At 70.9% G+C, this 456,834-nt stretch carries 440 protein-coding genes, 2 tRNA genes, 4 pseudogenes and 1 riboswitch (1 of these 447 cut by a window edge); of the genes and pseudogenes, 194 read left to right on the top strand and 252 right to left on the bottom strand.

The window, feature by feature from the left end; genetic code table 11:
• Nucleotides 1-33 precede the first annotated feature (33 nt).
• Entirely contained in the window at nt 34-513 is a 480-nt protein-coding gene (locus ABC270_RS06235; protein ID WP_412879991.1) for a peroxiredoxin, read from the top strand.
• Nucleotides 514-726: 213 nt separating this feature from the next.
• Nucleotides 727-1,266 (top strand): PH domain-containing protein, encoded by a 540-nt coding sequence (locus ABC270_RS06230; protein WP_412879990.1) that lies wholly within the window; start codon nt 727-729, stop codon nt 1,264-1,266.
• A gap of 105 nt (nt 1,267-1,371) precedes the next feature.
• Here ABC270_RS06230 and ABC270_RS06225 read toward each other — a convergent pair whose 3' ends face one another.
• Complete coding sequence (locus ABC270_RS06225) at nt 1,372-3,090, bottom strand: ABC transporter family substrate-binding protein (protein WP_412879989.1); 1,719 nt, start codon at nt 3,088-3,090, stop codon at nt 1,372-1,374.
• A 253-nt stretch (nt 3,091-3,343) separates the two neighbouring features.
• On the opposite strand from ABC270_RS06225, the gene ABC270_RS06220 reads away from it, so the two are divergent.
• From ABC270_RS06220 to ABC270_RS06210, 3 genes are read left to right on the top strand one after another with little or no spacing between them, the layout of a single operon-like run.
• On the top strand, nt 3,344-4,324 hold the full coding sequence (locus tag ABC270_RS06220; RefSeq protein WP_412879988.1) for an ABC transporter permease: 981 nt from the start codon (nt 3,344-3,346) through the stop codon (nt 4,322-4,324).
• Between the two features lie 3 nt (nt 4,325-4,327).
• Nucleotides 4,328-5,266: an ABC transporter permease gene (locus ABC270_RS06215; RefSeq protein WP_412879987.1), complete on the top strand. Its 939-nt coding sequence runs from the start codon at nt 4,328-4,330 to the stop codon at nt 5,264-5,266.
• Entirely contained in the window at nt 5,259-7,406 is a 2,148-nt protein-coding gene (locus ABC270_RS06210; protein ID WP_412879986.1) for a dipeptide ABC transporter ATP-binding protein, read from the top strand. Before ABC270_RS06215 ends, ABC270_RS06210 begins: the two co-directional genes overlap by 8 nt.
• A gap of 94 nt (nt 7,407-7,500) precedes the next feature.
• Here the strand turns inward: ABC270_RS06210 and ABC270_RS06205 are convergent, their stop codons facing one another.
• The gene (locus ABC270_RS06205; protein ID WP_412879985.1) at nt 7,501-9,279 is read right to left on the bottom strand and encodes an ABC transporter ATP-binding protein; all 1,779 of its coding nucleotides are present in this window, start codon (nt 9,277-9,279) and stop codon (nt 7,501-7,503) included.
• A gap of 116 nt (nt 9,280-9,395) precedes the next feature.
• Between ABC270_RS06205 and ABC270_RS06200 the strand changes: the two genes are divergently transcribed.
• Nucleotides 9,396-10,025 (top strand): PH domain-containing protein, encoded by a 630-nt coding sequence (locus ABC270_RS06200; RefSeq protein ID WP_412879984.1) that lies wholly within the window; start codon nt 9,396-9,398, stop codon nt 10,023-10,025.
• Nucleotides 10,026-10,039: 14 nt separating this feature from the next.
• Here the strand turns inward: ABC270_RS06200 and ABC270_RS06195 are convergent, their stop codons facing one another.
• The 3 genes from ABC270_RS06195 to ABC270_RS06185 form a co-directional block, all read right to left on the bottom strand.
• A complete protein-coding gene (locus ABC270_RS06195) occupies nt 10,040-11,056 on the bottom strand; it encodes an ABC transporter permease (RefSeq protein WP_290132525.1) in 1,017 nt (338 codons plus the stop codon).
• A 64-nt stretch (nt 11,057-11,120) separates the two neighbouring features.
• Nucleotides 11,121-12,644 carry an ABC transporter permease gene (locus tag ABC270_RS06190; RefSeq protein ID WP_290132526.1) on the bottom strand — a complete coding sequence of 508 codons (1,524 nt, stop codon included), beginning with the start codon at nt 12,642-12,644 and terminating at the stop codon, nt 11,121-11,123.
• Between the two features lie 238 nt (nt 12,645-12,882).
• The gene (locus tag ABC270_RS06185) at nt 12,883-14,646 is read right to left on the bottom strand and encodes an ABC transporter family substrate-binding protein (protein WP_412879983.1); all 1,764 of its coding nucleotides are present in this window, start codon (nt 14,644-14,646) and stop codon (nt 12,883-12,885) included.
• Between the two features lie 318 nt (nt 14,647-14,964).
• Between ABC270_RS06185 and ABC270_RS06180 the strand changes: the two genes are divergently transcribed.
• Nucleotides 14,965-17,052, top strand: coding sequence for a prolyl oligopeptidase family serine peptidase (locus ABC270_RS06180; RefSeq protein WP_412879982.1), 2,088 nt, complete (start codon nt 14,965-14,967; stop codon nt 17,050-17,052).
• A 102-nt stretch (nt 17,053-17,154) separates the two neighbouring features.
• Here ABC270_RS06180 and ABC270_RS06175 read toward each other — a convergent pair whose 3' ends face one another.
• The 4 genes from ABC270_RS06175 to gcvT all read right to left on the bottom strand — a co-directional run bounded on the left by ABC270_RS06175 (nt 17,155) and on the right by gcvT (nt 22,324).
• The gene (locus tag ABC270_RS06175; RefSeq protein WP_412879981.1) at nt 17,155-17,700 is read right to left on the bottom strand and encodes a hypothetical protein; all 546 of its coding nucleotides are present in this window, start codon (nt 17,698-17,700) and stop codon (nt 17,155-17,157) included.
• Between the two features lie 205 nt (nt 17,701-17,905).
• Nucleotides 17,906-20,830, bottom strand: coding sequence for an aminomethyl-transferring glycine dehydrogenase (gcvP, locus tag ABC270_RS06170; protein ID WP_412879980.1), 2,925 nt, complete (start codon nt 20,828-20,830; stop codon nt 17,906-17,908).
• Entirely contained in the window at nt 20,827-21,204 is a 378-nt protein-coding gene (gene gcvH / locus ABC270_RS06165) for a glycine cleavage system protein GcvH (protein WP_175328529.1), read from the bottom strand. Before gcvH ends, gcvP begins: the two co-directional genes overlap by 4 nt.
• A gap of 4 nt (nt 21,205-21,208) precedes the next feature.
• Nucleotides 21,209-22,324, bottom strand: coding sequence for a glycine cleavage system aminomethyltransferase GcvT (gene gcvT / locus ABC270_RS06160; protein ID WP_412879979.1), 1,116 nt, complete (start codon nt 22,322-22,324; stop codon nt 21,209-21,211).
• Between the two features lie 168 nt (nt 22,325-22,492).
• Nucleotides 22,493-22,592: riboswitch (glycine riboswitch) on the bottom strand.
• Between the two features lie 106 nt (nt 22,593-22,698).
• Between gcvT and ABC270_RS06155 the strand changes: the two genes are divergently transcribed.
• From ABC270_RS06155 to ABC270_RS06145, 3 genes are read left to right on the top strand one after another with little or no spacing between them, the layout of a single operon-like run.
• A complete protein-coding gene (locus ABC270_RS06155) occupies nt 22,699-23,073 on the top strand; it encodes a BlaI/MecI/CopY family transcriptional regulator (protein WP_412879978.1) in 375 nt (124 codons plus the stop codon).
• A 12-nt stretch (nt 23,074-23,085) separates the two neighbouring features.
• On the top strand, nt 23,086-23,826 hold the full coding sequence (locus tag ABC270_RS06150) for a M56 family metallopeptidase (protein ID WP_412879977.1): 741 nt from the start codon (nt 23,086-23,088) through the stop codon (nt 23,824-23,826).
• A 12-nt stretch (nt 23,827-23,838) separates the two neighbouring features.
• Complete coding sequence (locus ABC270_RS06145; RefSeq protein ID WP_412879976.1) at nt 23,839-24,321, top strand: FBP domain-containing protein; 483 nt, start codon at nt 23,839-23,841, stop codon at nt 24,319-24,321.
• On the opposite strand, the gene ABC270_RS06140 is transcribed toward ABC270_RS06145, so the two are convergent.
• The 6 genes and pseudogenes from ABC270_RS06140 to ABC270_RS06115 form a co-directional block, all read right to left on the bottom strand.
• A complete protein-coding gene (locus ABC270_RS06140) occupies nt 24,318-25,019 on the bottom strand; it encodes a hypothetical protein (RefSeq protein ID WP_412879975.1) in 702 nt (233 codons plus the stop codon). The two genes, ABC270_RS06145 and ABC270_RS06140, sit on opposite strands and share 4 nt — an antisense overlap.
• A complete protein-coding gene (locus ABC270_RS06135; RefSeq protein ID WP_412879974.1) occupies nt 25,016-25,216 on the bottom strand; it encodes a ribbon-helix-helix domain-containing protein in 201 nt (66 codons plus the stop codon). The genes ABC270_RS06140 and ABC270_RS06135 overlap by 4 nt, the downstream gene beginning before the upstream one ends.
• Before the next feature lie 123 nt (nt 25,217-25,339).
• Entirely contained in the window at nt 25,340-26,176 is an 837-nt protein-coding gene (locus tag ABC270_RS06130; protein WP_412882047.1) for an alpha/beta fold hydrolase, read from the bottom strand.
• A gap of 92 nt (nt 26,177-26,268) precedes the next feature.
• On the bottom strand, nt 26,269-26,493 hold the full coding sequence (locus ABC270_RS06125; RefSeq protein ID WP_412882046.1) for an alpha/beta fold hydrolase: 225 nt from the start codon (nt 26,491-26,493) through the stop codon (nt 26,269-26,271).
• Nucleotide 26,494: 1 nt separating this feature from the next.
• Nucleotides 26,495-26,983: pseudogene (locus ABC270_RS06120) on the bottom strand (esterase/lipase family protein); the annotation flags it as partial.
• Between the two features lie 38 nt (nt 26,984-27,021).
• Entirely contained in the window at nt 27,022-27,948 is a 927-nt protein-coding gene (locus ABC270_RS06115) for a helix-turn-helix transcriptional regulator (protein ID WP_412879973.1), read from the bottom strand.
• A 100-nt stretch (nt 27,949-28,048) separates the two neighbouring features.
• Between ABC270_RS06115 and ABC270_RS06110 the strand changes: the two genes are divergently transcribed.
• Nucleotides 28,049-28,306 carry a hypothetical protein gene (locus ABC270_RS06110; protein ID WP_412879972.1) on the top strand — a complete coding sequence of 86 codons (258 nt, stop codon included), beginning with the start codon at nt 28,049-28,051 and terminating at the stop codon, nt 28,304-28,306.
• A 45-nt stretch (nt 28,307-28,351) separates the two neighbouring features.
• Here the strand turns inward: ABC270_RS06110 and ABC270_RS06105 are convergent, their stop codons facing one another.
• On the bottom strand, nt 28,352-29,227 hold the full coding sequence (locus ABC270_RS06105) for a LysR substrate-binding domain-containing protein (RefSeq protein WP_412879971.1): 876 nt from the start codon (nt 29,225-29,227) through the stop codon (nt 28,352-28,354).
• 69 nt (nt 29,228-29,296) lie between these two features.
• Between ABC270_RS06105 and ABC270_RS06100 the strand changes: the two genes are divergently transcribed.
• Together ABC270_RS06100 and ABC270_RS06095 are read left to right on the top strand one after the other, a co-directional pair.
• Entirely contained in the window at nt 29,297-29,872 is a 576-nt protein-coding gene (locus ABC270_RS06100; RefSeq protein WP_412879970.1) for a GNAT family N-acetyltransferase, read from the top strand.
• Between the two features lie 16 nt (nt 29,873-29,888).
• Nucleotides 29,889-30,092: a hypothetical protein gene (locus ABC270_RS06095; protein ID WP_412879969.1), complete on the top strand. Its 204-nt coding sequence runs from the start codon at nt 29,889-29,891 to the stop codon at nt 30,090-30,092.
• Nucleotides 30,093-30,107: 15 nt separating this feature from the next.
• Here the strand turns inward: ABC270_RS06095 and ABC270_RS06090 are convergent, their stop codons facing one another.
• Entirely contained in the window at nt 30,108-31,295 is a 1,188-nt protein-coding gene (locus tag ABC270_RS06090) for a MalY/PatB family protein (RefSeq protein WP_412879968.1), read from the bottom strand.
• A 111-nt stretch (nt 31,296-31,406) separates the two neighbouring features.
• Between ABC270_RS06090 and ABC270_RS06085 the strand changes: the two genes are divergently transcribed.
• From ABC270_RS06085 to ABC270_RS06075, 3 genes are all read left to right on the top strand, one after another.
• A complete protein-coding gene (locus tag ABC270_RS06085; RefSeq protein ID WP_412879967.1) occupies nt 31,407-32,183 on the top strand; it encodes an isocitrate lyase/PEP mutase family protein in 777 nt (258 codons plus the stop codon).
• 91 nt (nt 32,184-32,274) lie between these two features.
• A complete protein-coding gene (locus tag ABC270_RS06080; RefSeq protein WP_412879966.1) occupies nt 32,275-32,883 on the top strand; it encodes an HD domain-containing protein in 609 nt (202 codons plus the stop codon).
• Between the two features lie 262 nt (nt 32,884-33,145).
• Entirely contained in the window at nt 33,146-33,448 is a 303-nt protein-coding gene (locus ABC270_RS06075; RefSeq protein WP_412879965.1) for a hypothetical protein, read from the top strand.
• A gap of 59 nt (nt 33,449-33,507) precedes the next feature.
• Here ABC270_RS06075 and ABC270_RS06070 read toward each other — a convergent pair whose 3' ends face one another.
• Nucleotides 33,508-33,846: an SRPBCC family protein gene (locus ABC270_RS06070; RefSeq protein WP_412879964.1), complete on the bottom strand. Its 339-nt coding sequence runs from the start codon at nt 33,844-33,846 to the stop codon at nt 33,508-33,510.
• 418 nt (nt 33,847-34,264) lie between these two features.
• Between ABC270_RS06070 and ABC270_RS06065 the strand changes: the two genes are divergently transcribed.
• Together ABC270_RS06065 and ABC270_RS06060 are read left to right on the top strand one after the other, a co-directional pair.
• Nucleotides 34,265-34,729: a helix-turn-helix domain-containing protein gene (locus ABC270_RS06065; RefSeq protein ID WP_412879963.1), complete on the top strand. Its 465-nt coding sequence runs from the start codon at nt 34,265-34,267 to the stop codon at nt 34,727-34,729.
• Nucleotides 34,730-34,902: 173 nt separating this feature from the next.
• Nucleotides 34,903-35,097: a HepT-like ribonuclease domain-containing protein gene (locus ABC270_RS06060; RefSeq protein ID WP_412879962.1), complete on the top strand. Its 195-nt coding sequence runs from the start codon at nt 34,903-34,905 to the stop codon at nt 35,095-35,097.
• 16 nt (nt 35,098-35,113) lie between these two features.
• On the opposite strand, the gene ABC270_RS06055 is transcribed toward ABC270_RS06060, so the two are convergent.
• The 3 genes from ABC270_RS06055 to ABC270_RS06045 are packed head-to-tail and all read right to left on the bottom strand — an operon-like array spanning nt 35,114 to nt 36,422.
• On the bottom strand, nt 35,114-35,575 hold the full coding sequence (locus ABC270_RS06055) for a phage tail protein (RefSeq protein WP_412879961.1): 462 nt from the start codon (nt 35,573-35,575) through the stop codon (nt 35,114-35,116).
• 34 nt (nt 35,576-35,609) lie between these two features.
• On the bottom strand, nt 35,610-36,005 hold the full coding sequence (locus tag ABC270_RS06050; protein WP_412882045.1) for an NUDIX domain-containing protein: 396 nt from the start codon (nt 36,003-36,005) through the stop codon (nt 35,610-35,612).
• A gap of 27 nt (nt 36,006-36,032) precedes the next feature.
• Nucleotides 36,033-36,422, bottom strand: a complete 390-nt coding sequence (locus ABC270_RS06045) for a DUF2510 domain-containing protein (RefSeq protein ID WP_412879960.1) — start codon at nt 36,420-36,422, stop codon at nt 36,033-36,035.
• 74 nt (nt 36,423-36,496) lie between these two features.
• On the opposite strand from ABC270_RS06045, the gene ABC270_RS06040 reads away from it, so the two are divergent.
• On the top strand, nt 36,497-36,802 hold the full coding sequence (locus tag ABC270_RS06040) for a hypothetical protein (protein WP_412879959.1): 306 nt from the start codon (nt 36,497-36,499) through the stop codon (nt 36,800-36,802).
• Between the two features lie 184 nt (nt 36,803-36,986).
• On the opposite strand, the gene ABC270_RS06035 is transcribed toward ABC270_RS06040, so the two are convergent.
• The 6 genes from ABC270_RS06035 to ABC270_RS06010 form a co-directional block, all read right to left on the bottom strand.
• A complete protein-coding gene (locus ABC270_RS06035; protein WP_412879958.1) occupies nt 36,987-38,627 on the bottom strand; it encodes an Abi family protein in 1,641 nt (546 codons plus the stop codon).
• Between the two features lie 207 nt (nt 38,628-38,834).
• A complete protein-coding gene (locus ABC270_RS06030) occupies nt 38,835-39,125 on the bottom strand; it encodes a DUF7701 domain-containing protein (RefSeq protein WP_412879957.1) in 291 nt (96 codons plus the stop codon).
• Nucleotides 39,122-39,562, bottom strand: coding sequence for a RipA family octameric membrane protein (locus ABC270_RS06025; RefSeq protein ID WP_412879956.1), 441 nt, complete (start codon nt 39,560-39,562; stop codon nt 39,122-39,124). Before ABC270_RS06025 ends, ABC270_RS06030 begins: the two co-directional genes overlap by 4 nt.
• A gap of 29 nt (nt 39,563-39,591) precedes the next feature.
• Nucleotides 39,592-40,020 carry a TIR domain-containing protein gene (locus ABC270_RS06020; protein WP_412879955.1) on the bottom strand — a complete coding sequence of 143 codons (429 nt, stop codon included), beginning with the start codon at nt 40,018-40,020 and terminating at the stop codon, nt 39,592-39,594.
• Between the two features lie 78 nt (nt 40,021-40,098).
• Nucleotides 40,099-40,779: a hypothetical protein gene (locus ABC270_RS06015; protein WP_412879954.1), complete on the bottom strand. Its 681-nt coding sequence runs from the start codon at nt 40,777-40,779 to the stop codon at nt 40,099-40,101.
• A 64-nt stretch (nt 40,780-40,843) separates the two neighbouring features.
• Complete coding sequence (locus tag ABC270_RS06010; RefSeq protein WP_412879953.1) at nt 40,844-41,443, bottom strand: helix-turn-helix domain-containing protein; 600 nt, start codon at nt 41,441-41,443, stop codon at nt 40,844-40,846.
• Nucleotides 41,444-41,679: 236 nt separating this feature from the next.
• Here ABC270_RS06010 and ABC270_RS06005 point away from each other — a divergent pair.
• Both ABC270_RS06005 and ABC270_RS06000 read left to right on the top strand, forming a co-directional pair.
• A pseudogene (locus tag ABC270_RS06005) lies at nt 41,680-42,841 on the top strand (IS3 family transposase).
• A 98-nt stretch (nt 42,842-42,939) separates the two neighbouring features.
• On the top strand, nt 42,940-43,074 hold the full coding sequence (locus ABC270_RS06000; protein ID WP_412879952.1) for a hypothetical protein: 135 nt from the start codon (nt 42,940-42,942) through the stop codon (nt 43,072-43,074).
• A gap of 112 nt (nt 43,075-43,186) precedes the next feature.
• Here the strand turns inward: ABC270_RS06000 and ABC270_RS05995 are convergent, their stop codons facing one another.
• The 3 genes from ABC270_RS05995 to ABC270_RS05985 form a co-directional block, all read right to left on the bottom strand.
• Nucleotides 43,187-43,759: a hypothetical protein gene (locus ABC270_RS05995; RefSeq protein WP_412879951.1), complete on the bottom strand. Its 573-nt coding sequence runs from the start codon at nt 43,757-43,759 to the stop codon at nt 43,187-43,189.
• Between the two features lie 309 nt (nt 43,760-44,068).
• A complete protein-coding gene (ychF, locus tag ABC270_RS05990) occupies nt 44,069-45,142 on the bottom strand; it encodes a redox-regulated ATPase YchF (protein WP_412879950.1) in 1,074 nt (357 codons plus the stop codon).
• A 236-nt stretch (nt 45,143-45,378) separates the two neighbouring features.
• A complete protein-coding gene (locus ABC270_RS05985) occupies nt 45,379-46,614 on the bottom strand; it encodes a multidrug effflux MFS transporter (protein ID WP_412879949.1) in 1,236 nt (411 codons plus the stop codon).
• Nucleotides 46,615-46,660: 46 nt separating this feature from the next.
• Here ABC270_RS05985 and ABC270_RS05980 point away from each other — a divergent pair, with 46 nt between their 5' ends.
• From ABC270_RS05980 to ABC270_RS05970, 3 genes are all read left to right on the top strand, one after another.
• Complete coding sequence (locus ABC270_RS05980) at nt 46,661-47,101, top strand: MarR family winged helix-turn-helix transcriptional regulator (protein WP_412879948.1); 441 nt, start codon at nt 46,661-46,663, stop codon at nt 47,099-47,101.
• A gap of 126 nt (nt 47,102-47,227) precedes the next feature.
• Nucleotides 47,228-47,866, top strand: a complete 639-nt coding sequence (locus tag ABC270_RS05975) for an exonuclease domain-containing protein (protein ID WP_412879947.1) — start codon at nt 47,228-47,230, stop codon at nt 47,864-47,866.
• A 117-nt stretch (nt 47,867-47,983) separates the two neighbouring features.
• Nucleotides 47,984-48,742: a GntR family transcriptional regulator gene (locus ABC270_RS05970; protein ID WP_412879946.1), complete on the top strand. Its 759-nt coding sequence runs from the start codon at nt 47,984-47,986 to the stop codon at nt 48,740-48,742.
• Nucleotides 48,743-48,787: 45 nt separating this feature from the next.
• Here ABC270_RS05970 and ABC270_RS05965 read toward each other — a convergent pair whose 3' ends face one another.
• From ABC270_RS05965 to iolC, 11 genes are all read right to left on the bottom strand, one after another.
• The gene (locus ABC270_RS05965) at nt 48,788-49,195 is read right to left on the bottom strand and encodes a tautomerase family protein (protein ID WP_412879945.1); all 408 of its coding nucleotides are present in this window, start codon (nt 49,193-49,195) and stop codon (nt 48,788-48,790) included.
• Between the two features lie 121 nt (nt 49,196-49,316).
• On the bottom strand, nt 49,317-50,522 hold the full coding sequence (locus ABC270_RS05960; RefSeq protein ID WP_412879944.1) for a Gfo/Idh/MocA family protein: 1,206 nt from the start codon (nt 50,520-50,522) through the stop codon (nt 49,317-49,319).
• Complete coding sequence (locus ABC270_RS05955) at nt 50,519-51,634, bottom strand: transaldolase family protein (RefSeq protein WP_412879943.1); 1,116 nt, start codon at nt 51,632-51,634, stop codon at nt 50,519-50,521. The genes ABC270_RS05960 and ABC270_RS05955 overlap by 4 nt, the downstream gene beginning before the upstream one ends.
• Complete coding sequence (locus ABC270_RS05950; RefSeq protein WP_412879942.1) at nt 51,631-52,500, bottom strand: sugar phosphate isomerase/epimerase family protein; 870 nt, start codon at nt 52,498-52,500, stop codon at nt 51,631-51,633. The genes ABC270_RS05955 and ABC270_RS05950 overlap by 4 nt, the downstream gene beginning before the upstream one ends.
• Nucleotides 52,501-52,503: 3 nt before the next feature.
• A complete protein-coding gene (locus tag ABC270_RS05945) occupies nt 52,504-53,583 on the bottom strand; it encodes a Gfo/Idh/MocA family protein (protein WP_412879941.1) in 1,080 nt (359 codons plus the stop codon).
• Nucleotides 53,584-53,623: 40 nt separating this feature from the next.
• On the bottom strand, nt 53,624-54,550 hold the full coding sequence (locus tag ABC270_RS05940; RefSeq protein WP_412879940.1) for a sugar phosphate isomerase/epimerase family protein: 927 nt from the start codon (nt 54,548-54,550) through the stop codon (nt 53,624-53,626).
• 33 nt (nt 54,551-54,583) lie between these two features.
• Nucleotides 54,584-56,509: a 3D-(3,5/4)-trihydroxycyclohexane-1,2-dione acylhydrolase (decyclizing) gene (gene iolD / locus ABC270_RS05935; RefSeq protein WP_412879939.1), complete on the bottom strand. Its 1,926-nt coding sequence runs from the start codon at nt 56,507-56,509 to the stop codon at nt 54,584-54,586.
• Complete coding sequence (gene iolB, locus ABC270_RS05930; RefSeq protein WP_412879938.1) at nt 56,506-57,405, bottom strand: 5-deoxy-glucuronate isomerase; 900 nt, start codon at nt 57,403-57,405, stop codon at nt 56,506-56,508. Before iolB ends, iolD begins: the two co-directional genes overlap by 4 nt.
• A gap of 8 nt (nt 57,406-57,413) precedes the next feature.
• Nucleotides 57,414-58,925: a CoA-acylating methylmalonate-semialdehyde dehydrogenase gene (locus ABC270_RS05925; protein WP_412879937.1), complete on the bottom strand. Its 1,512-nt coding sequence runs from the start codon at nt 58,923-58,925 to the stop codon at nt 57,414-57,416.
• Nucleotides 58,922-59,953: a class I fructose-bisphosphate aldolase gene (locus tag ABC270_RS05920; protein ID WP_412879936.1), complete on the bottom strand. Its 1,032-nt coding sequence runs from the start codon at nt 59,951-59,953 to the stop codon at nt 58,922-58,924. The genes ABC270_RS05925 and ABC270_RS05920 overlap by 4 nt, the downstream gene beginning before the upstream one ends.
• Entirely contained in the window at nt 59,946-60,986 is a 1,041-nt protein-coding gene (iolC, locus tag ABC270_RS05915; RefSeq protein ID WP_412879935.1) for a 5-dehydro-2-deoxygluconokinase, read from the bottom strand. The genes ABC270_RS05920 and iolC overlap by 8 nt, the downstream gene beginning before the upstream one ends.
• A 189-nt stretch (nt 60,987-61,175) precedes the next feature.
• Between iolC and ABC270_RS05910 the strand changes: the two genes are divergently transcribed.
• Nucleotides 61,176-62,438, top strand: a complete 1,263-nt coding sequence (locus tag ABC270_RS05910) for a DNA recombination protein RmuC (RefSeq protein ID WP_412879934.1) — start codon at nt 61,176-61,178, stop codon at nt 62,436-62,438.
• Between the two features lie 144 nt (nt 62,439-62,582).
• On the opposite strand, the gene glpX is transcribed toward ABC270_RS05910, so the two are convergent.
• On the bottom strand, nt 62,583-63,572 hold the full coding sequence (gene glpX, locus ABC270_RS05905) for a class II fructose-bisphosphatase (RefSeq protein WP_412879933.1): 990 nt from the start codon (nt 63,570-63,572) through the stop codon (nt 62,583-62,585).
• 156 nt (nt 63,573-63,728) lie between these two features.
• On the opposite strand from glpX, the gene fbaA reads away from it, so the two are divergent.
• Both fbaA and ABC270_RS05895 read left to right on the top strand, forming a co-directional pair.
• Nucleotides 63,729-64,757: a class II fructose-bisphosphate aldolase gene (fbaA, locus tag ABC270_RS05900; protein ID WP_412879932.1), complete on the top strand. Its 1,029-nt coding sequence runs from the start codon at nt 63,729-63,731 to the stop codon at nt 64,755-64,757.
• 109 nt (nt 64,758-64,866) lie between these two features.
• Complete coding sequence (locus ABC270_RS05895) at nt 64,867-66,126, top strand: M18 family aminopeptidase (RefSeq protein ID WP_412879931.1); 1,260 nt, start codon at nt 64,867-64,869, stop codon at nt 66,124-66,126.
• Between the two features lie 229 nt (nt 66,127-66,355).
• Here the strand turns inward: ABC270_RS05895 and ABC270_RS05890 are convergent, their stop codons facing one another.
• Nucleotides 66,356-67,165, bottom strand: a complete 810-nt coding sequence (locus tag ABC270_RS05890; RefSeq protein ID WP_412879930.1) for a DUF6264 family protein — start codon at nt 67,163-67,165, stop codon at nt 66,356-66,358.
• Complete coding sequence (locus tag ABC270_RS05885) at nt 67,162-68,226, bottom strand: 4-hydroxy-3-methylbut-2-enyl diphosphate reductase (protein WP_412879929.1); 1,065 nt, start codon at nt 68,224-68,226, stop codon at nt 67,162-67,164. The genes ABC270_RS05890 and ABC270_RS05885 overlap by 4 nt, the downstream gene beginning before the upstream one ends.
• A 136-nt stretch (nt 68,227-68,362) precedes the next feature.
• Here ABC270_RS05885 and xseA point away from each other — a divergent pair, with 136 nt between their 5' ends.
• The 5 genes from xseA to ABC270_RS05860 all read left to right on the top strand — a co-directional run bounded on the left by xseA (nt 68,363) and on the right by ABC270_RS05860 (nt 72,883).
• Entirely contained in the window at nt 68,363-69,601 is a 1,239-nt protein-coding gene (gene xseA / locus ABC270_RS05880; RefSeq protein WP_412879928.1) for an exodeoxyribonuclease VII large subunit, read from the top strand.
• Between the two features lie 131 nt (nt 69,602-69,732).
• Nucleotides 69,733-69,996: an exodeoxyribonuclease VII small subunit gene (locus ABC270_RS05875; protein WP_412879927.1), complete on the top strand. Its 264-nt coding sequence runs from the start codon at nt 69,733-69,735 to the stop codon at nt 69,994-69,996.
• Nucleotides 69,993-70,634 carry a DUF4245 domain-containing protein gene (locus ABC270_RS05870; RefSeq protein ID WP_412879926.1) on the top strand — a complete coding sequence of 214 codons (642 nt, stop codon included), beginning with the start codon at nt 69,993-69,995 and terminating at the stop codon, nt 70,632-70,634. Before ABC270_RS05875 ends, ABC270_RS05870 begins: the two co-directional genes overlap by 4 nt.
• Nucleotides 70,635-70,680: 46 nt before the next feature.
• A complete protein-coding gene (locus ABC270_RS05865; RefSeq protein WP_412879925.1) occupies nt 70,681-71,295 on the top strand; it encodes a carbonic anhydrase in 615 nt (204 codons plus the stop codon).
• A gap of 166 nt (nt 71,296-71,461) precedes the next feature.
• Nucleotides 71,462-72,883, top strand: coding sequence for a class II fumarate hydratase (locus ABC270_RS05860; RefSeq protein WP_412879924.1), 1,422 nt, complete (start codon nt 71,462-71,464; stop codon nt 72,881-72,883).
• Between the two features lie 237 nt (nt 72,884-73,120).
• On the opposite strand, the gene phoH2 is transcribed toward ABC270_RS05860, so the two are convergent.
• From phoH2 to ABC270_RS05845, 3 genes are all read right to left on the bottom strand, one after another.
• Complete coding sequence (gene phoH2, locus ABC270_RS05855) at nt 73,121-74,482, bottom strand: RNA 5'-3' helicase PhoH2 (protein WP_412879923.1); 1,362 nt, start codon at nt 74,480-74,482, stop codon at nt 73,121-73,123.
• Between the two features lie 450 nt (nt 74,483-74,932).
• Nucleotides 74,933-76,042, bottom strand: a complete 1,110-nt coding sequence (locus ABC270_RS05850; protein WP_412879922.1) for an aminotransferase class V-fold PLP-dependent enzyme — start codon at nt 76,040-76,042, stop codon at nt 74,933-74,935.
• 144 nt (nt 76,043-76,186) lie between these two features.
• Complete coding sequence (locus tag ABC270_RS05845) at nt 76,187-76,972, bottom strand: isoprenyl transferase (protein WP_412879921.1); 786 nt, start codon at nt 76,970-76,972, stop codon at nt 76,187-76,189.
• A gap of 89 nt (nt 76,973-77,061) precedes the next feature.
• Here ABC270_RS05845 and trhA point away from each other — a divergent pair, with 89 nt between their 5' ends.
• A complete protein-coding gene (gene trhA / locus ABC270_RS05840) occupies nt 77,062-77,769 on the top strand; it encodes a PAQR family membrane homeostasis protein TrhA (protein ID WP_412879920.1) in 708 nt (235 codons plus the stop codon).
• Nucleotides 77,770-77,858: 89 nt separating this feature from the next.
• Here trhA and ABC270_RS05835 read toward each other — a convergent pair whose 3' ends face one another.
• Nucleotides 77,859-78,161: a hypothetical protein gene (locus ABC270_RS05835; RefSeq protein WP_412879919.1), complete on the bottom strand. Its 303-nt coding sequence runs from the start codon at nt 78,159-78,161 to the stop codon at nt 77,859-77,861.
• Nucleotides 78,158-79,042, bottom strand: coding sequence for a mycothiol conjugate amidase Mca (mca, locus tag ABC270_RS05830; protein WP_412879918.1), 885 nt, complete (start codon nt 79,040-79,042; stop codon nt 78,158-78,160). The genes ABC270_RS05835 and mca overlap by 4 nt, the downstream gene beginning before the upstream one ends.
• A gap of 54 nt (nt 79,043-79,096) precedes the next feature.
• Here mca and ABC270_RS05825 point away from each other — a divergent pair, with 54 nt between their 5' ends.
• Both ABC270_RS05825 and greA read left to right on the top strand, forming a co-directional pair.
• Nucleotides 79,097-79,585, top strand: coding sequence for a DUF4307 domain-containing protein (locus tag ABC270_RS05825; RefSeq protein ID WP_412879917.1), 489 nt, complete (start codon nt 79,097-79,099; stop codon nt 79,583-79,585).
• Nucleotides 79,586-79,652: 67 nt separating this feature from the next.
• Nucleotides 79,653-80,141 carry a transcription elongation factor GreA gene (gene greA, locus ABC270_RS05820; RefSeq protein WP_412879916.1) on the top strand — a complete coding sequence of 163 codons (489 nt, stop codon included), beginning with the start codon at nt 79,653-79,655 and terminating at the stop codon, nt 80,139-80,141.
• 120 nt (nt 80,142-80,261) lie between these two features.
• On the opposite strand, the gene ABC270_RS05815 is transcribed toward greA, so the two are convergent.
• The 3 genes from ABC270_RS05815 to ABC270_RS05805 all read right to left on the bottom strand — a co-directional run bounded on the left by ABC270_RS05815 (nt 80,262) and on the right by ABC270_RS05805 (nt 83,478).
• On the bottom strand, nt 80,262-80,753 hold the full coding sequence (locus ABC270_RS05815; RefSeq protein WP_412879915.1) for a hypothetical protein: 492 nt from the start codon (nt 80,751-80,753) through the stop codon (nt 80,262-80,264).
• Between the two features lie 176 nt (nt 80,754-80,929).
• Nucleotides 80,930-82,189 (bottom strand): threonine ammonia-lyase, encoded by a 1,260-nt coding sequence (gene ilvA, locus ABC270_RS05810; RefSeq protein ID WP_412879914.1) that lies wholly within the window; start codon nt 82,187-82,189, stop codon nt 80,930-80,932.
• A gap of 50 nt (nt 82,190-82,239) precedes the next feature.
• On the bottom strand, nt 82,240-83,478 hold the full coding sequence (locus ABC270_RS05805) for an AI-2E family transporter (RefSeq protein WP_412879913.1): 1,239 nt from the start codon (nt 83,476-83,478) through the stop codon (nt 82,240-82,242).
• 95 nt (nt 83,479-83,573) lie between these two features.
• Between ABC270_RS05805 and ABC270_RS05800 the strand changes: the two genes are divergently transcribed.
• Complete coding sequence (locus tag ABC270_RS05800) at nt 83,574-84,842, top strand: winged helix-turn-helix domain-containing protein (protein WP_412879912.1); 1,269 nt, start codon at nt 83,574-83,576, stop codon at nt 84,840-84,842.
• A 144-nt stretch (nt 84,843-84,986) separates the two neighbouring features.
• On the opposite strand, the gene ABC270_RS05795 is transcribed toward ABC270_RS05800, so the two are convergent.
• Entirely contained in the window at nt 84,987-85,883 is an 897-nt protein-coding gene (locus tag ABC270_RS05795; RefSeq protein ID WP_412879911.1) for a M48 family metalloprotease, read from the bottom strand.
• 28 nt (nt 85,884-85,911) lie between these two features.
• Nucleotides 85,912-86,493, bottom strand: a complete 582-nt coding sequence (locus ABC270_RS05790) for a LemA family protein (protein ID WP_412879910.1) — start codon at nt 86,491-86,493, stop codon at nt 85,912-85,914.
• 265 nt (nt 86,494-86,758) lie between these two features.
• On the opposite strand from ABC270_RS05790, the gene ABC270_RS05785 reads away from it, so the two are divergent.
• Together ABC270_RS05785 and ABC270_RS05780 are read left to right on the top strand one after the other, a co-directional pair.
• On the top strand, nt 86,759-89,311 hold the full coding sequence (locus ABC270_RS05785; protein ID WP_412879909.1) for an Ig-like domain-containing protein: 2,553 nt from the start codon (nt 86,759-86,761) through the stop codon (nt 89,309-89,311).
• A gap of 258 nt (nt 89,312-89,569) precedes the next feature.
• On the top strand, nt 89,570-91,231 hold the full coding sequence (locus tag ABC270_RS05780; protein ID WP_412879908.1) for a class I adenylate-forming enzyme family protein: 1,662 nt from the start codon (nt 89,570-89,572) through the stop codon (nt 91,229-91,231).
• A gap of 138 nt (nt 91,232-91,369) precedes the next feature.
• On the opposite strand, the gene ABC270_RS05775 is transcribed toward ABC270_RS05780, so the two are convergent.
• The 9 genes from ABC270_RS05775 to ABC270_RS05735 all read right to left on the bottom strand — a co-directional run bounded on the left by ABC270_RS05775 (nt 91,370) and on the right by ABC270_RS05735 (nt 99,558).
• Nucleotides 91,370-92,701: a threonine/serine exporter family protein gene (locus ABC270_RS05775; protein ID WP_412879907.1), complete on the bottom strand. Its 1,332-nt coding sequence runs from the start codon at nt 92,699-92,701 to the stop codon at nt 91,370-91,372.
• 202 nt (nt 92,702-92,903) lie between these two features.
• Nucleotides 92,904-92,977: transfer RNA gene (locus ABC270_RS05770), tRNA-Leu, on the bottom strand.
• 90 nt (nt 92,978-93,067) lie between these two features.
• Nucleotides 93,068-94,552 (bottom strand): NAD(P)/FAD-dependent oxidoreductase, encoded by a 1,485-nt coding sequence (locus ABC270_RS05765; RefSeq protein WP_412879906.1) that lies wholly within the window; start codon nt 94,550-94,552, stop codon nt 93,068-93,070.
• A 44-nt stretch (nt 94,553-94,596) separates the two neighbouring features.
• Complete coding sequence (locus ABC270_RS05760; protein WP_412879905.1) at nt 94,597-95,145, bottom strand: DUF501 domain-containing protein; 549 nt, start codon at nt 95,143-95,145, stop codon at nt 94,597-94,599.
• A gap of 35 nt (nt 95,146-95,180) precedes the next feature.
• Nucleotides 95,181-95,717: an FtsB family cell division protein gene (locus tag ABC270_RS05755; RefSeq protein WP_412879904.1), complete on the bottom strand. Its 537-nt coding sequence runs from the start codon at nt 95,715-95,717 to the stop codon at nt 95,181-95,183.
• Nucleotides 95,718-96,040: 323 nt separating this feature from the next.
• The gene (gene eno, locus ABC270_RS05750) at nt 96,041-97,324 is read right to left on the bottom strand and encodes a phosphopyruvate hydratase (protein ID WP_412879903.1); all 1,284 of its coding nucleotides are present in this window, start codon (nt 97,322-97,324) and stop codon (nt 96,041-96,043) included.
• Between the two features lie 125 nt (nt 97,325-97,449).
• Nucleotides 97,450-98,694, bottom strand: coding sequence for a histidine--tRNA ligase (gene hisS, locus ABC270_RS05745; RefSeq protein WP_412879902.1), 1,245 nt, complete (start codon nt 98,692-98,694; stop codon nt 97,450-97,452).
• 308 nt (nt 98,695-99,002) lie between these two features.
• Nucleotides 99,003-99,263 carry a hypothetical protein gene (locus tag ABC270_RS05740; RefSeq protein ID WP_412879901.1) on the bottom strand — a complete coding sequence of 87 codons (261 nt, stop codon included), beginning with the start codon at nt 99,261-99,263 and terminating at the stop codon, nt 99,003-99,005.
• A 133-nt stretch (nt 99,264-99,396) separates the two neighbouring features.
• A complete protein-coding gene (locus ABC270_RS05735; RefSeq protein ID WP_412879900.1) occupies nt 99,397-99,558 on the bottom strand; it encodes a DUF4236 domain-containing protein in 162 nt (53 codons plus the stop codon).
• Between the two features lie 253 nt (nt 99,559-99,811).
• Between ABC270_RS05735 and ABC270_RS05730 the strand changes: the two genes are divergently transcribed.
• From ABC270_RS05730 to ABC270_RS05720, 3 genes are all read left to right on the top strand, one after another.
• The gene (locus ABC270_RS05730; protein WP_412879899.1) at nt 99,812-100,420 is read left to right on the top strand and encodes a hypothetical protein; all 609 of its coding nucleotides are present in this window, start codon (nt 99,812-99,814) and stop codon (nt 100,418-100,420) included.
• Between the two features lie 10 nt (nt 100,421-100,430).
• A complete protein-coding gene (locus ABC270_RS05725) occupies nt 100,431-100,964 on the top strand; it encodes a hypothetical protein (protein WP_412879898.1) in 534 nt (177 codons plus the stop codon).
• 144 nt (nt 100,965-101,108) lie between these two features.
• On the top strand, nt 101,109-101,666 hold the full coding sequence (locus ABC270_RS05720; RefSeq protein WP_412879897.1) for a hypothetical protein: 558 nt from the start codon (nt 101,109-101,111) through the stop codon (nt 101,664-101,666).
• A 105-nt stretch (nt 101,667-101,771) separates the two neighbouring features.
• Here ABC270_RS05720 and ABC270_RS05715 read toward each other — a convergent pair whose 3' ends face one another.
• Both ABC270_RS05715 and ABC270_RS05710 read right to left on the bottom strand, forming a co-directional pair.
• Nucleotides 101,772-102,017: a hypothetical protein gene (locus tag ABC270_RS05715; protein WP_412879896.1), complete on the bottom strand. Its 246-nt coding sequence runs from the start codon at nt 102,015-102,017 to the stop codon at nt 101,772-101,774.
• Between the two features lie 171 nt (nt 102,018-102,188).
• A complete protein-coding gene (locus ABC270_RS05710; protein WP_412879895.1) occupies nt 102,189-102,896 on the bottom strand; it encodes a MazG family protein in 708 nt (235 codons plus the stop codon).
• A gap of 118 nt (nt 102,897-103,014) precedes the next feature.
• Between ABC270_RS05710 and nhaA the strand changes: the two genes are divergently transcribed.
• Complete coding sequence (nhaA, locus tag ABC270_RS05705; RefSeq protein WP_412879894.1) at nt 103,015-104,193, top strand: Na+/H+ antiporter NhaA; 1,179 nt, start codon at nt 103,015-103,017, stop codon at nt 104,191-104,193.
• A gap of 420 nt (nt 104,194-104,613) precedes the next feature.
• Here the strand turns inward: nhaA and mfd are convergent, their stop codons facing one another.
• From mfd to ABC270_RS05640, 13 genes are all read right to left on the bottom strand, one after another.
• Nucleotides 104,614-108,222, bottom strand: a complete 3,609-nt coding sequence (gene mfd, locus ABC270_RS05700) for a transcription-repair coupling factor (RefSeq protein WP_412879893.1) — start codon at nt 108,220-108,222, stop codon at nt 104,614-104,616.
• Nucleotides 108,223-108,305: 83 nt separating this feature from the next.
• Nucleotides 108,306-109,862: a hypothetical protein gene (locus ABC270_RS05695; protein WP_412879892.1), complete on the bottom strand. Its 1,557-nt coding sequence runs from the start codon at nt 109,860-109,862 to the stop codon at nt 108,306-108,308.
• A 107-nt stretch (nt 109,863-109,969) separates the two neighbouring features.
• Nucleotides 109,970-110,554: an aminoacyl-tRNA hydrolase gene (gene pth / locus ABC270_RS05690; protein ID WP_412879891.1), complete on the bottom strand. Its 585-nt coding sequence runs from the start codon at nt 110,552-110,554 to the stop codon at nt 109,970-109,972.
• 31 nt (nt 110,555-110,585) lie between these two features.
• Nucleotides 110,586-111,239, bottom strand: coding sequence for a 50S ribosomal protein L25/general stress protein Ctc (locus tag ABC270_RS05685; protein WP_412879890.1), 654 nt, complete (start codon nt 111,237-111,239; stop codon nt 110,586-110,588).
• Between the two features lie 203 nt (nt 111,240-111,442).
• Nucleotides 111,443-112,435 (bottom strand): hypothetical protein, encoded by a 993-nt coding sequence (locus tag ABC270_RS05680; protein WP_412879889.1) that lies wholly within the window; start codon nt 112,433-112,435, stop codon nt 111,443-111,445.
• Between the two features lie 31 nt (nt 112,436-112,466).
• Nucleotides 112,467-113,819 (bottom strand): D-mannonate dehydratase ManD, encoded by a 1,353-nt coding sequence (gene manD / locus ABC270_RS05675; RefSeq protein WP_412879888.1) that lies wholly within the window; start codon nt 113,817-113,819, stop codon nt 112,467-112,469.
• Nucleotides 113,816-115,123, bottom strand: a complete 1,308-nt coding sequence (locus tag ABC270_RS05670) for a mannitol dehydrogenase family protein (RefSeq protein ID WP_412879887.1) — start codon at nt 115,121-115,123, stop codon at nt 113,816-113,818. Before ABC270_RS05670 ends, manD begins: the two co-directional genes overlap by 4 nt.
• Complete coding sequence (locus ABC270_RS05665) at nt 115,120-116,007, bottom strand: sugar phosphate isomerase/epimerase family protein (RefSeq protein ID WP_412879886.1); 888 nt, start codon at nt 116,005-116,007, stop codon at nt 115,120-115,122. The genes ABC270_RS05670 and ABC270_RS05665 overlap by 4 nt, the downstream gene beginning before the upstream one ends.
• Nucleotides 116,004-117,197, bottom strand: coding sequence for a Gfo/Idh/MocA family protein (locus ABC270_RS05660; protein ID WP_412879885.1), 1,194 nt, complete (start codon nt 117,195-117,197; stop codon nt 116,004-116,006). Before ABC270_RS05660 ends, ABC270_RS05665 begins: the two co-directional genes overlap by 4 nt.
• Nucleotides 117,194-118,033: a sugar phosphate isomerase/epimerase family protein gene (locus tag ABC270_RS05655; RefSeq protein ID WP_412879884.1), complete on the bottom strand. Its 840-nt coding sequence runs from the start codon at nt 118,031-118,033 to the stop codon at nt 117,194-117,196. The genes ABC270_RS05660 and ABC270_RS05655 overlap by 4 nt, the downstream gene beginning before the upstream one ends.
• A gap of 93 nt (nt 118,034-118,126) precedes the next feature.
• Nucleotides 118,127-119,080 (bottom strand): carbohydrate ABC transporter permease, encoded by a 954-nt coding sequence (locus ABC270_RS05650; RefSeq protein WP_412879883.1) that lies wholly within the window; start codon nt 119,078-119,080, stop codon nt 118,127-118,129.
• Nucleotides 119,077-120,105 carry a carbohydrate ABC transporter permease gene (locus tag ABC270_RS05645; protein WP_412879882.1) on the bottom strand — a complete coding sequence of 343 codons (1,029 nt, stop codon included), beginning with the start codon at nt 120,103-120,105 and terminating at the stop codon, nt 119,077-119,079. Before ABC270_RS05645 ends, ABC270_RS05650 begins: the two co-directional genes overlap by 4 nt.
• Nucleotides 120,105-121,463 (bottom strand): ABC transporter substrate-binding protein, encoded by a 1,359-nt coding sequence (locus ABC270_RS05640; protein WP_412879881.1) that lies wholly within the window; start codon nt 121,461-121,463, stop codon nt 120,105-120,107. The genes ABC270_RS05645 and ABC270_RS05640 overlap by 1 nt, the downstream gene beginning before the upstream one ends.
• Before the next feature lie 218 nt (nt 121,464-121,681).
• Between ABC270_RS05640 and ABC270_RS05635 the strand changes: the two genes are divergently transcribed.
• Together ABC270_RS05635 and uxaC are read left to right on the top strand one after the other, a co-directional pair.
• On the top strand, nt 121,682-122,740 hold the full coding sequence (locus ABC270_RS05635; protein WP_412882044.1) for a LacI family DNA-binding transcriptional regulator: 1,059 nt from the start codon (nt 121,682-121,684) through the stop codon (nt 122,738-122,740).
• A 31-nt stretch (nt 122,741-122,771) separates the two neighbouring features.
• Nucleotides 122,772-124,202, top strand: a complete 1,431-nt coding sequence (gene uxaC / locus ABC270_RS05630; RefSeq protein ID WP_412879880.1) for a glucuronate isomerase — start codon at nt 122,772-122,774, stop codon at nt 124,200-124,202.
• Nucleotides 124,203-124,224: 22 nt separating this feature from the next.
• Here uxaC and ABC270_RS05625 read toward each other — a convergent pair whose 3' ends face one another.
• Together ABC270_RS05625 and ABC270_RS05620 are read right to left on the bottom strand one after the other, a co-directional pair.
• Complete coding sequence (locus ABC270_RS05625; protein WP_412879879.1) at nt 124,225-124,902, bottom strand: response regulator; 678 nt, start codon at nt 124,900-124,902, stop codon at nt 124,225-124,227.
• On the bottom strand, nt 124,892-126,154 hold the full coding sequence (locus tag ABC270_RS05620) for a sensor histidine kinase (RefSeq protein ID WP_412879878.1): 1,263 nt from the start codon (nt 126,152-126,154) through the stop codon (nt 124,892-124,894). Before ABC270_RS05620 ends, ABC270_RS05625 begins: the two co-directional genes overlap by 11 nt.
• A gap of 215 nt (nt 126,155-126,369) precedes the next feature.
• On the opposite strand from ABC270_RS05620, the gene ABC270_RS05615 reads away from it, so the two are divergent.
• Nucleotides 126,370-126,624 carry an SHOCT domain-containing protein gene (locus ABC270_RS05615; RefSeq protein WP_412879877.1) on the top strand — a complete coding sequence of 85 codons (255 nt, stop codon included), beginning with the start codon at nt 126,370-126,372 and terminating at the stop codon, nt 126,622-126,624.
• Here ABC270_RS05615 and ABC270_RS05610 read toward each other — a convergent pair.
• Entirely contained in the window at nt 126,611-127,150 is a 540-nt protein-coding gene (locus ABC270_RS05610; protein ID WP_412879876.1) for a gluconokinase, read from the bottom strand. The genes ABC270_RS05615 and ABC270_RS05610 overlap by 14 nt on opposite strands.
• Before the next feature lie 114 nt (nt 127,151-127,264).
• On the opposite strand from ABC270_RS05610, the gene gndA reads away from it, so the two are divergent.
• Complete coding sequence (gndA, locus tag ABC270_RS05605; RefSeq protein ID WP_412879875.1) at nt 127,265-128,722, top strand: NADP-dependent phosphogluconate dehydrogenase; 1,458 nt, start codon at nt 127,265-127,267, stop codon at nt 128,720-128,722.
• A gap of 229 nt (nt 128,723-128,951) precedes the next feature.
• On the opposite strand, the gene ABC270_RS05600 is transcribed toward gndA, so the two are convergent.
• On the bottom strand, nt 128,952-129,647 hold the full coding sequence (locus tag ABC270_RS05600; RefSeq protein ID WP_412879874.1) for a hypothetical protein: 696 nt from the start codon (nt 129,645-129,647) through the stop codon (nt 128,952-128,954).
• A gap of 116 nt (nt 129,648-129,763) precedes the next feature.
• On the opposite strand from ABC270_RS05600, the gene ABC270_RS05595 reads away from it, so the two are divergent.
• Nucleotides 129,764-131,341, top strand: a complete 1,578-nt coding sequence (locus tag ABC270_RS05595) for a molybdopterin-dependent oxidoreductase (protein WP_412882043.1) — start codon at nt 129,764-129,766, stop codon at nt 131,339-131,341.
• A gap of 81 nt (nt 131,342-131,422) precedes the next feature.
• On the opposite strand, the gene ABC270_RS05590 is transcribed toward ABC270_RS05595, so the two are convergent.
• From ABC270_RS05590 to ABC270_RS05525, 14 genes are all read right to left on the bottom strand, one after another.
• The gene (locus ABC270_RS05590) at nt 131,423-132,223 is read right to left on the bottom strand and encodes a putative protein N(5)-glutamine methyltransferase (protein WP_412879873.1); all 801 of its coding nucleotides are present in this window, start codon (nt 132,221-132,223) and stop codon (nt 131,423-131,425) included.
• Nucleotides 132,224-132,239: 16 nt separating this feature from the next.
• Nucleotides 132,240-133,217, bottom strand: a complete 978-nt coding sequence (locus ABC270_RS05585) for a ribose-phosphate diphosphokinase (RefSeq protein WP_412879872.1) — start codon at nt 133,215-133,217, stop codon at nt 132,240-132,242.
• 54 nt (nt 133,218-133,271) lie between these two features.
• Nucleotides 133,272-134,705: a bifunctional UDP-N-acetylglucosamine diphosphorylase/glucosamine-1-phosphate N-acetyltransferase GlmU gene (gene glmU, locus ABC270_RS05580; protein WP_412879871.1), complete on the bottom strand. Its 1,434-nt coding sequence runs from the start codon at nt 134,703-134,705 to the stop codon at nt 133,272-133,274.
• Between the two features lie 149 nt (nt 134,706-134,854).
• The gene (locus ABC270_RS05575; protein ID WP_412879870.1) at nt 134,855-135,352 is read right to left on the bottom strand and encodes a hypothetical protein; all 498 of its coding nucleotides are present in this window, start codon (nt 135,350-135,352) and stop codon (nt 134,855-134,857) included.
• 36 nt (nt 135,353-135,388) lie between these two features.
• A complete protein-coding gene (locus tag ABC270_RS05570) occupies nt 135,389-135,895 on the bottom strand; it encodes an alpha/beta hydrolase (protein ID WP_412882042.1) in 507 nt (168 codons plus the stop codon).
• Nucleotides 135,896-135,899: 4 nt separating this feature from the next.
• The gene (locus tag ABC270_RS05565) at nt 135,900-136,205 is read right to left on the bottom strand and encodes a hypothetical protein (RefSeq protein ID WP_412879869.1); all 306 of its coding nucleotides are present in this window, start codon (nt 136,203-136,205) and stop codon (nt 135,900-135,902) included.
• 40 nt (nt 136,206-136,245) lie between these two features.
• The gene (locus tag ABC270_RS05560; protein ID WP_412879868.1) at nt 136,246-137,619 is read right to left on the bottom strand and encodes an MFS transporter; all 1,374 of its coding nucleotides are present in this window, start codon (nt 137,617-137,619) and stop codon (nt 136,246-136,248) included.
• A 204-nt stretch (nt 137,620-137,823) separates the two neighbouring features.
• Nucleotides 137,824-139,263, bottom strand: a complete 1,440-nt coding sequence (locus tag ABC270_RS05555; protein ID WP_412879867.1) for a glycosyltransferase family 39 protein — start codon at nt 139,261-139,263, stop codon at nt 137,824-137,826.
• 26 nt (nt 139,264-139,289) lie between these two features.
• Nucleotides 139,290-140,333 carry an NAD(P)-dependent alcohol dehydrogenase gene (locus ABC270_RS05550; protein WP_412879866.1) on the bottom strand — a complete coding sequence of 348 codons (1,044 nt, stop codon included), beginning with the start codon at nt 140,331-140,333 and terminating at the stop codon, nt 139,290-139,292.
• A complete protein-coding gene (locus ABC270_RS05545) occupies nt 140,330-141,676 on the bottom strand; it encodes an ROK family transcriptional regulator (RefSeq protein ID WP_412879865.1) in 1,347 nt (448 codons plus the stop codon). Before ABC270_RS05545 ends, ABC270_RS05550 begins: the two co-directional genes overlap by 4 nt.
• Before the next feature lie 181 nt (nt 141,677-141,857).
• Nucleotides 141,858-142,943, bottom strand: coding sequence for a sugar phosphate isomerase/epimerase family protein (locus ABC270_RS05540; RefSeq protein WP_412879864.1), 1,086 nt, complete (start codon nt 142,941-142,943; stop codon nt 141,858-141,860).
• A gap of 31 nt (nt 142,944-142,974) precedes the next feature.
• A complete protein-coding gene (locus ABC270_RS05535; protein WP_412879863.1) occupies nt 142,975-144,072 on the bottom strand; it encodes a Gfo/Idh/MocA family protein in 1,098 nt (365 codons plus the stop codon).
• Nucleotides 144,057-144,704: a ThuA domain-containing protein gene (locus ABC270_RS05530; RefSeq protein ID WP_412882041.1), complete on the bottom strand. Its 648-nt coding sequence runs from the start codon at nt 144,702-144,704 to the stop codon at nt 144,057-144,059. Before ABC270_RS05530 ends, ABC270_RS05535 begins: the two co-directional genes overlap by 16 nt.
• A 51-nt stretch (nt 144,705-144,755) precedes the next feature.
• Nucleotides 144,756-145,949 (bottom strand): Gfo/Idh/MocA family protein, encoded by a 1,194-nt coding sequence (locus ABC270_RS05525; RefSeq protein WP_412879862.1) that lies wholly within the window; start codon nt 145,947-145,949, stop codon nt 144,756-144,758.
• Between the two features lie 96 nt (nt 145,950-146,045).
• Between ABC270_RS05525 and xylA the strand changes: the two genes are divergently transcribed.
• Nucleotides 146,046-147,239, top strand: a complete 1,194-nt coding sequence (gene xylA, locus ABC270_RS05520) for a xylose isomerase (RefSeq protein WP_412879861.1) — start codon at nt 146,046-146,048, stop codon at nt 147,237-147,239.
• Nucleotides 147,232-148,725, top strand: coding sequence for an FGGY family carbohydrate kinase (locus ABC270_RS05515; RefSeq protein WP_412879860.1), 1,494 nt, complete (start codon nt 147,232-147,234; stop codon nt 148,723-148,725). The genes xylA and ABC270_RS05515 overlap by 8 nt, the downstream gene beginning before the upstream one ends.
• A gap of 54 nt (nt 148,726-148,779) precedes the next feature.
• On the opposite strand, the gene ABC270_RS05510 is transcribed toward ABC270_RS05515, so the two are convergent.
• The 4 genes from ABC270_RS05510 to ABC270_RS05495 are packed head-to-tail and all read right to left on the bottom strand — an operon-like array spanning nt 148,780 to nt 150,573.
• Nucleotides 148,780-149,571, bottom strand: coding sequence for a sulfite exporter TauE/SafE family protein (locus ABC270_RS05510; RefSeq protein WP_412879859.1), 792 nt, complete (start codon nt 149,569-149,571; stop codon nt 148,780-148,782).
• Nucleotides 149,572-149,587: 16 nt separating this feature from the next.
• The gene (locus ABC270_RS05505; RefSeq protein WP_412879858.1) at nt 149,588-150,184 is read right to left on the bottom strand and encodes a TetR/AcrR family transcriptional regulator; all 597 of its coding nucleotides are present in this window, start codon (nt 150,182-150,184) and stop codon (nt 149,588-149,590) included.
• A gap of 12 nt (nt 150,185-150,196) precedes the next feature.
• Nucleotides 150,197-150,358 carry a hypothetical protein gene (locus ABC270_RS05500; protein ID WP_412879857.1) on the bottom strand — a complete coding sequence of 54 codons (162 nt, stop codon included), beginning with the start codon at nt 150,356-150,358 and terminating at the stop codon, nt 150,197-150,199.
• Nucleotides 150,359-150,363: 5 nt separating this feature from the next.
• Nucleotides 150,364-150,573, bottom strand: coding sequence for a hypothetical protein (locus tag ABC270_RS05495; protein WP_412879856.1), 210 nt, complete (start codon nt 150,571-150,573; stop codon nt 150,364-150,366).
• Nucleotides 150,574-150,829: 256 nt separating this feature from the next.
• On the opposite strand from ABC270_RS05495, the gene ABC270_RS05490 reads away from it, so the two are divergent.
• Together ABC270_RS05490 and ABC270_RS05485 are read left to right on the top strand one after the other, a co-directional pair.
• On the top strand, nt 150,830-152,731 hold the full coding sequence (locus ABC270_RS05490) for an ABC transporter ATP-binding protein (RefSeq protein WP_412879855.1): 1,902 nt from the start codon (nt 150,830-150,832) through the stop codon (nt 152,729-152,731).
• Between the two features lie 112 nt (nt 152,732-152,843).
• A complete protein-coding gene (locus ABC270_RS05485; protein WP_412879854.1) occupies nt 152,844-153,803 on the top strand; it encodes an AraC family transcriptional regulator in 960 nt (319 codons plus the stop codon).
• A gap of 95 nt (nt 153,804-153,898) precedes the next feature.
• On the opposite strand, the gene ABC270_RS05480 is transcribed toward ABC270_RS05485, so the two are convergent.
• The 4 genes from ABC270_RS05480 to ABC270_RS05465 form a co-directional block, all read right to left on the bottom strand.
• Nucleotides 153,899-156,232 carry a beta-xylosidase/alpha-l-arabinosidase gene (locus tag ABC270_RS05480; protein ID WP_412882040.1) on the bottom strand — a complete coding sequence of 778 codons (2,334 nt, stop codon included), beginning with the start codon at nt 156,230-156,232 and terminating at the stop codon, nt 153,899-153,901.
• A gap of 224 nt (nt 156,233-156,456) precedes the next feature.
• Nucleotides 156,457-157,332, bottom strand: a complete 876-nt coding sequence (locus ABC270_RS05475) for a carbohydrate ABC transporter permease (protein WP_058726899.1) — start codon at nt 157,330-157,332, stop codon at nt 156,457-156,459.
• Nucleotides 157,329-158,345 (bottom strand): carbohydrate ABC transporter permease, encoded by a 1,017-nt coding sequence (locus ABC270_RS05470; RefSeq protein WP_412879853.1) that lies wholly within the window; start codon nt 158,343-158,345, stop codon nt 157,329-157,331. Before ABC270_RS05470 ends, ABC270_RS05475 begins: the two co-directional genes overlap by 4 nt.
• A 3-nt stretch (nt 158,346-158,348) precedes the next feature.
• A complete protein-coding gene (locus tag ABC270_RS05465; protein ID WP_412879852.1) occupies nt 158,349-159,644 on the bottom strand; it encodes an ABC transporter substrate-binding protein in 1,296 nt (431 codons plus the stop codon).
• 150 nt (nt 159,645-159,794) lie between these two features.
• Here ABC270_RS05465 and ABC270_RS05460 point away from each other — a divergent pair, with 150 nt between their 5' ends.
• Nucleotides 159,795-160,826 (top strand): LacI family DNA-binding transcriptional regulator, encoded by a 1,032-nt coding sequence (locus ABC270_RS05460; protein ID WP_412879851.1) that lies wholly within the window; start codon nt 159,795-159,797, stop codon nt 160,824-160,826.
• A 24-nt stretch (nt 160,827-160,850) separates the two neighbouring features.
• Here ABC270_RS05460 and ABC270_RS05455 read toward each other — a convergent pair whose 3' ends face one another.
• Nucleotides 160,851-161,810: an AraC family transcriptional regulator gene (locus tag ABC270_RS05455; RefSeq protein ID WP_412879850.1), complete on the bottom strand. Its 960-nt coding sequence runs from the start codon at nt 161,808-161,810 to the stop codon at nt 160,851-160,853.
• Between the two features lie 88 nt (nt 161,811-161,898).
• Between ABC270_RS05455 and ABC270_RS05450 the strand changes: the two genes are divergently transcribed.
• On the top strand, nt 161,899-162,252 hold the full coding sequence (locus tag ABC270_RS05450; RefSeq protein ID WP_412879849.1) for a hypothetical protein: 354 nt from the start codon (nt 161,899-161,901) through the stop codon (nt 162,250-162,252).
• Between the two features lie 37 nt (nt 162,253-162,289).
• Here ABC270_RS05450 and ABC270_RS05445 read toward each other — a convergent pair whose 3' ends face one another.
• The gene (locus ABC270_RS05445; protein ID WP_412879848.1) at nt 162,290-163,303 is read right to left on the bottom strand and encodes an AraC family transcriptional regulator; all 1,014 of its coding nucleotides are present in this window, start codon (nt 163,301-163,303) and stop codon (nt 162,290-162,292) included.
• An 83-nt stretch (nt 163,304-163,386) separates the two neighbouring features.
• On the opposite strand from ABC270_RS05445, the gene ABC270_RS05440 reads away from it, so the two are divergent.
• Together ABC270_RS05440 and ABC270_RS05435 are read left to right on the top strand one after the other, a co-directional pair.
• Nucleotides 163,387-163,833: a MarR family winged helix-turn-helix transcriptional regulator gene (locus ABC270_RS05440; protein WP_412879847.1), complete on the top strand. Its 447-nt coding sequence runs from the start codon at nt 163,387-163,389 to the stop codon at nt 163,831-163,833.
• Between the two features lie 163 nt (nt 163,834-163,996).
• Nucleotides 163,997-164,152 (top strand): hypothetical protein, encoded by a 156-nt coding sequence (locus ABC270_RS05435; protein ID WP_412879846.1) that lies wholly within the window; start codon nt 163,997-163,999, stop codon nt 164,150-164,152.
• Nucleotides 164,153-164,379: 227 nt separating this feature from the next.
• Here ABC270_RS05435 and ABC270_RS05430 read toward each other — a convergent pair whose 3' ends face one another.
• Nucleotides 164,380-165,387 (bottom strand): LacI family DNA-binding transcriptional regulator, encoded by a 1,008-nt coding sequence (locus tag ABC270_RS05430; RefSeq protein WP_412882039.1) that lies wholly within the window; start codon nt 165,385-165,387, stop codon nt 164,380-164,382.
• 189 nt (nt 165,388-165,576) lie between these two features.
• On the opposite strand from ABC270_RS05430, the gene ABC270_RS05425 reads away from it, so the two are divergent.
• From ABC270_RS05425 to ABC270_RS05405, 5 genes are read left to right on the top strand one after another with little or no spacing between them, the layout of a single operon-like run.
• Nucleotides 165,577-166,809 carry a sugar ABC transporter substrate-binding protein gene (locus tag ABC270_RS05425; protein ID WP_412879845.1) on the top strand — a complete coding sequence of 411 codons (1,233 nt, stop codon included), beginning with the start codon at nt 165,577-165,579 and terminating at the stop codon, nt 166,807-166,809.
• Nucleotides 166,810-166,869: 60 nt separating this feature from the next.
• Entirely contained in the window at nt 166,870-167,841 is a 972-nt protein-coding gene (locus ABC270_RS05420) for a carbohydrate ABC transporter permease (protein ID WP_412879844.1), read from the top strand.
• Nucleotides 167,838-168,728 carry a carbohydrate ABC transporter permease gene (locus ABC270_RS05415; RefSeq protein ID WP_412879843.1) on the top strand — a complete coding sequence of 297 codons (891 nt, stop codon included), beginning with the start codon at nt 167,838-167,840 and terminating at the stop codon, nt 168,726-168,728. Before ABC270_RS05420 ends, ABC270_RS05415 begins: the two co-directional genes overlap by 4 nt.
• A gap of 43 nt (nt 168,729-168,771) precedes the next feature.
• Nucleotides 168,772-169,566 carry a ThuA domain-containing protein gene (locus tag ABC270_RS05410; protein ID WP_412879842.1) on the top strand — a complete coding sequence of 265 codons (795 nt, stop codon included), beginning with the start codon at nt 168,772-168,774 and terminating at the stop codon, nt 169,564-169,566.
• Nucleotides 169,563-170,681, top strand: a complete 1,119-nt coding sequence (locus ABC270_RS05405; RefSeq protein WP_412879841.1) for a Gfo/Idh/MocA family protein — start codon at nt 169,563-169,565, stop codon at nt 170,679-170,681. Before ABC270_RS05410 ends, ABC270_RS05405 begins: the two co-directional genes overlap by 4 nt.
• Before the next feature lie 82 nt (nt 170,682-170,763).
• Here ABC270_RS05405 and ABC270_RS05400 read toward each other — a convergent pair whose 3' ends face one another.
• From ABC270_RS05400 to ABC270_RS05380, 5 genes are all read right to left on the bottom strand, one after another.
• Complete coding sequence (locus ABC270_RS05400) at nt 170,764-171,276, bottom strand: hypothetical protein (RefSeq protein ID WP_412879840.1); 513 nt, start codon at nt 171,274-171,276, stop codon at nt 170,764-170,766.
• Nucleotides 171,277-171,398: 122 nt separating this feature from the next.
• On the bottom strand, nt 171,399-173,891 hold the full coding sequence (gene opgC / locus ABC270_RS05395; RefSeq protein ID WP_412879839.1) for an OpgC domain-containing protein: 2,493 nt from the start codon (nt 173,889-173,891) through the stop codon (nt 171,399-171,401).
• On the bottom strand, nt 173,888-174,295 hold the full coding sequence (locus ABC270_RS05390; RefSeq protein WP_412879838.1) for an ATP-binding protein: 408 nt from the start codon (nt 174,293-174,295) through the stop codon (nt 173,888-173,890). The genes opgC and ABC270_RS05390 overlap by 4 nt, the downstream gene beginning before the upstream one ends.
• Nucleotides 174,292-176,316 carry a glycosyltransferase gene (locus ABC270_RS05385; protein ID WP_412879837.1) on the bottom strand — a complete coding sequence of 675 codons (2,025 nt, stop codon included), beginning with the start codon at nt 176,314-176,316 and terminating at the stop codon, nt 174,292-174,294. Before ABC270_RS05385 ends, ABC270_RS05390 begins: the two co-directional genes overlap by 4 nt.
• Nucleotides 176,317-176,408: 92 nt before the next feature.
• Nucleotides 176,409-177,149: a TetR/AcrR family transcriptional regulator gene (locus ABC270_RS05380; protein WP_412879836.1), complete on the bottom strand. Its 741-nt coding sequence runs from the start codon at nt 177,147-177,149 to the stop codon at nt 176,409-176,411.
• A gap of 119 nt (nt 177,150-177,268) precedes the next feature.
• On the opposite strand from ABC270_RS05380, the gene ABC270_RS05375 reads away from it, so the two are divergent.
• Complete coding sequence (locus tag ABC270_RS05375; RefSeq protein WP_412879835.1) at nt 177,269-178,192, top strand: NAD-dependent epimerase/dehydratase family protein; 924 nt, start codon at nt 177,269-177,271, stop codon at nt 178,190-178,192.
• Nucleotides 178,193-178,328: 136 nt separating this feature from the next.
• On the top strand, nt 178,329-179,981 hold the full coding sequence (locus tag ABC270_RS05370) for a ParB/Srx family N-terminal domain-containing protein (RefSeq protein ID WP_412879834.1): 1,653 nt from the start codon (nt 178,329-178,331) through the stop codon (nt 179,979-179,981).
• A 187-nt stretch (nt 179,982-180,168) separates the two neighbouring features.
• On the opposite strand, the gene ABC270_RS05365 is transcribed toward ABC270_RS05370, so the two are convergent.
• From ABC270_RS05365 to ABC270_RS05355, 3 genes are all read right to left on the bottom strand, one after another.
• Nucleotides 180,169-181,506, bottom strand: coding sequence for a fibronectin type III domain-containing protein (locus ABC270_RS05365; RefSeq protein ID WP_412879833.1), 1,338 nt, complete (start codon nt 181,504-181,506; stop codon nt 180,169-180,171).
• Between the two features lie 437 nt (nt 181,507-181,943).
• Nucleotides 181,944-183,827, bottom strand: coding sequence for a DEAD/DEAH box helicase (locus ABC270_RS05360; protein WP_412879832.1), 1,884 nt, complete (start codon nt 183,825-183,827; stop codon nt 181,944-181,946).
• A 135-nt stretch (nt 183,828-183,962) separates the two neighbouring features.
• Nucleotides 183,963-184,439, bottom strand: coding sequence for a MarR family winged helix-turn-helix transcriptional regulator (locus tag ABC270_RS05355; RefSeq protein ID WP_412879831.1), 477 nt, complete (start codon nt 184,437-184,439; stop codon nt 183,963-183,965).
• A gap of 119 nt (nt 184,440-184,558) precedes the next feature.
• Here ABC270_RS05355 and ABC270_RS05350 point away from each other — a divergent pair, with 119 nt between their 5' ends.
• Nucleotides 184,559-186,724 (top strand): MDR family MFS transporter, encoded by a 2,166-nt coding sequence (locus ABC270_RS05350; RefSeq protein ID WP_412879830.1) that lies wholly within the window; start codon nt 184,559-184,561, stop codon nt 186,722-186,724.
• A gap of 86 nt (nt 186,725-186,810) precedes the next feature.
• Nucleotides 186,811-187,410: a TetR/AcrR family transcriptional regulator gene (locus tag ABC270_RS05345; protein ID WP_412879829.1), complete on the top strand. Its 600-nt coding sequence runs from the start codon at nt 186,811-186,813 to the stop codon at nt 187,408-187,410.
• 16 nt (nt 187,411-187,426) lie between these two features.
• Here the strand turns inward: ABC270_RS05345 and ABC270_RS05340 are convergent, their stop codons facing one another.
• Nucleotides 187,427-188,287, bottom strand: coding sequence for an SDR family NAD(P)-dependent oxidoreductase (locus tag ABC270_RS05340; protein WP_412879828.1), 861 nt, complete (start codon nt 188,285-188,287; stop codon nt 187,427-187,429).
• Nucleotides 188,288-188,377: 90 nt separating this feature from the next.
• Between ABC270_RS05340 and ABC270_RS05335 the strand changes: the two genes are divergently transcribed.
• The 3 genes from ABC270_RS05335 to ABC270_RS05325 all read left to right on the top strand — a co-directional run bounded on the left by ABC270_RS05335 (nt 188,378) and on the right by ABC270_RS05325 (nt 189,988).
• A complete protein-coding gene (locus tag ABC270_RS05335; RefSeq protein ID WP_412879827.1) occupies nt 188,378-188,956 on the top strand; it encodes a TetR/AcrR family transcriptional regulator in 579 nt (192 codons plus the stop codon).
• Between the two features lie 169 nt (nt 188,957-189,125).
• On the top strand, nt 189,126-189,557 hold the full coding sequence (locus tag ABC270_RS05330) for a VOC family protein (protein WP_412879826.1): 432 nt from the start codon (nt 189,126-189,128) through the stop codon (nt 189,555-189,557).
• Complete coding sequence (locus ABC270_RS05325; RefSeq protein WP_412879825.1) at nt 189,554-189,988, top strand: VOC family protein; 435 nt, start codon at nt 189,554-189,556, stop codon at nt 189,986-189,988. Before ABC270_RS05330 ends, ABC270_RS05325 begins: the two co-directional genes overlap by 4 nt.
• 28 nt (nt 189,989-190,016) lie before the next feature.
• Here ABC270_RS05325 and ABC270_RS05320 read toward each other — a convergent pair whose 3' ends face one another.
• Nucleotides 190,017-190,280, bottom strand: coding sequence for a hypothetical protein (locus ABC270_RS05320; RefSeq protein ID WP_412879824.1), 264 nt, complete (start codon nt 190,278-190,280; stop codon nt 190,017-190,019).
• Nucleotides 190,281-190,343: 63 nt separating this feature from the next.
• Here ABC270_RS05320 and ABC270_RS05315 point away from each other — a divergent pair, with 63 nt between their 5' ends.
• From ABC270_RS05315 to ABC270_RS05305, 3 genes are all read left to right on the top strand, one after another.
• Nucleotides 190,344-190,556: a hypothetical protein gene (locus ABC270_RS05315; RefSeq protein ID WP_412879823.1), complete on the top strand. Its 213-nt coding sequence runs from the start codon at nt 190,344-190,346 to the stop codon at nt 190,554-190,556.
• Nucleotides 190,557-190,661: 105 nt separating this feature from the next.
• The gene (locus tag ABC270_RS05310; RefSeq protein WP_290132685.1) at nt 190,662-190,787 is read left to right on the top strand and encodes a hypothetical protein; all 126 of its coding nucleotides are present in this window, start codon (nt 190,662-190,664) and stop codon (nt 190,785-190,787) included.
• A 164-nt stretch (nt 190,788-190,951) separates the two neighbouring features.
• Nucleotides 190,952-191,827, top strand: a complete 876-nt coding sequence (locus ABC270_RS05305; protein WP_412879822.1) for a DUF808 domain-containing protein — start codon at nt 190,952-190,954, stop codon at nt 191,825-191,827.
• A 48-nt stretch (nt 191,828-191,875) separates the two neighbouring features.
• On the opposite strand, the gene ABC270_RS05300 is transcribed toward ABC270_RS05305, so the two are convergent.
• Nucleotides 191,876-193,825 (bottom strand): potassium transporter Kup, encoded by a 1,950-nt coding sequence (locus ABC270_RS05300; RefSeq protein ID WP_412879821.1) that lies wholly within the window; start codon nt 193,823-193,825, stop codon nt 191,876-191,878.
• Nucleotides 193,826-194,016: 191 nt separating this feature from the next.
• Nucleotides 194,017-194,415: a hypothetical protein gene (locus ABC270_RS05295; RefSeq protein ID WP_412879820.1), complete on the bottom strand. Its 399-nt coding sequence runs from the start codon at nt 194,413-194,415 to the stop codon at nt 194,017-194,019.
• A gap of 208 nt (nt 194,416-194,623) precedes the next feature.
• Between ABC270_RS05295 and ABC270_RS05290 the strand changes: the two genes are divergently transcribed.
• From ABC270_RS05290 to ABC270_RS05270, 5 genes are all read left to right on the top strand, one after another.
• Nucleotides 194,624-196,288 carry an HAD family acid phosphatase gene (locus ABC270_RS05290; protein WP_412879819.1) on the top strand — a complete coding sequence of 555 codons (1,665 nt, stop codon included), beginning with the start codon at nt 194,624-194,626 and terminating at the stop codon, nt 196,286-196,288.
• Between the two features lie 125 nt (nt 196,289-196,413).
• Entirely contained in the window at nt 196,414-197,091 is a 678-nt protein-coding gene (locus tag ABC270_RS05285; RefSeq protein WP_412879818.1) for a response regulator transcription factor, read from the top strand.
• On the top strand, nt 197,084-198,433 hold the full coding sequence (locus tag ABC270_RS05280; protein ID WP_412879817.1) for a sensor histidine kinase: 1,350 nt from the start codon (nt 197,084-197,086) through the stop codon (nt 198,431-198,433). Before ABC270_RS05285 ends, ABC270_RS05280 begins: the two co-directional genes overlap by 8 nt.
• 79 nt (nt 198,434-198,512) lie before the next feature.
• Nucleotides 198,513-199,157 carry a PepSY domain-containing protein gene (locus ABC270_RS05275; RefSeq protein WP_412879816.1) on the top strand — a complete coding sequence of 215 codons (645 nt, stop codon included), beginning with the start codon at nt 198,513-198,515 and terminating at the stop codon, nt 199,155-199,157.
• Nucleotides 199,158-199,419: 262 nt separating this feature from the next.
• Entirely contained in the window at nt 199,420-200,799 is a 1,380-nt protein-coding gene (locus ABC270_RS05270; protein WP_412879815.1) for a lipopolysaccharide biosynthesis protein, read from the top strand.
• Here the strand turns inward: ABC270_RS05270 and ABC270_RS05265 are convergent.
• Nucleotides 200,686-201,660 (bottom strand): TerC/Alx family metal homeostasis membrane protein, encoded by a 975-nt coding sequence (locus ABC270_RS05265; protein ID WP_412882038.1) that lies wholly within the window; start codon nt 201,658-201,660, stop codon nt 200,686-200,688. The two genes, ABC270_RS05270 and ABC270_RS05265, sit on opposite strands and share 114 nt — an antisense overlap.
• 373 nt (nt 201,661-202,033) lie before the next feature.
• On the opposite strand from ABC270_RS05265, the gene ABC270_RS05260 reads away from it, so the two are divergent.
• On the top strand, nt 202,034-203,071 hold the full coding sequence (locus ABC270_RS05260) for an LLM class flavin-dependent oxidoreductase (RefSeq protein ID WP_412879814.1): 1,038 nt from the start codon (nt 202,034-202,036) through the stop codon (nt 203,069-203,071).
• A 21-nt stretch (nt 203,072-203,092) separates the two neighbouring features.
• Here the strand turns inward: ABC270_RS05260 and ABC270_RS05255 are convergent, their stop codons facing one another.
• The 8 genes from ABC270_RS05255 to ABC270_RS05220 form a co-directional block, all read right to left on the bottom strand.
• On the bottom strand, nt 203,093-204,406 hold the full coding sequence (locus ABC270_RS05255; protein ID WP_412879813.1) for a type II toxin-antitoxin system HipA family toxin: 1,314 nt from the start codon (nt 204,404-204,406) through the stop codon (nt 203,093-203,095).
• Nucleotides 204,399-204,629, bottom strand: coding sequence for a helix-turn-helix domain-containing protein (locus tag ABC270_RS05250; protein ID WP_058726318.1), 231 nt, complete (start codon nt 204,627-204,629; stop codon nt 204,399-204,401). Before ABC270_RS05250 ends, ABC270_RS05255 begins: the two co-directional genes overlap by 8 nt.
• A 240-nt stretch (nt 204,630-204,869) precedes the next feature.
• Complete coding sequence (locus ABC270_RS05245) at nt 204,870-205,346, bottom strand: nuclear transport factor 2 family protein (protein ID WP_412879812.1); 477 nt, start codon at nt 205,344-205,346, stop codon at nt 204,870-204,872.
• A gap of 42 nt (nt 205,347-205,388) precedes the next feature.
• Complete coding sequence (locus tag ABC270_RS05240; protein ID WP_412879811.1) at nt 205,389-205,730, bottom strand: hypothetical protein; 342 nt, start codon at nt 205,728-205,730, stop codon at nt 205,389-205,391.
• Nucleotides 205,730-206,920 (bottom strand): M28 family metallopeptidase, encoded by a 1,191-nt coding sequence (locus ABC270_RS05235; RefSeq protein WP_412879810.1) that lies wholly within the window; start codon nt 206,918-206,920, stop codon nt 205,730-205,732. The genes ABC270_RS05240 and ABC270_RS05235 overlap by 1 nt, the downstream gene beginning before the upstream one ends.
• On the bottom strand, nt 206,917-208,020 hold the full coding sequence (locus tag ABC270_RS05230; RefSeq protein WP_412879809.1) for a phosphotriesterase family protein: 1,104 nt from the start codon (nt 208,018-208,020) through the stop codon (nt 206,917-206,919). Before ABC270_RS05230 ends, ABC270_RS05235 begins: the two co-directional genes overlap by 4 nt.
• 7 nt (nt 208,021-208,027) lie before the next feature.
• A complete protein-coding gene (locus ABC270_RS05225; RefSeq protein ID WP_412879808.1) occupies nt 208,028-208,711 on the bottom strand; it encodes a TenA family protein in 684 nt (227 codons plus the stop codon).
• Complete coding sequence (locus tag ABC270_RS05220) at nt 208,693-209,442, bottom strand: glutamine amidotransferase (protein ID WP_412879807.1); 750 nt, start codon at nt 209,440-209,442, stop codon at nt 208,693-208,695. The genes ABC270_RS05225 and ABC270_RS05220 overlap by 19 nt, the downstream gene beginning before the upstream one ends.
• Nucleotides 209,443-209,588: 146 nt before the next feature.
• Here ABC270_RS05220 and ABC270_RS05215 point away from each other — a divergent pair, with 146 nt between their 5' ends.
• From ABC270_RS05215 to ABC270_RS05165, 11 genes are all read left to right on the top strand, one after another.
• The gene (locus ABC270_RS05215; RefSeq protein ID WP_412879806.1) at nt 209,589-210,587 is read left to right on the top strand and encodes a LacI family DNA-binding transcriptional regulator; all 999 of its coding nucleotides are present in this window, start codon (nt 209,589-209,591) and stop codon (nt 210,585-210,587) included.
• A 151-nt stretch (nt 210,588-210,738) separates the two neighbouring features.
• The gene (locus tag ABC270_RS05210) at nt 210,739-212,112 is read left to right on the top strand and encodes a M20 family metallopeptidase (RefSeq protein WP_412879805.1); all 1,374 of its coding nucleotides are present in this window, start codon (nt 210,739-210,741) and stop codon (nt 212,110-212,112) included.
• Complete coding sequence (locus ABC270_RS05205; RefSeq protein ID WP_412879804.1) at nt 212,105-213,055, top strand: phosphotransferase enzyme family protein; 951 nt, start codon at nt 212,105-212,107, stop codon at nt 213,053-213,055. Before ABC270_RS05210 ends, ABC270_RS05205 begins: the two co-directional genes overlap by 8 nt.
• Nucleotides 213,056-213,057: 2 nt before the next feature.
• Nucleotides 213,058-214,554, top strand: a complete 1,497-nt coding sequence (locus tag ABC270_RS05200) for an aspartate aminotransferase family protein (RefSeq protein ID WP_412879803.1) — start codon at nt 213,058-213,060, stop codon at nt 214,552-214,554.
• Nucleotides 214,551-215,315, top strand: a complete 765-nt coding sequence (locus ABC270_RS05195; RefSeq protein WP_412879802.1) for an ATP-binding cassette domain-containing protein — start codon at nt 214,551-214,553, stop codon at nt 215,313-215,315. The genes ABC270_RS05200 and ABC270_RS05195 overlap by 4 nt, the downstream gene beginning before the upstream one ends.
• Nucleotides 215,312-216,355: an ABC transporter permease gene (locus ABC270_RS05190; RefSeq protein ID WP_412879801.1), complete on the top strand. Its 1,044-nt coding sequence runs from the start codon at nt 215,312-215,314 to the stop codon at nt 216,353-216,355. The genes ABC270_RS05195 and ABC270_RS05190 overlap by 4 nt, the downstream gene beginning before the upstream one ends.
• A 91-nt stretch (nt 216,356-216,446) precedes the next feature.
• Entirely contained in the window at nt 216,447-217,460 is a 1,014-nt protein-coding gene (locus ABC270_RS05185) for a substrate-binding domain-containing protein (protein ID WP_412879800.1), read from the top strand.
• A gap of 111 nt (nt 217,461-217,571) precedes the next feature.
• Nucleotides 217,572-219,734, top strand: coding sequence for an amidase family protein (locus ABC270_RS05180; RefSeq protein WP_412879799.1), 2,163 nt, complete (start codon nt 217,572-217,574; stop codon nt 219,732-219,734).
• Nucleotides 219,731-221,173, top strand: coding sequence for an amidase (locus tag ABC270_RS05175; protein WP_412879798.1), 1,443 nt, complete (start codon nt 219,731-219,733; stop codon nt 221,171-221,173). Before ABC270_RS05180 ends, ABC270_RS05175 begins: the two co-directional genes overlap by 4 nt.
• 42 nt (nt 221,174-221,215) lie before the next feature.
• Nucleotides 221,216-222,010: a DeoR/GlpR family DNA-binding transcription regulator gene (locus tag ABC270_RS05170; protein ID WP_412879797.1), complete on the top strand. Its 795-nt coding sequence runs from the start codon at nt 221,216-221,218 to the stop codon at nt 222,008-222,010.
• The gene (locus ABC270_RS05165; RefSeq protein ID WP_412879796.1) at nt 222,000-223,067 is read left to right on the top strand and encodes a M20/M25/M40 family metallo-hydrolase; all 1,068 of its coding nucleotides are present in this window, start codon (nt 222,000-222,002) and stop codon (nt 223,065-223,067) included. Before ABC270_RS05170 ends, ABC270_RS05165 begins: the two co-directional genes overlap by 11 nt.
• A 14-nt stretch (nt 223,068-223,081) precedes the next feature.
• Here ABC270_RS05165 and ABC270_RS05160 read toward each other — a convergent pair whose 3' ends face one another.
• Both ABC270_RS05160 and ABC270_RS05155 read right to left on the bottom strand, forming a co-directional pair.
• Complete coding sequence (locus ABC270_RS05160) at nt 223,082-223,762, bottom strand: response regulator (RefSeq protein WP_412879795.1); 681 nt, start codon at nt 223,760-223,762, stop codon at nt 223,082-223,084.
• Nucleotides 223,759-225,381 (bottom strand): ATP-binding protein, encoded by a 1,623-nt coding sequence (locus ABC270_RS05155; protein WP_412879794.1) that lies wholly within the window; start codon nt 225,379-225,381, stop codon nt 223,759-223,761. The genes ABC270_RS05160 and ABC270_RS05155 overlap by 4 nt, the downstream gene beginning before the upstream one ends.
• Nucleotides 225,382-225,570: 189 nt before the next feature.
• Here ABC270_RS05155 and ABC270_RS05150 point away from each other — a divergent pair, with 189 nt between their 5' ends.
• Nucleotides 225,571-227,004, top strand: coding sequence for a cation:dicarboxylate symporter family transporter (locus tag ABC270_RS05150; RefSeq protein ID WP_412879793.1), 1,434 nt, complete (start codon nt 225,571-225,573; stop codon nt 227,002-227,004).
• Between the two features lie 108 nt (nt 227,005-227,112).
• On the opposite strand, the gene ABC270_RS05145 is transcribed toward ABC270_RS05150, so the two are convergent.
• Nucleotides 227,113-228,003, bottom strand: coding sequence for an NAD-dependent epimerase/dehydratase family protein (locus ABC270_RS05145; protein WP_412879792.1), 891 nt, complete (start codon nt 228,001-228,003; stop codon nt 227,113-227,115).
• A 109-nt stretch (nt 228,004-228,112) separates the two neighbouring features.
• On the opposite strand from ABC270_RS05145, the gene ABC270_RS05140 reads away from it, so the two are divergent.
• Both ABC270_RS05140 and ABC270_RS05135 read left to right on the top strand, forming a co-directional pair.
• Nucleotides 228,113-228,724 (top strand): TetR/AcrR family transcriptional regulator, encoded by a 612-nt coding sequence (locus ABC270_RS05140; protein WP_412879791.1) that lies wholly within the window; start codon nt 228,113-228,115, stop codon nt 228,722-228,724.
• Nucleotides 228,721-229,074, top strand: coding sequence for a hypothetical protein (locus tag ABC270_RS05135; protein WP_412879790.1), 354 nt, complete (start codon nt 228,721-228,723; stop codon nt 229,072-229,074). Before ABC270_RS05140 ends, ABC270_RS05135 begins: the two co-directional genes overlap by 4 nt.
• 948 nt (nt 229,075-230,022) lie before the next feature.
• On the opposite strand, the gene ABC270_RS05130 is transcribed toward ABC270_RS05135, so the two are convergent.
• Nucleotides 230,023-230,892 carry a leucine-rich repeat domain-containing protein gene (locus ABC270_RS05130; protein ID WP_412879789.1) on the bottom strand — a complete coding sequence of 290 codons (870 nt, stop codon included), beginning with the start codon at nt 230,890-230,892 and terminating at the stop codon, nt 230,023-230,025.
• Entirely contained in the window at nt 230,889-237,197 is a 6,309-nt protein-coding gene (locus tag ABC270_RS05125) for an RHS repeat-associated core domain-containing protein (RefSeq protein ID WP_412879788.1), read from the bottom strand. The genes ABC270_RS05130 and ABC270_RS05125 overlap by 4 nt, the downstream gene beginning before the upstream one ends.
• Before the next feature lie 434 nt (nt 237,198-237,631).
• Here ABC270_RS05125 and ABC270_RS05120 point away from each other — a divergent pair, with 434 nt between their 5' ends.
• Nucleotides 237,632-240,772, top strand: a complete 3,141-nt coding sequence (locus ABC270_RS05120; protein WP_412879787.1) for a LamG-like jellyroll fold domain-containing protein — start codon at nt 237,632-237,634, stop codon at nt 240,770-240,772.
• A gap of 128 nt (nt 240,773-240,900) precedes the next feature.
• Here the strand turns inward: ABC270_RS05120 and ABC270_RS05115 are convergent, their stop codons facing one another.
• Nucleotides 240,901-241,170: a DUF2188 domain-containing protein gene (locus ABC270_RS05115; RefSeq protein ID WP_412882037.1), complete on the bottom strand. Its 270-nt coding sequence runs from the start codon at nt 241,168-241,170 to the stop codon at nt 240,901-240,903.
• Nucleotides 241,171-242,058: 888 nt separating this feature from the next.
• Between ABC270_RS05115 and ABC270_RS05110 the strand changes: the two genes are divergently transcribed.
• On the top strand, nt 242,059-243,057 hold the full coding sequence (locus ABC270_RS05110) for a restriction endonuclease (protein WP_412879786.1): 999 nt from the start codon (nt 242,059-242,061) through the stop codon (nt 243,055-243,057).
• A 253-nt stretch (nt 243,058-243,310) separates the two neighbouring features.
• Here the strand turns inward: ABC270_RS05110 and ABC270_RS05105 are convergent, their stop codons facing one another.
• Complete coding sequence (locus tag ABC270_RS05105) at nt 243,311-244,747, bottom strand: P-loop ATPase, Sll1717 family (protein WP_412879785.1); 1,437 nt, start codon at nt 244,745-244,747, stop codon at nt 243,311-243,313.
• 434 nt (nt 244,748-245,181) lie between these two features.
• A complete protein-coding gene (locus ABC270_RS05100) occupies nt 245,182-245,982 on the bottom strand; it encodes a hypothetical protein (protein WP_412879784.1) in 801 nt (266 codons plus the stop codon).
• A gap of 408 nt (nt 245,983-246,390) precedes the next feature.
• Here ABC270_RS05100 and ABC270_RS05095 point away from each other — a divergent pair, with 408 nt between their 5' ends.
• Genes ABC270_RS05095 through ABC270_RS05065 form a run of 7 tightly spaced genes read left to right on the top strand, consistent with a single transcriptional unit; the run spans nt 246,391 to nt 250,759 of the window.
• Nucleotides 246,391-246,984 carry a hypothetical protein gene (locus ABC270_RS05095; protein WP_290132711.1) on the top strand — a complete coding sequence of 198 codons (594 nt, stop codon included), beginning with the start codon at nt 246,391-246,393 and terminating at the stop codon, nt 246,982-246,984.
• Nucleotides 246,977-247,294 (top strand): hypothetical protein, encoded by a 318-nt coding sequence (locus ABC270_RS05090; RefSeq protein WP_290132712.1) that lies wholly within the window; start codon nt 246,977-246,979, stop codon nt 247,292-247,294. The genes ABC270_RS05095 and ABC270_RS05090 overlap by 8 nt, the downstream gene beginning before the upstream one ends.
• On the top strand, nt 247,287-248,315 hold the full coding sequence (locus tag ABC270_RS05085; protein WP_290132713.1) for a hypothetical protein: 1,029 nt from the start codon (nt 247,287-247,289) through the stop codon (nt 248,313-248,315). Before ABC270_RS05090 ends, ABC270_RS05085 begins: the two co-directional genes overlap by 8 nt.
• Complete coding sequence (locus ABC270_RS05080) at nt 248,315-248,590, top strand: hypothetical protein (RefSeq protein WP_290132714.1); 276 nt, start codon at nt 248,315-248,317, stop codon at nt 248,588-248,590. Before ABC270_RS05085 ends, ABC270_RS05080 begins: the two co-directional genes overlap by 1 nt.
• Before the next feature lie 38 nt (nt 248,591-248,628).
• Nucleotides 248,629-249,492, top strand: coding sequence for an antitoxin VbhA family protein (locus ABC270_RS05075; RefSeq protein WP_412879783.1), 864 nt, complete (start codon nt 248,629-248,631; stop codon nt 249,490-249,492).
• Nucleotides 249,489-249,734: a hypothetical protein gene (locus ABC270_RS05070; protein WP_290132716.1), complete on the top strand. Its 246-nt coding sequence runs from the start codon at nt 249,489-249,491 to the stop codon at nt 249,732-249,734. Before ABC270_RS05075 ends, ABC270_RS05070 begins: the two co-directional genes overlap by 4 nt.
• Nucleotides 249,734-250,759, top strand: a complete 1,026-nt coding sequence (locus ABC270_RS05065; protein WP_290132717.1) for a hypothetical protein — start codon at nt 249,734-249,736, stop codon at nt 250,757-250,759. The genes ABC270_RS05070 and ABC270_RS05065 overlap by 1 nt, the downstream gene beginning before the upstream one ends.
• A gap of 383 nt (nt 250,760-251,142) precedes the next feature.
• On the opposite strand, the gene ABC270_RS05060 is transcribed toward ABC270_RS05065, so the two are convergent.
• The 4 genes and pseudogenes from ABC270_RS05060 to ABC270_RS05050 all read right to left on the bottom strand — a co-directional run bounded on the left by ABC270_RS05060 (nt 251,143) and on the right by ABC270_RS05050 (nt 257,385).
• Nucleotides 251,143-251,637 carry an RHS repeat-associated core domain-containing protein gene (locus tag ABC270_RS05060; RefSeq protein ID WP_412882036.1) on the bottom strand — a complete coding sequence of 165 codons (495 nt, stop codon included), beginning with the start codon at nt 251,635-251,637 and terminating at the stop codon, nt 251,143-251,145.
• 43 nt (nt 251,638-251,680) lie between these two features.
• A pseudogene (locus ABC270_RS17680) lies at nt 251,681-252,229 on the bottom strand (hypothetical protein); the annotation flags it as partial.
• Between the two features lie 338 nt (nt 252,230-252,567).
• The gene (locus tag ABC270_RS05055; protein ID WP_412879782.1) at nt 252,568-253,272 is read right to left on the bottom strand and encodes a hypothetical protein; all 705 of its coding nucleotides are present in this window, start codon (nt 253,270-253,272) and stop codon (nt 252,568-252,570) included.
• 6 nt (nt 253,273-253,278) lie between these two features.
• Complete coding sequence (locus ABC270_RS05050) at nt 253,279-257,385, bottom strand: beta strand repeat-containing protein (protein WP_412879781.1); 4,107 nt, start codon at nt 257,383-257,385, stop codon at nt 253,279-253,281.
• On the opposite strand from ABC270_RS05050, the gene ABC270_RS05045 reads away from it, so the two are divergent.
• A complete protein-coding gene (locus ABC270_RS05045) occupies nt 257,372-257,806 on the top strand; it encodes a hypothetical protein (RefSeq protein ID WP_412879780.1) in 435 nt (144 codons plus the stop codon). The genes ABC270_RS05050 and ABC270_RS05045 overlap by 14 nt on opposite strands.
• A 232-nt stretch (nt 257,807-258,038) precedes the next feature.
• Nucleotides 258,039-258,305 carry a LuxR C-terminal-related transcriptional regulator gene (locus tag ABC270_RS05040; protein ID WP_290132722.1) on the top strand — a complete coding sequence of 89 codons (267 nt, stop codon included), beginning with the start codon at nt 258,039-258,041 and terminating at the stop codon, nt 258,303-258,305.
• Nucleotides 258,306-258,650: 345 nt separating this feature from the next.
• On the opposite strand, the gene ABC270_RS05035 is transcribed toward ABC270_RS05040, so the two are convergent.
• Together ABC270_RS05035 and ABC270_RS05030 are read right to left on the bottom strand one after the other, a co-directional pair.
• Nucleotides 258,651-259,235: a uracil-DNA glycosylase family protein gene (locus ABC270_RS05035; protein ID WP_175327031.1), complete on the bottom strand. Its 585-nt coding sequence runs from the start codon at nt 259,233-259,235 to the stop codon at nt 258,651-258,653.
• Entirely contained in the window at nt 259,232-260,389 is a 1,158-nt protein-coding gene (locus ABC270_RS05030) for a TDT family transporter (RefSeq protein WP_251155641.1), read from the bottom strand. Before ABC270_RS05030 ends, ABC270_RS05035 begins: the two co-directional genes overlap by 4 nt.
• A gap of 85 nt (nt 260,390-260,474) precedes the next feature.
• Between ABC270_RS05030 and ABC270_RS05025 the strand changes: the two genes are divergently transcribed.
• A complete protein-coding gene (locus ABC270_RS05025) occupies nt 260,475-261,386 on the top strand; it encodes a LysR family transcriptional regulator (RefSeq protein WP_289473898.1) in 912 nt (303 codons plus the stop codon).
• Here the strand turns inward: ABC270_RS05025 and eno (ABC270_RS05020) are convergent.
• The 7 genes from eno (ABC270_RS05020) to ABC270_RS04990 form a co-directional block, all read right to left on the bottom strand.
• Nucleotides 261,371-262,705, bottom strand: coding sequence for a phosphopyruvate hydratase (gene eno / locus ABC270_RS05020; RefSeq protein WP_251155643.1), 1,335 nt, complete (start codon nt 262,703-262,705; stop codon nt 261,371-261,373). The genes ABC270_RS05025 and eno (ABC270_RS05020) overlap by 16 nt on opposite strands.
• Nucleotides 262,706-262,839: 134 nt before the next feature.
• Nucleotides 262,840-263,325 carry an inorganic diphosphatase gene (locus tag ABC270_RS05015; RefSeq protein WP_251155644.1) on the bottom strand — a complete coding sequence of 162 codons (486 nt, stop codon included), beginning with the start codon at nt 263,323-263,325 and terminating at the stop codon, nt 262,840-262,842.
• Between the two features lie 47 nt (nt 263,326-263,372).
• The gene (locus ABC270_RS05010) at nt 263,373-263,744 is read right to left on the bottom strand and encodes a fluoride efflux transporter FluC (protein ID WP_251160802.1); all 372 of its coding nucleotides are present in this window, start codon (nt 263,742-263,744) and stop codon (nt 263,373-263,375) included.
• Nucleotides 263,741-264,244 carry a fluoride efflux transporter FluC gene (locus tag ABC270_RS05005; RefSeq protein ID WP_217508192.1) on the bottom strand — a complete coding sequence of 168 codons (504 nt, stop codon included), beginning with the start codon at nt 264,242-264,244 and terminating at the stop codon, nt 263,741-263,743. Before ABC270_RS05005 ends, ABC270_RS05010 begins: the two co-directional genes overlap by 4 nt.
• Complete coding sequence (locus ABC270_RS05000; RefSeq protein WP_251155647.1) at nt 264,241-264,987, bottom strand: 2,3-bisphosphoglycerate-dependent phosphoglycerate mutase; 747 nt, start codon at nt 264,985-264,987, stop codon at nt 264,241-264,243. The genes ABC270_RS05005 and ABC270_RS05000 overlap by 4 nt, the downstream gene beginning before the upstream one ends.
• A complete protein-coding gene (locus tag ABC270_RS04995; RefSeq protein WP_412879779.1) occupies nt 264,984-265,166 on the bottom strand; it encodes a universal stress protein in 183 nt (60 codons plus the stop codon). Before ABC270_RS04995 ends, ABC270_RS05000 begins: the two co-directional genes overlap by 4 nt.
• Nucleotides 265,159-265,491 carry a hypothetical protein gene (locus ABC270_RS04990; protein ID WP_412879778.1) on the bottom strand — a complete coding sequence of 111 codons (333 nt, stop codon included), beginning with the start codon at nt 265,489-265,491 and terminating at the stop codon, nt 265,159-265,161. Before ABC270_RS04990 ends, ABC270_RS04995 begins: the two co-directional genes overlap by 8 nt.
• Before the next feature lie 391 nt (nt 265,492-265,882).
• Here ABC270_RS04990 and ABC270_RS04985 point away from each other — a divergent pair, with 391 nt between their 5' ends.
• Nucleotides 265,883-267,067 carry a permease gene (locus tag ABC270_RS04985; RefSeq protein WP_251155648.1) on the top strand — a complete coding sequence of 395 codons (1,185 nt, stop codon included), beginning with the start codon at nt 265,883-265,885 and terminating at the stop codon, nt 267,065-267,067.
• A gap of 34 nt (nt 267,068-267,101) precedes the next feature.
• Here the strand turns inward: ABC270_RS04985 and ABC270_RS04980 are convergent, their stop codons facing one another.
• Nucleotides 267,102-267,578 (bottom strand): DUF4396 domain-containing protein, encoded by a 477-nt coding sequence (locus ABC270_RS04980; protein ID WP_412879777.1) that lies wholly within the window; start codon nt 267,576-267,578, stop codon nt 267,102-267,104.
• Between the two features lie 228 nt (nt 267,579-267,806).
• On the opposite strand from ABC270_RS04980, the gene ABC270_RS04975 reads away from it, so the two are divergent.
• The 3 genes from ABC270_RS04975 to ABC270_RS04965 all read left to right on the top strand — a co-directional run bounded on the left by ABC270_RS04975 (nt 267,807) and on the right by ABC270_RS04965 (nt 270,062).
• A complete protein-coding gene (locus tag ABC270_RS04975) occupies nt 267,807-268,259 on the top strand; it encodes a hypothetical protein (protein WP_251155650.1) in 453 nt (150 codons plus the stop codon).
• 107 nt (nt 268,260-268,366) lie between these two features.
• Nucleotides 268,367-268,963: a DUF305 domain-containing protein gene (locus ABC270_RS04970; protein WP_251155651.1), complete on the top strand. Its 597-nt coding sequence runs from the start codon at nt 268,367-268,369 to the stop codon at nt 268,961-268,963.
• A 385-nt stretch (nt 268,964-269,348) separates the two neighbouring features.
• The gene (locus tag ABC270_RS04965; RefSeq protein WP_175325088.1) at nt 269,349-270,062 is read left to right on the top strand and encodes a M23 family metallopeptidase; all 714 of its coding nucleotides are present in this window, start codon (nt 269,349-269,351) and stop codon (nt 270,060-270,062) included.
• 78 nt (nt 270,063-270,140) lie between these two features.
• Here ABC270_RS04965 and ABC270_RS04960 read toward each other — a convergent pair whose 3' ends face one another.
• The 12 genes from ABC270_RS04960 to ABC270_RS04905 all read right to left on the bottom strand — a co-directional run bounded on the left by ABC270_RS04960 (nt 270,141) and on the right by ABC270_RS04905 (nt 280,661).
• Nucleotides 270,141-271,064 carry a cytochrome c oxidase assembly protein gene (locus ABC270_RS04960; RefSeq protein WP_412879776.1) on the bottom strand — a complete coding sequence of 308 codons (924 nt, stop codon included), beginning with the start codon at nt 271,062-271,064 and terminating at the stop codon, nt 270,141-270,143.
• A gap of 165 nt (nt 271,065-271,229) precedes the next feature.
• Nucleotides 271,230-271,958 carry a cytochrome c biogenesis CcdA family protein gene (locus ABC270_RS04955; RefSeq protein WP_175325090.1) on the bottom strand — a complete coding sequence of 243 codons (729 nt, stop codon included), beginning with the start codon at nt 271,956-271,958 and terminating at the stop codon, nt 271,230-271,232.
• A 40-nt stretch (nt 271,959-271,998) separates the two neighbouring features.
• On the bottom strand, nt 271,999-272,583 hold the full coding sequence (locus tag ABC270_RS04950) for a signal peptidase II (protein ID WP_175325091.1): 585 nt from the start codon (nt 272,581-272,583) through the stop codon (nt 271,999-272,001).
• A complete protein-coding gene (locus ABC270_RS04945; protein WP_251155653.1) occupies nt 272,580-273,170 on the bottom strand; it encodes a TlpA family protein disulfide reductase in 591 nt (196 codons plus the stop codon). The genes ABC270_RS04950 and ABC270_RS04945 overlap by 4 nt, the downstream gene beginning before the upstream one ends.
• Before the next feature lie 23 nt (nt 273,171-273,193).
• Complete coding sequence (locus ABC270_RS04940) at nt 273,194-273,871, bottom strand: DsbA family protein (RefSeq protein WP_175325093.1); 678 nt, start codon at nt 273,869-273,871, stop codon at nt 273,194-273,196.
• A gap of 15 nt (nt 273,872-273,886) precedes the next feature.
• Nucleotides 273,887-275,119, bottom strand: coding sequence for a M23 family metallopeptidase (locus ABC270_RS04935; RefSeq protein ID WP_251155654.1), 1,233 nt, complete (start codon nt 275,117-275,119; stop codon nt 273,887-273,889).
• Between the two features lie 23 nt (nt 275,120-275,142).
• The gene (locus ABC270_RS04930; protein WP_175325095.1) at nt 275,143-275,739 is read right to left on the bottom strand and encodes a copper resistance CopC family protein; all 597 of its coding nucleotides are present in this window, start codon (nt 275,737-275,739) and stop codon (nt 275,143-275,145) included.
• Between the two features lie 12 nt (nt 275,740-275,751).
• A complete protein-coding gene (locus ABC270_RS04925; protein ID WP_376983871.1) occupies nt 275,752-276,174 on the bottom strand; it encodes a M23 family metallopeptidase in 423 nt (140 codons plus the stop codon).
• A 558-nt stretch (nt 276,175-276,732) separates the two neighbouring features.
• Complete coding sequence (locus ABC270_RS04920) at nt 276,733-277,149, bottom strand: hypothetical protein (RefSeq protein ID WP_175325097.1); 417 nt, start codon at nt 277,147-277,149, stop codon at nt 276,733-276,735.
• A gap of 151 nt (nt 277,150-277,300) precedes the next feature.
• Nucleotides 277,301-279,325, bottom strand: coding sequence for a bifunctional copper resistance protein CopD/cytochrome c oxidase assembly protein (locus ABC270_RS04915; protein ID WP_412879775.1), 2,025 nt, complete (start codon nt 279,323-279,325; stop codon nt 277,301-277,303).
• Nucleotides 279,326-279,375: 50 nt separating this feature from the next.
• Nucleotides 279,376-280,302 (bottom strand): cation diffusion facilitator family transporter, encoded by a 927-nt coding sequence (locus ABC270_RS04910; protein WP_412879774.1) that lies wholly within the window; start codon nt 280,300-280,302, stop codon nt 279,376-279,378.
• Nucleotides 280,299-280,661, bottom strand: a complete 363-nt coding sequence (locus tag ABC270_RS04905) for an ArsR/SmtB family transcription factor (RefSeq protein ID WP_251155656.1) — start codon at nt 280,659-280,661, stop codon at nt 280,299-280,301. Before ABC270_RS04905 ends, ABC270_RS04910 begins: the two co-directional genes overlap by 4 nt.
• 106 nt (nt 280,662-280,767) lie before the next feature.
• Here ABC270_RS04905 and cmtR point away from each other — a divergent pair, with 106 nt between their 5' ends.
• The 4 genes from cmtR (at nt 280,768) to ABC270_RS04885 (ending at nt 283,372) form a co-directional block, all read left to right on the top strand.
• Nucleotides 280,768-281,121: a Cd(II)/Pb(II)-sensing metalloregulatory transcriptional regulator CmtR gene (cmtR, locus tag ABC270_RS04900; protein WP_251155657.1), complete on the top strand. Its 354-nt coding sequence runs from the start codon at nt 280,768-280,770 to the stop codon at nt 281,119-281,121.
• On the top strand, nt 281,118-281,801 hold the full coding sequence (locus ABC270_RS04895) for a cation diffusion facilitator family transporter (RefSeq protein WP_175325101.1): 684 nt from the start codon (nt 281,118-281,120) through the stop codon (nt 281,799-281,801). Before cmtR ends, ABC270_RS04895 begins: the two co-directional genes overlap by 4 nt.
• Nucleotides 281,802-282,123: 322 nt before the next feature.
• Nucleotides 282,124-282,513: an IS5 family transposase gene (locus ABC270_RS04890; protein WP_007929259.1), complete on the top strand. Its 390-nt coding sequence runs from the start codon at nt 282,124-282,126 to the stop codon at nt 282,511-282,513.
• Nucleotides 282,476-283,372, top strand: coding sequence for an IS5 family transposase (locus tag ABC270_RS04885; RefSeq protein WP_374109597.1), 897 nt, complete (start codon nt 282,476-282,478; stop codon nt 283,370-283,372). Before ABC270_RS04890 ends, ABC270_RS04885 begins: the two co-directional genes overlap by 38 nt.
• 118 nt (nt 283,373-283,490) lie before the next feature.
• Here the strand turns inward: ABC270_RS04885 and ABC270_RS04880 are convergent, their stop codons facing one another.
• From ABC270_RS04880 to ABC270_RS04850, 7 genes are all read right to left on the bottom strand, one after another.
• Nucleotides 283,491-283,718: a hypothetical protein gene (locus ABC270_RS04880; RefSeq protein ID WP_175325514.1), complete on the bottom strand. Its 228-nt coding sequence runs from the start codon at nt 283,716-283,718 to the stop codon at nt 283,491-283,493.
• Nucleotides 283,719-284,085: 367 nt separating this feature from the next.
• Nucleotides 284,086-284,607 carry a GNAT family N-acetyltransferase gene (locus tag ABC270_RS04875; protein ID WP_175325515.1) on the bottom strand — a complete coding sequence of 174 codons (522 nt, stop codon included), beginning with the start codon at nt 284,605-284,607 and terminating at the stop codon, nt 284,086-284,088.
• Nucleotides 284,604-284,999 (bottom strand): arsenate-mycothiol transferase ArsC, encoded by a 396-nt coding sequence (locus ABC270_RS04870; RefSeq protein WP_175325516.1) that lies wholly within the window; start codon nt 284,997-284,999, stop codon nt 284,604-284,606. The genes ABC270_RS04875 and ABC270_RS04870 overlap by 4 nt, the downstream gene beginning before the upstream one ends.
• A gap of 12 nt (nt 285,000-285,011) precedes the next feature.
• Nucleotides 285,012-286,409, bottom strand: coding sequence for an FAD-dependent oxidoreductase (locus ABC270_RS04865; protein ID WP_175325517.1), 1,398 nt, complete (start codon nt 286,407-286,409; stop codon nt 285,012-285,014).
• A 20-nt stretch (nt 286,410-286,429) separates the two neighbouring features.
• Nucleotides 286,430-286,846, bottom strand: coding sequence for an arsenate reductase ArsC (locus ABC270_RS04860; RefSeq protein ID WP_175325518.1), 417 nt, complete (start codon nt 286,844-286,846; stop codon nt 286,430-286,432).
• A gap of 29 nt (nt 286,847-286,875) precedes the next feature.
• Nucleotides 286,876-288,279: an arsenic transporter gene (locus ABC270_RS04855; RefSeq protein WP_175325519.1), complete on the bottom strand. Its 1,404-nt coding sequence runs from the start codon at nt 288,277-288,279 to the stop codon at nt 286,876-286,878.
• Nucleotides 288,279-289,667 carry an FAD-dependent oxidoreductase gene (locus ABC270_RS04850; protein WP_412879773.1) on the bottom strand — a complete coding sequence of 463 codons (1,389 nt, stop codon included), beginning with the start codon at nt 289,665-289,667 and terminating at the stop codon, nt 288,279-288,281. The genes ABC270_RS04855 and ABC270_RS04850 overlap by 1 nt, the downstream gene beginning before the upstream one ends.
• A 108-nt stretch (nt 289,668-289,775) precedes the next feature.
• On the opposite strand from ABC270_RS04850, the gene ABC270_RS04845 reads away from it, so the two are divergent.
• From ABC270_RS04845 to ABC270_RS04835, 3 genes are all read left to right on the top strand, one after another.
• Nucleotides 289,776-290,132 (top strand): ArsR/SmtB family transcription factor, encoded by a 357-nt coding sequence (locus ABC270_RS04845; RefSeq protein WP_058724395.1) that lies wholly within the window; start codon nt 289,776-289,778, stop codon nt 290,130-290,132.
• 51 nt (nt 290,133-290,183) lie between these two features.
• Nucleotides 290,184-290,588: a hypothetical protein gene (locus ABC270_RS04840; protein WP_175325521.1), complete on the top strand. Its 405-nt coding sequence runs from the start codon at nt 290,184-290,186 to the stop codon at nt 290,586-290,588.
• A gap of 142 nt (nt 290,589-290,730) precedes the next feature.
• Complete coding sequence (locus ABC270_RS04835) at nt 290,731-291,492, top strand: hypothetical protein (protein WP_412879772.1); 762 nt, start codon at nt 290,731-290,733, stop codon at nt 291,490-291,492.
• Between the two features lie 535 nt (nt 291,493-292,027).
• Here the strand turns inward: ABC270_RS04835 and ABC270_RS04830 are convergent.
• Nucleotides 292,028-292,594: a DUF723 domain-containing protein gene (locus tag ABC270_RS04830; RefSeq protein ID WP_412879771.1), complete on the bottom strand. Its 567-nt coding sequence runs from the start codon at nt 292,592-292,594 to the stop codon at nt 292,028-292,030.
• A 214-nt stretch (nt 292,595-292,808) separates the two neighbouring features.
• Between ABC270_RS04830 and ABC270_RS04825 the strand changes: the two genes are divergently transcribed.
• Nucleotides 292,809-293,936: a hypothetical protein gene (locus ABC270_RS04825; RefSeq protein WP_412879770.1), complete on the top strand. Its 1,128-nt coding sequence runs from the start codon at nt 292,809-292,811 to the stop codon at nt 293,934-293,936.
• 5 nt (nt 293,937-293,941) lie between these two features.
• Here the strand turns inward: ABC270_RS04825 and ABC270_RS04820 are convergent, their stop codons facing one another.
• Nucleotides 293,942-294,511: a helicase associated domain-containing protein gene (locus ABC270_RS04820; RefSeq protein WP_412879769.1), complete on the bottom strand. Its 570-nt coding sequence runs from the start codon at nt 294,509-294,511 to the stop codon at nt 293,942-293,944.
• 373 nt (nt 294,512-294,884) lie between these two features.
• On the opposite strand from ABC270_RS04820, the gene ABC270_RS04815 reads away from it, so the two are divergent.
• The gene (locus tag ABC270_RS04815) at nt 294,885-295,865 is read left to right on the top strand and encodes a hypothetical protein (protein ID WP_412879768.1); all 981 of its coding nucleotides are present in this window, start codon (nt 294,885-294,887) and stop codon (nt 295,863-295,865) included.
• Nucleotides 295,862-297,685 carry a hypothetical protein gene (locus ABC270_RS04810; protein ID WP_412879767.1) on the top strand — a complete coding sequence of 608 codons (1,824 nt, stop codon included), beginning with the start codon at nt 295,862-295,864 and terminating at the stop codon, nt 297,683-297,685. The genes ABC270_RS04815 and ABC270_RS04810 overlap by 4 nt, the downstream gene beginning before the upstream one ends.
• A gap of 240 nt (nt 297,686-297,925) precedes the next feature.
• On the opposite strand, the gene ABC270_RS04805 is transcribed toward ABC270_RS04810, so the two are convergent.
• Nucleotides 297,926-297,997 (bottom strand) — tRNA-Gln (locus ABC270_RS04805).
• A gap of 94 nt (nt 297,998-298,091) precedes the next feature.
• Between ABC270_RS04805 and ABC270_RS04800 the strand changes: the two genes are divergently transcribed.
• Nucleotides 298,092-298,586, top strand: coding sequence for a MarR family winged helix-turn-helix transcriptional regulator (locus ABC270_RS04800; RefSeq protein ID WP_412879766.1), 495 nt, complete (start codon nt 298,092-298,094; stop codon nt 298,584-298,586).
• 108 nt (nt 298,587-298,694) lie between these two features.
• Complete coding sequence (locus ABC270_RS04795) at nt 298,695-299,135, top strand: VOC family protein (protein ID WP_412879765.1); 441 nt, start codon at nt 298,695-298,697, stop codon at nt 299,133-299,135.
• Nucleotides 299,136-299,258: 123 nt separating this feature from the next.
• Here the strand turns inward: ABC270_RS04795 and ABC270_RS04790 are convergent, their stop codons facing one another.
• The 7 genes from ABC270_RS04790 to ABC270_RS04760 form a co-directional block, all read right to left on the bottom strand.
• Nucleotides 299,259-301,175, bottom strand: a complete 1,917-nt coding sequence (locus ABC270_RS04790; protein WP_412879764.1) for an ABC-F family ATP-binding cassette domain-containing protein — start codon at nt 301,173-301,175, stop codon at nt 299,259-299,261.
• Between the two features lie 169 nt (nt 301,176-301,344).
• On the bottom strand, nt 301,345-301,743 hold the full coding sequence (locus ABC270_RS04785; RefSeq protein WP_412879763.1) for a PLDc N-terminal domain-containing protein: 399 nt from the start codon (nt 301,741-301,743) through the stop codon (nt 301,345-301,347).
• A 129-nt stretch (nt 301,744-301,872) separates the two neighbouring features.
• Nucleotides 301,873-302,454: a hypothetical protein gene (locus ABC270_RS04780; RefSeq protein WP_412879762.1), complete on the bottom strand. Its 582-nt coding sequence runs from the start codon at nt 302,452-302,454 to the stop codon at nt 301,873-301,875.
• A 122-nt stretch (nt 302,455-302,576) separates the two neighbouring features.
• Complete coding sequence (locus tag ABC270_RS04775) at nt 302,577-303,017, bottom strand: molybdenum cofactor biosynthesis protein MoaE (RefSeq protein ID WP_412879761.1); 441 nt, start codon at nt 303,015-303,017, stop codon at nt 302,577-302,579.
• Entirely contained in the window at nt 303,014-303,526 is a 513-nt protein-coding gene (locus tag ABC270_RS04770; protein WP_412879760.1) for a molybdopterin-binding protein, read from the bottom strand. Before ABC270_RS04770 ends, ABC270_RS04775 begins: the two co-directional genes overlap by 4 nt.
• On the bottom strand, nt 303,523-303,996 hold the full coding sequence (gene moaC / locus ABC270_RS04765; RefSeq protein WP_412879759.1) for a cyclic pyranopterin monophosphate synthase MoaC: 474 nt from the start codon (nt 303,994-303,996) through the stop codon (nt 303,523-303,525). Before moaC ends, ABC270_RS04770 begins: the two co-directional genes overlap by 4 nt.
• Nucleotides 303,997-305,220, bottom strand: coding sequence for a molybdopterin molybdotransferase MoeA (locus ABC270_RS04760; protein ID WP_412879758.1), 1,224 nt, complete (start codon nt 305,218-305,220; stop codon nt 303,997-303,999).
• Between the two features lie 137 nt (nt 305,221-305,357).
• On the opposite strand from ABC270_RS04760, the gene ABC270_RS04755 reads away from it, so the two are divergent.
• The 8 genes from ABC270_RS04755 to ABC270_RS04720 all read left to right on the top strand — a co-directional run bounded on the left by ABC270_RS04755 (nt 305,358) and on the right by ABC270_RS04720 (nt 314,531).
• On the top strand, nt 305,358-306,200 hold the full coding sequence (locus ABC270_RS04755) for an MTAP family purine nucleoside phosphorylase (protein WP_412879757.1): 843 nt from the start codon (nt 305,358-305,360) through the stop codon (nt 306,198-306,200).
• Nucleotides 306,197-307,264, top strand: a complete 1,068-nt coding sequence (locus tag ABC270_RS04750; RefSeq protein ID WP_412879756.1) for an NAD-dependent epimerase/dehydratase family protein — start codon at nt 306,197-306,199, stop codon at nt 307,262-307,264. The genes ABC270_RS04755 and ABC270_RS04750 overlap by 4 nt, the downstream gene beginning before the upstream one ends.
• A gap of 391 nt (nt 307,265-307,655) precedes the next feature.
• Complete coding sequence (locus tag ABC270_RS04745) at nt 307,656-308,471, top strand: glycosyltransferase family 2 protein (RefSeq protein WP_412879755.1); 816 nt, start codon at nt 307,656-307,658, stop codon at nt 308,469-308,471.
• Nucleotides 308,468-309,103 (top strand): TIGR04282 family arsenosugar biosynthesis glycosyltransferase, encoded by a 636-nt coding sequence (locus ABC270_RS04740; RefSeq protein WP_412879754.1) that lies wholly within the window; start codon nt 308,468-308,470, stop codon nt 309,101-309,103. Before ABC270_RS04745 ends, ABC270_RS04740 begins: the two co-directional genes overlap by 4 nt.
• A complete protein-coding gene (locus ABC270_RS04735) occupies nt 309,100-309,762 on the top strand; it encodes a methyltransferase domain-containing protein (RefSeq protein ID WP_412879753.1) in 663 nt (220 codons plus the stop codon). The genes ABC270_RS04740 and ABC270_RS04735 overlap by 4 nt, the downstream gene beginning before the upstream one ends.
• 61 nt (nt 309,763-309,823) lie before the next feature.
• A complete protein-coding gene (locus ABC270_RS04730; RefSeq protein WP_412879752.1) occupies nt 309,824-310,129 on the top strand; it encodes a hypothetical protein in 306 nt (101 codons plus the stop codon).
• 175 nt (nt 310,130-310,304) lie between these two features.
• Nucleotides 310,305-311,924: a phosphoglucomutase (alpha-D-glucose-1,6-bisphosphate-dependent) gene (pgm, locus tag ABC270_RS04725; protein WP_412879751.1), complete on the top strand. Its 1,620-nt coding sequence runs from the start codon at nt 310,305-310,307 to the stop codon at nt 311,922-311,924.
• 138 nt (nt 311,925-312,062) lie between these two features.
• Complete coding sequence (locus tag ABC270_RS04720; RefSeq protein ID WP_412879750.1) at nt 312,063-314,531, top strand: MDR family MFS transporter; 2,469 nt, start codon at nt 312,063-312,065, stop codon at nt 314,529-314,531.
• A 33-nt stretch (nt 314,532-314,564) separates the two neighbouring features.
• On the opposite strand, the gene ABC270_RS04715 is transcribed toward ABC270_RS04720, so the two are convergent.
• A complete protein-coding gene (locus tag ABC270_RS04715; protein WP_412879749.1) occupies nt 314,565-315,437 on the bottom strand; it encodes a DNA-methyltransferase in 873 nt (290 codons plus the stop codon).
• A gap of 43 nt (nt 315,438-315,480) precedes the next feature.
• On the bottom strand, nt 315,481-316,839 hold the full coding sequence (locus ABC270_RS04710) for a hypothetical protein (protein ID WP_412879748.1): 1,359 nt from the start codon (nt 316,837-316,839) through the stop codon (nt 315,481-315,483).
• A 72-nt stretch (nt 316,840-316,911) separates the two neighbouring features.
• Here ABC270_RS04710 and ABC270_RS04705 point away from each other — a divergent pair, with 72 nt between their 5' ends.
• Nucleotides 316,912-317,199, top strand: coding sequence for a GNAT family N-acetyltransferase (locus tag ABC270_RS04705; protein ID WP_412879747.1), 288 nt, complete (start codon nt 316,912-316,914; stop codon nt 317,197-317,199).
• Nucleotides 317,200-317,226: 27 nt separating this feature from the next.
• On the opposite strand, the gene ABC270_RS04700 is transcribed toward ABC270_RS04705, so the two are convergent.
• Complete coding sequence (locus ABC270_RS04700; protein ID WP_412879746.1) at nt 317,227-317,556, bottom strand: hypothetical protein; 330 nt, start codon at nt 317,554-317,556, stop codon at nt 317,227-317,229.
• 35 nt (nt 317,557-317,591) lie between these two features.
• Entirely contained in the window at nt 317,592-318,311 is a 720-nt protein-coding gene (locus ABC270_RS04695) for a GNAT family N-acetyltransferase (RefSeq protein ID WP_412879745.1), read from the bottom strand.
• 80 nt (nt 318,312-318,391) lie between these two features.
• On the opposite strand from ABC270_RS04695, the gene ABC270_RS04690 reads away from it, so the two are divergent.
• Nucleotides 318,392-319,012, top strand: coding sequence for a TetR family transcriptional regulator (locus tag ABC270_RS04690; protein WP_412879744.1), 621 nt, complete (start codon nt 318,392-318,394; stop codon nt 319,010-319,012).
• A 41-nt stretch (nt 319,013-319,053) separates the two neighbouring features.
• On the opposite strand, the gene lplAB is transcribed toward ABC270_RS04690, so the two are convergent.
• The 3 genes from lplAB to ABC270_RS04675 form a co-directional block, all read right to left on the bottom strand.
• Nucleotides 319,054-320,103, bottom strand: coding sequence for a lipoate-protein ligase LplAB (gene lplAB, locus ABC270_RS04685; protein WP_412879743.1), 1,050 nt, complete (start codon nt 320,101-320,103; stop codon nt 319,054-319,056).
• 41 nt (nt 320,104-320,144) lie between these two features.
• Nucleotides 320,145-320,624: a GNAT family N-acetyltransferase gene (locus tag ABC270_RS04680; RefSeq protein WP_412879742.1), complete on the bottom strand. Its 480-nt coding sequence runs from the start codon at nt 320,622-320,624 to the stop codon at nt 320,145-320,147.
• A gap of 91 nt (nt 320,625-320,715) precedes the next feature.
• The gene (locus ABC270_RS04675) at nt 320,716-321,585 is read right to left on the bottom strand and encodes an alpha/beta hydrolase (RefSeq protein WP_412879741.1); all 870 of its coding nucleotides are present in this window, start codon (nt 321,583-321,585) and stop codon (nt 320,716-320,718) included.
• Nucleotides 321,586-321,684: 99 nt separating this feature from the next.
• Here ABC270_RS04675 and ABC270_RS04670 point away from each other — a divergent pair, with 99 nt between their 5' ends.
• From ABC270_RS04670 to ABC270_RS04660, 3 genes are read left to right on the top strand one after another with little or no spacing between them, the layout of a single operon-like run.
• Nucleotides 321,685-322,821, top strand: coding sequence for an inorganic phosphate transporter (locus tag ABC270_RS04670; RefSeq protein WP_412879740.1), 1,137 nt, complete (start codon nt 321,685-321,687; stop codon nt 322,819-322,821).
• A 12-nt stretch (nt 322,822-322,833) separates the two neighbouring features.
• Nucleotides 322,834-323,106, top strand: coding sequence for a hypothetical protein (locus ABC270_RS04665; protein ID WP_412879739.1), 273 nt, complete (start codon nt 322,834-322,836; stop codon nt 323,104-323,106).
• Between the two features lie 40 nt (nt 323,107-323,146).
• Nucleotides 323,147-324,097, top strand: coding sequence for an acetamidase/formamidase family protein (locus ABC270_RS04660; protein WP_412879738.1), 951 nt, complete (start codon nt 323,147-323,149; stop codon nt 324,095-324,097).
• Nucleotides 324,098-324,457: 360 nt separating this feature from the next.
• Here ABC270_RS04660 and ABC270_RS04655 read toward each other — a convergent pair whose 3' ends face one another.
• Entirely contained in the window at nt 324,458-325,210 is a 753-nt protein-coding gene (locus ABC270_RS04655) for an SDR family NAD(P)-dependent oxidoreductase (RefSeq protein ID WP_412879737.1), read from the bottom strand.
• A 132-nt stretch (nt 325,211-325,342) separates the two neighbouring features.
• Between ABC270_RS04655 and ABC270_RS04650 the strand changes: the two genes are divergently transcribed.
• The gene (locus ABC270_RS04650; protein WP_412879736.1) at nt 325,343-325,774 is read left to right on the top strand and encodes a MarR family winged helix-turn-helix transcriptional regulator; all 432 of its coding nucleotides are present in this window, start codon (nt 325,343-325,345) and stop codon (nt 325,772-325,774) included.
• On the top strand, nt 325,771-327,117 hold the full coding sequence (locus ABC270_RS04645; RefSeq protein WP_412879735.1) for an MFS transporter: 1,347 nt from the start codon (nt 325,771-325,773) through the stop codon (nt 327,115-327,117). Before ABC270_RS04650 ends, ABC270_RS04645 begins: the two co-directional genes overlap by 4 nt.
• A gap of 98 nt (nt 327,118-327,215) precedes the next feature.
• On the opposite strand, the gene ABC270_RS04640 is transcribed toward ABC270_RS04645, so the two are convergent.
• On the bottom strand, nt 327,216-328,106 hold the full coding sequence (locus ABC270_RS04640; RefSeq protein WP_412879734.1) for an alpha-E domain-containing protein: 891 nt from the start codon (nt 328,104-328,106) through the stop codon (nt 327,216-327,218).
• A 131-nt stretch (nt 328,107-328,237) separates the two neighbouring features.
• On the opposite strand from ABC270_RS04640, the gene ABC270_RS04635 reads away from it, so the two are divergent.
• A complete protein-coding gene (locus ABC270_RS04635; protein WP_412879733.1) occupies nt 328,238-328,768 on the top strand; it encodes a MarR family winged helix-turn-helix transcriptional regulator in 531 nt (176 codons plus the stop codon).
• A gap of 9 nt (nt 328,769-328,777) precedes the next feature.
• Entirely contained in the window at nt 328,778-328,993 is a 216-nt protein-coding gene (locus ABC270_RS04630; protein ID WP_412879732.1) for a hypothetical protein, read from the top strand.
• 85 nt (nt 328,994-329,078) lie between these two features.
• Here ABC270_RS04630 and ABC270_RS04625 read toward each other — a convergent pair whose 3' ends face one another.
• From ABC270_RS04625 to ABC270_RS04600, 6 genes are all read right to left on the bottom strand, one after another.
• Entirely contained in the window at nt 329,079-329,915 is an 837-nt protein-coding gene (locus ABC270_RS04625; protein ID WP_412882035.1) for an NAD(P)-dependent oxidoreductase, read from the bottom strand.
• Nucleotides 329,916-329,999: 84 nt separating this feature from the next.
• Complete coding sequence (locus tag ABC270_RS04620; protein ID WP_412879731.1) at nt 330,000-330,965, bottom strand: M23 family metallopeptidase; 966 nt, start codon at nt 330,963-330,965, stop codon at nt 330,000-330,002.
• A 101-nt stretch (nt 330,966-331,066) separates the two neighbouring features.
• Nucleotides 331,067-331,390 (bottom strand): hypothetical protein, encoded by a 324-nt coding sequence (locus ABC270_RS04615; protein WP_412879730.1) that lies wholly within the window; start codon nt 331,388-331,390, stop codon nt 331,067-331,069.
• A gap of 99 nt (nt 331,391-331,489) precedes the next feature.
• Nucleotides 331,490-332,233 carry a lysophospholipid acyltransferase family protein gene (locus ABC270_RS04610; RefSeq protein WP_412879729.1) on the bottom strand — a complete coding sequence of 248 codons (744 nt, stop codon included), beginning with the start codon at nt 332,231-332,233 and terminating at the stop codon, nt 331,490-331,492.
• A 96-nt stretch (nt 332,234-332,329) separates the two neighbouring features.
• The gene (gene recQ / locus ABC270_RS04605; RefSeq protein ID WP_412879728.1) at nt 332,330-334,171 is read right to left on the bottom strand and encodes a DNA helicase RecQ; all 1,842 of its coding nucleotides are present in this window, start codon (nt 334,169-334,171) and stop codon (nt 332,330-332,332) included.
• Nucleotides 334,172-334,180: 9 nt separating this feature from the next.
• Nucleotides 334,181-335,374 carry a CPBP family intramembrane glutamic endopeptidase gene (locus ABC270_RS04600; RefSeq protein ID WP_412879727.1) on the bottom strand — a complete coding sequence of 398 codons (1,194 nt, stop codon included), beginning with the start codon at nt 335,372-335,374 and terminating at the stop codon, nt 334,181-334,183.
• 36 nt (nt 335,375-335,410) lie between these two features.
• Between ABC270_RS04600 and ABC270_RS04595 the strand changes: the two genes are divergently transcribed.
• Nucleotides 335,411-336,544 (top strand): hypothetical protein, encoded by a 1,134-nt coding sequence (locus ABC270_RS04595; protein WP_412879726.1) that lies wholly within the window; start codon nt 335,411-335,413, stop codon nt 336,542-336,544.
• A 130-nt stretch (nt 336,545-336,674) separates the two neighbouring features.
• Here ABC270_RS04595 and ABC270_RS04590 read toward each other — a convergent pair whose 3' ends face one another.
• On the bottom strand, nt 336,675-337,103 hold the full coding sequence (locus tag ABC270_RS04590) for a GNAT family acetyltransferase (protein WP_412879725.1): 429 nt from the start codon (nt 337,101-337,103) through the stop codon (nt 336,675-336,677).
• Nucleotides 337,104-337,196: 93 nt separating this feature from the next.
• On the opposite strand from ABC270_RS04590, the gene ABC270_RS04585 reads away from it, so the two are divergent.
• Nucleotides 337,197-338,018 carry a class E sortase gene (locus tag ABC270_RS04585; RefSeq protein WP_412879724.1) on the top strand — a complete coding sequence of 274 codons (822 nt, stop codon included), beginning with the start codon at nt 337,197-337,199 and terminating at the stop codon, nt 338,016-338,018.
• Nucleotides 338,015-338,191 carry a hypothetical protein gene (locus ABC270_RS04580; protein WP_412879723.1) on the top strand — a complete coding sequence of 59 codons (177 nt, stop codon included), beginning with the start codon at nt 338,015-338,017 and terminating at the stop codon, nt 338,189-338,191. Before ABC270_RS04585 ends, ABC270_RS04580 begins: the two co-directional genes overlap by 4 nt.
• Before the next feature lie 90 nt (nt 338,192-338,281).
• Here the strand turns inward: ABC270_RS04580 and ABC270_RS04575 are convergent, their stop codons facing one another.
• The 4 genes from ABC270_RS04575 to ABC270_RS04560 form a co-directional block, all read right to left on the bottom strand.
• The gene (locus tag ABC270_RS04575; RefSeq protein WP_412879722.1) at nt 338,282-341,263 is read right to left on the bottom strand and encodes an AAA family ATPase; all 2,982 of its coding nucleotides are present in this window, start codon (nt 341,261-341,263) and stop codon (nt 338,282-338,284) included.
• Complete coding sequence (locus ABC270_RS04570; RefSeq protein WP_412879721.1) at nt 341,263-342,426, bottom strand: metallophosphoesterase family protein; 1,164 nt, start codon at nt 342,424-342,426, stop codon at nt 341,263-341,265. Before ABC270_RS04570 ends, ABC270_RS04575 begins: the two co-directional genes overlap by 1 nt.
• A gap of 87 nt (nt 342,427-342,513) precedes the next feature.
• A complete protein-coding gene (locus ABC270_RS04565; protein WP_412879720.1) occupies nt 342,514-343,686 on the bottom strand; it encodes a S24/S26 family peptidase in 1,173 nt (390 codons plus the stop codon).
• 42 nt (nt 343,687-343,728) lie between these two features.
• Nucleotides 343,729-344,325 (bottom strand): hypothetical protein, encoded by a 597-nt coding sequence (locus ABC270_RS04560; RefSeq protein WP_412879719.1) that lies wholly within the window; start codon nt 344,323-344,325, stop codon nt 343,729-343,731.
• A gap of 252 nt (nt 344,326-344,577) precedes the next feature.
• Here ABC270_RS04560 and ABC270_RS04555 point away from each other — a divergent pair, with 252 nt between their 5' ends.
• Together ABC270_RS04555 and ABC270_RS04550 are read left to right on the top strand one after the other, a co-directional pair.
• Nucleotides 344,578-345,093 carry a MarR family winged helix-turn-helix transcriptional regulator gene (locus ABC270_RS04555; RefSeq protein WP_412879718.1) on the top strand — a complete coding sequence of 172 codons (516 nt, stop codon included), beginning with the start codon at nt 344,578-344,580 and terminating at the stop codon, nt 345,091-345,093.
• A gap of 10 nt (nt 345,094-345,103) precedes the next feature.
• Nucleotides 345,104-345,613 (top strand): mycothiol transferase, encoded by a 510-nt coding sequence (locus tag ABC270_RS04550; protein WP_412879717.1) that lies wholly within the window; start codon nt 345,104-345,106, stop codon nt 345,611-345,613.
• A 69-nt stretch (nt 345,614-345,682) separates the two neighbouring features.
• On the opposite strand, the gene ABC270_RS04545 is transcribed toward ABC270_RS04550, so the two are convergent.
• Both ABC270_RS04545 and ABC270_RS04540 read right to left on the bottom strand, forming a co-directional pair.
• The gene (locus ABC270_RS04545) at nt 345,683-347,749 is read right to left on the bottom strand and encodes a DEAD/DEAH box helicase (RefSeq protein ID WP_412879716.1); all 2,067 of its coding nucleotides are present in this window, start codon (nt 347,747-347,749) and stop codon (nt 345,683-345,685) included.
• Between the two features lie 311 nt (nt 347,750-348,060).
• A complete protein-coding gene (locus ABC270_RS04540) occupies nt 348,061-348,915 on the bottom strand; it encodes a PPK2 family polyphosphate kinase (protein ID WP_412879715.1) in 855 nt (284 codons plus the stop codon).
• Nucleotides 348,916-349,051: 136 nt separating this feature from the next.
• On the opposite strand from ABC270_RS04540, the gene ABC270_RS04535 reads away from it, so the two are divergent.
• A complete protein-coding gene (locus tag ABC270_RS04535; RefSeq protein ID WP_412879714.1) occupies nt 349,052-350,062 on the top strand; it encodes an alpha/beta hydrolase in 1,011 nt (336 codons plus the stop codon).
• 331 nt (nt 350,063-350,393) lie between these two features.
• On the top strand, nt 350,394-350,636 hold the full coding sequence (locus ABC270_RS04530) for a hypothetical protein (RefSeq protein ID WP_412879713.1): 243 nt from the start codon (nt 350,394-350,396) through the stop codon (nt 350,634-350,636).
• A 150-nt stretch (nt 350,637-350,786) separates the two neighbouring features.
• Here ABC270_RS04530 and ABC270_RS04525 read toward each other — a convergent pair whose 3' ends face one another.
• From ABC270_RS04525 to yczR, 3 genes are all read right to left on the bottom strand, one after another.
• A complete protein-coding gene (locus ABC270_RS04525) occupies nt 350,787-354,341 on the bottom strand; it encodes an efflux RND transporter permease subunit (protein ID WP_412879712.1) in 3,555 nt (1,184 codons plus the stop codon).
• 34 nt (nt 354,342-354,375) lie between these two features.
• A complete protein-coding gene (locus ABC270_RS04520; RefSeq protein ID WP_412879711.1) occupies nt 354,376-355,032 on the bottom strand; it encodes a DUF6518 family protein in 657 nt (218 codons plus the stop codon).
• 80 nt (nt 355,033-355,112) lie between these two features.
• A complete protein-coding gene (yczR, locus tag ABC270_RS04515) occupies nt 355,113-356,555 on the bottom strand; it encodes a MocR-like transcription factor YczR (protein WP_412879710.1) in 1,443 nt (480 codons plus the stop codon).
• 60 nt (nt 356,556-356,615) lie between these two features.
• Between yczR and yczE the strand changes: the two genes are divergently transcribed.
• The 3 genes from yczE to ABC270_RS04500 all read left to right on the top strand — a co-directional run bounded on the left by yczE (nt 356,616) and on the right by ABC270_RS04500 (nt 358,785).
• The gene (yczE, locus tag ABC270_RS04510) at nt 356,616-357,278 is read left to right on the top strand and encodes a membrane protein YczE (protein WP_412879709.1); all 663 of its coding nucleotides are present in this window, start codon (nt 356,616-356,618) and stop codon (nt 357,276-357,278) included.
• 80 nt (nt 357,279-357,358) lie between these two features.
• Nucleotides 357,359-358,207: a DUF4097 family beta strand repeat-containing protein gene (locus ABC270_RS04505; RefSeq protein WP_412879708.1), complete on the top strand. Its 849-nt coding sequence runs from the start codon at nt 357,359-357,361 to the stop codon at nt 358,205-358,207.
• Nucleotides 358,204-358,785, top strand: a complete 582-nt coding sequence (locus ABC270_RS04500; RefSeq protein WP_412879707.1) for a PadR family transcriptional regulator — start codon at nt 358,204-358,206, stop codon at nt 358,783-358,785. Before ABC270_RS04505 ends, ABC270_RS04500 begins: the two co-directional genes overlap by 4 nt.
• A 140-nt stretch (nt 358,786-358,925) precedes the next feature.
• Here ABC270_RS04500 and ABC270_RS04495 read toward each other — a convergent pair whose 3' ends face one another.
• A complete protein-coding gene (locus ABC270_RS04495; RefSeq protein ID WP_412879706.1) occupies nt 358,926-359,714 on the bottom strand; it encodes a MerR family transcriptional regulator in 789 nt (262 codons plus the stop codon).
• A gap of 130 nt (nt 359,715-359,844) precedes the next feature.
• Between ABC270_RS04495 and ABC270_RS04490 the strand changes: the two genes are divergently transcribed.
• The 4 genes from ABC270_RS04490 to ABC270_RS04475 all read left to right on the top strand — a co-directional run bounded on the left by ABC270_RS04490 (nt 359,845) and on the right by ABC270_RS04475 (nt 363,841).
• On the top strand, nt 359,845-362,100 hold the full coding sequence (locus ABC270_RS04490) for an APC family permease (protein WP_412879705.1): 2,256 nt from the start codon (nt 359,845-359,847) through the stop codon (nt 362,098-362,100).
• A 37-nt stretch (nt 362,101-362,137) separates the two neighbouring features.
• Nucleotides 362,138-362,890 carry a hypothetical protein gene (locus ABC270_RS04485; RefSeq protein ID WP_412879704.1) on the top strand — a complete coding sequence of 251 codons (753 nt, stop codon included), beginning with the start codon at nt 362,138-362,140 and terminating at the stop codon, nt 362,888-362,890.
• Nucleotides 362,891-363,019: 129 nt separating this feature from the next.
• Entirely contained in the window at nt 363,020-363,280 is a 261-nt protein-coding gene (locus ABC270_RS04480) for a DUF3072 domain-containing protein (RefSeq protein WP_412879703.1), read from the top strand.
• A 120-nt stretch (nt 363,281-363,400) separates the two neighbouring features.
• Nucleotides 363,401-363,841, top strand: a complete 441-nt coding sequence (locus ABC270_RS04475) for a DoxX family protein (RefSeq protein ID WP_412879702.1) — start codon at nt 363,401-363,403, stop codon at nt 363,839-363,841.
• Between the two features lie 106 nt (nt 363,842-363,947).
• Here ABC270_RS04475 and ABC270_RS04470 read toward each other — a convergent pair whose 3' ends face one another.
• The gene (locus tag ABC270_RS04470; RefSeq protein ID WP_412879701.1) at nt 363,948-365,069 is read right to left on the bottom strand and encodes an NAD(P)-binding domain-containing protein; all 1,122 of its coding nucleotides are present in this window, start codon (nt 365,067-365,069) and stop codon (nt 363,948-363,950) included.
• 160 nt (nt 365,070-365,229) lie between these two features.
• Here ABC270_RS04470 and ABC270_RS04465 point away from each other — a divergent pair, with 160 nt between their 5' ends.
• A complete protein-coding gene (locus ABC270_RS04465; protein ID WP_022905133.1) occupies nt 365,230-365,445 on the top strand; it encodes a DUF3073 domain-containing protein in 216 nt (71 codons plus the stop codon).
• A 417-nt stretch (nt 365,446-365,862) separates the two neighbouring features.
• Here the strand turns inward: ABC270_RS04465 and purM are convergent, their stop codons facing one another.
• Nucleotides 365,863-366,966, bottom strand: coding sequence for a phosphoribosylformylglycinamidine cyclo-ligase (purM, locus tag ABC270_RS04460; protein ID WP_412879700.1), 1,104 nt, complete (start codon nt 366,964-366,966; stop codon nt 365,863-365,865).
• Between the two features lie 70 nt (nt 366,967-367,036).
• Here purM and purF point away from each other — a divergent pair, with 70 nt between their 5' ends.
• The gene (gene purF / locus ABC270_RS04455) at nt 367,037-368,494 is read left to right on the top strand and encodes an amidophosphoribosyltransferase (RefSeq protein ID WP_402744109.1); all 1,458 of its coding nucleotides are present in this window, start codon (nt 367,037-367,039) and stop codon (nt 368,492-368,494) included.
• Between the two features lie 83 nt (nt 368,495-368,577).
• Here purF and ABC270_RS04450 read toward each other — a convergent pair whose 3' ends face one another.
• On the bottom strand, nt 368,578-368,973 hold the full coding sequence (locus tag ABC270_RS04450) for a hypothetical protein (protein ID WP_412879699.1): 396 nt from the start codon (nt 368,971-368,973) through the stop codon (nt 368,578-368,580).
• Between the two features lie 122 nt (nt 368,974-369,095).
• Here ABC270_RS04450 and ABC270_RS04445 point away from each other — a divergent pair, with 122 nt between their 5' ends.
• On the top strand, nt 369,096-371,681 hold the full coding sequence (locus ABC270_RS04445) for a helix-turn-helix transcriptional regulator (RefSeq protein ID WP_412879698.1): 2,586 nt from the start codon (nt 369,096-369,098) through the stop codon (nt 371,679-371,681).
• A gap of 270 nt (nt 371,682-371,951) precedes the next feature.
• Here ABC270_RS04445 and ABC270_RS04440 read toward each other — a convergent pair whose 3' ends face one another.
• The gene (locus ABC270_RS04440) at nt 371,952-372,314 is read right to left on the bottom strand and encodes a sterol carrier family protein (RefSeq protein ID WP_412879697.1); all 363 of its coding nucleotides are present in this window, start codon (nt 372,312-372,314) and stop codon (nt 371,952-371,954) included.
• Between the two features lie 58 nt (nt 372,315-372,372).
• Here ABC270_RS04440 and purD point away from each other — a divergent pair, with 58 nt between their 5' ends.
• Together purD and ABC270_RS04430 are read left to right on the top strand one after the other, a co-directional pair.
• Nucleotides 372,373-373,641: a phosphoribosylamine--glycine ligase gene (gene purD, locus ABC270_RS04435; protein ID WP_412879696.1), complete on the top strand. Its 1,269-nt coding sequence runs from the start codon at nt 372,373-372,375 to the stop codon at nt 373,639-373,641.
• Nucleotides 373,638-374,504 carry a phosphoribosylaminoimidazolesuccinocarboxamide synthase gene (locus ABC270_RS04430; RefSeq protein ID WP_412879695.1) on the top strand — a complete coding sequence of 289 codons (867 nt, stop codon included), beginning with the start codon at nt 373,638-373,640 and terminating at the stop codon, nt 374,502-374,504. Before purD ends, ABC270_RS04430 begins: the two co-directional genes overlap by 4 nt.
• A 192-nt stretch (nt 374,505-374,696) precedes the next feature.
• On the opposite strand, the gene ABC270_RS04425 is transcribed toward ABC270_RS04430, so the two are convergent.
• Nucleotides 374,697-375,896: a PP2C family protein-serine/threonine phosphatase gene (locus tag ABC270_RS04425; RefSeq protein WP_412879694.1), complete on the bottom strand. Its 1,200-nt coding sequence runs from the start codon at nt 375,894-375,896 to the stop codon at nt 374,697-374,699.
• A 162-nt stretch (nt 375,897-376,058) separates the two neighbouring features.
• Here ABC270_RS04425 and ABC270_RS04420 point away from each other — a divergent pair, with 162 nt between their 5' ends.
• The 5 genes from ABC270_RS04420 to ABC270_RS04400 are packed head-to-tail and all read left to right on the top strand — an operon-like array spanning nt 376,059 to nt 380,102.
• Nucleotides 376,059-376,982, top strand: a complete 924-nt coding sequence (locus ABC270_RS04420) for an ABC transporter ATP-binding protein (RefSeq protein ID WP_412879693.1) — start codon at nt 376,059-376,061, stop codon at nt 376,980-376,982.
• Entirely contained in the window at nt 376,979-377,797 is an 819-nt protein-coding gene (locus ABC270_RS04415) for an ABC transporter permease (protein WP_412879692.1), read from the top strand. The genes ABC270_RS04420 and ABC270_RS04415 overlap by 4 nt, the downstream gene beginning before the upstream one ends.
• 38 nt (nt 377,798-377,835) lie before the next feature.
• Nucleotides 377,836-379,140 (top strand): sensor histidine kinase, encoded by a 1,305-nt coding sequence (locus ABC270_RS04410; protein ID WP_412879691.1) that lies wholly within the window; start codon nt 377,836-377,838, stop codon nt 379,138-379,140.
• Entirely contained in the window at nt 379,137-379,763 is a 627-nt protein-coding gene (locus ABC270_RS04405; RefSeq protein WP_412879690.1) for a response regulator, read from the top strand. The genes ABC270_RS04410 and ABC270_RS04405 overlap by 4 nt, the downstream gene beginning before the upstream one ends.
• Nucleotides 379,764-379,772: 9 nt before the next feature.
• Nucleotides 379,773-380,102 carry a hypothetical protein gene (locus ABC270_RS04400; RefSeq protein WP_412879689.1) on the top strand — a complete coding sequence of 110 codons (330 nt, stop codon included), beginning with the start codon at nt 379,773-379,775 and terminating at the stop codon, nt 380,100-380,102.
• Nucleotides 380,103-380,109: 7 nt separating this feature from the next.
• On the opposite strand, the gene ABC270_RS04395 is transcribed toward ABC270_RS04400, so the two are convergent.
• The 3 genes from ABC270_RS04395 to ABC270_RS04385 all read right to left on the bottom strand — a co-directional run bounded on the left by ABC270_RS04395 (nt 380,110) and on the right by ABC270_RS04385 (nt 382,226).
• The gene (locus ABC270_RS04395; protein WP_412879688.1) at nt 380,110-380,925 is read right to left on the bottom strand and encodes an AraC family transcriptional regulator; all 816 of its coding nucleotides are present in this window, start codon (nt 380,923-380,925) and stop codon (nt 380,110-380,112) included.
• A 141-nt stretch (nt 380,926-381,066) separates the two neighbouring features.
• Entirely contained in the window at nt 381,067-381,708 is a 642-nt protein-coding gene (gene lepB / locus ABC270_RS04390) for a signal peptidase I (RefSeq protein ID WP_412879687.1), read from the bottom strand.
• On the bottom strand, nt 381,705-382,226 hold the full coding sequence (locus ABC270_RS04385) for a hypothetical protein (RefSeq protein ID WP_412879686.1): 522 nt from the start codon (nt 382,224-382,226) through the stop codon (nt 381,705-381,707). Before ABC270_RS04385 ends, lepB begins: the two co-directional genes overlap by 4 nt.
• A 141-nt stretch (nt 382,227-382,367) precedes the next feature.
• Here ABC270_RS04385 and ABC270_RS04380 point away from each other — a divergent pair, with 141 nt between their 5' ends.
• Nucleotides 382,368-383,237, top strand: a complete 870-nt coding sequence (locus tag ABC270_RS04380) for a VOC family protein (RefSeq protein WP_412879685.1) — start codon at nt 382,368-382,370, stop codon at nt 383,235-383,237.
• A 34-nt stretch (nt 383,238-383,271) separates the two neighbouring features.
• A complete protein-coding gene (locus ABC270_RS04375; RefSeq protein ID WP_412879684.1) occupies nt 383,272-383,838 on the top strand; it encodes a GNAT family N-acetyltransferase in 567 nt (188 codons plus the stop codon).
• Nucleotides 383,839-384,013: 175 nt separating this feature from the next.
• On the opposite strand, the gene ABC270_RS04370 is transcribed toward ABC270_RS04375, so the two are convergent.
• Together ABC270_RS04370 and ABC270_RS04365 are read right to left on the bottom strand one after the other, a co-directional pair.
• Nucleotides 384,014-385,543, bottom strand: a complete 1,530-nt coding sequence (locus tag ABC270_RS04370; RefSeq protein WP_412879683.1) for a catalase — start codon at nt 385,541-385,543, stop codon at nt 384,014-384,016.
• An 88-nt stretch (nt 385,544-385,631) separates the two neighbouring features.
• Nucleotides 385,632-386,102: a Fur family transcriptional regulator gene (locus tag ABC270_RS04365; protein ID WP_412879682.1), complete on the bottom strand. Its 471-nt coding sequence runs from the start codon at nt 386,100-386,102 to the stop codon at nt 385,632-385,634.
• An 84-nt stretch (nt 386,103-386,186) separates the two neighbouring features.
• On the opposite strand from ABC270_RS04365, the pseudogene ABC270_RS04360 reads away from it, so the two are divergent.
• The 3 genes and pseudogenes from ABC270_RS04360 to ABC270_RS04350 all read left to right on the top strand — a co-directional run bounded on the left by ABC270_RS04360 (nt 386,187) and on the right by ABC270_RS04350 (nt 389,446).
• Nucleotides 386,187-386,951: pseudogene (locus tag ABC270_RS04360) on the top strand (aquaporin).
• Nucleotides 386,952-387,178: 227 nt separating this feature from the next.
• Nucleotides 387,179-388,486, top strand: a complete 1,308-nt coding sequence (locus ABC270_RS04355) for an acyltransferase family protein (RefSeq protein ID WP_412879681.1) — start codon at nt 387,179-387,181, stop codon at nt 388,484-388,486.
• Nucleotides 388,487-388,627: 141 nt separating this feature from the next.
• On the top strand, nt 388,628-389,446 hold the full coding sequence (locus ABC270_RS04350; protein ID WP_412879680.1) for a cytochrome c oxidase assembly protein: 819 nt from the start codon (nt 388,628-388,630) through the stop codon (nt 389,444-389,446).
• Between the two features lie 387 nt (nt 389,447-389,833).
• On the opposite strand, the gene ABC270_RS04345 is transcribed toward ABC270_RS04350, so the two are convergent.
• A complete protein-coding gene (locus tag ABC270_RS04345; protein WP_412879679.1) occupies nt 389,834-391,492 on the bottom strand; it encodes a DHA2 family efflux MFS transporter permease subunit in 1,659 nt (552 codons plus the stop codon).
• A complete protein-coding gene (locus ABC270_RS04340; RefSeq protein ID WP_412879678.1) occupies nt 391,489-392,097 on the bottom strand; it encodes a PadR family transcriptional regulator in 609 nt (202 codons plus the stop codon). Before ABC270_RS04340 ends, ABC270_RS04345 begins: the two co-directional genes overlap by 4 nt.
• A 145-nt stretch (nt 392,098-392,242) precedes the next feature.
• Between ABC270_RS04340 and purS the strand changes: the two genes are divergently transcribed.
• The 4 genes from purS to ABC270_RS04320 are packed head-to-tail and all read left to right on the top strand — an operon-like array spanning nt 392,243 to nt 396,576.
• Entirely contained in the window at nt 392,243-392,494 is a 252-nt protein-coding gene (purS, locus tag ABC270_RS04335; protein WP_412879677.1) for a phosphoribosylformylglycinamidine synthase subunit PurS, read from the top strand.
• Between the two features lie 5 nt (nt 392,495-392,499).
• Nucleotides 392,500-393,195: a phosphoribosylformylglycinamidine synthase subunit PurQ gene (gene purQ / locus ABC270_RS04330; RefSeq protein WP_412882034.1), complete on the top strand. Its 696-nt coding sequence runs from the start codon at nt 392,500-392,502 to the stop codon at nt 393,193-393,195.
• Nucleotides 393,196-393,233: 38 nt separating this feature from the next.
• A complete protein-coding gene (gene purL / locus ABC270_RS04325) occupies nt 393,234-395,615 on the top strand; it encodes a phosphoribosylformylglycinamidine synthase subunit PurL (RefSeq protein WP_412879676.1) in 2,382 nt (793 codons plus the stop codon).
• Nucleotides 395,616-395,655: 40 nt separating this feature from the next.
• Entirely contained in the window at nt 395,656-396,576 is a 921-nt protein-coding gene (locus ABC270_RS04320; RefSeq protein WP_412879675.1) for a 2-hydroxyacid dehydrogenase, read from the top strand.
• Between the two features lie 49 nt (nt 396,577-396,625).
• Here the strand turns inward: ABC270_RS04320 and ABC270_RS04315 are convergent, their stop codons facing one another.
• The 3 genes from ABC270_RS04315 to ABC270_RS04305 all read right to left on the bottom strand — a co-directional run bounded on the left by ABC270_RS04315 (nt 396,626) and on the right by ABC270_RS04305 (nt 398,607).
• Nucleotides 396,626-397,039, bottom strand: a complete 414-nt coding sequence (locus tag ABC270_RS04315; protein ID WP_412879674.1) for a GNAT family N-acetyltransferase — start codon at nt 397,037-397,039, stop codon at nt 396,626-396,628.
• Between the two features lie 153 nt (nt 397,040-397,192).
• Nucleotides 397,193-398,287 (bottom strand): lactonase family protein, encoded by a 1,095-nt coding sequence (locus tag ABC270_RS04310; RefSeq protein WP_412879673.1) that lies wholly within the window; start codon nt 398,285-398,287, stop codon nt 397,193-397,195.
• Nucleotides 398,284-398,607 carry a chorismate mutase gene (locus ABC270_RS04305; protein WP_412879672.1) on the bottom strand — a complete coding sequence of 108 codons (324 nt, stop codon included), beginning with the start codon at nt 398,605-398,607 and terminating at the stop codon, nt 398,284-398,286. Before ABC270_RS04305 ends, ABC270_RS04310 begins: the two co-directional genes overlap by 4 nt.
• Before the next feature lie 128 nt (nt 398,608-398,735).
• Here ABC270_RS04305 and ABC270_RS04300 point away from each other — a divergent pair, with 128 nt between their 5' ends.
• A complete protein-coding gene (locus ABC270_RS04300) occupies nt 398,736-399,140 on the top strand; it encodes a DUF1304 domain-containing protein (protein WP_412879671.1) in 405 nt (134 codons plus the stop codon).
• Between the two features lie 255 nt (nt 399,141-399,395).
• On the opposite strand, the gene ABC270_RS04295 is transcribed toward ABC270_RS04300, so the two are convergent.
• On the bottom strand, nt 399,396-400,406 hold the full coding sequence (locus tag ABC270_RS04295; RefSeq protein WP_412879670.1) for an iron-siderophore ABC transporter substrate-binding protein: 1,011 nt from the start codon (nt 400,404-400,406) through the stop codon (nt 399,396-399,398).
• A gap of 54 nt (nt 400,407-400,460) precedes the next feature.
• Here ABC270_RS04295 and ABC270_RS04290 point away from each other — a divergent pair, with 54 nt between their 5' ends.
• Entirely contained in the window at nt 400,461-401,309 is an 849-nt protein-coding gene (locus tag ABC270_RS04290; RefSeq protein WP_412879669.1) for a shikimate dehydrogenase family protein, read from the top strand.
• A 7-nt stretch (nt 401,310-401,316) separates the two neighbouring features.
• On the opposite strand, the gene ABC270_RS04285 is transcribed toward ABC270_RS04290, so the two are convergent.
• The gene (locus ABC270_RS04285; RefSeq protein ID WP_412882033.1) at nt 401,317-401,706 is read right to left on the bottom strand and encodes a YchJ family protein; all 390 of its coding nucleotides are present in this window, start codon (nt 401,704-401,706) and stop codon (nt 401,317-401,319) included.
• 34 nt (nt 401,707-401,740) lie between these two features.
• On the opposite strand from ABC270_RS04285, the gene ABC270_RS04280 reads away from it, so the two are divergent.
• Complete coding sequence (locus tag ABC270_RS04280) at nt 401,741-402,409, top strand: hypothetical protein (RefSeq protein WP_412879668.1); 669 nt, start codon at nt 401,741-401,743, stop codon at nt 402,407-402,409.
• A gap of 2 nt (nt 402,410-402,411) precedes the next feature.
• On the opposite strand, the gene ABC270_RS04275 is transcribed toward ABC270_RS04280, so the two are convergent.
• Complete coding sequence (locus tag ABC270_RS04275; RefSeq protein WP_412879667.1) at nt 402,412-403,026, bottom strand: hypothetical protein; 615 nt, start codon at nt 403,024-403,026, stop codon at nt 402,412-402,414.
• A 90-nt stretch (nt 403,027-403,116) separates the two neighbouring features.
• On the opposite strand from ABC270_RS04275, the gene ABC270_RS04270 reads away from it, so the two are divergent.
• Genes ABC270_RS04270 through ABC270_RS04260 form a run of 3 tightly spaced genes read left to right on the top strand, consistent with a single transcriptional unit; the run spans nt 403,117 to nt 406,896 of the window.
• Nucleotides 403,117-404,520: an alpha/beta fold hydrolase gene (locus tag ABC270_RS04270; protein WP_412879666.1), complete on the top strand. Its 1,404-nt coding sequence runs from the start codon at nt 403,117-403,119 to the stop codon at nt 404,518-404,520.
• Nucleotides 404,517-406,109, top strand: a complete 1,593-nt coding sequence (locus ABC270_RS04265) for a GMC family oxidoreductase (protein WP_412879665.1) — start codon at nt 404,517-404,519, stop codon at nt 406,107-406,109. Before ABC270_RS04270 ends, ABC270_RS04265 begins: the two co-directional genes overlap by 4 nt.
• 55 nt (nt 406,110-406,164) lie before the next feature.
• A complete protein-coding gene (locus tag ABC270_RS04260) occupies nt 406,165-406,896 on the top strand; it encodes an SOS response-associated peptidase (protein WP_412879664.1) in 732 nt (243 codons plus the stop codon).
• A 60-nt stretch (nt 406,897-406,956) separates the two neighbouring features.
• On the opposite strand, the gene ABC270_RS04255 is transcribed toward ABC270_RS04260, so the two are convergent.
• The 6 genes from ABC270_RS04255 to ABC270_RS04230 form a co-directional block, all read right to left on the bottom strand.
• On the bottom strand, nt 406,957-407,286 hold the full coding sequence (locus ABC270_RS04255; RefSeq protein ID WP_412879663.1) for a hypothetical protein: 330 nt from the start codon (nt 407,284-407,286) through the stop codon (nt 406,957-406,959).
• A 101-nt stretch (nt 407,287-407,387) separates the two neighbouring features.
• A complete protein-coding gene (locus ABC270_RS04250) occupies nt 407,388-407,717 on the bottom strand; it encodes a hypothetical protein (RefSeq protein ID WP_412879662.1) in 330 nt (109 codons plus the stop codon).
• Nucleotides 407,718-408,164: 447 nt separating this feature from the next.
• On the bottom strand, nt 408,165-408,722 hold the full coding sequence (locus tag ABC270_RS04245; protein WP_412879661.1) for an arsenate reductase/protein-tyrosine-phosphatase family protein: 558 nt from the start codon (nt 408,720-408,722) through the stop codon (nt 408,165-408,167).
• A 2-nt stretch (nt 408,723-408,724) separates the two neighbouring features.
• Nucleotides 408,725-410,029, bottom strand: a complete 1,305-nt coding sequence (locus ABC270_RS04240) for an adenylosuccinate synthase (RefSeq protein ID WP_412879660.1) — start codon at nt 410,027-410,029, stop codon at nt 408,725-408,727.
• Between the two features lie 184 nt (nt 410,030-410,213).
• The gene (locus ABC270_RS04235) at nt 410,214-410,384 is read right to left on the bottom strand and encodes a hypothetical protein (RefSeq protein ID WP_412879659.1); all 171 of its coding nucleotides are present in this window, start codon (nt 410,382-410,384) and stop codon (nt 410,214-410,216) included.
• Nucleotides 410,385-410,461: 77 nt separating this feature from the next.
• Nucleotides 410,462-414,097, bottom strand: coding sequence for a S8 family peptidase (locus tag ABC270_RS04230; RefSeq protein ID WP_412879658.1), 3,636 nt, complete (start codon nt 414,095-414,097; stop codon nt 410,462-410,464).
• 161 nt (nt 414,098-414,258) lie between these two features.
• Between ABC270_RS04230 and ABC270_RS04225 the strand changes: the two genes are divergently transcribed.
• The 5 genes from ABC270_RS04225 (at nt 414,259) to ABC270_RS04205 (ending at nt 419,797) form a co-directional block, all read left to right on the top strand.
• Nucleotides 414,259-414,924 carry a TetR/AcrR family transcriptional regulator gene (locus tag ABC270_RS04225; protein ID WP_412879657.1) on the top strand — a complete coding sequence of 222 codons (666 nt, stop codon included), beginning with the start codon at nt 414,259-414,261 and terminating at the stop codon, nt 414,922-414,924.
• Nucleotides 414,921-415,631: a P-loop NTPase family protein gene (locus ABC270_RS04220; protein WP_412879656.1), complete on the top strand. Its 711-nt coding sequence runs from the start codon at nt 414,921-414,923 to the stop codon at nt 415,629-415,631. The genes ABC270_RS04225 and ABC270_RS04220 overlap by 4 nt, the downstream gene beginning before the upstream one ends.
• Nucleotide 415,632: 1 nt before the next feature.
• Nucleotides 415,633-417,702, top strand: a complete 2,070-nt coding sequence (locus ABC270_RS04215) for a YhgE/Pip family protein (protein ID WP_412879655.1) — start codon at nt 415,633-415,635, stop codon at nt 417,700-417,702.
• Between the two features lie 149 nt (nt 417,703-417,851).
• Nucleotides 417,852-418,655, top strand: coding sequence for an NAD-dependent epimerase/dehydratase family protein (locus ABC270_RS04210; RefSeq protein ID WP_412879654.1), 804 nt, complete (start codon nt 417,852-417,854; stop codon nt 418,653-418,655).
• A gap of 119 nt (nt 418,656-418,774) precedes the next feature.
• Nucleotides 418,775-419,797 carry a LacI family DNA-binding transcriptional regulator gene (locus ABC270_RS04205; RefSeq protein ID WP_412879653.1) on the top strand — a complete coding sequence of 341 codons (1,023 nt, stop codon included), beginning with the start codon at nt 418,775-418,777 and terminating at the stop codon, nt 419,795-419,797.
• Nucleotides 419,798-419,862: 65 nt separating this feature from the next.
• On the opposite strand, the gene ABC270_RS04200 is transcribed toward ABC270_RS04205, so the two are convergent.
• From ABC270_RS04200 to ABC270_RS04180, 5 genes are read right to left on the bottom strand one after another with little or no spacing between them, the layout of a single operon-like run.
• Nucleotides 419,863-421,701 (bottom strand): BCCT family transporter, encoded by a 1,839-nt coding sequence (locus ABC270_RS04200; protein ID WP_412879652.1) that lies wholly within the window; start codon nt 421,699-421,701, stop codon nt 419,863-419,865.
• Between the two features lie 55 nt (nt 421,702-421,756).
• Entirely contained in the window at nt 421,757-422,869 is a 1,113-nt protein-coding gene (locus ABC270_RS04195) for an AI-2E family transporter (RefSeq protein WP_412879651.1), read from the bottom strand.
• The gene (locus ABC270_RS04190) at nt 422,866-423,945 is read right to left on the bottom strand and encodes a Brp/Blh family beta-carotene 15,15'-dioxygenase (RefSeq protein WP_412879650.1); all 1,080 of its coding nucleotides are present in this window, start codon (nt 423,943-423,945) and stop codon (nt 422,866-422,868) included. Before ABC270_RS04190 ends, ABC270_RS04195 begins: the two co-directional genes overlap by 4 nt.
• Nucleotides 423,942-425,273, bottom strand: coding sequence for a lycopene cyclase family protein (locus ABC270_RS04185; protein WP_412879649.1), 1,332 nt, complete (start codon nt 425,271-425,273; stop codon nt 423,942-423,944). The genes ABC270_RS04190 and ABC270_RS04185 overlap by 4 nt, the downstream gene beginning before the upstream one ends.
• Nucleotides 425,260-426,180 carry a bacteriorhodopsin gene (locus ABC270_RS04180; RefSeq protein WP_412879648.1) on the bottom strand — a complete coding sequence of 307 codons (921 nt, stop codon included), beginning with the start codon at nt 426,178-426,180 and terminating at the stop codon, nt 425,260-425,262. Before ABC270_RS04180 ends, ABC270_RS04185 begins: the two co-directional genes overlap by 14 nt.
• Nucleotides 426,181-426,368: 188 nt before the next feature.
• On the opposite strand from ABC270_RS04180, the gene ABC270_RS04175 reads away from it, so the two are divergent.
• The 3 genes from ABC270_RS04175 to ABC270_RS04165 all read left to right on the top strand — a co-directional run bounded on the left by ABC270_RS04175 (nt 426,369) and on the right by ABC270_RS04165 (nt 428,856).
• Nucleotides 426,369-427,013: a response regulator transcription factor gene (locus ABC270_RS04175; RefSeq protein WP_412879647.1), complete on the top strand. Its 645-nt coding sequence runs from the start codon at nt 426,369-426,371 to the stop codon at nt 427,011-427,013.
• Between the two features lie 10 nt (nt 427,014-427,023).
• Nucleotides 427,024-427,569, top strand: coding sequence for a MarR family winged helix-turn-helix transcriptional regulator (locus ABC270_RS04170; RefSeq protein ID WP_412879646.1), 546 nt, complete (start codon nt 427,024-427,026; stop codon nt 427,567-427,569).
• Between the two features lie 126 nt (nt 427,570-427,695).
• Nucleotides 427,696-428,856, top strand: coding sequence for a PP2C family protein-serine/threonine phosphatase (locus ABC270_RS04165; RefSeq protein ID WP_412879645.1), 1,161 nt, complete (start codon nt 427,696-427,698; stop codon nt 428,854-428,856).
• A gap of 32 nt (nt 428,857-428,888) precedes the next feature.
• Here ABC270_RS04165 and ABC270_RS04160 read toward each other — a convergent pair whose 3' ends face one another.
• Together ABC270_RS04160 and ABC270_RS04155 are read right to left on the bottom strand one after the other, a co-directional pair.
• Entirely contained in the window at nt 428,889-429,521 is a 633-nt protein-coding gene (locus ABC270_RS04160) for a TrmH family RNA methyltransferase (RefSeq protein ID WP_412882032.1), read from the bottom strand.
• 13 nt (nt 429,522-429,534) lie between these two features.
• Nucleotides 429,535-430,110, bottom strand: a complete 576-nt coding sequence (locus tag ABC270_RS04155; protein WP_412879644.1) for a TetR/AcrR family transcriptional regulator — start codon at nt 430,108-430,110, stop codon at nt 429,535-429,537.
• Between the two features lie 324 nt (nt 430,111-430,434).
• Here ABC270_RS04155 and ABC270_RS04150 point away from each other — a divergent pair, with 324 nt between their 5' ends.
• Nucleotides 430,435-431,232, top strand: coding sequence for an HAD-IIA family hydrolase (locus ABC270_RS04150; protein ID WP_058725198.1), 798 nt, complete (start codon nt 430,435-430,437; stop codon nt 431,230-431,232).
• Between the two features lie 7 nt (nt 431,233-431,239).
• The gene (locus tag ABC270_RS04145; RefSeq protein ID WP_412879643.1) at nt 431,240-432,037 is read left to right on the top strand and encodes a methyltransferase domain-containing protein; all 798 of its coding nucleotides are present in this window, start codon (nt 431,240-431,242) and stop codon (nt 432,035-432,037) included.
• A gap of 189 nt (nt 432,038-432,226) precedes the next feature.
• On the opposite strand, the gene ABC270_RS04140 is transcribed toward ABC270_RS04145, so the two are convergent.
• A complete protein-coding gene (locus ABC270_RS04140) occupies nt 432,227-433,105 on the bottom strand; it encodes a CPBP family intramembrane glutamic endopeptidase (protein ID WP_412879642.1) in 879 nt (292 codons plus the stop codon).
• 23 nt (nt 433,106-433,128) lie between these two features.
• On the opposite strand from ABC270_RS04140, the gene ABC270_RS04135 reads away from it, so the two are divergent.
• Entirely contained in the window at nt 433,129-433,818 is a 690-nt protein-coding gene (locus tag ABC270_RS04135; protein WP_412879641.1) for a metal-dependent transcriptional regulator, read from the top strand.
• Nucleotides 433,819-434,180: 362 nt separating this feature from the next.
• On the opposite strand, the gene ABC270_RS04130 is transcribed toward ABC270_RS04135, so the two are convergent.
• Nucleotides 434,181-435,485 carry a sodium:proton exchanger gene (locus ABC270_RS04130; protein WP_412879640.1) on the bottom strand — a complete coding sequence of 435 codons (1,305 nt, stop codon included), beginning with the start codon at nt 435,483-435,485 and terminating at the stop codon, nt 434,181-434,183.
• 355 nt (nt 435,486-435,840) lie between these two features.
• Nucleotides 435,841-436,485: a HEAT repeat domain-containing protein gene (locus ABC270_RS04125; protein ID WP_412879639.1), complete on the bottom strand. Its 645-nt coding sequence runs from the start codon at nt 436,483-436,485 to the stop codon at nt 435,841-435,843.
• A 112-nt stretch (nt 436,486-436,597) separates the two neighbouring features.
• Between ABC270_RS04125 and ABC270_RS04120 the strand changes: the two genes are divergently transcribed.
• On the top strand, nt 436,598-437,551 hold the full coding sequence (locus tag ABC270_RS04120) for an aldo/keto reductase (RefSeq protein ID WP_412879638.1): 954 nt from the start codon (nt 436,598-436,600) through the stop codon (nt 437,549-437,551).
• Nucleotides 437,552-437,656: 105 nt separating this feature from the next.
• Here the strand turns inward: ABC270_RS04120 and ABC270_RS04115 are convergent, their stop codons facing one another.
• On the bottom strand, nt 437,657-439,999 hold the full coding sequence (locus ABC270_RS04115) for a septum formation family protein (RefSeq protein WP_412879637.1): 2,343 nt from the start codon (nt 439,997-439,999) through the stop codon (nt 437,657-437,659).
• Nucleotides 439,996-440,547 (bottom strand): orotate phosphoribosyltransferase, encoded by a 552-nt coding sequence (gene pyrE, locus ABC270_RS04110; RefSeq protein WP_412879636.1) that lies wholly within the window; start codon nt 440,545-440,547, stop codon nt 439,996-439,998. The genes ABC270_RS04115 and pyrE overlap by 4 nt, the downstream gene beginning before the upstream one ends.
• Before the next feature lie 88 nt (nt 440,548-440,635).
• Here pyrE and ABC270_RS04105 point away from each other — a divergent pair, with 88 nt between their 5' ends.
• Both ABC270_RS04105 and ABC270_RS04100 read left to right on the top strand, forming a co-directional pair.
• Nucleotides 440,636-442,294: a hypothetical protein gene (locus ABC270_RS04105; RefSeq protein ID WP_412879635.1), complete on the top strand. Its 1,659-nt coding sequence runs from the start codon at nt 440,636-440,638 to the stop codon at nt 442,292-442,294.
• Nucleotides 442,295-442,376: 82 nt separating this feature from the next.
• On the top strand, nt 442,377-443,726 hold the full coding sequence (locus ABC270_RS04100; protein ID WP_412879634.1) for a peptidoglycan DD-metalloendopeptidase family protein: 1,350 nt from the start codon (nt 442,377-442,379) through the stop codon (nt 443,724-443,726).
• A gap of 186 nt (nt 443,727-443,912) precedes the next feature.
• On the opposite strand, the gene ABC270_RS04095 is transcribed toward ABC270_RS04100, so the two are convergent.
• From ABC270_RS04095 to ABC270_RS04075, 5 genes are read right to left on the bottom strand one after another with little or no spacing between them, the layout of a single operon-like run.
• On the bottom strand, nt 443,913-444,509 hold the full coding sequence (locus tag ABC270_RS04095) for a hypothetical protein (protein ID WP_412879633.1): 597 nt from the start codon (nt 444,507-444,509) through the stop codon (nt 443,913-443,915).
• Entirely contained in the window at nt 444,506-445,138 is a 633-nt protein-coding gene (locus ABC270_RS04090) for a hypothetical protein (protein ID WP_412879632.1), read from the bottom strand. The genes ABC270_RS04095 and ABC270_RS04090 overlap by 4 nt, the downstream gene beginning before the upstream one ends.
• Entirely contained in the window at nt 445,135-445,506 is a 372-nt protein-coding gene (locus ABC270_RS04085; protein WP_412879631.1) for a hypothetical protein, read from the bottom strand. The genes ABC270_RS04090 and ABC270_RS04085 overlap by 4 nt, the downstream gene beginning before the upstream one ends.
• Nucleotides 445,503-445,694 (bottom strand): DUF2273 domain-containing protein, encoded by a 192-nt coding sequence (locus ABC270_RS04080; protein WP_412879630.1) that lies wholly within the window; start codon nt 445,692-445,694, stop codon nt 445,503-445,505. Before ABC270_RS04080 ends, ABC270_RS04085 begins: the two co-directional genes overlap by 4 nt.
• On the bottom strand, nt 445,691-446,134 hold the full coding sequence (locus ABC270_RS04075; RefSeq protein WP_412879629.1) for an Asp23/Gls24 family envelope stress response protein: 444 nt from the start codon (nt 446,132-446,134) through the stop codon (nt 445,691-445,693). Before ABC270_RS04075 ends, ABC270_RS04080 begins: the two co-directional genes overlap by 4 nt.
• 77 nt (nt 446,135-446,211) lie before the next feature.
• Between ABC270_RS04075 and ABC270_RS04070 the strand changes: the two genes are divergently transcribed.
• Entirely contained in the window at nt 446,212-447,048 is an 837-nt protein-coding gene (locus tag ABC270_RS04070) for an exodeoxyribonuclease III (protein WP_412879628.1), read from the top strand.
• 207 nt (nt 447,049-447,255) lie between these two features.
• On the opposite strand, the gene ABC270_RS04065 is transcribed toward ABC270_RS04070, so the two are convergent.
• Complete coding sequence (locus tag ABC270_RS04065) at nt 447,256-448,179, bottom strand: AEC family transporter (RefSeq protein WP_412879627.1); 924 nt, start codon at nt 448,177-448,179, stop codon at nt 447,256-447,258.
• Nucleotides 448,180-448,260: 81 nt separating this feature from the next.
• Here ABC270_RS04065 and ABC270_RS04060 point away from each other — a divergent pair, with 81 nt between their 5' ends.
• The 3 genes from ABC270_RS04060 (at nt 448,261) to ABC270_RS04050 (ending at nt 450,198) form a co-directional block, all read left to right on the top strand.
• Complete coding sequence (locus tag ABC270_RS04060) at nt 448,261-448,848, top strand: nitroreductase family protein (RefSeq protein WP_412879626.1); 588 nt, start codon at nt 448,261-448,263, stop codon at nt 448,846-448,848.
• A 63-nt stretch (nt 448,849-448,911) separates the two neighbouring features.
• Entirely contained in the window at nt 448,912-449,325 is a 414-nt protein-coding gene (locus ABC270_RS04055) for an acyl-CoA thioesterase (protein ID WP_412879625.1), read from the top strand.
• 114 nt (nt 449,326-449,439) lie between these two features.
• Nucleotides 449,440-450,198, top strand: coding sequence for an HAD-IIB family hydrolase (locus ABC270_RS04050; protein ID WP_412879624.1), 759 nt, complete (start codon nt 449,440-449,442; stop codon nt 450,196-450,198).
• Nucleotides 450,199-450,420: 222 nt separating this feature from the next.
• Here ABC270_RS04050 and ABC270_RS04045 read toward each other — a convergent pair whose 3' ends face one another.
• Both ABC270_RS04045 and ABC270_RS04040 read right to left on the bottom strand, forming a co-directional pair.
• The gene (locus ABC270_RS04045) at nt 450,421-451,044 is read right to left on the bottom strand and encodes a phosphoribosylanthranilate isomerase (protein ID WP_412879623.1); all 624 of its coding nucleotides are present in this window, start codon (nt 451,042-451,044) and stop codon (nt 450,421-450,423) included.
• 44 nt (nt 451,045-451,088) lie between these two features.
• Nucleotides 451,089-452,141 carry a serine/threonine-protein kinase gene (locus tag ABC270_RS04040; RefSeq protein WP_412879622.1) on the bottom strand — a complete coding sequence of 351 codons (1,053 nt, stop codon included), beginning with the start codon at nt 452,139-452,141 and terminating at the stop codon, nt 451,089-451,091.
• A gap of 193 nt (nt 452,142-452,334) precedes the next feature.
• Here ABC270_RS04040 and ABC270_RS04035 point away from each other — a divergent pair, with 193 nt between their 5' ends.
• Nucleotides 452,335-452,538, top strand: a complete 204-nt coding sequence (locus tag ABC270_RS04035; protein WP_412879621.1) for a hypervirulence associated TUDOR domain-containing protein — start codon at nt 452,335-452,337, stop codon at nt 452,536-452,538.
• 4 nt (nt 452,539-452,542) lie between these two features.
• Here the strand turns inward: ABC270_RS04035 and ABC270_RS04030 are convergent, their stop codons facing one another.
• Together ABC270_RS04030 and ABC270_RS04025 are read right to left on the bottom strand one after the other, a co-directional pair.
• The gene (locus ABC270_RS04030) at nt 452,543-453,265 is read right to left on the bottom strand and encodes a DedA family protein (RefSeq protein WP_412879620.1); all 723 of its coding nucleotides are present in this window, start codon (nt 453,263-453,265) and stop codon (nt 452,543-452,545) included.
• 51 nt (nt 453,266-453,316) lie between these two features.
• Complete coding sequence (locus tag ABC270_RS04025) at nt 453,317-454,465, bottom strand: ROK family transcriptional regulator (RefSeq protein WP_412879619.1); 1,149 nt, start codon at nt 454,463-454,465, stop codon at nt 453,317-453,319.
• A 44-nt stretch (nt 454,466-454,509) separates the two neighbouring features.
• On the opposite strand from ABC270_RS04025, the gene ABC270_RS04020 reads away from it, so the two are divergent.
• The gene (locus ABC270_RS04020) at nt 454,510-456,213 is read left to right on the top strand and encodes a beta-N-acetylhexosaminidase (RefSeq protein WP_412879618.1); all 1,704 of its coding nucleotides are present in this window, start codon (nt 454,510-454,512) and stop codon (nt 456,211-456,213) included.
• A gap of 230 nt (nt 456,214-456,443) precedes the next feature.
• Here the strand turns inward: ABC270_RS04020 and ABC270_RS04015 are convergent, their stop codons facing one another.
• Nucleotides 456,444-456,834, bottom strand: the end of a protein-coding gene (locus ABC270_RS04015) for a PTS fructose transporter subunit IIABC (RefSeq protein ID WP_412879617.1). The gene runs 1,757 nt beyond the window's last position; the window shows 391 of its 2,148 coding nt (coding positions 1,758-2,148); the start codon falls outside the window, past its right edge; its stop codon occupies nt 456,444-456,446.

Below are 456,834 nucleotides of genomic sequence, written 5' to 3'. Positions count from 1 at the left end.
CAGCCACGTCGCCACCGGCCGTACCGTGAGCACATGAGCATCCCCGAGGTCGGTGAACCCGCACCGGCGTTCAGCCTGGCCGGCACCGTCGTCCGCGACGGCACGCGCACGGACGGCGTCTACGACCTCTCCGCGCAGATCGGTCGCACCGTGGTGCTCGCCTTCTACCCGGGCGACGCCACCCCGGTGTGCAGCGCGCAGCTGTGCAGCTACCAGGAGGAGCTCGACGACTTCGACGACCTGGGTGCCGTCGTGTGGGGCATCAGCCCGCAGGCGCTCGACTCGCACGAGGTGTTCGCCCGTGGGTCCTCGCTCACCTTCCCCCTCCTGAGCGACCCGTCCGGCGCGGTCGTCCGGTCCTACGGCGTCCGCGCCCCGGGGATCGGTCTCCGTCGGTCGGTCTTCGTCATCGGACCGGACGGCATCGTGCGCTGGCGGCACATCGGTCTCGTCGGGCTGCGGTTCCCGAAGGCCGAGGTCATCCGCGAGCAGATCGAGCAACTCGTCTCCTGACGGCGTGTCGATCTCCGGAATCTCCCAGCCTGGGGTATTGACACCCGAACGGGGGTCCGGGGACCATTGGTGGAACGAGAGGTCCACGTAGGACTTGCCTCCCCGGAGAATCGGGTCATCCGGAGATACGCGCCGGTGTGTCACACCCGCTCCCCGGATGTCTCCGGGGAGGCACTCTCGGAACACTCGATCGGTCTCTCCTACGCTGTGTGCGTGACCGTCATCGTCGCGCCCGGGATGCGCGTGCTCGCCGTCGTGCTCTGGGCCGCCTCCGTCGCGCTCGTCCCCCTCGCCCTCGTCGGGGACGGGTCCCCCTGGCTCGCCCCGATCCCGAGCGTCTTCATCGCGTTCCTCGCCTGGGCCGCGCTCTGGCGCCCCCGCATCGAGCTCACACCCGACGCACTCCGCGTCGTCGACGTCCGGCGCACGAGCAGCTACGCCTGGAAGCGCATCACCGAGGTGCGCACCAGGTACGGCCTCGAGGTCGTCTCCAGCGAGGGCGTCCGCCGCACCTGGATCGCGACGCGGCCGTCGGCCCGCCTCGCGGCACACCGGCCGGGAGGCACGGTGCGGCTCACCGTCGACGCCGCGGCTGACGAGGTGCGTGCGATGGTCCCCGTGGCCGGTCCGCAGGACGGCCCGCCCCCGGCGAGCGTCGCCGCGGCGCCGATCACACACCGTGCGCACGGCTGGTCGGTGCTCGCCCTGGTGGTGCTCGGCCTCGTCGCGACGATGGCGGCCGCCCAGCTCTGAGCGGTCGCCCCCCCCCCCGGTCACGACGACACCCCCGGCGCCGAGGCGCCGGGGGTGTCGTGTGCGGTGCGTGGGTGCGTCGACTACTTCGCGTAGCCCACGTCCTTACTTCTCGTAGCCCACGTCCTGCCACTTCACCGAGGACTGCTGGAACTGCGCCGGACCGTAGTTCACGAGGTCCTTGCGGACGCCCCACGCGTAGGGCTCCGGGAACAGCGGGATCGTGCCGGCGAGCGAGACGATCACCTTGTCGATCGCGTTCGCGTCCTTGATGCGGGCATCGGCGTCGAGCTCACCGTTCGCGGTGTCCCACAGGCCGCCGAGCGAGTCGTCGGTGATGCCCATGTAGTTCTGGCCCGAGTTCGCCGGGTAGTAGATCGACTTGGTGGACGACACCGGGAACGGCGTGCCCTGCCAGGCGAAGTACGTCGCGTCGAAGTCGCGCGTCGTCGTGGTGATGTACTTCGTGAAGAAGTCGTCGGTCGGCACGGTGTCGATCGTCACCTTGAAGCCGGCGGCCTTGGTCTGCTGCTGCACGAGCTGCGCGATGTTCGCCGAGTTCTGGTTGTCGGACGGGATCACGAAGCGGACCGACAGCGTCTTGCCGCCCTTCGCCGCGTAGCCGTCCGAGCCGATCTTCCAGCCGGCGTCCTCGAGCTTCTGCTTGGCCTTGTCGACGCTGTAGCCGTACACGCTGGAGGCGTGGTCGGTGTAGCCCTTCTGACCCGGCAGGTAGATGAGGTTGTTGAGCACCGTGACCGGGCTCTTCACCGGCGACAGGATCGCCTGGGCGAGGGTCTGTCGGTTGATCGCCTGCGCGAACGCCTGGCGGACCTCCTTGTCCTTGAAGACGTCGGAGGTGCCGTTCAGGGTGATCTGCCGCTGCGTCGTGCCGAGCGAGCGCTCGATCTTCGAGTCGCTGCGGGTGTTCGCGGTCTTGAAGTTGTCGGCGGAGCCGTTCAGGTTGAACGCGTCGAACTCCTTGTTGGCGTACGCCTGGGCGACTCCGTCACGCGACACCGTCTTGAAGACGATCGTGTCGAGCTTCGGCGCGTCGCCCCACCACTTCGCGTTCTTCTCGAACGTGAGGACGCCACCGTTGCTGTCGAACGACTTGACGATGTACGGGCCGCCCGAGACGTAGGTCTTGCCGTCGGCCGCGTACGGGCCCTTGGCCCACGCCTTGTTGAAGTGGTCGGGGGTGTCGACGGCCCAGTAGGGGTAGATCGTCCCGAGGACGCTCGGCCAGTCGGCGTTCGTCTTCGAGAACGTCATGACGACGTCACGCTCGTCCGAGCCCTGCTTGACCGAGTCGACGTCCTCCCACACGTTGGTGGCGAGGGGCGCGAAGGCCTTGTTGGTCCCGTTGAGGGCCTTCCAGTTGGCCTCGACGTCCTTCTCGGTGATCGGGGTGCCGTCGGACCAGGTGGCCTTCGGGTTGATCTTGATCTCGACGGTCTGCGGGGAGTCCTTCGTCAGCTCGACCGAGGTGGCGAAGTCCTTGTTGACCTCCCACTCGCCGTTCTCCTTGAACTGGATGAACCCAGGCAGGTAGACACCCGAGATGGTGGCGTCGTCGACCGTGCCGGAGTCGAGGTTGCTGACCTGGAAGTTCGCCGGAGCCGAGTCGATCGGCAGCGTGAGTGAGCCGCCGTCCTTGATGTCGCTCCGGTCGGCAGTCGTCCAGCCCGTCGACTTCAGCGTCGACTGGGCGACGGCCGAGCTGCTTCCTCCGGCGTTCCCGCCGCCCGAGCAGCCCGCGAGCACGAGTGCTGCTGCGGCTGCCGTGGCGAGCACGGCCGTCGTCTTGATCCTCATTCGCATGGCGAGGATTCCCTTTCCGTGTGGTTCGCGCCGAGGCGCAGACGCGCGGCAGCCCCCGGCTGACACGCCTGTTGGTGAAGAACCCTGGCACACGTCCACCGTCGAAGCGGGCGATCGTACGAGATCGAAACATGCTCGTAACGCGGGCCGCATAGCGTCGCTGTCGATCACCCTCCGCGGTCCGGAGCCGTTAGCCTGTCCGGACCGAACAACGCCGTCCGGACGGACGGCCGCACCCAAGAGGTCCCCGTACATGCTTGCTTTCCTCGCGAAGCGGATCGTCAACTACGTGATCCTGACGATCGTCGCGACGACCCTCGGTTACATCCTCGCCAGCGCGACGCTCAACCCCGCAGCACGGTTCCTGGGCCGGAACCCCGCGGTTCCCCAGGGCACCATCGACGCGTCGCTGCAGAAGCTCGGCGCCGACCCCAACGTGCCGCTCCTCGTCCGCACCTGGAACTGGTGGGTGAACCTCCTGACGCACGGTTCCCTCGGGATCAGTTCGCGGGGGACCGAGGTCACCTCCGACATCTTCGCCCGGGCCGGCACCAGTCTCCGGCTCCTCGTCATCGGCACGCTGCTCGGTGCGCTCCTCGGCGTGCTGCTCGGCGTCTGGAACGCCGTCCGCCAGTACAAGGCGTCCGACCAGGTCTCGACCTACTTGTCGTTCGCGGTGCTCGCGACCCCGCCGTTCGTCATCGCGGTCGTCCTGATGATCCTCGCGACGACCACGAACAACGCCGTCGGCACACAGGTGATCAGCTTCACCGGCGAGTACACCCCGGGGGTGACGGGGTTCTTCCCGGTCCTCGGCGACCGGCTCGTGCACCTGTTGTTGCCGACGATCTCGCTCACGGTCGGAGCGGTCGCCTCGTACTCCCGGTACCAGCGCTCGGCGATGCTCGACGTCCTGTCCAGCGACTACATCCGGACCGCGCGGTCCAAGGGTCGGACGCGGGCATCCGCCATCATGCGACACGGGGTCCGCGTGGCGCTCATCCCGATGTCGACCTTCTTCGCCTACTCGTTCGGCCTCATCCTGACCGGTGCGAGCATCACCGAGCTGGTCTTCAGCTGGCACGGCATGGGTGAGTACTTCGTCCAGAGCATCAGCAACAACGACATCAACGCGGCAGCGGGCACGATCCTCTTCACGGCGATCCTCGTGCTCATCGCAGGCACCCTCGCGGACCTGCTCTACGCCGCGCTCGACCCGCGAGTGAGGGTGTGACCCGTGTCCGTACTCGACCCCACGACCACGACCACCGCCGGTGACCCCGGCGACGGCAAGGCCGGCGAGCCGGCGCACGTCGTCGAGGTGAAGGGAGGCCGGACGCCGCTCTGGCGCAAGGTGTTCGGCACCTGGCGCGCCCGCATCGGTGGTGGCGCCCTCCTGCTCATCATCCTCTGGGCCTTCGTCGGCCCGTACCTCTACCACTGGAACGCGGTGGACTCGGACGGCCTGGCCTTCGGCATGCCGCCGAGCGCGTCGCACTGGTTCGGCACGAACGACATCGGGCAGGACATCTACGCCCAGACGCTCGTCGGCCTGCAGAAGTCGCTGCTCATCGGCCTCATCGCCGGCCCGGCCGCGACCCTCATCGCGGGCATCGTCGGGGCCATCGCGGGCTACTTCGGCGGCTTCGTCGACCGAGCGCTCGTCTGGGGCATCGACCTGCTGCTCGTGATCCCGTCGTTCTACGCCCTGGTGCTCCTCAGCCCGCTGTTCAAGAGCCTCAGCTGGTTGGCGCTCATCATCGGTCTGGCGATCTTCGGCTGGATGATCATGGCGCGCGTGATCCGCGGGCAGACGATGTCGCTGCGCGAGCGCGACTACGTCAAGGCCGCGCGGTTCATGGGCGTGCCGTCGTTCACGATCATCCGTCGGCACATCCTGCCGAACGTCGCGTCGCTGCTCATCATCGACGCCACGCTGGGCGTCGGGGCGATGATCCTGTCCGAGAGCGCCCTGAGCTTCTTCGGCTTCGGCATCCAGGTGCCGGACGTGTCCCTCGGCACCCTGCTCGCCGCCGGCAGCCAGTCCGCGGTCACCCGGCCGTGGCTGTTCGTCCTGCCGGCCGCGACCCTGGTCGCCACCGTCCTCTCCACCAGCCTGCTCGGCGACGCCCTGCGCGACGCCATCGACCCCACCTCTGGAGCCAACCGTGACTGAGCCGCTGCTCACCGTCTCCGACCTCTCCGTCACGTTCAACCCGTCGACGAAGCCCGTGTACGCGGTCCGCGGGGTCGACTACACGGTGAACCAGGGCGAGTTCCTCGGCATCGTCGGCGAGTCCGGTTCGGGCAAGTCGGTGTCGTCGATGGCCGTGATGGGGCTGCTCCCGTCGTCGGCCAAGGTCGAGGGCAGCATCAGGTTCGGCGGTCGTGAGCTCCTCGGGCTGAACGACCGCGAGCTGTCGAAGCTCCGCGGCGGCGACATCGCCATGGTGTTCCAGGACCCCCTGTCGGCCCTGACACCGGTCTACACGATCGGCCAGCAGATCATCGAGGGGCTGCGGCTCCACGACCGGGCGCTCACCCCGCACGCCGCCCGCACCCGCGCCGAGGAACTCCTGCGCGCCGTCGGCATCCCGAACCCGGCACGACGGCTCGACGCCTTCCCGCACGAGTTCTCCGGCGGCATGCGCCAACGCGCGATGATCGCCATCGCGATCGCGAACGACCCGAAGCTCATCATCGCCGACGAGCCCACCACGGCACTCGACGTGACGATCCAGGCGCAGATCCTCGACGTCCTGCAGAAGGCGAAGGACCTGACCGGTGCCGCCGTCGTCCTCATCACGCACGACCTCGGCGTCGTCGCGGGCAACGCGGACCGGGTCGCGGTGATGTACGCGGGCCGGATCGTGGAGACCGCCCCGGTCGAGCCGCTGTTCCGCGAACCGGTGATGCCGTACACGATCGGCCTGCTGCGGTCGATGCCGAACATGGCGTCGTCGCGGGCCGAGCGCCTCGTGCCGCTCGACGGCCGTCCGCCGCTCCTCACCCAGAAGCCGACCGGCTGCCCGTTCGCCGACCGCTGCCCTGCCGTGCTCGACGCCTGCCGCGAGGGCGAGCCGGCGCTGGTCGCACCCACGGTGGCCTCCAGCGCCGACAACCCGGTCCTGACCGGCACCACGCCGACGATCACGAACGGCTTCCCCGCCGACGAGCACACGGCCGCCTGCATCCGGCGCGACGAGATCGCCGCTGGGACGCTCGCCCGCTCCGAGATCTTCCCCCGCCCCGCGGACGTCCCCGAGGCGTCGATCGACCACGGCGACGAGGTGGTGCTCGAGCTCGACGACGTCGTGAAGACCTTCCCGCTCACCAAGGGCGCCGTCTTCCGCCGCCGGATCGGCGAGGTGCACGCGGTCGACGGCATCTCCCTGACGCTGAAGCGCGGCCAGGTCCTGGGCCTGGTCGGTGAGTCCGGTTGCGGCAAGACGACGACGATCATGGAGATCCTCGAGCTCGCCGGCGCGCAGCAGGGCACGATCAAGGTCAACGGCGTCGACACGAGCACGTTGACGAAGCAGGACCGCCGGGCGCTCCGGAGCGACATCCAGGTCGTCTTCCAGGACCCGATGGCCTCGATCGACCCGCGCCTCGACATCGGCTCCGTCATCGGCGAGCCGCTCACCGTGCACGGGGTCCCGAAGGACGAGATCCGCCGCCGGGTGCGTGACTCGCTCGAACTCGTCGGACTCGAGCCGAGCTACATCGACCGGTACCCGCACGAGTTCTCCGGCGGCCAGCGGCAGCGCATCGGCATCGCCCGGGCGCTCATCGTGGAGCCCAAGATCCTCGTGCTCGACGAGCCCGTCTCCGCGCTCGACGTGTCCGTGCAGGCCGGCGTCATCAACCTGCTCGAGGACCTCAAGCACCGCCTCGGCCTCTCGTACCTGTTCGTCGCGCACGACCTCTCGGTCGTCCGGCACATCGCCGACGACGTCGCGGTGATGTACCTCGGACGGATCGTCGAGTACGGCGAGGGCGACCGGGTGTTCGACGACCCGCAGCACCCGTACACCCGCGCGTTGCTCTCAGCGGTGCCCGTGCCGGACCCCTCGGCCGAGGCTGCGCGCGGGCGGATCCTGCTCGACGGTGACCTGCCCTCCCCCACGGACCGGATCGAGGGCTGCCGGTTCCGCACCCGGTGCCCGCTCTACCAGCTCCTCGACGATGGCCGGCAGCAGCAGTGCCGTTCGGTCGACCCGAGGCTGCAGGACGTGCACGGTCGCGGTGTGGCGTGCGTCCAGACGGACCAGAACCACCTGCTCACGGAGCGCACCGCCGCCGTCGCCCGCTGAGCCGGCGGGGCGGGCGTGACCCGTGCCTCCAGGCCGGACGCAGGACGCCCCCTGACACCGCACCGGTGTCAGGGGGCGTCCTGCGCGGTCAGCGCTACTCGTCCGAGCCGGCCGCGAGGATCTGACGACGCAGCTCGCGCCGCTCGCGCTGGACGTCGGGGTCCGGCAGCGGCACCGCGGCGATGAGTCGCTGGGTGTACGGGTCCTGCGGGTCGCGGAGGATCTGGTCGCGCGTGCCGACCTCCGCCAGGTGCCCGTGGTGCAGCACCGCGATGCGGTCGGCGAGCACGTCGATGACCGCGAGGTCGTGCGTGACGAAGAGGCACGCGAAGCGGAACTCGCGCTGGAGGTCCTTGAGGAGCTCGAGCACCGTCGCCTGCACAGAGACGTCCAGGGCCGACGTCGGCTCGTCGGCGATGAGCAGCTTCGGGCGGAGGGCGAGCGCCCGGGCGATGCCGATGCGCTGCTTCTGCCCGCCGGACAGCTCGTGCGGGAAGCGCGTCGAGTACGACGTGGGCAGCCGTACCGCCTCGAGCAGGGACTCGACCTCGCGCTCGAGCTCGCGGCCCTTCATGCCCTTGGCCAGGAGCAGCGGCTCGCCGATGGACTGGCCGATCGTCATGCGCGGGTTGAGCGACGACGAGGGGTCCTGGAAGACGATGCCCGCGTTCTGGTGGACCTTGCGGACGAGCGAGCGGGTCGGCTTCGACAGGTCGACGCCCGTCACCTCGAGACCACCCGAGGTGATCGGCAGCAGCCCGATGGCCGCGCGGCCGAGGGTCGACTTGCCCGACCCTGACTCGCCGACGAGGCCGACGACCTCTCCCTCGTGGACCGAGAGGTCGACACCGTCGATCGCGCGGAACGCCTTGACGCGGCCGCGGCCCGGGTACTCGATGACGACGTTCGAGAACTCGAGCACGGCCGGACCGAGCGTCGGTACGACGTCGGTGTGGAGCACCGGCTCCGCGCCGACGTGCACGGGCGCGTCGCTCTCGACGACGGACTCGAGGGTCTCGGTGAGGTCGATCACGGTGTCGCCGGCCTGGCCGAGGCGCGGGACGGCGTCGAGGAGCGTGCGGGTGTACTCGTGCTTCGGCTCTGCGAAGACCTCGCGGACGGACCCGGTCTCGACGGCGACGCCCTGCTGCATCACGACGATCCGGTCCGCCAGGTCCGCCACGACGCCCATGTCGTGGGTGATCAGGAGGACCGCGCTGCCGAGCTTGCCCGCGAGGTCGCGGATGAGGTCGAGGATCTCGGCCTGCACCGTCACGTCGAGGGCCGTGGTCGGCTCGTCGGCGATCAGCAGCTTCGGGTCGCAGGAGATCGACTGCGCGATCATGGCGCGCTGCCGCTGGCCGCCCGAGAGCTGGTGCGGGTACGAGTTGAACGCCTTCTGCGGGTCGGGCATCTCCACGAGCGTCAGCAGCTCGATGGCGCGGTCCTTCGCCTCGCTCGGCGAGATGCCGTAGTGGATGCGGAGGGTCTCGACGATCTGCGAGCCGACGGTGAAGACCGGGTTCAGGGCCGTCATCGGCTCCTGGAAGATGACCGCGATCTCCTTGCCTCGGTACTCCCGGAGCTGCGCCGACCGCAGGCCGAGGATCTCCTTGCCGTTGAACTCGATCGAGCCGTTCACGCGTGCGTTCCGCGGCAGGAGCCCGAGGATCGACATCGAGCTCACGGACTTGCCCGAGCCGGACTCACCGACGAGGGCGAGGACCTCACCGGAACGGATCTCGTACGACAGCTTCTTGACCGCGGGGGTCCAGACGTCGTCGACCGCGAAGTCGACGTCCAGTCCGGAGACCTTGACGACGGGGGTGCTGGTGGCGGCCGGGGTGGTGGCCGCGGAGGCGGGCGTGCTCAACGACGTCCGGTCCTTTCCCGACCGCTCGTGGCGGCCGCGTGGGTGGTGTTGGTGGGGCGCTGACGACGGAGCGGCAGGCGTCGGGTCACGGGGCCCTGACCTGCGACGATGGAGGCATGCCTGCTTCCCCGTCGACGCGCGATGTGTTCGTGTCCAAGTTCAACCGCGGTCTCGCGATCGCGCTCTGGCTGATCGTGGCCCTGCTCTTCGCCACGACGACCGCGACCGACACGACCTGGTCGGACCGGGCCCTGGCCGTCGTGCCGACGCTGTTCGGCGTCGCACTCGGCTGGATCGTGCTCTGGCGACCGCGGATGACCGTCGACGACGACGGCATCGAGGTCGTCAACGTGTTCCACACCGTCCGCGTGCCCTGGGCGGCACTCGTGCACGTCGACACGCGCTTCGCCCTCACGCTCGTCACGCCGGGCCGGCGCGTCTCGGTGTGGGCGGCCCCCGCGCCGGGACGTGCCGGCGTCGCCCTCGCCCGTCGCCAGGAGCAGCGTCACGGCCGCAGTGTCCCGGACCTCGACGGCGGACACCGACGGGCCGGCGACCTGCTGTCCACGGCGTCCGGCGACGCCGCGTACCTCGTCCGGCACCGCTGGGAGGAGCTCCGCGAGCGCGACGCGATCGAACTCGGCACGGCCGACGCCGTCCGCGTCCCGGTCACGCTGCACTGGGCGTCGATCGCGCTGCTCGCGGTGACGGCCGTCGGCGGCTGGTTCGCCGTCGCGGCACGCTAGGAGGGCGGCGGACGTCACGCGCTGATCATCTCCGAGCCGGCGCTGTTCTGCGGCTCCCGCGTCTTGCGGAGGCTGAACCGCTTCGAGCGCGGGTCGAACGCGTCGCGCAGGCCGTCACCGATGAAGTTCACGCAGAGCGCGAGCAGCACGATGAAGGAGGCCGGCCACCAGAACAGGTACGGGCGGGTCTGGAACGCCGACTGGTTCTGGCTGATGAGCAGGCCGAGGGACGAGTCCGGCGCCTTGATGCCGTAGCCGAGGTAGCTGAGCGCCGTCTCGAGCAGGATCGCGGAGGCGATGAGCAGCGTCGCGGAGACGATGATCACGCCGATCGCGTTCGGCAGGATGTGGCGGAAGATGATCCGCGCGTCGGACGCCCCGGCGACCCGGGCCGCCTCGACGAACTCGCGTTCACGGAGCGAGAGGAACTCGGCACGGACGAGTCGGGCGATGACCATCCACGACACCAGGCCGAGCAGGAGCGCGAGGCCCCAGGCGCCCAGGCCGTTCGCCGTCTTGCCGACCACGGCGCCGATGACGATCGCGGGGATGACGATGAAGATGTCGGTGATGCGCATGAGCACCGCGTCGACGGTGCCGCGGAAGTAGCCCGCGATCGCGCCGACGACGACGCCGATGAACGTGGCGAACAGGCCGATCACGATCATGACGAGCACGGAGTTCTGGATCCCGCGCATCGTCAGGGCGAAGTAGTCCTTGCCGATGCGGTCCTGCCCGAACGGGTGGTCGGCCGTCGGCGCGCCACCGTTCTGGAGGTCCTCGAGGGCCTTGTACGAGTAGTGCCACCAGCCCGGGATCGGGCCGAGGCCGACCGCGGACACGGCGAAGACCAGCACGAGGACGTACACGATGAGTGCGATGACCGCGAGCTTGTTGGCGAGGAAGCGGCGGAGGATGATCCGCCCCTGGCTCTCCCCGACGCGCTTCTCGTGCGAGTCGGGGGTCTGGCCGACGTCGGTGCCGTCGCCGATGTTCGGCTCGAGCGGCGCGCCGCCCTGGATGGTGCTCATCGGTGGTCCTCCTGGAGGTGCAGGTCCGTCAGGCTGGTCGGGTCCGTGACCGCGGCGTCGGCGGTCATCGGACACGCACCCGCGGGTCGAGGGCCGAGTAGGCCAGGTCGGCGAGGAAGTTGAACGCGATCGCCGTGATCGCGATGACGAGGAAGTACCCCATCACCGGGTTCACGTCGGTGATCGACAGGCCGCTGTTGAACAGGCTGCCCATGCCCGAGATGGCGAACACGCGCTCGGTGATGATCGCACCACCCAGCAGCGCACCGATGTCGGTGGCGACGAGGGTCGCGATCGGGATGAGCATGTTGCGGAGGGCGTGGCGGACGATGACGGTGCGCTCCGGCAGGCCCTTCGCACGTGCGGTCCGCACGTAGTCCTGGTCGAGGACCTCGAGCATGCCCGATCGCGAGTACCGGGTGTAGCTCGCGAAGCTGATGAGCAGGAGCGAGATCGTCGGCAGCAGCAGGTGCGTGTAGGTGTCGATGCCGGTGATCCAGAAGTCGCCCGTCAGACCGGGCGTCTGCGAGCCGACGGTCGCGATCGGACGGGACACGTAGTTCTGCGTGTAGTCGATCCAGGACCGCATGAAGCGGTCGAGCAGGATGACGCCGGCGCTGAGGAACGCGGTGAGTGCGCCGATGCGCATCATCAGCCCGCGGTCGTGGCCGCCGACGAGGAAGCCCGAGATGAGCCCCACGGCGATCGTGGCGACGGCCAGGATCACGATCGTCCCGGCGGACGAGATGTTCAACAGGCCCTGCAGCGCGAAGTAGCAGATGATCGCGACGAGGACGTTGATGCCCGCGACGAGCCACGCACGCCGGTTCTTCGTGCCGGCGAGCAGCGTCACCATCGCCAGGCCGATGCCCGCGCTGAAGAGGATCACGAAGACCGGGCCGAGCGACGGGTCGGTGAACCAGCCCGTGGCCTGCATGAGCAGGAGCATGCCAGCGGTCACGACCGCGCTGATCGCGAAGACGATCAGGCGACGCTTCAGGATGCCACCGACGATCAACTGGATCACGAGACCGACGACGACGGCGATCACGACGAGGTTGACGGGAGGGATCTTCGGGTCGACGAGGAAGTTGTTGTAGTCCAGCGCGATGAACGACTTCAGGAGCACGGCCATCAGGAACGACGGCAGCGAGTACAGGAAGAAGCTGACGAGGGTGATCGAGTAGTCGAAGCCCGAGTAGACGCGCAGCGCGGTCACGACGCCGAGACCGATGCCGAAGATGATGGCGAGGATGAACGAGAACGTCACCAGCTGGATGGTGGAGCCGACGGCCTGCGGGAGCAGCTGGGCGACCGGCTGGTTCTGGAACGTGACGCCGAGGTCGCACTGGCCGATGACGCACTTGCCGACGCCGCTGATCCACAGACCCCAGCGGAGCGGCGGAATCAGGTCGAGGTGCTGCGCTGCGACTCGTGCGGCGATGAGCTGCTCACGGTTCGGCGAGTTGCTCTGTTGGAGGTCCTGCAGGGGGTTCCCCGCGATCGCCGCCAGGTTGTACATGATGAACGACGCGGCGATGAGGATGAGGACCGAGACGAGGATCCGTCTCGCGATGAAACTCACCATGGGCGATGGGTGCCTCTCCGGTGTGGTGGTTCGAGCTGCTGATCGTCCGATCGGGCGACCCGAGCAGCAAGGGTACTGGGTCCCGCCGCATCGTCGTCTTCGACGATGCTCAGCGGTGTGGGGCCGGGTCTCGGCCAGAGGTGGTGTGCCGGTCAGGGTCCCGGCTCACGGGAGGGCGCCGGACTCGTCGAGTCCGGCGCCCCCTCGTGCGTGGTGCTTGATCAGCGACCGGTCAGGGTCACTTGGTCCAGTCCCAGACGTTCCAGAAGATGCCCGTCTGGCCGCCGAAGTACTGGACGCCCTTCAGGTTCGAACCCGTGGCGAAGAGGCCGGGGCTCTGGAACAGGGGCAGGCCGTACGCCTTGTCGAAGGCGATCTTGTCGATCTCCATCTTCATGTCGTTCAGCTTGGACTCGTCCAGCGTGCTCTGGGTCTCGACAGCGAGCTTCGAGGCAGTGGCGTCGTTGAACTTGTTGTAGTTGCCCGAGTTGTTCGTCTGGAAGAGCTGCGGGATCGCGGCGTTGCCGGCACCCGGGTTGACCCAACCGAAGATCGAGGCGTCGTAGTCGCCGCCCGCGAGGAGCGAGGACCAGTCGGGCGAGCCGCCGTCGACGACCTTGATCCCGGCCTTCGCAGCCGAGGCCTGGATCGCCTGGAACGTGTCCACGCGGTTCGGGTTCTCGGTGTTGTAGAGGATCTTGACGGTCGGCGTGGCACCGTTGAGGAGCTTCTTCGCCTCGGCGATGTCGACCTTGTCGTAGGTGGACGAGTCGTTGTTCTTGACCGTCTCGTCGTAGCCGTCCTGGCCCGGCAGGTAGAGCTGCGAGTCGAGGACCTTGGCGTCCTTGTTGATCGGGGTGACGATCGAGTTCAGGATCTGCTCACGCGGGATGGTGAGGAGGAACGCCTTGCGGACGTTCTCGTCCTTGAAAACCGACGAACCGAAGTTCAGGTCGAGGTGGTCGTAGGCGACCTGCGAGCCCTCGATGGTCTTCACACCGGAGGCGGCGTCGAGCGCCTTCACCGTGTCGGCCGAGGCCTGCGGCTGGATCGCGTCGACCTCGCCGTTCTGGAGCGCGGTCACCTGCGCGTTCGCGTCACCGATGAAGCGGACGACGAGCTTGCCGAACTTGACCTTGTGGTCGCCCGTGTACTCGGGGTTCGGGACGAGGGTCATCGACTGCTTCGGGGTCCACGCGGAGACCATGAGCGGACCGCCCGAGACGAGCAGCTTCTTGTCGCTCGGCAGGCTGGTCTTGTCGTAGCCGGTGTTGACGAAGTCGGCGACCTTCTTGAGGACCGAGTTCGCGGCGGCGGGCTTGGCGGGGTCACCGGCAGGGGTGTCCTTGAGCGCCTTGAGGAGGTCGTCGACCGTGGTGCCCGCCTCTTCCGTGACGACGTGCGCCGGGAACTGGATCGGGTTCACCAGCTGCCAGTCGACGTAGGGCTCCTTGTACTTGATGGTGATGGAGTCCTTGGTGATGTCCGTCGGGTAGTCGGTCTTGAACGGCGACGCCGACGCGAGCGAGAAGTACTGCGTCCCGCTCGTGACCTTGCCGGTGTTCTCGTCCTGCGTCGCGGAGTCGTAGTAACCGGAGGCCTGCGCCCAACCCAGGAGGAGGTCGTCAGAGGTGATCTGCTTGCCGTCGGACCACTTCGCGTTCTTGTTCAGCGTGTACTTCACCGTCAGCGGGTCGTCGCTGAGCTTCTTGACGGTGCCGAGGTCGGTGTTCGGCGTGATCTTGTAGTCCGACCCCAGCGTCACGAACTGCGGCTGGGTCATGTAGTTGATCATGCCGTTCATGTCCAGGTTGCCCTGGGGGGTGTTGTAGTTGAACGACGTGACTTCGTTGACCTGTGCGACGGTGATGGTCTTGTTCGACGCCGAACCCGACTCGTTGGCGCTGGGAGAAGTGGTGCAACCGGCGAGGGCGATCGCGGCCGCCCCGGCCAGGGCGACGGCGCCGAGCAGCTGGCGCCCTCGCTTCTTGGTGATGTTCACTCTGTGATCCTCCTGATGGAATGTGACCGAACACGACAGGAGGCAGGCTCCACGGCGCGTTCGCAAGAACCATAGGTGTCCGTCGGAGGGGCCTCAAAATCCCGGAAGAAGTTGTTACACACCGGAAACGTAGCCTGCGGATCGTTGCGTGAGACTGTGGAAACCTGCGTCTGCGGGGCAGGATGCGCAACGTGGGTGCTTGACTGCGCCCGCGATTGTCCGCAGTCTTGCGGACACACCTCCCGAGGGTGAATGGTCGCGGAACGCTCGGCGGCCAGTTCCGGACGCGTCGGACCGTGGTGGCCGTAGCGTGGCAGCGTGCTCGCCAACGACATCCACCACCTCCACGTCCCGTCTTCTCCGACCCTCTCCGGCGACCCGCGCACCGGCGGTGCGGCCTTCGTCTCGGTGTCCCGTCCGGACGTCGACGCCGACACGTACCGCACCACGGTCGAGCAGGTGACCGCTTCCGGCCCCGTGCGCTGGACCGTGGGCGACCGTGACTCCGCTCCGGTGCTCTCGCCCGACGGCCGGTCGCTCGCCTTCCTCCGGGTCGTCACGGACGAGCACGGAGCCGACCGTCCGCAGGTCGCGGTCGCACCCGTCGACGGCGGCGAGGCACGCGTCGTCACCGCGCTGCCGCTCGGGGCCGGTGCCCCCGTCTGGTCGCCGGACTCCACGCGCGTCGCCGTGACGGCCCGCTTCCCGGAGCCGGGTCGGTACGGCTCCGCGGCCACGGGCGACGAGGACCGACGGCCCGCCTCGGCCGCCGAGGCCCCGCGCCTCATCACACGTCTCGACTTCCACGTCGACGGTGCGGGCTACCTGCTCGACAAGCCGCAGCAGGTGGTCGTCGTCGACGTGACCGACCGTGACGCCGAGCCGGTCCGGACCGCCCTGACGAGCGCGACCTGCTCACTGGGCTCCCCCGTCTGGTACCCGGACGGCAGCGCCCTCCTCGTCGTGGCGCCCCGCGACCTCGGCGCCCGTGAGACCCACGACGACGACCTGTACCGCGTGGACCTGGCGGACGGATCACTGACGCTCGCGATCCGCACCGAGGGCTCGGTCGGCGCGGTCACCGTCGGCCCCACCGGCTCCGTCTTCTTCACGGGCGCGTCGCACGCCGACGGCCAGCTCGTCGCGGAGCCGCAGGGTCTCTGGCGCGCGGACCACGGCGCGCACCCGGTGCGGCTCACCGCGCGTGAGACCGTCGACGTGACCGGTGCGCCCGTCGTGCACGCCGAGGACGTCCTCGTCGCGGTGCTCGACCGCGGCACGGTCGGCGTCCGCCGCGTGCGCGGCGGCGCGGACGGCCCCGTCGGGCTCGACGACCTCGAGGTCGTGCTCGGTGGTCACCTCGTCGTGTCCGGCTTCGACGTCGCCGGCGACGTGCTGCTGGCGACGGCCGCGACCATCGACTCCCCCGGCGAGGTCCTCGTCGTCGACCTCGCCGACGGCGCGAGCGCCGAGCCGACCGACGGCGCGGGCGCTGAGCCGACCGACGGCGCGAGCGCCGAGCCGACCGACCGCTCGAGCGCCGAGCCGACCGACGGCGCGAGCGCCGAGCCGACCGTCCTCACGGACTACGCGGCGCCCCTCCGCGACGTCGCGTCCGCGCCCGGCGTGCGCCGCATCGAGGAGCTCACCGGCACCTCCCCGGACGGCACCCCGGTGCACGGCTGGGTCGTGCTGCCGGAGGGCGACGGCCCGCACCCGGTCCTCCGCGTCGTGCACGGCGGACCGTTCGGCCAGGACACCTGGGCGTTCTTCGACGAGGCGCAGGTCTACGCGAGCGCCGGCTACGCGGTCGTGATCGGCAACCCCCGGGGCTCCGGTGGCTACGGACTCGACCACGGCCGCGCGGTGATCGGCGCGATGGGGACGGTCGACGTGGACGACGTGCTCGCCCTGCTCGACGCGGCGCTCGAGCGTCCGGACCTCGACGCGAGCCGGGTCGGCATCATGGGCGGTTCGTACGGCGGCTTCATGACGAGCTGGGTCGCCGCCCACCACGGGGAGCGCTTCGTCGCAGCGTGGAGCGAACGCGCGGTCAACGCCTGGGACTCCTTCGCGGGCAGCTCCGACATCGGCTGGTTCTTCGCGGACGCCTACGTCGGCGCGGACCCGGAGGAGCAGCGCCGCCGCAGCCCGCTCACGTACGCGGCCCAGGTGTCGATCCCGTTCATGGTCGCGCACTCCGAGGAGGACTGGCGCTGCCCGATCGAGCAGGGGCACCGGCAGTTCGTCGCACTCAAGCGGGCCGGGGTCGACGCGTCGCTCCTCGTGTTCCCCGGCGAGGGCCACGAGCTCTCGCGCTCCGGGCGCCCCCGCCACCGCGTGCAGCGCTTCGAGCACGTCCTCGCCTGGTGGGCGCAGCACCTGCCGGTCGCGCCGGTCGCCTGACGCTGCTGACGACGGACGGGAGGCCCGTGGCGGATCCGCCACGGGCCTCCCGTGTGACGACTGGCCGGCTCTCGCGGACCGTCGGTCGCCAGCGCGGCTCGGTCAGCTGTTGTACTGCACGAAGACGGACTGGGCACCCTCGCCGCCGAACGGGAGTGCGACCCACGTGAGGCCGATCTGGCCTCGGACGTCGCCCGAGTACGTCGAGAACGTCCGGCCGACGGAGTAGGTGTTGCACCCGGCGTACGGGATGTCCTTCGTCCCGTGGTCCTGGTTGCCGTCCGGGTGGTAGCTCGTCACCGTGGGCGAGATGAAGTTCGGCGCGCCGCCCGGCAACGCACCGACGCAGACCCTGACGGAATCGAGATGGGCGGACGACGACGAGACGGACGACCAGTTCGAGTACACGACGAGACTGATGCTCGATCCGTCGACCTGCGGGTAGCTCACCGACGAGGTGTACTGCCCGACCGCGGTGACCCGTGTCGTCGTCTCGGTCGCGGCCTGCGCGGGCGACGCGACACCGATCGCGAGGATCGCCGCGGCCCCGGCAGCGACGACACCGGAAGCTCGACGGGTCCAGCGGCGGCGACGGCCCTTCGTCGCGTCGTCGGTGTTGCTGGTGGTGGTGCTGTTCGTGATCGACATGTGGTTCCCCTGTTCCCCTGTTTCGATCGGACAGCACCCACGTGACCAGCCACGACGGGTCCGTGCTCGGGACGTCCAGGGGATGCTCGAGAACTCCAGATGGTCGGTGAAGCGTCACAGGTGTCACACCGTGACGGGAGGCCCGTGGCGGATCCGCCACGGGCCTCCCGCGTGTTCACTGGTGCGTCGCGGGCGACGCGAGCCGCTACGCGAACGCCTCCACCGGCGGGCACGCGCACACCAGGTTGCGGTCGCCGTAGGCCTGGTCGATCCGGCGCACCGGTGGCCAGTACTTCCTCGTGCTGATGCCCGGCAGCGGGTAGACCGCCTGCTCACGGGTGTAGGCGTGCGCCCACTCCCCCGAGATCACGGACGAGGCGGTGTGCGGCGCGTGCACGAGCGGGTTGTCCTCCGCGCTCCACTCGCCACGCTCGACGGCGGCGGCCTCGGCACGGATCGCGAGCATCGCGTCGACGAACCGGTCGAGTTCGGCCAGGTCCTCGCTCTCGGTCGGCTCCACCATGAGCGTGCCGGCGACCGGGAACGACATCGTCGGCGCGTGGAACCCGTAGTCGACGAGGCGCTTCGCCACGTCGTCCACGGTGATGCCCGTGCTGTCGCGCAGCGGCCGGAGGTCGAGGATGCACTCGTGGGCAACGAGCCCGTCCTGCCCCGTGTAGAGGACCGGGTAGGCGTCGCGGAGTCGCGCGGCGATGTAGTTCGCGCCGAGCACCGCCGCTTCGGTCGCTCGCGTGAGTCCCTCGAGCCCCATCATGCGCACGTACGTCCACGTGATCGGCAGGATGCTCGGGCTGCCGTACGGCGCGCTCGACACCGGGCCACCCGCGTGGGCGAGCCGCCCCTCGGCGTCCGCCGCAGTGGCACCGGACCGACGGTCTGCCTGCTGCGCCATCGGGTGACCGGGCAGGTGGGGCGCGAGGTGCGCCTTCGCCGCGACCGGCCCGACACCCGGCCCGCCGCCGCCGTGCGGGATGCAGAAGGTCTTGTGCAGGTTGAGGTGCGAGACGTCGCCGCCGAAGTCGCCGAAGCGCGCGTGGCCGAGCAGCGCGTTGAGGTTCGCCCCGTCGACGTAGACCTGGCCGCCGGCGTCGTGCACGGCCGCGGTGATGTCGGTGATGTCGTGCTCGTACACGCCGTGGGTCGACGGGTACGTGATCATCAGCGCGGCGAGCTGGTCGCCGTGCTGCGCGGTCTTCGCCCGGAGGTCGTCGAGGTCGACGTTGCCGTCCTCGTCGCACGCCACGACCACGACCCGCATGCCGGCGAGGACCGCCGACGCCGCGTTCGTGCCGTGCGCGCTCGACGGGATGAGGCAGACCGTGCGGTCGGTGTCGCCGTTCGCGAGGTGGTAGCCGCGGATCGCGAGGAGTCCCGCGAGCTCGCCCTGGCTGCCGGCGTTCGGCTGCAGCGACACCGTGTCGTACCCGGTGACCTCGGCGAGCCACGACTCGAGGTCACCGATCATGTCGAGGTACCCGGCGACGTCCTCGGCCGGGGCGAACGGGTGCACGTTCGCGAACTCCGGCCAGGTCACGGCCGCCATCTCGGTCGCCGCGTTGAGCTTCATCGTGCAGCTGCCGAGCGGGATCATGCCGCGATCGAGCGCGTAGTCCTTGTCGGACAGGTGCTTGAGGTACCGCATCATCCGGGTCTCGCTGCGGTGCGCGCTGAAGACGGGGTGGGTGAGGTACTCGCTGCTGCGCAGGAGACCGGCCGGGAGGCCCGTGACCGCGTCCCGCACGGCCGCCTCCGTCGCCGGGACGGCCTGGTCCACCGCGCCGAACACGCCGGCGAGCGCCGTCACGTCGTCCGGCGTGGTGGTCTCGTCGACGGACACCTGGAGGGTGTCGGCGTCGACGAGGTGCAGGAGGTAGCCACGGTCGCGGGCGTCACCGACGAGGGCTTCCGCACGCCCGGGCGCGCGGAGCGTCAGGGTGTCGAACCATGCGTCGTGCACGACCTCGAGCCCGGCACCACGAGCGGCGTCGGCGAGCGCGGTCGTCGTCCGGGCGACCCGGTCGGCGATGAAGCGCAACCCCTCGGGGCCGTGGTAAACGGCGTACATCGATGCGATGACGGCGAGCAGCACCTGCGCGGTGCAGATGTTGCTCGTCGCCTTTTCACGCCGGATGTGCTGCTCGCGGGTCTGCAGGCTGAGCCGGTAGGCCATCTGCCCGTCGGCGTCGAAGGAGACCCCGACGAGGCGGCCGGGCAGCTGGCGCTCGAGACCGGCACGGACGGCGAGGTACCCGGCGTGCGGGCCCCCGAAGCCGAGCGGCACGCCGAAGCGCTGGCTCGTGCCCACGGCGACGTCGGCGCCGAGGTCGCCCGGGCTCGCGAGAAGCGTCATCGCGAGCAGGTCGGCCGCGACGACCGCGATGCCGCCGCCCGAGTGGACGCGCTCGATGGTGCTGCTCGGGTCGACGATGCGTCCGGAGGCGCCCGGGTACTGCAGGATCACGCCGAACGCACCGTCGAGCTGCTCCTCGGTGGGGCCGTCGGCGGCGTCGAACGCGCGGAGCGTGATGCCCACCGCGTCGGCGCGGTGGTCGAGGAGCGCGCGGGTCTGCGGCAGGAGGTCGGCGTCGACGAGGAACGCGTCGCCCTTGACCTTCGAGGCGCGGCGGGCGAGGAGCATGCCCTCGACGACGGCGGTGCCCTCGTCGAGCATGGACGCGCCGGCGGTGGCCATGCCGGTGAGGTCGGAGACCATCGTCTGGAAGTTGATCAGGGCCTCGAGCCGGCCCTGCGAGATCTCCGGCTGGTAGGGCGTGTACGCCGTGTACCAGCTCGGGTTCTCGAGCACGTTCCGCTGGATCACCGCGGGCGTGTGCGTGCCGTGGTAGCCGAGACCGATCATCGCGCGGCGGACGGTGTTGCGTCCGGCCTTCGCTCGGAGCTCGGCGAGCGCTTCGGTCTCGCCGACGGCTGCCGGGATCACCGAGTCCGTGACCGGCGCCGCGTGGATCGACTCCGGGATCGCGGTGCGGACGAGGGCGTCGAGGGACGGCTGGCCGACGGCGTCGAGCATGATCTGCTGGTCGGCGCTCGTCGTGCCGATGTGGCGGTCGGCGAAGGACGTCTGGAGGTTCTGCTGCGCGTCGCTCATGCGAGGGAGGCCCGGTACGCGTCGTGGTCCATGAGGTCCTCGGGGAACGAGGTGCCGTCGACCTTGATCTTGACGAGCCAACCGGCGCCGAACGGGTCGTGGTTGACGGTGTCGGGAGCGTCGACGACGGCGTCGTTGACCTCGACGACCTCGCCCTCGATCGGGGCGAAGAGCTCGCCGACGCTCTTGGTCGACTCGATCTCGCCGATCTGCTCGCCCGCGGTGGTGGCGGTGCCGACGGCGGGGAGCTCGACGAACACGACGTCACCGAGCTGTTCGGCGGCGTGGTCGGTGATGCCGACGGTGACGGTGTCGCCCTCGACGAGCAGCCACTCGTGGTCGGCGGTGTACTGGAGTGCGGTCTGGTCGGTCACGGGGTCAGCCTCTCGGAGAACGGCGGTAGAAGGGGAACGGGGTGACGGTGCTGGGGACGGCCGTGCCCCGGACGTCGATGTGCAGGACTCGCTCGCCGGACGACACCGCATCGAGCGCAGCCGGGTCGACGAACGCCATCGCGACCGGGTGGCCGAGTGTCGGGGACAGCGCACCCGAGGTGACGGTGCCGACGACCGCGCCGTCGAGCACGACGTCGTAGCCGGCGCGGGGAGCACGACGACCCTCGGTGACGAGACCGACGAGCACGCGGGCGCCCTCGGCCGGCGAGACGCCGGATCCACCGACGAAGTCCCCCTCGGCCGCGACGACCCGGCCGAGACCGGCCTGGCCGGGGCGGACGTCGGTCCCGAGCTCGTGCCCGTAGAGGGGCATGCCGGCCTCGAGCCGCAGGGTGTCGCGAGCCGCCAGACCCGCCGGGACGACACCACGGTCGGCGCCGGTCTCGAGCAGGGCGTCCCAGATCGTCGTCGCGATCGAGGGGTCCGAGTAGATCTCGAAGCCGTCCTCGCCCGTGTACCCGGTGCGGGCGACGAGCACCTCGGCGCCGTCGAACAGGGCGTGCAGCACCCAGTAGTAGCGGAGTTCGTCGAGGGGGGTCTCGGGCTGCAGCCGGTCGGCCACGACGAGCGCGTCGAGCGTCCCGGCGGCGGCCGGGCCCTGGATCGCGACGAGCGCGGTCGTGTCGGAGTCGTCGGAGACCTGGACGTCGAAGCCCGTCGCCCGCTCGGTCAGGGCGTCGACCGCGACCTGTCGGTTCGACGCGTTCGCCACGACGAGGAACACGTGCTCCTCCGTGCGGTACACGACGAGGTCGTCGAGGATGCCGCCGTCCTCGGCGAGCAGCAGCGAGTACTTCGCCCGGCCGACGGTCATCGCGCCGAAGGATCCGGCGAGGGCGTGGTCGAGGTACGCGACGGCCTCGGGGCCGGTCACACCGATCTCGGCCATGTGCGACAGGTCGAAGACCCCGGCCGCCGTGCGCACCGCGTGGTGCTCGGCGAGGTCGGACGAGTACCGGACGGGCATCCGGTACCCGGCGAAGTCGGTGAAGGTGGCGCCGGCGGCTTCGTGCGCGGCCTCGAGCGGTGATGAACGCATGGTGGAGTTCTCTCGTCCTCGACGACACCCGACGACCGTCGTCGGGTGGGAACTCCCCCTCTGTCATGGGCCTGAGAGTTTCACCGCGGCCCGTGAGGTCCGGCGGCTTTCACCGTGGGCGAGGAACCGGACCGACCGGGGTCGGGAGTGCCTGCTTTTCAGAGTGGCCTGTCCGTCGCGGTGTTGGACCTGAGAGATTGGCGGGGACGTTGCTCCTTCGGTGCAGGACCCCGGCGGACCGTGGTCCGGCGTCTCCCGCGGCGGGTGATCGGCCGTGCTTCAGTTGTCGCCGTCGAGCATACCGCCGCCGTGTTTCCGGCAGGTGTCGCCGCCCGGTTCGACATCTCGTAGAAGCTCCGTCGTAGGATCCTCGGGTGGCAGGACAGCGATCGCGCCCCCGCGGGCAGCTCGAACAGGCGGTGCTCGACGCCCTCTGGTCGGCATCCGAGGGCTGCACCGCCCGCCAGGTGCTCGACGCGTTCCCCGAGCCCCGTCCCGCGCTGACGACGGTGCTGACGGTCCTCGACCGACTGGGGCGCAAGGGGCAGGTCGAGCGCGAGCAGCACGACGACGCCCCGCTGACGTTCCGCGCGACGAACAGCAGGGAGGAGCAGACCGCCTCCCTCATGTCGAACGCGCTCGCCGCCGCCACCGACCGCGAGGCCGCGCTCCTGCAGTTCACCGGCTCGCTCGCATCGGACGACCTCGACGTCCTCCGCCGCGCCCTCGACGCGCGCTCCCGGGGCTGACCGGGAGCGCCCGTGGTCGTCGCCGGAGTGGTCCTGATCGTGCTCGCCCTCGCGGTCGTCGTCCTCGCGCCGCGCGTCCTCACCCGCTCCGCGTGGACGATCGACCACCCCCGGACGGCGCTCGTGTCATGGTCCGTCGCGGTGCTGCTCGGTGTGGCCGGCTTCGTCGCGGGCATCGCCCTGGTGGTCCTCGCGAACCGTCCGCTCACCGACCCGTTCGGCATCGCGGCCTCGCCGTCGCACGGCCTCAACGTCGGGGTCGCCCTCGTCGCGGTGCTCGCGTTCGTCGTCGCGGTCCGCGTGCGCCCGGGCCCGGAGCACGACGCGGTGCGCGACGCGATGCGCTCCGGCGCCGCCGGCCACCGCGAGATCGCGGGCGTCCCGGTCGCCCTGGTCGAGGCGGAGCGCGCCCTCGCGTGCGCGGTCCCCGGCCGGGCCGGCGGGGTGCTCGTCAGCACGGGCCTCGCGGACCAGCTCCGGACGGACGAACTGGAGGCCGTGGTCGCCCACGAACGCGCCCACCTGTCCCAGCACCACGCGGTCGCGGTCGCGGTCGCCGAGTCGATCGAGCGCGCGGTCCCGTGGGTGCCGGGCGCTCGCGCCATGGCGCGCTCGACGCGCGTGCTCGTCGAGTTCGCCGCCGACGACGCCGCCGCCAGGCGGCTCGGCCGCGACGCGGTCCGCCGGGCCGTCCTCGTGGCTGACGGGACGAGCGCGCTCGGGGTGATCCGCGCCTCCAGGCTGGAGGGTTAGGGTGGCGGCACCGTGAAGCCACTGACCGAAGCAGACATCCGCTCGTCGTTCGTCAACGCCACCCCGGAGGAGCTGGAGCAGCTGCCCATCCCGGGGCTGCACGAGATGCTCTGGGACGACCGGGAGTTCCTCGGGTGGCGCGACCCGCAGGCGGCACGCCGCGGGTACATCGTGTCGTGGATCGACGACCGGCCGGTCGGCATCGTCGTGCGGTCCGCCGGAGGCTCGCTGCGGCCGGGCATCGCGGCTATGTGCTCGTTCTGCCACTCCCCGCAGCCGGCGACGCAGGTGCGTCTCTTCTCCGCGGCCCGCGGTGGGGAGTCCGGTCGGAACGGCAACACGATCGGGTCGTACATCTGCGAGGACCTCGGCTGCTCGATGCTCATCCGCACCGCGCCGCCGCACCTCAACCCGCCGGCGACGATCGCGATGCGTGGTGAGGCGCTGCTGCGTCGCGTCCGCAGCTTCACCGAGGACGTCGCGAAGACCGCCTAGCTGAGCCGGGTGTAGCCGTACAGGTCGTCGTGGCGGCCGTTCACCCACAGGTCGGGCCCGTCCGGGCGACGGACCCGGAGCGTCCGGTTGTACGCCTCGTCGACGACGACCGCGGTGTGGCCGGCCGCCGTGAGCGCGGAGGCGAGGGCGTCGAGGTCACCGTCGTGCTCGAACGACAGCTCGACCCGGACCTCGGACGCTCGGTGGAGAGCGACGGCACCGCCCCCGTCGGCGCTCGCGTCGATCCAGTCGCCGCTGTCCGCCACGAGCCGTCGCCGCAGGGGCACTGCGTCGAGGAGCGCACCCGGGAGCGAAAGGTCCGGGCCGTACCAGATCGGCAGCACGGTGAGCGGCCCGGACGGGGCGACCGGCGTCGATGTGGAGGTCGCGGTGCAGGTGACGCCGGCGTGCTCGACGACGAGGACCGCACCGATGTCGTCGGTCTCGACCCGCCGCAGGGCCGCTCTCGCGGCGCGGAGCCGCGTCTCGAGTCCGTCGAGGTCGTCGGTGACGAAGCAGATCTCGGTGCGCTCGTCCTCCGGCCGGTCGACCCGGTGGACGGCGAGCAACCCGTCGCCGGCGAACTCCGTCCAGACCTCGTCGCCGCCCGGGAGCCGATGCAGTCCGAGCGCCTCGGCGAGCGCGTGCCACGGTCCGGGGTCCGTCGTGTACTGGATCTGCTGCACGGTGATCGTCATCGTTCGTCCTCCTCGGTGCTGGCGGTACCGTCGCTTCCGGTGGCCACGTAGCGCGATGCGATGCGCTCCACGAGCGCCGAGAGCGAGACCCCCTCGTCGATCGCCCGGTGCTTGAGGTCCCGCACCAGATCGGCCGGCAGGTACACGTTGAACTGCACCTTCGGCGAGCCGCCCTCGTTTCGCTTGCTGACTACCATGCTAGCAATGTAGCACCGAGGCGCTCTGCCCGGTAGGGCGCCTCGACACGGCACGGCCCGCCCCGGTCGCCCGGGACGGGCCGTACGCCGCCGCGCTGCTCCTCTCTCGGAGCGCGTCCGGCATCAGCTCCGGATGAACGCCAGGATGTCCTGGTTGAGGACGTCGGCGTGCGTGGTGAGCAGGCCGTGCGGGTACCCCTCGTAGATCTTGAGCGTCGCGTCCTGCAGCAGTTCGGCCTGCTTGACGGAGGCCGCCTGGTACGGCACCACCTGGTCGTCGTCGCCCTGCAGGACGAGCACGGGCACCGTGATCGCGCGGAGGTCCTCCGTCTGGTCGGTCTCCGAGAACGCCTTGATCCCCTCGAGGTGGGCGAGTGCGCTGCCGGTCATGCCCTGCCGCCACCAGTTCGCGACGACCGGCTCGGACAGCTCGACCCCGGGGCGGTTGTACCCGTAGAACGGGCCTGACGCGACGGCCTGGAAGAACTCGGCGCGGTTGGCGGCGAGGGCCTCGCGGAATCCGTCGAAGACCGAGATGTCCGTGCCCTCGGGGTTGGCGTCGGTCTTGAGCATGAGCGGCGGGACCGCTGCCACGAGCACGGCCTTCGCGACCCGTCCCTGGGGCTGACCGTGCTGCGCGACGTACCGGGCGACCTGGCCGCCGCCGGTGGAGTGGCCCACGTGGACCGCATCGTGCAGGTCGAGGTGCTCGACCACGGCTGACACGTCGCTCGCGTAGTGGTCCATGTCGTGGCCGGTGTCGATCTGCGAGGAACGTCCGTGCCCGCGGCGATCGCTCGCGACGACCCGGAACCCCTGCGACAGGAAGAAGAGCATCTGGGCGTCCCAGTCGTCGGACGACAGCGGCCATCCGTGGTGGAACACGATCGGCTGGGCGTCGTGGCTGCCCCAGTCCTTGTAGTAGATCTCGGCGCCGTCGTCGGTGGTGATGAAGGCCATGCGTTCGTCTCCGGTCTCTCGTTCGGTGGTGGTCGGTGGGGTGCTCGGGTCTGCGCTCTGCTCTGCGCTCGGCTCTGCGCTCGGCTCTGCGCTCAGCCGAGTTCGGCGATCGCGGTCGTGATGACCTCGGTCACCTCGGCGGGGTGCGAGTGCATCACGAGGTGCGGGGCGTCGAGCTCGACGACGGAGCGCAGTCCCGCTCGCTCGTACCCGAAGCGCTCGACGTCGGGGTTGATCGTGTGGTCCGCGGCGGAGACGATGCCCCAGCCGGGCTTCGTCCGCCAGGCCGTGACGGCCGCGGCCTCGCCGAACGCCACGGCGGAGAGCGGTCGCTGCGAGACCGCGAGCACCTTCTGCGGTCGCCCGGTCGATGCCGGCGGCGAACACGTCGGGGAACGCCTCGACGACGACCGAGACGTCGGTGCCGGGCTCGCCGCCGTCGACCGGGTACGGCGCGTACACGAGGTTCTGCGCGAGGTCGGAGTCCGGGAAGCCACCCTGCAGCTGCGCGAGGCTCTCCCCTTCCTCGAGCGCGTAGCCCGCGACGTAGACGAGGCCGACGACGTTCTCGGCGACCCCGGCGACGGTGATGACGGCGCCGCCGTAGCTGTGGCCGACCAGGAGCACCGGTCCGTCGATCTCCTCGACGACGGCTCGGACCGCCGCTGCGTCGCCGGACAGGCTCCGGTTCGGGACGGCGGGGACGCGGACGGTGAAGCCACGGTCGAGCAGCAGCCGGGTCACGGGCGCGAAGCTCGCGGAGTCGGCGAACGCTCCGTGGACGAGCACGATGGTGGGCGATGTCATGGTGGCGCATCCTCTCGTCGGTGCGGATGCTGGTGACGCTAGGGGTGCGCTGACGGGCTGTCGTGCCCCTGCGAGTACCCGGCTCGGTACCGCGCGAGCCTGCTGCCGTCGGTCGGCGTCGTCGCGCCGTCGCCCGGCCGTTCGCCGCGACCGGCGCGCAGTTCGGCGAGCGCCCGCTCCCCCAGACTCCCCGGGGCGCCGTAGCAGACGAGCGTGTACAGCCCGGGGTGCGCCTCGAGCACCTGCCACCGCAGGTCGACCCAGCCGTGGTCGGGGAAGAAGTTCGGCGCTCGGCCCGACGTCATCGGGTGAGCCTCGTGCCGGTGCCACAGTTCAGCGAAGTCCTCGTCGTCGAGGAGCAGCGCGACGATCTCCTGCCACCGCGGGTCGGACGGGTTGCCGTGGTAGCGCAGGCGGGAGACGGTCGTGCGGGCGCCCTCCGCCCACGACGGCAGCGCCCGGACCTCTGGGGGTGCCTCGAACTGCATCAGGCCGAGGTTGTTGCCGACCTCCATGTACCCGGGTGCGACGGCGCGCATCAGGTCGTTGAGGACGAGGACGTCCTGGTTGCGGTCGATGATGTACGCCGCGGTGTGGTCCCAGAGCGTGATCATCTCGACCAGGTCCGGCGGCGGGGCCTCGCCACGGTGGACCTCGTAGACGGCCTCCGCACCCGGGAGCGCCAGTCGCTGCAGGTAGGCCACCCCGGCGCGGTCGAGACGGAGTGCGCGGGCGAGCGACGCGCACACCTGCAGCGACATCTGGTGTCCACTGCCCTGCTCCAGTCGGCGGTAGTACTCGACGCTGATGCCCGCGAGCCGCGCGACCTCCTCGCGCCGGAGCCCGGTCACGCGTCGCCGCGGGTCTGCGGGCAACCCGACGTCGTCCGGCGAGAGCGCCGCGCGCCGCGCCCGGAGGAAGCTCGCCAGGGCACTCTTCTCGTGATGTCCGTGCTGGGTCTCCACGGTCGGATTCTCGCGGTTCCGGCGTCGGTCGCGCCACCCGACCCCGTGTCGGGGCGGCCTCGAACGCCGCATGGTCGGAGGGCGCCGGTACGGTTCGGTCATGGCCTCCCGATTCACCGCCGCCCGATGGGCCGTCGTGTCCGACGACGGCGACGGTCGCTGGCGTCTGACCGTCACCGACGAGGCCGACGACGAACTCGGCACGATCGGCTTGGGTGTCGAGGGCTCCTGGGAACCGGACGTCGAACCGCACGTGCGGTTCGTGCTCGTGCAGCTCGGACTCGAGCTCGCCGGGTCCCGACCCTGGCACGACGACGAGCTCGGGCACCACCGGGCACCGGTGCTGCCGCTGGCCTGACGGGAGCGCGGCCGACGACGCCGGTGACGCTGACGCTGCGTGCGCCTACTCGGTCGCCGCGACGAAGTTCCGGAGGATCTCACGGTCGTCGTCCGCCCGCGTCGCCCAGGACAGCTCGCTGCGGTGCTCACTGCCCGCGAGCGGCAGGAGCGACACGGTCGACGGTGCGGCGAGCGCGGCGCTCTCCGGGACCACGGTGACGCCGAGCCCTGCGCCCACCAGGTGCAGCACCGTCGCCCACGTCGTGGCCTCCTGCACGACGGTCGGACGCCGTCCACCGGCGGTCACCGGCGCGAGGTTCCGCTCGGTCGCGAGCGCGCCGGCCTCGGCCGGGAAGAACACGAACGGGTCGTCGACGAGCTCGGGCCCCTCGACGCTCGACCGGCCCGCGAACCGGTGCGTGGTCGGGACGGCGGCGACGAACCGTTCGCTCCGGAACGGCAGGAGCCTGACGCCCGGCTCCGGGTCGGGGTCGCGGACGACGGCGAGGTCGAGCTCGCCCCGGAGGATCCGGGCGACGAGGTGGGACGTGTAGCCCTCGGTCAGCTCGACCCGGACGAGCGGGAAGCGCTCCCGGAACGCCTGCACCCGTTCGATGGGGCCGAGCGGCAGGGCGGACACGACGAACCCGACGTCGAGGCGTCCGGCCTCCCCGCGACCGACGCGCACGGCCTCGTCGAGGTCCCGCGCCGCCTGCTCGAGCAGCGACCGGGCACGCCCCCGGAGCACACGGCCCGCGGGTGTGAGCGCCACGCTCCGCGAGGTCCGGACGAACAGGTCGACCCCGAGCTCCCGCTCGGTCCGCCGGATCTGCTGCGACAGTGCGGGCTGGGCCATGTGCAGCACGGCCGCCGCGCGTCCGAAGTGCAGTTCGTCGGCGACCGCGAGGAAGGCGCGGAGCTGCCGGAGGTCGAGATCCATGCACGCAGCGTATCGATCTGCACGAACGAGTATTGGACGCGACCAGACCGGGCCACGGATCATGGACGCATGCCCGACACCGTCGCCCCCACCGACCGCACGCCCGACACCGTCGCCCCCACCGACCGCACTCCCCACACCGCGACCCGACCGACGGTCACCATCGCCGACCTCGCCACGCCAGCCGATGCCGAGGCGTTCCGCACCCTCAACGAGGCCTGGATCACCCGGTTCTTCGCGCTGGAGGACGAGGACCGACGGTACCTCGGCGACCCCGTCGGGCACGTGGTCGAACCGGGCGGCGCAGTGCTCGTCGCGCGGCTCACCCCCGAGCACCGCGACGGCGGTGAGACCGTGATCGGCTGCGTCGGCCTCGCCCCCGCCGGCCCCGGTGAGTACGAGCTCGTGAAGATGGCCGTCTCACCCGAACACCAGGGACACGGCACCGGACGCAGGCTGATCGCCGCGGCGCTGGACCGGGCGCGCGAGCTCGGCGCCCGGCGGGTCGTGCTCGAGAGCAACGCGCAACTCGCGAGCGCGGTGCACCTCTACGAGGCGTTCGGGTTCCGGCACCTCGAACCGCACGAGGTGACGCCGAGTCCGTACGAGCGCGCCGACGTGCACATGCGGCTCGACCTCGCCTGACCGGTACGCTCACGGCATGGCGACGTACGAGGTCCAGGCCGTCCGTGAGCGCGGCGCGTGGCAGGTGTTCATCGACGGGCTGCTCGTCACCGAGGTCACCCGCTGGCCGTCGGTCGGCTTCGTCGCGCGTGAGTTCCTCGCGATGGACCGCGAGGACGAGCTGAAGATCCGCGTGGTCGGCCGCAACCAGTACATCGACGACGACCCCGGCGAGGCCTGAGCCCCCGCGCCGGGGTCACGCGACGTGCCAGACGAGCCCCTCCTGCGTGCTCGACGGGTACGCCGCCGCGATCCGGAACACCGCTTCGCGGAGGGTCTCCGGCGAACACGCGAGGTTGAGCCGCGCGAACCCCCGCCCCTGCGACCCGAAGCCGAGCCCCGAGTTCAGGGCGACGTAGGCATGCTCCCGCAGCGGCACCGCCGGGTCGTCCCCGAGCCCGATGCCCCGGAAGTCGAGCCACGCGAGGTAGCCGGCGCGCGGCCGGGTGTACACGACGCCGGGCAGGTGCTCGGCGAGCAGTGACCCGAGCAACCGTTCGTTCGCGACGATCCGCGCGACGACGTCGTCGAGCCACCCGGTCGCGAGGGTGAACGCCGCCGTGTTCGCGTGCAACCCGAGGATGCTCGTCCGGCAGGCGACCTCCTCCCACAGGGTGTCGAGGAGCGCCGCCGTCCGATCGTCCCCGGCGACGATGACCGAGCACTTCACACCCGCGAGGTTCCACCCCTTGCTCGCACTCGTCACGCACACGCTCCGGGCGCCGAGCGGTTCCGCGACCATCGGGAACGGGGTGAACTGCACGCCGGGGTGGGACAGCGGCGCGTGGATCTCGTCGCTGATGACGAGCACGTCGTACCGGGCCGCCAGTTCGGCGAGCGCAACGAGGTCGGCGCGGTCGTGCACGAGGCCGACCGGGTTGTGCGGGTTGCACAGCAGGAACACCTCGACGCCGTCGGCGAAGGCCCCCTCGAGTCCGGCGAGGTCGAGTCGGTAGTCGCCCCACTGCTCGAGGAGCGGCACCTCCTCCACCTGACACCGCGCTTCCTCCACCAGCTCGAAGAACGGCGGGTACACGGGCGGGGTGATGGCGACGCGGCCGCCGTCGGGCAGCGCCAGCCGCAGCGACTCGACGATCCCGACGCTCACGTCGGTCGCGAGGTACACGCGCCCCGGGTCGACGTCCCACCCCCAGCGGTCACGGGCGAACCCAGCGAACGCCGGCGCGAGCGGGCCGGGTCCGTCGAGGTAGCCGAGGTCGGACTGCTGCACCCGTTCGATGAGCGCCTGCCGGATCTCCGGTGCGACCTCGTGGTCCATCTCGGCGACGAACAGGGGCAGCACGTCGGGTGCGTACCGCGTCCACTTGATGCTCGTGCGGACCCCGCGGAGGTCCCCGACCGGGTCCTGCTCGTCGTGCGCCATGCGTCCCAGGATGCACCGGCCGGGAGGCACGGCGCGACTCCCGCCGTCATCCTGCGTCGCGTGGGCACGCACCCTGGGCCACCGCGACCGGCGCCGCCTACTGTCGGCAGCATGAGCACGAGCACCGCCGACAAGGCGTCCACCCTGCAGCAGTTGCACGAAGCCCCCAAGATCCTCCGCGTCGTGAACGTGTGGGACGCGATCAGCGCGAAGGTGGTGAGCGACCTGCCGGAGACGCGGGCGATCGCGACCGCCGGGCACTCGATCGCCGCGAGCCACGGCTACGACGACGGCGGGATGCCCCTCGACCTCGCCCTCGCCGGAGCGGCCACCGTCGCCGCCGCCACCGATCTGCCCGTCACCGCGGACCTCGACGACGGCTACGAGGACCCGGCCGAGACGATCCGCCGCGCGATCGGCGCCGGCATCGTCGGTGCGAACGTCGAGGACCGCCTGCGCCCCTTCGACGAGGCCGTCGCCCGGGTCGCGGCGATCACCAAGGCCGTGGAGGCCGAGGGCATCGACTTCCAGCTGAACGCCCGCACGGACGCGATCGCTCGCGGCGGCGACCGCCCGATCGACGAGAGCATCGAGGACGCCATCGCCCGTGGCCGGGCCTTCCTCGACGCCGGCGCCCCGCTCGTCTTCGTACCCGGAGCGATCCAGCGCGACGTCGTCGAGCGCCTCGTGGACGGCCTCGGACGCGGCAAGCTCTCCGTCATCGGCCTGCCGGGCGCCCTGCCCGCGGCCGAGTACGAGGCGCTCGGCGTCGCCCGCATCTCGTACGGCCCGCTGACGCAGCGCGTCGCGCTCCGCGCACTGCGCGACCTCGCGACCGACCTGTACGGCGGCGGCGTCGTGCCGGAGGACACCCCGGCCCTGAACTGAACCACCTGACGGACGGGAGGCACGGTGCGGGCCCGCACCGTGCCTCCCGTCCGTCATCCCGCAGCGTCACCGCCTGCGCTAGCGTCATGCCGTGACCACCGACGTCGATGCCCTGCTGCGCCCGCCGACCGCGATCGCGGCCCGAGCACTGGACGTCGTCCGGACCTGGTCGACACCGGCGCTCGTCAACCACTGCCTGCGCTCCTGGGCGTGGGCCTCCGTCATCGCCGAGTCCGACGGACTCGAGCCGGACCGCGAACTGCTGTTCGTGTCGGCGATGCTGCACGACCTCGGCGTCACCCCGACGTTCGACGCCCATGCCGTCCCGTTCGAGGACGCGGGCGGAGCGGTGGGCTCGGTCTTCGCGCTCGGGGCCGGGTGGGACGCCGCCCGGGCCGGACGCGTCAGCGAGGTCATCGAGCGCCACATGTGGACCGCGGTCGATCCCGACGTCGACGTCGAGGGACACCTGCTCGAGGTCGCGACCTCGCTCGACGTCTCCGGCGTGGGCTTCGATCGCGTCCCCGACGTCGTCCTGCGCTCGGTCACCGCGGCACTCCCTCGCCTCGACTTCTCGACGGCGTTCGACGGGCTGATCCACGAGCAGGCCGACCGGAAGCCCACGACCCCGGCCGGGCGACTCGATCGCTCCGGCAGCGTCCGCGCCGGCGGCGAGCGCTGGGACGCCTTCCTGGGCTGACCCTGGACTTCCCGCGGGGTGGCCCGTATAATGTCTGGTTGGTGCACTGCAGCGAACCCATCTGACTCGCGCACACCGACCGTCTCGACACCGATCCAACCGGGATCGCATTCCCCCGAGACCACCCTCGTCCAGACGGACGAGTCGCACGTCGATACACGACGTGCGCGCCAGCGGCCACCGCGGACGACCGGGACCACGAAGTCACGGACTGACCCGCGGACGACGCGACGGCGCCGAACGACTGAGGAAGACCAGCACCATGAACACGAACACGACCGTCGGCAACGACCGACTCACGATCATCGGGACCGCGCTCGCGGCACCCGTCACGACCCCTGACAACATCGCCGAGTTCCCCGTCCGCGACGTCTGGACCGGCCGGGAGTACCTCGTCCGGATCGACGCCGCAGAGCTCGGGGTGTTCGTCACCGCCGGCGCCCGCATCGAGGTGCGCGGCGAGGCCGGCTGGACCATCCCCGGCCGTTCCTGGCGAGGCGAGGCCAGCCGCACCCTCCTGCAGGCGCACGAGGTCGCGGCCGGCGAGCTCCTGCTCGCCGCCTGATCGAGTCCCACTGAAGCGCGTCTCCGGTCCGCCGGCGGCGCGCTTCGTCGTGTTCGGGATCAGTGGTCGCCAGGTCCGTCCGCGCCGACGAACCGAGGGCGACCGTCCGCGTCGAGGGGTCGCGCATCACCGGCCCGGCCGGCTGCGTCACGCAGGCGGCGGATGAACGCCGGGTCCTCCGGCTCGAGCACGTCGTCCGGAGCCGGGACCACGACGAACTCCGAGGCCGGTCCGATGAGCATCGACGTCGCGACCAGTGAGCCGTCCAGCCCGACGGACGGGACCGCGATGGTGTCCGTCCGAGCGTTGGCGCCGAGGACGGCGGCGTAGTCGAGCACCGCGTCGGCGATGAGGTCCCCGGTCATGATGTCGACGTTCTCGTAGCTGATGTACTTCACTGCTCCCCTCCCTGCGACTGGCCTCGACGGTACGGGGTCCGGAGCCAGCGGCCGCGGAGGTCCGCGCATCGAGGCCACGACGTACCCCGACCTCACGGGGTTCGGGTCTACTGTCCGTGTCACGACCGCGGAACGGACGCGGAGGATCAGGGAGTCGACATGCCGAACCGTCTTGAGTGGGTCAGGGACGCCGAGGACCACTGGAAGGTGTCGTTCGGCACTGACCCGCTGTGCGAGGTCACTCGCGCGCGCCAGTACGTCGTCTCATCGCCAGACCGCTCGATCCGCGGTGCCCACTCGTCCCTCGAAGGGGCTCGGGCGCAGGTGCAGGCGTGGGTGCGCTGGAGCGGTCGCTAGGACCGTCCCCCGGCCGTCTGGCGGACTGTGACGGTATAGTCCCTCGCTATGGGACGGGCACATGCGCACTGAGCGAGCGGCCGAGCTGATCCGGTCAGCCCGCCGCGACGTCGGGATGTCGCAAACAGCGCTCGCTGCTGCAGCGGGCATGCAGCAGCCGACGATCTCCGCGTACGAGAGCGGGCGGCAGCAACCCCGCGCAGAATCGCTCGAACGCATCCTCCGCGCCGCTCAGACCAGGCCGAGCATCCCGCTCAGCGTGTACGCAGACGAGATCATCGCCGTGGCTGCCGAGCACCACCTCGTCAACATCCGCGTCTTCGGCTCGGCAGTCCGCGGTCACGACACTCCGGCCAGCGACATCGACCTCCTCGTCGGGCTCACGCCCGAGGCGTCACTGTTCGACCTCGGCGGATTCGCCCACGCCGTCGAAGAGATGACCGGCTTCGACGTAGACCTGTTGACGGACGACATCGACGAGGACCCGCACTTCGCACACGTCCTGACCGAAGCCGTGCCGCTGTGATCGATCGGTTCCGCCCTGCTCCTCGATCCGAACCCGAGCAACGACACGAGCGCTGGTCAGCGCTGCGAGAAGCCTTCCTCGACCTTCTCGCCGAGTGCTCCGACATCGTCGAACACGGCCGACCCGCTTTCGACGCTCCGCGCAGCCTGACGTACCGAGCGGCAGAGGCTGTGGTGATCCACTTCGACGACCTCGTCGGCAGGCTTCCCGGCGACCGAGCTGCTCGGCTGCCCGAGGGGCTATCGCTCGCAGCGGTCCGCCGGACCCGGAACATCCTGTCGCACGACTACCGGAAGGCGAAGAAGGACATCGTCTGGGACGTGATCGAGCACCGCATTCCCGGCGTCATCCTCGCGGTCCTCGACTGAGCTTCGGCCTCCGCGATCAGTACTCGCCCTTGACCACGAAGTACGAGCCTCGAATCGTGCCCGCGAGCTTCGACCGCTGCCGCACGAACTTGAACTTCTCCGCAAGTTCCTCCGGCACCTCCATGCCGTCGGACAGCTTGAAGCCGACCGCGCGCTTCCCGCCCGGCTCGAGCGTGTAGAGGACGTTGATCGACAGCCCGGACTCGTAGAAGACGTACGTCCACCGGACGCCCTCTACCTCGAACTCGGTCGCTTCCAACGGCGTCGACGCGATCTCGATGTCGCGCTCGCGGAGCACCCGTGCGACGTACTCGACGAGGTCCGGCACATCGGCAGCGGGTTCCGTCGTGAACTCCAGGTCGTACTTGTTCCCGAAGTACCTGGCCTCGTTCGCCCGGAGTCCGGCGAGTGCCTCCGCCACGGGCGACGACTCCAGCCCGACGGTGGACACGTTCACGAAGTCGACGACGTACGACATGGCGGCTCCTGGCTGTTCGGCGGTCAGCGTCAACCTAGCGCTGCTGAGAGAGCGAGCGCCACGCCAACGACACCGTCGGCGTCACCGGACGGGGTTCGCCAGGCGCCAGGAGCACGACCCGTGCGACGTCCTCGACACCCTCGACCTGCGTGACCGGGCCATCCACCGAAACGAGGGCGATCCGGCCCCGGTGCCGGAACTCGATCGGCGTGCCGTCACTCGCGCGGTCGACGTGGACGTCGAAGTCGAACCAGGCGAGCACCGCGGCGACCGTGACCCCGCACTCCTCCATCAACTCACGGCGGAGCGTCTCGAGCTCGCTCTCCCCCGATTCGGGCGAACCGCCGGGGAGGTCGAGCCACCTGGTGTACGGCCCGCGGGACTTCTCGACCGTCACCAGCCGACCGTCCTGCAACCATGCGCCGTACACACCGACGTGTTCGTGCGCGGCCACTCCTCAGACCAGCTTCTCGAACACCATCGTCGCCTGGATGCGGTCTCCCCCGCCGAACCCGGTGCTGCCCGAGGACGACGTCGTGATCGTGTGCAGTCGGTACCCGAGCGCCGCCTGCGCGTTGATCGAACGCTCGAGCTCGGTGAGGTTGCCCGAACCGGTGCCGAAGAACTTCTCCTTGAGCACGACCTGCAGCACGACGTAGCTCATCCCCGCCGGAGCCGGGCGCGCCTGCCCGCCGACGGAGGCCTCGGCCTGGATGCGTCCGATCACCCCGCCGATCCCCGGTGCGGGTGCGGCCGGGGGCTGCACCTGCTCCGTCCACGCTGTGCCGTCCCACCACCGCATGGTGCCGGACCCGTCGTCGTACCAACCCGCCTGCGTGTTCGTCATGCGCTCATCCTGGCCGAGCCCGGCGACGCCCCGCACCGTCCAGAACGGGGGTCCGACCGATCCATACTGGAGGGGTGACGACACTGCGAGGCACCCTGCGTTCGACCGAGACCCGCGAGGCCGAGGGCAGCGGCGGCACCATCGGCGATGCACGAGAGGCTGCGATCGCGGCGCTCGACCTCGACGGGTTCCAGCTGCTCCAGGTCAACACCGTGACGAGCAAGGCGACGGGCGAGTCCACCGTGAAGGCGATCGCCCGCTCGACCGCGCTCCGGCCACACGAGGCGACGGGGGCGAACTACGACGCCGCCCTGGCCGCGTACCGGAGCACCGTGCCCGAGGGCTGGCAGGCACAGAACATGCACGAGGTCGCCGAGTAACGATCCCGGGCGATCAGTTGTTGAAGCGGAACTCCACCACGTCGCCGCGGATAGCGAACGTCTGAAGCCTGCCATCTGCATGTGTCGGTCACGCACTTGGGCGCGAGTCCGTCGCCGGTGGCCTCGCGGTCGCCGTACGGCTGTCCGTGACCTCCACCAAGGCCCTCCTCAATCTCAAACCGAGTCAGCTCGCGGATGCGTTCTTCGTGCCCCGGCGCTCCGATACGGAGGATGACTCGCCCGCCTTGCCCTGCTCAAAGTCGTGAGGCACGACGAAGCTGCGCATGGCGTCCGCCTCGTCGATCGCCACGGCGAATTCCTCCTCGGTGACCGAGTCCAGCAGGTCGAGGGGCGATCGGTCCGAGCCGTCCACGTCCTGCGGCAGGTCCGGATGCGGCGTCTGCCACCAGTCCAGGATCGCCCTGGCGACGTCGGTCGGGTCCGAGCCTCCGCAGGACCGGGCGAGCGCCTGGTTGATCTCGGCAAGCGCGTCGACGATCTTCCCGTCGCGGAACTGGAAGGCCGGGTAGAATTTCGTCCCTCCGAGTTCGACCTCGATCACGACGTCGTGCTTGAGGTAGGTCCGCAGCAGGCTGCGCTGGGCGGCCTTCTTCGCCCGCGCTGCCTGCGCCGAGGTACGAGTCCGCTTCTCGTCGATCACTTCCGCCCCCGTCAGCGACGCACGGGTCTCGGCGGCGGTCATGCACTCGGCTCGGTCGAGCAGGCTCGCGGCCGCCATCGGCGAGCGGTCCAACGCGAAGGCCCGGTCCCAGATCGGACTGCTCCGCCAGCCGTCCGGGAATCCGAGCTGCTCCAGTCCGAAGCCGACGGTGCGGGACTTCTCTTCGATGAAGTCGGCCAGGCCCACGACGTCGCCCTTCTCCGGCGCTATGCTCAGCAGGAGGTGGCGCAAGACGAGCAGCACGCCGTAGAGCCTGTTGTTCGTCCCGTTGTCCGCGAGCGGCGCGAGCAGGTCATCAGCGTCCTTTCGAGCCTGCCCCGGCGCGTCGATGGTCACGTCGAACGCGCGGTTCCACAGCCGACCGTAGTGGGCGCAGATGTTCCGCACGTTTCTAAGGTCGTTCAGCCAGTTGCCCAGGGCACCGCGGTCTCCGCGGCCGTCGGCGGTGCGGACCTGGAACCGTGCGGCGAGGATCTCCTGGTCCGACTGCAGCATCAGGTCGTAGAGGCTGCTCAGCACTCCGAAGGACATCACTTCTGTCGCGACCCAGATGGGCAGGTGAGGGCCGTACTGCTGGCGGAAGTGCACGACGAAGTCGCCGCGGGCGCGCTTCTCGTGCCGGTCGTATTCCTCGAGCCAATCGCGGTAGGCATTGGTCGGCACAACACGAGTGCTCGCGGTTCGGCCGGTGATTTTGTTCCATACACGAGCTAGCGCGTTGGGATCTTCCTGTCTCGTCGCGCCGAGCGCCCAGGGGTGCCGGTGGGCGAACGCGTCGACCCTGCCGAGCCGGTGGCCGATGAAGAAGCGGAAGGTCGTCTCGATGGTGCTGAGGACGTCGCTGAGGCGCATGCGGAGCTCGTGGTCGAACTCGTACAGGGACACAACATGCGCGAGGCCGGTCCCGGGCACGAACGTGTCCAGGCGGATCTCGCGGCCTTCCTCGTCGAACCGGGGAGCGGGAGGCGCGGGGCGGTCGCGGTAGAGGTGCCAGTAGCCCGACAGCCGGTAGTAGCCGTAGCGCTCCAGGACGTCGGCCGCGTAAGCGTCGTCGCCGCAGTCCATGCCGCGCTCGCGCAGCCGGCGGATCTGTTCGGGGACCGTGAGGAACGGCTTCGCGTAAGTGCTGTCGGGGGTCGTCACGTGCGCATCGTCCTGGCGTCCCCGGCACCCGGGGGTAGAAAGAGAACAGACCCGCGTCTCATCTAGAGAAGCGGGCCTGCCGTGTTACTTCGAGGATACGCGTTCCACCAGCACAGGTCAAACACTGCGCGGTCGTGCCGTCTCGTCGCCGACCAGATGCTAGAGCGCAGATCTCCCCTCCACCACGTCGGCGCGGTTAGTAGACGTCTAGTCGCGCTTCTGGGCCGCGCGCCGGATGGCCACGAGGAATGGGCCATCCTCACCGCGCGTCTCGGCGTCGAGCTCTGAGAACGGCCGGATCGACTCGTGATCCGGATCGACCCCGATCATCCACGCCGACCAGGCGTCGTGGACGTCCGACGCCGTGGTGTCGACCCCCTTGGCGCGCAGAAGCACGGCATACATGAGGAACAGCGGCTCCGATCCGTCCGGTTCCTCGACACCGTCTGGGAGGCAGGCCCTGATCAGGTCGGCGTCGCGCTTGAGGTACGTCGTCATGCGACCAGTCTCCCGATCAGGAGCATGACGTACAACAGCGCGAAGACCACGGGCACGACCTTCTCGACGGTGCCGAGCTGCTTGAATCCGGCTTTGATCCTGGCGAGCCGCCCCTTGGGCGCGTCTGGCCCGCCGAGCACCGCCCACTCGTCCGAGAAGACCTTCACCGGGAGATACTCGGCCTCGATCTTGTTGATGACTGCGAACTTCGCCTCGTTGAGCCGGCGGTAGTTCTGGAGCAGGAACCACCAGCACGCTGCGACGGCGATGCCGGCGATGCAGACGGAGACTGTCAGCAGCGCGGAGCTCGCCGCTGTGTCGCGCAGGCCGACGACGGCCACGAGGGTCGTGTTCACGGTGAGGAAGAACGCATTCGCGACGGCGCGGCGGGCCGAAACCCTGTCGGCCATCTCGACGGCGACCTTGTACGCCTCCATCACCCGCGCGTCGGGGGCGGTCTCGGTCGTCACCTCGCGCCGCCGACCAGTGCCTTGAGGTTATCCCAGGTCCACTTGTAGAGCTTGTCGCTCGCCTTCGCCGTCGTGGGCCTGGTTGAGCCGCTGGTGTAGCCGGCGAGGAGGAAGTACGGGATGCCCTCTTCCTGCGCGATGGACAGTTCGACGGCCACGCCGGTCGCGGTGCGCATGTTCCTGCCGCACAGCACGATCACGAGCCCGCTGGCGCGGATACGCCGGCGCGCCTTGTCCTTCCAGTCCGCCGAGGGCTCCTTGATCGACCAGTCGGCGATCGTGAAGGGAGAGTCGGGGCTCTTCGACTGACCGACGAGAAGGTCCTTGAGCCTGGCGTCGTTGTCGTAGTCGAAGCTGATGAATGCGCGCTGCGCCATGGTGCCCTCCAAGTCCAGATTGGCCAGGACTTCCCGGTTCGAGGTCATCCTGGCACCGGCTTCCGACATTCGAGCGCGGGACGCAAGCGAAGTGCGCGTTCAGGCGATGCCGGGAACCGCCGGGGTCTATGAACCGAGGAGCTTAAGCGCTGGGCGCGGCTCTGCCGATAGGCCCGAACGTGCCGGTTCGGGCCAGATCGGTACGTCACCGACCTCACCCCCGAAGGCGAGCACGGTCTGAGCAGCGAGATCACCGGCCGCCTGGATGAATCCCTCAGCGCCCATGAGGCGCATCGAGCTGCCTCCGTTCGCCAGCGGCCAGAGCGCACCGGACACGTTCGACACCTTGGTGGGATCCGATCCGTGCGTCAGCAGATCACGGAGCTGCTTCATGTCTGCGAGATAGGCGACCAGCTGCTGCTTGCCGGAGTACAGGGCCCACCTCGATCTGTTGCCGCCGGAGGTGCCGAGGACGCGCGTGCGCACGCCCCAGTCGTTGGTGAAGAGCTTCACGCCGTGCTTGTCACCTGCGCTGCGGAGCTTGTCCGGATTCAGCGGTAGCGTCCTCGGGCTCGTCGGGTCGCGGAGGACGTCGTTGAAGAACGACTCGAGGGCCGCGTAGGCCATGGCGAACACGGCCCAACGGAGCGCGTACTGCTTGGCTGATCGGCCGAGCCTGCGCCCATCGAGGCCCTCGAGGTCGTCGATGTCGCGGTGAAGGGTCACGAGCAGCGTCGGATTGACGAGACCCGCGGCGAGGGAGTTCGCCGCCTCGAGCACGACGGGCAGGCGCGGGTGCGAGGACATGCTTGAACGCTACAGACCGCCGCCCCGCTCAGCCCGTAGCGGCGCGACGCCGCCGGGGCTCGCCTCAGCGCTCAACGCCCTGCAGCGCCTCGAGCCGGTGCTCGGCGTACGTCAGCGCCAGCTCGGCGTCCCGGACCGCACGCTCACCGTCGTGGATGCGGTCCAGGAGACGCTGCACGGGCACAGCGTCGGCCTCCTGGACCATGAGGACGCCGAGCTCGCGCCGCTCGGCGTACGCGCCCTGCAGCTGCTCCTCGTGATGTGCGCTGGCGATCAGAAGGGACTGGACGCGCTCCAGCGCCCAGGACAGCCGTGACTGGGGGTCGAGGGCTGTCCTGCCCGTCATCCAGGCACGCAGCTCGGACTGGTCGACGTCCCCGGGAACGCCGGTCGCGAGCGGGGCCTCGCCGGGATGCTCGATCGGGATGTGGGCCAGCAGCACGACGGGCGAGATCTCGAGGACGACGGCGACGGCGACGAGGTCGTCGACGGTGATCACGGTCCTGCCCTGCTCGATCCAGCGGAGGTCGTCGGCGCTGATCCGGTGATCCACCTCGGCGAGGGCATCGGAGAGGTCCTCGAGGGTCAGCCCTCGCAGCTGGCGGTAGTGAGAGACAGCGTCAGCGACGGCGCGGGTCGTGTGGGAGAGACGCGGCAGGGTCATCCTGCGAGCCTGAGGACGGGGTCTGACATCAGGACGGCCCGGCGGGCCGCTCGCGCTGCTCGCGCCCGGTCTGGATCTTCGGGGTCCGGCGCTTCGCGCCGGGCTGGTCGTGTGAGGGGCGGGGGGTGAGGATGATCTGGCGAGGGGGGACCAAGCGTCATCGAATGGGGACTGCTGTCGGTTCGGTTGACTCCTGACAGGTAGGGGCATGGGCTCCTGCTGGAAGGATGTGCGCCATGGTGAAGGCGTATCCGGAAGAGTTCCGCCGTGACGTGATCGCGGTCGCCCGCAAGGGCGAGACGTCGGTGCGGCAGGTCGCGAAGGACTTCGGGATCTCAGAGACCTGTCTGGCGCGGTGGCTCCGGCTGGCGGACCGCGACGACGGCAACGGATCGGCAGCGTCTGCGTCGGCGAAGGCGGTCGAGCAGGCCGAGCTGCGAGAAGCGCAGAAGCGGATTCGGCTGCTCGAGCAGGAGAACGATATCCTCCGCCGGGCAGCGGCGTACTTCGCCCAGTCGCAACTCCCAAAATGATCTACCCGCTGGTCCTCGAACTCGCCGCAGATCGGATTCCCGTCGCGGTGGCCTGCCGGGTGCTGGGGTTCTCGAAGCAGGCGTCCTATCGATGGCGCGCGAGCGCGGTGACCGAGCGTGATTGGGCGGATGCGCACCTGACCAACGCGGCCGTCGACGCGCACCGTGACGACCCGACGTTTGGGTACCGGTTCATTGCCGACGACCTCGCCGCAGCCGGCCACCGGGTCTCGGAGCGACGCGTGTGGCGGTTGTGCTCGCAGCAGCGGCTCTGGTCGCTGCTGCGAAGAAGCGCGGCCTGCACCGCAAGGCCGGACCACCGGTGCATGACGACCGGGTCCGGAGGGCGTTCACGGCGTCGGACCTGGACCGACTGTGGCTGACGGACATCACCGAGCACCCGACCGGCGAGGGCAAGCTCTACCTCTGCGCGGTGAAAGACGCCTGCTCGCGGCGGATTATGGGGTACTCGATCGGTGACCGGATGCAGTCCTCCCTCGCCGTCGCGGCTCTGCAGATGGCGGTGCAGCGACGGAGCCCGGCCGGGACAGTCGTGCACTCGGACCGCGGCAGCCAGTTCCGTTCCAAGCGCTTCGTCCGGGCAATCCAGGACGCCGGGCTGCTCGGATCGATGGGGCGGGTCGGGGCATGCGCGGACAACGCGGCGATGGAATCGTTCTTCGCCTTGCTGCAGAAGAACGTCCTCAACCGAAAACGATGGGCGACCCGGGACGAGCTCCGACTCGCGATCATCACCTGGATCGAGGCGACCTACCACCGGAAGCGACGCCAGCGCGGTCTGGGGAAGTTGACCCCGATCGAGTACGAGACGATCATCAACCCACAGGTCGCACTCGCGGCCTAAACGAACGAGTCAACCGAACCTGCAGCAGTCCCGAGAGCTTCGACCGTTCGAGCGTCACCCGTACCTTCGCCCGGCTCAAGCACGAGGTCGGCGGCCTGGTGGACGACGCCGGTCGCACCCGGCCGTTCTACGCCGCATCGAAGGAGGAGGCGATCGCCAAGCGTGACGCCGCCCTCAAGGTGCTGGACGAGCTGGCGCAGCGCATCGACGCGCTAAAGAAGGAAGGCAACTAGCCTGCCCCACGAGACGCAACGCCCCCGGAACCCGATTCGGGGGCGTTGCTCGTAGAACGCAAGAAGCCCCCGGTCCTGATTCCCGGGGGCTTCTTACTGTGTGCTGTAGTGGCTACTTCTGGTTGGCCTTGGCGACCTTGTTCCACTCGGTCTTGACCGCCGCCGCCTTGCGGGGGCTGGCGGTCGTTGCCGCGCGTTCCTCGACCAGCTTCGAGTAGACCGTCACGAAGGCGTCATCGAGCTGCGTGCCATCCTCGTCCCGGACGAGCTTGTGCATCGCCATGACCTGAGCCGTGTTGAGGCCGTAGATGTAGAGGAAGCTCTCCAGCGCATCCTTGTCCTTGACCTTCTCGGACAGGTGCTTGACGATGCCTCGCGCCGCGGTGAGCTTGTCGGCCTTCATCTTCGCCTCGGCGTTGCCATAGAGGTTCGCCAACGCGACGACCTCCGGCTCCCCGCCGTGGTTCGCGATGTCCTCCTCGGTCGCTTCCTTGACCGTGAGACCCCAGAGAGCGGGACCGGCCGACATGACCGTGCTGTGGAAGGTCTCGATGTCCGCCTGGGAGGCGTAGCGCTTCCGGTACGGCTCCAGGCTGGCGACGAGCCGCGGCGCCTTCGTCTTCTTCGTGGTCCTGTCGAACTCCTCGACGATGAACTTCTGGTTCTCGATGGCGATGGTCTGCATACTGCTCCCCCTGATGGTGATCGGCTGTGAGCTTTCACACTTTCGGGACGCAGCACAATCCCGAGAGACCCTCAGTCGGGGGTCGCTACGACCGCAGGAGACGATCTGAGCGCCACTCGCGCAGGAGGCGAACAATCACGCGACCGGCAGATGACGACGCCTCAGACGGGCAGTTAGAGACTCGCAATCGGGGGGGGTGTGCGACATCACGACTCCGGAGGAGGAATAACACAGCAGTGACACAAACCGACCCGTAGCACACCGAATCTGTGTTAGACGACCCATCTAGATGGTTGATTTTGCGCGCATCTAGTTATTGAAGCGGAACTCCACCACGTCGCCGTCCTGCATGACGTAGTCCTTGCCCTCGATCCGGGCCTTGCCGTGCGCCCGTGCCTCGGCGATCGAGCCGGCCTCCATGAGGTCCTCGAACGAGATGACCTCGGCCTTGATGAAGCCCTTCTCGAAGTCGGTGTGGATGACCCCGGCAGCCTGGGGCGCCTTCCAGCCCTTGCCGATCGTCCACGCCCGCGACTCCTTGGGGCCAGCGGTCAGGTAGGTCTGCAGCCCGAGGGTGTCGAACCCGATGCGTGCGAGCTGGTCGAGCCCGGACTCGGTCTGGCCGGTCGACTCGAGGAGCTCCGCCGCGTCCGAGGGATCGAGGTCGATGAGCTCCGACTCGATCTTCGCGTCGAGGAACACCGCCTGCGCGGGGGCGACGAGGGCGGCGAGCTCGGCCTTGCGGGCCTCGTCGGTGAGCACGGCCTCGTCGACGTTGAACACGAAGATGAACGGCTTCGCGGAGAGCAGCCCGAGCTCGGCGATCGGCGCGAGGTCGATCGAGGTCGCGGACAGCAGGGTGCCCTGCTCGAGCGCGGCGCGGGCCTCACGAGCGGTGTCGAGCACGATCGGCTCGGCCTGCTTCAGCTTGACCATCTTCTCGTAGCGCGGGAGCGCCTTGTCGATGGTCTCCATGTCCGCGAGGATCAACTCGGTGTTGATGACCTCGAGGTCGTCCTTCGGGGACACCTTGTTCGCCACGTGCACGACGTCGTCGTCGGCGAAGCCGCGGACGACCTGCGCGATGGCGTCGGCCTCACGGATGTTCGCGAGGAACTTGTTGCCGAGCCCCTTGCCCTCGCTGGCGCCCTTGACGATGCCGGCGATGTCGACGAACGACACGGGCGCGGGCACGGTCTTCTCGGAGTGGAAGAGCTCGGCGAGCTGGTCGAGCCGCGGGTCGGGCAGGTTCACCACACCGACGTTCGGTTCGATCGTCGCGAACGGGTAGTTCGCGGCGAGGACCTGGTTCTTGGTCAGGGCGTTGAACAGGGTCGACTTGCCGACGTTCGGGAGACCGACGATTCCGATGGTGAGAGCCACGGGAGGACACCCTACCGGCGGCTGCTCGCCGGAGCCGACCCAGGGCCCACGCCGCCGGTTCCGGACCGACGCGCCAGCGGCGGGTCGGCCGTGCCGGTGGGGAGCCTCCAGTCCGGATCGTCGGGTGGCCATCCGCGTCACGGAACCCGGCCTGGAGGCGCGCCACGCGCCCGACGTTCGGGTCACTGGCCAGGGGCGGCGGGGCCGGCCATCGCGACGGCCCGGCGCCGCGCCGCTCAGGCCCTGGTGCTCCGGCCGACGAGCAGGGCGACCAGGGCGATCACGGCGGCCACCAGCATCACGACCGCGAGCGGGGCCGCCGTCGTCGACCCGCCGATGCTGACCAACGGGGACACGAGCGCCGCGAGTCCGAACTGCAGCGCACCGAGGACGGCCGACGCGCTGCCCGCGGCGGCGGGCACGGCACCGAGCGCCAGCGCTGTGGCGTTCCCGAGCACCAGGCCGAGCGAACCGACCGCGGTGAAGAGCGGGACGGCGAGCCACACCGCCGGTGCAGCGACCACCACGAGGACCGCGAAGACGATGGTCGACGCCAGCACGAGCCCGATCCCGAGGCCGAGGACGCCCGCGACCGATCGTGTCGCGGTGAGCTTCGCGGACAGGATGCTGACGCCCATCAGCGCGAGGGCGTTGAGCCCGAAGGCGAGGCCGTAGCCGACGGTGCCGAAGCCGATCATGTCCTGGTAGAGGAACGGCGACGCGGAGATGTACGCCATCATCACGGCGAACGCGAAGCCGAAGACGGCGGTGTTGGCGAGGAAGGCACGCGAGCGCAGCGCCCGCAGGCCCGGACCGGACCCCTGGCGTTCCGCTCGGAGTGCGTCGCGACGTTCACGGACGTGGGTCTCGCGGACGACGGCGAGCACGGCGATGAGCATGACGACCGAGAGCCCGAGGACGATCGCGAGCAGGCCACGCCAGCCGATCGGTCCGGTGAGGAGACCGCCGAGCAGCGGGGCCACGACGGGAGCCACGCCGCCGACGATCATCATGAGCGAGAACGCGCGAGCTGCGGCCTTCCCGGCGGCGAGGTCGGAGATCACGGCGCGACTGATCACCATGCCGGCCGCACCGCCGAGGCCTTGCAGCAGGCGGGCGACGATGAGGATTCCGATGGTCGGCGCGAACACCGCGGCGACGCTCGCGAGCACGCACAGGGCGGCACCGGCGACGAGCGGGGGGACGCGGCCGAACCGGTCGGAGAGCGGGCCGAAGACGAGCTGCCCGGCGGTGACGCCGACGAGGAACGCGGTGAGGGTGAGCTGCACGGCCGTGGCACTCGCCCCGAGGTCGGTGGTCATGCGCGGGAACGCCGGCAGGTAGAGGTCGGTGGCGAACGGGGCGACGGCACTGAGCAGGCCGAGGACGAGCAGGAGCGCGGCGGTGATGCCCTGCTGCGTGGTCGAGGGTGACGCGGTGTGCGTGCGGATGGTTCCGGTGTCGGTGGTCATTGTTATGAAAGCATAACTGACTCTGATGGATCGGTACAGTACGACCATGCGCTCCCCGGTGTCCGACGCCCAGCTCGCCGAGCTCGCCGACGTCGTGCTCCGGATCTCGCGGGAGATCGACCCCCACGGCGGCGACCCGCTGGACATCGTGCCGCTCACCGGCACCGAGGCGCTCGTCATGCGGTGGGTCGACCGGAATCCGGGCACCTCGCCGAGCGCCACCGCTCTCGCGACAGGGTTGCAGCGCAGCAACCTCAGCGCCGCGCTCCGCTCCCTCGTCGCCAAGGGGATGGTCGAGCGGCGACCGCACCCCTCCGACGCCCGCACGGTGCAGCTGCTCCCCACGGAGCTCGCCGCCGCGAGCATCGGACGGTTGCACGCGCACTGGGTGGCGAAGCTCCGCGCGGCGCTCGGCGGGGACGAGGACGGGACCGCGGAGGCCCTGGCGCTGCTGGAACGGATGGACGAGGGGCTGCGGCGGGGCTGAGCCCCCCCCCCCCCCCCCCGGCGACAGGGCTGCGCGCGGCGGGACGGCGGGCTGGAACTGCGCGCTCGGCCGCAACGCCGAGGTCGCGCGCAGCCGATGTCGGAGCCCCGTGCGACGATCGGGACCGTGCCGTTGAACTTCACCGCGATCGACTTCGAGACCGCGAACAGCTCCCCCGCGAGCGCGTGCTCCGTGGGGCTCGTGAAGATCCGCGCCGGCCGGGTGGTCGAGCGCGCCTCCTGGTTCATCCAGCCGCCGGTCGGGCACGACACGTTCCTCGAGTGGAACACCCGCATCCACGGGATCGTCGCGTCGGACGTCGTCGGCGCCAAGGGGTGGGCGGAGCAGTACGACGACATCGTGGCCTTCGCGGACGGCGACGTGCTGGTCGCGCACAACGCACGGTTCGACATGGGGGTCATCGCCGGCGGGTGTGCCGCCACCGGGACCCCGCTCGCCGAGCACCACTCGCTGTGTTCGCTGCAGGTCGCGCGGAAGACCTACACCCTCGACTCGTACCGACTCCCGATGGCAGCCCGTGCCGCGGGACACGTCGGGTTCGCACACCACGACGCCGCTGCCGATGCCGAGGCCTGCGCCGCGATCGTCGTGCACGCCGCCGAGCTGCACCGCGCCGACACGGTCGAGGCCCTCGGCGCCGCCACCCGGGTGCACGTGTCGCCGGTCCGCCCTCGTGAGGAGAAGCCGCGGGCGGCCGCACCGCAGCCGAAGCTCTCCCGTCGGCCGATGGTGTTCTCGGACTGATCGTCCCGGTCGGGCACTCGACGGGTCGACGTCCCCGGACCCGACGCGACCCGGTGGTATTGTCACGACAATCCCTGGCGGCAGCGGTGCCGCGCTCGATCTCCCCGAAGGACCGCGATGACCAACGAAGGCCAGCTGCCGTCCGACCTGTTCATGGACCTGGACCGGTCGGGTCCGATGCCCCTCTACTTCCAGGTCGCGTCGCGCATCGAGGAGGCCATCCGCTCCGGAGCGATGCCACCAGGAGCCCGGCTCGAGAACGAGATCGCGCTCGGTGAACGGCTCGGGCTCTCGCGGCCGACGATCCGCCGCGCCATCCAGGACCTCGTCGACAAGGGTCTGCTCGTCCGCCGCCGCGGGATCGGCACGCAGGTCGTGCACGGTCCGGTCACCCGCAAGGTCGAGCTGACGAGCCTCTACGACGACCTGGCGCAGGGGTCCCAGGCACCGACGACGAAGCTCCTCGTCCGCGACGACGTGCCCGCCACCGACGCGGTGGCCGAGGCGCTCGGGGTCGAGCCCGGCACGGTGGTCCCGCACATCCGACGGGTCCGGTTCGCGGAGGACGTGCCGATGGCGATCCTCGAGAACTTCCTCCCGCCGGAGTTCTCCGACATCACCGACGAGGACCTCTCTGCGCACGGGCTCTACCAGCTGCTCCGCGGACGCGGGGTGACGATGCGCGTCGCGAAGCAGCGGATCGGCGCCCGCGCGGTCACCGACGACGAGGCGTCACTGCTCGAGATCGAGGACGGCGATCCCGTCCTGACGATGAGCCGGACCGCGTACGACGCATCGGGACGTGCGGTCGAGTACGGGGTGCACTGCTACCGGCCGGACCGCTACTCGTTCGAGGTCACCCTCGTCGACAAGTAGCCGACTGCGGTCGCGGCACCGCGGATCGACCGGCGGTCCACCCCGTCAGTCCGCGGACGGGACGCCGAGCTCACCCGTGACGTACTGCGCGCGGCCGAAGCCGAACGACCAGTCCTGCGGACCGTTCTCGACGTAGCCGATGAAGACGTCCTCGCTCGCGACGCCGACCTCGACGAGGCGGTCGTGGACCGCGGCGTACAGCGACTGCTTCGCCTCGTCGGTGCGCCCGCCCTGGGTGAACACCTGGATCATGACGACGCCCTCGGTGCGGTCGAACCCGAGGCCGGCATCCTCGGCGATGATCTGCTGCGCCGGGTGCTCGGTGATGATCTGGAAGCGGTCGCGCTCCGGGATGCCGTACTCGTCCACGATCGCGGTGTGGATCGCGTCGGCGATCGATCGGACCTGCTCCGGGCTGCGACCGGTGACGAGGTCGATACGGACGAGTGGCATGCTGCCTCCTGGGATCGGATCTTTGTAAGGACAATACAACAATACAGACCCAGTGGCCGAGGATCGGACCGGAGGCTCGGTGCAAGCCTGCACCGAGCCTCCAGTCCGATCCGGGGCGCGTCTACAGCACCGGGGTCGCCGCAGGGTACGTCAGCGCTCCGTCCACGCGCGCGACGTCGTGCCACGCGCCGTCGCGGAACGACGCCTCCGCCGCTTCGACGATGCTCGCGGCCGCCAGGCCGTCCGCGACCGAGGGCGCGAGCTGCTCACCGCGGAGCACGCTCGCGACGAACTGCGCGGCCTCGATCGTCTTGAGGTCGTCGTAGCCCATCGCCGTGCCCGCTCCCGGCTGGAACCGCGCGAACTCCCCGTCACCCGACGCGACGAAGTGGGTGGCGTAGCCGTCGACCTCCTGCCCGTCGAGGAAGACCTCGAGTTCGTTCAGACGCTGGAAGTCCCAGCGCACGGAGCCGTGCGTCCCGTAGACCTCGAGGGCGTACTCGGCGTGCGGCCCGCGCATCACCCGGCTCGAGTCCATCGTGCCGACCGCGCCGTCCTCGAAGCGGAGCAGCAGCGCGGCGTAGTCCTCGTTCTCCACCGGGCCGTGCTCGCCGCTGGCGGCGGCCGAGCGGTCGACGATCCCCTGCCCCGGGCGAGGCCGCGTCTCGATGAACGTCTCCGCGAGTGCGGTCACGCTCGCGATCCTGCCCACGACGTACTGCGCGAGGTCGAGCCCGTGCGAGAGCAGGTCACCGAGGACCCCGGACCCCGCCCGTTCGCGTTCGAACCGCCAGGTCAGCGGGGCGTCCGGGTCGGACGAGTAGTCCGCGAGGAGCGACCCGCGGACGTTCGTGATCCTGCCGAGGCGCCCGCTGCGGACGAGCTCACGCGCGCGCTGGATCGCCGGAGCGTGTCGGTAGTTGAAGCCGACGCTCGTGACGAGCCCTGCCGACCGGACGGCGTCGTGGATCGAGCGGGAGTCGCTCGCGTACCGCCCCATCGGCTTCTCGATCCAGAACGGCTTGCCGGCCCGGGCCGCGGCGACGGCGACCTCGCGGTGCAGGAAGTTCGGCGCGCAGATCGACACGACGTCCACCTCGGGATCGTCGAGCACCTGGTGGAAGTCCGCGACGGCGCGTTCGTACCCGAGTCGAGTGGTGGCCTGCTCGCGTGCGGCCTCGATCGGGTCGGCCGCGACGACGAGCCGCGGGTGTACGCCGAGCTCCGGGAAGTGGTCCGGCAGGGCACGGTACGCCCGCGAGTGCAGTCGGCCCATCCAGCCGACCGAGACGAGCCCGACGCCGAGCCGGTTCGTGGCGGTGCTCACGCGGCCGGGACGATGATGTCGCGGACGAGGGCGTCGAGCTTCGCGTCGGCGTCGAGGAACTGCCGGAGCGTCGTCACGGTCGCGCCGAAGCGGTCGAACTCGTCGATGGTCATGCCGTCCACGTCGTAGCCGCGGGCGAACTCGGGCGTCGCCTTTCGCAGTGCCGCGATGACCTCGGCCGGCACCTCGTCGTCGATGGCGTCCGGACGCCAGGGGAACGCGTTGTCGTTGATGTCCTTCGACCACTGGAACGGCGGCGACACGACCAGGTCCCCACCCTGGAACTCCGACCACTGCAGCGGGTTCCGGAACGCCGCGACGAGCACCCGTGAGCGGAAACGGCGCTCCTGGAACACCCGGTAGGCGTTCTTCACCGCAGCCACCCCGGCCCACTCGAGGATCCCCGGGTCCACCATCACGTGGTCGCGCTTGACGACGGTCTTCAGCCAGTCGTCGAACCGCCCGGCCATGAGGGTGACGACGTGACCGAACTCCTGTTCCGGCAACCCGTCGGCGGCCCGACGGTCGAGCGCACGCTCGATCGCCTCACCGACGGCGACCACCTGCGGCACGGTGAACGACACCGTCGCGTTGATCGACACACCGCGGTACGCGGCCTCCTCGATCGCGGCGATGCCGACCTTCGTCGCAGGGATCTTCACGATGATGTTCGGCGCGAGCCCGGAGAACCGGACGGCCTGGTCGACGAGCGCGTCCCGGTCACGGTGCAGGCGCGGGTCGGTCTGCATGCTGAGCCGACCGTTGCGCCCGCCGGACGCCTCGAACGCGGGCAGCAGCTGCTCGGCAGCGGCGATCGAGAGCTCCTCGACCGCTTTCCACCCGATCCAGGACTCCCAAGCGGTCGGGTGCTCGGCAGCGATCTCACGGATGCGGGGCACCCACCGCTCCGGGTCCTGCTGGATGCAGGTGAACGCGATCACCGGGTTGCACGTCGCGCCGACGGCGCCGAACTCGTGGATCGCAGTGGAGAGCTCGCGCGGATCGGCGGAGTCGTTCCACAGCGCGGTCGGGGTCTGGCTCGCCGCCTGCAGGGTCACCGGACGGGTGTCCGTGCCGGGCCGGTCGGTCGTCGTGTCGAGCGTGGTGGTCATCGGGTGAGTCCCTTCGTGATCGCGTCGAGCTGGAACCGCGAGACCTCGTCGGCGTTCTCGTCCTCGGCGAAGACACTCGAGACCGCGATCGTGTCCGCCCGAGCGGAGAAACCGACGCGGTCGAGCGCCGACCAGAACGCGGCGAAGTCGACGTCTGCCTGCCCGACCGGCAGGTGCTGGTGCACGCGCGTCGTGTTGCCGGGTGGGTTCGAGATGTACCGGAGACCGTGCGACCGCCTGTGGTCGTACGCGTCCGCGACGTGGACGAGCTGCAGTGAGTCGCCCGCGGCGTCGATGATCTCGTCCATGTTGCCGCCGTAGTGGAACGTGTGGCACGCGACGTAGACGAAGCCGACGGACTTCGAGTTCAGCCCACGGATCACCCGGAGCGCCTCGAGGCCGTCCTCGACGAAGTCGTCCGGGTGCGGGTCGATGAGCACCCGGATGTCCGATGCCTCGATGATCGGCAGGAGCTCCTCCATCGCCCAGTAGAACTGGTCCTCGGATTCCTCGGCCCGCTCCGGGCGGCCGGAGAACTCCGTGTTTATGGTGTCCACGCCGAGGCGCTTCGTGATCTCGATGACGCGCTTCCACTTCTTGACCGCGGCCTCCCGGGTCTCCCGGTCGGGACCCGACCAGCGCAGCACCGGCAGCACGCTGGCGATCTCGACGTCGGCGTCACGGCTCGCCGCCGCGAACGCGTCGACGAGGTCGTCGTCCGCCTTGGGGTGCGTGTAGAAGGGGATGAAGTCCCGGTGCGGGGTGAGCTGGAGGTACTCGTAGCCGAGGTCGGCCACCTTCCGCGGGAACTCGAGCAGTGACAGGTCGTGGTGGAACGGCGTCGGGTCGAGGGCGATCTTCGGCATGCGTCAGGCTCCGGCGAGCGCGTCGACGACGCCGTCGGCAGTCTCTGTCTCTGTCTCTGTCTCGTAGAACGTGGGCTTCGCGGTGGCGTAGGTGACCTGCTCGAGCGCACCCGACTGCTGGGCACGGACCGCGACCTCGGCGACGACGGAGGCCGTGTAGCCGTCCCAAGCGCTCGGTCCGTCGATCCCGCCGGTGCGCGCGGCGTCGACCCAGCGCTGGACCTCCTCGTCGTACGCCGCGCCGAACCGCTCGACGAACGACGGCGTGACGCCCTGCCCGGAGACGCCGGCGGACACGACGTTCATCGCGGTCTCCCTGCCGATGTACGCGACGCCCGACTCGAACACGGCGTCGGTCGTGACCTGGTACCCGAACTGTGCGTTGACGTTGATCTCGACGATCGCCATGGTGCCCGACTCGGTGGTGAACAGCACGAACTGCGGCTCGGGCAGGTCCGCCGGCGCCAACGAGTTCTTCCGCGGCTTCTTCACCTCGACGGACATGATCGGCTCGCCGGTGAGGAACGGGATGATGTCGATCTCGTGGATCACGGAGTCGTGGATGAGCATCGACTCGCTGAAGTTCGGCGGCGTCGTCGGGTTGCGGTGTGCGTGGTGCAGGGCGAGCAGCGCGCCGTTCGCCCCGGACTCGCGGAGGGCCTTGAGCTCCTGGTAGCCCTTGTCGAACCGGCGCATGAACCCGACCTGGATCCGCGGCCGGTCGGACCGTGCCTGCTCGAGCTCGACGATGCGCAGGGAGTCCTCGGCGCTCGTCGTCAGGGGCTTCTCGCACAGCACGGCGAGCCCGCGCTCGATCGCGGGCACGAGGACCGGCTCGTGCAGGAAGCCCGGCGTCGCGACGATGACGGCGTCGATCGGCGTGGCGTCGAGGGCGTCCTCGAACGACGCCGCGGTGATCGCGCCGGGAGCCTTCTCGGCCGCGGCCGTGGCGCGCGCCGTGTCCGGGTCGACGATGGCGACGACGTCCGCGCCGGCGATGGTGGACGTGATGCGACGCACGTGGTCGCTGCCCATCGCGCCGGCACCGACGACGGCGACGCGGAGGTTCTCGGTGGTGCTCATGGGGTTCTCCTGCTCGGACGAGTGGTGGTGGACGGCGCTGCTACGAGACCCGGGCGGCCGAGGTCGACCCGAAGATGTGCTGGAACGTGCGCTCGGCGATCGGACCGGGGGCGTCGACGGAGCAGCCGTACATGTCCTGCTCGACGATCCCGAAGACGTCCGGGTTGATCTTCGCGACGGCCTCGATGATCGGGGCCAGCTCCGGGGTGCCGTGCGGTGGCTCGGTCATGATCCCCTGCGCGACCGCGGTGGCGAACGGCACGTCGTTCTTGAGGACGTCGAACAGCAGCTCGGTGTCGACCTGCTTGAGGTGCAGGTAGCCGATGCGCTCCGGGTGCTCGGCGATCATGCGGAGGTTGTCGCCGCCGTAGTAGGCGAAGTGTCCCGTGTCGAGGCAGAGGTTCGTGTACTGCGGGTCGGTGACCTCGAGGAACCGGACGGTCTCGCGGTAGGTGCCGACGTGGCTGTCCGCGTGGGTGTGGAACTGCTGGTGGACGCCGTACTCCTCGAGCAGTGCCTTGCCGAGCTGGTCGTGCCCCTTCCCGAGGCGCTCCCACTGCTCGTCGGTCAGGGTCCGCGACTCGAGGACCTCGTTCGTGGCGTCCGACCGCCAGAGGTCGGGGATGGTGACGAGGTGTTCGGCACCGAGCTTCGATGCGAGTCCCGCGACCGCCACCGCCTGGTCCCAGGCGCGCTGGAACTGGTCGTCACCCTTGTGGAACCCGGTGAACACGGTGCCGGCCGAGAGCTTGAGCCCCCGGGACTCGAGCTCGTCGGACAGCTGCGACGGATCGGTCGGCAGGTACCCGTAGGGACCGAGCTCGATCCACTCGTACCCGGCTGCGGCCGCCTCGTCGAGGAAGCGCTGCCACGGCACCTGCTTCGGGTCGTCCGGGAACCAGACGCCCCAGGAGTCCGGGGCGGTGCCGATGCGGATGGCGTCGGTGGCGGTGGCGGTGTCGGTCATGACGTCGTCGTCCTTCGTGGGGTGGAGGGTGGTTCAGCCGAGGAGGGGCCGTTGGGCGGCGACCTGCTGCTCGTACTCGGTGCGGGCCTGCCGGGTGCTCGGCAGGGTCGAGGTCTGGGCGACCGGGACGTCCCACCAGCCGTCGCCCTCGGGGGCGTAGACGAGCGGGTCGGAGTGCACGTGCACGAGCGTGGTGTGGTCGTTCGCCTTCGCCTGACGTACCGCTGCCGTCAGGTCGGCGACGGCGTTCGGCCCCGGCTGGACCTCGATCACGTCGACCCCGTAGGAGCGGGCGTTCGCGGCGAGGTCCACGGGCAGCACCGCGTCGTTCTCGAACGAGCCGGTCTCGTCGAGGTAGCGGTACTTCGTGCCGTACCGCTCGGAGCCGACCGTCTCGGACAGGTGGCCGATCGACGCGTACCCGTTGTTCTGGATGAGGACGACGACGATCTTGATGCCCTCGGCGACGGCCGTCACGAGCTCGGTGTGGAGCATGAGGTAGGAGCCGTCCCCGACCATGACGATCGCGTCGCGGTCCGGGGCGCCGCGGCGGACCCCGATGCCGCCGGCGATCTCGTAGCCCATGCACGAGAAGGCGTACTCGACGTGGTACCCGAGGGCGTCCCGCACGCGCCAGAGCTTGTGGAGGTCCCCCGGCAGGGAGCCGGCGGCCTGGATGACGACGTCGCGGGGATCGGTCGCGGCCTGCACGGCGCCGATGATCTCCGACTGCCCGGGGAGCGCGAGTCCGGACGGCGCGAAGGCTGCGTCGACCACGGCGTCCCACTCCTGCTTCCGCTGCGCGATCTCGGCGGCGTAGCCGGCGTCGACGGCGTACGACGCGTCGGTCGTGAGCGACTCCGTCATGGCGACCAGTGCCTCCCGGGCGTCGGCGATCAGCGGCAGCTGCGAGCCGTGCTTGTAGGCGTCGAAGCCCGCGACGTTCACGTTGACGAAGGTCACGTCGGGGTTCTGGAAGGCCGTCCGCGACGCCGTCGTGAAGTCGCTGTAGCGGGTGCCGATGCCGATCACGACGTCGGCCTGGGCTGCGATCGCGTTCGCTGCCGCGGTGCCCGTCGCGCCGACCCCACCGAGGTACTGCGGGTGGTCCCAGACGAGCGAGCCGCCGCCGGCCTGCGAGGTGCCGACGGGGATCCCGGTCGCCTCGACGAAGGCGGCGAGCTCCTGCTCGGCTCCGGAGTAGAGCACGCCACCGCCGGCGACGATCACCGGCCGCTTCGCGTTCTGGATGGCCTCGACGGCGCGCGCGAGCGGACCGCGCTCGGGCAGCGGTCGGCGGATGTGCCACTCACGCGGCTGCAGGAACGACACCGGGACGTCGAGCGCCTCGGCCTGCACGTCCTCGGGGAGCGCGATCGTCACGGCGCCGGTCTCGGCCGGGTCGGTGAGGACCCGCATCGCGGCGAGGGCGATCGAGAACAGCTGCTCGGGCCGTTCGACCCGGTCGAAGAAGCGCGACAGCGGCCGGAACGCGTCGGTCACCTGCAGCGAGGTGTCGTGCGGCATCTCGATCTGCTGCAGGACCGGATCGGTCGTCCGTGTCGCGAAGGTGTCGGACGGCAGCAGCAGCGCCGGCAGGCGGTTCGTCGTGGCGAGGGCCGCGGCGGTCAGCATGTTCGCAGCCCCCGGCCCGACCGACGCCGTCGACGCGAAGGTCGCACGACGGCGGTGCATGCGTGCGTACCCGACGGCCTCGTGCACCATGGCCTGTTCGTTGCGCGCCTGGTGGTACGGCAGCAGACCGGGCTGCTCGACGTGGAGCTGCTTGATCGCCTGCCCGAGCCCGGCGACGTTGCCGTGCCCGAAGATGCCGAAGATCCCCGGGACGGTGCGCTCACGGACGTCGCCGTCGACGGTCCACTGGTTCGCCAGGAACTCGACGAGTGCCTGGCCGACGGTCATCCGACGCGTCTCGCCGGGCTGGCGCTGCGTGGTCATCGGACGGTCTCCTTCTCGTAGGGCAGGCGCGGGTCGATCGACTCGGAGGTCCACGCCTGACGGACCCAACCGTGGGCAGGGTCGTCGGTGATGTTCCAGACGCGCTCCGGGTCGGGCCCGGCCATCACGTTGAGGTAGTACATGTCGTAGCCCGGGGCCGCGACGGCCGGACCGTGCCAGCCGTACGGCACGAGGGCGATGTCGCCGGTCCGGACCTGACGGAACTCGTCGATCGCCCGGTCGTCCGAGGCGTACGTCCGGTGCAGGGCGAACGGGTCCGCCGACTCGGGAGCGACGTCCTCGAGTCCGCGGGACACCGCGGCCTCGTAGTAGTAGATCTCCTCGAGGTTCGACTCCTGCCCGGGCACGTGCGAGTCGTGCTTGTGGGGCGGGTACGACGACCAGTTCCCGGCCGGGGTGATGACCTCGCACACGATGAACTTCGCCGCGTCGAGCGCGGCCGGCGTCCCGAAGTTGTGCACCTGCCGGCTCGACTGGCCGGCGCCGCGGAGCTCCACCGGCACCGCGTCGCGAGCGATGTACGTGCTCGGCTCGACCGTCTCGGTCGGCGCCTCGGCCACGGCGACCCGCCCTGCGCCGGTGATCGTCGCGGCGGTCCCGGAGCCGAGGTACAGCACGTCCGTCGGCCCCTCGAAGACGCTGGCACGCCCCTCGAGGACCTGCGTGGTGTCGTCGTACGCCACGGCGAAGCTGCCCGTCAGCGGGACGACCAGGCGTTCCACGGCGTCGGCCGGGAGGCGCAACTCACCCCCGTCGCGGAGTGCGCCGGTCCGGAGACCGGTGTGCGCCCACCCCGGGACCCGCCCGTCCACCACGTCCGTCCAGCCCGCCTCGGGGCGGGAGCCGGCGGGGATGAACCAGTTGTCGTTCGTCATCGGGTGCGTCAGCCGTTCGACGGGAAGCCGAGGTTGATGCCGCCGTGCGAGGGATCCAACCACCGGGAGGTGACGGCCTTCTGCCGGGTGAAGAAGCTCACGCCGTCGGTGCCGTACGCCTTGTGGTCGCCGAACAGCGAGTTCTTCCACCCGCCGAACGAGTAGTACGCGACGGGCACCGGGATGGGGACGTTGATGCCGATCATGCCGACCTGCACGTCGCGCTGGAACCGACGAGCGGCGCCGCCGTCGTTGGTGAAGATCGCCGTGCCGTTGCCGAACGCGCCCGAGTTGATCAGCTCGAGGCCTTCCTCGTAGGACTGCACGCGGACGACGGAGAGCACGGGTCCGAAGATCTCCTCGGTGTACACCCGGCTCGTCGTCGGAACCTTGTCGATCAGCGTCGGGCCGAGCCAGAAGCCGTTCTCGTCGCCGTCGGGTCGGACGGTGCGGCCGTCCACCACGACCTCCGCACCGTCCTGCTCGGCGACCTCGATGTACGAGGCGACCTTGTCGCGGTGCTGCTTCGTCACGAGCGGACCCATGTCGCAGCCACGACGCCCGTCCCCGATCCGCAGCGTCGCCGCACGTTCCGTGATCTTCTCGATGAGCTCGTCAGCGACCGGCTCGACGGCGACGACGACCGAGATCGCCATGCACCGCTCACCCGCGGAGCCGAAGCCCGCGTTGATGGCGTTGTCCGCGACGAGGTCGAGATCGGCGTCGGGCAGCACCAGCATGTGGTTCTTCGCACCGCCGAGGGCCTGCACGCGCTTGCCGTGCTTCGTGCCGGTCTCGTACACGTACTGTGCGATCGGCGTCGACCCGACGAACGAGATCGACTCCACGTCCGGGCTGGTCAGCAGCCCGTCGACGCTCAGCTTGTCGCCGTTGAGGACGTTGAACACGCCGTCCGGCAGGCCCGCCTCCTGGAACTTCGCGGCCAGCCAGATCGCGGCCGACGGGTCCTTCTCACTCGGCTTGAGCACGACGGTGTTGCCGGCCGCGATCGCGATCGGCAGGAACCACAGCGGCACCATCGCCGGGAAGTTGAACGGCGAGATGATCCCGACGACACCGAGCGGCTGCCGGATCGAGTAGACGTCGATGCCCGTCGACACCTGGTCGGAGAACTCGCCCTTCATCAGCGACGGGATGTTCGTCGCCAGCTCGACCACCTCTTGCCCACGGGCGATCTCACCGAGCGCGTCGTCGATGACCTTGCCGTGCTCGCTCGTGATGATCTCGGCGAGCTCGGCCTTGTCACGGTTGAGGATCTCCCGGAACGCGAACAGGATCTGCTGGCGCTTCGACAGCGACAGGTTGCTCCACGCCGGGAACGCTGCCTTGGCACTCGCGATCGCCGCCTGGATCTCGGACTCGTCGGCCAGGGCGACCTGCTTCGTCGCGACGCCCAGCGCCGGGTCGAACACGGGAGCGGTGTTGCCCGAGGTGGAGGCGACGTGCGCGCCGTCGATCCAGTGCCCGACCGTCGTGGTGGTCTGCTCCGTGGTGGTCATGCGTTGCTTCCTTCCGGGATGGACGAGTCCATGGTGGTGGCGTCGGCGTACTGCGTGTCGCGGTCGCGAGGATCTGTGGACGACCCGACCCGGGCCTCCAGGCTGTGGACGGACGCCGATGCGGCGCCTGCCGTCGGGTCTGCGCTGTGGACGAGTCCGGCGGCCACGTCGACCGCGGCGGCGACGTCACCGTCCTGCGGGTAGAGCAGGGTCCGTCCGACGACGAGCCCGCGGACGCCCGGCAGGGCGAGCGCGTCGGCCCACTTCGCGTAGGTCTCCGTGGGACGCGACGCGGGGTCACCGCCGAGCAGGAGCGTCGGGAGGGTCGTGGCCGCCATGACCCGCGCCATGTCGTCGACGACGGGGATCTTCAACCAGCTGTAGGCGCTGGACTCGCCGAGACCCGATGCGATGGCCATCGAGGTGATGACCGCGTCGGCCGTGAGGTCGTTGACGACCTTCCCGTCGCGCCACGACGACATGAACGGCTCGAGCATGATCGGCAGCCGGAGTGCGGCGGCCTCGCTCACGGCGCGGGCGGTGGCCTCGAGGGTCGGAGCGGTGCCGGCGTCCTCGAGCGCGATCCGGACGAGGAGCTTCGCGAAGTCCAGCCCGTCGTCCTTGATGGCGCGTGCCGAGTAGGCCGTGTAGCGGTCGTCCATCTCGAACGTCGCCCCGCGCAGGCCGCCGCGGTTCATCGAGCCGACCACGACCTTGTCGTCGAGGGCGCCGAGGAGCGCGAGGTCCTCGATGACGTCGGGCGTCCCGAGCACCCCGTCGACGCCGGGGCGGCCGAGGGCGACGACGAGGCGTTCGAGGAGGTCGTACCGGTCAGCCATCGCGGATGCGTCGTCGCGGACGGCGAGGGCCCCGCGGGCGGGGTGGTCGGCGGCGACGATGAACAGCTTGCCGTCCTCGGCGAGCAGGTCACGCTTCCGACGGGCGTGCAGCGTCCGCTGGACGACCTCGGGCTGGGCGGCGCGGACGTCACGGAGACGCTCGAAGTCGGCGGTGGTGAGCTCAGGCATCGGCCGTCTCCTCGGTGTGCGACGCGGTGGTGTGCGATGCGGTGGTGTGCAGGGTGCTCTCCGCCGGGTTCGACGCGATGAACCGCTCGATCTCGTCACTCGTCGGCATGGCGGTGGAGCACTCGAACCGGGTGGCGACGATCGCGCCGGCGGCGTTCGCGAACGCGAGGATCCGCCCGAGGTCCCAGCCCTCGAGCAGACCGTGGGTCAGTGCGCCACCGAAGCCGTCGCCGGAGCCGAGGCCGTTCACGACGTCGATCGTGTGCGGTCGGAACTCGACGACCTCGTCGCGGGTCTTCGCGAGCACACCCCTCGGGCCCTGCTTCACGACCGCGATCTCGACACCGCGCTCGAGCAGGGCGTCGGCTGCGCGGACCGGGTCGGTCTCCCCCACCGCGACCTCGCACTCCTCGCGGTTGCCGACCGCGACCGTGGCGTGTTCGAGGGCGACCGCGACCTCGCGGGTCGCGGCCTCGGGCGATGACCAGAACATCGCCCGGTAGTCGAGGTCGAGCACGGTGTGCTGCTTCGTCTCGGCCGTGGACGCGCTCCGCGCCGCGAGCGCGACGTGGTGGGCGTGCCGACTCGGCTCCTCGCTGAGGCCCGTCACGGTGGTCCAGAAGATCCTCGCCCGCTCGATCTCGTGCAGTGGGAGGGACTTCGCGGTGATCATGAGGTCCGGCGCCTTGGGCGCGCGGTAGAAGTACAGCGGGAAGTCGTCCGGCGGGAAGATCTCACAGAACGCGACGGGGGTGTTCAGCCCGTCCACGGTATCGACGAAGTCGTTCGCGACGCCGAACTCCGGCAGGGTCCGGGCGATGTAGCGGCCGAACGGGTCGTTGCCCGTCCGGGTGATCACGGCGGTGTCCGCACCGTGTCGGGCCGCGGCGATCGCGACGTTCGTCGCGCTCCCGCCGACGGACTTCGAGAAGGTCGGGACGTCCTCGAGCGGGCCGGTCTGCTGGGGGTAGACGTCGACGCTGACGCGTCCCATCGTGATCACGTCGTAGGCGTGCGGTGCTTCGTGCGTCATGCGACGGGATGGACCTTCCGTGCGGCTTCATCGGCGGACGATGACGACTGTACACCCCGTTTGCCCTAATGTCATTACATAACTGGTGCGTCGGTTTCGGTGCGTTTGTCGCGGTGCGTCCGTCGCGGTGCGTCCGTCGCGCTCCCGGCCTGGAGGCGCGGTGTCGGTGGCTCCTGCAAGGGTCGCGTCATGCAGATCCTCGCCCTGGTCATCGGTCTCGTCATCGGCCTGGCCGTCGGTGTCGTCCTCGCCTGGGCGCTCGTCCGCTCGCGCGCCGGTGTCGACGCCGCCGCCGCGCACGCCACGGCGGACGCGCTCCGCGCACAGCTCGACACCGTCCGGGCCGATGCCGAGGAACGGCTCGACGCGCAGGACACGCAGTACCGCCGGCAGGTCGACTCGCTCGAGCGCCGGGCAGCCGAGCTCGAGCACCTCGTGCAGCGGATGCACGGGGCCGATGCGGCGCGGAACGAGAACGAGTCGAAGGTCCTCTCGGCGCTGAGCCCGGTGGCGCAGACGCTCGACGTCATGCGCGCCAAGATCGCCGAGCTCGAGCAGTCCCGGAGCGAGCAGTACGGGGCGCTCTCCGCGCAGCTGCGGTCGGCTGCGGAGTCCGAGGAGCGCCTCCGCGCCACGGCGGACACGCTCGCGAGCGCGCTCTCCTCGAACAGCACGCGCGGCGTGTGGGGCGAGACGCAGCTCCGGAACGTGGTCGAGGCCGCCGGTCTCCTCGAACGGGTCGACTTCGACGTGCAGTCCTCGGTCACGACGTCCGCCGGGGCCGCGCGCCCGGACATGGTCGTGCACCTGCCCGGCGGCAAGACCATCGCCGTCGACGCGAAGGTGCCGTTCAGCGCCTACCTGCAGGCGGCCGAGATCCCCGCGACCGCCACCGGGGCCGAGGGCGCCCGGCGCGACCAGCTCCTGCAGCAGCACGTGCGGGCACTCCGGGCGCACGTGGACGCCCTCGCAGCGCGGGAGTACTGGTCCGGGTACGACGCGTCACCCGAGCTGACCGTGGCGTTCATCCCGTCCGAGTCGCTCATCGCGAGCGCCCTCGCGGCGGACCCGGGGCTGCTCGACCACGCCTTCCGCAAGCGGGTGGCGCTCGCCTCGCCGGTGACACTGTGGTCGGTGCTCAAGACGGTGGCGTTCTCGTGGCAGCAGGACGTCGTCACCGCCGAGGCCCGTGAGCTCTTCCGGGTGTCGCGCGAGCTCTACGGACGCCTGTCGACGCTCGCAGGTCACGTGGACAAGCTCGGTCGTGCCATCCGCGGCACCGTCGTCGACTACAACCGCTTCGTGGGGTCGCTCGAACGGCAGGTGCTGCCGAGCGCCCGGCGGCTGTCCCTGCTCGACGAGTCGAAGGTCATCGCCGATCCCGCGACGATCGACGACGAGCCGCGGCTGCTCACTGCACCCGAGCTCGTCGGCGCCCTCGACGACGACTGACCCGGCGATGCTCACACACGGCGTCGAACCGTGAATGCGACATCGAACAGACCCCGTTCGGGAGTTCGATGTCGCACACGTGGTTCGACCGGCACCGGCCGGGCCGAGCGGCCGGCCCGGGTCGGCAGCGTCAGCGTCAGCGGATCAGAACCACTTCTCGGCGCGGTGGTCGGCCTGGATGCGACGGATCGTGTTCGACCGGCTCCGGAGCACGAGCGAGTCCGTGTGGATGACACCGCGCGAACGGCGCACACCGTCGACGAGGACACCGTCGGTGACACCCGTCGCGACGAAGAACGTGTTGTCGCCCGTGACGAGGTCGTCCTGGTCGAGGACCTTGTCGAGGTCGTGCCCGGCGGCGATCGCCTTGTCGCGCTCCTCGTCGTCCTTGGGCTGCAGCTTCCCGAGGATCACGCCACCGAGGGCCTTGATCGCGCACGCGGTGATGATGCCCTCCGGGGTACCTCCGACACCGACGCACATGTCGATCTTCGACCCCGGCAGCGCCGCCGAGATCCCGCCCGCGACGTCACCGTCGAGCAGCAGCCGGGTCCCGGCTCCCGTGGCGCGGATCGCACGGATCAGCTCGTCGTGACGGGGACGGTCGAGGACGGCGATCTGCATGTCCTCGATGTCCTTGTGCTTCGCCTTCGCCAGCGCCCGGATGTTCTCACCGATCGGCTTCTCGAGGTCGAGGACCCCGCGCCCCTCGGGTCCGGCGGCGATCTTGTCCATGTAGAACACCGCCGACGGGTCGTACATCGAGCCGCGGTCCGAGACGGCCATCACCGAGATCGCGTTCTGGCGTCCGGCGGCGGTCAGCGACGTGCCGTCGATCGGGTCGACCGCGATGTCGCAGGCCGGACCGTGGCCGTTGCCGACGTGCTCACCGTTGTAGAGCATCGGGGCGTTGTCCTTCTCGCCCTCACCGATCACGACGACGCCGTCGAAGTTCACCGTGCCGAGGAACTTCCGCATCGCGTCCACTGCGGCACCGTCGGCGAGGTTCTTCTCACCACGCCCGACCCACGGCTGCGCACGGATCGCTGCGGCCTCCGTCGCACGGACGAGTTCGAGCGCGAGGTTGCGGTCGGGCTGGAGGAACAGGGAGCCGGTCTCAGTCGTGGGAGTCACGCTCCCAGCGTACCGACGGCACGCCGCAAGGCGGGCCGGTCAGGGAAGCAGTGGACGCATGTGCAGCGCGACGGATCCGGCCCTCGTAACGGGCACCGAGCCTCCAGGGCTTCTGACTAGGCTCGGCGGGGAACCACCACGTCGAAGGAGATCGCAGTGCCCATCGCAACGCCGGAACAGTACGCCGAGATGCTCGAACGAGCGAAGGCCGGCAAGTTCGCCTACCCCGCGGTCAACGTCTCGTCGTCGCAGACGATCAACGCGGTCCTCCAGGGGCTCCAGGAGGCCGGCTCCGACGGCATCCTCCAGGTCACCACCGGTGGTGCGGACTACTTCGCGGGCCACACGGTCAAGAACCGCGCAGCAGGTGCCCTCGCGATGGCGAAGTTCGCGCACGAGGTCGCGAAGAACTACGACATCACGGTCGCCCTCCACACCGACCACTGCCCGAAGGACGCGCTCGACGGCTTCGTCCTCCCGCTCATCGCGGCGAGCGAGGAAGAGGTCCGCCAGGGACGCAACCCGATCTTCCAGTCGCACATGTGGGACGGTTCCGCGGTGCCGCTCGACGAGAACATCGAGATCGCGAAGACGATGATCGCGAAGACGCGGAACATCAACGCCATCCTCGAGGTCGAGATCGGCGTCGTCGGCGGCGAGGAGGACGGCGTCCAGCACGAGGGCACGAACGATGCGCTCTACACGACCCCGAACGACGTCGAGAAGGTCGTCGAGGCACTCGGCCTCGGTGACCAGGGCCGCTGGATCGCCGCGCTCACCTTCGGCAACGTCCACGGCGTCTACAAGCCCGGCAACGTCAAGCTCCGTCCGGAACTCCTCGGCGAGATCCAGGCCGCGATCGCCGAGAAGCACGGCACCGGCGAGAACCCGCTCGACCTCGTCTTCCACGGCGGCTCGGGCTCGACCGACGACGAGATCCACGAGGCCGTGCGCAACGGCGTCATCAAGATGAACATCGACACGGACACGCAGTACGCGTTCACCCGGTCGATCGCCGACTCCATGTTCCGCAACTACGACGGTGTGCTGAAGATCGACGGCGAGGTCGGCAACAAGAAGCAGTACGACCCGCGTGCCTGGGGCAAGGTCGCCGAGACCGCCATGGCCGCCCGCGTCGGCGAGGCCGCCAAGGTGCTCGGCTCCGCCGGCCACACCAAGGGCTGATCCGGCAGACACCAGCCGGGAGGAACGGGGCGCGTCCGACGGACGCGCCCCGTTGCACGTCCGGTCCCGCCTGGCCACGGCGGGCAAGGCACCGTGCCACGATGGTCGGGTGACCGCCGACGCCATCGCCTCCGAGTTCGCCCAGTACGTCATCGAGTCCCCCACCGCGTTCCACGCGGCCGCCGTGGCGCGGGACCGGCTCGTGGAGGCAGGGTTCACCGAGCTGTCGGAACTCGACGCGTGGCCGACCGACCCGGGCGCCTACGTCGTCGTCCGCGACGGTGCCGTGATCGCCTGGCGGCTCCCCGAGAGCGCGACCGCGACGACGCCGTTCCGCATCCTCGGGGCGCACACCGACTCCCCGACCTTCCGGGTGAAGCCGAACCCGGCGGTGCGGACGCTCGGTTGGGAGCAGCTGAACGTCGAGGTCTACGGGGGCGCACTCCTGTCGACGTGGTTCGACCGGGACCTCGCGATCGCCGGCCGGGTGGTCGACGCCGACGGCACGGTGCGGCTCGTGTCGACCGGCGCCGTCGCCCGCATCCCGAACCTCGCGATCCACCTCGACCGCGGCGTGAACGACGGCAAGGAGATCGACCGGCAGCGCCACACGATCCCGGTGGTCGGCACCGGCGGCGACGTCGGCGGGACCGACGTCCTCGCGTGGCTCCGTGGCCAGGTCGGCGACGAGGCGGTCTCAGGGGACCTCTTCCTCGCGGACACGCAGGCGCCGGCGCGGATCGGCATCGCCGGGGAGTTCCTGGCGTCCGGCCGGATGGACAACCTCACGAGTGTGCACGCCGGGCTCCTCGGGGTCATCGCTGCTCCGTCCGACGCCGAGCACATCCCCGTGTTCGCCGCGTTCGACCACGAGGAGATCGGGTCCTCGACGCCGTCGGGTGCCGGTGGACCGTTCCTCGAGGACGTCCTCGGCCGGGTGCAGGAAGGCCTCGGTGCGAACCGGTCCGACGCCGCTCGAGCGTTCCGCGCATCGTGGCTGCTGTCGAGCGACGCCGGGCACCTCGTGCACCCGAACCAGCCGGAGAAGCACGACCCGACGAACCGACCGCGGCCGGGCGGCGGTCCGCTCCTGAAGATCAGCGCGAACCAGCGCTACATGACCGAGGCGAAGGGCGAAGCGGTCTTCGCGGCGGCGTGCGAGCAGGCAGGCGTCGAGTACCAGCCGTTCGTGAACGTCAACACCATCCCGGGAGGCTCGACCATCGGTCCGATCGCGGCGACCCGGCTCGGCATCCCGACGATCGACATCGGCGTCGGGCTCCTGTCGATGCACTCGGTCCGCGAGCTCGTGCACGTCGACGACCTCGCTGCGCTGCACGGCGCGGTCGCCGCCTTCCTCGCCGGCTGAGCGCGCCGGACGGCACCGTTGGGCCGTCCGAGGTCGAACCACGTTCCCGACGTCGAACCGATCCGACGGCCCGGTTCGACGTCGGGACCGTGGTTCGACGCGCTCAGGCGCCGTCGCCGGACTCGACGCGCTCCGCCGTCGCCGGACTCGACGCGCTCCGCCGTCGCCGGACTCGACGCGCTCCGGCGCCGCCACACTCGACGTGCTCAGGCGCCGCCGCACCGAACGCTCAGGCGCCGCCGGACTGGCGGAGCACCGCTTCGACGAACCGCGGGTCCTGCATCACCACGACGAGGAACGCGGTGACGCTGACCGCGGTCGACACGACACCGCCGAGCAGCGGCACCCAGAACGTCCAGCGACGCGCGCGGAGCCGACGGATCGACCACCAGAGCGTGAGCGCGAAGAGCACCACACCGGAGACGGCTCCGACGATCGCCGCGGTGGTCAGCGCCGAAGGGTCGGAGAAGGTCGTGTAGCGCTGCTCGAAGGTCTGGCGGACGGCGGAGGCGACCTGCCCGACCGAGAGCGACTGCAGCACCGACCAGAGTCCGAGGACGAGCAGACCCACGGTGGCGCCGAAGTCGAGGGGTGACCGTCCGAAGCGGCTCGACGGAGCGGCTCCGGCGATCCCGTCGCCCGGACGCCCGTCACCGCGCCAGCCCGCACCGTGGTGCCCCGGACCGTCGTGCCCGACGCCGGAGTGCTCGACGCGAGGGCGTCCGCTGGCCGGACCGTTCCGACCGGACGCCGTGCTGGCCTCGCGCGCCGCCTGCTCAGGGAGTGCCCGGGACGCCGCCTCGCGCTCCTGCCGTTCCTGCTCGACGAGGACCGGGTTCACCCAACCCTCGGGCGCGTACTCGCCGTACTGCGGAGCAGGCGTGCCGTGGACGCGACCCGCTGCCGGCGCGACGGCCGACGTGACGGGGCCGCGCCGCGCCTCCAGAGCGTCCGCTGCGCTGCCGTCCGTTGCCCTGTCGCCCGCCGGGCGAGCGTCCGACGGATCGTGCGCCGGCGTCGAGGACCAGTCGCCGCTCATGCGCGCCGCCCGCCCAGCGCACGCGTCGGTCTACCTGCCGCATCGGTCCGGAGTTCCTTCGGCAGCGAGAACATGAGGTCCTCGTGCGCGGTCACGACCTCTTCGACGGCACCGTAACCGGCGTCGGCGAGCTGCTCGAGCACCTCGGTCACGAGCTCCTCGGGCACGGAGGCGCCGCTCGTCACCCCGACGGTCGCCACGCCGTCCAGCCAGTCCTGCTGGATCTCCTCCGCGTAGTCGATGCGGTGCGCGGCCGCGGCACCGTGCTCGAGCGCGACCTCGACCAGGCGGACGCTGTTCGACGAGTTCGCGGACCCGACGACGATCACGAGGTCGGCTGCGGGTGCGACCTTCTTGATCGCGACCTGCCGGTTCTGCGTGGCGTAGCAGATGTCGTCCGACGGCGGGTCCTGGATGGTCGGGAACTTCTCGCGGAGCAGGCGCACCGTCTCCATCGTCTCGTCGACGCTCAGCGTGGTCTGCGAGAGCCAGACGAGGTTGTCGGGGTCGGGCACCTCGAGCGCGGCGACGTCCGCCGGACCGTTGACGAGGATCGTGCGGTCGGGGGCGTGGCCCATCGTGCCCTCGACCTCTTCGTGGCCCTCGTGCCCGATGAGGACGATCGTGCGGTCCGCCTTCGCAAAGCGCGTGGCCTCGCGGTGGACCTTCGTCACGAGCGGGCACGTGGCGTCGATCGCGTGGAGGTCGCGCTCGGCGGCGCCGGCGACGACCGCCGGGGACACCCCGTGCGCGCTGAACACCACGTGGGCACCGCGCGGGACCTCGGTGACGTCGTCGACGAACACCGCCCCGCGCTGCTCGAGCGTCGACACGACGTGGACGTTGTGGACGATCTGCTTCCGGACGTAGACGGGCTCGCCGTACTGCTCGAGCGCCTGCTCCACGGCGACCACCGCCCGGTCGACGCCCGCGCAGTACCCGCGCGGCGCGGCAAGCAGCACCTTCTTGGCGCCCGCGACCGGTTCGTCCCGCAGCCGCCCGCGCGCCGCGTGCACCCGCGGCGGGGCGAGGGGGACCGTGTGGCCGTTGGTGATCGTCACGTCCCCGATGATAGGTGAGCGGCACCCGCACGACCTGGGCGCGACCAACCCTGTGGAGAACTCCCCGCGGCGCGGTGCGACCGACCGTGTCACCGGTCTGCGGCAGCATGGGTGTCCCGCGTTCGGAAGGAGCGACATGGCGATCGAACAGGGCCCGCCGACGGCCGACAACCCCTGGCCCGTCGCGCTGCTCGGCGCCAAGCTCCGGGACTGGATCGACCGCCTCGGCACCGCCTGGGTCGAGGGCGAGATCACGCAGTGGAACGTCGCCGGCGGCAACGTCTACGGCAAGCTCAAGGACGTCGAGGTCGACGCGACCGTGTCGTTCTCCATCTGGTCGAGCGTGCGCTCCCGGGTGCCGGCCGACCTCAAGCAGGGCGACCGGGTCGTCGCGGCCGTCAAGCCGAACTACTGGGTCAAGGGCGGCTCGCTCACGATGCAGGTCGTCGAGATGAAGCACGTCGGGCTCGGCGACCTGCTCGAGCGGCTCGAACGGCTCCGCCGCACCCTCGCGGCCGAGGGCTTGTTCGACCCGTCCCGGAAGAAGCGGCTGCCGTTCCTCCCGCACCGGATCGGCCTGATCACCGGCAAGGACTCCGACGCCGAGAAGGACGTCAAGCGCAACGCGCAGCTCCGCTGGCCGCAGGTCGAGTTCCGCACGGTGCACACCGCGGTCCAGGGCGAACGGACCGTGGGCGAGGTCACGGCCGCGATCCTCGAGCTCGACGCCGACCCGACCGTCGACGTGATCGTCATCGCTCGCGGCGGTGGCGACTTCCAGAACCTCCTCGGGTTCAGCGACGAGACGCTCGTGCGCACCGCGGCCGCGGCCGCCACTCCGATCGTGTCCGCGATCGGGCACGAGGCCGACCGCCCGATCCTCGACGAGGTCGCGGACCTCCGCGCATCGACCCCGACCGACGCGGCGAAGCGGGTCGTGCCCGACGTCGCCGAGGAGCTCGCGAACGTCCGGCAGGCACGTGCCCGGCTCGGCCTGCGGCTCTCGCACACGCTCTCGGTCGAGGCCGACCGGATCGCGGCCCTCCGCTCGCGTCCGGCACTCGCGTCGACCGCGTGGCTCGTCGACACCCGCGCGGAGGAGGTGGCGCGCGACCTCTCCCGCGCCCGCGAGCTCCTGGACCGCCGACTCGAACGCTCCCACGCCGACGTCGGTCACCTGACGGCACGGCTCCGCGCACTGTCGCCGCGCGACACACTGCGCCGCGGGTACGCGATCGTGCAGACCGCGGACGGCGGCGTGGTGCGTGCTTCGGAGGACCTCCACGGAGCCACACCGGTGCACGTCACGCTCGGGGCGGGCACGGCCACCGGGACGCTCGAGCCCGACGGGCCCGGTCCCGACGGCTCGGTCTGACGGCCGACCAGGAGGCACGGCGCGCGTCCGCCCCGCGACGCCGGTCCTCCACAGGTGCAGTCCGGTGCGTGCGCCTCCACAACCTCCAGCCTCGCGACGCCGCGTCGGTGGGTGCTCGGTAGGATCGTGGTGTGTCATCCCAGCAGGAACCCGAGCAGGTCGTCGACGTCGCCACGCTGAGCTACGAGGCCGCGCGCGACGAACTCGTCCGCGTCGTCGCCGAGCTCGAGCAGGGCTCCGCGACGCTCGAGCGTTCCCTCGGGCTGTGGGAGCGGGGCGAGGCCCTCGCCGCCCGGTGCGAGGAGTGGCTGGTGGGCGCCCGCGCACGGCTCGACGCTGCTCGTGCCGCCTCGGACGAGCGCGGCGCCGCGGCGGACGGTGGTGACGCCCGATGACCGACGCTGACGGACGGCCCATCGTCGCCGAGCTCGGTCGCGCCGAGACCCCGGAGGAGACCTGGGCACGCAAGGACGCTGCGCGCACGGCTCGAAGGCAGCACCAGACGGCGTTCAACCTGGTCATCGCGATGATCGCGTCGCTCGGGATCGTCCTGTTCCTCGTGGCGGTCGTCGTCCGACCGGACACCCAGATCGTGGACCGCACCGTGGACTACCGGCAGGTCGCGGCCGATGCGAACGTCCGGGGCGTCGAGCTCGCCGCACCGACGCTGCCGAAAGGCTTCTCCGCGAACCGAGCCGACTGGACGGACAAGTCCGGCGACGGCGTCGACGTCTGGACGGTCGGCTTCCTGACGCCGGACAAGCAGTACATCGGGCTGCAGCAGGGCGTCGACGCGAACGCGTCGTGGGTGGCGAACCAGCTCGACCAGAAGCCCGCGACGGGTTCGACGACGATCGACGGCACGAAGTGGACCGTGTACGACCGTCGTGACGAGGGCAAGGACGCGGGCAACAACGCGTACGCGCTCGTGCAGACCACCGGCAAGTACACCTTCGTCCTCGCCGGCACCGCCGACGACGCCTCGTTCCGCACGCTCGCGACCGCCGTGTCCGAGCAGTTCGCGGACCGGTGACCACCGCCACCCACCCCTGACCGACCGCAGCACACCGAGGAGCCCCATGCCCGACCGCGCCGCCTCCACTCCGTCCGACGCCCTCCGACTGCTCGTCGAGGGCAACGCGCGGTTCGCCTCAGACAAGCGTCGGACCGGTCGAGTCGACCCCGACCGCCGCTCGGAGCTCACCGGGTCACAGGCACCGTTCGCGACCGTCCTCGGGTGCTCCGACTCGCGCGTGCCGTTCGAGCACGTGTTCGACGCGGGCATCGGCGACCTCTTCGCCATCCGCAACGCCGGTCAGATCGTCGACGACGTGGTCCTCGGCTCGATCGAGTTCGCGGTCGTCGCCCTCGGCACACCGCTCGTCGTCGTCCTCCGCCACACCCGCTGCGGTGCGGTCGCGGCCGCCCGCTCGGGCGAGCCGGTGCCCGCCCCGCACCTGCAGTCACTCGTCGACGCCATCGCCCCGAGCGTCGAGAAGGTCCGTGCGAGCGACGCCGAGCTCCCGCAGGAGGCGATCGGCGCCGCCCACCTCGAGCACACCCTCGCGCAGGTCCTCGAGCGGTCGGGCGCCGTGTCCGACGCCGTCGCCGAGGGTAGGTTGGCCGTCGTCGGGGCGACGTACGACCTGGCCTCGGGCGAGGTCACGATCGACACCGTCGTGGGCGAAGCCTGAACAGGGCAGGGCCCGGTCCGTGCCTGACCGGCACGACGCAACCCCCCGGCACGACACGTTCGGCACGACGGCGACCAGCCGCCACGACCGACGCGGCGGACCACCACCGTCGCAGCACCGACCGACGCAACCGCGCCGGAGCACACCCAGGAAGGACCACGACGACGTGACCGACACCACCCAGACCGCAGCGACGACCGATGACGGTTTCCGCATCGAGCACGACACCATGGGCGAGGTCCGGGTGCCGAAGTCGGCGCTCTACCGCGCCCAGACGCAGCGCGCCGTCGAGAACTTCCCGATCTCCGGCAGCGGTCTGGAGCCCTCGCAGATCGTCGCCCTCGCACGGGTGAAGCGTGCGGCCGCGATCGTCAACGGAGCCCGCGGGATCGTGGACGAGTCGGTGGCGAAGGCGATCGTCGCGGCCGCGGACGCGATCATCGGCGGGCAGCACCACGACCAGTTCCCGGTGGACGTCTACCAGACCGGCAGCGGCACCTCGTCGAACATGAACATGAACAAGGTCCTCGCGACGCTGGCCTCCGACGTCGTCGGCACGGCCGTGCACCCGAACGACCACGTGAACGCCTCGCAGTCCTCGAACGACGTGTTCCCGACATCCGTGCACGTCGCCGTGACCGAGGCGCTCATCCGCACCCTCGTCCCCGCGCTCGAGCACCTCGCCGAGGCGTTCGAGCGGAAGGCGACGCTCTGGGCCGACGCCGTGAAGTCCGGGCGCACCCACCTCATGGACGCCACCCCGGTGACCCTCGGGCAGGAGTTCGGCGGGTACGCGCGACAGATCCGCCTCGGCATCGAGCGCGTCAACGCGACCCTCCCCCGCGTCGCCGAGGTACCGCTCGGCGGGACCGCGGTCGGCACCGGGATCAACACCCCGAAGGGCTTCCCGCAGGAAGTCATCGCGCAGCTCGCCGAGGACACCGGACTGCCCATCACCGAGGCGCTCGACCACTTCGAGGCGCAGGGTGCGCGCGACGCACTCGTCGAGGCGTCCGGCGCGCTCAAGGTCATCGCGGTCAGCCTCACGAAGATCAACAACGACCTCCGCTGGATGGGCTCCGGGCCGAACACCGGCCTCGGCGAGCTCCACATCCCCGACCTCCAGCCCGGTTCCTCGATCATGCCCGGCAAGGTCAACCCGGTCATCCCCGAGGCCACCCTGATGGTCGCGGCCCGCGTGATCGGCAACGACGCGACCGTTGCGTGGGCCGGCGCGTCGGGAGCGTTCGAGCTGAACGTCGCGATCCCGGTGATGGGCACGGCCCTGCTCGAGTCGATCCGCCTGCTCGCGAACAGCTCGCGGGTGCTCGCCGACAAGACGGTCCACGGCCTCGAGGCCAACCTCGACCGCGCTCGCGCCTTCGCGGAGTCGTCGCCGTCGATCGTGACGCCGCTCAACCGCGTGATCGGGTACGAGGCCGCCGCCAAGGTCGCGAAGCACGCCGTCGCCGAGGGCATCACCGTGCGAGAAGCCGTCGTCGCCCTCGGCTACGTCGAGCGGGGCGAGGTCACCGAGGAGCAGCTCGACAGCGCCCTCGACGTTCTGTCGATGACGCACCCGAACTGACGCGCCGCGCGCGACGCGACCGCACTTCGGACGGGAGGCGCGGTGCCAGCTGGCACCGTGCCTCCCGTCCGTCATGCGGTCGCCCTCACGGCGCCCGCCCGCCCGCCTGCCCGTTCGCGCTGCTGCCGCCGCCGCACAACCAAAGTCACCTCGAACCACGTATCCACGTGGTTCGAGGTGACTTTGGTTGTGCTGAGCAGCCGCAGGCTGCCGCGCGCCGCCCGCCCCGCGCCGCGCCTACACGAGGTCGGGCGAGTCGAGCATCTCCGTCACCAGCGCCGCGATCGCCGAGCGCTCCGAGCGGGTCAGCGTCACGTGCGCGAACAGCGGGTGCCCCTTGAGCCGTTCGATCACCGACGCGATGCCGTCGTGCCGACCGACCCGGAGGTTGTCCCGCTGCGCCACGTCGTGCGTCAGGACGACCCGCGAGTTCTGCCCGATCCGGGACAGCATCGTGAGGAGGACGTTCCGCTCCAGCGACTGGGCTTCGTCGACGATGACGAACGCGTCGTGCAGGGAGCGGCCCCGGATGTGGGTGAGCGGCAGGACCTCGAGCATCCCGCGCTCGACCACCTCGTCGAGCACGTTGTCCGACACCACCGAGCCGAGGGTGTCGTACACGGCCTGCGCCCAGGGGTTCATCTTCTCGGCGGCGTCGCCCGGCAGGTACCCGAGCTCCTGACCGCCGACCGCGTAGAGCGGCCGGAAGACCATGATCTTCTTGTGCTGCTGCCGTTCGAGGACCGCCTCGAGTCCGGCGCAGAGCGCGAGGGCCGACTTGCCCGTGCCGGCCGCGCCGCCGAGCGACACGATGCCGATCTCCGGGTCGAGGAGCGCATCGATCGCGAGTCGCTGCTCGGCGGACCGGCCGCGGAGACCGAACACCTCGCGATCACCGCGCACGAGCGCCACCGAGCCGGCGGTGTGCACGCGACCGAGGGCGGAGCCGCGCTCGGAGTGGATGACGACACCGGTGTTGACCGGCACGTCGGCGAGCGCGGCGGAACGGATCTCCTCGTGCTCGTAGAGGTCGGCCATCTGCTCGCCGGACACCTGGAGGTCGGTGAGGCCCGTGTAGCCGCTGTCGACCGCGAGCTCAGCGCGGTACTCCTCAGCCGCCATGCCGATCGACGATGCCTTGACCCGCAACGGCAGGTCCTTCGACACGACGACGACGTCGAGGCCGTCGTTCGCGAGGTTCATCGCGACCGCGAGGATCCGCGAGTCGTTGTCCCCGAGCTGCAGCCCGGAGGGCAGGACCGCCTGGTTGGAGTGGTTCAACTCGACGCGCAGCGAACCCCCGTCGCCGATCGCGATCGGGAAGTCCAGTCGTTCGTGCTCGACCCGCAGGTCGTCGAGGATCCGGAGCGCCTGCCTCGCGAAGTACCCGATCTCGGGGTCGTTGCGCTTCGACTCCAGCTCGCTGACGACCACCACGGGCAGGACGACCGCGTGCTCGGCGAAGCGGAACAGTGCCCGCGGATCGCTGAGGAGCACGGAGGTGTCGAGCACGTACGTGCGCTGGGCGACCGGTGTGGACGAGTCCGCGGTGGGCTGGTGCTCGGTTCCGCGAGAGACGTTCTGAGAGGTCACGACCACTCCATCCCCGGGCCGCGAGGGACCCGGTCCTTGTCCTCGACGCGGCCACTGGAGCGGGTCTCGAAGCACCTGCTGCGGCCGCTTCGATCGGGCGCGGTGCCCGATGCGGTCAACCTACGACTGACGTCGGCGGCGCGGAATCACGACACGCGGCGTGTCCGGTTACGGTCGCGTGAACGCAGCCTGAGCGTCACGCGTCACGCGTCACGCGTGACGCGTCACGCCTGACGCGTGTGGCACCGGCCTGGAGGCACGGTGCGCGCCCGTCCCGCGCCTCCCGTCCGGCGGTCGGTCGCCATCGCGAAAGCGACAGTGTCTGGCCTTCGGTTCAGTCAGATCTGTCGCTTTCGCGAAAGCGACAGGATCCGCGCGCGCATCCCGTCGCATCTGTCGCTTTCGCGATCCGCTCCCCGCGCCCCGCGCCGCGGCAGGCCCCAGCGGCGCACGCCCCTACGGCATCGTGGCGTACGACAGGCAGGCGTCGCGGAACATGTCGAGCGTCTCGTCCGTCGTGGAGGCGAACGGCGACACCCGGGCGGTCCCCGAGCGGGTCGTCACCGTGACGCCGTGGTTGTGCATCGCCGCCGAGAGCGCCGTCAGACGCCCCTGCGGCGGCCGCAGGACGACGATGCCCGCACGCTCGCGCGGGTCGCGGCTGGACTCCACGACGAGGCCGAACTCGTCCGCGATGTCGAAGACCCGCTCGACCCGGTCCGACACACGCTCCTGCACGGCGGACACCCCGACGGACGCGAGGCGCTCGAGCGACACCGCGAGCCGGGCCTGTGCGACGGGGTCGATCCGCGTCGAGCGGAAGCCGGCGGCACCGGGCCGGACCGACGGCACCTCGTCCGGCCACCCGGTGGTCCCCGCGGGGCCGGACAACGCCGGACGCAGACGGTTGAGCGCCCGGTCGCTGAAGGCCACGAACCCGGTTCCCCACCCGGCGTGCAGCCACTTCTGGCCACCGGTGGCGACGACGTCGGCGACCTCGTAGGGGACGTCGACGACGCCGAAGCCCTGGATCGCGTCGACGATGAGCAGGCGGTCGCCGATGACCTCGCGGATCGCTGCGAGGTCGACGAGGTAGCCGGTGCGCCAGTCCACGAGCGAGACCGCGACGGCGGTGACGTCGTCGGTCAGGCGTTCCCGGATCAGCGACGGCGTGGTCCACCCGGCGCCGGACTCGATCACGACCGGCTGCACCCGACCGCCGGTGGACGACGCAGCCGACGCGAGCGCGAGGGGCATCGACGGGTAGTCGTCCGCCGACACGAGCACGCCGCCGGTCAGCCCGAACGCGGTGTGCACGAGGCCCGGGGTCGTCGCGGTCTGCGAGACGACCTGGTCGTCGCGGCGTCCGACGAGCCGGGCGGCCACCGTGCGGACGCGGGCGTCCTGCTCGTCGAGCGTCTCCATCGCCCCGAAGCGCATGTGCTCCTGGATCGTGCCGAGCACCCGCTGCTCCTCGAGCACCGCTGTCTGGACCGGGCCGAACGCGGCGTGGTCGAGGTAGCCGGCCTCCTCAGCGAAGCCCGCGGCGTACTCGTCGGTGTTCACAGGTGCAACCTTCCGTGGGACGAAAAACCCTGTGAGTCTACTGGGACGGCCAGCGACGGGCCGAACTCGGTCCGCTGTGCGCAACGGCGAGCAGCCACGTCGCTGGCCGCGCACGCACGGGGTCGAACCGGCCGATCCGCGCGGTCAGCCGCCGAACCGCCGCGACCGCAGCCCGAAGTCGCGGACCGCCCGCAGGAAGTCGACCTCGCGGAGGTCCGGGTAGAAGGCCTCGACGAAGTAGAACTCGCTGTGCGCGCTCTGCCACAGCATGAAGTCCGACAGCCGCTGCTCCCCCGAGGTCCGGATCACGAGGTCCGGGTCGGGCTGCCCCTGCGTGTAGAGGTGGTCGCCGATGAGCTCGGGCGTGAGGACCTCGGCCAGGGTGTCGAGCGTGCCGCCGTCCTCGCCGTGGGCCCGCACGATGCTGCGCATCGCGTCGGCGATCTCCCGGCGTCCGCCGTAGCCGACCGCCAGGTTCACGTGCAGGCCGGTGTGGTCGGCCGTGCGCTGCTCGGCGTCGACGAGCGCGGCCACCAGCGACGACGGCAGCCCCTCGTTCGACCCGACGTGCTGCACCCGCCAGTCCCGGTGGTCGGCGAGCACCCCGGCGAGTTCCCCGATGATCCCGACGAGGTCCTCGAGCTCCTCTCCACCGCGGCCCGTGAGGTTGTCCGACGACAACAGGTAGAGCGTCACCACCTCGATGCCGAGGTCGTCGCACCAGTCGAGGAACTCGGGGATCTTCGCGGCACCGGCGCGGTGGCCGTGCGCCGCGGAGTCGAGTCCGAGCTGCTTCGCCCATCGTCGGTTGCCGTCGACGATCATCGCGACGTGCTTCGGCGTCGGAGCGCCGTCGATCTGCATCCGGATGCGGCGTTGGTAGGCGCGGTAGAGGATGCCCCGTCCCGTCGGTCCCACCCTGCTCGCCACGGGACGACTGTAGTGCACCGATGCTCACGGACCCCCAGGACCGAAAGCGTGTTCGGCGGACGTTCGGACTGGGGCCCTACTGTCGCCCCATGCAGGCCACGAACGGCACCGGGACCCTCCCGCACGTCCCCTTCACCGAAGAGGCGTCGACCGCGACCGAACCGCCCCGCCCCGCCTGGCGCGGCTGGATCCACCTGGGCACGTTCCCGTTCGCGATCGCGATGGGCGTCGTGCTCGTGTGCCTCGCGGCGTCACCGGCAGCGAAGGCGGGGAGCGCCGTGTTCATGGCGAGCTCGCTCCTGCTGTTCGGCGTCTCGGCGACGTACCACCGGTTCCCGTGGGGGCCGACGGTGAAGAAGGTCCTCAAGCGGATCGACCACACGAACATCCTGCTGCTCATCGCGGGCACGTACACGCCGATCGCGATCTGCGCCCTGCCGCACACGCTCATGGTCGTGGTGCTGTGGGTGATGTGGTCCGGTGCCGCCCTCGGCATCGCGTTCCGCGTGCTCTGGATCGGTGCTCCGCGCTGGCTCTACGTCCCGATCTACCTCGTCCTCGGGTGCGCTGCGCTCGGCCTGCTGCCCCAGTTCTTCGCCGCGAGCGTCCCGATGACCGTGCTGGTCCTGTCGGGCGGACTCGCGTACATCCTCGGCGCGCTCGTCTACGGGTTCAAGCGTCCCGACCCGTCGCCGACGGTCTTCGGTTTCCACGAGGTCTTCCACGCCTTCACCGTGGTCGCCTTCGCTGCCCAGTGGGTGGGCGTCCTCATCGTCGCGCTCGACCCGGTGCGCTGAGCGCGCGGCAGGACTCGACGTGCTCACCTGACGGCCGGGAGGCTCGTGGCGGGCCCGCCCCGAGCCTCCCGGCCGTCTTCCGGTCGCGTCTACCCGCGTTCGGTGTCGTCGCCGACGTCGGTGCGGCCGTCCTCCGTGGCACGCCGCTCCGGCTCGTCGGTCGCGGCGCCCTCGGCGCCCGCCTCGGCCTCGAGGCGTTCGCGGATCTCGGCGCGGTAGCGCGTCCGACGGATGCGTCGCGTCATGTCGACGACGAGCAGGATCGTCACGACCGCGACGACCGCGATCGCGATGAAGCCGGCGACACCCGGGGTGACGTCGACGTCCGGGACGACCGACGTCGGGCTCGGGCTGGGGGTGGCGGCGGCGATCGTCGCCCAGGTGGTGCTCACGCGGTGGTGTCCTCGTCTGCCGGGATCCCCGCGAACAGGTCGGACTCCGGCGTCGACGTCGGCACGCGGGCCTCGACGAGCTGGTAGTCCTCGGTCGGCCACACCGTCGCGAGGAGGTCGTTCGGCCACGAGAAGAAGAAGCTGTCCGGCGGCACCTGGCTCGCGTGCGCGTGCAGGGCGGCGTCACGGGCGTCGAAGTACCCGCGGACGTCGACGTGCGTCGTCGCGAGGTCCGGTCGGTCGGCGAACCGCTCGACCCACTCGCGGAGCTGCTCGACACCCGGGCCCTCCGGGTCGCGTTCCACCATGGCGTCGTAGAGGGCACGGAACCGGCGTGGGTTCAACGTGCGCTCGTAGTAGAGCTTCGCGACCGCCCACGGCTCGCCCGCCTCCGGGTACTTCGCGGGGTCGGCGGCGTCGCGCCAGGCCGCCACGGACACCTCGTGCGCGCGGATGTGGTCGGGGTGCGGGTAGCCGCCGTTCTCGTCGTAGGTGACGAGCACGTGCGGCCGGAAGCGGCGCACGACGCGGACGAGCGCCTCGGTCGAGTACTCGAGCGGGACCGTCGCGAACGTGCCGGGGCGGACGGTCTCGCCCTCTTCCGGGAGGCCGGAGTCGTGGTAGCCGAGCCACACGTGGTCGATGCCGAGGGCCTGCTGCGCGGCGGCCATCTCGGTGCGGCGGTACCCGGCCATGTCGCGGTGCGCGCGTGTCGTCGCGGGCTCGCCGAGCTGGTCGTTGAGGATGTCGCCGGCCTCGCCGCCCGTGCACGACACGACGAGGACCTGGTTGCCCTCGGCGACGTACTTCGCCGCGGTCGCCGCTCCCTTGCTCGACTCGTCGTCGGGGTGGGCGTGGACGGCGAGCAGACGGTACGGCACGGGGGTTCCTCGCGGTCAGGGACGGTCGCGGACGCGGGCGGCGCACAGCCAGGCGTGAACTACCCTGGTCATCAGGATAATCACCCCGGGAGCCCCGAACTGTCCGAACAGCAGCACCCCGCCACACCGGCGCCGGCAGCGGCCACCACCGCCGCCGTGCTCGACGACCGGTACGGCCGGACGCCCTCGCGCAGGCGCCGGGGGCGGATGCTCGCGATCATCGCCGCGATCGCGATCACGGTGACCTTCGCCGTGTGGGTGGTCTGGGCGGGCCCGGGACAGACGAGTCACGGCCTCGACACCGACGACCTCGGGTACAAGGTGCTCTCCGACCACACGACGGTGGTGCACTCGCAGGTGTCCCTCGACCCCGGCACCGAGGCGGAGTGCGCCGTGCAGGTGCTCGACAAGTCGTACACGATCGTGGGGTGGAAGGTCGTGACGATCCCGGCGAGCGAGCAGCGATCGCGGACCATCTCGACCGAGGTCCGCACGACGACCCGCGGCGTGACCGGCTTGATCCACGACTGCTGGGTTCCCTAGACTGCTGTGATCCGCAGAGCGAGACCGGCCACACCGGCCGGTCTCGCTCTTTGTCGAAGGGATCACGATGAGCAACGACACCCAGGGCACCTGGTTGACCCAGGAGGCACACGACCGCCTCCAGGCGGAGCTCGAGCAGCTCTCCGGCCCGGCGCGCAAGGAGATCGCGGACCGCATCGAGGCGGCGCGTGAAGAGGGCGACCTCAAGGAGAACGGCGGCTACCACGCCGCCAAGGACGAGCAGGGCAAGATCGAGGCCCGCATCCGCCAGCTCACCGAGCTGCTCAAGCACGCCACGGTGGGCGAGGCGGACTTCGACGGCACCGCCGAGCCCGGTACCGTCGTCACGGCCGTGATCGCGGGCGACGAGTCGACGTTCCTCGTCGGCAACCGCGAGATCGTCGGCGAGGGCTCGGACCTCACCGTTTACAGCCCGGTCAGCCCGGTCGGCGCGGCCATCCTCGGCCTCCGCGCCGGCGAGAAGACGACCTACACCGCCCCGAACGGCAAGGAGATCGCCGTCGAGGTCACGAAGGTCGAGCGCTACCAGCCCTAGTCGGCCCGAACAGCACCGACCCGCGCACGTGCCGCGCGGATCGAACCACGAAACCGACGTCGAACCGGGCCAGCGCCCTGGTTCGACGTCGGTTTCGTGGTTCCACGGCGCCGGCCGAGCTCAGCGCGCGACGATGTCCCGAAGTGCCAGCGCGCGACGGCACGGGAAGCACACCAGGTCGCCGACCGCGACGTCCGCCGGCAGGACCGCGTCCACGCCCGCGGTGCCGGTCGGGTTCGTGGTCACCGTGACGGCCGCGGCGGCCGCCACCGACGGGCGGCCGATCAGCCGGGCCTCGGTCAGCACCGCGCAGTCGGGCAGCACGGCGTCGAGCTCGACGAGGAGCACGCCCCACGGGCGTCGAACGCGCGTCACGGCGGCGACGGTCACGCACACCGTACGCGGCTGCCAGTCGCGCGGGCGGTACCGCGGCGGGGCTTCCTCGGCGGTGTGCACGCAGGGCGTCCCCGCGACGGCCGCGAGCCGCTGCAGGGACACCGCCCGCACCGTCACGTCGTCGACCGTCGCCGCGGTGGCGGCGGGCCACACGGTCGGGTCGAGCGGGTCGGGCAGCGAGGCGCGGAGGCTGGGGAGGATCGACGTGAGGGTCATGACGGCAGCCTCACGCGCCTCCCGGCCGGTGTCGCCGCCGCGAACGGAACCCTGACGGAGCGGACCCGGACCCGTGCGGTCTGCTGACGGAGCGGTCGGCTGACGTGACGTCTGCTGACGCCGCGGGCGCGCCCCGGAGCGGGCACGCCCCCCGCCGCGGGCGCGCTCCCGCCGTGTCAGCGCTCGATCATCTCCGGGCGGAAGCCCGCCTCCTGCAGACGACCGAGGACCTCCTGCGCGTGCTCGGGGCCGCGGGCCTCGACCGACAGGTCGAGCGCGACCTCGTTGATCACGAGGCCCTGTCCGTGCCGCGTGTGCAGCACCTCGACCACGTTCGCGCCCGCGTCGGAGATGACCTGCGCGACCCGCGCGAGCTGTCCCGGACGGTCCGGGAGCATGATGCGGATGCCGATGTAGCGCGATGCCGCGACGAGACCGCGGGTGATGATGCGCTCCATCATGAGCGGGTCGATGTTGCCGCCACTCAGCAGCACGACGGTCTTGCCGGTGTCGCGGACCGACCCGGCCATGATCGCTGCGACACCGACCGCGCCGGCGGCCTCGACGACGAGCTTCGCGCGCTCGAGCAGCACGAGGAGCGCCCGGGCGACGTCGTCCTCGGTCACGGTGACGATCTCGTCGACGAGGTCGCGGATGATCGGGAAGTTCATGTCACCGGGGCGCGCCACCGCGATGCCGTCGGCGATGGTCGGCGTCGTCTGCACCGTCACCGGCTCGCCGGCCCGGAGCGAGCTCGGGTAGGCTGCGGCGTTCGCGGCCTGCACGCCGATGACGCGGATCGTGCGGCCCTGCTGCTCGGCGATGCCCTTCACCGCGAGGGCGATGCCGGCGATGACCCCGCCGCCGCCGATCGGCACGACGACGGTGTCGGCGTCGGGCACCTGGTCGAGGATCTCGAGGCCGAGGGTCCCCTGTCCGGCGATCACCGCGGGGTGGTCGAACGGCGGGATGAACACGGCACCGGTGCGGTGCGCGAAGTCCTTGGCGGCGCTCAGGGCCTCCTCCACCGAGTGCCCGCGGAGGACCACGTCGGCGCCGTAGTGCCGCGTGGCCTGCAGCTTCGGCAGGGCGACCCCGACCGGGGTGAAGATCGTCGCGGGGATGCCGAGCTCACGGGCTGCCAGCGCGACGCCCTGCGCGTGGTTACCGGCGCTCGCGGCGACGACGCCCTTCTCGCGCTGCTCCGGCGTGAGGGTGGACAGGCGGTTGTAGGCACCACGGACCTTGTACGCCCCGGTGCGCTGCAGGTTCTCGCACTTGAGGTGTACGGGCGAGCCGAGCAGCTCCGCCAGGTACTGCGACGACTCCATCGGCGTGACACGGGCGACCCCGGCGATGGTCGCGCGGGCCGCCTCGATGTCCGCGAGCGTGGGGATCGCTGCGGTCGGGATCTGGGGCGCGGTGGTGTCGGTCACGTGCCCATCATCGTCGCTCGCAGGCACCGCCGCGAACTCGTGACGCTCCGTCAGCCCGCGGTGCCCTTCGCCGCGGTCGGCTGCTCGTCGCTGCCGGGCTCCGGGACGTCGTCGCGGTGCCGCTTGCGCCACCGGCGCCGACGCTTCGCCTCGACGGTGGCGGCGTGGTCGCGCTGCTTGGCCTCGAGCACGTGGTCGGAGTCGAGCCCGCGCCACTTCCCGCTGGCGATCGTGGTGACCATCGAGTTGAGGGTGGCGATGAGCGGGACGGCGAAGAAGGCCCCGGCGATGCCCGCGAGACCCGACGCCGCGGTGACGCCGAGGACGACGGCCAGCGGGTGGACCTTCACGGCGTTGCCCATGACGAGCGGCTGGAGGATGTGGCCCTCGATCTGCTGCACGGCGAGCACGACGCCGAGCATGATGAGCGCCGCGCCCCACCCGTTGAAGAGCAGCGCGACGATCACCGCGAGGATGCCGGTCACGATCGCACCGACGACCGGGATGAACGCGCCGAGGAAGACGAACACGGCGATCGGCACGACGAGCGGCAGTTGCAGGATCGCGGCCCCGATGCCGATGCCGACCGCGTCGACGAACGCGACGAAGATCTGCACCTTGACGAAGCTCGTGAGCGTCGTCCAGCCGGCGACGCCCGCGCCGTCGATGGCCGGACGGGCCTTCTTCGGGAAGATCCGGACGACCCAGCGCCAGACGTTCTTGCCGTCGATGAGCAGGAAGATCACCGTGAAGATGACCACGAAGAGGCCGGTCAGCACGTGGGTGAGCGACGACCCGACGCTCGCGGCGCCGGACAGGATCGACCCGGAGTTGTCCTGCAGCCAGTTCGTCGCTTGGTTCAGGTAGCCGTTGAACTCCTTCTCGCTGATGTCGAGGCCGGAGTTCTTCAGCAGTTGCTGCACCGAGTCGTACTGCTCGAGCGCACGGTCACGGAGCGACGGCCACGCTGCGGCGATCTGGTCGACCACGAGCCAGATCAAGCCGGCGACGGCCGCGAGTCCGCCGACGAGGCTCACCACGACGGCGACCCACTTCGGGACGTGGTGCCGCTGCATCCAGTTCGAGAGCGGCACGAGCAGTGACGCCACCACGATGCCGATGAGGAACGGGATGAGCACCTCGCTGAACAGCGTGACGAGGTAGATGAACACCGCCACCACGCCGACCACGACGAGCACGCGCCACGACCACGCCCCCGCGATCCGCATGCCCGTGGGCACCGAGTCCTCGACGACGGGGTCGGGATGAGTCTTCTTGCCCCAGGCCATGCCCGCCACTGTAGCGATGTACAACCTGACAGGTTCCGGATCAGGCATACGGGGCACCGGTCGGGCATGTCGGTGCGGATCGGTAGCGTCGGGGCATGGTCAGGACGACGCTCTCCGCCGCCGAGGCACGCCGGGTCGCCCTCGCGGCACAGGGGTTCGGCGCCGCCCCTTCCCAGGCCGTCTCGACCCGGGCGCTGAACGCCGGGTTCGCCCGGCTCGGCCTGCTGCAGATCGACTCGGTGAACGTCTTCGAGCGCAGCCACTACCTGCCGTTGTTCGCCCGCCTCGGCGCCTACGACCGGGCGACGCTCGACCGACTCACCACCGCTCGACGCGGTCCGTACACCGAGTACTGGGCGCACGAGGCCGCGTTCGTCCCGCGCGAGGACCTCCGCCTGTTCCGCTGGCGCATGGACGCCTTCCGGGAGCGGGACGCCCGCCCGAACCGCATCGAGTCCGTCGTCCGCACCGAGGGCGTCCGGCGGGAGCTGCGCGCGCTGCTCCGCGCCGAGGGTCCGATGCGGGCGAGCGAGGTCGAGCACGAGTCGAACGTGCGGCGCGGGCCGTGGTGGGGGTGGAGCGACGTCAAGATCGGCCTGGAGCAGATGTTCCGCTGGGGCGAGGTCGTCAGTGCCGGTCGGTCCGGGTTCGAGCGGGTCTACGCGCTGCCCGAGCAGGTCCTCCCCGAGCACTTCCTCGACGATGCCCCCGACCGCCCCGACGCCGTGCGGGAGCTCGTCCGTCGCGCGTCACGGGCACTCGGGGTGGGCACCCGGGCCGACATCGCGGACTACTACCGGCTGCGGTCGGACGACACCGGCCGTGCCCTCACCGAGCTGACCGACGCGGGCGAGCTCCTGCCCGTGCGGGTCGAGGGGTGGGCGGACCGCGCGTGGCTGCACCGTGACGCCCGGGTGCCTCGGATGCTGACGGCCGACGCGGTGCTCAGCCCCTTCGACCCGGTCGTGTGGTTCCGACGCCGGGCCGAGCGCATGTACGGCTTCCACTACCGGATCGAGATCTACACGCCCGCACCGAAGCGGGTCTTCGGGTACTACGTGTTGCCCGTCCTGCAGGACGACAGGCTGACCGGGCGCATCGACCTCAAGAGCGACCGGCAGCGCGGGGTGCTCCGGGTCCGGACGGCGTGGGAGGAGCCGGGCGAGCACCTCGACGCCGAGCGGCTGGCCGACGTGCTCCGGCGGACGGCGGCCTGGCAGGGGCTCGACGACATCGAGGTCACCGACCGCGGGACGGCTGCGGCGGCACTGGCCGGCGCCCTCGGCGTGCGTCTGGTTCCGCACGAGGTGGCAGACGATGCGGACGTGGCGGAGCCGGCCCCCGATCTGGACGTCACCGCCTGACCGGCCGGGAGGCCCGTGCGGGCGCCGCCACGTGCCTCCCGGTCGGCAGGTACGCCGTCGGGCGCGGGGCGCGCGTCCGGGCCGCTGGAGACGCTCACCACCGCCCGTGACGCTCGTCGCGTCGCGCTCGTCGTGCGGGCGCGGTCAGAACCGGTCGAGGCTCCCGCGCAGGCGGGCGATGCGGTCCGGCAGCGGCGGGTGCGTCGAGAACAGCCGGTCCATCACACCCGGGCGCATCGGGTCCGCGATCCACAGGTGTGCCATCGACGAGTTCTGCGTGCGCATCGGCCGACCGTACGCGCCGAGCTTCTCCAACGCGCGGGCGAGGCCCTCGGGGTGCCGGGTCGTCATCGCGCCCGTGGCGTCCGCGAGGTACTCGCGCTGCCGCGACACCGCCGCCTGCACAGCCACGGCGGCGATCGGCGCGACGATGACCGCCACCAGCCCTGCGATGAGCAGGATCGGGTTGTTCCCGCCGTTGTTGTCGTTGCGGTTCCGCCCGCTCAACCCGCTGAAGATCGAGATCCGGAGCAGCACGTCCGCGATGAGCCCCACGGCGACGACCAGGCCGAACACCATCGTGGACACCCGGATGTCGTAGTTCCGGACGTGCCCGAGCTCGTGGGCCATCACGCCCTGGAGCTCCTGGTCGTCCATGATCGCGAGCAGCCCCGTCGTCGCGGCGACGATCGCGTGTTCGGGGTCGCGCCCGGTCGCGAACGCGTTCGGCGACGGGTCGTCGATGACGTAGACGCGGGGCATGGGCGTCCCGGTGCTGATCGCGAGGTTCTCGACCGTTCGCCAGAGCCTCGGCTCGGTGGTGCGGTCGATCTCGACGGCCCCGGCGATCGCGGTGGCCTGTCGGGCGGCCGTGAAGTACTGCAGGACGGCGTAGCCGATCGCGACGACGAGGACGATGATGCCGATCGACACGTTCCCGGCGAGGTACCCACCGAGGAAGCCGAGCGCGCCCACGAGCAGCAGGAACGCCAGGACGATCAGGACGGTGTTGCGCTTGTTCTGCGCGATCGCGCGGTACACGGTCGGACGGTGCGGCCGAGCGGGAGCGTCAGAACTGGACGCGCGGCGGCTCGGCGATGGCCGCCGGCTCTGCGGTCTCGAAGAACGACGCCTCGGTGAAGCCGCGGTTCTTCGCGAACGCCGAGTTCGGGAAGACGCGGATCTTCGTGTTCAGCTCACGGACGCCGCCGTTGTAGAAGCGCCGCGCGGACTGGATCTTGTCCTCGGTGTCGACGAGCTCCGTCTGCAGCTGCAGGAAGTTCTGGCTCGACTGGAGTTGCGGGTAGCCCTCGGCCACCGCGAACACGCTCTTGAGGGCCTTCTGCATGTGTCCTTCGGCAGCCGATGCCTCCGCCGCGTCCCCGGCACTGAGCGTCTCCGCCCGCGCCTGGGTCACGTCGGTGAACACCGCCTTCTCGTGCGCGGCGTAGCCCTTCACGGTGTCGACGATCGTCGGGATGAGGTCTGCCCGGCGCTTGAGCTGCACCGAGATGTCGCTCCACGCCTCGTCGACCCGGACCTTCAGCGTCACGAGCGAGTTGTACGTCACCCAGAGGTAGATCCCGACGACCACCAGGACGACGACGACCACTCCGACGACGACCAACGTCGTGACGAGACCGGTGTCCATGCGGGCGTACTCCTTTGCGCGTCGGGAACCGCGCGGTGACCGCGGTCGGCTGGTCCGGGCGGCGGAGACGGCCGGGAACGGTCGTGCAGCGGTCGCGCGGACCATCGCAGAGTCTACCGACGCACAGGACGCACTCTCGTCCCGCTTGCTGGTTCACGGGCGATTCCCGAGTCGTACACACCGGACGCTCGGGGTGCGGCCGCGCAGGCCGGATCGTCCGCGCGGCGGATTGACGCGAGCGCCGAGATCACGTGGGATGGAGGCGGTGAACACGCCCGGGGAGCACGTGGACGAGTGGGCCGTCGGGGGCGACGGCCCCGTCCGTCGACCCCGGACGCAGCAGATCGGGACGCAGCAGCTCCGTACGCGACTGCTCCGTGTGCAGCTGCTCCGTGTGCAGCTGCTCCGGCAGGCCGGCGTGACGGTGCTGGGGGCCGCGGTCCTCGCAGCAGCCGTGGTCGGGCTCGGTGCGGTCGGGCTCGGCACGGTCCCGACCGCCAGCGCCGCGACCGATGCGACGAGCGTCACGGCCGACACGGCCGCCACGGCCGCCACGGCCGCCACGGCGAGCGTCACGACCGACACGACCGACACGTCGGGCGACGCGGCGGAGAGGGCCGACTCGTCGAGCGTCACGACGGCCGCGTCGAGCGCCGCGACCGACGCGCCGACCGAGCCCGCCGACGGGTTCCTGCCCGGCGCGACCCCCGACCCCTCCGACAGCCCGACCGGTCCGGTGTACGGCCATCCGACCCCCACGACCCCGCCGACCTCGACGCCACCGGTCGCCCCGACGATCGCCGACCCCGGCGACATCACCACCGGCACCGCGCGCTTCCACGGGCGAGGCACCCCCGGGCACACGCTCCGGGTGGCGTCGGGTCCCGCAGTGACCTGCTCCGCCCAGGTGCAGCGTGACGGGTCCTGGTCGTGTCTCGGGAACGTGGTGTCCGGACCGGCGCAGGTCTTCACGGTGTCCGACCGCACGGCACCGTCGCTCGGGACCGCCGCCACTCCGTCGTCCGACGTGGTGACGCCCCCGACGGTCGCCACGCGCAGCACCTCGACCGGCACGGTGGCGGGTGACGGTCACCCCGGCGCGACCGTGGCCCTCAGCGCCTCGGGCTCCTCCGCTGCATGGGAAGCGATCGTCGGGCGGGACGGCCGCTGGGTCGTCTCGCTCCCCCGGGACGTCCGCGACGGCACGCTCACGCTCGTCGCGACCCAGACGGGGAGCACGGCGACGGGGTACCGGTCGGACCTCCGGAGCGCGGCGTCCTCCCCCCGGACGATCGTCCTCGACCGGAACGCGCCCGCTGCGCCGCGGATCCTGGGACCCCGCGCTGCCGACAGCGTGCGGACACAGCCGCTCCGGGTGTCCGGCACCGGTGAACCGCGAGCCGTCGTCACCGTCTCGGTCGGCCGCGCCCCGGTCTGCATCGCCACGGTCGGCGCGGACGGTCGCTGGTCGTGCTCGACGGCGGGCACGGTCATCGCCCCTGGTCCGCAGGTCGTCTCCGCTGTGCAACGCGACGCAGCGGGCAACACCTCGCGGTCGTCCTCCGGGGTCAGGATCCTCGTCGCCGCGTCCTCGGCCACCCCGACGACGGGCTCGTCCGACCCGAGCACGTCGGGAAGCGCGTCGGGGAACCCGGGCCAGGGCACTCCTGCGGGCGGATCGCACCACACCGGTTCCGCCGGCACCGGTCCCGCGACGGGGAGCGGACCGGGCACCGGACCCTCGGCGGGCGTCGGCACCGGGTCGGACGGCGGTTCCGGGACGACGGGCAGCGGGACGCACGCGAGCGGCCCCGGCGCGGGTGGGGGCCTCGACTGGTCCGGGCCGGCCGGTGACTGGAGTGCCCGGACCGCGTACGACCAGGCCGTCCCGACGATCCAGTCCGTGTTCTCGTGGCGGACCGTCCTCGTCGCGACCGCCGTCGCCGCCGGGTTCCTCGTCCTCGTCCTCGTGCCGCTCGCGATGGTCGCCGGTGTGGTCCGCGGGCGGGTCCGCTCGCCCTTCTCCGCGCTGCTGGGCCGGAACCTCCCGCGGGGCCGGTCGCTCGCGGAGGACGCCCTGCCGACGTGGGTCTCGATCGTGTCCTCGGTGACGATCGCGACGCTCTGCACGCTGCTCGGCACCGGCGTCTCGCTCGAGGCCCGCTACGTCCGACTCACGCTCGCGATCGCACTCGGCTCCACGCTCCTGACGGCGGCGACGGTGCTCGCCACCCGATGGGCGGCCGGCCGCGACCGGCACCTCGTCGGACACCGCGTCTCCCCCGTGCTCGTCCTGGCCGCGCTGGTGGCGTGTGCGCTCACCCGTGCCGGCGACCTGTCCCCCGCGCTTGTCGTCGGGGTCGTGCTCGTCCCGACCGGCCGTGCGGACCTCGGCACCGGTCCGATGCGGCTCGGGTCGGACGTCGTCTCCCGTGTCCGCAGCGCCACGTGGCGGTCGGCCGCGTTCCTCGTCGTCGCGGTCGCGGGCTGGGGCGTGCACAGTGTCGCGGTCCGCGGCGGGGTCTGGACGTCCTTCGTGTCGGACGTCGCGATCACGCTGTGCGTCGGCGGTCTCGGAGCGGCGGTCGTCTCGCTGCTGCCGTTCACCGGGTCGGTCGGAGCCGTCCTCCTCGCCGAGGCGCGGAGCCGGTACGCCGCGCTCGCATCGGTGGCCGCTGCGTTGACCGCTGCCGTGTACTCCGGCGCCGCGGGCACGCACGTCGCCCCGATCACGTGGGCCGTCGTCGTCATGCTGTGCGTCGCCGCCGGCCTGGTCGCCCGTCTGTGGGCGCGGTCGGCCGCCGCCCCCGACGTCTGAACCTGCCCGCGTCCGCCGCGTCGGCCGCCGCGGTCGCAGCCACGCCACCCGCCGCAGTCGCAGCCGCAGCCGCGCCAGCCACCGCAGCCATCGCAGCCACCGCCGCGCCAGCCACCGCTGCCGCACCCGCGCCAGCCACCGCCGCAGCTGCATCGCCGCGCGGGCCGGCGAGCGAGGAGCCCCGAGCACGCTCCCGGGGTGGCCACTACGCTGACGATCGGTGAGCGCCCCGCGGGAGGACGCCACGAGGGAGCGACGATGACCGACACCCGATCCGACTACGACGCCACACGCTTCCGCGAGGTGTTCGAGGGCAGCTTCACCTACGCGAACGGTTTCGCACGGAACACCCACCGCTTCGCCGGCCGCCCGGCTCTCCGCGACCCGGACACCGGTCGCTCCTGGACGTACGCCGAGCTCGGCGACGCGGTCGACCGGGTCGGCGGGTGGCTCGTCCGGCACGGCGCAGGCCCGGGCTCGGTCGTGATGGTGGAGCTCTTCAACGGCCCGGAGTTCGCGATCACCTACCTCGCGTGCCACCGGATCGGAGCGGTGTTCTCGCCGACGAACTTCCGGCTGGCGCCGGACGAGGTGGCATTCATCATCGAGGACTCCGCCCCGGTCATCCTCCTCCACGATGCCGCGCGGAACGCCGAGATCGTGCAGGCCCTCGAGGCGTCCGACCACCGGCCCGCGCACGTCGTGACCGTCGGCGGCGAGCACGACCAGTTCGCGCACCTCCTGGCCGCGACTCCCGTCACCGCCGAGGAGATCGCCGCGGTCGAGCCGCGGAACACCTACGCCGAGACGACCCGGCTCTACACGAGCGGCACGACCGGACGACCGAAGCCGGTCCCGCTCCCGAGCCTGGTCGAGGTGCTCAGCGCGCACGACGTCATCATGCACTTCCCGCTCAGCCCGTTCGACAAGACCCTCAACATGTCGCCGCTGTTCCACCGAGGGGGGCTGTACTCGGGCGGCCCGAACCCGGTGTTCTACGTCGGGGCCGAGCTCACCACGCTGCGGCACTTCGACCCCGAGCGGGTCCTCGACCTCGTGGAGTCCGAGCGGCTGACGTTCCTCATCGGCGCTCCCCCGAACCTCGTCGGTCTCGCGAACGCACAGGAGGCACGGCCTCGCGACCTGTCGAGCCTGCACGGCATCGTGACGATGGGCGCTCCGCTCGACCGGGCTGCGGCGCTGCGCTACCAGGAGCTGCTGTCGCCTCGGATCTTCAACGGCTACGGCACGACCGAGACCTTCTGGAACACGTTCCTCCGCCCCGAGGACTTCCCCGACGGCGCGGGCTCCACCGGCCGCGCGAGCACCGACGACGACGTCGCGGTCGTGCGCGTCCTCGAGGACCGGCTCGCCGACCCGTCCGACACGGTCGCGAAGGACGGCACCGAGATCGGCGAGTTCGCCGTCCGCACCGTCAAGTCCGGGTACTCGTACCGGAACCCGGGACTCGAGGCGGAGAAGTTCGCGAACGGCTGGTTCTACCCGGGCGACCTCGCGACGTGGGACGAGCACGAGCGCGTCACGATCGTCGGACGCAAGGACGACATGATCATCTCGGGCGGCGAGAACGTCCACCCGGTGCAGGTCGAGGCGGCCCTGCAGGAGCACCCGGGCGTCGCGGACTCGATCGTCGTCGGTGTCCCGGACGAGCAGTGGGGCGAGGTCGTCACCGCGTTCGTGGTCCGCGCGCCCGGCCGGCTGCCGGAGGACGACACCGAGGCCGCGGCCGTCCTCGAGGAGTGGACCGCCGGTCACCCGGGCCTCGCCCGGTACAAGCGGCCGCGCCGCTACCGGTTCGTCACCGAGCTCCCGTACAACGCCACCGGCAAGAAGGTGCACTACCTCGCGAAGGCGACGGCGGCGGAGGACCAGGCGGCGGGCCGCCTCATCGCCCCCTGACGGGTCGGCACTGACCCGGTCACCACTGGCGGCTCGGCACTGGCGGGTCGGCACTGGTGGGTCGCCCCCGGCGCCCACGCGCCAGCCACCGGCCTGGAGGCGCGGTGCGGGCCCGCCACGAGCCTCCAGGCCGGTGGGTCAGGCCGGGCCGCGGTGCGGCGCGTTCCGGCGGAACAGGCCGGGCAGCAGTCCGCCGATCTTCGTGCCGACGCAGAGGCTGACGAACGTCGCGAGCGGTGTCGCGAGCGCGACCGGGGACAGCGTCGCGACCGCGACGAGGCCCACCGTGCCGGGCACGAGCAGGAGGAACGCGGGGAAGAACGACACGTTCGCCGGGATGACCGGGACGATGCGTTCGAGCACGCGCGTCGCGACGAACAGCAGCGCCGCGGTCGCGCCCGTCGCGACCACGCTCCCGCCGAGCGGGGTGATGCCGGTGAGGAGGCCGTAGGCCGACGTCATCACGACCACCGACACCAGTGTGAGCCGCCAGCCGGACTGGAACACGAGCCCGAGTCCGACCGCGAGGAGGACCACCGCGACCCACGAGACCCAGTAGGGCGGGACGGCCTCCCACCCGCCGCGGTCCGTGCCGACCGCCGCGACCTCGCCGACGAGCGCGGCCGAGGACGGGTCGACGTGCAGGCCGGTCAGGGCGCTCCCGGCGGCGATGCCCGCGGCCATGAAGCCGAGCATGATGATGCCCTGCATGAGCCGCGACGAGCCCGTGACGATGTCGGCGGCGGTGAGCTCGAGCAGGGCGTTCGTGATCAACGCGCCCGGGACGAACACCGCCACCGGCGCGCACACCGCGAACAACGGCACGTGACCGAAGCCGGTCCCCGCGGCGACGAGCCCGACGATCGACGTCGACACGAAGGCGGCGAGGAACGGCACGATCGCCAGGGCCTCGCGGAAGCGCCGGAGGACGATGCCGATCACACCGACGAGGGCGCCGACGCCGAGCGCCAGCAGCACCGCCCACCACGGACAACGGAACACGACGGCGAGGCCCGCCGAGGTCAGGGCGTTGCCGAGGATCCACGGCAGCGGTGCCGGGAGCCGAGTGCTCGCGCGGATGGCACGGACGCGGGCGGGGATCTCGGCGAGACCGATCGAGCCGCTCTCGAGCCCGAGGACGATCCGGTTCGCCCGGGCCGACTGCCGCGCGGACAGCTCGACGCCCTCGGCGTTGACGATCGTCGCAGCGCCGCTGGCGGTCTCGCTGACGATGACCAGTGCCGGGAGCACCCCGACAGCGAGCTCGGGGCCGATGCCGGCGGCGTCGCGCGCCTTCTCGAGTGCCGAACGCACGTCGGTGACGGAGCTGCCGGCGTCGAGGAGGAGGGCTCCGAGGGTGCCGAGGAGCATGCCGACCGGGACCGCTTCGCCGTCGATCACCTCGACGTGCGGTTCGGGACGGCGGAGAGTGTTGCGCAGCTGGGCGATGGCGCTTCCGAGTCCGACCACGAGTGTCGATCGTAGCTGGCGTGCAGCGGGCGCGGCGGTCGGCGGCGCGCTGCGGGTGGCGGCGGGCGGCGGCGGCGCGCTGGCTTGGGCGCGGAGGCCCGAGTCTCGGCTATGCGGACGACTTCGCGCCACGAAGACCGCGAAAGTGTCCGCCGAGCCGAGTCTCACGGGCGCGATCACGAACCACGCGGCGGTCTGCGCGTACCCCCGGTGGGACTCGAACCCACAACTCGGCGATTTTAAGTCGCATGCCTCTACCGGTTGGGCCACGGGGGCGGGCCGCAACAGCCTACCGAGCCGCTGCCTCCCGGAACGCCGGACGGCGGCCACCCGCAGGGTGACCGCCGTCCGTGGTGGAGCTGGTGGCTACTTCGCGTCGGCGGATGCCTCGGCCTTCACCGGCTCGGCCTCCTTGGAGACGTCCTCGGCGGGGGTCGCGTACGCGGGGCCGGCGGCGTCGGCGGGCTTGCCCTCCTCCGGAGCCGGAGCGGCAGCAGCGGCCGGCGCGGGTGCCTCGACGGCCGGCTTCGGACGCGAGGCCCACGCCTCGAACGCGGCACGCGGGGTCTCGCGGTCGTCGAGCGACGCGATGTCACGGCCGAGGAAGAAGCCGCCCACCCAGTCGCCGATGACGCGCCACTTGCGCTCCCACGACGGCATCGCGAGGCCGTGGTAGCCGCGGTGTGCACCCCAGGCGAGGAAGCCCTTCATCGCGAACTTGCCGGACTGGAACACACCGATGCCGAGACCGAGGCCCGCGACAGCGCCGAGGTTCTCGTGCTTGTAGTCGGTCGTCGCCTCGCCCCGGATGACCGCGACGAGGTTCTTCGCGAGCTGCTTCGCCTGGCGGACCGCGTGCTGGGCGTTCGGCACGCAGAAGCCGCCGACGCCGCCGCCCGTGAGGTCCGGCACGGCCGCGACGTCACCGCAGGCCCACGCGTCGGCGATCACGCCGTTGTCGTCGACCACGCGGAGGTCGGGCTGCACGCGGATGCGTCCGCGCTGCTCGAGCGGGAAGTCGGTGCCCTTCACCATCGGGTTCGCCATGACGCCGGCGGTCCAGATGATGAGGTCGGACGGGATCGTCTGGATCGACTCGTCCTTGGCCTTGAGCTGGCAGACGCCGCCCTCGGCCGAGGCGAGCTGGGTCTCGAGGTGGACGGTCGCGCCACGCTGGGCGAGGTTCTCCAGCACCCAGTGCGAGGTCTCGAGCGACACCTCGGGCATGATGCGGCCCATCGCCTCGACGAGGTGGAAGTGGGTGTCGTCGAACGACAGCTGCGGGTAGCTCTTGAGCAGGTCGGAGACGAACGAACGGAGCTCGGCGAACACCTCGATGCCGGCGAAGCCACCGCCGACCACGACGACGGTCAGCAGGCGGTCGCGTTCGGGACCAGCCGGCAGGTTCGCCGCCTTGTGGAAGTTGACGAGGATCTTGTCGCGGATCGCCGCGGCTTCCTCGATGGTCTTGAGGCCGATCGCCTCGTCCGCGACGCCCGGGATCGGGAAGGTGCGGGAGACGGCACCGGCGGTCATGACGATCTGGTCGTAGGTCTCCTCCCACGGCTCACCCTCGGACGGCGTGATGGTCGCCGTCCTGGTGGCGTGGTCGACCTTGGTGACCTTCGCCGTGACGACCCGCGTCTTCTTGAGGTGACGGCGGTGCGACACGATCGCGTGACGCGGCTCGATCGAACCGGCGGCGACCTCGGGGAGGAACGGCTGGTACGTCATGTACGGCAGCGGGTCGACCATGACGACCTCGGCTTCACCCTGACGCAGGTGCTTCTCGAGCTTCCAGGCGGTGTAGAAACCGGCGTAACCGCCGCCGACGACGAGGATCTTGGGCACGGGGGATGATCTCCTTGGAGTGGGGTGGTTTGCCGGGAGGCTGGTCAGAGCTCGCCGCCACCCGCCCCGACTCCGGCGTCTGCATCCTCATCATACGCCCGGCACTCGCACCGGGAGGGCGACCAGTCCGCGCGCTCGAGCGCGAGGTCGCCGATGGGGTTGACGCCGGGTCCGGCAGCGAGGGCGTGCCCGACGAGGGCGTGGAGGCACTTCACGCGGGTGGGCATGCCACCGGCGCTGATGCCGTCGATCTCGTCGACGTGCTCGATCGACTCACGATCGGCCAGGTAGGACTCGTGGGCGGCACGGTACTGCTCCGCGACGTCCGGGTCCTCGAGCAGGGCTGCCAACTCCGGCATGACCTGGGTGGCCTCGAGGGTGCTGACCGCGGCGGTGGCCGCGGGATGGCACAGGTAGTACAGCGTCGGGAACGGGGTGCCGTTCGACAGCCGGGGCTTCGTGGACACGACCGTGGGGTTGCCACAGACGCACCGCGCCGCGATCCCGATGACGTCGCGAGCCGGTCGCCCGAGCTGCGCCGAGACGACGCGGACGTCGTGCTCGGTGGGCGGGTCGAAGGGAGGGGTCGTCACGGGTACGTGAGCCTACCCGAGTCCTGAGCGTCGTCCTACTTCGTGTCGCCGGTGCCCGAGACGTCGGGTGCCACGAGTTCCTCGGTGCTCTCGTCGCTGAGCCCGGACTGCAGGACCGAGGACAGCATGGCCTGGACCCAGTCGACCTTCGGCGTCTGCACGGTCGAGCTGACCGGCGTGCCGGAGTCGGTCTCGGGACGGCCGGAGCGCTTCGTGTCCTCGCTGCCCATCACGAGGTAGCTCTCCTCGCCGGGGTAGACGTAGAGCAGCCGGTCGCGGGCCTGCGCCTCGATGTAGGCCGGGTCGTCCCACCGCGCGACGTCCTGCTTCTTCTGCGACACGTCGGCCTTCTGCGCGGCGACCTGCTGCTGCTGCTGCGCGATCTGCTCCTGCTGCTGGATGAGCGTCCGGAGCGACGGCGCGAGCACGACCACGAACAGCACGATGATCGCCAGCATGAGGAGGCTGAACCCGGAGAACCGGATCGACCGGTACCAGGGCTGGTGCGCGGCCGCACCAGCGTGCGGCATCGCCACCGGGACACGGCGGACGCGGGGCTTCTGGCTGGGCACGTGCCGACGATAACCCGCAGCGGGCGGGCGGTCGGCCCCGGCACGCGGGCGTCGGGCACCCTCCCAGCGTCGGCCGGGAGGCACGGCTCGGCCCCGCCCCGCCATCGCACCCCCACCGTCCACCGGCTTTGGCCACCGCCCAACCGAAGTCACGCCGAACCACGGTTGCGCGTGGTTCCGACGGGCTTCGGTTGTGCGCCGACACGTCGCGCCGGCACCGGCACCGGCGCCGATCCAGCTTTGCGGACGGCTGATCGACGCCGAGGAACGGCGAGACGCCGCCCTCCGTGAGGAGGACGGCGTCTCGTGGTGGCGCCGGGGTGTTACATGGCCGCCGCGCGCGGGAAGGCCGAGCGACCGGCGTAGACCGCGGCGTCGCCGAGCTCCTCCTCGATGCGGAGCAGCTGGTTGTACTTCGCGACGCGGTCCGAACGAGCCGGCGCACCGGTCTTGATCTGTCCGCCGTCGACCGCCACCGCGATGTCGGCGATGGTGGTGTCCTCGGTCTCGCCCGAGCGGTGCGAGAGGATCGCGGTCATGCCGTGGCGGTGCGCGAGCGACACCGCGTCGAGCGTCTCGGTGAGCGTGCCGATCTGGTTCACCTTCACCAGGATCGAGTTGCCGGCCTGCTCGTCGATGCCCCGCTGCAGACGCTTCGGGTTCGTGACGTACAGGTCGTCGCCGACGAGCTGGAGCTTCGAGCCGAGCTCGGCGGTGAGGTGCTTCCACCCCTCCCAGTCGTCTTCGGCCAGGGCGTCCTCGATGGTGACGAGCGGGTAGTTCGCGACCAGGTCGGCGAAGTAGCCCGTGAACTCCTCGCTCGAGAGCTGCTTGCCCTCGAACGCGTACTTGCCGTCCTGGAAGAACTCGGTCGCGGCGACGTCGAGGCCGAGCGCGATGTCCTTGCCCGGGGTGAAGCCGGCCTTCTCGATGGCGGCGAGCAGGAAGTCGAGCGCCGCGCGGTTCGAAGCGAGCTCGGGCGCGAACCCGCCCTCGTCGCCGAGGCCCGTCGCGAGGCCCTGCTTCTTCAGCTCGCCCTTGAGGGCGTGGTAGGTCTCGACACCCCAGCGGAGCGCCTCGGAGAACGTCTCGGCGCCGTAGGGCACGAGGAAGAACTCCTGGATGTCGACGTTGGTGTCGGCGTGGGCACCACCGTTGACGACGTTCATCAGCGGGACGGGCAGCGTGTGCGCGTTCGGGCCGCCGAGGTAGCGGAACAGCGGCAGGTCGGCCGAGTCAGCGGCGGCACGTGCGACGGCGAGCGAGGCGCCGAGGATCGCGTTCGCGCCCAGGCGGGACTTGTTCTCGGTGCCGTCGAGCTCGATGAGCGCGGCGTCGACGAGGCGCTGGTCGGTCGCGTCGAAGCCCTCGAGCGCCGGGCCGATCTCGTCGAGGACGGCGTCCACGGCCTTGAGGACACCCTTGCCGCCGTAGCGGGCCTTGTCGCCGTCGCGGAGCTCGTACGCCTCGAACGCGCCGGTGGAGGCTCCGGACGGGACGAGCGCGCGCGAGACGACGCCGTCGTCGAGGAGGACCTCGACCTCGACCGTCGGATTGCCTCGGGAATCGAGGACTTCGCGTGCGCCTACGGCATCGATCTGGGCCACGGGGTACTCCCTACGAGTTCGGTTGTGGTGATTGCGGGTCCGATCCTACCGAGGCGCGGTGGTCGGGACACTCCGCGTGACGCGCACCGGTGGAGAACAGCCGGTGACGCACACCTCCGAGCCGGTCAGCCGAGCGGACGGAACTCGACCTCGTCGAGCGAGGTGGTGTCGGTGCGGATCGACGCGAACGCCCCGAAGCCCTGCTCCGCGAGCGCGGCGAGCTGGTTCTTCGTGTTCTTCGCGCGCTTCTCGAGCCGGACGCGCTGGTGCGTCGCGAGCGCCTCGGTCTTGAGCCCGGCGAGTCGGACCGGCTCGACGTCCTTGTCGTAGAGCAGCACGACCGCGTCAGCCGACTCGGCGTCGGGCAGCGTCACGAGGTCGACGAGCCGCTCGAACCCGAGTGAGAAGCCCACCGCCGGGACGTCCTGACCGAGGAAGCGCCCGATCATGCCGTCGTAGCGACCACCACCGCCGAGGCTGTACCCGAAGTCGGGGTGCGCGACCTCGAAGATCGTGCCCGTGTAGTACCCCATGCCCCGCACGAGGGTCGGGTCGAACCGGAGGTCCACGCCGTCGAGGGCCCCCCGGAGGCCGAGCAGCTCGCCGAACGCGTCCTCGTCGAGCCACGCCGCTCCCCCGACCGAGTCCCAGTCCGCGGACTCGAGCGCGCGGATGGTGTCCTCGAGCCCGGGCAGGTCCGAGCCGGTCGTCTCCCGGAGCTCGGCGGCGACGCCGTCCGGCCCGATCTTGTCGAGCTTGTCGATCGTGATGAGCGCACGGTCGGCCGCGGCGGGGTCCGTGATCCCCCACGACGCGAGCAGCCCGAGCAGGATGCGCCGGTCGTTGATCCGGATCGACGTCCCGGAGACACCGAGCGCGTCGAGGGCGTCGGTCGTCGCACGGATGAGTTCGATCTCGGCGAGCTGCCCCGGCTCCCCGAGGATGTCGATGTCGCACTGCACGAACTGCCGGTAGCGCCCCTTCTGCGGACGCTCGGCGCGCCAGACGGGCGCGATCTGCACCGATCGGAAGACCGTCGGCAGCTCGGCGCGGTGGGAGGCGTAGAAACGGGCGAGCGGCACGGTCAGGTCGAAGCGCAGCCCGAGGTCGGCGAGGTCGAGCGGTGCGTCGGCCGCCCGGAGGTCCTCGACGGTGAGCCCCCGCTTCATCACGGCGAACGCGAGCTTCTCGTTGTCGCCGCCGAGTCCGGAGTGGAGCCGCGCCGCGTCCTCGACCACGGGCGTCTCGATCTCGTCGAACCCGTGCCGCGCGTACACGCCACGGACGACCCCGAGCACGTGCTCCCGACGCGCCTTGTCCGCCGGGAGGAAGTCACGCATGCCACGGGGGGCCGTCACGGTCGTCGCCATGCGGCAATCCTGCCAGAACGTCCGACCCGGGTTGCGTGACCTACTGTGCGCTGATATTCTCCATGTACAACCTCGGTCCGGAGATGCCTGATCCATCTCCGGTCCGATCGCGAGGGCAACGTGCTGCAGTGTGCCCCGCGGTGAGCGGGGTCCCCCGTCCGCGCCGGTATCCCTGTCGGTGCGCACGGCCCGCTCGCGGGCGCCCTCCCTTTTTCGGGTTGGGAGGGCGCCCGCACCTCTCTCCCATGTTCTCGCCTATCAGCCTCCCGAGTGGAGCCATCTGAGGAGCCAACCCGTCGCGGAGCCCGTCAGCTGCAGGTCGCGACGGAGTTCGCGGCGCTCACGTTCGGCTCCCCCGATGCCGTGACGTCGACGACGATCGCGGTGTGCACGGTCTTGCCCGGTTGGATCTTCGACTGGAACTCGTCGTCGCCGGAGTGCCCGACCTTCGACCCGCCGGCCGTGTAGAGATCGACGAAGCAGATTGGAGCGTCGGCGCTCGAGCCGGTGTTCTTCACGCTGAGCACGACGGACACCTCGGTCGCGTCGACGTCGGCGATCGACTGCACCTTTGCGATGAAAGCATCTCCCCCGCTGCAGGCGGTCAGGAGGAGCAGGGCGGCAGCGGCGATCGCCGCGCCAGGGATGACGCGCAGGTTCGCACGGTACCGAGACGCGGTGACGCAGAGCAGGCGAGTCCGTTCAGAGTCGCCAGGTGAGGCCCTTGCCGAGGCGGATGGTGATCCGGCCGCGGCTGTCGACGGACACGCCCGACCGGCGCGCGCTGAGCGAGAAGCCGCGCTTGGAGACGTTCGCGGTGACGCCGGGAGTGATGCGTCGGCGCGCTCGGAAGATGAGGCCCATGCCGTAGATCTACACCCGAGAGCTCTTTCCGCCCGAGCCGCGAGTCTGGGTGTGCGAGCCTCACCCTGTGACAACGCAAATATTACATGTACCCCGCTTGGCCTCCGTAGTGCCGACTATCGGACAGGCATCCTCGAGGAGGACAGTTCGCGTCGAGGGGGAACGCGCCCGGGGGTCGCTCCGCTCGGAGCCGGGAGCTCGCGCTCCCGAGATTGGTGGGAATCACATGCGCAACAAAACACTTCTGACTGCCATGGCAGCGGCCGTCGTAACTCTCGCAGCACTCGGGGCCGCAGCGCCGGCCAACGCACTCACGTCGCAGGAACCGGCAGCAGGCACGGAGATCTCCGTTCCGATGACTTTCAGCGGGTACAACGCTGCTCGCGCAGCGAAGTACGGCTACGACGTCCGCACAACGTCCGACGGCTACCAGTACGCCGTCCCGGCAGGCACTCCCGAAGGCAGCTACGCCGGCTCGACGCCGCTGTTCAAGGCTGGTGCTCCGCTGAAGTCGGTCACCGCATCCGGACGCGTTCACGTCGATGCAACGGTGACCGGGAACTGTGGAACGTCTTACGTCAAGTGGCTCTCGCACACCGAGTTCGAAACCGGGTACACGATCTACCCGTGGGACGGTCCGTCGCTCGGGCACAAGTGGAACGTAGTCGTCACCGCACCGCACGACATCCTCGCCTACAACCTCAATGGCCTCCCGCGGACGCCGCTGACCTGGTCCGCGACGCGTACCACGGACATCTATGCCAGCAAGGGCCAGAAGGTAGAAGCACTGGCCGGGGGCACCGTCGAAACCCCCCTCCTCGACTGCACATCAGGTCAGCCGCTGGCCATCTACACGAAGTAGGGAGCATCCCATGCATGCCGAACGTAACGACGGTCCCCGGACAACCGTCATGGACACCACAGCAGAGTTCAACGCCTTCGGCGGGACGCTCATCCGACGGGTGCCCAGTGGGCCCTACGAGACGGCTGGCTTTGCATGGGAAGGCGGCGGTCGTGCCGGTGGCATCACCACCGGCACGACCCTCTACTACGATTCACGCCATTCGGACGGAATCGCGCGCCACTCAGCGACCGACTCGAGGGAGCCGGATCTTGTCACGGCCGTGCACGACTTCGTGTCGAACATCGGGGACGTTGACGAGACGAGGCCGAGCCGTGCAGACGTCTCCGAATCACTCGATCGTGCTGCTTGGGAGCCGCTGACTGTCATGGTCGACAACGAAGCGATCGATGGCCGACGTACCGCCATCGGCGAGCTTGCAATCGTCATGGCACATCACGTCGGCCATACCTTCATCGCTATCGGTGACCCGGGCTTTGTCATCGGCCCGTACGAGACGCTCCATGCGCTGCCAGCTGTGCCGCTCGGGCAACGGCAGGCCTGAACTGCCGGAGGACGATACTGCGCTTGCCGGGTGTCAACACGGTGCTGACCGGCCGCGGGCGGACCTGCACGCTGACGGCTGCGAAGCGTGAGGCTACTGCAACGTCGAGAGGGTGATGTCGGCGGCGGGCGGCATTCTCGCCGCATGTCCGACTACCAGTGGTCACCGCCGGAGCATCCGATGCCCACCCCGGAGAAGGTCGTCAGCCTCGACCCGGACCCGGAGGCGGTCGACCTCGATCCGCAGCCACCCGTGTGGTTCGACGTCGTGTTCGAGCTCCGTGGCGCGCAGCGCGTCGTCGGCTTCGCGATGAAGGCGTCGCCGACGCGCGTGTTCGCGCAGATGCAGTTCATGTCACACACGCACTACGCCTGGGAGGCTGGCGACCCGTTCCTCGAGCGATACCAGAGGCTGACGCAGGTCAACGCGCTTGCCGAATCCAGTCAGGGCGGCGACGAAGCCGGAGACCACGCGGCCGAGGAACGCGAACGGGTTCTCGGGTTCTCGGGTTCGGGCAGTCTGGCGGCCTCGCGGATGATTCGCCGGTCCTCCTTGCGTGCGCGGCGAAGCTCGCGTTGCACGTCCTGCACTAGCTGGCCGGCGCGGCGTGCTGCGTGCTGGCGGACCGCGGCGAGCTCGGCGTCGATATCTATGCGGGTCCTCACGGTGCGGGGCGGACCCGGTCCGCGGGTTCGTGCATGATGCGGCCTCCGTCGAGGGACTTGAGGGTGTGCGGGTGGTCGCGATACCCGACGGCGGTCCGAGCTTCCCGCCTGTAGATGACGGTGGCTCCGATGGGAAACAGCATCAGTCGGCGCCGTTCGCCGGCCACCAGCCGTGCTGCTGCCAGATGGGGATGAACGAGCCGGGACAGACGGCGCCCGGCAGGCGTCCGTCGTTGAACAGGCGGAGGCCGGCGGCCTCGTAGGCGGAGTCGGCGAGCTGCGCGCACTGCAGGTGCCGGTCGGACGACAGGCGTTCTGCGACCCAGAGGGGCGCACGCCATTTCGTGTGGAGCGTGAAGCCGATCGCGGCGTCGTCGAGAAACCCCATATGGGTACCTGTCCCCCACTTTCGGGTGGGGGGCGCCCGCTCTTCTCTCATCGCGCACTCGCGCCCCGCCGTCGGCGCGGTGCCGTCTGCTTCGCAGGGGCGACGCTGCCGACCCACGTCTCGATGTCGCTGCTGGCGTCAGGTGTCGGCCCTCGCACGGGCCAGGTCAGGTCACGCCCCGGCCGCACGCCCCTCGGCCTCGAGCGCGGTGACGGCGGCGCGCAGACTGGCGATCGGGTCGATGCCATCCGCACGGGCCCCCGCGACCGCGCGCAGGGCGTCGATCCCCCACCCGCGATCGACCCGTCCGGCCCCCGCGATCGTCCCGGTCGGGACCGACACGACATCGTCCTCGGACCACGAGGCCCCGACCCCGCCCTCGTCGTCTACGTGCGCCCCCAGGGACGCGACGAGCGCACCGGCGTCGACCCGCTCCTCCAGGCGTTCCAGCAGCTTCACCACACGTTCCAGGGGCGGCATCGCCCGCGGGACGCCGTCGAGTGCACTCTTCCGCGACGCCTTCTCGGCCGCCTTCGCCGCACGCCACACGCGCTCGACCTCCGCCACGGTGTCCGCGTGCTCGTCCCCGAAGACGTGCGGGTGTCGACGGACCATCTTGTCCCGCACGCCGGCTGCGACGTCCTCGAGGTCGAACGTCTCGGCGAGTCCGGCGTGCAACACGACCTGGTAGAGCACGTCGCCGAGCTCCTCGCGCAGTTCGTCCTCGTCACCGTCGTCGATCGCGTCGACGAGTTCGTACACCTCCTCGACGGCGTACCGCGCGAGGGAAGCGTGCGTCTGCTCCCGGTTCCACACGCACCCGCCCTCGGGAGCGAGCAGACGATCGACGACGGCCTCGAGGTCGGTGAGGGCACTCATGCCGTCATGCTCGCACGAGCCCGAGGAGCCGGTCTGCCAGCGCCCTCCGGTATCCTGGTCGAGGCGTGTCGGGAAGTCTGGTCGACGGACCGTTCACCGACCCACGAACCGGAGCTCCATGTCTGCACTCCTCCGTTCCCCTCGCTTCAGCGCCGTCGCACTGCTCACCGCGGCCGTCCTCGGCCTCGTCGTCGCCAACTCGCCGCTGGGGTCCGGCCTCGAGCGTGTGCTCGACGCCCACTCCCCGTGGGGAGCCGTCGGCCTCGACCTCTCGGTGTCGCACTGGATCAGCGACGGCCTGCTCGCGGTGTTCTTCCTGCTGGTCGCGATCGAGCTGAAGCAGGAGCTCGTCGCCGGGGAGCTCTCGAACCCGAAGACGGCGGTGATCCCGGCGATCGCTGCGGTCGGCGGCGTGCTCGTCCCGGCGGGGATCTACCTCGCGGTCACAGCGGGGACGCAGTACCAGCACGGGTGGCCGATCCCGACCGCGACGGACATCGCGTTCGCCCTCGGGCTGCTCGCGATGTTCGGTCGCGGCCTGCCCTCCACCGTCCGCGTCTTCCTCCTCGCCCTGGCCGTGCTCGACGACCTCATCGCGATCGTCATCATCGCAGTGGTGTTCGCGCACGACACCGACTTCCTCTCGCTCGCCGGCGCGGTGGTCGTGCTCGCGCTCTTCTGGCTGCTCGGACGCCGGCTCGGCCGCAGGGCCGGGCGCCGACCGCTGTTGATCGCCGCGATGGTGGTGCTCGGCCTCCTCGCGTGGTGGCTCGTGTACCACTCCGGCGTCCACGCGACCATCGCCGGCGTCGCGCTCGGGCTCCTGCTCCCCCGGCCGTCCGGGCACACCGTGTACGAGCGCGTCGAGCCGTGGTCGAACGGACTGGTGCTGCCGATCTTCGCGTTCGCGTCGGCGGCCGTGGTCATCCCCGACGTCGGGCTCGGGGAGCTGTCCCCGACGTTCTGGGCGGTGGTGCTCGCGCTGCCGGTGGGCAAGGTCGTCGGCATCACGGTCTTCGGCTCGATCGCGACGCGGATCTTCCGGGCGCCCGGCCGCTCGACGCTGTCGTTCGGGTCGATCGTGACCGTCAGCGTGCTCGGCGGCATCGGGTTCACGGTCTCGCTCCTCATGAACGAGCTGGCCTTCGCCCGCAACGAGGAGGTCCTCGACGAGGGTGTCCTCGCGGTGCTCGTCGGTTCCGGGATCGCGATGGTCGCCTCCGCCGTCGTGGTGTCCGCGCGTGCGCGCCGGTACCGGGCACGGCGCGAGCTCTCCGAGGCCGAGTCGACCGAGTAGAGCGCGTCGGGCGAGCACCGCTGCGCAACGACCGGGCCGCTGTCGTGCGACAGCGGTCCGGTCGTTCGTCGTGCCCGTCGGCTCCCGCACGACGCGACGAACGACCTGCCCGTCGTCGTACGACGACGGCCAGGTCGTTCCGCGACCACACACCGGACCGGAGGTGCGGCGTCGGGCCGCCACGCGCCTCCCGGCCGACGACACACCGGACGGGACCCGCGGTGCCGAGCCGCCACGCGCCTCCGGGCCGACGACGCACCGGACGGAAGGTGCGGCGCCAGCCCCGCCATGCACCGCCTGACGGACAGGGCGTCGGACGGGAGGCACGGCGCCGGCCCGCCACGCACCTGCCCGCTGACGGGGCGAGCGACGGGAGGCACGTGGCGGACCCGCCACGTGCCTCCCGTCGGGCCCCGCGCGCTACGCGGCCGTCTCGGCCGGCGCCTTTGAGGCGCCGTAGACAGCGGTGAGGATGCTCTCGACCCACTCGATGAGCGCGCCGTCCGGCAACGCTTCACCGTGCGGACGCGGCATCGGGATGCTCGTGGCGTTCTGCTGCGGGAACCATCGCGCACCCGGGAACATCCGCTTCAGCCGCACCTGCGACGAGTCGGCGAGCTCCTTGCCCGCGACGCGGAGGTTCGACCCCATCACGACGACGTCGGACAGGCCGACCTGCTGCGCCATGCGCCGGAGCCGGGAGACCTCCACCAGCGTGAGCACCGCCTGCGGGGGCTGCCCGTAGCGGTCGGTGAGTTCGTCGAGGACCATGTCGATCGCCTCGGGTTGCGCCGTCGGGGCGGAGGCCGCCGAGAGCTTCTGGTAGGCCTCGAGTCGGAGGCGCTCGGACTCGACGTAGTCCTCCGGGATGTGCGCGTCGACCGGGATCTCGAGCCGGAGCTCGGTCTGCCCCTCGGCGACGTCGCCCCGGAACTGCGACACCGCTTCGCCGATCATGCGGAGGTACAGGTCGAAGCCGACGCCCGCGATGTGCCCGGACTGTTCGCCGCCGAGGAGGTTGCCCGCACCGCGGATCTCGAGGTCCTTCATCGCGACCTGCATGCCCGCGCCGAGCTCGTTGTTCGCCGCGATGGTCTCGAGGCGGTCCTGCGCGGTCTCGGACAGCGGCTTGTCGGCGTCGTAGAGGAAGTACGCGTAGCCGCGCTCCCGCCCACGACCGACACGGCCGCGGAGCTGGTGCAGCTGCGAGAGACCGTACTTGTCCGCCTTGTCGATGATCAGCGTGTTCGCGTTCGCGATGTCGAGGCCGGTCTCGACGATGGTGGTGGACACGAGGACGTCGAAGCGACGCTCCCAGAAGTCGACCATCACCTGCTCGAGCGTGCCCTCGGACATCTGCCCGTGCGCGACCGCGATCCGGGCGTCCGGAACGATCTCGGCGAGGTGTGCCGCGACCGACTGGATGTCCTTCACGCGGTTGTGCACGTAGAACACCTGCCCCTCGCGGAGGAGCTCGCGCCGGATCGCCGCCGCGACCTGCAGGTCGGACTGCGGTCCGACGAACGTGAGGATCGGGTGGCGGTCCTCCGGCGGAGTGGCCAGCGTGGACATCTCGCGGATTCCCGTCACGGCCATCTCGAGCGAGCGTGGGATCGGCGTCGCCGACATCGCGAGGACGTCGACGTTCGTCTTGAGCTTCTTCAGCTGGTCCTTGTGCTCGACGCCGAAGCGCTGCTCCTCGTCGATGATGACCAGCCCGACGTCCTTGAACTGCACGTTCTGCGACAGGATCCGGTGCGTCCCGATGACGATGTCGACCGTGCCGTCGGCGAGGCCCGCGATCGTCTCCTTCGACTCCTTCTCGGTCTGGAACCGGCTGAGCGCGCGGAGGTGCACCGGGAAGCCGGCGAACCGCTCCTGGAAGGTCTCCATGTGCTGGCGGACGAGGAGGGTCGTCGGCACGAGGACGGCGACCTGCTTGCCGTCCTGCACGGCCTTGAACGCCGCACGGATGGCCACCTCGGTCTTGCCGTACCCGACGTCGCCGGAGAGCAGGCGGTCCATCGGGATCGGCCGCTCCATGTCGCGCTTGATCTCGTCGATGGTGGTGAGCTGGTCGGCGGTCTCCGCGAACGGGAACGCCTCTTCCAGCTCGCGCTGCCACGGGGTGTCGGGGCCGAACGCGTGGCCCTTCGACGCCATGCGCGCCGAGTACAGCTTGACGAGGTCGACGGCGATGTCGCGGACGGCCTTGCGCGCCTTCGACTTCGCGGCCGCCCAGTCCGAGCCGCCCATCTTCGACAGGGTCGGGCTCTCGCCTCCGACGTACCGGGAGAGCTGGTCGAGCTGGTCGGTCGGGACGAAGAGCTTGTCGCCCGGGTAGCCGCGCTTCGAGGGCGCGTACTCGAGCACGAGGTACTCGCGCTGCGTCTTCACCGCGTTGCGGCCGCCGGAGCTCACCTCGCGCGAGACGAGCTCGACGAACTTGCCGATGCCGTGCGTCGCGTGCACGACGACGTCGCCCGCCTTGAGCTGCAGCGGGTCGACGACGTTCTTGCGCCGCCCCGCCAGCTTCTTGACGGTGCGGGCTCCCTGCTGCACGCTGCGCCCGTAGAACTCGGCCTCGCTGAGGACCGCGATGCGCGGGTCCGGGATCGCGAAGCCGTGCTCGACGGCGGCGGTGGTCACGATGGCCACACCCGGCTCGGGAGGCGCGGTGAGGGCTTCGGCGCGGGCCGCGACCCCGGCGTCGGCGAGGACCTGCACCGCCCGCTCGACCAGTCCCTTGCCCTGGGCGGTCACCACGACGCCCCACCCGTCGTCGGCCAGCTGCTTGACGTGGGCGATCGCGCCGTCGGCGCTGCCGGCGAAGGCCGGGATCGCCTCGGCACGGACGCGGATGTACTCCCCCGCCTCGGCCGCGGCTTCGGCGTCGGTGAGCACGCGGTCGCGATCGCCCTCGTCGAGGCCGGAGTCGAACGGCGAGACCGTCCACCACGTGCGCTGCCCCCGGCCGTTCTTGAGCTGCTGCACCGTGAGGAAGTTGCCGGCGTCGAGGTCGATCGGCGCCTGGGCCCCCGCGACGGCGGCGCTCCACGCGGCCTGCAGGAACTCCGTGTTCGTCTCGGCGAGGCTGTGCGCACGCCCGCTGACCCGCTCGGGCGAGAACACCGCGATGGTGGCGTCCTCCGGCAGGTAGCTCGTGACCGGCACGAGGTCCTGGACGAGTGCGGGCGCGAGGGACTCCATGCCCTCGACCGGGATGCCCTCGGCGATCTTCGCGAGCATCTGCGACAGGTTGGGGAACTCGTGCAGCATCTCGCGAGCACGCTGCCGGACGTCGTCGGAGAGCAGCAGTTCCCGGGACGCCGTCAGCTCGACCTGGCCGAGGTCGTCGTCCGTCGTGCGCTGGTCGGCGACCGAGAACGCCTTGATCGCCTCGATCTCGTCGCCGAAGAAGTCGACGCGCACCGGGTGGTCTGCCGTGGGCGGGAAGACGTCGAGGATGCCACCGCGCACGGCGAACTCGCCACGGCGGGTGACCAGGTCGACCCGGGCGTACGCGAGGTCGACGAGCTGGGAGGCGATCGCGCCGAGGTCGTTGCCACGGGACCCGGTTCGGAGGACGACCGGCGCGAGGGCGGTGAGGTTGCCCGCGATCGGCTGGAGCGCGGCGCGGACGCTCGCGACGACCACGGTGGTGCGGCGCTCGGCAGCCGGGGCGTCCTGCCACGCGGCGAGCTTGCGCAGCGTGGCGATGCGCGTGCCGACGGTCTGCGCGCTCGGGCTCAGGCGCTCGTGTGGGAGGGTCTCCCACGCGGGGAACTCGAGGACCTTGGCGTCGGGGACGTAGCTGCCGACCGCCTCACGCACGGCCTCGGCCTCACGCCCGGTGGCGGTGATGACGAAGACGCACTGGGGGCCGTTCCGCTCGGCGAGGAGGGCGGCGAGGAGGGGGACGCGCAGGCCGTCGACGACCGAGAAGTCGGCGTCACGCGGGGCGGCGCGGAGGACGCGATCGAACGCGGAGGCGCGCGAAAGCGCAGGGATGATGCCCGAGATCGTCACTCAGGACATGGTACCGGCGGCCTCCGACAGACGGGCGGGCGTGCGCGGGCGGCGAACACCGGGCGCTCGGTGGGGCGCCGGTCTCAGCGGCGGTGCCAGCGGCGGCGGGTGGTCGTCCGGAGCACGACGCCGGCCACGAGGGCCGTGGCGGCCGCCAGGGCGAGGGCGCCGACGGGTCCGGCGCCGGTGCTCGCGAGCGCTCGGTGGGGCGCGGCGGTGCTCGGCGGTGGGGTCACGGCGTCGGTGCCGGCGCGGGACCCCCCGTCTGCGTCGGCGACGCTGCCACTCCCTGCAGGGGCGGCGGTTCCGGGATCGGGGTCGAGGGGCTCCGGAGACGCGGTCGGGCCCGCAGTAGCGGTCGGGGTCGGGGCCGGGGCCGGGGTCGAAGTCGGAGTCCGGCCCGGAGTCGGGCTCGGGCTCGGGCTCCGGGTCGGGGTCGGGGTCGAAGTCGGGCTCGGCGTCAGAGTCGGAGTCGGAGTCGGGGTCGGAGTGGCGGTACCGGACGCCACCGGCGTCGGGGGCGCACCGACGGTCGGTGCGGTGCTCGGCTCGCCACCCGCTGGCGCCGGGGTCGCACCCACGGTCGGTGCGGTGCTCGGCTCGCCGGGCGCTGGCGTCGGCGTCGCGTCGGGCGTCGGAGTCTGCGTCGGCTGCACACCAGGGGTCGGCGTCGCGGTCGCCTCCGCTCCCCCGACCCGCGCGGCCTCCACGACCCGACGCTGGTTGTAGTCCGCGACCGCGATCCTCCCGCCCGGTCCGGTGGAGACCCCCGTGGGGTTCACCAGCGGGGAGCCGTCAGGAGCCGCCGCGAACGCCACGCTCCAGACGCCGTCCTGTCGGACGAACACCCGGCCGCCACCATTGTCCGCAACCACGACCGACCCGTCCTCGAGCACCGCCACACCCCGCAGGCGCACCCGGGCGGGATCGTCACCCGGGTTGCCGAGCGACGACACGTCACCCGTCGCGCGATCGACCTGCCACACGGTGTCGGTCGACTGGTCCGACACGATCAGCGTGCTGCCGTCGGGCGACACTGCGACGCCCGCCGGGTCGACCCACGGGCCGGCGACGGACGACCACCGTCCCGCAGCCGAGTCCGTGTCCGTGTCCGTGTCCGTGACCCACAGCGAGCCGCTCCCGGGTGCGGCCGCGAAGAGCGTCGTGCCGACGGCCGTGAGTGCACCCACCGCACGGTCGCCGGGTGCCGGGAAGCGCCGCACGACGTCGTGCCCGTCGAGCTCCGCCACGGTCCGACGTCCGGCCTCGGCCACGAGGACCGTACCTCGGTCGGTCTCGGTCACCGCGGACGGGTTCCACATCGAGCGGTCGTCGGTCCCCAACGGCGCGAGGACCGACCACGTGCCGTCGGGATCGCGTCGCAGCACGCCGTTCCCGGCGAAGTCGGCGACGAGCAGTGCCCCCGAGCGCGTGTACCGGACGTCGTTCGGGGCGTCCAACGACGACGCTGCTCCGGGTGCGTCCGTGATGACGGTGTCCGGGTCCCACGTCGCACCGGCCGCGTTCGCCGGCGCGACGGCAGCGGCGATGCCCCCGGCTGCTGCGAGGAGGACGGCGGAGACGATGACGGTCGGGATCGCGACTCGTCGGCCGGACCACCGGGATCGGTGCAGCGCCACGGGAGGACCCCCTCGTTCACCGGGGGTCGGGCACCCCCCGGCAGAACCTACCGACCCCGGGGGACGTCGCGGTCCCCCAGTTCGGGGACCGTGGGGTCGGAGGCCGATCAGGAAGGAGCGTGGATCCGCTGCTGGGCCGCGAGCAGGCCGAGGTCGGCGATCGCCTCGACGGCATCGGCGCCGTCTGCGATGAGGTTCGGCAGGTTCTTCTTCTCGGCGGGCGAGAAGTCGCGCAGCACGTAGTCGGCGGGGTCCTGTCGACCCGGGGGACGGCCGATGCCGATCCGCACCCGGGCGAACTCGTTCGTGCCGGTCGCCTTGATGATGTCGCGGAGCCCGTTGTGTCCGCCGTGACCGCCGCTGCCCTTGAGCCGCACGGTGTCGTACGGCAGGTCGAGCTCGTCGTGCACGACCACGAGCGACCGGGCGTCGAGTCCGTAGAACCCGAGGACCGACGACACCGGGCCGCCGGAGGTGTTCATGAACGAAGCGGGCTTGGCGAGCACCAGCTTCGGTCCGCCGGGCACCAGGCGCCCCTCGGCGACCTGGTTCGGCGTCTTGTGCTTCTTGAACGTCGCACCCATCCGGGCAGCGAGTTCGTCGAGGACCATCTGGCCGACGTTGTGGCGGTTGCCGGCGTAGCCGGGCCCGGGGTTCCCGAGCCCGACCACGACGAACACGTTGTCAGCCATCAGCGTCGGCCAGATGTCCGCGATCGGGGTGTTACTCGGAGTCCGACTCGGACTCGTCGTCGGTGGAGGCAGCGGCCTCACCCTCGGCGCCGGCCTCGGCACCGGCCTCGGCGGCCTCTTCGTCGGCCGCGATGTCGTCGGCGGTCGCACGCGGGGTGACGATCTGGACGACGAGCGCGTCGGCGTCGGTCTCGAGCTCGGCACCAGCCGGGAGCTCGAGCTCGGAGGCGAGGACCTGCTTGCCGTCCTCGAGGCCCTCGACGCTCACCACGACGTGCTCGGGGATCTTCGTCGCCTCGACGAGGAGCGAGACCGAGGCGAGGTCCTGGACGTGGATGGTGCCGGAGAAGGACTCGCCCTCGACGACGACCGGGACGTCGACGGTGACCTTCTCACCACGGCGCACGACGACGAGGTCGATGTGCTCGATGATCTGGCGCACCGGGTCGCGCTGGACGTCCTTCACGAGGGCGAGCTGCGCGGTGCCCTCGATGTCGAGGTCGATGATCGCGTTGGCGGTACGGACGATGAGCATCGTCTCGTGGCCCGGGAGGGTGATGTGCTTCGGCTCGGTGCCGTGGCCGTAGACGACCGCGGGGATCTTGTCGTTCGCACGGATCTTGCGGGCCGCGCCCTTGCCGAACTTGGTGCGGACTTCCGCCGCGAGCTTGGTGTTGTCGGCCATGGTTGCCTCCTGGTGTCGTGGTCGACGCCGGGGTGCCGGCATCGGGGGGTCTGTGGTGTTGCAACTCGAACGCGTGCACGCGTGAGGAACGCTCCCAGGACTGGGCCGGGTCTCCCACCGCGTCGATCACGGCTGCGCGTGCGCAGCCCTCGCCGAAGTCAGTCGCCAAGCCTACCAGGCGTGGACCGGGCGTGTCGCACCGATCAGTTCCGTCGACGGTCGCGTGCGGCGTCGAGCTCGGCCCGGGCCCGGTCACTCACGGCTTCGGCGTCGTCGCGGGTGTCTCGGAGCCGATCGGTCTCGTCCGCGAGGTCGGCGAGGTCGTGATCCAGCTGCTCCAGTTCGGCGGCGAGTCCCGCTCGACGGTCCTCCAGTTCCCGCCGCCGCGCGTCCGCTGCGTCGAGCGCCTCCTCGGCCGCGTCGAGCGCGGCGTCCGCCTCGCGGGACGCTCGTCGGGCCTCGGTCTCCGCACGGCGCAGTGCCCCGCGGTCCGGCACCGGCACGTCGTCGTCCGGTCGCGCGTCCGGTTCCGCTCGGCGCGTCTCCGCCGTCGGCCGGGAGGCACGGGTCGACCCCGTCCCGCGACCGGCGTCGTCGCGGTGGTCGCGGTGGCCGTCGGCGCGGCGCGTCCGCTTGCGGCTGGGGGCGTCGTCGATCGGGATCGGTTCGGCGTCCGCGCCACTCCACGCGTCGGGCACGGCGTCGGGGTCGGCCAGTGCGCCGTCGAGGTCCACGCCGTCGAACCCGACGCTCTCGAGCGGGCGGACGAGCAGCCCGGAACGCACGGCCGCTGCGGCGTGGGGGTCCATCATCGCCGCCTCGATCGTGGCCGCCACCTGGTCGAGGACCGCGCGGGTCACCTCGTGCCCGGCCGCCGCAGCGAGGGCCGCTCCCCGTTCGGTCAGCCCGCGGACGAGTCGTGCCCGCTGCTTCCGGAGCGTGGCGATCTCGTCGGGGTCCGCGCTCGCCTGGGCGTCGCGGAGGGCCGGCCCGAGGTCGATGGCCTCGTCGAGGGCGTCGTCGTGCACGAGGAGGTCGACGACCCACGCGGCCGGTGCCGGCTTCCGGAGCCCGCCGATCCGGGTGGCGAGGGCGCGGTCGTCCTTCCGCACCGCGCGCTGCCGCTCCGTCCGGGCGCGCACGAAGTCGCCGGGGGCCACCAGCAGCAGCTCCCCGGCGACCTCGCTGAACTCCATCAGCCCAGCATGCCCGCGTTCCGCCGGCGGGTCACCAGTCGTGGACGGTGCCGTCGGCGAGTCGGTTGAACGGCAGGTACGCCTGCTCGTACGGGTACTTGCCGGCCTCGTCGACGTCGAGCGAGACGCCGAGGCCCGGCTCGTCGCCCGGGTGCAGGTACCCGTCGGTGAAGGTGAAGGTCTGCCGGAACACCTGGTTCGTCTTCGGGCCGTGCTGCATGTACTCCTGGATGCCGAAGTTGTGGATGGCGAGCCCGAGGTGCATCTGGGCGGCGAGGCCGACCGGGGAGATGTCGGTCGGGCCGTGGAACCCGGACTTGATCTGGTACATCGCGGCGTAGTCCATCGTCTTCCGCAGCGGGGAGATGCCGCCCATGTGCGTCACGGCCCCGCGGACGTAGTCGATGAGCTGGTCGCGGATGATGTCCTTGAAGTCCCAGATCGTGTTGAACACCTCACCGATCGCCAGCGGCGTCGTGGTGTGCTGCCGGACGAGCTTGAGCGCCTCCTGGTTCTCGGCGGGCGTGCAGTCCTCGAGCCAGAACAGGTCGTAGGGCTCGAGGCTCTTGCCGAGCTTCGCGGCCTGCAGCGGCGTCATCCGGTGGTGACCGTCGTGCAGCAGCGGGAGCTCCGGGCCGAACTCGTTCCGCACGGCCTCGAACACGGTGGGCACGTGGCGGAGGTAGGCGCGGGTGTCCCAGTCCTCCATCGCCGGGTACGCCCCGCGCTGCGCGGGTTCGAAGTCGTACCGGACGCCCTCGTTGCCCTCGGAGGTCGTGTTCGAGGCGATGCCGTAGATGCTCTCCAGCCCGGGGACGCCGGTCTGGACGCGGATGGACCGGTAGCCCTCGGCCTGGTGCTCGCGGATCGAGTCGAAGAGCTCCGGGAGCTCCTTGCCCGACGCGTGCCCGTACGCCATGAGTCCGGTGCGGGAGGCGCCGCCGAGCAGCTGGTAGACGGGCATCCCGGCGACCTTGCCCTTGATGTCCCAGAGCGCCATGTCGACGGCGGCGATCGCGGCCATCGTGACCGGGCCGCGGCGCCAGTACGAGGACCGGTAGAGGAACTGCCAGGCGTCCTCGATCCGGCTGGCGTCGCGGCCGACGAGCAGCGGGACGACGTGCTCGGACAGGTAGGACGCGACCGCGAGCTCACGACCGTTCAACGTCGCGTCACCGAGTCCGGTGACACCGTCGACGGTGGTGATCTTCAGCGTGACGAAGTTCCGGTTCGGGCTCGTGACGATGACCTCGGCGCGGTCGATGAGCTGCCCGCGGTCGGTCGACGCCCAGGTGTCCGGTCGGCCGGCCGTCGGGTCCGCCGCGGATCCGGTGTCCTCGGCACCCGGCACCGGCGCGGCGGGGTTCGTGGTCGTGTCGGTCATGCGTGCGCTCCTTCTTCGGTGCGGGTGCCGGCTTCGTCGGCGCGGGTGTCGGCGTCGTCGTGCCTGGCCGAGCGGATGCGGTCGGCCGCGGCGGTCACGGCGGCGACCACGGTGGTGGTGTCGAGGTCCGGGGCGACGGTGCGCAGGACGTCGTGCACGTCCGAGTCTGGACCGGGGGCTCCGGCGTCGTCCACGAGCTCGGGCTGCTCGGTCAGGTGCAGCCACCAGGCGGCGAGCGCCGAGGCGGCTCCCGGCCCGGTGCCCGCGTCCGGGTCGCGTGCGAGGCGGTGCCGCAGCACGTCGACCACCCGGACCGGGAGCTTCTGGGATCCGCCCGAGGCGATCTGCCGGAGCGTGTGCCGGATGCGCGGGTTCGCGAACCGCTCGACGAGGGCGGCGCGGGCCGTGTGGACCTCGGCGTCGGGCAGCGGGAGCTCGGCGGCGGCCTCGTCCCAGAGCTGCTCGACGGCCGCGCGGCACCGGGGGTCGTCCATCGCCTGCGCCACGGTCTCGTGCCCGAGCAGGAGCCCGAGGTAGGCGAGCAGGGAGTGGGACCCGTTGAGCAGCCAGAGCTTCCGCTGCTCGTACGGGGTCACGTCGTCGACGATCCGCACGCCCGCGGTCTCCCATGCCGGCCGGTCGATGCCGTCGAACCGGTCCTCGAGGACCCACTCGGCGAACGGCTCGGTGACGACGGGCGCGCGGTCGCCCTCGAGCGCCCCCGGGAGCCCGGCGAGGTCGTCCAGGTCGGCCTCGGTGGTGGCGGGGGTGATCCGGTCGACCATCGAGCTGGGGAACGCGACGTTCGACTCGATCCAGGTGCGCAGCTGATCGTCCTCGGCGGCGTCCACCACTGCCGATCGCAGGACCTCACCGTTGTGCGTCAGGTTGTCGAGGGACACCAGGGCGATGCGGCCGGCGCCGGCACGGCGCCGCGCCTCGAGCCCGTCGACGAGCCGCGCGGGCACGTCCGAGCCGGACCGGTAGCCCTGCTCCGTGACCGTGAGCGTGACGACGGTCGTCTCCGGGGACGCGACCACGCGCCTCCAGGCCGTGTCGTCGCTGCCGGGATGGGCAGCCACGATCGTGTCGACCACCTCGGCGGTGTCGCCGTCGGCGGCGCGGGTGACGAGCGTGTACCGGCAGTCCTGCGCGACGAGTGCCTCGGTCACGGCGGGCGAGCGACCGGTGAAGGCGGTGACGCCCCACTGCTCGCCGGAGGCGCGACCCGTGTACCAGGCGAGGTGGGCGCGCGCGAACGCACCGATGCCGAGGTGGACGATGCCGGGGCGGCGGTCCGTCATGCCGCCACCGCGACGAGGGACCGGAGGTAAGCGAGGTTGTCGGCCGTGCGCTCCGCGAGCGGGAGGTCGGTGGAGAAGTCCTCGATCGTGACCCAGCCGTCGTAGCCGTGCTGCCGCAGTGCGTCGAGGTACTCGGCGACCGAGGCCTGGCCGTCGCGCAGCGGTGCCCACTCGTTCTGCCAGACGCGGCTGCCGTCGGGCCGGGTGTCGCCGGTGTCGACCCAGCGGGCGTTCTTCACGTGGGCGTGCGCGAGGTACGGACCGAGCATCTCGAAGGCGGCGAGGTGGTCCTCCTGCCCCTCGATGACGAGGTTGCCGAGGTCGTGGATGACGCCGACGTGCTCCGGGTCGAGTCCGTCGACGAGCCGGAGTGCTGCGGACGCCGACGGGGTGATCGTCATGTGGTGCAGCTCGACGAGCGCCTTGACGCCGAGCTCGGCGGCGCGGCCGGTCGCCCACTCGAGGTCGGCCCGGGTGCGGTCGAACATCGCGTTGTAGGTCTCGCCGGTGCGCTCCTGCTCGGCGCGGTACATCGGCATCGTCACGCGGACCTGACGGGCGCCGAGCTCGGCGGTGACGCGGAGCATCGTCTCGACGCCGTCGTGGTCGGACACCTGCTGGTAGCCGCCGATGCCGGAGTACTCGAGCCCGGCGGCGTCGGTGACGCTGGCGATCTCGCCGACGCGGTCGGCGATGCCGGTGAACTGCCACGTCGACTTGTTGCCGGCCCAGAACGACCGGCCGGCGGGCACCTCGGCGCCGTCCGCGGGACGGTCGTCGACGACGCGCCACTCGATCCCGTCCCACCCCTGCTCGGCCAGGGTCTGCGCCGCTTCGGTGGGGGTCCAGTCCGGGGTGGAGGCGGTGAACACGGAGAACTTCATCGGGTCGCTCCTTCACTGGGTGTCGCAGCGCCGACGACCGGCACCACGTCGTCGTACCGGCCGTCGATGACGTCGTCGATCCGGACCGGCCCGCCGAGCGTCGCGCTGACGTAGAGCCCGCGGACGGTCGCGAGGGACACGAGCGCGGCGTCGACGGTCACGCCGGGCTGGCGGCCCTCACGGATCGCGGCGACGATGTCCGTGTACTGCCGTGCGTGGCCGGCGGCGAAGTGGTCGGGCTCGGTCGGACCACCGACGACGTGCTCGGGTGGGACGACGTCGGACTTCTGGTCGACCGCGTCGGCCACGGCGGTGGCGTTCGCGGTGGTCGATGCCGACTCGAGCGTCGCGGTGTCCGGCGCGACGTGGAAGTAGGCGAGCCGGTCGTCGTCGACGATCGCCGAACCGTGCGTGCCGTACACCGCGTAGCGCGCGGACAGGCCGGGGTAGGCGGCGGTCGTGCAGTGGATGACGCCGAGGGCGCCGTTCCGGAAGCGGACCGTGGCGACGGCGGTGTCCTCGACCTCGATCCGCTCGTGCGCGAGCAGCCCGGTCTGCGCCGAGATCTCCTCCGGGCGGCCGAGCGCCCAGACGAGCAGGTCGACGGTGTGCACGCCCTGGTTCATCACCGCGCCGCCACCGTCGAGCTCCCACGTGCCGCGCCAGTCGCCGGAGTCGTAGTACCCCTGTGACCGGTACCAGGCGACGCTCGCGACGCCAGAGGTGACCGTGCCGAACGAGCCGTCGTGCGCGGCGCCGGCGACCGCGACCGAGGCCGGGTCGAAGCGGTGCTGACTGATGACGCTCGTCACGAGACCGCGCTCGCGGGCGTCCGCGGCGAGCGCCGCGATCTGCCGCGCTCGCGGCATCGTCGTGTCGAGCGGCTTCTCGATCACGACGTGCTTGCCGGCAGCGAGTGCCGCCTCGGCGAGCTGGACGTGCATGCCGGAGGGCGAGCAGATCGCGACCACGTCGATGTCGGCCTGCTCGATCGCCTCCTCGATGGTCTCGGTGGTGATCGGGCGCGCGACGCCCATCGCCTCGAGTTCGTCGGCGGCGCTCGTGGCCGCGGCGGGGATCGCGTCGACGAGGGCGACGACCTCGAGGTCCGGGTGCTGTACGGCGACGCGGGCGTGGTGGCGTCCGATGACGCCGGCGCCGACGACTGCCAGCTTCAGTGGGGTGGTCATCGCAGGGTGACTCCGATCTGGTCGGTGAGGGAGCGGAAGGCACGGCCGGCGCGACCGAAGGCCGCCGGGCCGGAGAACCCGCCGAGGGAGGTGAAGTCGCTGAGGTGCGGTTCGAGGGATGCGTACCCGGCGTACCCGGCGTCGCGGAGCGCGGTCAGGGTCTGCAGCAGTTCGCCGTCCCCCTCGCCCGCCGGCACGACGGACGAGTCGGCGGCGAGCGCGTCCTTGACCTGCAGGTAGTCGACGTACGGAGCGAGCTGCGCCCAGCCGTCGGTGAAGGGCCGGACGCCGCACTGGACGTAGTTCGCGTTGTCCCACGCGAGGCGCAGCGCGGACGAGCCGACGCTCTCGACGATGTCGAGCACCCGGTCGGGCACGTCGCCGTAGATGTCCTTCTCGTTCTCGTGCAGCAGCGTGACGCCCTCGCGTTCGGCGAGGTCGGCGAGGGCGCGCATCCGGGTGAGGACATCGTCGCGGACGGCTTCGGCCGTGCGACCCTCGAAGTAGAACGAGAAGATCCGGATGTTGGTCGTGCCGAGCGCGTGCGCCGCGGCGATCGCACGTCCGAGCCGTCCCACCTCGTGCTCGACGGGCTCGTCGACGGACACCTTGCCGATCGGCGAGGCGATGGCGGACACGGTCTGCCCGCGCTCCTCGAACAGGCGGTGGAGACCGGCGAGCTGGTCCTCGTCGAGGTCGACGACGTTCACCCCCCATGCGCTCCGCACCTCGATGGCGCTGGCGCCGAGCGCCTGCAGCACGGCGACCTGGATCGCCGGGTCGGCGTCGATCTCGTCGCCGAACCCGGAGAGCTCCCACGTGGGTTGGTCGGTCATTGCGTTCCCTTCATGTAGGCAGTCTGGAGGCGCGGGGCGGGCTGGCACCGCGCCTCCAGGCTGTCTGTGGACAAGTCGGAAGACTGCACAGCGCTACTTCACAGAGCCGGCCGTCAGACCGCCGACCAGGTAGCGCTGGAAGATGAGGTAGAGCGCGACGACCGGCACGGCACAGACGATCGACGCGGCCATCATCTGGCCGTAGATCGGGACGGCGCCGCCCTCCTGGGTGGTGCCGAGCACCTGGAGCACCACCGCGACGGTGCGGGTGTTCGGCGTCGTCATGATCGTGCTGAACAGGACGTCGTTCCAGCCGAGCAGGAATGCGAAGATCGCCGACACGACGATGCCGGGCCACGACAGGGGCAGGACCACGCTCCGGAGGATGCGTCCGCTCGAGGCGCCGTCGATGCGGGCGGCTTCCTCGAGCTCCTTCGGCAGGCCACGGAGGTACGTCACCATGACCCAGGTCGAGAACGGCAGGGCGAAGGTCAGGTAGGTGACGAAGAGGCCCCACCTGGTCCCGATGATCTGCACGCCGGTCGCGCTCGCGATGTTCGAGAACACCACGAAGACGGGCAGGAGCAGGAGCGTGCCCGGGATCGACTGCAGGGCGAGGAGCCCGCGGAGGATCGTGAGGCGGCCGAGGAACCGGAACCGGACGAGGACGTACGCGGTGGACACGGCGAGCGCGGCACTCGCGACGGCGACCGCCCCGGCCGTGAGGATCGAGTTCACGAGTCCCTGCCCGAGCGCGACGGTGGACCAGATGTTCACGTAGTTCGCCAGCGTGAACTCGGACGGGAAGTACTCCCCCCGGGCGACCGCGACGTCCGAGTTGACGGAGCCGAACAGGATGTACAGCACCGGGACGGCGATGAACGCGACGATCACGGCGATGACGACGACGAGCAGCCAGCGTGGCAGGAGCCGGGTGACGTCGGTGTCGTAGGGCCGCTTCGCCGGGCGGCCGTTCCGGGCCGTGATGCTCTCGGTGAGCGTGGCGGTCGGACGGGTGCGGGTGCGGAAGGTGCTCTGGGTGCTCATGCGCGGGCTCCGTCGATGTCGGCGGCTGCGGCCGGGGTCGCCGCGGCGAGCGTGGCCCGGTCGGCCCGTCGCTGCTTGCGGGTGGGGCCCGCGTCGTCACCCGTGTCGAGCTTCACCGCTCGGAGGTAGACGAAGAGCGGGATCGCGACGATCACGAGCGAGCAGATCGCCATGGCTGCGGACAGGCCGAAGCGGAACGACTGGAAGCTCGCGATGTACGTCAGGACGGGCATCACCTCGACGCTCGACGGCAGCGGGATGCCGAACAGCACGAACGGGAGGGTGAAGTTGTTGATGTTGTGCAGGATCGAGATGATCACCGCGAGCGAGAGCGGGCCGCTCAGGTACGGGAAGATGATGTACCGCAGCTTCGCCCACCACGTGACGCCGTCGAGGGCGGCGGCCTCGTGCACCTCGTTGTCGACGGCCTGCAGTCCGGCGAGGGAGAGCAGGTAGACGAACGGCCAGCTCGTCCACACCATGACGCCCGCGAGCGCCCAGTACGACGCGGAGCCGTTCAGCCAGAGCACGTCGGTGTGCAGGACCGAGTTCACGACGCCCTGCGGCTGGAGCATGGTCCGGAAGAACGTGCCGACGACGAACGCGGGGAGCACGTACGGGATGAGGTAGACGGACCGGACGAGTCCGCGGCCGGGGAAGCGGTTCTGGGTCGAGATCGCGGCGGCGACCCCGATCGGCACCGTCACGGCGGTGACGAGGACCGACAGCGACACCGAGATCCAGATCGAGTGCAGGAGCGGCGAGGCGGTGAAGGCCTCGGCGAAGTTCGCGAACCCGATGAAGGGGGCGCTGAACCACTGCCGCAGCGTGTACTGGTCGAGGTCGAGCATCGCGATGAACACGCCGACGAGGAGCGGCACCACGATGACGGCGAGCATGAGGACACCACCGGGCAGGAGCATCCAGAGCGGTCGCTCGCGCTTGTACAAGGGCGTCTTGCCGACGGGCCGGACGCCGTGGGGTCGCGAGGGCTGCGTGCGGGGCCGGGTCTCGGTGGCGGTCATCACAGCCCTCCGTTCTTCTGGCGGTTCAGGGTGGACTGGGCGTCCCGTTGCGCGGCCTCGAGGCGCTGCCGCAGTTGCTCGTCGCTGACCTCGCCGCTCTTGAGCTGCGGGATGGACTGCACGACGACGTCGACGAGGGCGAGCTGGATGTCCGACCAGGCGCCGGTGAAGGCGGTGGGCTTCGAGAGCTTCCCGGCCTGGATGATCGGCGCGAGCTGCGGGTTGTCGGCTGCGAGCTGTGCGGCGGCGTCGGCGTTGGTGGGCAGGTTGCCGAAGAGCTTGTAGTACTCGAGCTGCGCCTTCGGCGTGCTGAGCTGCTTGATGAAGTCGAACGAGAGGTCCTGCTTCGTCCCGTAGTCGGCGACGACCCAGTTGTCGCCGGAGAGGATGCTGGCGGCCTCGATGCCGTCACCGGGGCGGGACGTCGCACCCGGCGGGACGGTCGGCAGCAGGGCGAACTCGTACTTGCCGTCGACTTTCGTGTCCTTGAACGAGTTGATCGCGGTGGTGGTCGTCATCGGGAAGAACGCGGCCTTGCCGTCCGTGAACTGCGCGAGGGCCTGCGCGTTGTTCCAGCCGATCGCGGCCTTGTCGACGACGCCGTCCTTCGTGACCCAGTCGAAGTAGGTGCGGTAGGCGTCCTCGACGGCCTTCGTGTCGATCTCGGCCGTGCCGTCCTTCGTCACGATCGTGTTGCCGGCGTTCTGCGCCATGCCCCAGACGAACTTCCACGGGTCGAACCCGTCGGCGTAGGCGACCGCCATGCCGTGCACGTCACCCTCGGTCGTCTTCTTCGCGTCCGCGGTCAGCTGGTCCCACGTGGTCGGCATCTCGGTGATCCCGGCCTTCGCGAGCAGGTCCTTGTTGACCGCCATCACGAAGGGCCGGCTGGCGAGCGGGATGCCGATCTGCTTCGACGAGCTCGGGCCGGAGATGCCGAACGACGCCGGGTCGAACTGGTCCTTCCCGCCGACGGCGTCCCACTCCTGCTTCCCCATCTCGACGAAAGCGCCCGTGGCGTACGCGGTCGGGGTGAAGGTGGTGCCGATCGCGTACACGTCGGGGCCCTGCCCGGAGATGACGCTCGTCTGGATCGCGGTCAGTTCCTCCTGCGCGGACGAGTAGGTCTCCCACTGCACCTTCGCGCCGGTGGTGCGCTGGAACTCGGCGGCGACGTCCTGCTGCCACTGCTTGCGTTCCTCGGGGTAGGTGGTGTCCGCGGCCATCATGACGCGGAGGGTGTTCGGGTCGTCGCCGCTGCCGTTGACGATCGCGCAACCCTGCAGCGACAGTGCTGCGAGCGCGACGACGGCGGCGGCTCCGACCACGGAGCGGGCCTTCAGTCTTCGTGTCCTCATGCGGGGGTTTCCTCCTCGAGACCTCCGTGGGCCGCGTGCGCCGACCGACCGTCGGCGTCGCTGCCCGGGTGCCACCACTGTCCCGCCGGTGGCAACGTCCGGCAACCGGTTGCCACTTGTTGCCACGGACGCCTAGCGTCGGCATCGTGAGCAGAGCAGACACGGTCCCCGTCGGGGGCACCGAGGCCGGGGGCGGTCCTGGCGGCGGCGGTTCCGGGATCGGCGACGGTGACACCGGTCGTCGGGTCACGATCCGGGACATCGCCGACGCGACCGGCGTGGCGCCGTCGACGGTGTCCCGTGCCCTCTCCCTGCCGGACCGGGTGAACCGCGTCACCCAGCAGCGCATCCAGCAGGCCGCCCGGGAGCTCGGCTACGTCGCGAACTCGCAGGCGCGGGCGCTGACGTCCGGTCGGACCCGCGCGGTCGCCGTGCTCGTCTCGGACATCACGAACCCCTTCTACTTCGACGTCATCCGCGGGACGCAGCACCAGCTGTCGGCCGCGGGGTGGACGCAGCTGCTCGTCGACACCGAAGAGTCCGCGGACGCCGAGCTCGCCGCCCTCAGCGCGATCGCCACGAAGGCGGACGGCGCCGTGCTCACGGCCTCCCGCCTGTCCGACGCACAGATCGCCCGGTTCGCCGAACGCACACCGCTCGTCGTCGTCAACCGTCGGCCCGCCGGTGTGCCGTCGGTGCTCATCGACACCCCGGGCGGGGTCGAGCAGGCGGTGCAGCACCTCGTGAGCCTCGGCCACCGGGACGTCCTCTACGTCGCCGGTCCCGACAGTTCGTGGTCGAACGAACGTCGTTGGCGCGCCCTCGTGCGGGTAGCGAAGCGCCTCGGCGTGCGGGTCGCCCGGATCGGCCCGCACGCCCCGTTCGTCGACTCGGGTGCCGCGGCCGCCGACGCCGCGGTGAACGCCGGTGCGACGGCGTGCATCGCGTTCAACGACCTCATCGCGATCGGGATGCTGTCGCGGCTGCGCGAGCGCGGGGTCCGTGTCCCGGAGGACATGTCGGTCGTCGGCTGCGACGACATCTTCGGCGCCGACTTCTGCAACCCTCCGCTCACCACGATGACGTCACCGATCGAGCGTGCGGGACGGGTGGCGATCCGCATGCTCCTCGGCCGGCTCGGCGCGGCACCCTCGGGATCGTCGTCCGGCGACGACCTGCCCGACGGACACGCCGCCGGGGCCGTCGCCCTGCCCACGCACCTGACCGTCCGCGAGTCCACCGGCCCCGCGCCGACCTCGCCCCACCGTCCGTCCTGAGCCCGCCCAGTCCGTCCCGAAGGAGTCGACGATGACCCGGAACAGCACGACCACGACCCCCCTGGCGCCGCACCCCGACCGGCTGCTGCCCGCCGACCCGGCGACCCGGGACATCGCCCGGACCGTGTACGAGGCGGTGGCCGACACGCCGATCATCTCGCCCCACGGGCACGTCGACGCCACGCTCATCGCCGACGACGAGCCGTTCCCGGACCCGGCAGCGCTCCTCATCACGCCGGACCACTACGTCCTCCGCCTGCTGCACGCCAACGGGGTCCCCCTCGACCAGCTCGGTCGCGGCGCCACGACACCGGTCGAGGGCCGGGAGGTCTGGCGGCACCTCGCCACGCACTGGGACGACTTCCTCGGCACCCCGGTCCGGTACTGGTTCGAGACCGAGCTCCACGACGTCTTCGGCCTCCGGTCGGCACCCTCCGCCGAGAACGCCGACGAGCAGTACGACCACCTCGCGACACTGCTCCGCTCCCCCGGGTTCCGGCCGCGCGCCCTCTTCGACAGCTTCGGCATCGAGGTGCTCGCCACGACCGACGCACCGGACGCCGACCTCGCCGCGCACGCGCGGCTCGCGGCGGACCCCACCTTCACCGGCCGGGTGCTCCCCACCTTCCGCGCGGACGCCGTGTTCGACCCGTCCCGGTCGGACTGGAGGCACGTGGTGACGTCCACCGGTGCGGCCGCCGGCATCGACGTGGGCACCCACGACGGGCTGCTCGCCGCGCTGCGCGCACGGCGGCAGTACTTCATCCAGCACGGCGCGACGGCCACCGACACCGGTGTCCTCGACGCCGGCTCCGCGCCGCTGCCCGCCGCCGAACGCGAGCGCATCCACGCCGCGGCGATGCGCGGGCCGGACGCCGTCACCGCGGCCGAGGCGACCGCCTACCGGCACGACATGCTCTACCGCTGGGCGGAGATGAGCGTCGACGACGGCCTCGTCATGCAGTTGCACCCGGGGGTGCTGCGCAACCACCACCAGCCGACGCTCGACCGCTTCGGGCCGGACACCGGCCACGACCTGCCCGCGGTCGGGTCCTTCACCGAGCCGCTGCGCCCGCTCCTCAACGACTTCGGCACCGCCCCCGGGTTCCACCTCGTCCTCTTCACCGTCGACGAGACCGTGTTCTCCCGCGAGATCGGCCCGCTCGCCGGCTTCTACCCCGCGGTGTACGCCGGGGCTCCCTGGTGGTTCATCGACACCCCGGCGGCGATCGGCCGGTACCGGGCGGCGATCACGGACTCCGCGTCGTTCACGAAGACCTCGGGGTTCATCGACGACACCCGTGCGTACTGCTCGATCCCGGCGCGGCACGACATGGCACGTCGGGCCGATGCGGCGTACCTGGCGTCGCTGGTCGTCACGCACCAGCTGACCGAGGAGGACGCCGTGCGCACGGCGCACCGGATCGTGTCGGACATCCCGCGGGCGACGTTCAAGCTCTGAGCGAGCGCGGACGTGTCGAGCATCAGGGCGTCCACCCGGGGGTGACGAGGCCGGTCTCGTAGGCGAAGACCACGAGTTGCGCCCGGTCGCGGGCACCGAGCTTGATCATCGCGCGCGAGACGTGCGTCTTCGTGGTCATCGGACTGACGAACAGCCGCTCGGCGATCTCGGCGTTCGAGAGCCCGCCCGCGACGAGACGCATCACCTCGCGTTCCCGGACGGTGAGGACGTCGAGCTCGGGCGAGAGCGAGGACGGCTTCGCGTGGGTCGCGTACGCCTCGACGAGTGAGCGGGTCGCACGTGGCGAGAGCAGCGACTCCCCCGCCGCGACCGTCCGCACCGCGCGGAGCAGCTCGGCCGGCTCGGTGTCCTTCACGAGGAAGCCGGCCGCGCCGCCGCGGATCGCCTCGAAGACGTAGTCGTCCTCCTCGAAGGTGGTCAGCACGACGACGTGCACCGCGGCGAGGTCCTGATCGGCCGAGATGCGACGGGTCGCGGCGAGGCCGTCCGTCCCCGGCATGCGGATGTCCATCAGCACGACGTCCGGCCGTTCCCGCCGGACGAGCAGGAGGGCCTCGTCCCCGTCGCCGGCCTCCCCGACGACGGTCATCCCTGGCTCGGCCTCGACGAGCGCGCGCAGCCCGGCGCGGACGAGGACCTGGTCGTCCACGAGCGCGACACGCAACGGTTCAGTGGTCATCGGGGTCCTCCGGTCGTGCGGTCGTGGTCGGCAACCGGGCCTCGACCACCCACCCGCCGCCCGGTCGTGGTCCGGCGCGGAACGTCCCGCCGACGGCCGTCGCACGCTCCCGCATGCCGATCAAGCCGTTCCCGGAGTCGCTGATCGGAGTGGTGCGGGACGCGCCGTGTGCATCGGTGTCGAGCGGATGGTCGGTGACCGCGACGGCGACCGTCTCGTCGCCGATCACGACCGTGATCGCGGCTCGGTTCGCGGGCGCGTGCTTCATGACGTTCGTGATGGCCTCCTGCACGATGCGGAACGCACTGCGGTCCACAGCGCCGTCGAGGCTCGAGGGCTCCCCGGTGACGTCTGCGTCCACCGCGATGCCGGCGGCGCGCGCACGCTCGACGAGGTCCGGGAGACGATCGAGACCGGGTGTCGGGTTCCGTTCCGACCCGGGCTGGCCGTCGACGCTCCGCAGCACACCGAGGATGGTCCGCAGCTCGACGAGGGCTTCGCGGCTGGTGTCGCGGATGTTCCCCAGTGCCTGGCGCGTGGGCTCCGGCAGGTCGGCGCCGAGATGGAGGGCGACCCCGGACTGCAGGTTGATCAGGGACATGCTGTGCGCGACCGAGTCGTGGAGTTCACGGGCGATCCGCACGCGTTCCTCCCCCGCACGGCGGCGCTCGGCGTCTGCTCGGGCACGGCGGCGTTCGGCCGCGCGTTCGACGCGGACCCGGACGAGCTCGGTCACCACGATCGTGACGACCGCCCACGCGAGCGCAAGCAGCACGACCGCCGGATCGAAGGCGGGCGACCGGCCCAGCACGACGTCGGCGGAGGGCAGCCAGAGGACCGCGAGCACGGCGGCGACGACGACCTCGACGCGACGCCCGCGGAACCAGGCGTTCGCGAGCGCCATCGTCAACGCGGCGACGAACGGCCCCCGCGGACTGACGACCGCGGCGAACCCGAGCGTGGCGGCCAGGACGAACCAGAGCACGCCCCGTGGACGCCACCAGCGGAACGGGAGCGCGACGACGCCGGCGACCAGGAGCGCCAGGGCCAGCGGCCCGAGAGCGACCGGTTCGACCGGCGTCGCGACGCCGTGCGTGAGCCAGGGCGGCCCGGCCCGACCGCCGCCCGACCACCGGGACGCGACGACGGTCCCGATCAGCTGGAGGAGCGCGACGGGCACGACCCGGCCGACCCGCGCGAAGCGGACTCGGCCGCCCGGCCGGAGGCCGGGCGAGGAGGTCGTGTCGGTCATGCGTCGAGCCTAGGGTCGGGTCCGGGGGGCGGCATCGGGCGTGAGCACGACCTGTGGACTACTCCCCCGGGAGTACCTCGCTGTGCAGGAGAGCCCTGCCCACGACTGCGGGAGCAGACGGAAGTGGGGCTGCAGGGCGGACGCGTGACGGGCCTCCAGGCCGGACGCTGGAACGGTCCCCGACCAGGCGGACCGAACCGACCACAGGAGCAGTCATGATCACCACCGCACTCACCACCGCAGCCGCCGCGACCGGGCCGTACTGGCACGGCGGCGGGTTCCCCTTCTTCGTCTTCCCCGCGTTCTTCTTCCTCGTGTTCCTCGTCGTGTTCCTCGTGTTCGGGGTCTTCCGACGCGGGTCGTGGCGAGCCGTCTCGGACGCGCGGGCGGTCCTCGCCGACCGGTTCGCCCGGGGCGACATCAGTGCCGAGGAGTACCGGGCACGGTTGTCCGAGCTCAGCCGGAAGTGACCGCGAGGCCCGCGAGGATCGTCCGCACCGTGTCGTCGACGGACCCGTCGATCGGCACGATGAGGGCGGCCTCGTCGGGCTGCGGCCGTTCCAGCGTCGCGAACTGCGAGTCGAGCAGCGACGTCGGCATGTACTCGTGGTGCCGGTGCGACTGCCGATCGGCGATGAGCTCACGCGAACCGTCGAGGAACGCGATGACGAGTCCGGGCGCGGACGCACGAAGGCGGTCGCGGTAGGCGCGCTTGAGCGCCGAGTTCGCCATCACCGCGCGGTTCCCGGACGCCTCGATCGCCGCGATGCGGTCCGCGCACGCGTCGAGCCAGGGCCAGCGGTCCTCGTCGGTGAGCGGGATGCCGGCGCGCATCTTCTCCTTGTTCGCCACCGGGTGCAGGTCGTCCGCGTCGACGAACTCGGCCGGTTCCCCCCGTGCTGCGAGCGCCGCTGCGACGGCGGCTCCGATGGTGGACTTGCCCGAGCCGGACACCCCCATGACGAGGACGGGCGGGAGGACTGCGGTGTCGGTCATCCCTCCACAGTATTGACGGCGATGAACGTTCTCCCCACGTTGCCGTAACACCCACCCGGCCCCAGGGCGCGCGCCGTAGGTTGGTGGCCGGTACGACAGGACGAAGGAGACCTCGTGGCAGACAACGACGGACAGGCGAACATCGGCGTGATCGGGCTCGCCGTGATGGGCTCGAACCTCGCGCGGAACCTCGCCTCGCGCGAGGGCAACACGGTTGCGGTGTACAACCGCACCTACGCCCGCACCGAAGAGCTCATGAAGGAGCACGGGGACGCCGGGTTCATCGCGTCCGAGGACATCGACGGGTTCGTCGCCTCCCTCTCGAAGCCGCGCACCGCGATCATCATGGTGCAGGCCGGCAAGGGCACCGACGCGGTCATCGAGCAGCTCGCGGAACGGTTCGAGGAGGGCGACATCATCGTCGACGGCGGCAACGCCAACTTCCACGACACCATCCGCCGCGAGCACGACCTCCGTGAGAAGGGCCTGAACTTCGTCGGGACCGGCATCTCCGGCGGTGAGGAGGGCGCGCTCAAGGGGCCGTCGATCATGCCCGGCGGCTCGAAGGAGGCCTGGGAGACCCTCGGTCCGATCCTGAAGTCGATCGCCGCGGTCGCCGAGGGTGAGCCCTGCGTCACGCACATCGGTTCCGACGGCGCCGGTCACTTCGTGAAGATGGTCCACAACGGCATCGAGTACGCCGACATGCAGCTCATCGCCGAGTCGTACGACCTGCTCCGCCGCGCTGGAGGCCTGTCGGTCGAGCAGCTCGTGCAGGTGTTCGACGAATGGAACAAGGGCGACCTCGAGTCGTACCTCATCGAGATCACGGGCGAGGTCCTCAAGCAGCAGGACGCCGACACCGGCAAGCCGCTCGTCGACGTCATCCGCGACGAGGCCGGGTCCAAGGGCACCGGCGTGTGGACCGTGCAGAACGCCGTCGGGCTCGGGATCCCCGTCTCCGGCATCGGCGAAGCGGTGTTCGCGCGAGCGGTGTCCTCGAAGCAGACCCAGCGTGCCGCCGTGCAGCAGTCGGTGAAGTCGCGCCCCGACATCGCCGACGTCCCCGACACCTTCGCGGACGACGTCCGCGCCGCGCTCTACGCGTCGAAGGTCGTCGCGTACGCGCAGGGGTTCGACCTCATCATCGCCGGCGCGAAGGAGTACGACTGGGACATCGACCTCGGCGCGGTGGCGAAGATCTGGCGCGGTGGCTGCATCATCCGGGCGCAGTTCCTGAACCGCATCGTCGAGGCGTACGACAAGAACCCCTCGCTCGAGAGCCTGCTGGTCGACCCGTACTTCGCGGACGCGGTCGCGGAGGGCGAAGCAGCATGGCGTCGCATCGTCGGGATCGCGGCAGCGTCGGGCATCCCGGCGCCCGGGTTCTCGTCCGCGCTCGCCTACTTCGACTCGCTCGCGTCGGACCGACTGCCGGCGTCGCTCATCCAGGGGCAGCGCGACTTCTTCGGCGCGCACACCTACCAGCGCATCGACAAGGACGGCACGTTCCACACGCTGTGGTCGGACGACGACCGCCGCGAGGCCGAGCAGGAGCCCTCGACGCACTGAGCGTCCCACGCCCAGCCCACCGACCGGTCGCGGTGCGACCGCGCGCCACGAGAGGGCTCCGCCGATCCGGCGGGGCCCTCCGTGGTTCCCGGGCACCGCGGCCGGATGCGTCGGTGGGACCGGCGTCCGAGTGGCCCTGGGTTGGCCCCGGCGTCGGCCCGGGCGGCCGCGACCGTGTCGGTGTCGGTGTCGGCGTCGGCGTCGGTGTCGGTGTCGGCGTCGGTGTCGCTCACGCGACGATGCGCTCGCGAGCGAGGTCTGCGACGAGCCGCTCGAGCCGCGGACCGCGACCGATCAGGCGCCGGGAGCCCGGACCGGACCGGACGAAGAACGTCGCGACGGCGGGGGTGTCGTCCATCCGGACGTGGTGCAGCACGACCGCGGTGCCGCGCGTGCCGGTCGGTGTCGGTTCGTCCTCGAGCCCCACGTGCACCATCCGCGACCACCGGATCACGAGCATCCGGGTCGCTCGCCGTTCATCGAGCTCCCAGAGGGATGCCTCGGTCGCGCCGAACGCCCAGGTCACCCGGTCGCCGAGGGCGCGGCCCGGGCGGAGCTCGGTCACGGACCGGCGCAGCTCCTCGGTCGGGGCTGCCGGGACGAGCCACACCGTCGGGTCGATGCGGCGGATCGCGAGCGCGAGCGCTTCGTCCTCCCGACGGAGCCGCACGGCGCGAGCACGGACCAGGGCGAACAGGATGAGCGCCACCCCGACCGCGATCGCGACCGCCTCCGTGACGCCGAACCAGACGAGGTCGGTGTCGGGTGACGTGGCGACGACGACGATGCGGACCGCCAGCAGCGCCGCCCAGACCCCGACGATCGTCCAGCGGAGGGCCGCGAACTTCCGTGCCGTCGACCACGGCTCACGCCCGCTCCGCCGCACACGACCGGACCGGGGAACACGGTCGGGTCGTCGCTGCACCCCCTGATCGTCGCACGGATCACAGTGCTCGTGCTGGCCGTGGCGTGAACGTGTGAGGTCGGCCGCGCTCCACAGGTGCACGGCGTCCAGCGAGCGCGTGGGCGGGACGACCTACGATCTGCGGTGTGTGGAAGACGTGGGCAGCAGTCGTCGGGGTGATCGCCGCCGTCGTGTTCCTCGCCGCGGCCGAACTCGTGGCGGTGTTCCTCGGCGGCGCGGGCAGTCCGCTCGTCGGCGTGGGCGGCGCCGTGATCGACCTCGCACCACGCGGCGCGAAGGACCTCATGGTCTCCCTGTTCGGGACCGGCGACAAGGTCGCCCTCTTCGTGCTGATGATCGTCCTCGTCGTGGCGATCAGCGCCGGGGCGGGCGTGCTCGAGCGTCGACGCCCCCCGGGCGGTGCCGTGGTGTTCGCGATCGGCGGCGTCCTGTCGCTGCTCGCCGTGACGACACGCTCCGGGAGCGGCTCGCTCGACGGCGCCCCCACCGTGGTCGGCGTCGCTCTGGCGATCGTCACGCTCCGGGTGCTCCTCGCCCGGCTCCGCCGGTGGGAGGCGACGGCCGACGTCCCGACCAGCCGAGCGGCGACGACCGACCGTCCCGATGGGGGTGCCGCGGGGCCGGAGCGCCGCGCGTTCATCGTCTGGGGCGTCACGACCGCGGCGCTCGCGGTCGTGGTGGGCGGTGCCTCCCGGCTGGGGACCGCGACCATGCAGGCAGCGGTCGCCGCGCGGCGGGCGATCCGCCTGCCGAAGCCCGCGACAGCGGCGCCGGCCGTACCGTCCGGAGCCTCCCTCGACGTCGCGGGCATCACGCCGGTCATCACACCGAACGACGCCTTCTACCGCATCGACACCGCGCTGAGCGTGCCCCAGGTCGACCCCGCGACGTGGAAGCTCCGGATCCACGGCGCGGTCGACCGCGAGGTCGAGGTCACGTGGGACGAACTGCTGGCCCTCCCGCTCGAGGAGCACGTCGCGACGATGAGCTGTGTCTCGAACGAGGTCGGCGGCGACCTCATCGGGACCGCGAAGTGGCTCGGGTACCCGATCCGTGAGCTCCTGGCGAAGGCCGGGCCGCACGACTCGGCGGACATGGTGCTCTCCACGAGCGTCGACGGCTTCACCGCGGGGACGCCGCTCGACGTCCTCGAGGACAGCGGCACCGCCGCGCTCCTGGCCGTCGGGATGAACGGTGAGCCGCTGCCGCCCGAGCACGGGTTCCCGGTGCGCATGGTCGTACCGGGGTTGTTCGGCTACGTCTCCGCGACGAAGTGGGTGACCGACCTGGAGGTCACCCGGTTCGCGGACGCGCAGGGCTACTGGACCCCTCGGGGCTGGTCGGAGCGGGGACCGGTCAAGCTCGAGTCGCGGATCGACGTCCCGCGCGGCGGCAGCAGCGTGCGGGCCGGCTCGACGGTCGCGGTCGCCGGCGTCGCGTGGCACCCGCACACCGGGGTCGAGCGCGTGCAGGTCCGGGTGGACGGTGGCGCGTGGCAGGACGCGACGCTCGCCGAGTCGATCTCGGCGGACACGTGGCGGCAGTGGGTGTGGAAGTGGACGCCGACGAAGGGGACCCACCGCCTGCAGGTCCGGGCGACGAGCGCAGACGGCGAGGTGCAGACGAGTGTCGAACGGGCACCGGCACCGAACGGAGCAACGGGATGGCACGAGGTGACGGTCACGGCGAACTGAACACCGGGCCAGCAGGGACGGCCCCGGTCGGGATGGTCAGGGGCCCCGGCCCCGTTCGTCAGGGATCGCGCGGCTGCCGTCTCACTCCTGGGGCAGCGTCGCCTCCCGGGGCAACGTCGCGACCACGCAGGTGCCGTCGACCGCGTCGTCGTGGACGACCTCGGCGGCGAAGCCGTTCGACCCGAAGATCCGCGCAGACGCCGACGCCTGTGCCGCGGACACCTCGATGACGACGGCGCCACCCGGGCGCAGCCACGGACCCGCTCCTGCAGCGATCCGACGGTGCAGGTCGAGTCCGTCCGCCCCTCCGTCCAACGCCACCCGGTGCTCGTGGTCGCGAGCCTCGGACGGCATCGTCGCGACCGCGTCGGTCGGGACGTACGGCGCGTTCACCGCGATGACGTCGACCGCTCCCCGGAGTCGCTCGGGCAAGGGTCCGAACAGGTCGCCCGAGACGACGATCCCGCGGTCGCCGATGTTCTCCGCCGCCACATCCACCGCGGCGGGGTCGATGTCGGAGGCCACGAGGTCGAGTGCACCGACCCGTTCGAGGAGTGCCACCGCGATCGCGCCCGCCCCGCAGCACAGGTCGACGACGCGGTCGTAGCGGTGGAGCCGCCGAGCAGCCTCGGCCACGACGACAGCCGTGCGGGCCCGCGGTACGAACACCCCGGGCGCGACCCGCACCCGGTGTCCGTCGAACGCCGCCCACCCGAGGACGTACTCGAGCGGTTCGCCGCCCAGCCGCCGCTGGACGAGGCCGCGGAGCCGGACCGGGTCGCCGTCGCCGGCGGCGAGCAGCAGGTCGGCCTCGTCCTCCGCGTAGACGCTGCCGCCTGCACGGAGCCGCGTGGTCAGGGCATCCCGCGCAGCCGAGCTCACCACGGGTCGGTGCGGCTCAGGCCGCGCCGTCGAACATCGACGTCACGGAGCCGTCGTCGAAGACCTCGTGGATGGCGCGCGCGATGAGCGGCGCGATCGGCAGGACCTCGAGACGGTCCCAGCGCTTCTCCTCCGGCAGCGGGAGCGTGTCGGTGACGACGACGCGGTCGATGAACTCGCTCTGGAGGAGCTCGGTGGCCGGGTCGGAGAACACGGCGTGGGTCGCGGCGACCACGACGCCCGTGGCACCGTTCGCCTTGAGCGCCTCGGCGGCCTTCGCGATGGTGCGCCCCGTGTCGATCAGGTCGTCGACGAGCAGGCACACGCGGCCCTTCACGTCACCGACGATCTCGTGCACGGACACCTGGTTCGGCACGAGCGGGTCGCGCCGCTTGTGGATGATCGCGAGGGGCGCCCCGAGCTTCTCCGACCAGATGTCGGCCACGCGCACGCGGCCCATGTCGGGCGAGACGACGGTGAGCGTCGACGGGTCGAGGATCTCCTGGAAGCGCTCGAGCAGGACGGGCATCGCGAAGAGGTGGTCGACCGGACCGTCGAAGAAGCCCTGGATCTGCGCGGCGTGCAGGTCGACGCTCATGATGCGGTGCGCGCCGGCCGCCTTGAAGAGGTCGGCGACGAGACGGGCCGAGATCGGCTCGCGGCCACGACCCTTCTTGTCCTGACGGGCGTACGGGTAGAACGGCGCGACGACGGTGATCCGCTTCGCCGACGCACGTTTGAGGGCGTCCACGATGATGAGCTGCTCCATGAGCCACTCGTTGATCGGCGCCGTGTGCGACTGGATGACGAACGCGTCGCAGCCGCGGACCGACTCGTCGAACCGCGCGTAGAGCTCACCGTTGGCGAACGTTCGAGCGTCGGTCGGGACGAGGTCGACGCCGAGCTCCTCGGCGATCTCCGCGGACAGCGAGGGGTGTGCCCGGCCCGAGACGAGGACGAGTCGCTTCTGACCAGTGGCTTTGATTCCGGACAAGTGCCGTGCTCACTCCCTGACCCCGGAGGGCCGTGTCGATCGACCCGGGGGCCGTCAGATCTGTTCGCCGCGCGCGCGCCGAGCCGCCTCGGCCGCCGGCGTTCCGGGTCGGTGTTCCTCGACCCAGCCGTCGGTGTTGCGCTGTGGGGCGTAGCTGATCGCCAGCGACCCGGCAGGGACGTCCTTGCGGACGGTGGTCCCGGCGCCGGTGTACGCTCCGTCACCAATCCTAACCGGGGCGACGAACACGTTGTGCGACCCGGTCCGGACGTTCGACCCGACCTCGGTACGGTGCTTCGCGACGCCGTCGTAGTTCGCCGTGATCGTGTTCGCCCCGATGTTCGAGTCCTCGCCGACCTCGGCGTCACCGATGTACGACAGGTGCGGGACCTTGCTGGCCCGGCCGATCACGGCGTTCTTCGTCTCCACGAAGGTGCCGATCTTGCCCTGGTCGCCGAGGATCGTCCCGGGTCGCAGGTAGGCGAACGGCCCGACGGAAGCCCCGGCGCCGATGACGGCCAGGGTCGCGTCGACCCGGTTCACGGTGGCGCCCGCGCCGACCTCGGTGTCGCGGAGCGTGGTGTCCGGACCGACGACCGCCCCGGAGGCGATGGCGGTGGCCCCGACGAGTTGCGTGCCCGGCAGGACCTCGGCGTCCGGCTCGATCGTGACGTCGAGGTCGATCCAGGTCGTCGCCGGGTCCTGCACGGTGACACCGGCGACCTGGTGGCGGCGGACGATCCGGGCGTTCAGCTCACGGGCGGCGTCGGACAGCTGCGCGCGGTCGTTGATGCCGGCGACGAGCCACGGGTCGGTGAGCGTGACGACGTCGATGCGCCCACCCCGCTCGCCGATGAGCGCCGGCGCGTCGGTGATGTACTTCTCCCCCTGCGCGTTCGCCGTCGTGAGCGAGGGCAGGACCGCGCGGAGGTGGGTGACGTCGAACGCGTAGATGCCGGCGTTCGCCTCGGTGATCGTCAGCTGCTCGGGCGTCGCGTCCTTGTGCTCCACGACCCCCACGAACGCTCCGTCGGCATCGCGCACGATGCGACCGAGGCCGGTGGGGTCCGGGGCGATCGCGCTCACGAAGGTGGCACCGTTGCCGCCGCCGACGTGGGCGTCCACGAGCGACCGGAGGGACACGGCGTCGAGCAACGGCACGTCGCCCGAGAGCACCACGACGGCGCCGTCGAAGTCGTCGGGGAGCGCCTGCACCGCCACCTCGACGGCGCGGCCGGTACCGGGGACGTCGTCCTGGTCGACCACGAGGGCGTCCGGCGCACGCTCGACGACCTCGGCCGCGACACGGTCACGCTCGTGCCGCACCACGACGGCGACGTGCTCGGGCTCGAGCGACGAGGCGGTCCGCAGCACGTGCGCGATGAGCGGCAGCCCGGCGAGGCGGTGCAGCACCTTGGGCGTGGCGGACTTCATGCGGGTGCCCTGGCCTGCGGCGAGGACGACGACGGCGATGCGCTGGTCGGTCATGCCCCCCATCCTGGCGCACGCTGCCTCGACGGGCGGTCCGGACCGCTGTGCCGGGCGGAACCGTGCGCGGTGCCGCAGCACCCACACGTCGCGAACCGGTTACCCGGACGGGATCCGCCCTTCCACCCACGGCCGGGAACCCGCGCTGCTCAGCCCAGGTCCGCCGCGTTCCCGGTGCCGCACTTCGACACCCCGCCCATGCTCGACTTCGTGGTGGCCGCACCGAACTGGATGCGTTCGACGTCGCCGCCGCTCCCGTTCACGAGGAACCGGTCCGCGCCCGAGGTCATCTTGTCCGTCGAGTACTCGACCGTCAGACCGTCCTCGGCCCAGCGCTTCCCCACCGACTTCGTCACGGCCTCAGGGTCGCGCACGCCTGCGCCCGTCCGCACGATGTTGTACAGCGCCCCCGCTGAACCGTCGGGGAGCACGCACTCCTGCGGGTACTCCTGCGACTGGGCGGCGTCCCAGTCGACGCCGGAACGGCCCATGGTCTCCTCGACGTAGGCAGCTGCGAGCCGACGTTGGTGCTCGGCAGTGGGCACAGGTTCCACGGTGTCCTCCTTGGTCGGGTTGCCCGCGGCGCACCCCGCGAGCACGAAGGCGGCGAGCAGCACTGCCCCGAGCGCCGACGGTCGTCTGGTCACCTCGACGGTCCCATCATGTTGTCGAACAGCGTCTTGTCATGATCGCTCATCCCGGCGGCATCGGCCGGAGTCATGCCGGCTCCGCCGTTCATCGTGGCCCGCGCAACGTTGTTCAGGGCTTCCGTGCCGTAGTCGAAGTACCCGGGTCCCGCCGCCGTACCCGATCGGGTCGTGCATCGTCGTCTGGTGACCTTCGGAGGGGTCTCCGCCGTTGGTCCCGAACGTCGTCGCGCCGAACGAGGAGTCCATCGGGTCGTCACGGCCGCTCCCAAGTCGTCCGAGCCACGCGTACTGGTCACGCGGATTGTCGTTCACGTCCTTCGTGGGCAGGCCGGACGTCGCCTGCCCTGCGTACACGTGGTCAGCATCGATCCCCTTCGCGCCTCCGACGTCACCCTCGATCCCAGCTGACGCGACTGCCACGAAGTTGTCCACGTGCACACCTGTGCCGTGCAGCGCGTCGGCGCCCGTCGTCGTCCCGTACGAGTGCCCGACGACGTTCAAGGTGAGATCGTCGGTCCGCGTCGCTCGGAAGCCGGCCAGGTCGTCAGCGAGCCGCGCAGCACCAGCCCGCCTTCGCCGCGAGCTTGGCTTCCTCGGTCTCGACCTGGGCCGCCAGGTCGCGTGGGAAGACCGCCGCCTGTTCGAGCGTCGCGTCGACGGCGTCGATCATGCCCTGGTGAGCGAGCGACAGCCCGGCCGCGCGGCTGATCACCTCGACGACACCGAGACACCCCTCGTCGAGGCCGGTGAAGCGTTGCGCGTCCGCTCCGAGCGCCGATCGCGCTTCGGTCAGCGCCGCCGTGACCGCAGCCAGCGTCTCCGACTCGACCCGGAGCTCCCCAGCACCCATGACTCCCCCGTGTTCCCCTCGACGTCGCCGCAGTAGCGTATCAGCGGCCGGCAGGCTCCGCCCGCACGAACGCCATGCACACCAGCCCCGCCACGAGCACGACCACGATCCCGAGGATGCCGTACCGCGTCGATCCGCCGATCGTCACCGCGACCGCGAACAGCGTCGGGGCGAGGAACGTCGCCGCGCGTCCGGTGGTGGCGTACAGGCCGAAGAGCTCCCCTTCGCGGCCGGGGGTCGCGAGCCGGGCGAGGTAGGCCCGCGACGACGCCTGCACCGGCCCGACGAACAGCGCGAGCGTGAGCCCGAGCACCCAGAACAGCGTGGCCGAGGACCCGGCCGCCAGCACCCCGAGCCCGCAGAGGGCGAGCCCGACGAGCGAGACCATGATGAGCGCGCGGGAACCGAACCGGTCGTCGAGCCGGCCGGACGCGAACGTCGCGACACCCGCGACGACGTTGGCGGCGATCGCGAACAGGATCACCTGCGAGGGGGTGAAGCCGAACACCTGCGCGGCGATGATCCCGCCGAAGGTGAACACGGCACCGACGCCGTCCCGGAAGACGGCGCTGGCGACGAGGAACCCGAGGACGTTCCGGCGCTCCCGCCACAGCCGTGCGACGTCGCGAGCGAGGTCCCGGTAGGCCGCGAACACGTTCCCGCCGCGGGACCGGTCGGCGGCCGCCTCGGGCACCACGAGGAAGAGCGGTACCGAACTCACGGCGAGCCAGACGGCGGCGATCCCGATCGCGACGCGGACGTCCCACTGTCCGGTCGCGACGGTGGCGGGCAGCTGCAGGAGCCCCGCGACGTCACCGCGCCCGAAGTCCTGGATGCAGAGGACGAGCAGGACGACCAGGAGCACGATGCCGCCGAAGTACCCCGCGGCCCAGCCGATCGCGGACACCCGACCCGTGCGGTCCGCCGGGGCGACCTGTCCGAGCATCGCGTTGTAGCCGACGCTCGCGATCTCGTACGCGACCGTGCCGATGCCGAGCAGGGCGGCGCCGAGGTACAGGTACGGCTGGCTCGGGGCGACGAACACCATGCCGCCGATGGAGAGCGCGATGCCGATCGTCGCGATGAGGACGGACCGGCGACGGTGTCCGGTGCTGTCCGCGAGCCGGCCGACCGCGGGTGCGACGAGGGCGACGACGATCCCGGCGATCGCGAGCGTGGTCGACACCACGGCGGCGTTGTGCGCGAGCTCGCGCTCCACGAGGGCCTTCCCCGCAGGCGTCGTGTCCGCGACGAGTGCCGGGTCGACGAACGCCCGGCTCGCGAGGTACGTGCTGAAGACGAAGGTGGTCACGACCGCGTTGAAGGCCGCGGACCCCCAGTCCCACAGCGCCCACGAGACGAGCGCGCGGCGGTCGGTGCGCTGCGGTGGCACGGCGGTGGGCGACACGGTCATGGCCGAACCGTAGCGCGTCCGGGTGTCGCGCGGGTGGTCCCCGACGAGGGGGCACCGCCGGTCGCGTGGCGGGTGCGCAGGACGGCCTGGAGGCTCGTGGCGGCGCCGCCACGAGCCTCCAGGCCGACAGCCGGTCACGCCGGGCGCGGGGCGCGACGCGCACCGGCGACCCACCGGACGCGCGCACGGTCCGCGAGGACCGTCTCAGCCGACGGTGAGCGACCCACCGGACTCCCGGACGCGGCCGTGCTTCGGCACGTACACCTGGAGTCCGTCGAGCGACGTCGTCGTGAAGGCCGAACGGTCTGCGCGGAGGAGCTGCGTCACGGCTCCGGGTACGGGCAGCCGCTGGTCGTCGCCGACCACGATCGCGACGTACGGCCCGCGGTCGAGACGGTTGGAGCCGAGGTCCCCGACGTAGGGGCGGAAGAGCGTCGGCGTCGCGGCCGCGAAGAGGATCGGCCCGTCCGGTACGCCCTCGCGTCCGAGGTACCCGGGCAGCCGGGCGATGCCGGTCGGGTGCGCGCGGACCACGGCCTCGCTGAGCCGGACCGACGGCACCACGAGTGCGACGACGAGCACGAGGACCACGGGCACCGTGAGCCACCGCGGCGGGACGGTCGCGAGGCGCGCGAGACCGATCGCGGCGAGCACGAGCAGGAAGGGCATCCACGCCGTGTAGTACGTCGGCAGCGCGATCTTGGCGACGACGACGTAGAACCCGGCGACGAGCAGGAACGCGACGCCGACGTACGCCACGAGCCGGTCGGACCGGACGACCAGGGCGGCGACGACCCCGACCGCGACGACGAGGAGCAGGGCCTCCCCGGTGCCGTTCGCCATGAACTGCAGGCTCGCCCACCACGGTGCGAAGGTGTAGATCTTCCCGTCGATCGTGATGGGGTGCCCGTTGGTGTTCTGGCCCTCCTGGAACGTGATCATGTACGTGATCGCGGACCGGATGCCCATCGGCAGGTACAGCGCGACGAACGTGACCGCGAACGCCGCGGCCCAGAGCGCCCCGCCGACGATGCCCCTCCGCGCGGCGCGGAACAGGAACGGCAGCAGCAGGAACGCGGGCAGCAGGACCACCGTCGACACCTTCGAGGTGACCGAGAGGGCCATGAGCACCCCGGACACCGGGGCCAGCCACCAGGCCCGCTCACTGCGGATCCACCACCACGCGGCGACGATCGCGAACACCGCGAACGCCGTCATCACCGGGTCGAGGAGCGCCAGACGGTCGACGCGCGGCCCGGCTCCGCCGCGCGGGGTCAGCCACCACAGTGCCGCCGCGAGGAGGCCACCCCACCACCCGACCTCACGGCGGATCCAGAGGAACACGACCACGCCGACCGCGAGGGTCAGCAGCCCGACGAGGACCCGCGGTCCGATCGGTCCCTGTCCGGCGACGAACTGTGCGAGGCCGAAGAGGTACTTCGCGGTCGGCGGGTGCTCACGGTTGTTCGTGAAGTCGCCGTGGACGTACTGCCACCCCGCTCGGACGTAGATGTCCTCGTCGCCCGTGACGTTGGGCCCGCCGAGGTTCCAGAGGCACTGGAAGAGTGCCCACGTGCCGATGACGACGAGGGCGCCGACACGGATGCGGACGTCGTGGGCGAGGGACAGTACTCGGGTCGGCACCCGACGAACCTACTCGAGCGCAGTGCTCACGCGGGCACGCCGCCCGGGTGCACGATCGACTTGAGCGATGCCGGGTCGGTGTCGCTCTCGAGGGCCTCGCGGACGTCGTCGAGCCCGTAGCGCCCCGTGACGAGCGAGTCGAGGTCGACCTGCCCGGACGCGACCAAGCCGATCGCGACCGGCCAGGTGTTCGTGTACCGGAAGATCCCGGTGACCGTGACCTCGAGGTTCTGGATGTGCTCGACCGGCAGCGTCATCTCCGAGTTGCCGAGCCCGACGAGGACCGCGGCACCGGCGGGTCCGACCGCCCTGATGCCGTCGGAGACCGCGCGGGGCGCACCGCTCGCGTCGATGAAGGCGTCGACCGGCACGATGTCGGCGGTGACGTCGACCGTCGCCGGGTCGACCACCTCGGTCGCGCCGAAGGACAGCGCCCGCTCCCGACGCTCGGCGACGAGGTCGCTCACGACGATCCGCGTCGCGCCGAAGGCCCGCGCGACCTGGGCGCAGATCACACCGATCGGACCGGCGCCCGCGATGAGCACGGACGACCCGGGGACGATGCCGGCCTTGCGCGCAGCGGCGATCCCGACCGACAGGGGCTCGAGGAGCGCACCGGCCTCGAACGAGACCGCGTCGGGCAGGGTGTGCGCGAACACCGACTCGATCGTGACGTACTCGGTGAACGCGCCGTCCACGGGCGGCGTCGCGTAGAAGCGCATGTGCGGGCAGAGGTTGTACCGGCCGGCGAGGCACTGCGCACACCGGTGGCACGGCCGCTGCGGCTCGACGGCGACGCGCTCGCCCACGCGGGACGCCTCGACGCCCTCACCGACGGCGACGATCGTGCCGGACAGCTCGTGACCGAGGACGAGCGGCTCCTCGACGACGAAGTCGCCGATCCGTCCGTGCCGGTAGTAGTGGACGTCGGAGCCGCAGACGCCGACCGCCGCCACACGGACGAGCACGTCGCCGGGCTGGGGTGTCGGGACGGGTCGCTCCTCGACGGTGAGGTCCTGGGTGCCGAGGAGCACGCTCGTGCGCTGCTGCTCCGGGAGCTGCCTGGTCATGCGGGTCTCGCTTCCTCGACCGCTGCGTCGCGGTCGGTCTGGGGATCGTGCGTGCTGGGGGCCGGGCGCGTCCCGGCGGCCGGGTTGGTCCCGGGGGCCGGGACTAGCCCGGCGGCCGGGGTCGTCCGCGCGACCGCGGCCGGGTCACGCAGGAGGTCCCGGAAGCCGACCTCGGCCGCCCCCCGCGTCAGGACGTCGTCGCCGAGGGCCGCCGGGACGATGCGGAGCCGATCGGCCGTGCCGGGCATCGACTGCGCCCGGACGGCCTCGAGGATCCGGTCGCCCACGTGCGTCAGGAGCACTCCGAGGAACCCGCCGAGCACGACGACCTCGGGGTTGACGGTGTGGATCGCGTTGCGCAGGGCGGTCGCGAGCGCGGACACCTGGCGGTCCACGACGGCTTCGAGCGCCGGTCGTCCCTCGGCGAGCGCCCGGGCGAGGGCGCGGAGGTCGTCAGGCGCTGTGCCGGCCGCGGTCGTCAGGGCCTCGCGCGAGGCCTCGGTCTCGAGGCACCCGACGGCGCCGCAGTGGCAGCGGATGCCGTTCGCCGCCACGAAGGTGTGGCCGAGCTCGCCGGCGTACCCGTCGGCGCCGCTCAGGGGCCGGGCCGCGGCGATGACCCCGCCACCGATGCCGCTCGCGCCACCGTTGAGGTAGACGAGGTCGTCGACGCCGCGGCCGCTCCCGGCGAGCCGTTCGGCCCAGGCGCCGAGGTTGGCGTCGTTCGCGACGGCGACGGGGAGGCCGGTGCGTGCGGCGAGGGGTCCGGCGACGGGTTCGTCGCGCCAGCCGAGGTGCGGGGCGTACTGGACGGTGCCGTCCTCGACCCGGACGGTGCCCGGGACGGCGACGCCGACACCGACGACGCGGACCGCGGCCGAGCGCTCGACCGTGTCGCCCGAGCCGCCCGCGCGGTCGCCCGCGTCGCGCGCCCGCTCGCCCGCGTCCGCCGTCAGCGCACGGAGCAGCGCCGCGATCGTGTCGACCGCCTCCGGCCCGGTCGGCGGGCGGACCTGCGGGGCGGCGCGGTGGTGCCGGACGGACCCGTCGAGGCCTACGAGTGCGACCGTCACGGCGTCGATCTCCACCACGGCCGCCGCGGCCACGACGTCCGCCGATGCCCGGACCACCGGACTCGGTCGACCGACCCCGGTGCCGCGGACCCCGGCGGGCGGAGCCTCCTCGTGCACGAGTCCGAGGTCGACGAGCTCACCGACGAGCGTGAGGGTCGTCGAGCGGTTCAGTCCCGTGCGGCGGGTGACCTCGGCGCGGCTGATCGGCCCCTCCTCGTGCACGAGCCGGAGGACACGTGCGGCGTTGCCGGGCGTGGTCTGCGGTGGCAAGCGGTCCTCCTTCGGTCGTGGTGGGTGGTCGTGTCGGCCGAGTCTCGGCACTGCGGACAGTTTCGCGGTCGCGGGATCGCGAAACTGTCCGCCTGGCCGAGTCTCGGCCCGCGCGCGGCGCGGCGCGGCGAGGCGCGGCGACCGCGGCGCGGCGAACGCGGCGCGGCGAACGCGAACGCGGCTAGCGCGAGCGCGAGAACGCGGCGTCGAACGCGGCGTCCGGCGGGGCGATCGTGCCGAGCTTCCGCACGAACGCGAGCGCCTCGGGGCCGCCGACGAGCCGGTCCATGCCCGCGTCCTCCCACTCGACACTGGTCGGGCCGTCGTACCCGATGTGGTTCAGCACGCGGAACACCCGCTCCCAGGGCACGTCCCCGTGGCCGGCGGTGACGAAGTCCCAGCCGCGCCGGGGGTCGCCCCACGGCAGGTGCGAGGACAGCCGCCCGTTCCGCCCGTCGAGCTGCTTGACCGACTCCTTGCAGTGCACGTGGTAGACCCGGTCGGCGAAGTCGAGCAGGAAGGCAGCGGGATCGAGGTCCTGCCAGACGAAGTGCGACGGGTCGAAGTTGAACCCGAACGCCGGGCGGTCCGCGAACACGTCCAACGTCCGTCGAGCGGTCCAGTAGTCGTACGCGATCTCGGACGGGTGCACCTCGAGCGCGAAGCGGACGCCGACCTCCTCGAACACGTCGAGGATGGGTGACCAGCGGTCGTGGAAGTCCTGGTAGCCGGCGTCGACCATACCCGGCGGCACGGGCGGGAACCCGGCGACGGTCTTCCAGATCGACGAGCCCGAGAACCCGGTGACCGTCCGCACGCCGAGAGCGGCGGCCGCACGCGCGGTCCACTGGAGTTCCTCGGCGGCCCGCTGGCGGACGCCCTCGGGGTCGCCGTCGCCCCACACGTGCTCCGGGACGATGTCCTGGTGCCGCTGGTCGATCGGGTCGTCGCACACGGCCTGGCCGACGAGGTGGTTCGCGATCGTCCAGACCTGCAGGCCGTTGCGCTCGAGGACCGCCTTGCGGTCCGCCACGTAGTCCGGGTCGGTCGCGGCGCGCCGCACGTCGAGGTGGTCGCCCCAGCAGGCGATCTCGAGGCCGTCGTAGCCCCACTCCCCGGCGAGGCGCGCCACCTCCTCGAAGGGCAGGTCGGCCCACTGTCCGGTGAACAGGGTGACCGGCCGGGAGGCGCGGGTCGCGTCCGCCGCGCCCGTCCCGTCCGTCGCGTCGGTCCCCTCGGTCGTCGCCGGTCCGTCCGTCGTCGTCATCGTCGTCGTCCTTCCTCGCGTGTGCTGTGGGTCACCAGGACCCGGGGGTGGCCCCGGCCGGTACGGTCTCGGGCCGGTCGACGTGCGACCGCACCTCGACCACGGTGTGCTCGCGGGCGGCGGTCGCGACGGCCTCCATCACCTCGAGCACGTGGAACGCGAGGTCGCCGCTCGCCCGGTGCGGCCGGTCGCTGTCGATCGCGTGCGCCATGTCGGCGAGGCCGTAGCCCCGCCCGGCGTCGGCGTACCCGGCGGTCACCGGCAGCTCGCGCCACTCGCGGTCGTCGGCGGTCGCGATCGACACCGGGTCCGAGAAGCGGTTCGGGTCCGGGACGCCGAGCGTGCCGGACGTGCCGTACACCTCGAACAGCGGCGCCCGGGTCGCCCAGACCTCGAACGACACCGTGACCGTCGAGACGACGCCGTTCGCGTGCTCGAGCACGGCCACCACGTGCGTGTCGATGTCGACCCGGAGCGGTGTCCCGGCGGCGGGTCCGGTCGCGATGGTGCGTTCACGGTCGGACCGGGTGGACGCGCCGCTCACGCGGGCGACCGGGCCGAAGAACTGCACGAGGCTCGTCAGGTAGTACGGCCCCATGTCGAGCAGCGGACCGCCACCGGGCTGGTAGTAGAACGCCGGCGCCGGGTGCCAGAGCTCGTGGCCCGGTGCCGACCACGACACGGCGGCACCGACCGGCGTGCCGATGAGTCCGTCGTCGAGCGCGGCTCGAGCGGTCTGGATGCCGGTGCCGAGCACGGTGTCGGGCGCGCTGCCGACCCGCAGACCCGAGCGACGGGCGAGGTCGAGCACGGGCTGCGCCTCGGCGGTGGACATGGCGAGCGGCTTCTCGCCGTACACGTGCTTGCCGGCCTCGAGCGCACGCGTGGCGACCTCGGCGTGCGCGGCCGGGATCGTCAGGTTGAGCACGACGTCGACGTCGTCGGCGGCGAGCAGGTCGTCGACCGAGGACCCTCGGACGCCCTGCGTCTCGCCCACCGACTGCGCGCGGGCGACGTCGATGTCCGCGACCGCGGTGAGCTCGAGCCCGGCCAGTGCCGGGAAGTGCTCGAAGTACTGCTGGCTGATGACGCCGACCCCGACGACACCGACCCTCATCGGGCTGCCCACAGGAGTCCCCTCTCGATGATCGTGCGGAGCGGCTGCGACTCGACGACCTCGAGCCGGTGACCCGGTGCCGAGACGAACACGCGCCCCTGCCCCCACTGCCGGGTCCAGATCGCGGGCGCCGTGACCGGTCGGTTCCAGGCGTCGAAGTCCCGGGCCTCCTGCGTGGTCGTCGCCAGGACGTCGTTGTACTCGTCCGAGAGCACCCAGTACTGCTCGGTCACGAGGTCGAAGTCCTCGATGCCCTGCGTGATCGGGTGCTCGTGCCCGGCCTCGGTGATGTGCACCGTGTACGGGATGTAGTTGTCCGACTGCTCGCCGGTGCGCTCGGACGGGTGCTTGCCCGCGTGGTGCGCGAACTGCCCACCGATCATGTGGAGGTAGTCGGCGGTGTTCCGGAACGCGTCCGCGATCCCGCCGTGCCACCCGGCGAGGCCCGCACCACCGAGGACGGCCTTCTGGAGGCCGGCGAACTCGTCGTCGGTGATCGTCGACATCGTGACGATCTGCACGATGAGGTCGACGTCCGCCATCACGGCGTCGTCGGCGTAGACCGCGGTCGACTCGGACACCTGCACGTCGAAGCCGTTGTCCCGCAGGAACGGGATGAAGAGGTCCGTGGTCTCGACGGGCATGTGGCCGTCCCATCCGCCGCGGACGACGAGGGCCTTCCTGGTGTCCGCCACTCAGATCACCGTCCAGGCGCTGCCGTCGGCCGCGCTGCGCTCGACCGCGTCGAGGACCTGCTGCACGTGCAGCCCCTCCTCGAACGACGGGGACGGGTCCTCGCCCGCGACGATCGCCTGCACGAAGTCCTTCACCTCGTGGCTGAAGGTGTGTTCGTAGCCGATGAGGTGCCCGGTCGGCCACCACGCTGCCATGTAGGGGTGCTCGGGCTCGGTCACGATGATCCGCTGGAAGCCCTGCTCACCTGCCGGGGCGGTGGCGTCGTAGAACCGCAGCTCGTTCATCGACTCGAGGTCGAACTGGATCGCTCCTGCGGACCCGCTGATCTCCAGGGTGAGGCCGTTCTTCCGGCCGGTCGCGTACCGCGTGGCCTCGAACGTGCCGATCGCGCCGTCCGCCGCGCCGCCCGCGAGCCGGGCCGTGAAGAACGCGGCGTCGTCGACCGTGACCTGCCCGCGCTCCTCCGAGGCGGTACCGGACAGCCCGACGCCCTCGGCCATGAGCGGACGTTCCGTCACGAAGGTCTCGAGCGTGCCGGAGACCGTCGCGAGGGACGCCCCCGTGACGTGCTCGACGAGGTCGATCGCGTGCGCCCCGATGTCACCGAGGGAGCCGGAGCCCGCGAGCGACTTGTCGAGTCGCCAGGTCATCGGGCCGTCGGGATCCGCCAACCAGTCCTGCAGGTAGAGCGCGCGGACCTGGCGGACGGTGCCGAGCCTCCCGGCCGCCACCAGCTGCTTCGCGAACGCGATGGCGGGCACCCGACGGTAGCTGAAGCCGACCATCGAGCGGACGCCCGACGTCCGCGCAGCGGCGGCGGCCGCGGTCATCGCCTCGGCCTCGGCGACGGAGTTGGCGAGGGGCTTCTCGCAGAGCACGTGCTTGCCGGCCTCGAGCGCGGCGATCGCCACCTCGACGTGCGAGGAGCCGGGCGAGCAGATGTCGACCACGTCGACGTCGGGGTCCGTGACGGCCGCACGCCAGTCGGTCGACGCCGCCTGCCAGCCGTACTGCCGTCGGGCCGCCTCGGTCCGCTCCGGATCACGGCCGACGATCACCGCCATCTCCGGTTCGACCCCGAGGTCGAAGAACCTGGGGGCGGTCCGCCACCCCTGCGAGTGGGCGGCTCCCATGAAGCCGTGGCCCACCATCGCCACACGCAGTCGATCCTGCGCCTGTCGGTCCGATGCCATTCGTTCGCTCCTTTGCGATCACGCTTGCCAGAGTCAACACTACCGCTTATGTTGGGCGCGGCAACATTTTGTTTCGACGACGAACGGTGATCCACCATGGCAACGACGCCCACCCGCGAAGACAAGTTCTCCTTCGGTCTCTGGACCATCGGCTACAACGGCTCCGACCCCTTCGGCGGCCCGACCCGTCCCGCGCTCGACGTGGTCGAGGCGGTCGAGAAGCTCGACGAGATCGGCGCCTACGGCCTGACCTTCCACGACGACGACCTGTTCGCCTTCGGCTCGACCGATGCCGAGCGCCAGACCCAGATCGACCGACTCAAGGGTGCCCTCGAGTCGACCGGGATCATCGTGCCGATGGTCACGACGAACCTGTTCTCGGCGCCCGTGTTCAAGGACGGCGGCTTCACCTCGAACGACCGTCAGGTCCGCCGGTTCGCGCTCCGCAAGGTGCTCCGCAACATCGACCTCGCCGCCGAGCTCGGCGCGAAGACGTTCGTGATGTGGGGCGGCCGCGAGGGCTCCGAGTACGACTCCGCGAAGGACGTGCAGGCGGCGCTCGAGCGCTACCGCGAAGCCGTCAACCTGCTCGCGCAGTACGTCACCGACAAGGGCTACGACATCCGCTTCGCGATCGAGCCGAAGCCGAACGAGCCCCGCGGCGACATCCTCCTGCCCACCCTCGGCCACGCGATCGCCTTCACCGAGACGCTCGAGCGTCCGGAACTGTTCGGCATCAACCCCGAGGTCGGCCACGAGCAGATGGCGGGGCTGAACTTCACCGCGGGCATCGCCCAGGCGCTGTACCAGGGCAAGCTCTTCCACATCGACCTCAACGGGCAGCGCGGCATCAAGTACGACCAGGACCTCGTGTTCGGCCACGGCGACCTGCAGAACGCGTTCTCGCTCGTCGACCTGCTCGAGCACGGCGCTCCCCAGGGTGGCCAGGCCTACGACGGTCCCCGCCACTTCGACTACAAGCCGTCGCGCACCGAGGACATCACGGGCGTGTGGGACTCGGCGAAGGCGAACATGCGCATGTACCTCCTCCTCAAGGAGCGCGCACAGGCCTTCCGTGCCGACCCGGAGGTGCAGGAGGCCCTCGCCGCCGCCAAGGTCGACGAGCTGAGCACCCCGACGCTGGACGCCGGCGAGTCGTACGACGACTTCCTCGCCGACCGCTCCGCCTTCGAGGACTTCGACGCCGACGCGTACTTCGGCGGCAAGGGCTTCGGCTTCGTGCGCCTGCAGCAGCTGGCGATCGAGCACCTCATGGGCGCTCGTGGCTGACGGCGTCGGCGAGCGCCGTCTCGTCGCCGGGGTCGACTCGTCGACCCAGTCCTGCAAGGTCACCATCCGTGACGCCGCCACCGGCGCGGTCGTCCGGGAGGGCCGAGCGGCCCACCCGGACGGCACGTCCGTCGACCCCCGCCACTGGTGGGACGCGCTCGGCGCCGCGATCGCGGACGCCGGCGGGTTCGACGACGTCGCCGCCGTCGCGGTCGCGGGGCAGCAGCACGGCATGGTCGCGCTCGACGCCGACGGTCGCGTGGTGCGCGACGCGCTCCTGTGGAACGACGTGCGCAGCGCGGACGCGGCGGCGCGGATGGTCGAGGAGCTCGGCCGGGAGGCATGGGTCGCCCGCACGGGCCTGGTCCCGGTGGCATCGTTCACCGGCACGAAGCTGCGGTGGCTCCGCGAGGCGGAGCCGGCGAACGCGGCGCGCGTCGCCGCCGTCGCGCTCCCCCACGACTGGCTGTCGTGGCGGCTGCGCGGCCACGGCCCGTCGGACGAGAGCCCGCTCGGGCCCGACCTCGACGCGCTCGCGACCGACGGCTCGGACGCCAGCGGCACGGCGTACTGGGACCCGGTGCGTCGCGAGTACGACACCGAGCTGTTCGAGGCCGCGCTCGGTCGTGGCCTGCGCGTCGCCGGCGGTGCACCGGGCACGGCTGCGGACGCGGTCGTGGTGCCGCGGGTGGTCGCGCCGGACGAGGCGATGGGGTCGCTCGCGGGCGACGTCGAGCTGCCGGGCGGCTCGGTCGCTCGGGCGGGTCTCGTCGTCGGCGCGGGACTGGGCGACAACGCCGGGGCAGCGCTCGGCCTCGGGCTGGGCCCGGGTGACGTCGCCGTGTCCCTCGGCACGAGCGGCACCGTCTTCGGGGTCACCGACACCGAGGTGACGGACCCGAGCGGGACCGTGGCGGGCTTCGCCGACGGGACCGGGTCGCGCCTCCCGATCGTCACGACGCTCAACGCGGCGCGCGTGCTCGAGGTGGTCGGCGGTCTCCTCGGCGTCGACCACGACGCCCTCGGCGAGCTGGCGCTGCAGGCGCCCGCCGGTGCCGACGGCCTCGTCCTGGTGCCGTACTTCGTCGGCGAGCGCACCCCGAACCGTCCGGACGCGACCGCTTCGCTCCTGGGCATGACGCCGGGGACGACGGACCGGGCGCACCTCGCCCGCGCCGCCGTCGAGGGGATGCTCTGCGCCCTCGCCGACGGCCTGGCTGCCGTCGAGGGCACGGGTGTCGAGGTCTCCCGGCTGCTGCTCATCGGCGGCGCCGCGAGGAACGAGGCCGTCCGGGCCGTCGCCGCACAGGTGTTCGGGCGCGACGTCGAGCTGCCGGAGCCCGGGGAGTACGTCGCCGCCGGTGCCGCTCGGCAGGCCGCGTGGGTGCTGACCGGTGCCCTGCCGTCGTGGAGCGTCGCCACCACGACGATCCCGGCGGACCCGCACCCCGAAGTCCTCGAGCGCTACCGATCGGCTGCTGCCTGACGTTCCGCGTCCACACCCGCCCCGCTCCGGTCCGCCGCAGCGGGGCGGGTGCCGTCAGGGGCCCGTCCAGTCCACCGTGACGACGAGGTACGCGGCGAGCGCGACCGAGCAGCACGCGATGGCGACCCGCAGGACGCCGTGCGGCACCCGTGCGGCGACCGTCGGACCGATCAGTCCACCGACGACCGCGCCCGCGCCGAGCGCCAGCGCCGCCGACCACACCACGTGCCCGGACACGGCGAACACCACGGCCGGCAGGAGGTCGGCCGCGAGCAGGAGCACGTTCTTCACCGCGTTCGCACGGGGCAGGCTCGGCTCGCCCGTGAGGAGCAGCACGGCGATCATCAGCACGCCGGACCCCGCGCCGAAGTACCCGTTGTAGAGACCGACCCCGGCGATGCTCGACGCGGCCGCTCCCGTCCCGGTCGGCGCTGTCGCTCCGGTCGGGGCGGACGGTCCTCGTCGTCGTCGATCGAGCACCGGCTGGAGCAGGAGCAGTGCGCCGCCCGCGAGCACCAGGAACGGGACGATCCGGTCGAACAGGTGCGCCGGGGTGACGACGAGGAGCACCGCACCGGCGAGCGACGCAGCGACGGTGAGCGGGAGCCATCGTCGGACCGTGGTGGGGTGGTCCCGGAGCTGCGACCGGGCACGGAAGGCGGAGCTCGCGCCGCTGCCGAGGAGCGCCACCGAGTTCGTGACGTTCGCGGCGAACGGCGGGATGCCGACCGCCAGGAGCGCCGGGTACGCCACGAGCGACGTGATGCCGCCGGCCGTGCCGATGACGCCCGCCACCACACCGGCGACGACGAGGACCGCGACCGTCAGCACGCTCCATGCTGACACGTCAGCGAGCGTCCGGTCAGGCGGACTGCTCGGTCCCGTAGACGGCCATGAGCATCGCGGCACCGAGTCGTGCGGTCCGGGCCGCCTGCGGAGACCGCTGCACGGCCGAGTCGACCCGTGCTCCCTCGACCAGCAGCACGATCGTCTGCGCCACGTGTGCGGGGAGCCCGGCACGCGAGCAGACCTGCGTCAGGTGCTGCTCGACCTGGCGCACGTGCGCTCGCGCGAGTTCGGCGACCTCGGGGTCCTGGCGGCCGATCTCGGCGTGGAGGTTGATGAACGCACACCCGTGCCAGTCCTCCGCGGCGAAGCACCGTTCGAGGTGGTCGAACACCGCGAGGACCTCGTCACGCGGGTCCTCGGACTCGTCGGCGATCCGCTCGAGGGCGGCGGTCCACGTCGCGTGCCACCGCTGGAGCACGGCGACGACGAGGTCGTGCTCCGTCGGGTAGGCGGCGACCACGACGGCGGGTTCGAGGCCGGCACGTCGGGCGACGTCCGCGGTCGACACCGGCACGACGCCGTGCTCGGAGAACAGGGCATCGGCGGCGTCGATCACGGCGTGCTGCACCTCGGTGGTGCTCCGCGCGGGGGTCAGGGTCGGGGAGGTCATCATTCCTTCGGGTCAGCCGGCGAAGAAGTCGGCGTACGACGGCTCCTGCACGGGACCGTCGTGGCCGTTCACCCGTGCCACCACCATGGCACGCAGCACTGCGGGGTGCGTCAGACCACGGCGGTGCCACTCGCGTGGGTCACGGCGCAGTTCCTCGAGCGACGGTGCAGCCATGCGGTTCACGCTCCCAGTCCGAGGACGACGGCGGCCGACGCCGCGACCGACACCGACACGATCCCGGTGCACACCGCGACCACGGCGAGCGCGCGCTGGCGGCGGGCCGCGCGGACCTCGCTGAACGGGCTCCGGTGGTGACGTCCGGAGACGGACACGGACAGGTGTGCGTTCTTCGGGCCGACCAGCAGGTCGGTGTCGGTGATCGTGGTCACGTCGGGTTCCTCGGGTCTTCCTCGGTACGGTGCCCCGGCGGTTCCGGGGGCTCTCTCGACCATGACGGTACGAATGCATCGATCGTCACGCACGCGGTGCGGGCGACGTCGTCGAAAGGTGGATGTCCGGGCGGGCTGCGGTGCCGTTCCGTGGACATCAGCAGCCGCGCAGGACCCGACGGCGTCGGTGCCGGGCCGTATCCTTGCCCGGACCCGGTGCTGCCCGCACGGAGCGTCGGCCGAGGGAGGAACGACCATGAGCATGGAAGGCGCGGCCTGGAGCTCGCTCTACAAGATCTCCACCGCGAAGGACGGGAAGCACGGGCTCTCCCGTGCCTCGCTGCGACGCATCATGACCTTCGCGGTGCCGTACCGGTGGAAGCTCGTCGTCTTCATCGCCCTGTCCGTCGTGGGGGCGTTCCTCGCGGTCGCGACACCGGTCCTCGCCGGACAGGTGGTCGACGTCATCGCTGCTCGTGGCGAGGTCGGCACGATCGTCCGGCTCGCCGTCGTCATCGCGCTCGTCGCCGTGGCCGACGCGGGAGCATCGCTGCTGACCCGCTGGTACTCGGCGCGCATCGGCGAGGGCGTGATCCTCGACCTCCGCACGGCCGTGTTCGACCACGTCCAGAAGATGCCGATCGCGTTCTTCACCCGGACACGGACCGGCGCACTCGTCAGTCGGCTCAACAACGACGTCATCGGCGCGCAGCAGGCGTTCAGCGGCACGCTGTCCGGCGTCGTCACGAACCTGGTGGCGCTCGTCCTCACCCTCGTGGTCATGCTCAGCACCTCGTGGCTCGTGACGGTCATCGCGGTCGTCATGCTGCCGCTCTTCCTCGTCCCGGCACGCCGGATGGGCACCCGTCTGGCCGCGCTCCGTCGTGAAGCCGCCGACCACAACTCCGCGATGAGCACCCAGATGACGGAGCGGTTCTCGGCACCGGGTGCCACCCTCGTCAAGCTGTTCGGCCGACCGGACGAGGAGTCCGAGGAGTTCCGGGTCCGCGCCGCACGCGTCCGGGACATCGGGGTCCGCACGGCGATGCTCCAGTTCGTGTTCGTCACGGCACTGACGCTCGTCGCCGCCCTCGCCCTCGCGCTCGTGTACGGCCTCGGCGGTGCGCTGGCGCTCGGCGGGCAGCTGAACACGGGTGACGTCGTGACGCTGGCGCTCCTGCTCACGCGACTCTACGTGCCGTTGACGAGCCTCGCGAACGCGCGGGTCGAGATCATGAGCGCCGTGGTGAGCTTCGAACGCGTCTTCGAGGTGCTCGACATCGTGCCGCTCATCCAGGAGAAGCCCGACGCGGTCACCGTGCCCGACGGTCCGGTCGCGGTGGAGTTCGACGACGTGCGGTTCGCGTACCCGTCCGCCGACAAGGTCTCCCTCGCCTCCCTGGAAGAGGTCTCGACGCTCGACACCCGCGGCGGGGACGAGGTGCTGCACGGCGTCTCGTTCCGGATCGAGCCCGGGCAGACCGTCGCCCTCGTCGGGACGTCGGGCGCCGGGAAGTCCACCATCGCGCAGCTGCTCTCGCGCCTGTACGACGTCGACAGCGGAGCGGTCCGGCTCGCGGGGACCGACGTCCGCGACGTCTCGTTCGCCTCGCTGCGCTCGACCATGGGCATGGTCACCCAGGACGGCCACCTCTTCCACGAGACGATCGGGTCGAACCTGCGTCTCGCCCGACCGGAGGCGACCGACGACGAGGTCTGGGACGCGGTCCGTCGCGCACGTCTGGAACCGCTCGTCCGGTCCCTCCCGGACCAGCTCGACACGATGGTCGGCGAGCGCGGGTACCGGTTGTCCGGCGGCGAACGCCAGCGGATGACCATCGCACGGCTCCTCCTCGCACAGCCCCGGGTCGTGATCCTCGACGAGGCGACGGCCGCGCTCGACTCGACGTCCGAGGCAGCCGTGCAGGCGGCGCTCGGCGAGGCGCTCGAGGCCCGGACGGCGCTCGTGATCGCGCACCGGCTCTCGACGATCCGGAGCGCCGACCAGATCCTCGTCGTCGAGGACGGCACGATCGTGGAGCGCGGGACGCACGAGGAGCTGCTGGCCGTGGGCGGCCGCTACGAGGAGCTGCACCGGACCCAGTTCGCGGTGCAGAAGGACGTAGCGCCCGACGAGCCGGCGTTGCGCGGGGTCTGAGCGGCGGTCCACGAGCCCAGGGGCCCCCGGACTGGGGTGCGCAGTCGACTGGCCGGTTTCGGCGCTCCGCGGACAGAACCCGGGCGGACGGGCAGGCTGCACCGGTACCCCCATGACCAACCCCACCCCCACCCGAGTCCAGGTCGATTCCCAGAGCGACGACCTCGACGTCGCGCGCGACCTCCTCGCGGAGGAGTACGCCGGCAGCGAGTGGCGGGCGGAGCGGACGGACGAGCCGTTCGGCTTCCGGTTCCGGGCCGTCGGCGACGCAGCGATGACGATCCGCACGATCCGGTTCGACGGTCACCTGTCCGGCACGATGTCCCGGTCCGACGACCACATCGTGCAGTGGACGACCCGCGGACGTGCGACGATCACGCCGCCGGGCGAGGAACCGATCGTCATGGAGGCGAACCGACCGCAGCTCTGGCCACACGACGGTGCGGCGTTCGACTACCGCGACTACGACCAGCGACTCGTCCAGGTGAACCACTCGGCGCTCCGCGAGGTCGCCGGCGAGCGGGGATCGGACCCGGACTCGCTGCAGCTCGACCACCGGGTGCGTCCCGACGACCGGGCACTGCAGGTGTGGCGGAACGCGGTGCAGCTCATCTCGCACACGGTGCTCGACGGCAAGGCCTCGCCGCTGCTGCAGGCGGAGATGGGTCGGCTCGGTGCGCTGGCGCTGCTGGAGCTCTACCCCGTGGTGTCGGCGACACTGCCGGACGAGCTGCTGCTCCCCCGCAACGCGCACGTGCGTCGAGCGGTCGAGTACGTCCACGAGCACTGCCACCTGCCGATCACGAGCACCGACCTCGCACGGGTGGCGTCGCTGAGCCTCCGGGCGCTGCAGCACGCGTTCCAGCGGACGTTCGACTGCTCGCCGAACGCCTACATCCGCCGGGTGCGCCTCGACCGCGTCCGGGACGAACTGCTCCGCGGTGACCCGGCGACCACGAGCATCGCCGACGTCGCGAAGCACTGGGGGTTCGGGCACGCCGGGCGGTTCTCGGCCTCGTACCTGCAGCAGCACGGCGAGTACCCGCGCGAGACGCTCCGCCGCGTCGCCTGACGCGTTCCGCACCGCTGTGCAACCGGCGGCACCCCGGACCACGAGGCAGCGTGGTCCAGGGTGCCTCCGGTCGTGCGGATGCGAGCAGCCGCAGCTCAGCCCGCCGCCGCGGTCACCACCCGCCGGTCGGTCGGCAGCACCTCGCGCACCGGTCCGGTGACGCGCACCACCGCGCGGTCCGTCGCCGACCCGGGCACGGGAGCCGGCCCCGCCCCGCGACCGACCGCGACGATCCCGTCGGCTTGGACCGTGCCTCCCGGTCGGGACGCCCCGGCGTGCGACGCGACCCACACCTCGACGTCCCCCGGCTCGACGACCCGTCGCATCGCGCGGTCGGTGAAGCCGAACCGCTGCACCGGCACGTCGAACCGCACCTGCACCGTTCCCCCGGCGGGCACGGCGACGCGGGTGTAGCCGAGCAGCTGCACGAGCGGTCGGGTGACCGACGCGGTGACGTCGTGGCCGTACAGCTGCACGACCTCCTCGCCGTCGCGGTCGCCGGTGTTGCGGACGGTCACCCGGACGCAGAACGCACCCGAGGTCGGGACGGACTGGTCGACGACGAGGTCCTCGTACGCGAAGGTCGTGTACCCGAGGCCGAAGCCGAAGGGCCGCACGGGCGTCGAGTCCGCCGCGGTGACGTCGGACGGCCCGCCGAGCTTCGGATGCAGGTACGTGTACGGCTGCGCTCCGGCGGATCGGGGCAGGGTGACCGGCAGCCGGCCGGACGGGGAGGTCGCCCCCGTCAGCAGGTTGGCGATCGCGGTGCCGCCCGCCTCGCCGGGGAAGAACGCCTGGACGACCGCGGCCGGTCGAGGTCCTCCTCCGTCGAGCGCCCACCCGATCGCGTACGGTCGGCCGGTCAGGAGCACCATGACGGTCGGCGTGCCGGTGGCGACCACGGCCTCGACGAGCTCGCGCTGCACGCCGGGCAGGTCGAGCGACTCGGTGTCGTTGCCCTCCCCGACCGTGCCACGCCCGAAGAGTCCGGCCTGGTCACCGACCACGACGACCGCCACGTCCGAGGCCCGTGCCACGGCGACCGCGTCCGCGATGCCCGAGCGGTCCTCGCCCGTGACCGAGCAGCCCGTGGCGAACCGCACGGCTGCGGAGCCGAGCGTGTCGGCGAGGGCCTCGCGCACGGTGGGGATCGCGAACCCGAGGGGCAGGTCCGGGTGGGCGGCGAGCACGTGGTTCGCGAAGGAGTAGCAGCCCTGCAGGGCCGCGGCTCGGTCGGCGTTCGGGCCGATGACCGCCACCGAGGCGCCTGCGGGGAGCGGGAGGACGGGTGCCGCCCCCACGCGTTCGTTCGCGAGCAGGACGAGCGACCGCGCCGCGAGCGTCCGGGCCAGCGAACGGTGCCGCGGCGTGTCCAGGTCGATGCCGGTCGGGGCGTCGTCCTCGAACGCGTCGGGGTCGAGCAGGCCGAGCCGCTCCTTCTGCCGGAGGACCCGGAGCACCGCGCGGTCGACGAGCGCCTCGTCCACCGCGCCGGACCGGACGCGGTCCACGAGCGGCCCGAGGTACGCGTCCCCGGTCGGCAGCTCGACGTCGATCCCGGCCGCCAGGGCGAGCGCCGCGGCCTCACCGCGGTCGGCCGCGACGCCGTGCATGACCTCGAGGAACGCGACCGAGAAGTAGTCGGCGACGACGGTGCCGTCGAAGCCGAGCCGGTCCCGCAGCAGGTCGGTGAGGAGCGCCGGGTCCGAGGCGACCGGCACCCCGTCGACCTCGGCGTAGGAGTTCATGACCGACCGGGCGCCGCCGTCTCGCAGCGCCATCTCGAACGGCGGCAGCGACACGTCCGCGACCTCGCGCGGTCCGGCGTGCACGGGCGCGTGGTTCCGTCCCGCCTGCGACGCCGAGTACCCGAGGAAGTGCTTCAGGGTCGCGTCGACCCCGGCGGCCTGCAGGCCACGCACGTAGGCCGTGCCGACCGTGCCGACGAGGTAGGGGTCCTCGCCGATGCACTCGTCGACCCGCCCCCAGCGCGGGTCCCGGACGACGTCGAGGACGGGAGCGAGGCCCTGGTGCACGCCGAGCTCGCGCATCGACTCCCCGATCGCCGTCCCGACCTGCTCGACGAGCTCGGGGTCGAACGCCGCACCCCACGCGAGCGGGGTCGGGAAGGTCGCGGCCTTCCACGCGGCGAGACCGGTCAGGCACTCCTCGTGCACGAGGGCGGGGATCCCGAGACGGGTCTCGCGCTTGAGGCGACGCTGCTCCGCCCACAGCCACGCCGCGCGCTCGTCCGGTTCGACGGGACGGGTGCCGTAGACGCGGGTGAACTGGCCGATCCCGTGCCGCGTGATCTCCGCGAGCGTGGTGCCGTCCTGTGCGGCGGCCATCTCGCCCTGCATGGGCGCGACGACGCCGTTCTGGTCGAGCCAGTAGCCGACGAGCTGCGCCGTCTTCTCCTCGAGCGTCATCGCGGCGAGCAGGGCGGTCGCGCGGTCCGGCCCGGCCGCGTCGGTCAGGTCGGTCGGTTCGGACCGGAGGCGCGGTGCGGGCCCGCCGCGTCCCTCCGGTCCGTCACCGTCGGCCGTGGCGACGGGCGTCGTCGACGCGGGTCGCGCCTCCAGACCGTCCGTCGCCGCCGCGCCGTCCGTCGCCCCAGCGCCGTCCGTCGTTGCTGTCGTCGGGCCGAGCGTGCTCACCCCTTCACCGCCCCGGTGAGGCCGCCGACGATGCGCTTCTGGAAGATCGCGAAGAACACCAGCGCCGGGATCATCGAGAGCGAGGTGAACGCGAGCACCCGCGCCGTGTCGACCGAGTACTGCGACGCGAACGCCTGGACCCCGAGGGGCAGGGTGTAGGTCGACGCGTCGTTGAGGATGAACAGCGGCAGGAGGTAGCTGTTCCAGCTGCCGATGAAGGCGAGGATGCCGACCGTCACGACGCCCGGCAGGGACAGCGGGACGACCATGCGGAAGAAGAACCCGATCCGGCTCGCGCCGTCGATGGCGGCGGCCTCCTCGAGCTCGTCGGGGATCGCCCGGAGGAACGGCACGAGGATGATGACCGTCGTCGGCAGTGCGAACGCGATCTGGGGCAGGATCACCCCGGCGAGGTTGTTCGTGAGGCCGAGGTCCTTCACGAGGATGTAGAGCGGCGTGATCGCGACCGTGATCGGGAACATGAGGCCGGCGGCGAAGAGCGAGTAGAGCGCCTCGCGACCGCGGAACCGGTACCGGGCGAGGACGAAGCTCACCATCAGCCCGAGCACCACGACGCCGACGGTCGTCGTGACGCCCGCGATCACCGAGTTGCCGAGCTGCTGCCAGAACACCCCGCTCGTCAGGACGTTGACGTAGTTGCCGATCTGCCACGGGTTCGGCAGGCCGGCGGGGCTCGCGGTGATCTGCGAGTTCGTGCGGAACCCGCCCAGCACGATGTACGCGACCGGGCCGACGCACACGGCGATGAACAGCAGCGCGATGAAGTACGTGCCGAGGTTGCGCTCGCGCTTGACGGGACGGCTGTCGTGCGGCCGCCGCTTCGGCGCGACGATGGAGGCGGTGGCGGTCATCGGTCGCCCTTCTCGGTCAGGGCGCCGGCGGTGTCGCGGCGCAGGACGAACCGCTGGTAGACGAGGGCGACGACCAGCGAGATGAGGAAGATGACCACGGCGACGGCGTTGCCGTACCCGTAGTTGCCGGAGAGGCGCCCGTTGCCGACCATGTAGGTCGCCATCGTCGAGGTGCCGGCGGTCGAGGCGATGTACTGGCCCCAGATGATGTAGACGAGGTCGAACAGCTGGAGCGACCCGATGATCGACAGGAACGCCCAGATGCGCAGCGTCGGGCCCAGGAGCGGCAGGGTGATGCGCCGCTGGATCTGCCAGTAGCTCGCACCGTCGAGCTGGGCGGCCTCGAACAGCTCCTCCGGGATGCTCTGCAGCCCGGCGAGGAACAGGATCACCGCGAAGCCGATGTACTTCCACGAGATGATCCCGAGCAGGGTCCAGATCGCGATGTCCGGGTTCGAGAGCCAGTCGTTGCGCAGGAACCCGAGGCCGAGCGACTGCAGCAGGTCGTTCACCGCGCCGCTCGACTGGAGCATGAGGCTCCACCCGGTGCCGACGATGACCTCGGAGATGACGTAGGGCAGGAAGATCAGCACGCGGATGAGTCCGCGGCCGCGGATGCGCTGGTTGAGCAGCAGCGCGAGGATGATCGCGATCGGTCCCTGCACGAGGAGCGAGCCGACGACGATGAAGAGGTTGTGCCAGAGCACGGCCCGGAAGTCCGGGTCGGTGAAGATGACCTTGTAGTTCTGCAGCCCCACGAAGTCGACGGGGGCACCGTAGCCCTGCCACTTGTAGAAGCCGTAGTAGGCGGCGAGCACGACGGGCAGGATGACGAACCCGACGAACATGATGACCGCGGGGCCCGCGAGGACGGCGATCTCGACCCGGGTTCGGACGTCGGTGCCCTTGCGGACCCGGCGGGCCGGGGCCGACGGCGTACCGTCGGCCCCGCCCGTGCGACGCCCCGTCCCGGACCGCGCCTCGTTCGAGCGCGGTGCGACGGAGGTGGTCATGCGTCAGCCCTTCGCTGCGGCCTGGTTGACGGTCGACACGATGTCCGAGACGGACCCCTTGCCGGCGAGGAGGTTGACGACGCTGGTGTTGAGCGCGTTGCCGACGTTCTGGCCGTAGAGCGTGTCGAGGTAGTTCGAGACGAACGGGGCGTCGTTGTACGCCTTGAGCACGGTCTTCAGGTACGGCTCGGTGACGACCGACTGGGCCGACTGGTTCGCCGGGATCGAGTTGAACGCCTTGTAGTAGTTCTCCTGCACGGTCTTCTGGGTCACGAAGTTGAGGAAGTCGGTGCACGCCTTCTTCGGGGCCTGCGCCGAGCAGGACAGCCCGCCGACGGCGCCCATCATCGAGCCTGCTTCCCCCTTGCCGCCGGAGACCTCGGGGAACGGGAAGAAGCCGAGGTCGGACAGCGGCTTGCCGTCCGGGGTGAGCGAGGAGATCACGCCCGGGTCCCAGGCACCCATGAGCTCCATGGCGGCCTTGTGGTTCGCGATGAGACCGGCCGAGCTGCCGGCGCCCTGCTGCGCCGACGTGGTCAGGAAGCCGTCGTTGAAGGGCTTCGTGTCGAAGAACGCCTTCGTGTCCTCACCGGCCTGCTTCCAGCACGCGTTGTCGAACTTGAGGTCCTGCGCGGTCTTCGTGAGGACGCTCGACGAGCAGGCGCGGAGCGCGAAGTTGTAGTACCAGTGCGCGGCCGGCCAGGCGTCCTTCGCCCCCACCGCGACGGGCTGGATGTCCTTGTCCTTGAGCTTCTGGATGTCGGCGTTCAGCTCGTCGATCGTGGTCGGGGTGCCGGAGATGCCGGCCTTCGCGAACAGGTCCTTGCTGTACCAGATGCCCTCGGGGTCGACGTTGGTCGGCATCGCCCACGTCTTGCCGTTGAGCTCGAAGGCCTTGAAGGAGCCCTTGCTGATCTCGCTCTTCGCGTTCGAACCGATCGAGTCGGAGATGTCCATGACCTGGCCGGCGTTGACCATCGCGGCCATCTTGCCGCCGCCGCGCTGCATGAAGACGTCCGGGGCGGAGTTCGAGTTGAGGGCGGTCTGGAGCTTGCCGTCCAGGTCCTCGTTCTGGATCGCCTGGATCTTGATGGTGACGTTCGGGTTCTTCGCCTCGAAGTCCTTGACCGTCGTGTCCCAGAACGCCTTGCCCGGGCCGGTGGTCGAGTTGTGCCAGAAGGTCATCGTGACCTTCCCGCCGTCGCTCGACGCGTCGCTGCCGGCTGAACAGCCAGCGGCGGTCAGTGCTGTCGCCCCGATCAGCGCGATGGCTGCCGCGGCACGGATCTTCCTCGTCATCGTGGAACTCCTGTTGTGTCGTCGTTGACTCGCAGCGACATCGACTGCCGCCTCTGCGGAGAGCGTGCCAGGGCGCGACCGGGCTTGTCAATCGTTATCGATAACGTTTTCTTTACCGTCGCGAACGCTCAGCGGCGGTACGGTGTGCAGATGGACACGGCGATCGGCGCACGCCCCGGCGCCGGCCGGGTCACCATCGCGGACGTCGCGCGCGCCGCCGGCGTGTCGATCCCGACCGTGTCGAAGGTCATCAACCAGCGTGACGGTGTCGCGCAGGGCACGATCCGCCGCGTGCAGGAGGTCGTCGAGCAGCTCGGGTACGAGACCTCGCTCGTCGCGCGGAGCCTCCGGAGCTCGCGCACGGGGGTCGTCGGGATCCTCGTGACCGAGTTCGAGCCGTTCTCCACCGAGCTGCTGCGCGGGGTCTCCGGGGCGACGACGGGCACGGGCTACGAACTCCTCGCCTACGCCGGGCTCGTCACCGGTGCCGAGCAGAAGGGCTGGGAACGCCGGTCACTCTCCCGCCTGTCCGGCACGCTCATCGACGGGGCGATCGTCGTCACCCCGAGCACCGCGCTCTCGGCATCGTCGATCCCCGTCGTCGCGATCGACCCGCACACCGGGCCGGAGGGCCACGCCACGGTCGACTCCGACAACGAGGGCGGAGCGGCCCAGGCGGTCGAGCACCTCGTGTCGCTCGGACACACGCGGATCGCGCACCTCCGCGGGCGGCCGGACCTAGCGTCGGCCCAGCTCCGCGAGGCCGGGTACCGACGGGCGCTCGTCGCCGCCGGGCTGACCGTGGACAAGTCGCTCGTGCGGGACGGCGGCTACCAGGAGGACCGGTCCGCCGAGGTCGCCCTCGAGCTGCTCTCCGGACCGGACCGTCCGACCGCGGTGTTCGCCGCGAACGACTCCTCGGCCGTCGGTGTCCTGCGCTCGGCCGCGGCGCTCGGACTCCGAGTGCCCGAGGACCTCTCGGTGGTCGGGTTCGACGACGTCCCGCAGGCCGCGACGACGACCCCGCCGCTCACGACGGTCGCACAGCCGCTGGTCGAGCTCGGTTCGCGTGCGGTGGAGATGCTGCTCGCGATGCTCCGCGGCGAGCAGACGTCCGACCACGTGCGGCTCCCGACGACGCTGCGGGTCCGGCAGAGCACCGGGTCGGCACCCACCCGCTGACGCTGCCCGCTCCGCGGCCGCCGGTCAGTGGCGACGGCGCCGGAGCGTCTCCGACGGCAGCTCGCCGAACGTGTCCGCGTAGTACCCCGCGAAGCGGCCCAGGTGTCCGAAGCCCCAGGCGCCCGCGACCTCCGCGACCGTCGTCTCGGCCGCGTCGCCCGCGACGAGCTGGGCCCGGACCCGGTGGAGCCGCACCTGGCGGAGGAACGCCATCGGACTCGTGCCGGCGTGGCGCTGGAAGGTGGCCTGCAGGCTCCGTGCGTTGATGCCCGTGGCCCGGCTGACGTCGGTGCTCGTGATCGGTCGGTGCGCGTTCGCGACCATCCACTCCTGGGCGAACCGCATCGACGCCGGGCCCTCGTGGAGCGACAGGTCCAACGTCGGCGTCACGTCGAACGCCTCGACCACCGCCTCGGCGACGAGCATGTTCACGGCGGCGCGTCGGCCCCGCGGCGTGTCGGGCCGCAGGAGTTCCGGCGCCGCCGCGGCGATGACGGACCGCAGGTGGTCGGATTCGCCGGGGGCGGCCGTCACCGAGAACCGCAGCGGACCCGGGACGGCTCGACGCTGCGCCGCGGCCACCGACTCGAGGAACGCGGCGTCGAAGCGCACGGTGTGCAGGGTGGTCGGCTGCCCGTCGAAGGCCACGTCGCGGCCGGACGGCCACATCACCGGGACGCCTGGCTCCATCACGATCGGATCGCGGCCGGCGGTGTCGACGGCGAGGCCGGGCCGGGTGGTCCAGGCGAGCACGTAGCTCGGTGCCTGTCCGATCGTCCCCCACCGCGGCGCCTGGACCGAACTCGTCCCCACGACGACCTCGTCGTCACCGACCGCGCGGAAGCGCCAGGTGAACCGACCGGCACCAGCCCGACCGACGCTGATGTCCTGGCTCGAGTAGACACGCTCGTAGAACGCGACCGCCTCGTCGATGTCGAGTCCGTGGCGGTCGACGTGGATGAGGGGTTGTGCGTCCGTCGTCATGCACCGCCCATTCTGTCGGCACGGTCCGTCCCCCGAATGCGACTGCGCACTGCGGACATTCCCGGCCTCGAGGAGTTTGCTCCGACGGGTGAAGTACGTGGTGTACGGGGACAACAGGGTGATGACCGGCGACGCGATCGCGGATGCGGTGCTGGCGTACGCGGCGGCTCTCGGCGAGAACGGGACGACCGACATCGTCGAGATCCCGACCGCCGACGACAGCGGCACGGCGGTCAACGCGGAACTGCTGCTCGGACCGGCGTCGCAGGTGATGGTCGAGACGGCCCCCGACGACGAGCTCGAGCCGGAGGACGACGACCTCGTCAACGAGCTCGTGCGCCGGACGGCGGCGGTGGGCGGCGGACGGTTCGTCGACGCGGCCTCCTCGCACTCCGAGGAGCCCGAGGCCAAGCGCCTCCGGACGGACCCGCCGCGCACCTGAGCCGCCCCTGCCACGCACAGACCGCGGGAGGCTCGAGTCAGCGCCGGAGCGTCTGCTTCGGGTACTCGCCGAAGCGCTCCGCGTACGCCGCCGAGAACCGCCCGAGGTGCGCGAACCCCCACCGCCGGGCGACGTCGCCGACCGCCCCGACCTGCGGATCGAGCGCCAGGAGCTCCTCGTGCACGCGGTCGAGCCGGACCTGACGGAGGTACGTCAGCGGCGAGACGTCGAACACCCGACGGAACGACTCCTGCACCGACCGCACGCTGAGTCCGGCGACCGCCGACAGCTCGGCCACGGTGACCTCCTCGGCCGCGTGTGCGTGGATGTGCTCGACGGCGGCACGGAGCCGTGCGTTCTTCGGCAGCCCGAGGACGGCCGGCAGCTGGTCGAGGTGCGGCGGGAACATCTCGAGGAACACCCGGGCGGCGGACTCCTTCGCGGTGCGCCAGGCGTCGCTGTCGGGTCCGGCGGCCCGGAGCGCCCGGGTGAGGCCGGTGATCGCGACACGCCAGGACCGCACGGCCTCGGGTACCGGTTCGAGGAGGTGGTCGAACCGCAGGGGTCGGTCACCGAGGTCGAGGTGCTGCGCCGCCACCCGCTCGACGAAGCCCCGGTCGAAGTGCACCAGGCGCTGGTCGTAGTCGGACGCGGCGAACGTGTACGTCTTGTCGGTCGGGTACAGCACCGGCACGTCCGGCCGCATCTCGACGGCCTCGCCGGTCAGGTCGAGCTCGGTGTACCCCTCGGTGAGCCACCCGACGACGTACTCGTCCGACGGTGCCATCGGCCCCCGGATCGCGCCGGTCAACTGCGAGCGCCGGACGGAGACCTCGCTGTCGCCGACGACGGTGTACCGGTACGAGAACCCACGCTCTCCGCCGCGAGCGATCCAGCCGTCGCCACCGTAGACGCCGCCGAGGTCGCGAACGGCGGCGGCAGGCTCGTCGCCGGCCAGCTCGAACCGCACGGCCTCGACGGGCTGGTCCTCGAGGAAGGCTTCGCTCACCGGGTCACCCCCGCTGAGGATCGGGTTGTCCCCGATGCGCAAGCGATCGCGCTATCCGGATACGGTTGACCGGTGACCGCAGCGTACAGTTGCGCGGAGCCGATCCGCAGTGAGGGGGCCTCCGCATGAGCGACCTCGACCTGCTCGGCGCGCTCACGCGGCTCGAGGATGCCGTGGCCGCGCTCCGGGCGCGACTGCGCGAGCGCCTCGAGGTGTCGCAGGGCGACCTCACGGTGATCCAGTTCGTGGCGCGCGCCGAGACAGCGGGGCGCACGGTCCGAGTGAAGGACCTCGCGACGCACCTCGGCCTGACCGGCCCGGCGGTCACCGGACTCGTCGACCGCCTGGAGCGGTCGGGTCACGTGTGCCGGGTGCCCAACCCGGACGACGGACGCAGCCGCCGCATCGAACTCACCGAGACCACGCGTCGGGCGTACGCCGCCGCGATGGACGGCACGAACCAGCACCTGCACGACCTCATGGCCTCCTTCTCGGAACGGGAGCGCGCCAGGTTCGTGCGGATCGTCGACCGCGTCGTCGCGGCGATCGACCTCGGTTCCCCGGGCGCCTGACGGCAGAGTACGGGCGTCCGGAGACTCTCCCAGACCGTTTGTCCAGCATGCGCAACTACGTAACTTTGCTACCTACTTGACCGGTCGGCCAGCCGCTCGGGCACGTACCGTCGGCACGGTCGGGGCGACCGCCTCGGCACCGCCGACGATCGAGGAGCTCCCCATGGGCGCGTACGAGACCGAGCCCGGCATCGAACCGGTGCGCATCGAGACGATCCGCGGCATGCGTCGTCGCTGGAAGCACGGCGAACTCCGCGAGGCGCCGTCGACGCCGGACGACTTCTTCCGCGACACGGCGCGCGACGTGCGTCGCCGCTGACGAGCGGCACCACGTGACGGACGGGAGGCCCGGGTCGGATCCGACCCGGGCCTCCCGTCCGTCACGTGGTCGCCCCGCGCCTGAGCGACGAGTCGCCTGATGCCGAGCGCGAGACCCGTCGTCCAGCACGAGACCCGTGCGGCTGCCGGTGCGGACGCCCGGCCAGGAGGCGGACGGGAGGCACGGTACGGGCCCGACCCGCGCCTCCCGACCGACAGGTGGTCGCGTCAGCGCTGCGCGGGAGCGGTGGACTCCGCGGTGCGGAGCGTGCAGGGCAGCAGGAAGTGCGGCAGGTCCGCCGAGGCCCCGTCGAGCTGGTCGATGAGCGCGTCGGCGGCGCGGGTGCCGAGCTCGCGACCGGGCGCGAGCATGGTCGACAGGCGCGGGTAGTGCTGGTCCGCGTTCGCCGCGGAGGACGCGATGCTCAGCACGGAGACCTCCTCCGGGACGCGACGGCCGGCGTCGAAGAGCCCGACGAGCAACCCGCCGGCACTGTCGTCCTTCATGAGGAGCACCGCGGTGCAGTCCGGGTCGGCCGAGAGGAGTGCCCCCGCCGCCGCCCGACCGCCCTCGCTGCCGGGCCCGGCGTAGACGACGGTGCCCGAGAGGCCGCGGTCGGCGATCGTCGACCGGAACGTCGACTCGGCACGGAGGTGCGGGGCGTACCCGGCCATGGGCGTGCCCTCGAGGTTCTCGAGGACGATGCCGAAGCGGCGGTGGCCGAGCGACACGAGGTGCTCGATGCTGTCCACGATCGTGGTCTCGAAGTCGATGTCGACGAACGGCAAGCCGGTGCTGTCCCGGGTGCGACCGATGAGCGTGAACGGGACGTCCAGGTCGGTGAGGACGGCCACGCGCGGGTCGTCCATCCGCACCTCCATGAGGATGACGCCGTCCACGAGTCCGCCGGACACGAGGTCGTCGAGGTCGTCCCCCGCCGGGTCGACCGGCCAGAGCACGAGGTGGTACCCGCGCTCGGAGGCCCGCTCGGCCGCGCTCATGAAGAACTCCGAGGTGGTCGGGCTGAACCGGTTGCCCGTGGTCGGGAACAGCAGCGCGATGATCCGGGTCCGGCGGCTCGCGAGTGCCCGAGCGACGACGTTCCCGCGGAACTTCAGCTCGCGCATCGCGGTCCGGACGCGGGCGGTCGTGGCGGGGGTCACGTACTTCGTGCCGTTCACGACGAACGACACCGTGGCGATGGAGACCCCGGCGCGGTCGGCGACCTGCTGCATCGTTGCCACTGCGTCTCCCCGTTTCGATCTCGACCCGCTCAGCATAGCTCCCAGGTTGCGAAAAAAGCGCTTTACGGGTGAAGCGCTTATCTGTTAGCGTCTCGCCCCAAGGAACGCAGGGACGACGACGTCAGCGAGTCGTGGTCGTGCTCCCGAAGTCCATGACTCCACCAAGAGAAGAGCTGTGCAATGAAGCAGAAGTTCCCCTCGTCGCCCCGCCGGATCCGTGCCCTGCTCGGCGCGGCAGCGGTCCTCGCGACGGTCCCCCTGGTGCTCACCGGCTGCTCCGGCTCCGGGTCCGCCTCCTCCGGCGGGAGCAAGGCCCTCACGATCGAGGACTACTACGACGCGAGCTACAACCCCGTCTACAAGCAGTGCGCGAAGGACGTCGGGGCCACCGTCACCATCAACCACGTCGCCGGTGCCGGCCTGATCTCGAAGGTGCTGCAGCAGGCGTCGTCGAAGACCCTCCCCGACGTGCTCATGCTCGACAACCCGGACGTGCAGCAGATCGCGTCGTCGGGTGCGCTCTCCGACCTCAGCGCGTACGGACTCAGCGCCTCCGGCGACGTCCCCGGCGTCAAGGCGGCGAGCACCTACAAGGGCAAGCTCTACGGCGTGCAGTCGAACACGAACTCGATCGCGCTGTACTACAACAAGAAGCTGCTCTCCGAGGCCGGCGTCCAGCCGCCGAAGACGTGGGACGAGCTCAAGGCCGCCGCGAAGAAGCTCACCAAGGGCTCGACGTACGGCTTCGCGATGAGCAACATCAACACGTACGAGGGCACCTGGCAGTTCCTCCCGTTCTTCTGGTCGAACGGCGGCGACGAGAAGGACATCGCGACGCCGCAGGCTGCGCAGGCCCTGCAGTTCGTCGAGGACCTGCAGAACGACGGCTCGATGTCGAAGAGCTCCATCAGCTGGGCCCAGGCCGACGTCAACAACCAGTTCCTCGCCGGCAAGGCCGCGATGATGATCAACGGCCCGTGGCAGCTCCCGGCGCTCAACGCCAAGAAGGGCCTCGAGTTCGACAGCGTGCCGATCCCGACCCGCACCGGCGACGCACCGGTCGCCCCGCTCGGCGGCGAGGCGTTCACCGTTCCGCAGACCGGCGACAAGGCGAAGATGCAGCTCGCCGGCAAGTTCGTCGGCTGCCTGCACTCCGTGAAGGGTCAGGAGGCCCTCGCGAAGCTCAGCGGGAACGTGCCGACGAACCTCGAGGCCGGCGCGAAGTGGGCCGAGAGCCACCCGCAGGTCGCCTCGTTCGTCACCACGGTGAAGACGGCCCGTGCCCGCACCGGTGAGCTCGGCCCCGACTGGCCCAAGGCCGCGACGAAGATCTACACCGCCGTCCAGCTCGCCCTCACGGGCAAGGCCAGCCCCGAGGCAGCGCTCAAGCAGGCGCAGTCCCAGAACCAGTAGTGCACGAGGGAGCCGGTCGGACCGGCCGGCTCCCTCCCCCACTCCAGGAGAGGATCCCGCATGAGCGCCTCGACACAGGCACCTGCACGCACTCCGTCCCGCCCGGCGACACGTACCGCCGTCGCCCCGCCCGTCCGCCCCGGCCAGCGCCGCGCGCGCCTCCGGAGCGGCATCACCCGCTGGCTGTTCGTCATCCCGGCGGCGCTCTTCGTGGCGGTCTTCTTCGGCTACCCCGTGGTCAAGAACGTCCTCATGTCCTTCCAGGACTACACGACCGCGACCTTCTTCACCGGCGAGGCACCCTGGGTCGGACTCGCGAACTACGTCTCGGTGTTCCAGAGCTCGGTCTTCACCACGAGCGTCGTGAACACCGCGCTCTTCACGGCCGGGTCGATCGTCCTCCAGTTCGTCATCGGCCTCGGGCTCGCGCTGTTCTTCCGCCGGCACTTCCCGCTGTCCGGCTTCCTGCGCGGACTGCTCCTCTTGCCGTGGCTGCTCCCCCTCATCGCCTCGAGCGCGGTGTGGAAGTGGCTGCTCGACCAGGACAGCGGCGCGCTCAACCAGCTGCTCGGCCTCGTCGGCATCGCACCGGTGCCGTGGCTGGTCAGCCCGAGCCTCGCGCTCATCGCGGTCATCGGCGTCAACGTGTGGCTCGGGATCCCGTTCAACACGACGATCCTCTACAGCGGTCTGCAGTCAGTGCCGCCGGAGCTCTACGAAGCGGGGGCGCTCGACGGCGCCACCGGGTTCAAGGCCTTCTGGTACATCACCTGGCCGAGCATCCGGAGCGTCGTCAGCGTGGTGATCGTCCTCGGCGTGGTCTACACCCTGAAGGTCGTCGACATCATCCTCGGGCTGACCGGCGGTGGCCCGGCGAACTCCACGCAGACCCTCGCCACGAACGCCTACCACCAGTCGTTCATCAACTTCCAGTTCGGCATCGGAGCCGCGGTGAGCAACGTCCTCATCGTCGTCTCGTTCGTCTTCGCGATGATCTACATCGCCATCTCCCGGAAGGCGGTCGACGAATGAGCGTCGGACTCGCAGGCAGGACCACCGTCACCGCCACGCGCGCGATGACGACCGCACGCACGGCACGCTCCCGACGGCCGCGGAGCGTCAAGGGCATCCCGCTCACGATCCTCGGCATCGTGTTCCTCGCGATCATGGTGTTCCCCGTGTACTGGATGGTGAACACGAGCCTGCAGACCACGTCCGGGGCCGCGACCGCGACCTGGTTCCCGTGGTCCCCGACCTTCGCCGGGTACGAGGCCGCACTCCAGCAGCAGGGCCAGAACTTCCTGTCGAGCATGATCATCGGCCTCGGGACGGTCGTCCTGACCCTGGCCATCGCGACCCCGGCGGCGTACGGCCTCGCCCGGTTCCGGATGCGCGGCACGCGGGTGTTCCTGCTCGTGCTGCTCATCACGCAGATGATCCCGGCGATCGTCATCGCGAACGCGCTCTACACGCTGTTCAACAACATCGGCCTGCTCAACAGCTACGTGGGACTCATCCTCGCGGACAGCGCCGTGCAGGTGCCGTTCGCCGTGCTGCTCATGCGGGCGTTCATGGAGTCGATCCCGCCGAGCCTCGTCGAGGCGGCGCTCGTCGACGGCGCGAACGACTTCCGGGCCTTCGTGTCGATCGTGCTCCCGATCAGCCGCAACGCGATCGTCACCGCGGCGCTCTTCACCTTCCTCGGGGCCTGGGGCGACTTCCTCATCGCACTCACCCTGACCTCCACGCCGGCGGTGCGCCCGATCACGCTCGGCATCTACAACTACATCGGCTCGAACGTCACCGACTGGGGGCCCGTCATGGCCACCTCGGTCCTAGCGTCCCTGCCGGCCGCCGTGCTGCTCATCGTCGCGCAGCGGTACATCTCCGCGGGTGCGCTCGGCGGCGCCGTCAAGTGACGGCCCGTCCGACGTCCCCGAACCCAGCCCAGAAAGGCACACCATGACCTCCACTCCCTTGCGCATCACCGTGTGGGGCGAGAACGTCCACGAGCAGGTCGAGCAGCACGTGGCCGAGCGGTACCCCGACGGCATGCACGGCGCCATCGCGGACGGCATCCGCGAGAACCTGCCCGACGCCGTCGTCCGCACCGCGACGATGCAGGAGCCCGAGCACGGCCTCACCGACGAGGTCCTCGCCGAGACCGACGTCCTCACCTGGTGGGGCCACGCCGCGCACGCAGACGTCGACGACGCCGTGGTCGACCGCGTCCACAAGCACGTCCTGTCCGGCATGGGGCTCGTCGTCCTGCACTCCGGCCACTGGTCGAAGATCTTCGGCAAGCTCATGGGCACCACGTGCACGCTCCGGTGGCGCAGCGAGCACGACCAGGAACTCGTCTGGACCGTGAACCCGCAGCACCCGATCACCCGCGGCGTCCCGAACCCGATCGTCATCCCCGAGCAGGAGATGTACGGCGAGTACTTCGACGTGCCGACCCCGGACGAACTCATCTTCATCTCGGGGTTCACCGGCGGCGAGGTGTTCCGGAGCGGCATGACCTACCGTCGCGGCTTCGGGAAGATCTTCTACTTCTCCCCCGGCGACCAGGACTTCCCCGTGTACCACCACAAGGACGTCCGCCGCGTGATCGCCAACGGCGCCGAGTGGGCCCGACCGGAGCGGGAGCGCGAACTGCCGACACTCCGGCGGTACGACCTCGGCGAGTACTTCGACGGGCAGCACTACCGCGGCCCGTTCGACGACGCACCCGTCGACGAGGAGGTGCCGGCGTGACCGCTCCCTTGCGCGTCGTCCAGGTCGGCGCCGGCGGCATGGGACGCGCCTGGCTCGCCACGGTCGCCGCGGACCCGGACGTCGAGCTCGTCGGCATCGTCGACCTCGACCTCGACGCCGCGCGGGCCGGTGCCTCGGTCGCGGGCGACCCGTCGATCCCGGTCGGCAGGGACCTCAGCGCACTCATCGCCGAGACGGGCGCGGAGGCAGTGCTCGACATCACCGTGCCGGTCGCCCACCACCCGGTGACGCTCGAGGCGCTCCGTGCCGGCCTGCCCGTCCTCGGCGAGAAGCCCGCGGCGCAGACGGTCGCGGAGGCCCTGGCCCTGGCCGCAGCCGCCGAGGCCACCGGCAAGCTGTTCATGGTGTCGCAGTCCCGCCGCTACAACGACCAGCTCGTGGCGTTCCGGCAGCACGTCCGCGGACTCGGCGCCATCGGCGGTCTCGACACCCGGTTCGCGAAGGCACCGCACTTCGGCGGCTTCCGGGAGGAGATGGACGACGTGCTCCTCCTCGACATGGCGATCCACGCGTTCGACTCGGCCCGGTACGTGCTCGAGCGCGACCCGGTGTCGGTGTATTGCGAGTCGTGGAACCCGTCGTGGTCCTGGTACCGCGGGGACGCCGCCGCCGCCGCCGTGTTCACCTTCGAGGACGACGTCCGGTACGTCTACGACGGCTCGTGGTGCGCGCCCGGTGCCGAGACCTCGTGGAACGGCGACTGGCGGGCCTCCGGCGCAGCGGGCACCGCACTGTGGGACGGTGACCACGACCCGTGGAGCGACCTCGACGGCACCCCGGGGTCGCCCGCGCCGGCCCCGAGCGTCGGCAACGAGATCGCCGGTTCGCTCGCGTCCTTCGTGCGGGCGGTCCGCACCGGCGAGGTCCCGGACGGCGAGGTCCACGGCAACGTCATGAGCCTCACGATGGTGGACGCGGCGATCGCCTCGGCGCGCACCGGCCGGCGCATCGTCATCGACGAGGTGCTCGAGCAGGCGCACGCCACGGCGATCGAGCACGAGCAGGACCCCGCGATCCGCGAGCGGCTCACCGCGTGGGGGTCGGTGCGCGGCGCGTTGTCGACGGGGTCACCGGACACGGCCGCCCTCGGCTGAGCGCGACCAGGTGGCGGACGGGAGGCCCGTGGCGGATCCGCCACGGGCCTCCCGTCCGTCAACGCCGCAGGCGCAGTGCGTGTCAGCGCACCCAGACGTTCGGCACGAGCTCGCGCAGGGCGTCGGTGCCGTGGTCCTGGAAGCCGTCAGCGACGAGAGCCGTCGTGTGGCCGCGGTCGTCCGACGTGGACGTGACGACGGAGTCGCCCGTCCCGGGGACCTCGCCGCAGACCGAGAAGTTGTCCGTGCTGTCCGCCGCGGGGTTGTTCCCGATGAGGCACACCGCCGCGTGCGTGGTGGTCGCGACCCAGTACGTCGTGCCGTCCGACTCCCCCACGCGACGCTGACTGTCGACCTCGAGGTCCTCGGGGGCGGCGGCCCCGTCGGGCAGCGCGTCACTCGACGCGAACGCGCGGTCCAGCACGTGGAACCGGGCGGCAGCGGCGACCGCAGCCGTCGCGGTCGGCGTCGGTGCCGCGGCCCGCGTCGTGCCGGTGTCGGTCCTGCTGTCGGCCCGATCGGTGTGCTGCGTGCACCCGGCGAGCGCCAGCACCACCACCGTCGCCGCCAGGATCGTCGTCCCGGTTCCCCGCATGTCGTCCCCCTCGGTTGGTCGAACAGTAGCAGTGCGCCCGGAGGACCGAGACTCGGCCCGGCGGGCACTTCCGCGGTCCCGCGAGCGCGGAGTTGTCCGCGGATCCGAGACTCGGGCGGGCGTCAGCGTGGGATGACCGAGAACAGGAACTTCTTCCGCACCATGTACCAGGCCAGCAGGATCAGCGCGGTGTGCGCGGCGAAGCCGATCCACCCGTTGAACCAGTCGACGCCGGGGATCGACGCGACGGCGAGTGCGAAGAACACCTGCCACACGAACACGTAGAGGCTCGCCTGCCCGAGCGGGATCCACAGCCACCCGATGGCCGCCGCGAGCGGCTTCCAGAACACCGTGAGGATCGCGTACGACACGATGGCGAAGAACGCGATGTCGACCAGTCGGCCCCATTGCAGGTCCACCCGCTGGTACGCGGTGTTGTACAGCTGGTCGTACATCGACGCGGGGAAGGGAGCAGGGACGAACCCGAAGTGGGCGCCCGCCCACACGTACACCAGGAACAGCGCGTAGCCGACGATCCCGACACTGATCAGCACCTTGCCGAGCCGCCCGGTGAGCGCGCCGATGATCTGCCGCCGGTAGGTGCCGAGGACGAGGCCGTGGGTGAACACCACCTGCCAGGTGAGCAGCGGGAAGACCGCCTCGAACTGCGAGTTCAGCGGCCGGAAGTCCGGGTTGAGCGCCTGGTAGACGTACAGCGCCCAGCTGACGATGAGGAGCGCCCACCAGAACCCGCGCCGGATCACCCACATGAAGACGGGGATGAACAGGCTGAGCACCACGAAGAGGCCCATGATGTTGAACGGCCAGGGGCCCATCTCGAGCAGCAGGAACTGCCGGATCGCGAACCACGGCGGCGGGTAGGCCAGCAGCTGCATCGCGTTCGGGTACAGGTCGTACACGCGTCCCTCGGCACCGACGCCACCGGTGCCGGTGCCGCGGTCGGTGAAGGTCGTGATCGCGTCGGTGTTCAGGAACGGGACGAAGCTCAGCGCGAAGACCACGAGGATCACCGCGAGGGTGACGAGGTACTGCTTCCGCGCTCGCTTCCACGCACCCACGGCGGCAGCCCACTCGCCGAACTTCTTGATGGCGAACGGGTAGGTCATGCCGAGCACCATGCCCGACAGGAAGACGAACATCTCGGCACCGGTGATCGCACCGACCGCGTGCAGGGTGATGTAGGAGTACGGGCCGCCGATCTCGATGTGCGTGATGACCACGGCGAGGATGATGAACCCGCGGAACAGGTCGAGCCGGAGGTCGCGCCCGGGCTTGCCGTCGTCGGGGTAGCGCCAGCTCGGGACGAGTCGACCGAACAGCCCGCTGAGCAGGAAGACCGCGGCGAGGCCGACCGCCAACCAGACGATCCACGCCATCTGGTCGCCGCCGGTGTCGTACTGCTGGTTCGTCGCCGCGGCACCGTCCTGTGGTGTGACGCGCTCGGTGACGGGCCCGAACACGAAGTCGCCCGCACGCTCGAGGTCGGTGCGGAACGAGCCCGCGATGCCCGGGACCGCCGTGTCGCGCCAGTCGGCGACCCGGTTGCCGGCCTCGGGCTCGCGGCGGTTCGTCTCGAGGAACGTGACGCCCTCGACGAGCGGCCTGTCCCGCACCGCGGCGATGACCTGGCGCCACCAGCCCTGCTTGACGGTGAGCTCCGCCGCGCCCTGCAGCGAGTGGTCGTAGAGGGCGCCGGTGTCGAGGAGCATCGGCAGGTCGCGGCCCTTCGCGAACCGGTCGTAGAAGGTGCCGTCGGTCACGGGCTGCTCGTAGCCCCACGTCTCGTCGAACCGTGCCTCGACCTCGCCGGACTCCGGCGCGTCGTTCCGGGTGAGCGGGACGTCGCGGCCGGCGGCCTCGGTCGCCTTCCCCTTGCCGAACGAGAACATCGACAGCCCGACCCAGTCGACGCTCGACGCGCCGGGCCAGTACGGGGCGTAGGGGTCGTCCGCCGCCGTGAGCTTCCCGTCCCCGTTCGTGTCGAGCGCCTGCACGTCGGTGGAGGACAGGTCGCGGAGCCGTCCGGCGGACTCGCCGAACGGGTACCCGGCACCGTACGACGGCGCCCAGACCATCGCGGCGTCGGAGGTGCCGGCGTGGATCTGCCGCGCGAGTGCCCGGAACGTCCGCGTGAAGTCGGTCGGCTGCTGCCCCCACGACACCCACGTGCCGTTCATCTGCGGCGCGTACCGGACGAGGACCTTCGTGCCGTACTGCTCGTGGACCTGTTCGAGGAGCCGGTTGGCCTTCCGGGCGTCCGCGGTCGTCAACGTCGAGAGCTCGTGGTCGGGCTCGAGGCTGACCACGAGGACGGCACCCTGCGCGGCCGCGGCCCGTGTGGAGCGGAGCAGCTCCCGCTCGGCGGCGCGGTCCACCGGGTAGTCGATCTCGACGCCGTACATCGACGGCACGGCACCGAGGCGGCCCGCGTACCCGTCCGGCGCGTCGTCACCCCAGTCGAGGTCCGGGCCGAACCAGCGCTCGCCCGCAGCCGGGCCGGCCGGGGTGTCCTTCGCCGCCGCCGCCGAGGCCGGCAACGCGCCGCCGAGGACGAGCGTGGCGACGACGACGAGGAGCGCGAGGAACCGCCTCACCGGTCGCACACCAGGGTCCAGACGTTCCGTCCGTGCTCGTGGCGGTGCTCCAGCCGGTCGAGCGCCGCGATCGCGAGCGCGAGCCCTCGACCGCTCTCCTCGTGCACGTCGGCCATGGTGACCGCAGCGAGGTCGACGTCGGCCGGGCGACCGTTGTCCGTCAGCACGGCGGTGAGTGCGTGGTCGGTGGCCTCGAGGTGCACGGTGTAGCGTCTGCCTGCTTCCTGGTCGGTCCGTCGGGTGTGCTCGACGATGTTCGCGGCGATCTCGGCGAGCGCGGTCTCGAGCTTGAAGCGGAGGGCGGGGTCGTCGATGCCGAGGCCGTCCCACCACGAACCGAAGCGGTCCTGGACCTCGTCGAGGGACTCGGCAGCTGCGGGGACCTCGAAGGTCGTCGTGCTCACAGGGGTCCTCCCACGGTGCTCGACTCGTGCTCGACGGGCGGCGTGAACACCGGCGCGCGGTAGAGGACGGCGCGGATCACGATGCTGAAGATGAAGAGGTCGAAGACCACCCACGCGGTGTTCACGAGCGGCGCGATGCCGTCCGCCTGGCCGGTGGCGTACCGGATCGCGATCATGACGAGCGCGGCCACGAGCGCGCCCATCGCGTAGAGCTGTGGCTTCACGAGGTCCCACCGCGGCTTCTGGTCGGACTCGTCACGGACCTTCGGCGTCACCCGGAAGCCGAGCGGCTTGCCGCGGAACACGTTCTCGAACGCGCTCGTCACCGACTCGATCCACACCGGGAACAGCGCGAGCGAGTACTGCTGCCCGCGCCAGGTCGGTCTGCCTGCGGCCACGACCCAGAACAGGAGCTGGTTGAGCACGAGGAACGGGATGAGCCGGGCGAAGAAGTCGACGCTGTAGGCCTGGACGGGGATCACCCCGAAGGACAGGCAGAGCACGGGCGCGGCGATGTAGACGATCGCGGCGAAGCCGGACAGGTAGCTCCACATCGTGGAGAAGTACATGAGCCGCTGTCCCCACGACAGCCCCTTCTGCACGAGGGGGTTCTCGCGGAAGAACACCTGCATGGTGCCCTGCGCCCAACGGAGGCGCTGCACGAGCATCGTCGGGAGGTCGTCCGGCGCGAGCCCGGTGGCGAGGATCTCGTCGTGGTACGCCGACCTCCAGCCGAGCCCGTGCAGGCGCATCGCGGTGGCCATGTCCTCGGTGACCGAGATCGTCGCCAGCGGCATGATCGGCTGCGCCTCGTCGTCGCGGTTCACGTCGAGCGCGCGCGCGAGCACGGCGATCGACTCGATCGCCGCGACCGGGGACGCCTCGCGCTGTCCGAGCACGTCGAGCGCGGCGTCGTCGAGTCCGGCGAAGGTGTCGGCCTCGGTCGACATCGCCGCGAGCTCCTGCAGGTCGTTCCGCACGGACTCGAGGTCGGCGGCTGCGAACCGGAACGAGATCGCGTCGATCCCGCGCTGGAAGTCGTAGGTGACGTCCCCGAGCGGTTCGCCGCGGGACACCTGCTCACGGGCGCGATCGACCACGGCCTCGGCCTCGTCGAGGGCGCCGAGGACGCGCGGGTCGGTCTCGGTCTCGCGCGCGCGGGCCAGCAGCGTCCGTGAGGTCTTGATCGTCCGCTGCACGGACGCCTCCACCTCGCGCACGTACCGGGTGACGCCGAGCTGCATGAGCGCCTCGCGCCGGAGGATCGCGTTCGACCCGCAGAAGAACGCGGCGTTCCAACCGTCCTTCGACTGCTGGATCGGGCCGTAGAACAGTGGGGCCTGGCTGCCGAGGAGGTCTTCCTTCGGCACGTTCTCGAACCACTGCGGCGTCTGGACGAGCGCCATCCGGTCGTCCTTGAAGTACCCGAGCGTGCGGTCGAGGATCGCCGGGTCCGGCACCTGGTCGGCGTCGAGGATGAGGAGGAACTTACCCTGGGTCGCGAGCAGGGCGTTGTTGAGGTTGCCGGCCTTGGCGTGGCGGGGACGGTCGACCCAGTCGGCACCGCGCGTGATGATGCCGATCCCGAGCGACTCGGCGGCCGCTCGCATCTCGGGGCGGTTGCCGTCGTCGAGGATCCACGTGGAGTGCGGGTGCCGGATGGCCTTCGCGGCACGGGCGGTGCGGAGCACGAGGTCGACCGGCTCGTTGTAGGTCGTGATGAAGACGTCGACGGTCACGTGGTCGCCCGGTGGGGTCGGCGGTTCGCCGCGCTCACGGAGCCGCCACGCCCCGAACGCGAAGAGGAGCGAGTCGATCACGCTGTAGGTCTCGGCGAGGATGAGCGGCACCGCGATCCACCACGAGTGCCAGTTCACCGACGCGGCCCACCGCCAGACGATGTAGTTCACGCCCGCGATCGACGCGAGCAGGGCCACCGTGCGCACCGCGACCATGCGGCGACGAGGGGTGCCCGTGGTGAGCCGGCGCCGGTCCTGCCGGCTGACGTCGAGCGCGCTCATCCACGTCCTTCCCTCGGGAGGGTCCACCCCTGCTGGCGCGACCTGGTGAGTGGTCGCGTACAGGACTGTCTACCGCAGGCAGGGGTCCGCTGTCAGCCGACACCCGTGGTTCGGCGTCCCGAGATCCCGAGGTCGTCCGCGAGACGCGCGACGACGTGGTCGAAGTAGGCCGTCGCGTCGGACACCGAGCCGACCGCGTGCCCGAACAGTTCGAACGACACGACGCCGAACACGGTGGTCCACGCCATCAGGGTCCGGAGGACGAGTTCGTCGGGCAGGTCGTCGGCGAAACCGCGCTCGCGCAGGTACGCGGCGGCGTCGCCGATGGCGGGCGTGAGGTCTGCGGGCGCCGCCGCGGGCGCCGGGCGCGCACCGTGCCTCCCGGCCGCCCACGCGTCGACGACCACCTGGACGAGCACGTGGGTCGTGCGCGACGCGGGCTCGATCGTCGACCGGGGTGCGACGTACCCCGGGACGGGCGAGCCGTAGAGCAGCGCGAAGTCACCCGGGTGGGCGATCGCCCAGTCCCGGATCGCGTGGCAGGCGGCGCGCCACCGGCCGCCGACGTCGGCGCGGTCGAGGGCTGCGTCCGCCGTCTCGACGGCCGCGCCGAGTTCGTCGTAGTCGAGTACGAGGAGCGCGGTGAGCAGGTCGTCGCGGCTCGCGAAGTAGCGGTACACCGCCGACGAGACCATGCCGACGTCCCGCGCGACGGCGCGGAGCGCGAGCTGGCTCGGCCCCTCCTGCGTGAGCCGGGCCCTGGCCGCCGCGAGGATGCTCGCGTGCACGGCCTCGCGCGCCAGTGCGCGGGCGGTCGGCGGCTTGGTGTCCATCCCCCCACCATGCCACGCGAGAGCAGTGCACACAAACAAGAGCAGTGCTCTTGCAATCCGAACCGATGCAGACTGCTCCTGAGAGAGCACCGCTCTCCGATTTCACCCAGGAGGAACCCATGTCCGCTCGTCACCTCGTCATCGGAGCCGGCCCGGTGGGCCGACACGTCGCCGCCGTCCTCGCGGAGCGCGGCGAGGACGTCACGGTCGCCACCCGCTCGGGGCGCGACACCGAACTGGAGGCAGTGGGTCACGTCGCCCTCGACGCCTCCGACGCCGACGCACTCACCCGGGCAGCGGACGGCGCGGCCGTCCTCTACAACTGCGCGAACCCCGGCGACTACACCCAGTGGGAGCGCACGTGGCCGCCACTGATGACCGCGATGCTCACCGCCGCTGAGCGGACCGGGGCGGTGTACGCGATCACGGGCAACCTCTACCCGTACGGCCCCGTCGACGGGCCGATGCACGAGGGCCTGCCGGACGCCGCCACCGACCACAAGGGCGCCCTCCGCGCGAAGCTGTGGGCCGATGCCCTCGCGGCACACCGGGCCGGCCGCGTGCGTGCGGTCGAGGTCCGCGGCTCGGACTACGTCGGGCCGGGCATCGGCGGGAACGGCCACGTGACCCGGGTGCTCCCCGCCGCGCTGCAGGGCAAGGCGGTCACGATGCTCTGCCGGACCGACCTGCCGCACACCTTCACCGACGTGCTCGACGTCGCACGGACCCTCGTGGCGGCGGCGCTCGACGAGTCCGCGCACGGGCGGACCTGGAACGTGCCGTCGAACCCGCCGCGCACCCAGGAGCAGGCCGTGACCGACATGCTCGCGGTGGCCGGCAAGCCGCCGGTGCCGGTGCGGCGCCTGCCCGCGGGGGTCATCCGCGCCGGCGGCCTCGTCGTGCCCTTCCTCCGCGAGATGGCGGACATGTCGTACCAGTGGACGCGGCCGTACGTCCTCGACGACTCGGCGGCACGGGCGCACTTCGGGATCGACCCGACGCCGTGGGAGGAGGTGTGTCGGCGCACGGTCGAGGGACTGTAGGCGCGAGGTCGCGGCAGGCCGCGCGGCACGGGGAGGCGCAACACCTGTCGTTCACCCTTCGGTCACCGTCCCGTCGACCGAGGTCGCGAACATGCGAGGACACTCAGACCACTCACCCGCTCCCGACAGGAACCCCGTGCCCGCACTCCGGACCATGCGGATCATCGCGCTCACCGCCGCGTTGACCGCCGCCCTCGGCGCCGCAGCGATCTCACCCGAGACCGCGACCGCCGCCGCAGACCCGATCACCGACGACCGCGACCCGAGCTGCACCGGTGGCAGCACCGCCGACCTCTGCGCCGCTCCCGGCAGCCTGCTCGACGTCCGCATCGGCGACGTCCACCCGACGCAGCCGTCGCTCGGCTACGACGAGGTGTACTACAAGCTCGGCCGCTACTCGACCGCCCTGAGCAAGGACGCCGTCAACAAGAAGTTCGACGACTGGTGCGAGGCGAACGGCCAGGAGGAAGCGGCGTCCGCCACCGCGACCTCGACCCTGACCGACCCGTCGTCCTTCAGCTGCGCGGTGCCGGTCGGTTCGGAGACCGCGGACACCATCGCGCCGATGAAGACCGTCGTGATCGGCCCCGGCGGCACGCTGTACCTCACCGACGGGCACCACACGCTGACCTCCTTCGACGAGGACAGCGGGCCGGACGTGCACGTCCGGCTCCGGGTGCTCGGCAACCTCTCCGGCATGACCGAGTCCGCGTTCTGGCAGACGATGCAGGACAACCGGTGGGTGTGGCTCCGGGACACCGCCGGGAAGGCCATCACACCCGCGCAGCTCCCGCAGAACGTCGGGCTCGCGAACTTCCAGGACGACACCGCCCGCAGCGTCATGTACTTCGGGCGCGACATCGGGTACACGGCGGACGGCGCCGTGCCGTTCCAGGAGTTCTACTGGGGGTCCTGGCTCCGGGCACACCCGGAGCTCGGGCTCGCCGACTGGGACCAGGACGACTTCGCGGAGTCGCTCGCACTCGTCGAACGGATCACGAAGGCGCAGGTCGCTCTCCCCCGCGACGAGGTCGTCGACGCCGAGAGCGGGTACACCGCGGCGGACCTCAGCACCCTCGCCGCCTGGAACGACGGCAAGGCCGCGACGAAGGGCGAGTGGGCGAAGCTCTCCGCGCCGTACTCGTCGGACAAGCCCGGCAAGCTCGCGTACATGACCGAGTACCGGAAGACGCTGGCCGCGGACCCGGGCGAGCCGGGCGATCCGGGAACGGACCCCACCGACCCGACGGACCCGACGGACCCGACCGACCCCGGCTCCGGCACCGGACCCACCGACCCGACCGAACCCGGCACGGACCCCACCGCACCCGCCGACCCCGGCACGTCGCCGGCCGACCCGGGCTCGGAGGACCCCACCGACCCGACCACGGTGCACGGCAGTGTCTCCGTGACGGGTGACCTCGTCGCCGGTGATCCGGTGACCGTCCGCGGCACCGGCTTCGCGGCCGACACCGACGCCCGGGTGGAGATCCACTCGGAACCCGTCCTGCTCGGCACCGTCCGGACCGACGGGTCCGGCGCGTTCACCCTCACGGCGACCGTCCCGGCCGCCCTGCCCGCCGGGACCCACACGATCGTCGTGGTCGTCGACGGCGTGGCCGTCGGGTCGACGACGGTGATGGTCGCCGCAGCGGACGAGGCGAGCCCCGGTGAGCTCGCCTCCACCGGCGCCGACGGACTCGTCCCCGCAGCGGTCGCCGCGCTCCTCGCGCTGCTCGTCGGCACGGGCATCGTGGTGGCACGGCGTCGGCGCGGTCACCGCGCGTAGTCAGGCCACGCATCCACGTCCGTCCGGGTGTACACGGAAGCGCACCACGTGGTGCGCTCTTGTGTACACAGGATCGGCGGCATCGCTGCCCCTGCAGGGCCGATCGCTCGGGTGAACGACGTGCCCCTGACGGACGGGAGGCGCGGTGCCAGCCGGCCCCGCGCCTCCCGTCCGTCGCCAGGTCGCGTCAGATCGAGGTGAGCCGGTCGTACTGCCCCGTCGAGAGCTGCTGCGCGGCCCCGCCCGCGGCGGGGATCCGCCAGAGGCCGGAGTCGGCGTCGACGAAGAGGTCGCCGGCCGAGTCCGCGGCGCCCGGGTAGTACCCGTTCGACGGGACCTCCGGACCACCGGTGACGGCGTGGTCCTGGGTCGCGCCGGACGCGTCGTGCGTGACCCGGTCGGCCAGCGCGTGGTCGGTGGTGCACGGGTGGAACGGGTCCGCCTCGGAGGTCGCCGAGCACCAGCCGGCGGACTGCCCGAGCAGGAGCGAGTCGTCGTTCGTCGCGCTGAACTGGTACTTGACCTTCGCGGGGACCTGCACGAGCGTCGACGACCCGGCTGCCAGCGACCAGAAGCCGTGGTACCCGCTGCCGCCGAACGCCCGGTAGTCGAGGTACAGCGTGCCGCTGCCGTCGGCGACCACGGCCCCGAAGTACCCGATCGGCTGACCGCTCGCCTGACCCACGTTCCGGGTGGTCACCACGCCGTGGACGGTGCGGCTCACCACGGTGCCGACGGACGGCCCGGTCGAGGATCCCGGTGCGGTCGTGAAGGTGGACACGGTGCCGTCACGACCGACGGTCCAGGCGGTGCCGCTCGACGGGAGGATCGTCTTCGGGACAGCGGCGCCGATCGGCAACTTCACGACTCCGCCGGAGACGGAATCGACCCAGTAGACGTTGCCCGCGACGTCGGTCCGCAGGTCCTTCGTGAGGTGCAGCCCCGTGGCGAGGACCCGCGCCGCGCCGCCGTTCGCCGGGTACTGGAGCAGCTTCGTGCCGTCGCTCGAGGGGACGAACACGTTGCCGACGTCGTCCGCGGCGTAGCCGGTGCCGCCCTTCGCGACGGTCTTCGGTGCGCCGGTACCCGTGGTCGGGAAGCGCACGACCGAACCCGAGGCATCGAGGCCGTAGAGCGACTGCGCGACCGTCGTGCTCGCCGGGGCCGTGTAGCGGACCGACACGGAGCGACCGTCACCCTTCGCCCCGACCGCCCGGACGGAGAACGTGTAGTGCACACCGGCCCGGATCCAGCCGTACCGCTCGGACCGGACGTTCGCGGCGACCACGTCGGTGCCGCTGCCCGGCTGACCGGCGGTCGGTCGGACCGAGACACGCCAGCGCTGCACGGTCGCGCCCGAGCGGGGCGCACTCCAGGTCAGCGTCGCGGCGTCTCCGGCGCCGCTGACGTGGACGGACGTCGGGGCTCCGGGGAGCCTCGACGAGGGAGTCGCCGCCATCGCGGGCGTCACTCCACCGATCACCAGCACCGCGGCAGCCGCGGCGGTGAGCACTGCTCTGTACACGATCGTTCCCCTACGGTCAGCGCGGCCTTCGGGTGGCCGCGACTGAACGTCATCGAAGCACCACGAGGGCGCGGCCCGGAGCCGCGGGGGCCGACCGTGCGGGGTGCGCTCGGGATTGGCGGGACTCCGCAACGGGCCGCCGGAGCCCGCGCGGGCGCGCTGCGTCCGTGCGGGCGCGCTGCGTCCGCGCGGGCCCGCTGCGTCCGTGCGGGCGCGCTGCGTCCGCGCGGGCCCGCTGCGTCCGTGCGGGCGCGCTGCGCCCGTGGGTGCGCGCGTGCGCGCGTGCGCGCGTGCGCGCGTGCGCGCGTGCGCGCGTGCGCGACCGAGTCTCGCGCTGGACGACGACTCGCGGGCTCGTCGGCGCGAGGGTCGTCGCTCAGCACGAGTCCCGCGCGAACGCCGCAGCGTGCGCGCTCACGCCTCGTGCGGACGCCGCCTCAGTGGCGCGGCTTGCGTGCACCTCGGTCGTCGCGGTCACGGTCGTACCGGCCACCACCGCGCGGCCCGCGGTCGTCGCGGTCACGACCCCCGCGGTCGTCACGGTCACGGTCGTACCGGGCACCACCGCGCGGACCACGGTCGTCGCGGTCGTACCGACGGCCACCGGCCCCACCGCGGCGGTCCGGCTTGATCTCGATGAGCTTGCCGCTGATCCGGGTGTCCGACAGGCGGTCGAGCACGCCGGCGTCCATGTCGGTCGGCAGCTCCACGATGGAGAAGTCCGGCCGGATCTGGATCGCCCCGAAGTCGTCGCGGCGGAGGCCGCCCTCGTTCGCGAGCGCGCCGACGATCTGGCGCGGCTCGACGCGGTGCCGACGCCCGACCTCGATGCGGTAGGCCGTCATCGGCTGCGACCGGCGGGGGCCGCGGTCCTCGCGCTCGGAACGGTCACCACGGTCGTCACGGTCACGGCGACCGCCCGACGCGCCGTCGCGACCGACCCGCGCGCTGAGCTCGTCCGACGCCGGGTCGAGCAGCAGCGGGTCGTCGCCCTGCGCCACGACCGCGAGTGCCGCGGAGACGTCCTCGGCGGGCACGTCGTGGTTGCGGACGTAGTGGGCGATGACGTCGCGGAACGCCGAGATACGGTCCTGCTGCTCGAGCGCGGCGGTGATGGCGTCGTCGAAGCGGGTCAGGCGCGTCTCGTTGACGTCCTCGATCGTCGGGAGCTGCATCTGCGTGAGCGGCTGCTTCGTGTGGCGCTCGATCGCGGCGAGCAGTCGGCGCTCGCGCGGCGTGACGAAGCTGATCGAGTCGCCCTTGCGGCCGGCGCGACCGGTGCGGCCGATGCGGTGGACGTAGGACTCGATGTCGACGGGGATGTCGAAGTTCACCACGTGGGTGATGCGGTCGACGTCGAGTCCGCGGGCGGCGACGTCGGTCGCGACGAGGATGTCGAGCTTGCCGGACTTCAGCTGGTTGACGGTGCGTTCGCGCTGCGCCTGGGCGACGTCACCGCTGATGGCGGCGGCGGCGTACCCGCGGGCACGGAGCTTCTCGGCGAGCGTCTCGGTCTCGCTCTTCGTGCGGACGAAGATGATCATGCCCTCGAAGTCCTCGACCTCGAGGATGCGGGTGAGGGCGTCGACCTTCTGCGGGTACGACACCATGAGGTACCGCTGCGTGATGTTCGCCGCGGTCTTCGTCTTCGTCTTGACGGTGATCTCGGCCGGATCGGTGAGGTACTGCTGCGAGATGCGGCGGATCTGCGCCGGCATCGTCGCCGAGAACAGCGCGACCTGCTTGTCGTCCGGGGTCTCCGCGAGGATCGTCTCGACGTCCTCGGCGAAGCCCATCTTGAGCATCTCGTCGGCCTCGTCGAGCACGAGGTACTTCAGCTCGGACAGGTCGAGCGTGCCCTTGGCGATGTGGTCCATGATGCGGCCGGGGGTGCCGACGACGACGTCCACGCCGCGACGGAGCGCGGAGAGCTGGACGCCGTACGCCTGACCGCCGTACACGGGCAGGACGTGCACGTGCTTTATGTGCGACGCGAACTGCTCGAACGCCTCGCAGACCTGGAGCGCGAGTTCGCGCGTCGGGGACAGCACGAGCGCCTGCGGCACCTTGCTGCCCGACTCCATCCGCGACAGGATCGGCAGCGCGAACGCGGCGGTCTTGCCGGTGCCGGTCTGCGCGAGACCGACGACGTCGCGCCCCTCGAGCAGCGTCGGGATGGTGGCTTCCTGGATCGCGGACGGGGTCTCGTAGCCGATGTCCTTGACGGCCTTGAGCACCTGGTCACTCAGGCCGAGGTCGGCGAAGGTCACCACGGGCCCCTCGTCGACGGTCTCGGAAGTGCTGGTGTTCTCGGTGCTCATGGGGAGAACGGTATCCCGGATGCGGCACGGAGGGTGAATGCGCGGCGTACCCTGCGCCGGACGGGAGGCGCGGCGCGGGCCCGCACCGCGCCTCCCGTCCGTCCCGTGGTGGCGTCGCGCTGACGCGACGCGCGCTCAGGAGGCCGCGTCGCGCGCGGCTGCACCCACCCCGAGGATGCTGTCGGCCTGGTCGTTGAGGCGCTCGAGGAGCGCCGCGAGCTGCCGCAGCTCGTCGGTGCCGAAGCCGCCCGTGAGGTCGTCGAAGACCTCGGCTCCGGCCAGGTCGAGCTGGTCGAGCACCTCGATGCCGAGCGGCGCGAGCGACAGGAGGGCCGCTCGGCCGTCCGCTGGGTCCGGCGCCGTGGTGAGGAAGCCTGCGTCGACGAGCGAGGCGACCCGCCGGCTGATGACCGGGCGCGAGAGTCCGGTGGCGTCCGCGATCGCGGTGGAGCGCACGGCACCGAAGTGCTCGACGGCGCGGAGGATCACGCGGGCAGTCGGGTCGAGTCCGCCGCGCGACTCGATGAGCGAGGCGCGGATGGTCTGCCGCACCCACAGCCGGTCGAGCTGCGATCGGAGGAGTCGCTCGGCAGCCGTCCGGTCCTCGTTCACGGGGTCAGCGTACCCGGCAGATTTAGTTGCTTCCGGAACGCAACGGATGTATCGTTGCGCGGTCTGCAAACTTTCACAGCGCGAAACTCCCCTTCGCGCAGCTTGATCCAAGGAGCTCGATGACAGCCACCGCACCCGTCTCGGTGCAGGCCCCCGCGGCCGCAGGTGGGGTCGGTCAGCAGCCGCTGATGACCCACCGCCAGATCCTCCTCGTCATCTACGGCCTGATGGCGGGGATGTTCCTGTCCTCGCTCGGCCAGACCGTCTTCGGCACCGCGATCCGCACGATCGGTGACGACCTGCACGGCCTCGACCAGCAGGCCTGGGTCACGACCGCGTACCTCATCACGTCGACGATCGCGACGCCGATCTACGGCAAGCTCTCGGACATCTTCGGCCGCCGTCCGCTGTACATCTTCGGCATCGTCGTCTTCATCCTCGGCGCCGTGCTGTCGTCGATGTCGACCTCGATGATCATGCTCGCCGGCTTCCGCGCCGTGCAGGGCATCGGTGCCGGTGCGCTCATGTCGCTGCCGCTCGCGATCATGGGCGACATCCTCGCCCCGCGCGAGCGTGCGAAGTACCAGGGGTACTTCCTCGCGGTCTTCGGGATCTCGTCCGTCATCGGCCCGCTCATCGGCGGCCTGCTCGCCGGTTCCTCCGAGATCCTGTGGATCACCGGCTGGCGTTGGGTGCTCCTCATCAACGTGCCGATCGGCATCGCGGCACTCATCATGGTGATCGTCTTCCTGCACCTCCCGAAGGTGCACCGCGGCGGCGACAGGCCCGTCGTCGACTGGTGGGGTGCCACCGCCGTCATCGTCACGCTCGTGCCGCTGCTCCTCGTCGCCGAGCAGGGCCGTACCTGGGGCTGGGGTTCGCCGGCCGCGATCGCCTGCTACGTCGTCGGTGTCGTCGGGCTGGTCGGGCTGCTCGTCATCGAGTCGAAGATGGGCGACGCGGCGATCATCCCGCTGAAGCTCTTCCGCTCGGGGACGTTCTCGATGGCCACGGTCATCGGCTTCCTCGTGGGCTTCGCCATGTTCGGCGCGATGCTGACCATCCCGCTCTACCTGCAGATCGTCGTCGGCCTCACCCCGACCGAGTCGGGCTTCGCCACCCTGCCGCTCGTCGGCGGCCTGATGATCGCGTCGATCACGTCCGGCCAGATCGTCGCCCGTGTCGGCCGCTACCGGATCTTCCCGGTTATCGGCACGTTCCTGGTGTCGACCGGCTACGTCGTCCTCACGTTCATGACGATCGACAAGCCGCTCTGGTTCCTCATGATCGGCATGTTCCTCATCGGCCTCGGCCTCGGCTCGGTCATGCAGTCACTGACCCTCGCGTCGCAGGGTTCGGTCGAGGCCCGGGACATGGGCGTGGCGACCTCGTCCGCGACGTTCTTCCGGCAGATCGGTGGCACGCTCGGCACCGCGGTGCTCCTCTCGATCCTGTTCTCGGTCATGCCGGCGAACATCCTGCACGCGACCGCGAACGAACGGGACCTCTCCGCCGCGCTCCGCGCCGCGACGAACCCGGCCGTGGCGACCGCGAGCGAGAACCGCGGCGTCATGGACAAGATCTGGACGCCCATCGTGACCCCGCTCGAGGACGGCGTGCAGGCGAAGCTCGACGACGCCGCCACGCAGGCGAAGTCGGCCGCGCGGGCAGCGGTGACGCAGCAGGTGACGGCCGCCGTGCAGCAGCAGGTCGCCGCCGGCGCCGTCCCCGCGTCCGCCGCGCAGCAGGTCATCGACCAGCAGGTCGCCGCCGCCACCCCCGCCGCCGAGCAGCAGGCCCTCGCCACCGTCGCCGACAAGGCACACGCCACCGTGCAGGACGGCACCGTCTCCGTCGACTGGGCCGACGCCTCGCAGCGCTCCTCCTGGGTCGACCAGCTCACCCCGAAGCTGGCGAAGCAGATCGACGATGGGTCGGGCACGAGCGAGAACGCCTCGAGCGCGAACGACACCTCGTTCCTGACCGGCGCGGACAGCCGACTCACCCGGCCGTTCATGGCGGGCTTCAACGCGTCGTCCGTGACGATCTACTGGGTCGGACTCGGCGTGATCCTGCTCGCGTTCGTGCTCACCTGGTTCTTCCGGGTCCCGCCGCTGCGCCAGCGTTCGGCCCTGCAGGAGCAGCACGACCTGTCCGCCGAGGCGCAGCTCGAGGCCGAGGCCGGAGCCGCCGCGGCCGAGGCGGGCTCCTTCACCGGACCGATGACGGGCTCCGTGCCGGTCTCGTCCGCACCGACGACGGGATCCACCCCCGCCCGACGGTGACCGACCGGGGCGTCCGTCCGCTCCCCCCGCGCGGACGGACGCCCCCTCCCCCTCGCTCCACACCACGACCACCCCAGGAGACCCTCGTGACCACCCCGGCGCTCGAACGCGACACCGCCGTCGACCCCGAGCCCTGCACCCTCCGCGAGCGCAAGAAGCAGCAGACCCGGCAGGCCATCCACGGCGCGGCACTCGACCGGGTCATCGAGCACGGCCTCGACGGGGTGACCGTCGAGCAGATCTGCGCGGACGCGGACGTCTCCCCGCGGACGTTCTTCAACTACTTCACCTCGAAGGCGCACGCCGCCCTCGGGCTCGACACCGTCGTCACGCCCGACCGGGTGGCCGAGGCGTTCCGTGCCGGCAGCGGCCGGCTCGTCGACGACGTCTGCACCCTCGTCGCCCGGAGCGTGCCGCTCCCGTCGGACCGTAGCCGCACCAAGGAACTGCTCGTCCACCGACCCGAGATGACACCGATGGTCATGCGGTGGATGGCCGAGTCCCGGCAGGCGATGCTCGCGGTGGTCACGACCCGGACGGACGAGCAGACGGCCCGGACGGTCGTCACCCTGGTCATGTCGGCACTCTCGGAGGTCGCGCACCGGGACACGGTGTCGAGCACGGTCGAGCTCGGCGATCGGTTGCGAGCGGTGGTGGCCGAGATGGCCGCGCTCGCGACCGTCTGATCGTCCGGCGGTCGGGTCAGGCCTGCGCGAGCGGGTCGAGCTGCGCTTCGGTCACGTCGGCAGCGGTGGTCGACCGGGACAACGATTCGTTGCGCTCGTCCTCCGCCAGCAGCGCGCGGCCGGCCGCGGTGCCGTGCCGGAACGCGTCGGGGCCGACGAGCAGGCGCAGCGGCGGCTCGTCCATCGCGACGACCCGCAGCAGGAGCTCGGCGACCAGCCGTGGGTCGCTCGCACCGATCGAGCCGCCGTCGTGCATCCGAGCGGAGACACCGACGGTGCTCTCGTACTCCGGACGCACCGGGGCGATGCGCATCGACGACCCTGCCCAGTCGGTCCGCATCCCGCCCGGCTCGAGCACGGTCACCCGGACGCCGAACGGCGCGACCTCCTTCGCGAGCACGGACGAGAAGCCACCCACCGCCCACTTCGCCGTCTGGTACGCGCCGAGTCCCGGGGTGGCCATGCGGCCACCGACCGACGAGACCTGCACGATGTGGCCGTGCCCTTGCCGACGCAGCACGGGCAACGCCGCGCGAGTGACGGTGACGACGCCGAACAGGTTCGTCTCGACCTGCGCCCGGAAGTCCTCCGGATCGACGTCCTCGATGCTCGCGACGTTGGCGTAGCCGGCGTTGTTGACGACGACGTCGAGACCGCCGAAGCGCTCGACGGCGATCTGGACCGCACGCTCGGCCGCGGGCGCGTCGGTGACGTCGAGGGGCACCACCTCGAGCGCGTCGGGGAAGACGCCGACGAGCTCGCCGAGGGCGCTGACGTCGCGGACGCCGGCCACCACCCGGTGCCCGGCTCGGAGTGCGGTCTCGACGACGGATCGACCGAGGCCTCGGGAAGCCCCGGTGACGAGGAACACGGACATGATGTCTCCTGACTAACTGTTTGGTTGACAACAGCCATCGAACACCTCTGCGGATCGGTTGTCAACCGTCCGGTTGATAGCATCGACCACATGACCCCGACGATGCCGCGCGACGCCGACGCCACCCGGGCCCGCCTCCTCGGGGCAGCGCGCGACGAGTTCGCCGCCGTCGGCATCGCCGGGGCGCGGGTCGACCGGATCGCCGCAGCCGCGACGAGCAACAAGGCGCAGATCTACCACTACTTCGGCAGCAAGGACGGACTCTTCGACGCCGTCTTCGACGCCGTGGTGGCGGACACCCTCGACGAGGTCGAGATCACGCCCGACGACCTCCCGGGCTACGCCGGACGGCTCCACGACTCGTACGACCGGCGCCCCTGGGTCCAGCGCCTGGCCACGTGGTACCGGCTCGAACGGGGCGACGCAGGCTCCCGTATCGACGCCGTCGTCCGCTCGAACGCGGACAAGGTCGAAGCGATCGCAGCAGCGCAACGAGCCGGAACGCTCCCGACCACCTTCACCGCGCCCGAACTCCTCGGACTCGTCATCCACACGGCCGCCCTGTGGAGCGGCTCCACGCCGGAGTTCGGTGACCTCGTGCGCGACCTCGACGGTGCCCGGCGGCGAGCGGTCGTCGTGGCGGCGGTCGACGCGATCGTGCGTGCCTGAGGCGGTGCCGCTCGGGGACGCCGAGAGCACCGGTCCGCCGGCCTGCTCGCGCGGACGCGCACGGGTAGGTCACTCGTGAGGCATGGCCGATCCGGTGCGCCGATCCCGAGGAGAGCGCACCGGATCGGCCACCCTCGACGTGGGAGGTCGCCCGCAGTACCCTCCCTGCATGCGAGCCAAGGGTCCGTCGCCGTACTTCCAGCTCCCCGGCACCGCCCGGGCGGCCCTGCAGCGCTGGTCGGAGGTGTTCGGCGGCGAGGTCCGGATCGCGACCTACGCCGACTTCAGCCGCACCGACGGTCCGGCCGACGCGGTCGCGCACGGACAGCTCGCGGGCGACCTGGAGCTGTTCGCGGCCGACGCTGCCGAGGGTGGGGCGACCTTCTCGGCGACCGGAGTGCTCTTCTCGCTGCTCGGCGCCGCAGACCCCGCGACCCTGACCCGCTGGTTCGAGTCGCTCTCCGTCGACGGCACCGTCCTCGATCCCCTGCAGCAACGGCCGTGGGGCGACTGGGACGGCCAGGTGCGTGACGCGTTCGGCGTGACGTGGCTGATCGGCTACGAGGCTTCGGCGCTCCAGGGGCAGGGGCAGGAGCAGTGAGCGCCGTTCGGCAGGTCCAGGTGACCTTCGACTGCGCGGAGCCGGAGCGCGTCGCACGGTTCTGGTGCGCGGTCCTCGGCTACGTCGTACCGCCACCGCCGCCGGGCTTCGCGGACTGGGCTGCGTTCGACGCGGCGCTGCCTCCGGAGCACCAGGGTTCCGCGTTCGCCTGCCAGGACCCGGACGGCGTCGGGCCGCGTCTGTTCTTCCAGCGCGTCCCGGAGGGCAAGGTCGTGAAGAACCGGGTCCATCTCGACGTCCGGGTCGGGACGGGCCTGGTCGGGGAGGAGCGTCTCGCCGCCCTCGACACCGAGAGCACGCGGCTGGTGGCGCTCGGCGCGACCCAGGTCCGGCGCATGACCGCGGACGGCATCAACGAGTCGTGCATCGTGATGCAGGACGTCGAGGGCAACGAGTTCTGCCTCGACTGACGCCGAGGTCGGAGCGGAGCGCGGCGCGTCAGCCCGCGGCGACGAGCGGCGCCCAGAACGTGTCCGGCGCCTCCTCCTGCACGGTGTCCGGTGCGAAGTCGAAGCCGTACTGGCCGACGAACTCGCGTGCGGCGGCGATCTCGTCCACTTCGTCGTCGTGCGCGGCGTCGAAGAGGTACACGCCGCGACCCATGACGACCCCGCTGTCGCTCACGACGGCGAGGTCCCACCGCCCCTCCTCGGAGCGCGTGATCCGGACGACGGCGGCCTGGTCAGCGGTGAAGTCAGCCATGTTGCGAGCATACGGAGCGGCCTGTACCCCGGCATCAGGGTCGCGGAGCGTACGGTCCCGCGCATGAGTGAACACCACGGAGAACCCGAAGAACAGCAGCACCCGGTGATGGACGGTGCTGAGGAGGCGACCAACGAGGAGAAGCTGCACGGCCTCGTCGAGCAGGTCGAGCACGACCACGGACACGAGGGTGCTGCCGCCATGGCCGACCACCTCCGCGACCGTGCCGCGGAGACCGGCGTCGAGACCGAGGAGCCGTCCGACCACGTCGAGTGACGGGTCCGGCCGAGCCGGGAACGGGCCCGACCGCTCCGTCCGTGCCGGGAATGGACCCAGCCGCTCCGGCGTACACATGAACACCGATCTCACGAGGAGCGAGCCATGATCCAGACCGACCCCCAGCCGACCGACCGCGACGAGAAGCGCTGCCGCCCCGTCCCGTCGCTCCACGACGCGCCGGAACAGCGCTTCGGCCGCTGGCTCGGACTCATCAACGAGGGCCGCTGACGCGACGCGGGTCGACTGACCGACCTGCGTCGCGGACGCGACCACTCGAGGCCTGGAGGCGCGGTGCCAGCTGGCACCGCGCCTCCAGGCCGTTCTGCGTCAGCACCGGCCGCTAGGCTGAGCGGTCGGACAGCAAGCGGCTGGACCAGCACGAGGAGATCAGCATGTCAGTGGGGTTGCTCGCGGTCGTCGACGACATCCTGTCCGCGGCGCTGAAGGCCAGCGCGAAGACCGCCGGCGTGGTCATCGACGACGCCGCCGTCACCCCGCAGTACGTGCAGGGCATCGCGCCGGCCCGTGAACTGCCGGTCGTCGGGCGGATCGCCCTCGGCAGCCTGTTCAACAAGTTCGTCATCATCATCCCGCTCGCGCTCCTGCTGTCCGCGTTCGCGCCGTCGGTGCTGCCGTGGCTGCTCCTCATCGGTGGGACGTACCTGTGCTTCGAGGGCGCCGAGAAGGTCACCGAGTGGTTCGGCACGCACCACGAGTCCGACGCCGAGACCCCGACCACGGAGCCGAAGCTCGTGTTCGGCGCGATCCGGACCGACCTCATCCTGAGCACCGAGATCATGCTCATCGCGCTCGCCGGCCTCGACCCCGACCTCGGGTTCTGGCAGACCGTCGGCGCGCTGCTCGTCATCGGCCTCGTCATGACGATCGCGGTCTACGGCGCCGTCGCGCTCCTCGTGAAGATCGACGACATCGGTCTGCAGATGATGAAGAACCCGTCCCGGTCGACCCGTCGCGCCGGAGCCCGCGTCGTCCGGGCGATGCCGACCGTCTTCCGGGTGATCGGGGTCGTCGGCACGGTGGCGATGCTCTGGGTCGGTGGGCACCTCGTGGTGCAGAACCTCGCCGAGACGTTCTGGCACGGCCCGTACGACCTCCTGCACGCCGTCGAGCACGGCATCGAGGCAGCCGGCCCGGTCGTCACGTGGATCGTCGACACCGCGATCTCGGCCGTGTTCGGGCTCGCCCTCGGGATGGTCGTCGTCGGGGTCGTCCTCGGCATCGGCCGGCTGCGCGGCCGCACCCACTGAGCCGGCGCCCCCGCTGGCGGGAACGCCGAGCCGGGGCCGACCGGGGCGTCAGAGCTCGACGTCGCTGCCCATCGTCACCGTGCGCTGCGCCGGCAGGCCGAACCGCGCCGCCGGGTCGGCCGCGTTGTGGGCGAGACCGACGAACAGCTTCTTCCGCCAGCTGACCATGCCGCGGTTCCCCGGCTGCGGCCGGAGCGCTCCGCGGGAGATGAAGTAGGACGCCTTCGCCATGTCGTCCGGGTCGAGCTCCAACACCTCGGCCAGGCACGCGGCGTGCAGGGCGCGCGGGAGGTCCTGGTCGTCGGAGAACCCGAACTTGATGGTGATGTGGTCGATGCCGTCGTCCTCGTAGCCGAGGTCGTCGCGGAAGAACGCCTTCGCGTGCGGCACGTGCGGCACGTTCGCGGTGATGACGGACACGATGATCACGGTCCGGTGCACCACGTGGTTGTGCTCGACGTTGGCGCGGAGGGCGAGCGGCGTCGTCTCCTTGTTCGGGTGCGGGAAGATCGCGATCCCCTGGACCCGCGGGATCCCCTTCGTGTTGATCTTCTCGATGAAGTCCGCGAGCGAGCCCTCGCGCTCCTTGCGCTCCTCCTGCACGAGCTGCCGGCCGCGTCGCCAGGTCGTCATGAGCGTGATGACCGCGAGCGCGATGAGGAGCGGGACCCAGCCCCCGTGCACGATCTTCGACAGGTTGCCGGCGAGGAACGTCAGCTCGAGGCCGCCGAACACGACCGCGGCGAGGACGAGCTTCCACGTCGCCCACTGCCACAGCGGCTTCACGACGAGGAGCAGGAGCAGGGTGTCGACGACGAGCGCACCCGTGACGGAGACGCCGTACGCCGTCGCGAGGCTCGCCGACGACCGGAACGTGAGCATGACCGCGAGCACGCCGATGAACAGCAGGAGGTTCACGGCCGGGAGGTAGATCTGCCCACCCTCCTCGCGCGAGGTCTGGCGGATCGTCAGCGGCGGCAGGAGTCCGAGCTGCACGGCCTGCCGGCTGAGCGAGAACGCCCCGGAGATGACCGCCTGGCTCGCGATCACCGTCGCGGCGGTCGCGAGGATCACCACGGGCAGCTGCAGCCCGCTCGGGAAGAGCAGGAAGAACGGGTCCTTCGCAGCCGACGGGTCGCGCAGCACGAGCGACGCCTGGCCGAGGTAGTTGAGCACGAGCGCGGGGAACACGACGAAGAACCAGGCCCGGAGGATCGGCTTCCGGCCGAAGTGCCCCATGTCGGCGTAGAGCGCCTCGGCACCGGTGATCACGAGGACCACGGCGCCCATGGCGACGAACGTGATGTACGGGTGCGCGACGAGGAACGAGATCGCCCACGTCGGCGAGAGCCCCTGGAGCACGCCCGGGTGGGCGACGATGTGCGGCACCCCGGCCGCCGCGATGACGACGAACCACAGGAGCATGACCGGCCCGAACAGGTTGCCGACCTTGCCCGTGCCGAACCGCTGCACCGCGAACAGCACGATCAGGATGACCGCCGCGATCGGCACGATGAGGTGTTCGATGCTCGGCGCCGCCGTCTGCAGGCCCTCGACCGCGGAGAGCACCGAGACCGCCGGGGTGATCACCGAGTCACCGTAGAACAGCGAGACCCCGACGATGCCGATGACGAGGAAGATCGTCGCCCCGCCCCGGCGCTTGGCGTAGAGCCGTCGGGCCAGCGCCGCGAGGGCCATGACGCCGCCCTCGCCGTTGTTGTCGGCGCGCATGAGGACGAGGACGTACTTGATCGACACGATGACCGTGACGCTCCAGAACATCATCGAGATGACGCCGTAGACGTCCTCCTGGTTCGCCTTGACGATCCCGCCGTCGATCGTGAACACCGTGCGGAGTGCGTAGAGCGGGCTCGTGCCGATGTCGCCGAACACCACGCCGAGAGCGGCGAGTGCGAGCGCAGCGACGCCCTTCGCGGGTCCGTGTCCGCCGTCCTCGGCGATGTCGGTCGCGGGTGTGTGAGCGCGGGTCTCGGTCACCGTCGTCTCTTCCGTCACTGGTCGTCCGGGCGACGGCCGCGGATCATCCTCGCACCGTCCGGGGTCCGCCGTTCGCAGCGTGCGCACATGGACGGCCGGATGCCGCTCCGGTCCCGTCCGACGCGAGCACATGACGGACGGGAGGCGCGGTGCCAGCCGGCACCGCGCCTCCCGTCCGTGGGGTGGTCGCGTCAGCGACGGCGGAAGTAGCCGTTCGCGCCGCCGACGAACATCAGGATGGTCGCGACGATGACCGCGATGCCACCGATGAAGCCGAAGGCGTTGCCACCCGAGGCCGCGCCGACGCCGACACCGATGACCTGCAGGATCGCGATGACGAGCAGGACGATGCGCGCCCAGTTCCGGCCGTCGCGCATCTTGAAGACGATGATCAGCTCGATGATCGCCAGGATGAAGGCGAAGATCGCGCCGCCGACGAGCGGAGCGGTGCCGACGCCCTGGGCAGCTGCCGCGCTGCCACCGGAGACGAGTCCGATGATGCCCGACAGGATGTTCGCCAGGATCACCACCAGCCAGATGATGAACGAAACGGTGACGGTGGTCGGACGACCCGACGTGGTGTTGGCCATGTTGTGCTCCCTCTGCATCGACCGCGTTCAGCGATCTTCCCGACAACGTACAGACGGAGCGCACGCTTGTCCGGAGTGGTCCGCAAACCGTGCGACAGGGCGTCGGTCCCCACCGGAAGTACCGGTTCGGTACTGGCTTCTGGGCGGATTCCCAGCTAACGTCGTCGTGCCCCCTTCGAGGGCCACCCACCGATCGAAAGCGACACCGATGCCCTTCCCGATCCGCCGCACCGTGCTCGTCACCACGACCACGGCCGCGCTCGTCGCCGGTTCCGTCCTGACCGGCTCGCTCTCCGCCAGCGCGCACCCCGCGCACGACCCCGGCCACCACGACGGCCAGCTCACGCCTCGTACCTCGTTCACCATGGCGGCCGACGGCTCGTCCGGGGCGACGCAGGGCGGCGAGGGCATCCCGAACATCGACTCCGTCAAGAAGACGATCGCCACGTACTACGGCGACCCCGGCACCGGGATCGCGAACAAGGACGACAGCCCGTACATCCGCGAGATGCGGTCGATCATGGCGAAGCAGACGAAGGAGCTCCGCGGCGAGTACCGCCGCGCGGTCGCCCACCACCAGAAGCCCGCGATCGTCCTCGACGCCGACGACACCACCCTGTGGACGTACGACATGGAGGTCGGGGACATGCACTTCGTGTTCACCCCGGCCGAGCAGGACGTCTGGGTGCAGGACGAGCGGTTCCCGGCCGTGCCCGCGATGGTCTCCTACGTGAACACCGCCAAGGCGATGGGCTTCACGATCTTCGGGCTGACCGGGCGCAACGACGACCAGAAGGCCGCCACCATCGCCAACCTGCAGAAGGTCGGCTACCAGGGCTTCACGTCCGACCACTACTTCACGAAGTGGACCGGCAAGGGCGCCTCGCAGCAGCCGTCCTACGTGCAGTGCGCCGCGGCCTCGTGCACGACGGTCGAGTACAAGGCGTTGACCCGGAAGCACATCGAGCGCGACCTCGGCTACACGATCGTGGACAACCTCGGCGACCAGTGGTCGGACCTGCAGGGCGGCTACGCCCAGGAGCAGGTCAAGCTGCCGAACCCGACGTACTACCTCCCGTCCGCCGACCTGCCCGGCGTCCGTGAGCCGTGGCTGTCCCCGCGCACGCACTTCCGGATGGCGGCCGACGGTTCGTCCGGGGCGACGCAGGGCGGCGAGGGCATCCCGAACATCGACTCCGTCAAGAAGACGATCGCCACGTACTACGGCGACCCCGGCACCGGGATCGCGAACAAGGACGACAGTCCGTACATCCGCGAGATGCGGTCGATCGTCCGGAAGCAGGCGCCGCTCGTCGCCGCGCAGTGCTCGGTCGCGTCGAAGCAGCACCGCAACCCGGCGATCGTCCTCGACGCCGACGACACCACGCTGTGGACGTACGACATGGAGGTCGCGGACATGCACTTCGTGTTCGACCCGGCACTCCAGGACGAGTGGGTGCAGGACGAGCGCTTCCCGGCCACCCCGTCGATGACCTCGCTCGTGTCCGTCGCGGAGCGCTCGGGCTGCACGATCATCGGGCTCACCGGCCGCAACGAGGCGCAGCAGACCGCCACGATCGAGAACCTCCAGAAGGTCGGCTACCCGCAGTTCGCCGCCGAGCAGGACGGCAACCGCACCTACTACACGAAGTGGACCGGCACCGGCACCTCGCAGCAGCCGTCGTACATCACGTGCGCGACCGCCAAGTGCACCACGATCGAGTACAAGTCGCAGACCCGGGCGCACATCGAGTCGCGCTCCGGCGGTCGCTACGACATCGTGGCGAACTTCGGTGACCAGTACAGCGACCTGATCGGCGGCTCCGCCGACCGGAGCGTCAAGCTGCCGAACCCGACGTACTACCTGCCCTGATCGGCGACCAGCGGTCGGACTGGAGGCACGGTGCCAGCTGGCACCGTGCCTCCAGTCCGTTCCGGGTCGCGTCGCGACCCCGACCGCTTCAGCACCGCTTCAGGCGGCTCCGACAGGCTGACGGCGTGCGCGTACTCGTGGTCGACGACGAGGTCCGGCTCGCCGACGGCATCCGCCGGGGGCTCGAGGCCGAGGGCTTCGCGGTCGACGTCGCCCACGACGGGGTCGACGGCCTCTGGTACGCCCGCGAGCACCCCTACGACGCGATCCTGCTGGACCTGATGATGCCGGGCATGAGCGGGTGGAAGGTCTGCGAGACCCTGCGTGCCGAGGGCAACTGGACGCCCGTGCTCATGCTCACCGCGAAGGACGGCGAGTGGGACCAGGTCGACGCACTCGACGGCGGTGCCGACGACTACGTGACGAAGCCGTTCTCGTACCCGGTGCTCGTCGCCCGGCTGCGCGCGCTGGTCCGGCGTGGCTCGCGGGAGCGCCCGACGGTGTTGTCCGCGGGCGACCTCCGGCTCGACCCCGCCGAGCGACGGGCGTGGCGGGGCGAGACGCTGCTCGACCTGACCAGCCGCGAGTTCACCGTGCTCGCGTACCTCATGCGGCACGCGGGGCAGGTCCGCTCGAAGTCGGACGTCATCGCGGGCGTGTGGGACGAGGCGTTCGAGGGTGACCCGAACATCGTCGAGGTGTACGTCGGACACCTCCGGAGGAAGGTCGACCGACCGTTCGGACGCGCCGCGATCGAGACCGTCCGCGGGGCCGGGTACCGCCTCGACGCCGACGGTGGCTGAGCGCTCCGGCGGGCTGGCTGCTCCCGCTCGTCCACGTCGCCGTCCTGCGAGCATCCGGGCCTGTGCGACGGCGGGTGCCGCGGCGGTGATCGCGGTCGCCCTGGTCGTCGGCGCCGTGGCGTTCGTCTGGGTGCTCCGGTCCTCGCTCGTCGACGGTGTGCGGACGACCGCGGAACAGACCCTCGACACCCTCGCCACCCGCATCGAGGCCGACGGACCGTCCGTCGTGGCCGACCAGGACGACGACCTGCTCGTGCAGGTCGTCGCCGACGGGCGGGTGCTCGCCCACGGCGACGACGCGGACGGCCCGACGCTCCTTACGACCGACCGGTCGCGGTACCGGCACGACGGCGAGTCCTGGCTCCTCAGCGCCGACGACGTCGACCTGCCGGGCGGCGGTGAGGCGACCCTCGTCGTCGGGGCGTCACTCGCTGACGCCGACGCCGCGACCGCGGAGGTCTCGGTGCTGCTCGCCGTCGCCGTGCCCGTCGCGGTGCTCCTCATGGCCGGGGTGACCTGGGTCGTGGTCGGGCGTGCCCTGCGACCCGTCGACCGGATGCGCCGCGAGGTGGACTCGATCGCGGCAGCCACCCTGAACGCCCGGGTCGCCGAACCCGGCAGCGGCGACGAGGTCGACCGGCTCGCCGCCACGATGAACCGCATGCTCGGCCGGCTCGAGCGCTCGCAGGAGGTCCAGCGCCGGTTCGTCGCCGATGCCTCGCACGAACTGCGGTCTCCGCTCGCGACGATCCGGCAGCACGCCGAGCTCGCGCGTGCGCACCCGGAGGTGACGGACACCGACGAACTCGCCGGCGTCGTGCTCGACGAGGGCGCCCGTCTGGAGGACCTCGTCACCTCGCTCCTGCTGCTCACGCGGATGGACGAGCGCGGGGTGGAACGGGACACGGCCGTGGACCTCGACGACGTCGTGCTTGCCGAGGCAGCACGGCTCCGTGGCCTCGGCGTCACGGTCGACGCTGGTTCGGTGGGGGCCGCGCGGGCGTCCGGCGACCCGGTGCTGCTCGGACGGGTGGTGCGGAACCTCGTCGACAACGCCGCCCGGCACGCACGGTCGCGGGTGGTCCTCGGCCTCGCCGTCGACGTTCGTGAGGTCGTGCTGACCGTCGACGACGACGGCACGGGCGTTCCCGTCGAGCAGCGTGGGCGCGTGTTCGAGCGGTTCGTCCGGCTGGACGAGGGCCGGGCGCGTGACGCCGGCGGGTCGGGGCTCGGGCTGGCGATCGTGCACGACGTGGTGCGGGCGCACCGCGGGAGCGTCGCGGTGTCGGACGCCCCGGGTGGCGGGGCGCGGTTCGTCGTGCGGCTGCCCGCGTCGGACTGACGCGGGCCGGATCCGCTCGCAGGGCTCGGTCCCAGGGGGCTTCAGGGTGGCTTCAACGCCTGCTCGCGACACTCTCGGCATGGAAACCACACGCTTCCCCGCCACCGCCCGTCGCACCGCCCTCGTCGCCGCGGTCCCCCTCGCGCTCGTCCTCGGTCTCGCCGGGTGCTCGACCGGTTCCTCGGACACCGGCTCCTCGGACAGCGGATCGAGCAGCGGATCCTCCGCGGCCGCCGAGCGCTCGTCCGCACCCTCGGCCAGCGCGACCGCCGACGCCGCGACGACGGACGGGTCGGCTCTCCGCGCCGCGGTGTCGACCGCACGCGCCGCGGTCGACTCGGGCGCGGTGGTCGCGGTCGAGCAGGAGGCCGGCGGCTCCTCGTGGGAGGTCACGGTCGTCGACCGCGACGGCGCGGAGCACGAGGTGCACACCGATGCCGCCGGCTCGCGCGTGACGGCCGGCCCGACCGCGGACGCCACCGACCCCGACGACGTCATCGAGAACCGCCGGTTCGTGGACGCCGCGGACCTCGACGCCGTGGAGGCCGCCGCGAAGGTCGTGGACGTCGTCCCCGGCAGCGTCATCGAACTCGGGCTGGACGACCACCAGCGCGCGGTCGTCTGGGAGGCGGACGTCATCGGCACCGACGGCACGAAGCACAGCGTCCGGATCGACGCCGGATCCGGCGCTGTCGTCACGAACACCGTCGACACGGACGACTGACCGACGCCTCGACGAGTGCTCAGGCTCGGACCCGGAAACACCCGTCGCCCACAGGTCCCGGTGTCTACCGTCAGAAGCGACCCGGAGGAGACACCATGAACCTGGACGGCTTCGACGTCCCCACCCTCATCATGTTCTGCGTGGCGGTGGCCGTCGTCTTCGGCGGGCTGCTGTCGAGCCGGCGACGCCGCTGATCCCCCGGGCGAGCCGCTGACTCCCGGGCGGGGTCGGTACGCTCCATGACTCATGAGCGGTAGGCCTCGTGAGCACTGACCCGTCCGTCGTCGCAACGGCCCGCTCCGGGGTCGCCTCGGCCGCGGTGCTGTCGACCGTCAGCATCGGTGTCCAGGGGGCGACGAAGCTGCTCGCCACGGTCGTCATCGGCAGGGTCTTCGGCACCGAGGCCCTGGGCCAGTCCTCGGCGCTCCTGTCGCTCGGCGTCTTCGCCGCACTCCTGTGGCCGACCGCTGCCGGCAACACCGCGTCCCGCTCGCTCGCGATCGCGATGCGGACGGGGCGTTCCGACACCGCCGTGAACCGACTGCTCGGCGCGTCGATGCTCGTCTCCTCGCTCGTCCTCGCCGCTGTCACGGTCCCGGTCGCCCTCGCGTGGGGGAACGGTCCGGGAACCGTCGTCGGCGGGGTCGCCGTCGTCGTGGGCTACGGGCTCTACTGCTACGCCCGCGGAGCACAGCTCGGCTACGACCGACCGCGACGCGTCGCCACCTGGGACGGCCTGACGAGTCTGTTGACGCTCGGTCTGCTCGTCCTCGCAGGCGTCGCGCGAGCCGAGCCGTTCGTCCTGCTGCCGCTCGGCATCGGCTACGCGGTGTTCGCCGTGGCGTGCTGGCCGCGCGGGACAGCGGTCAGCGCGGGCGGGGCCGTCACCCGGTCCGAGCCCACCGACGGTCTCCTGCGCTTCGCGGCCTGGAACGTCCTGGCGGGTCTGACGACGAACGGACTGCTGCAGCTCAGCATGATCAGCGCGCAGGTCACCGCGACGCCCCACGAGGCCGGCGTGTACGCCGCAGCGTTCTCACTCGCGACCCCGGCGTCGATGGTCGGGCAGGCCGTGGCCCAGGTCGTCGTCCCCGGGTTCGCACACCGGACCGAAGCGTCGTCGCTCCGATCGCCGGGGACGCTGCGCTTCGTCATCGGCTTCGGCGCCGTGACCGCCGTGCTCTTCGGCCTGGTGGCACTGCTCGCCGGTTGGTACCTGCCGCTGTTCTACCCGGACGAGGGCGTCGCTGCCGTCGCCGATCTCCGGTACCTCGTGCTCGGTGTCTGGGTCTTCACGATGTCGCTCGTCCCCGCGGCCCTGCTGCTGGCGGCCGGACTGTCACGGCAGGTGGCGCTCGCGTCGGTGACCGGGTTCGTGGTCGGCGTCGTGCTCATGGCCGCGCTCGCCCCCGCGACCGGCGTCTCCGCGGGCAGCACCGGGTTCCTCGTCGGCAGCGCGGTGAACCTCGTGGCCGTCGTGGCGCTCGGCCTTCGACGGACGGCCGTGCGGACCGAGCGGGGGGCCTGGTCAGCGCTCGACGGGTCCGCGCTCGACGGGGCGGCGCGCGGCGTCGTCGTGCCGCATCCGGACGAGGCTCGCGAGGGTCGCACCGCCGATCGCGACGACGATCACCGCGAGTGAGGTCCAGGTCCCGATCTCGGGGGCCCACTCGACGTGCTGCCCGCCGTTCAGGAAGGGCAGCTCGTTCTCGTGCAGTGCGTGCAGGACGAGCTTCACGCCGATGAACGCGAGGATCAGGGCGATGCCGTACTTGAGGTAGACCAGCTTCTCGAGCAGCCCACCGAGCAGGAAGTAGAGCTGCCGCAGGCCCATCAGCGCGAAGACGTTCGCGGTGAAGACGATGAACGCGCTCTCGGTGATGCCGAAGATCGCCGGGATCGAGTCGAGCGCGAACAGCAGGTCGGTGGTGCCGATCGCGACGAGCACCACGAGCATCGGCGTGAAGTGTCGTTGCCCGTCGACGTGCGTTCGCAGCCGGATGCCGTCGTACGTGTCCGTGACCCGGACCCGTCGGCGGAGCAGCCGGACGATGAAGCTGTCCTCCTGCTCCTCGTCGTCGTGGTCCTCACGGACCTGCTGGATCGCGGTCCAGATGAGCCACGCACCGAAGAGGTAGAAGATCCAGGAGAAGTCCTCGATGAGCCGCGCGCCGAGCAGGATGAAGATCCCGCGCAGCACGAGCGCGATGATGATGCCCATCATGAGCACCGCCTGTTGGATCGGCTTCGGGACGGCGAACCGCGCCATGATGATCACGAAGACGAACAGGTTGTCGATGCTCAGGCTGTACTCGGTCAGCCAGCCCGCGAGGAACTGCCCCGACGCGTCTCCCCCGGCGAACACGAGCATCGCCAGGGCGAACAGCAGCGCCAGGCCGACGTAGAAGCCGACCCAGAGCCCGGACTCCTTCATCGTCGGCTCGTGCGAGCGACGCGAGACGATCACGAGATCAGCGAGCAGGATCGCGACGACGACGACCATCGACCCGATCTCGAACGCGATGGGCAGGTCCGGCACGCGACGTTCCTTCCGTGGCCGACAACCTGATCCACCCGGATGGTGGGCCGTCCGGCACCTGCGCGATCCTACCCGTGGAACCGTTCAGGTCCGGTGCGTCGAGGACGCGTGACGGACGGAGCGCGAGCGGCGTCCCGGCCCGAGCAGGGTGACTCGAGGGCCGGGACGGCATCGCGATGACGAACCCCGGTGCGTTCGGGTCGGACCGGTCGGGTGCGGTTCGTTCGGTTTCGACTCTAGCGGTCCGCCGAAGTGCCGACAAACCGATCTGTCTACCCAGAACGGGGGCCACACCGTCCACCCGGTGCAGCGGCGCACCGTCTGCGAACATCGACCCATGCCCCGCGACGGTGAACCCCTCGGACGACTCGGATTCCTCACGATCGGGTCGTTCGACCCGGCACGGCCCGCGATCGGCCACGAGGACACGCTCCGCACGATCGAACGCGCGGAGGCCCTCGGCTACGACAGCGCGTGGCTGCGGCACCGCCACCTGCAGCACGGGATCTCCTCCCCCGTGGCGCTGCTGGCGGCGGCGTCGCAACGCACCTCCCGGATCGACCTCGGCACCGCCGTCACGCCCATCGGTGCCGAGAACCCGTTCCGGCTCGCGGAGGACCTCGGCACGGTCGACGTGCTCCTCGGCGGTCGACTGCAGCCCGGCTTCTCGTCCGGGAAACCCATGAACTACGACCTCTACCGTGACGCGATCCACCCCGACACCGCCGAGCTCGAGGACTTCAGCGAGGCCCGGCTCCTGCGACTCCGCGACCTCGTCCGGGGTGACCCGGTGACGAGCACCGCCGAGCGCCGGGGCATCGAGGAGTTCGCCACGACCGTGCAGCCGCAGAGCGCAGGCCTGGCCGACCGGCTCTGGTACGGCACCGGCAGCACGCGGTCAGCGATCTGGGCTGCGCAGAACGGCTTCCACCTCCTCACCTCGAGCGTGACCCGGAGCGAGGTCGGCACCGACTTCGCCACGAACCAGCGCGCCCAGGTCGAGGCGTACCTCGACGCGCACCCCGACCCCGGTGCCGCGCGGGTGTCGCAGGGGCTCGTCGTGATCCCCACGGACAGCGCCTCACCCGAGCAGGTCGCCCGGTACCGGGCGTACGCCGAATCCCGGTCCGGCCGCGTCGGTGTGCCGCAGGGTCCCGCCGGTCTGTTGTTCGCCGCCGACCTCGTCGGGACGTCCGCGGAGATCGCCGACCGCCTGCGTGCGGACGCCGGCTACCAGGTCGCGACGGAGGTCGCGTTCGCGCTCCCCTTCTCCTTCGGGGCCGACGACTACGCCCAGATCGTCACCGACATCGCCGAACACCTCGGCCCGGCGCTCGGGTGGAGTCCGAGGTCCGACGGCTCGTCACCCCGCTGAGCCGCGGCGGACGCGCCGCCCTCAGGGAACCGGTCCGCCCCAGCCGCCCGGCGACTGTGGGTACGGCCTGCCGCCGACACTCGAAGTCGTGGCCTGCGGGGCGGTGCCCCGATCCCGGGTGAGCCGGTCGAGCAGCGTCGTCCCGGCCGTTTCCACGGCCGAGTCCAGTCCACCGTGCGCGCCCGGGTGCGGTCGTTCGTCCCGTGCGGTCGCGACAACCTGTTCGGCGGTGGAGCGGACGATGTCCAGAGCGTTGCGCACACCCCAGGAGCGACCCTCCTCGACGACGTCCATGAGGGAAACCTCCTCGACTCGTCGCCTGCCGTTGACGGCGAGCGCGAACTCGGGTGTGACCTCCAGGTGCGCGGAAGGGATGACGTCGTACATGGGCGCCAGTGCGACGTCGCCGACGTCGGGGTGCAGCAGCGCGATGTTCTTCGCGTGCATGTCATAGTTCCGGAGGACGACTGACAGCGCCGTCATCCGCAGGAGCGCGTGGAGGTCGGACTCAGCGGCTCCGGCGCGCAGCACGCCCGCGATCGCCCGGAGCCGGTCAGTCTCTCCGGGATCCTCGTACTTGCGGTCCCCGATGTTGCCCAGCGCCTGGTTGAAGTCCTCCTGGTGCACCCGCTCCCCGTCGGCGTCCCGGTCGAACCGCTCGATGACGAGCGCGTTCACCCCATCGAAGGATTCGATCGTCGTACTGAAGGACGCCAGCCCAAGCGCGCGGACGAAGCGTGAGCCGTACTCCTCGTCGAAGACGAGGCTGGGCGTCTGCGGGTTGATCGGTTTGAGGATGTGGGTCGACGGGAAGCCGTCCAGCGGCTCGGCCCAACCATCCGCGGTCCGGACGAGCAAGACCTTGTCCTGCATGCCCGCAAGACTCGAGACACGTCGGCGTCCCGTGTTGCCGAGTGGAGCAGCCTTCACCGCGCGGAACATCGTCTTCACGTCCGCAGCAGACACCGGGCGCGCCTCCGCCGTGCGGGGCTCCGCGGGGTCATTCTCGTCCCAGATCTGAAGCGCCCCGGCCGTGTCGCGTCCGTACCGAGCGAGCAGGCCCATGGTGTTGTCGGGGTCGAGCCGTGCGTTCTCGGCGAGCGTTCGCCGGACACCGCCCTCAGCGAGGACCTCCTCGAAGAAGGCGCGCCTCCGATGGAGACCGACACGGCTCCGGCGCGTGGTCCGGAGCAGGGGCACCGCGACCGACAACACGGTCGCACCGACCCCGAATCGCCGCATCCCCTCCTCGTGAGCGAAGAAGTCGAACCGTTCGCGCTCACCTGCGAGCGTGCCGACACGGACCCCGTAGAGGTCGATCCGGAGCTCACGCATCATCGCCGCCGAGCTCGAGGTACAGCGCGCCCCCGGTCGTCTTGACGAACGCGAGCAGCCGCTCGATCGACTTCGTCTGCTTGCCCTGTTCGAGCTCCACGACGTACCGCTGACTCACTCCGAGCCGCTCTGCGAGCTCCCGCTGACTCAATCCCGCCTCGGTGCGGAGTTCGACCAAGAGGTCCCCGAGGATCCCGGCATCCCGGATGACTGCGCTTCGCATGATGAGTACCTTTCTCTCATCAAGCCTAAGCGATGCTGTTTTCCGCATCAAGCGCCTGCGATGCTGATTTCCACATCAGGGCCGCACGATGCTGATTTCCACATGAGGTCCGCACGATGCTGATTCCGCATCGCCCGCTACGCGACCACCGTGGGCTGACGAGGAAGCAGCCGGGAGGCACGACACGCATGGAATGCATGTCGTGCCTCCCTGCTGTGGCTGGTACCCGGCGTCAGCCGCTCACCACCGCGCGCGCCGCGGCCTCCGTGACCGCCGCGAGCTCCTCCACCGGACGCGAGAGCAGCGGCTTGAGGCACGCATGCTCCGCTGGCCGCCCGCGGACCAGACCCGTGCCACCCGACCGTCCTCGGCGAAGTCGAACACGTCGACGCCGCCGACGTGCACGTCGCCCGCCTCCTTGTGCCGGATGATCCGTCCGTGCCGACCGTCGAGCGCGTCGCCGATCGCGGTGGACACGGCACCGGGGTGCTGCCCGTGCCAGCACTCGAGGTACGCGGTGAAGTCGTCGGCGGTCCGGATCCTGTCCGCCGGCGTCGAGCCGTCGGGTTCGGTGACCGCGAAGCGGATGCGGAAGTCGTCGGCGCAGACCTCGCGGGCGATGGTGGCGTCGCCGTTCCACATCGTCGACCAGCGGTCGAAGGCGTCGCGCGCGGTCTCGGCAGGGGTCCTGGCGTTGTGGTCGGTCTGGTTCGTCATGCCTCCAGTCCACGACAGCGACGCGACGACGGTGTGCCGGTGTCACGGAGACCCGACGAGGTCGTCGAGGAACAGCACGCGGAAGTCCGCCACCCAGGTCTCCCACTCCGTGGCGAGTGCGGCGCCGATCGTCGCGTTCTCGTGCTCGAAGTCGTCGCGGGAACTGATCACGATGACCTCGACCAGTTCCCAGCCGTCGGTCGGGGTCAGACCGCCGACGACGCGGTGGTCGAGGAAACCGATGACCGACGGCATGACGAGCATGCCGGGCCGGACGGTGGTGCGGCTGAACTCGCGGTAGGCGTCGACGGTCAGCCCGTCGCGGAGGCGGAACAGGGTGATGGCGAGCTGCGGGTTCCTGCCGAGGTCCGTCATGCCGACCATCAGAGGATCCCGGGGGTGCCGGGGCGACGCGGGGCGGACAGCTCGACGAAGCGTTCGACCAGCCCGAGCGCCCAGACGACGTTCTCGGCGATGCCCGCGCTCGGCAGGTCGTCCGGCTGGTGCAACCGGTGGAGGTCGTTGAACGTCAGGAACACGGACGGGACGCCGGCGCGGTGGAAGGAGGCGTCGTCGGTACCGGTCGTCGGCGGGAAGCGGTTCGCGGTCTCGAGGACGCGGCAGGTCTCCGCGGCGTACGCGCTGACGGTGCGGTCGACCTCGACGCCGAACTCCTCCGGGGAGGCGAACGTCTCGAGGAACGATCCACGGCCCAGCCCGTCGACGTTGACGACGTGGTCGATCGCTGCGAGCTCCTCCTCCGTGGCCGAATCGACGTGATGCCGGGACCCGCCGAGGTGCCACTCTTCGGCGGTGAACCACACGAGTCGGACGGGTCGCCCGGGAGGGGTGACGGCCCAGCGTTCCGCGAGTGCGAGGAGCGCGATGGTGCCGCTGCCGTTGTCGTACGCGCCGACGGTGTTGTAGAAGGTGTCGTAGTGCGCGCAGACGAGCACCGTGCCGCCGGCGTCGCGCGCCTCGGGCGCCGGTGTTCCGGGGACGTCGACGATGAGGTTGTCGGCGACAGCCACGGTGTCGAGCGCGGACGAGTCGGCACGGAGGGACACGGTGACCTCCTTGCCGGTGACGGCCCACTCCCGGAGCTGCAGCCCGTCGAGCCGACCGACCACGAGGTGCGGGACGGTCGTGTCGGAACCGTGCGGGAGCGGCTGGGGCGCGGCCGGACCGACGTCGCGGGCGTGGACGTAGGCGAGCACGGCACCGTCCGAGCCCTCGACGAGGAAGCGCTGCCAGGTGATCGAGTCGCCCCAGATGCCCTGCGGCCCGAGGGGGCGCAGCCGTCCGCTGACGACGCCGTCCGAGGAGCCGCTCCAGAGCATCGGCCAGACCGGCATCGACCGTTCGATCGGCGTGGTGACGAGCAGGGTGTCCTCCGCGCCCGGACGCCAGGCGGGCAGGGACACGGGCTCCCGTCTGACCTCGAGGCCGACCGCCGTGAGGCGGGACTCTAGCCAGTCGGCGGCGTCGTGGATGCCCTGCTCGCCGTGGAAGCGCGGACCGAACCCGGTCAGCTCGGTCAGGTCGGCGAGCGCGCGGGCGGTGTCGTCGTTCATCGTGTGGTCCCTCGGTGGGCCGCGCGTTCGAAGAGCGCGCGGACGTTCGTCGTGTTCAGGGCGCGGACCGCGCCGTCGTCGATGCCCTCGTCGCGGAGCCGGTCGAGGAACGCCCCCGGGATGTACGAGAGGCCGTTGCCCCCGTTCCGCCGGAGCATGCCCTTGAGGAAGAGGTCGTGGCTGACGAGCACTCGGTCGCCGTGCCCAGCGCCCACGAGGGCCCGGATCGCTCCCGCGGTCTGCGCGACGGACGGGGAGTCCCCCTCGCCGGGCAGTGTGAAGCGGTACGGCATGCCGACCATGTCGAACTCGGCGACGATGCCGCGGTCGGCGAGAGCCCGCTGGTGGTCGGGGTCGTCGCCGGACGGGTCCATGTGGCAGAGCACGACGGCGCCGGGGTCGACCCCCTCCTCGTCGAGCACGACGTCGAGCACCCGCGGGCCGTGCCGCACGAAGCCGGGCAGGTGCACGTACATCGGCAGACCGACCTCGCGCTGCACCCGGCAGGCGGCTCGGAGCGACCGTTCCTCGCGCTCGGTGAACGCGGGCGACACACCGATCTCGCCGATGACCCCCGACATCGGTTCCTCGCGGTCCGGACCGTCGACGTGGTCGGCGAGCAGGTGCTCGGCCAGCGCGTCGACCGGGTCGTCGGCGGTCATCGGCGGATGGAAGCGTTCCAGGTACCACCCGCCGCCGGCGACGATCTGCACGCCCGTGGCCCGGCTCAGCGCGGCCAGCCCGGCCCGGTCGCGTCCCTGCCCCTCGGAGGTGACCTCGATCACGGTCTTCCCGCCGAGGTGCGCGTACGCCTCGAGCTCGACCCTGGCGTCCTCGGGGTCGTCGAGCTGGCAGTTGTCGCGCGACGCGTAGGGGTGGTCGCGCAGCAGCCAGGCGATGTCGGGCGTCACGGGCAGGTCGAACAGCTCGGGGTGCCGGGGGTCCGGCTCGATGCCGCCGAGCTCGATGCTGTTGAGCAGGTGCTCGTGCGGCAGCGTGAACCCGAGGGCGTCGCTCGGCACGGTGCCGGTCACGGTCCGCACGGGTACAGGCCCCGGTCCGGTCGTGGATCCGGGAGGCGTGGTCGTCTCGGTGGTCATGGTCCCCTCAGCGGGTCAGCGGTACGGGCGGTGGTGGCTCGAGCGGGTAGACCGCGTCGTGGAACACGTCCTCGGCGGCGAGGGTCCCCCGGAACCAGCCGACGATCTGCTCGTCGGTGACGGACGGCGGGATCGCGTCCACCGCCGCTGACAGCGCACGCACACCGTCGGTGAAGGTCGACGCGGCGTGCAGGTCGATCCACTCACGGAGGTCGGCGAAGCGCTCGACGGGGAGCGCGGCGGCGCGACCGCACCACCCCGCGTAGAGCGTCTCCGCGGCGAGCATCGCGGTGAGCGCCGCGGGCGCCCCGTGCTCGGTGGTGAGCCGGAGGACGTGCTCGGTGAGCGGCTCGGAACGCGACACGGCGTCCGCGACCCGCGCCGCGCCTCCCGGCCAGCGCAGCCGGACCCGGTGGAACCAGTCGAGCTGCTCGCCGACGAGGGCGCCGACGTTCCGGGCGTGCGCCGCGGACTCGGTCCAGTCCGACGACGCCCACACGAGGTACCCGGTCACGCGGGTCGCCGTGCGGACGAACCGCTCCTCGATCGCGAGGTACGCCGCGAAGGCGTCGTCGTCGACGGTGCCGTCGGTGGCCTCGCGGACGAAGCGCACCGCGGCGGAGCGGGAGAGCTCGGCCGCGCAGGCGGCCACCACCCGCTCGCTCCGGGACGTCACCGTGCCGTCAGCCACCGCACGAGCCCGTCGAACAGTGCCGGGTAGCCCGACCAGTCCTCGCAGAACGTCGGCGGCGCCCAGTGCGGCGAGCAGTCGCTCGTGAACACCGCGGTGCGCCCGGCGCCCTCGGTGCGGACGGCGACGAGGGGGTCGCCGTCGATGGTCGCGAGGACGTCGGCGTCGGGCTTCGCGGCGACGCGATTGTACCCGAGCAGCGCCGGCCACGCCCCGGAGACGCCCGCGAGGACCGCGTGGGCCTCGTCGTGCACGACGGCGACGGACCCGGCCGGACGCTCGACGCGGTCGTCGTACGGGGCGATGTCGACGGGCAGCACGTCGGCGATGCGCGTCCCGGCGAAGGCACCGCGCGCCTGCCAGCCGGAGAACGACAGGTAGCCACCGATCATCAGGAGCGCGCCGCCGGCGGTCACCCAGTCGGCGAGCGTCGCGATCCGGTCTGCACCGGGGACGGACCGCTCGAACACAGCGGGGGCGAGCTGCAGGGAGTTCGCGCCGATGTCGGACAGCACCACGACGTCGTACGCGGCGAGTGCCTCCGGCGTCTCGGGGAAGTCCGTCGGGACGAGGTGCCCGGGCAGGTGGACGACCTCGTGCCCGGTGGCGGTGAGGGCGTCGCGGAGCTGGGTGACGCCCTCCGCGTAGGAGTGCACGGTGAACTCGTCGACGCCCTTGGCGTGGGTCGTGGTCGTGATCCAGCTCTCGCCGGCGATGAGGATGCGGGCCATGGGGTGTCCTGGTCTCTGGTCGGGTGACTGCCTTGGCAATCGATTGCCCTCGAACGGTATCCGGTGCGTCGGGTCCATGGGTTACGGTTGCGTTACACCGGGCCGGGAGGCTCGGCAAACGTTCGCCACGACCCTCCGGAGCGCAGATGGCCGTCACCCTCGCCGACGTCGCCGCCCGCGCGGGCGTCTCGATCACGACGGCGTCGCGGGTGCTCGCGCGCTCGCGCGCGGTCACGCCCGCGGTGCGCACAGCGGTCGAACGCGCGGCCAGCGAGCTCGGTTACGCCGGCAACGGGGTGGCGCGGGCGCTGCGTCGACAGCGGACGGACGCGGTCGGCATGGTCGTGCCCAGCATCCGGAACCCGTTCTTCACCGCGCTCGTGGACGCCGTCGAGCGCTCCCTGCAGGCCACCGGCCGGGTCCTCTACCTGTGCGACGCCCGCGACGACGTCGAGGTCGAGGCGCGACACCTCCGGTCGCTCGTGGCGCGGGGTGTGGACGGCATCGTGGTGAGCCCCTGTGCCGACGAGCGGAGCACGGCAGCGGTCGTCGAGGCTGCGGCGCGGGTGCCGCTCGTGCAACTCGACCGCCACGTGCCCGAACCGGTCGCCGACTGGGTGGGACTCGACGACCGGGCCGCGATGGACCTCGTGGTCGGACGGCTCGCACAGCGCGGGGTGACCTCCGCAGGGTTCGTCACCGCCGCGACAGCGAACTCCTCGACCCGTGAGCGTGCTGCCGGCTTCACGGATGCATGCGCACGCGCCGGGATCCGCACCGACCCCCGGTGGACGGCGACCGGCGCGTTCACGATCGCGGCCGGCATCGACGCGGGGGAACGGTTCGTCGAGCTCGGCACCGAGCGGCCCGACGCCGTGGTCTGCGCGGACGACCTCCTCGCGATCGGCGTCGCACACGCGCTGCGCGAGGGCGGCCTGCGGATCCCGGACGACGTAGCCGTCACCGGCCTCGACGACCTCGAGTTCGCCGCGTACGTGAGCCCGCCGCTCACCACCGTCCGGCAGCCGACCGCGCGGATGGCGGAGGAGGTGCTGCGCCTCCTCGACCGAGTCCCCTCGGGCGAGCGTGCACCGGGCACCCGGATCGCACTGCCGCCGACCCTCGTTGTGCGCGGCTCGGCCTGACACCCGAACGAGGGACGGGTTTCGTCCTTGTTTCACAGTCGTGAAGATAAGTAACGTCACGATCATTCCACTGGCGCTGATTGTTACTTCTCGATCATGATTCGTGAACGTTCTGCAGGTGCAGACGTTCCGAACACGATCAGGAGCACCGGTGGCCACGACACCCGAGCAGCGCGAGGTCCTCGCCCTCGTCGACGCGCAGTTCGACGAAGCGGTCGGCCTGCTGCGCGACCTCATCGACATCCCGAGCGTCGGTCCCTGGTTTGGGGACGACGCTGCGGTCAGCGGCGAGGGCGACGTCCAGGCCTACCTCCGGCGACACCTCGAGGGACTCGGCGCGGCCGTGGACCAGTGGGAGCCGTCTGCGGCCGAGCTCGCCGTCCACGCAGACGGTCCCGGGTACTTCGCCGACCGCGACTTCACCGGGCGCCCGAACCTCGTCGGCCGGTTCCGGTCCGGCGGCGCCGACACCGACCGTCCGGCGCTCATGTTCCTCGGCCACTGCGACGTCGTCCCGGGCGGCCCCGGCTGGACCGAGGGGCCGTTCACGAGCACGATCCGTGACGGACGCGTCATCGGGCGCGGCGCGTGCGACATGAAGGGCGGGATGGCAGCCGCCCTCGCCGCGATCCGGGCCGTCCGGTCGAGCGGGGTCGCGCTCACCAGGGACCTGCAGTTCGCGTCCGTCACCGAGGAGGAGACCGGCGGCATGGGAACCCTCGCCCTCGTGCACCGCGGGTACCGCCCCGAACTCGGCATCGTCATCCCGGAGCCCACCAGCCTGCAGGTCGCACCGCTGTGCCGCGGCATCATCTGGGGCGAGATCACGATCCCGGGCAAGAGCGGGCACATCGAGATCGAGCAGCCGCACTGGCGCGACGGTGGCGCCGTCGACGCGATCGCGTACGGTCGCCGGCTGCTGGACGCGATCGACGCCCTCAACGACCGGTGGCGCACGCTGCCGGAGAAGAACCACCGGCACATGCCGCTCCCGTGCCAGGTGAACGTGGCCGAGATCGACGCCGGCACCTACCCGAGTGCCTTCGCCGGGTCGTTCACGATCCGCTTCGACATCCAGTACCTGCCCGCGGAGCTCGACGCGCACGGCGGCGGCGGCCTGGTCCGGGCGCAGATCGAAGACCTCGTCCGCGACTTCGTCGGCACCGACGCCTGGCTCACCGAGCACCCGCCCGTCGTGACGTGGCTCGTGGACGCCGACTGCGGCGAGACCGACGACAGGCACCCGCTCGTCGTCGCCCCGCAGACCGCCCTCGCCGCGCTCGGCCACGAGGCAGTCGTCCAGGGCGTCACGAGTCACACCGACATGGGCCTGCCGATCAAGGCCGGTGTCCCCACGATCACCTTCGGCCCGGGACAGCTGAGCGTCGCGCACCAGCCCGACGAGCACCTCGACCTCGCCGAGTACCGCTCCTGCATCGAGGCGATGGCACTCGTCATCCTCGACCTGTGCGGCGCCGGGGCCGCACCGACCGTCACCGCCGCGAGCGAGGCCACAGGTGGTTGACCTCGTCGCGCACCTGACCGCCCGCGGCGTCCGGGATGTCTCGGGCATGCGGGACACCGGCTCCGAGGCCGACCGCACCGTCCTCGTCGCCACCGCCGGACAGGACGTCGTGCTGAAACTCTCCGACAGCTCCCGGATGCAGGCCGCGCTGCTGGTCGCCGTCGCCGCAGCCGCACCGGCACTGCCGGTCCCCCGCGTCCTGCCCGAGGCCGACGGCACCGCCGTGCGCGCCACCGACGCCGGTGACCTCTTCGTGATGACGAGCATCCCGGGGGTACCGCTCGAGGACGTCGGACTGACCGCGTCCCTCGTGGACGACCTCGCCGACGTGCAGGCCACGCTCGTGACCGCGTTGAGGGCGGCCGACGCGACCGCCGCGCTCGTGCCGGCACAGAACGACTGGTCGATCGAGAGCGTCGTGCGTCAGGCGCCCCTGATCGACGAGCTCGCGGACGAGCGGCACCGCGGCACGATGCACGACGCCGTCTCGATGTACCGGGACACGCTCGGCCCGGCCCTCGCCGCGATGCCCCGGCAGGTGCTGCACGCCGACGCGAACCTGTCGAACGTCCTCGTCACCGACGGACGGATCAGCGGCGTGATCGACTTCGGCGACGCGGTCGAGGCGCCCCGGGTCCTCGACGTCGCCGTCACCGCCTGCTACCTGGCGATCGCGCTCGGCTCGTTCCACCACCCGCTCGTCGCCCGGTACACCGACCGCATCGCGCGGACCCTCGACCTCTCCCCCGCCGAACGGGCCACCGTGCTCCCCCTCGCCGGCTGCCGACTCGTCCAGGCCGTTGTGCTCGCCCGCGACACCGCCCGCCGCGACCCGGCCCGAGCGGACTACGTGCTGCGCTACGACCGCGCCGCGGTCGCGCTGCTCGACGTCGACGGCGCCACCCCCACGACCTCCGTCCACCTCGTCCCGGAAGGCGCATGACCGTGCAGCAGACCGACAGTCCCCCCGCACCGGCGAGCGCACCGGCCGCGACCGCCGCGCCGGCAGCGACCGACGCGCCGGCAGCGGCGAACGCCGCCGAGGCGATGGTGAACCGGTTCGACCCCGCCGACGCAGTGCTCCTGCCCGACGCCGACCAGCAGCTCCTGGCCCGCCGCCGTGCCGTGCTCGGGGACATCTACCCGCTCTTCTACGCCCGGCCGGTCCACGTGGTCCGCGGCGAGGGCGCGCGACTCTGGGACGCAGACGGCACCGAGTACCTCGACGCGTACAACAACGTGCCGGCCGTCGGGCACGCCAACCCGCGGGTCGCCACCGCCGTGCACGAGCAGCTGACCCGGATGAACACCCACACCCGCTACCTACAGGACGGCATCGTCACGTTCGCGGAGCGGTTCCTGCAGACGTACCCGGAGCACCTCGACCGGGTGATCTTCTCGAACTCCGGCTCCGAGGCGAACGACCTCGCGATCACCATCGCACAGTGGCGGACCGGCCGCCAGGGCGTCATCGTCACCGAGAACGCCTACCACGGCACGACCCAGCTGCTCGCGGGGACGTCGCCCGAGAACGGCGCGAGCATGCCGCTGCACCCGTGGGTCCGGACCGTGCCCGCGCCGGACACCCACCGCGACGGCGACCTGGCGGGCGTGCGGTTCGCGGCGGCGATCACCGCGGCCGCGACCGACCTCGACCGGCACGGCTTCGGCCTCGCCGCGCTGCTCCTGGACTCGATCACGTCGACCGACGGGATCTTCCCCGGGCCCGCCGGCATGCTCGTCCCGGCGTACCGAGCGACGCACGTCGCCGGCGGGCTCGTGATCGCCGACGAGGTGCAGCCGGGCGTCGGTCGGACCGGCGAGGCGATGTGGGGGTTCCAACGGCACACCGCGACCGAGCCGCCGCGACCCGCCGGAACCGAGCCGGGCCTCCAGGCCGACCCGACCGCCACCGGCGGTATCCCGGTCGACGGTCACGTGGACATGGTGACCTGCGGGAAGCCGCTCGCCGGCGGCCTGCCGATCGGGACGCTCGTGCTCGGCTCGGCGCTCAGCGACGGGTACGCGCGGGGCCACCGCTACTTCAACACGTTCGGCGGCAACCCGGCGTCGATCGCGGCAGCGACCGCGGTCCTCGACGAGGTGCAGGACCGAGACCTCGTGGCGCACGCGCGCACCGTCGGCGCGTACCTGCAGCGCGGGATCGCCGAGCGGTCCGCTCCGACCGGCCTCGTCGCGGACGTCCGCGGCGTCGGCCTCTTCATCGGCGTCGAGATGCGCGGTCCGGACGCGGGTGCGCTCGCCGCCCGTGTCGTCAATGCGCTCCGCTCCCGGAACGTGCTCATCTCGGCGGTCGGCGCCGACGGACGCGTGCTCAAGGTCCGCCCGCCGCTCGTCTTCACCCGGAAGGACGCCGACGCGTTCCTCGCCGCCTACGACTCCGTGCTCACCGAGCTCCAGCAGGAAGGACCCACCTCATGAGCGACACACCCACCGCGACGCCCGGCACCTCCCGGGAGGTGCTCACCATCTCCGGGGTCGGGAAGAACTTCGGCGCCGTCCGCGCTCTCCGCGACGTCGACCTCGTCGTCCGGTCGGGCGAGATCGTCGCGCTCCTCGGCGACAACGGCGCCGGGAAGTCGACCCTGATGAACATCATCTGCGGCTCGAACACCCCGGACGACGGTGAGATCCACGTGAGCGGGCAGCCGATGTCCGGCCTCGCCGACGCCAAGCGCCTCGGCGTCGGCGTCGTCTACCAGGACCTCGCACTCGCCCCGCACCTGTCGCTCACCGAGAACCTCTTCCTCGGCAACGAGCTCCGGCGCGGTCCCTGGCTCGACCGGAAGCGCATGCACACCGAGGCACGCGCCGCGATCGAGCAGCTCGGCATCTCCACGCTCCGCGACGTCCGGCTGCCCGTCGGCTCGCTGTCCGGTGGGCAGCGACAGGTCCTCGCCGTGGCACGCGCCATGAAGTGGGCGTCCGACCTCATCCTGCTCGACGAGCCGACGGCCGCCCTCGGCCCGAAGCAGGTCGGCATCGTGCTCGACTCGATCCGCGTCGCCGCGAGCCACGGCCTCGGCGTCGTCCTCGTGTCGCACGACATCCCCAACGTCCTGAAGCTCGCCGACCGGATCGTGGTCCTCCGCCACGGCACGATCATCGCCGACCTGGACCCCGCCGGACTCTCCGTGTCCGACGTCATGACCGTCATGGTCGGAGACGAGGCAGCAGCATGACCACCGCAGCGACCAACGCCGGAGCCGCACCCGACACCTCGATGCGGTCCACCTCGTCCGTGAAGCACGGTGTCGCCCGGGTGTTCGGCAACCGCGCCGTCCAGATCATCGCGGTCGAGGTCGTCCTCATCGCGGTCTTCCAGGCACTCTCCCCGAGCGGTGCGTTCCTCAGCGAGGCGAACATCCGCGGCATCCTCCTCACCGCCTCGCAGGTGCTCCTGCTCGCGGCGGGCCAAGCCGTGCTGATGTCGGCCGGACAGATCGACATCTCCCAGGGCGCCGTCCTCATCCTGTCGTCGGTCGTGTCGGGCCAGGTGATGATCGCGATGGGCACCTCGTCGCCCGTCGGCGTCGTGGTCCTCGTCGGTCTGCTCGTCGCGATCGCCACCGGCGCCGTCCTGGGCGCGGTCAACGCTCTGTTCGTCGGGGTCGTCGGCATCAACTCGCTCGTGACCACCCTCGGCATGCTCTCGCTCGCCACCGGGATCGCGCAGGTGGCCACCAAGGGGGTCAACCTGGTCGGCATCCCGACCGAGCTCGCCGCGAACTTCGGCACCGTCACGGTGGGCGCCTTCCCTCTCCCGACGATCCTGGCGCTCGTCCTGCTCGCGGTGATCTGGGCGCTGTACCGGTACACGGCGTGGGGCACGCACACGCTGGCGATGGGGTCGAACTTCCTCGCGTCCCGACGGGTCGGCATCAAGACCCTCACGAACACGATCGGGATCTTCACCCTGTCCGCCGCGCTGGCCGGACTCGCGGGCTTCATCGACCTGGCGCGGTACTCGACGACGAACATCTCCGGCCACACGAACGACTCCCTGGCAGCCATCGCCGCGGCACTCATCGGCGGCACCGCGCTGACCGGCGGCCGGATCAACTTCCTCGGCGTCATCGTCGGCGCGTTCCTCGCGATCATCCTGCAGTCCGGCCTCGTCATCATCAACCTCTCGCCGTTCTTCCAGACGATCGCGATCGGGGCGATGCTCCTCATCGCCGTCAGCCTCGACCGCAGCAGCCGCAACCGGCGCACCACCTAGCCCGGTCGTCACAGCCTCACTCCCCTCCCCGTCCCACCCGCTCCACGGCTCCACCTCCTGTCCATCCCCTCCCTCCCCACTAGGAGAACCCGTGTTCCGTTCCAAGACCACCACCGCCATCGCCGCGGCCTCCGCCATCGGCCTCGCCGTCGTCCTCGCCGGCTGCTCCACCGCCAGCCCCGCCGCGACCAGCGGCGGCTCGTCCTCCGGCAAGACCATCGCGATGGTCACGCCGGAGTCCACCGGCGAGTTCTACGGCACCATGTACTGCGGCGCCCAGGCGGCCGCGAAGAAGGAAGGCGTGACCCTGAAGATCCAGGGCACCCCGGAGACCACGACCGACGCCGAGATGCAGGTCCTGCAGTCGGTGCTCGCGACGAACCCGGACGGCCTGCTGCTCACCGTGTGGGACAACACCGCCTTCAACTCGACCCTGAAGTCGTACACGGACAGCGGCAAGCCGCTCGTGATGCCCGATTCGTTCCTCTCGAACAAGCAGTACGTGCAGTCCATCCGCACCGACAACTACCAGTCGTCGTACGACGCAGCGGTGCAGGCGCTGAAGGACTTCAAGCTCACCTCGGGCAAGGTCGTCATCGTCACGGACGCTCCGGGCAACCAGGTGCAGTCCGCCCGGGCCCAGGGCTTCAAGGACGCGATCGAGAAGGAGAGCAAGCTCACCGCCCTCGACGTCCAGTACGTCGGCGGCGACTCGGCCAAGGCGTCGCAGACCGTCTCCTCGCAGCTCTCGGCGAACCCCGACGTGAAGCTCGTGTTCTCGACGAACATCGGCGCGGGTACCGGTGCCGCGAACGCCATCGCGGCCTCGGGCGAGAAGGGCATCGTGCACATCGGGTACGACACCGCGTCGAACCAGGTCGCGGCGCTCAAGAAGGGCGAGTACGACGCCCTCGTGGCGCAGGACCCGTACACCGAAGGCTACGAGGCGACCGAGCTCGTCGCGAAGCTCGTGAAGGGTGAGCAGAAGGCGTCCGACGTGAAGGAGCAGACGGTGTACTCGCCGTGGAAGCTCGTCACGAAGGACAACGTCGACAGCGAGGACGTGAAGAAGTACCTCTACACGTCGGACTGCTCGAAGCTCTGACGCTCGGGACCGGAGGCGGAGCGCGATGCCCGCCTCCGGTCCCGTCCCCGCCCGTCGGCTCGCCCGTCGGTCGCCGCCCGCCCGTCCGTCGGCCCGCCCAGGAGGTGCCCGTTGCTCGAATCCGACATCGCCACGCTCCGCGAACAGCTCCGCACCGGCGCGACGACTGCCCTCGCCCTGGCGCAGCACGCCCTCCGCCGCACCGCGCGGTTGGACCGCGACGGGCCCCGACTCGGTGCGATCGCCGTGCTCGACCCCCGTCTCCTCGAGCGGGCAGCCGCGAGCGACGCAGCGAGGGTCGCCGCGAGCGACGCTGCCAGGGTCGCGAGCGACGCAGCCAGGGCTGCCGCGGGCGAATCCGCCGGCGCCGACGCGGCGGGCACGTGCGGGCCGCTCCACGGCATCCCCTTCACCGTGAAGGACAGCTTCGCCGTGGCCAGCCTCACCGTCGCCGCGGGCTCCCCCGCCTTCGCACACACCGTCGCCCGCCGGGACGCCGTCGTGGTCGAACGGTTGCTGGCAGCCGGGGCCGTCCTCGTGGGCAAGACGAACATGCCCCCGATGGCGATCGGCGGCGGCCAGCCCGGCCTCTACGGTCGGACGCGCAGCCCGTACTCGCCGGAATGGCTCGCCGCCGCGTGGCACTCCGGCTCCTCGATCGGGAGCGCCGTCGCCGTCGCCGCCGATCTCTGCTCGTTCGGCATCGGCGAGGAGACCGTCTCGTCCGGGCGCTCCCCGGCGTCGAACAACGCGCTCGTGGCCTACACGCCGTCGTGGGGCGTGGTCCCGAGCGTCGGCAACTGGCCGCTGCACCCCTACCGCGACGTGGTGGTCCCGCACACCCGGAGCACGGCGGACCTCCGCGAGGTGCTCGCCGTGGTCGCCGGACCGGACGCGCGCGACGTCTGGCAGCGGCAGACCGCAGTGGACGTCTCCGCCGCCGAGACCGTCGCCGCACGGTTCCGGGAGCACCCCCGGCACGGCGCCGACCACGACGCGGTGCCCCTCGCCGGCCTCGTCGTAGGTGTCCCCACGCTCTACGTCCCGGGCGGCCCGGGCAACCCGGGCGGCCCGGACGGTCTCGGTGACGGCAGCCCGAGCGGCGCCGACGGCCCGCCGCCGATCCCCCTCCGCCCGTCGATCCGCGCCCGCTGGGAGGCAGTCGAACAGGCCCTGACCGCCGCCGGAGCCCGGATCGTCCGCGTCCGCTTCTCACTCGTCGAGGCCTTCGAGGGCCGCGGCGACACCCCGACCGTCACGGAGACCGGGCACCTCGCCGAGGACTGGACGGCGTTCGAACTCCGCGAACTCGTCACGGCGTCGTGGCAGCGCTTCCTCGACGAACACGCGACGGAGCCGGTCTCGCTCGCGCAGCTCGCGCCAGGGTCGATCCGTCCCGACCCCCCGGACGCGCTCGACGCGGTCGAGAACGGTCGGCTGCACCCGGGCCGGGACGTCTTCGACTTCACCGCGATCACCCGGGACGCGCCACTGTCGGACGAGCAGATCGCGGCACGGGTCGGTCCCGCGATCGCCGGGCTCGACCGCGCACGTCGGGAGCTGTTCGAGGACTGGCTCCGCCGCGAGGGCATCGACGTCGTCGCGTTCCCCGCCAACTCCGACATCGCGCCGTACGACGCCGACGTCGACCCGGAGGCCGCTCGCGCCGCCTGGGCCGACGGGACCGTCTTCTCCACCACCAACCACGTCCTCCGGCGCGTCGGCATCCCGAGCGTCACGATCCCTGCGGGCACGATGGCCGACACCGGCATGCCGGTCGGCGCGACCGTCTGTGGTCCCGCCTGGTCCGACGCGCACCTGGTCGACGTGGCATCCGCCCTGGAGGCACGGCTCGCTCCGCGCACGCCGGCTCCCCTGCCCGGGGTGGCCGTCCTGGGCGCGGTGCGCTCCCCCGCCGTGACACCAGTGCGCGGTCGCGACGGCAGGACGCCCGAACCGGTCGTCGCGGAGCTGTCCGGCACCGCCACGATCGACCAGGACGGCGGGGTGACCGTCGAGGTGCACGCGAGCGTCGACGGTGCCCCGGAGCCCGCCTGGGCGTGGGTCGAGGTGGGGCCACAGTCGGTCGCGGTCCCGCCGGTCGGCACCACCGCCGCCCGCTTCCGCATCGGTCCCGATGCACGCCGGGTCCACCGGACGACCCGCGTCCTCGCCCTGCTCACCGTCGTCGGCCCGGACGAACTCACCGTCGCCGCCGACGCAGTCGACCTCCCCTTCCGCCGTCCCACCCCACCGATCAGGAGCACCCCGTGACCACCACCAGCCCCGACACGACGACGACCGCGACCCCGCTGCACTGGCGGACGGCGACGGACCTGCGCGACGCGATCGCCGACGGGTCGCTCTCCGCCGTCGAGGTGATGACCGCGTTCTACGACCGCATCGACGCCACGAACGCCGCCGTCAACGTGATCGTGTACCGCCTCCCCCGTGATGAGGCACTCGCCCTCGCCGCCGAGGCCGACGCCCGTCGCTCGTCCGGCGCACCGCTCGGACCGCTGCACGGCCTGCCGATCGCGATCAAGGACCTCGTGGACGTCGCCGGGATGCCGACCTCGCGGGGTTCCCGGGCCTTCGCCGACCGGGGGCCGATGCCCACGGACGCACCGCACGTCGCGATGCTGCGAGCCGCAGGTGCGCTGCTCATCGGCAAGACCAACTCCCCGGAGTTCGGCGTCGGGACGGTGACCTGGAACGACGTGTTCGGGATCACCCGGAACCCGTTCGACCTCTCCCGGCACGCTGGTGGGTCGACCGGCGGGGTCGCCGCCGTCGCCGCGGGCATGCTCCCCTTCGCCGACGGGTCGGACTCGGGCGGGAGCCTGCGGTACCCGGCCTCGTTCTGCAACGCCGTGGGGCTCCGCACCACCCCCGGCCTCGTGCCCGCGGTGCAGGGCGGCACGTCGTGGGAACCGCACTCGGTGAACGGACCGGTGGCGCGCAACTGCCGCGACGCCGCGCTCCTGCTCACCGGGATGTCCGGCGCCGACCAGCTCGCACCGCTGTCGGCCGGCCGTGCTGCCGCGGTGGAACTCGGGGACGCCCCGACCACCCCAATCCGTCTGGCGTGGAGCACCGACCTCGGTGGCCTGCCGGTCTCGCCCGAGGTCCGCGCCGCCCACGCCGCCACCCGCGCCACGCTCGAAGCGGCCGGGGTCGAGGTCGTCGACGTCGAGATCGACGCCGAGGGCCTCGACGAGACCTGGCAGACCATCGAGCTCTTCGGTTGGTTCTCGCTGCTCGGCACGGACCCGATCGAGCACCCGGACGCGTACCGCGGCGACTTCGTACGGAACGTGACCGAGGCGTCCGGATACTCGTCCGGGCAGATCGTCGCGGCGATGGACCGCCGGTACCGCGCGTACACAAAGATGGCTGCGCTCCTCGAGGACTTCGATGCGTTCGTCGTGCCCGGCGCCCCGGTCGTCGCACCCGACGCGGAGGACGCGTGGGTGACCGAGGTCGACGGCGTCTCGTTCGACCGGTACTTCCTCTGGCAGCGCATGGCCTGTCGGCTCGTGCCGTCGGCGCACCCGGTGCTCGCGATGGCGGCGGGCTTCGGGGACGAGTCCGGCCTGCCCGTCGGCATCCAGGTGGTCGGCCGGTACGGCGCCGACGACGAACTGCTCGCCCTCGGGGACCGGCTCGAGCGGGTCCTCGGCGTGTCCGACGTGCACCCCGAGCTCGGCTGATGGCTCCCGCTACAGTGATCGGCGACGAAGGGGTGGGACGACGTGGGTGACAAGCGCGACCAGCGGCTGCTGCGCATCGTCGAGATGCTGGAGGAGGGCGGCAAGGTCGAGACCGCGACGCTCAGCCAGGAGCTCGGCGTCACGGAACTCACGATCCGGCGCGACATCGACCACCTCGACACGCAGGGCATCGCACGCCGGGTGTACGGCGGGGCCGTCCTCGCTGCCGGCCGGAGCTTCGAGCCGCCGTTCAGCCTCCGCGTCCGCACCAACGTCGCCGAGAAGCAGGCGATGGCCCGAGCCGTCGTCGACCTCATTCCGCGCAAGGCGAACGTCGCGATCGACTTCGGCACCAAGGCGTACCACGTCGCCGTCGAGATGCGCGGCCGACACCTGCAGGCGCTCGTCGCCCCGACGAGCGTCCAGGTGATGGAGGTCCTGGGGCAGGAGGACGACATCCACCTCCTCGTCCCCGGCGGCGAGCTCAAGCCCGGCGAGCTCAGCCTGCACGGGTCGGTCACCGAGCAGTTCTTCCGGACGCACCGGTGGGACGTGGCCGTCGTGAGCGTCGCCGGCATCAGCGCCGACCACGACTCGGTCACGGACTTCGACGAGACCGACGCACGGCTCAAGGCGACCATGATGGCGAGCGCCGACCACGTGATCGTCCTCTGCGAGGCCCGGCACCTCGGGCAGGTGTCGTTCGCCCCCGTGGCGACCCTCGCCGGCGTGACGACGGTCGTCACCGACGCCGTCGGCCCGAACGAGACCGCCGACGCCCTCGAGTCCCGCGGGGTCCGGGTCATCCGCGCGCTGGAACCGAACCGTGCCGAGTGACGTCGTCGAGCTCACCCGCCGACTCGTGCGGATCCCGTCGGTCTCCGGGAGTCCCGGCGAGGCCGAGGTCCTCGGTGTCCTCACGGGGCTGTTCGACGACCGCTACGCAATCCGGACCTTGACGGACGCCGACGGCGCGCTGCGGGCGGTCGCGGTCGTCCCCGCGGTCCCCACCGGACCGCTCCTCGTGTTCACCGGGCACGTCGACGTCGTCCCCACCGGCGACCCCGACCTCTGGGCGTCCCCGCCGTTCTCCGGTGACCTCGTCGACGGGCGCGTCCTCGGCCGGGGCACCACCGACATGAAGGGCGGCGTCGCGGCGATCGTCGCCGCCCTCGACGCGGCACCCTCCGGCAGCGCGGTCGGCGCGCTCTTCACGGTCGAGGAGGAGACGGGGAGTCGCGGCGCGGCGGAGGCGGCGACCCTGCTCGACGGACTCGACACGGGCCTCCTGGTCGTCGCCGAGCCCACCGACGGACGCGTGGTGCGCGGCCACCGTGGGGTGACGTGGCTCCGCGTCGCCACTGACGGCGTCGCGGCCCACGGCAGCACACCGCACCTCGGCCGCAACGCCGTCACCGGCCTGACCCGGGTCCTCGACCGCGCGGCCGCGGAGGGCACGGGGTGGGACACGCTCAACGTCGGGACGATCGCCGGGGGGACCGCCGTCAACGTCGTCCCGGACCGCGCATGGGCGCAGGTCGACCTCCGGACGACGGACCCCCGCTCCGACCCGTCGGTCTGGTGGCGCGAGCAACCGGACCTCGCTTCGGTCGAGACCGAACTCTCCCTGCCCGCGGTGCTCCTCGACCCGGAGGACCCGGAGGTCGTGCGCCTCGGGATCCAGCCGGACGACCGGGTCGTCGGCTACTTCACGGACGCGGCCGTGCTCACCGGCGCGCTCGGGTGCGACCGCGTGGTGCTGCTCGGTCCGGGTCAGACTGACCTGGCGCACAGGCGGGACGAGTCCGTGGCCGTCGAGGCACTGCGCCGGGCCGTCGAGGACTACGGGGAGCTCGTCGTCCGGTGGCACGCGCGGGACACCGCCGATCAGTGACGGCCCGACGGCGCTCAGCGCAGCCAGCGGTACGCGTACTCCGGTCGGCCGGGCCCGCTGTACCGCACGTCCTTGCCGGCCTGCCCGGCACCGATGAGGTGCTCAAGGTACCGGCGCGCGGTCACCCGCGAGATGCCGAGCGCATCGGCGACCTCGGATGCCGACGCTGCCCCGTCGGCCTGCACCAGGTGCGCCCGGACCGCGTCCAGGGTCTCCCGGGCGATGCCCTTCTCGTGGTCCGGCGGCGCGGTCGGTCGCAGTGAGCCGAGGCTCTGGTCGATGTCCGCCTGGGTGAGGGACCGGCGGTCCTCGAAGCCGCGCCGGAACTCGCGGTACGTGGTGAGCCGCTCGGCGAAGGTGCGGTAGCTGAAGGGCTTGACGAGGTACTGCACGATGCCGAGGGCGATCGCGTTCTTCACCCCGCGGGCGTCGTGGGCGGCGGTCACGGCGATGACGTCGACGGCGGACCCGGCGGCGCGCAGCGCACGGACGAGCTGGAGGCCGTGGGCGTCGGGCAGGTTGAGGTCGAGCAGGACGAGGTCCGGCTGCTCGGCGGCGACGGCGGCCAGCATCGCGCGCCCGGTCGCCGCCGACCCGACGACCGTGAAGCCGTCGAGACGCGCCAGGTACGCGGCGTGCGCCTCGGCGGTCAGGGGTTCGTCCTCGACGATGAGGACCCGGACGGTGTCACTCACGCGGGCACCCGCCCCGGTGTGAGGTCGACCACGAAGGTGCTGCCGTCGGGTCCCGTGCTGACGGAGACGTCTCCGCCGATGCGCGCCACGGCGGAGCGGACGAGGTCGAGGCCGAAGCCGCGACCCTCCGGACCCGCGGACTTGGTGGACCATCCGCGTCCGTAGGCCGCGTCGAGGTCGGGGATGCCGGGGCCGTCGTCCTCGACGACGAACCGGGTGTGGCCGCCGATGGTGGTCACCGTGACGGTCACGGTGCCGCGGCGCTCGGCGGTCGCGTCGACGGCGTTGTCGACGAGGTTGCCGAGGACGGTGATGACGTCGCCGGGTGCGGCCGCCACCGGCTCCGTCACACCGCTCGTGTCGGCGGTCAGCGAGACTCCGCGCTCGTGCGCCTGGGCACGCTTGCCGTCGAGTACCGCAGCGAGGACGTCGGCAGGGGTGACCACATCGGCGGCAGCACCGCCGGGCGCGTCCGGATCCGGGCCGGCGACGCGGGCGTCCGCGTGCCGGTCGAGCTCGTCGGACGCGAAGCGGATCGCCTCGTCCACGCGCCCGAGCTCCATCAGCGCGACCACGGCGTGCAGCCGGTTCGCGAACTCGTGCGTCTGCGAGCGCAGCGCGTCGGTGAGGGTCCGGGTCGCCGCGAGCTCGCCCGACAGGTGCAGGAGTTCGGTCTGGTCCCGGATCGTGGCGACGGTCCCGAGCGGGCGGGACGACGCACGGGAGAACGCCATCTCCTGGTTGACGACGAGCACCCGGTCGGCCGTCCGGTAGGTCTCGTCGACGGCACGGTCGCCCGAGGCGAGCAGGGTCCGCAGTCCCTCCGGGACGTCGAGCGACGCCAGCGGGACCGGTCGCTGTCCGTCGACCGGAGCAGGCAGGTGGAGCAGTTCGGCGGCACGGTCGTTGTGGAGGACGACGTCACCCGAGCGGTCGATGACGACCAGTCCTTCGTGGACCGAGTGCAGGACGCCCTCGTACGAGGCGAACACGCGCGCGAGCTCCTCCGGTCCCCGTCCCCCGGTCACACGGCCGAGGTACCTGCTGAGCAACCACGAGAACAGCGCCGACACGGCGACCACGGCGAGCGCCAGCAGCACGACGGATCCCAGGCGGGGCACCAGGGCCGACGAGATGTTGGCGACCGTCACCCCCGCGGCCACGAGCCCGATGACCCGGCCGTCCCTGTCGGTGATCGGCGTGACGGCACGCACCGAGGGTCCGAGCGTGCCGGTGAACGTCTCGGTGAAGGTCTTCCCCGAGAGCGCCGGGGCGATCGTCCCGCGGAACGGCTGCCCGATCTCGGCACGGTCCGGGTGGGTCCAACGGGTCCGGTCGGGCGCCATGATCGTGATGAAGTCGGTGTGGGTGCGGCGCATCAGGTCGAGCGCGTACGGCTCGAGTCGCTCCGACGGGTCCGTCGTCGCTGCCTGGTCGACGACGAACGGGTTGCGGGCGATCGAGACCGCGACGGCCTCGGACTTCTCCGCCGCGTCCGCCTCGAGGTCGGCCCGTGCCGACGCCCAGCTCCAGGCGCCGCCGACCACGACCCCGACGACCACGAAGACGAGCTGCAGCGCGAACAGCCGCGTGGCGATGCTCCACCGTCTCGGTGCCACTGTCCTGCCCTCCTCGCCTCGTCGCGGGAACACCCATCCTCGCGCACGCGCGGGGTCCGCGCAGCACTCGCGTGAACGCAATGAACACAAGTCGACGCGCGCACCCCGAACCGGCGAGGGTGTCCCCACTCCCGAGAGGACGAGCCGACCGGCGCGACGACGCGCCGGTCCCGACGACAAGGAAGTCTCATGGCATCGACGTACCCGTCCAGCACACGCCCCGTGCGGCGTCGCGGCCTGGACCGCTCGCACTGGCTCTACATCGCCGTCATCGTGGCGGTGGTCGCCGGCATCGTGGTCGGCCTCGCCGCCCCCACCTTCGCGGTCGGCCTCAAGCCGATCGGCGACGGCTTCATCGCGCTGATCAAGATGATGATCGCGCCGGTCATCTTCTGCACGATCGTCCTCGGCGTCGGGTCCATCGCGAAGGCCGCGACGGTCGGGAAGGTCGGCGGTCTGGCCCTCGGCTACTTCGTCGCGATGTCGACGTTCGCGCTCGCGATCGGTCTCGTTGTCGGGAACCTCATCCACCCGGGCGACCACCTCGACATGACCACCGCGAAGTACGAGCCGCCCGCAGGCTCGAGCGAGGACGCGTCGTCGACGTCGGGCTTCCTGCTCGGCATCATCCCCGCGACCCTGGTGTCCTCGCTCACGAGCGGCAGCATCCTGCAGACCCTCTTCGTCGCGCTGCTCGTCGGTTTCGCCCTGCAGGCGATGGGCGAGAAGGGCGCGCCGATCCTCACCGGCATCCGGCACCTGCAGGCGCTCGTGTTCCGCATCCTCGCGATGGTCATGTGGGTCGCCCCGGTCGGTGCCTTCGGCGCGATCGCCGCGGTCGTCGGTGCCACCGGCGTCGCCGCCCTCGTGGCCCTCGGCACGCTCATGGTCGCCTTCTACATCACCTGCATCGTGTTCGTCGTCGGGGTGCTCGGCGTGCTGCTCCGCGTCGTCACCGGGGTCAACATCTTCCGGCTCATGAAGTACCTCGGCCGCGAGTACCTGCTCATCGTCTCGACGTCGTCGAGCGAGGTCAGCCTGCCGCGCCTCATCGCGAAGATGGAGCACCTCGGCGTCTCGAAGCCGGTCGTCGGTGTCACCGTCCCGACCGGGTACTCGTTCAACCTCGACGGCACCGCGATCTACCTGACCATGTCGTCGCTGTTCATCGCGAACGCGCTCGGCACCCCGCTGAACATCCCGGAGCAGATCTCGCTCCTGGTCTTCATGATCATCGCGTCGAAAGGCGCCGCGGGCGTCACGGGCGCCGGTCTCGCGACCCTCGCGGGCGGTCTCCAGGCCCACCGGCCGGACCTCGTCAACGGCGTCGGGCTCATCGTCGGCATCGACCGGTTCATGTCCGAGGCCCGCGCGCTCACGAACTTCACCGGCAACGCCGTCGCCACCGTGCTGGTGGGCACGTGGACCCGGCAGATCGACAAGCAGCAGGTCGAGCGGGTGCTGTCCGGAGCGGCGCCCTTCGACGAGCGGACGATGTCCGCGGACGACCACGGCGCAACCCCGGTGGCGTCGGCACCGACCGAGCGCATCTCGACCGAGGCGGTCCGGACCATCGTCGAGCCGGAGCACGAGCACCGGGAGGCAGCCGCCGAGCGGCGCTGACGCCGACGACCGGACGGGAGGCCGACCAGCCAGGAGGCTCGGATCACCGCATGCAGACCCGCTGCGGTGATCCGGGCCTCCCGTCCGGTGCGTCCGCACCCGCGTCGGTCAGTCGGCCGACGTCGTGTAGTACCCGGCGTCCAGGTCCTCGAGGAGGGTCGGACCGGCCGGCTCCCAGCCGAGGAGCGCGCGGGTCCGCACGCTCGACGCCGGCTGGTCGCCACCGAGGAGCGCACCGAACACGCCGAGCGTCGTCGGGTCGACCGGCTGCGCGGGCAGGCCGGTCTGGCGGCTGATGCGCTCGGCGACGGCGCGCATCGGCACCCCCTCCTCGGCGACGGCGTGCAGGACCGACCGCGGCGGCGCTCCCTCGAGGGCGAGCCGGAGGAGCCGCGCCGCGTCCTCGACGTGGACCGCGGGCCACCGGTTCGCGCCGTCGCCGACGTAGGCGGCGACCCCGAGCTGACGGTCGAGCTGCACGAGCGAGGCGACGAGACCGTTGTGGTCCCCCGCGCCGTGCACCGTCCGTGGCATCCGGACGAGTCCTGACCGGATGCCGCTGTCGGCGAGCGCGAGGACCGCGGCGGCGGTCAGCGACCGTGCACCGGCGGGGCCCTCGGGGTCGAGCGCATCGTCCTCGGTCGCGATCCCGGTCGGGTTCGTCGGCGTGCCGGACGCGGCGAAGAAGGCCTTCCCGCTGCCCGCGAGTTCGTCGCCGAGCGCGGCGACCAAGGCGACCTCGTTCGCGATCGTCTCGTCGAACGCGTCGAAGTCGAGCGTGAACGCCAGGTGCGCCGTCGCGTCCGCATGCTGGGCCTGCTCGACGATCAGGCCGTGGTCGGACACGTCGCCCCGGACCGGACGGCCACCCGCCGTTCGGATGCGCTCAGCAGAGGCATCGGAGCGGGCGAGACCGACGACCTCGTGGCCGTGCGCGACGAGGTCGCGGGTGAGGGCGCTCCCGATCCAGCCGGACGCTCCCGTGATGAAGACCTGCATGTACTGACTCCTGTCCGGCTCCGTCCTGTTCGGCGCCGTCGTGGTGATGAGACTTGGTATCGTCACCGTACACCTGATGAGACCAAGTCGCATCGGCTAGCATGAGCCGGTGGCACGATGGCAACCCGATCCCCGCGGACGACTCCTGCGCGCGGCGCTCGAGCTCTTCGCGGAGCAGGGCTACGACGAGACGACCGCGGCGCAGATCGCCGAGCGCGCCGGACTCACGAAGGCGACCCTCTTCCGGCAGTTCCCGGACAAGCGGGAGATCCTCTTCCAGGGGCAGGCGGCCACGGTCGAGACCGTCTCGCGCGTTGTGCGGGAAGCGCCCGCCGACCGCAGCGACCTGGACGTGGTCGACGACGTGCTCGACGCACTCGCGGCAGCCCACGTGCCCGAGCAGCAGGCGATCGGTGCGGCGATCACGGCACTGATCGTCGAGCATGAGGCACTCCGGGAGCGGTACGTCTACAAGCGGTACGTCGTCACCGAGGCACTCGTGTCGGCGCTCCGGGAGCGCGGCGTCCCGGCACACCGAGCGACGGTGCTCGCCGAGACGGCAGTGCGCGGGTACTGGGACGGGTTCGAACGGTGGACCGTCGCGGGTGCGGGTGCTGCGCTCGGCCCGTTCGTGCACGACGAGGTGCGGGCGTTGCGGGCGGCGGCGCGCTCACTGGACGCCGACGAGGTGCCCGCGGACGTCGGGGCGGCGCGCGCGTGATGTCGCCGAAGCGGCACGCGCTGCTGTGGAGCCTGGCCGCTCTCGGGGTGCCCGTGGTCGGCGCCGCGCTGCTCTGGGTGTGGGGTGTCTCCGAGGAGGCGACCCGCGGCACAGCGGGTGGCGCCACCCAGGGACCGTCGCTGACGCTGATGCTCGCACCGTCGGTCGTCGCGGTGGTGGCGGGAGCGGTCATCCTCGGCAGCGTGACACGACCGGTCCGGCCGAGGCGGCTCGGGGCGGGTCTGGCGCTCGTCGCGCTCCTCCTCAGTGTCGGCCTCGGTGTCGCGGCGGCGCTCGTCGTGACGGGCGGGCAGCTGTACGTGCCCGGTCCGCTGCCGCCGAGTCCCTGACGTGGCAGTGCAGCGCACACTCTGGTTGGGCGACCGCGACGTCGGCGTCCTCACCGGCGCGGTCAACCTGGTAGTGCAGAGCATCGAGCCGCCCGTCGGCGAGAGTGAGCTGGACGTCCTCTCTGGCCTCACTGCCTCCCCGCCTGCTGAGCTTTGAGCGACTGCTATCGCGGTGCGCGAGCTTCGCCGGCTGTACTCCGAACGATGCGCTGTGCCGATAGCCAGGCGGCAAGCGAACGCCGGCGAGGCTGCCGGCGACGACCGCGAGCGAGTAGCTGACCGCCTCACCGGCCGATCGCCCATCGAGACGGCTTCGGCTCGCGCGACCTGTCGGTGGCGCGAGAAAAGCTCGGGCTAGCGAGGCGTTTCGGCCACTCCCGAGGCGTAGTGTCGCAGGGACGCTCACCACTTTCCCCCACATGATTCGGGCACCGGCAAGGCGCCCGTGCACTCGGAGTACGGAGTCGCGGCGCCGATGGGCTGCCTGCTGACCTGGTCGACATGACGCACGGAGCAGTTGCCTGCGCTGCCCGCGCGAGGTGTTCGGCTTATTCGCGGATGCCAGTGGTGGCGCGGATCGCGGATCCCAGTGCTGACGGGCGTTCCACGGGTTTAAGGCTTTTGTTCCACGGACCCGAGCGACCAGAGCCATGGCCAGGTGTGGGCTTTAGGCAGGCGGTCGCTGAGCTAGCCAGTGCGGTCGTCACCGCCGGCTCCGAGTCGTGCTCCACGTACTTGGCTTCACCACGCGCACACCAGCAGAACAAGTCGTACTGGTGGTCGTCGATGCTGGCCGACATCCCTGAGGGTCCGCTCGTTCGTTACCGAAACACGCCGGTCAACCGGTTGATGGCCTTTAGGTCCGGACGAGCAAGCCGCCCGCCGCGGAGCCACTTTTCGTTGTGGGAACTTGCTGACTTTGGCGGGGGCCCGCTCGGCCAGGTTTCGCTACGGGTAACTTTGCCCAATGGCTGCCGCAATGGACCCGACCGTCGGAACGTAGTGTCGCCGGTTCTTCATTCGTACAGTGCGGAGGCTCGGTAGCGTCATAAGCGGGGAGAGGTCGCCATCCGCGATCTCGGTGCTCTCCCACATGAGAACCTCTTGCAGCGCTGAGTTGCCGGCGATCGGTGAGATACTTGCGATCGAGCCACAGTCGGCAATCGCGAGGCTTATCAGAGCGTTGAGCCTACTCGTGAACCCGATATCGCCGAGCTTCTTACAAGACTCGATCCACAGTCGAGTCAGCCCGTCATTGATCCCCTCGAGTGGGCCAAAGTCTTGAAGCTTCCGGGCGCCAACGATCTGGAGCTCTTCGAGCTCGTCGAGTGCTTCGACGCCGCGGAGCGATACCAGTGCTGGGCGATCTTTCAACCGAAGTCGTCGAAGACCCCGCGCGTCAGCTAGAGGCTGGAGGTCCACTTCCCCGTATCCGCCGGCGTAGAGATCTCGAAGTCCGGGAAGTGCATCGATAGAACTCGCAATCTGGCTCCAGTTCTCGATACTGAGTCTTTGGACGTGAGGCAAGAGTTCGAGATCGACATTGACTCGCGGCGCAATCGCTAGGGTCGCGCTCCTGAGAACATCTCCGGTCGCGTAAAGGGCTCCGAGGTCCTCAACAGTGCGATCGATCAGCGTGAGATCTGTAACAGTTAGGCCTTGGAGGAAGTCGATGCCACCCTCGAAGCCGCGAGCGTAGTTCAATTCAAGTGCGTCGAATTGGCCTCCTTCCCACGCAGCATGAGCCTCAGCGCTCCAGGCACCTCGGAGAACCAAGCGCTTGTATCCCGACGGCCCCTTTTCGATATCGAAACTCATCGAGTGTACCCAGGCCCCATCAAGGCAATCCGTCTTTGACCGATGGGATTCACTTTGTTCAACAAGTTTCCGACTCCACCGAGTTCATCGATCTTCCTTTGCTCCGCAACCTCGCGTGCAGTTTTCCCGCCGGTGACTTCGAAACGCTCCGCCGACGATACTTCATCAAGACTGAACTTACCCGAGACGACGTGCTCTGCCAGGCGACGATCGATGTTGCCAGACTGGCCCACGTAGGTCCCGCGCGCAGTTCGAATCACGTAGATGCCCTCGGTGGGCGCTGCCGGCACGTCTACTCCTGGCACTACGTCCGCTTCATCGGGAGCCTCACTGCTAGTGCCGCCGTCTCCGTACGCTCCACTGCTCGCGCCTTCGTCGCCGTACGCACCTCCGTAAGCCCCCGCTACTCCCTCAAGCGCCCCCACGTGCCCGTGTTCCCATTCCGCGGCCGCCTTGATCCAAGGCCACGCTTGACTGGTCGCCATCGCGTGTTCCCAAAGCACCTCGTCAACGAGGGCTTGCAAGTGCTGGCGTCGTGCCTGAGCAGGGTCGACTTGCGGAGCCGCCATCCGCGTGTAAGCCTCCGTCGGACACCACAATGTTCCGCCGTCGTACGAGCATCCGCCTCCGGAGTGGACAGGTGTCGGCCGTGGGCGGGCCCGGTAGCCGGGCGGCGGCGTGTACTTGCTCCCATACGCGCCAACCGCGGCGTTACTCCCGTGGGTGACAGGCTTTTGAATACCCCCAGCGCAGTTGGTGTGGAAGTCGAGGGAATCGCTGTATGCCAGATAGCAGGCCCCGGACGGATCAGCATTCGTGATGGGACTGTTTGCGCTGTAGCTGTACCCGTTGTCCTGCTGGGGATTGCTTGGCGCGAAGACAGGGTCGACGGAAAGGAACCGTCCGAGGGTCGCGTCGTAGGCACGCGCACCGAGTTGGGCGAGCCCAGTGAGCGCAGATTCGCTCTTGTTAAGGAAGCCGTGCGTCGAGGACCAGTTCGTTGTAGCGCCTCGTTCGTTACCGAACGGGTCAACCCATCGACGGGTGATGGTCTGGTCGCTAGCACCGATCTCGAGGTCGGCGGTGCCATCGATGTCGGTGTCGAGGGAGAAGACCTTGTTGCTCCCACCGTCAGTGGTGCGTTCGTCGACCGCGGTGCCGTCGAGGGTGTACGTCCGCGTTGCGGTGGTCGTGCCGTCAGGGTGGTTGTGCAGCTCGGTTCCGCCAAGGAAGAGAGTAGTTCCGGCGTCCGGGTCAGTCTGGACGAGGAGGGTGCCGTCGGCGTCGTAGATGTCGGACTGGGTTTTGCCGTCCTTCGTGACGGTGGCGATGCGCCCGTCCGCGTCGTACGTCAGCGTCTGGCCCGGCATGGCGGTCGTATCACCAGCCTGGTCGTAGCCGTAGAAGTCGTCGCTGCTGGTGTCGCCGGTGCTGACTGTTTGGACGCCGTGGGGCTCAGCCGCACCGGCTGCTGGGTAGGAGTAGGTGCTGGTCGTGTCGGACGCGTCGCCGACGCCGTGCTGGGTTGTGGAGGTGCGGTTCCCGGTGAGCGTGTCGTAGGTGTAGCTGTTCCAGTACGCCGCGGGGCCGCCCAGGGCGGTCTTCGACGGCGGGCTGGCGCAGCCATTCGTGCTGGGAGTCCAAGCCTCGGTGAGCTCCTGCAGCTGGTCGTACGTGTAGCACTGCGTTTCCGTGCCGGCGTCACCGGTGACAGCCGCTGAGGTGACGGTGCCCGCATCGTTCCGGGTGTACGTGCGGTCGGCTTGGACTGCCGTAGCGGAGCCGGTGCCGGAAATGTCCTTGATCTCGGTGACGGCGCCGGTTGCTGCGTCGTAGCCGTAGGCGGAGGAGTTGGTGAGGTTGCCGCCGCGGTTGATCTGCGCGAGTTGTCCAATGCTGGTGTAGATCGCGGAGGCATACGCGGAGTTACCGGTGACGCTGGACATGTTGCCGACGCCGTCGTACGCGTAGCCGATGCGTTCCGCGGCGAGACCGCCGACTGCGGGATAGGTCTCGTTGTTAAGGGACTCGTCTTGGTTGTACGTGTAGCTGACGTTGTAGCTGAAGGCCCCGAACCCGGGGGTTGATGCGGGGAAGGTAGTTGTGATGCCGGTGGGTTGATTGCCGGCGTCGTATCCGGCGATTGTCCGCGTGTAGGCGTCGCCCGGGGTTCCTGCGATGGAGTTGGTGTAGCTGCTGGAGGAGCTGAGTTGCCCCTTCTTGACGGTGTCCCACGTCCAGCTGTCGAGGAGCGGTCCGGTGGTGGCTGCGTCGGCGTACTCGGCGGTCTTGCGGTCCAGGGCGTCGTAGACGGTGGCGATGGTCTGACCGCGTGCGTCAGTTGTGGTCAGTTCACGGCCGGCGAGGTCGAAGGTGGACGTGGTGGTGCCGGTGTCCGGGTCGACGGACTTGATCTTGTTCCCAAGCAGGTCGTACGTCCAGGACCAGGTGTTTCCGGCAGGGTCGACGGTTGAGGTCATGTTGCCTCGGTTGTCGTAGCCGTAGGTTGTGGCTTGCTGCTTCGCGGTGCTGCTCGGCGTGGACGCGAGGTACTGGACGAGCTTGGTCTTCTGGCCGAGGCTGTTCGTCCAGGTGCTGGTCGGCGTCCCCCCGGACGGCGGCGTCACGTCGGTCTCGTCGGCGCCGTCGTATGCGATAGTGGTGCGGAACCGTTCGCTACCGAACGACTTCGTGACGGTCGCGGTCTGCCGGCCTGCGCCGTCGTAGATGTTCTGCGTGCTCGAGCCGATCTGCTGCTCGTTCTCCGGGACGAACAGCTTCCCGGACGGGCTGACGGAGACGGTCCAGTAGGGGTTGTTCGTCTGGGAGACGTTTCCTGCGGGGTCGTACTGCGTGTCGGTGATGATCGTGCCGCTGGACGGTGAGGACGACTGCGTCTGCACGGGACGTCCGAGGCCGTCGTAGAGCTGGTAGGTCGTCGCAGTCGTGTGCGCCATCACCGTGGTGGTGGCGACGGACAGCGGTGCCGATTGCGATTCCGAGTACGCGTACGCGATCGATGGGGACGTGGTGTTGGACGCCTGCGGTCGTTGCGGAAGCCACACGTTCACCCGGCGGCCGAGTCCGTCGTAAATGGCCGTGGTCACGCTGCCGTCTGTCGCGGTTTCCGAGAGCACCGACCCGCGGGTTGGGTCGACGGTGGTGGTCGAGGTCCACTTGAACGGGGCCGGGTTCGTGGTGACAGACTTCGTCAGCGGCCCGCTCGTTGCGGGTGTGTAGGCGGTGGTCGTGGTCCGGCCGAGGGCGTCGGTGTTCGCCGTGACGCGGCCGAGGGCGTCGTAGGTCGACGAGGCGCTGGTGAAGAAGTGCGGCGTGCTGCCGTCGTACTTGTCGACTTCCTGGGTGGTGGTTTCGTCACCCTTGGTCGGGGTGGCTCCGTATGCGTTGCCGTCGTAGCTGGTGCGGACGTCGCTGATGGCGTCGTCGGGCAAGGACGGTGCCTGTCCGCACGCGACGGCGACGGTTCGCTGTTCCTGCGGAAGGCCTCGAATCCACGCCGTGGTGTTGTCGGGAGCGTATGTGGTGCTCTGGCAGGTGCTGCCGGCGTCGGAGGTGACGGTGCTGACGGTGGCAGGGTTCCCGTCGTCGTCGTGGGTGGTGGTGATCCGTTTGGTGCGGGTGCCGCCGCTGCTGGTCGGTTGCGTTTCGACGCTGCTGCTGTCACCGAGCATGCGGGCCGAGTTCGTTCCGTCGCTCGCGGTGACGTCGGACGCCCACGGGGTGTTTATGACGTCGTCGATTACCGCTCCGCCGACGCCGTTGAGGGTCTTGGTTTCGCGGGTGGTGCCAGCGAACCAGGCGGAGTCGGTGACGCCGTCGTCCCCGGTAACGGTGACGGACTTCGTGCCGCCGCTGGTTCCTGCTCGGTCGCCATCCATCCCCTGGTAGAAGACGTAGTCGGTTGTCTTCTCCGTGCTGGGGCTGCTCGTGTCACCCTCGCGCACTTCGACGGTGTTGTAGCCGGCGTACACGGACCAGGTGCGGTTCTTCTCCGGGGTGAACGGCGACGTGTTGTACCGCCAGGCTGGCTTCCCGGTGTAGATGTACGACGTCACCTGCGGCCGGTCGGCCCCGCCACCGGTCTTCGGGTCGGCGATGACGCTCGTGACGACGTACTTGTGGAACAGGTCGAGCTTCGGGGCAACGGCGGGCGTGACCTGCGGTGTCCACCACTGCGGGAAGCAGCGGCGCGAGTTCGTTGCGGCGCCCGCTTCGATGGCTGACGCCTCCGATGGCTGGCAGTCCTGGGCGGAGTAGTTCACGGAGGTGACCGAACCGGTCGTGTCCAGGATCGAGGAGATCCGCCACTTGTCGAGCGGGGCGAGCCCGTCGACGGCCCACACCCGGTTCTGCATCGTGGTGCCGGAGAACTTCGTCGCCGGCTCCGTGATGGCGGTCTGACCGGCGGATCCGGTGTGCTGCACCTGGGTGAGCCAGAGCGCAGCGTTAGTGCCGTCACCGGGTGCGGGGAACGAGTGAGACAGCGTCCACGTGTCGACCGTCGTGTAGGTCGACGAGGCCGTCCGAGCAGCGGTCGTGACCGTGTCGAGCATCGCGTCGGTCCAGAACGTCGGCACCGGGTTCGCGGTGCAGGACGACGCGCACAGCTGGTCGAAGGGAACATCCGGGTACGCGGCCGGGGTGGCAGGCTTCGTCGCCGCGCCGCTGACGGTCTCCTTCGTGCAGTTCGCGTGGCTACTGTCGTTGCAGCGGCCGTACGCGTCGTAACCGAAGGTCACCCGGTCCGACGCGGCGTTCGCCGTGTAGATGTTTGAGGAGGTCAGTCCGTAGTCGATGTGGTTGAGCTGGCCGCCGCGAACGTAGGACGTGGCACCGGAGCCGTTCTTGCCGTAGCTGTTGGTCTCGGCGTTGTAGTAGAGCGCTTCGGCGTTGTTGTGCACGTCGACGACGTAGTCGAGGTTCCACCGCCATGCCTGCACGCAGGAGGACGCTGCGAACGTCGAGGCGTGGCAGGGTTCGCCGGCGTCGTTGCCGAACACGGGGACGGTCCACGCGGAGTTCGTGGTGGCGTTGCCGGACGCCCAGCCCGGCAGGTGGTTCAGGCCGAAGTAGTACTGCGTGCCATCGGTGGTGGTGACACGCCAGCAGTCGGTGTCGTAGGTGCCGTTCGACTGGCAGCCCTGGGCGGTGCCGGTGAGGTGTTCGACTCGGGAACCGTCGTCGGCGAGGAGCTTCCAGTCTCCGGTCGTTTTGTCCCGCACGAGCGGCGCGCTGTGCCCGCCAAGGGACAGGGTGGCGTTGTCGGTCTTCCAGCAGAGATCTCCGGACGTTGACACCGCGCCAGATGCACCGTCGTCCTGCGAGCAGGACACGTATTGCCGTTCGATGAAGCCGCCGCCGCTGAGCTCCCAACCGTCGCCGATCGCAGACGGCTGGTTGTTCGTCGATCCGGTCTCACCGTCGATGGATTGCGAGTCGTAGTTCAGCGCGAGCGATGGAGCAGGGCCCGCCGCCGCGGGCGGGGCGGCGAGGGGGTACTGCCAGGAGAAGTCCCCGGTCTGCGCCGACACGTCCCAGCTACTCGACGCTTTCAGCGGCGACGCGGCGAAACTGCCCGTCCCGGACGAGGACGTCGCTGTCCCGGTCGCGGCGAGGAGCATCGTGCGGGTGGATACCTTCGGTGCCAGGACGACGGTGTCGGTCGATGTGGTCATCGGCACCGGGGTGGCGGTCTTCTTGCCAGAAGCGGGGATCGCGACGAAGTGCGCCCGGCTAGCGAAGTCGGCGCCCCAGGTACGGACGAGCAGCTGCTTCGGAACACGCACCGCGATCGTCCGCGCTGCTGACCCGGCGTCGGTGCGGCGCACGCTGACGACGAGGCCGCTGAGCCGCTGCTTCTCGAGGTCTTTCTTGCCGAGTACGCCGACGACGGCTTTCGTCGATGCGGACGGGCGAGTGCTGTCGCTCGCGGCGGCGACTGCGATGTCGGTCTTCGCGACCTTCGCCCATCGGCCAAGGGACAGCGCCTGCGCGGCACCGGTCGATCCGTGCACGTGAACTGTACTGCCCGGAGCGGAGGGCAGCGTCACAGCTGTCGGGCTGATCGCCGTCGGGAGGGAGGTGTCGGTCGCCGTAGAGGTCGAAGATGATCCGCGGGTTGGTGTGACGGTGTTCGCCGCGGTGTGACCGGGAACCGGTTTGCCGAGGTCCGCGATGACCGGGAACGTTGTCGCGTTGCTGGGAACCGCCGTCAGCAGCGATGCCGTGAGTGCAGTGATCAGGATGATCGGAAAACCAGTCACCATGCGGGCGCGCAGGTGCAACTTCTTTCGCCCATTCCGATAACGACCGCCGCACGCCGCATTGTGACCAGTTCGCACAGTTACCCCTCAACCTTTGCGCACACCAATCAGTGTTCAGCGCGATCGAATGCTAGCGAGAGCCAAGCCCAAGCCAACCACCCCCCGAACGAGGGTGATCCTGACCCTTTTCGCGGATTTCCGCACCTTGGAGCAGGAATGCTTTGAGCACCCTCACCTTGTAGCGGCATCCAGGCAGAACCGCGGAATTCCGCGGCAGAACCGCCCGCAGGCACCTTGGGGCCCCCTATTCGAGGGGGGCGGCGCTTTGCCACCGGTCGCTACGGTTTCGTCGTCCGGCATTTTGAAGCCGAATGTTGTCATCAGGTTTGGGGCCCTCTTTGCTGCGTCGATCATTCTCCGTTGCCGCGATAACTGCCATCGCCTCGGCTGCTCTCGTGTTTCAACCCGTCGCCGCGAACGCCAACGACGCCTCAGTCGACGGCGGCGCTACATCCCAGACGCCGGAACAAACCGCGATGGCAGACGCGCAAGCTTCCGGAGACCCGACGGTGGTTGACGGGTCGACGACGCCGACCTCACAGGTCGTCGCTGAGCCGGACGGCACGATGCAGCTCACGCAGACGACCGAGCCCACACGGGTGCTCGACGACGGTCAGTGGGTTGACATCGACACGAACCTGCAGAAGGACGGGAACTGGCTCGCCCCGACGGAGGTCCCCGCACCGGTCGAGTTCTCGTCGGGCGGTTCCGACGTCCTGGCACGTGTCCAAACACCGACGGGGGCGTGGGTTGCCGAGTCGTTGCCGGACGGCGGCGATTTGCCGGCCCCGACCGTCGACGGCGCGACCGCAACTTACGCGGATGTCCTTCCCGGTGTCGACCTGCGCCTGCAGGCGTCTGCAGCGGGAATGAGCGAGGTGTTCGTCGTGCAGAACGCTGAGGCTGCCGCGAACCCGGATCTGCAGACCCTTGAGCTCTCCCTCGGCAGCGCGGATGTGCATGAGACGGCTGTTGCTGCGACAGCGACGGCTGCGGACGGGTCGTCGGTTTCGTCCTCGAAGCCCACGTGGTGGGATTCGTCGCACGACGGCGACGAGAACGGACCCGGGGGTGCGGGTATCCCGCAGCCTCTGCCCCACACGGCGACCGATGATTCCATCACGCTGGATGTCGGGAAGCTGCCGACGTCGGACGCCACGTACCCCCTGTACGTTGACCCGGACTGGTCCGCCGGGCAGCAGCACTTCTGGTTCACTGACCGCGCGTACCCGACGCAGTCCTACCTCGATGGGTCCCCGGCCGGCTACCAGAGCGTCGGTTACGCGCAGCAGGACGGCACCACATACCTTTCCCGTGCGTTCTGGGAGTTCGGCACTTCCGCGCTCGCGGGCAAGCACATCCTCTCCGCCCAGTTCGGCGCAATCGCCACCTACAGCTGCAGCGCGGTCGCCGTCGAGGCTTGGCGGTACGGGCCGGCGACCGCTGGCTTCACCTGGAACAGCGACCCCAACCTCTGGCGCGACAAGCTCGACACGCAGAACTTCACCTCAACTGGCGGCTGCGGGATCTCCCCGACCAGCGTCGGCTGGAACGTCACCAACGGCGTCAGCGACGTCGCAGCAGCCAAGGGTTCCACCATTCAGATCGGCCTGCGCTCCACCAACGAAGGCAGCATCTCCCGCAAGCACTTCAACAACAACGCCACCCTGACCGTCTCGTACAACGATCCGCCTCGCACGCCGACCGCGTTGCAGATGACCTCCCCACAGCGAGCTTGCGCCACCAACGCGTCTTCACCGGCGTACGTGAACAACCTCGTGCAAGGGATCACCTTCCAGTTCAACGCTTCCGACCCGGACCCGGGCAACATCAGCTCCGTCATCCAGATCGCCGCAGCGAACAACCTCGGCAGCGAGGTAACCCGCGTGCCGATCGGTTTCACATCGCAAGGTACGCAATCCGGAACGCTTAAGGCCGGGGCCCTCAAACCGGCAACACCGACCGAGTACGCCTACCGTGCCGACTCCAGCGACGGACACGACACCAGCAGCTGGTCCGGATGGTGCTACTTCACCGTCAAGAACAGCGGCCCCGCACTCCCACAGGTGACGAGTGCCTCGTCGAACTCCTCCACGATCGGCAAACCCGTCTCCGTCACGATCACCTACGCGGCATCCGACGCGGTCCGAACCGTCGCCTACTGGTGGACCCCGACCGCGCTGACCAGCCCTGCCCCCGTCCCCCCGGCAACCATCACTCCCGCTTCTACGACGGATTGCGACTTCACTGACGGGCCCGTCACGGGCGTCTGCGCCGGCTCTGCAACGTCGACCACACTGACGGTCGCCCCGACCGACAGCACGTCCACACTGTGGGTCGCCACCTACGACAAGGCCGGTAACGTTTCGCTCGACAGCACCGGACACAGCGCCTCCACCGGCCTCGAGTTCGACAACGCTGCAAACGACCCATCCGTCGCCATCGGGCCCGGACACTCCTGGGCCGTCCCCGTCGGCACCTCCAACCCCTCAACGATCGCCGACGGCAACACCGACAGCCCCGAACCCTTGACCATCGGCGCCAACACCTCGACTGCCGCCCCGGGCGGATCCTTCAACGGCCCCCCGACAGCGAACGCGCTCGACTTCAACTCGAACACCCCGCTGATCAGCATCAACCGGTACTACGGGGACTACCACTCCGCGATCATCAACGGCAGCGCCCCGTCCGGATCCCACTACGAATCCAACCTCGGCGACCTCCTCTCCCCGGGACAGCCCACGACCGGGCTCACGCCGCTGTACTCCTGCGCGACATCTGCGGGCAACATGACTTCCACGTCGAGCTCCTGCGAGGGCACTGGCGGCAGCGCAACGTTGCTCGGATCGGCGTGGAAGAGCGCCGCCGAAGTGCCTGCGCCGCTTGAAGGGGTGGCGGTGTACCGGTGCAAGAGCGGGTCCGACTACTTCGACTCCCGCTCCTCCGCCTGCGAGGGACGCACCGTCGACAAGCTCCTCGGCTACTTCGCCCGGCAGACCGTCACCGAGACCGCGGACACCGTGGTCGACACCACGAGGAGCTTCACCGCAGCTGCATGGATCAATCCGGCGGAAGACAGTGCCGCACACCACGCCTACACCGCGCTCTCCCAGAACGGGGACACCACGTACGCGTTCCTGATCAAGGTCGACGGTGCCCGGATCCAGGGCTGCATCCATGCACAGGACAGCAGCGCAGGCGCCTGCGCCACCTCCTCGTTCGCTCTCGCTGACGGTGCGGACTCCAACTGGACCTACGTCGCCCTGCAGTGGGACGCGGTCAACCACCAGCTTCGCCTCTTCATCAACGGCTCACTCGCGACCGGAACATCCTCAAGCGGCGTCGTCGCGTGGAGCCTCCCCGCCGGGGACTCCGCGCCGACCGGCCCGCTGATGGTCGGATCCGGCATGAATAACGGCGAGACCGGTGACCTGTTCGCAGGCCAGGTCGTCAACCCGGTTGTCGTCCAAGGCATCGCCTCGAGCACTCAGATGACGAACCTGCGGGCGAGCGGCAACCTCAACGGCAACTTCTAGTCAGCGACGCGCCTCTGAGGCCCTCACATCAGCAGCCGTCGACAGCGACAGCGACAGGATGGCTTGGAACGCATCGATGACATCGGACGGGCCCACAGCATGTGGGCCCGTCCGATGTACTGGGTTGGTCAGCCGCGGCTGCTTCGTGGGTCGCTGCCGGGTGCGATGGTGTCCTTCGCGCGGATCTGCCCGTTGCGGCCGTGGATGTTGAGCTCGCCGCCGCCGGCGTTGCCGACGATCTGCCGTCCGCGGTTGATGGCGTCGGCCTGCGTGCTGGTGTGTGCGGAGGCACGGGATGCGCCGCCTGCCCTGACGTCCCACCCGCGTGAAAACTCGGATCTGCCCGCGCGAGGTGTTCGGCTTATTCGCGGATGCCAGTAGTGGCGGGGATCGCGCACCCCAGTGCTGACCGGTGTTCCACGGCTTTCGGGATTCTGTTCCACGCTCTCGCGCGGTCAGGTGTCGTCGGCTGTCTTCCGAACCCATAGATGCGCCACGCTGGCGCCGGTTCCCCCTGCGGCGCTAGCGGTCAGGCCGGTCAGCACGAGCCCAGCTGCGGCTGCGGTGCTGGTCACGATCACTCGGGGAGTTCTGCGTTCCTTGTGCGGCAGTGGCGCCTAAACCGCTTCTTCGAACCATGCTGTCGGTACCTTGCCGGTGCGCCAGCTCGCGTGCGACTCCTCGCCCCAACGGCGATTCTGAAGACCTGGCCTCCAGTAGGCGCGGCGTTCATCACGTTCATTCGGGTGGAGAGCCACGCCGCGATCATCCTGTCGCGCTCTGGCAGTCCGACGAGGAGCCGCGGGACAAGGAGCCGCACGGCGGACTGCGCTCACCCGTTTATCCAGAACCTCGCCCAAAGAGCGGTCCGTCGACGCCACAGTGGCACGAAACGCCAGGGTCGACTACTACACCCCGAGCAGGCCGAGCAATGGAAGGGCACCGACGGACGCGTCTCCGGGACATCCAACTCCGAAGCAAGCACCCTAACCATCAGCGAACAAGAGCCGCCCGCCTTACCGTCGCCTGAATCGAGCACGACCTCGACATGGGCGTGGATGGCTTCGAAGCAGTCACGGGGCTGTCTAGGGGGTAGCGCGGAGCCGAACCTCTTCACCTCCAACCCACCACCGGCAGCAGCCGGACACACCGATCCAGCGCTCACGGCGCCGACATTAGACGCCAATTGGGTGACGGGTGTTCCTCAACAGACCGAAGACGCGACACTTTCGAGACTCGCCGCAGGTGGCCCGATGGGCGAGCAGGCAGCTTGGTATCAAGAGACCGTGAACCATTCCAACTTTGATTGGCGACAGGCCTTCCGCGATGCTGAAGCCCTCCCCGACGATGCTTCGCGCGCGCAAAAAGCAGACCGCGGCCGAAAGTTTGAAAAGATCCTTCGTGCCATGTTTGCAGACGCCGGGCTGGAACCAAGGCTGTCCTACCGCCCCAAGGGTGAGGAGATTGACGGAGCGATCTGGTTCGAGGGTCGCACCATCCTCATCGAGGCAAAGTGGACGCAGGGCTTCCATCCGGCTTCTAGCATCTATCAATTCAAGGGTAAAGTCGACGGGAAGCTTTCAGGCACGCTCGGCCTATTCATTAGCATGAGCGGGTTCAGCCCGGACGCGGTCGATGCCCTCGTCGCAGGGAAAGAGCTGAACCTTATACTTGCGGATGGTGATGACATTCGCACCCTCGCAAATACTACAATGACAGTCTCCGAAGCTTTGCGGAGGAAACTCCGCGAAGCGGGAGAGTACGGAAATCCTTCGTTCCCATTGAGTAGCATCGTGCAAGACTCGCGGGCACTTCCTGGTAGGCAAATCGTGATCACTGAGGGTCAGGCGGATGTTCTTTACCTTCAGTCCGTACAGACGCTCCTCGGCACTTCCGTGGCGCCGCGGATTGTATCGGCCGGCGGGCCTTCCGCTATGCCCTCCTTGGTTCGAAGCCTACTCACGATGGGAGACACACCCTCAATCATTCTCGTGATTGACCAGGACCTAGAAAGCACGCCGCTACATGAAGCGTTGCGATCACTCCAGACCCAAGCTGAGTCTCGCGGAACCGCTATCGAATTGATCTGGGTTGCGCCCGACCTGGAAGTTGCTCTGGGGCTGTCCAGGCCAGACGTTCCTTGGGAAGCCCGCAAGTCCCTTCGGCAGTCGTCACCGGATGAGGTCATTGAAAGACTGCGGACCACGGACGTCCGTAACCTTGCCAAAAGTAACGATTCACTGCGCCAGCTTCTTCGGGCCCTGGGCATCAACACTGCAGCATAAAGCGGAGGCGTTCCTGGTTCTCACCCCTAATCGTCGCTGTTCAGGAGAAAAGCATCGTCGAACTGCATCGGAGAGGGCAAAGATCACAATCCGCGCTTCGTGCGGGACCGCGAATGCCCGACAAAGTGCAGCTCTACTGCCGTCGATGACAGCGGGGAGCAGCGTTCAGCTAGGTTACTTCTAGCCGCGACCACCGCCGCGAAGTGGAGGTCGTGCGACGTGACCCTTGCTTCAAGCTACCTGATGAGCACAGTCATCGCCACGGACGATTCCACGCCCGAGTCAGGGCGTCATGAAGGAGGAACTCGTACCGCGTGCTGAAACCTGCTCCTGACACTCGCCTAAAGACGAAGTCGGTATAGCCACCGTTACGAACTGCGATACCGCCAACCTCAAACATCTGCTTAAGCAGTTTCTTGATATCCGCGGGGTCGAGCTCGCCGGACAGTTCCTCTTTCAGGTAGTCAAACGTGAAAAAACGCGACGGCGCAGTCCGCAACGCCTCCTTGAAAGAAGCGATCTCCCTTGCGCGGGCTGACGGAAGAATACCCGCAAGGTTGTCGAAGATCTCACCGACGAAGTACTCCTCAGCATAGGCGCGCACGGCGTTCTTCGCTGCATGCTCAGTCACGCCCTTGTTGCCTTTGTAAAAACGCTGGACGTAGCCCATCAGCGCGACCGCGTCTCTCGGGAGGAGTCGGGTGTTGTCTAGGAAGTATTCGGCAAGGTCGGTGTGCGGCCCAATGGAAACAGGCGTTTTGAGGTACTGATTTACAATGTTTCGCACGACCGGACGGGAAACGGCTGCTTTGTTACTGAGCAGTTGCCAGAGATGATTGTTCGCCCCGATGCCACGAGCATGCCAGTCGAGGTAGATGGCTTTCGATTTCACCTTATTGACGTTAGGGCCAGGCAGCACGTCGATGATGTCCGACCGCATCGCCGCGGCTACAGTTACGGGCAGCTCAAGTTGCGTCATCTCCGTATTGATCCCGTACACAGCCTGAACCAGCCCCGCGAGCGAAGTCCACTCGTCGTCGGCTTCGAAGAAGAACGAGTCAAGCCCGTCTAGTGCGATCATGTGACGACTCTCGGTTCGCACCTCGCTCAAAACGCTCCTGATATGGGCGCTCGCCTCAAGTGGAGTGATAACACTCGAGTTGTAGCTGCGCTCGGCCCCGAAGACTTTCGCGTCAAACTTGAGCGTCATCGAAGACCAGTTTGCAACACGCGAGGTCCAATTGCCGCTGAGTAATCCTTCCTTCCGAAGCCCTTTAACCATCGCATCAAAGCTTGTTGGGGCTGTCAATCCTTGATCTTCGGCGAGAGACCCGACAATGTGCAGGAGCAGCAAGAATTCCCACGCAGCTTGAGATCTTGATGCGCCGGCAGTCTGACCCATTGGTATGCGAGTCACATCGTTGACGGGGAAACCACTTAGATCCCAGGCACTGTAGAACCGACGGGCGTCGTGGCGCCAAGTGAGCCTGATGTTCTCGAGCACTGCCGACTTTCCGGAGCCTTTTGGCCCAAGCAGCACCCACACGCCGCCCGTCTGGAGCCCATAGGCAGCCTCCCGAAAGTCGTAGTAGCCCCTGGTCAACAGTTCTGGCGTCTCAGATGCCTCTTGACTGGCGTCGATCTCTCCGAAGTGCAGCTCGTTGAAGTTGGGGAGAGATGAGTCGGGCATAGCCGGAGAGTACATGACATCAGCTCAGGCATCGAGGTATCGCTAGCTAGCGCAGCATCTGCGCCTTCCTCTGCAATCGGCCAGCTGGCCAGTTCCTTCGCTGATAACGCTCATTCAGTCAACCGGATAGTGGCCGAATGCACCGGTCCAGCGAGCCCATACAGACGCGGAACGTCGCAAGCTGGCGATCGCTGGTCGATCTCACCGCCATTGGAACCGACGTCGGCGCAGCAGCTGGAGGATCACCACGAGAGCAGACGTCTCCTCCTTTCGATCTTGCACTCGCAGCTGGGGGGAACCAGGCCCGGGCCGAAACGCGTCACCGACATGACGAAGCGCCGCTCACCAATGGTGAGCGGCGCTTCGACGGGCCGGCGCGGCTGGCCGACAGCGGCCACACCGTTACCGCAGGCGGTAGTCGCCGCCGACGAGACTTAGTCGAGGAGGTCAGGGTCGAGGAGGCTCGGCCCAGACTCGGACGCGTCGCGCTTCATGACGATCAGCTTGACGGTCCAGGGCGCGTGTCGGAACGCCGTCGCCGGTCGCTTGTCGTACCAGCCGGGCTTGTAGTTCGACTCGGCGGAGTCGGCCGAGTTGTCCGCGGCGTGCGACGGGGTCGCGTCGAGCTCGACGCGCTGGCTGACGCCCGGCAGGTAGTTCCACGGACTCGGCGTGGACGCGTCCGTGGCCGAGTGGTGAACGCTCTGCTGGTCGGCGTTCTGCTGCTCGATGAGGTTCCGCGTGGAGCGCCGCTGGGCACCCTCGAGGTGGTCGTCCTTGCGGGTGGGCGGAAGCGTCGCGGCGGGGACACGGTGCGCGTACCCGAAGCAATTCGGGTCGTTCGGCGCGGGCGTCGGGGCCGGCTGCAGCGCATCTCCGTCCAGGTTGGTCTCCCCCGCGGTGCGGGGCGTGGCGACGGGCCATCCGTCGCAGTGCCAGCGCACCAGGACGTTGCCGACCTGGATGTCGGCCTCCAGCACGCGGCTGCCGTGCAGCTCCGTCTTGTCCGACTGCGACGCATCGCTCGGGATGAACGTGGCCTCCACCGCGTAAGTGTCGACGAACTGACGGCGCCAGGCACGGATCATCGGGCAGGTGAACTCCTGCCGGCCTCGGCGGCCGGCTCGGCGGAGGGCGATGCGCAGCTGCTGCAGCTCCTCGACGCTGTGGATGTGGTGCGTCGTCTGCGTGCAGGTCGCGATGGGGGTGTTGCTCATGGTGAGGTTGCGGTCCACGGTGGTGTCCTTCAGGTCGGAGCGAGGCGGTTGCTCGCTTGCGCCACCCCTATGCGAACTCGTGCTTGCGAGCGGGGCGCCGACACTGTTCGCGGACCTGATTTGGGACCCTAAGAGCCGTTTTCCCCCTCGTTTGTGGGCCAGAATGTTGCCTGTTCGGCGTTTTCTGACCCCCGGAGTGGGGAGTCCGCGCCGGGAGTTCGGACCGGGACTCAGGAGTCGCTGAAGCGCATGGCAGCGACGAGTTTTCCTGCTGGTGGACCCGGCGCCGCTCGAACGGCCCCATGAGTGGCGCGGGCCTCGTAGCGTGCGCAACATGCGTCGCATCGCGAGTCACACCAGGAGTGCCATCACCAGTCCGACCGGGCGTCCCGAGAAGACTGCCGAGACCGGTGACGGGTCTGCGTCGTGAGTGGCGGCCCCGACGAGACGGCGCTGACCGCGAAGCAGCGTCAGCAGCTCGCCGCGATTCGTGGCATCGCGCGCATCCCGTTATCGGACCTGCGCGACCAGAGTCCCCCGAACCTCCAGGCCCTCTACGCCGAACTGCAGGACGGCCAGGCGCTGATCCCGGGCCTCAAGATGGGGCTCGGCGCTCTCACCGTCCAGCGGTGGGATCCCGCTTACGCCGCCGAAGGGTGGACCCTCTACGGTGCGGAGCTCACGCTCGACATGGGGCACCCGTTCGGGTCGATGTTCTACCGCAACGACACCGACGGCCGTGTGCTGCGCATCGGTGTGAAGTGGCACCCGCCGGTGCAGCAGCTCGAGTTCCCCGCCCTGCACCCATCGAAGCCGGAGCTCACGTCCGACTGCACGGCTGATGAAGTCGCTGCAGTCGTGTTGGATGCGCGGAGTCGGATCGGGACTCTTGTCGCGGTCAACGCGCAGATCGGGTCGTTCGTCGCCACGACGGAGTCGGAGGATGCGATCCTCGACGCGTCCGGGCTCGGGCTGAAGCGGCTCTCGGAAGACGACCCGCGGCTGGCTGGCGATGCCTGAGCGTGGGGCGGCGCTGCGGTTCGAGCCGGTGCCGTTGCGGCTGCTGTCGTTGTCGGCGCAGTTCGACGCCAGGATCTGGCCGACGGTGGCGGGGATGACGTTCACGAACTCCACCGGACGGAAGATCCTGCAACGGACCGTCAACGTCCGCACCACAGAGGACGGGTGGGTGTGCACGCTGCTCAATGGGGCCTCGCTAACGGATCCTGCTGACCCGCTGCTGGAAGCAGCGACCCAGGTGATGGACGTGCTGTCAGAGCTTCGTACGGTAGGCCGCGGTCCGGAATCGGCCGGGCCTGCTGATGTCTGACCGGCAGTGGGTGCAGACCATCCGCCACGAGCAGACGATCCTGTCGTTGCCGTTCGGGCTGGGTTACACGATCGACATCACCCAAACCCTCACAGCCCTCGCCGCTGCCGGCATGCCGGCGCGTGTGGAGGCGTTCGACCGGCTCCGATTCGACGACGGCAGGACCGCGTTCCTCGCCACCCCCGACCCGACCAGCACCGTCACCGACGACGACGGTGCTGAGGGCCGTGTGGATGATGTGATCCTCCTGCCCGGCGGTTCCGAGGGTGGGGTGCTCTCCCTGGTCCGCCGCTACCCGGACCTGGTGGTCGTGAACGGCAAACGCGGGCGAGTGTGGGCTGACGGCCGACAGGTGCACGGCACGTCATTGCAGCGGGAAGCGACCCCGGGGTGGCGGACCGTGTTCGCGATCGCCCGCAGCATCGTCATGCACGGCGGCGGCACACACGCCATCGCAGACCGCGTCGGCATCCCCTTCAATGAGGTCCGCGCCGCCATGCCAGCACTCGGCGTGCACGTCTTCCACACGCCCATCGGGTGGGAAGCCAGGGACCGACCCGCACTGGTCGACTGGGCTCTGGCGGCATACCCGGGTCCTGGCGGGATCCGTACCTGCTGGCGCAGGGACACCACCATCGACCAGCAGGCCGACCAGCTCATCAGCCTCGGCGGGGTGATGTCGGACCGGTGGGCCGCGCAGCAGTCCGGCGTCATCGTCGCGCCGGACCGGCTGACGGCGTTCTTCGCCGACCACCCCGACATGGCCGCACTCGGCTACGAACCCGCGTCAGCGGATGACGCGACGGTGAAAGTCATCGTCCCGCAGGACACCACCATCCTGACCGGCGCGGAGGGGTGCTGCACGGACGACTTCATCACCGCGCACGTCCTCTACGAGGACAGCTGGGTGGCCGCGAACACGGATGCGGTGAACGGGTTGCGGCAGCTGCTGCACTTCCGATCTGACCTCGCCCATGACCTCCGCTGGCACCCCAACAGCGGTGAGGGCGGAGTGCGCTGATGCTGCAACTGCTCTCGCTCACGCTGGCCTACGACGACACCCGATTCTTCGGCTCCGTCATGTTCACCGACCCCGACCACCCGGACGACAAGCCGGCGACGGTCCTCATCGACCACACCGACGAATCGCCCTGGTTCCGCCTCACCAACGTCGACCCCACTGCGCAGGCCCCGACGGCCCCGGAGGTGGTCGAAGCGGACCGGATCATGCGGTTCCTCCTCCGCTACACACCCGACCGCATCGGCCGCACCGCCGCCGACTTCCCACAGCCCTGACCCGCTCTGCTCACACTCACCTGTTGGAGGTTCCGCTGATGATGCGTCTGGTGTCCCTGCACCTGTCGAACGACCGGATCCTCTGGGGGCATGTGCTCCTCGAGGACACCGAGAACCCCGACGCCGGCCTGGCGCAGATCCTCGTCCGTCCCGTCGACAAGGAGCCCGGGTACGAGCTCTATGACAAGCACAACACGGTCCTGTCGGACCTGACCGTGCCGGCAGTGCGGGAAGCGAACCGGATCGTGCAGACCCTCCTCATCCCCGCCTCCGAGATCGCGCGCAGGGAGAAAGCGGTGCGGACGGTGATTCACTCCGGCTACTTGGAAGGGTTCCCGGATGACATGCCGTGGCAGTCGCAGCTGTGGATGTACGCCCGCGGGGAAGTCACCCGCGAACAACTCTCCGCGTACGCCGACGAAGGCCGACAGCTCCCCCGACAACCCGAACACTCCCCCGTCGCACCAGCGGACGTGCCCGAGGACTGGTGGCAGACCACGCAAGCCCGCATCCGCCGGAACCTCCTCGAGACGACGCTCACCGAACCCGAAGTCGCCGCCGCCTTGCAGGTCAGCATCGACGACGTCGGGGCCCTGTTCGAGGCGAACCGGCTGCTCAGCTTCGACCTCGACGGTGAAGAACGTATCCCCGACTGGCAACTCGTCAAGCCCGCCCTCCCCGAGCTCGGCGACCCGGCGTCACTGCTGCCAGGCCTCGACGTCCTCTACGCGGCAGCACCACAACCGCTCCTCGACGCGGCAGCGATGACGGAGTTCATGACCACACCCCTGGACTTCCTCACCGTCGACGAACGAGTCCTGACACCGCTCGACTGGATGCGGGAAGGACGACCGTTGACGACGATCATCGCCCTGTTCCGCGGCCGACGGTGGCGGCCATGAGCAGCAGACCGGATCTGTTCCTCCTGAACGTCGCGTTCGACGTCACCGGCGTCCACGGGCACGTGTTCTTCCGCGACCCACCCAGCACCACGCTGCGGCAGGTCATCATCCGCAGTACCGAGACCGGCACCATCTGCGGACCAGCTCACGGTGACACCCGCGACGGGTGGGAACCGTTCCTCGAAGAGACCCGGTGGCTCATCGCCCTCACCCAGCCCGACACCCCGGAAGAGCGCAGCTGATGGGCCCGCGGCTTGAATGGGTCGCCGCCGCGTACTCCGGCCGGCCGCAGATCACGCTGCCGTACGGGCTCGGCGACTCCACGGACCTGACCCTCGCCCTCTCCGTGCTCAAGCTCGCCGGGCTTGCCGCGGTGATCGAGTCGCACGACACGATCCGCCTGCCCGACGGCCGCAGGGCACGCTTCCCGTCGTTGACGCAGCGACCGCGCGGTGAAGACGTCGACGCTGACCTGCTGCTGCTGGCGCCGCGCACCGTGACAGCGACGCAGATCGCTCTCGCCGAGCAGACCGACACCGTGCTGCTCGTCGACGTCGACCGACGCCGGGTCTGGATCGACGGCGAACAGGTCCTCGGCGTGCGCGACCGGTGGAAGGACGCCGCACCCATCTACGTCACGTTCGCTGTCGCACGCCTCCTCGCCGTCAACGGCTCCACCTTCGACGGACTGGTGCGAGCCGGTCTCACCCCAGGGCAGGTGGACGACGCGCTCGCTCGCCTCGGCAAACGCGTGCACCGCACCGACATCGGATGGGAATCCCGGCAGGTCGGCGGGCTCATCGACTTCGCCATCGCCTGCTACCCCGGACCCGGCGGCGTCCGAACCCGGTGGACGTCCGACCTGCCGCTCATCGAGCAAGCGGAACGGCTCATCAGCGCCGGCTGCCGCATCTCCGGCCGCGCCATCTCCGACCGGCCCGGCTACCCGGCCATTAGCAAACGGGAGATGCCGTACCGGGTCGTCGCGTTCACCGAGCTCGAAGTCGACATGAAAGCGCTCGGCTTCACACCCGACACGGTTGGCTTCGCCGGCACCGAACTCATCCTCCCCGCGGACCCGACCATCGTCCTCACGGGCGCCGCCGCCGGATACGCGGACCGAACCGACGACATCATCACCGCCAACACGCTCCTCCGCGCCGACCTGCGCAACGACGACGACGCGGCATCGATTGACGAAGTCCGGAGCCGGCTACAGTTCCTCGCCGACACCGGCTACGACCTACGGCATAACCTGCCGAGCTGAATCGCGTCGCCCGCGCCCTGCCCATGACACGCACGTCTTGTCGCCCATGCCATCGTCTTGAAGTCCCGACGACGACGCTCCCGGTGTCGGTACCTCTCAAGGTACCGACACTTTTGCTGACAGAGGCGGGAGATGGCTCCAGTCGAACCCGTATTGCTCAATACGATCAGTGCTGCAGCAGTCCGGCGAGCTTCATATGACTGATTTCTACTCTCGTTTCTCGCCCCGGGATCGTGATTTGAGCGAAGCATCGAGCGCCCAGACGAACCCGAGCACTATGACTGGGATTACCCAGAGCAGAGGCAGACGCAGCGCAACAAGTACCACCGCTCCGACTAGCGCCGCGACGCAGACGACGATCCAGCGAATAACCGGCCGGGGGCTCATAGTCGAACCTTGGGGAAGAACCGGCCGGCTGGTCCCAACGCACCGCCGACTGCGCCAGTTCCTAGACCATTCAAGAACGCCTCCTGGGTATCGTCACCGTTGAGGGCTGCGGTAGTTGCCGATCCCACAGCCGAACCAATCGAGGATCCAAGGAATCCGGCGAAATAGACGCCCGCTCCACAACCGGCACCTGCTGTCACACCGCACACTACGGTAGCGACTGCAGCTCCTGCGGCGGCACCGGCAAAGATCCCTGCGACGTCAGCGCCCGAGACGCGTCCAGTTGGATCCGCGAGATTGATTGGATCGCTTCCGGCGTAGGCGTATCGGTTGGCGTTGGTCGGGCTGAGTGGTGCGTCGAGGGTGTCGCGTTCTATCCACCCGCCGGTGGCGCTGGACTTCCACCGGTATCCGAACTTGGTGAGCCCGTTGTCGGTGTTGCTTGAGCGGAGGCCGGCCTTGAATCCGTATGGGTTCTGCTGCCACTGGATGCTGGTCTTGTCCTGGTCGGTGGATGCGCTCCGCTCCGTACGGGTCGTAGTGCACCTCGTACGCCTTCGCGCCGGCGTCGGTGATTGCGGCGGTCGGGTTCCCGATTCCGTCGACGACCCACATGCTCGTGGTCCCGTCCGTGGTCTGCAGATCCATCGGCTGCCCAGTCACGGGGTCGCCGATCACGGATGCGGTGCCCGTGCCGGCGACGGTGCGGCTGCTGATCACGGGAACACCGTTCTGGTCGGTGGCGCCATACGTGTAGTCGTACTCCGCACCCCCGTCCGTGGACTGCGACAGCAGCTTGTTCATGTCAGCGCCCGCGTACTCATACGTCGTGGTGACGCCGTCCTTCGTGGACGAGGTCAGCTGCTGCGCACCGTTGTAGGTGAACGTCTGCCCCGGCGCCTTGGTAAGGTTCCCGACCTTGTCGTACGAGTACCCGTCTGTGGTGATCTGCCCGACCGCGTTGTATGTCAACGTCTGCGAACTCGTCCGATCCCCGGTTTCCTTCGCGGTGAGCTGGTTCCCGGCCTTGTCGTACGTGTACGCCCAGGTGACGTTCGTGCCGCCCGCGGCCTGCGCGGCCTTGGTAAGGCGGCTATTGGAAGGAACACTTCAGTACCCTCCGGCTGTAGATACCAGCTCCTCGGGATGATCCGCATAAAGATCCGGCTGGGTGTCATGCAAGTCGTATTCCAAACATGCGGCCGACGCCCTTGAATGCTACGTTTGCGATGTATCCCGGCTTCATGCTGCTTTTACCGACGCTCACTGCCCCGTGGCCGAGCTGGAAGTTGTAGTTCTCCGGCTGGTGGCCGCAGGGCATCGGGTAGAACGCATTCTTACCGAATGCTCGGCCGATAAACCGCCAATTCTAGTCGTGAGAAATGTGCCGGGTTATCTCGTTGCACCTATGCGGCTGTTAGTCATGTATTACAGGTGTACTTCACTCCCCGCACCACATGCACTCCATCACCGAGGCTAGAGCAGACCTGGAAGGCGTGAACAAACTCGGGAACGATCAGCATTACTGCAATAACCGTCAAAAGCACTGTCGCAAGCGCCACGATAATTCCAGCTAGCGCGATAGCACGCCCTTCGTTGACGCGCCCAAGGCGAATAAATGCGACCGCACTCAGAACTATCCCGGCCAGGTCTGTCAGCGGAAAAATACTTAGGATCAGGCCGGTTCGAGCGAGCGACCGTAACTTCCTCAGATCATTTTGCTCGACTGCACTTGGCGAGGGTTCGAAAAACCGCGCTGACGACCGAGAAAACAAAATACCACCTCCGACTACCCCCATCCCCATTGGCGCTAACAAGAACTGCGGAGCAGGACCCATGATACCCACAAGCGAGAGACCGATCAGCCAGTATCGTGCGGACGGTTTACCGCGGATGAGTGCCACCCCAACGACAACCAAAGCAAACACTATGCATATCTGAATTGCAAAGTTAAAGATGATTTGGTTCGGCTTCACAACTGGGGAAGAAACAACGTCATCTCCTGCGATAAACAACCCTGCGAGAACGAGTCGTACAACGACTGCCGCTCCGATCAGGGCGAACGCCACAGCTACGATTGGTGGCGTTTGCTTCTTCATCGAGTTTTCTTGCATGTCTTTTGTCATCAACGATCAGAAGGTTGCTGTGAGGTCTCGTTCGAGGGAACATTTGACTTCTTCCGAGTAATCAGACTGCTCTCCCACAGACCACCCTCCGGAGCTGGAGTAACCGAGTCCGTAGTTGCCCAGTTCGCACTCGAAATCAGTCTCAGCACCGCGTTCGACCTCTCCGGAGTGCTCGGCTGTGCCGACCGAGAATCCCTCCCCCGCTCCAACGCTCGTTGAAAATCCCCAGGGTCCCCCGTCGTCGGAGACGTCCAGCGAGGGACCAAGACAGACGTCGAGGCAGAGGTCCAAGCCATAAGAGGTGTACGAGTTGCCCGCAGGGTCGCTGCCATTGGTGGGGTCGTCGCCGGCGTAGGCGTACCGGTCTGCGTTGTTGGGGTCGAGGGGCGCGTCGAGAGTGTCGCGTTGGGTCCAGGTACCGGTGGTGGGTAGGTACCAGCGGAGCCCGAAGCGGACGATGGCGTTCTGGGTTTGGCTGGCTCGTGCTCCGACCTTGAACCCGAAAGGCTTCTGCGTCCAGAACGGGCTGGTGCTGCCCGTGGTGACGTCGCCGGTGCCGTATGGGTCGTAGCTGACGGTGAAGGCGTTGCTGCCGGTGTCGGTGAGTGCACCGACCTGGTTGCCGATGCCGTCGACGACGAACGCTGCGGTGTCGCCGTTCGCGTCGGTGAGGTCCAAGACCTGTCCGGACGGGTTCGCGAGGACTCGAGAGGTCGATCCGTTGCTGGTGAACGTGTCGATGCCGGACTGCCCGTACGTGTAGGACGTGGTCGTCGACCCGGTCGTGGCGGTCAGCAGCTGGTCCTGGGCTGCTCCCGCGTAGGTGTAGTTCGTGGTCGTTCCGTTCAGGGTCTCGGAGGTGAGTTGCTCTGCTCCGTTGTACGCGTACGTCGCGCCGGGTGCTGCGGTCATGTTGCCCGCTGCGTCGTAGCTGTACCCGGCGGAATCGATCTGGTCGTTCACGTTGTACGACAGGGCCTGGTTGAACGTCGCCGCCCCGGACTCGGTCGCGGCGGTTCGGTTCCCGTCGGCGTCGTAGGTGTACGCCCAGTTGACGTCGTCCGTGCCCCCGGTTTGTGTAACGCCGGTGAGACGGGTGGTGCTGTTGCCGTTCGAATCGACGTACCCGTAGTGGGTGACTTTCCCCGTCAGGGTGTCGGTGGCGCTTTGCAGCTGGTTCGAGGATGCGCCCGAAGCGGTCGTGTAGGAGTACGTCGTGTCGAACACCTTATTCGCGTCCTGGCCAGTGGAGGCGACGACCTCGCTCTCACGGCCTGTGCCCTGGTCGTACGTGGTGTGGATGTGTCCCTGGAACGATGTCGGCTGCGTGTTCGTCGCGTTGGTCGTGTTGCTCGCGTTCGCGCCGGCTGCCGTGTAGGCGTCGGTGAGTCGGCTCTGCGAGTCGATCTTGTACCGGTCGGTTTCCGTGCCGGACCCATGCGGGTACGTCATCGCCCAAAGCACGTTCGCCGCGTCGTACGCGTAGGTCACCGTGCCTGCACCGTTGGTGCTGGTGAGCTCATTGCCGACCCGGTCGTACGTGTACGAGATCGTCGACCCGCCGGCGGAGTTCTGCGTGCTCGTCAAGTGGCCGACCGGATCGTAGGTGTTCGTGATCGTCCCACCCGCGGAGGCGCTGGTGAGCTCGTTGCCGTTGCCGTCGTAGGTGTTCGTGACTGTTGTGGTGCCATCCGAGAAGGACTCCGTGAGCTGCCGGTCATCGTCGTCGTAGGTGTACGAGGTCGTGTGGCCGTTGCCGTCGCTCTCGGATGCCATCCGCCCATACCCGTCGTACGTGTACGTCTTCGTGCCGAGCTGCGTCCCGGTGTTCGCCGCGATCGTCGGAGGCGTCACGGTCTTCAGCTGCGAATTCGCGTCGTAGCCGTACTGCGTCGAGAGGTTCGCTGCTTGGTTCCCCGGCGACGTAGCGCTCTTGAGGGTGCCGTTCGTGTTGCGCGTCAGGGTTGCCTGCGACGCCGAGCTCGGTCCGCTGCCGCCGCTGCCATTCACCGAGCTGCCGCTGATCCCACCCTGCGTGTCGTAGGAGATCTTCGTGGTGTTGCCGTCGCCGTCGGTCGTCTGACTGGGCAGGTACGCCGCCGCGCCAGAGTTGGCGTACGTCGCGGTCGCCGCTGGGCCGGTGGTCTGGCTGCCAGACGCTCCGGACGTGGATTGCACCTGTGTCAGCGACACCTTCTTCGACGTCGCAGTGTTGCCGCTCCATGTCCCGTTCGTCGTCGTCGACTCACTACCCGAGCCCGCTGTCGTGGAGGCTGCAGCGTTGTTGTCCGGGTTGTAGGACGCCGACCGGGTGTTGCCGTCCGGGTCAACCGCGCTCAACACATCGTGGGTAGACGGGTCGAGGGTGTAGTCGGTGTGCGCGACGGACGCGACCGACTGGGTGCTGTCCGTGTTCGGGGACGCGACCTGCGTCTCCGTGCTCGAGACGTAGCTGAACCGTGTGGCCGCGGTGGCGGATGTTGCGGTCGGCTGGTCGACCTCGGTGACCTGGTCGGAGCCGTTGTAGGTGAACGTTGTCTTCCCGCCGTCCGGTGCTGTGACCGAGGTCAGGTCAGTGCCGGAGTAGGTGAAGGTGGTGGTCTTCCCGTCGGCGTCGACGAACGAGGTGATGTTGCCGCTGCTGTTCTTCGACCACGACACGGTGCGGGTGTTGGTCCCGTCGGTCTGGCTGATCGTGGTCGTGCCGTTGCTGTACGCCACCGACGCAGTCCGAGCCGCAGAAGGGCCAGCGTTCGTGACGACGGTGCTCAATAGGTAATTGTTGTAGTTCAGGTCCACCTCGTTCGAGTAACGGTCGATGACACTGGTTGGCTGACCGGCGAGGTTGAAGTGGACGACCTGGTTGGAGGTCCAAGACGTCAGCTTGTAGCCACCCGATGTTTGCACGAGCGTGGCGTCCAGGCCGGCCGGGGCGGTGAATGTCCCGCCGGCGCCGGCGGTAAACTGCCACGTCGACCCGTCCGGCCCGGTGTAGACGACTCCGTTGGCGTTGTTCGACAGGGACCCGGCGCCGTCGAGCGCGTACGCCCATTTGTTCGCATCCGGCGCGACCGTGCTGGCCGTCTCCGTTCCGCGGGAGTTGTATGCGGCGCCGATGGCGACGGAACTGGTGACGCCGGTCATCGTCAACGCATTGGTCGAGAGCAGCAGATTGCCGGTCGCGACGTCGACCTGCGCGCTGGTGCGGTCATCGACCGGGAACGACAGGTTCGTCGCCGACGACCGCGACCCGGTCAGGTTCGTCGTCGACGGGCCCGTGGGAAGCGCGTTGTACCAGCCTTCGACGAGCACCTGGTAGTCGGTGGTCGATGACGTGTAGAGGTCGATCTTCCCGTTCGTGCCGACCGCGACGATGATCGTGTTCGACCGGATGTCGTTTCCGCTGAAGTTGATCGACGTGGTCGGCGGCTTCGCTGCCCCGTCCGCCCACATCTCCGCGTTCCCACCGCTGCTGCCTGAGTTGATCGCAGTGAGCTGCAGCGCGACGGCGGAGACCCCGTGGCCGAGGCCCGGGACGCCGGCGACACCATCAGCGGTGATGACGGTCGTCGACCCAGCAGTCGGTGTGGTGTTCCCGGACGCGCGGCTGTCGTGCAAGCCGGCTCCGGACGCCGGGGTAAATGATCCGCCGACAGTGGTCGCGGCGAAGTACCCCTGCACGTCGATGACGATGTTGACCGTGCCGCCCGTGTTCGCGATCGTCACCTGCCCGGACGAGCTCAACGCGACCTGCACCGTGTTCGACGTCGCGATCCCAGAACCCGCGACGTAGTGCAGCGACTCGGAGGGCTTGGTTCCGCCTGCCGGATACGGCGTGACGTACCCTGCTGTCGACGACCCGTTGACGACGATGATGTTCGCCGCGACCGCTGACGCGGTCGACGCAACACCGCCCTGACCGCCGACCTGCACTGTCAGCGACCCACCCGACGGAATCGTCGCTTGCGCGGCACCGGTCCCGTTCCGCGTATCGACGATCCGCGTTCCCGGCAGCGGAACGAAGCCGCCCGGAGCAACCCCGGCGCCTCCACCGGTGGTCGTGTAGTAGCCCTGCACGTCGAGGTACAAGATCCCGCTCGTGTCTGCTTCCACCTGGATCGTGCCGTTCGCGCCGACCGCGAGCGTTGACGTGTCCGACGCTGCCCCTCGACCATCACTGTTGTACGTCACCATCAACGTCGAGTTCGTCGACGAGTCAGGACGGCCGTGCAGCTGCCCCTCACCGCTCGCCCCCGACACCGTCGCGTTCAAGACGACAGCGCCGGCAGACCCATCCGACGGCACACCAGCAAGCCCAGCGACCTGCACAGTCGTCCACGCCCCCGCCGTCAGCGCATGCCCACTGACGATCCGACCCGAGGTCACCACGAACTGTCCCCCGGTACCCGACGTCGACGCCTGCGCCGGAGCCGCCGCGACGAACATCGAGGTGAGCATCGCACCAAGCACCGCGACAACCGCAAGCACAGCAACCCAGAGCAGCCGGAACCGGCCAGACAACAACGACACGTGAGCCCCTCACTTCGCGGCCGCAAGCACCGCGGAGTCCTACCTGAGCCGCCCCAAAACCTCAGAAAGAAGTACGCGCCCAGAACTACGTGCACCGTATGCGCCGCCGAACAACAATCGTTACGGGATCGGCCGAAGACTATGTGATCCGATAGTCCCCAAGCGAGGCGATGACCCCACAACGGGGGGTTCGGTGCACGTATCGGCCGCATCGCCGTCGGTCGTACTGTCAGCAGGTGGGGACCGAAGACCGAGACGCGGCACGGCGGAAGCTGTCAGCCGAGGAACTCGCCGTGCTCCAAGGCATCGCCCGCGGCGACGACTTCAACACTATCGCCCGCAAACTCTCACTCGCACCCGCAACGATCGCCTACCACGCGACAAAGCTTCGGCGGCTCCTCAACGCACCAAACCTGCCCGCTCTCGTCGCCATAGCCTTCGTGATCGGGCTCCTGACCAACGACGTCGTCGGGCTCGACTTCCTGCTCGACCTCAGCGAGTGATCAGCTCGGCCCGACGGCTTCGCCGGCGCTGACGACATCAACAACTCCAACACACTCCTCCGCGCCGACCTGCGGAACGACGACGACTCGGCATCGCTGCCAGAAGTACGGAACCGGCTGCAATTCCTCGCCGACATTGGATACGACCTACGGCACAATCTGCCGAGCTGATACGGCCCACTGGTGGGCTTCCCGACGTTCGTTTAGGGCAGCCCGGTGAGAATCAAAACGGACGGGCTATCTGCGACTCGACGACCCGCGGCAAGCAGACGGGCCACGGCTGGCCGATGAGCCACCGGTTACCGGTTCACTCGTGCCTTGCCGGTGAAGGCAGCTGAAGCCTCGCTACATCCGACGCGTCCCTGCGGCGAGTCGGAGTGCCTGGACGGAACGTCGGTGCTGTTCCGCGCGGTGGCGGCCGTTGGCGGGAGAGGGGTGTGGTGCCGCGATGACGGGGACGAGTCGGGCGTGCTCGTCCAGGGTGAGGTGTCGCATGACTCCCTCGAGAGCGATGCTCCCGTACGTGACGATCGCCTCGACGGAGGGAAGCGCCCTGAGGAGAACGCCGAGGGCATGTCGTCCCTCGTCGATGTCTGCGGGTCGTCCACGGCCGGGGAGTTCCCACGGGATGAGGTTCCAGCGGAGGTACTCGTTGCGTGCAAGTCCGGACTCGATGCGGGCTGCGCGGAACGCGGCCGCGGTCGGCCCCGGGTTGTCCTCGCTGCAGACCGCCGAGTGCGCTGCGGCAATGGTCTGCGGGCCGGGTGACTGCATGAGGACCAGCACTCGGCTGGACGTGCCGCCGGATCGTGGGTCGAAGCTCGGGACGAACCGTCGCGAGCCGTCGGGTGCGGTGCGCCATGCCTCCGCGAGGACGTTCAGCGATCGAACGTCCGCGACCTCATCCGCGAGTTCGTCAGGGGTGCTCACGCCGGCTGTGGTGGTGCGAGGAGCGTGCCGCGGATGACGGAGCCGTGGAAGGTGCGGACGGCAACGGTGATCCACGCGGCGACGAGGCCGGCGTAGTAGACGACTGCGAGGACGGCGACGACGGTGAGTCCGGAGTGCAGGGCCAGGCCGTTCAGCCCGGTGACGCAGGTACCGACGGGGAACGTGAACGACCACCACGTCAGGCTGAAGGGCAGGTGTTCTCGAGCGGTGCGGATGGTGATGGCGAGGGCGATGACGGTCCACAGCAGCGCGAAGCCGAGCATCGCGAACCCGTACACGAGCGCGACGACGAGGAGCGCGTGGGCGGTCGACGCATCAACCACGGTCGGCGCGTTCGAGGCGAGGAGGTTCACTGCGGTGATCGACTGCCCGACCGGTCCGAGGACGATCCACAGGGTCGGGACCATGCCTGCGGCGCCGACCTTGTGCTGCGCGAGTCGGTTCCAGATCAGCGTGATCACGACCAGGGACGTGACGAGGCTGAGGCCGAAGAATCCGTAGCAGGACCACAGCAGCGTCTCCCGCACTTGCCCGGCGGGTGCGTACGGCAGCAGGAGCGCGCCGGTGGAGGCGGACACCATCGGCGGGACGATCGGCATCAACCAGCCGCCGAACGCGGAGTCGGGTCCGTTCTCGTGACGGGTGAACGCCAGGTACGGCACCAGGACCGCGGTGAGCAGGCCGCCGATGGTGCCGATGCTCCAGAGGACCCAGTCGATGTGGACGGCGGCGGGGAGGCCGATCCAGTCCTTGCCGAGGAGGATCGTTCCGGCTCCGACGGTCAGGAACGCCATCGGCGGTGCCCCATAGAAGTGCGAGATCACCGGATGGAGGTGGTGCTTGGCTGCGGTACTCCGGTACCGGACCCAGTGCAGCACCATCGCGACCGTGAGGGCGACGAGCAGCACCGCCGCGATCGCCCAGACGAGTGTTGCGGCGGTGCGGAGCCCCGGGAACTGCAGCGGCAGCGACGCAGCCGCGACGGCGACGATCCCGGTGCCCATGATCGACGCGAACCAGTTCGGGGTGAGGTTCGACACGATCAGGCCGGGCCGCTCCAGCTCTCGGAACAGCCGCCGGTCGCGCACACCGTGCTCGGACGTTGCGGGTGCGTGGGCGGGATGAGCGGACATGCATCAAGCGTGCGCAAGTTGCCCACGGTTCGGGAACGGCGAACTCGTTGGCAGGGCACAATGGTCGTTTGTGGCACTGCGGCGGTTGACGGACCGGACTCTGGACCTCGACACCCTCGAGGTCCTCGTCCGCGTCGCGGAGACCGGTTCGTTGACCCGCGCGGCTGAGGTGTTGGGGGTGACGCAGCAGGCGGTGTCTGCGCGTTTACGTGCCGCGGAGCAGGCGGTCGGTCAGCCGCTGGCGCTCCGGGCGGCATCCGGGACCGCGCTGACCGACGCCGGTCGGGTGGTGCTCGGTCTGGCTGTTCCGGTGTTGGAGACCTCCCGGCGGCTCGAAGCAGGAGTTGCCGCACTCGGAGAACCCGTGGGGTCCCTCGTGGTTGCGGCGTCGCAGACGATCGCCGAACTCCTGCTGCCCGGATGGTTGCTCGCCCACCGGGCCGTGACACCCGAGGCGTCGGTGCGCCTGATCGCGGGGAACTCCGCCGCGGTGACCGACCTCGTTCGCTCCGGCGCTGCCGACGTCGGATTCACGGAGACCCCTGCTGCGCCACCTGACCTGTCCTCGCTGGTGGTCGACGAAGACGAACTCGTGGTCGTCGTCGCTCCGCATCATCCGTGGGCAAGCGCTTCGGTCATCACCGCGGATGAGCTCGCGGAGACGCCGCTGCTGCTCCGGGAGGAAGGGTCCGGCACCCGCGCCACGGTCGAGGCATGGCTCGACGACGCGGGACTGACCCTAGCGCCGCCGGCGGCGGTGCTGGAGACGACGGGCATCATCCGCGCCAACGCTCGGGCAGGCATCGCGCCCGCGGTGATGAGTCTCCGCACGGTCGACACTGACCTCGCCGACGGCGCCCTCGTCCGGGTGCCGCTGCTCGGCCCGCCACTGATCCGGTCGCTGCGTGCGATCTGGTCGGGCCACCCGAGGCCTGCTGTGACGGCGTTCCTGGACACCGCCCGCAGCTCGAGCGTCGGTGGTCAGATCAGTCCGTAGGGCAGATCCGGGTGCTGCTCGGCGATCTCGGTGAGCCGGTTGTACTTCGCGACCCGTTCCCCCCGGGCGGGTGCGCCGGACTTGATCTGCCCGGTGCCGGTTCCGACAACGAGGTCCGCGATGAACGTGTCCGTGGTCTCCCCGGATCGGTGCGACACCATGCTGCCCATCCCGATGCTGGTGGCGGTGGCAATCGCTTCGAGGGTCTGTGAGACGGTGCCGATCTGGTTCGGCTTGATCAGTGCCGCGTTCGTCAGCTGCTGTTCGCCGCCGTCGCGGATCCGTTGCGGGTCGGTGACGTAGAGGTCGTCGCCGACGGTCTGGATCCGGCCGCCGAGCGCTGCCTGCATGCGGCGGAACCCCTCATGGTCGTCCTCCGCGAACCCGTCTTCGACGCTCCGGACCGGATACGTGTTGATGAGGTGTCGGTAGTAGTCGACCAGTCCGTCCCGGTCGAGGCTTTCGTCGAGCATCCGGTAGGAGCCGGCGCCCTGGTGGAACTCGTTCGCGGCCGGGTCGAGGGCGATCGCCACCTGATCGACGCCCGGCTCGTGGCCGGCGGCGCGGATCGCGGCGACGAGCAGGTCGAGCGCTTCCTCGGGTGCAGCGATCGAAGGGGCGAAGCCGCCCTCGTCGCCGAGGCCGAGGCTGCCGAACCGGTCCCGCACCAGGCTCGCGAGGGCGTGGTAGACGTCCGCGCCGGTTCGGACGGCGTCGGCCATCGAGCCTGCGTTGACGGGGGCGATCATGAACTCCTGGAAGTTCAGCTTGTTCGCTGCGTGCGCGCCGCCGTTGAGGACGTTGAAGTGCGGGACCGGCATCCGCGGCGTCGAGCCGGTGATCTCGGCGATCCACTGCCAGAGCGGGAGGTCCGCGGCGTGGGCGAGAGCCCTGGAGGCGGCGATCGAGGTGGCAACGACGCTGTTCCCGCCGAGCCGACGGTACCCGGTGGTGCCGTCGAGGTCGGCGAGGGCGGCGTCGATCTGCCCGATCGCCGACCAGGACCGGCCGGTGAGGAGCCCTGAGATGTCGGTGTCGATCAGGTGCAGCGCCTGGGTGACGTCGCGGCCGCCGAACGCGGAACCGCCGTCGCGCAGCTCGACGGCTTCGTGGGCGCCGGTGGAGGCGCCCGCTGGGGCGTCCCCGGTGACGGTGCTGCCGTCGTCGAGTTCGAGGGACACGCGGACGGTCGGGTAGCCGCGGGAGTCGAGGATGCGGGCGGCGTGGACGGCGTCGATGGTGATCGGGTGGTCGTGGTGGGTGACGTACTCGCCCTGATGGGCTCCGTGATGGTGGATGCCGCTGATGTAGTCGTTCATGGTGACGCTCCTTCGGTTCGGGTCATACGTCGAGCTGGCGGGTGGTTGCGGGAAGCCGCGGGGAAGCGGAGGGACAACCTGCTGGCGATCACTCGGCGCCAGTGCCTCCCCGCGGCAGTCTGTGGACCCGTAGGTCACGGGTGTCGGGTGTGGGCGTCCTGTGCGGTGCGGATGATGGCTTCGGCAGCAGCACGGTCGGCCCACCCATTGGTGGTGACGTGCTTGCCGTGCTCGATCTCCTTGTAGTGGGAGAAGAAGTGCTCGATCTCCGCCAGCGTGTGCTCCGGCACGTCGGTGATGTCCTGCAGCTGCGCGAAGCGGTCGTCGTTGGCGGGGACGGTGAGGATCTTGTCGTCGCCGCCGTTTTCGTCGACCATGCGCAGCATCCCGACCGGCCGGACCGTGATGACGACGCCGGGGAACGTGGGACGGGGTAGGAGCACGAGGGCGTCGAGGGGGTCGCCGTCATCGCCGAGGGTGTTGTCGATGGAGCCGTAGTCCTGGGGGAACACCATGCTGGTGAACACCGCCCGGTCGAGCCGGATCCGGCCGGTGGCGTGGTCGACTTCGTACTTGTTGCCGCTACCGCGGGGAATCTCGATCGTGACGTCGAACAGCATGGATGCCTCCGGTTCTGGAGCGGGTGTGTGGTCCGTGGGCGGGGTGGTCACAGGGTGCCGCCGAGGAGGATGCCGGCGGTCGCGGCGGTGACGGAGACGACGAGCATTCCGAGACCGTTGATCGCGGCGGCGGTGATGCGGCCGCTGCGGGCGAGGCGGACGGTTTCGAAGCTGGCGGTGCTGAACGTGGTGTAGCCGCCCATCACCCCGGTGCCGAGGACGGCGACCGGCACCGCGCCGAGGTGGGTGGCGGCGCCGACGGTGATCCCCAGCAGCAGCGACCCGGTGATGTTGATCGTCAACGTGCCGACAGGGAGCCGGAACTCTCGGCCGGTGTTGATGAGCCCGTCGAGGAGGAACCGGCCGGCAGCGCCGGCACCGCCGCCGAGGGCGACGGCGAGGACCAGGAGCGGGCTCATGCTTCCTCCGTGCGGGGTCGGAACCAGCCGGCGACGACGAGACCGACCGCGGTCGCGATCGCGCCGGACAGGACGGTTAGGAGTGCGTAGCCGGTGCCGGCGAGGCCGTGCCCGTCGAGGAACAGGGCGGCGGTGGACTCGGCGAGGGTGCTGTAGGTGGTGAACCCGCCGAGGACCCCGGTGCCGAGGAGCAGCCGCAGCACGCGTCGGCGGCCGGCGTCGGGCCCGCGGTGCGCGAGCGCTTCCAACAGCACACCGAGGGCCAGCGCTCCGGTGATGTTGATCCAGAAGATCGACCAACTCGCCCCGCCTTGGGCGGGGAGCAGGCTACTGATGACGTCGCGGAGAGCAGTACCGGCTGCCCCACCGATGGCGACGAGGCCGACGTACCGCCACCGCAGATGCACCGGCCGCATCGCCGTTGACGGGTCGGAGACGTCGACGTCGGGGTCGGAGGGGAGCTGGTCGTCGGGCATCGGGGTGTCCGTTCGGGTGGTCATGTTCCGCCTTCTGCCGCGACCAACGCCGCGGCGTGCTGTGCTGCTACCGGATCGAGGAACGCCCCACCCCGAGGGACGAGAGCACCCGTCGGGGCGAGGTGGTACTGCACGGGTTGCCCGGTCGGCAGGTTGAGCTGCTCGAGCTCCGGGTCGGTGAGGTCGTCGATGCATGCGCAGAGTGCGCGGAGCGAGTTCCCGTGCGCGACGACGAGGACGCTCCGCCCTGACCGCACCATCGGCAGGAGCCGGTCGTGCAGCACGGGACGGACCCGCTCGATGACGTCCGAGAGCGCCTCGGTGCGTCGGAGGGCACCGTCGGGCAGGCCGTGCAGCGCGGAGCTCGACCGCAGTTCCTCCCACAGCTGCAGCGACATCGGTGGCGGTGTGCCGGTACGGGACCTGCGGAGCCGCATGTACTCGTCGTCACCGAGCGTGTGACGGGCGTCGGTCTTCGTCATCCCGGTCAGGGCGCCGTAGTTGCGTTCGTTGAGCTGCCACACCGCTTCCGTGGGCAGCTGCGTCCCGAGGGCGTCGCAGACCAGTTCGGCGGTGCGGACGGCACGGCGCAATGTGGAGGTGACCACGACGTCCGGCGTGATGTGGTTCGACCGGAGGAGCCATCCGGCTGCGGACGCTTGCCGTCGTCCGTGGGGCGTGAGCGGGACGTCGAGGAGCCCGGTGAAGGTGCCGGCTTCGTTCGCGGTGCTCTCCCCATGCCGCAGGAGCGTCAGCGTGCCAGTCACGGGGCTTCCGACGGGAGGAGGACGGTGGCGCCGACCGGGTCGTGCGGGACGACCAGCACCGGCCGGTGCTGCTGATGCGTCAGATGCGCGGCGACGGACCCGGTGAGCAGTTCCGCCATCCGGCGTCGGCCAGCCTGGGATCCGACGACGATCATCACCGCGTCACGTTCCTCAGCCACCGCAGCGAGTGCGTGACTCGGATCTCCGACCCGGGAGAAGAATCTCGACGCCCACTGACCGCGCCGCAGCAAGACCGTGAATGACCCGCACGTCATCGTCGGGAAGCTGCTGCGGGTCGCTGTCCGCCGTGTCCGGGTCGATCGGTTCGATGATCTCCGACCCGTCCGCACGCATCCCCGCTGACAGCAGCGCCGGATCGACGACCACACACACCATCGGGGCGCTGAAGCGTTCAGCGACGGCAGCCGCGACACCGACGACGTCGTGCGCCTGCCCGGACTGCACACCGACGACGACAACACCGGCAGTGTTCGATTCGACCATGACATCTCCCTACCTCAGGCGTGCAGAAGCGCGACCAGCTGAGATAGGGACTGTTGTCGACGAGTGTCGAGGTTGGGTCCGGCAAGCCCCACTGCCGGGTCCGAAGACACCACCAGTATGCACCCACCACCCCATGCCCGCACCGACGATCTTCCGCACCTCGAGAACCGGTCCGCTTCGTGACGCGGGACGACAGGGAAAGAAGCTTGAAGGGCGACACTGAGCGGAGCTGCTCACAGCCGACGCGGACCGCCTCCGAGGGCCCAAGTGTCCGGTTGGGGATCGTCTAGTGAGACATCGTCTGCCTTGCGCGTGCGTGCTTTCACACGTTCGCGCCAATACCGAGATCGTTGCAGCGGAGCAAGGTTGAATTCCGACGAAGGAGGGTCCCGTGTTCGTGCTGCGAGGAGTTGGTGATGCGCTGGCGGCTGCTGGCTCGATGGGGTGGGAGATCCTCTGGCCCCTCGTGCTCGGCTTCACCCTGTCCGGCATCATCCAGGCGATCGTCCGTACGGATCAGATCACCAAGCTGATGCGCGACGACTCGCCACGCGCGATCAGTGTCGCGACCGGGCTTGGCGCCCTGTCATCGTCGTGCTCCTACGCCGCGGTCGCGCTCGCGCGGGCCCTGTTCCGGAAGGGTGCGAGCCTGAGCGCCGCGATGGCGTTCGAGGTTGCGTCGACGAACCTCGTTGTCGAGCTCGGGCTGATCCTGGCGTTCGTGATGGGGTGGCAGTTCACGGTCGCGGAGTTTGTCGGCGGGCCGATCATGATCATCCTCATCGCCCTCGGCTTCCGGCTCTGGATGCGCGGCAGGATCCTCGACGCCGCCCGTGAGCAGGCCGACAAGGGGCTCGCTGGGTCGATGGAGGGGCACGCGGCGATGGACATGTCGGTGCCGGGCGATCAGGGGTTCTGGCGACGGTTGTTCTCGAAGCCTGGGCTGACGAGCGTGTCGCAGTACTTCGTGATGGACTGGGCGTCCGTGCTCCGCGACATCATCATCGGTCTGCTCATCGCCGGCGCGTTCGATGCCTGGGTGCCGAAGGCTTGGCTGCAGGCGGTCTTCTTCGAGGGACATCCGACGTTGGCGTTCATCATCGACCCGATCATCGGGCCGGTGCTGGCGATGGTGAGCTTCGTCTGCTCCGTGGGGAACGTGCCCCTCGCGGCGGTGTTGTGGAACGGTGGGATCAGCTTCGGCGGGGTGGTCAGCTTCATCTTCGCGGACCTGATCATCATCCCGATCATCGTCATCTACCGGAAGTACTACGGCTGGAAGGCAGCCCTCCGGATCACCGGGATCTTCTACGGGGCGATGGTCCTCGCCGGCTACGCCGTCGAACTGCTGTTCACCCCGCTGGGCCTGATCCCTACGAACCGGCATCTGAGCATCGTGGCGACCTCTATCAGCTGGAACTACACCACCTGGCTCAACATCGTGTTCCTGCTGATCGCGTCGTTCCTGCTGGCCGTGTTCATCCGCAGCGGCTCCTGGTCGATGCTACGGATGATGAAGGGCGCACCCGACGACGGCGGCCACGACCACCCCGCACACGAACACTCACACGCCTGACCGCGCGCCGCGATCGAGTTGACTAGCGGACCGGTCAGTGGTGGCCGTGGACGACGGCGTGGCCGAGGCCGCGGCTGATCATCCACCGGTTCACGGGCGTGGTGATCACGAATGCGATCGCGAGGGAGAACAGCAGCGCCGTCCAGAACAGCCAGTCGCTGAGCTGCGCGTCCATCGCGCCGGGGATCGCAACGATGACGGTGTTGTCGATCAGCTCCATGACCGCGATCGACACGGTGTCCGCGGCGAGAGCGACCTTGAACGCAGCGCCGAGGCTCAGACCCGACTTGATGACGCCGCGCATGGTGAGGGCGTAGCCGAAGATGAACGCGAGGACGATTGACAGGACGATCGTGCCGGCGTTCTGGAAGCCGGCAGCGGTGCCGATGACCATGCCGAGGACCTCACCGATCGCGCAGCCGGTGAGGCAGTGCAGCGTCGCTTGCGCAGCCATCGACCACGTCGTCGCCCCGTGCCCGCCGCTGTGGCCGGCGTGCTCGTCTCCGCTCATCTGATGGTGCTCGTGCGTGTCCATGCTGCTCCGATCTGGCGCGGTCGACGCCAACAGTTCACATATACCCCTAGGGGGTACCATGCGCTGTAACGCGAAACTCCACGCGATGTTCCCGGTTCGGCCGGTCGCGGCGGGTTCGGTGTGAATCCGGACACCAGGTTGCCGCCGCCGTTCGGGGTACCGCACCATAGAAGCGCTCCTCCGACCCGTCTGCTCGAAAGACTGATGCTCACCACCGCCACCTCCCCGCGTCGCCGGCTGCTGTTGCAGGCCACGGCGACGCTGGCGTTGCTGCTGCTGGTCGGGTTCACGGTCCTGATGCACACGATGGCCGGGCACACCGCCGGCCACGAGCACCCGATGGCTGCTCCCGCAGCCACCGCCGAGCACAGCCACGTCGCCGCCGGCCACACCGAGCACGCGGCTCCTGCGACTGCGGTGATGACCGTCCTCACCGATGCGGGCTGCGACAGCGGCCTGTGTGCGCTGATGTGCTCGCTGATGGGGATGGCGTGCGCGCTGACGATCGCCCTGTTCACGTGGGCGCTGCTGCGCGCACGGACCGGCGGCATCCTCTACCTGCTCGCGCGGCTTCTCGCGCTGGCTGACCGGCTGCCGCGCCGCATCGCGGCACCGAAACCGCCATCACTGACGGCGTTGCAGATCATCCGCATCTGATCCGCCCCCAGCGGGATCCCACCCCCGATGGGTGGCCTCCGCATGCCCAGAACCGGGAGGCGTCCGCCTGCCCGGAACGCCTGACGCATTCACGGGAACGGAAGATCATGCACACCACCACCACGCGCACGCTCGCGATCGCTGCCGCGCTGACCCTCGGCCTCACCCTCGCAGGCTGCTCCACCAGCAATAGCGGCTCCGACGCGGGCTCGTCGTCCTCGTCGACGTCGGCGGCGTCGGCGCACAACGACCAGGACGTGATGTTCGCGCAGATGATGCTGCCGCACCACAAGCAGGCCGTCGAGATGAGCGACATGCTCCTCGCCAAGGGCTCGGGCGTCGATACCGACGTCGCTGGACTCGCGAAGCAGATCAAGGCCGAGCAGTCCCCGGAGATCAACCAGCTCACCGGTTGGCTCAAGGGTTGGGGCGAGCCGGTCGAGTCGGAGCACTCCGGGATGGGGCACTCCATGTCCGGGATGATGTCCGACTCCGACATGACCGACCTCGACAAGGCGTCCGCGAAGGACGCCGGGAAGCTCTACCTCGAGCAGATGATCCAGCACCACAAGGGCGCCGTCGACATGGCCAAGACCGAAGTCGACAAGGGCAAGAACACCGACGCCGTCGCGATGGCGAAGTCGATCGTGTCCAGCCAGACCGAGCAGATCACCCAGATGCAGGACATGCTCGCGTCCCTCTAAAGCCCCGGCGTGGGTCGCGGCGGGCTCCCCCCTTTCCTGCCGCGGCCCACGACCGGCCCGCCCTCTCCTCCCTGCTCGACTTGCGTTCGGGTCACCCCTCCCGTTTCGGCCTGCCGGCCACCACCACTCTTGGAGCCTGCCCGTGCCTCAGCAGCATCCCCTGACCCCCGCCATTCCCGCACCCCGGACGCGCCGCGAAGCCCTCGCCGCCGAACGCTCCGCCTCAGCCCCGACCGCCAGCCGCACCCGAACCGCGACGATCACTGCCGCTGCCCAGCCGGCGCTGCGGCCGCTACCGACCGTCGCGGCTGCACCCGCAACACCGGTCCGCTCACTGCGGTCACGCGTTCTCGCCGCGGTCCCGATCACTGGTGCCGCGGCCGCGATGGCGCTGTTCACCGCTGCCGCGGCGCTGCCCGCGCAGGCGACGACCGGCTCCGCCGCAGTCGTGTCCAGTGTCGCTCCTGCCGCCGCCGGGCAGAGCTTCACCGCGTCCGGGCTGGCCCTCACGGTCGACCGCGATGGGTACACGATCACCAAGCCGGCCCCGAAGCCCGTGATCACCAAGACCGCACCCGCCTCGCAGGCCGCGCCAACGGGGGCCACACCGGCCTCGACGAAACAGAGCGTTCCCACGACCACGGGCGGCACGATCGTGAACACCGGAATCGGCGACATCCGATGGCCTGTCGCCGGAACTATCACCGTCAGCTCACCGTTCGGTCCGCGAAGCGCCCCATGCGCGACCTGCTCGTCGATTCACCAGGGCGCGGACCTCACCCCCGGCGCCGGCACCCCCATCGGAGCTGTCGCTGCCGGCACTGTCCGAGTGTCGACAACGCACCCCGAGTACGGGCAGTACGTCATCATCGACCACCAGATCGACGGTCGCCTCGTGTCCACCCTGTACGCGCACATGATATTCGGCTCCTCGCCGCTTCGCCCAGGCGACACCGTCGCCGTCGGGCAACTCGTTGGCCTCGTCGGCAACACCGGCGCGAGCACCGGTGCGCACCTGCACCTGCAGGTCATGCCTGGCGGCACCACACCCATCGACCCGATCCCGTGGCTCACCGCCAACGCCGGACGCACGCTGTAGCACCTAGCCCCAGCGGTGTCCAACCAGCCATCGGCTATTAAGACGGGTGGAGGGGGCGCCCTCGTATAACAATGCGAGTCAGCGCCCACTGCCTTGTCGGAGGCCTTGGAGGTAGGCGTTGTAGTTGTCGAGCTCAGTGTCTCCATGCCGGTCGGCTTCGCGAGTGGCGCGAGCGGCTTTTCGGGAGTCCTGTCGCTGCCAACGGATGATGCTGGCGAGCAGGATGATGGCGACCGGTAGCTCGCCGTACGTCCAGACCAGACCTCCGGCGAGTTGCTGATCGCGAAGTGCGGTGGTCTCGAACTCGGCGCTCGGCGAGGCGAATGTCGCCACAAGGGGTGCGCTGCTGAACATCAGGGTGAGCCCGAATGCGGCATGGATCTGCATCTCGACGAACGCATCGACGATGCGGATGACGTACGACGTGCGCCGGGGAAGTGGGTCAACGGTTGCGAGCGGCAGCATGATCACTGTGCCAAGAGCCACGAACGTCAGTTGGAGCGCGATTCGACCTGCTTCCGTGGAGAGAAGCGCATCCGCTGCCCCGGTGAGGTAGAGCCCGAAGAGGGGCACGACGAGCAGCGGCACGACTGCCAGCGGATGCAGGATCAGCCGGGCGAACGGGGATCGGAGAACGCCGACCGCCAGCCTGAGCACACGGCGGCCGAATCCGCGACGCGGCATGCCTCGCAGGAGCACCGTTCCCGGGGAACCGAGAATCAGCAGCGGCGGGACGATCAGCAGCAGAGTCAGCTGCTGGAACATGAACGCTGAGAGCAGCTTGCGGCTGTAGGTCTGGAGGCCGGTTGTCGTCGCTGTGAACATGACCGCGCACCCGAGGATGAACACCACGGCCCGACCGAGAGCTGGGGCACGCGGTCCGCGCCGGGCGTTGACGTACAGGACGAGGTAGGTCGTCGCTAGGAGAACAGCGACGACCGCTACGGGCGACAGCGGTCCCGTCGCCCAGGACCAGAGGACGTTCGAATCGAGACGGGGCATCGTTACAGTCGCTCCTGCTGTTCAACCGGGCAGCTCCGTCGAGCTCGTTCTCGGTGAACGCTGTCGGTGAGTGGCGGTTGCATCGTTTCCTCGTCTGCGGTGGTGACGGCTGATCGCGTTGAGTCGGCGACTCAGCGGGGGGAACTGGGTCGTCGTGGCTTGGTCTCAGATCGGCATCGTGGTTCCGGAGATGAGGGCTTGCATGGCGTACATGATGCGTGTCCATACGCCGGTGACCATGGCCGCGCCGGTGAGGATGAGGATCGCGCCGCCGATGATGTTGACCGCGCGGATGTGGGTGCGTAGGAACCGGACGGTGTTCTTCGCCCAGCCCAGTCCGGCTGCGATGAGGACGAACGGGATCCCGAGGCCGAGGCAGTAGGCCAGGCCGAGGAGTGCGCCCCGGCCCGCGGTGCCCGCGTCGAGGCTGAGTGCGGTGATGGTGGCGAGGGTGGGGCCGAAGCACGGGGTCCAGCCGAGACCGAAGGTCGCGCCGAGGAGCGGTGCGCTGGTGAGTCCCGTGGGTGGCCGCCAGGACGTCCGGACGGTGCGCTGCAGTGGGCGCAGTAACCCGATGAAGGCTGCTCCCATCACGATGACGATGACGCCGAGGAGCCTGATGATGAGGTCCTGCCATTGCACGAGCCAAGTACCGAGGGCGCCGAACAGTGCACCGTAGGCGATGAACACTATGCCGAATCCGGTGACGAACAGCAGCGCGCCGATGATGGTGCGTCTGGTCGTGGATGCGGCGACGGATCCGGTGACGTAGCCGAGGTAGCCCGGCACGAGTGGCAGCACGCACGGGGATGCGAAGGAGATCAGGCCGGCGAAGAGCGCGATCGGGATCGCTGCAATCATCTGCCCGCTGAAGACGGCTTCCTGCCAGTTCATCGTTCCAGCTCCTCACGTGGGCAGGCTGCGTCGAGCGAGGTCATCGCAGCTTCTCTGACGTCGAGGTCGCCGCGTTGGTGGTGGCGGTGGTAGCTCCGCGGTGGCGGCGTTTGGACGGCGAGGTGCGTGCGTAGGTGAGGGCGAGGAGGCCGACGCCGACCGCGATGGCGATATCGGCGATGTTGCCGATGGCCAGATTGGCGTAGTTGATCATGTCGACGACGACGCCGCTGCCGAATTGGTCGCCGCGGGCGAGCCGGTCTAACAGGTTGCCGACGGCGCCGCCGAGCAGCACGCCGACTCCTGCGGTGTATTTCGGCGGGATGCCGAGGACGGTTCGGGTGAGGAGTCCGATGACGACAACGGTCGAGGCCAGCGACAGGATCCAGGTCGTGTCGCTACCGAGGGAGAACGCTGCCCCGGTGTTGAAGGCCAGCCGCAGGCCGAGCAGCTCTCCCACGAGGGGGATCGTCCGGTGCGGGTCGAGGTGCCAGAGGGCCCACTGCTTACTGATCTGGTCGAGGACCGCGATGGCGGTACCGGTGACGATGACCGCGATGAGTGTGCGCCGGGATCGCCAGCGTGATCGTTGTCGGTCAGCGCCGACGGGTGCGGGCTGCGTCATCGGCGCAGCTCGTCGTCGATGAGTGTGGACAAGGTGCCGGGTCCATCGATCGCGCCGACGATGCGAGCGGCGACGCGACCCTTGGTGTCGAGCACGATGGTGGTGGGGACAGCGTTCGGGGCTACTTCACCGGAGAGCGCCAACTGCATCCGGGCCTGATCATTGTCGAGCACGCTGGGGTAGGGGATGTTGAAGCGCCGTTCGAAGGCGTCCGCTGTGCCCTTCGCGTCGCGGACGTTCACGCCGATCATTTGCACGTTCTGGTCCTGGTAGCGATCCCAGACGGTATTGAGGTGCTTCGCTTCCGCGCGGCACGGCGGGCATGCGGCGTACCAGAAGTTGAGCACGACGACCTTGCCCTGAAGGTCGGCGGAGCGCATCGGTTCTCCGTCCGAGGAGACCTCGTCGAAGTCGATGACGGTTTTCCGGTTCGCAGTGGGCACTTGGGTGACAGTGCCGTCCCCGGAGACGTAGTTTTTCGTGCCGCCGTCACGGTATTGCGCGCTCAGACCGGTGTTGGTGTCGCTGTTGGAGGAGCAGCCGGTGAGCACGAGCGCGCTGCTGACGGCGAGCACAACGGTTGCCACGATGATCCGGGTTTGCCGGGGCCTCATTGGGCTTCCTCGAGTGCTGCGTCGACGGCGTCCTGCAGGTCGGTGTACGACTGCAGCGTGACCGGTTTGCCGTTGATGAAGAACGTCGGGGTGCTGCTCACACCGAGCTGGGTGCCGAGGTTGACGTCGTCCTGGATGAGCTTCTGCACGCTGGAGCTGTCGACGTCGCGGTCGTACTGTCGCATGTCGAGGCCGAGGTCTTCGGCGTAGCCGCGGAACCGGTCGGCCTGGGAGTCGGTGCCCCGCTCACCCCACTCGGCTTGCGTCTCGTACATCCGCTGGTACATCGGCTCGAGCTGGTTCTGGCGAGCTGCTGCTTCGACTGCGCTTGCGGAGGTGCGGGAGTTGCCGTGTCCGGGGAGCGGGAAGTAGCGGAACCCGAACGTGATCTTGCCGGCGTAGTCCTTCCGGAGCTGTTCGACGTAGGGGTAGAACGCACCGCACGCTTCGCATTCGAAGTCGAGGAACTCAACGACGGTGATCGCTCCGTCGCCTTCCTCGCCGAGTACGTGCGTCGGCGTGAGCGCTTCAGCTGTGGCCGCTGCCGTGCTGGCTGGAGTACCAGCACGGGTGTTTTCGATGTTCGCCCGGATGACGAACACGGCGATGAGGATGATGACGAGCGCTCCGGCGATGACGCCGGAGATGATGCCGATGCGGGCGCTTTTGGTCATGTGCTGGCCTTTCAGTCACGCGCCGCGCGCGTTGAGGAACGGTGTCGGGGGGACGGGGGTGCCGTTCTGACGGATCTCGAAGTGGAGGTGACAGCCGGTGGACAGGCCGGCGTTACCGACTGCGGCGACGGTCTGGCCGGCGCTGACTTTCTGGCCAGCTCGCACGAGCACCCCCGAGGAGAACATGTGCGCGTAGTTGCTGGTGACGCCGCCGCCGTGGTCGATGGTGATGAGGTTGCCGTAGTCGCCATAGGGGCCCGCGTAGGTGACGGTGCCGGCAGCGACGGCGTAGAGGCCGGTGCCGCACGCGGCTCCGAAATCGTCGCCGGCGTGCAGCCGGTAGTAGTTGAGAATTGGGTGGAGGCGGTTGCCGTAGGCCTGGTACGACGAGTACGACCGGATCGGTTTCGTCCATCCGGACGACGACGCGGCCCCTGGGTTCCCGCCTGGTGCAGCCGCTGAGTCTGCAGTGCTTGGTGGGGTCTGTGCTGCGCGGGCCGCAGCTGCTGCTGCGGCGATCCGGGCAGCTTCCGCTCGGGCTGCTGCGACGCGGCGCCGTTCCGCTTCTGCGTACGCCGACTCGGTGTTGAGCGTGTGGTCCCGCAGGACTGCAAGCTGGTCGGTGAGTTCCTGCTTCCGGGATCGTTGCGCCGTCTCGGCCTCGGCAGCCTCTGTGGCGGCTGCCGTAGCGGCAGCGAAGGTGTCAGCTGCCTTCTGCTGCAACCGGTCCCGTTCGCGGCGGGCGGCGGCTGCTTGCTTGGTTAACGCCTCCGCGGTTCCGGCGCGGGTTGCCGCGTCCTCGAGCGCAGCGTTCATGGTGTCGGTCACCTTTGACGCGGTGCCGAGCCGCTCGAGGAGGGTGTCACTATCCGCGGTGATCGATGCGGTCAGGTCACGCCCGGCCGACCGGGACAGGTACGCCGACCACGCCGCGATCTGCTCCTCAGCGCCTGCTGCTTCTGAACGGGCGGTGCTGGCTTGCTTGGTGAGGGTGTCGTACTTGCCGGTTGCGGTGTCCGCTGCATCTTGCGCAGTTTGCAGCTCCTTGCCGCGGGCTGCTGCAGTCTGCTTCGCTGCGGCGGTCGCGGTTTCGAGCTGCTGCACCAGGGCAGTGATCTCCGCGGCTTTCGATTCCGCGGCCGCTTCACTCTTCCGCGCCTCGAGCACATCAGCCCATGTCGGCGCGGTCGCCGCGGCGGCGGGGACGGCTATGACAAAGCTGGCGACGGCGACAGTGAGGGCAGTCACGGCGGCGAGGACATGCCGGCGCATCACTCGGGTGCCTTCGGGCGGCGGCGAGTGAGGAGAAGAATCCCGACGATTGCCACGATGAAGAGGGCGGTCAGGCCGGCAAGGACCCAGATTCCGGCGCTGTTACTCGGGGCCGATTCCGCGCCGGAGGCGGCAGGAGTCGCCGCGGATGACGCTGCAGCTGTCGGAGTGGGGGTCTCCTGCGGGGTTGACGCGGATGGGGTGGGGGAGGGTGTGCTGCCGGTGGAGGTGAACTGGTAGCTGCCGGAGATGGGGTGACCGTCGACAGACACGCTCCGCCAGGTGACGGTGTAGGAACCGGGCGTGGTGATGGTGATCGGCTTGGTGAGGGTGCTGCCGTCCACGGTGATCTGGCCGGTGGTGACTTCTTCATCGTCCGGGTCGACGACGCTGATGATGATGCCGCTCTCCAGCGCTGCGAGCGGCGGCTCTGAGTACGTCAGGGTGATCTGGTCGAGGTCCCCGGCGACAGTACTGTCGGCGGCTGGGTTGGCGGACGCGAGGGCGTCGTGGGCTGCGGCTGGGGTTGCGGTGACGAGGACAGCGGCGAGGACCGCAACGGGAACTGCGGTGGCGATCAGAGCGCGAAGACGCACGGGGAACCTTTCCTAGAAGACACGGCCAGCGTTGGCGCGAAGCCACGTGTCCGGATTGATGGGCGTGGTGCCGTCCTGGTGCACTTCGAGGTGCAGGTGCGCGCCGGTGCTCCGGCCGGAGGAACCGACGAGACCGACCCGGTCGCCTGCGGCCACGGTCTGCCCGACCCGCAGCGGCGAGGAGCCGACGATCATGTGTGCGTAGAGGGTGGAAACCAGTCGACCGTTGATGCGGTGGTCGATGATCGCGTACTGGCCGAATTCCGAATGTCGGCCGGCGACGCGCACGGTGCCGGCAGCGACGGCACCGATCGGCGTCCCCATGCCGGGCGTCAAATCCAGCCCCTGGTGGGCGCTTGAGCAGGTTGCGCATGGGGCGATCCGGTACCCGAACCCGGAGCTCATCGGCACCGGGCCGGGGAACGGCCACTGCACGTCCCCACCGCCGGTCGAAGCCCCCACTGCCGGTATTCCTGACGAGCCTGCCGACGTCGCGGGGGCCGGTGCAGGGGCGGAGACCGTGAAGCTGTCGCGGGCGAGGTTCGGGTCGAGTGCTGCGGCTGCGACGGTCAATGTCTGCGCGGGCGCCGCAGTTGCGAGTGGCATCCCGGGTGTGGCCGCGGCCGCAGTCGGGCCCGGGAGGGCTGCGGACGCGAACAGCACCACCGCTGCCGCTGCCGCCGTCGCGGCTGCAGCTGACGGGACGGGACGCGCCCGACCAGCGGACGTTGCGACCGGAGCCGGCGGCGACATAGTCCGGCGAGGGGTGCTGCGACGACCGGTTCCTGCAGTCACCCGTCTGCGGGTGACGGGGCGCGAACGGGTTTCGAGGCGCTCAGCGGCAAGGGCTTCACGGCGGGTCAGTGGAGCCAAGGGACGTTCGGAGTTGGCAGGGGTGGGTGCGGGAGTATTCACGCGTCGAAAGGTCTTCCGGTGAGGTGCGGGCAGGACGCAACTGACGGCCCCGCAGCGCAGGGTCGTCTGGAAGAGTGATCAGACGCGCGCGATCGAGAGCACCGTCAGCGATACCGCTGATGGTGCTGCCATACGCCGCGGCACCATGGCCACACGGGCGAGCATCTGCGACAGGGTGAACAGCGACCGCCGCGGCGAGGTGATCGCTGCCAGCGCGGCGACCGCGCCAACGACCATCGCCGCCAACCCGAGCAGGGCGCAGAAGATGCTCGCGGCACCATGCTCCGCATCCACATGCGTCGCCGCCGGGTCGACTTCGGCTGTGTCGAGGGCAGATGCGACGGCGCCGGTGAGCGTCGGGATTGCTTCGTCGGTGTGGCTGGCGAGGTTCTGCAGTGTTAGCGCACCCAGCAGCAGCAAGACGGCAGCAACGACCGCGGTGACTGCTCGAAGCAGCCGGAGCGGGAGGTCGTGGCGAAGTGTCGTCATGATCATGTGGGGGCCGTGCGCGGCTTCATCCAGTGTGCAGGACGCGTTCGCGCCGCACAGACTGGATGGTGGCGTGTTGCCGCCGCGCTGATTGTCGGGGATCCGGATGGGAGAGCACTGCAAACCGGCGCCAGTGGCGGGTCGTGCTGCTGTTGGGCTAGTCACGGTCGTTGAGGGCGGCGAGCCGGTCGTTGTAGGCGGTCAGGTCTGCGTCGCCGTCCCGGTCAGCTTGCCGGTCGAGGCGTTTCGCGGTGCGCTCTTCCGAGCGTCGCCAGTTCCGGACGACGAGGAGCGCGACGAACACCATCGGCAACTCACCCGCTCCCCAGGCGATCCCGCCGCCGGTGCGTTGGTCCGCCAGGAGCGCTGCGGTGTCGGTCTGTCCGAGAGCACGGAACCAGTCGAGCGCGTACACGGTTGCGCTGCTCATCACCGCGACGCCGAAGAACGCGTGGAACGCCAGCGTCGCCAGCAACGCGATGATCAGGATCGGGTACGGCGGCCGGCGGGGGCCGGGGTCGATTCCGACGAAGACCCAGAAGAACAGGTACCCGCTGAGCACGAAGTGCAGCACCATCGCGACGTGCCATTCATGGGACTGCATCGACGCTTGGAACGCACCTGTGAAGTAGAACGCGACCAGCGAGCCGGCGAAGATGACACCGGCGACGGCGGGTTGGGCGAGGAACTGCATCCACTTCGAGTGCACGAACAGCAGCAGCCACTCGCGGGCGCCACGGGAGCCGTCGTTGCGGATCGGCAGGGTCCGGAGGGCAAGGAGAACTGGACCGCCAAGGACCAGCGGCAACGGGACGAACATCATCAGCAGCATGTGCTGGATCATGTGGCTGGAGAAGTGGATCATGCCGTACACGGCGGGGCCGCCGTTCATCGTCCAGATGAACACCGCGCAGCCGAGCACCCAGCTGATCGTGCGACCGATCGGCCACCGATCGCCGCGCTGCCGTAGTTTCCGGACGGCCAGGAGATACCAGACGATCCCGGTCACGGCGAGGGCGGTCCACACCCAGTCCCAGTGCCATGCGGTGAGAAACCGTTGAAGCGTCTGCGGATCCGGGTACGTGTACCCGATCAGCCCGTCGCGCGTGTCCGCGCCAACTGTAGGGGCCTGTGGGATCGGCGGCTGGCTGCGAGATACGGCCACGGATGCGCCGATGGCGATCGCCATGAACACGATTTCCGCTAACGCGAACCGGACGAACAGCCGTCGGTTCGTGGGCTCGCGCAGCAGCCCCGGGACGATTTTTCGTCGTTGGACCGCACCAGCAACGCCGAGGAGCACCAGAGCTCCAGCTTTCACGGTAATCAGCCACCCGTAGGAGGTGGTGACCAGGTCCAGCGGGCCGGTGAGACGGAGCGAAGCGTTCACAACGCCGGAGAACGCGACCGCGCCGAACGCCCACCCGGCAAGGGCCGAGTAGCGGGCGATGACCCGGCCGGTGGCACCCTTGGTGCGGGTCCGCAGCAGCAGCACCGCGACGAGCCCCCCGACCCATACGCACACCCCGACGAGGTGAATCGCCAGGGAGTTCACGGCGTTGGCGTGTTCCAGGGAACCCGCGGCGTGACCGGAGAGGGATAGTGGCAGCAGCGCGAAGAGCGCAGCAACGGTCGCGACAGCGAGGGTCGTTACGCGAGTCGCGAAGGCGGCGAGGACTGTTGCAATCAGCGCCGCGATGGCGGACACCAGGTACACCTGGCCTGCCTCCAGGCGGAACAAGAACTCCGGAAAGATCCGGTTGAACACGGCGCTGCCGATGGGAGCGCCAATTGTGTTCGCGCCGGTGAACACGATGCCCGCGACAGCGGCGACGAACCAGACTGCTCCCGATGTTGCCGCCCACCGGGCAGCACGGTGTTGGACGCTGGAGACAGCGCCGTGGTCGGTGCGGCGGGCCGGCAACGCGAACGCGGCCACGATCAACAGCCCAACAGTGACGGCCGCCATCGCGTCATGTAGGACTCGTGCGACGGGCAGCCCCCAACGGACGAGGCTGCCGGCGTCGAGGAGCTGCGTTTCCTCGTTCAGCGCGCCGGTCATCGTCAGGCCGAGCAGCGCGCAGCCAAGGGCAACGGGCACGGCGACGGTCAGCACCGTCACCGTATTGGCACCCTGTCGGCTGAGCTGCTGAGGGGCTGTGGGAGCGGTCACCGAAGCCACCTGCCTGCGCGGGTTTGGGTGCGGTGGTCGGTGCGGGGCATGGAGTCCGATCAGGTGTGTGGGGTGTGCTCGTGCTGCGTGTGACCGGCAGGTTCGAGCTGGAATGTCGAGTGCTCGACGCTGACCTCGAAATGCTCGGCGACACAGGTCTGCAGCTCATCCAGAAGCGCCGGCAGTGAACCGTCTGTGAAGGAGTCGCGGTCGACGATGACGTGCGCCGTCAGCACGGGCAGCCCGGTCGCGATCTGGCTGGCGTGCAAGTCGTGCACATCCACGACGCGGTCCCGTTCCAGGAGGTGCTGCCGCACCGCGTCGAGGTCCAGACCCGACGGGGTGGTCTCAAGCAGCACGCTCACTGTCTCACGAAGCAGCTTGAAGGCCCGCGGAAGGATCAGAACGCCAATCAGCAACCCCGCAATCGCATCCGCGCCACCCCATCCGGTGACCGCGATGACGAGCGCGGCGACGATGACCGCGACGGACCCGAGCGCGTCATTGACGACCTCGAGGAACGCCGCCCGAAGATTGAAGTTCGCGTTTCGTCCGCTGACCAGGACCAGGATCGACGCGATGTTGCCGACCAGGCCGATCACACCAAACGTCAGCAGCCCCGCCGAAGCGATCTCCGGCGGCGCGAACAACCGCTGAACACCCTCGATCAGCACGAACAGACCCACCGCCAGCAGCACCGCAGCCTGCGCGGTCGCAGACAGCACTTCCGCGCGAGCGAACCCCCACGTGCGCTTCGCTGTGGCCGGTCGGCGTGCGAGGTTCGCTGCGATCAACGCGGTCGCGAGGCCGCCGGCGTCGGTGAGCATGTGTGCCGCATCGACCAACAAGGCGAGGCTGTTGGTCAGGATCGCGCCGACCACTTCCGCGACAAGGATCGTCGCCGTGATCGAAAACGCGATTGCGAGGCGCTTGCGATTCACTGCGTGCGCGTGCGCGTCCGCGGCGTGGTCATGTCCGGTGCTCATGCGTCGTGCTCCGCACTGTGGTGGTGTCGCACCACGTCGCCGACCGTGTGCTCGGCTTGGAAGATGGCGTCGTGCACGAGCTTGTTCGCGTGGTCGTTCGCCAGCCGGTAGAACACGCGATTGCCCTCCTGCCGGGTGGTCACCATCCGCGCCATCCGCAGCTTCGCCAGGTGTTGAGACACCGCCGCCTGCGACCGGTCGACCGTCGCCGCGAGATGGTTCACCGACAACTCGTCCTCCCGCAACGCCAGGATCAGGCGAATCCGGGTGGGATCAGCGAGCATCGAGAAGATCTCGGCCGCAATCTCGACGTGAGCATCGTCAAACTCCGACAGTCCCACGTTCGAATATTCGCTCATGCGAATATCCTTGCATGGCGAGCAGGCAGACGGCAACGCCGTGTCCGTCGGTTTCCGTAGTCGACAACTACCAGCTACACGTCATTGGAGACTGTATAGTCACCGCATGCTGACCATTGCTTCGCGGCTTGACGTGATGACCCGTCTCGGACGTGCCCTGGCCGATCCGTCCCGAGCCCGGATCCTGCTTCGGCTGCTGGACGAACCCGGCTACCCGGCACGCCTGGCGGACGAGCTGCAGTTGACCCGCACGAACGTGTCGAACCACCTTGCGTGTCTCCGCGGCTGCGGCATCGTCGTCGCCGTCCCGGAGGGGCGCAGCACCCGGTACGAGATCGCGGACCCGCACCTCACGCGAGCGCTGGGCGCACTGGTCGACGTCGTTCTCGCCGTCGATGACGGCGCCGAGTGTACGGACGAGGACTGCGACGTCCCGCTGTGCTGCGGAGCCGGCGCATGAGCGCCGCGATGCAGCTTGGTGCGCCCCTGACCGCCGCGCGTCGGACGCTGTTGCAGCGACGGGTGCGGTGGATCGTCGCCGCGACGATCACCTACAACGTGATCGAAGCCGTGATCGCGATCGCCGCCGGCACGGTGGCGTCCTCCACAGCGCTGATCGGGTTCGGTCTCGACTCCATCGTGGAAGTGCTCTCCGCTGCAGCGGTCGCGTGGCAGTTCGCCGGCCGCGACCCGGAAGCGCGCGAGCGCACCGCGTTGAAGGTCATCGCGGTGTCGTTCTTCGGCCTCGCGCTGTACGTCACCGTCGACGCCGGCCTCACCTTCGCCGGGCTTCGCGAGCCAGAGCACAGCACCGTTGGCATCGTCCTCGCCGCGGTGAGCCTCGCGGTGATGCCGTTCCTCAGCTTGCTGGAACGGCGCACCGGGAAGGAACTCGGCTCCGCGTCCGCTATCGCTGACTCGAAGCAGACCCTCGTGTGCAGCTACCTGTCCGCCGCGGTCCTGGTTGGCCTACTGCTGAACACGCTGTTCGGGTGGACTTGGGCTGACCCGGTGGCGGGGCTGGTCGTGGTGGTCTTCGCGGTCCGGGAGGGGTTGGAGGCCTGGCGCGGCGACGCGTGTAAGCAGCCGGTGTCGGCGCTGACCGGTGAGCGCGACGTCGACACCTGCGACTGCTGCTGACGGGCTGGGCTCCTTGTGCAGCGCGGGGAGCGGTTCCTGCTCGACTGGTTCGAGTTCGAGGCCATCGCGGACGGGTACCGGCTCTGGTCTGCGGACGATCGAGAGCCCGTCGCGGACGTCGAGGCGCTGCCGGAACAGTGCCAGGTGTGCATGCTCCGCTCGGGGCTCCGGTTCCGATACGACAGTCTCGATGACGTCGAGCGGCGGGTGGGTGCATGTCGCCTGCTCGGTCTGTAGGGGTCTCGGCAGACCGTCCCGCGGCCCATCTGGCTAGGGCGTGTTGATCAAGAGGTTCCGCTCCTCGGTGGGTGAGTCTTGAACGGTGACGCGACAGGAGATCTCTGACGAGGTGTGGGCCGTGATGGAGCCGTTGATGCCGACGGTGACCGGTCGGTCGCGGCCGTGGACGGATCACCGGCTCGCTATCGAGGGGATGGCGTGGAAGTACCGGACCGGTGCGCCGTGGCGTGACGTTCCGGAACGGTTCGGGAAGTGGAACTCGATCTACAAGCGGTTCAACCGGTGGGCCGGGGACGGCACCTGGCAGAAGCTGCTCACCGAGGTGCAGAAGCAGGCCGACGCCGCTGGGGAAATCGACTGGGTCGTCTCGATCGACTCCACGATCGCGCGCGTGCATCAGCACGGCGCGACCCTCGCCCGGGACACAGGGGGCTGTGCCGAATCACAAGAATCCGTGGTCCGAGCCGCCTGATCACGGGATCGGACGCTCCCGCGGCGGGCTGACGACCAAACTGCACCTGGTCTGCGACGGCCGCGGCCGGCCGCTGAGCATGATGATCACCGCCGGGAACATCAACGACACCACGATGATGAGCGCGGTGCTGGAGAACATCCGCGTTCCCCGCGACGGGAAGGGCCGCCCCCGCACCCGCCCCGACCGGGTGCTCGCCGACAAGGGGTACCCCTCAAGGGCGAACCGCGCCTGGCTCCGCGACCGGAGGATCGCGGCGACCATCCCCGAGCGGGACGACCAGATCGCGCACCGCCGCAAGAAGCCGGGCCGGCCGATCGCTTTCGGCGACAAGCAGAAGGAACGCTACAAGGGACGCAACGTCGTAGAACGCTGCTTCAACCGTCTCAAGCAGTGGCGCGGCATCGCGATGCGCTCGGACAAACTCGCCCGCAACTACCGAGCCGCCGTCAGCCTCGCCGCGGCGCTGATCTGGATCAAGACCGATCTCCGCCGAGCGCTTCGCGCTCCTGCAGCGTGCGCTCAAGCTGTCCCACCGTCGGCGCACCCGCAAAGCCGCGCTCGGTCAGATAGACCCTGCACGCCAAGTCGGCAGTGTTCCCCTGGGACGGGAACAAGTCCTGACCGTCCAGAAGAATCGTGGGCGAGCCCGCGAAACCAGAGCTCACCGCCTCAGCCTCGGTGCGGATCAACACGAACTCCACCGGAACATCGCCCCGTCCGATCGAGTCGAGCACCAGCCGTACTCGATCGCCCGCCTCCTGCCAATTCGGGCAATCCTCGATATGCAGCACCTGGATCTTCATACGCCCATTCTCCCGCGCAACTCGCGGCGGCTGGCCACCCCGCACCTTCTTGATCAACACGCCCTAGGAAGACGGGCCATTGGTGCTTGCAATCTCACATGAGGCACCCCTATCGATACAAGTCAAGGTAGAGCTCTCCTTCCCGAATGAGGGTTGGCGTTTTTTCGGCGGCTACTTCTTCCCAAGGCGGGCTCGTCGCAGTTCTGCGACGATGCGTGCCCGCTCGGGGTCTCTGGCCAGCGTGCGATCGTCGACGACGTCCACGATGTGCTTGACCAGCTCCACGACCTGCTTGCGCAGGAGGAAGCCGAGCACGGCGAGGACGACCGTGATGACGCCGGTCAGGATGGTGCCGCCGAAGGCCGTCAGCATGTCCACCGTGGTGTCGGTGATGGGCATGTTGCCTCCTTCGGGTTTGGCCGTGTGGCCAGCCCGCCCGTTGTGGGCGGGGGTCTAGAGCGTCGGAAGCCGACGCGAGCGCCCGGTGGGCGAGTGGTACCCCTATGCGGGAGCGGTCGGCTTGCTGTGTGCTCGCGCGTTGCGGGCATGGAAAAGGCCGGCCCTGACGGGACCGGCCTGTTCGTGGTGCTCGGGTGCTGCGCTGAGGGCAGAGTCGTTCCGAGCGGTTCCAGCCTACGATTCAGGCCGGACATGACGAAAGCCAGTCCGATGGACTGGCTTTTTGCGCGCACTAATGACGCGTGCCACAGCATAGCGGGTTTGGGAACATACCTGCAAGCATGCGGATCGGGCGTGCCGCTCCTGCTCAGGAGCCGGCGTGGGGGCTTCGGCGTTCGACGAGGACGTTGTCGCGCCACTGTCCGGCCCACGGCCCGAACGTCATGAGGCCGATGCGTTCGCGGGTGCCGAGTTCGCGGAACCCGTGGCGGGCGTGGAGGGCTCGGGAGGCGGTGTTCTCGGGGAAGATCCCGGACTGGATGGTCCAGATGCCGGCTGCCTCGGTCGACGCGATCAGTGCGTCGAGGAGCAGGTGTCCGACGCCGCGGCCGCGCGCTGCGGCGGCGACGTAGACGGAGTGCTCGACGACGCCCCGGTACACCGGCCGGGCGGAGGTCGGAGAGACCGCCACCCAGCCGAGGACCTCGTCGCCATCGACGGCGACGAACCGATACTCGGGCAGCTTCCCGTCGTCGAATGCCTCCCAGGTCGGCGGTTCCGCCTCGAACGTCGCGTTCCCGGTGGCAATGCCCTCCCGGTAGATCGCCTCGACAGTTGGCCAGTCGGCGGCGGTCATCGGCCGAATGGAGACCGGGGTGTCGTCGGTCATGGGTGCAGGAGCTCGTCCTGGATGCGAGCGGCGACGGCGTCGCGCATGGGGCGTACGTCGTCGGGGGACCAGGAGTCCGGGTCCGGGAACGACCACTGCAACACCGTCCCGCGGGGCGTCGCGGGAAGGTTCAGGCCGGGCTTCATCAGCACGACGACGTCGGCCTGATCCAGCAGCTCGGGCGTGACCTGCCGTGGGGTGCGGTTGCTGATGTCGAGGCCGAGTTCCGCGACGGTCACGGCGATCGACGGGTTCACCTCGTTGGCGGGGGCGACCCCTGCGGAGGTGGCGGTGTAGCGGTCGTCGGCGGCGAGTTCGAGAAGGGCTGCGCCGAGTTGGGAGCGGCCGGCGTTGTGCTTGCAGATGAACAGCACGGTGGGCTTGTCGGTCATGTGGGGTCCGGTTCAGTTCGTGCAGCAGGAGCTGCTGGCGGGCGGCGCGGCCGGCGCGGGCGCGGCGCAGCACGACGACCCCTCAGCCGCTTCGGTCGTCGCGGGAACACCGCAGGAGGATGAGCCGCCGACATCGGTGGTGCAGACGCCGGTCTCGGGGAGCACGAGCTGCACGTCGCGGGCGGCCTGGTGGTCGCCGGCGAGTTCCGCGGCAATGGAGCGGACCTGCTCGTACCCGGTGAGGAGCAGGAACGTGGGGGCGCGGCCGTAGGACTTCATGCCGGCGATGAAGAAGTTCGGCTCCGGGTGCGCCAGCTCCGCGACACCGTGCGGCGGAACGGAGCCGCAAGAGTGCAGGTTCGGGTCGATCAGCGGCGCGAGCGCCCGCGGTGCTTCGACAATGTCGTCCAGGCCCAAGCGGATCTCGCGGAGCATGTCGAGGTCAGGCCGGAACCCCGTCGCGTTCACCACAACGTCCACGATGACGGTGAACGGCTCCCCGGAGCGGCGGCCGGTGACGGTGACTTGGTCGCCGTCAGGACGGACGTCGTCGATCTCGAACGAGGCAAGCTGGTCGACCTGCCCGGACTCGACGAGCCCGTGCACATTCGAGCCGAGCTGCCCGCGTGCGGCGAGCCCGTCAGCGGCGTCCGCGCCGAGGCGCGCAGTGCCGGCGTTCCGGATCGCCCACAGCAGCGTCGTGCCCGGTTCGTCCTTCGCGAGGGCGGCGAGCTTGATGAGCGTGTTCGCGGCCGAGTGGCCGGCACCGACGACGAGGACCCGCTTCCCGGCGAATCGTGCCCGGTCGACACCGAGCACGTCGGGCAGAGCGTGCGCGATGCGGTCGCCGAGGTCGGCTGTGGGGTCGAGGCCGGCGGCGGTGAGCGGGTTCGGGGACGTGTACGTGCCGGAGGTGTCGACGACGGCGCGGGCGGTGACGTCCTCGACGCCGTCCGCGGTGTGGAGGCGGAGGAGGAATGGGGTGTCGGCGCGGCCGGCGGAGCGGGTGCGGTCCATGCCCTGCCGGGACACCGCTTCGACGCGGACCCCGTACCGGATCACCGGTGCCAGCTCGGGCGTCTGGGCGAGGGGTTCGAGGTACTGGGCGACGAGGTCGTGGCCGGTCGGCAGCGACGACCGGCGCGGCTCAGCCCAACCGGTGGGTTCGAGGAGCCGGCGGGCGGCGTCGTCGATGACGTACCGCCACGGGGAGAACAGCCTGGTGTGCCCCCACGCACGGACGGACGTGCCGACCTGGTCGCCGGCTTCGTAGACGACGACGGGCAGACCCTGCTCGAGCAGGTGCGCGGCCGCGGCGAGCCCGACGGGGCCGGCGCCGATGACGGCGACGGGCAGCCGGGTGAGGCGGTCCGCGTCGGCATGGGGTGGGACGGTGAGGGTGAGCGTCATGGTCATGGTCCTTCCGGTGGTCAGGCGGATGCTTCGGCGGGCAGTAGCTCGGCCAGGAGCGCTTGCACGCGGGTCTTGATCTCGTCGCGGATGGGGCGGACGTCGTCGATGCCCTTCCCGGCGGGGTCGGTGAGGTCCCAGTCCTCGTACCGCTTGCCGGGGAAGATCGGGCACGCGTCGCCGCAGCCCATCGTGATGACCGCGTCGGACTCGCGGACGGCGTCGGTGGTGAGGATCTTCGGCTGGTTTGAGGCGATGTCGATGCCGTCCTCCGCCATCGCTTCGATCGCGACGGGGTTGATCTGGTCCTTCGGCGCGGAGCCTGCAGAGAGGACCTGCACGCGGTCGCCACCGAGGGTCTGGGCGTAGCCGGCGGCCATCTGGGAGCGGCCGGCGTTGTGGACGCAGACGAACAGGATCGTGGGGGTCGCGGTCATGGCGGTGCTTTCGGTAGGCGTGGGCGTGGTCATCGGATGAGGGTGAGCCAGCCGGCGAGGGCTGTCAGGGTGACGGCGAGGACGGGGACGGTCAGGACGATGCCGGTGCGGAAGTACTGTCCCCAGCCGATGTGGATGCCCTTCCGGTCGAGCACGTGCAACCACAGCAGGGTCGCCAGCGACCCGATCGGGGTGATCTTTGGGCCGAGGTCGGAGCCGATGACGTTGGCGTAGATCATCGCCTCGTGGGTGAGCCCGGTCGCGCCGGCTCCGCCGATCGCGAGGGCGGCGATGAGGACGGTCGGCATGTTGTTCATCAGCGACGCGAGGATCGCGATCACGAATCCGACCCCGAGCGCGGTGACGAGGACCCCGTGGTCCCCGAACACGTCGAACAGGCGGGCGAGGTAGTCGGTGAGGCCCTGGTTCTGCAGCCCGTAGACGACGAGGTACATGCCGATCGAGAACAGCACGATCTGCCACGGCGCCTCTCGAATCGTCTTCCACACCGGAATCACCCGCCCCGACCCACCACCGGGGCCACCACTGCCGGCGGTGACGGTGGCGGTGCCGCCGGTGGTGACGAGGACTGGGGACGCCGCCTGGCGGGCGAAGAGGAACGCGGGCTGCCGGGCGGCGACGAGCACGATCACGACCGCGCCGACACCAGCGACCGCGGCGAGGGGAACCCCGAGCGGGTCCGCGGCGAAGTAACCGACCAGCAGCACGGCGAGGACCACCCATCCGGCGCGGAACGTCGCCCGGTCCTTCACCGCGGCGGTGGGCCGGGTGAGGGCGAGGACGTCGTACTGCTTCGGGATGCTCCTGCCGAAATAGGCCAGCAGCATCCCGAGGGACGCCAGCACGGACACGATGCCGACGGGCACCATGACGGCGGCGTACTCGGCGAACCCGAGGCTGAAGTAGTCGGCGGAGACGATGTTGACCAGGTTCGACACCACCAGCGGGAGGCTGCCGGTGTCGGCGATGAACCCGGTGGCGAGGATGAACCCTAGCGCCGCCTTCGCCGGCATGTTCAGCGCGCGGAGCATCCCGACGACGATCGGGGTGAGGATCAGCGCGGCCCCGTCGTTGGCGAACACGGCCGCGATGACCGCGCCGAGGCCGACGATCAGCACGAACAGCAGCCGACCGTTCCCGCGACCCCACCGGGCCACGTGGAGAGCGGCCCACTCGAAGAACCCGGCCTCGTCGAGGATCAACGAGATCAGCACCACCGCGACGAACGTCAGCGTCGCGTTCCAGACGATCCCGACTACCGTCGGCACGTCCCCGAGCCCGACGACCGTGGTCGCGAGAGCGATGACGGCACCGATGAGCGCGGTGTAGCCGATCGGGAAGCCCTTGGGCTGCCAGATCACCACCACGAGCGTCGCGACGAAGATCGCCGCAGCGACGACAGCCAGCACCATCAGACGCTCACCCCGGCTGGCTTCGCTGCCGCGGCGGCGCGCTCCCAGCCCTGCGCGGCGACCTGCACGGCATCCCACGGGGACCCGAGCGGCGGCGTGTAGCTGAGGTCCAAGTCGATGACGTCGTCGACCGACAGGCCGGCGTGCAGGGCGGTGGCGAACGTGTCGATCCGCTTGCTGATCTCCGCGGTGCGTTCCCCGACGATCTGCGCCCCGAGGAGCCGTCCGGACGTGTGGTCGCCGGTGACGCTGATCGTCAACGGCACTGCACCCGGGTAGTACCGCTTGTGGTCGTCCGCGACCGTGACACGGGTCAGCGGCGACACGTCCAGCGGGGCGGTTTCGTGGTGGCGGAGGCCGGTGCGGGCGGCGACGAGGTCGAACACCTTCACCACCTGCGTCCCCACCGAGCCCGCGAAGGTCCGGGACCCGCCGAGCATGTTCTCCCCGGCGACGCGTCCCTGCTTGTGCGCGGTTGTCCCGAGCGGCAGCCAGGTCGTCCCGAGCAGGCGGTGGTGTGTCACGACGCAGTCACCCGCTGCCCACACGTGCGGCACCCCGGTGCGCATCTGCTCGTCGACGACGATCGCGCCGGCCTGCCCGAGCTGCGCACCTGCCGCGACCGCGAGATCCGTCACCGGCCGCACCCCGACACAGACCACCACGAGCGCGAACGTTCCGGCGGCGTCCCCAAACGTGGAGGTAGTCGCGACGCTCCACTGCCCGCCGCCAGCGGGCGTGATTCCGGTGACGGTCGCACCGGTCAGCACCGTCGCACCGTGCCGACGGACCTCCTCGGTGACCAGGGACCCGAGTCCCGGGTCGAGGGTGGAGAGCACTTCCGGGCCGCGCTGGATCAGCGTCGTGTCGAACCCGCGGGCGACGAGCCCCTCGGTCATCTCGAGACCGATGTAGCCGGCGCCGACGACCGCGACGCGGCTGCCGGCAGGCAGGAGCTCCAGGGCGGCGACAACCTGCTCGGCGTCGGTCATCGAGTGCAGCAGGTGGATGCCGGGCTTACCGAACGGGATCCCGGCCGGGCGGACCGGCTCCGCGCCGGTCCCGATCAGCAGCTCGTCGTAGGCGATCTGCTCCTCACCGGCCGGGCCGGTGACGGAGAGCAACTGGCGGTCGACGTCGACGGCGGAAGCCCAGGTGGAGGAGCGGACGGTCATCCCGGCGGCTTCGAGGTCTCCGCGGGTGCGGTGCGCGAGAGACGCTTCCGTAGCGACGTCGCCGGAGACCCAGTAGGGGATGCCGCAGATGGAGAAGTTCGGGAACTCGTCGGCGAGGACCACCGTCACGTCGGTCGACGGGTCCAGCTCACGGGCGCGGAGCGCTGCGGCGATGCCGGCGTCGCTGCCCCCAACGGCAACAAGGTGAGTCATCGGGTCGGTCCTTTAGATCGATCGGAAGTCGAGCAGGAACATCGAAGCACGTCGATATCGATGAACGCAAATATAGACCTGCATCGAAGGGCGTGGGATGATGGTGCGATGACGACGATCGAGCTGCTTCCCATCCAGGACGTCACCGCATGCTGCTCGCCTGTCACGACGGAAGCGATGACGCAGGAGTCCGCCGAAGTCCTCGCGAAGTCGTTGAAGGCGATCGCTGACCCTGCGCGGCTCCGGCTGATCTCGATGGTTGCCGCGCACGAGGGTGCAGAAGCGTGCGTCTGTGACCTGCAGGAACCGCTCGGCCTGTCTCAGCCGACCGTGTCGCACCATCTCAAGGTGCTCGTCGACGCCGGCATCCTGCACCGGGAGAAGCGCGGCACGTGGGCCTACTTCTCCCTCGTCCCCGGCGCCCTCGAATCAGTCGCGGCACTGCTCACCTCACCCACCCGCTGAGATCACCAAACTCACCTCGCGATGAAGCCTCCGCACGGTGAGGATGAAGACATGACCGACGAGCAAGAATCCAACCCAATTGCGGACGCCCGTGCACAGATCCGTTGGATGATGGAGGAGCAACGCAAGCAGCCGAAGGTGTTCACCGAGGTGAAGGACAGAGACCTTGTCACCTTGATGGACCGATTCGCTGGATCGCTTGAGTTCAACTCGATGCTCGTTGCTTCGCAACTGATCGCGGAAGTCAGCCGACGACAACTGTGGGATGCCGTCATCGAGCGGCGCACCGCCATGCTTGCTTTGGGACATCCTGACGAGGACCGAGCGACACTCCGAGATCGTGCGCAGCTGGAGCTGGACCACTTCCGGAACGAGCACTTCCCAGTCGACCCTGACATCTTCGGTGATGACGGAGCAAAAGCAGAGGCAGCTTGGAACGGCTACATCCAATTCTGATCGAACGATCGGAACCCGCGTCCAGCAAAGCGGTAGAGCATGGGACCGTGGCGGCGACCACTCCCAACGAGCCCGACGACGGAGACGGCACGCTGAGTCAGCGACCAGTACGACGTCGCGGGAGGTTCGCGTGGCGACGGTAGTGCTCGAGATCCGCTATCAATGGCCGGCGCATCAGGTCGACCACTCTGCGGTCCGCCGTCACTTCAACGCTCCCCGCCTGACCGTCGCCGGCGAGGAGAACGGGCCAGAGACGTTGCGGTTCCAACCCGATGCGACTCAACGGGCCACTCTGACGTGGGTCCTCGGGGACCGAACCATGTGGACGATTGAGCCACCCGGCGAGACGCTGCCGGAGCCTGCGGAGGCATGGGACGACTGGCAGAAGCAGGCGGACATGGCGCTGTGGATGTTCCGCGGCGATCTCGCCAGCAGAGGTAAACGTCACTCAGTGGTCTACGCCCTACTGACCGGTGAGGTTGTGTTTCACGCAGCGGACGGAAACACCATCATGCGGTACCCCCATGAACCAATCCCGGACGAGACGCCGGAACCCGACGGCTACGTCGCAAGTGAGCTCGGAAAGGCGTGGGCCGACAACTGGGAGTTCGGTTTCGAGCCCTTGTCCGGCGATGAACGCGACTACGTTGGCCTGATTTGGCAGGCAGATGAACATCGATGGCTGGATGCTGGCACGTACAAACCGGTCGACAAAGACGAATACCCGGAGCTAATCAGCTTCGCCGAGCAGGATCTCCAGCGCATCCGCCGCGCTGAAGAGATCGCAGATGAGTGGTACGAGGCGTACCTACTGGTCCTCATCAACCTGTTCCCTGGCGGAGTCAGCATCGAGCATCGACGACGGGCAGTTCGGCACGACGATCTGAGCGCCGGGCTGGCGTAACGCCGAGTAGGGACACACCACTCCTCGCGGGCGCCGAGGTAGCGAGCGGTCACGACGCCACCGCGTGGTCACTCAGGTCTGAGGAAGACCGGCGGGACTGCCAAATAACGTGTCCACCTCCGTATTTCAGGACACGTTGTGTGGCAGTTGGACACGTTCGTTGGCGGACGACAACACTGGCGGCAGTGAGACGCCCGCCGAACCGCGAGAACATCCCGTGCAGCGCCACCGTGATGGTGTCGGAGCCTCTTGACCGGCTCCGCGGCTTCGTAAGCGCCGTCGCTTCCACTGGCACTGGGCTTCGGGAGCCCGACGCCGGGCTGGCGCTGACGAGGCGAAGTACGACGAGCGGTGCAGGGGTCTGCTGGCCGCCGGCCGGTGCTGGCCACTCCGCAGCGCCTGCGCGCCAGCCGATCGGCTCGCTGAAGTGAACTACTGACAAGAAGCCTTGTGTTCAACCGGGGCTAGGATGCCCGCTTCAGCGGGGTCGGACTGTTCCGTGTGCGCCTAGGGGCGGGTTGCACGGCGTTCGCAGTCATGCACTCTTCCTCTTCGGCGTCATTCGCTTCCGCCCGGTGGTCGTGCCCGCGGGCCGATCCCGCCACCGCCCCTTCTCGGTGACCTTCTTCGAGCGCGGTGCCGTGCGGTGGCCAGTGAGGGCGCAGTCGGGGCAGCCGGTCGCGTACTTCGAGGTGTGGTTGTCGGGGCGCACTGAGAACGCACCGTGTTTAGCGCAGATCACGGTGACCTCGGTTCGCGCATCGACGTATTCGACCTGCCCGTAGTCGTACCTGGCGCCGTGCACGGCGACGGCCTTCGCGACGAAGCGGTCGCGTCGGATGTCGACGTTGGCATTGAAGCCGTTGCAGTCGCGGCATCCCTGTCCACGCTGTGTTCCGTACTTCGTCTCACGGACACGGCGGTGCTCGCGCGGAGTCAACCGGAACGCTCCGTGTTCCGGGCAGATGATGGAGACCTTCGTGTCGCCGTTGACGTACTGCCGCTCGACGTGCGTGTAGTCGTATCGGCCTGCATGCAGCGCTGTTGCGGTGGTGATGAAGTCGGCAACGCGTTCTTCACGGGTAGCGGTGCGGTAGTCCAAGGGGTCCTCCAGGAGTCGTTGTCCTGGAGCTATGCCGGCACGCCCGAACCAGCTGGGGAAGTCGGCTAGGAGCGGTCCTTGAAGGCCGTATCGGTCTACTTCTCGGTGACCCTCACGTCAGGGTCCGACCGTCAGGCATAGCCGTGGCATGCCTTCGCTCCCTACCGCCGTTCGAGCGGCGCTCCGCTCACCGAGTTCAACCGAGCACCTCGTCGTGCCGAACCAGGAGACCGTCACGTCCGCGACCGCCCTGGGGCGCCCGATGGGCGCCGCCTTCGGCCGTCCGTTCCCACGTCGAGGTCTCGTCGAGCACTGCTCGCACGTCCAATGTTGGGAACCCGCGCCGCTCATCCTCGGGGACTCAACGCTCGGTGCCCGAAGCTCGAACGCAGACAAGGGGACTCTTGTCGCGCAGCTTCGCCCAGAGCCCCTCCACGCGATGCGGAAGTACCGGAGCCAGTCGGTTCCCGCCGACCGGTGGGCCAACATCGAGCCGTTCGTGCTGGACGCTGTCGCGCTCGTCGCGCCCGCGTGTGCCTTCCTTGCTGAGCGGCTGATGGTTGCGGTGACGCCGTACGTTGACTGGGTCGTCCACGTCAACGGGATGCAGAAGGTCGCGAACGTGTTCCACCCTGTGCTGATCCGCCGGTACATATCCCGCGACGACCTCCACCTCAAGGATAAGACGCTCCGCGACTACCGGTCCTTTCTGCTCCGGATCTCGGAGGTCGTCCTCCCCGACGAGGGTCCGATCGAGTTTGCGCCGTTGAATGGGCAGTCCGTCACTGCCCCGTACACCGACCTCGAACTCAACCTGCTCGAGTCCTGGGCGCGCGGGCAGTCAACGGCACTGAGACGTCGAGGTGCTGGCGCAGTCCTCACCCTGGGAGCAGGTGCTGGGCTTGACCCGTGGGAGATGCAGCACCTCCGGCGCAGCGACGTGCGCGTTGACCGTGACGGAGCGCTCGTCGACGTCCAGGGCGGAAGGCCGAGGTCGGTACCTGTGCTCGAACGATGGGAACAGCTCCTCATCGACTCCCTCGCGGACGTGCCCGACGCCGCGTGGGTGCTTGGCAGGGAGGACAGAAAGACGACCTACAACTTCGTCACGCCGTTCATCAACCACACCGACTTCGGCAACGAACCGAAGCCAGTCCCCACGCGCATGCGCGCTACGTGGATCACCACGCACCTCGCAGGCGGCACGCACGCCGGGGAGCTCATGGCTGCCGGTGGACTGCGCAAGCCCGAGCACTTGATCACGTCCCTGCGGCACATCCCGACGATGGACGCTGCCGAACACCGTCGACGGATCCTCGGCGAAGCCCGCGAAGTTCGGTAACTCCATCAGAGGACACGGAACCGTGCTGCCCGGAGCTGCTGTTCGCGTTCGGGCAGCAGGCGGCCGCGGGCGTGCTGGGCTCGTTGCTGGGCAACCCACCGTCCGATCGTCACCTCGGCAGGGTCGGTCGCGCGACGACGCGGCGGTCGCTGATGATCGACCCAGAACTGCTGGTGCGCGGCGAGCATCGATGACCACTGAGCGTCCCGGGGGTTCCAGGCGAAGCCCGGCACCGCTTCAAGTCGTCGAACCTGGTACGAGCAGTAGCCGCCCGCAGCGCCGACCTGCCGGAAGTACGTGAGGGCGTCAACGAGGGTCTGCTCAGCGGTCGCAGGGCGAGGACGGGTCGAGTCGGCACGGGGCATCCGTCCGTGCTCGTCGACGAAGTCGTCGAGGTCGTGCACTCGGTCGGTCCAGCGTCGTACGAAGGATTCAACCTCGACGGAGTCATCGGTGTCGGCGAGGTAAAACGCCACGCCGCGCCGTTGGTCGAGGGTGAGCGTCAGGGCTGGCTGTGCTGCGTGGTCGGCGTACTCGGCGTGGAGCGTTGCGAGCGCCTCGGTCGGGGTGGGCATGTGGTCCTCTCCGAGGCCGGCGGTCGGCCTCGGAGGGGGTATGCGCGGAACGGGCGTGATCTTGAACGACGCGCGGGTCGCAGACGAGCGGGGTCCGCAAACAGGACCAATACGGCCGCGAAGATCACTACGTTTTCTGAGTCCCCGAAGCAGAGAGCCGCCCGGATCGCATGCACATCGCGAGCGTCACGCGTACGACGCCGACGTCACCGTCACGTGCGCAAACAAGCGGCGACACGCCCGGCATCACGCGTCCGTTCGCATCGGCAGCGGTACCCACCGATCCCTGCGAGCATGCGGATCGGCAGGCAGCGAGATCAGAATCTGGAGCGCTTTCCCACAGCTCATCTCACTGCGCCTGCATAGGCCGGGCATGCCTCGCCAGATCCTTTGCTCGCTGCGTCAGTACATCGCCCCGATGCTGCGCGCCCTCGTGTCGTTCCTCGCACGCGGAGAAACACCGGTGAAGTACGTCCCGACGTTCGCGGACGACCGATGGAGCGTTGTCCGGGACTTCGTAGTCAGCGCAGTGGCCGACGCGGCAGCATGCATCGCTCAGCCCGCCGACCGGCTCATCGTCGTTGCGGCACCGTTCGTCGACTGGGTCGTCAACGTCAACGGATACCCGGCGAAGACCGCCGTCGTGTTCCACCCCGTCATCATCCGGCGGTACATCACCCGGACCGACGTCACCTGGTCGGACACCACACGTCGCACGTACCGGTCCGCTCTGATGCGCATGTCCGAGGTTCTCGTCGGCGAGGTGCCGCTGGAGTTCGCGCCGACGGCTCCGCAGAACACCGCAGCACCGTACGACGACCTCGACCTGCACCTCCTTGAGAGCTGGGCGACGGGCCAGTCGACCGCGGCACGACGGCGCAGCGCCGGCGTCGTCCTCGCGCTCTGCGCTGGAGCGGGGCTCAAAGCGAACGAGCTCCTCCAGGTCCGCCGCCGCGACATCGTCGCTGACGCCGAGGGTGTCCTCGTCACCGTCACGGCGGGAGCCCGGACCGTTCCGCTCCTGGCCCGATTTGAGACGCTCCTGCTCAACTCCATTGCCGAGGTCGAGCCGGAGCACTGGGTATTCGGGTCGCCGAAGCGGGTCAAGCACGGCATCAGTACGCTCACCACGTTCCTCTACGACACCGATCGCGGCAACGAACCAGGTCCCGTCACCACCCGCATGCGGAACACCTGGCTCATCACCCACCTCATCGCCCGCACCGACATGCGCGCTCTCATGACCGCCGCCGGCGTCACGAAGTTCGAACACCTCGACCAACTCGTCGCCCATGTCCCGGCACTGGACACCGACTCCTACCGCAGCCAGCTCCGCGCGGAGGTGGCACGATGACCGCGCCGCTTCCCAAGCACCACGACTACGAAGATGCTGAGCGATTCATGCTCGAGGCCTTCGGTGTGCCCATGGGGAAGTACATGCGCGTCGGCGAAGTGGTTCCACTCGAACTCGCTGTCCACGAGACGGTCCTCCTGTTCAGCCGCGCACCGATTGAAGAACGAGTGATGGAGTGGCGGCGTGAGGAACGTCGCTCGAATCGAGGACGTCGCGCACTCTTCTCAGAAGCAAGCCTTCTGAAGTTGATGTTCGTGACGATGCGAGCTCGACGAAGCGTCAGCATCAAGAAGATGACCGAAGTCGCGATGTCCTTGACTGTTCGGCAACGCGAAGCCATTGGCATCCTTCATTTCTCTCCGCACCAGGCTACGCAGTACCGCCGCCTCTGGGAGGCGATCCAGCGCCTGCGAACCCTCACTGACCGACACCCCGGGAAGCGGGGCGAGCGAATGCTGAAGAAGAACTACGACCTCCTCGTCGCGAGTCGAGAGCGTAAGCAGATGGCCAAACGGCACGCGCGAATGCTCGAGCTCACGAACCTCCTCATCGACGGCTCGGTCAACTTCCTGCCGAGGGACGTCCGCCGACGGTTTAAGGGCGCTGTCGCCATCGACGCCACCTTTGCGGAGGTCTCCGGCAGCCAGAAGGGTGACAAGACAATCGGCCCGAACGATACGGTTTCGGTGAACTTCGACTGCGGGTGGTACACGCGCGATGGCGATCACGACGGGTCCGGAGTCAAGAAGAGCAAGCGCAAGTTTGGGTGGGAGGTCGAGTTCGCGGTCATGACTCGCGACCCTGCTGAAAGCGACTTCACATACCCGCTCCTGTTCCTCGCGACCAGCGGGCACAAGCCGGGCAAGACTCGCGGACACGGGCTGCATCTCTACAACTCGATGCGCTCGCGCGGAATCGACGTCAAGACACTCATCGGCGACCGCGCGTACTTCCCCGGCGCCCGAGTTCAAGACCTCCAAGGGCCGCTCGCGAAAGCTGGCGTCAAGGTCGTTATGGACTACAAGACGACCGAACTCGGCATCCAGGCGTCCTACAACAGCAAAGACGGCCGTCACAAGCTCATCATGGTGGGCGGCAACTGGTACATGGCGTGCATGCCCTCAACCCTCATTTTCCTCGAACAAACCCACCAGGCACGACTTGCCGCCATTGAAGAGTTACCGGAAGAAGCGCAAAGCGCCGCTCGCGCTGAGGCCGAGGCACTCGCGACGAAGCGTCGGAACTCGCGCAGCAAGTACCATCTGAAGCCTCGCAGCAACTTCGACCAGACGGGCGCCCGGCAGTACACCTATCCCACGTTCAAGAGCGATGAGGTCGAGTTCGATCCCGAATCCGGCGAAGTCGTGGAACTCAAAGTGCCCGGGAAGACCGTCAAGGTCCCGGGCAACCTCAGCAATCGCCCGGGTGTGTTGAATCAGCGCCACCTGAAGTACCACCAGGAGTTCGAGTACGGTTCCGACGAGCAGCGTGCCTGGTTCGGCCAGCGCAACAATGTCGAGAACGGCAACTCGCGCCTCAAAGACGCCGATCGCGAAGCCCTCGGAGTGGCTATGAAGCGTCGCGTCCGCGGACCCTGGTTCGTCGAGCTCGCCGCCGCATTCGCAGCTGCAAGCGCAAACCTCGCTCGCATCATCGAGTGGCTGAAGGAGCGACTGAGCCTCGCGCCCATCAACCGCATGAACAACACCAGCCCCGCCCTGTTCGAGGCCGGCCTGAGCACCCTCACCCTCGACGAGCACGACACTCGAAACGGCTTCAACGCAATCGCGCAGCTACCAGAGTTCCAACTACTGGACTGACGAGCCCGCGCCTCCAAACTTCATAGACCCTGAACTCCCCCTCGCCACCTCCGGCAGGGGGTATTCGTCGTTCCTCGAAGCGAACGCAGACCAAGGCACGCGTCGCGGTACGCCCCCCAGCGGTCGTCGGAACAGGACGAGCGACCCTGGGAGCGGAGCTGAGCGCGGTTTTCCACCTCGGCCTGATGTCACGCCCGAATTTTCCGACTGAGATCGCCGAAAACTCCGAACACCCCCGCGCTCCGCCTCCAGGATTCGAACCCGGACCTAACGGCACCAAAGGCCGTCGTGCTGCCGTTACACCAAGGCGGAACACACTCGACGGGGTGGAGCCCACCGGGTGCCCGACCATCCTCCCATGCCGCGGTCGGTGGCCGTGCGCTCCCGGTTCGGCCAAGATGGGGGGATGCCGCAGGAGGACGAGGTCGATCGCATCGTCGCGGCGTGGGGTCGGGAGCGCGACGACCTCGACTTCGCCCCGCTCGAGGTGTTCTCGCGGGTCGACCGGCTGGCGCGACACCTCGACCGGGCACGTCGGGCAGCGTTCGACGCGAGCGGCGTCGAGCCGTGGGAGTTCGACGTCCTCTCGGCACTCCGACGTGCGGGCGAACCGTACGAGCTGAGCCCGAAGACGCTGCTGCAGCAGACCATGGTGTCGAGCGGCACGATGACGAACCGCGTCGATAGGTTGGCGGCACGAGGCCTCGTGAGCCGTCGGACGGACCCGAGGGACGGACGCGGGATCCTCGTGGCGCTGACGGCGTCCGGACGGCGAGCGGTGGACGCGGCGATCGCCGACCTGCTCGACGCTGAGCGCGCGATCCTCGACGAGGTGTCGGGCCCGGAGCAGGCCCAGCTGTCCGGTCTGCTGCGTCGACTCATCCTCGGGCTCGGCGACTGACCGCGACCAGGCGGGGCGGAGCGCCAGCAGGCGGAGCGGAGCGCGGCCAGGCGGGGCGAAGCGCGGCCAGGCGCGACCGAGCGCGACCAGTCGGGCTAGCCTGCGGCCATGCACGCGATCACCCTGGCCGTGGCCGACGTCGAGCGCTCCGCGGAGTTCTACCGCGCCCTGCTCGGCATCGAGGGCAGCGGCGTCATCGGCACCGAGTACCCCCGGACGAAATCGCAGGCGGGCGGCACGACGGCGATGTTCGCCCTCGACGACGGCCTCATCGTGAGCGTCTACGCCCGCGAGGACATGGCCCTCGACTCCGGCGTCGACCTCCCGCACGGTCCGACGTCGACGATCGGGCACTTCGTCGACTCACGGGCCGAGGCGGACGCGTTCCTCGAACGGGCGCGGGCCGCGGGGGCGACGATGCTCGCGGCGCCGTACATGCGTCCGTGGGGCATGTACTCCGGCTTCTTCCAGGACCCGGACGGTCACCTCTGGGAGGTCGTGGCGAACCCGGGCGGCGGCGAGCCGGCGGACGCGTCGCCTGCCGTCTGACGGGACCGCCGCACAACTGACGTCACCGAGAACCACGGATCGGCGTGGTTCGTACGGTCTTCGGTTGTGCGAATGCGCGCTGAACCATGGACCGAGGAATCGTCCGTGCGCGGCCGCGCACCGCTACACCCCGAGCTGCTCCGCGACCTCGAGCCACCGCTCCTCGAGCTGCTCGACCTCGGCCTCGAGCGCCCCGAGCTTGGCCTGCAACGCACCGAGGCCCGCGTAGTCGGACTGGTCGTGGGCCGCGAAGGCGTCGAGGACCTCCTGCCGGTCGGCACCGACGCGGGCGATCCGGCGGTCGAGCGCCGACATCTCCTTCTCGGCCGCGCGACGCTCCGCCCCGGAGAGCGCCGGCGCGGACGGAGCAGCCGCAGCGGCTGCCGCACCGGCAGTCGCAGCCGGACCGCCCGATGCGCCACCGGCCCCTGCCCCAGCCCCCGACCCGGCCACGTTGCCGGCCGAGCCGGTCCCGCCTGCCGTGTCGGGCCTCCCGGCAGCAGCGGCGGCAGCCGCCGACGCGGTCGCGGGCACCGAGCCCGACGCACGCAACCGCATATACTCGTCGACCCCGCCGGGGAGGTGCCGGAGGTGCCCGCCGAGCACGGCGTACTGCTGGTCGGTGACGCGCTCGAGCAGGTACCGGTCGTGCGAGACCACCAGGAGCGTGCCCGGCCAGGTGTCGAGGAGGTCCTCCATCGCGGCGAGCATGTCGGTGTCGAGGTCGTTCGTGGGCTCGTCGAGGATGAGCACGTTCGGTTCGTCGAGCAGGATGAGCATGAGCTGGAGGCGTCGCTTCTGCCCACCGCTGAGGTCCTTGACCGGCGTCGAGAGCTGCGCGGAGGTGAAGCCGAGCCGCTCGAGGAGCTGCGACGGCGTCATCTCCTTGCCGTCGGCCACGTAGCTCGTCTTCTTCCGGGCGACGACCTCGCGGACACGGTCGTCCGCGTACTGCTGGAGGTCGGCGAGCTGCTGGTCGAGCACCGCGACCTGCACGGTCTTGCCGGTCTTCACGCGACCGGTGGTCGGCTGCAGCTTGCCGGACACCAGGTTGAGGAGCGTCGACTTGCCCGCGCCGTTCGGCCCGAGGATGCCGGTGCGCTCCCCCGGTGCGATCCGCCACTCGACGTCCCGCAGGATGACGTCGTCGCCGAAGGCCACTCCGGCGTCCAGCAGGTCGACGACGTCCTTGCCGAGGCGCGCCGTCGCCATCTGCGACAGTGCGACGGTGTCGCGGATCGGCGGGACGTCGTCGATCAGGGCGTTGGCCGCGTCGATGCGGAACTTCGGCTTGCTCGTGCGGGCCGGGGCACCGCGGCGGAGCCACGCGAGCTCCTTGCGGGCGAGGTTCTGGCGGCGCTGCTCGGACGCCGCGGCCTGCCGGTCACGCTCGACGCGCTGCAGGATGTACGCCGCGTAGCCGCCCTCGAACGGCTCGACGATGCCGTCGTGGACTTCCCACGTGTCGGTCGAGACGGCATCGAGGAACCACCGGTCGTGCGTCACGACGACGAGCCCGCCCTGGTTCGCCGACCACCGCCGCTTGATGTGGTCGGCGAGCCACTGGATGCCCTCGACGTCCAGGTGGTTCGTCGGCTCGTCGAGGAAGAGCACGTCCCAGTCGCCGACGAGGAGCTTCGCGAGGGCGATCCGGCGCCGCTGGCCGCCCGACAGGTCGTCGACGTTCGCCTCCCACGGGATGTCCGAGACGAGACCGCCGATGATGTCGCGGATCGTCGGGTCGCCGGCCCACTCGTGCTCGGCCCGGTCACCGACGACGGTCGCGCCGACGGTCGCTCCGGCCGGCAGGACGTCACGCTGGTCGAGGTACCCGACCGTCAGACCGCGGCGGTGCGTGACCCGGCCGTCGTCCGGCTCGATCCGCTTCGACAGCAGGGCGAGGAGCGTCGACTTGCCGTCACCGTTGCGGCCGACCACACCGATGCGGTCGCCCTCGTCGATGCCGAGGGTGACGCTGTCGAAGACGACACGGGTGGGGAACTCGAGATGCACGTTCTCGGCGCCGAGGAGATGAGCCACCAGACAAGGGTACGGGGGCGCGCGGCGTGCGCGGTCGCGCTCGCGTCAGTGGCGTCGGCGCTCGCGTCAGTGGCGGCGCTCGCGGAACCAGGTTTCGGACACAGCACCACGGAAAAGCGCGGTGCTGTGTCCGGAACCTGGTTCCGACGGAGCGGCCTGGGGGCGCGGCTCAGCTCGACGGGGTCGCGTCGCCTTCGCCGGCTGCTTCCTTCGCGCGCTTCAGGCGCGCTTGCGCCTCCCAGTACTCGATCTCGCGCTCGAGGTCGGCGAGTTCCTGCTCGGTGCCGCTGACGCGCTTGTCACCGTGGGCCGAGCGGGCCTCGCCGAGGGTGGCGTACCGGTCCTCGTGGCGCACGGGGTCCATGTAGCGGCCGTGGTTCCGCTCACCCGGAGCCCAGTCGTGACCGACGGCGAACCACACGATCGGGCCGACGACGGGGACGAAGATGCAGATGAGGACCCAGGCGAGCTTCGGCAGGCCGCGGATCTCGGCGTCCGTCTTCGTCAGGATGTCGATCAGGGCGAAGACGAGCAGGAGGGTCCCCGCCCCGTACAGCAGCACGCTCATGAGGACGAAGTCTATGGAGCGGCCGAGAGCCCGGCTACGCCCCGAACGCGTGCCGGAGTTGCGATCGGGCAACGGTCTCCTGCGACGGCGTACAGGGTAGTCGCGCGGACGCGAACGAGCGCGGGTGCGTCACTCGGCCGCGTGGTCGAGGTACCGCTGGGCGAGGAACGCCGAACGGACCGAGATCGCCCCCGATCCGAGTCCCACCACGGCCCACCCGGCGTTGAGCAGCCAGAAGTCTCCGGCGACGAGCACGGCGGCGGCGCCGAACGTGACGATCGCTGCCTGGAGCGCGATGGTCGGCGTCCGGGCCCGCTGGACCGCGGCGGCGCGGACGATGTCGAGTCGGTCCTCGGGTGCGCGCTCGCGCTCGCGGATCACCCGGCGGACGGCGTGCTGCTCCCTCGGGAGCAGGACGTCCGTCACCGGGGGCGACACGCGGCCGCGTCGGCGGTTCCCCGACTCCACGGCCAGCGACGCGGCGAGGACGACCGCGTACGCGATCGATCCGGTCCACGCGACGGCCCCCCGTCCGGTCGAGTACGGCGGGAACGCGAGGCCGACGACGAGGACGAGCACCGCGGGGAGCACGAGCAGCGCGATCGCGAGGGCGACGGAGAACCGGCGGGGAGCCGGCAGCACGAGCACGTCCAGTGCCCGAGCTCGGGCCACGGCCCAGCGCTGTTCAGCCCCTTCGACGGTGTCGGTCATCGTGCCCCCTCGACTGTGCCCCTGTGCCCCTGTGCCCCTGTGCCCCTGATCCCCTGATCCCCTGATCCCCTGATCCCCTGATCCCCTGATCCCCTGATCGAACCACGTGGACCGAGGATCCGTCAGAGCGCGGCGACCCACTCGTCGGTGCCGTCGAGGAAGCGCTGGTGCTTCCAGATCGGGGTGCGTTCCTTCACGAGGTCGATGAGGGCCGCACAGGCAGCGAAGGCCTGCGCGCGGTGCGGGGAGGCGACGGCCGCGGCGAGCGCGACGTCCCCGACGACGAGGGCTCCGACCCGGTGCAGGACGGCGATCCGGACGTCGGGGTGCTCCGACGCGATCGTCTCGGCGACCTCGCGGAGCACGGCGGCGGCGGTCGGGTGGCCCTCGTAGTCGAGCGCGGTGACGCCCTTGCCGCCGTCGTGGTCGCGGACGACCCCGGCGAAGGTCACGACGGCGCCGTCACGGTCGGACGCCACGGCGGTGCTCGTCTCCTCGACCGTCACGTCGCGGTCGACGACGTCGGCGAGCAGGACCCGGCCGGAAGCCGGTGCCCCGGTCACGAGGCGCTCCGCGGGGCGTGCCCGTCACCGTGGAGCTGGGCGAGCACGTGGTCGAGCAGGCCGTCGAGGACGTCGAGCCCGTCGGCCACACCGCCCCGGGAGCCGGGCAGGGTGACGACCAACGCTCCACCGGCGGCGATCCCGGCGACTCCGCGGCTGAGGAGGGCGGTCGGCCCGGCCCCGACGACGCCTCGGCGCCGGATCTCCTCGACGATGCCCGGGAGCTCGAGGTCGAGCAGCGGTGCGACGGCTTCGGGCGTGCGGTCGGTGGGGGTGACGCCGGTGCCCCCCGTGGTGATGACGACCCGGGCTCCGGCCAGGACCGCACCCGTGATCGTCTCGGCGATCGGACCACCGTCGGGGACGATCGTCGGTTCCGACACCGTGAAGCCGCGCTCGCGGAGCCAGCCGGCGATGGCCGGTCCGGTGCGGTCGAGCGCGGCGTCCGCCGCAGCCTGCGTGGACACGACGAGCACCGCCGCGCGGCCCTTCGTCGGTTCGGAGGTCATCGGTCCGCCTTCCAGTCGCCCGACCGGCCACCGTGCTTCTCGAGCACGCGGACGTCGGTGATCGTCGCCGATCGGTCGACCGCCTTCACCATGTCGTACACCGTGAGCGCGCCGACGCTGGCACCGGTCAGGGCCTCCATCTCGACGCCGGTGCGCGACGTGGTGCGCACCGACACCTCGACCACGACCCGGTCGTCGGTGCCCGTGATGTCGACCTGCACCCCGGAGATCGGCAGCGGGTGGCAGAGGGGGACGAGGTCCGACGTCTTCTTCACGGCCATGATCGCGGCGATGCGGGCGGTGCCGATGACCTCGCCCTTGGGCAGGGAGCCGTCGAGGATCCGGGCGACGACGTCGGGCCGGGTCACGAGGGTCGCGGCCGCGGTGGCCGACCGGTCGGTGACGTCCTTGTCGGACACGTCGACCATGTGGGCCGATCCGTCGGCGCGGACGTGGGAGAGGTCGGTCATCTACAGACTCCAGACGGTGAGCAGGTCGCCCGGTTCGACAGCGGCGGTGCCGACGGGGACGTGGACGAGGTGCGTCGCGGCGGCGTAGTGCGCGAGCAGGTGGGAGCTCGGCCCGCCGACGAGGTGGACGCGGCCGTCCTCCACCCTGCCGCGCCGGACCTGGTGCTTCCCCTCGGGCGACACGGCGGCCTCGGCCGCGGGGAGCACCTGCACGGGCCGGTCGGCCGGGAGCCCGACGAGCGGGGCGAGGACCGGGCGGAGGAACACCTCGAACGAGACGAGCGCCGAGACGGGGTTCCCGGGGAACGCGACCACGGGGACGGCCCGGTCGCCGAACGACACCGTCCCGAGCGCCTGCGGACCACCGGGTTGCATCGCGACCGGCGTCACCTCGAGTCCGCGCGGCTCGAGTGCCTGCCGCACGACCTCGTACGCACCCGCGCTGATCCCACCGGTGGTCAGGACGAGGTCGGCCCAGTCGCCGACGGCTCCGGTGACGCCCGCGAGGAATGCGGTCTCGTCGTCGGGGACCACGACCGTCCGGGCATCGGCGCCGACCTCGGCGAGCGCTGCGGTCAGGGCCACGCCGTTCGCGTCGCCGATGCCGGCACCGTGGACGTCGACACCGACGAGTTCGGAACCGGTGCTGACGACGAGCACCCGGACCGGCCGGACGACGTCGACCCGCTCCACCCCGGCAGCGGCGAGCGCCCCGAGGAGGGCCGGGGTGACGAACGCACCGGCCTCGGCGACGACCCCGCCGCGGGGCAGGTCGGAGCCCGCGGTGCGGACGAAGGCTCCCTCGGCGACGTCGTCGGGCACGTGGACGCTGTGGAGGGCCAACGCCGCGGGGAACGCACCGATGTCGGTGCGTTCGACGGGGAAGACGGCGTCGGCGCCATCGGGGATCCGCGCGCCGGTCATGATCGGCGCAGCGGTGTCGGGAGCGAGCGGCGCGGGTGCCCGGCCGGCGGGGATCGGCTCGCCTACGGCGACGGTGCGGCCGGCGTCGGCGGCGCGGACGGCGAAGCCGTCCATCTGGCTGTTGTCGAACGCGGGGAGCGCGACCGGTGCGACGACGCGACCGGCGAGCCGACGACGTGCGCCCGCGGTGGCTGTGGCGGCGAGGTCGACGGTGCGCAGTGCCTCCAGGCCGGAAGGGTCGGAGTGGTCGGGCGCGCCGGGCGTGAGCCGGGCGGCGACCGGAGCGAGGAGCGCAGCCACCGCTTCCGCGTGTCGACCGATCGTTCGCACTGTGCCCTCCGAAGTCGTGTGGCGGACCCGCCCGACGGAACCTCCGTCAGGGAGCGTCAGTAGCGTATCCAGCGCGCATCCCGCGCCGAGGACGATTCGGAGGACCTGTGGAGAACGACGTGACGATCGGTGTGATCGGTGGATCGGGCCTGTACGAGCTGTTCGAGGCGGGCACGGCCGAGGAGCGGACGGTCGCCACCCCGTTCGGCGAGACCTCCAGCCCGATCAGCATCGGCACGATGTCGGGTCGGCGCGTGGCGTTCCTCACCCGGCACGGCCGGTCGCACTCGGTCGCACCGCACCGCATCAACCACCGCGCGAACACCTGGGCGCTCCGGTCGCTCGGCGTCCGCGCGATCGTCTCGTCGAGTGCCGTCGGAGGCCTCCACCCGGACTACGCGCCGGGCACGTTCGTCGTCACGGACCAGCTCATCGACCGGACCTGGGGCCGCGCCGACACCTTCTTCGAGGACGACGTACAGCACCTGTCGTTCGCCGATCCCTTCGACCCCGTGCTCCGGGACGCCGCCGTCGAGGCCGTCGCCGCCCTCGGCGTGCCGCACCGCCCGACCGGGACCTGCGTCGTCATCCAGGGCCCGCGGTTCTCGACCCGCGCGGAGTCGGTGTGGATGCGCGAGGCGGGCGGTCACACGATCAATATGACGATGACACCGGAGGTCCCCCTCGCCGCGGAGCTCGGCATCGGCACGGTGAACCTGTCGTTCGTGACCGACGCGGACGCCGGCCTCGAGCTCGCGGCGGGCCCGGACGACGCGCCGGTGACGCACGCGGCCGTCATGGAGCGGCTGCAGCGGGCGAACGAGGTCATCGTGCGGGCGATCGGCTCGATCGTCGCGGCGATCCCCGAGGACTTCGCGCCGCGCGAGCTCGTGCCGTCGACAGCGAGCGAGGCCGTGCTGGCGATGCCGGTGGCCGAGGGCGACGCGTGACCCGCCTGCTCGTCACCGGCGGCGCGGGGTTCATCGGCTCCGCGATCGTCCGGCGGGCACTGACCGAGGGCCACGAGGTCCGGGTGCTGGACTCGCTCCGGCCCGACGTGCACGGCGACGCCGGCGCAGGGCACGCCCCCGTCCCCGAGGGCGTGGACTTCGTCCGGGGGGACGTCCGCGACGACACCGTCCTCGACGCCGCCCTCGACGGGATCGACGTCGTCTGTCACCAGGCCGCGAAGGTCGGGCTCGGCGTCGACTTCCAGGACGCCCCGGACTACGTGTCCTCGAACGACACCGGGACGGCGCACGTCCTCGCCGCGATGGACCGGTACGGCATCGGCCGACTGGTGGTCGCGAGCTCGATGGTCGTCTACGGCGAGGGTGCGTACGCGACCGCCGCCGGCGCACCGACCCGGCCGCCGGCGCGGCGACGCGAGGACCTCGACGCCGGCCGGTTCGACCCGATCGGGTCCGACGGCGAACCGCTCGTGCCGGGGCTCATCGACGAGGACGCCGCGCTCGACCCCCGCAACGTGTACGCGCAGACGAAGGTGGCGCAGGAGCACCTGGCGTCCTCGTGGGCACGGGCCACCGGCGGCCGGGCCATCGCGCTCCGCTACCACAACGTCTACGGCCCGGGCATGCCCGCGAACACGCCGTACGCGGGTGTCGCGTCCCTGTTCCGCTCGGCGCTCGCACGGGGTGAGGCCCCGCGGGTGTTCGAGGACGGCCGGCAGCGACGGGACTTCGTGCACGTGGACGACGTCGCGGGTGCCAACGCGGCATCGATCGCGGCGACGGCCGACCTGCCGGACGACTCCTTCCGGGCGTACAACGTCGGCTCGGGCACCGTCCACACCATCGGCGAGATGGCGGCGGCGATCGCCGGGCCGGACGGTCCGCAGCCGGTCGTGACGGGCGAGTACCGGCTCGGGGACGTCCGGCACGTCACGGCGTCGTCGGAGCGCATCGGCCGGGAGCTCGGTTGGCACGCCGAGGTCGACTTCGAGCGGGGCATGCGCGAGTTCGCGACGGCGCCGCTGCGGGCCGCGGTGCGCTGACGCCGCGGCGCGCGGTGCGGGGTGCGCTGACGCCGCGGCGCGCGGTGCGACCCGGAGCGGACCCGGGACCCGCAGCCGCGGGCTCGAGACCCGGGCCCTGCGACACTCCTCGCACGCCGGACCCCGAGAGCGGTCGCCCACCACGAGACTCGGCCCCGACGGGCCGGCCGACCCCGCCCGCCCAGCCTCGCCCGGCGGCCCGGCCGAGCCCCGGCCGACGGCCCCGCCCCACATCGGGGGACACGACAAGCGGACACCGGGGTACACGCCGGCCCGGTTCCGGTCAGGGCGCTCGGGCACCGTGGGGTCCATGTCGACGCCCGCGAGCCCCGCGAACCCCGATCCGCACGGTGATCCCCGTCGATCCGGCCGTCCGCACCGAACAGACGGCATGAACGTCGACGTGATCCTGCCGTGCCTCGACGAGGCCGACGCCCTCCCCCGCGTGATCGGGCGGCTCCCGCAGGGCTACCGGGCGATCGTCGTCGACAACGGCTCGACCGACGGGTCCGCCGACGTCGCCCGCGCACACGGCGCCCTCGTCGTCACGGAACCCCGCCGCGGCTTCGGCTCGGCGTGCGCCGCCGGTCTCGCGGCCGCGACCGCCGACTTCGTGGCGTTCTGCGACGCGGACGCCTCGATGGACCCGGCCGAACTTCCGGGCCTCCTCGACCGGGTGGTGTCGGGTCGCACCGACCTCGCCCTCGGCCGACGTGTCCCGACCGCCCGCGGCGCATGGGCCCCGCACGCGCGCTTCGCGAACCGGGTGCTGGCGATCCTCATGCGCCGTGCCACCGGCTACCGCCTCCGCGACCTCGGCCCGATGCGGGTGATGCGCCGCGAACAGCTCGTCGCCCTCGACCTGCAGGACCGCCGCAGCGGCTACCCGCTCGAGATGGTGCTCGCCGCGCACGCCGCCGGCCTCCGTGTCGACGAGAGCGACATCGGCTACGCGCAGCGCATCGGCGACAGCAAGGTGACCGGCACGCTCCGCGGGACGATCAACGCCGTGCGGGACATGTCGCGGCTGCTCCGCGCCTACCGCTCCGGCGAGCGCCGTCCGGGCACCGCCGTCCGCCCGTCCGTGGACACCACCACCGGCTCGTCAGCACAGCCCGGTCCGACCGGCCTGGAGGCCCGCCCCACCCCCGCCGACCCCGCTCCCCTCGAGCGCGTGGCCGGTCCGGTCGAAGGCGTCCGCTCGTGACCGCCGTGACCGTCGCGGTGGTCGCCAAGGAGTGCCTACCCGGCCGGGTGAAGACCCGGCTCATCCCGGCGCTCGGTCCCGAGGGCGCCGCCCGGGTGGCGGCCGCCAGCCTGTCGGACACCCTCGCGACGGTGCGTGCCCTCCCGGCCGCGCGTCGCATCCTGTTCTTCGACGGTGAGGTCGTCCCGGCAGCGGCCGAGGGCTTCCACGTCCTCCCCCAACCGGCGGGCGACCTCGACGAGCGCCTCGGGACCCTGTTCGACGCGGTGCAGGGGCCACTCCTGCTGATCGGCATGGACACGCCGCAGGTGCGTCCGGACGACCTCGCCGCGGTGTTCGAGCACCCGGAGCGCGACGCGTGGTTCGGTCCGGCCGAGGACGGCGGCTTCTGGGCGCTCTACCTGCACGTTCCGGACGGCTCGCTCATCCGCGGTGTGCCGATGTCCCGCGACGACACCGGAGCCGTGCAGCGCGCCCGACTCGGGAACGCCGGCCTCGACGTCGGCGACCTCACTCCCCTGCTCGACGTGGACGAGATCGCCGACGCCGACCGGGTGGCCGAACTCGCTCCCGACTCCGCGTTCGCCGCCGCACTCGCGGCCGAGCGCACGCCTTCCGGAGGTGCCCGATGACCATGCACGCCCCGATGACCTTCGGCGCCGGGGGCGGCGAGCCGTACGCCCGCGCCCTGCGCTCCGACGGACGTCTCCGCTTGACGGACCCGAGCCGACCCGGCACGGTCACCACGATGGACGTCAGCAGGTGGAGCGCCGCCGCCGACCGGGTCGACCGCTCGCTGCTCGACGACGCCGACGGTCCGGTCATCGACATCGGCTGCGGCCCCGGCAGGATGCTCGTCGCCGCGCGGGCCGTGGGCCTGCCGTCGCTCGGTGTGGACGTCTCCGCCGAGGCCGTCGCGATCGCCCGCCGCTCCGGCGGCCACGCGGTGCAGGGCTCGGTCTTCGACCCGGTGCCCGACGAAGGCCACTGGGACACCGCGCTCGTGATCGACGGGAACATCGGCATCGGCGGCGACCCGACGGGCCTCCTCGCCCGGTGCCGGGCGATCGTGCGCGTCGGCGGCCGCGTCGTCGTCGAGACGAACCCGGATCGTTCCGCCGACCGGACGTACACCGCCCGCGTGGTGGACACCGACGGTCACGAGAGCGCCGCGTTCCCGTGGGCCGAGGTCGGTCTCGACGCCCTGCACGGCCACGCGGCGGACGCGGGACTGCTCGCCCGGCAGAGCTGGACGGCCGAGGGCCGCACGTTCTGCGAACTCATCGCCTGACCGGACACACCGTCGACCGCTTCTTTTGCACCGTGCAAGAAAAGCGGCTAGGCTGAGTCTCATGCAGAACCGCGACTTCCCCTTCGGCGGCTCGTTCGTGAGTGGCACCACGCGGCGCGACGAGCTCGGCGCCTACACCGTCACCGCGGCGCAGCGTCCCCTCGGCACCTACACCGGCGTCACCGTCGCCCGTCCGCTCGGGCGCTTCGTCGACGCGCAGTCCGACCACGGGACGGCCACCGGCTCCGTCCGGACCGCGACCGGCTCGTTCCGCACGGCGACGGGTTCGCTCCGCACCGCGACCGGCTCGTTCCGCACGGCGACGGGTTCGCTCCGCACCGCGACCGGCTCGTTCCGCACCGCCTGAGCCCAGCCGGACGGCGCAACCCCAGACCGCGAGCGGTCGCCCACCGGATCGTTCCCCCCACCGATCCGGGTCGGGCGGCCGCTCGCTTCGTTCCCGCAGACACCGCGCGGTCCGTCGCGCGCGCCGGGGACGGACGACCAGCACGCGCACCACCACCGGGTGCCAGGATGGGGACATGAACGACCGCGCCGGAACCCCCGCGACCGCCGACGACCTCGTCGACCTCGACGCCCTCATCGCCGCGTACCACGAGCGTGTGCCGGACGTCTCGATCCCCGAGCAGAAGGTCGTGTTCGGCACCTCCGGGCACCGCGGCTCGTCCCTCGACACCGCGTTCAACGACACCCACATCGCCGCGATCACCCAGGCGATCGTCGAGTACCGCACCGAGCAGGGCACCGACGGACCGCTCTTCATCGGTCGCGACACCCACGCACTCTCGGCCCCGGCCGAGCGGACCGCGCTCGAGGTCCTCGCCGCGAACGGTGTCCGGGTGCTCGCCGACAGCGCGGACGGTTTCGTCCCGACCCCGGCCCTCAGCCACGCGATCATCGCCTACAACCGCGCCGGCAACCCGGACACCGCGGACGGCATCGTCATCACGCCGAGCCACAACCCGCCCCGCGACGGCGGCTTCAAGTACAACCCCCCGCACGGCGGCCCGGCCGACAGCGACGCCACGAGCTGGATCGCCGACCGCGCGAACGCCATCATCGCCGGCGGCAACGCCGAGGTGCGCCGCCAGGACGACACCGCGGCCGAGGGCTACGACTACCTCGGCTCCTACGTGGCGGACCTCGAGAACATCATCGACATCGACGCGATCAAGCGCGCCGGGGTCCGGATCGGTGCCGACCCCCTCGGCGGGGCGTCGCTGCCGTACTGGGAGCGCATCCGTGACCACTACGGTCTCGACCTCACGGTGGTGAACCCCGAGGTCGACCCGACGTGGGCGTTCATGACCCTCGACTGGGACGGCAAGATCCGCATGGACCCGTCGAGCGCGAGCGCGATGGCGTCGGTGGTCGCCCGCAAGGACGAGTTCGACGTGCTGACGGGCAACGACGCCGACTCCGACCGACACGGCATCGTGACCCCGGACGCCGGCCTGATGAACCCGAACCACTACCTCGCGGTCGCGATCGAGTACCTGTACGCCCACCGGCCCGAGTGGCGCGACGACGCCGCGATCGGCAAGACCCTCGTCTCGTCGAGCATCATCGACCGGGTCGCGGAGTCACTCGGGCGCCGGCTGTGGGAGGTCCCGGTCGGGTTCAAGTGGTTCGTGCCCGGCCTGATCGACGGCTCGGTGGCGTTCGGCGGCGAGGAGTCCGCCGGTGCGAGCTTCCTCCGCAAGGACGGCACCGCGTGGACGACCGACAAGGACGGCATCATCCTGGCGCTCCTCGCATCGGAGATCATCGCGGTGACCGGCAAGACCCCGTCCCAGCTCTACGCCGAGCTGACCGAGCGGTTCGGCGCCCCCGTGTACCAGCGGGTCGACGCCGCGGCGAGCAAGGAGCAGAAGGCACGGCTCTCGAAGCTCGACGGCGACGCCATCGCCGCTGACACGCTCGCGGGCGACCCGATCACGGCGAAGCTCTCGAAGGCCCCGGGCAACGACGCGGCGGTCGGCGGCGTCAAGGTGGTCACGGACAAGGCGTGGTTCGCCGCCCGGCCGTCCGGCACCGAGGACGTCTACAAGATCTACGCCGAGAGCTTCGTCGGACAGGAGCACCTCGAGCAGGTCCAGCGCGAGGCCAAGGAGATCGTCGACGCAGCACTCGGCGCGTAGGGGGACACCGGCGTAGCCTCCGGCTGGTCGGCAGCAGCCGGAGGACTGCCGATCCACTCAGGAACGGGCTCCGGGCGGACCTTCGCCTTGCGGAGGTTGTAACTTTGCACCCAGCGCAAAGTTTCGGGAGACCTGCACATGACCCAGACCGCGACCGCACCCGCGGCTCCCACGACGTCCTCGAACGCCGTGATGAACCACCGGCAGATCCTGCTGGTGATCTACGGCCTCATGGCCGGCATGTTCCTCGGTGCCCTCGACCAGACGATCGTCGGCACCGCGATCCGCACCATCGGTGACGACCTCCACGGCCTCGACCAGCAGGCGTGGGTGACCACCGGCTACCTGATCGCGTCGACGATCACCACGCCGATCTACGGCAAGCTGTCCGACATCTTCGGCCGTCGCCCGCTGTTCCTCACCGCGATCGGCATCTTCATCGTCGGGTCGCTGCTCGCGTCGTTCTCGACCTCGATGCTCATGCTCGCGGGCTTCCGCGCTCTGCAGGGCCTCGGCGCCGGTGGCCTGATGTCGCTGCCCCTCGCGATCATGGGCGACATGCTCGCTCCCCGCGAGCGCGCGAAGTACCAGGGGTACTTCCTCGCCGTGTTCGGCATCTCGTCGGTCATCGGCCCGCTCGTCGGCGGCCTCTTCGCCGGCGCGTCGGAGATCGTCTTCATCGCCGGCTGGCGCTGGGTCTTCCTCATCAACGTCCCGATCGGCATCATCGCGCTGATCATGGTGACGACGTTCCTGCACCTGCCGAAGTTCGGCGACCGCGGCAAGCCGCGGATCGACTGGTGGGGTGCGGCGCTCGTCATCGTCACGCTCGTCCCGCTGCTCCTCATCGCCGAGCAGGGCCGCGACTGGGGCTGGAGCTCGGTGGGCGCGTTCGCCTGCTACGGCATCGGTGCCGCCGGGCTCATCGCGTTCGTCATCGTCGAGCGGGCCATGGGCGACAACGCGATCCTGCCGTTGAAGCTCTTCGGCTCGCACGTGTTCTCGATGGCCGCGGTCCTCAGCGTGCTCGTCGGTTTCGGCATGTTCGGCGCCATGCTCACGATCCCGCTGTACCTGCAGATCGTGAAGGGCGTCACGCCGACCGAGTCCGGCTTCGCGATGCTGCCGATGGTCCTCGGCCTGATGATCGCGTCGATCGCCTCGGGTCAGATCATCTCCCGCACGGGCAAGTACCAGGTCTTCCCGGTCACGGGGACCGCGTTCACCGCGATCGGCTTCACGGTGCTGACGTTCCTCACGGCGGACAGCCCGCTGTGGTTCCTCATGCTCGGCATGTTCGGCATCGGCCTCGGACTCGGTCAGCTCATGCAGACGCTGACCCTCGCCGCGCAGAACTCGGTGTCGCCTCGGGACATCGGCGTCGCCACCAGCGCCGCGACCTTCTTCCGCCAGATCGGCGGCACCATGGGCACGGCCGTCCTGCTCTCCGTCCTGTTCTCGCTCATGCCGACGAACATCACGACGGCGCTGCAGAACGAGTCCACGCTGAAGAGCAGCCTCAACGCCGCGCTCACCCCCTCCGTCGCGAACGCCTCGGAGAACAAGGCGGTCATGGACCAGATCTGGAACCGGATCGTCGACCCGATCCAGTCGAACGTGCAGGACCAGCTCAACGAGGGTGCTGCGAAGGCCAAGGCCGCCGCGGACAAGGCCGTCACGAAGCAGGTCACCGCCAAGGTGCAGCAGGCCGTCGCCGCCGGTCAGATCCCGGCGGCGTCCGCTGACTCCGTCATCGCCGAGCAGGTCTCCGCCGCGAAGTCGGACGCCGAGCAGCAGGCGCTCGAGCAGGTGGCGTCCAAGGCGAAGGCCGAGGTCGTCGACGGCACCGTCCAGGTCGACTACTCGAACGCCACGCAGCGGAAGAACGTCGTCGACGAGGTCGCCCCGACGATCAAGAAGCAGCTCGAGAAGGGCACGACGAGCTCGTCGACCTCCTCGACGACCAGCGACACCTCGTTCCTCAACGGCGCGGACCCGCGGCTCACCCGCTCGTTCCTGGTCGGGTTCAGCAGCTCCGCGGTCACCGTCTACTACGTCGGGCTCGGCGTGATCCTGCTCGCGTTCGTCCTCACGTGGTTCTTCCGCGTCCCGCCGCTCCGCAAGGTCTCGGCCCTCCAGGAGCAGGCCAACGCCGCGAAGGACGGGCAGGACCGCCTCACCGCCGACGCGCAGGAGGCCGCCGCGAACACGGGTTCGCTCGTCACGCCGCACACCGGGTCGATGGACGTGGTGCCGACGTCGCCGGACGTCTCCGTGCCGCGTCAGGACCGGCCGGGAGGCACGGCCTCCACCGTCACGCCGGTCGCGTCCGACGGACGGTCGGCTCCCACCTCCGCGGACACGCGTGCCCCGCTGCCCGGTGCCACGACCCACGGCGCGCACTCGGCGGCAGCGCCGGTGGACGAGCCGCCGACGACGACGGGCACGGTCCGGACCCGTCCGGCGCACGCCGCGCCGGCCGACGGAGCGGCGGCGTCCGACCAGGAGACGACCACGTCGGCACAGCAGCCCGACCCGGCGGAGGCGAACCGTGCCTCCCGGCCGGACCACGGCGACCACCCGCACGGCCGTCACTCGGCCGAGTAGCCGACCGCCCGACCAGCCGCGCGTTCTCCGTCGTCAGTCGGCGACGGAGAACGTCGCGCCGGGCAGGCGTCGACGCATGACCTCGACAGCGGCGGCGTTGTCGTCGACGAGCACGTAGCGCCGGCCGAGTGCCGTTGCGACGGCGCCGGTCGTGCCGCTGCCGGCGAAGAAGTCGAGCACCCAGTCGCCCTCGCGCGAGGACGCCTGGACGATGCGCCGGAGGACGCCCTCGGGCTTCTGCGTCGGGTAGCCGGTCTTCTCGTGGCCGGTGGGCGACACGATCGTGTGCCACCACACGTCGGTCGGCAGCTTGCCGCGCTCCCGTTGCTCGGGCGTGACGAGCCCCGGTGCCATGTACGGCTCGCGGTCGACCGCCGCCGAGTCGAAGTGGTACCGGTCGGGGTCCTTCACGTACACGAGGATCGTGTCGTGCTTGGTCGGCCACCGGGTCTTCGCCTTCGCGCCGAAGTCGTAGGCCCAGACGATCTCGTTGAGGAACGACTCGCGGCCGAAGAGCGCGTCGAGCAGCACCTTCGCGTAGTGCGACTCCCGGTAGTCGAGGTGCAGGTAGAGCGTCCCGTCGTCGGCCAGGACCCGCCACGCCTCGAGCAGCCGCGGCTCGAGGAACGACCAGTAGTCGTCGAAGCGGTCGTCGAAGCGGAGCAGGTCGCCCCGGACCCGCTCGTAGGAGCCGCCGCGGAACCCCGTGACGGTCTCGCGACGACCGGGGGTCGCCGTCACGTCCTCCGTGCGCCGGACCGCCGTGCTCGCGTGCCGACGCTGCTTGCGGCCCGTGTTGAACGGCGGGTCGAGGTAGACCAGCGTGAAGGAGCCGTCGTCGAGGGTCGGCAGGACGTCGAGGGCGTCCCCGTGGACCACCCTGTCCGGTCCGCGGTCGTCGTGCACGGGTCCATCCTCGCGTACGGTCGGGCACGACCGGTGCACGGGGTCAGCGGCAGGTGAGCTGCTCGAGCTGTGCGTCGTCCTGGTCGAGGACCCCGGCGACGTAGATCGTGACGGGTCGGCCGGCGACCACGGGCGACTCCACCGCGACCGCGTGCGGGCCGCCGAGGATCCCCACCGGGTCATCGACGCGGTAGACGGCCTGGGCATCGGCGCAGCTCTGGTCGGAGGTGATCGTCCAGCCCGCGCACCCGAGGTCGTCGCACGCGACCGGCCACGTCCCCGCCGCCGTACCCGGGTCGAGCGCCGTCTTGTCGGTGATGCCCATCGGGGAGCGCGGCGGGGTGTCGGTGCACGCGGCGTCCTCGATGGCGGCGTACTGCTCGCTGCCCGTCTCGACGAACGCGGCCGGGGTGGCCTTCGAGACGTCGAGCGTCCGGTGGACGGTCCGGGTCTCCGCACCGTCCTCGGTCGCCGAGAACCCGATCGTCACGGCGAGCTGGCCGTCGCACTCGCCGGTGGCGTACCAGGACCAGCAGCCCTGGTCGGCATCCCCCACCGTGCCGCAGGTGGCCTCGGTGCTCTCGTCGTCGCCGAGGAACGCGATCGTGACCGCGCCGTCCCGCGTCACGAACGGTTGCGGGTCCTTCCACCCGTCGCCGTGGTCCGTTCCGGTGCCGTCGTCGGGCGCTGCCTGACCGCCGGAGCCGTCGTCGGGGGCGGTGCCCTGCGTCCCGGAGCCGTCGTCCTGACCGCCCTGCTGCGCGGCGCTGACCTGGGCTCGGTCGGCCACGTCGACCAGGGCGCGGGAAGTCGGGACCGCCGCGGCGCTCACGCCGGCGACGAGCACGAGTGCGGCCGCGCCGGAGAGGAGGGCGAGCGCCCGGGCTCCGGACCGACGGAGCCGGCGGTCGGACGCCGCCCGGTCGGCTGCACGGAAGGGGGCCGCGCCGGGCACGTCCCACGCTGAGTCGCTCGCGGGATCGTCGTCGTCGGGGCGGACGATCGCAGTGACCTGCCGGATCGTCGCGGCCCGGACGTCGAGCAGCCGCGCCCCGGCCACGACCACCATCGCGACGCCGGCGATGAGCACGGGCAGCACGGCGAAGGCGAGGACGCTTCCGGCGACCGACGCGACGATGCCCGCGACCAGGCCGAGCAGCGCGAGCACGGCGCCGACCGCGCGCACGACGACCAGGCCCCGAGCGGACGGCGGGAGGAACGCACGGAGTGCACGCCGGTCGGTCCGCCAGAAGACCCAACCGTCCGGAGCCGGAGGCGTGCCCGGAGCGGGCGTCCACCCCGGCGCGGGTTCCACGAGCGGGTGCCGGGCGACCCAGTCGTCGGAGGGCTGAGGCCAGCCGGGAGCGGTCCGGAAGCGGAACGGGAGCGCGTCGTGCTGCACGTCCGGAGGCTAGTGCTCCACCCGGACGGTTCACAGCCCCTTCTTCGGGAGGTGCAGCGTAGCGTCGGGCGCATGGCGACACCCGAGGTCCGGAACGACACCGAGCAGCAGCAGTACTCCCTCGTCGAGGACGGAGAGGTGATCGGACTCGCCGCGTACGAGATCGAGGGCGACGAGATCCGGTTCGTGCACACGGAGGTGGATCCCGAGCACCGCGGGGGCGGCCACGCCTCGATGCTCGTGCAGGCAGCGCTCGACGACGTCCGCGCGAACTCGTCCCGCTCCGTCGTGCCGCAGTGCAGCTACGTGAAGGCCTGGATCGAGCGGCACCCGGACTACCAGGAGCTCACCGCACGCTGAGCCGCGGCCGTGGTCGTCCGGGGTCGGTCAGTACGTGCGGTCGTGCGTTCCGGCACGGACCTCGTGCCGTCGGTCCGCCCGGGTCCCCGGCACCCTGATGAGCACGTGACCGCTGAGCAGGTCGTGGTCGTCGTCGGCGGGCGTCGGGGCCTCCCGCGGCAGACGCGCCTGCCGTTCGTACACGGCCTGGGCCTCGTGCCGGGTCGGCGCGAAGACCTCGTCCATCATCGAGACCACGCCGCCCGAGCCGCCCGAGCGCGTGGCCTTGTTCGACAGGTCGATCCAACCCACGCGATCGGCGACCCACATCGCGACGACCGCTGCGGCCACCGCCCCCAGGAGGATCAACCAGTTCACGTGCACGACGCTACGTGGACGTCCCGGTCCCGACATCAGCCGCGCGGGGGATTCTCCTGATCCACACACGTCGTTCTTGGGGAGGACGCCGAGACTGGGGTGGCGGCGGCCCGGTTCCCCCCTCCCGGGCCGCCGACCCCGTCGTCGGCCGCCGGACGCCACATCGACACGGGCGCTGCGGACGCGAACCCGGTGAGCGGCGCCCCCTCGGCGAACCCGTGTCGCCGGTAGAGCCGTCGGTTGTGCGGTGTCGACGACTCCAGGTACGAGCCCTGCCGTCCTCGGTCCACCCGGTCGAGGGCGTGCTCGAGGAGCCGCCCGCCGACGCCCTGACCGCGCGCGGACCCCGACACGCCGATCTCGGCGAGGTACCAGTGCGGCGCGTCCGGACGGGCCCGCTCCATGCGGCGCAGGTGGGCGAGCGCGCGGAGCCCGCCAGCGATCCCGAGCACCCGGACGAGCTCCGGCACCTGCCGCACGAACGCCCGGACCCCGCCACGGTGCGGGAGCGGTACCTGCCAGAACCCGGCACCGACCACCCGGTCACCAGCGACCGCGACGTCGACGGCGCGCCCCTGCGACGGCACCGCGCGGATCAACGCGGCGAACAGCCGACCGAGCACCGCCACCCGGTCCTCGCCGACGCGCGCGGGTCGGATCTCGGCGAGCACGGGGTCCTCGGCGAAGGCCTCGGCCAGGACGGTCGCGGCGGCCTGCACCTCGTGCTCCGCAGCGGCTCGGACGACGATCTCCATGGTGACTCCTCCACGATTCGGCCATCTGGCCAAGTTCATCGTCGAGCACAACCCTGCGCACGCGCCGTACGCTTCCTGTGATGACGGAGGACGAGGGCACGCGCGGGTACCGCAGTCGTGCGGACCGGCGTGAGGAGCTGCTCGACGCCGCGGCCCTCGTCGTCCGCGACGACGGTCTCGCCGGGCTGACCACGCGTGCCGTCGCGGCGCGTGCGGGGGTCGCCCACGGCGTGGTGCACTACGTGTTCGGTGCCCGGAAGCACCTCGTCGTCGCACTGCTCGAACGCCAGGCCCGCGCATCGCTCCCCCGGGTGCTCGGAGCTGCCGACGCACACGACGACCTCGCCTCCGCGCTCGACGCGGCGGTGGCGGCGTGGCTCGAGCTGGTCCGGCGCGAGCCCGAGCGCTTCCGCCTGCTCGAGGCCCTGAGCAGCAGCGGACCGAGCTCCGCCGGCGACGGCCCCCTCGTCGAGGCGGAGCGCGGACTCTGGCGCGACGCGGTCGACGCAGCGCTGCAGCACTGGACGACGGGACACGGCGTCGTCTTGGCGGTGCCGACGCCGGTGGCGGCCGATGCTGTCATCGCCGTCGTGGACGGCCTGACCCGGTCGTCGGCGAGCGACCCCGACGGCACTGCGACAGATCGCTCGCGCGCGCTCCTGGTTCGGGGCCTCGCTCACGCGCTCAGCACCGCACCCTGATCAGCGCCGCGCAGCAGCGTTCCCGCGGCGACGCGATCAGGTCACGGCACCCGCTCGAGCCACTCCTTCGTCGCGAACTTCGTCGCGATGAGCTCCTGCGCCCGCTGCCGCTCGGCCTCGGTCACGTGCCCCTCGTGCGCACCGTACAGCTTCGTGAACGTGCCGATCAGCCGCTCGATGACCTCGGCCCGCGGCAGGCCGGTCTGCGAGCGCAGCGGGTCGACGCGCTTCGCCGCCGAGGTCGTGCCCTTGTCGCTCATCTTCTCGCGACCGATCCGCAGCACCTCGACCATCTTCTGGCCGTCCATGTCGTAGCTCATCGTGGCGTGGTGCAGCACGGCACCGGTGCCGAGGCGCTTCTGCGCAGCCCCGCCGATCTTGCCCTTCGCGGAGGTGATGTCGTTGAGCGGCTGGTAGTACGCATCGATGCCGAGCGACTTCAGCGCCTCGATCACCCACTCGTCGAGGTAGGCGTACGAGTCGGCGAAGGTCATGCCCTGCACGAGGTCGGCGGGCACGTAGAGCGAGTACGAGATGATCGCGCCCGCCTCCATGAACATCGCGCCGCCGCCGGAGATGCGTCGGACGACCTGCACGCCGTACCTCGCCGCGCCGTCCGGGTCGACCTCGTTCTTGAGCGACTGGAACGACCCGATGACCACCGCGGACTCGTCCCACTCCCAGATGCGGAGCGTCGGGCCACGGCGGCCGGCCCCGACCTCCTCGGTGAGGACCTGGTCGAGCGCGAGGTGCTCGTTCGGGGAGATCGGCCCCTCGTGGATGACCTCCCAGTCGTAGTCCTGCCACGAGGACGCACGCGAGAGGGCTCGGCGGACGGCGACGCCGACGGACTCGGGCGTGAAGCCGAGCAGCTGCGCCCCCTCGGGCAGCGCACCGCGGACGGCTGCGGCGATCCCGGCGGCGTCGGTCGTCGACGGCAGACCGTTCACGGCGGCGTCGATCAGTGGCAGCGCGTCGTCTGGTTCGAGGAAGAAGTCACCGGCGAGCCGGAACTCCTGGATCGATCCGTCGACGACCTCGAGGTCGACGACGACGAGCTTCCCGCCTGGGACCTTGTACTCACCGTGCACGGGCACGAGCCTACGCCCGCGCGCTCCGGCCGGCGGATCGGTCAGAGCCCGCGACGGAGGTCCTTCGCGAGGGACACCGAGGCCTCGTGCGCGGCCACCTGCCGACCGTCGTCGTCCACGTACGTGTAGTCGTACTCCTCGACCTCGCCCGTCGCGACGTACCCGGCCCGCTCGTACGGGCGGCGTGCGTCCGGGTTGTCCAGCGCGACGCCGATGCGGAGCACCCCGGACGGCGTCGCGAGGTGTTCGGCCGCGGCGATGAGGGCCGATCCGACACCGCGCCCGCCGTGGTCCGGCTCGACCCGGAGGTTCCGCAGCTCCGGCTCGTCGCCCGCCGTGACCTCCCCCGACCCGACCGGCTCCGTGCCGGCCCAGGCGACGAGGACGGTCAATTCGCCGCGGTCCTGGGCGGCTGCCGCCCATCGTGCGTACCGCCGCCCGGGCGGCTCGCGTCGCTCGAGCGCCACCGTCGCCGCCGCGTCGAGGACCGTCACCACCACGTCAGCGTGCCGCCCGGTCATCGTCGTCCCCCCTCTCGGCCTGGAGGCGCGGGGCGGGCCCGCCCCGCGCCTCCAGTCCGTCCTGTCCTCGCGTCCACCCCGCCGCCGGCGCTCAGCGCGCGACCGCGCGCTCCAGCCACGCGACGAGGTCCCCCACGACCTCGTCGCGGTTCGTCTCGTTGTAGACCTCGTGCCGGGCGCCGTCGTACACCCGCACCTCGACGTCCGACAGCCGCCCGCGCGTCCGGTAGGCCCGGGCCAGGCGCTCGACGGACCGCGGGCCGCCGAGGGTGTCGTCGGACCCGACCTGCAGGAGCATCGGGAGGTCGTGCGGGATCCCCCGCCGCGGCACGCCGAGCAGCCGCAGGGTGTCCGGGAGCCCGAAGAGCCGGATGACGTCGACCTCGACCGCGAGCGGGTCCTTGCCGATCGCCTCGATGACCGCCCGGTCTCGACTGATCCACTCGTACTTGGTCGGTCCGGCGCCGGCGAACCTTGCGTTGAGGTCGCCGCTGTTCATCCACCCCGGCAGTCGGTACGCGGTCGCGGAGAGCACGACACCGTCGTACAGCGCGCTCGACGTGTTGACGATCCGCTGCGCCATGAGCGACCCCCAGGAGTGGCCGAGCAGGACGAGCGGGACGCCCGGTGTGTCCTCGCGGGCGAGGGCGCTGAGCTGCTCGACCGCCACGATCGCTGCCCGCAGGCCCCCGGGGCCGAGCCGACCGAGCTTCGTGTGGTCGCCGTCCCACTGCGCGAGGCCGGTCCGGCCGTGTCCGCGGTGGTCGTTGGCGACGACCGTCCACCCGGCGCGGACGAGGTCCTGCGCGAGCGGCTCGTAGCGCAGCGAGTGCTCGCCGACGCCGTGCGCGATCTGCACGACGCCCTTCGGCTTGCCGGCACGCCAGGTCGAGTAGACGATCTCGACGCCGTGCGCGTCGGTGAAGGAGGAGTCCCCTCGGGCTGCGGAGAAGGTCGGCACCCTCGCATCCTCGCAGACGTCTGGGCGCCGCACGGGTTCCGTGGCGTGTTCACCCGGTGTTCACGCAGCGGGCTCCGAGCGGGCCTACCGTTGGCGCGCATGGACGTCCTCGTCACCGTCGTGCTGGTGATCGTGGTGGCCCTCGTGTTCGACTTCACGAACGGGTTCCACGACACCGCGAACGCCATGGCCACCTCGGTCGCCACGGGTGCACTGAAGCCCCGGACCGCCGTGCTCATCTCCGCCGTCCTCAACGTGGTCGGCGCGTTCCTCTCCACCGAGGTCGCCAAGACCGTCTCGCAGGGCATCATCCGTGAGGGCCAGGACGGCATCCACATCTCCCCCGTGATGATCTTCGCGGGACTCGTCGGCGCCGTGCTGTGGAACCTCGCCACGTGGTACTTCGGCCTGCCGTCGTCGTCCACGCACGCCCTGTTCGGCGGGCTCATCGGCGCGTCGATCATCGGCGCCGGACTGAACTCGGTCGACTGGGCCACGGTCGTGTCGAAGGTCGTGCTCCCGGCGCTGCTCTCCCCGGTGATCGCGGGGCTGATCGCCCTCGTCGCGACGTACCTGGCGTACTCCCTCACGAAGAACGCCACGACGCACGGCGCCGCGACCGGGTTCCGGCACGGGCAGACGATCTCCGCGTCGCTCGTCTCGCTCGCGCACGGCACGAACGACGCACAGAAGACGATGGGTGTCATCACGCTGACCCTCATCGCCGCGAACTACCAGCCGTCCGGCAGCGGACCGGCGCTCTGGGTGATCCTGGCGTGCGGGCTCGCGATCGGCCTCGGCACGTACACGGGCGGCTGGCGGATCATGCGGACGGTCGGCAAGCGGATCTCGGACGTGCAGTCCCCGCAGGGCTTCGCGGCGGAGGCGAGCTCGGCGGCGACGATCCTGGTGTCGTCGCACCTCGGGTTCGCCCTGTCGACCACGCACGTCACGAGCGGCTCGGTGATCGGGTCGGGCCTCGGCAAGAAGCTCGCGGACGTGCACTGGTCGGTCGTCGGCCGGATCGTCGTCGCCTGGGTGATCACACTGCCGGCGGCGGCCGTGGTGGGTGCCCTCGCGACGGCGGTGGCGGCGACCTCGACGATCGGGCTCGTGCTCGTCGCGGTGCTCGCCCTCGCGGCCGGGCTCGGCTTCTTCTTCCTCGCGCGGCGTGGGCCGGTGACGCGCGACAACGTCAACGACGAGCAGCCGGCGCAGCAGCCGGTCGCGGCCTGACCGGAGGACGAGATGGACATCGACTTCGCAGCGATCTGGACGGTCGCGTGGGTGGGCTTCGTCGCCGCGGTCGGCGTGGTGCTGCTCTACACGCTCGGACTGCGCCTGCTCGGCACCGGACAACCGGTCGACACCGCCGGTGAGCGCACGCAGTACGCCGAGGAGACCCCGCGGTCCGGACACACACCCCGGTCCGCACTGGTCGGCGCGTGGACCTGCTTCGCGCTGTGCGGCGCGGCGGTGCTGTTCGGGATCTGGCTGACCATCCCACAGTTCCACAGCTGAGCACTGCCCGCCGGGGCCGGGCTGGTGCGAGGATCACCGGGTGACCACTCATCGGCTCGACCCCACGCCGGCCACCGCTGTCGACGTGTTCGACGCGGCGCTCCCGGCCGTCCTGCGCGTGGATCCCGGTGACTCCGTCACGGTCCGGACGCTCAGTGCCGCCGGCTACACCGAGCGCCAGCCCGAGCCGGGAGCCGAGGTCCCGACGCTCCTGCCGTCCCGACGCGGCCACTGCCTCGTGGGGCCCATCGCGGTGGCCGGCGCCCGTCCCGGTCAGGTCCTCGCCGTGCACTTCGACGACCTCGTGCCGGACGACTGGGGCTACACCGGTTCAGGCGGCGCCGACACGCCCGTCAACCGAGCCCTCGGTCTGGCGGACCCGGCATCCCGCGGCCCGCTCCTGTGGGAGATCGACGCTGCCGCTGGTCGGGCGGTCAACCAGCTCGGACTCGCGGTCCGGACGGCACCGTTCCTCGGGGTCGTCGGCCTGCCCCCGGAACCGACCGGCGAGCACTCGACGATCCCCCCGCGACCGGTCGGCGGCGGCAACGTCGACTGCCGGGAGCTCGTCGCCGGGTCGACGCTGTTCCTGCCCGTGACCGTGCCGGACGCCCTGCTCTGGGTCGGTGACGGTCACGCGGCGCAGGGGGACGGCGAGGTGTCCGGGACGGCGATCGAGTGCGGGATGACCACCACGGTGACCCTGTCCCTGCTCGACGAGGCCCCGGTCGCCGGCATCCACGCGGACAGCCCGGCCGGACGGATCACGTTCGGCTTCGACGCGGACCTCAACACCGCGACGACGACCGCGCTCGACGCGATGGTGGACTGGATCGCCGGGCTGTTCGCCATCGGCCGCGCCGAGGCCCTCGCGATGGCGAGCGTCGCCGTGAGCATGCGCGTCACCCAGGTCGCGAACCGCACCTGGGGCGTGCACGCCCTGCTCCCCGAGGGGGCGATCAGTCGCGATGCGCGCACGGTGGCGCGCTGACGCGCCGCGGTGCGGGGCGAGCGCCGCGACGCGGTGCGATGCGGACGGACGGGAGGCACGCCTCGCGCGACCGGCGTCGGTCACGTGAGGCGTGCCTCCCGTCCGCCCGTTCCTTCCCAGAGCGGCCGCTATCGGATGTGAGAACGGGCGTACCTGGTCGAACGTGACGACCAGGTACGCCCCTTCTGACCAGGTACACCCGTTCTGACCAGGTTCGCCCGGGGAGACCAGGTACACCCCCGGGGAGACCAGGTACACCCGTTCTGACCAGGTACACCCCGGAAACACCAGGTATGCCCCGGAAACACCAGGCACGCCCGAGCAGACCAGGCACGCCCGGAGACACCGGGCACGCTCAGGTCAGTGGGCGCTGTAGCCGCCGTCCACCAGGTGGTAGCTGCCGCTGATGAACGACGCCTTGTCGCTCAGCAGGAAGAGCACGAGCGCCGCGACCTCGGCGTCGGTGCCGAGCCGTCCTGCGGCGTGCTCCTGCTCGAGCGCCGACAGCGCGTCGGCCGAGAGCGACGAGCGGACGAGCGGGGTGTCGATGAAGCCCGGACCGACCGCGTTCGTGCGGACGCCCTGTGCGGTGTACTCGAGCGCGGCGACCTTGGTGAGCCCGACGAGCGCGTGCTTCGAGGCGACGTACGCGGCGTTCTGGGCGATGCCGACGGAGCCGAGCACCGACGACATGTTCACGATCGCGCCACCGCCGGCCGCGAGCATCGCGGGGATCTCGTAGCGGAGCCCGTAGAAGACACCGTCGAGGTCGACCGATCGCACGCGGTCCCACGCGTCCACGTCGTACTCGCCGATCGACTGCGGGGCGGCACCGATGCCGGCGTTGTTCACCGCGAGGTGGAGCGCGCCGTACGTGTCGACGGCGAACTGCACCATGCGCTCGTTGTCGCCGGCCAGCGCGGAGTTCGCCTCGAACGCGCTCGCGGTCCCGCCGGCGGCCTCGATCTCACCCACGACGCGCTGTGCGGCGTCCTGCTTGATGTCGGTGACGACGACGCTCGCGCCCGCGCGGGCGAGCTCCTTCGCGATCGCCGCACCGATGCCACTGCCGCCACCGGTGACGACGGCGACCTTGCCCTCGAACTCGGACATGTGCTCCTTCTTCCGTTCAGTTGAGCAACACCTGTTGCCCACAATTCGAACGGTACACCCGCGGGGTCCATTCCCCGTCCGCCGCACGCGAAACCGATTCGTTCACTGAACTAATTTGGTAGGCTAACGATCATGCCCGCAACCGCTGCCCGTACGTCGCTCGCGACCGACCTCCGCATCGCGGTGAACCGGCTCTCGCGGACCCTGCGCAACCAGAAGGCCGACCAGACGGTCACGGACGCACAGTTCTCCGCCCTCGCTCGACTGCACCGCGACGGAGCCATGACCCTCGCCGACCTCAGCCGGCAGGACGGCGTGACCCCGCCATCGATGACGAAGACCGTCGCCGTCCTGATGGAGCGCGGGCTCGTGTCGAAGCGTCTGCACGGCGACGACCGACGCAAGGTGCTCATCGGCACCACCGACGCCGGCGCGGCCTTCGTCGAGGAGACCCGACGGCGTCGCGACGGCTGGCTCAGCCCGCGGCTCACCACCCTCACGCCGGCGGAGCGCCAGACGCTCGCCGACGCCACCGAGATCATGAGGAGGCTCGCACAGCAGTGACGGCCATGTTCCGGTCCCTGTCGGGACGCAACTACCGCATCTGGTTCGCCGGTGCCCTCGTGTCGAACGTCGGCACCTGGATGCAACGCACCGCGCAGGACTGGATCGTCCTCACGCAGCTCTCGGACAACGACGCGGTCGCCGTCGGGATCACGATGGCGCTCCAGTTCGGACCGCAGCTGCTCCTGCTGCCGGTCACGGGGCTCGTCGCCGACCGGTTCGACCGTCGGAAGATGCTCATGCTCACGCAGGGGCTGATGGGTGCGCTCGGCCTCGGTCTCGGCGTGATGGTGCTCACCCACACCGCGACCCTGCTCTCGCTCTACGGCTTCGCACTCGCGCTCGGCATCGTCGCCGCGTTCGACACCCCGATCCGGCAGACCTTCGTCTCCGACGTGGTGCAGGGCGAGCACGTGTCGAACGCCGTGGCGCTCAACTCCGCGTCGTTCAACGCCGCTCGGCTCATCGGCCCCGCGGTCGCCGGTGTGCTCATCGCGGCGATCGGTTCGGGATGGGTCTTCGTCATCAACGCGGCGTCGTTCCTGGCGGTGCTCCTCGCACTGCGGTTCGTCGACCCGGCACAGCTCGCCGACCGACCCCGGGCGAAGCGCGGCAAGGGCCAGATCGCCGCCGGTTTCCGGTACGTGCGGACACGGCCGGACATCATCGTGGTGCTGTGCATGATCTTCGTCGTGGGGACGTTCGGCGTGAACTTCCCGATCTTCACCTCGACGATGGCGAGGATCGAGTTCCACCGCGGCGCCGGCGAGTTCGGCCTGCTCAACTCGGTCATGGCCATCGGCTCGGTCCTCGGTGCCCTCCTGTCGGCACGGCGGGACCGCCCCCGGATGCGCACGCTCGTCGTCGCGTCGGCCGGCTTCGGCATCGCCTGCACGGCCGCTGCCTTCGCGCCGACGTACTGGAGCTTCGCGGTCGTCCTCGTGTTCGTCGGGCTCGCCTCGCTCACGTTCATGACGACCGCGAACGCCCTCGTCCAGACCACCACGGCGCCGGCCATGCGCGGCCGGGTGATGGCGCTGTACATGGCGATCTTCGCGGGCGGCACCCCGATCGGCGCACCCATCGTCGGCGCGATCGCCGACGCCGCCGGGCCGCGGTGGGCCATCGGGGTCGGTGCGGCCTCCGGGTTCGTCGCCCTCGCGATCGCGGTGGTCTGGCTCGTCCGCTTCGAGCGCTTCCGGCTCCGGTACGACGCCGACTCCCGCCTGCACCTCGCGGTCACGCACGCCGTCCCGGTCGTCAGCCCACGGGCGGCGCGCGCCGCCCTGCGACAGGACCTCTCGCGCGACGAGGCGGTCGCGAACCGGTCCAGCGGGGTCTGACGAGCCGCGTCGCGCACTCGACCGCCTGTCGGTCTGGAGGCACGGTGCGGCGCCGCCACGTGCCTCCCGGCCGTCCCTGGCGCGCCCGGCCGGGCGGGTCACGTGACGGGGGCGACCACCTGGAAGACGCGCTCCTCGAGCGCCGTGTCGACCGCCGCTGCGGCGACCACGAGGTGCGTCGTCACCCCGGGCAGCGCGGCCAGCGCGTCCTCGGGCGCGACCGCGTCGAGCGCCGCGACCGCACGGCGGAACCCCGCGACCTGCTCGGCCACGCACGCCGGAGCGACTCCGGCGAGTCCGTCGGCCGCGCGGTGGGCGAGGAACCCGAGCGCACGGGGGCTGTTCGTGTCGAGGAGCAGGAACGCGGCGGCCTCGGCGGGCTCGACCTCGTGGTGGGCACCGCGGTGGAACGCTTCACGGGCGCCGCACCCGCGCAGCGCGTCCGACCACGACTCAGCGGAGTCGGGGTCGAGCAGCTCGGAACCGAGCAGCGCCGCGGTCGTCCGGCACCGGGTGAGCGACCGACCGAGGGTGAAGAACGCCCACACCTCGTCGCGACTCGCGTCCCCGTCGACCACCCCGACCGCGAGGGCGCTGCGCTCCTTCGCCCAGGTGAGGAAGTCGTGCGCACGGTCCCCGCCGACCTTGCGCGGCATCCGGGAGCGTGTCACGTCCAGGCAGTCCCAGAGCTCGGTCGAGACGACCTCGCGGGCCCGGCGCGCGCTGTCCCGCGCGACCGCGATCGCACTCGCGATCGAGGCCGGCTCGTGGCGGTCGAGCGCCAGGGCGTCGAGGGTGACCGCGAGGTCCGCGTCGCGCCGGACGGCGGCACCGACGACCTCGCGGAGCGCAGCGGAGGTCGCCTGGACCGGTGGCGCGATCGACGGGTGTCGCCGGGCGACGTAGACGTCCAGGAGCCGGGCGACGGCATCGGTGTGCTCGACGGCGGCACCGAGGCGGAACACGCTCCCGGCGAGATGGCTCAGCACGTCCGCACCCGCATGCGGCGAACCTACTGAGCGGTCGTTGCCGGAGTGTTTCGGGCACGGGTCACCGGTGTTGCGTGGCCGTTCGACGCGCACTCGCTAGACAACCTAACTAGAGCGTCTAGCATTGTGGTATGTCCACCGAGGAAGTCACCAACTCGGCGGGGTACTGGTACGACGATCGCTCGAGGGTCGACGCGGTCGACGTGCTGAACGCCCTCCGTCGGTACCGCACGGCTGAGAACGCCGCACAGCGTCGGGCCCGTGAAGCGCTCGGCGTCGGGGAGAACGCCCTCGTCGCGCTCCGCGTGCTCATCGACGCCGAGCAGTCCGGACGGCGCGTCAACTCCAAGCAGCTCGCCGAGGAACTCGGCATCACCGCTGCGTCGACGTCCGCACTCGTGGAGCGCCTGGTCCGCAGTGGACACGTGGAGCGACACCCCGACCCGCACGATCGTCGCGGGGTGTTCCTGACCGCTTCCGGCGATTCGATGCGTCAGGCGTTCCGGGTGCTCGACCAACTCGACGAGAGCGGCGCCACCGTCGCCTCGTCGCTGAGCGAGGCCGACCTCCGGGTCATCGTGTCGTTCCTCGACGACATGACCCGCGTCGTCGACCACATCGATCCTGAGGACACCCAGTCGGACGACGTCGCCGTCGCGTAGCCTCGCCGCATGACGCGCGCGGACCGGGGCACCGAGGGGCACGACCCCGAGGACGACATGCCGCTGGCCGAACTCGACGCCCGGGCTCGTGCGGACGCCGCGCTCCGTCGGATCCGCGCGGGGTCGGACCCCACGCGCGAGGCCTTCGACCTCGCGAACACGATGAACGACGAAGCCGTCGGACGACTCGCGGGCGCGGTGCGGCGGTGGCTTCGGCGACACTGAGTGGCGCCGGGGTGCCGGTGTGGCACCGGGGCGACCGCGCGTCTCCGCCGGTCCGGTTGCGCGCGCGGGGGCGATCGCGCGTCGGTCAGAAGGCCGTGCCGACCGCTGCGATGTCGTCGTCGCCGTGGCCGGCCGTGCTCGCGTCCGCGTAGACCCGACCGAGCGCATCGAGCAGCACCGTCGACACGCCGGCACCCCGAGCGGCGTCCGTGATGAGGCCGATGTCCTTCCGCAACCCGTCGAGCGCGAACTGCGCGGGGAACTCGCCGCGGATCATCGACTCACCCTTCGTGTGGGCGTACGGGGAGTCACTGGCGCTGCCGTCGATGGCCTCGAGGAACAGCGCGGGGTCGAGGTCGAGCGCCCTCGCGATCGCGAGGGACTGTCCCGTCGCCGCGGTGATCGAGGCGATCCACGCGTTGGCCGCGAGCTTCAGCGCCGTGCCCTGACCCACCTGGTCACCCGCTCGCACGGTCTTCACCGCGATCGCGTCGAACACCGGGGTCAGGCCGTCGAGCACGTCCGACGGTCCGGCGGCGAGGAGCGTGAGCTTTCCCTGCTCCGCCGGCGCCTTCGTCCCGAGCATCATCGCCTCGACGAGCGTCACGCCGTACTTCTGCGCGAGCTGCACGACCGTCCCGGTGCCGTCCGTGCCGATCGTCGACGCCTGGACCCACACCGCACCCTCGGGGGCGTCCCCGGCGGCCTGCTCCAGGACGTCCACCACCGCGTCGGTGTCGAACAGGGTCAGGAGCACGACCTCGGCGTGCTCGACGGCCTCGGCGGGGGTACCCGCGACGGTCGCCCCCTGCGACGCGAGGGGTTCCGCCCGGTCACGCGTCCGGTTCCAGACCGTGACCTCGTGCCCGGCGCGCAGGAGCGACCCCGCGACCCCGGCACCCATCGCACCCGTTCCCAACACCGACACGCGCACGAGCGCCTCCGTCCTCCGCGGCACCCTGCCACGACCGCTCCGACGCTACGCCGCCGTGGTCGGAACGCGCCGTCAGAGCACGCCGCGGGCGGACAGCCACGGCGTGGGATCGACCGTGGCGCCACCGACGACGACCTCGAAGTGGAGGTGCGCCCCGGTGGAGACGCCGGTGCTGCCCACGGCGCCGATCCGCTGCCCGACACCGACCGCCTGCCCCACGACGACGTCGATCCGGGAGAGGTGGGCGTACCGGGTCCGCGTGCCGTCACCGTGCTGGACGAGGACCTGGTTGCCGTACCCGCCGAGGACGCCTGCCGCGATGATGCGCCCGGACATGACCGCCACGACCGAAGTCCCGTGCGGAGCGGCGAAGTCGAGGCCCCGGTGGTCGGTCGAGCACGCTCCGCACCCGGCGACCTGACGAGCCCCGAATCCGCCGGCCGTCGGGATCACCCCGGAGACGGGACGGACGATGCTCGGCGCCGAGGATCGCGCGGCCGGACGCGCGGCTCGGGGTGCGGACGCCGGGGCCGCTGTGCCGACGGCGAAGGCGTCCCGCGCGATCGCGGCGGCGACGGCGGCAGGCGCGACGTACTGCTGCCCGGCGAGCGTGACGGCGGGCGTGGCGACCTGCGGCGTCGACGCCGTCGCGGACTGCGGCGACGCGACCGAGACGACGAGGCAAGCGGCGACGGTCGTCGCGGTGAGCGGGACCACGCGCGTGGTCGGCACGACGCCGCCGAGCGCACGGAGGGGAACCGTGATCGCGCCGGTCAGCGCACCTGCGACAGCAGCCGTGACGTCGCGCACGGAGGGGCGCCGCCGGGAAGCGCCCTCGGCAGCGCGGACGCTGCGTCGAGTCGGGAGCTCGGTCGTGGAGAGCGCGTGCTCGGCAGCGCGCGTGCTGCGTCGGTTCGGGAGCTCGGCCGTGCAGACCGTGTGCTCGGCAGCGCGCGTGCTGCGTCGGTTCGGGAGCTCGGTCGCGCAGACCGCGATCGAGGCGTCGACGGTCGGCACCGGGGCGGCAGGAGGGGACACCGCCGCCCCGGTGGTCTGGGTGCCCCGCCCACGCTCAGCCGCTCGTAGCTGACGCCGAGTCGGGAGCGGGGGCTGGTCGGTCGTGTCGGTCACGACGGGCCTCAGGCGCTGACGACGCCGTTGCGAGCGATGCGGTCGACCTCGGTCACGACGGCGTCGACGACCGCGCGGGTGATCGCGTCGGCGACGGCCTCGACCAGGACGAGCTGCTCCGGCGCCACACGGTGCTCGTTGCGGATGCCCGCCACGACGCGCTGGGGGATGTCGTCGATCGCAGCGACGAGCGCGGAGGGGACGGCGGACGAGGAGCGAGCGCCGAGCGGGGCGGACATGGGAGACGTCGGAACCGGCGCGTGGACCCGCGACGGTGCGGCGGCCCGCTCACGCGAGCGGGCGACGGAGTCGAAGAGGGGCGTGGAGGACATGCTGCCTGCCTTCCGGTCGGGGCGGGACGGGCGGTTCGGTCCGCCCGGGTGCCGACGGCACACCCCTATTGCAGCATCAGTATTTCACATGCGCAATACTCACTCCGGTTCGACCGCTGCGGTGGGGTCGTCTCGACGGAGTGCCTGCTTGACGCGTTCGACGATCGTGGCGGGCGGGTTGTTGTACGCGTTCGCCGGCTGCTGCCCACTGAGTTCCTGGATCGCCGCCATCACGGCGTCGGTCGCGTGGCGTCGCGCCCGTCCGGACGACGCGTCGCCGAAGGACGACAGGTCGAGGGGCTTCCCGAACTCGATCGTCACCTTCGCGAGGCGCGGGAACCTCGACCCCACGGGCTGCACGTCCTCGGTGCCGCTCAGCGCGACCGGGACGACGGGCGCTCCACTCGTCAGCGCGAGCCAGGCCACGCCCGTCCGGCCCTTGTACAGGCGTCCGTCGAGCGAGCGGGTGCCCTCGGGGTAGATCGCGAACGCCTCCCCCGCCTCGAGCCGTTCGAGGCCGAGGTCGAGGGCGTGCTGCGCCGCCGACCCCGCTCCACGCTCGACGCCGATCGCACCGATCCCGCTGAAGAACGCCCGCGAGGCCGCGCCCTTCACACCCGTCCCGGTGAAGTACTCCTGCTTGGCGAGGAACGACACCTTCCGCGGGGCCATGAGCGTGATCGCCGGGGAATCGACGAACGACCGGTGGTTGCTCGCCAGGATCACGGCGCCGTGTCGGGGGACGTTCCGTCGTCCGACGATCCGCGGACGCCACAGTGCGCGCGCGAGCGGCGTGACCACCGCGCGGCTGAGAACGGTGGCGAACTTGGTCGAACCGGACACCCGGGCCTCCTCGTGACGGGAGGTTCCGAGTGTAGTGAGGACGGTCCCGGACACATGCCGCAGGCGGCACGTACTGCCGGAGTGTGCGGGGACCGGTCAGTCGCCGGCTGCTGCGACGACGTCGAGCACGGCTCGGCCGTACCGCTCGAGCTTCGCCGATCCGACCCCCGAGATCTCACCGAGCGCATCGACGTCGGCCGGTTTCACGGCGGCGATCCCGCGGAGGGTCGCGTCGTTGAACACCACGTACGCCGGGACGCCCTGTTCGCGTGCCTGCTCGGCTCGCCACGCTCGCAGGGCTTCGAACAGCCCCAGGGCCTCCTGCGGCATGTCCGTCACGACGGTGCGCCGCGAACGACCCGCGCGCGGTGCCCGCACCGGATCGCGGCGCATCCGCACGACGACCCGTCCAGCGAGGACGTCGGCGCTGGTGGAACTCAGCACGATCGTGCCGTAGCCGTCGCCGGAGACGGCCATGTACCCCTGCGCGAGCAGCTGCCGAGCGACGGCGCGCCACTCCCCCTCGGACAGGTCGTTGCCGATGCCGAAGGTCGCGAGGGAGTCGTGCCGGAGCTCCTGGACGCGCGGCGAGTGCTTGCCGACGAGGATGTCCACGAGGTGCGCGACGCCGTACCGCTGGCCGCGCTCGCGCTCGAGACGGACCACGGTCGACAGGAGCTTCTGCGCGGGCACGGTGCCGTCCCACGACTCCGGCGGCGCGATGCACGTGTCGCAGTTGCCGCACGCCGTGCTCTCCTGCCCGAAGTAGGCGAGCAGGCGCACCCGACGGCACTCGATCGTCTCGCAGAGGGCCAGCATGGCGTCGAGGTGTGCGCTCAGCTGCCGACGGTGCACAGCGTCACCCTCGGACTGGTCGATCATCCGCCGCTGCTGCACGACGTCGTTCAGGCCGTACGCGAGCCACGCGGTCGACGGCAGACCGTCACGGCCCGCACGCCCGGTCTCCTGGTAGTAGCCCTCGACCGACTTCGGGAGGTCGAGGTGGGCGACGAACCGGACGTCGGGCTTGTCGATGCCCATGCCGAACGCGATCGTCGCCACCATGACGACGCCGTCCTCGCGCAGGAACGTCGCCTGGTTGCGCTCCCGCACCCGGGCGTCGAGGCCCGCGTGGTACGGGAGCGCCGGGATGCCCTGTTCGGCGAGGGCCGCAGCGGTGCGCTCGACGGAGTTGCGGGACAGGCAGTACACGATGCCGGCGTCGCCGCTGTGCTCGGTCCGGATGAAGGTGAGGAGCTGCTGCAGCGCGCCGGTCTTCGGTTCGATGCGGTACTGGATGTTCGGCCGGTCGAAGTCGGCGACGAAGTGTGCGGCGTCGTCGAGGCCGAGCCGCGCGGAGATCTCGCGGTGGGTCTGCGGCGTCGCCGTGGCGGTCAGCGCGATCCGGGGCACGGCGGGCCATCGCTCGTGCAGCACGCTCAGCTCGAGGTAGTCCGGGCGGAAGTCGTGACCCCACTGGGCGACGCAGTGTGCCTCGTCGATGGCGAACAGGGCGATGCGGGCGCGGTCGAGCAGGGCACGGGTGTTCTCGAGCCGGAGCCGCTCGGGCGCGAGGTAGAGCATGTCGACCTGCCCCGACACGACCGCCTGCTCCACGCGGGCCCGCTCGTCCGGACCCTGGGTCGAGTTGAGGAACGCGGCACGCACGCCGTTCGCGGCGAGGGCGTCGACCTGGTCCTGCATGAGGGCGATGAGGGGCGACACCACGACGCCGATGCCGTCGCGCACCAGGGCCGGGACCTGGTAGCACAGCGACTTGCCGCCACCCGTCGGCATGAGCACGAGCGCATCGCCGCCGGAGACGACCTGGTCGATGATGGCGGCCTGCTGTCCGCGGAAGTCGTCGTAGCCCCACACCCGGTGCAGGACGTCGAGCGCGGCGGACCGCGACGGGGAGGTCGTGGCCGTCGTGCTCATGTCTCCAGCCTACGAGCGGCCGGCGACACCAGTGGTCGTGTCCACAGGACCGGCGCCGTCCACAGGCCCTGCACCATCCACCGGGCCAGCGTCGTCCACCGGCCCCGCGCCGCCCACGCGGACGGCCCCCGCCGCCGACCCGGCCGTCCCCGCGGCGTGGGCCGGTGTTCCGTCCCAGCCAGTGCCTCCCGGCTCGGTCCACCGGGGTCCGCCCGCCCACGCCGGGACCGGACCACGGAAGCGGGGTGCCTCGTGGCCGGCGGAGCGGCGGTCCAGCCGGCGCCACTTCGCGAGGAACTCGACCATCCCCCAGTACGCGAGGGAGGTGCCGAGGCTGACCAGCCACCCACCGACCGTGCCGTTGGCGTCCTGGGACTGCAGGTCGATCCGCGACCAGCCCTGCGCCTGCAGCACGAAGATCATGATGTTGTTGAACGCGTGCTGGAGGACCGTGGCCTCGAGTCCGCCGGTCCGGAGCACGATGATCGCCGCGATGAGGCCGAACGAGCCGACGTCGAGGATCCCCCAGACGTTGTAGCCGTTCGGGATGTGCAGCGACGCGAACACCACGGTCGAGACCGCGACGGCGAGGACCGTGCCGACCCGCCGCGGGATCCACGAGGCGATCGTCTGCATGAGGAACCCGCGGAACACGTACTCCTCCGCCGCGGCCTGGAACGGCACCAGCGCGACGACGAGGACGAGCGTCAGCACGAGCGTCGAGAGCGTCACCGTCGACTGCCCGATGGCCGCGTGGTTCCAGCCGTCGCCCGTGATCATGCCGTCGCCGAACGGGTAGAGCGCCTGCAACACGAACATGATCGCCGCGATGACGAGGGTCGGGACGACGCACCAGGCCGTCCACCCCCAGCGGACCCGGAACCGCACGGACGACAGCACACCGCGGCCGAGCCGCGCGATCCGCACGGCGAGGACGATCCCGGGCAGGAGCACCACGAGGGACACGAGCGAGACCGACAGCGTCAGTGGATCGGTCGGGTCGAGCGCGCCGCTCGCGAGCTTCTGCTCGAAGTCCACGAGCCCCTCGGCCCCGCCCGCGGCGCCCACCGGGATCGTGTACGCGATGACGATGAGGACCTGCGAGACGAGGTACCACCCCGCGAGGACCGCCAGCGCCACGAGCGGCCGCCACCACCGCCACCGGGCATCGATGCGGGTCAGGCGCTGGTAGGGAACACTCACGCGGTGCAGGGTACAAGGGCGGGCAGGATGGGAGCCGTGCTCACCGTCGTCCTCGGCCTCTCCGGTGCCCTCGTCTACGGGTTCGCCGACTTCCTCGGGGGCCTGGCCTCGCGACGGGTCCGGCCGGTCGTCGTCACCGCGGTGGCCGCCGCCGTGGGGATCGTGCCGCTGCTGGTCGGGCTGGTCGTGGTCGGCGGGTCATTCTCGTCGCGCGCCGTCGTGTGGGGACTGGTGGGTGGCGGGGCGGGGGCGGTCGCCGTGCTGCTGCTCTACGCGGCCCTCGCGATCGGCCCGATGAGCGTGCTGTCGCCCGTCACGGCGGTGTTCGCCGCGTCCGTCCCCGTGGTCGTCTCGGTGACCAGGGGGACGGCCCTGTCGCCGCTCGCCGTCGTCATGCTCGTGGTGGCGGTGGTCGCCGTGGTGCTCGTCGCGTCCGTGCGGGACGGCTCCGGCGCGCGGCTCACGGTGCGCGGGGTGGCCGCGGCAGCGGTGGCGGGGTGCGGGTTCGGGGGGATCGTGCTGGCGTACGACATGACGCCGGCGGACTCCGGGGTCGCGCCGCTGCTGGTGGCGAGGGCGCTCCAGGTGGTGGTGCTGGGAGCGGCGGCGGCGGCGGTCGTGGTCGTGCGGGCCGGGCGCGCCGGCTCGGCCCGGCTGCCGGGTCCCGCCGGTCCGGACGGGACGGCCGGTTCCGCCGGGTCCGCCGCGCCCGCCGGGTCCGCCGGTCCGGACGGGACGGCCGGTTCCGCCGGGCCCGCCGCGCCCGCCGGGTCCGCCGGTCCGGACGGGACGGCCGGTTCCGCCGGGCCCGCCGGATCCGCCGGATCCGCCGATCGGGTGGTCCGGCCTGGAGGCACGGATCACGTCGTCCCGTCCGTCACGCCCTCCGGGTCTGCCGCCGCCGCGAGGCGGACGCGCTGGTCCTGTCCGTTCGTCGCCGCGGTCGTGGCGTGCGGTGTGCTCGATGCCCTCGCGAACGTGTTCATCCAGGCGGGCCTCCACTCGAGCGACGACCCGCTGACCCTGCCGGTCATGAGCGTGCTCAACGCGCTCTACCCGATCGGCACGGTGGTGCTCGCCGGGGTGGTGCTCCGGGAACGGCTGACGCTCCTGCAGCTGGTGGGCATCCTCCTGGCGTTCACGGCATCGGTGGGACTCGCGCTGGTGTGATCCGCGCGGGACGGCGGCTCGGCGCCCCCCGAGTCTCGGATCGGCGGACGGTTCCGCGGCGGATCCGCGTGCCGAACGTCCGCGGAGCCGAGTCTCGGGGGAGCGTCCGGGACGGACGGCGGGGCGGGCGTCAGGCGTCGGGGATGAGGCGCTTGCCGAGGGACACCGTGCGGTCGGGCTCGTACCCGAGCGACTTGTAGAAGCCGAGCACCTGCTCGTTGCCCGCGCGCACCTGGAGGTTGAGCTTCGGGCAGCCCATCGCGGCCAGGCGCTGCTCGAACTCCCGCATGAAGGCCGTCCCGAGCCCGGAACCCTGCAGGTCGGGCCGCACAGCGAGGTAGTTCACCCAGCCCCGGTGCCCGTCGAACCCCGCCATGCCGGCACCGACCACGAGGCCGTCCGCGTCGACGGCGACGAGGAACAGCTCGGGCTGCACCGTCAGCTTGCGCTCGATGTCACGACGCGGGTCGTTCCACGGCCGGACGAGCCCGCACGCTTCCCAGAGCGCGACGACCGCCTCGGTGTCCGGGCGGGCGAAGGCGCGGATCTCGTGCTGCATCTCCACACGGTAACGGTCCTGTGGAGAACGACGTCACCCGGGCGTCGGCATGGGATGGTACAACTGTCCGACCACCCCAGGATCAGGAGCACCGTGACCGCGCACGACACCCTCCCGTCGCGATCGGGCGACGACACGGGCGACGACGACCGTCGGGCGCCACGACGTCGCGCATCGCGCGGCCGGGCGCCGCGCGGTCGTCAGGGCGTCGGTGGCGCGATCGTCTCGCTCATCGCCGAGCTGCTCATCATCGCCGGCGCGGGCACCGGACTCTACGTGGTGTGGACCGCCTGGTGGACGGACGTGGTCGCGGTCCAGGGTCAGACGAAGCTCGTCGACGGGCTCGGCCAGACCGAACCGCAGAAGGGCACGGGGACCGAGCACCGCGGCCCTGCTCCGGTCCTCGCCGAGCCGAAGGACGTCGAGGACGTGTTCGGCACGATGCAGATCCCCCGGTTCGGCGCCGACTACGACCGACCGATCGGCGAGGGCACCGACCGTGAGAAGGTCCTCAACACCATCGGGCTCGGGCACTACCAGGACACCGCGATGCCCGGAGCCGAGGGAAACTTCGCCGTCGCCGGACACCGGGTGACGTACGGCAAGCCGCTCAACCAGATCGCCGAGCTCCAGGACGGCGACGCGGTCGTCGTCCGGGTGACCGACAAGGCGACGAAGTTCGACGTCTGGTACGTCTACAAGGTGACCGACCACCAGATCGTCACGCCGGACAAGGTCGAGACGATCGCACCCGTGCCGAACGAGCCCGGGGTCGAGCCGACGGCGGACGACCGTTGGCTGACACTCACCGCCTGCCACCCGATGTGGTCCGCCGCGGAACGCTACATCGTGCACGCCAAGCTCGACTACTGGATGCCCGTGTCCGAGGGCACCCCGAAGGAGCTCGCCAAGTGATCTTCCCGCTCGTCTGGCGACTCCTGCCCGGACCGACCGCACTGAAGGTGGTCGAGCTGCTCGTCCTCCTCGCGGCGATCGTGTTCGTGTTGTTCACCTGGGTCTTCCCCTGGGTCGCAGCGGACATCCTGCCGCCACCGGACGGCACGATCGACTCGACTCCGTCGCCGTAGCGACAGCGGCGGCGGCAGCCGTAGCGACAGCGGCGGCGGCAGCCGAAGCGGCAGCGGCGGCGGCAGCCGAGGCGGCAGCGGCGGCGAGGTTCAGACCGTCGTCGTCACGCGCGAACCGCCACCCGTCGTCCGCCGCACCGCGATCCGTTCGGGGATCCGCTGCTTGAGCTCCTCGACGTGGCTGACGATCCCGACCTGACGGCCACCCGCCGTCAGCCGTGACAGTTGCACGAGCACACCGTCGAGCGCCTCCGGGTCGAGCGTGCCGAAGCCCTCGTCGACGAAGAGGGTGCCGAGTGAGACGCCGCCGGCCTCGGCCTGGACGACGTCCGCGAGCCCGAGCGCGAGGCACAGCGACACCGTGAAGGTCTCGCCACCGGACAGACTGCGCGGATCGCGGACGGTGTCGGTCGTGTGGTCGTGCACCGCGAGCGCCAGCCCGGTCCGTCGGGCGCGTGACCCGGACTCGCGCTCGTCGGACGTCTCGAGGGTGAACCGGCCGGCGAGCATGCCGCGGAGCCTGTCGTTCGCCGCCGCGACGACGTCCTCGAAGCGGCGCATGAGCACGTAGGTGCCCAGGGTGATCCCGGACGGGTTGGCGGCCGTGGCCCCGTTCGCGACGTCCGCGAGTCGGACCACCGCGCGGCTGCGTGCGCTGGTGTCGTCACGCGCACGCACCGCGTCGGCGAGCTCGGCGGCGCAGCGCTGCACCGCGGTCGAGCGATCGGTGGCGGTCACCGCGGCACGGGTCGCCTCGTCGAGCAGGCCGGCAGCCCGCTCCCGCTCCGCTGCCGCGCCCGCGAGGTCGAACTCGGAGTCGACGTCGGAGGCCGCTGCCTGCACAGCCGGTTCGGCGAGCCCGGCCTCGACGGCGCCCCGTGCCGCGATCGCGTCGTCGACGGCGCGCCGGAGCTCGCGTTCCGCGGCGTCGTCCAGGAGCGCCGCACGCGCCGAGGAGACCTCGTCGAAGCCGTGCTCCTCGAGCGCGGCGTCGACCTCGACGGTGCGGTCGGCCACCACCCGGTCGTCCTGTTCCACCGCGGCGTCGGCTCGCGCCACGGCGCCGAGCACCGCCACGTGCGCCTCGATCACCCTGACCGCCTGACCGAGACCGGTGCTGCCGTCGATCCCGGGCACCGGGAGCGCGGTCAGGCGCTCAACCGCGGCGCTGATCGCCGCGGTGTCCTCACGCAGCCGGTCGGCGTCGGCCTCGACGGCGGTGGCCAGCACGGCACGACGGGTCTGGGCGTCGTTCCGGGCGCGTTCGCTCGCGCGCGTGGCCTCGTCGAACGCGGCCAGTTCGCGTCCGAGGGCGTCGGCTGCCCGAGCGGCGTCCTGCGCGGCCGTCACGGCGGCTGCCGCGTGGTCGAACGCCGCCGCGAGGTCGCCGTCGTCGAGGTCGCCGACGGCCACGGTGAGCCGTCGGTGTTCGGCCTGCGCGACGCGGAGGTCGGCAGCGACGTCGCCGAGGACGGCTTCGGCAGCACGGGCGGCCTCCGCAGCCTCATCGATCGCGTCGGTGGTGGGATGGTCGTCCTTCGGGGTCGCCCGGACGGGGTGCTCCACGGCGCCGCAGACCGGGCACGGAGCGCCGTCCTGCAGGGCGGCTCCGAGCTCGCCCGCGAGACCCGCGATGCGGCGGTCGCGCAGGTCCCGTTCGGTCGCGAGGGCCGATTCCGCGCCGGTGCGCGCGATCACCACGGCCTGCTCTGCGGCGTTCAGGCGACGGGTGGCCTCGGCGAGCGCCGCTCGGTCGCGGCGGACGGCCACGAGGCGTTCGACCTCGTGCTCGGCAGCCGTCCGGCCGGCAGCCGTCTCCGACGCCGCGGTCGCCCGAGCGGCGAGTTCCGCACGGCTCTCGGGCCGGGACGCCAGCGCGTGGCCGAGCTCGGCCACGCGGTCGTCGAGCGCGAGCAGGTCGCGGCGGGCGGCGTCGAGCGCGGTGGTACGGCTCTCGACCTGCCGCGCGACGTCGACCAGGTGACGCTCCGCCCCGAGCGCCGTGCGGAGGCGCTCGTCGAGGCCCTCGACGTCGTGCACGCGGTCGAGGCCGTGCCGCTCGCGGAGGGTGGCCGCATCGGCACGGGCGGCAGCGGCGCGGTCGCGTGCGGCGCCGAGACTGTCCGCGAAGGACACCACCCGGGCTGCACGGGCCGACCGCTCGAGTCGGGTACGGGTGGCTTCGAGTGCCTCGGCGCCCGCGTCGAGGTCGGCAAGTCGCGCGAGGAGGTCACGACGGCGGTCCACCGCGGCCACGCGGGCCCGCAACGAGTCCTCGCGGTCGGTAGCTGCGCGGGCCGCGACGACGGCCTCGGCCCGGACGCGCTCGGCACGGTCTGCTGCGTCCCGCAGCGAGTCGACCGTCGACGGCACGTCCCGCTCGGTGGCGGTGTCGGCGCCCGCTGCCTGGGCGAACCGGGCCAGCGCGTCCCGGACCCGGGCGTCCGCCCCCTCGACCTCCGCGAGCACTGCGCGACGACGTGCTGCGAGCTCCTCGGCGGTGCGGTCGTAGACCTGTGTCCCGAACAGTGACTGCAGGAGCTTCCGCCGGTCTTCACCGGGGGAGCGGAGGAACCGGGCGAACTCGCCCTGCGGCAGCACCACCGTCTGGAGGAACTGCGCACGGTCGAGTCCCACGATCCGGGCGATCTCGGCACCGACCTCCGGGATGCGCGCGGACAGGGGTTCGCCCACCGCGTCGGCCGGGCCGGCGAGCCGGAGGAGCTGCGCGGACGCCTGCTGCTTCACGGTGCCGGACCCGCGTTGCTTCGGGCGGTCGTACTGCGGGGTCCGTCGGACGCGGAACACCCCGGCGCCGGTCTCGAAGACGAGCTCGACGTACGGCTCGACCGACGGGTCGGCGTGCTGGCTGTGCAGCCGGTCGCTGCTCGCGTCGGCCCCGGCGAGCCCGCCGTACAGGGCGAAGACCACCGCGTCGATGATGGTCGACTTGCCCGATCCCGTCGGCCCCTCGAGCAGGAACACCCCGGACGCGGCGAGCGCCGCGAAGTCGATCGTCACCGTGTCCGGGTACGGCCCGATCGCGCGGAGTTCCAGGCGGTGCAGGTACATCAGCGGTCCCCCTCGGTCTGCAGGGCCCGTGCGGCCGCCTCGTACGCCTCGGTGAGGACCGCGAGGTCGTCGTCGTCGGGCACGACACCGGTCGCGAACGTGACGAAGTCGGCTGCGACCTCGACCGGGTCGGACGTCGCCGTGACCGCCCGTGCTGCGGGCCGCGCGGCGACGTCGGCGGGTTCGTGCGTGATCGCGAGCGCGTGCGGCAGGTGGTCCTTGACGCGCTGGTACATCCGCTCGGGGTGCACGGTGTCGGTGACCGCGACCCGGACCCACGCGTCGGCATCGGACGCGTGCACGCCGGACTCGATGGCAGCGATGGTCGCCCGGACGTCGACGAGGCGTCGTGGGACGGGGGTGGGCAGCAGTTCGACCGTGACGGCGCCGTCCGCCGCGAGGTCCACGAGGGTGACGGACTTCGCCTGGTGCCGCTCCCCGAAGGAGAACGCGAGCGGAGACCCGGCGTAGCGGACCCGATCGCCGTCCCCGACCCGCTGCGGGCCGTGCAGGTGCCCGAGGGCGACGTAGTCGAACCCGTCGAAGGTCGACCGCGCGACCATGTCGACGCCGCCCACGCGGATGTCCTGCTCGCTGTCGCTCGGTTCGGCGCCGCCCACGAAGGCGTGCGCCACGACGACGCTCCGTGTGCCGGGGCGGGTCGCGAGATCAGCGCGGATCCGCTCGGTGGCGGCGCCGACGACGGCCTGGTGCGACCGCGCCAGGGGTTCGTCCGGGACCGCGGCGAGCGCCCACCGGGTGAGGTCGGGGTGCAGGTAGGGGATCCCGTAGACGGCGACGGCGCCGTCCGGGTCGTCCACGACCACAGGTGTGCCGATGCCGGCGGGTTCCGCGATGATCCGGACGCGGGGATCCATGACCCCGGCGCCGAACCCGAGTCGTGCCGCAGAGTCGTGGTTGCCGGGGGTGATCACGACGGTCGCGTGCTCGGCGAGCCGTTCGAGCGCTCGGGACAGCATGCGGACCGCTTCGATCGGTGGGATCGCCCGGTCGTAGACGTCACCCGCGACCACGACCAGGTCGACCGACCGGTCGCGGACGACGTCGACGAGGTGGTCGAGGAAGGCGGCCTGGTGGTCGAGCAGGTCCGCGCCCAGGAGGGTCCGGCCGAGGTGCCAGTCGCCGGTGTGCAGGATCCGCATGCGGTCACGGTAGCGCCGCCCACGGACATCGCCGGGGACCCCACGGCCCCTGTGGAGCATCGGCGGCCCGGGCCCCCGGTGCAGGGATCAGCCGCAGCCCGCGGAGCCCGACCCGGCCAGGGAGAGGACCCGGACCTTGACCGACTGCGAGCTCGGCACGGTCCACGACCCACCGAGGTTCGTGCGGATGCGGAGGTCGACCGTCCCGAGCGCGAGCAGACCGCTCCCGCTGTAGACGAGGGACGACGCCGTCCCGGGCGCGGTCGCGACCCGGGTGGTCCCGTCCATGAGGTCGAACGAGGTCGGCACCCCGATGTCCGTCGTCGGTGGGTACGACCAGGAGATCGTGACGCTGGTGGCCGAGGCGGGCGCGCAGGACAAGCCGGACACGCTCACCGGCGTCCCGGCTCCGTAGGTCGACGTCGAACTCGTCGTGCGCGAGAACGGCGCCGCCACCGCCGACGGGGACAGCAGGGTCCCGAGACCGACGGCCAGCACGACCACGGCAGCCGCGCCACCCAGGCGGCGCACCCGCCGACCCCGCCGAGCGCGTCGCCGGAGCGAGCGACGGGTGACGGTCGTGCCGCGACCGGCCGGGAGGGACGGTGCGGGCCCGCCCCGCGCCTCCAGGTCGTCCCCTGGTCGCGACGGACCGCGACCATCGCCGTCCTGGTCGTCCACGTCCTCGTCCGCGCCGTCGTCGCCGGCGGCGAGGCGACGGAGCGACCCGTCCACGGCGCAGAGCGCGAGGACGGCCGCGAACCCGAGGCCGAGCAGCCCCAACCGGGCCCACTCGCCGTCGCGGAGCCAGGTGATCGGCGCGGCGACGAACGGGATCCGGAGGAACGCCACCCCGTGCACGGCGGCCGGCTCGAGCGGCGTCGAGTCGGCCTGCGGGTTGGCGTCACCCTTCGTGACGAGGGTGCCGTTCGGTCCCTCCTCGACGTAGCGGTGCATCCGCAGGTGGCCGGGCTGGTCGGGGTCGTCTGCGAGCAGGATCCTGCCCGGCCGGACCTCGGCCGGCGGCACCGGACGGGAGACGACGACGTCACCGGGGACGAGCCGGGGCTCCATCGACCCGGTCATGACCGTGGTCGGCTGCCACCCGATGAGCGCCGGCGCCGCGGCCCAGAGGGCGAGACCGAGGACGGTGGCGACCACGCCGCGGGCGAGGGTGCCGACGACGACGCGCCCCCAGTCGACGGCGTCACGGATCGCGCTGTGCGGTGTGCTGCCACCGGGCACGGCGATGCTGACCACGAGGACCTCCGACGGGGAGCGCGACGACGGGTGCGGGAGGACTCAGCTGTTCTGGGCCTCCCAGGTGAAGCCGAGTGCCGCGGTGCCGCCCTGGATCGAGTTCGGCGCCGTGGTCGGCACGGAGTAGGTGAAGCGGTACACGCGGGTCTCCGAGGCCGTGCCGGTCGGCGCCCAGCTCCCGACACCGTTCGCGAAGTTCGTCGAGGCGGAGCCGAAGCCGTCGACCGTGCCGGAGTAGAGGTTGCCCCCGGTCCCGACGGTGAACCCCGTGCAGGAGCCGAACCCGCCGCCGGTGCCCTGCTCGACCGTGAGGTTGATGTTCGCCGCGAGCGCCTTCGTCGTGGCGGCGTTCGTGCCGTAGAGCTTCACGGTCGAGGGCAGCGATCCGGTGGAGGTGACGGCGATGCAGTTCGTGCCGGTCGAGCCGGGCTTGAGGCCGGTCGCGGTGAAGAGTGCGGTGTTGGCGTCGTCGTCGGTGAGCGCGACGGTGCCGGCGGTCCAGTTGCTCGTCGGGTTGACGGTGGTGGCCGAGAAGGCCGAGTACGAGGCGGTCGAGACGACGACTCCCGAGGCGACGAGTGCGGCGGGGACGGCGATCCAGGCGGCGAGACGGGCGGCGCGAGGGGTGACACGGGACATGGGTGTGCTCCAGCGGAGAAGAGATCTGATCGGTGGTCGGCCCGGACCCGCGGTGGTTGGTCGCGCTGCGTGCCGTGGTGATGGTCGAGGTGAGCGACCATCGCGTTGTTACGATCATCAAGCTACTTGCTCACCGTGTGACTCACAAGACGAGGAACACCCCCTGTTCCGGGGGTGGTTCAATCGTTGAGATACCTGGATGATGAGCGGAACGGCGACCGAACGCGCCGACCCCCACCCGAGAGAACCGTGATGACGGACCCCACCCCCGTGCTCCCCGCCCGCCGAGCCGACGGTCTGCCCCCTGCACCCGCCTCGCCCGACGTCGTCGTCGGTGCGCCGGACGGCGATCTCGACCGCCTCGTCGACGCGTTCCGGCTGTTCCAATCGCGGCACACCCGGGCCCTCGAGCGAGCGAGCGCAGCACACGGGCTGGGGCCGACCGACATCCGCCTCGTCTTCCACCTCGCCGCAGCCGACGGCGAGGGCATGACACCGAAGGAAGCCGGCGCGTTCCTCCGACTGTCCACGGGCGCGATGACGTCGCTCATCGACCGACTCGAGCAGCGCGGTCACCTCGAGCGCCGACCGAACCCGAACGACCGGCGGAGCATCCTCCTGCACCTGACGCCTGCCGGAGCAGTCGTCGCCGAGGAGATCGGCGGACTCTGGCGGACGGTCTTCGCCGAGTCCGTACCGCCCGGCGACCGTCCCGCACTGTCCGAGGTGTTCGACCGGGTCGGTTCCGCCCTGGCGGCACGCGCGTAGCCTCACGGGCATGACGCCCTCCGAACTCCTGACCGAAGCGTTCTCCCGTGTTCCGGAGACGATCGGCCGCGCCCTCGACGGCCTCTCCGAGGACCAGCTCGCCGCACGTCCGGCAGCCGGTGCGAACACCCTTGCCTGGCTCGCCTGGCACGCCGCACGCGGCCAGGACGCCCAGGTCGCGGACCTCGCCGGGTCCGAGCAGGTCTGGACCGCGGACGGCTGGGTCGACCGGTTCGGCCTGCCCTTCCCGGCCGAGGCGCTCGGCTACGGCATGTCCCGCGACGACGTCGGCCGGGTGCGCGCGTCGGCGGACCTGCTCACCGGTTACCTGGACGCGGTGACGGCGAGGACCGTCGAGTACCTCGCCACGCTCGATCCGGAGGACCTCGACGTCGTGGTCGACGACGCCTGGGATCCGCCCGTGACGGCCGGTGTCCGGTTGGTCAGCATCCTCGACGACTGCGTCCAGCACGCCGGCCAGGCCGGTTACGTGCGCGGCCTGCTCTTCTTCAACCGCTGACGCGGGAGCACGACCGACGGGAGGCGCGGTGCCAGCCGGCACCGCGCCTCCCGTCGGTCTGTCCGTGCGTCAGCGCGCCGCGAGCTCCGCGACGAGGCGGTCGCCCGGGGCGGCCTCCACGAGCTCGGCCTCGATCTCGGCGTTGTCGAGGATGCCCTCGATCTTGCGACGGCGGTTCCGGGTGACGATCGTCACGACGGTGCCCTCGGCGCCCGCACGACCGGTACGGCCCGAACGGTGCATGTACGCCTTGTAGTCGTCCGGGGCGTCCGCCTGCACGACGAGCGACACGTCGTCGACGTGGATGCCGCGGGCGGCGACGTCGGTCGCGACGAGCACGTTCACCCGGCCGCTCGACAGGAGCCCGAGGTTCCGGGTGCGTCGGGACTGGTTGAGGTCGCCGTGGAGCGAGGTCGCGCGGATGCCGGCGTCCTCGAACTGGTCGGCGAGACGCTCGGCGTACGCGCGGGTCCGGGCGAAGACGATGGTCTTGCCGGAGCCCGCGACGAGCTCCTCGAGCAGTTGGTCCTTCTGGCGCTGCTCGACCACGAGCACGCGGTGGTCGATGGTCGAGGACGCCTGGTCCTCCCCCGCGACCTCGTGGACGCTCGGCTCGTGCAGGAACTCCGACACGAGCGACGCGACCTGCGCGTCGAGGGTGGCGCTGAACAGGAGCTTCTGCGCGCGGTTGCCCTGCGGCGTGACCTCGGCGGTCGCGGACAGGATCTCTCGAACGGGCTCGAGGAACCCGAGGTCGCACATGTGGTCGGCCTCGTCGAGCACGGACACGATGACCTCGCTGAGGTCGAGCTTGCCCTTGTTCATGAGGTCCTGCACGCGACCGGGCGTGCCGACGATGATGTCGACGCCGCGCTCGAGCGCACCCTCCTGACGGCCGTACGGCACGCCGCCGTAGATCTGCGTCGTGAAGAGCCCGACCGAGCGGGCGATCGGCTGCACCGTGCGGTCGATCTGCAGGGCGAGCTCGCGCGTCGGGGCGAGGATGAGCGCACGCGGGGCGCGGCCCATCTTCCGCTTCGTGCCGCCGCCGTGCTCCATGAGCTTCTCGACGAGGGGCGCACCGAACGCGATGGTCTTGCCGGAGCCGGTACGGCCACGGCCGAGCACGTCCTTGCCGGCGAGGACGTCGGGGATCGTGGCGGCCTGGATCGGGAACGGGTTCGATGCACCCATCTCCGCGAGCGTGCGGGAGATGTTGCCACCGATGCCGAGGTCCGCGAACGTCACGCCCTCGACGTCGGCCGCGACGGTCGCCTCGGCCTGGAGCTTCTCGAGCTTGACGTCGTCGGCCGGCACGTACGGGGTACGGGTCTCGTCGCGGTCGGAGCGGTCGCGGCGCGGGCGGTCCTCGTCGAAGGAGCGGCGCGGGCGGTCGTCGAAGCGACGGGGTGCGCGGTCGCGGTCGTCGCGGTCGAAGCGCTCACGGCGGGGACGGTCCTCGTCGAACGAACGGCGGGGGGCGCGGTCGCGGTCGTCGCGGTCGAAGCGACGCGGCGCGCGGTCGTCCCGATCGAACCGACGGGGAGCACGGTCGTCCTGGTCGCGACGCGGCGCACGGTCACGGTCGTCACGATCGAACCGACGCGGAGCACGGTCATCCCGGTCGAACCGACGCGGGCGGTCGTCGTGGTCGCGACGCGGCGCACGGTCACGGTCACGGTCATCACGATCGAACCGACGCGGAGCACGGTCATCCCTGTCGAACCGGCGAGGGGCACGGTCGTCCTGGTCACGACGCGGCGCACGGTCACGGTCACGGTCGTCACGGTCGAACCGACGCGGCGCGCGGTCGTCACGGTCGAACCGACGCGGCGCGCGGTCGTCACGGTCGAAGCGGCGCGGACGGTCGCCGTGGTCGCGACGCGGCGCACGGTCGTCGCGGTTCCAACGGCTCTGGCCGCCCTCGCGCGGCTCCCAGTTCGGGCGTGCGGGACGGTCGCCCTGCGCACCGCGGCCACGACGCTCCTCGGCGTCCCAGCGCTGCTTCTGGCGCGGCTGCGACGGGTCGGCGGCACGGAAGCCGCGGTGCTTGCTCGAGCGAGCGGCGGGGGTGCCGTTCGGGTGGCGGACTCGGTCATCGGCACGCTGACGCGCGCCCTTGTCGTACGGGGCCATGGTTCTTTCCGGGGTGCGGACGTGCCACGACACCCGGCAGCGACATCGGCGGGGGCGGATCGTGGAGCGGGGGTTCATCCCGTCGCGGATCGACGTGATTCCAGCCCTCGAGCAACACACACCCAAACGAAGAACTCCGTGGTCACAGTGCCACGGCGTCGAAGGCCGACCGAGTGAGTCTACGCGATGCGTCGCGGACTGGCCAGCCCCGGGGGCGGAGGTCAGGCGCAGGCCCTACGTCAGCCCGCCCCGCGCGGACGCGCGCCGTCGGACGGAGGTGGGGCGTGCCTCCAGGCCGGTCCGATCGGGGGTCAGGACTCGGCGAGCCGCCGACGCTGCTCGGCCACGTCGAAGTCCGCGGGCGGCCACGTGAGCTGCATGTCCTCCAGCGCACGGAGCAGGAGCTGCTGCACGGCGAGCCGGGCGTACCACTTCCGGTTCGCGGGCACGACGTACCACGGCGCCTGCGCGGTCGAGGTGCGGTCGAAGACGATCTGGTACGCCTGCTGGTACTCGTCCCAGAGGAGACGCTCGTCGATGTCGCCCGGGTTGAACTTCCAGTGCTTGTCGGGGCGGTCGAGCCGGTCGCCGAGTCGTTCGCGCTGCTCGTCCTTCGAGATGTGCAGCATGACCTTGACGATCGTCGTGCCCTCGGCGACGAGCCGGTCCTCGAATTCGACGATCGCGCCGTAGCGTCGCTCGATCTCCTCCGGCGGCGCGAACGAGCGCACCCGCTGGATGAGGACGTCCTCGTAGTGCGAGCGGTCGAACACCCCGAGCTGCCCGGCACCGGGGAGCTCCTTCTCGATGCGCCAGAGGAAGTCGTGTTCGCGTTCCTCGGCGGTCGGGGCCGTGAAGCCCGCGTAGTGGACGCCGTTCGGGTCGACCGCGCCGACCACGTGCGAGACGATCCCGCCCTTGCCCGCCGTGTCCATCGCCTGGAGCACGAGCAGCACGCGCCGCTGGTCCCCCGCCGTGGCCGAGGCGTGCAGGCGCTCCTGCAGTGCGGAGAGCCGTACGGCACCGGCGGCGAGCGCCTCGAGTCCGTCGATCTTGCGTCCGGGGAAACCCGGCGTGCCGTCGGGGTCGACGCGGTCGAGGCGGAAGCCCTCCTCGACGCGGAGCAGCGGTTCGGGATCGGCGTTCCAGGCCTTGCGACGGCTCACGGGTCCTCCTGCGGGGTCTGTCGCCCATCCTGGCACCGGCCGGCGCACTGCGCCCGGCAGCCGTTCTCCGGCCCCGGATGCTCCTCCGTCCCCCGGTGGAGGTGGGCGCGCAGACCGCCGGGTTAGCGTGGTCGTGATGGGAAATGCTCGCCGCTCGCTGCTCGCCGCCGTCGGCGTGCTCGCGGGGCTCGTCGCCCTGGCCGCGTGCAGCCCGGACCCGACCGGCGACCGGAACGCCACCGTCACGACCGACCCGGTGATCTACCCACTGTCGCTCCGCTACCACGGCGTCGACGTCGTCGCGGACGTTCCGTACGGCGCGGACCCGCTGCAGCGCCTCGACGTCTGCCTGCCGCCCGACAGCGAACCGGACGCGACCGCCACACCCACGCCCACCGCTGCACCGTCCCCGGCGACTCCGAAGGGCGGTGCACGGGATTCCGGTACCCGCCCCGCGGTGATGATGATCCACGGCGGCAGCTGGTCGCACGGTGACAAGGCGACGGCCGCTTACCGGTCGGTGTGCCAGTACCTCGCCTCGCAGGGGTTCGTCACGTTCGCCGTCGACTACCGCCTCGCCCCGACGGACCCGTTCCCCGCCGGGTACGACGACGTCCGGCGTGCACTCGACTGGGTGTTCCGGACGAGCACGCTCACGACCTACGACGTCGACCGTGACCGCGTCGGGCTGTTCGGCGGGAGCGCCGGTGGCAACCTCGCGGCGCTGCTCGCCGTCACGGACCACGACTCCCCGGCGTACGCGGACGGCGACCGGATCCGGGCGGTCGTGGACCTCAGCGGACCGACGAACCTGACGAGCCGCTCGACCGAGGCCGACGGGGTGTCCGCATCGTTCCAGCGGAAGCAGCTGCTCTACCTCGGGTGCCGGACGTACACGCGGTGCCCGGCGGCCGAGCAGGCGTCGCCGGAGTACCACGTCACGGCGGACACCCCGCCGTTCTTCATCGGACACTCCACGGACGAGTTCATCCCGCTCTGGGAGTCGCAGGAGTTCGTGACGACGCTGCGGTCCCACGACGTACCGGTGACGTTCGTGCAGGTGCAGGGGACGGCCCACTCGATCGCGCAGCTCGACGAGGCGATGAGCAAGCGCGTGGTCGCGTTCCTGCGCGAGCGGCTCGGCTGAGGGGTCCGGACCAGCGGACCGTCGGACAGGAGGCGCGGGGCGGGCGCGCACCGCGCCTCCCGTCCGCCGCCGCGAAGCGTCCGCAACAGGCGGAGACCAGCCTGGCGTGGGCCGGCCCGGCACGGACCGACGGGATCGACGCCGATCGGGGTCGGACCTCGATCTGCGGCGTGACCGTTCCGGTTCGCGGGACCCGGGTTCCGCGCACCGGAACGGCCAAGCGCGACCCGAGACCTGCCTCCCCCGCGTCGTGTCGGCGCCGCGTCCCCTGGCCGGGTGCCACCCGGAGTCGGGACTGCTGTTGCGCGCCGGAGCCGCGCAGACTTCCGGGGTGACCGACACCTCGACGCGCCCCGCGACCGCCCCGACCACCTGGCAGCACGCCTCCGCTCTGCGGTCGGTGGTCGAGCTCCTCCTCGGGCTGTCGTTCTGCGCGACGGTCGCGTTCGGCGGCTACGCGGCGGCGACGGGGCACATGCAGGTCCTGGCGCAGGTGGCGGCGATCGTCTTCGTCACGACCCTGGTGGTCGTGCTCGTCAACTGGTTCCGCGCGGTGGAGGCGTCCGACCGCTGACGGTCTCCGGGCGAACCCTTGCACGGTGCGAGCGGACGCCGCGCACCGTGCGAGGGCACCCGCCCGGTGCGCGGTTCCGCGGACCGTGCGACCTGCGCAGCCTGACACGCTGCGTGGAACCTCGGACCGAACGACGGGGCGCGCGCCGGGTCAGTCCGCCGATGCGGCCTTCTGGGAATGCGCCGCACGCCGCTCCTCACGACGCCGCTTCCGCTCCTCGCGCCGCTGCTGCCGGGCCTGCTTGCGCGTGATGCCCGCCGCGATGCGGTCCGCCCGACGCTCCCGCGCCCGCTCGACGACGAAGTAGGCCGACGGCAGGACGACGAGGGTCAGGAGCGTCGACGACACGAGACCACCGATCACGACGAGCGCGAGCGGCTGCGAGATGAACCCGGACTTGCCGGTGAGTCCGAGCGCCATCGGCACGAGCGCGAAGATCGTCGCGAGTGCGGTCATGAGGATCGGGCGGAGTCGCCTCGTCGCGCCCTCGACCAGGGCCTCGGCGACGCGGAGCCCTCGCCGTCGGTACTGGTTGACGAGGTCGACGAGCACGATCGCGTTCGTCACGACGATGCCGACCAGCATGAGCAGGCCGATGATCGACGCGACGCCGAGCGGGATGCCGGTGATGATCTGCAGCAGGAGCGCTCCGGTCGCCGCGAACGGCACCGACACGAGGAGGAGCAGGGGCTGCAGCAGGCTCCGGAACGTGGCGACCATGATCACGTAGACGATCAGGATCGCGACGAGGATCGCCAGGAACAGCTGGCTGAACGCCGACGACTGGCTCGAGGCCACGCCGCCGATCGACGCCGACGCACCCTTCGGCAGCTTCAGCGCGTCGACCGCCGCGGTCACGTTCTGCACGGCGGCGCCGAGGTTCGTCGCGTCCGGCGTGACCGTGATCGTCGCCGTGCGGACCGCGTTCGACGTCGTGATCGTGGTCGGGCCCTCGGACTGCTCGACGGTCGCGAGGTCGGACAGCGGCACCTCGCCGGTCGACGTCGGGATCGAGAGCTTCTTCAGCGCCGCGATCGTCTGCGGCGGGTTCGGGTCGGCGATGTACACGTCGAGCGTGGCGTCGTCGATCTCGACGCTGCCGGTGTCCCGCGGCGACACAGCAGCGGCGACCAGTGCGCCGACCTGCTGCTCGGTGAGACCACGCTCCGCGGCCTCCTGGCGGTCGACCTGCACCGCGAGGTAGGGCTCCGAGGCCGAGAGGTTGCTCGTGGCCTCCGTGGTGCCGTCCACACCCCGCATCTTCCGGAGCACGGTGTCGGCAGCGGTCCGGAGTTCGGCCTGGGTCGGCGCGGTCACGTCGACCTCGATGTCGCTCGAGCCGCCGAAGCCGCCGCCGGCGGAGGACAGCGACACCTGGCCGACGCCGTCGATCTTCTCGATGCGGTCACGGGCGGTCGTCTGGATGGTGGGCTGGTCGGCCGCGGAGTCGGTCGTGACGTTGTACTGGACGGATGCGGAGGCCCCGCCACCGAAGGCCGCCTGGATGGACTGCCCGCTCGACCCGATGGTGGTCTGCACGGTCTCGACGCCCTTCACCCCGCGGAGCACCTTCTCGACCTTCGCGGCCGCGTCGGACTGGTCGTCGAGGCTCGTGCCCGGCGCCAGGTCCTGCGTCACCGTGAAGGTGTTCTGGCCGGAGTCGCCGAGGTAGTTCGTCTTGACGAGCGGGACGGCAGCGAGGGTGCCGCCGAGCACGAAGACCGCGAGGACGATGACCACCCAGGGGCGCCGCATGGCCCACGCGAGGACGGGGCGGTAGCCGCGCTGGAGTCGGTCGCGACGACCGGCGTCGTGCAGGTCGGCGGCGGAGGCCAGGACGCCGGTCGCGGCGCCAGCAGTGGTCGCGCCGGCAGCGGGCACACCGGGAGCGGTCGCGCCCGCAGAGGTCGAGCCGGCAGTGGTCCCGCCGACAGTGTGCGCCTCGGCGGGTGATCCGTCGGCGGCGACGCCCTCGGCCCCGGCGGCGACGCCCTCGGCCTCGGCGTGCCGGTGGGTCTTCGGTGGCCGGAGGAACCAGTACGCGAGCACCGGCACGATCGTCAGCGACACGAGCAGCGACGCCAGGAGGGCCATCGTCACCGTGAGCGCGAACGGCCGGAAGAGCTCGCCGACGAGCTCCGCGACGAACGCCACGGGCAGGAACACGGCGACGGTCGTCAGGGTCGAGGCCGTGACCGCCCCGGCGACCTCCCGCACGGCGTCGAGCACCGCCCGGGACCGGTCGACCCCCGGCTGCATGTGCCGCTTGATGTTCTCGATGACGACGATGGAGTCGTCGACCACGCGGCCGATCGCGATCGTGAGCGCGGCCAGCGTGATGATGTTGAGCGTGTACCCGGCGGCGCGCATGCCGATCGCCGCGAGGAGCACCGACGTCGGGATCGAGATCGCGGTGACGAGCGTCGACCGCACGGACAGCAGGAACACGAGGATCACGAGGACCGCGAACCCGAGTCCGAGCAGGCCCTCCTCGGCGAGGGAGTCGATCGACTGCTGGATGTACGGCGCCTGGTCGAACACCACCGTGAACTCCGGGTCGCCGGCGACCTTCGACTCGATGTCCGGCAGGGCCTTCTTCACCGTCTCCGAGACGTCGACGGTGTTCGCCTCCTGGGTCTTCGTGATCGCGATCGTCAGCGCGGTCTTGCCGTCGACGCGGCTGATCGAGGTGCGCGGCGACTCCTCGATGGCGACCTTCGCGACGTCGCCGAGCTTCGTCGGCGTCGTCGACGTGTCGGTCGCGCCCGTGGTTCCGGTGGCCGGACTGGAGGCACTGCTCCCGCCCGCCGCGCCGGTCCCGCCGGTCGTGCTGGTCGCCCCCGACGCCCCGGCGGCGGCCGACCCGCCGGTCGCGGTCTGCCCGGTCGCGGTCTGTCCGGTCGTCGACCCGCCGGCGCCGGCGGTCGACCCGCTCGCGCTGGCACCGGACCCGGACGAGCTCCCGCTCGACGTCGCGGTGAGCGGCAGCGCCTCGATGTCCTTCAGGGACGAGATGCGCTCACCGGTCTGGACCGAGAGGGTCTTCCCGTCCTGCGTGATCGTGCCACCGGGGATGAGCGTGCCGTTGTCGCTGAGGGCGTCCGAGATGGACTGCGACGTGAGCCCCTTCGCGGCGAGCTCGTCCTCGTCCGGCGTGATCACGACCCGGCGCCCGGGGTTGCCGAACACGTCGGCCTGCCGGACCCCGTCGAGCTTCTCGAGGTCCGGGATCGCCGTCGCGTTCAGCCGGTCGACGAGCTGCTCCTGGTTGCCCTCGCCCGTGACCGCGAGCTGCAGCACCGGCAGGTCGTCGAACGACCCGGTGACGATCTGCGTCTGGACCGTGTCCGGCAGCGACAGCGCGTTGACGGCGGTCTGGATCTTGTCCTCGGCGCTCGCGAGGTTCGAGCCGTAGTCGAACGACGCGGACACGACGCTCTGCCCGGTGGACGACGTCGCGCTCGTCGACTCGAGGTTCGGCACCACCTGGATGGCCTGCTCGATCTTCGTCGAGACGTCGTTCGACACGACCTCCGGCGTCGCGCCCGGGTAGGCGCTCACGATGGCGACCTGGGGGAACTCGACGCTCGGGATCAGCTCCTGCTTGAGGCTCGTCAGCGAGATGCCGCCGAAGATCGCGACGACGATCGTGACGAGGGCGATGAGGGACCGGTTCCGGATGCTGAAGACCGAGAGGAGGTGCACCGTCCGATCCTCGCAGGCCCGCGCGGTCGGAGGCTCAGCCGAGCAACAGGTAGGCGCCCAGGACGCCCAACGACCCGACCACCCCGGTGCCGAGCGCGACGATCCGGTCGATCGGCGACCGTGCCGTCAGCACCCCGACGACGACGACCGCGGCGCCCACGGCGACCTCGATCGTCCAGAAGGTCGTGCCGGTGGTGTCGGCGATCCGGAGCAGTGCCCGCACCCCCTCGCCGACGAGCACCGCTCCGGTGACACCGATCGCCGCGGCGGCCAGGCGACCCGATCCGGACCGCAGCGCCCACACGACGAGGCCCGCGAGGAGTCCCGCGGGGATCCCGATGAGGACCCAGAAGTTCGTGAGGGACAGGAAGTCGGCGTAGCCGCGCAGGTTGGTCGCGGCCCAGTACCCGACGTGCATGAGCTCGAGGAACACCACACCCAGCACCATCGGGATCGCCGGTCGCCGGTGGAGGCCGGACAGGAGCACGAGCAGCCCCGCCACGACGAACCACGGGCCGGCGGAGTTCGCGAACTCCCCGAGCCCCGGGACGGCCTGTCCGTAGGAGCAGAGCATCCCGGCCAGCAGGGCGAGCCCGGTCGCGGTGCCCACGCGGGCCGCCACGGGCATCGTCGGTCGGTCGGACGGCCGCTCAGGGGTTTCGGTCTGCGCGGGGTGCACGGTCGTCTCCATGCCCTCAGGATCCCGCGGTCGGTCGCACGGGACATCCGTCGGAGGGACGCACCGCCTCCACCGTCGGGATGATCCCGTCGTCAGACCACCGCTGCCAGCGACCCGCTCGGGCCGACCGCCTCGCCACCGACCCGCGCCCACGCCCGTTCCAGGACGTCGACCATCCTGGTGCGGTCGGCGGCCGGCATCGTGAACGGCACCCTGAGGAAGCGCTCGAACCCGCCGTCGGGACCGAACACACCGCCGGAGGCGAGCACGACCCCCTCCGCCCGTGCCGCGAGGACGAGCGCGCTCGACACCGGCCGACCGAGGCCGACCCACGTCGTCAAGCCGCCCGCCGGCGCGGGGACGTCCCACTCGGGGAGCCGCGCGCGCAACGCACCCACGACGTCGTCGCGGGCCTGCGCCAGGTACGCGCGCCGCTCCTCCAGGACGGCCTCGGTCCGCGGGACCAGCTCGCGCGCGACGAGCTGGTCGAGCACGGGGGTGCCGAGGTCGCCCGTGGGGCGCGCGAGGAGGAGCCGCTGGAGCAGCTCCGGACGAGCACGGATCCAGCCGATGCGGAGCCCGCCCCAGAACACCTTGTCGGCCGATCCGATCATGACGACGTCGTCGGACGCCGCCGCGAGCGGCGTCGCGGCGGGGCCGTCGATGCGGAGCTCGCCCATCGTCTCGTCGGCGACGACGGTCGTCCCGACCGACGCGGCGACCGACACGAGGAGGTCGCGGGCGTCGGGCGTCATCGTCGCGCCGGTCGGGTTGTGGAGCGCCGGCATGACGTACGCCACCGACGGCGCGGTCCGGCGGAGCGTGTGCTCGAGGACCGCGGTGTCCCACCCGGTCCGGGCGTCCACGGGCACCCCGACGAGCCGGCCGCCGACCTCGCGGAAGGCCTCGTGCGCGTGCGGGTAGGTCGGGGACTCGACGAGCACCGCGTCGCCGCGACGGACGAGCACGCGGGCGAGCAGGGCGATGGCGTGCTGCGCGCCGATCGTGACGACGACCTGCGACGGGTCGGTGGGCAGGCCGCGGGCGGCGTACCGGTCGGCGATCGCCCGACGGAGCCCGGGGTCGCCGACGGTGTCGTACCCGATCCCGGCGAGCGCCGCGGGCACGTGGCGCACCGCTCGTTCGACGGCCTCGGCGATGCCCGGCGCGGCGTGCAGCGCGGCCTTGCGGAGGTCGAGCACGTCACCGCCGACGACACCGCCGAGCCGTTCCGGGTCCGGTCGTCCGACGAGGTCCCGCGGCAGGCGCACGACGCTGCCGGATCCCCGCACCGAGACGAGGAACCCGTCCTCCCGCAGCCGGGCGTAGGCGTTCGCGACCGTGGTCCGGGACACGCCGAGCGCCTCCGCGAGCCCCCGCTCGGCGGGCAGCCGGACGCCCTGCGGGATGCGACCGTCGATGGCGAGGACCCGGAGGGCGTCCGAGAGCGCCTTGTACGCGGCCGCATCGGTACCGGCGCGCCAGTCGGTGAGGAGGAGTGCAGCGGACCGGGCGCTGAGGAGGACGGGCGTCATGGATCCACGGTAGCGCGATTGGCCCTCGACCAGCAGGCCAATCTCATCCACGATCGGAGCATGTCCCGCACCCCCGCCCTCACCCTCCGGTTCGCGCAGCTCATCCTCGGCCTGTTCCTCTACGGCGCCTCGACCGCGCTCCAGGTCCGCGCGGTCGTGGGGGTCGCGTCCTGGACGGTGCTGACCGAGGGGCTCGAGCACGTGGTGCCCTGGTCGTTCGGTGTCATCACGGTGGTCTCCAGCGGCGTGATCCTCCTGTTCTGGATCCCGCTCCGCCAGAAGCCGGGCATCGGGACACTGCTCAACGCGCTGGCGATCGGCCCGTCGGCGGACCTCGTGCTCTGGCTCGTCCCGGCTCCCGACGGGCTGCTCCCCCGCATCGGCCTCTTCGTCGCGGGACTGCTGCTGCTCGCCGTCGCGACCGCGTTCTACATCGGCGCCGGGTTCGGCACGGGCGCTCGGGACGGACTGATGGTCGGCGTCTCGCAGCGCTTCGGCTGGCCGATCTGGGTGGCGCGCACCGTGATCGAGGTCACCGTCGTGATCGTCGGCTGGCTCCTCGGCGGGGACGTCGGTGCGGGAACGGTCATCGCGGCGTTCGCGATCGGCCCGATGGTGCAGCCGCTCATGCCGCTCTTCCGCCGCTTCCCGTGGAGTCCGGAGCGCACGCGGCTCGCCGTCGCGACACCCGCACCCGGCCTGGAGGCGCGGGTCACCTCCTGAAGACCTCCTTGCCGCCCGCGCGACTCGCGATGTAGCGTGTCCTCACCAGACGCGATACATCGCGATTTCGAGGAGGCACCATGGCACAGGAGAAGTGGCTCGTGGAGGAGCCCAAGGTCATCGACACCGGCATCGTCCGACGACTGAAGGTCGGGCTCGTCGCCGGTCAGGTCGACGTCGTCGCACACGACGAACCGACGGCCCGGGTGGAGGTGCACAGCGTGTCCGGCAAGCCCCTCATGGTCGAGGTCGACGGCGACACCCTCACGGTCGACCACCCGCAGATCCGGTGGGACGACCCGATCGGGTTCCTCAAGTCGTTCCGCGGCCGCGCGCAGGCGGACGTGAGCATCCTCGTGCCGCGCGACGCTCCGGTCACCCTCGGGGTCGTGTCGGCCGGGTCGCTCCTCTCCGGCACGGACCGCGGCGCCACACTGCACACCGTCTCCGGTGACGTCGTCGTGGACGGGGTCGCCGGCGACGTCACCGTCAACGCGGTCTCCGGGACGACCACCGTGCGGGAGCTCGACGGCGCACTCACCGTGCACACCGTCTCGGGCGACGTCGTCGCGACCGGGTCGATCCCGCGGTTCCAGGCGGACGGGGTGAACGCGGACGTCGTGCTCGACCTGCACGGGACCCCGGACTCGGCCCGGGTCAACACGGTGTCCGGTTCGGTCAGCGTCCGACTCGAGGACGGTGTCCCGTACCGCTGCACGGTCTCGACGGCCTCCGGCAAGCTGCAGTTCGACGACTCGGAGATCCGCGGCGTGCGCGGTTCGTACGTCAAGCAGGGCGGGGAGCTCTCCGGCCAGTGGCTCGACCTCAAGGTGAACTCGGTGTCGGGTGACATCGCGGTGCTCCACGCCCCGCCGGTGGCCGACGGCCCTGCGACCACCCCGACGACCGACGGTGAGGTGCCCGCATGAGCCCGGTCTTCGCGCACGGTCACCTGCGCCTCTACCTGCTCGTCCTGCTGGCCGACCACCCGATGCACGGGTACGAGGTCATCACCGCCCTCGGCGACCGGTTCGGCGGCACGTACGTCCCGAGCGCCGGCACCGTCTACCCCCGGTTGGCGAAGCTCCAGGAGGAGGGCCTCGTGACGGGGACCGCCGATGGCCGGAGGACGGTCTACGCGATCACCGACGCCGGCCGTGCCGAGCTCGACGCCCGGTCGGCGGAGGTCGCCGCGCTCGAGGACGGCGTGACCGACTCGGTCAAGTCCCTCGCCGACGGCGTCCGCGCCTCGGTGGGCGAGGCGATGCGGTCCCTCCGTGCCGACCTCGCGGCGAGCGCCCAGGCCCCGCGCGGCCAGACGGCCGACGAGCCCGTCGACGTCCCGACCGCGGGCGCCAGCGCCCTCCGTGAGGTCGAGATGGTCCTGTCGTCGTTCCGGCAGCAGGTCCGCGCCGACCTCCGTCGCCAGGCGACCCGGGGCACCCTCACGGCGGACACGGTGACCCGCCTGCGGGACGGTCTCGAGGCGTTGCGCCGCTCCCTCTGACGAGAGCACCTGACGGGAGCACCTGACGGGAGCACCCGACAGGAGCACGGGCCGGGCCGGCGGGGCGGACGCACACCGCGCCTCCCGGCCGACCCGTCCGCGCGTCTGCGCCCCGTTCGACGGAACCAGGTTCCGGTGCCTCACACCTCGCCGGCGTCGGCCAGGGCGTGCATCGCGTCCCGGAGCGCGGCCGCCGCGCCGGGGCCGGCCCACTCGTACGCGTGCGTGAAGCGCTCGTCGTGCACGTACATGTCGGCGAGCGTCCGGAACCGGTCGGCGTCGACCACCGGGCCGGGCGCCTGCGCGAGCCAGGCGAGCTGCCGCCGCGCGAGGGCGGTGCCCGCTGCCGAGGTCGGGCCGTCCCCGGAGGCGGCGAGCGCCGCGGCGTCCGTGGCGACGGCGCGCTGCTCGGCCTGGAACGCGTCCTTCGCAGCGGCGTCCTTCGCCGACCACCACTCCTGCCCACGCTGCCAGGCGTCCGCACCCCAGCGTTCCTCGACCTCCTGACGGAAACGGGTCTGGTCGAACCCGTCGAAGGTGTCCTGTGTGGTCATGTCGTCTCCTCGTTCGATCCTCGTGATGGTGGTCCGCACGGCCGCGAGCTGTCGTGCGAGCCGGTCGCGCTCCTGTTCGAGCCACCCGACGTGCGCACGGAGTGCCGCGACGTCGTCCTGCTCGCCGTCGAGCACCCGGGCGATCTCGGCCAGCCCGAGCCCGAGCCCGCGGAGCAGCAGGATGCGCTGGAGCCGGACGAGTGCACGGTCGTCGTAGCGCCGGAGCCCGCCCTCGCCGAGCGCCGTGGCCGGGAGCAGCCCGACCGCGTCGTAGTGCCGGAGGGTCCGGCTGGACACACCCGCGGAACGCGCCACGTCGGCGATGGTGTGCGGGGCTTTCGCAGCGACGCCCGTGCTGTCTGTCCGATCGCTCATGCTCGACACGGTAGAGGTTGACGTTGCGTCAACCACAACCCTTCCGGTCGTCTCAGGATCGCCCGGTGTGCCCGGAGGTGGAATACGAGGCGGCCCGGTCATGTTGACTCCGGGTCCGAAATGAGTAGGTTTGCCGCTCGTGACGAACGAGATCCGGTCGCTGAAGGCGCGACTGATCGGGGATCCCCTCCCCTCCGAGAAGCTCGAGGGACAGCTCCTCCCGAAGCACCTGGCGCTGCCGATCTTCGCGAGCGACCCGCTCTCCTCCGTGGCGTACGCGCCGCAGGAGCTCCTCATGATCCTCCTGCTCGGCGGCATGGCGTTCCTGACCTTCGCGCCGTGGGTGGCCGCACTCGTCGTGCTCCTCCTCGTGGTGGTCGTCGCCTCCTACCGGCAGCTCATCAAGGCCTACCCGTCCGGCGGCGGCGACTACGAGGTGGCCCACCGGAACCTCGGCGAGAAGGCCGGCCTCGTCGTCGCGAGCGCGCTGCTCGTCGACTACGTGATGACCGTGGCCGTGTCGGTGGCCTCCGGTGTGGACAACATCATCTCGGCACTGCCGTTCCTCAACGAGTTCCGCGTCGAGCTCGCGCTGCTGTTCGTCGTGCTGCTCGCGGCCGTGAACCTCCGCGGCGTCCGCGAGTCGAGCAAGGCCTTCGCGATCCCGACGTACCTGTTCGTCGCGTCGGTGTTCGTCATGGTCGTCACCGGGCTCGTGCGCGTCGCCGTCGGGGACGCCCCTGTCGCGGAGTCGGCGCAGTACACCGTGCAGAACGTCGAGCACACCACGCAGGCCGCGTTCGTGCTGCTGCTCCTCCGCGCCTTCGCGTCCGGCTGCTCGGCCCTCACCGGTGTGGAGGCGATCGCGAACGGCGTGCAGGCCTTCCGCCGACCGAAGATCCGGAACGCCCAGAAGACCCTCGTCGCGATGGGCGGCATCGCGATCGTCCTGTTCGTCGGGCTCATCACGCTCGCCCTCGTGGCCCGCGTGCACTACGCCGAACGCGCCTGCGACCTGCAGGGCTTCGCCGACTGCGCGACCACGCCGCAGCGCTCGCTCATCGCCCAGATCGCCGCCGCGACCTTCGGGGACGGCTCGGTGCTGTTCTTCGTCGTCCAGGCGACCACGGCCGCGGTCCTGCTCCTCGCGGCGAACACCGCGTTCAACGGGTTCCCGTTGCTCGGCTCGATCCTCGCGCGTGACTCGTACGCGCCCAAGGCACTCTCGACGCGCGGCGACCGCCTGATCTACTCCAACGGCGTCATCGTGCTGGCACTCGTCGCCGCGGCGCTCCTCGTGGTCTACCGGGCCAACGTCACGAGCCTCATCCAGCTCTACATCATCGGCGTGTTCGTCTCGTTCACCCTGGGGCAGACCGGCATGGTCGTGCACTGGACCCGCCTGCTCCGACAGGACCGGGCGGGGACGGCCCCGGAACCGGTCAACCGCGGCCAGGTCGTGCGCTCACGGCTCATCAACACGATCGGCGCGAGCTTCACCTTCGTCGTGCTCGTCATCGTGACGATCACGAAGTTCACGCACGGCGCCTGGCTCGTGTTCGTGATCATGCCCCTGCTGTTCGTCCTCATGCTCGGCGTGAACCGGTACTACCGCGATGTGTCGCACGAGATCGAGGCCGACGAGGAGACCGAGTTCGGCGCGACCGGCGACCACGCGATCGTGCTCGTCAACAAGCTGCAGAAGCCCGTGCTCAAGGCCCTCGACTACGCCATCGCCGCGAAGCACGCGAGCTTCGAGGCGGTGCACGTCGCGATCGACGACGCCGAGGCCGCGCGGCTCCGCGACCAGTGGGCCGACCACGGCATCGAGGTCCCGCTCACGATCGTGCCGAGTCCGTACCGCGACATCTCGATGCCGCTCATCAAGTACATCAAGGCCCACCGCGCCGAGCACGGCTCCGAGGTGGTCACCGTGTACACCCCGGTGTTCGTCGTCGGGCACTGGTGGGAGAACCTGCTCCACAACCACCGCGGCCGCCGCATCCGGAAGAAGCTCCTGCTCGTGCACGGCGTCACGGTCGCGCTCGTGCCGTGGTTGCTCGACTCGTCCGAGCTGCTCTACGGCCGCCGCTCGCGCCCGCTGCCCGGCCAGGAGCGTCGCGGCGAACCGGTCCGGCCGCCCCTCCGCCGTTCGCCGCACGGGGTCTTCCGGTCCGAGGGCAGCGAGGAGGACCGCCTGCTCCGCTCCGACCAGCGGAACAGCCTCGCACCGCGTGGTGATGCCCGGCCACGTCGAGCGACCCGACCGGCCGGACCCGCCGAGGGCGTGGACCCGGCACGCTGCACCGGCGAACTCCGGACCCTGGTCGCCTCCCCTCCTTCGGCGCGCACGCCCGCCTCACCGTCCGACCCCGACCGCTCGTGACACCGCGTGACGGTGCCCGGTCGTACGATGTGACGCCATGACCCCGACCGACCTCCGCGCCTTCGCGACGTTCGACGCGCACGGCGGCAAGGTGTCGAAGCGCGTCGAGGTGCTCGACCACGAGCCGCCAGCCGGCAGCCCGCTCGAGGGCCTGGTCGCCGTCCGCGGGGAGCACCCCCTCGGTGCGGTCGACGAACGCGCCGCCGACGACTCCGCTGCGCTCTCGCGCGGCGAGCCGGCCATCGGTTGGGTCGACCCGGCCACCCTCCGCGACTGGTACCGCCCGGACCGCGTCGTGATCACCCGCCTCGAGGCACGCCGGTCCGGCATCGTCCCGGGTCTGTACGCCGATTCGCGTGGGCGCGGCCGGGTGCGGATCGACAGCCGGGAGGCACTGCTCGCTCCCGACGGCCGGCCCGCCTTCCGCGCGCTGGCCGGCCCCGACGACGCTCCGGTCGTCGACGTCCCGCTCCCGAAGGACCAGGCGGTCCGACTCGTGGCGGTGACCGCGGTCCCGGAGGGGCTCGAACTCGTCACGACCCCGGTGTCGCCCTTCCTGTCACCCGGCCGGTACGCCGCGTACGCGGCCGACGTGCCCGGTCTGCCGCCGCGGCCGTCGACGGGGACCGAGCGGGTGACCGCGTCGGTGCTGCTCGACGGCGCACTGCACGTGGTGGACCGGATCGACGAGCGCGCAGCGACGATGTGGATCGAGCGCGACGGTTCGGTGGTGCCGATCGCGCTGAGCGGGATCGGTCCCGACCTCGTGCGGTACGCCGTCGTCGCCTGACAGCCGGTCCTGCCGCCGCTGACGTCCCGCCGCGGCTCCCCGGCCCGCCGCGACCGTCCGGCCCGCCGCGGCTGTCCGGGGGACGCCGCACCGGGGTGCCCGTCGGGGGTCCGGCGTAGCGTCCGCTGCATGAGCGATGCAGACCAGACCGACCACACCGGCGAGACGCTGGGTGGGCCGCGCCCCGATCCCTCGACGACCGCGAGCAAGGACCCCGAGGACTGGGTGACCGGAGACGAACCGATGACCGGCCCGCAGCGGAGCTACCTCGACACCCTGGCGCGCGAGGCCGGCGAGGAACTCCCCGCCGACCTCACCAAGGCCGAGGCGTCCGAGCACATCGAGCGACTGCAGGCGCAGACCGGCCGAGGGTCCGACACCGCTTCCTGAGCCGGGGTCCATCGAACGGCGGACCGCTGTCTGGGCATGTCCTGGCGATGCCCTGGCGAACTGCGTCGAGACCCTCGTCCGGGGGTACTCGGTGACGCGTCACCCGCTACCTTCTCGGGCATGCGAACGACATCGACCTCGATCGGCCTCACCGTGCTCCGCGTCGTCCTCGGCGTGGTGTTCATCGCCCACGGCGCACAGAAGTTCGCCCAGGGCATCCCGAACGTCACCCGGGGCTTCGCGGGCATGGGGGTCCCGCTCGCCGACGTCGCGGCGCCGCTCGTCGCGGGGCTGGAACTCGTCGGCGGGGTGTTCCTCGTCCTCGGCGTCGCGACCCGCGTCGTCGGGGTGCTCCTGGCGGTCGACATGGTGGTCGCGGGCCTGCTCGCCCACTCCTCGGCCGGCTTCTTCTCGCAGGACGGCGGCTTCGAGTACGTCCTCGTCCTCGCCGTCGGGTCCCTCGCCGTCGCCCTGACCGGCCCCGGCCGGTTCTCGCTCGACGCGCTCCTGCTCCTCGCCGCCCGGCGGCGACGCGGCGTCGACGAACCGCTGCCCGCCTGACCCGGCGTCCCCGACGCGACCACGGACGCACGGGAGGACGGCGCGCGACCCGCACCGCGCCTCCCGTCCGTCCGCTCGTCGAGCCGGCGACACGCCGACCGCGCCGTCAGGCGGCGCCGGCGAGCACGTCCACGACCTGCCGGGCGATGCGACGGCCGGCGCGGTTCGCCCCGATCGTCGACGCCTGCGGGCCGTAGCCGGCGAGGAACAGGCGCGGCTCGTCCTCCGAACGGCCGTCCGCCACGACGATCCCGCCCTCCGCGGTGCGCAACCGCAGTGGGGCGAGGTGCCGGAGGTCGGCACGGAAGCCCGTCGCCCACAGGACGGCGTCGGCGTGCACGTGCTCGCCGTCGGCGGTCACGACCCCCGTCCTGTCGAGCCGAGCGAACATCGGCGAGGCCACGAGCGTGCCGCGGTCGATGCCCGCTCGGATGCGCCGCGTCACCGGGATGCCGGTGCCGCTGACGATGCTCGGCAAGACGCGACCGGCCCGAGCAGCGCGATCCTGCTCGTCGACCGCGGCGACGGCGGACTCGAGGTCGAGCGACGCCGAGTCCGACCAGACGACGGGACGCCGCGTGAACCACCGGGTGGACCGCGCAACGCCGTCGAGTTCGAGGAGGAACCCGATCGCACTCGTCCCGCCGCCGACCACGACGACGTCCTGCCCGGCGAACTCCGACGCGCTCCGGTACTCCGTCGTGTCGAGCTGCCGGCCGGTGAAGACGTCGCGCCCCGGGTACCACGGCACGAACGGGGTGCCCCACGTGCCCGAGGCATTGACGACGACCTCGGAGCGGATCCGGCTCGTCCGTCCGTCCGGGGTCTGCACGGTCGTACAGAGCCGGTCGGAGCCCTCGATCCGGGTGACCGACGTGACCGTCACCGGGCGACGGACGCGCAGGTCGTAGTGCTGCTCGAAGCGCCGGTAGTACTCGGCGACGACGTCCCGCGCGGGTCGGGCGCGGTCCGCGTCCTCGAAGGTGAGGCCCATCGCCCGCATCCCCGGCAGGTCGTGGACCCGGTGCGCCGCGCCGAGCCGCAGGGCCTCCCACCGGTACTGCCACGCGCCGCCGGTGTCCGGGCCACGGTCGAGGACGACGAGCTCCGAGCCCGGCGCGAGCCCGAGGCGGCGCAGGTGGTGGGCGACCGAGAGCCCGGCCTGACCCGCGCCGATGACGACGACACGCGCGTCCTGGTCCGGGGCGGGGTTCGTGGCGTCGCTCATCACATCCGATTCTGCTGTGTCCACCGTGCTCGGGGCGACTTCCAGATCGGGGTACATGGTAGAGTGATCGGCAGATTTCAAACCACGAACCGTCCGATTCCCCGGGTGTCCAATCGCACCCGCCAGGATCGGACCAGAGCCGATCACGAGGGGGTCACGCATGGGGCGCGGCCGTCAGAAGGCAAAGCACACCAAGGTCGCCCGGGAGCTGAAGTACTTCAGCCCGGAGACGAACTACGGTGCGCTCGAACGCGAGCTCTCCGCCGGGCAGCACTCGGACGAGAACTCCTACGTCGACCGCTGGGCTGACCAGTACGGTGACGACGAGGACGACCTCGAGCTCGAGCAACACGAGGACCAGAACAAGTCCGCCTGAGCCCCGCTCCTGTGTGACACGCCGCTCACCCTCGGGTGTGCGGCGTTTCCGTGTGCGGTGCTCGTCCGCTCAGGTTCCAAGATTCGCGAACCTCGCGCCGGCGAGGGCACCGTCGTGGAACCCCGACGTCCACCACACGGGGTGTCGTGGAACCTGGGCGTAGCTGCGCCCCCGCTCCCCGTCCCACCGAGCTGCCGGAGTCGCAGGACTCGTCGCGAACGCCGCGTGCGTCGCGCCAGGGTCACGACTCGCCACGTGCATCGCGTCGAGGTCCCACGACTCGCCGCGTCCATCGCGTCGAGGTTCCGTGGACCGTGCCTGGGGCGGCCGACGTGCCAGGATTCCGGCATCTCGACGATGCCCGCCCGCGCGCGTCACCAGCCTGACGAACGCGCGCCGCGACCGCACCCGAGCGCGTCAGGCGGCGTAGGACCCCACCAGGCGCACGGCCCCGCCGTCGACACCCTTCGCGCCCTGCTCGAAGCCGGTGAGGTCCTCGCGCGCCGCGGTCGAGATCGTCCCGACCGCCCACGACGGCAGACCGGCGGCACCGAGCGAGGCGATGACGTCCGATGCCGCCCCGGCCGACACCACGGCGAACATCCCGATGCCGAGGTTCCAGGTGCCCTCGGTGTCCTCGAGCGGCGTCCCCGCCATCGAGGACAGGACACGGAACACGGGCAGTGGGGACCACGTCGAACGGTCGACCTCGACCCAGGAGCCGACCGGCAGCACGCGGGCCAGGTTCGCGGCGATGCCCCCACCGGTGACGTGCGAGAGCGAGTGCACCGCGCCGGGGTGCGCCGACAGCAGGGACAGCAGCGGGGTCGTGTAGAGGCGGGTCGGCTCGAGCAGGGCCTCGCCGACGGACACCCCGGCGCCGAACTCCGGCAGCTGGTCGGTGTACTGCACGCCCTTCGTGGAGAGGATGTGCCGGACGAGCGAGTAGCCGTTCGAGTGGAGCCCCGACGATGCGATCGCCACGACGACGTCGCCGTCCTCGACGAGGTGGGCGCCGAGCTGGGCGCCGGCCTCGACCACGCCGGTCGCCGCGCCCGCGACGTCGTAGTCGTCCGGACCGAGGAGCCCCGGGTGCTCCGCCGTCTCGCCGCCGACGAGGGCGGTCCCGGTCTCCGAGCAGCCGCGGGCGATCCCGGCGACGATGTCCGCGATCCGGTTCGGCACGACCCGGCCGCACGCGATGTAGTCCGTCATGAAGAGCGGCTTCGCGCCCACCACGACGATGTCGTCGACGACCATGCCGACGAGGTCCTGCCCGATGGTGTCGTGCTTGTCGATCGCCTGCGCGATGGCGACCTTCGTGCCCACACCGTCCGTCGAGGTCGCGAGCAGCGGTCGTTCGAAGTCCTTCAGGAACGAGACGTCGTAGAGCCCGGCGAACCCGCCGACACCGCCGAGCACCGACGCGTTGTGCGTGGCCGACACCGCCGACTTCATGAGTTCGACCGCGAGGTCTCCGGCTGCTGTGTCGACGCCGGCCTCGGCGTAGGGGTTCGTCATGCGTCGTCCTCCGCGGGGCATGGCAGACTTGTTCGGTCCCCCCGATTCTACGGTCTGGAGCACACCGCGAATGTGCGGCATCGTCGGGCTCGTCGCCCAGAGTCCTGCCAACCAATCCATCTACGACGCTCTGCTCCTCCTGCAGCACCGAGGACAGGACTCGACCGGCATCGCCACGGTCGAGGGTCACATCCACCACATGCACAAGACGCGTGGCCACGTGCGGGAGGCCTTCCGCACGCGTGACATGCGGTCCCTGCTCGGCACGATGGGTCTCGGCCACGTGCGCTACGCCACGAAGGGCGCCGCGAGCAACGAGGAAGAGGCGCAGCCCTTCTACGTGAACGCGCCGTACGGCATCGTCCTCGTGCACAACGGCAACCTGACGAACACGCGCGAGCTCACCCGCGAGCTGTTCGACATCGACCGCCGGCACCTCAACACGAGCTCCGACACCGAGCTCCTCGTGAACGTCCTCGCACACGAGCTCCAGGGCCAGGTCCGCGGGAAGGACCTCGACCCCGGTCAGGTGTTCGACGCCGTCGAGCGCGTGCACGAGCGCGTCGAGGGCTCCTACGCCGCGATCGCGACCATCGCCGGTCACGGCCTGCTCGCCTTCCGCGACCCGTTCGGCATCCGCCCGCTCATCCTCGGGCACAAGTTCGACGAGGCCGGTCAGCCGGAGTGGGTCGTCGCGTCCGAGTCGCTCGTCCTCGAGTCCGGCGGCTACGAGATCGTCCGCGACATCGCCCCCGGCGAGGCCGTGTTCATCGAGATGAACGGCCAGATGCACGCGCGACAGTGCGCGAAGAACCCGCGGCTCGTGCCGTGCTCGTTCGAGTACGTCTACCTCGCCCGGCCCGACTCGGTCATGAACGGCATCTCGGTGTACGACGCCCGGCTCCGGCTCGGCAACCGCCTGGCCGACACGATCGAGCAGTACGCGCCGACGGGGAACATCGACGTCGTGATGCCGATCCCGGACTCCTCGCGTCCCGCGGCGATGCAGGTCGCGCAGAAGCTCGGCATCGAGTACCGCGAGGGCTTCTACAAGAACCGGTACGTCGGCCGGACCTTCATCATGCCCGGGCAGGCGGAGCGCAAGCGGTCGGTCCGCCAGAAGCTCAACGCCATGTCGTCGGAGTTCAAGGGCAAGAACATCCTCATCGTCGACGACTCGATCGTGCGCGGCACGACGAGCAGGGAGATCGTGGAGATGGCCCGCGCAGCCGGCGCGAACGAGGTCACCTTCACGAGCGCGGCCCCGCCTGTCCGCTTCCCGCACGTCTACGGCATCAACATGCCGACGCGCGCGGAGCTCATCGCGCACGACCGGAAGATCCCGGAGATCAACCGCGTGCTCGGCAGCGACCACCTGATCTACCAGGAGATCGCGGACATGCGCGACGCGATCATCGAGGGTTCGGACGTCACCGACCTCGAGATGAGCTGCTTCACCGGCGAGTACGTCACGGGCACCGTCAGCCCCGAGTACCTCTCCTGGGTCGAGGCCAACCAGCTCAGCTAGGTCCGGTCGCCCAGGGCGACCGACAGACGGACGGGAGGCCCGTGGCGACACCGCCACGGGCCTCCCGTCCGGACAGGGTCGCGTCAGCGACCGGCGACGTCGTCGCCGTGGTCCTCGACCTCGCCGTCGACCGTCTCCGGTGCGGGTTCGACGTCCACGCGCTCGGCGGTCAGCGCTGCCGAGCGACGCGCGAACACGCGGTCCAGCACGACGGCGACCACGGCGCCGACGAATGCGCCGATCGTCACCCCCCACAGCGAGAAGTACCCCACCAGCGAGCCGAAGCTCGCCGTCTCCTGCTGGTCCCCACGGTCGAGGTTCATCGTCGCGGACACGACGACCAGCGTGACGAGGAAGCCGAGCACCGCGCCGCCGAGGATGAACACGCCGAACTTCGGCGCTCGTCGGATCGTGACCTCGTCAGGGGTCGAGACGGCGTTCGGGGCCGGTCGTTCTTCGGGTCCGTCAGTGGTGCTCACCAGGCCATTGTCCCCCACTGTGGGACGTGCTCCGGCCTGTGCGCGAGGGTCGATCCGGTGCAGGATGGTCCCCACCGGTCGCGCCCTGACGACGGGTGGGGGGAGGAACGGAGGTGACACGCATGCGCGGACGCACCGAGCGTGGTCACCGGTCCGGTCCCCACCGTCGCCCGCCTGCGCGCATCGCCTGGCCGATCGCCCGGAGGCAGGAGGAGGACCGCGCGGTCGCGGTGGTCGCCGAGCACCGGTGGAGCGTCGCACTCGTCGGCGCTCCCGGCCTCGGGAAGACCACCGCTGCCGAGCGGATCACCGACCGGGTCGTCGGGCGCGACGGCGCCGGACGGACCTTCGTCGTGCCGATCACGGCGGTCGAAGCCGCTCGGTCGATGCCCTTCGACGCGGTCACCGGACACTTCGGCGAACTCCCGACCACCTTCGCGGAACTCGCCGACGAGCACCAGGCGGCCGAGCGGCTCCGGTCGCTCGGCGGTGCGGACCGCGACGTGCTGCTCCGGGTCGACGACGCAGACCACCTCGACGCCATCTCGGCCCGGTACGTGGCGTGGCTCGTCCGGCACCAGGGCGCCCGGCTCGTGCTGACCTGCCGGGACTTCACCGCGCTTCCAGGACCCCTGCGGGCGCTGTGGCAGGACGACCTGCTCGAACGCATCGACCTCCAGCCCCTCGACCTCCACGAGACCGCGAACCTCATCGCGACCGCGCTCGGCGCCCCGTTGGAGAACGCCTCCGCGGAACGCGTGCACCGTGCGACCGCGGGCAACCCGCTCTACGTCCGCGAGGTCGTCCGCGCCGCACTGGCCTCCGGAGCGCTCGAGCAGACCGCGTCGGGGTGGTACTGGCGCGGCCGGGTCACCGCGTCCAACAGCCTCGCCGACATGTACCGCACGGAGCTCGGCGCGCTGCCCGAGGACCTCCGCGACGTCGTGGACATCGTCGCGCTCGCCGACCCGATCCCGCTCCCCCGGCTGCTCGCACTCGTCGCCGGCGGCGACATCGACCGGGTCGTGGCGCTCGGCCTCGTGCGGATGGACTCCACCGAGGACGGCACCGCGGTGGTACGGCCGTCACACCCCCTCGTCGGCGAGGTCGTCCGCGCCCTCGTGCCGGTCGCCCGTCGCACGCAGCTCTTCGCGCGCGCCAACGCGTTCCGGACCGACCGTCCGGAGGGCGCCCCGCCGTCTGCTCGGCTCCGCGCCGCGCTGTGGTCGCTCGAGTGCGGGGTGCTGCCCGCCACGGAGGCCCTGCTCGACGCCGCGCAGGTCGCCGTCCGGCTGCAGGAGCTCGAGAGTGCCGTCGCCCTGACCTCGGCGGCGTTGCGGACGTCGCTGACGTGCACCGAGCGGATCGCCGCCCACGTGCTGCGGTCCCTCGCACACTCGTACAGCACGGGTCGCGAGGCCGGTCGCGCCGATGCCGAAGCGGCGTGGGGGATCGCCCGGGAGTCGGACGACGTCGACGACGCCGCGGTCATCGAGGCGTGCGAGACGCTCGCGAACATCCGGCAGTTCCACGACGACGACGTCGACGCCGCCGTGGCGCTCACCGACGCCGCCGTCGGACTCGTCGGCCCCGAGGCCGCGGGACGGCTCCGGTTGCTCCGGCTCGCACACCTCGGCTGGGGCGGCCGGTTCACCGAGGTGCGGGACGAGGTCGAGGCGAGCGGCGTCGTGCACGCCCCGACCGTGCCGTTCGGGTTCCTCTGCCTGGCTCCCTGCGCCGTGATGGCCCTCGCCACCGCCGGGCGGCTCGACGACGCGGTCGCGCTCGCCCGCAAGTGCCTGCAGACCGCCGTGGTGAACCTCGAGGACGCACCGTGGAGCGTCGGTGAGATCGTGTCCGTGCTGCACCAGGTGCAGGTCTGGCGCGGGGACATCGCCGACCTGCTCACGGAGGTGCCGGTCCGACGGTCGAGCCCGTACCTCATGTACGACTTCACGCTGGAGCTCATCGGCGACGGCAACCTCGCGATCGGGCAGCGGCGGTGGGACGACGCGATCGCCGCGTTCTCGGCGGCGTGCGAGCGCTACGACGTCGCGGACCACGGCGGCTTCGCGGCGTACCCGTGGGCCCGGCTCGCCATGGCCTTCGCCTACGCGGGGCGTCTCGAGGAGGCGGCGGTCGCGCTGGACCGCGCGCGGGCGACGCCCCTGCGCGCCATGCGGATCACGGGCGAACAGGTGGCCGTGTCGATCGCGTGGACGGAGTGGCTCCTCGGCAACCCCGAGGGTCAGCGACACATGGACGAGGTCATCGAGCGGTCGACCGCGTCGGGGTCGTGGACGCACGTCATGTACGGCCAGACGCTCCACTACGCCAACGACCTGCAGGCCGGTCGGGAGGACGGACCGTCGGCGGATCGTCTCCGCGCCGCCGCCCAGCGCGTGGACGGGCCCCTCGCCGCCGCGATCGTCGAGTACCTCGACGCCGTGCGGGCCCGGGACCGACCACGGGTCATCGTCGCGCAGGGTGGCCTCGCCGCACACGGGATGTCCGTCACCGCCGGACACACGAAACCGCCGCTGACGAACCGCGAGTACGAGGTCGCGAAGCTCGCGGCCGAGGGGCTCAGCAACCGACGCATCGCGGAGACGCTCGGGCTGTCGGTCCGGACGATCGACGCCCACCTCTCGCGGGTGTTCCAGAAGTGGGAACTGCACGCGCGGACCGAGCTCGCCGAGCTGCTCTGAGCTGCTCCGGACCTCTGGACACGTCACTCCGGACGTCCGGACACCGCAATCTCCGTTGCGGGATGCAGCACGACGCGCCGGATGATTGACACAGCGAGCCGGAAATCGCGTAACGTGTGGCGTGTCGCCGGGTTCGGACCCGTTCGGGTCGGGTCCGAATCCCGGCGACTTCCACGATAGGCAACCGGTTGCGTGGGGCGCATCGGTAGGACCTACCTAATTCGGTTCGTCAGACGAGCGACCGCCCGACCGTCGGTCCGCGTCCGCGCGTCAGGCAATGAGTCGGACCGGCAGGAAGTCGGTCAGGTCCGCCCGCGATCCCGAGGCGCTGACCCGTGCGGCGTCGACCGCGTCCTCCCAACTCAGCGTGCCGGTGGCGAGTGCGATCCAGGTCGCGGCGTCGGTCTCCACGACGTTCGGCGGGGTGCCACGGGTGTGCCTCGGTCCGGGGATCGCCTGCACTGCCGCGAACGGCGGGACGCGGACCTCGACGCTGTTGCCCGGGACGTCCTCCGCGAGGCGCTGGAGCGTCCACCGGACCGCGGTCGCGACGTCGGTGCGCTGCGTGCTGCCCCCGACCACCGCGGCGAGCGCACGTCGTCCGTCCTCGTCGTCGATCGTCCTGCGGGCCATGTCCACAGGCTAGCGACGCCGATCGCAACGCGGGACCAGCGCTCGGTAGGCTGGCCGGGTGCGAATCCTCGTCCTCGGTTCCGGTGCCCGCGAGCACGCCATCGTCACGGCCCTCCTCGCGGAGCAGGCAGGGCACGTCATCACGGTCGCGCCGGGCAACGCCGGCATCGCCGCCGACGTCGAGACCGTGTCGCTCGACCCGACCAACGGCGCACTCGTCGCCGAGTACGCGATCGAGAACGACGTCGAACTGGTCGTCGTCGGTCCCGAGGCGCCGCTGATCGCCGGCGTCGCGGACCCCGTCCGGACCCGCGGCATCCCGGTGTTCGGTCCGGGGAAGGCCGCGGCACAGCTCGAGGGTTCCAAGGCGTTCGCGAAGCGGATCATGGCCGAGGCAGGGGTCCCGACGGGGCGTCCCGTGTACGCGGGCACGGTGGACGAAGCCGTGGCTGCACTCGACGAGCTGGGCGCGCCGTACGTGGTCAAGGCTGACGGACTCGCGGCCGGCAAGGGCGTCCTCGTGACGGAGGACCGGCAGGCCGCGGTCGAGCACGCGACGTACTGGCTCCAGCACGGCCACGTCGTGGTCGAGGAGTTCCTCGACGGCGAAGAGGTCTCGCTGTTCTTCCTCAGCGACGGGCACGACGTCCGGGCGCTCAGCCCCGCACAGGACTACAAACGCCTCGGCGACGGCGACACCGGCCCGAACACCGGCGGCATGGGCGCCTACTCGCCCCTGCCCTGGCTCGCCGACCGCTGGGCCTCCGAGGACGCCTTCGTGGCCGAGGTCACCGACCTGGTCGCCCTGCCGACGGTCCGGCGGCTCGAGCACGAGGGCACGCCGTTCGTCGGTCTGCTGTACTGCGGCCTCATCGTCACCGAGCAGGGCGTGCGCGTCATCGAGTTCAACGCCCGCTTCGGCGACCCGGAGACCCAGGTCGTGCTCCCCCGTCTCGCGACCCCGCTGAGCGGCCTCATGCTCGCTGCGGCGACCGGTCGGCTCGGATCGGTGCCCGCGCCGGAGTTCCGTGCCGACGCCGCGGTGACCGTGGTCCTCGCGAGCGAGGGCTACCCGGAGAACCCGCACACCGGTCGTCGGATCACCGGGATCGACGCCGCGAACGCGCGACCGGGCGTCTCGGTCGCCCACGCCGCGACCGGACTGCTGGACGGTGAGCTCGTCGCGACCGGCGGGCGTGTGCTGAGCGTCGTCGCGACCGGTGCCGACTTCGCCGAGGCGCGTGAACGCGCGTACGCAGGCCTGCACGACATCTCGCTCGAGGGTGCGCAGTACCGCACGGACATCGCCGCGAAGGTCGCCCGGTGAGCGCCCCGGTCGTCGAGGGCTGGCAGCACGTCGCCTCCGGCAAGGTCCGCGAACTCTACGTCCCCACCGGCGCAGAGGGGGTCGCGGACGCGTCCGAACTGCTCCTCGTGGCGTCCGACCGCGTCAGCGCGTACGACTTCGCGCTCGAGCCGCCGATCCCGGGCAAGGGTGAGCTGCTGACGCGCCTGTCCCGCTTCTGGTTCGACCGGCTGTCCGACGTCCCCAACCACCTCCTGCCCGCGTCCGCCGGCGGGACCCCGGTGCCGGCCGAGGTCGCGTCGCGGTCCATGCACGTGATGCCGCTGACGATGTTCCCGGTCGAGTGCGTGGTGCGTGGGTACCTCGTCGGCAGCGGCTGGGCGGAGTACCAGGAGACCGGCAGTGTCTGCGGCGTGGCACTCCCGTCCGGCCTGTCGAACGGGGACCGCCTCCCCGAGCCGATCTACACCCCCGCGTACAAGGCGCCGCAGGGCGAGCACGACGAGAACATCTCGTTCGAGCAGACCGCCGAGCTCATCGGGCAGCAGGACGCCGAGACCCTCCGCGACCAGTCACTCCGCGTCTACGCCGAGGCAGCGGCGATCGCGCTCGAGCACGGTGTCGTCATCGCCGACACGAAGTTCGAGTTCGGCCGTGACGCCGACGGCGTGGTCCGGATCGCGGACGAGGTCCTGACGAGCGACTCCAGCCGGTACTGGGACGCCCGCGGCGCGAACCGGACGGAGTCGTTCGACAAGCAGATCGTGCGCGATTGGCTCAGCGCGAACTGGGACCGCCAGGGCACGCCGCCGGTGCTCCCAGACGAGATCGTCGAGCGGACGGCCGCCCGCTACCGCGAGCTCATCGACCGCCTCGGCGCCTGACGCGACCCGACGCGACGCGACGCGAGGCGAGGCGTCCCGACGTGACGCGTCCCGACACGGCGCGAGGCGTCCCGACGTGACGCGTCCCGACACGGCGCGACGCATCCCGACGCGCCGCGTCTCGACACGCGATGCGCGCGATCCGACCCCTCGCAACACGTCGCGACGCGTCCCGGGACGCTGCGCGCCGCGTCAGGCGTCGCGCGCGACGACCACGACCGTCAGGTCGTCACCCGGGTCGTGTTCGACCGACCGTGCACGGACCCTGCCGAGGAACTCGTCGACGTCCGCCGCGCCGCGGTAGAGCTCGCCGATCCGCGACAGCGACGCGAGTGTCGAGTCCCACAGTTCGAGCGCGCCGTCGCTCACCAGGACGAGGACGTCCCCGACGCCGAGGTCGAGCGCCCCCGTGGTGCGGGCGAGCCCGGCGGGGTGCAGGCCGAGGGGCAGGTCGAACGAGCGGAGCACCTCCTCGGAACCGTCCGCGCGGAGGTGCAGGACGAGTCCGTGTCCGGCGTCCACGAAGTCGAGGTGCCCGGTCGACGGCTCGAGCCGGCCGTGGAAGAGCGTGGCGAAGGACTCGGCGCGGCTGAGCTCGGGGGCGACCTGCGCTTCGAGCCCGGCGACCGCGGTGTCCGGTCGTTCGTCGCCGCGGGCGAGGAGTGCACCGCGGATGTTCGCCGCGAGGAGTCCTGCCGACATGCCCTTGCCCATGACGTCGGCGAGGGTGACCACGAGACCGTCGCCCGAACGGTGCCACTCGTGCAGGTCTCCGGAGACGACGCCGTGCGGCACGCTCATGCCGGCGACCCGGTACCCCGGGACCGTGACCCCGCTCGGCTCGAGACCGGCCAGGACGGCACGCAGGCGGTCCTCGTCGGCACCGGCCGCGAGCTCACGCTCCGCCCACACCCCGAGTTCCTCGAGCAGCGCCAGGTCGTCGTCGCTGATCGTGCGCGGCGCCTGGTCGACGAGGCACAGCGTCCCGACCTTCACGTCGTCGTCCCCGAGCCGGAGCGGGACGCCGGCGTAGAAGCGGACGTTCGGGTCGTCGACCACCATGGGCACGTCGGCGTAGCGCGCGTCGGCGGTGGCGTCCTCGACGACCACCGGTCCGGCTTCACCGAGGGTCCGACCGCAGAAGGTGTCCTGCAGCGGGATCGTCGGCCCGAACCGCTGCTCGCTCTGCTGGGACTTGATCACCAGCACGGAGTCACCCGCGAGGTTGAGGAACGCCCCGGTGACGTCGAAGGCCTCGCGGGCGATGCGGGTGATGCGCTCGAACCGCTCCTCGGGGCCGCCCTCGACGACGTCGAGCGCGGCGAGGAGCGCGGCCCTCCGGACGGCCTCCGGGGAGGCGTGGGCGGTCGACGACGAGGTGGTGAGGCTCATGCCGTCAACGGTAACCCTGCGCACGACCACCGGTGCGTCCCCACAACGGTGGACAGGACCCCCGTTCGGAGGGTCGGACCGGCCCGCCCGTGACGATTGTCACGGTGACGTCGTGACGGAGCGCAGCGGTGCGGCGTCCCGATCACCGCGAGGGTGGTCCCCATGAACAGCACAGGACTCCCGGACGACGCGGTCATCGCACTGCGCGGTCTCCACAAGCGCTTCGGCGCCGTGCACGCCGTCGACGGCGTGGACCTCACGATCCGTCGCGGCGAGGTCGTCGCGCTCCTCGGGCCGAACGGCGCCGGCAAGACCACGACGGTGGACCTGGCGCTCGGGCTCTCGACGCCGACCGCCGGCGAGGTCCGGCTCTTCGGGGAGGATCCCCGCGCCGCGGTCGTGGACGGACGGGTCGGCGCGATGCTGCAGGGCGGTGCGCTGCTCCCCGACATGACGGTCCGCGACGTGGTGGCCCTCGTCGGCGCCGCGCACCGCACGCCCATGCCGGTCGACGAGGCCCTCCGCCGCGCGCGGTGCACCGAGATCGCCGGGCGCCGGGTGAACAAGCTCTCGGGCGGGCAGCTGCAGCGTGCACGGTTCGCCGTCGCCGTCGTCTCGGACCCGGAGCTCCTCGTGCTCGACGAACCGACCGCGGCGATGGACGTCGAGGCCCGGCACGTGTTCTGGTCGTCGATGCACGAGTTCACCGACGCCGGCCGCACGGTGGTCTTCGCCACCCACTACCTCGACGAGGCCGACGCCTTCGCCGACCGCATCGTCATCATGCGGTCCGGTCGCGTCGTCGCCGACGGCACCCCGACCGAGATCAAGGCCGTCGCGTCGAGCCGGACGGTCCGGTTCGCCGGCGTCGGACCCGACACGCACGTCGCCCTGCGCGCCCTGCCGGGCGTCACCGGCCTGGAGGCACGGCACGGCTCCGTCACGCTCCGCACCGTTCGCAGCGACGAGACGCTGCGGGCGCTCCTCACCTCGTTCCCGGAGGCACACGACGTCCAGGTGGTCGCCTCGACCATGGACGACGCCTTCCTCGCCCTCACCGCCGACCCGCAGGAGGTCTCCGCATGACCAGCACGACCGCGACCACCGTCGCCGCACCAGCCGTTCGTCCCGTCGCCCGCACCACGGTCCGCGGCCGTCTCCCGATCCGCTACGTCGCCCTCGAGACCGTCCGTCAGTTGCGCAACGTCAAGGCGATGGTGTTCACCTTCGCGATCCCCGTGGTGATGCTCCTCGTCTTCGGCGCCGCCTACGGATCGCAACTCGACCGGTCGACGGGCCTGCGCTACCTGACCGTCACCACGCTGCAGATGGCGTCGTACGGCGCGATGATGGCGGCCCTCAGCCAGGCCTTCGCCATCGTCAACGAGCGCTCGATCGGCTGGAACCGCCAGCTCCGCGTGACGCCGCTCTCCGGGTGGGGCTTCATGGTGTCGAAGGTCATCGCCGCGATGGCGTTCGCGGCGCTGTCCATCGGCATCACGATCACCGTGTCCGTGGTGGCCCTGCACGCGTCCCTCGACCCCGGGCACTGGCTCGCCGCGGCGTTCGGCATCTGGTGCGGCGTCGTCCCGTTCGCGCTCATCGCGATCCTCGTCGGGCAGTTCGCGAAGCCGTCCTTCGCGCAGCCGCTCTTCATGGTCGTGTTCATGGGGCTCTCGATCCTCGGTGGTCTCTGGGTCCCGCTCTCGGTCATGCCGAGCTGGATGGGCAGCGTCGCGCACCTGCTCCCGTCCTTCTGGCTCAACCGCATCGGCCAGACGGGGGCCGGCGCGACCGGGAGCACCGGCATGGTCGAACCCGCGCTCGTGCTGACGGGTTGGGCGGTCGCCCTCGCCGCCGTGATCGTGTGGCGCTACCGCCGCGACGCGGCGCGCCAGTGACCGCTGCCTCGCCGAGCGGTGGCCCTACGCTGACCGACATGACCGACTCGAGCACCCGCCCCGTCGCCGTGCGCGACGGGGCGGACGCGCGCCGTGCCTCCAGGCCGTCCGCCCGGTCGTTCCCCTGGGCCGTACCGCCGGGCGCGACCGAGGACGCGATACGGGTCGGCCGACGCCGATGGTACGGCGGCGCCGTGTTCGCGCTGCTGTGGCAGGTCCTCGAACTCGTCGCGGTCTGGAACGACGGCCGGTCGTTCGAGGCGCACGTCTGGTCGACCCTCGCACTGTTCGTGCTGTACGCCGCGTACCTGTTCGCACCCGAGCTGATGTGGCGGAGCGGCATGCGGACCCGGGTCCTCGTGCTCGCCGGGATCGCGACCCTCGCCGGCCTGCTGCTGCTCGTCGTCGGGCCGCTCGCGGTCTGGACCTGGCTCCTCGTCGCCGCGCTCACCGGCTTCGTCGCCGAGCGGTTCTGGGTCGCCGGGGTGGGGATCCTCACCGTCATCGTGGCGCAGGTCGTCGTCGCCGGGTCGCTCGGGTGGGACGGCGCGGTGTCCAGCGGGCTCCTGTTCGCGCCGGTCGTGACGGTCTCGGTCGGGGCGTCGATGCTGTTCTTCGGGCGACAGCGCGAGGCGGAGGACCGGCTCGACGTCGCGCAGGACGAACTCACCCGCCTGGCCGTCGTCGAGGAGCGGACCCGGTTCTCGCGCGACCTGCACGACGTGCTCGGCCACTCGCTCACCGTCGTCGCGATGAAGTCCGAGCTCGCCGGTCGACTCGTCGACGTCGACCCTGCGCGGGCGAAGGCGGAGATGCAGGACGTCGAGCGGCTCTCGCGCGAGGCGCTGCAGGGGCTGCGCCGGGCGGTCAGCGGGTACCGGGAGGCCGACCTCGAGGCCGAGCTGGTGTCCGCCCGCGCCGCCCTGACCGCCGCCGACGTCGAGGCCGATCTCCCGGCCGACGGCGCGGCGGCGGCGCCGGACGTCCGGAGCCTGTTCGCCTGGGTGCTCCGGGAGGGAGTGACGAACGTCCTGCGGCACGCGGCGGCCACCCGGGTGCGGGTGACGCTGACGCGGACGACGCTGACGATCGAGGACGACGGGACGGGCGACACCGGTGCCGCGGGTGCCGGTGCGGCGGGTGCCGGTGCGGCGGGTGCCGGTGCCGCCGGTGCCGCCGGTGCCGCCGGTGCCGCCGGTGCCGGGCAGGCTTCCGTCGGTCTCGGGGGCAACGGGCTCCGCGGGTTGCGGGAACGGGCCGACGCCGTGGGCGCGACCGTCGTCACCGGCACGAGCGCCCTCGGCGGGTTCCTGCTGCGCGTCGAACGGAAGGGCCGACGATGACCGACACGATCCGGGTGCTGCTCGCCGACGACCAGGCGCTCGTCCGCGGCGCCCTCGCCTCGCTGCTGTCCCTGGAACCCGACATCGAGGTCGTCGCCCAGGTGGCCCGCGGCGACGAGGTCCTCGAGGCGGCACGGGCGTCGGGTGCCACGGTCGCCCTGCTCGACGTCGAGATGCCCGGTGCCGACGGCCTCACCGCCGCGGCTGCACTCGCCCGGGGGCTCCCCGGCTGCCGCTCGCTCATCGTGACCACCTTCGGGCGCCCCGGGTACCTCCGCCGCGCGCTCGAGTCCGGCGCTGCCGGTTTCGTCGTGAAGGACACCCCCGCCGAACAGCTCGCCGACGCCGTACGACGGGTCGCCGGCGGGTTCCGTGTCGTCGACCCCGTGCTCGCCGCCGAGTCACTCGCCGCCGGGCCCTCGCCGCTCACCCCGCGAGAGACCGACGTGCTCATCGCCTTCCGCACGAGCCCGACGGTCGCCGGGGTCGCCGCGGCGCTGCACCTGTCCGAGGGCACCGTGCGGAACCACCTCTCCGCCGCGATCGGCAAGACCACCGCACGGAACGCCACCGAGGCGCTCCGGGTCGCCGCGGACAACGGCTGGCTGCTCGGGACGGCGTAGCCTGGGTCGGTGCTCCGCCCCCTCCGCCGCGTGGCCACGTCGCTCGTGCTCGGTGTCGCCGCGACGCTGACCCTGGCGGGCTGCGGTGCGCACGACTCGACCGGGCAGATCTCGGTCACGGTGTCGGGGAACGCCGCGCAGCGCCCCTACGAGGTCGAGGTGTACGCGTCGACGGGCAAGCTCTCCGAGCACCAGCGGGTGTTCCCGGGCGGCACCGCGGCGTTCGCCGGGGTACCCCTCGGCGAGGTCACCGTCCGTGCGACGGACCTCTGCCCGCAGCACGCGACGGTGTCGAACGGGTCGGTGACGACCGTCACGCTGACGACGACGGGCTGCTGAGCGGTCGTCAGCCGCGACGACCAGCGGTCCGAGCGAGGGTCTCGCGGGGACTCTCCCCGAACCGGGCGCGGTAGTCGGACGCGAAGCGGCCGAGGTGCGCGAACTGCCAGCGGTGGGCGACGTCCCGGACGGTGAGGATCCTCCGCCCCCTCGTCGTGAGCTCCAGGTGCACCCGGTCGAGCCGCACCTCGCGGAGGTAGCGCATCGGCGAGACCGCGAGGCGGCGGCGGAACAGGTCCTGCAGGCCCCGCTCCCTCAACCCGCAGGCATCCGCGATGTCCGCGACGGTGATCGGGTCGCCCGCGTGCTCGTGCACGAACGCGATCGCACGGTGCATGCGCTGCTCGACGTCCGACCGCGCTCGGGTGTAGGTCGAGAGCACGACCCGGGCCACGCGGTGCTTCACCGCCCGGCGATCCGCCTCGGGGAGCCCGTCGTCGAGCACGCGGTCGACGACGTCGCGCAGCAGCGCCCGCAGCGGCTCCGTCCGGTTGTCGGCGGGGTCCGGCTGCACGAACCGGTACGGCTCGTCCCCGTCGCCGAGCAGCGCGGGTGCGACGTGCAGGAGCGTCATCGCCGTGGCGTCCGTCTCGAACGCGTACGCCACCGACGCGGAGAGCACCACCGGCTGTCCGGACCGGACCTCCCAGCGCTCTCCGTCGTCCGCGACGAGGACCGCGTGCCCGTCCGCCAGCCAGAACACGACGTGGTCGGGGCGCGGTCCGATGGTGCCGGCCTGTGGGCCGTTCGTCCGTATGCGCCGGACCGAGAGCTCGTCGTCGCCGCCGGTCTGGTACTCGAACGCAGCATCGTCCGTCGGCATGTCGAGCACGCTACCCGGTGGGTGACCGGCGCACGACACCCCCGAACGCGCCGCAGCGAGGTCGCACCCGGCGCGTTCCGCCCTCCTCTGTCAGCGTGTCGCGCCGGTCACCGCGTCTCGCCGGTCAGCGTGTCGCGCCGGTCACCGCGTCGCCCGGTCGGGGACCTGGTCCCACTCGTCGCCGTAGCGGGACAGTACCGACCACCGGGACACGGGCCACGTCGTGATGAACGCGCGTCCCACGACGTCGTCGACCGGCACGGACCCGTGCGCGCGGCTGTCCGCGGAGTCGTAGCGGTTGTCGCCCATGACCCAGATGTGGTTCTTCGGGACCGTGATGTCGAAGTCCGTCCCCGACACCCGGTCCGAGCCCGCTTCGCGCACGACGTACGGTTCGTCCACGGCCTTCCCGTTGACCGAGAGCCGCCCGTCCGTCCCGCAGCAGGACACCCGGTCGCCCGGGAGCCCGATCACCCGCTTGATGAGGTCGTCGCCCTGGCCGGTCCCGAGCCACCCGCCCGGGTCCGTGAACACGACGACGTCGCCACGTTGCAACGGTACGAGGCCCGGAACGAGTTCGTTGACGAGCACCCGGTCGCCGACCAGGAGGGTGTTCTCCATCGACTCCGACGGGATGTAGAACGACCGGACCAGGAACGTCTTGACCAGGAACGAGGCGATCAGCGCCGCCACGACGATGATGGCCAGGTCGCGCAGGAACCGCCAACCGCCCCGCTGCTTCGCGCCGCCCTCGGACGTCGCACCACTCGATCGGTCAGTCAATGCGTCAGCACCACCTTCACCAGTCCGATCACGAACGCGACCGCGGCGAGCACGATGCCGCCCCAGAGCCCGAGGAACGTCGGACGCGCCCCTGAGAACCGCTGCATGAACACGCCGACGAGACCGACGCGCACGACGAGGATGACGACCGCGGCGATCTGCGCCCACTCCGCCGGCAGCCACCCGACCCAGGCCGCGGCGTACAGCACGGCCGGGATGAGGCCGGACGTCGCGATCGGGTTCGCGTTCCGAGCGATCACCACGGCGCTCTCGCGTCGGGCGTCGTCGTCGTCACGGTCGGCGCCGATGCCGTGTGCGACGAGGTGCGCCAGGACGTGGGCGAGGTAGGTCAGCACTGCCGTCGCGAGCACCGTCAGCACCGCCGCGCCGTGCGCGATCTCCGTCGGACCGACCGCGATCGCGGCGCTGAGCACCGTGATGTTGCCGTAGATGTAGGACGACATCCGGTCGCGGACGTGGTCGACCGGGAGGTCGCGCGGATCCGGACGTGGTGGCATCCGTCCATCATGGCCTCACCGCAGCCGTCGACGCCGACAGGACGCCGAGTGCGATGCGATCGGACACCGAGTTCGTCGCGGGCGGACAGCACGTCGCTCCATTTGGTTGACGCGTCAACCAAATGCAGCGACACTGGTGCCATGCAGACCCAGGACCTCCTCGCCGCGGACACCGGCATGGGTGCGGTCACCCTCCGCGTGGCCGACCTCGACAGGATGACGGCGTACTACACGGACGGAGTCCGTCTCAGCGTCCTGTCGTCGTCCCCCGGACGCACGGTCCTCGGCCGCGGATCGCTCCCGATCCTCGTGCTCGAGCACGCCCCCGAGCTGCAGCACGCGGGCGCGCACGAGGCCGGGCTCTTCCACACCGCCGTCCTGTTCGACACGCGCGCCGACCTCGCCGCCGCGTTGTACTCCGTCGCCACGCGGTACCCGCAGTCGTTCACCGGCAGCGCCGACCACCTCGTCAGCAACGCGTTCTACTGCACCGACCCCGAGGGCAACGGCGTCGAGCTGTACTGGGACCGCGACCGCACCGAGTGGTCGTGGACGCACGGCACGGTCGAGATGGCCACGATCTTCCTCGACCCGAACGCGTTCCTCCGGGAGCACCTCACACAGGAAGCCCTCGACGATGCGGCTGCACGCCCGGGACGCGTCGGCCACGTGCACCTGTCCGTCGGTGACGTCGCCACGGCCAAGGCGTTCTACGTCGACCAGCTCGGCTTCGCGACGACCGCCGGCTGGGGCGAAGCACTCTTCGTGTCCGCCGGCGGCTACCACCACCACATGGCGATGAACACGTGGAACTCCCGCGGTGCCGGCCGTCGGCAGCTCGCACTCGGCCTCGGGCTCGTCCGGATCGAGGTCCCGGGCGCGGACGACCTCGGATCCCTCACCGAGCGGATGCGCCACCACGGCGTCCAGCTGGCCGACGACGGGCGCACGGTCGCCTTCGAGGACCCGTGGGCCAACCGCATCGAGGTCACCGCTCCCGGTCGGGGCTGAGGACCGCCGCCCGACGCTCCGGCAGGATGGTCACGTGAATGACGACACCCGGTGGGAAGTGGTCGAGGAGAGCGCCCTGACGCTCGCCGACCACGAAGCGATCGCGGCGATGCTCGCGCAGGCGTTCCCGGACTGGTCGCACTGGTTCGTCGGCAGCCGGAGCTGGAGCGGCATGCAGCCCGAACGACGGGTGATCGCCCGCGATGCCGACGGCGTCGTCCTCGCGCACGTCGGCATCCGGCGCATGTTCATCAGCGTCGGCACCCAGGACCTCCTCGTCGGGGACACCGGTCTCGTCGCCGTGACACCCCGACTCCAGGGAACCGGGATGGGCCGCGACCTCATGGAACGCCTCCGGGCCGTCCTCGACGGGCTCGCCGTCCCGTTCGGCTTCCTCGGCACCGGCGAGGACCGCGTGCCGTTCTACGCGCGGGTCGGGTGGCAGGCGCTCGACGACGTCGTGACCGACTACACCGCGTTCAGCGCGGAGGGTGCGGGCATGCCGATGACCGAGCAGGGCGGCTGGATGGTGCTGCCGGTGGCCGCACCCCTCGAGGACTGGCCGGCCGGCCCGGTGCACCTCAACGCGCAGCAGGTCTAGCGGCCGCCCGGTCCCACGGATCGACGAAACGCGCGCGTTCCGACGCGGCACGCGTCGATCGACGCGCGCGAAGTCGAAACGCGTGCGTTTCGTGGCTCCACGCAACGCACGACGGACGGGAGGCACGGTGCCAGCTGGCACCGTGCCTCCCGTCCGTCAGGTGGTGCGGCGGGACCTACGCCTCGACCGCGACCTTCTCCGGGTCCTCGTTGGAGCCCGGCGCACTCGGCGCGACGGCCGCGCGCACGCGCGCCCCGAGGTCGGCGTCGACGTTCGTCCAGTAGGCGAAGACCCGCTCGCGCAGGTCGTCACGGGTCACCTTCGAGACGTGACCGGCGATGTTCCCGACGAGGCGCTCACGGGCGGCGTCGTCGAGGACCTCGCGGTAGAGGGTGCCGGCCTGGCCGAAGTCGTCGTCCTCCGGGTGCAGCGTGGCCGCGGAGCGCTGGAGCGCGCCGTCGGACTCCCAGCCCGGCACCTCGTCGGTCGCGGCGGGGTCGGCGTGGGCGCCACCGAGCGAGTTCGGCGCGTACACCGGCACCTCGGACTTCTGGAAGTCGAAGCGCATGGCGCCGTCCTTCGAGTACGAGTGCACCTCGTTCTTCGGCGCGTTCACCGGCAGCTGGGCGTGGTTCGTGCCGACGCGGTAGCGGTGTGCGTCCGCGTAGCTGAAGATGCGCGCGAGGAGCATCTTGTCCGGGCTCGCCGCGATGCCGGGCACGAAGTTCGACGGGGCGAAGGTCGCCTGCTCGATCTGCGCGAAGTAGTTCTCCGGGTTGCGGTTGAGCTCGAGCTCGCCGACCTCGATGAGCGGGTAGTCCGCGTGCGGCCACACCTTGGTGAGGTCGAACGGGTTGAAGCGGTAGGACTCGGCATCCGCGTAGGGCATGACCTGCACCTTGAGCGTCCACTTCGGGAAGTCTCCGCGCTCGATGGCGGCGTGGAGGTCACGGATGTGGAAGTCGGCGTCCTCACCGGCGATGCGGTCGGCGTCCTCCTGCGTCAGGGTCTTGTGCCCCTGCTGCGTGATGAAGTGGTACTTCACCCAGAAGCGCTCGCCCGAGGCCGAGATCCACTGGTAGGTGTGCGAGCCGAAGCCGTCCATCTCGCGCCACGAGGCCGGGAGGCCTCGGTCGCCCATGAGCCACGTGACCTGGTGCGCGGACTCGGGTGAGAGCGTCCAGAAGTCCCACTGCATGTCGTGGTCGCGGAGGTGCGACCCCGGCAGGCGCTTCTGCGAGCGGATGAAGTCCGGGAACTTGATGCCGTCGCGGATGAAGAACACCGGGGTGTTGTTGCCGACGAGGTCGTAGTTGCCCTCCTCGGTGTAGAACTTCAGCGCGAAGCCGCGGGGGTCACGCCAGGTGTCCGGGGAGCCCTGCTCGCCGGCGACGGACGAGAACCGCACGAGCGTCTCCGTCTGCCCGCCCGGCTGCAGGAACGCAGCGCGCGTGTACTGCGAGACGTCGTGCGTGACGGTGAACGTGCCGAACGCGCCGCCGCCCTTCGCGTGGACGACGCGCTCCGGGACGCGCTCGCGGTTGAACTGCGCGAGCTTCTCGACGAGGTAGTGGTCGTGCAGCGCGAGGGGCCCGTCGGCGCCGACACCCATGGAGTGCTGGTCGCTGGAGACGGGAGCTCCGCTGTTGGTCGTGGTGGTGGGGGTGCCGACCGGCTGGCCGGTCGTCGTGTTCTGGTCGGACACGGTTCCTCCTCGGAACGTTGGTTCGGTCAGGGGTGCTCGGGTTGCTCGTGGTCCCGTTCGGAGCCGGGAGGTTCGATCGCCTGGGACGTCAGGAATGCGCGGCCGCAGCGCCCTCGGCCGGGGCAGCCTCGGCCGGCGTGTCGTCACGCTCGGCAGCCGCGCACCGCTCGCAGATCCCCCAGTAGGTGACCTCGGCCGTGGTGACCGCGAAGCCGTGCGTCTCCGACGGCGTCAGGCACGGCGCGTGCCCCACCGCGCAGTCGACGTCCTCGATCGCGCCGCACATGGTGCAGACGATGTGGTGGTGGTTGTCGCCCGTGCGTCGCTCGTACCGCGCCGGACTGCCGGCCGGCTCGATGCGGCGGACGAGCCCGACACCGGTCAGCGCGGCGAGGACGCCGTACACCGCCTGGTGGCTCGTCGTCGGGAGCTCGGCCGAGAGCGCGGAGACGATGGCATCGGCGGTCGCGTGCGGCATCCGATCGGTCGCGCGCAGGACCGCCAACCGTGGGGCGGTGACACGCAGACCCGCGGTGCGCAGCAGCTCGGCATCCTCCACGGGCCCTCCTTCTCTTGCAGCGGTCAAGACAACTCGCTCAGCGTAGCACCAGTCCAGTGCCGACCAGGGACCGAACGGTGGGGCATGAGCAACGCAACACCGAACACATCCACCACGGCCGTCCCGTCGGCGCCGCGCCTGCCGGTGCGCCTCGCCGCCGAAGCCGGGGGAACGTTCCTCCTCGTCTTCGCGCTCGTCGGCGCAGCGACCTACACCGCTGTCTTCCCCGACGAGCACAACGCCCTCGGCGTCGGGTTGCTCGGCGTCGCCCTGACGCTCGGTCTCACCGTGGTGATCGGTGCGAGCGCCTTCGGTCCGATCAGCGGCGGGCACTTCAACCCCGCGGTCACGGTCGGACTCGCGGTCGCGGGACGACACCGCTGGGCCGAGGTCCTGCCGTAAGCGATCGCCCAGGTCGTCGGAGGCACGATCGGAGCCGGCGCGCTGCTGCTGATCGCGGACCAGGGCAGCGGGGGCTTCCTCGCAGCCGCGCTCGACGGCGGCTTCGCCTCGAACGGCTTCGGGACGCAGAGTCCCGGCGGGTTCTCGCTGGTCGGCGTCGCCGTCGCGGAGACCCTGGCCACGGCGGTGTTCGTCACCGTCATCCTGCGGGTGACCGGCACCGAGGGCAGTCCGGTGCCCGCGCCCGTGGTCATCGGCGGGACGCTGACGATCCTGCTCCTCACGCTCATCCCGGTGTCGAACGCTTCGCTGAACCCGGCACGGTCGTTCGCCACGGCGGTGTTCGCCGGCCCGGAGTGGCTCGCACAGTGGTGGGCGTTCCTGGTGTTCCCCGTCCTCGGGGCAGCCCTCGCCGGGTCGGCCGCCCGCGTGCTGCGTCGCGCGTAGCGAGCCACTGCACCGCGCGGAGGAGCCGTCCCACTGCACCGCGCTGACAGCCGCGGCGCCGCGCGGAGGGGGCCGCTCGCAGGGCTGCGACCACTCCAGGGCACTGCGCGCCCGGGTCCGACGTCGTGACCCGTCACATGCCGCCGCCGGCATGTGACGGGTCACGAAACGGCCGCGATCTGCTCGACCCGACCTGTGCGCACCGTCCGCGACGGTAGCGTCCGACCATGTCCTCGCAGCAGCACGTGCCGGAACGGGCACACACCGCACAGGACGTCCGGGGGATCATCGCGCAGCGGGACCTGGTCGTCGACCTCATCCGGACGGCGTGCGTCGTCCTCGTCGTCTTCGTGCACGTCACGATGGTCGGCGTCGGCACCGGCGACGGGGGCCTCGTCGTGACGAGTCCCCTCCAGGAGCTCCCCTGGTACGTCGCCGCGACCTGGGTGGGCCAGGTCATGCCCCTGTTCTTCGTCGTCGGCGGGTTCGCGAGCTTCGTCGGGTGGCGGAGCACCGTCGCTCGCGGGGGCGGGGCCCGGGACTGGTGGGCCACCCGGCTCGTCCGGCTCTTCCGCCCCGCGGTGCCGCTCTTCGTCGTGCTCGCCGCGGGACTCGGCACCGCCACCGTCGCCGGCACGCCCGGAGACCTCCTCGCCGAGGTGGCGTTCGGCATCGGCTCCCCGCTGTGGTTCCTCGCCGCCTACGGCATCACGCAGTGCTGCGTGCCCCTCATGGTCCGCCTGCACGAGCGAGCTCGGTGGCGCACCCTCCTCGCGCTCCTCCTGCTCGCGGCAGCGGTGGACGCCGTCCGCCTCGCGACCGGGGTCGCGGAGGTCGGCCTGCTCAACCTCGGACCGGTGTGGCTGTTCGCGCAGCAGATCGGGTTCCTCTGGGCGGACGGCTGGTTCGGACAGCGCTCGCGGATCGTCCTCGTCGGCATCGCGGCCACCGCCTACGCGGTGCTCGTCCCCGTGACGTCCGTGGGGCTCTGGGCACCGGACATGCTGCAGGACCTCAACCCGCCGATGCTGCCGCTCGCGTTCCTCGCGATCGCACAGGCCTGCCTCGTGCACCTCGTCCACGGGCCGCTCACGCGCCTGATGCGGATCCGTGCGGCGCAGGCCTCGGTGTTCGTCGTCGGGCGGGACGGCATGGCGATCTACCTCTGGCACCTGCCGCTGTTCATCGCGCTCAACGGCGTGGCGCTCCTCGTCGGCGTGCCGTTCCCCGAACCGGGCAGCACCGCCTGGTGGGCGACACGACCGGTCGCGCTCGTCGTGCTGCTCGGGGTCGCGATCGCAGTCGCCAGGGCGCTCCGCAGGTTCGACCGCCCGCTCCCCCGACTCGTACCGGGCTCCGACCGTCCGGCGTGGCCGGTCCTCGTCGTCGCTGCACTCTGCACGGTCGGCCCCGCGTTCGCCGTCATGCAACTGCACCTCTCGTTCCCGGTCGCCGTCGCCGGGGCGCTGCTCGTGCCGCTCGGTGTCTGGCTGCTGACGCGGACCACCCAGGCGGCGGGCGTCATCCGGATCTGAACCGGTTCTCACCCTCGGTGCCCCCTCGCTCGGGTCGACCGGGCGGAGGATGACTGCGGCAGCACGATCCGCAGGAGGCACCCCACGCCGTCGACACCCGAGTTCTGGTCAACGTGGCGGTTCGACCCGCTGGCCGCCGCGATGATCTGTGTCGGCGCGGTCGCCTACGGTTGGTGGCTGGTCGGCGCCGTTCGTCGCGGGGTCCGGTGGCCGTGGTGGCGGACCCTCGCGTTCGTCATCGCACTCGCTCTGTTCGGCGTCGCACAGTTCGGCATCGTCGGCGTCTTCGCCGAGCAGCTCCGGTGGGCCTTCGTGCTCCGCCTCGCGGTCCTCTTCTTCGCGGTGCCCACCTTCGCCGCGCTGGCCGCGCCCGTCTCGTTGCTGCGGACGGGAGGCCCGGATCGCCTCGCGCAGACCGCCACCGCCGCCCTCCGGTCACGTCCGGTGCGGGTCCTCGGCAACGCGATCGTCTCGCCGCTGGTCGCCCTCGCGATGTTCTGCGTGCTCCTGACCCCGCTGTCCGCCGCGATCCGCACGTCACCGGTGTGGGCGGTGGCGATCACCGTGCTCGTGCCGGTGCTCGGGTTCGGGCTGCTCGCGCCGCTGTCGGAGCCGGGGATCCTCCGGTCGTCGACGTTCGTGACCGTCGAGTTCCTGCTGGCGTTCGTGGAGCTCATGCTCGACGCTGTCCCGGGCATCGTCCTGCGGATCACGAACCACGTGCTCGACGGCGCGACCACGGTGCTCGTCGGGAAGGCCTGGTACCCGTCGCCGTTGCAGGACCAGCACCTCGCCGGCGACCTGCTGTGGTTCATCGCCGAGGTCGCGGACATCCCGGTCCTCATCTCGCTGTTCATCCGGTGGCAGCGGACCGATCGACGCGAGGCGAAGGCCGTCGACGAGCTCACCGACGAGGAGATGGCGGCCCTCACCCGGGCGCACCTCGAGCGTCGGGGCTAGTCGGCGGCGCTGGAGCAGGAGCGGTCGCGGCCACGGCCACGGCCACGGCCACGGCCACGGCCACGGCCACGGCCACGGCCACGGCCACGCAACCCGATCGACATCGCGCGTGTCGATCGACACGTGCTTCGTCGCTCGATGCGGTCGCATCCGATGCACTGCCGTCGTCGGACGCCGCGCGTGTCGATCGACACGTGCTTCGTCGCTCCTGCACCGCGGCGTGCGGTCGAGGACGCGCACCGCGGCGCGCGGTCACCGACGGACACGAGTGTCCGAGGTCAGCAACACGCTCGGCGACCCCACGACGAGCGACGGACGACGCCGCCGCTGCCGTTCGACGACAGCGGCGGCGTTCCGGGTCGCTCGCGCGGGCTCGACCAGACCGGGCTACGCCTCGGCGCGCCGCCCGTGGTGTTCGGTCGCGGCGAGTTCGGCTTCGGGGGTCTCCGGGGCGGGAGCGGCCGCGTGCACCCCGTGGCGCTCGGTGTCGGCGGGAGCCTCTGGCGCGTGTGCCTCACCGGTTCGCGTCGCCACGGCGCCGGTCTGCTGCCACGCCACGGTCTGCTTCGGCTTCGCGAGGAACAGGGCGGCGACGATGCCGACGAGCAGCACCAGCGCGGGGAGCGCGAGCGACTGCCCCATCGCCGTCGCGAACGGCTGCTGCAGGAAGTCCGGGAGCGTGCCCACCTGCTGCTCGGCCCCGCCACCAGTCGACCCGCCCGAGCCGGACGGGAAGTTCGCCGTGATCCGCGCCTCGATCAGCGCGGCGATGCCGGCCGAGCCGAGGACCGCACCGATCTGCCGGGTGGTGTTGTAGACGCCCGAGCCCGCACCGGCGAGCTTCGGCGGGAGGTTGCGCGTCGCGGAGACGGACAGCGGACCCCACATGCACGCGTTCGCGAGGCCGAGGAGCGTCGACGGCAGGAGCACCCACCCCCAGGCGGCACCCGAGGCGAGGAGCGAACCGAACCAGAACAGCGCGCCCGAGAAGCAGGCGAGGCCGAACGCGGCGACCCAGCGGAGGCTCCACCGGTCCAGGTTCTTGCCGACGAGCGGTGCGAGCCCGGCGGACAGGACGGCCTGCGGGACGAGCAGGAGCGCAGCCTGCGTCGGGCTGAACGTCAGGACGTCCTGCGCCCACAGCATGATCGGGAGCGCGAACGACGAGATCGCGACGCCGACGGAGGTGATGGCGATGTTCGCGAGCGTGAAGTTGCGGTCCTTGAACAACCCGAGCGGCAGCAGCGGCTCGCCCTTCTGCACGCCCTGCCACACGACGAACCCGGCGAGCACGACGACGCCGGCGATGATGAGCGACCAGACCGAGATCGGCCCGGTGATGGTCCCCCAGTCGTAGGTCTCCCCCTCCTGGATGCCGAAGACGAGCAGGAACATGCCGACCGCGCTCAGCACGATGCCGAGGTAGTCGAAGCGGTGGCCGTGCCGCTCGAACGACGGGACGAAGCGCTGCGCGAGCACGAACGCGACGACGCCGACGGGGACGTTCACGAAGAAGATCCACTCCCAGCCGAACCCGTCGACGAGCAGACCGCCGACGATCGGCCCGACGAGCGAGGCGACACCGGCGACGGCGCCCCACAGCCCCATCGCCGCGCCGCGGTTCTGCGGCGGGAAGATGCGCGTGATGACGGCCATCGTCTGCGGGGTCATCATGGCGGCGCCGAGACCCTGCACGACGCGAGCGAGGATGAGCACCTTGATCGACCCGGCGAGACCACACCACAGGCTCGACAGCGTGAAGACCACGAGGCCGGTCTGGTACAGCACCTTCGGACCGAACCGGTCGCCGAGCCGCCCGGTGATGAGCAGCGGCACGGCGTACGCGAGGAGGTACGCGCTCGTGACCCAGATCACCGAGTTGATGTCGGCGTCCAGCTTCGCGGCGATGGTCGGGGTCGCGACCGACACGATGGTCGAGTCGACGAGGATCATGAAGAAGCCGACGACCAGCGCCCAGAGGGCGGGCCACGGCTTCCGCTCGGGGCCCGTGTTCCGGGTGGTCGGCGTCGCGCCGGTGGTGGTCATCGAGTGCGTTCCTTCGTCTCGTCGTCTGCTGTGGTGGGGACGGCCGGGCCGTCCCAGGGGAGTTCGCCGCGTTCGATGCGGTCGGCCGTCGCCGAGATCCACTCGATCTGCGCGGTGAGCATGGCACGGACGTACGACACGTCCAGCCAGAAGCGTTCGGCCAGACGCTTGGCCTGGAGGCCCGTCGCGGCTTCGTCGTACTCCGCACGTTGCGCACGGAGTGCGTCGGCGCGGGCACGCAGGGCGGTCACCGCGTCCGTCGCGGTCAGGTTGTCGACGTGGGACACCGCGAGCGGGAACTCCGGGTACTCGTCGGCCGGCTCGGCGATCATGCGCCGGAGTCCGTCCTCGAGCGCGGCGCGGCCGTGGTCGGTGATCGCGTAGGTGGTCCGCTCGGGCCGGTTGCCCTCGCGGGCGGTGCCGAGTGCCTCCGCGTAGCCGAGCTCCACGAGACGACCGATCTGGTGGTAGAGGGTGCTCGGCCGGACCTTGACGTTCTGGTCCTCGCGACGGTGCAGCATCGTCTGGAACATCTCGTACGGGTGCATCGGCGCCTCGGCGAGGAGGCCGAGTGCGGAGAACGCGAGCGGCGTGAGCGATGCCATCCGTGCCTCCAGACCAGTGTTCCATCACGACTATTCGACTTGGAATATACGCCTTGGACCGTTTCTCCACAACCGGTCGGGCGTGCCGCGCTCGCCGCCTAGACTGTTCTCGTCCCACCCATCCCCGAAGTGCTGGAGTGAACACGTGCCAACGATCGTCGTCGAGGTCATGCCCAAGGCCGAGATCCTCGACCCGCAGGGCAAGGCGGTGGGCAACGCGCTCGCCCGTCTCGGCAAGGCCGACCTGACCAACGTCCGCATCGGCAAGCGCTTCGAGGTGGCCGTCGACGGCCCGGTCGACGACGCCAAGCTCGCCGAGGTCCGCGAGATCGCGGCCGACGTATTCTCGAACGCCGTCATCGAGGACGTCGTGTCCGTCAGCGTGCAGGACGCGTGAAGCGGATGCGCATCGGCGTCATCACGTTCCCGGGTTCGCTCGACGACCGCGACGCCCAGCGCGCGGTCCGCCTCGCCGGAGCCCAGCCCGTCGCGCTCTGGCACGGCGACCACGACCTGCAGGGTGTCGGCGCGATCGTCCTCCCCGGCGGGTTCTCCTACGGCGACTACCTCCGCGCCGGAGCGATCGCCGCGAAGGCCCCGATCATGGCCGAGGTCATCGACGCGGCCGGCAAGGGCATGCCCGTGCTCGGCATCTGCAACGGCTTCCAGATGCTCGCCGAGGCCCGTCTCGTCCCCGGAGCGCACACCCGCAACGCGCACCAGCAGTTCATCCGGCGTGACCAGAAGCTCCGCGTCGAGAACACCGCGACGGCGTGGACGAGTGGCTTCACCGCCCAGCAGGAGATCACCATCCCGCTGAAGAACGCCGACGGCCGGTTCGTGGCCGACGCCGACGAGATCAAGCGCATCGAGGACAACGGCCAGGTCGTGTTCCGCTACGTGGGCGTGAACCCGAACGGGTCGATCGACGACATCGCGGGCGTCTCGAACGAGCGTGGCAACGTCGTCGGCCTCATGCCGCACCCCGAGCACGCGACGGAGCCCGGGTTCGGCCCGGACACCCCCGCGGCGATGGCCTCCGGCACGGACGGCCTCACCTTCTTCACCTCCGTGATCGAGTCGACGCTCGTCAAGTGACCGGCACCACGACTCCAGTGACAGGGAACGACACCACCGTGACGAACGACGTCCGCCCGAAGCCCGACACCGTCCAGGACGCCGCCGCGACGCCCGACAAGGAGCAGCCGTACGAGGCGCTCGGGCTCAAGGCCGACGAGTACGCCCGCATCAAGGAGATCCTCGGCCGCCGTCCCACCTCGGGTGAGCTCGCCATGTACTCCGTCATGTGGTCGGAGCACTGCTCGTACAAGTCGAGCAAGAACTACCTCCGGCAGTTCGGCAGGAAGGTCACGCCGGAGATGACGAAGAACCTCATGGTCGGCATGGGCGAGAACGCCGGCGTGGTCGACATCGGCAACGGCTGGGCCGTGACGTTCAAGGTGGAGTCCCACAACCACCCCTCGTACGTCGAGCCGTACCAGGGTGCGGCGACCGGCGTGGGCGGCATCGTCCGCGACATCATCTCGATGGGGGCCCGTCCGGTCGCGGTCATGGACCAGCTCCGCTTCGGCGCGATCGACCACGAGGACACGCAGCGCGTCGTGCACGGGGTCGTCGGCGGCATCTCGTTCTACGGCAACTGCCTCGGCCTGCCGAACATCGGTGGCGAGACCTACTTCGACCCGGTGTACCAGGGCAACCCGCTCGTCAACGCCCTCGCGGTCGGCGTGCTCCGGCACGAGGACCTCCACCTCGCGAACGCCTCCGGCGCGGGCAACAAGGTCGTGCTGTTCGGCGCCCGCACGGGTGGCGACGGCATCGGCGGCGCCTCGATCCTCGCGTCCGACACCTTCACCGAGGGCGGCCCGACGAAGCGTCCGGCCGTGCAGGTCGGCGACCCCTTCGCCGAAAAGGTGCTCATCGAGTGCTGCCTCGAGCTCTTCCAGGAGGAGCTCGTCGAGGGCATCCAGGACCTCGGGGCCGCCGGCATCTCCTGCGCCACGAGCGAGCTCGCGTCGAACGGCGACGGCGGCATGCACATCTCGCTCGACGACGTCCTGCTCCGCGACCCCACGCTCACGGCGGAGGAGATCCTCATGTCGGAGAGCCAAGAGCGCATGATGGCGGTCGTCCGCCCCGAGAAGCTCGACGAGTTCCTCGCCGTCGTCCGCAAGTGGGAGGTCGAGACGAGCGTGCTCGGCGAGGTCACCGGGACCGGCCGGCTCGTCATCGACTGGCAGGGTCAGGAGATCGTCAACGTCGACCCGCGCACCGTCGCCGTCGACGGCCCCGTCTACGACCGCCCGGTCGCGTACCCGACGTGGATCGACGCGCTGCAGGCCGACTCGGCTGCCTCGCTCGAGCGGCCGGCCGACGGCCCGGCGCTGAAGGCGCAGTTCCTGCAGCTCCTCGGATCGCCGAACCTCGCGTCGAAGAACTGGGTGACGAACCAGTACGACACCTACGTCCTCGGCAACACCGCCCTGTCCTTCCCGGACGACGGCGGCATGATCCGCGTCGACGAGGAGACCGGGCTCGGCGTGACGATCGCCACCGACGCCAACGGCCGCTACTGCCAGCTCGACCCGAAGCAGGGCGCACGCCTGGCGCTGGCCGAGGCGTACCGGAACGTCGCGGTCACGGGGGCGGTCCCGGCCGCGGTCACCGACTGCTTGAACTTCGGTTCGCCCGAGAACCCCGAGGTCATGTGGCAGTTCTCCGAGGCCGTCGAGGGCCTCGCGGACGGGTGCATGGAGCTCGGCATCCCGGTCACCGGCGGCAACGTGTCGTTCTACAACCAGACCGGCACGACCCCGATCCACCCGACCCCCGTGGTCGGTGTCCTCGGGATCATCGACGACGTCGCCCTCCGCGTGCCGTCCGGCTGGCAGGACGACGGCCACAACGTGTACCTGCTCGGGACGACCTCGCTCGAACTCGACGGCTCGGCGTGGGCAGGCACCGTGCACGGGCACCTCGGCGGGCGTCCGCCGGCGGTCGACCTGGCACAGGAGAAGGCGCTCGCGGACCTTCTGCACGCTGCGGCGAACGAGCAGCTCCTGACGAGCGCGCACGACCTCGCGGACGGTGGCCTCGGGCAGTCCCTCGCCGAGTCCGTCCTGCGCTTCGGAATCGGCGCCCGGATCGTCCTCGACGAACTCGAGACCCGCGACGGCGTCGACACCGCGACCGCGCTGTTCTCGGAATCGACCGGCCGGGTCATCGTGACCGTCCGGCGCGAGGACGACGTGCGCTTCCAGGGCCTCTGCGAGGGTCGCGGGTTCCCGGTGCTCCGCATCGGTGTGACCGACGCGACCAGCGGTTCGCTCGAGGTCCAGGGCGCGTTCGAGGCCACGCTCGACGAGCTCCGCGGTACCCACGCCGCGACGCTCCCGGCACGGTTCGGCGACGTCATCACCGAGGACGTCACCGAGGGCTACGTCGGACGCGGTCCGCTCGACGACCACGGGTCGTTCTCGCCGCGGGCCGACTCCTGAGCGCGTCGGTCCGGGGCACGTCGACGACGGGCATCGCCTGATGTCCGTCGTCACGCTCCCGTTCCAGGAACTCGTCGACCGGTTCGGCCCGGTGCCGGACGGCGTCGAGCTCGCCGTGTGGGACGTCGAGCAGCCGTTCGACCGCCCGGACGAGGTCGCGATCGCGCTGCTCCCGTTCTACTTCGGCGGGCGGCACCGCTGGCAGTTCGTGCACGACCTGCCGAACCTCCGGCTGCTGCAACTCCCGAGCGCCGGCTACGAGCACGCCCTCCCGCACGTCCCCGAGCACGCCCTGCTCGCGAACGGCCGTGGGATCCACGACGACGAGACCGCCGAGCTCGCCGTGGGCCTGGCGTTGACCAGCCTCCGCGAACTCGGGGCGTTCCAGGCCGACCGGGCGAACGGCGTCTGGGACGCCCGGACGACCAGGTCCCTCGCGGACCGGCGGGTGACGGTCGTCGGCTACGGGGCGATCGGGTCCGCCATCGCGACGCGGTTCGAGGCGTTCCGCACCGAGGTCACGGTCGTCGCACGGACCGCACGCGAGCAGGACGGTCGGCAGGTGCACGGCTTCGACGATCTGCCGACCCTCGCGGCGGCGACGGACGTGCTCGTGCTCATCACGCCGCTCACCGACGAGACCGAACGCCTGGTCGACGCCGAGCTGCTCGCGGCACTGCCGGACGACGCCCTCGTGGTGAACGTCGCGCGCGGCAAGGTCGTCGACACGGATGCGCTCGTCGCCGAGCTGCGCTCCGGGCGGCTCTCGGCAGCGCTCGACGTCACCGACCCGGAACCGCTCCCGGCCGGTCACCCGCTGTGGACCACGCCGAACACCGTCCTCACGCCGCACGTCGGCGGCAACACCGACCTCAGCGTCCCGCGGTCGATCGAGCTGGTGCGTCGGCAGGTGGCCGCGCTCGTGGAACACCGCCCGTTCGAGAACGTCATCGCGCGCTGACGGCGACCCACCGAGATGACAGTGGCCCGGCGACGCGCGCCGCCGGCCGTCATGCGATGGGCAGCGCCATCCCGAGGCTCGGAGCGACGTCCTCGAAACCGAGTGACCGGTAGAGCCGCTGCCCGGGCGGGTCTCCGACGAGGGTGACGTACGCACCCTCGGGCGCTCGCGAGCGGATGTCGTCGACGAGCCACTCCACCACCGCACGCCCGATCCCGTGCCGCTGGTGCTCCGGGTCGGTGGCGATGTCGGCGATGTGGAAGTACCAGCCGCCGTCGCCGATCGCCCGGCCCATCGCGACGACGTTCCCCTCGGGGTCGACGACGTGGCAGGCCGTCCAGCTCCCGGTGATCGCCCCGGCTCCCTGCTCGGGCGTCTTGGGCGTCAACCCGGAGTCGCGGCGCAGCCGCAGGTAGTCGGCGAGGGGTGGCGGACCGGTGACGATGGTGTAGCTCGGATCCATGCGCCCAGTCTGGCCGAACCCGATCACACGAGCCGCGCCTCCCGGCCGACTCGGCGCGCGAGACCCGGCCCAGGCGAGCGTGCTCGCCCTGCCGGGCCCGAGAACGAACGGTCACCCAGCGCGGCACTCGTGCCGCCGCCACCCCGCCGCTGCTCAGACCGGGACGATGCAGGCGGGCGTGCCCACCGCGATGTGCGCCACCGGCGCACCGGGGAGGCCGTCCTCGCCGACGGGCAGCACGGCGATCGCGTCGGACATCTGGTTGGCGACGAGCATGTACCCCGGGACGCGGGCGAAGTGCCGCGGCCACGCCCCACCGGCCGGGGCCGAGCCGACGCGGGACAGTCCCCCGCCCGCGGCGTCGAGCACCACGACCTCGTCGCGCCCGCGGACGGCGACGTACACGCGCCCGAAGTCGTCGACCTCGATGTGGCTGAGGAGCGACTCCCCGACGGCACCGTCGAAGGTCGGTTCGGACGCGACGACCGTGAAGGAGCCGGAGTCGTCACGGCGGAGGCGGTGGACCCGGCCGTCGAGCTCGCCGGCGACGATGAGGTCGCCCTCGTACCAGGCCATGTGCCGCGGGCCGGTGCCGGGAGCGACGTGGTGGACCCGGACCCGCTCGACGGTGGGCTCGCCCGTCACACGGAACTCGTGCAGCGCATCGCCGCCGAGGTCGGCCACCAGGACCGTCCCGTCCGGGGTCGCGATCGACTGGTGGGCGTGCGGGCCCTCCTGCCGGTCCTCGACCGGGCCGGTGACGTCCGGGAGGACCTCGGTCACGACGGCGGCGTCCGGGACGCTGAGGCGGTCGGCCGTGCCGTGCGCGCCGACCACCCCGTCGCTGGCGAGCACCGAGGCCGCGTGCGACTCGGCGCGCTCGAGCGACACCGCGGTGACGGTGCCCGAGGTGTAGTTCGCCACGACCAGCGCGCCCGACGGGTCGACCCGGACGTGGCACGGGGCGTCGCCACCGGCGGTGGCGTCCCACAGGTGCTCCAGGCCGCCCCCGGTCCGGCGGAAGGCCGAGACGCTGCCCTCGGCGGTCTCGGACACGGCGTAGACGCGGTCGCCGGAGACGGCCAGGAAGGACGGGTCGTCCATCACGGCCACGGTCTGGGCCACGCCGTCGCGGACGAGCGAGATGCCCGTGGCGGTGCCGCCACCCGTCGCCGTGTAGGAGCCGACGAGCATGTCGGGCAGGTTCGGCAGCGCGCACCCGGACGCCTCCGGCAGGCCGCCGCTCACTCGCTGCCGCCCGCGATGCGCTCGTGGTGGTGGATGACCTCGGCGACGATGAAGTTCAGGAACTTCTCCGCGAAGGCCGGGTCGAGGTGCGACTCGGCCGCGAGGTCCCGGAGCCGAGCGACCTGGACCTGCTCGCGCGCGGGATCGGCCGCGGGCATGCCGGCGGCGGCCTTGAGGTAGCCGACGCGCTGCGTGTACTTGAAGCGCTCGGCGAGCATGTGGATCACGGCGGCGTCGATGTTGTCGATGCTCTGCCGGATGCTCTGCAGCTCGGCGACGGCGCCGTCGTCGGGGGCGGGCGTGCGGTCGTCGTCGCTCATGGCACGAGCCTACCGAGGACGCCGGACGGTCACGCGACGATGACGGCCGGTCACGCGACCACGACGGCCGGTCACGGGGCGACGACGGCCGGTCATGCCGCGCGGTCACGCCTGCGAGAATGGAGCCCATGACGGCTCTCCTCGTGATCTCGAGCGTGTGCGCGGTCCTCGCTGGACTCGTGCACGTGTACATCTTCTTCCTCGAGTCGATCGCCTGGACGAGCCCCCGCGTCCGCCGCATCTTCAGCGTCGAGACCGAGTCGGACGCGCTCGCGACACGGTCGATGGCGTTCAACCAGGGCTTCTACAACCTCTTCCTCGCGATCGGCGCGATCCTCGGCGTCGTCCTGGTCGCGGCGGGCAACGGCGGGGTCGGCTGGCCGATCACGGTCTTCGCGACGGCGTCGATGCTCGGTGCAGCCGTGGTGCTGCTCGGGTCCGGTCGTCGCTACCTCCGCGCTGCGCTGGCGCAGGGCACGCTGCCGTTCCTCGCGCTGCTGGCCGCGCTGCTCGGCTCCACCTTCGGCGCCTGACGCGCACTGCGCTCCCGCTGACTACCGGCGGGGGTGCCTGCGCGTTCTTTCCCACTGCGCCAGCCATGGGAAGTGCAAACGCGCGGAGCTGGTCGGAACGAACGACCTGCCACGCGCGGATCGACCTGCCACGCGCGGAACGACCTGCCACGCCGGTTCGACGTGCCACGCCGGCTGCGCGTGCGACCGCCCGCCACCCACACGACGACGCCCCCGCCGGCGGTCCGGCGGGGGCGTCGTGCGCACTGCCCGGTGTCAGCCGAGCTTCGAGGCGAACTGCGAGGGAAGCCGGTCGAGCGCCCACTCGATCGCGGCCGTGGTGCCGATCGAGAACGCGTTCGACACGTCCTTGTCGTCGAACACGATGTCGTGCCCGGCCTCGACCGACGGCACCTTCTGGAACAGCTTGTTCGACGACGCCTGCGACGCGTCGACGAAGATCGGCAGAATGAGCGTCAGGTCGGCGTCGAGCAGGTCGAGGTTCTCGTCGGAGAGGCTCACCGAGAACTGCTTGCCGGCCTGCTGGTCGATGGCCTTCGGGATGGTGAAGCCGAGGTTCTCCATGAACTGCGACCGGCTGTCCGACGAGGCGTACGCCCCGAAGCCCTCGGACGAGTACGAGCCGACGACAGCGGTCTTCCCCGCGAACTCGGGGTGCGCCTTGCGGGCCGCGGCGTAGGCGTCGTCGAGGCCGGACAGGAGCTTCTTGCCCTCGGACTCCTTGCCGAGTGCCTTCGCGATCATGTCGACCTGCTGCTTCGTCGTCGCGAGGTAGTTCGCGCCGCCCTTCGGCACCGCGACGGTCGGGGCGATCGCGGAGAGCTTCGCGTAGCGGTCGGCGTCGCCGGAGCTCTTGACGTCGAGGATGACGTCCGGCTTGAGCTTGATGATGTCCTCGTAGCTCGGCTCGAGCGTCTGGATGATCTTGGGCGACTTCGTGTAGGCGCCCTTGAGCCACGGGCCGACCCCGTCGCCGCCGAACCCGAGCCAGTCGCTCGCGCCGACGGGCTGCACACCGAGCTCGAGCGCGGTCTCGGCGTCGCCCCAGCCCAGTGCGACGACGCGCTTGGGGGCACTCGTGATCTCGGTCGTACCGAGCGCGGTCGTGATCGAGACGGGGAACTGGCCGTCCGATCCGGCGGAGGACGACGCGTCGTCGGTGGACGTTCCGGAGCCGGAGGCGCAACCGGCGAGGACGAGGGATGCTGCGACGACGGCGCCCGCGGTTGCGAGCACACGTCGGAGTCGGGAGGAGGAGCGGGTCACGTAGGTAAGGCTACCCTAAGACTTCTGCCGCGGTCGCCTCGGTACGCTGACCGGGTGCAGTACTCCGATCCGGCCCGCTCCCACCTCGCGGTGCTCGGCTCCCCCATCGCGCACTCGCTCTCGCCCACCCTGCACGCTGCGGCCTACGACGTCCTCGGGGTGCCGTTCACGTACGGGAGGCACGAGGTCGCGTCCGGCGGGCTCGACGCGTTCGTCGCGGGCCTGGGTCCGGAATGGCGTGGCTTGAGCCTCACCATGCCGCTCAAGCGCGAGGTGCTGCCGCTGCTGGACAGCACGACCCCGCTCGTCGACGAACTCGGGGTCGCCAACACGATCCTCTTCCGCACGGTCGGGGACCGCGTCGAGCGCCTCGGAGCGAACACCGACGTGGAGGGGCTGGTCCGGCCGGTCGAGGCACTCGGTCAGCTGCCCGGTGAGGCCACGGTCCTCGGCGGCGGGGCGACGGCGGCGAGCGCCGTGACCGCGGCCGTCCGACTCGGGGCGGTCCTCGTGCGGGTGTTCCTGCGCGATCGGGCCAAGTCGCGGCGGCTCGTCGATCTCGCCGTCCGACTCGGGGTGTCCCTCGAGGTGCACGCGCTGACCGACCTCCCGGGGACGCACCACGGCTTCGTCCTGTCGACCCTGCCGGGTGGCGCAGCCGACCAGCTCGACCTCGTGCCGTCGGACCCGGACGCGGTGCTCTTCGACGTGGCGTACGAGCCGTGGCCGACGGTTGCCGCCAGCCGCTGGTCGGAGGCGGGCGGCCGGGTGCTGAACGGCCTCGACATGTTGACCGAGCAGGCCATCGGGCAGATACGGTTCTTCCTGTCGGGAGACCAGGACCAGCTGCTCCCCGACGAGGCTGCGGTGCGTCGGGCGATGCGGTCCGCGGTCGGCCTGTAGCCGTCGATCAGCCAGCGCTGACGACACCGTCGACGTACAGCCACCGGCCGTCCTCGCGGACGAAGTCGCTCGTCTCCTCGAGCACGCCGCGTTCGCCGGCCGAGCGCCAGAACGCGCGGAAGGCGACGGTGCCCGAGGTGTCGAACGGCCCGCCAGCGCGGGTGGCCACGATGTCGAGCCGGGTCCAGCGCTGGGTGTCGTCGAGGTCGAGGGACGCCGGTCGGGTGCTCGGGTGCCAGGTCGCGAGCAGGTACTCCGGCAGGCCGAGCGCGAACGCGGTGAACCGGGAGCGCATGAGCCGTTCGGCGGTCGGGGCGGGAGCGCCGGCGTGCAGGGGTCCGCAGCACTCGCCGTAGGGGTTGCCGCTCAAGCACGGGCAGCGGTCGGTGTCGGCGATCACCGGACGACGGTAGCGCGTGTAGGCAGGAGGCGTGTTCCGTCTGGGCTGGCAGGTGTTCCGTGCGCGGCTGCCCGAGCTCGTCTCCGACCGGGATCGGCGGCGGCTCGTGGTGGTGGCGTCGATCGTCGCGCCGGTGGTGTTCGTCGGACTGCTCGTCGTCGCGGCGCTGACCGACGGGATCACGGTGGTCGGGGTGGTCGAGGCGCTGCTGTTCGGGGTCGCGGCCGGCGGGTTCGCGATGGTGTTCTGCCGGATCGGGCCGAAGGGGTGGGCGATCCCGCCCCTACCGACGATCGGCTGGCGGACGCAGGAGGCGATCGCGCGCTACTACCGTCGCACCCCTCCAGCGGTCGCACCGGAGCACCGTGACGTCGTGCTGCGCGAGATCGAGGTGAGCCGGGACCTCGTCGTCCGGTCGACGCTGCAGAGCTCGTTCCTGCTGGGGTCGTGGGTCTTCGGCCTGCTCGGTGGGGTGCTGGTCGCTGTGACGGAGTCCGTCACCCATGGACCGGTGTTCCTGTACGCGCCGATCTGGCCGCTGGTCGCCGGCGGGTACGGCGTCGTCGGGCTCCGGACGCTCGGGCGACAGGAGCAGCTCCGCGTCGAGGCGTCGGCGCTCCCGCCGATCCCGCCCGCGCCGCCGAAGCGTGGCCGACCCGGGGGCCCCAGCGGGAGCAAGCTCGCGCTCCCGGGTGAGTGAGGTCAGTCCGTCGTCGCGGGCTCCGGCAGCGCGCGCGCCGCGAGCCGTGCGCGCTCGGTCCGACCGAGGTCGGCGACGTACCCTTCCAGCGAGCACCCGTACAGCACCACCCAGAACACCGGGAGCCAGTACTCGAACCCCGCGGAGCGGAATCCGACCACGGCGAGCGCGAGTGCACCGAGGAGCGGGGCCGCTCGGCCGATCAGCCCGATGAGGCCGCGTCGGAGGAGCACCGCGTCGGCGAGCACGGCATCGCGGTCGGACGGGTCGACGGGGACCGCCCGCCAGCCGAAGTACCGCTTCGTGGCCGGCCGGGCGGCGAGCCGCCAGTCGACCCGGACCTGCCGTCCGTTGATCGTCGCGGCGGGGTCGGGCGGGCGGCGGGTCGGGACGCACCCGAGGACGAACAGCCCGAATCCGAGCGCGAGCAGTGCGATCGCGACCACGCTGCGGACCGGACCGGAGTGCGTCCAGCCGAGCCGTGCCTCCAGGCCGACCATCGCGACCACGCTCACGACGACGGCCGCCGCGGCGATGCCGACCGCGCGCCGGACCCGCGCGCGGTCGAAGACGTCGCCCGCGTGGCGACGGAGGACGGAGCAGCCGAGTCGGAACACGCCTCATGTTCTACCCGATGTCACCCGGTCCGCCCGGAGGGGTACAGGGCTCGTCGGTGTCCACATGGCGCGACGCGTAGGAACGAATGCATGCCCGCCACCGCGTTCTGCCTCCACGCCCTCGGCTCGAGTTCCGAGGAGTTCGCGCTGCTGCACGACCGGCTGGACGACACGCTCGACCTCGTCGGCATCGACCTGCCGGGCTTCGGGTCGAGCCCGGCGTCCTCCGGGACGACCGTCGAGGACATGGTCGAGCGGGTCGAGCGGGCCATCGGACGCAGCGGTGTGACGGAGTGGGCGCTCATCGGGCACTCGATGGGCGGGAAGATCGCGGCCGTGGTCGCCGACCGGACGGTGTCCGGCGCGAACGGGTTGTTCGGCCTCCGTGGCGTCGTCCTGCTGGCCGCGTCACCGCGCTCCCCCGAACCGATGGGCGAGGACCGCCGACAGTCCATGCTCGACTGGGCCGCCGCCGGGCACATCAGCACCGACCACGCGGGTGAGTTCGTGGACGCGAACACCGCCGCGACCCTGCGGTCGGACCGGCTGCGGTCCGCCGTGTACGACGTCGAGCGCACCGATCCCGAGGCATGGCGTGCCTGGCTCGAACGGGGCAGCCGCGAGGACTGGTCCGACGACACCACGAACCCCGTCCCTGCACTCGTGCTCGCGGGCGCCGACGACGGCGACCTCGGACCGTCGGCGCAGCAGGAGCTCGTCCTGCCGCACTGGTCGAACGGCGCCTTCGCGGTCGTGCCCGGTGCGGCGCACCTGCTGCCCTGGGAACAGCCCGACGACGTCGCCGACCGCATCCGCGTCTTCTGGGCACGGCACGCCGCCAACGGCCCGGTGGTGCCGGAGGAGCACGCCCGCGTGATCGCCTCGCCGCGGGTGAGCGCGGCCACGCGTGGCGCGCTGGCGGTCCGGGCGCTCGCCGACGACCCCGACGCGGAGCCGCGCGTGCTCTCCGCCGCGCAGCTCGACACCCTCCGCGCCGTCGCGGCGGTCGTCGTGCCGCAGTCCGGTGACCGGACCGTCGACGTCGCGCTCCGGGTGGACGCGCAGTTGGCGGAGGGCGCCGGCGACGGCTGGCGACCGGACGGACTGCCGACGGACCCCGAGGCGTACCGGGCGGCGCTCGACGAGCTCGGCGGGGCGGTCTCGCGTGGCGGCGCCGACGGCGACGACGCCGCCGACGTGCTCGCTGCCACCCTCGCTGCGATCGAGGACGGTTCGTACCAGCCGGCCGGCCCGTTGACCGTCGCACAGCTGTCCGCCTGGGCAGAGGACGCGGCGGTGGACCTCGCGAAGCAGTGGCTCGCCCACCCGGCGACGATGGCGGCGATCGACTACGACGGCTACGCGAACGGCGGTGACGGCGTGCGGAAGCAAGGGTTCCAGCTGCTCGGCGCGGGCCAGCGCGAGGGTTGGGAGCCGGGGGCGCCGTCTCCCGTTCCCCCGAGGGACACGACGGAAGCAGAGGCGACGCGATGAGACTCGACGGACAGCGGCACTGGGACGAGGACGAGGTCGTCGACGTGGTCGTCGTCGGCACCGGCGCGGGCGGCGCCCCGCTCACCGCGGCACTGGCGCGACGCGGGCTCTCCGTCGTCGCGCTCGAGGCCGGCAGGAACACCGAGCCCGGCGACCACATCCCCGACAAGGTGCTCGCTCCCGCGGACGTCAACTGGATGGACGAGCGGATCAGCGGCGGCGACGCCCCGACCGCGTTCGGCCCGAACAACAGCGGCACCGGGGTCGGCGGGTCGACGCTGCACTGGGGTGCGTTCACCCCGCGGCCGAGCAAGCACGACCTGCAGCTCCGGACCGAGTCCGGGCTCGGCGAGGACTGGCCGATCGACCACGACGAGCTGACCGGCTACATCGAGCAGGTCGAGCACGGCGTGGGCGTCGCCGGACCCGAGCACTACCCGTGGGACCCGTCCCGGCGCTACCGCATGCGCCCGCCGACGCGGAACGCGTCCTCGGACATGATGATGCGCGGCACGGCGGCGCTCGGCATCACCGCCACCGACGCGCCGGTCGGGCTCACCACGGAGGACCGGCACCAGGAGCACCACGGCCTCCGCCAGGCCTGTGTCTCGTGCGGCTCCTGCCACCAGGGCTGCCGGAACGGGTCGAAGGTGTCGATGGACACCACGTACCTGCCCGCAGCGGTGGCCTTCGGCGCCGAGATCCGGCCGGAGGCGTTCGTGCACGGCATCGAGCTGGACGCACTCGGTCGGGTCGAGGCGGTCGTGTACCACCAGGGCGGCCGGGACCACCGGCAGCGGTGCCGCTCCCTGGTCCTCGCGGCGGGAGGGGTCGAGACCCCGCGACTCCTGCTGCACACCGGGCTCGCGAACTCCAGCGGTCAGGTCGGCCGGAACTTCACCGCGCACGGGGCGACGCAGGTGTGGGCGACGTTCGACGAGTCGATGCGGTCCTACCGCGGGTACCCGTCGTCGATCATCACCGAGGACTTCGTGCGGCCGGACGACGCCGACTTCGCGGGCGGGTACCTCATCCAGAGCCTCGGCGTGCAGCCGTTGACGTTCGCGACGACGCTCGTCCGGGGTGGCGGGCTCCGGGGGAAGGCGCTCGTCGAGGCCATGCGGGACTACCCGCGGATGGCCGGGGTGGGCATCAACGCCGAGTGCCTGCCGTACGACGGGAACCGCCTCGAGCTGACCGACGAGCTCGACGCCCACGGGGTGCCTCGGGCGCGGGTCACGTTCAGCCCCGGCGAGAACGAGGACGCGATCGAGCGGCACGCCGTGCAGACCATGACGGCGATCGTCGAGGCAGCCGGGGGCCGTGACGTCCGCGTGCTCGAGCGGACCGCGCACACGATCGGCACCGCACGGATGGGGACCGACGCATCGTCGTCCGTCGTGGACCGGGACGGCCGGTCGTGGGACGTGCCGAACCTCTGGGTCTGCGACAACTCGGTGTTCCCGAGTGCTGTGATCGCGAACCCGGCGCTGACGATCATGGCACTGTCGTTGCGGACGGCCGACCGGATGCTCGCGGGGGCGCCGGACGGCGGCGGCGTGCGGGAGACGGTGGGCGCGCGGGGCTGACCCCCGGCGCGGGCGCGCGCGGACGCCTGTCGGCGGTCACGGGCAGACTGGCGACATGTGTGGAAGGTTCGTCGTCTCCGACACCACCGCCGACCTGCTGCCGGAACTCGTCGGTGAACTCGCCGCGCGCACCGAGCACGTCGACGAGGACACCGGTGAGGTCCGCCCCGGCCTCGCTCCGAGCTGGAACGTCGCCCCGACCGACCCCGTGTACGCCGTCCGGCAGCGGCACGGGCTGCGCGAGCTCCCCCGGATCAGTTGGGGCTTCGTCCCGAGCTGGGCGAAGGACTTCCAGAAGCAACGTCCGAAGCCGATCAACGCCCGCATCGAGACGGTCGCCACGAGCGGCATGTTCAAGCGGGCGTTCGCGACGAACCGGTGCATCGTGCCCGCGCTGGGCTACTACGAGTGGGTGGTGCGCGACGACGGCAAGGAACCGCACTTCGTCCACGAACCCGGTGGCGCCCTCGCCATGGCGGGCGTCGTGAGCGCCTGGCCCGACCCGACCAAGCCCGAGGACGACCCGGACAAGTGGCGACTCTCCCTCGCGATCATCACGCGGGACGCCCACGTCGCCCCGGGCGAGGTGCACGACCGGATGCCGGCGTTCCTCACACCCGACGGCTACGACGACTGGCTCGACGGCGGCCTCGGGACGGACGACCTGCTCGCGCTGCTCGACCACGAGTCGCTCGCGGTCGCCGCGGGGCTCGAGCAGTACGAGGTCTCGCGTGCGGTGAACAGCGTCCGGAACCAGGGACCGCAGTTGATCGAGCCGGTTGCCTGACCCTTCCCGGAAACGACGAAGACCCGGCCGGCGGCGGGGTCTCGAAGGGGCTGGTCTCGTTCAATCGAGCGTGCGACGGACGTCGGGGAGCAGCGCGTGGAGGCGCTCGGCCAGACGGTCCTGGGCTTCATCGAGCGACCGGTAGTCCCCGACGTACTGGCCGAAGGTGTCGGACACGAAGAAGTGCGCGCCCTGCTGGTCGACCACACCGCCGTAGTACCCGCCGTAGTTGGCTGCCCAGAGTCCGGCGTCGGCTTCGGACCACACCACGTGTGCTCGGGCCGGTGCCGCGGGCGAGACGATGCCGTCGCCGATCTCCGTGATGAGCTCGATGGTCGCCGTGTCGACGTCCACCTCGGTGTGCTGGCCGGACGCGACGGGGGTGTTCATGGTGGTGCTCCTGGTGCTGGTGGCGCTGTGCGCCGTGGTGCTCTGCGGTGTGGTGGTGTCGGTTCCCCCGTCGGACGACGGGCGCGGATGGTCGCCTGGCACTACGCGACGGGCCGGATGACGGCCGGGAGCATGACGTGCAGCTGGTCCGCGAGTCGGCCCTGGGCTTCTTCGAGCGATCCGAAGTCACCGACGACCATGCCGAAGGTGTCCGAGGCGACGTACCGGCCGTCACGCTTGTCGACCGAGCCACCGAAGTAACCGCCGTAGTTCGCGATCCACTCGTCGTCGTCCTCCTGCGTCCAGGTGAGCTTGGCGCGGGTCGCGCGGCCGTGGACGGCGGCGTCGGCCTCGAGGATCGCGATCGTGTCGACGGTGTCGGTGTCGAGGGTGACCTCGGCTCGCGTGTCGGTCTGGACAGTCGTGCTCATGGCGTGCTCCTTCGCGTTCCGGGGTACATCTGCTGACACCAGAACGCTACGAGACGGCGGGGGCGGCATGCCACCCAGGCCCGCGGATTCACGGGTTGTGTCAATGCTCCCCATCGCCGAGGCCCGGTTTTCCGGGGACGGGCGACAGCACTTCGGGGTACACGTCCCCCGTCGGGGTACTCGTTCCGTGGATGAACCACTGACCGGGGTACGCGCCCGCGAGACTCGGCGCCGCGCCCTCGAGACTCGTCAGTACCGCCATGAGCCTCGGGCTGAGCGACACGTCGCGCGCCCTCGAGCCCGAGATCGGTCGCTCGGCACGAGACTCGAGCAGCGCCGCGGCACGCGCGGCAACCGCGGCACGCGCGGCAACCGCGGCACGCGCGGCAACCGCGGCACGCGCGGCACGCGCGGCAACCGCGGCAACCGCGGCGCCCGCAACCGCGCTCAGCGCACGGCGCGCAAGGCGTCCGCGATCGTGGCCACGGCAGCGCCGATCTCGTCCGCGACCCGGGCGTGCGTCGCCTCAGAGCGGCGGTACGGGTCGTCGACGTCGTCGTCCGCGGGGTCGATCGGCGGCGCCACCGAACCCCGGAGCCGAGCGACCAGCTCGACGAGCGCAGCCCCGGTGGACACATCGGCGAGGTCGGCGGGCTCCAGTGCGTCGAGCACCCGCGCGAACTGAACGATCGTGAACGACCGCTTCGTCGACCGGGGAGCGAGGGAGACCACCGCAGCCCGGTGGGCACGCTCCGCGGTGAGCACGAGGTCGGCGTCTCCGGCGATCGCGGCCGTCAGGTACCGCGCCCGGTGTCCGTCCGGCGAACCCCCCAGCCGGCGGGACTGCACGGCAGCGGTCTCGTCCATCGGGGCGCCGTCCTGCGCGATCGTGCCCGCCGACTCGACCGTGAACGCGGGTGCGTCACGGCCGAGCCGGGCGGTGAGGACCTGTGCGCCGAGCGGGGACCGGCAGAGGTTGCCGCTGCAGACGAACAGGACGCGCATCGTCAGGACGCGGTCGGGGCGGAGTCGAGCAGGTCGTGCCGCACGACGATCGCGTCACGGCCGGGGCCGACGCCGATGGCGGAGATCCGGGCGCCTGACATCCGCTCGACGGCGAGCACGTAGTCCTGGGCTGCCTGCGGCAGGTCCTCGAACGACCGGGCGCCGGTGATGTCCTCGGTCCAGCCGGGGAACTCCTCGTAGATCGGCTTCGCGTGGTGGAAGTCGGACTGGTTGACGGGGACCTCGTCCACCCGCTGCCCGTCGACCTCGTACGCCACGCAGACCGGGATCGTCGACAGTCCGGTGAGGACGTCGAGCTTGGTGAGGACGAAGTCCGTCACACCGTTGATGCGCGCCGTGTACCGGGCGATCGGGGCGTCGTACCAGCCGCAGCGGCGCGGGCGACCGGTGGTGGTGCCGAACTCGAACCCGTTCGCTCGGAGGAACTCCCCCGACTCGTCGAACAGCTCGGTCGGGAACGGGCCGGCGCCGACCCGGGTGGTGTACGCCTTCACGATGCCGATGATGCGCTCCAGCTTCCCGGGGCCGATGCCGGATCCGGTCGCGGCTCCCCCGGCGGTCGCGGAGGACGACGTCACGAACGGGTAGGTACCGTGGTCGACGTCGAGCATGGTGGCCTGGCCGGCCTCGAACAGCACGGTGTCGCCGCGCTCGAGGGCACGGTGGATCTCCAGCGCGGTGTCGGCGACCATCGGGCGGAGCCGGTCGGCGAAGGAGAGCAGCGACTCGACGACCTCGTCCGCGTCGATGGCGCGACGGTTGAAGACCTTCACGAGCAGGTGGTTCTTCTGGTCGAGGGCTGCCTCGACCTTCTGCCGCAGGATGTTCTCGTCGAAGATGTCCTGGATGCGGATGCCGACGCGGTTGATCTTGTCGGCGTAGGTCGGTCCGATGCCGCGACCGGTGGTGCCGATCTGCCGCTTGCCGAGGAACCGCTCCGTCACCTTGTCGATGGTGCGGTGGTAGTGCGTGATGACGTGGGCGTTCGCGGACACGAGCAGCCGGGAGACGTCGACGCCGCGGGCCTTGAGCGCGTCGAGCTCCTGGAAGAGGACCTCGAGGTCGACGACCACGCCGTTGCCGATGATCGGCGTGACCCCGGGCGTGAGGATGCCCGACGGCAGGAGGTGCAGCGCGTACTTCTCGCCGCCGACGACGACCGTGTGCCCGGCGTTGTTGCCGCCGTTGAACTTGACGACGTAGTCGATGCGGGAGCCGAGGAGGTCGGTGGCCTTCCCCTTGCCCTCGTCGCCCCACTGGGCGCCGATGATGACTGCTGCGGGCATCTGGTTCTCCTCACGTTGGCGGAGGACCGCACGCGACCGGCTCGGTCGGTGGTCCACCCGAGTCTATCGGCTGGTCACCTCCACGCCACCGTCCGGACAGACGGACGGGAGGCACGGTGCCAGCTGGCACCGTGCCTCCCGTTCGTTGCCCGGTCGCGCCCGAATCGCGACCGCCTTCGCAGCGTCAGCTGCGGAAGAAGTCCGCGTACGCGGGATCCCCGACCGGCTGGCTGTGGCCCGGCTCGCGGAGCCGTTCCTCGACCATGGCCTGGATCACGTCGGGCGGGGTCAGACCGCGTCGACGCCACTCCGAGGGGTTCGCCCGGAGCTGCTTGATGTCGCTCTGCTGTCGCATGTGATCACCATTCCACGGAACAACTAGTTTGTCTAACTACCTGTCCCGTCAGCGCACTCCGGGCGGACCCGACCGGGCTACTTCTTCGTGACCTTCGCGGTCGGCTTCGAGGTCGAGGACCCGTCCACCCACCCCTTGGCCTTCGCGACCACCGTCACCGTGAGCTTCTTCCCCACGTCGGCCGAACCGGCCTTGTAGGTCGAGCCCGTGGCGTTCCGGACGGCCTTGCCGTCACGGGACCACTGGTACGAGTAGGTCACACCCGACGCGTTCCAGGTGCCGTGCTTCGCCGTCAGGGTCTTGCCGACCTTGGCGGTCCCGCTGATCGTCACCGCGCTGCCCTTCTTGAGCGACAGCTTCGGGACGACCTTCGTGGCGACGGTCTGCGCCTGGTCCCCGACCGCGTTGCCGAGGTGGAGGAGCAGGATCTTCGCGTCGGTGACGCCACCGGCACGCGTGACCTGGAGCGACCCCTTGTCGGCGAAGAGGGTGCCGCCCGTGCCCGACTGCGCGAAGGTGAGCGCGGGCTTGCCGAGGTCGAAGGTCACGGCCGGGGTCGCGTCGACCACGGAGGAGCCGGTGACGCCGGTCGCGTAGGCCGATTCGGTCTCCACGTGGTAGCTCACCGACTTCCCGGTGGCGCCGATCAGGCTGGCCGTCACCGGCAGGACCTTCACCGCGCTGTCGAACGTGTTGACGTCCTGGCCCGGCGCGCCGGCGTTGAGCGGGTAGGCGTCGACCACGGGGTCCTCGTCCTCGGCCGCGTGCAGGTCGACCGTCGTGACGAACGTCGCGTCGACCACCGAGGACTTCGCGTCGTAGACGAGGTAGTCGTCCGTGCCGTCACCGTCCACGTCGATGTACACCTCGACGTTGGTCACGGCGCCGGGGTTGGCGTCGGGGCCCTGGGTCTGCACGCCGAACGCGAGCACGTCAGACGCCTTGTCGTAGCTCGCACCGTACGAGCGGACGTCCGCCGCGCGGAGCGACTGCTCGGCCGACCCGGCCGGGAACGATTCGGCGGTGTCGGTGCCGCCGAGCACGAACGGTGCGACCACGGCGTGGTAGCCGGTGGTCAGACCGCCCTGGTCGACGGAACGACCGGTGAGCTTGACGTCCGCGGTGCGGGTCTTCGTGAAGGTCGCCGTGCCGCCCTTGACCGCACTGACCGGCTTCGGCGCGGCGTAGGTGCCGAGACGGAGCGGTTCGAGGGTCTTGTCGGTCGGCGTGAAGGTCACGAGGCCGGTGGCGGCGGCGACGAACTCACGCTGGTAGCCCTGCTGCACGGCCTCCTGGGTCGGGTCGATCACCCGGCGCAGCTGCGTCGGGTCGGCGACCTTCATCGTCAGCGTGAGCACGGCACGTCCACCGGCACGGACGGTGACGCGGGCCTGGTCCAGCGAGAACGCGACGCCCGGCTGGGCCACCCGCGACTGGTAGGCCACGTCGTACGTGTGCGCGACGGAGTCCTTGTTCGTGATGATCAGGGACCGCTTCTCGGAGGTGTTCTTGTTCGCCACCTCGACGACCCCGAACGAGGCCGTGACCAGCTTGCCGTTCTCAGCGCTCACCACGGTGGTGTCCGCGTTGACGGCCTGCAGCGCGTCGACGCGGCCGGTGCCCTGGCGGAGCTGGGTCGCGAACGTGTTGCCGTCCTTGACGTCGTGCGTCGCCGTGTTCATGAGCGCTGCCTTGACGTCGTCCGCGGCCCAGTTCGGGTGCGACTCGAACTTCAGCGCCGCGATGCCCGCGACGTCCGGCGTGGCCATCGAGGTGCCGCTCATCGACATGCGGCCGTCACCGGTGCCGTTGGCGGCGGAGATGACGTTGACGCCGGGGCCGGCGATGTCCGGCTTGACGATGTCGTCGAACGAACCGTGCACACCCCGGCTGGTGAACGACGCGAGCGTGTTCACGGCTTCGGGGTCGGTCGCGAGCTGGAAGCCCTTGAGCTCGTCCGCGAAGCGCACGTGCAGGGTCCCCGCCTTCGCCGCGGCCTGGAGGCCCGTGACGCTGTCCGCGGTCAGCTCGGCTCCCGGGATGGTCGCGTTCCCCGCGATGCCCGAGTCGAAGGTGTTGACCGTGCCGGCGAGGAGCACGCCGACGCCGCCAGCGGCGGCGACGTTGCCGAAGCGCACGCCGGAGCCGCACTCGAGCGCACCGTCGGTCCACTTCAGCCAGACGACCTTGCCCTTGATCGCCGCGGCATCGGCCCCGGTGAACGCGGTGCAGCCGTCGATGTTCGTGGTCGGGACGACGACGTCGCCCTCGACCGGCAGCGTGCCCTGGTAGTTCTGCGAGTACTGCGCGCGCCAGGTCTTCGCGACCGAGCTCGGCGCGGTGGCCTGGACGCCGTCGTACAGCGACTGGCCCGTGGCGCTCGCGGCGACGGTCAGCGCGCCCTCGGCGGTCCCCGGCGATCCCCCGATGTCGGTGAAGTCGTCGGCGTTGCCCGAGGCGATCACCGGCAGCACGCCGCGGTCGGTGAGGGCGTCGATCTTCGCGTTGTCGGGGTCGTCCGGCGCACCGTAGTCGGAGCCGAGCGAGAGGTTGAGGACGTTGATGTCCTTGCCCTGCGTGAGCGCCTGGCCGACCCAGTCGAGTGCGGCGCCGGTGAGGTCGGTCGAGCCGCCCCCGTCGCCGAACACCTTGAGGGCGTAGAGCCCCGCCTCGGGCGCAGTGCCCGGGCCGACCCACATGTCCTGGACCTGCTGGGCGGTGAGCTTGGTGTAGTCGCCGTCGAAGGTCTTCTTGTCGGCGGTGAGACCGTAGCCCGCGACGGTACCGGACACGTGCGTGCCGTGGTCGCCGCCCTTGCCGTCGATGGGGTTGTCGTCGGGGGCGGGCACCGGCTGGTAGTCGTCGCTCGACGGGTCCGCGTTGTAGGTGGGACCGGCGAAGTCGTAGCCGCCGAGGAACTTCTGCGGGTCGTACGAACCGGCGGCCGGCGCCGACGTCGAGGCGAGCGCGTCGGCGTACGCCTCGGCCGTGCCGGGACCGCCGAAGTCGGCCTGCGTGTAGTCGAGGCCCGTGTCGAGCACCGCGACGTTGACGCCCTTGCCGGTGTGCCCGGTCTGGGTCCAGGCGTTGAGGGCGCGGGTGTAGACGTCGCTCGCGGCGTTCTTCGGCGCGACGCCGTCGGCACCCGCCTTCGTCGTGCTCGGGTCGACACCGGAGGGCGCAGCGGACGCGTCGGCGTTGACCGTCGGCTCGACGACCTTCTTCGGCGTGAGCGGGATGATGCTCTCGACGTCGGAGCGCTTCGCGATCTGCTGGAGCGCGTCGACGTCGGCGACGACCGCCACGCCGGGGACGGTGTACTCGGTCGAGTAGAGCTCCGTCGACCGGGAGTCGGCCTTCTTGACGGCGGCGCGGACGGCTGCGGTGGTCGACCGGATCGACTGCACGCGCTGCTTCGCCTGCGTCGACGGGGACTTCGAGCGGGAGAGGTCCCCGCCCTTCGCCTGCGCGTCGACCTCGAGCGCGCCCTTCCCGGTCGTGCGCACGAACACACTGACCGTCTTGGTGGGCTTCGCGTCACGCAGCGGCTGCGCGAGCTTCAGCTCGGGGATGGAGACACCCGGGGTCGCTGCGACGGCGGTGCCGCCGACCGCGAGTCCCGCGCACGCCAGGGCCGCGGCGGCGATGCCGGCGGTCAGGACGCGTGCGAGTCGGCGTGGTGTCGGGTTCGGGTTCGGTGTTGCACGGTTCAAAGGGCGCACTCCTGGCTCTGTCCGTGGTCCTCGTGGAATTCCTGTGAAGCTATGCGGTTCCTCTCAGGCCGCCTAGTCCCCTCTTCGGAGGACCGCCCCTCGTCCGGGGGTACACGGGCACTAACTTGCACACATGTGTGCAGGTTAGTACGATGGGCGTCATGACCACGTCTGCAGCACCCGATCGTGCGCCCCGTCGGGACGCGACGGAGAACCGGGCTGCGCTCATCGAGGCCGCGAAGACCGAACTGCAGCGCGACCCCGACGTGTCGCTCGAGACGATCGCGGCCGCCGCCGGTCTGTCGCGCCGTGCGGTCTACGGACACTTCTCCTCCCGTGACGACCTCGTGCGCGAGGTCGTCACCACCGGCGCGGCCCGGATCGCCGCTGCGATGCCGACGGCCGCCGACCTCGTCGACGTGCCGCCCGCCGCCCGCATCGCCGCGATCGCCGTGGCGCTGTGGGCCGAGGTCTCGCACGTCCGCTCGATGGCGGCCGTCGCCGTGCGGGAACCCTTCATCCAGTCGGTCGCGGCCGAGTTCGCCCCTGTCCGGGCCCGCGTCCGCGAGGCCTGTGCGCTCGGCATCGCCGACGGGGTCATGCGCGACGACGTCTCCCCGGACGCGCTCGGCCGACTCGTCGAGGACGCCTGCATCGCCGTGCTCGACGAGGCGACCCGCTCCGGCAGCTCCGACGCCGAAGGCCGTCGCATGGTCGTCCTCTCGGCGCTCGGCGTGACCGGCATCGACTGGCGGACCGCCCTGCTCTCCGAACCCACCACGCCGACCACCACGCCCTCGACCACCGCCCAGGAGCCCGCCGCATGACGACCCTCGAACTCGACCACGTCGGCATCGGCGAGGAGCCCGGTGCAGCACTGCCCGTGGTGTCCGCCGTCGCCGGACCCGGCCGCCCGGGCATCGTCGCCGTCGAGACCGAGCAGGCGCCGGTGCTCGCGTCACTCGTCGCCGGCGGCCGCATGCGTCCCACCCGCGGCCGTGTGCTCGTCGACGGGCACGAGGACCCGGCTGCCGTGCGCCGCGCGTTCGCCCTCGTCGACACCCCCGGCGTCGCGGAGCCCTTCCCCGTGATGAGCTGCCGACGCATCGTGCGCGAGGAGCTGGCCTACGCCGGACAGCGCCCCTCGCGGGAGCACGTCGACACCGTGATCGAGTCGCTCGGGATGACCCAGTACGCCGACACGCACGTCCAGCGCGTCCCGACCGAGGTCCGCATCCGCCTGCTCGTCGAGCTCGCCCTCCTCCGCGACGGCGTCACCGGACTCGTGGTCACGTCGCCCGAGCGGCACGGCGGCGCCGTCGAGGACTGGTTCGCCGTCGTGCGCGACGTCGCCCTCCGCGGCGTCACCGTCCTCCTCGTGACGTCGAAGGCCGCCGCGCAGACCGCCGCGACGCTCCTCGACACCATCCCGACGCCGGGAGCGGCGCCGGTTCCCTCCCCGCACCAGACCGACGGCCCCGACGACGCGACCGCCACCGACGGAGACGACCCGCGCCTCCAGGAAGCGTCCTGACGTGACCACCACCTCGCTCGTCCGCGCGGAGCTCGCGCGCCTCACCGCCACGCCCCTCGCCCGTCTCGCGTTCATCGCGCTGATGTGCGTGCCGCTGCTCTACGGCGGCGCCTACCTGTGGGCGAACCGCGACCCCTACGCCAAGCTCGACCAGGTCCCCGCCGCGATCGTCGACCAGGACGCCGGGGCCACGCTCGACGGCGACCGCGTCGACTACGGCAAGGACGTCGCGAAGGAGGCGATCGACGGCGGCGACTTCAAGTGGACCGAGACCTCCGCGGCCGACGCCCGCTCGGGCGTGCGCAACGGCACGTACGACTTCGTCGTCACCATCCCGCACGACTTCTCGGCGGCGCTCGTCTCGGCGCAGTCGGACGACCCCCGCCGGGCGCAGCTCGTCATGACGACCGCCGACACGAACTCCTACCTGGCGTCGACCATCGCGGAGCAAGCGGGCAAGACCATGCGCACCGCCGTGGCCGAGCGGGTCGGCAAGCAGGCCGCCAAGACCCTGCTCGTCGGGCTCGCCGACGTGCGGGACAGCCTCGGCGACGCCGTCGACGGCGCCGGACAGCTCGCCTCCGGTGCCACGACCGCCAAGGACGGGGCCGACCGGCTCGCCGACGGCACGGGCAAGCTCTCGTCGGGCGCGGCGCAACTCGCCGCCGGCACCGCGGACCTGCCGTCGCAGACGCAGCAGCTGGACAGCGGCGCGCAGCAGGTCTCGGCGGGGGCGTCGAAGCTGGCCTCGGGTCTCGCGGGCGCGGAGCAGCAGACGGCATCGCTGCCGTCGCAGACCCAGCAGCTGAACACGGGCGCCCAGCAGGTCGCGTCCGGGCTGCAGACCCTGTCCGACTCGACCGACCCGGCGCTGAAGTCGCTCGAGGCACTCTCCCCCGACACCGTCAACGCGGCGATCACCGCGGCGGCGGCGAAGCAGGGCGTGGAGCTCTCGCCCGAGGCACAGGCGGTCATCAAGCAGACCGTCGAGCAGCAGCTGGCGGACTCCGGCAACCAGGAGCAGCTGGCGAAGGTCGAGCAGGCCCTGACCGGGATCGACCAGCTCCGCGACGGATCGGCCCAGGTCGCCGCCGGGACGCAGCGGCTCGCCGACGCGTCGCCGACCCTCGCGAACGGGATCGCCACCGCGGCGGACGGTGCGTCCACGCTGTCGGGTGGCGCCTCGCAGGTCGCCGCGGGCACGTCGAAGCTCGCGGCCGCCGCCCCGTCGCTGTCGAGCGGCGCATCCCAGCTCGCCTCCGGCGCGGCTTCGGCCGACGACGGCGCGAAGTCGCTCGCGTCCGGGCTCACGAAGCTCGAGAGCGGGTCGAGGGAGCTCGCGGACAAGCTCGACGACGGCCGCACGAAGATCCCGGCGTCGACCGCGTCGTCGCGGGAGGACCAGGCGTCGGTCATCTCCGACCCCGTGAAGGTCGGCGACGACAACGTGGCCTCCGCGGGGACCTACGGAGCCGGCCTCGCCCCGTTCTTCATCTCCCTCGCCGCCTGGATCGGCATGTACGCGCTGTTCCTCATCCTCAAGCCGATCTCGAAGCGGGCCATCACGGCCGTGCGGAAGCCCCTGCGGGTGGTGCTCGGCGGCTGGCTCACCCCCGTGCTCCTCGGGGTCGTGCAGATGGTGGCGCTGTTCCTCATCGTCCGGTTCGCCCTCGACCTCAACGTCGTGCAGGCCGGCCCGACCATCGGGATCATGGTGCTCGCCTCGGCGACCTTCGCGGCGATCATCATGGCGCTCAACGTGCTGCTCGGGTCGGTCGGGCAGTTCCTCGGCCTCGTGCTCATGCTCGTGCAGCTGGTCACCGCCGGCGGGACGTTCCCGTGGCAGACACTGCCCGGGCCGTTGGCTGCGCTGCACTTCGCGCTGCCGATGACGTACTCCGTCGACGCCATCCGGCAGACCATGTACGGCGGGTCCGCGGCCGCGGCGTGGTCCGACACGGGCGTGTTGCTCTGCTGGCTCCTCGGGGCCCTGCTCGTCTCGTACGTCGTGACCGCCCGGCAGACCCGGAGCCGCACGCTGCGGGACCTCCGCCCGAGCCTGATCGGCTAGCACCGGGCTGCGGGCCGCTGCCCTCGCACAACCAAAGGCACCGCGAACCACGCCAGCGCGTGGTTCGCGGTGCTCTTGGTTGTGTACCGGCAATCCGCGCCGCCGCACGCCCGCGCCCCGCACACCCACCCCCGCGTACCGTCGCGCGCATGGCGACGCTGCTCATCACCGGGGCGGCCGGACGCATCGGGACGGCCCTCCGCCCGAGGCTCACGGCCGCCGGACACGACCTCGTCCTGCTCGACACCCGCCAGCCGGACCCACCCGTCGGGGACCGCGAGCGCTTCGTCGAGGGCGACGTGAACGACCGCACCGCCCTCGCGGCAGCGCTCCCGGGGGTCGACACCGTCGTGCACCTGGCCGGGATCCCGACCGAGGACGAGTGGGACACCCTCGTCGCCGCGAACCTCACCGGCACGAAGAACCTGTTCGAGGCGGCGGCAGCGGCCCGGGTCCGACGTGTCGTCCAGGCGAGTTCGATCCACGCGGTCGGCCGGGTCCCCGAGGACGGTGCCGCCCCCGGGAGCGTCCCGGGCGACCGGCTCCCCCGCCCCGACCTGTACTACGGGTTCACGAAGGCGGCGATGGAGCTCCTCGGCAGTCTCTTCGCCGACCGGTACGACATGTCGGTCGTCTCGGCCCGCATCGGCGCCTTCGGCGAGCGCCCGAGCAGCCGGCGGGCCCTCCTGATGTGGAGCTCACCGGACGACCTGGCGCGGCTCGTGCAGGCGACCGTCGAGCTCCGGGAGCCGGGCCACCACGTCGTCTGGGCGGTCTCGCGGAACACCGGGTCCCCCGCCGACCTGTCCGCCGGCGAGGCGATCGGCTTCCACCCCGAGGACGACGCCTCTGTCGCGCTCGACGAGGACGAGCGCGCGGCCCTGCCGCGCGAGGACATCCGGTTCCTCGGTGGCGGCATGGCGGACCTGCCGCTCGGCCGGCGGTCGAACTGACCGCGACCGGCCACCGGGCCGGTCGGACGGGGCGGACCCGCACCGGGCCTCCCGGCCAATGTCCTGACAACAGCACCAAAGCGACCACCGCTAGGATCGACGAGGACACCAGGAGGTCGATGCCGATCATGGGCGACGGCAAGCCAGCCGGCGGCAAGCCGGCGACCATCTACGACGTCGCGGCCCGCGCCGGCGTCTCCAAGTCGCTCGTCTCGCTCGTCCTGCAGCGCTCCCCCCGGGTGAGCGACCAGCGTCGCTCGGCCGTGCTGCAGGCCATCCAGGAGCTCGACTACCGCCCGTCGACAGCAGCCGTCGCACTCGCGGGCACGCGTTCCCGAACGATCGGCGTGGTGCTCGACGACTTCCGGAACCAGTGGTTCGTCGACCTCCTCACCGGCCTCCGCGAGTCCCTGCAGGACCAGGGCCACCGGCTCGTCGTCGCCGACCGGTTCCTCAACACCGGGCTCGACGCCTCGCCGGTCGAGGGCTTCCTCTCGATGCGCGTCGAGGGCATCGTGATCGCCGGCGAGCCCGACACGGACCTGGCGGTGCCGGCGTCGATGCCGCTGGTCATCGCCGGCGGTCGGGTCGCGATCCCCCGCGCCGACACGGTCGCGAACGACGACCGCACCGGCGGTGCGATGGCCGCCGACCACCTGCTCGGCCTCGGCCACACCCGCATCGGCTTCGTCGGCGCGCGGTCCGCTGCCTCCGACGAGCGACGGACCGGCCTGGAGGCACGGGTCGCCTCAGCAGGGGCCGGCGCCTCCGTCGTCAGTGCGGTCCTCCCCGGTGAGCCCACCGAGGACGCCGGCGTGCGTGCCGTCGCGGTCCTGTTCGACGAGCACCCCGACGTCACGGCGGTCTTCGCCGCGAACGACGTGATGGCGCTCGGTGCACTGTCCGGCCTCGCCGAGCGGGGACTGCGGGTGCCCGAGGACGTGTCGGTCATCGGGTACGACGACACCCCCGTCGCGGCCACTCGCTACGTGGGCCTCACGAGCATCGACGACCGGAGCGTGGAGATCGGTCGGGGTGCGGGCGAGCGGTTGCTCGCTCGGATCGCGGCACCGGACGCGCCCGCGCAGGAGATCCTCGTCGAGCCACGCCTGGTCGCGCGGCGCACGACCGCACGGCGCTGACGCCGTCGCACACCGCGCTCGGCCTGCGGCGGGATCGCGGTTGCCGCTCCCGCCGCAACGGCGCCTCAGCGGTCTGCGGTCGTCTCCTCCTGGCGGGCCACCGCGACGTCGAGTCGCGGGTCGAGTGCCGGGTCCGGCGAGACCGTAGTGGTGCTGATGGGCGGATCCGGCTCGTGCGCGACCTCCGGCCGTGCCGCGCCCCCACTCGGCTTGAGGCGTTGCCGGATGACCCGCCACGGATGCCCGAGTCCGGTCTGCACGCCGCGCTCAGCGGGTCCTTCGACCTCGAGCCCGTAGTACTCGCCGACGCGTTCGAGCAGCAGGGCCCGCTCCGCGCGGTCGTACGCACGCCGTTCCCGGGTGAACGCGATGATGGTCGACCAGCACGTCAGCAGGAGCACGATGCTGAACGGCAGGGCCGTGGTGATCGCGGCCGTCTTGAGCGCGTTGAGGCCGCCGGTGAGCAGGAGCGCGACCGCCAGGAGCGCCGAGACCCCCGCGAAGAACACTCGGAGCCAGTTCTTCGGCTCGATGTCCCCACCGGACGCGATCATCGCCATCACGAGGGACCCGGAGTCGGACGAGGTGACGAAGAAGACACCGATGAGCAGGATCGCGCCGAAGGTCAGCACCGTCCCGGCGGGCAGGTCTGCGAGCAAGGTGAACAGCGAACCCTCGACGTCCACGGAGCCGTCGGTCCCGACGAGTCCGCCGCCGTTCAACTGCTGGTGGATCGCCGCTCCGCCGAGCACCGCGAACCAGAGCATCGTGAGCGCGGTCGGGACGAGGAGGACGCCGAACACGAACTGCCGCACGGTCCGGCCCTTGGAGATGCGGGCGATGAAGATCCCCACGAACGGCGCCCAGGACATCCACCAGCCCCAGTAGAACGTCGTCCAGGCCGCCTGCCAGGCCTCGCCTGCGGCACCCTGCTGCGCGCTCACGGTGAAGGAGAGACCGACGAGGTTCTGCAGGTACGCGCCGATCGACTGGACGAAGTCACGCAGCAGGTACTGCGTCGGGCCGACGATGAGGATGAAGAGCAGCAGCGCGGCAGCGAGGATCAGGTTGAAGTTCGACAGGATCTTCATGCCCTTCGTCACACCGGTGACGAGGGACACGATCGTGAGCGCCGTGATGACGGCGATGATCGCGATCTGGCTCACCGTGCTGCTCTCGGCGATGCCCGCGCTCTCGAGACCGGCGCCGATCTGGATGACGCCGAGGCCGAGCGAGGTCGCGACCCCGAACAGGGTCCCGATGAGGGCGATGACGTCGATGGTGTTGCCCCAGCCGCCCTTGACCCGCTTCCCGAGGAGTGGCTCCAGGGCCCAGCGGATCGAGACCGGGCGGCCGCGACGGTGGATCGCGTACGCCAGCGCCAGCCCGAGCACGACGTAGATCGCCCAGGCGTGGAGTCCCCAGTGCAGGAAGGTCTGGGTCATCGCCTGCTGCGCGAGCGAGGCCTCGTCGCCGGTGACCCCGGGTCGCGGGTCGGCGAAGTGGCTGAGCGGCTCCGAGACGCCGTAGAACACGAGTCCGATGCCCATGCCGGCTGCGAAGAGGAGCGCGAACCAGGAGCCGGTCGAGAACTCCGGCTCGTCCTGGTCCTTGCCGAGCTTGATGTCGCCGAACCTGCTGAACCCGACGAAGATCGAGAAGGCGACGAAGAACGCGGCGATGAGGACGTAGTACCAGCTGAAGTTCGCGACGATGCCGGCCTGCAGGGCGGTGAAGGCGCTCTCCGCGGTGGCCGGGGCGATGAGCGTCCAGGCCACGAAGCCGAGGACGATGACCGCAGCAGGCCAGAACACCCATCGCTTCAGTCGCGGGGTCGTGGTGACCGGTGCGCCGAGTTCGTCGCCGTCCGCGGTCGTCGGCGCAGGGGGGTGTGTCGTTGCCATGCCGTACAAGGTGCCCGGCTTCCTGTGCCGGTGCTCAGCTCGGGCGGCGGGGCCGTCAGTCCGACGGCTGTGCCGACTGCGGGATCGGCAGGGCGATGGGGACGTCGGGGTCGTCCTGCCGGGCAGCGCGGATCATCGCGTTCGCCGTCGCGGCGAGTGGCACGGCGAAGAACCCGCCGGCGATGCCATCGACCGTCGTACCGGCGATCACGGCGAGCAGCACGGCGAGCGGGTGCACGGCGACGACGGACCCGGTGAGGAACGGATGCAGTACCTGTCCCTCGAGCTGCTGCACCAGGACGACCACACCCAGCATCACGAGCGCGATCACCCACCCCTTGAACAGCAGTGCGAGGAGGACCGCCACGGCCCCCGCGGCGAAGGCCCCGACCACCGGGATGAACGCCCCGACGAAGACGACGACGCCGATCGGGCCGGCGAGGGGCACGCCGAGGAAGAACGCGCCGAGGGCGATCCCGATCGCGTCCGTCGCCGCGATCACGACCTGCACGCGGATGAAGTGGGTGAGGGTCGTCCAGCCGGCCTCCCCCGCGACGCCGAGCCGGTGCTGCGCGCCCCGGGGGAAGAGCGACACGACCCACTCCCACATCCGCCGTCCGCCGGTCAGCGCGAAGATCACCGTGAAGGTGACGATGAAGAGGCCCTCGCCGAGGTGGACGAGCGTGGCGCCCGCGACGACGACCCCCTCCCGGAGTTCTGCGGAGTGCTGCGCAATGAAGTCGCGCGCGTCGGTCGAGAGTGTGTCGAGGTCGACGGCGGGCAGACCGAGCGGCGGGTGCCGGAGCAGGTCCTGCACGCTCCCGATGAGGGCGACGGTCCGCGACTCGAGACCGGGGAGCTGGTCGCTCACGCGCCAGACCACGAGGAACACCAGCAGTGCCGCACCGACGACGACCGACAGCAGAGCGGTGACGATCGCCAACCACTTCGGCACGCCGTGACGCTGCAGGAGGTTGCTGAGCGGGACGAGGAGGGCCGCGACGACGATGCCGATGAGCAGCGGGACGACGACGTTCGCGAGCGTCGCGGCGATCCACCCGGCGAGTCCGACGGCGGCGGCGATCACGAGGAGCCGGCCGGCGAACACCGCCCCGGTGCGGAGCGCGGAGGTCCGGGTGGACGGCTGAGCGGTCGGGGAGGGGATCACGGTGGACTCGTCTCGGTCGGGGTGTTGGTCGTCGGCCGCCATGTCCGTTGTCGGCGGTCCATCCAGGTGACGACGACGGTGTGCGGGGTGGTGAGGGCAGCGATGAGGGCGAGGTACACCCCGAGGTCGGCACGGTGCAGGACGGTAGCGAGCACCGCGAGCATCGCGACGGCGACGACGGTCACGGGCCAGGCCTGCCGGGCGAAGCGGAGGAACGGTGCCAGCAGTCGCCCTCGGTGGAGCTGCTCCGCTGACAGCGGGTCGGTCAGTTCGAGCCGGAGGATGTGCCGGACCGCGTGCCACAGCGTGAAGTAGAGGCCGACCGCGAGGACCGGCGGGACGACGGCGAACGTCAGGAGGAGCACCGCGTCCTCCCACGCCTGCCGGGCGAGCGGGACCCCGGCGCGGCGGAGCGCGACCAGGTGCGCGACGACGAGACCGAGGACGACGACCGCTCCGGCGACCCGCACCACCACCGGGACCGCGAGGACACCGTGCGCCGCGCCACCCACGGAGGTCGCCGTCCCCGTGACGACCCGGAGCGCATCGTCGGGCTGCGTGACGAACGGCACGACCATCGGCAGGGCGCCGCGGAGGCAGACCGTGAGCGCGGCTCCCCACCGCATCGGGACGCCGTCGCCGAGCAGGCGGTCGACGAAGAGGTCGCCCTGCCCCCAGTGGAACCAGGTGATCGCCACGAAGAGCACGAAGCCGACGAGCGGCGCAGCGGCCCACAGCGCCGCCGTCGCTGACCCGACGACGACGTAGAGCGCGACGACCACCAGGATCGACCGGACCGTGCCGGTCCCCGGCCGCAGGCGCGCGGGGACGAGGTGGTCGAGGGCGCCGTGCGGGAGTCCGAAGACGAGGATGCTGACGGCGAACGGGACCAGTTGCAGCAGCATCGGGACGTTCCCGCCGGAGGTCCGGACGGCCACGCAGGCGAGTGCCACGACCGCGAGCACCACGGTGACCGGAGCCAGGACGCGGTCGGCGACCCACGTCCGCAGCGCGGCCGGGGCGATGACCGGCCGCTGCGCCGGTCCGCTGCCTGCCGACCGCAGCACGGCGGTCACGATGACGTCCCCGACTGCGGACGTCGACCCGGGCGACGGCCCGGAGCGCCGAGGCGGGGCCGACGTTCGACGAGCATCACCACGAGCGCCGCGAGGAACGGGACCTTCGGCAGCGCGAACACGATCCGCAGGTCGTCGAGGACGCTGGACCGTTCGCTCAGGAAGCGGACGACCAGGGGGCCGGGCAGACCGAACAGGCGCCGGAACGCTTCCGGGGCCTCGGCTGCACGGTCGCGGAGGAACCGGAGGAACACCGCGTCGAGGAACGCGGTGCGCCGGCCGTCGCGGAACGCTGGGACGACCGTCCCGTCGACCAGGGCGCGCGCGACCGTGGCGCTGTGCCGGTTGCTCCTGGCGAAGCCGTAGCCGCTGCTCGGACGCGTCGTGCCGACGACGACGACGGTGGACACGGCTGTACGCGGAGCAACGGGTGCCGCGAGCGACGGAGCCGTCAGGCGCTCCGGCGGGGCGTCCGTCATCGGGATGCACCCGGACTCCTCCTCGACGACGGACCACGCTGCGCCGTCGAGCCCCCACCGGTCGCGGACGTACTCGGCGATCGCGGTCCGGTGGTCGAACGGGTCTGCCTCGTCCCGGGTGAACACCGTGCTCTCGACCAGGGCGGACGTCGTGCTGACGGGGAGCACGTAGACGAAGGCCACGCGTCCGTCCTGCCGCTGACCGACGAAGTCCATCAGCGTGACGGTACTCGGGTCGAACACCGCCGTACTGGTGGTGATCCACTGCCCGACGAAGCGCTGGTGGAGCAGGACCCGACCGGGCGCGACGTGTCCCGGGCACCGCGGGCCCCGCGCGTCGAGCACGGTTCCGGCTCGGACCGTCCCCGCAGCCGAACGGACGAGCACACCGGCGTCCGCGTCGACGGGTGTCACGGCGGACACCGGAGCACCCCGGACGATGCGGACGGGTCCGTCTGCTCCGAGCCGGGCCTCGGCCGCGGCCCGGCGGTCGGCAGCCCGGACGAGCACGTAGGGGTGCTCCGGATCCGTCCCCGTGCTCACACCGCGGTCGCTCCGGACCTCCCACCGGTCCCAGGCGGCCGAGCGGGCTTCCGGCAGCGGGTCGGTCCCGTCGTCCCAGGAACACCAGGACCGCGGGTCGTCGCCGCCCCGCCCCTCGAGGACGAGCACGTCCCGCTGCCCGGGCAGCGCCGCGAGCCGCACGGCGGTGGCGATCCCGGAGCAGCCACCCCCGACCACTGCGATGTCGACGGCCGCCGGGAGCGAGGGCCGGACCGGGACCGAGGCCGGAGCGCGGTGCACTCCGGCCTCGGTGGGGGTCGCGACCGTCGGGTCAGCGGCGACCACGCTCGTCGCCGATGACGGGGGCTGCGTGCTGCGAGTGGTGGTTGGTGACGGGCTTCGGGATCGTGCCGTCGGACAGCTTCTCCGACGAGATCCAGAGCGCCTCCGGGAGCGTGTCGACACCGGCGCGGACGTCCTCCGCCGACCGCAGCTTGGCGATCTTGTGGATCATGGCGCCGTAACCGACCTTCGCGACGATGTCGGCGACCGACAGGACGACCTGCATCCAGGTGATGACCGCTCCGCCGTGGCCCCAGCCCTGCAGGCCGAAGATGATCGGGTACGCCATCCACGTGACGATGAGCAGGATCCCGGCATTGCGCAGCGTGGTGGCGGCTTCGGTGCCCTTCAGGTCGCGTCCGCCCTTCACCACGACGTAGATCACCAGGACGTACAGGATCACCATGAAGACGCCGGAGATGATGCCCCAGAGCCAGAGCGCACCGGTGTCGGTACCGGAGTCGATCGCGACTCCGCCGATGAACCCGGTGCTGATCATCAGGAACGCGGCGGCGATGCCCACAGCGCGCAGGCGTCGGGCGGCCGCGCCGGCGAGGGTCGCGACGGCGATGAGCTCGATCACGAGCAGCGGGACGGTGACGGTCCAGTCGAAGTACCGAGGCGCCCACGACAGGATCGCGTTCGCGTTCGGGACCCACGAGTCGCCCTTGCGGTCGTAGCCGATGGCGAACTCCAGCACGAGGAGGACGTAGGACAGGAACGCGATGCCGGTGATGCACATGCCGGCGTACACACCGCTGCGGTAGCGGCCGGTCACTTCGTTCGTGGACACCCACGACTTCACGAAGAACGCGAAGAGCGCGAGTCCCGCGACGGACAGTGCGTAGACGATGATCGAGTGCTCCGCGAGCGTGAGCGTCGCGTTCCACGGAGCGAGCGCATCTGGCATGGGGTTTCCTTCCGCTGGACGAGCCGCGGCGTGCGACCCGACGAGAAACTTGCTCCTGGACAACAGTCAGTGCGTCCAGGCAGCGCTGCGAACGGGGTACAGGCCCCCGACGTAGCGTCTGGGATCGACGGAACGCGCCGCGAGGAACGGTCGTCTCACCCCTGGGGGTGGTCGCTGAGAGGAGTCGCATGGAACGCATCCGGGTCGCGCTGGTCAACGACTACGAACTCGTCCTCCGCGGACTGGCGGACATGCTGGCGCCCTTCGAGGACCGGATCGAGGTGGTCCAGCTCGACGCGGGCCACCGGGTCGACGTCCCGGTCGACGTCGCGCTCTACGACACCTTCGCGCAGCCCCGGCCGGACGACGAGGACGTGTCGCGCCTGGCGGCCAACCCCCGCATCCGCGCGGTCGCCGTGTTCACCTGGAAGATGGACCGTGACCTCATCGAGGCCGCGGTCCGCCGCGGTGCGACCGGGTACTTCCCGAAGAGCATGTCCGGCGACGAACTCGCGTCCGCGCTCGTCGCGGTGGCGGGCGGCGACCGCGTGATCGGCACGCCGCGGCGCCGCGTCCCGAGCGGACCCGGCGTCGACTGGCCGGGGCGATCGCACGGCATCTCCGATCGGCAGTCCGAGATCCTGGCGCTCATCACGCAGGGCAAGAGCAACCTCGAGATCGCGGAGCTGACCCACCTCAGCCCGAACACCGTGAAGACCCACATCCGCACGCTCTACAGCAAGATCGGTGCGGTGAACCGGGTCGACGCCGTCCTCTGGGGCACGAGCAACGGCTTCCGACCGGACCACCGGTCGGTGGAGGTCGGCACGTAGGCTGCGGTGCATGGCGGCCGAAGCTGAGCAGGACGTGCCGGGCGACGGACCGACCGAGGCGGACGCGCTCCTCGGGGCGTCGGTCGTGGGTCTCGGCCTGGTGATCCGCTCCCTCGCCCCCGCGCTGGAGCGGGTGACCCTGCAGCAGTACCGGATCCTGGTCCTGCTCGTGACCAACGGTCCCGTGCGTGCCGGCGACCTGGCGCAGGACCTCGGGCTGCTGCCGTCCGGCATCACGCGCATGGTGGGCCGGCTCGTACGTGACGGCTTCGTCGAGCGTCACCCCGTCGGCCGCGAGGTGGAGATCGCCGCGACCGCGTCGGCGGTCGAGCTCGTCACGGAGGTCTTCGACCGTCGGCGCGCGGCGTTCCGGGGGGTGTTGCGGACGATGACGGACGAGGAGCGCTCGGCCGTCCGGCAGGCGGCGGCCGCCTTCGCCGGCTCACGCGGGCCGGCGCCGTCCATCGACGCCCGGCTCCTCCTGGCGGTCGGGGCCGACCAACCGCGGGCCGATGAGGCGCACGGGAGGCGCGACGCACCTCGCCTGTCCGGCTGACGGGCCGCCCGTCGTCACGCGGAGTCGACGGCGGGTACGGTGATGCTGCCCGGTCACGGTGCGACGGCGCGCTTCACCTCGCGACGCCCCCGGCGATCGACCGGGAACGGACCAGGAGGACGCAGGATGGACGAGGTCGGCTCCGGATCGGCGCGCGCGGCACTCGTGGCGGCGCTCGACGTGGTGGGGGCGGCGCCGTCCGAGCGGTTCGAACGGATCGTCCGGGTCGCCCGCGAGGTCTTCGACGTCCCGCTGTCCTACGTCAACGTCCTCGACGACGACCTGCTGCACACGCTGACGCCGAACGTCCCGGACGAGATCGTGTCCGGACCGATCGGCTGGTCGTTCTGCCAGCTGACGGTCCGGCAGGTCGAACCGACGGTGATCTGCGACACGACCGCCGACCCGCGAACGGCCGGACTGCCCGGGGTGACGAACCGGGGCATCCGCTTCTACGCCGGCGTCCCGCTGACGATGCCCGGCGGCGTGCCCGTCGGGACGCTCTGCCTCATGGACACGCGGCCGCGGGACTTCTCGCTCGCCGACGAGGCGGCGCTGATCGACTTCGGGCGCTGGGCGGAACGCGCACTCGGGCAGGGCCTCCACCACGACCGTCTGCAGGACGTCGTGGCGGCTCTGACACCCGCTCCGCTCGGGGTCGGTGACCTGCACGTCTCCGCGATCTCGGTGCCGTACGGCGAGACGAGCGGCGACCTGCACGACTGGTGGACCGACGGGCAGCACCTCACCCTGACGCTCGCCGACGTGATGGGCAAGGAGCAACCCGCAGCGATCCTCGCCGCAGGGATCCGGGCGGCGCTCCGACAGCACCGCGACCGGGCACCCGGGGACGCCGTGCGGGCCGTCGAACCGGCGGTCGCGGAGGACCTCGTCGCCGCGAGCGCGTTCGCCACGCTGTTCCACGCCCGGGTCACCCTCGGCACGGGTGCGGTCGAGGCGGTCGACGCTGGACACGGACTCGTCGTGCACCTCGGCGCCGACGGCCGGCACCGGGTGCTCCGCTCGCACGACCTGCCGCTCGGCCTGCATCCGGTCGGCGCCGCACGGTCGGTCACGACCGTCACGCTGGCCCCCGGTGACGCACTGCTCGTCGCGAGCGACGGCGCACTCGACCTCGGCGACGGGACGATCGACACCCTGTCCGAGCTCGCTCGGACGTTCGAGCGCACGCGGGACCACCAGGCGTTCCTCGAGACGGTGCGGCTCCGCGCCGCCGAACGTGCCGAGGACGACGTGACCGTGGTGCTGCTGACCCGCGACGCCTGAGGACCACGACTCCAGCGCGCAGCGCGCTGCCGTCAGTCCGTGGCGTGCTGCACGATCCAGCTGTGCATCACGATCGCAGCGGCGGCCGATGCGTTGATGCTCCGGGTGGATCCGTACTGGGTGATCTCGAGGTGCGCGTCCGCCCCCTCCACGGCCTCGTCGGTCAGCCCGGGGCCCTCCTGCCCGAAGAGGAACACGCAGCGCTCCGGGATCGCCGTGGTCTCGATGCGCTCCGCGCCGTCGGTGTTGTCGATCGCGACGACCGGGCGCCCTTCGGCGCGCATGGCGTCGAGGAACGACGCGACGTCCGGGTGGTACCGGACGTGCTGGTAGCGGTCGGTGACCATCGCGCCGCGCTTGTTCCACCGGCGTCGCCCGATGACGTGCACGGTGCCGGCGAGGAACGCGTTGGCGCTCCGCACGATCGACCCGATGTTGAGGTCGTGCTGCCAGTTCTCGATCGCGACGTCGAATGCGTGGCGACGGGTGTCGAGGTCGGCGACGATCGCCGCCATCGACCAGTACCGGAAGCGGTCGACGACGTTGCGGCTGTCACCGTTCGCGAGGAGTTCCGGGTCGAGGCGCGGGTCGTCGGGCCACGGCTCCGGGTGTGGGCCGACGCCGTTGGTCGTGCGCTCGTGGGAGGGCTCGGGTGCGGCGTCGATCACGCCCTCCAGACTAGGACGCGCGCAGGCCCGCGACCCGCGCGTCGATGCCGGCGAGCAGCACGTCCACCCCGAGCGTGAAACGGTCCTCGTAGGAGTGCGTCCCGAGGATCTCCGCCACGAGCGCGTGCCGCTCCGGACGCCCGGCCTCGGACGATCCCCGGCCGACGAGGACACCGACGTGCCCGACGACGAAGTCGTAGACGACGAAGAACGCGTACATCGCCTCACGGTCGGACAACCCGGCGCGCTGCAGGGCACCCACGACGGTCCGGACGACGCCGTCCGACTCGGTCGAGGCCAGCGGGGCGTGCCGGCTGTGCGACTCGAGCACGAGCGGGTGCGTCGTCATCAGGTCACGGAAGGTGTACGCGAAGACCCGGACGACCTCGCGCCAGTCGGAGGGCCACACGAACGTGGACGCGAACTCGTCGACGGTGCGGCGGACGAGCTCGGCGTGCAGGTCCTCGAGCCCGCCGATCGTCCGGTGCACGGTCATCGGGGCCACGCCGAGCGCTGCGCCGAGGGCCCGGAACGAGAGCCGGTCGAGCCCCTCCTCGTTGGCGATCCGCGTCGCTGCGTCGATCACCTGCTCGCGCGAGAGCACGTTCGGGCGACCGCGTCGACGCCGCGGCGCCACCTCGCCCCCGACGTCCAGAGCCCCGGCGGCGGGGGCGGCAGAGGCACCAGCAGCGCCGGATCGAGGCGTTGCGGAGTGGGCGACGGGGTCGACGAGCACAGTGGGGTCTCCGTTTCCAGTACGTGTACCGAAAACCCTACGGCAAAGCCGAGCGGCGGTCGGTGACTCGACCATCCCGGGAACCGACGCCGACGCGCAAGGGCCGATCCGAGCCTCCCGGCCTGCTCTCAGCACGCGCCGGGCGCGACCGTGCGCGCGCACTACAGTGAGGCCATGGCAACCCGCGACGAGGTCGAGTGCTGGCTGACGGACATGGACGGCGTGCTCGTCCATGAGAACCAGGCCCTCCCGGGGGCCCCGGAGCTCATCCAGCAGTGGCTGGACGAGGGCACCGAGTTCCTCGTCCTGACCAACAACTCGATCTTCACGCCGCGCGACCTGAGCGCCCGGCTCCGCGGGTCCGGCCTGCACGTGCCCGAGGAGCGCATCTGGACGAGCGCGCTCGCGACCGCCGACTTCTGCCGGTCCCAGATGCCCGGCGGCTCCGCGTTCGTGATCGGCGAGGCCGGCATGACCACGGCACTGCACGAGGCCGGGTTCATCATGACCGAGACCGCCCCCGACTACGTGGTCGTCGGCGAGACCCGGAACTACTCGTTCGAGGCGATCACGAAGGCCGTGCGGCTCATCCGCGACGGCGCCCGCTTCATCGTCACGAACCCCGACGCGACGGGCCCGAGTGCGGAGGGCGTGCTGCCCGCGACCGGCGCCATCGCCGCGATGATCGAGAAGGCCACCGGCAAGCAGCCGTACGTCGTCGGCAAGCCGAACCCGATGATGTTCCGCTCCGCGATGAACCGCATCGGGGCGCACTCGGAGAACACCGGCATGATCGGCGACCGGATGGACACCGACGTCCAGGCCGGCATCGAGGCCGGGCTCCACACCGTGCTCGTGATGACCGGCATCAGTGACCAGGCCGAGATCGAGAAGTACCCGTTCCGCCCGAGCGAGGTCATCTCCGGCGTGCACGAGCTCGTGCGCACCGAGCCGTTCGAAGTCGAGATGTAGGCACGGCGTGCGCTGGGACCCGGACCGCTACGCCGCCTTCGCGGACGACCGCGCGCGGCCGTTCCACGACCTTGTCGCGCAGGTCGCGTGGCCCGCGGGTGACGGCCGGGAGGCACCTGGTCGCGTCGTCGACCTCGGTTGCGGCCCGGGGACCCTCACCGCCACCCTCGCGGAGCGCTGGCCCGGCGCGGAGGTGGTCGGCATCGACAGCTCCGCGGAGATGTTGGCCGCGGCGCCGTCCGACGTCCCCGGACTGTCCTTCGAGCTCGGCGCGATCGAGGACTGGACACCGAGCGCGTCCGACGACGTCGTCGTGACGAACGCCGCGCTCCAGTGGGTGCCGTCGCACGTCGACCTGCTCCCGCGCTGGTTCGCCGCGCTGCAGCGGGGTGCGTGGTTCGCGATGCAGGTGCCGGGCAACTTCGGCTCGCCGTCGCACGCGCTCATGCGGTCGGTCGCGGCCGAGGGTCCGTGGGCGTCCGCACTCGACGGCGTCCTGCGTGCTGACCCGGTGCTCGACCCGGCGGGGTACCTCGGCCTCATGCTCGACGCCGGCCTCGAGGCGCGGGCGTGGGAGACGACGTACGCGCAGCTCCTGTCCGGCGAGGACCCGGTGCTCGCGTGGGTCCGTGGCACGGGCCTCCGGCCGGCCGTCGCCGCCCTCGACGCAGCCGATCCGTCGGGCGGGCTGACGGCCGCGTTCACCGAGCGGTACGCCGCTGCCCTGCGCGCCGCGTACCCGGCCGGTCGACACGGCACGGTGTACCCGTTCCGTCGGGTGTTCGCGGTGGGCCGCAAGCGCTGAGGCGCCGCGCCCCCGCGCCCGCGCTCGCGCCCGCGCGCCCGCACGCCGCGCGGGCCCCGGTGTCGTCTGCGCCCGCACAACCAGAGTCACCCCGAACCGGTGCATCCCGCGGTTCGGGGTGACTTCGGTCGTGCGCCGGTCACGGCACCGTTCGCCGCGCGCGTGGCGCGCACGACGCGCCGGCTCCCCTCAGAACCCCCGGAGGCGCGGCTCGTCCCCGCGCGCCGCGTACGCCGCCATCGGTGGCACCCCGGCCCACCGTCGCCGCAGCCGCCGCGGGCGGTCGTCCCGCCACGCGACCATGCCGCCGGCGACGATCCCGAACGCGAGCAGCCCGAACGAGAACAGCCCGATCACCCCGGCGGTCACGAGCATCGAGCCGTCAGACGGGTCAGCCGTGGCCGAGTAGCCGATCGACCCGAAGTCCCAGAACGCGTGCAGCAGCACGGGCGCGAGCAGGCTCCCGGTCAGGCGCCGTGCGACGTACAGCGTCGAGCCGAACGACGCCGCGAACACGACCTGCAGCACCGTGGGTCCGACTCCGGCCCCGGCGAGGATGTTCAGCAGGTGCAGCAACCCGAACAGCACGCACGACACCGCCCACACGCCGAACTCGGGCAGGCGTCGACGCAGCCCGACGAGCAGGACGCCCCGGGTCATCAGCTCCTCGAACACGCCGACGAACAGCACCCCGACCGTGAGCAGCAGGAAGTACCGCACGGGCAGCGCATCCCAGTCGATCAGCGGCAGCCGCACCAGGCACACGAGCAGGACCCCGAGCGGCGCGATCATCGTCCACCGGAGCGGCGTCCGGGTCGGGTCGACGGTCGCGATCCGCCACCAGCCGAGCCCCGTGACCACGACGGCGAGCGCCGCGACCGCGATCGCCTCGGGGACGACGAGCGACCGGACGACGCTGTCGACCGTCTGCCCCAGGCTCGGGTAGTCGTCACTCGGACGGGCCCGCCAGGCGCTGACCGCAGCGAACGCGACGAGGGGTGCGACGCCGACCAGGAGCGAAGGAGGAACCGGCCAGCGCCGTCTGCGGGCCGGGGCTGCTGACGTCACCCTTGCGTTTGTACCATTGGCGTATGCGGCTTCCCTCCCTCAGCGCCATGGCCGAGGACTACGTGAAGCTCATCTGGAAGGCGAGCGAGCGCGGCGACGCGGGTCTGGCCACCCGGGACATCGCGGCTGCGCTGAAGGTCTCGGCGTCGACGGTGTCGGGCAACCTCCGGAAGCTCGACCGTGACGGCCTGATCGAGCACACCCCCTACTACGGCGTCGTCCTGACCCCGCTCGGCCAGCAGGTGGCGGTGGCGATGGTCCGTCGACACCGGCTGATCGAGACCTTCCTGGTGCGGCGACTCGGCTACGGCTGGGACGAGGTCCACACCGAGGCCGAGGCGCTCGAGCACGCGGTGTCGGAGACCTTCCTCGACCGCGTCGACGCCGACCTCGGGCATCCGACGCACGACCCGCACGGCGATCCGATCCCCCGCGCGGACGGCACCCTGCCGGAGTCCCCCGGCGCGCTCCTCGGCACGGTCACCCCGGGGACCTGCGGCACGGTCGACCGGGTGTCCGACGACGACCCCTCGCTCCTGCGCTACTTCGACGAGCTCGGGGTCGCGCTCGGGACGCACCTCCGGGTCGAGCAGGTGCGGGACTACGCGGGCGTCATCGCGGTCGCACGCCGGTCCGCCGACGGTTCGGAGTCCCTCGTCGACCTGCCCGCCGCGGCCGCGACCGCCATCTGGCTCGCCCCCGACGACGACTGAGCGGGCCCGGACCTGGTCGCAGGACCTGCCGATCAGGTCCGTCGTGGTCGCAGGGGGGCGTCGTTCCCACGTCCGTGACCCCGGCACCTCCTGCGACCGCGCGCCGCGCCCCGCGCGCCTTCCCACGGACGGGAGGCACGGCACCAGCCCGCCCCGCGCCTCCCGTCCGGCGGCAGCCTGGTCGCACGACCTGCCGCTCACGTCTGCCCCGGTCGCGGGACCCGTCGCCCGCACTGCCGTGACCCGACAGGTTCTGCGACCAACCGCCCAGCGCACCACGCACCACGCACCACGCGCCGCGCACCACGCGCCGCGTGCGGTGCACCGGGCACGTCGCGGTGCACGCCGCTCCGCGGACCGCCTCAGGCGCGCTCGACGGCCGCCTGCCGCCGGAACGGCGCCGCCACCGTCGGCGCGATCTCGCGCCGGTTGATCCAGAACACGACGACCGCCGCGACGAGGTGCACGATGCTGAGCACCCACCGCCCGCTCGTGTCCGTCACCACGAACTGCACCGCGAAGAGCGCCACGAGCGCGATCGCCGACCATCGGTGGAACCGCAGCGCGATGATGATCGCCACGCCGAGCACCGTCTGCGAGGCCGTGAGCATGAACTCCTCGACCTGCCGACCGTCGAGTGGCAGCCCGCCCGTGGTGCCGCCACCGAGCACGTGCGCGATCGGCAGCGATCCGACGAGCAGCGACCACTGGTTGACCTTCGAGGCGATGAGCGTCCCGATGGCCGCGCTGCCCATCCCCCGCAGGGCGAAGAGCGCGGCGACGATGAACTCCGGCGCCTCGGTCGCGAGCGGCGCGAGCCACTGCACGAGGAAGTAGCTGTCGATGCCGAGCGCGCTGCCGGAGTCGACGAGCGCCTCGGCGAAGGGCTCCGCGGACGACAGGATCACCGCGGCCGCGACGACGAACAGCGCGACGATCGTCCAGCGCCGGGCACGGGTCGGCATGGAGGCGATGTTCCCCGCCATGCCGACCATCTCCTCGTCCTCGTCGTCACGGTCGGCGACCTTGGACGCGCGCCAGAGGTACGCGACGAACGCCGCCAGGAGCACGAAGCCGAACCACAGCGGGATCGAGCCGAAGAGCGGGATGAGGAACGCCACGATCGCCAGGAGTGCGAGGAACCCGATGTCCAGCCGCGACGACTGTTCGAGCTGCAGCACCCGTGTGGCCGACGCGGGCAGCGAGCCGGCGCGCACGTACCGCCGGGCGACGAGGAGCGAGATGACCACGACGAGCGGCCAGCCGAATCCGAGCAACAGCCGGTTCGACCCGGTCATGTTCGCGGCGGCGAACTGCTCGAACGCAGGGTCGGAGCCGGAGCGGAACGCGTAGAACAGGTCCACGGCGTACTCGGGCAGCACGGCGATGAGCGCGAGGATCGCGATGGCCAGGGCACCGGCGATGTCCTTCTGCGCGGCCTCGGCGGCCCACGCGAGCAGGAACGAGGCGGCGACGACCGCGCCACCGAAGACGAGCAGGTCCGCCACGGGGTTCGGGGCGAAGCCGGCCAGCCGGAACACGACGGCGGGCAGGGCGAGCACGACGCAGATCGCGATGCGGCCCCAGGCGCTGCGGCCCATTCGTGCGGCGTGCATGGTCGGCGTCGACGCGGTGCGCGGCGTCGGGTTCGACAGGGTGTCGGTCATGGTGTCTCCAGGTCGGAGCCACGGCGGAGCACCTCGGGAGGACCTCGGCCACGGCGGAACGGCCGAAGGTCTCGCTCGCCCGGGCCGGACGGCCGCGGGTGGTGCACCGGACCGATCGTCGTGATGGTCAGTGTGTCGATGCACGCGCTGGGAGCTACTCCCCTTCGACGTCCACCCTGGCCGGTGTCGGCGCGGACACGCAAGCCGATCCGCTGGTTTCGAGACGCCGAATCCCCGGGTTCCATCACCCGCCCTGCGCTGGCGCGGACGGCCTGGAGGCGCGTGGCGGCGCCGCCACGCGCCTCCAGGCCGTCCGTCGCTCGCCCCAGCCGGAAGCGCGCCGGCGCCGCTGTCGTCAGCCCGAGGCGCGCTTGCTGCGTCCCAGCGCCATCTCGCGCCGCGCGCGCTCCAGCGCGAGCGACGACGCGGCATCCGGGTCCTGGAGCAGCCGCTCGGTCTCGGCGGCGTGCTCGCGGACCGCGTCACCACGGCGCGCCGAGGCGTCGGCGAGGACCGGCGTGACGACGTCCTCGCCGAGGGACACCAGGGCACGGCTGAGAGCCAGACGCCGGTCGCGGTCACCCTCGCCGAGCTCGAGGGCGAGGCGACGTGCCAGGGCAGGACGCTCCTCGTCCGGCACCAGCACGGCGGCGGCGCGCCAGGCCGTCCGCCGGACGCCGGGGTCGTCGTCGCCGATCCGGTCGGCGACCTCGGGGTACACGGAGCCGTCGCGGATCTTCGAGAGGGTGTGCAGCGCCTGCGACCGCGCCTGGGCCTCAGGTCGGTCGAGTTCGGCCACGAGCCGCGGCACGACGAGGTCGGCGGGCAGTCGGACGAGCGACCACGTCAGGGCCTCCCGGACCTGCAGGTCCGGGTCGACCGCGCACTGCTCGAGGAGGACGTCGAGGTCCTGCGGGTCCGCCGCGGTGCCGGCCGCCATCACGGCGCGCAGGCGCACGGAGGAGCGGGGGTCGGTGAGGTGGTCGGTCAGCGTGGGCATCCCCTCATGCAACACTGCGAAGCCTCTGGTCGGGCGACAGGGAGCCGGGCATAGCGTGGGAGGGTCGCGGCCGTCGTCGTCGCCGTGGCGCTCCGACCACGAAAGGACCACCATGCCCCGCATCGGTACCAGCGACCTCACCGTGTTCCCCCTCGCCCTCGGCGGCAACGTGTTCGGCTGGACGGCCGACGAGCAGACCTCCCACCGGGTCCTCGACGCGTACGCGGGCGCCGGCGGGGACTTCGTGGACTCGGCCGACGTGTACTCCGCGTGGGCGCCGGGCAACAGCGGCGGCGAGTCCGAGCGGGTCATCGGTTCGTGGCTCCGTGCCTCGGGGAAGCGCGACGACGTCGTCATCGCGACCAAGGTGTCGCAGCACCCGGAGTTCCAGGGCCTCTCGGCGTCGAACGTCGCTGCGGCCGCCCGGGCCAGCCTCGAGCGGCTCGGCACCGACCGGATCGACCTGTACTACGCGCACTTCGACGACGAGTCGACCCCGCTCGAGGAGACCGTGCGGGCGTTCGACCAACTCGTGCGCGAGGGCCTCGTCCGGTACACCGCGATCTCGAACTACTCGCGGGAGCGCGCCGAGGAGTGGATCCGCATCGCGTCGGAGAACGACCTCGCGAAGCCGGTCGCCATCCAGCCGCACTACAACCTCGTGACGCGGGAGCCGTACGAGTCGGAGATCGCGCCGCTCGCCGCCGCTGAGCACCTCGGGGTCGTGCCGTACTTCGCCCTCGCCGCCGGGTTCCTCACCGGGAAGTACCGCTCGAAGGAGGACTTCGCGGGGGCGGACCGCGAGGGGCAGGTGTCGGGCTACTTCACCGACGAGGGGCTCGCGGTGGTGGACGCCCTCGACACGATCGCCAGCGGGCACGGCGTGGAGATCGCGACCGTGGCCCTGGCGTGGCTCCAGGCGCAGCCCGACGTCGTCGCGCCGATCGCCAGCGCCCGGAACACCGACCAGCTGCCGGCGCTGCTGGCATCGGCGGAGCTCGAGCTCAGCGCCGAGGAACTGCGGACCCTGTCGGACGCGTCGGCAAAGGTGTCTGCCGCGCGCTGACCGCGGGCCGAGCTGCCGCGGCCCGCGGGTGCGACGGAGCACGCGTCGATCGACACGTTCTCCGTCGCTCCCGCGACGCACCGCCGCAGTGTCTGCCGCCTCGACCTACGCCGTCGGCGCGAGCGACCCCGTGAGCTCCTGCCCGGACGACCGTGTGACGAAGCACGAGATGAACCGGTCGCCCTGCTGCCACGTGGACTCGTCCGGAGCGTAGGCCCCCTGGACCTGCACGTCGCCGACCGAAGCCGCGGCCGCGGTGTCCAACGCCGCCGAGGTCTGGCACTGCTCCGCAGCCTGCGCCGAGAGCGCGTCCGCCCCGGGGTACGCGTCCGCCTGCACGGGCAGCCGCGCGGTGAGCTGCGCAGCGTGCGGCGTGCTGCAGTCGACGACCGTGAAGGTCTGCGCCCACGCGTTCGTGAACGGCGACAGGCACTCCCCGCCCGCGAGGTCCGTCCACTCGTGCTCGCCCGGGGCCGCCGGCGTGGTCGCGAACTGGAGCGCCGTCGCGGGCGTCTGCGCCTGCTCGGCCTCGGCGGAGGGGGTCGACGACGGCGCCGCGGACTGCGCTGCCGCCGTCGGCGACGCCGTGGGCGGCACCAGGTGGTCGGCGACCGTGTTGCCCATGATCCACTTCGCGAACAGGAACACGAGCACGAGCAGCACGACGATGAGCACGACCGCGCCACCGATGAGGAGCTGCTTGCCGCGCGTCCCCTCGCCCTGCAACTTGGCGAACTGCTGGTTGATGATGCCCTGCTGCGACGGCGGCGGGGTCTCCGGTGCGCGGGCCGCTGGAGCGGCGGACGGGGAGGACCGGACCGCCGGCATCATCGCCGTGCCGGTGTCGTGTGGGTCGTAGCCGGTCGTGCCGAGCTGGTCGACGGCGGCGGTTCCGAAGAGGTCCTTGATCGCGCTCGTGTCGCTCGTCTCGCGGTCGGTCCACTCGGACTGGTCGATGTCCTCCGGTCGCAGCGGGCCGGCCGCGGGGCCGGCCGTCGCGGCGGGCCCGGAGTCCGGACGGGGGTCAGGGTCGGACAGGAGTCCGTCGAAGTCCTGCCCGACCGCGGGCGGGAGGTGCGCCGGGTACGACTCGGGGGCTGGCTCGACCAGCGGCGGGGCGGCGGTCGGCGGCACCGCGTCGTCGGGCTCGGCCCACCACGGGGTCGCGGTCGCGGAGCGCGGCGGCTCGAAGGCGACGGTGGGGGTCTCCTCGGCGTCGTCGGAGAGCGACCACCTGGTCGGGGCGGACGCAGCCGGCTCGGCCGCAGACGCGGGCCCGCCGGGTGCGGACTCGGCGGACGCGGCCGGCTCGGCCGGCGCGGACTCGGGCTCGGCGGGCGCGGACTCGGGTTCGGCGGGCGCGGACGTGCGCTCCGGCTCGGCAGGGGTCGACGGCCGTGACGGTTCGACCGGGAGGCCCGTGGCCGCGTCCGGTACGGACAGTCGCGTCGTCGGGACGTCCGGCTCGGCTCCCGTCGGCGCAGCGGCGGCCCCACCGGCAGCGGCCGCTCCAGCAGCGCCGAGCGCGGCAGCGGCGGAGCCGCCGGGGCCCGCGGCGGGGACCTCCCCCGTGACGACCTCGTCCTCGGCCTCGGCCTCGTCCGCGAGGCTCCACGACCCCGTGGCGAGCGCGCCGGTGTCGAACGCGGCCGTGCCGAACGCGGTCGTGTCGTACGCATCGGAGGTCAGCGCCGTGGGGACCTCACCCGTCTCGTCGTCGCGCACGGCCCAGTCGAAGGGTCGGTCCGGCCCGGGAGCCCCGTCGTCGGGCGACGACTGCACCCGCAGCAGGTCGGTGAAGCTCGGCGGCTCGTCGGCAGACGGCAGGGCGTCCTCGACACCGAGCGGCTGCCGTGCCATCGGCTCCCCGACCGTCACCGCTCCGGTCCCGGTGCCGGTCGCACGGCCGAGCCAGTCGACGTCGTCCCGGCCGGCCCCCGTGGGGTCGGTGCGGCGGCGTTCCTCGTCGAGCGCCCGGGCCTCGGCAGCGCGCGCGTCCCGGTTCGTCTGCGCGGTCGGGAGCTGGATCGAGCTCGGGTGGGCGTGCTGCGACGGCGCCCGGAGTTCCTCGGGCATCGAGATCGCCTGCGTGGCGTCGGCGTCGGCGTCGTCCGCGGCCTCGTCGCGCGCGGCTTCCTCGTCGCGGACGGCACCTCCGGCCGGAGCCGACTCCGCATCGGCGGGGTGGTCCTCCTCCGTCGGTGCCGTGAACGGCTCCGGGAGCGGCGCACCGGTCTCCTGCGCGGCCTTGATCGCCTCACGACGCTCCCGTCGGGACGGCCACTCCTCCGCCGAGCGGGGAGCGCCGAAGATGTCCGCGGCACTGCGGAGACCGTGGAACGGAGCGTCCGCGTCCGACGCGCGCCGTGCCTCCAGGCCGTCGGTCCCGTCTCCGGTGCCGGCGGTGTCCTCGGGGCGCTGCGCGTCGTCCGGACGCTCCCCGGTCACGCGGACAACCCCAGGTCGGCCAGCCCGATGGCGGCGTAGTAGGGGTAGCCGGCGGCCTCGATCTTCTCCTTGGCGCCGGTGTCACGATCGACCACGACGGCGACCGCGGCGATGATCGCGCCCTCACGCTCGAGCGCCTCGGCCGCCTTGAGCGGCGAGCCGCCGGTGGTCGAGGTGTCCTCGAGCACGATGACCCGCTTGCCGCGGACGTCGGGACCCTCGACCTGCCGGCCGCGACCGTGGTCCTTCGGCTCCTTGCGGACGACGAACGCGTCGTACGCGAGGCCGCGGGCGGCCGCCTGGTGCAGCACGGCGCTCGCGATCGGGTCAGCCCCCATGGTGAGACCGCCGACGGCGGCGACGTCCGGGACCTCGGCGATGAGGTCGGTCATCACCTGCCCGATCAGGGGTGCCACACGGTGGTCGAGGCTGACCTTGCGCAGGTCGATGTAGTACGACGCCTGCTTGCCGCTGGTCAGGGTGAAGTCGCCGTGGAACACGGCATCGGCCGTGATGTGGTCGATCAGCTGGGCGCGCACGTCAGTCACAGCGCACCAGAGTAGCCGGTCGGGGTGGTCGGGCGCTGCTGTCCACCTGGGCGGCGCACGCCGAGGCGCGCTCGGTACGCTCCGGAGCATGCCCCGCTCCGCACCGCCGCCAGCAGTCGAGGCGGGACGTGCGGCCCCCGCGGGCAGGTGGGCCGCGATCGGCCGGGAGGCACTGGGTGCCCTGGTCGCGCTCGCCCTGTCCGTCATCGCGTTGCGCCACGTCGTCGCCACCCCGCGGGTCGCCCTGCTCTGGTACGACGGCGACTCGGTGCTGCTCCCGCTGGTCCGGCGCTCGCTCGACGCCGGACAGCCGTTCGAGTGGGCCATGTCCCCCGCGCTGTTCTTCTTCCCGGAGCTCCCGGTCTACCTGCTCTGCTCGGTGGTGACGGCGACCCCGCAGCAGGCACTCGCACTCAACGGTGTGCTCGTGTTCCTCGCGGTCTACGCGCTGCTCCGCGCGGCGGCGAACGAACTCATGCCCTCGGCCGGGCGGGCGGCCCGGATCGCGGTGTCGGGGCTGGCGCTCGCGTTCGTCACGGCACTCGTCCTGACCGAGTCGACCGCGACGGCGACCTCGCTCGAACTCGCGTCGCTGCTCCTCACGACCACCTACTACTACGGCGCCGTGCTGGCGATGCTCGGGACCGCCGTGCTCGTGCTCCGAACCGTGCGGACCGGACGGGCGTCGGTGCCGGTCCTCGTCATGCTCGGTCTCGTCGCGGCGCTGACGACCGCGTCGAACCCGCTGTTCGTGCCGTGGTCGGCGGGCCCAGTCGTGGTGACCCTCGCGCTGCTCGCCCTGGCCCGACGGGTGCCGTGGCGTCCGGCCGCCCTGGTCGGCGGCGTGCTGGTCGTCGGCTCCGTGGTCGGCTACCTCGCACGGATCCCGCTCCGGCCGTTCGTGTCGCTCGACCCGTCCACCTACGTGCACCCCGCGCAGGCGTTCGACACCCTGGCGTTCTTCGCGCAGCTCACCGACGACCGTGCGGCTTCCGCGGCGGGCGACGCCGGGCTGCTGCTGCTCTTCGTCGGGGTGCTCCTCGCGGTGGGCGGAACGGTGTGGGCCTGGCGGGTGCGGACCTCGCGCACGGTGCTCGTCGCCACCGTGCTGCCGCTCGTGACGGTGGTCGCCGTGTCCGTCGGGGTCGTCGTCGCCGGTTCGGAGACCCCGCGGTACCTCGAGCCCATCGTGACGGCGCCGCTCCTGGCGTTCGTCGCGGTCGCCGAACTCACCCGCACCGCCGTCCGCGCGACCCGCGTCCACCGACCGTCGCGCGCGGTGCGCACCGTGCTCGCGATCGGCGCGGCAGCCGTGCTCGTGGCGGGGGTGGCGACCGTCCCGGGGACCGTCCGGAGCGTGGCCGACGCGCGCTACCCGGCCGCCGGTTGCCTCGACCGCTGGGCCGGGGGCCGCGACGTCACCGGGGTCGGACAGTTCTGGACGGTGCGGCCGCTCGCGACGTACGCGGCGCCGAACGTCGAACTCCTGCAGGTTCGGGACACGTTCGACACCTACCCGTGGTTGGTCGACCTCGGTGCCTACCGCGGCGCGCGGCCGACCTTCGTGGTCATCGGCTCGGGCGACGTGTGGACCCGCGCGGTGGAGGACTCGCTCGGCGCACCGGCGTCGATCACGCACTGCGCGGGGTTCGACGTGTACGACTACGCGGGGACCGCCGGCGCGGCCGTCCTCCGCGAACGGGTCGTTCGGAGCGCGGAGCAGACCCTGCGCGACCGCGGCTTCTGAGCCCCGCTGTGTCCAGCAGGTTCTCTCCACAGCGGCGCGCCCACGGCCCGGTCTGCCTGTACGGATGTATAGGCTTCCTCCTGTGACTCGTGCCACCAGCCACCGGCCTCGCCGCCCGGCCCTCCCGCTCCGCCTCGCCGTGACGGCTCTGGCACTGGCGGGGCTCGTCGGTTCGGTCGTGCTGGACGCGCCGGGGGCCCAGGCGAAGACGTACCCGTCGTGGGACGACGTCCTCGCCGCCCGGGGCAAGGAGTCCGACAAGCAGGCGCAGATCACCGAGATCCGCGGCATCATCGACGGCCTGTCCGACGACCTCGAGGAAGCCCAGGCCGAGGCCCAGCGCCTCGGTGACGCGTTCCAGAAGGCGCAGTCCGCGGCGCAGCGGCAGGCCGAGACGGAACAGAAGCTCCGAGCCGAGGCCGACGAACACGCCGAGACCGCCGAGCAGAGCGCGGCACAGGCCGGGCAGCTCGCGGCGCAGATGGCACGATCCGGCGGCGCGGACGTCACCGCCTCCGTGGTCGGGAGCAGCGAGGATGCCTCCGACCTCCTCTACAACCTCGGTGCCCTGAGCAAGCTGTCCGAGCAGGCCGAACGCGTCGAGGCCGCTGCCTCCGCGGACGCCTCGGTCGCGCGGTCCCTCACGGCGCAGGCCGACCGCGCGGCGAAGAAGCTCGACGAACTCGCGGACGAGGCGAAGGAGCGGATGGACGCAGCGCAGGCCGCGTCCGACGAGGTCCAGGCAGCGTACGAGGAGCAGCAGTCGAACAAGGCGCGGCTCGACGCGCAGCTCGCGACGCTCACCTCGGGTCGCGTCCGCTCCGAGAAGGAGTTCGCGAAGGGCGAGGCGATCCGCAAGGCGGCGGAGGAGAAGGCAGCACGTGAAGCGGCCGCCCGTGCCGCTGCTGCCGCGGCCGCCGCTGCCGCCGCGGCGAACAGTGGCGGCTCGTCCGCTGGCGGCTCCGGCGCGTCCGCGGGGTCGAGCGGCGGGTCCTCGGGCGGCTCGGCCGGCTCCGGCTCGGGCACCGGCTGGGTCCGGCCGGCCAGCGGCGGCATCACGAGCCCGTACGGCTACCGCGTCCACCCGATCCACGGCGGCGTCATCTTCCACGAGGGGGTCGACCTCGGCAGCCCCTGCTCGTCGGCCATCGTCGCGGCCGCTGCCGGGACGGTCGAGTACGTCGGCTGGTACGGCGGCTACGGCAACTACGTGCGCATCTCCCATGCTGGCGGGATCACGACCGCCTACGGCCACATCGTGAACGGCGGGTTCCGGGTGTCGCCCGGGCAGCGTGTCTCGGCCGGGCAGCTCATCGCGCTCGTGGGCTCCACCGGGAACTCGACCGGGTGCCACGCACACGTCGAGGTCCACACGGGCGGCACCACGACCGACCCCGTGCCCTTCCTCCGCGCTCGCGGCGTCGGCATCTAGCCCGACGGGTCCGCTGCGACGCGCTCGCACAACTCGAGACACCTCGAACCGCGCGCATCCGCGGTTCGAGATGCCTCCGGTCGAGCGCGCGCCGGCAACCCGCGCCGGCACTCCGCGCCGGTACCCACGCCGACGCCGGCACCCACGCGAGCACCGGCAACCGCGCCGCAACCACCTGCGCCGGCGTCAGTGCACCCGGTCCGGCCTCCCCGACCCGACGCCGCCACGCGCGATCTCGAGCAGGACCGGCAGCCGCTCACCGAGCAACGCATCGAGGTCCGCGACGATCGCCTCGACACGCTCGGTGAGCTCGCGCGGCCCGGCTCCTCGACGCGGGCGCACCCGGATCCGCACGGCACGGCGACCACGCACCCGGTAGACGTCCACGGCGAGCGACGCCACCTGCGGCAGTGCGCCGATCGCGGAGGACAGGGCGTGCTGGACGGCTGCTGCCTCGATCCGGACCGATCCCGCGACACCGTCGGCGCCGCCGTCGTCCTGCACGACCGTGCCCGTGCGGCCACCACCGAGCGTGCTGAGCACCGCCAGGGCGAGCACCCCGACGACGACCGCGACACCGAGGACCGCGGTCCACGCGACGAGCGACGTTCCCTGGGCAACGCGGGTCCCGAGGTCGGCCAGGCCCGTTCGTGCGAGGTCGTGCCAGACCCCTGCGGCGACCGGCACGGTCTGCACCAGGACGGCTCCGGCTCCGGCGAGGAGCAGTGTGAGCCCGACGAGGACGAGGGCGATTCGTCCGACGACGCGGTTCGTGGCGTTCACCCGTCCACCCTCCCGGTCGGTTGCACGCGGACGTGCGGCGTCACCGTGGGCTGGGCCGCGACGGCGTCGAGCTCCCGCTGCACGGCCTCGGTGGCGTCGATCACGGGCACGTCGACGCCGGCAGCGGGGCGCAGCACCACGTCGACCGTCCGGCGGCCCACGGTGCCGACGGCCGCGTCCGGGCCGAGACGGGTGGCGGAACGGGCCGCACGGGCAGCGGCGGACGCGAGCACCTCGTCGTCGACGACCACCGCGAGCCGATCGGACGGCAGGGTGTGCCGGGGCCGTCGCTGCGGCAGGAGTCCGCGGAGCAGGAATACCAACCCGACGACGGCGACGATCGCGCCGATGGTCACCACGACGGTCGTGTCGAGGCCGGCAGGGGCCCGCACCGCCGTGTCGACGACCGCTCGGGGATCGACGCGGAGGACCCGCTGACCGAGGAGGACGACGGCGGCCGCGAACACGACCGCAGCGGCCAGCAGGACGGTGAGCAGCATCGCGACGACGACGGTGCCCGAACGCGACGCCGAGGTCTCGCGGCGGAGGACCCGTCGGTACACCCGCTCGATCTCCGGAGACGGGTCGTCGGTCCCACGGTTCGGGTCACCGCCCGGCGCGGCGCTCACCGCACCCTCCTCGGCACGTCGACGACCGACGATGCGTACGTCACGTCCACACGGTCGACCTGCCGCCCGGTGATCGCGTGCAACCGCTCGGCGATCGTGCCACGGGCGAGGTGTGCCGTGCGCAGCACCGGCTCAGAGGGGACGTTCCCGGTTCCCAGCGCAGGCACGACGAGCGGGGCTGTGATCTCGACCGCGAGCGAACCGTGCCCGTCGTCGGCGACCCGGGCACGGACCTCCCGGAGGGGTGCGCGGAGCGCCTCGGAGGCGACCGCCTGCGCAGTGTGGACGAGCGCGGCGGGACCGATGCGGTCCCACCCGGGCACGACGCCGCCGCTGCCGGTCCCGCCGGCGACGACGGCGCCGGTCACGACGAGCTCCGGCGTCCGCGCAGCACGTCGACGAGTCGGCGCACGTCGAGGTCGCCGCTCACGATCCGACCGACGAGTGCCCCGACGAGCATGAACACGGCGACGACGACGAACGCCCAGAACCCGAGCGTCACGGCGACGATCGCGAGGACCGCCCCGGCGCCCGCGCCGACCACGGTGGCGTTCATCGCACGCGACCCTCGGGGTCCTCGGTCGCGGCCGGCAGCCCCGGGATCTCGACGTCGTTGATCGCGACGTTGACCTCGGTGACCTCGAGCCCGACGAGGTCGGTGACCGCGGCGGTCACGGCTTCGCGCACCGCGGAGGCGACCTGCATCATCGGCACGGGGTACTCGACGACGATCGTGACGTCGACCGCGGCCTGGGTCTCGCCGACCTCGACGCGGACGCCCTGCCCGAGGTCGCTCGACCCGATGGCGTCCCGGATCGCCCCGAACGCGCGCGCTGTGTTGCCGCCCAGGGCGTGCACGCCGGGGACGTCGCGGGCGGCGATGCCCGCGACCTTCGCCACGACGGCGTCGTCGATGAGCGTCTTGCCCTTGGTGGTCACCTGTGTCGTCGTGGTCCCGGTGGTGGTCCCGTCGACGCGGTCCGTGGTCGATGCCATGGGGGTCTCCGATCTGATCCGGTGGTGCACTCCAGCGAACACCATCCCACCGGGGAGGGACCGGTAGGTTCGGACCCATGCGCGTGGCGACCTGGAACGTGAACTCCGTCCGCACCCGAGTGGGTCGGATCGTCGACTGGCTGGTGCGCGAGGACGTCGACGTCCTCGGCATGCAGGAGATCAAGTGCAAGCCGGAGCAGTTCCCGACCGAGGCCTTCGAAGCCGCCGGCTACCAGGTCGAGGCGCACGGGCTGAACCAGTGGAACGGCGTCGCCTTCGCCAGTCGGCTGCCGATGGAGGACATCACGCGGGACTTCCCCGGCCAGCCGGGCTTCCTCAAGGGGCACGAGGGACCTGATCTCCCGGTCGAGGCCCGCGCGATCGGCGTGACCGTGGACGGTGTCCGGCTCTGGAGCCTGTACGTGCCGAACGGCCGCGAGCTCGGCGATCCGCACTACACGTACAAGCTCGACTGGCTGGCCCAGCTCGCCGACCGCACGTCGGAGTGGCTCACCGAGGACCCGCAGCTGCCGCTCGCGCTGATGGGCGACTGGAACGTGGCCCCGCTCGACCAGGACGTCTGGGACATGGCCGTGTTCGAGGGCGCGACCCACGTGAGCGAACCGGAGCGGGCGGCGTTCCGGGCCTTCGAGGAGCGCGGTCTGCAGGACGTCGTGCGGCCGATCGTCCCCGACGGCTACACCTACTGGGACTACAAGTCGCTGCGGTTCCCGCGCAACGAGGGCATGCGCATCGACTTCGTGCTCGGCTCGCAGGCGTTCGCGGACGTCGTGACGGACGCGGCGATCCACCGCACCGAGCGGAAGGGCGACGCTCCGAGCGACCACGTGCCCGTGACGGTCGACCTCGACCTCGACACCTCGCTCGACGACGACCGCCCGATGATCTTCTGACCCTCCCCGCGCCACGAGCGCACGCGGCCTCGCGCGCGCACGCGCGCTCGCGCTCCCGAGCACTGAGCGGGTCGCGGGCACCGAGCGGGTCGCGTGCACCGAGCGGGTCGCGAGTGCAGGTCCGTTCTCGACCCACGCCGGCCTGGAGGCGCGGTGCGGGCCCGACCCGCGCCTCCAGGCCGGCGGTCGGACCGGCCGGCCACGGCGCTACGGGTGCAGCAGGGCCGCGACCGCCACGAGCACCGGGACCGACCCGACGGTCGTGACGAGCACGACGTCCCGCGCCACCGGCACGGCGGCGCCGTAGCGCTGCGCGTAGTTGAAGACGTTCTGCGCCGACGGCAGCGCGCCGAGCGTGGTGAGCACGAAGACGTCATGCGCGCCGAGCCCGAACACGAACCGGGCGAACACGAACGCCACCGCCGGCATCACCACGAGCTTGATCGCCGACGCCACGACGACGTCGGTCCGGATCGCCGGGTCCCGCAGCGGTGTGGCGCCGTGCAGGCTCATCCCGAACGAGAGCAGCACGACGGGCACGGCGGCGGCCCCGACCAGCGAGAACGGCTCGAGCACGGGCGTGGGCAGCTCGACGTGCAGCGCACTGAACGCGAGCCCGACGAGCGACGCGATGATGATCGGGTTCCGGAACGGCCCGGCGATCCGGCGCCCGATGCTGCCGGACCCGGCTGTCGCGGTGTCGAGGACCGTCAGCGCGATGGGCGCGAGGACGATGAGCTGCAGCAGGATCACCGGCACGACGGCGGTGGCCTGCCCGAGCACGTACACGGCGACCGGCAGGCCGATGTTGTTCGCGTTGACGTAGCTCGACGCGAGCGCGCCGACCGTCGTCGTCGCGAGGGGCCGCCGGAGCACCACCCGGAACACGGTCGCAGCAGCCAGTGCCACCACGAGCGCGCTGAGGAGCGACACCCAGAGCACCGGCGACAGGAGCGCGGCGATGTCCGCCGTCGCGATGGTGCGGAACAGCAGGCACGGCATGAGCACGAAGAAGGCGAGCCGGCTCATCACGAACTGGGCGTGCGGACCGAGCAGGCCGGTCCGCCCCACGACGTAGCCGGCGGCGACGATCGCGCCGATGATCGCGAACCCGGTCAAGACGCCACCCATCCCGTCCATCCTGGCACCCCGACTCCATGTGACGTCGTACAGCCCGGAAATGCGAGCGCATCGAATACCGTTGAGGGCACCATGACCTCGCAGACGCTCACCCGCTCGACCGACTCCAGCCAGCCCCTCGTGCCGCTCCTCGAGGAGCGCTGGAGCCCGCGTTCCTACGACGAGACCGCGACCATCGACGACGCCGCGTTCGACGCCGTCCTCGAGGCCGCACGCTGGGCCGCTTCGGCCATGAACCACCAGCCGCGCCGCTTCATCGCCGGCCGCCGGGGCACCGAGACGTTCCGGAAGATCAACGAGAACCTGCTCGGCTTCAACGCCGCGTGGGCGTTCCGTGCCAGCGCGCTCGTGGTCGGCGTGCTCGAGACCGTGTCCGAGGACGGCGAGGAGCGCCCGTTCGCGCAGTACGACCTCGGCCAGTCGCTCGCCGCGCTGACCGTGCAGGCGCACGCCGAGGGGCTGCACGTGCACCAGATGGCGGGCATCGACGCTGAGGGGCTCCGCGCCGCGTTCGACCTGCCGGAGCGCTTCCTGCCCTACACCGTGACGGCGATCGGCACGGTCGCCGACCCGTCCCAGCTCGACGACAAGGCCGCCGAGCGCGAGGTCGCTCCCCGCACGCGCCTCCCGCTCGACGAGGTCGTCCTCGTCAAGGAGTAGGCGTCACACGCCGCGACGACGGCCGGGTCCCGAGGGGGCCCGGCCGTCGTAGTATGTACTGACATGCAGAACGAGATGAACTTCTACACCCGCAAGTGGGTCCGTCCCGAGGACCTCAACGCCAACGGCACGCTGTTCGGTGGCAGCCTCCTGCGCTGGATCGACGAGGAGGCCGCGGTCTACGCGATCATCCAGCTCGGCAACGGCAAGGTCGTGACGAAGTACATGTCCGAGATCGTCTTCGTGTCGTCCGCGCGCGAGGGCGACATCGTCGAGATCGGCCTCGTCGCTACCCGCTTCGGCCGGACCTCGCTGACGATGCGGGCGGAGGCGCGCAACCTCTTCACGCACCGCAGCATCCTGACCATCGACGAGGTCGTCTTCGTCAACCTCGACCAGGACGGCAACCCGGCGCCGCACGGCTACACGGACATCACCTACGCGCGGGACCGCGTCCCCGCGACGCACCGGGCCTGACCGACAGCAGGGCGCGAGCCGCACGGCGCACTGACCGCGCGGTCCCCCGCAACCGATCCGCACGCTCCCCTGCTCGCACCGTCCGCCCGGTGCGACTCTGGCAGGATCAGTGCCATGACCACGCCCCGCCTCGTCGCCTTCGACCTGGACGACACACTCGCCCCGTCGAAGTCGCCGCTCGACCCCCGCATGCTCGAGACCTTCGCATCCCTGCTCGAGGTCGTGCCGGTCGCCGTCATCTCGGGTGGCAACTTCCACCAGTTCGAGCAGCAGCTCGTCACGCCGCTCCGGCACCGCGACGGCCTGACGCTCGACGACCTCCACCTCCTGCCGACCTGCGGCACCCGGTACTACCGCTGGCAGGACGACGACTGGGCCCTGCAGTACGCCGAGGACCTCACGGACGACCAGAAGGCCCGCGCCCTCGCCGCCGTCGAGGAGCGGGCGAAGCAGGCCGGCTACTGGGAGGCGCAGACCTGGGGTGACATCCTCGAGGACCGCGGCTCGCAGATCACCTTCTCGGCCCTCGGCCAGGCGGCACCGGTCGACGTGAAGAAGCAGTGGGATCCGACCGGCGAGAAGAAGGACCACCTGCGCCGGCTCGTACAGGAGCATCTCCCGGACCTCGAGGTCCGTTCGGGCGGATCCACGAGCATCGACATCACCCGCAAGGGCATCGACAAGGCCTACGGGATGCGTCGCCTCGCCGAACTCACGGGCATCGCGCTCGACGACATGCTGTTCGTCGGTGACCGCCTCGACCCCGAGGGCAACGACTACCCGGTGAAGGCCCTCGGCGTCCCCTGCCACGCGGTGGAGGGCTGGGAGGACACCGACGCGTTCCTGACGGAGCTGATCCCGACGCTGCGCTGACGCGCACCGGGACGGACGGGAGGCCCGTGGCGGATCCGCCACGGGCCTCCCGTCCGTCCGCCTGGTCGCGTCCGCGCGAGGCGCGCTGCTCTGTCCCTTCCGCGAAAGCGACAGAACGCGCGCGTCGGGCCGCGCTGCTCTGTCGCTTCCGCGGGAGCGACACGTCGCCACTGTCGCTTTCGCGAACCCGTTGGCGCAGAGCGCCGCGCGCGGGGCGCGACGTCAGGGGATGCTGCGGACCGCCTCGACGAACGCGCGGATCTTGGCGGCGTCCTTCACGCCGCGCTCGGACTCGACACCGCTCGACACGTCCACGCCGTCCGGGTCGAGCGCCTCGACCGCGGCCACGACGTTCGCCGGGGTGAGCCCGCCCGCGAGGATCCACGCCTCGTCCACCTTGCCCGCGATCGTGGCCGGATCGACCAGCCGGCCACTCCCGGGCACCGCGGCGTCGAGCAGCAGGAGATCGTGGTCGAACGCACCCCGCTGCTCGGGGGTCTCGCGCAGGTAGTCCTCGGTGCTGACCGCACGGATCGTGAAGAAGCCGGCGTCACGCGCACGGGCGAAGTCCGAGGCCGACTCGCCCCCGTGCAGCTGGAGGGTCGTCAGTCCGACCGCCGAGGCGATGCCGACGACCTCGTCGATCTGCTGGTCGCGGAACACGCCGACGGCGTCGATGCCCTCGGGCACCCGCTCGACGAGTTCCTTCGCGAGGTCGGCCGTCACCGTGCGGGGGCTGCCCGCGGCGAACACGAACCCGACCGCGTCGGCGCCGGCGTCCACGGCGGCGTCCACCGTCTCGGGCGTGGAGAGGCCGCAGATCTTGATCCAGCGCTGATCGGTCATGCGGTCCATCCTGCCAGGGCGCACCGTGGCGGTCGCACCCCGGTTCAGTGCAGCATGCCCGCCAGGTACGACGCGCCGCACGCGGCGAGGAGCCCGAACATCGCGAACGCGCCGAGCAGCACGTTCCGCCGTCGCCACCGCTTGACCGCGTCGAAGGTGCCCCGCTTGGCGTGTCGGTGCGCGGCCCGGTGCAGCTTGTGGGCGCGCAGGTGCTTCGTGCGCTCCGGGCCGAGCGGCACGGGTCCGGTGATCTGCGTCGAACCGCCGCGCAGCGCGTTCGCGACGGCCACCGCGGTCGGGCGACGCTCGGGGTCCCGCGCCGTCATGCGCTCGAGGAGGTCGCGCCACTCCGACGCGACGCCCTCCGGGACCTCCGGATCACGGCGGAGCCGTGCCAGCGCGGCTTCGATGAGCGTGCCGGAGTACTCCTGCTTGCCGGTGAGGGCCTCGAGCAGGACGAGTCCCAGTGAGTAGACGTCGGTCGCGAAACCGATCGGCTCGCCGGCAACCTGCTCCGGGCTGAGGTACGCGGCCGTCCCGATGATCGTGCCGTCGTTGGTGAGCCGGGAGCCGTCGACGAAGTGCGCGACGCCGAAGTCGGTGAGCTTGACGGTCCGGGCGAAGCCGGAGGAACCCTCGTCGCTGATGAGGATGTTCGCCGGCTTGACGTCACGGTGCACGATGCCGCGGGAGTGCACGTAGGCGAGCGCGTCGGCCAGCTGCGCCCCGAGGTCGGCCACCTCGTAGTTGTGCAGCGCCCCCTCGGCGAGGCGTCGGAGGAGGGTCGTGTCGGCGATGAGCTCCATCACGATGAAGCGGTGCGGGCCGTCCTCGAAGTCGTGCGTCCCGGCGTCGTAGAGCGGGATGAGCCCGGGATGCGACAGCATGCTCAGCAGTCGGATCTCGCGCTCCTGGCGGACCCGGTCGGCGGTCGTCATGGTGTCCGGCGTCGCGAACAGCTTCACCGCGACGGGTCGGTACGTGTGCTCGTCGCGCGCTTCGTACACGGTGCCCATGCCGCCGGTGCCGATGAGCCGGACGAGTCGGTAGCGGCCAGCGAGGACCGTCTCCGCCCGAGGGCTGTCCAGCAAGGTCATGTGCACGTCGTTCCGTCGGGAGTCGGGAGCAGCAGTTGCCTTCGGGTTGACTCACCCAGTACGGTACGCGCCCGCGCACGATCCCGCGGGCTCGTTACGACATCGTGATGCCCGGTACTTCCCTGTGTTGATGCCGGTCCGCCGGTGTAGGCATGACCGAAACGGATGAGCGTTCACGCGCAAGGAGGACACGATGGCGCTGTCGAAGGGCGACGAGGTGCACTGGAACACCTCGCAGGGGAAGACGACCGGCAAGCTGGTCGAGAAGAAGACGAAGGACTTCACGTTCGACGGTCAGGACTTCAAGCCGAAGGACGACGACCCGTACTGGATCGTCGAGTCGGAGAAGTCGGGCAGCAAGGCTGCCCACAAGGAGTCGACGCTGAAGAAGGCCTGACGGGTCAGTCGCCGGCTGGGGTGGCACGGCGTCGACCGCGCCCACCCTGGCCGGCACGCTCGGTCCGGCCAGCACGCTCGGCTCGGGCACGTCGGACCCTGCGCACGACGAAGGTCACGACGACGACCGCGATGGCGACGTAGAGCACGCGGTCGATCCATTCCGTGTACTGCTCGACCTTGTCGTACTGCGTCCCGAACGCCGCGCCGAGCAGGACGAGCGCGCCGTTCCAGATGCCGCTCGCGATGATCGTGAAGACCGAGAACGTGCCGAGGTGCATCCGGTCCGCGCCGGCCGGCAGCGAGATGAGACTGCGCACGATCGGCACGAAGCGCCCGAAGAAGACGGCGCTCCTGCCGTGCCGGTGGAACCAGTCGGCGGCTTTGCGGAAGTCGTCCTCGTCGACGAGCGGCAGCCGGCCGAGCAGCCGAACGGTCCGCTCGAACCCGATGACGGCGCCGAGCCAGTAGAGCACCAGCGCGCCGAGGTACGAGCCGAGCGTGGCCGCGACGAGGACGAGCACGAGGTTCATCTGCCCCGCCCCCGCGAGGAACCCGGCGAGGGGCAGGATCACCTCGGACGGGATCGGCGGGAAGACCGTCTCGACGAAGAGCATGAGCGCGACGCCCCACTCGCCGAGCGCGTCGATGAGCTGCAGGACGAGCCCGGAGAGCCCGCCCATCTCGGAATCGGCGGCAGCCACGGGGCGGGGCAAGGCAGTCGTCATCCGCCGATCATCCCTGAACGGCCTGTCAGACTCCGGCGCAGGACCTGAACGTCAGCCGAGGCCCATGTGGGAGGTCCGCACGTGGGTGAGGGACCGCGCGAGTGCGCCCCTGGCCACCGCGTCGCGACCGACCGTCGACGGCACCACCTCCACCGGGTGCCGGAGCTCGGGCGTCACGAGGTCGTGCAGGGCTGCGGCGAAGACGTCGGCGGCCGGCAGGACCTCTCCCCCGACCGCGACCACCTGCGGGTCGAGCGTCGTGACGAGCTGCACCACGCCGGGAGCGACGTCGGCCGCGAACGCACGGACGACCTCGACCGCCGCCGCGTCGCCGTGCCCGGCCGCCGCGAAGACCGACTCGAGGTCCGTGTCGGCGGCGATCCGCGCCTCCAGGCGGGCCGGAGCGGACGGCCACCCGGTCGAGGCGAGGCCGCCCACCTCGCCCGCCGCACCGCGCGCACCGCGCGCGAGCGAACCGTCGACGAGGAAGGACGCGCCGATCTGGCGCCCCATGACGAGGTAGAGCGCATCGTCGACGCCGCGGAACCGTCCCCACATCGCCTCGGCGGTCGCTGCGAGCTTGGCGTCGTTGTCGAAGAAGGTCGCCGCCCCGGGGAAGAGGTCCTGGATGCGGCCGGGCACCCGGGACTCCACCCACTGCGGCACGGCGACGGTGTAGTCGATCGCGCCCGATCGGTCGACGACGGCCGGGACGCCGAAGGTGGCGGCGAGCACCCGGTCGGGCGCGACGCCCTCCGTGAGCCGCTGCACGACGTCCTGCACGCTCGACCACGCCTGCTCCGCGCTGGTGAGGTCGGCGTAGTGCTCCTCGACCCGTGCGGTCGTCACGCCGCGGAGGTCCGCGCGCAGTCCGACGATGCCGTGCAGACCGAGGTCCACGCCGAGGACCGCGCCGGCCGATGCGTCGGCGGCGAACCGCTTCGCCCGCCGGCCGGCCTTGTTGGGTGTGGCGATGGCCTCGGCCTCGGCCACCCACCCCTCGTCGACGAGGTCGGCAAGTGCCGCTTCGACCGTCGGACGGGAGAGCCCGACCGTCCGGCTCAGTTCGGTGACCGTGCGCGAGGCGTCATCGCGGAAGAGCTCGTCGAGGATCGCGCGGGAGTTGATCAGCCGCAGTACGCCGGGGGTCGTGCCCACCACGGTGCTCGGGGGCGTTGACACGGTCTCTTCCACGGCCATAGCCTCCATATTACGAAAGACCATTGAGGAATGGTGGACCTGACATGCTCATCCCCCGCCCGCGCCGCGCCGAAGCGGGAACCGGTGCCTTCGAGATCACCGCGACGACCCGCATCGCCGCTGACGACGACACCGCCTCGGTGCGACTGTACCTCCAGCAGACCCTCCGCGGCTCGACCGGGCTGCCGGTGCGCGACGCGGAAGGGCACGCGGGCAGCGACGTCATCGTGCTCCGGGTCGCCGGTGGCGCAGAACGCGCCGGCCTGCCCGCCGGCCCCACGACGGCACCGGAGGACCGGAGCGAGGCGTTCCGGCTCACGGTCACGCCCGAGCGGATCGAGGTCATCGGGGGTTCGGCCGCCGGGGTGTTCTACGGCGTGCAGGCGCTGCTGCAGTCCCTGCCCGCCGACGTGTACCGACACGGCCGCGTCGGTACGGGCCCGTGGACCGTCCCCGCGACCGTCGTCGAGGACGCTCCCGCCTTCGCCTGGCGGGGCGTGATGCTCGACGTCTGCCGGCACTTCCGGACGAAGCACGAGGTCATGCGGGTCGTCGACCAGCTCGCCGCGCACCGGATCAACCGCCTGCACTTCCACCTCACGGAAGACCAGGGGTGGCGCATCGAGATCCGGAAGTACCCGCGTCTGACCGAGGTCGGGTCGTGGCGACGCGAATCCCAGGTCGGTGCGCACGTGGCGGACGCCGACGGGGTGCTCCGTCCCGCGGGGTTCGACGGTCGCCCGCACGGCGGGTACTACACGCAGGACGACGTCCGCGAGATCGTCGCCTACGCGGCCGACCGGTTCGTCACCGTCGTGCCCGAGATCGAGACACCGGGCCACGTCCGCGCCGCCCTCGCCGCGTACCCGGAGCTCGGCGTCCACCCGGACCGCCCGGTCGAGGTCTGGACGGAGTGGGGGATCGCCGACGACGTCCTCAACGCCGAGGAGTCCACGATCACGTTCTTCCAGGACGTCCTCGACGAGGTCATCGCCCTCTTCCCGAGCCCGTACATCGGCATCGGCGGCGACGAGTGCCCGAAGGTGCAGTGGCAGCACGACCCCCGCACGCAGGAGCGCATGCGGGAGCTCGGGCTGGCGGACGAGGAGCAGCTGCAGGCGTGGATCATCGGCCGGCTCGCGGCGCACGTCGAGTCCCGCGGGCGGCGAGCCTTCGGCTGGGACGAGATCCTCGAGGGGGGCACGCTGTCGTCCTCCGCCACCGTGCTGTCGTGGCGCGGTCTCACGGGCGCGCGGACGGCGGCGAAGCGCGGACACGACGTCATCTCGTCCCCGGACGACCAGGCGTACCTCGACTACCGGCAGAGCGACCTGCCGACCGAGCCGATCCCGGTGTCGATCGTGCTCTCCGTGGACGACGTCTTCGCGTTCGACCCGGTCCCCTCGGGCCTGACCGACGCCGAGCGCGCGCACGTCATCGGCGGCCAGGGCAACATGTGGACCGAGCACGTCGACACCGCCCGCAAGCTCGACTACCAGCTGTTCCCCCGCGTCGCAGCGCTGGCCGAGGCACTGTGGTCCGCCGACGTCGCCGGGCCGCGCGACGTCGCGGAGTTCCGCGGACGCCTGGCGGAGCACACGGCGCGGCTCGAGGCGATGGGGATCGAGTACCGGCACGAGGCCGGGCCGTTCCCGTGGGAGCAGCGCCCGGGCGTGCCCGGTCGGCCGCACTCGCGCGAGGAACGCGCCGCCTACATCGACGCGGTGACGGCGAACATCGCGGAGTAGGGCGGGCGTCGGCGGAGGCCGGCCGTGCGTTCGTGCTGGCTGCCTCCGCAGATTCCATGACTCGCCGCTCAGTTCCGACGAGGTTCCGCGGAACGTTCCGGAGAACACCCAGATGCCGAAATTTCGGCATCTGGAGCGGCCGGCTCGGCTGCGCAACGCACCCCGGTGACGGACGGGAGGCACGGTGCCAGCTGGCACCGTGCCTCCCGTCCGTCACGTGGTGACGTCGACTACACCGCGACCGGCGCGCGCTGCCCCACCGTCTCGGCGGCGACCGCGGCCTCGGAGCCCGTCACGACCTCGTCCGCCGGACGACGACGCACCCACTTCTTCAGCCCGACGAGCACGAGCGCGGAGACCACGGTGCCGGCGAGGATCGCGACGATGAACATCCAGATGTTCCCGATCGCGAAGAAGACGAAGATGCCACCGTGCGGCGCCCGCGAGGTCACGCCGGCGGCCATCGAGATCGCACCGGTCACCGCGGCACCGACCATCGACGCCGGGATGACGCGCAGCGGGTCGGCCGCGGCGAACGGGATCGCACCCTCGGAGATGAAGGACGCGCCGAGCAGCCAGGCGGCCTTGCCGTTCTCGCGCTCCGGCTTCGTGAAGCCCTTG

It is taken from the genome of Curtobacterium phoenicis (assembly GCF_047238015.1).
GTDB lineage: Bacteria > Actinomycetota > Actinomycetes > Actinomycetales > Microbacteriaceae > Curtobacterium.
The sequence above is the reverse complement of the archived record's forward strand: the minus strand, read 5'-3'. Positions and strand labels throughout refer to the sequence as shown.

Bases quoted from the DNA above. Each gene is read 5' to 3' on its own strand.
- ABC270_RS06235 (WP_412879991.1), top strand. From the start codon at position 34: ATGAGCATCCCCGAGGTCGGTGAACCCGCACCGGCGTTCAGCCTGGCC.
- ABC270_RS06225 (WP_412879989.1), bottom strand. From the start codon at position 3,090: ATGCGAATGAGGATCAAGACGACGGCCGTGCTCGCCACGGCAGCCGCA.
- ABC270_RS06220 (WP_412879988.1), top strand. From the start codon at position 3,344: ATGCTTGCTTTCCTCGCGAAGCGGATCGTCAACTACGTGATCCTGACG.
- ABC270_RS06200 (WP_412879984.1), top strand. From the start codon at position 9,396: ATGCCTGCTTCCCCGTCGACGCGCGATGTGTTCGTGTCCAAGTTCAAC.
- ABC270_RS06195 (WP_290132525.1), bottom strand. From the start codon at position 11,056: ATGAGCACCATCCAGGGCGGCGCGCCGCTCGAGCCGAACATCGGCGAC.
- ABC270_RS06190 (WP_290132526.1), bottom strand. From the start codon at position 12,644: ATGGTGAGTTTCATCGCGAGACGGATCCTCGTCTCGGTCCTCATCCTC.
- ABC270_RS06175 (WP_412879981.1), bottom strand. From the start codon at position 17,700: ATGTCGATCACGAACAGCACCACCACCAGCAACACCGACGACGCGACG.
- gcvP (WP_412879980.1), bottom strand. From the start codon at position 20,830: ATGAGCGACGCGCAGCAGAACCTCCAGACGTCCTTCGCCGACCGCCAC.
- gcvT (WP_412879979.1), bottom strand. From the start codon at position 22,324: ATGCGTTCATCACCGCTCGAGGCCGCGCACGAAGCCGCCGGCGCCACC.
- ABC270_RS06140 (WP_412879975.1), bottom strand. From the start codon at position 25,019: ATGACGATCACCGTGCAGCAGATCCAGTACACGACGGACCCCGGACCG.
- ABC270_RS06135 (WP_412879974.1), bottom strand. From the start codon at position 25,216: ATGGTAGTCAGCAAGCGAAACGAGGGCGGCTCGCCGAAGGTGCAGTTC.
- ABC270_RS06130 (WP_412882047.1), bottom strand. From the start codon at position 26,176: ATGGCCTTCATCACCACCGACGACGGCGCCGAGATCTACTACAAGGAC.
- ABC270_RS06110 (WP_412879972.1), top strand. From the start codon at position 28,049: ATGGCCTCCCGATTCACCGCCGCCCGATGGGCCGTCGTGTCCGACGAC.
- ABC270_RS06105 (WP_412879971.1), bottom strand. From the start codon at position 29,227: ATGGATCTCGACCTCCGGCAGCTCCGCGCCTTCCTCGCGGTCGCCGAC.
- ABC270_RS06100 (WP_412879970.1), top strand. From the start codon at position 29,297: ATGCCCGACACCGTCGCCCCCACCGACCGCACGCCCGACACCGTCGCC.
- ABC270_RS06095 (WP_412879969.1), top strand. From the start codon at position 29,889: ATGGCGACGTACGAGGTCCAGGCCGTCCGTGAGCGCGGCGCGTGGCAG.
- ABC270_RS06090 (WP_412879968.1), bottom strand. From the start codon at position 31,295: ATGGCGCACGACGAGCAGGACCCGGTCGGGGACCTCCGCGGGGTCCGC.
- ABC270_RS06085 (WP_412879967.1), top strand. From the start codon at position 31,407: ATGAGCACGAGCACCGCCGACAAGGCGTCCACCCTGCAGCAGTTGCAC.
- ABC270_RS06075 (WP_412879965.1), top strand. From the start codon at position 33,146: ATGAACACGAACACGACCGTCGGCAACGACCGACTCACGATCATCGGG.
- ABC270_RS06065 (WP_412879963.1), top strand. From the start codon at position 34,265: ATGCGCACTGAGCGAGCGGCCGAGCTGATCCGGTCAGCCCGCCGCGAC.
- ABC270_RS06055 (WP_412879961.1), bottom strand. From the start codon at position 35,575: ATGTCGTACGTCGTCGACTTCGTGAACGTGTCCACCGTCGGGCTGGAG.
- ABC270_RS06045 (WP_412879960.1), bottom strand. From the start codon at position 36,422: ATGACGAACACGCAGGCGGGTTGGTACGACGACGGGTCCGGCACCATG.
- ABC270_RS06030 (WP_412879957.1), bottom strand. From the start codon at position 39,125: ATGACGACGTACCTCAAGCGCGACGCCGACCTGATCAGGGCCTGCCTC.
- ABC270_RS06025 (WP_412879956.1), bottom strand. From the start codon at position 39,562: ATGGAGGCGTACAAGGTCGCCGTCGAGATGGCCGACAGGGTTTCGGCC.
- ABC270_RS06020 (WP_412879955.1), bottom strand. From the start codon at position 40,020: ATGACCTCGAACCGGGAAGTCCTGGCCAATCTGGACTTGGAGGGCACC.
- ABC270_RS06015 (WP_412879954.1), bottom strand. From the start codon at position 40,779: ATGTCCTCGCACCCGCGCCTGCCCGTCGTGCTCGAGGCGGCGAACTCC.
- ABC270_RS06010 (WP_412879953.1), bottom strand. From the start codon at position 41,443: ATGACCCTGCCGCGTCTCTCCCACACGACCCGCGCCGTCGCTGACGCT.
- ABC270_RS05995 (WP_412879951.1), bottom strand. From the start codon at position 43,759: ATGCAGACCATCGCCATCGAGAACCAGAAGTTCATCGTCGAGGAGTTC.
- ABC270_RS05985 (WP_412879949.1), bottom strand. From the start codon at position 46,614: ATGACCACCGACACCGGAACCATCCGCACGCACACCGCGTCACCCTCG.
- ABC270_RS05980 (WP_412879948.1), top strand. From the start codon at position 46,661: ATGCGCTCCCCGGTGTCCGACGCCCAGCTCGCCGAGCTCGCCGACGTC.
- ABC270_RS05970 (WP_412879946.1), top strand. From the start codon at position 47,984: ATGACCAACGAAGGCCAGCTGCCGTCCGACCTGTTCATGGACCTGGAC.
- ABC270_RS05965 (WP_412879945.1), bottom strand. From the start codon at position 49,195: ATGCCACTCGTCCGTATCGACCTCGTCACCGGTCGCAGCCCGGAGCAG.
- ABC270_RS05955 (WP_412879943.1), bottom strand. From the start codon at position 51,634: ATGACCACCACGCTCGACACGACGACCGACCGGCCCGGCACGGACACC.
- ABC270_RS05950 (WP_412879942.1), bottom strand. From the start codon at position 52,500: ATGCCGAAGATCGCCCTCGACCCGACGCCGTTCCACCACGACCTGTCA.
- ABC270_RS05945 (WP_412879941.1), bottom strand. From the start codon at position 53,583: ATGAGCACCACCGAGAACCTCCGCGTCGCCGTCGTCGGTGCCGGCGCG.
- ABC270_RS05940 (WP_412879940.1), bottom strand. From the start codon at position 54,550: ATGACCGACACCGCCACCGCCACCGACGCCATCCGCATCGGCACCGCC.
- iolD (WP_412879939.1), bottom strand. From the start codon at position 56,509: ATGACCACGCAGCGCCAGCCCGGCGAGACGCGTCGGATGACCGTCGGC.
- iolB (WP_412879938.1), bottom strand. From the start codon at position 57,405: ATGACGAACGACAACTGGTTCATCCCCGCCGGCTCCCGCCCCGAGGCG.
- ABC270_RS05925 (WP_412879937.1), bottom strand. From the start codon at position 58,925: ATGACCACCACGGAGCAGACCACCACGACGGTCGGGCACTGGATCGAC.
- ABC270_RS05920 (WP_412879936.1), bottom strand. From the start codon at position 59,953: ATGCCTGAGCTCACCACCGCCGACTTCGAGCGTCTCCGTGACGTCCGC.
- iolC (WP_412879935.1), bottom strand. From the start codon at position 60,986: ATGACGCACGAAGCACCGCACGCCTACGACGTGATCACGATGGGACGC.
- ABC270_RS05910 (WP_412879934.1), top strand. From the start codon at position 61,176: ATGCAGATCCTCGCCCTGGTCATCGGTCTCGTCATCGGCCTGGCCGTC.
- ABC270_RS05890 (WP_412879930.1), bottom strand. From the start codon at position 67,165: ATGAGCGGCGACTGGTCCTCGACGCCGGCGCACGATCCGTCGGACGCT.
- xseA (WP_412879928.1), top strand. From the start codon at position 68,363: ATGGCGATCGAACAGGGCCCGCCGACGGCCGACAACCCCTGGCCCGTC.
- ABC270_RS05870 (WP_412879926.1), top strand. From the start codon at position 69,993: ATGACCGACGCTGACGGACGGCCCATCGTCGCCGAGCTCGGTCGCGCC.
- ABC270_RS05865 (WP_412879925.1), top strand. From the start codon at position 70,681: ATGCCCGACCGCGCCGCCTCCACTCCGTCCGACGCCCTCCGACTGCTC.
- trhA (WP_412879920.1), top strand. From the start codon at position 77,062: ATGCAGGCCACGAACGGCACCGGGACCCTCCCGCACGTCCCCTTCACC.
- greA (WP_412879916.1), top strand. From the start codon at position 79,653: ATGAGCAACGACACCCAGGGCACCTGGTTGACCCAGGAGGCACACGAC.
- ABC270_RS05815 (WP_412879915.1), bottom strand. From the start codon at position 80,753: ATGACCCTCACGTCGATCCTCCCCAGCCTCCGCGCCTCGCTGCCCGAC.
- ABC270_RS05805 (WP_412879913.1), bottom strand. From the start codon at position 83,478: ATGGCCTGGGGCAAGAAGACTCATCCCGACCCCGTCGTCGAGGACTCG.
- ABC270_RS05800 (WP_412879912.1), top strand. From the start codon at position 83,574: ATGGTCAGGACGACGCTCTCCGCCGCCGAGGCACGCCGGGTCGCCCTC.
- ABC270_RS05790 (WP_412879910.1), bottom strand. From the start codon at position 86,493: ATGGACACCGGTCTCGTCACGACGTTGGTCGTCGTCGGAGTGGTCGTC.
- ABC270_RS05780 (WP_412879908.1), top strand. From the start codon at position 89,570: ATGACCGACACCCGATCCGACTACGACGCCACACGCTTCCGCGAGGTG.
- hisS (WP_412879902.1), bottom strand. From the start codon at position 98,694: ATGGCGACGACCGTGACGGCCCCCCGTGGCATGCGTGACTTCCTCCCG.
- ABC270_RS05735 (WP_412879900.1), bottom strand. From the start codon at position 99,558: ATGGGCCTCATCTTCCGAGCGCGCCGACGCATCACTCCCGGCGTCACC.
- ABC270_RS05730 (WP_412879899.1), top strand. From the start codon at position 99,812: ATGGCAGCGGCCGTCGTAACTCTCGCAGCACTCGGGGCCGCAGCGCCG.
- ABC270_RS05725 (WP_412879898.1), top strand. From the start codon at position 100,431: ATGCATGCCGAACGTAACGACGGTCCCCGGACAACCGTCATGGACACC.
- ABC270_RS05720 (WP_412879897.1), top strand. From the start codon at position 101,109: ATGTCCGACTACCAGTGGTCACCGCCGGAGCATCCGATGCCCACCCCG.
- ABC270_RS05715 (WP_412879896.1), bottom strand. From the start codon at position 102,017: ATGGGGTTTCTCGACGACGCCGCGATCGGCTTCACGCTCCACACGAAA.
- ABC270_RS05710 (WP_412879895.1), bottom strand. From the start codon at position 102,896: ATGAGTGCCCTCACCGACCTCGAGGCCGTCGTCGATCGTCTGCTCGCT.
- nhaA (WP_412879894.1), top strand. From the start codon at position 103,015: ATGTCTGCACTCCTCCGTTCCCCTCGCTTCAGCGCCGTCGCACTGCTC.
- pth (WP_412879891.1), bottom strand. From the start codon at position 110,554: ATGGCTGACAACGTGTTCGTCGTGGTCGGGCTCGGGAACCCCGGGCCC.
- ABC270_RS05685 (WP_412879890.1), bottom strand. From the start codon at position 111,239: ATGGCCGACAACACCAAGCTCGCGGCGGAAGTCCGCACCAAGTTCGGC.
- ABC270_RS05680 (WP_412879889.1), bottom strand. From the start codon at position 112,435: ATGGAGTTCAGCGAGGTCGCCGGGGAGCTGCTGCTGGTGGCCCCCGGC.
- manD (WP_412879888.1), bottom strand. From the start codon at position 113,819: ATGACCGACACGACCACGAACCCCGCCGCGCCGGTGCCGGGTGCCGAG.
- ABC270_RS05670 (WP_412879887.1), bottom strand. From the start codon at position 115,123: ATGACGGACCGCCGCCCCGGCATCGTCCACCTCGGCATCGGTGCGTTC.
- ABC270_RS05665 (WP_412879886.1), bottom strand. From the start codon at position 116,007: ATGAAGTTCTCCGTGTTCACCGCCTCCACCCCGGACTGGACCCCCACC.
- ABC270_RS05660 (WP_412879885.1), bottom strand. From the start codon at position 117,197: ATGACCACCCCACTGAAGCTGGCAGTCGTCGGCGCCGGCGTCATCGGA.
- ABC270_RS05655 (WP_412879884.1), bottom strand. From the start codon at position 118,033: ATGACCGACCAACCCACGTGGGAGCTCTCCGGGTTCGGCGACGAGATC.
- ABC270_RS05650 (WP_412879883.1), bottom strand. From the start codon at position 119,080: ATGAGCACCCAGAGCACCTTCCGCACCCGCACCCGTCCGACCGCCACG.
- ABC270_RS05645 (WP_412879882.1), bottom strand. From the start codon at position 120,105: ATGACCGCCACCGAGACCCGGCCCCGCACGCAGCCCTCGCGACCCCAC.
- ABC270_RS05640 (WP_412879881.1), bottom strand. From the start codon at position 121,463: ATGAGGACACGAAGACTGAAGGCCCGCTCCGTGGTCGGAGCCGCCGCC.
- uxaC (WP_412879880.1), top strand. From the start codon at position 122,772: ATGACCCGGAACAGCACGACCACGACCCCCCTGGCGCCGCACCCCGAC.
- ABC270_RS05625 (WP_412879879.1), bottom strand. From the start codon at position 124,902: ATGACCACTGAACCGTTGCGTGTCGCGCTCGTGGACGACCAGGTCCTC.
- ABC270_RS05620 (WP_412879878.1), bottom strand. From the start codon at position 126,154: ATGACCGACACGACCTCCTCGCCCGGCCTCCGGCCGGGCGGCCGAGTC.
- ABC270_RS05615 (WP_412879877.1), top strand. From the start codon at position 126,370: ATGATCACCACCGCACTCACCACCGCAGCCGCCGCGACCGGGCCGTAC.
- ABC270_RS05610 (WP_412879876.1), bottom strand. From the start codon at position 127,150: ATGACCGACACCGCAGTCCTCCCGCCCGTCCTCGTCATGGGGGTGTCC.
- glmU (WP_412879871.1), bottom strand. From the start codon at position 134,705: ATGACCGACCAGCGCATCGCCGTCGTCGTCCTCGCCGCAGGCCAGGGC.
- ABC270_RS05565 (WP_412879869.1), bottom strand. From the start codon at position 136,205: ATGGGTGCTGGGGAGCTCCGGGTCGAGTCGGAGACGCTGGCTGCGGTC.
- ABC270_RS05560 (WP_412879868.1), bottom strand. From the start codon at position 137,619: ATGACCGTGTCGCCCACCGCCGTGCCACCGCAGCGCACCGACCGCCGC.
- ABC270_RS05550 (WP_412879866.1), bottom strand. From the start codon at position 140,333: ATGACCAGGCAGCTCCCGGAGCAGCAGCGCACGAGCGTGCTCCTCGGC.
- ABC270_RS05540 (WP_412879864.1), bottom strand. From the start codon at position 142,943: ATGACGACGACGGACGGACCGGCGACGACCGAGGGGACCGACGCGACG.
- ABC270_RS05530 (WP_412882041.1), bottom strand. From the start codon at position 144,704: ATGCCCGTCGAGACCACGGACCTCTTCATCCCGTTCCTGCGGGACAAC.
- ABC270_RS05525 (WP_412879862.1), bottom strand. From the start codon at position 145,949: ATGGCATCGGACCGACAGGCGCAGGATCGACTGCGTGTGGCGATGGTG.
- xylA (WP_412879861.1), top strand. From the start codon at position 146,046: ATGGCAACGACGCCCACCCGCGAAGACAAGTTCTCCTTCGGTCTCTGG.
- ABC270_RS05505 (WP_412879858.1), bottom strand. From the start codon at position 150,184: ATGACCTCCCCGACCCTGACCCCCGCGCGGAGCACCACCGAGGTGCAG.
- ABC270_RS05500 (WP_412879857.1), bottom strand. From the start codon at position 150,358: ATGGCTGCACCGTCGCTCGAGGAACTGCGCCGTGACCCACGCGAGTGG.
- ABC270_RS05490 (WP_412879855.1), top strand. From the start codon at position 150,830: ATGAGCATGGAAGGCGCGGCCTGGAGCTCGCTCTACAAGATCTCCACC.
- ABC270_RS05485 (WP_412879854.1), top strand. From the start codon at position 152,844: ATGACCAACCCCACCCCCACCCGAGTCCAGGTCGATTCCCAGAGCGAC.
- ABC270_RS05480 (WP_412882040.1), bottom strand. From the start codon at position 156,232: ATGACGCTCGAGGAGAAGACGGCGCAGCTCGTCGGCTACTGGCTCGAC.
- ABC270_RS05475 (WP_058726899.1), bottom strand. From the start codon at position 157,332: ATGACCGCCACCGCCTCCATCGTCGCGCCGAAGCGGCGGCCGCACGAC.
- ABC270_RS05470 (WP_412879853.1), bottom strand. From the start codon at position 158,345: ATGACCACCTCCGTCGCACCGCGCTCGAACGAGGCGCGGTCCGGGACG.
- ABC270_RS05465 (WP_412879852.1), bottom strand. From the start codon at position 159,644: ATGACGAGGAAGATCCGTGCCGCGGCAGCCATCGCGCTGATCGGGGCG.
- ABC270_RS05460 (WP_412879851.1), top strand. From the start codon at position 159,795: ATGGACACGGCGATCGGCGCACGCCCCGGCGCCGGCCGGGTCACCATC.
- ABC270_RS05455 (WP_412879850.1), bottom strand. From the start codon at position 161,810: ATGACGACGGACGCACAACCCCTCATCCACGTCGACCGCCACGGACTC.
- ABC270_RS05440 (WP_412879847.1), top strand. From the start codon at position 163,387: ATGAGCGACCTCGACCTGCTCGGCGCGCTCACGCGGCTCGAGGATGCC.
- ABC270_RS05435 (WP_412879846.1), top strand. From the start codon at position 163,997: ATGGGCGCGTACGAGACCGAGCCCGGCATCGAACCGGTGCGCATCGAG.
- ABC270_RS05430 (WP_412882039.1), bottom strand. From the start codon at position 165,387: ATGCAGCAGGTCGCCGACCGCGCCGGGGTCTCCATCGCCACGGTGTCG.
- ABC270_RS05425 (WP_412879845.1), top strand. From the start codon at position 165,577: ATGAAGCAGAAGTTCCCCTCGTCGCCCCGCCGGATCCGTGCCCTGCTC.
- ABC270_RS05420 (WP_412879844.1), top strand. From the start codon at position 166,870: ATGAGCGCCTCGACACAGGCACCTGCACGCACTCCGTCCCGCCCGGCG.
- ABC270_RS05415 (WP_412879843.1), top strand. From the start codon at position 167,838: ATGAGCGTCGGACTCGCAGGCAGGACCACCGTCACCGCCACGCGCGCG.
- ABC270_RS05410 (WP_412879842.1), top strand. From the start codon at position 168,772: ATGACCTCCACTCCCTTGCGCATCACCGTGTGGGGCGAGAACGTCCAC.
- ABC270_RS05400 (WP_412879840.1), bottom strand. From the start codon at position 171,276: ATGCGGGGAACCGGGACGACGATCCTGGCGGCGACGGTGGTGGTGCTG.
- ABC270_RS05385 (WP_412879837.1), bottom strand. From the start codon at position 176,316: ATGAGCGCGCTCGACGTCAGCCGGCAGGACCGGCGCCGGCTCACCACG.
- ABC270_RS05380 (WP_412879836.1), bottom strand. From the start codon at position 177,149: ATGGACACCAAGCCGCCGACCGCCCGCGCACTGGCGCGCGAGGCCGTG.
- ABC270_RS05375 (WP_412879835.1), top strand. From the start codon at position 177,269: ATGTCCGCTCGTCACCTCGTCATCGGAGCCGGCCCGGTGGGCCGACAC.
- ABC270_RS05360 (WP_412879832.1), bottom strand. From the start codon at position 183,827: ATGAGCACCGAGAACACCAGCACTTCCGAGACCGTCGACGAGGGGCCC.
- ABC270_RS05350 (WP_412879830.1), top strand. From the start codon at position 184,559: ATGACAGCCACCGCACCCGTCTCGGTGCAGGCCCCCGCGGCCGCAGGT.
- ABC270_RS05340 (WP_412879828.1), bottom strand. From the start codon at position 188,287: ATGTCCGTGTTCCTCGTCACCGGGGCTTCCCGAGGCCTCGGTCGATCC.
- ABC270_RS05335 (WP_412879827.1), top strand. From the start codon at position 188,378: ATGACCCCGACGATGCCGCGCGACGCCGACGCCACCCGGGCCCGCCTC.
- ABC270_RS05330 (WP_412879826.1), top strand. From the start codon at position 189,126: ATGCGAGCCAAGGGTCCGTCGCCGTACTTCCAGCTCCCCGGCACCGCC.
- ABC270_RS05320 (WP_412879824.1), bottom strand. From the start codon at position 190,280: ATGGCTGACTTCACCGCTGACCAGGCCGCCGTCGTCCGGATCACGCGC.
- ABC270_RS05315 (WP_412879823.1), top strand. From the start codon at position 190,344: ATGAGTGAACACCACGGAGAACCCGAAGAACAGCAGCACCCGGTGATG.
- ABC270_RS05310 (WP_290132685.1), top strand. From the start codon at position 190,662: ATGATCCAGACCGACCCCCAGCCGACCGACCGCGACGAGAAGCGCTGC.
- ABC270_RS05305 (WP_412879822.1), top strand. From the start codon at position 190,952: ATGTCAGTGGGGTTGCTCGCGGTCGTCGACGACATCCTGTCCGCGGCG.
- ABC270_RS05295 (WP_412879820.1), bottom strand. From the start codon at position 194,415: ATGGCCAACACCACGTCGGGTCGTCCGACCACCGTCACCGTTTCGTTC.
- ABC270_RS05290 (WP_412879819.1), top strand. From the start codon at position 194,624: ATGCCCTTCCCGATCCGCCGCACCGTGCTCGTCACCACGACCACGGCC.
- ABC270_RS05275 (WP_412879816.1), top strand. From the start codon at position 198,513: ATGGAAACCACACGCTTCCCCGCCACCGCCCGTCGCACCGCCCTCGTC.
- ABC270_RS05265 (WP_412882038.1), bottom strand. From the start codon at position 201,660: ATGGTCGTCGTCGTCGCGATCCTGCTCGCTGATCTCGTGATCGTCTCG.
- ABC270_RS05260 (WP_412879814.1), top strand. From the start codon at position 202,034: ATGCCCCGCGACGGTGAACCCCTCGGACGACTCGGATTCCTCACGATC.
- ABC270_RS05255 (WP_412879813.1), bottom strand. From the start codon at position 204,406: ATGCGTGAGCTCCGGATCGACCTCTACGGGGTCCGTGTCGGCACGCTC.
- ABC270_RS05250 (WP_058726318.1), bottom strand. From the start codon at position 204,629: ATGCGAAGCGCAGTCATCCGGGATGCCGGGATCCTCGGGGACCTCTTG.
- ABC270_RS05245 (WP_412879812.1), bottom strand. From the start codon at position 205,346: ATGACGAACCAGACCGACCACAACGCCAGGACCCCTGCCGAGACCGCG.
- ABC270_RS05240 (WP_412879811.1), bottom strand. From the start codon at position 205,730: ATGGTCGGCATGACGGACCTCGGCAGGAACCCGCAGCTCGCCATCACC.
- ABC270_RS05235 (WP_412879810.1), bottom strand. From the start codon at position 206,920: ATGAACGACGACACCGCCCGCGCGCTCGCCGACCTGACCGAGCTGACC.
- ABC270_RS05230 (WP_412879809.1), bottom strand. From the start codon at position 208,020: ATGACCACCGAGACGACCACGCCTCCCGGATCCACGACCGGACCGGGG.
- ABC270_RS05220 (WP_412879807.1), bottom strand. From the start codon at position 209,442: ATGGCCCGCATCCTCATCGCCGGCGAGAGCTGGATCACGACCACGACC.
- ABC270_RS05215 (WP_412879806.1), top strand. From the start codon at position 209,589: ATGGCCGTCACCCTCGCCGACGTCGCCGCCCGCGCGGGCGTCTCGATC.
- ABC270_RS05195 (WP_412879802.1), top strand. From the start codon at position 214,551: ATGAGCGACACACCCACCGCGACGCCCGGCACCTCCCGGGAGGTGCTC.
- ABC270_RS05190 (WP_412879801.1), top strand. From the start codon at position 215,312: ATGACCACCGCAGCGACCAACGCCGGAGCCGCACCCGACACCTCGATG.
- ABC270_RS05150 (WP_412879793.1), top strand. From the start codon at position 225,571: ATGGCATCGACGTACCCGTCCAGCACACGCCCCGTGCGGCGTCGCGGC.
- ABC270_RS05145 (WP_412879792.1), bottom strand. From the start codon at position 228,003: ATGCAGGTCTTCATCACGGGAGCGTCCGGCTGGATCGGGAGCGCCCTC.
- ABC270_RS05130 (WP_412879789.1), bottom strand. From the start codon at position 230,892: ATGAGTTTCGATATCGAAAAGGGGCCGTCGGGATACAAGCGCTTGGTT.
- ABC270_RS05105 (WP_412879785.1), bottom strand. From the start codon at position 244,747: ATGCCCGACTCATCTCTCCCCAACTTCAACGAGCTGCACTTCGGAGAG.
- ABC270_RS05090 (WP_290132712.1), top strand. From the start codon at position 246,977: ATGCCTGAGCGTGGGGCGGCGCTGCGGTTCGAGCCGGTGCCGTTGCGG.
- ABC270_RS05085 (WP_290132713.1), top strand. From the start codon at position 247,287: ATGTCTGACCGGCAGTGGGTGCAGACCATCCGCCACGAGCAGACGATC.
- ABC270_RS05080 (WP_290132714.1), top strand. From the start codon at position 248,315: ATGCTGCAACTGCTCTCGCTCACGCTGGCCTACGACGACACCCGATTC.
- ABC270_RS05075 (WP_412879783.1), top strand. From the start codon at position 248,629: ATGATGCGTCTGGTGTCCCTGCACCTGTCGAACGACCGGATCCTCTGG.
- ABC270_RS05070 (WP_290132716.1), top strand. From the start codon at position 249,489: ATGAGCAGCAGACCGGATCTGTTCCTCCTGAACGTCGCGTTCGACGTC.
- ABC270_RS05065 (WP_290132717.1), top strand. From the start codon at position 249,734: ATGGGCCCGCGGCTTGAATGGGTCGCCGCCGCGTACTCCGGCCGGCCG.
- ABC270_RS05055 (WP_412879782.1), bottom strand. From the start codon at position 253,272: ATGACAAAAGACATGCAAGAAAACTCGATGAAGAAGCAAACGCCACCA.
- ABC270_RS05030 (WP_251155641.1), bottom strand. From the start codon at position 260,389: ATGTCCGCTCATCCCGCCCACGCACCCGCAACGTCCGAGCACGGTGTG.
- eno (WP_251155643.1), bottom strand. From the start codon at position 262,705: ATGAACGACTACATCAGCGGCATCCACCATCACGGAGCCCATCAGGGC.
- ABC270_RS05015 (WP_251155644.1), bottom strand. From the start codon at position 263,325: ATGCTGTTCGACGTCACGATCGAGATTCCCCGCGGTAGCGGCAACAAG.
- ABC270_RS05010 (WP_251160802.1), bottom strand. From the start codon at position 263,744: ATGAGCCCGCTCCTGGTCCTCGCCGTCGCCCTCGGCGGCGGTGCCGGC.
- ABC270_RS05005 (WP_217508192.1), bottom strand. From the start codon at position 264,244: ATGACCACCCGAACGGACACCCCGATGCCCGACGACCAGCTCCCCTCC.
- ABC270_RS04990 (WP_412879778.1), bottom strand. From the start codon at position 265,491: ATGGTCGAATCGAACACTGCCGGTGTTGTCGTCGTCGGTGTGCAGTCC.
- ABC270_RS04980 (WP_412879777.1), bottom strand. From the start codon at position 267,578: ATGAGCGGAGACGAGCACGCCGGCCACAGCGGCGGGCACGGGGCGACG.
- ABC270_RS04975 (WP_251155650.1), top strand. From the start codon at position 267,807: ATGCTCACCACCGCCACCTCCCCGCGTCGCCGGCTGCTGTTGCAGGCC.
- ABC270_RS04970 (WP_251155651.1), top strand. From the start codon at position 268,367: ATGCACACCACCACCACGCGCACGCTCGCGATCGCTGCCGCGCTGACC.
- ABC270_RS04965 (WP_175325088.1), top strand. From the start codon at position 269,349: ATGGCGCTGTTCACCGCTGCCGCGGCGCTGCCCGCGCAGGCGACGACC.
- ABC270_RS04960 (WP_412879776.1), bottom strand. From the start codon at position 271,064: ATGCCCCGTCTCGATTCGAACGTCCTCTGGTCCTGGGCGACGGGACCG.
- ABC270_RS04955 (WP_175325090.1), bottom strand. From the start codon at position 271,958: ATGAACTGGCAGGAAGCCGTCTTCAGCGGGCAGATGATTGCAGCGATC.
- ABC270_RS04950 (WP_175325091.1), bottom strand. From the start codon at position 272,583: ATGACGCAGCCCGCACCCGTCGGCGCTGACCGACAACGATCACGCTGG.
- ABC270_RS04940 (WP_175325093.1), bottom strand. From the start codon at position 273,871: ATGACCAAAAGCGCCCGCATCGGCATCATCTCCGGCGTCATCGCCGGA.
- ABC270_RS04920 (WP_175325097.1), bottom strand. From the start codon at position 277,149: ATGATCATGACGACACTTCGCCACGACCTCCCGCTCCGGCTGCTTCGA.
- ABC270_RS04910 (WP_412879774.1), bottom strand. From the start codon at position 280,302: ATGAGCACCGGACATGACCACGCCGCGGACGCGCACGCGCACGCAGTG.
- ABC270_RS04905 (WP_251155656.1), bottom strand. From the start codon at position 280,661: ATGAGCGAATATTCGAACGTGGGACTGTCGGAGTTTGACGATGCTCAC.
- cmtR (WP_251155657.1), top strand. From the start codon at position 280,768: ATGCTGACCATTGCTTCGCGGCTTGACGTGATGACCCGTCTCGGACGT.
- ABC270_RS04895 (WP_175325101.1), top strand. From the start codon at position 281,118: ATGAGCGCCGCGATGCAGCTTGGTGCGCCCCTGACCGCCGCGCGTCGG.
- ABC270_RS04880 (WP_175325514.1), bottom strand. From the start codon at position 283,718: ATGCCCATCACCGACACCACGGTGGACATGCTGACGGCCTTCGGCGGC.
- ABC270_RS04875 (WP_175325515.1), bottom strand. From the start codon at position 284,607: ATGACCGACGACACCCCGGTCTCCATTCGGCCGATGACCGCCGCCGAC.
- ABC270_RS04870 (WP_175325516.1), bottom strand. From the start codon at position 284,999: ATGACCGACAAGCCCACCGTGCTGTTCATCTGCAAGCACAACGCCGGC.
- ABC270_RS04865 (WP_175325517.1), bottom strand. From the start codon at position 286,409: ATGACGCTCACCCTCACCGTCCCACCCCATGCCGACGCGGACCGCCTC.
- ABC270_RS04860 (WP_175325518.1), bottom strand. From the start codon at position 286,846: ATGACCGCGACCCCCACGATCCTGTTCGTCTGCGTCCACAACGCCGGC.
- ABC270_RS04855 (WP_175325519.1), bottom strand. From the start codon at position 288,279: ATGGTGCTGGCTGTCGTCGCTGCGGCGATCTTCGTCGCGACGCTCGTG.
- ABC270_RS04850 (WP_412879773.1), bottom strand. From the start codon at position 289,667: ATGACTCACCTTGTTGCCGTTGGGGGCAGCGACGCCGGCATCGCCGCA.
- ABC270_RS04845 (WP_058724395.1), top strand. From the start codon at position 289,776: ATGACGACGATCGAGCTGCTTCCCATCCAGGACGTCACCGCATGCTGC.
- ABC270_RS04840 (WP_175325521.1), top strand. From the start codon at position 290,184: ATGACCGACGAGCAAGAATCCAACCCAATTGCGGACGCCCGTGCACAG.
- ABC270_RS04820 (WP_412879769.1), bottom strand. From the start codon at position 294,511: ATGCCCACCCCGACCGAGGCGCTCGCAACGCTCCACGCCGAGTACGCC.
- ABC270_RS04815 (WP_412879768.1), top strand. From the start codon at position 294,885: ATGCCTCGCCAGATCCTTTGCTCGCTGCGTCAGTACATCGCCCCGATG.
- ABC270_RS04810 (WP_412879767.1), top strand. From the start codon at position 295,862: ATGACCGCGCCGCTTCCCAAGCACCACGACTACGAAGATGCTGAGCGA.
- ABC270_RS04800 (WP_412879766.1), top strand. From the start codon at position 298,092: ATGCCGCAGGAGGACGAGGTCGATCGCATCGTCGCGGCGTGGGGTCGG.
- ABC270_RS04795 (WP_412879765.1), top strand. From the start codon at position 298,695: ATGCACGCGATCACCCTGGCCGTGGCCGACGTCGAGCGCTCCGCGGAG.
- ABC270_RS04785 (WP_412879763.1), bottom strand. From the start codon at position 301,743: ATGAGCGTGCTGCTGTACGGGGCGGGGACCCTCCTGCTCGTCTTCGCC.
- ABC270_RS04780 (WP_412879762.1), bottom strand. From the start codon at position 302,454: ATGACCGACACCGTCGAAGGGGCTGAACAGCGCTGGGCCGTGGCCCGA.
- ABC270_RS04770 (WP_412879760.1), bottom strand. From the start codon at position 303,526: ATGACCTCCGAACCGACGAAGGGCCGCGCGGCGGTGCTCGTCGTGTCC.
- moaC (WP_412879759.1), bottom strand. From the start codon at position 303,996: ATGACCGACCTCTCCCACGTCCGCGCCGACGGATCGGCCCACATGGTC.
- ABC270_RS04745 (WP_412879755.1), top strand. From the start codon at position 307,656: ATGAACGTCGACGTGATCCTGCCGTGCCTCGACGAGGCCGACGCCCTC.
- ABC270_RS04735 (WP_412879753.1), top strand. From the start codon at position 309,100: ATGACCATGCACGCCCCGATGACCTTCGGCGCCGGGGGCGGCGAGCCG.
- ABC270_RS04730 (WP_412879752.1), top strand. From the start codon at position 309,824: ATGCAGAACCGCGACTTCCCCTTCGGCGGCTCGTTCGTGAGTGGCACC.
- pgm (WP_412879751.1), top strand. From the start codon at position 310,305: ATGAACGACCGCGCCGGAACCCCCGCGACCGCCGACGACCTCGTCGAC.
- ABC270_RS04720 (WP_412879750.1), top strand. From the start codon at position 312,063: ATGACCCAGACCGCGACCGCACCCGCGGCTCCCACGACGTCCTCGAAC.
- ABC270_RS04705 (WP_412879747.1), top strand. From the start codon at position 316,912: ATGGCGACACCCGAGGTCCGGAACGACACCGAGCAGCAGCAGTACTCC.
- ABC270_RS04695 (WP_412879745.1), bottom strand. From the start codon at position 318,311: ATGGAGATCGTCGTCCGAGCCGCTGCGGAGCACGAGGTGCAGGCCGCC.
- ABC270_RS04690 (WP_412879744.1), top strand. From the start codon at position 318,392: ATGACGGAGGACGAGGGCACGCGCGGGTACCGCAGTCGTGCGGACCGG.
- ABC270_RS04680 (WP_412879742.1), bottom strand. From the start codon at position 320,624: ATGACCGGGCGGCACGCTGACGTGGTGGTGACGGTCCTCGACGCGGCG.
- ABC270_RS04670 (WP_412879740.1), top strand. From the start codon at position 321,685: ATGGACGTCCTCGTCACCGTCGTGCTGGTGATCGTGGTGGCCCTCGTG.
- ABC270_RS04665 (WP_412879739.1), top strand. From the start codon at position 322,834: ATGGACATCGACTTCGCAGCGATCTGGACGGTCGCGTGGGTGGGCTTC.
- ABC270_RS04655 (WP_412879737.1), bottom strand. From the start codon at position 325,210: ATGTCCGAGTTCGAGGGCAAGGTCGCCGTCGTCACCGGTGGCGGCAGT.
- ABC270_RS04650 (WP_412879736.1), top strand. From the start codon at position 325,343: ATGCCCGCAACCGCTGCCCGTACGTCGCTCGCGACCGACCTCCGCATC.
- ABC270_RS04635 (WP_412879733.1), top strand. From the start codon at position 328,238: ATGTCCACCGAGGAAGTCACCAACTCGGCGGGGTACTGGTACGACGAT.
- ABC270_RS04630 (WP_412879732.1), top strand. From the start codon at position 328,778: ATGACGCGCGCGGACCGGGGCACCGAGGGGCACGACCCCGAGGACGAC.
- ABC270_RS04615 (WP_412879730.1), bottom strand. From the start codon at position 331,390: ATGTCCTCCACGCCCCTCTTCGACTCCGTCGCCCGCTCGCGTGAGCGG.
- recQ (WP_412879728.1), bottom strand. From the start codon at position 334,171: ATGAGCACGACGGCCACGACCTCCCCGTCGCGGTCCGCCGCGCTCGAC.
- ABC270_RS04590 (WP_412879725.1), bottom strand. From the start codon at position 337,103: ATGCAGCACGAGATCCGCGCCTTCGCCCGCCCGGACACCGAGGCGGTC.
- ABC270_RS04575 (WP_412879722.1), bottom strand. From the start codon at position 341,263: ATGTACCTGCACCGCCTGGAACTCCGCGCGATCGGGCCGTACCCGGAC.
- ABC270_RS04570 (WP_412879721.1), bottom strand. From the start codon at position 342,426: ATGCGGATCCTGCACACCGGCGACTGGCACCTCGGCCGGACCCTCCTG.
- ABC270_RS04560 (WP_412879719.1), bottom strand. From the start codon at position 344,325: ATGTCCCGTGTCACCCCTCGCGCCGCCCGTCTCGCCGCCTGGATCGCC.
- ABC270_RS04555 (WP_412879718.1), top strand. From the start codon at position 344,578: ATGACGGACCCCACCCCCGTGCTCCCCGCCCGCCGAGCCGACGGTCTG.
- ABC270_RS04550 (WP_412879717.1), top strand. From the start codon at position 345,104: ATGACGCCCTCCGAACTCCTGACCGAAGCGTTCTCCCGTGTTCCGGAG.
- ABC270_RS04545 (WP_412879716.1), bottom strand. From the start codon at position 347,749: ATGGCCCCGTACGACAAGGGCGCGCGTCAGCGTGCCGATGACCGAGTC.
- ABC270_RS04535 (WP_412879714.1), top strand. From the start codon at position 349,052: ATGGGAAATGCTCGCCGCTCGCTGCTCGCCGCCGTCGGCGTGCTCGCG.
- ABC270_RS04520 (WP_412879711.1), bottom strand. From the start codon at position 355,032: ATGGAGACGACCGTGCACCCCGCGCAGACCGAAACCCCTGAGCGGCCG.
- yczR (WP_412879710.1), bottom strand. From the start codon at position 356,555: ATGACGCCCGTCCTCCTCAGCGCCCGGTCCGCTGCACTCCTCCTCACC.
- yczE (WP_412879709.1), top strand. From the start codon at position 356,616: ATGTCCCGCACCCCCGCCCTCACCCTCCGGTTCGCGCAGCTCATCCTC.
- ABC270_RS04505 (WP_412879708.1), top strand. From the start codon at position 357,359: ATGGCACAGGAGAAGTGGCTCGTGGAGGAGCCCAAGGTCATCGACACC.
- ABC270_RS04500 (WP_412879707.1), top strand. From the start codon at position 358,204: ATGAGCCCGGTCTTCGCGCACGGTCACCTGCGCCTCTACCTGCTCGTC.
- ABC270_RS04495 (WP_412879706.1), bottom strand. From the start codon at position 359,714: ATGAGCGATCGGACAGACAGCACGGGCGTCGCTGCGAAAGCCCCGCAC.
- ABC270_RS04485 (WP_412879704.1), top strand. From the start codon at position 362,138: ATGACCCCGACCGACCTCCGCGCCTTCGCGACGTTCGACGCGCACGGC.
- ABC270_RS04480 (WP_412879703.1), top strand. From the start codon at position 363,020: ATGAGCGATGCAGACCAGACCGACCACACCGGCGAGACGCTGGGTGGG.
- ABC270_RS04475 (WP_412879702.1), top strand. From the start codon at position 363,401: ATGCGAACGACATCGACCTCGATCGGCCTCACCGTGCTCCGCGTCGTC.
- ABC270_RS04470 (WP_412879701.1), bottom strand. From the start codon at position 365,069: ATGAGCGACGCCACGAACCCCGCCCCGGACCAGGACGCGCGTGTCGTC.
- ABC270_RS04465 (WP_022905133.1), top strand. From the start codon at position 365,230: ATGGGGCGCGGCCGTCAGAAGGCAAAGCACACCAAGGTCGCCCGGGAG.
- purM (WP_412879700.1), bottom strand. From the start codon at position 366,966: ATGACGAACCCCTACGCCGAGGCCGGCGTCGACACAGCAGCCGGAGAC.
- purF (WP_402744109.1), top strand. From the start codon at position 367,037: ATGTGCGGCATCGTCGGGCTCGTCGCCCAGAGTCCTGCCAACCAATCC.
- ABC270_RS04445 (WP_412879698.1), top strand. From the start codon at position 369,096: ATGCGCGGACGCACCGAGCGTGGTCACCGGTCCGGTCCCCACCGTCGC.
- ABC270_RS04440 (WP_412879697.1), bottom strand. From the start codon at position 372,314: ATGGCCCGCAGGACGATCGACGACGAGGACGGACGACGTGCGCTCGCC.
- ABC270_RS04425 (WP_412879694.1), bottom strand. From the start codon at position 375,896: ATGAGCCTCACCACCTCGTCGTCGACCGCCCACGCCTCCCCGGAGGCC.
- ABC270_RS04420 (WP_412879693.1), top strand. From the start codon at position 376,059: ATGAACAGCACAGGACTCCCGGACGACGCGGTCATCGCACTGCGCGGT.
- ABC270_RS04415 (WP_412879692.1), top strand. From the start codon at position 376,979: ATGACCAGCACGACCGCGACCACCGTCGCCGCACCAGCCGTTCGTCCC.
- ABC270_RS04410 (WP_412879691.1), top strand. From the start codon at position 377,836: ATGACCGACTCGAGCACCCGCCCCGTCGCCGTGCGCGACGGGGCGGAC.
- ABC270_RS04405 (WP_412879690.1), top strand. From the start codon at position 379,137: ATGACCGACACGATCCGGGTGCTGCTCGCCGACGACCAGGCGCTCGTC.
- ABC270_RS04395 (WP_412879688.1), bottom strand. From the start codon at position 380,925: ATGCCGACGGACGATGCTGCGTTCGAGTACCAGACCGGCGGCGACGAC.
- ABC270_RS04385 (WP_412879686.1), bottom strand. From the start codon at position 382,226: ATGCCACCACGTCCGGATCCGCGCGACCTCCCGGTCGACCACGTCCGC.
- ABC270_RS04380 (WP_412879685.1), top strand. From the start codon at position 382,368: ATGCAGACCCAGGACCTCCTCGCCGCGGACACCGGCATGGGTGCGGTC.
- ABC270_RS04355 (WP_412879681.1), top strand. From the start codon at position 387,179: ATGTCCTCGCAGCAGCACGTGCCGGAACGGGCACACACCGCACAGGAC.
- ABC270_RS04350 (WP_412879680.1), top strand. From the start codon at position 388,628: ATGATCTGTGTCGGCGCGGTCGCCTACGGTTGGTGGCTGGTCGGCGCC.
- ABC270_RS04345 (WP_412879679.1), bottom strand. From the start codon at position 391,492: ATGACCACCACCGGCGCGACGCCGACCACCCGGAACACGGGCCCCGAG.
- ABC270_RS04340 (WP_412879678.1), bottom strand. From the start codon at position 392,097: ATGGCATCGCTCACGCCGCTCGCGTTCTCCGCACTCGGCCTCCTCGCC.
- purQ (WP_412882034.1), top strand. From the start codon at position 392,500: ATGCGCATCGGCGTCATCACGTTCCCGGGTTCGCTCGACGACCGCGAC.
- ABC270_RS04320 (WP_412879675.1), top strand. From the start codon at position 395,656: ATGTCCGTCGTCACGCTCCCGTTCCAGGAACTCGTCGACCGGTTCGGC.
- ABC270_RS04315 (WP_412879674.1), bottom strand. From the start codon at position 397,039: ATGGATCCGAGCTACACCATCGTCACCGGTCCGCCACCCCTCGCCGAC.
- ABC270_RS04305 (WP_412879672.1), bottom strand. From the start codon at position 398,607: ATGAGCGACGACGACCGCACGCCCGCCCCCGACGACGGCGCCGTCGCC.
- ABC270_RS04300 (WP_412879671.1), top strand. From the start codon at position 398,736: ATGACGGCTCTCCTCGTGATCTCGAGCGTGTGCGCGGTCCTCGCTGGA.
- ABC270_RS04270 (WP_412879666.1), top strand. From the start codon at position 403,117: ATGCCCGCCACCGCGTTCTGCCTCCACGCCCTCGGCTCGAGTTCCGAG.
- ABC270_RS04265 (WP_412879665.1), top strand. From the start codon at position 404,517: ATGAGACTCGACGGACAGCGGCACTGGGACGAGGACGAGGTCGTCGAC.
- ABC270_RS04260 (WP_412879664.1), top strand. From the start codon at position 406,165: ATGTGTGGAAGGTTCGTCGTCTCCGACACCACCGCCGACCTGCTGCCG.
- ABC270_RS04255 (WP_412879663.1), bottom strand. From the start codon at position 407,286: ATGAACACCCCCGTCGCGTCCGGCCAGCACACCGAGGTGGACGTCGAC.
- ABC270_RS04250 (WP_412879662.1), bottom strand. From the start codon at position 407,717: ATGAGCACGACTGTCCAGACCGACACGCGAGCCGAGGTCACCCTCGAC.
- ABC270_RS04245 (WP_412879661.1), bottom strand. From the start codon at position 408,722: ATGCGCGTCCTGTTCGTCTGCAGCGGCAACCTCTGCCGGTCCCCGCTC.
- ABC270_RS04240 (WP_412879660.1), bottom strand. From the start codon at position 410,029: ATGCCCGCAGCAGTCATCATCGGCGCCCAGTGGGGCGACGAGGGCAAG.
- ABC270_RS04235 (WP_412879659.1), bottom strand. From the start codon at position 410,384: ATGCGACAGCAGAGCGACATCAAGCAGCTCCGGGCGAACCCCTCGGAG.
- ABC270_RS04225 (WP_412879657.1), top strand. From the start codon at position 414,259: ATGACCACGTCTGCAGCACCCGATCGTGCGCCCCGTCGGGACGCGACG.
- ABC270_RS04220 (WP_412879656.1), top strand. From the start codon at position 414,921: ATGACGACCCTCGAACTCGACCACGTCGGCATCGGCGAGGAGCCCGGT.
- ABC270_RS04210 (WP_412879654.1), top strand. From the start codon at position 417,852: ATGGCGACGCTGCTCATCACCGGGGCGGCCGGACGCATCGGGACGGCC.
- ABC270_RS04205 (WP_412879653.1), top strand. From the start codon at position 418,775: ATGCCGATCATGGGCGACGGCAAGCCAGCCGGCGGCAAGCCGGCGACC.
- ABC270_RS04200 (WP_412879652.1), bottom strand. From the start codon at position 421,701: ATGGCAACGACACACCCCCCTGCGCCGACGACCGCGGACGGCGACGAA.
- ABC270_RS04180 (WP_412879648.1), bottom strand. From the start codon at position 426,180: ATGCCAGATGCGCTCGCTCCGTGGAACGCGACGCTCACGCTCGCGGAG.
- ABC270_RS04175 (WP_412879647.1), top strand. From the start codon at position 426,369: ATGGAACGCATCCGGGTCGCGCTGGTCAACGACTACGAACTCGTCCTC.
- ABC270_RS04170 (WP_412879646.1), top strand. From the start codon at position 427,024: ATGGCGGCCGAAGCTGAGCAGGACGTGCCGGGCGACGGACCGACCGAG.
- ABC270_RS04165 (WP_412879645.1), top strand. From the start codon at position 427,696: ATGGACGAGGTCGGCTCCGGATCGGCGCGCGCGGCACTCGTGGCGGCG.
- ABC270_RS04150 (WP_058725198.1), top strand. From the start codon at position 430,435: ATGGCAACCCGCGACGAGGTCGAGTGCTGGCTGACGGACATGGACGGC.
- ABC270_RS04135 (WP_412879641.1), top strand. From the start codon at position 433,129: ATGCGGCTTCCCTCCCTCAGCGCCATGGCCGAGGACTACGTGAAGCTC.
- ABC270_RS04130 (WP_412879640.1), bottom strand. From the start codon at position 435,485: ATGACCGACACCCTGTCGAACCCGACGCCGCGCACCGCGTCGACGCCG.
- ABC270_RS04125 (WP_412879639.1), bottom strand. From the start codon at position 436,485: ATGCCCACGCTGACCGACCACCTCACCGACCCCCGCTCCTCCGTGCGC.
- ABC270_RS04120 (WP_412879638.1), top strand. From the start codon at position 436,598: ATGCCCCGCATCGGTACCAGCGACCTCACCGTGTTCCCCCTCGCCCTC.
- ABC270_RS04105 (WP_412879635.1), top strand. From the start codon at position 440,636: ATGCCCCGCTCCGCACCGCCGCCAGCAGTCGAGGCGGGACGTGCGGCC.
- ABC270_RS04080 (WP_412879630.1), bottom strand. From the start codon at position 445,694: ATGAACGCCACCGTGGTCGGCGCGGGCGCCGGGGCGGTCCTCGCGATC.
- ABC270_RS04075 (WP_412879629.1), bottom strand. From the start codon at position 446,134: ATGGCATCGACCACGGACCGCGTCGACGGGACCACCACCGGGACCACG.
- ABC270_RS04070 (WP_412879628.1), top strand. From the start codon at position 446,212: ATGCGCGTGGCGACCTGGAACGTGAACTCCGTCCGCACCCGAGTGGGT.
- ABC270_RS04065 (WP_412879627.1), bottom strand. From the start codon at position 448,179: ATGGGTGGCGTCTTGACCGGGTTCGCGATCATCGGCGCGATCGTCGCC.
- ABC270_RS04060 (WP_412879626.1), top strand. From the start codon at position 448,261: ATGACCTCGCAGACGCTCACCCGCTCGACCGACTCCAGCCAGCCCCTC.
- ABC270_RS04055 (WP_412879625.1), top strand. From the start codon at position 448,912: ATGCAGAACGAGATGAACTTCTACACCCGCAAGTGGGTCCGTCCCGAG.
- ABC270_RS04050 (WP_412879624.1), top strand. From the start codon at position 449,440: ATGACCACGCCCCGCCTCGTCGCCTTCGACCTGGACGACACACTCGCC.
- ABC270_RS04045 (WP_412879623.1), bottom strand. From the start codon at position 451,044: ATGACCGATCAGCGCTGGATCAAGATCTGCGGCCTCTCCACGCCCGAG.
- ABC270_RS04040 (WP_412879622.1), bottom strand. From the start codon at position 452,141: ATGACCTTGCTGGACAGCCCTCGGGCGGAGACGGTCCTCGCTGGCCGC.
- ABC270_RS04035 (WP_412879621.1), top strand. From the start codon at position 452,335: ATGGCGCTGTCGAAGGGCGACGAGGTGCACTGGAACACCTCGCAGGGG.
- ABC270_RS04030 (WP_412879620.1), bottom strand. From the start codon at position 453,265: ATGACGACTGCCTTGCCCCGCCCCGTGGCTGCCGCCGATTCCGAGATG.
- ABC270_RS04025 (WP_412879619.1), bottom strand. From the start codon at position 454,465: ATGGCCGTGGAAGAGACCGTGTCAACGCCCCCGAGCACCGTGGTGGGC.
- ABC270_RS04020 (WP_412879618.1), top strand. From the start codon at position 454,510: ATGCTCATCCCCCGCCCGCGCCGCGCCGAAGCGGGAACCGGTGCCTTC.